Raw genomic sequence first — 461,373 nt, forward strand, 5'->3', positions numbered from 1 at the left:
AGCTGCCGTATTAGCTGATAAATTTGCCAAAGAAGTAGACTTCTTTAGTGTTGGAACCAACGACTTAATCCAATACACAATGGCGGCAGACCGTATGAACGAACGCGTTTCTTACTTATACCAACCATACAACCCATCAATCTTACGTTTAATTAAAAATGTAATTGATGCAGCACACGCTGAAGGTAAATGGGCTGGTATGTGTGGTGAAATGGCGGGCGATCAAACAGCTGTTCCATTACTATTGGGTATGGGCTTAGATGAGTTCTCAATGAGTGCTACATCTATCCTTAAAACACGTAGCTTGATGAAACGTCTAGACACAACTAAAATGGCTGAACTTGCTGACCGCGCATTAAAAGAATGCGACACGATGGAAGAAGTCGTTGCATTAGTTGAAGAATATACAAAATAATTAAGCGATTATGAAAGCACATCGACAATTGTCGATGTGCTTTTTTACTGTTGCGATTCACGTATTTTTTTCTTGAAATAATAAATCGTGCTTCCCAAAATGAATAGAAAAACTAGCGTGATGCTAAACACCAGTTTCCAAGGGAAATTGGTGTGCTTTTCAGGTGGGAGGTTGACGGCGGTAGCATTGTATTTTTTAGCTTCTTTTTCTTGGATGACTAAGTGTTTTTCCCACGAATAGTCTTGATAGCCATCGTTTGCTTTGATTTTTACAGTATAATTTCCAGGAACAAAAGGTTGTTCCTTTAAGTCAATCCGATAATTAAAATTTGTATTAGGGGCCATTGTTAACGACTCTTGGTGATTTTCGTAGCGAGGTTTAGCTTCTTTTTCATAATATAAAGAGGCATCGACTTGTAATTTTTTAATCATAGCCGCTTGTTTGTTTTGGAGATTCATTAATACGCGGTTACGACCGTTAGCTTGATCGGTTTTTACTTCATTTAAAGATAATTCTGGCTGAACAGGTTCATCTGTTTCACTAAGTAAGACGCCGACTACATAAGAAAAACGATTATTGATGGCCACACCGTTTTCTGAGTGAGCAGGTTGTTCATCTGACTTTTGTTCAAAGTAGAGTCCTCCTAAAACGTACCCATTAAATGGTTTTTCCGGTAAAGTAAGCTGACATTCAACAGTCTTGGTTGAGTGTTTAGGTAGGTGGATTTCTTTTGGTAATTGCGCAATCTCATTAAAAGTAAAAGGTGCAGATGGATCTTTTTTTGTTTCAGCATGAGAATAATCTGCCAAGCCATTATCATTAGTAATCGCTGCATTGGCTGAAGCTAGCACGGTAATGTCGTTGGCTGTTTGATTCGTTAGTTCGATTTGTAGCTTTTGTGTTTGGTTTGGAGCGACACGTAAATCAAAATAACTTGTTTCTTTGGTTCGTTGATTGTCGGGTAAAATGGCTTTTACAGAAAAAGTCATTTCGCTTGCTTCTACAGAATAAGAGCCAATAAAAAATAAAAAAATGATGACGCTAATAGCATGGAGCCATTTATAAAGCTGCTGATTCATAGTGTGCACTCCTTTTTGATAATTTTTTATAAGAAGGTATTGCATGAAGTTGTTTCATGCAATACCTTGTTTGTTTTCTTTTAAAGTGGTGTATCATCCAAAATCCAAGTAAGCGTTGTTTTATATTGTTTAGCTGCAACTTTTTTCGTTGTCGCAGGAACAGTTAATTGAATGCCTTGAGCAGCGGTCGCTCCGCTACCAAAAGCTAATGTCCAAGTGCCCATTCCTGTTGAAAGAGCGGCAGTCGCCACAGGAGAAGTAGCGGCACCAGTTGGATCCAAGGTTACTGGGACCGTTAATGGCGCCAAAGAAAGTAACTGTGTTGAATTGGGTGTTGCTGCTAAAAAGGTCAAGGAAGCATTATCCAAAACAGCGGGTGTTGAATCACTTGTAGCAAATTGCGCACTCTGTTTAACTGATAATTTCCAGCCAAGATTTAGACCACGTTTGTCAGTTACTTGAACATAGTTTGGCACGCTAATTAAATCGCCAGTACTATTTTGTACTTGGTCCAGTTGTGCCGAATAGATTGCTGTTCCGGCTTGAATTTGTTTTGATCCAAAATGGATATTTGAAACATAGTCAATACTAAGGGGTCCGGCTGTACCAGGTTGATGAGGATCAGCAGGATTAGGTGTCACAGGCTGAGAAGGGTTCGTCGGATTGACAGGTGGCGTGACAGTATTATCAAGAGCAAACGTAATATCAGCGTTGGATTGAATAGAAGCGACTTGGGCTGCTTCAACTTTTGGACTATTTAAAAGCATAAGAGGCGTAGCAACGAACAAAATGCTTGAAATGCGCACGATCTTTTTCATTTTTTATTCCTTCTCGTAATATATATTTTGAAACGACTTCCATCGTTTCAGTCACCCCTTAGGGCTATTCCTTATTAAATAACTTTTAAACCTTGGCTATTGAATTTTGTTCCTGGATAATAGACTTATGGAAACGGTCTATCGGAACACTGCTAATTTCCTTTGTAGCTATGACTACAGCAGAAAGCCTGCATCCCGACTTATTGATTATCATGCCTCAAACCCATTAGCTGTACCGTTCACTTCTTAAACTATTTCTAGTAGGAAATAGGGTGGCTTTTAAGAGGTAAACAATTGAGTACTATTAAGCGAGATTGCGGTTATTCAATAAGATTCAGGGATAAACTTCAATAGCTAAGTATTCCAAAAAATTTATGAAAGGAGGACCTTCCATGAAATTATTTATTGGTTTAGACGTTAGTTCTCAAAAATTAGATACTTGCTTTTTAACAGACTCCAAAGAGATCTTGTTTGAAGGTTCACTTAGCAACGATTTAATCGGAGCTAGCGAAATCAAACAAAGAATTCTCGACTACCAAGAAACCTTTGGTTTCTGCCGAATTGTCATAGGTATGGAATCGACTTCTGTTTATAGTTTTCACCCAGCAATGTTTTTCTACTTAGATGAAGATTTAAAGCTGTTACCTGTCGAAGTTACTGTAGAAAATCCTTATAGAATCAAACAGTATTCAAGAATGTTCGATCAGGATAAAACAGATAAAATTGATGCACAGATCATAGCTGATTATCTACGAGTAGATCTCCATACATTGTCTCCTATTAAAGAAGAAGTTTATGTTGGACTTCAACGACTAACAAGATCTCGTTATCAATTAGTGACACAAATGGTAGAAGCAAAACAACATTTTTTAGAAAATTTGACGTATAAATGTAATACTTTATCAAAAGAACTTGCGAATGAAGACAATAAAACTTCCATATTCGGAGCTTCAATTATGAATCTACTTACAGAAGGTATTACCTTAGATGAATTTTCGGAAATGCCTCTTGAATCAGCCGCTGAATTACTTCAAAAGCTAGGAAAAGGTCGATTCAAAAATCCAGAGCAACTTGTCAAAAGTATTCAAAAAGCTGTACGTAGTTCTTATCGTTTAGGTAAAGTAACCAAGAATTCCATTGACCTTGTATTAGGTATAATCGCCAACGAAATCAAATTTCTAAAAAAACAGATTAAAGAAATTGAAAAAAACATTACTGCTTTACTTGAAACAATTCCAGAAGCCCAATGCTTATTAAGTGTCCCAGGATTAGGAGCTGTTTATACTGCAGGCTTAATCGCTGAAATTGGTCAAATCGAGCGATTTGATGATCAATCCAAGTTAGCAAAGTATGCCGGGTTAACTTGGTCTAAAAATCAATCAGGAAACTCTCAATCTGAAAACACGCCACTAAATCGTTCTGGAAATCGCTATTTTCGTTACTACTTAATTGAAGCCACCAATCGAGTAAGAAGTACACTTCCAGAATTTAAAGAGTACTACCAAAAAAAGAAAAATGAAGTACCTAAACACAAACATAAACGAGCGCTCGTCTTAACCGGAAGAAAATTTGTGCGCTTGATCGATGCGCTACTACGCAACGGTCAATTCTATCAGCCGGCGAAGGTGGTGATAGAAAAATAACATAAAGTTATTTGCGAAAATCTTCGTGATTACCCCGAAAAAAATTTGATTTTAGTCGGGTCTAGTTCAGTGCGGTCTAATTTTTCAAAATCTAACTCATATTTTAAAATTTATATCTTGACTTATTACCATTAGGCTTTCTTGTTTATTTTTAACTTTTAAAAAAGCTAAATCCTAATTAGAGGGGTGTATCAGAAAGAATCCATTGTAATTCGGCAGTGTAAGATTCTTTGACCGTTAAGTTAAGGTCAGGAGCAACGCTTAAAAAAAGTCCATTTTGTTGGTTCCAAGGAATTTCTACATTGTTATCGTCCGTTGCGGTGTATTGATAAACTTCGGTTGCTAAAGAGGAGATAGGAAAATCACTGCCATTTTTTCGATAAATGAAAGCTTGCTGGATCGTTTTATTTGTAGAAGTTGAATGCATGGGCTGACTCTCTCTTACCAACAAATGCCATGGTGTTTTTGCAACACGACCATCGGCAATGAGGAAAGGAGCGCTGATGGTCGATGGTGAGTATATGGTTCGTTTGCTGGGAAAAGGTAAATTTTTAAAGGAAACTGTAGTTGGCATCTGCACAAAACGGAGGGTACCGTTTTTGATAGGTAAAGACTGTTCCTTAGTGATTGGCGTAATTGGCGTTCCGCCACCATCATTGCCAATAACCGTGCTAGAAAATAAAAGAAATTGGTTTATCCATTCTTCTGTAACCGTTGCTGTATATTGTAAGGTGAATTGTGTATTGGCTTCCGTAAAATTATCTGCTGGCAGCGAATTATGATAACTCCAATATGGCAAACCAGTGGAACTATCAGTTAAAAGTTGAAGCCCAGCTATTGGCGTACTTAAACCTGCTGCTGATTGTTTTGTTAATGTAGCAGCTGAAAGTTGAGCCAGTCCTTTAGGCACCGTTGCTCGTAATTGTTGATTCATCCACGTTGCTGGTTGATTGGTTAAACGTGTGGTTAACGTAAAACGAATGATTTGACCACTTACGACAGAGTTTGCAGCTTCCCAGAGCCCTTGTGCATTTTTCCGCTCAATGATTTGCGTGACCGTTAGTTGAGGCACAGGATAAGCAACTGTTTGAGAAACAGTAGAACTGGTTAGCAAAGGCAGGCCAGTGCGATTGCTGAGCCCTTGGACCCACAAGCTGACCGTTTCTCCTCCTTGGAAAGTGGGTAAATTAGCAAATTGAAAATGGCCATTGGAATCTAAGGACGTTGTGGAAATAGAACCACCATTTATTTGTACTTTAACTTGATAGGTTCCGTTAGATGCTTGAGAAGCTTTACCTGAAAGTTGAGTTGAGCCGGCATTGGCGACTACGTTTGTGACTGGTTGGATTGACCAATTGACACTTTGGTCAGCTGAGGGGCTGCTTTGAATATAGTCGGTTGACGTTTTTGAACGAGCAAAGACAATTGTAGAGAGCGTGTCGCCATATTCTAATGGTGAAGCTAAAGAGATCGAGAAATTTCCGGCTGCATCGACAGAAATCCCTTTCACCACAATGGGGGTAGTGGTGCCATCATGGCGGTTCAAGGTTAATTGAACAGAGTAGTTATAGTTTGGGTCTTGTACTTGTTGAATGGTCCCTGTTACAGTAGTGTCCAGATGATTTGGTTGAGTTAGTTTGGCTGGTGTGACTTGAGGAACGGGGTAATTACCTAAACTAAGTTGAGCTTTGCTAATTACGCCTGTTTTTGTATTGTTCCCAATAATAATATTAATTGCACCTAATCCAGTGCCGACATCTGTAAAGGTTCCTCGAATCGGATAGTCTTTGCCGTTAAGAGCAGGAGGGATTGAAATTCCTCGTTTATAAAGTGCGCCGACATCAAACGAAATGGCGGCAGACCATTTGCTTCCGGGAAGTAACACCAAGGTGCTACTTGGAAAAGTCAGATAAACAGAATGATAAGTGCTACTATAAGAGAGGCTGACGCCGTTAGTTGAACTGTGAATATCTTGAGTGGCTGTTCCTGGATAACTGACAGTCCCTGTTAAAAGAGTCAGAAAATCTTGTTGCTTTAGAGTGTCGTTATCTAACTGGCTTGAAATTTCTGTAGGAAGTTGAATAGCAATAATCGGTCGATCATTAATTGCTAAGCCGATAAGTGTCACACTGTATTCATACGAAAGTGTGATAATATCTTGGTTATACGTTCCCGTGCTTAAGGTACTTTTTAAGGTGCTATTACCAACAGAAACACTAGCTGGCGTAGGTGCCATAGGTTCATCGTTTTCAGAGGAAGCATGGGTTTGCTCGGTTTCTTGTTCCACAATATCGGTTGCTTGAGTTGTTTGTTGTTCTGTTGAAACTGAGGTAAATGTTTCACTAAAAGTAGAGGCGTGAGTTGTAGGGTTCAGTGTTTCAGAATGAGCTATCAAAGGTTGAGTCAGCGATAAAAAAAGCCATGATATGATGCAAGAAAAGATTCCCCAGACGAACTTATTCAAAACCATCCTCTCCTTTTTTTGATATTATATGTATAATGATGAAAATATATAATGCGTAAATATTGAGTACATACATTCTATAATGGGCCATTCATAAAGTAAAGCGATTACATCCGATGATGAACAAGATATTTTGTTCACAATCTTTTAGGATTTTAAGAAGGAAATTTCTCGAAATTCTATGCTTTTTTAATCCGAAAAAATTAAAAAACTGATAGTTTGCTAAAAATCGAGTCTTTCTTTCACTTCTTAGCACTTAAAATATTTACATTTTCCTAGGGATAGTGTACTATTTAAAGGTATGCATAAATAAAGTTTGATGTATAAAATTAAATGTTATTCGGAGGGAAACAAATGTCTGCGAAATGGGAAAAAAAAGGCACTAATGATGGTGTATTAACTTTTTCAATCGAACAAGCAGTAATCGAAAAAGGATTAACGCAAGCGTTCAATAAAGTGAAAAAAAACTTAAACGTACCTGGTTTCCGTAAAGGAAAAGTATCACGTACTGTTTTTAACCGTATGTATGGAGAAGAAGCGTTATACGAAGATGCGTTAAACGCTGTTTTACCAGAAGCATATGAAGCGGCTGTTTTAGAAGCAGGAATTGAACCAGTAGCACAACCAAAAATTGATGTTGAAAGCATGAATAAAGGGGAAGACTGGGTTATCACTGCTGAAGTAACTGTAAAACCTGAAGTAAAATTAGGCGAATACAAAAACTTAACAGTGTCTAAACAAGACCGTGAAGTAACAGATGAAGACGTGGAAGCACGTTTGAAACGCGAACAAGAATCTCAAGCTGAATTAGTAATCAAAGAAGATGCCGCTGCTGAAAATGGCGACACTGTAGTTATCGACTTTGAAGGCTTCTTAGGCGACGAAGCATTTGAAGGCGGCAAAGGCGAAAATTACTCATTAGAATTAGGTTCTAATTCATTTATTCCAGGCTTTGAAGACCAATTAGTTGGCAAAAAAGCTGGCGAAGAAGTAGAAGTAAACGTTACTTTCCCTGAAGATTACCAAGCAGAAGATTTAGCTGGTAAAGAAGCAGTTTTCAAAGTAACTGTTCATGAAGTAAAAGCAAAAGAATTACCAGAATTGGATGATGAATTTGCAAAAGACGTTGACGATTCAGTAGAATCATTAGACGAATTAAAAGAAAAATTCCGTAAAGAATTGACAGAAGCAAAAGAAGCAGCAGCTGAAGAAGCAAAAGACGAAGAAGCAATTCGTTTAGCTGTTGAAAATGCTGAAATCGTTGAATTACCACACGTAATGGTTCACGACGAAGTTCACCGTTCAATGGATGAATTCTTAAACAACATGCAACGCCAAGGAATTTCTCCTGAAATGTACTACCAATTAACTGGTTCTACAGAAGAAGATTTACACAAACAATTTGAAGGCGAAGCAGAAACACGCACAAAAACAAACTTAGTGATTGAAGCAGTTGCCAAAGCTGAAAACATCGAAGTAACACAAGAAGACATCGATGCTGAAGTGAAAGATTTAGCAGAACAATACAACATGCCTGAAGCGCAAGTACGTAAAGTATTAAACAACGACATGTTAGAACACGATATTCGTATGAAACGTGCTGTTGAAACAATTACTGAAACAGCTGTTGAAAAATAAACATTTTTAATAAGCTCTTCATTCGATAGAGTTTTCTAAAACTGTAGATGGAAGGTGTCTTTCATCTACAGTTTTTTTCATATAAAATAACTTTTGAAAGGGTGTGTCAAAATGGATAAAAATTATTCGAAAATTAAATATGGATTAGTGGTGTTTGGCATCTTATGCTTGACGTACAATCTCTGGGAATTTTTTACGGCTAAGTATTCAACAAAACAAGGTGTGACGTTTGTTATCGAATGTTTACTTGGAATTGGGCTGATCTTTTTACCGGATCTTGTCAATAAATTTTTAAAAATTATTATGCCACCGACTATCGTTTATTTTTACTGGTTTTTCTTGTTTATTTCAGTATTCCTAGGAACCTCGTTGCATATGATTTCAATCATTTCGTTCTGGGATAAAATTTTACACTTTGTTAGTCCGATGCTTTTAACTGCTGTGGGTTATGGTATTGCTGCTTTCCTATTGAAGAAAACGAAGTACGCCGATGTTTCCCCGTGGTTATTTTTATTATTTGGGTTTGCATTTGCAGGGCTTTGTGGCGTCTTCTGGGAATTCTGGGAATTTATCTGCGATTCATTAGGAAACATGAACTTACAACGCTATAATATGTCCAACGGCCAACCATTTATTGGGCGTGCTGCTTTGATGGATACGATGGGGGATTTATTTACCAATACCATTGGGGCCTTTGTGATGGGCGTGTACACGTATATCAGAAGCAAAGGAAATCCTGAGTATTTAGAAAATTATGCGATAAAGAGAAAATAATATAGGGAAGTAAAAAAACAAGTTCTTTTAAAAGAGCTTGTTTTTTTGTATTAAATTATTAAGAATATGCGAATTTGCATTTTTAACTAATAAAATAGTTTGGTAAAATTAGAATATAATGGTTATGTAATGATTTTTTTATGTGGATGCACCCCAGTGATATGTTCTAAATACTTATCAAAAGAACAAGTAACTAGAAAGATCAATACTTTGATGACTTATTATTCTTTAATACTATAAAATTGGAAGGGAGGAAGATTAGGGAAAATAACTGCCAAAGACAACGCAACGGGGAAGTGATAAAAAAACAAAATGGGTGTATTTAAGAAAGTGAAAAAAGCAGCGTCTTATGAAAAATTGTATCTTAAAAATAATCTATTTGATTACATATACTTTTAATTTTTCAATGAGATACTTTACGAAAAAAAGAAGTGGAGTGTAGGTTGTATATGAAAGAAACTGTGAAAAAAGCAAAACAAGAAATGAAAGATAGAAGTAGACCGTATCAGATGTATGGGTTTTATTTAGCAATTCCAATAATCCTTATGGTCATTTTTATTTTTGGATTTTTAGGAGTTGAAACCAATAAATCGTGGGGCTCGGTCTTATTTGTTACTACACTTATTGCGAACATGGGAGTGAGCAAGTTAGAAAAATTACCTAAAAGAAAATATGTTGCACCTGTACTAGTCTATGTAACGGAGGCAATAGCTGTATTCCTTTTACTTGTTTTCTTTGGTGCAATTATAGCTGGATGGGCAAATTTTGTGATAATTGAATTAATTTTGTATGTTGTATTAGTATTAAGGATTATTACAATCATTTTTTTCTTTATTACTGCTAATGATATAAGAAAAGTTTATCCAACCATGAAACAAGAGGCCAAAGATTCACGAGCAGAATATCTAAGAGTAAAGAAGTTAGCTCAAAAAAGAATATAGTATAGTTAGTAATTCTATAATAAAAAGCGATTCAACCATGGTTGAATCGCTTTTTTGCTGTTTTTTTTAAGCAGGTACTTCGACAGGTTTTTTCAAAAGTCCGTAGACAATTCCTGAAATAATCGCCCCAATTAAGATGAACAATAGATATAGTAATGGATTACTTAATAGGAATACGACAAAGATTCCTCCATGTGGTGCCAATAATTTGATACCAAACGCACCAACCAACGCACCAGTAAAGGCAGAACCTACCACGAAACTTGGAATCACACGTAATGGGTCAGCTGCTGCAAAAGGAATTGCCCCTTCAGTGACAAAAGAAAGGCCCATTACAATATTGGTTAAGCCGGCATCTTGTTGATCTTTTGTAAATTTATTTTTAAATAAACGAGTTGCTACGAAAATTGCTAATGGAGGAACCATTCCGCCAGCCATTACAGAAGCCATGACCACGCTGCCACCTTCTGCAACAGTACTTGCTAGCGTAGCTGTACCGAAAACATAAGCAGCTTTGTTAACTGGTCCACCTAAGTCGATGGCCATCATACCAGCTAATAAAGCACCAAGTAAAGCTGCATTTGTGCCATCTAAGCCAAGTAGGAAATGATTTAACGCATCATTAATTGCTTTCATTGGGATGTTAATGACTAACATTAATAAGCCCGTAATAATCAAACCAAAAACTGGATAGAATAAAATGGTTTTAATTCCATCTAATGATTTTGGCAAGCCTTTGAAGACTTTACGTAAAAGAACCACTACATAACCAGCTAAGAAACCACCGATTAGGGCCCCAAGGAACCCAGCGCCTCCAGCGTTTGCTAACGCACCAGCGGCGAAACCAGCAACTAAGCCTGGACGATCCCCAATACTAGAAGCAATAAAACCAGCTAAGACAGGTAACATAAAGCCAAATGCTGCGCCACCAATTTGGTTAAACCAGCTAGCTACGTCATTGTAATTCCCTAAATTGGCTAATTGATCTTGAGGAACTCCGATAAATTGATCAATCATAAAGGAAAGAGCAATGGCAATTCCGCCACCAATAACGAAAGGTAACATATGAGAAACACCATTCATTAAATCTTTATAGATACGAGAACCGATTGAACCTTCCGCTGAATCCTCTTGGTCGCTTGCAGCCGAGTCACTGCCATGGAAAGTAGGAGCTTCACCACTAATGGCTAAGTTAATTAGTTCTTCGGTTTTACGAATTCCATCACTGACGGGACGATTGACTAATTTTTTACCATCAAAACGATTCATTTCTACTTTTTTATCGGCTGCGACAATTACGCCATCAGCACGAGCAATATCTTCAGCAGTCAAACGATTTTTAATTCCTTCTGAACCGTTTGTTTCTACTTTAATGTCTACGCCCATTTCTTTTGCTTTTTTCTTCAGTGCATCTTCAGCCATGTAAGTGTGAGCAATTCCTGTAGGACAAGCAGTCACAGCAATAATATATTTACGATTGCTTTCTGGTGCTGGCGTTGTTTGTTCTTGTTCTGCTTTTTCTTCCGCTTCTTTTTGATCTTCTGCTGCTTGGAAAAGAGCTTGGACTGCTTCTGGAGTTTCCGCTTCTTTCAATTTGCCAACAAAGTCTGGATCGATAAGTAATCGAGAAAGGGCCGCAAGTGCTTGGAGATGTGTATCATTGGCGCCTTCTGGAGCAGCAATCATGAAGAATAGATAAGTAGGTTGTCCATCTAGTGCTTCATAATCAACCCCTTTTTTACTTTTAGCGAAAAGAACTGTCGGTTCTTTTACGGCACTATTTTTTGCGTGAGGCATAGCGATGCCGTCGCCTAAACCAGTCGATGTTTGTGCTTCGCGTTTTAAAATTCCTTCTTTGTAAGTGTCAATGTCAGAGATGCGGCCACCATCGTATAATTTTTGGACCATTTCATCAATCGCGCCTTTTTTATCAGTAGCTTGTAAATCCATAATCATGACATCTTTTATTAATAAATCATTAATGTTCACTCTATTTTCCTCCCTTAGTGGATTTATTCTGAAATTTTTTCAATTGTTACTTCGTGAATAAGTTCTTGGATAAAATCTTCTGAGGCTAAATCATCAGAAAATGCGGTCGCGCTACCGCAAGCGACACCCCATTTGAAAGCCTCTAAAGGATCTTGTGTTTTTGAAAAGTTGCCAATAAAACCAGCAATCATTGAGTCGCCAGCGCCGACAGAATTTTTCAGTGGACGTTTTAAAACGTTGGAACGATAAACACCTTCTGTTGTGAAAAGTAATGCACCATCACCAGCCATTGAGATAATTACGTGTTGCGCTCCTTCTTCTAGTAACCGATGTCCATAAGGTAAAATGTCTTCAACACTTGTAAAGGTTGTATGATATAATTCTGCCAACTCATGATTATTTGGCTTGACCAATAAAGGCTTTTGTGACAAAGCGTTCATTAAATCTTCACCTGTCGTATCAATAACAAATTCTGCGCCTTTTTCCTTCACAATTTGGATTAACTCTTCGTAAAATCCTTTGCGTAGAGAAGCAGGTGTACTTCCTGAAAGAACAACAATATCACCAGCCTGAACACGACTAACTGCTTGTTTTAGTTCTTGAATTTCTTCGTTTGTTAGAGCAGGTCCTAAGCCGTTAATTTCTGTTTCAGTATCTGATTTCAATTTAATGTTGATTCGTGTATCAGCAGACACGGGAGTGAAATTCGTTTGGATTTCTTCTTTTTTCAACCAATCGGCAATAAATGAGCCTGTAAAACCACCTAAAAAACCTAAGGCAGTGGATTCTGTCTCCATACGTTTTAAAATACGTGAAACGTTGATTCCTTTGCCGCCAGGTAATTTAAAATCATTCGTCATCCGATTTAAATCACCAATTTGTAGATGATCGACATGAACGATAAAGTCGATAGAAGGGTTTAAAGTCACTGTGTAAATCATTTGTTTGCCTCCATTAAAATAGTTTTTTGCTGGAATCCTTGAAGCGATTCAGCAGGGCAGTAGTCAGTTAGTAAAGTAACTGACTCTAATTCTTCCACTTTGGTAAACGTTACTTCATTAAATTTTGTATGATCCAGTAAAACATAGGCTGTTTCTGCTTGATGAATAGCCAAGGCTTTTAGCGCTGCTTCTTCGGGATCAGGCGTCGTTAAACCAAACTCTAAATGTGCGCCGTTAGTTCCTAAAAAAGCTTTGTTAAAACGAAAATGTTGTAGCTGTTCCATACTAGTGGCACCAATGATTGCTTTAGTGGAGAGCTTCAAAGTACCACCAAGCATAATAGTGGGAATTTCCATATCGCTAAGTTTTGCAGCGTGATGCACGGAATTCGTCACTACATGGATTTGTTTCCCAACTAAAAAAGGGATCATTTCTAACGTGGTTGAACCAGCATCTAAATAGATCATATCGCCATCTTGTACACAACTAGCGGCTAAAGAAGCAATCTTTTGCTTTTCGTGCGTGTTTTTGATTGATTTTTCCGTCATGTTTTGTTCAAAGCCTAAATTAAGAATACGCTTAGCGCCGCCGTGAATGCGTTCTAACAAATTGGCGTCTTCTAATTCTTGTAAATCGCGGCGGATTGTGGATTCTGAAGCATTGAACAAGCTAGCAAGTTCTTGCGATTTGACGACTGATTTTTGATCTAACAATTGTAAAATTTTTTGATGTCGTTCTTCCGTAAGCATTTTCATCCCTCATTTCATGGATATAATAGCACAAATGAAAACGCTAATCAATCTAAAACGGTCAAAAACATTCAAAAAAATTAAAAAACAGTCATAAGAAAAAAAGAAAGCTGCTGAACTCAGGTTCAGCAGCTTTCTTTAATTCACTAAATCATTCGGTAAAGTTTTTTGATAAATCTCTTTTTTGACTTGGTAAGCGAGTTTTTCATCGGTCAAAATAATGAGCACATCGCCAACATGCATAACAGTATCACCATGTGTTAAAATTTCCGATTCGCCACGCCGAATGGAAGTGAGCAACATTTGTTTAGGCCAGATAAAATCACGTACCATCGTATCATCTAAGGAACTTTCTGCAGTGATAGGTAATTCAATAATCGTTTTGTGGCCACGAATATTACTTACTTTAGAAGGAACCAAACGTTCTAATAAGCTTTCATAAATTGGCTTGCCGCCAAGACTATCGATGGTAATATAACTAACTAAAGCGACAACCCCTAAAGACATTAAATGAGAAAAATTGCCGACCATTTCTGTTACTAAAATAATTGCTGTTAACGGTGCTTTACCAATCGCAGTAAAATAACCAGCCATGGCAAAAATTAAAAAGTTTTTCACAAAAATTGGATCCATCCCTACGTATTGGACAAGTAGACTGCCATACAATGTTCCGATAATGGCACCTAAAGTTAGAATAGGCAAGAAAATACCACCAGGGAGATTCGAACCGTAAGAAACCATTGAAAAAACAAAACGTAAAACCAGTAAGCCGACTAAAGCCCAAATCGTGGCCGGTTGATTGCCTAAAGCTAAAACAATTTGATTCCCACCGCCAAGTAAATGTGGAAAGAAATAACCAATCGGTAAAATCAAAATAAAAGGAATAAAACCATAATAATTAGAAGAAAGGCCTTTGATTTTTCCATATACTTTTGGTAAGGACAACAATGTTTTTTGATATATCCAACCTAACAATCCTAGCAAAACGCCCAGCAGTACTAATGTCCAATAGTACTCTAAAGGCAAAGATTTAACGGGACCAATATAAAGAACTGGCTGCAATCCGAAGAAATGCAAAGAAACAAAGTTAGCGGAAATGGCCGCAGAAAAAGAGGTTAACCAAACTAAAGGTGAAAAGGAATGGTGAACCTCTTCTAGAACAAATAAAAGGCCTGCGATTGGTGCATTAAAAGCGGCGGCTAAACCAGCACTGGCACCACTACTGATTAAAATTTTTTCTTCAGACTTGGTGCTTTGCCGCCATTGACTATAGCCTTGTCCAACCACTGCACCTAGTTGAATTGAAGGACCTTCACGTCCCAAAAATAGCCCAGGACTAATCGCTAAGACCCCACCGATAAATTTTTTCCAAAGCACTGGAAACCAGTGAATTTCTAATTGACCTTGGAGTTGTCCTTCCACTTGGGGGATGCCACTGCCTTTAATTGCTGGTTCGCTCTTAATCAGTCGTCCTAATAAATAAGCAAGCACGAGAGAAAATAAGAACCAAGGAATCATCCAAAAGGGTTTTTCGTGAAACGTTTGATACAGATGCACGACTTGTTCGCCAATTTTTTCAATGCCTAAGCGAAATAAGCTGACAACAAAGCCGACCAAAATTCCGACGACGATGCCTTTAAGGATAAAGCCGATTCGGGTACCATCTAATTGTTTAATTTCATGTACATCATTATTCATTTCATTTTTAGCCTCCATCACTACTTACTAATGTACTGCGGTTTGACTTGATTTACAAGAAAATTTCATATAAAAAGAAAAAGATTTTTTGTTCTTTTCTAAAGAACTTCAAAGGGATTTTTGGTATACTGTATAAGATTGAAAAAAGAGAGAGGACGTTTAATATGACACAAAAACATGCCTTGGTTCAGGGAATGAATCCTCGACAAGAAGAAGCCGTTTTGCATACAGAAGGACCACTGTTAGTCATGGCTGGTGCTGGTAGTGGAAAAACGCGGGTTTTAACACATCGAATTGCCTATCTAATTGAGGAAAAAGAAGTAAATCCATGGAATATTTTGGCGATTACGTTTACCAATAAAGCTGCTAAAGAAATGAAAGAGCGTGTAAATAAATTACTGGAAACGGGTGGCGAAGATGTATGGGTCTCCACTTTTCACTCCATGTGTGTAAGAATTTTACGTCGTGATGTGGATCAGATTGGTTACAACCGTAATTTTACAATCATTGACCCATCGGAACAAAAAACATTAATGAAACGCATCTTAAACGACTTAAATATTGATTCAAAAAAATATGATCCTCGCTCAATTTTAGGTACGATTAGCAATGCTAAAAATGAATTACAAACGCCTGAAAAAGTTGCTGAAATGCAAGGTTCCTTATATGAAGAAATTGTCGCAAAATGCTATGAAGCCTATCAAAAAGAATTACGCAAAAACCAATGTATGGATTTTGATGATTTGATTATGAATACGATTCGTTTATTCAATGAACAACCAGATACGTTAGCTTTCTACCAAAATAAATTTCACTATATTCATGTGGATGAATACCAAGATACCAATCATGCACAATATACCTTAGTCAATTTATTGGCTGCACGTTTCAAAAATCTGTGTGTCGTAGGTGATGCCGACCAAAGTATCTATGGTTGGCGCGGGGCGGATATGCAAAATATCTTGGATTTTGAAAAAGATTATCCAGATGCCAGTGTAATTTTGCTAGAACAAAATTATCGATCCACCAAAAACATTTTGGCGGCTGCGAATGATGTCATCAAAAATAACCGTAACCGCCGCGAGAAAGAACTGTGGACAGAAAATATAGACGGTGAAAAAATTGTCTATTATCGTGGGGACACAGAACGGGATGAAACACAATTTATTGTGAGCCAAATCCAAAAAGAAATGCGGGAAAATGACCGAATTTATGGTGATTTTGCGGTATTATATCGGACCAATGCCCAATCCCGTGTAGTGGAAGAAATGCTCTTGAAATCTAATATTCCGTATACCATGGTGGGCGGACATAAATTCTACGACCGTAAAGAAATTAAAGATATTTTGGCTTATTTAAGTTTGATTGCCAATCCAGATGATTCGATTAGTTTTGAACGAATTGTCAATGAACCAAAACGAGGAATCGGTAAAAGTTCAATTGAAAAATTACGACTATTTGCGGATACGCATGGTTGGGCTTTGCTGGAAGCTGCCCAAAATGTTGATTTGGCAAATATTTCAGGAAAAGCGGGTAAAGAGCTTGGTAATTTTGGCATGATGATTCAAGACTTAACGAAAACAGTGCCCTATTTAACGATTACAGAATTGGTGAAAGAAACTTTACAACGTAGTGGTTATCGGGAAGCTTTGATGGCGCAAAATAATTTAGAGTCTCAAGCTCGCTTAGAAAACTTGGACGAATTTTTATCTGTGACACAAGAATTTGATAAACGTTTTGAAGCGCAAAACAACGACGATCCAAATGGCGAAGAAACAAAATTGGCGGATTTTTTAACAGATTTAGCCTTGGTTTCTGATTTAGATAATTTAGAAGAGAGCTCTTCGCAGGTAACCTTAATGACGTTGCATGCGGCCAAAGGGCTGGAATTTCCAGTGGTCTTTTTAATGGGCTTAGAAGAAGGGGTTTTCCCATTATCACGTGCCATGCTAGAAGAAAGTGAACTGGAAGAAGAACGGCGCTTGGCTTATGTTGGTATCACCCGAGCGGAAGAAGCCCTGTTTTTAACGAATGCTTATTCGAGAACATTATATGGTCGCACGCAATATAATCGACCAAGTCGCTTTTTAGAAGAAATTGAGGCGGAGCGTTTAATGAAACAAGGGGCGGCGGCCAATTTACAGAAAGCTCCAGCGCGCACCTTTGATCCTAAAGTATTTAAGCCCAGCGCAAGTAAACCAGCTTATACACAACCAGCTACAAAATCAGTTAGCAACAAAGTGGCAAGTGGTGGCGAAAAAGTTTCTTGGCAAGCAGGTGATAAGGTCCAACATAAAGCATGGGGCGTTGGTACAGTCGTTCGTGTAGGCGGTTCGGCCAAAGACTTAGAGTTGGACATTGCTTTCCCAGAAAAAGGCATAAAACGGTTGTTAGCGGCATTTGCACCAATTGAAAAAATTTAACATGCAAAATAGGTCAGTGATTTAATGAGAAATCATCATTAGATAAATTCTTTTTATTTTCTATCTTAGTGTAAATGTGTTAAAAAGACGATAAGAGCATTACACTTATGAGGAGGAGTTCTACGATGGAACAACAACCATTAACATTAACGGCGGCGACAACTCGTGCGCAAGAATTAAGAAAACAACTCAATCAATATTCCCATGAATATTATGTCAAAGATCAACCATCCGTAGAAGATTATGTTTACGATCGTTTGTATAAAGAGTTAGTCGATATTGAAACGGAGTTTCCTGATTTAATCACGCCAGATTCGCCGACACAACGTGTAGGTGGCAAAGTTTTATCTGGTTTTGAAAAAGCTCCGCATGACATTCCAATGTATAGTTTAAATGATGGGTTTAGCAAGGAAGACATTTTTGCTTTTGATGAACGTGTTCGTAAGGCGATTGGTAAACCCGTTGCTTACTGTTGCGAGTTAAAAATTGATGGGTTAGCAATTTCATTACGTTATGAAAACGGGGTGTTTGTACGCGGAGCAACACGAGGCGATGGAACGGTTGGTGAAAACATTACAGAGAACTTACGAACGGTTCGCTCTGTACCGATGCGTTTAACGGAGCCCATTTCAGTGGAAGTTCGTGGCGAGTGCTACATGCCTAAACAATCCTTTGTCGCATTGAATGAAGAACGTGAAGAAAATGGCCAAGATATTTTTGCCAATCCTCGGAATGCAGCGGCGGGCAGCTTGCGCCAACTAGATACAAAAATTGTGGCAAAACGGAACTTAAATACGTTTTTATACACAGTTGCTGATTTTGGGCCAATGAAAGCGAAGACGCAGTTTGAGGCATTAGAAGAGCTTTCTGCAATTGGTTTTAGAACCAATCCCGAACGGCAATTATGTCAGTCAATCGATGAAGTTTGGGCCTACATTGAAGAATACCATGAAAAGCGGAGCACTTTGCCATACGAAATCGATGGAATTGTGATTAAAGTGAACGAATTTGCGTTACAAGATGAATTAGGTTTCACTGTCAAAGCACCTCGCTGGGCGATTGCCTACAAATTTCCACCAGAAGAAGCAGAAACAGTAGTGGAAGATATTGAATGGACAATTGGGCGCACGGGGGTGGTCACTCCTACTGCGGTCATGGCTCCTGTACGAGTCGCGGGAACCACGGTTAGTCGGGCAAGTTTGCATAATGCAGATTTTATTCAAATGAAAGATATCCGTTTAAATGATCATGTTATTATTTACAAAGCCGGCGATATTATCCCAGAAGTAGCGCAAGTCCTAGTTGAAAAACGTGCAGCCGATAGTCAGCCTTATGAAATGCCGACACATTGTCCAATTTGTCATAGTGAGTTGGTGCATTTAGATGAGGAAGTGGCGTTACGTTGTATTAATCCAAAATGCCCTGCGCAAATTAAAGAAGGGCTGAATCACTTTGTCTCACGAAACGCAATGAACATTGATGGCTTGGGGCCAAGAGTGTTAGCACAAATGTATGACAAAGGATTAGTGAAAGACGTAGCGGATCTGTATTTCTTAACAGAAGAACAATTAATGACTTTGGATAAAATCAAAGAAAAATCAGCAAACAACATTTATACTGCCATTCAAGGGAGTAAAGAAAACTCTGTAGAGCGTTTGATTTTTGGCTTAGGGATTCGCCATGTGGGTGCGAAAGCGGCGAAAATTTTAGCGGAGCATTTTGGTGATTTATCAACCTTAAGTCGAGCAACTGCGGAAGAAATTGTGGCTTTGGATTCAATTGGCGAAACAATCGCAGACAGCGTTGTGACGTATTTTGAAAATGAGGAAGTTCATGAATTAATGGCTGAACTGGAAAAAGCCCAAGTGAACTTGACATATAAAGGTCTCCGGACAGAACAATTAGCAGAAGTGGAGTCACCTTTCAAAGACAAAACAGTTGTTTTAACAGGAAAATTAACGCAGTACACTCGCGAAGAAGCCAAAGAAAAAATTGAAAATCTTGGTGGAAAAGTTACAGGGAGTGTTTCGAAAAAAACTGACATTGTGGTTGCTGGCGAAGATGCAGGCAGTAAATTAACCAAAGCTGAAAGCTTAGGCGTGACCGTTTGGAATGAACAAGAAATGGTCGATGCGTTAGATGCAAGTCATTTTTAAGAAGAAAAATTAACGTTGTCAGATTTTATGTAGTAATTTGATGGTATGCTTATTTTAGTCATAAAAGTTATATGAACGAGGACTTTCTGAGTTGAGAAAGGAGGTTGATGCTTATGCGCAATTCTTCTTATCTTAATGAAAGGAGCAATGTTTTTGTCCGTTGAAGCAGCGTTGGGACTGATGATTGGTTTTGCAACACTTGTTGTGACCATTATCTTCGGTATCTTAGCGCTTGTCTTAGACAACAAAAATAACCGTTCATAAGCTTTGAGGAGCTGAACGGTTAAGCGTTTGAAATAAAACCAATAACTCAGTAAGCCGCTAGTTCTTATAACTAGTAGTGGCTACTAGAGAGGTATGTTCCTGCATATCTCTCTTTTCATTTTCATAATAACATGTTTCCGTCATTTTTGCGAGCGACAAATTATCAATGAAATTCAAGGTTTCATCTAAAATATCCGACCATTTTATGGTAGAATAGGAACAGAGTGAACAGCTGTGCTAAGCTGTTTAAAGAAATACAATCCAATTGATTAATCTGAAAATGAAAATTTCAGTAAATGATAGAAAGAAGGGTATCTATGGCAATTACAGAAGAACAAGTCAAACATGTCGCTAAATTATCAAAATTATCTTTCTCCGAAGAAGAATTAGCGGACTTTACCAATCAACTAGATAAAATTATTGATATGGTGGAATTACTAGAAGAAGTAGATACAACCGGGGTTCCTTTTACTTCAAATGTGAATGAATCAATCAATGTCATGCGTGAAGACGTAGCGACACCAGGAATGGACCGTAAAGAATTAATGCGGAATGTTCCGGAATCAGAGAATGGTTACATTAAAGTGCCTGCAATTATGGATAACGGGGAGGCAGGAGCCTAATGGAAAAATTATACGACAAATCGTTAACAGAGTTACATGATTTATTGGTCTCAAAAGAAATCACTGCAGTTGATTTAACCGAAGAAACATTAAATCGTATTCAAGATACAGAAGAACAACTAGGTTCTTTTATCACAGTTAGTGAAGAAAAAGCAATGGCATTAGCCAAAGCGATTGACTTAAAAGGCATCACTGAAAGTAATCCATTAGCTGGGATTCCAATTGGGATTAAAGACAACATTGTCACAAAAGATATTTTAACAACAGCTGGCTCAAAAATGTTACACAATTTTGACCCAATTTATGATGCGACCGTGATGGATAAAGTCTATCAAGCAGATATGATTCCAGTCGGAAAATTGAACATGGATGAATTTGCCATGGGCGGAAGTACGGAAACGTCTTACTTCAAGAAAACAAAAAATGCTTGGGATCAAACCAAAGTTCCTGGCGGTTCTTCTGGTGGTTCAGCTTCTGCTGTCGCAGCCGGACAAGTCCCAGTTTCTTTAGGGAGCGATACAGGTGGTAGTATCCGCCAACCAGCCGCATTCAATGGTATTGTGGGCTTGAAACCAACGTATGGACGTGTGTCTCGTTTTGGTTTGATTGCTTTTGCTTCAAGTTTAGACCAAATTGGTCCATTGACACGAAATGTTAAAGACAATGCCTTAGCTTTAAATGCAATTAGTGGTTATGACGAAAAAGACGGCACTTCTGCAGGCGTTTCTGTTCCTGATTTTACGGCAGATTTAACTGGCGACATCAAAGGCATGAAAATTGCTTTACCAAAAGAATACTTAGGTGAAGGGGTACAACCTGATGTTCGTGAAGCGGTATTAAAAGCAGCAGAAACATTTAAATCTTTAGGAGCAACGGTGGAAGAAGTTAGTTTGCCACATTCTAAGTACGGCGTAGCGGTTTATTATATTATTGCCTCTTCAGAAGCAAGTTCAAACTTACAACGCTTTGATGGCATTCGTTATGGTTACCGTTCCGAAAATGTCCAAAATCTAGAAGATGTCTATGTTAATTCACGTTCTGAAGGTTTCGGAACAGAAGTTAAACGTCGGATTATGTTAGGAACATTCTCTTTAAGTGCTGGTTATTATGATGCGCACTTTAAAAAGGCTGGTCAAGTCCGTACACTAATCAAACAAGATTTTGAGAATGTCTTTGCGGATTATGACTTAATCATTGGCCCATCCACACCAACAGTTGCCTTTGGTCTAGGGGAAAACATCAATGATCCAATCACAATGTATATGAATGATATTTTAACCATTCCTGTCAACTTAGCAGGACTACCAGGCATGTCCATTCCAGCAGGATTCTCAGAAGGCTTGCCAGTTGGTTTACAAATTATTGGAAAACATTTTGACGAACATACAATGTATAAAGCAGCCTATGCTTTTGAACAAGCGACAGATTTCCATACGAAAAAACCAGTCATTTTAGGGGGGAACGATTAATGAACTTTGAAACTGTCATTGGATTAGAAGTCCACGTAGAATTGAAAACCAACTCTAAAATTTTCTCCTCTGCGCCAGCGCATTTCGGAGCAGAACCAAACAGCAACACAAATGTGGTTGACTGGAGTTACCCAGGTGTTTTGCCTGTCATGAATAAAGGTGCCTTAGAATTTGGCATGAAAGCAGCTCTTGCTTTGAACTGTGAAATTTCAAAAGAAACTCATTTTGATCGTAAAAACTATTTTTACCCAGATAACCCGAAAGCATACCAAATTTCTCAATTTGATCAACCAATCGGACATGATGGTTGGATTGAAATTGAAGTCGAAGGCAAAAAGAAAAAAATTCGCATTGAACGTGTACATTTAGAAGAAGATGCTGGGAAAAATATTCACGGCACAGATGGCTATTCTTATGTAGACTTGAATCGTCAAGGCACGCCTTTAATTGAAATCGTTTCTGAAGCAGACATGCGTTCACCAGAAGAAGCGTATGCTTATTTAGAAGCGTTGCGTTCAATTATCCAATTTACAGAAGTTTCTGATGTGAAAATGGAAGAAGGTTCTATGCGTTGTGATGCCAATATTTCTTTACGTCCGTATGGTCAAGAAGAATTTGGTACTAAAGCGGAATTAAAGAACTTGAACTCTATGAACTTTGTAAAAAAAGGTTTAGCTTATGAAGAAAAACGCCAAGCCAAAGTCCTATTATCTGGTGGCGAAATTCAACAAGAAACACGCCGCTTTGATGAAGCAACTAGTACAACGTTGCTTATGCGTGTTAAAGAAGGCTCAAGTGACTACCGTTACTTCCCAGAGCCAGATGTTCCTCGTTTTTCAATTGATGATGAATGGATTGAAAAAGTTCGCGCTAGTTTGCCAGAAATGCCAGCCTCACGTCGTGCCCGTTATATCAGTGAATTAGGGTTACCTGAATACGACGCAATGGTCTTGACTTTAACGAAAGAAATGTCAGATTTCTTTGAAGCAACTTTAGCAAACGGTGCAGATGCGAAACAAGCATCAAACTGGTTAATGGGCGAAGTTTCTGCTTACTTAAACAGTGAAAAAGTTGAATTAGCCGATACTAAACTGACACCAGAAAATCTAGCGGGTATGATTACTTTGATTAACGATGGCACAATCAGCTCGAAAATTGCGAAGAAAGTGTTCAAAGAGTTAATTGAAAATGGTGGAGATGCTAAAGAAGTTGTCGAAGCAAAAGGCCTTGTTCAATTATCTGATCCAGCGCAATTATTACCAATGATTAACGAAGTTTTAGACAACAACCAACAATCAATTGATGACTTTAAAAACGGAAAAGACCGTGCAGTTGGTTTCCTTGTTGGACAAATTATGAAAGCAACTCGTGGACAAGCAAACCCAGGTGTGGTTAACAAGTTATTGCAAGAAGAGCTTTCAAAACGATAAGAAAGTAGCAGGCAAACCATGAAAAAAGCTAGAGTGATTTATAATCCAACGTCAGGAAAAGAGTTAATCAAAAAGAACTTAGCCGATATTTTATCTATTTTAGAAGAATGTGGTTATGAAGCCAGTGCATTTGCGACCACACCAGAAGAAAATTCAGCACGCAATGAAGCACATCGTGCTGCGCGTGCAGGATTTGATTTACTAGTAGCAGCAGGTGGAGATGGGACCATTAATGAAGTCGTGAATGGGATTGCTCCGTTGAAGCGGCGCCCTAAAATGGCCATTATTCCTGCTGGAACGACGAATGACTATGCACGGGCCTTGAAGATTCCTCGTGATAATATCGTTAAGGCAGCAGAAGTGATTAAAAAAAATCAAACTGTCAAAATGGATATTGGTCAAGCCGGCAAAAATTACTTTATCAATATTGCGGCGGGTGGTCATTTAACGGAACTGACTTATGAAGTTCCGTCAGAGTTGAAAAGTATTTTTGGTTACTTAGCGTACTTAGCCAAAGGAGCCGAAATGTTGCCGCGAGTGAAGCCGATTAAAATGCGCATGACGTATGATGAAGGTGTGTACGAAGGCAACGCATCAATGTTTTTCCTAGGGCTGACTAACTCGGTGGGTGGTTTCGAGCAAATCGTACCAGACGCTAAATTAGATGATGGTAAGTTTTCATTAATCATTGTAAAAACAGCCAATATTTTTGAGATTCTTCATTTAGTTGCGTTAATGTTAAATGGTGGAAAGCATGTTGAAGATCATCGACTAATCTATACAAAGACCAGCTATTTACATGCAGAAACGTTAGAAAAGAACAATAAAATGATGATTAATTTAGATGGTGAATATGGAGGCGATGCTCCAATGACCTTTAAAAATATGCATCAACACATTGAAATTTTTGCAAATGGTGATGCACTGCCGTCCAATGCAATTATGGGTTCTGTCTTAACTGGTAGCGATGAGATTGTCGTAGAATCAGAAGACGAAGAGGAAGAAGCATATAACGAAGCCAGCAAAGAATTTGTCAAAGAAGTTGAACGACTAACAGACGAAGATATTGATGGCGATGGAAAGATTGCCGAAAAAGAAAAGCACTAGGTAGTCCGTGAATAGCTAATGAAAGATTTAGTTGATAAGATCTTTCATTGGCTATTTTTTGACTAAGGGAAAGGGTCTCATTCTTTTATTTGCCTAAAAAGCTCAAACGGAAGTGCTAAATCGCCATGAAAATTCGTTGTTGCTTTTCTTAGGTATTTTCATTAGAATGAGTGAAGTGTATAAAAAGAAGGAGCGACTTATGAAAAATTATCCAGTAAAGAAAAATGACGTCATTGAAGTAGAAATCGTTGACTTGACGCATGAAGGTTTAGGCGTGGCAAAAGTGGACCATTATCCATTGTTTATTGAAAATGCCTTACCAGGTGAAAAACTTGAAATCAAAGTCTTAAAAACAGGCAAAAGTTTTGGTTACGGGAAAGTATTGACTGTCCTAAAAAGCAGTGAACAGCGTGTTCCCGTGAAAGATGAAAACTTTACAAAAGTCGGAATCAGTCCGTTGCAACATTTAGCGTACGGCGCCCAACTATCATTTAAAACGCAACAAGTCGAAAATGTTATGCAACGTGTTGCTAAATTACCAGAAGTCCCTGTTTTACCAACAATTGGGATGAACGATCCGTGGCATTACCGGAACAAAGCACAAATTCCCGTGCGTAAAATTGACAACCAACTACAAACAGGTTTTTTCCGGAAAAATAGCCATGATTTAATTCCAATGGAACATTTTTATATTCAAGACCCAGAAATTGATGCAGCAATTGTTAAAATCCGTGACATTATGCGTAAATATAGCGTAAAACCTTATAACGAATCTGATAATACAGGGAACTTACGCCATATTGTCGTTCGTCGTGGCTACCATACTGGGGAGATGATGGTTGTTCTAATTACGAGAACACCGAAATTATTCCCAATTAGTAAAATTGTGCCAGATATTTTGGAAGCTATTCCGGAAGTAGTCAGCATTGTACAAAATGTAAATCCAAAACGAACCAATGTCATTTTTGGCGACGAAACCATCTTATTACATGGGTCTGAAAAAATTACAGATACTATTTTTGATTTGAAATTTGAAATTTCCGCGCGTTCATTTTATCAAGTAAATCCACAACAAACAGAAGTGATGTATCAAAAAGTTAAAGAGTATGCGGCTTTAACAGGCAATGAAATTGTGGTGGATGCCTATTGCGGGATTGGAACGATTGGCTTAACTTTAGCCCAAGATGCAAAGCAAGTTTACGGTATTGAAGTAATTGAAGAAGCGGTCAAAGATGCAGAAAATAATGCTAAATTAAACAACATTGAGAATGCCACTTTCACGGCTGGTTTAGCGGAAGAATTATTGCCAAAATTAGTTGAAAATGGCTTGCAACCAGATGTTGTGGTGGTGGATCCACCACGGAAAGGGTTAGACGGTCAATTAGTAAACACATTAATTGAAACGCAACCTGAACGAATTGTTTATGTCAGCTGTAATCCAGCCACACTCGCTCGCGACATTGCATTATTAACAGAAGGTGGCTATGAAGCAAAAGAAATTCAACCAGTGGATAATTTCCCACAAACGACCCACATTGAATCTGTCACGTTATTAACAAAGGCGGTGGATTAAATGAATGAAAAAGAAAAAATGTTAGAATTAATTAAAAAGAAACAAGGTGGTGGCCGTTCTAAAAAAATGGAAACTCCCAAAAATGATCGTAAAAACATGCGCAAAGGGCCTAAAATTTTTAATAAATAAGCGGTTATCAGTAAAAAGTTGAGGTCGGGACAGAAGCGTTTAACTCCGAGAAATAAGAAGGAATTTCCGAAAATTGTTCTGTAATTTTTGGAGAATTCCGGCTTATTTCCGAAGGAGTTGCTTTTGTTCCCGCCGTTTATCAGTTTTTGAGCGTGGAGCAAAAATCCAAAGTGATTTTTGTCCCACGCTCAACTTTTTTGTTAAAGCATTCCTAGCCAAACAAATAAGTTGTTATTTTGCTAGTAAATCTGTTATTTTAGACAAAAGACAAGGAGGGCTATTCAGTGGAATATGTAACAACATTAGAAGAATTAGAAGAAAAAATTACAGACAATCGTCTACAAGCCGTCTTTTTGACAGCAAAAAATTGTAGTGTTTGTACAGTTGATAAACCGATTGTCGAAAAAATTGCAACAAAATATGAATTTCCTACATACATTGCAGAAGCTGATAAAAGTCCAGAAATAATTGGACAATTAAATGCTTTTTCTGCACCGACCATTATCTTATACTATGAAGGAAAAGAAATTCATCGCCAAGCTAAAATTATTAACTTTCAAGAAATTGAAAAGAGAGTTCGACAAGTACAAGAAAATAGTTAATCAAAAAGGAAGCCACCGATCACGGAGAGGCTTCCTTTTTAATTATCTCGCTAAATGTTCAGTTTGTTGTTGAGAAAAAAGTTGATAACTGACAAAAACTTCTGCTCTTTTGTTTACTTCTAATTTAACGAAAATATTGTGGATATGTGTTTTTACTGTCCCGATTGATAGGAATAGTTCGTTGGCTATATCTTGATTTGTTTTGCACTCTAAAAGTAACGAAAGCACTTCTCGTTCTCGCTGCGTTAATTGATAGGCATCACAAAAAGGCGCCAAAAGTACGGGTTCATCTGATTGATTTTCTTCCAATTTAGCAGCGTCTTTTTCAAGAACCGACAGAGGAAAATCACGATTACAGAAGTAGATAATGGCGATGGAGAGAATGATTGTATAAATATCTTCAGAAACGTTTCGGTTGTTAATTTTAAAGACAATATCAGAATATTGGTCAATGTTAAAAATAACGAAGGTATCTTCCAAAAGAATCGCCACACCGAAACCAATGCTTAGCCAACCAATAAAACGAAGATATTTTTTCGCAAGGGCTGATAAAGGATCTATTCGTAGTTGATAGAGCGCATAGCATCCAAGGTAAATTAAAAATAGCTGATTGGGTAAATAGTACAACCAAACTTTTAAGGCGGAATTTTGTGAAAATGGAATAGCTAGCATCCATAAACCAATTAAAAATAACCAGACAAATTGATAATTTTTAAAAGGACGACCACTAATAGTATTGATAATAGCCAGATAGGCAAAATTACAACAAATAAAAATGATGGTCTTTAAAAAAGGTGCGGTCATAAAGGTCTGATTATATTCGGTTGCAAACGAATTAATGAACTCAGTCATATAAACAATCACATTGTCACAAATAAAAATAACCATTAAAAAGAGAAGCAATAAAAAAATCGGTTGTTTATTTTTCAAGTAAAGATTTAAGGTAAAGGTTGAAGTAAACGAATATAAAATAATCAACAAGATGTTATAAATAAAAACAAATGTCACGATTGGAAACCCCTTTCATCTTTTATTTTAAGTGAATGATTTTTCAAAATAATTATACCATTTTCAAATCTATGATTGGTCAGAAATTAGAGAGAAATCCGCCTAAACTTTTATAAACCCCTGGTGTACCAACGGTTTATAACCATAAATAAACTTTTTTTAATGAAAAATCACGCCAAAAAAGAAAGCGTTTTCTAACTTTTGGCGGATAGTAAACTCTTCGCTAAACTTGGTAAAGTCAATGTGTAAACAAAAACAACTTTTAGGAGGAACACATCATGAAAAGAGATTACGTTACAACAGAAACATATACGAAAGAGGAAATGCACTACTTAGTCGATTTATCATTAAAAATTAAAGAAGCGATTAAAAATGGGTATTATCCGCAACTGTTAAAAAACAAATCTTTAGGAATGATTTTCCAACAATCTTCAACTCGAACACGAGTATCTTTTGAAACTGCAATGGAACAATTAGGTGGACATGGCGAATATTTAGCACCTGGTCAAATTCAATTAGGGGGACATGAAACGATTGAAGATACCAGCCGCGTATTGTCACGTTTAGTAGATATTTTGATGGCTCGTGTGGAACGTCACCATAGTATTGTTGATTTAGCTAATTGTGCTACCATCCCAGTCATTAACGGTATGTCTGATTACAATCATCCAACCCAAGAATTAGGTGATTTGTGTACCATGGTTGAGCATTTACCAGAAGGCAAAAAATTAGAAGATTGTAAAGTTGTCTTTGTCGGAGATGCGACACAAGTTTGTTTTTCTTTAGGATTAATCACAACAAAAATGGGCATGAATTTTGTTCACTTCGGTCCAGAAGGCTTCCAATTAAATGAAGAGCATCAAGCGAAATTAGCAAAAAATTGTGAAGTTTCAGGCGGTAGCTTTTTGGTCACAGATGATGCAAGTTCTGTTGAAGGCGCTGATTTCTTGTACACGGATGTTTGGTATGGCTTGTACGAAGCGGAATTATCTGAAGAAGAACGTATGAAGGTTTTCTATCCAAAATATCAAGTGAATCAAGAAATGATGGATCGAGCAGGCGCCAATTGTAAATTCATGCACTGTTTACCAGCAACACGTGGGGAAGAAGTAACTGATGAAGTAATTGACGGTAAAAATTCTATTTGTTTCGATGAAGCAGAAAACCGTTTAACATCTATTCGTGGCTTATTAGTATATCTTATGAATGATTATGAAGCAAAAAATCCTTATGATTTAATCAAACAAGCAGAAGCAAAAAAAGAACTAGAAGTTTTCTTAGACACTCAAAGCATTTAACGGCCAACTGTCCACTGATTGAAAAAATGAATCAGTGGACAGTTTATAAAGAGAGGAAGAGTCTTCATGGAGGGGAAAAAGAAATTTAGTTTAACGAGTGCCATTTTATCAGTCATCTGTGTGGTTTTCGTTGCTGAAGCAGCGGCGCCTGTTGCTGCAATTGGTAATTCTCAGTTTTTTTGGTGGATTTTCTTATTAATTGCATTCCTATTGCCATATGGGTTAATTTCATCAGAATTAGGAACAACTTATATTGGTGAAGGGGGCATCTATGATTGGGTGACCAAAGCATATGGTCATCGTTGGGGTGCCAGAGTTTCTTGGTATTATTGGATTAATTATCCATTGTGGCTAGCTTCATTAGCCGTTATGACGCCAGAACTATTAACGACAATTACAGGTATTAAGTTTTCAACACCGATGATGATTATTGTTGAATTAATTTTTACTTGGATTGTGGTTTGGATTAGTTTTTATCCAGTCAGCGACAGTATCTGGATTCTAAATGGAGCTGCCGTAATCAAGATGGTTTTAGCTGTCTTAATTGGTGGGCTAGGATTGTATGTAGCCTTGACGAAAGGTGTTGCCAATGAATTTACCTTGAAATCAATGCTGCCAACGTTTGACTTAAGGAGTTTATCTTTTATTTCTGTAATCATTTTTAATTTGTTAGGGTTTGAAGTCATCTGTACGTTTGCAGATGATATGGAAAATCCTAAGAAGCAAATTCCACAAGCTATTGTAGCAGCGGGGTTAGTCATTGCGGCCATTTATATTTTTTCAGCCTTTGGAATTGGGGTAGCGATTCCCACCGATCAAATTAGTACCGGCAGTGGTATGATGGATAGCTTTAAACTATTGACAGGCTCGACAGAAGGTTGGTTCATTATGTTGATGGCTTTCCTATTCCTTCTTACGTTGTTCGGCAACATGATTTCTTGGTCATTAGGAGTCAATAATACAGCTTGTTATGCTGCTGAAAATGGTGACATGCCTAAATTTTTTGAAAAACGTAGTAAGAAAAATGACATGCCAATTGGGGCTGCTTTGATGAATGGCATTGTGGCATCGGTGGTCATTGTATTAGCACCAATTTTACCTAATCAAGATTTATTCTGGGCCTTTTTCTCCTTGAATGTCGTCCTATTCTTGTTATCGTATATCCCAGTTTTCCCAGCTTTTTATAAGCTTAGAAAAATTGATCCCGATACACCACGTCCGTTTAAAGTTAACGGAAAACCAGGATTTTTAAAAGTTTTAGTGGTTTTACCAATGATTATGATTATTATTTCACTGATTTTCACAGCAGTACCTTTAGACTTTAGTCCCGCAGCATTAAATGAAAAATTACCAATCACAATTGGGGCAATCATTTTTATTCTGTTTGGTGAAGTAATTATTTACGTGAAAAAAATTAAGAAGGGAACGAAAGAAAATGGCTAAACGAGTTGTAGGAAGTACCCCTAAACAAGATGGCTTTAGAATGCCAGGAGAATTTGAACCACAAGAGAAAGTTTGGATGATTTGGCCAGAAAGACCGGATAATTGGCGTGATGGTGGTAAACCTGTCCAAGAAGCTTTTACTAATGTGGCCAAAGCAATTAGTCAGTTTACACCGATGAATGTGGTGGTTTCTCAACAACAATTTCAAAATTGCCGTCGCCAATTGCCGCCAGAAATTACGGTTTACGAAATGTCAAACAATGATGCCTGGGTCCGTGATTGTGGACCATCATTTGTCATTAACGACCATGGAGAAATCCGTGGTGTGGATTGGACATTCAATGCTTGGGGGGGATTAGTAGATGGATTATATTTCCCTTGGGATCAAGACGATTTGGTTGCACAAAAAATTTGTGAAATTGAGCATGTAGATTCTTATCGTACAGATGATTTTGTTTTAGAAGGCGGTTCATTCCACGTAGATGGACAAGGAACAGTCTTGACTACAGAAATGTGCTTATTAAGTGAAGGTCGAAATCCACAACTTTCAAAAGAAGCAATCGAACAAAAATTATGCGACTATTTAAATGTTGAAAAAGTTCTTTGGCTAGGTGATGGAATTGACCCAGAAGAAACCAATGGTCACGTGGATGATGTAGCTTGTTTTATTGCACCTGGTGAAGTGGCTTGTATTTACACTGAAGATCAAAATAGCCCATTTTATGCAGCGGCACAAGATGCGTATCAACGTTTGCTTAAAATGACTGATGCTAAAGGACGCCAATTAAAAGTCCACAAATTATGCTGTCCTGTCAAAAATGTAACCATTAAAGGCTCCTTCAAAATTGATTTCGTGGAAGGAACCATGCCACGAGAAGATGGCGATATTTGTATCGCATCCTATATGAACTTTTTAATTACAAATGATGGCGTGATTGTGCCACAGTATGGTGATGAAAATGATCGTTTGGCTTTAGAGCAAGTTCAAACGATGTTCCCAGATAAAAAAATTGTCGGCGTTAATACGGTAGAAGTTGTTTATGGGGGCGGCAATATTCACTGTATCACACAACAAGAACCAAAGCGCTAGGAGGGAAACAGATGTCAAAAATAGTGATTGCATTAGGTGGAAATGCGTTAGGAAATTCTTCGAAAGAACAATTGGCAAAAGCACAAACCGCTGCAAAATCGATTGTTGATTTAATTGAACAAGGCCATCAAGTGGTGATTGCTCATGGCAACGGGCCACAAGTTGGCAAAATTCGCTTAGCTTTTGAGGAAACGAGTCAATCTCCAGAAGATGTCGTGCCGTTTCCTGAATGCACAGCAATGAGCCAAGGCTATATTGGCTATCATTTACAACAAGCAATTGATGAAGAACTAGTAGCCAGAAATTTAGGGGAACAACCAGTTGTTACGTTAATTACACAAGTCGTGGTGGATCCAAAAGACCCAGCGTTTACAAAACCAACAAAACCAATTGGTGGTTATTATGACGAAGAAACAGCCAAACAGTTGATGGCGGAAACTGGGAACGTCTATCAAGAAGATGCGGGTCGAGGCTGGCGACGGGTAGTTCCTTCACCAAAACCAATTGATATTTACGAAAAAGTTAGCTTGCGAACACTTGTTGATGCAGGACAAATCGTAATTGCTTGTGGTGGTGGCGGGGTTCCTATTGCCTATGATGGTCCAGTCTATCATGGTGTAGATGCAGTCATTGATAAAGACTTTGCGGCAGCAAAAATGGCTGAACTCATTGAAGCAGATGTTTTTGTGGTATTAACTGCAGTGGAACATGTTTTTGTTAACTTTGGTCAAGCAAATCAACAAGCTTTGACCGATGTTACGGTTACGGCAATGCAACAATATATAGAAGAAAATCAATTTGCGCCAGGTAGTATGTTACCTAAGGTGGAAGCGGCCATCAGTTTTGCAGAAAGTAAACCAAACCGCCAGGCGATTATCGGGCTTTTAGAATTAGCTTCGGAAGCAATCAAAGGAGAAAGTGGTACACGAATTACACAATAAATTCTCAGTATTTAACTTTCACAAAAGACTAAAACATACGCATTTAGCGGACTAACTTAATCGTTAGAGAGTAGGACATCGGTCGTTTTGACGGATGTCCTACTCTTTATTTTGTCTTTTTAACGAACAAAACTGTTAGTTGTCATGCAAAAATAAACATAGTAAGATAATCTTTAAATGGTATAGGAGGATAAAAATGTCTAAATTTTTAAAAGTAATCGGAATAATTGCTGTTTTGTTAGTCATAATAGGCGCTGCAGCGTATTGGTTTATACTCAAAAAGTTCACTCCTGAGGCAGAAACCCCAGCAATGTACAATCAAGAGAGAATCGTTAAAACGATTGAAGACCAATTAAAAGAAACAGATGTACAAAAAGCTCGTACCAAAGCACCGTTGATTATTGAAAAAAATATCACTGAATTACAGCAAGCGATTGCCAACGGAGCATTGACCTATGAAGAACTTACGGCGTTTTATTTGGACCGTATTTTACAGTTCGATCAAATAGATAATGGCATGAACAGCATCTCTGAAATCAATCCGCAAGCAATTAAGGAAGCAAAGGCATTTGACCAGCAAGCCTCTCAAACACCTAAGAAGCCTTTGTATGGTATTCCTGTGACTTTGAAAGAAAATATAAATACGACCAACATGATTTCGAGTGCAGGAGCTTATGCCTTACGCACGTTCAAGCCTAAGGAAGATGCAGAAGTAGTTAAGAAGTTAACAGAGGCGCAAGCTTTGATTTTAGGAAAAGTAAACTTATCTGAACTAGCGAATTATATGTCAATGAAAGCACCAAGTGGCTATAGTTCCAAACATGGACAAACACTTAATCCTTATGGGCCACTTAAAATAACACCTTCAGGTTCAAGTTCTGGGAGTGCGGCTAGTGTGACGATGAATATCGGCGCCTTCTCTTTAGGCACTGAGACGATGGGATCGATTGTTTCCCCCGCTTCTCATCAATCAGTGGTTGGTTTTAAACCGACCCACAGTTCAGTAAGTGGCGAAGGTGTTTTGCCATTGGCACCGTCATTAGATACAGTTGGCCCGATTGCCCGAAGTGTCGTTGACACTGCGCAAGGCTATAATGCGTTTAAGAAAGACACGGTTCCGAGCATTGATTCAACGAAATTTACTAAAAATAACTTACAAGGTCAACGCATTGGGTTGCTAGAAATGCCAAGTGCTGAAGAAGAATTTGCGACTGCTAAAAAGGCCCTCCAAAAAGCTGGAGCAGAAGTGATTCCGGTAACGCCAGACATGGAAGGGATTGATGGCGGGAAAGTTATTTCCAATGAATTTAAGTTTGCATTGGAAGAATTTGCGAAACGTTATGACTTACCATTTAAAACACTGGAGGAACTAATTGCGTATAATCAACAAGATAAAAAGGTTCGTGCCAAGTATGGGCAAGATTTATTAGAAGCAGATGTTAAAAAGAAACAACCAGATAAAGAAATCATTCAAACAACCATTAAAAAAGCACAGCAAACGTTTGATGCGTTGCTAAAAAAACAACAATTAGACGGATATGCCTTTATTGATTCTGAAGGTACGGGTTTAAGTGCCGTGGCAGGATATCCTGAATTGACGGTTCCTTTGGCGAAAAACAGTGAAGGACAACCTTATGGGCTGACTTTTACACAAACTGCCAATAAAGAGCAAACGTTATTTGAGCAAGCTTACAGCTTTGAACAAAGTACAAAAGGACGGATAGTACTTTCAGACAACGAGCTGTTGGCAAACAGTAAAAAAATAAGTAGAGATGAGCAGTAAAGGGAAACTAGGAATGGCGAAACATCCGTATCAAACCTAATAAAGATAATCGACCTACAAATGAAAGGAATTGTTTGTAGGTCGATTATTTAGGTGAGTCGTTTTTTTTTTGCTTTTTTAGGCGAATATTTTCATGTAATAAGTTAATAAGTGGCCAGATTCGAGAAATACGGCCATCAATTTTTAAGCATTTCAATAAAAAGAGTGAACGATGGCTGTGTTTGAAGCATAAATATGTGCGGTTGCTTCCGCTTTCGCAACATTAATTTGGAGCGCTACCGTCGTAAAGGGTTCTACCGCAGGAATTATTAGATGGAAACAAATCCATGAATACATAGAAGATTAAAGCAAGATGAAGAAAATATTGTAGCAATAAAGGATATCAGAATGCTTGTGGAATGACTATATGTAGTATCTTTTTGTTTTTTTAATCAATATATATAGTATTAAAATCTTCTTTTTATTCCGAAATCTGATTGACTTGTTTTTTAAAACGGAGTACTCTTATTGAGACGTCAACAGAGAAAAGTTTGGTTTTAGGAAGGTCGGAAATTTGTCGTGAATAAGAATTTTTTGGTGAATGATTTTAAAGGTTGGGAAACGAGAAGCTACTTGTTTTTAGCTTTGATGGTGGGGGTACAGTTGATTGCGTTCACTATCAATCCATCGAATTGGATTACGTTAGTAGGTGGTTTAGCCGGCATCATTTGTGTGAATTTAATTGCCCAAGGAAAAGTCAGCAATTACATTTTTGGGTTAATCAGTGCAGTGATTATTGGCTATTTTGGGTTAGTGACACGGGTATATGCCGAAGTTCTTTTACAAAGCTTCTATATTATTATGGACATTACAGGGCTTTATGCTTGGCTTCGGGCTAGCGAGGATGGCTCGGGTCAAGTAACCGACGTAAAAGTTTTAAAAGGTATTCAGTGGTTGTATGCCTTTTTCACGTGGCTGCTCATTGGCGTAGCTGCATATATTTTGTTAGGTTTTGTAAATGATGCGCAACAAACATTAGATGCAATCACGTTCAGTGTTTCAGCGACAGGGATGTTATTGATGATTAAACGTTATCAATCGCAATTCGTGTTTTGGCTACTAGGAAATATTTTTTCAATTTTGTTATGGTTCCGAGCAGGGACGCACGCTGGTGGTGATTATGCGATATTTGTTATGTATTGTATGTATACTTTTAACTCAATTTTTGGTATGTTTAATTGGTTGAAGATAAAAAATAAAATGGAAAAAAATAGGTAGGGAGTTCGATGGCAGTGATTGTTTTAGCAGGTACGATTGGCGCTGGTAAATCTAGTTTAACAGCTTTAATTGCAAACCGTTTAGGTTCAGAAGCCTTTTACGAATCAGTTGATGATAATGAGGTATTACCTTTATTTTATGCGGAACCAGAAAAGTACGCATTTTTATTACAAATTTATTTTTTAAATAAACGTTTTGATAGTATTAAACAAGCATTAACGCATGAAAATAATGTATTGGATCGCTCGATTTATGAAGATTCATTACTTTTTCATTTAAATGCAGATTTAGGTCGTGCCAACGAAACAGAGGTCAAAGTGTACGATGACTTATTACAAAACATGCTCCAAGAATTGCCTTATGCTGCGCATAAAAAAAGACCTGATTTGTTAGTTCACATTCGTATTTCATTTCCCAAAATGTTAGAACGCATCAAAAAACGTGGCCGTCCTTATGAACAAATTGAGACAGATCCAACGTTGTATGATTACTATCAAATGTTGAACGAGCGTTATGATCAATGGTACGAAGACTATGATGAAAGTCCTAAAATTCAAATTGATGGCGATAAATATGATTTTGTCGAAGATCCTGAAGCGTGTCAATATGTCTTGGCATTAATTGAGAAGAAAATTGAAGAATTAGAAAGATAAATAAAAAGAAGCAAGTCCGGACTTGCTTCTTTTTGACTTAAAATGTGGATAGATAGGCTAAAGTTGCTACTAAATAAAGGAGTGTAGTGCTAAATTATAGAATCGGATTTTAACCTTCCCCTAAGTTAAAATCGGATAATCTATCTATCGACAGTTTAAGTTTGTATAAAATAGCGGTAGCTATTATCAACGAAGTCATTCATCGGTTGACCTGACTTCTCTAGAAGTATACCATCGAAAATAACCGACAGTTGTTCAAAATTTGGACTTAGTAAGTGTAAATTTTGATTGAAAGTTTCTGTAAATCAATCATTTATTCAAAAAATAATGCTCGAAAGAAGGAAGATAAATGAGCCAAATTTGGTTTGAACGCATTCTACGTTGGCGCAAAAAAGCGCAACGATTTTTACAAGGACGTTATGCCCGGTTCGATGAATTGAATCGAACGCTGTTGCTAACAAGTGTCGTGCTGGCGCTTATCAATATTTTTACTGGCTATCTTTGGGTTCGGTTATTGATTTTAATCACAGTCGCCTACGTGTATTATCGCTTTTTTTCAAAACATATTCACCCGCGATTGAATGAAAATCAACGGTTTATTCTTCGAAAACAACGCCTAATGCAAAAGGTTCATGCTTTTCGCAAGCGACACCTGACTCAGAAAGGATATCGTTATTTTAAATGTCCAAAATGTCAGCAGTCATTACGTGCGCCGAAAGGACGAGGAACAATCAAAGTCACTTGTTCAAACTGCCAAAATCAATTTATCAAAAAAGTCTGATCTTCTGTGTTTTTTGGTCTAGGCAACTTTTGGACTTGTGGTATACTTGAGAAAAGAAACCATTGGATATTCTAAAAGGGGAATATCTTGTTAAAAAAGGAGAGAAAAAACAATGGAAATTAAACGCCAACAAGAAATTGTTGAAGCGTATCACTATGATATGCGAGTACCTGATTCAGAAGTAGAGACAGATTTACGTGTCAGTTTTTCACCAATTGAAGTAGAAGAAGAAAATTATCCAGAAAATAGCTCAGCACTTGTTGCTCGCTTAGAATTTCGAATTGTCTTTGACGAATTTGTTTTATCAGGGGCGATTAGCCAAATTAATCACATTATTGATCGTAAAATTGAAAAACAAGAAGATATTTCGCAAGAAGAAGTCGATGAACTTGTGCGTCCTTTATTTAGCATCGTCGAACGTTTATCTTATGAAGTAACTGAAATTGCTCTGGATCGTCCAGGTGTTCAATTGAATTTTCAACAATCAGAAGAAGCTTAAACTTTAAAAACAGCGTTTATAACGGATTCCGTTACAAACGCTGTTTTTATTCTTGTGAAGATTTAGCAACCAAAGCTTTTTTAAACTGTTCATAATTTTTTGTAGCGATATCCACATAAGCAATCGGCTGACCAACTTTGGTGATTTTTTCGGGAAGATAGGGAGCGAGCATTTCATTGTACAAAATGAACGCAGCTTCTGGTACTTCCTCTGAAAGAACATCATAACTGATAAAGTCAATTTCATAGGTTGGTTGAAAAAAGGCTTTGATGTTTTGCTGCTCTTTGTTTGAAAAGAGCCAAGGACCTCCATTTGCAGGGCTCCCAACATACAACATTGCTCCATCACGGTTGACAGAAAGGATCCAACAAATTTTTTGCATACGCTTACACCTCCTAGAACTAAGTATACCACGTCAGCTTAAAAGAAAGAGGACAAAAAACAAATTATTTTTACAGTGACTAGTAAAACAACGCTTGGTGATAGTTTTAAACTATCACAACGGTTATTTTCTATCAAAAAGTAAGCAAATTATCCCACTATTTGCTATAAAATAAGGTACAATAGAACTATCACTGGAAACAGTTTGCTGTTTTCAGGGTATTTACTGGAGAGTGAGTACCGGGAACCTTTACTTCCTTTGATGTACTTGTCATTAAAAACATAGGGAGGAACTAAAATGACAACATTCATCACTGTATTAGTGATCCTTGCATTTATTGCTGTGTTATTCGGTTTCTACCAAATGCAAAAGAAACATTTAAAATTCTCAACACGTGTCTTTTCAGCATTGGGCGTGGGGATTGTTTTAGGTGCAATTATTCAATTTGCTTTTGGTACAGAAAGTAAAATTACTACGCAATCAATGGAATGGATCGGGATTGTAGGTAATGGTTATGTAGCGTTTCTACAAATGCTCGTAATTCCGTTAGTATTTGTATCTATCGTAGGTGCATTTACAAAAATGAAAGAATCCAATAAATTAGGAAAAATTAGCTTTAATGTGTTAGCCACCTTACTAGGAACAACAGCAGTAGCTGCCTTGGTGGGGATTGGAACAACCTTAGCGTTTGGTCTTCAAGGGGCAAAATTCACGCAAGGTGCTGCAGAAACGTCAAGAATTGCCGAGTTAGCGACGCGTCAAGATGCGATTCAAGATTTGACGATTCCCCAACAAATCGTTTCATTTATTCCTAAAAATGTCTTTGCTGACTTTGCGGGAACACGACCAATGAGTACCATTGGGGTGGTAATCTTTGCTGCGTTTGTTGGTGTCGCTTATTTAGGCGTTCGTCGTAAAGCGCCAAAAGAAGCTGAATTTTTTGCAAATTTAATTGATAGTTTATATAAAATTACCATGCGAATTGTTACCTTAGTTTTACGCTTGACCCCTTATGGCGTGTTAGCGTTAATGATTAATGTTGTAGCAACAAGTGATTTTGTTGCGATTATTAATTTAGGTAAATTTGTGTTGGCATCGTATGTGGCCTTAATTATTGTTTTTGCCATTCACATGTTGATTTTAATTACTTTAAAAGTCAATCCAGTTACGTATCTAAAAAAAGTTTTTCCAGTCTTGAGCTTTGCTTTTACTTCTCGTTCAAGTGCAGGAGCTTTACCATTAAATATTGAAACACAAACCAAAGCACTAGGTGTCGATGATGCCACAGCAAACTTTGCTGGTAGTTTCGGTTTATCTATTGGACAAAATGGTTGTGCCGGCGTTTATCCAGCTATGTTAGCAACCATCGTTGCACCAACTGTTGGAATTGATGTCTTTAGTTTACAATTTATTTTAATGTTAGTAGCAGTTGTCACAATCAGTTCATTTGGCGTAGCCGGTGTCGGCGGCGGAGCAACCTTTGCTTCTCTAATCGTTTTAGGCGCAATGAACTTGCCGGTTGCAATTGTTGGTTTAGTAATTTCGGTTGAACCACTTATTGACATGGCGCGGACAGCTGTTAACGTTAACGATAGTATGGTTGCAGGCGTGTTAACAAGTGCTCGTATTCATGAATTAGATCGTGATGTCTTAAATGATCGCGACGTTGTCTTAGATGCAAATATCTAAATCAATAAAACGAAAAGTGTTTGAGCAATGTCTTGCTCAAACACTTTTATTTTGATTTTAAGCGAAAGTGCAGTAATTATTTAAAAGAACGTATATAATAAGTTGTTAACTAAATTCAAAAGGACGTGAAGGAATGTTTTCAAACCAAGTAAAGATTATGTTATATGTGAATAATGTTGAGGAATCTAGTCAATTTTGGCAAACGTTTGGCTTTGTTGAAAAGGAAAGAGAGGAAGTTGACGGCACATTGGTGGTAGAAATTGCGCCAAGTGAATCAGCAGAGACGATTATTGTTTTATATGATTTGGCCTTTATTCAAAAACATTCACCAGAAGTGGCGGGGAATACCCCTTCTCTAATGTTTGCTAGCGATGATATCATTGGTCTCTATAAAAAAATGCAAGAGGCTGGGGTTACTGTTGGTGAAATGGTTCAATTGCCAACAGGCTTAGTTTTTAATTTTGCAGATAACGATGATAATTACTTTGCTGTGATGGGGCAAGAAAGTAAATAAAAAACAGCTTGGCACCAGAATCTAGATTGATTCTGGTGCCAAGCTGTTTTTTATAAAAGTTGAAAGTTTTATAAATTTTACTAAAAACTGTAATTTTCATGAAAATATAGCGTATGATAATGCTGTTAATAGAATAGGCGGAGGTAAGCGGTATGCGTAAACGACATGCAAAGAAAAGACATGGAGGAGTGAATTGGCTTTTTATAGTATGTTTGTTGGTGGTGATTGGTGGTAGTGGTTATTTAATAAAAACGTTCTTTTTCACTAGAGATTCACAAGTTAGTCAAGAATCGAAAGTGGTCTTGGAAGAAGATCGCCGAAGTGATAATTATGCGAATTTAACGAAAGAAATAGTTGCACCAGATAGTGGCGAACCTGATCAAAAAATTCAAGAAACAAATTATATTGGTTCGGCTTTGATCATTAAAGATGATCAGGTTTTAGTAAATAAAGGATATGGCTTTGCCAATTTTGAAAAGCAACAAGCCAACACGCCAAACACAAGGTTTCAGATTGGCTCAATTCAAAAATCTTTTACCACAACCTTGATCTTAAAAGCGATTGAAGAAGGTAAACTTACATTAGATACAAAACTCGCTACGTTTTATCCGCAAGTACAAGGTGCTGAGGACATTACGATTAGCGATATGTTGAATATGACAAGCGGTTTAAAGTTATCAGCAATGCCTAATGATATCGTTACCGATGAAGAAATTATTCAATTTGTTAAACAAAATACCATTCAAGTCAATAAAGGAAAATACAATTATTCCCCAGTAAATTTTGTCCTTTTAGCAGGAATGTTAGAGAAAATGTATCAACGTACCTATCAAGAATTATTTAATAAATTTTATCACAAAACGGCTGGTTTAAAGAATTTTGGCTTCTATGAAACCTTATTGGAACAGCCCAATAATTCAACAAGTTATAAATGGACAGAAGATAATTCATATAACCAAGTGCTCTCGATTCCTGCAGCTAGTTTTGCCCATGAATTTGGGACTGGGAATGTGGATATGACGACAGGTGATTTGTATTGGTACTTACATCAATTAATGAGTGGACATTTAGTTTCCACCGCACTTTTGCAAAAATTATGGACGTCTTCTCAGCAAAGTTCTTATCATGGCGGCATCTATGTTCATGATAATTATTTACGCTTACACGGCGTTGAAGCGGGTCAACAAGCCCTGGTTTTATTTTCAAAAGATATGAAAACCGGGGTCATATTGCTAACTAATTGTGTGAATCCAGCGAAATACAAAGAATTAATTGGTTCGTTGTTCCATGATGTAACCAATTTAACTGTTAAATTTTAAAGCAGAAGCAACAACGATCACTCCCAAAGCCTTTTTAGGTTTCTTCTGAGAGACTTTATATTAAAATAAAGGGAAAAACAATCAAAGGGAGTGACGAAGATGAAGCGATCAAAAAATAAACAAGTTGTTATTGGTGAATCAACGAAAAAAAACATTTATCTTCAAGATATAGAACAGGAAACGCAAGCTTTTATTCTCCAAAACAATCCACAATTGACAGCTGAATCGATGATTACATTGGCGGAGTTACTTAATTATCGTTTGGATTACATGAAACAATTGGTCGCAAATGATTCTGAAAAAATCCAACAACTGAATGAATTGGTGGTTCAACATATCAAAGAAGATAAGCTGATTTCCAATAATATGAATGAAAAGATGGAAAAGAAATTAACCTTTGGCCAACGAGCAGCGGATACCATTGCTAAATTTGGCGGTAGCTGGGTGTTTATTGGCTTCTTTTGCTTCGTGTTGATTGCTTGGATCGTGATTAACTCTACCACTTTATTGGGACAACCATTTGACAAATATCCTTATATTTTGCTAAATCTCGCCTTATCTTGTTTAGCAGCTATCCAAGCACCGATTATTATGATGAGTCAAAACAGACAAGAAGCCCGTGATAGAGAACAAGCGAATAATGATTATAAAATTAACTTAAAAGCAGAAGTAGAAATTAATTTATTACATGAGAAAATGGATTATATTATCAATAATCAACTAGAAAATTTGGTAAAAATCCAAAATATTCAAATTGAACTTTTAGGTGAACTGCAAGAACAACTCGCCGCGACTTCTGAAAAGGAGTAGTATATAAAAGTAGCTCGTTGTTGCGTAATAATTATTACGCAACAACGAGCTACTTTTATATTGTGTGTAAATACACAAGCAAAATAATCGCTTTCCCTTTTTTATTCACCGTATAATGGGATAGAATGACTTTATACAAAAGGGGAAAACAAGATGAAATACCAAGTATTACTTTATTACAAATATACAACAATTGAAGATCCAGAAGCTTTTGCGAAAGAGCATCTAGCTTTTTGCAAATCATTAAATTTAAAAGGCCGTATTTTAGTAGCGACAGAAGGGATTAACGGAACGTTATCTGGTACTGTCGAAGAAACAGAAAAGTACATGGAAGCAATGCAAGCAGATGAGCACTTTAAGGATACATTCTTTAAAATTGATCCAGCAGAAGAAATGGCGTTCCGCAAAATATTTGTTCGCCCACGTTCTGAATTAGTGGCGTTGAACTTAGAAGAAGACGTTGATCCATTAGAAACGACGGGCAAATATTTGGAACCTGCAGAATTTAAAGAAGCCTTATTAGACGAAGAGACTGTTGTAATCGATGCTCGTAACGATTATGAATATGATTTAGGTCATTTCCGTGGTGCCGTGCGCCCAGATATCCGTAGCTTCCGTGAATTACCACAATGGATTCGCGAGAATAAAGAACAATTTATGGATAAAAAAATTGTTACCTATTGTACTGGCGGGATTCGCTGTGAAAAATTTTCTGGCTGGTTATTAAAAGAAGGATTTGAAGATGTTGCTCAATTGCATGGTGGTATCGCCAACTATGGAAAAAATCCAGAAACACGTGGCGAACTTTGGGACGGCAAAATGTATGTCTTTGATGACCGAATCAGTGTCGAAATTAATCATGTTGATAAAAAAGTTATTGGGAAAGACTGGTTTGATGGGACACCTTGCGAACGCTACATTAACTGTGCAAACCCAGAATGTAATCGTCAAATCTTAACTTCAGAAGAAAATGAACATAAACATTTAGGCGGCTGCTCATTAGAATGTAGCCAGCATCCTGCCAACCGTTATGTAAAAAAATATAATTTAACAGAAGCAGAAGTTGCTGAACGTTTAGCTTTGTTAGAAGCGGTTGAAGTATAAAAATAATAAAAAAATAAACAAAAAAACTTCGAAAATTATTTTTTGAAGTTTTTTTGTTTATTTTTTTGTCTTTAAAAGTGTTGATTTTAAAGCTTTCTTAGCTGAAACCATTTTATTTTTTAAAAGCGTCTGAAAAAAATAAAAAAATCTAATAAATATTTCTTTTATATAATGTTTATTGGCTGGGCCAGTCAATGTTGAAAATGGGGAAGGAGGAATTCAGATGAAAATCATAAAAAGGTTTAGTTTGGTATGTTTAGGGCTATTGATCATTGGGTTGCAAACAAAAAGCGTTATGGCTGAAGAAAATAATTATGAATCAAATGGTCAAGCGAGCTTCTATGGTACCTACGTTTATGAGAATGAAAAAGAGTCAAATGACGTAGCGTATACCCAACAATCAGAAGAACAGGGAAGAAACAATTTAGCTGCTTCTGGACAAGCAGTTTTACCTAAAACAGGCGAGTCTGAAAATCCACTGTATTCCTTGATAGGAGTTAGTTTGTTGGGGGTAGTCATTTATTTAATTAATAAAATGAAACGAGAGAAGGAGCTTATTTAATGAAAAAAACTGTTTTACTTACATCGGCAACCATACTTTTAGGCGTAGGGTTTCAAGCAATAAACGCATCAGCAGCAGAAACTTTTCCGAAAGAATACAATACGGAAGGCACAATTACTTTTGAAGCAGGCGATAACGAAATCACACCGCCAGTTGATCCAGAAAATCCCGATCCTACTGATCCAGTAGACCCAATTGATCCTCCAGGGCCAGGAACGGGTGGTGCCTTATCAATTGATTATGGGTCAAAATTTAAATTTGGTACACAAAAGATTTCTACGGCAGATCAAACGTATTATGCTGCGCCAGATGAAATGAAAGATGGTTCAAAAAAACCAACCTATGTACAAGTAACTGATAAAAGAGGAACGTTAGCAGGATGGAAACTAACGCTTTCCCAACCTGAACAATTTAAAACAGCTACTGGAGAGGAACTAGTCGGCGCTCAATTAACGTTTACAAAGGCAGAAGCTGCCTCAATGGTGGATGAAAAATATAAACCTACTGAAGTCAGTAGTACTATTTCCTTAACACCTGGTGTAAATAATAATCTAGCGATGAACGCTAAAAAAGAAACAGGTGTTGGGACTTGGGTTTATCGCTTTGGTTCAAATGAAGCAACAAATAAAGAAGCTGTCCAATTATTCGTTCCCGGAAAATCTGTAAAGCTTGCACAACAATATTCAACGAAGTTAGTTTGGGCATTAGAAGATACTCCCGTTAATAATTAAATAAAGGAGAAAAGCAATGAAAAAACAATTCACAGGAATCGTTCTATGCAGTACATTTGCAGTTGCTGGTTGGTCCTTACAAGCGAAGGCAGAGGAGCCAAAAGAGTATCGTTCGAATGGTTTAGTAGAATTTATTCCGAACGTAGATCCGACAGAGCCGGTTGATCCAGAAAATCCCGATCCAGAAAAGCCAGTCAAACCAATTGGTCCAACAGACCCAGAAGGTCCCAATCCTGGTACCCAAGGACCACTGTCTATTGATTATGCTTCAAGTTTTGACTTTGGGAAAAATCGTATTTCGAATAAAGACCAAGTATATTTTGCAAGAGCACAGCAATATCAAGAAAATCAAAAAGATACACCAAATTTTGTGCAAATTTCTGATAATAGAGGAACCAATAGTGGTTGGTCTTTAACGGTTACGCAAAAGGAGCAATTTAAAGCAACAAAGGCTACTTTAAATAGTCAGTTGACAGGTGCGCAAATTTCTTTAACTAACCCGACTGTTAATAGTAATGCGCAAAATGTTGTGAAACCAGAGGCAACAAATAAGATTGCCCTTGTTCCAGGGACCGCATCGCTAGTGGCAGCTGCGAAGCAAGGAACTGGTGCGGGAACTTGGGCTACTTATTGGGGCAAAGTAGAAGTGGTTGCAGAACGCGATGAAACCAATACGGTACACAATGTTAATGTTACAAAAGATGTCGCGCTATCAGTACCAGGGTCAACCCCTAAAGATGCCGTGAAATATCAAACAAAATTATTGTGGACGTTGACGGATGTACCAGGAATTTAAAAAGTAGAGGTGAAGAGAGATGCGAAACAAACAAAGCCTAGTCTTTTTGGCAAGTAGTTTATTCTTACTACTCCTTGCGCCTATTACTAGCGAAGCGATTAGTAATCCTTCGACAAATATCAACGAAGTCAATCGGGAAATAGTGGAGGAATCGGCCAATGATCAGGCAACTAGCGCTCCTTCTCACTCGGAAACATTAGAGCAAGAACCTTCCCTAGAAACGACAACAACAACCGATAATCATCCAGCAGAAACAGACCAATCAACGGCTACTTTAGAACCTAGCAAACAACAAAAGGATGACGATAACAGTGTAACGGAATCGGCGATAGTTGAACCACAGCCGCGCATGTTGGCTGCGCCATACGCTACTTCATTGCCTGATGATCCTAATATCATTCCAATCGACAAGGTATTTCAAGAGCCAATTGGAAATGCAACAAGTATTTTAGAAGGTGGGAAGTTATTACAACTAAACCCAGCTGTTAAATCACAAAAAGGAGCTATTTGGTCAAAAAAACCAATCAGTTTATTGTCGGATTTTACCTTTAAAAGTTATTTGTATTTAGGAAACGAGTATGCAAATGCTGGTGATGGTATGACCTTTACCTTAACGAATGATCCTAGAATGTCCACAACGCCTCAAGAAGTCATTGGTTCACCTGGGATGGGAATCGGTGCATACTCCACGAAAGCTGGTCAACCTTATGTTAGAAATGCCTTATCGATTGAGTTTGATACCTATAAAAATACTGGTAGTTCCAACCGAATGGACCGAGAAATTTCACAAGATAAGGGAAATGGGCATTTAGCTTTTGTCACTCCGAAAGCTAATAACAACAGCTATACAGGGGAGCATTCAGGCGTCACCGTTGCGCCAACCTATCTATCTAATGGAACCTGGCGCATGTTGACTGTTCATTGGAATGCCGCAGCCAAAGCATTAACATATGATTTAGAAGGTGTGGGCACGAATACGTATGTAGTTTCAGATTTAAATGCACAATTTGGCGCAACAACGGTTTATTGGGGCTTTACATCTTCCACAGGTGGCAAATACCAAGAGAATGCTTTAGCAATGACACAAATTCCTACCAACGTTACGTCACAAGCAGCCCTTAGCGTGAACGGTCAGGAGTTTAGCTCAGCTGTTGAAGCAGTGAAAAATGATCAGGTGATACTACGGAATACATTGAATATTGACAATGACTTTATCGAAGATCGTCAACCGCAAGTAAGCATTGACTTACCTGATGAATTAGCATATGAAGAAAATTCATTAACGATTGATGGTAAAAAGGTAGCAGCCAAAGATCTGACACAAACAGGGAATCACTTAACAGTTGCTTTAAATGACTACCTAGTTTTAAAGAAGGACATGATGATTGAATTAAAAACAACCCTTCAAGATAATACGCCCGAAAAAGTTTTAACTATGAACTTTGACTATTATGAAGAAGGAACCTTACTGCAAAAGTCAAATAATGTAACGATTACTATTCCTAAACCAACAGAAAAAACAGTAACCGTTTTTTATAAAGACGCGGAAGGTAAAGATATTGCTCCACCTAAAAGTGTAACAGGGAAAATTGGTGCACCCTATCAAGAAAAACCCCTAGATATTTCTGGCTATGTTTTTACAAAAGACTCAGGCAATGCGGAAGGAACAATGACAGAGGAAACAAAAGATATTTATTTTTACTATCGTTTAGGGGAACTATATTTTAAAGAGGCACCAAAACAGATTACTTTTGGTACGGAAAAGATACGTAATCAACCACTAATTAAACTTGGGCATCCCACCGAAGGACTCAAAGTCGTGGATGAACGTAACGCAAATAATTGGCGCTTGCAACTAAAGCAAACGCAACCGTTAACAAATGATTCAATTGTAATGCCAGATGTTTTTTCTTTCGTTTCAACTGCTGGAAGCTCTCAGATTACAAATGAGGCAATTACGCTTTTAGAAAGTAATCAGAAAGGTGAAACAGATTTAACAGCATTACTTGATGAATCAAAACAACAAGGAATTCAAATCAATGTTCCTGTAGCTTATCAAAGAGTTGGAACATTTAAAGCTCGTTTATCTTGGGCGTTAGAAGACGTACCAGGAAATTAAAGAAAAGAATGGAGAAAAGAAAATGAAAAAAGTAACAACAGTATGTTTATCCACATTTATTTTAGGGAGCTTAGGCATGACTTCTCAAGCCTTTGCAGAAGATGGCGGTAGTTATACATCTAATGGTATCGTAGAATTTACACCAAGTGAAGATCCAACTAATCCGGTTGACCCAACGGATCCAACTAATCCAGTTAATCCTATTGACCCAACAGATCCTGAAGGTCCTAATCCAGGAACAAACGGTCCGTTGTCAATTGATTATGCGTCAAGTCTAGACTTCGGTGTTCAAAAAATCACGTCGAAGGATCAGACTTATTTTGCTGCTACCCAAAAATACAAGACGGTAGGCGCAACCGATGAAGTCAAAGAAGGGCCTAACTATGTCCAAGTAACAGATAACCGTGGAACCGAAGCTGGCTGGTCATTAAAAGTGAAACAAGAAGGACAATTTAAATCAACTTCTGGTAAAGAATTGACTGGGGCAGCTATCACGTTTAAAAACGGAAATGTAGTGACTGCTTCAGATTCAGGTAAACCAACAGGCCCAGCCACAATCACGTTGAATTCAGATGGTAGTCAATCAGATGTAATGAGTGCAGCAAAAGGAAACGGTGCAGGAACTTATTTATTTGATTGGGGAACAGATGCAACTACAGCTGCTAAAAGTATTGAGTTAACTGTTCCAGGTTCTACAACCAAATACGCTGAAAAATACGCCACAAAATTAACATGGACGTTGACAGACGCTCCAGGAAATTAAACGAATTTTAAAAAGAAGAATAGCGGGGAACATGGTTACCTGCTATTCACTACATATAGAAAAGGAGTAAATAATTTGAACAGAAAAAAACAACGATTTCTTTTTTTTCCGATACTACTAATTCTTTTAGCGTTAGTACCTAGCAATGGTTTTGCCAGTGAATTTAATTTCGCGGTTACGCCTATTCCATCAGAAAAACAAGTAGATAAAGAAAAAACTTACTTTGATTTATTACTAGCACCAAATGAAGAAACTGAGTTGAAAGTGAACTTGCGCAATGATACAGATAAAGAAGTAAAGGTAGGTATTTCCATCAATAGTGCCATTACCAATTCAAATGTAATCGTGGAGTATGGTGAAAATAAGGGGAAAAAAGATCAAAGTTTAGCGTTTGATATAAAAGACTACGTTCAATACCCTAGCTCAGTTCGTTTAAAACCGAAAAGTGAACAAACGGTTTCTATTAACGTCAAAATGCCTAATACACCCTTTGATGGAGTGTTAGCTAGTGGTATCACTTTTAAAGAAGAAACGTCGGATGAAGGCAAACGCCAAGACGATAAGAGTCAGGGGTTATCCATTAAAAATGAATATTCGTATGTCGTTGCATTATTGATGCAACAAAATAAAAAAAAGGTTGAGCCGAATTTACTTTTGAAAAAAGTCTCACCAGGACAGATTAATGCTAGAAATGTGATTTTAGTCAATCTACAAAATGATCAAAAAACATATATTAACCAAGTTGCCTTTTCGGCAGAGATTACCAAAAAGGGGCATGAAGAAGTTTTATATAAAGAGGAAAAAGCAAACATGCAAATTGCACCAAATACCAATTTTTCTGTTCCCATTGCGCTAAAAGGGCAACCGCTTAAGCCAGGAGATTACCATTTGTCTATGACCGTTGTTGGGAATAAAGATGCTGCAGGCTCATTTAAAAAATCAATAAACAATGAATCGATATCTTTTAGAAATCAATGGCAATTTGAAAAAGACTTTACAATTAATGGTGAAGTTGCCAAAGAATTAAATGAAAAAGATGTGACCTTAAAAGAAAATCATTCAAATTTATATTTGCTGATTGGCTTACTACTATTATTGATAGTGATTTTAATCATTGCCTGGTTGATTTTGCGAAAAAAGAAACAGGAACAAAACGAAAGAGAAATATAAAGAGTAGTTAATTTTTGATTTGATTATCGGCAACGTTTTTGTTTGTTTTTACTTATCAAACATGCAGTTTATTCAACAAACCTAACTCAAAAAAAGAAATAATAAGAAGGAGTATTGTTAAATATCGTCTGATACCACTTTACTAGTTATATTTTTTGTTTTGTTATGTAGCTAAAGTATTTGGCAATATATGTGAGAAAAATGGATAAATACAAACATTTACTATTATGGAGTACGTTGTTACTCTCGTTTTTTCAAGTAACCAATGTGCAAGCAGCAGAAGAACGGAATCCAATTTATAATCCGACCAATCCAACAGAAGAAATTTATCCGATTGAGAATACTGGCACACCAGAAAAAATGGAAGAAACAAATGAAAGTACTATTACTAGCGAAACGCAAGCGGAAGAAAGTAGCGAAGACGTTAGTAAAAAAGAAGTGAAAACCAATAATCCAAAAACAAATGAAGAAAGGCCTTCTTCCAAGAAAAGTCAGCATCAAGTATTTTTCACGGATGAATTATTTGATGCTAGCCATATCACCATTGTACCAAATAGCACAGGCGGTGCTGGAACGGAGGGGCAAAACACTTTTTACTTGAATTTCATACGGGAATTAGTAGGAACGGCTATTTATGGGAGAAAGAACTGATAAATGATGAATTATGAAATTTTTTTAAATAAAGAAGATCAACGAAGTTATTCCTTGCTAAGGCATTTAGAAGAAAGTCCCACGCTATCAGGTACTTTTATTGCACTTCGCGAAGAATTATCAATGTCGAATTTTTTAGTCAAAAAAACATTAGAAAAATTAAAAGCAGATATTGACAATCTAAAGTTAAGCGACAGCTTAACTTTAGTCGTTTCTGATGTAGATGTTACACTTGAAATTGATGGAAACTATTCAAGTAAACTTTTGCTCACGAAATACTTAACAGAATCGCTCTCTTTTAAATTAGTGTTGTCTTACTTTAGAGGGAATTATAGTTTGACAAAGTTTGCTGAATGTAATCATGTCAGCACCTCTGTGGCGTATAGTACCTTACAGCGGCTAAAAAAAGCCTTAAAGGAGTATCAAATCTATTTTAGTAAACGGGAAATTGTCGGCAATCAAAAAGCAATTTCATTTTTTTTGTATAAATTGTTCACGCTTTCCAATCAACCAATTTCTGAACTATATTCGGTAAAAGTCTATAATGAAGCGAAACGTGTATTACAGTCTGTTGAGTTAAACTATACTTTCACCACCTATGAGCGACGCAATTTTTTCCATTATTTAGCTATTATGATTAACAACGAAGGACGTGCGGTGGAAGGGATCGATACACGCGCACTGAATACATTTTCAGAGGAACTAATAAAAAAATCACAAGTGGCATGGGCATTGTCCTCAAAATCATTAACGTATACGATTGTTTTTTTCTTGTATTTGCATGGCAAACTAGAGAAAAAATATGTCATTCACGAAGATCCTACGATTGAAAGCCTAACTCGTGTTTTCATTGGAAGTTTTGAAAAAGCATTTAATTGTTTAGAGGAGTCAACAAGGAATACTCTAGAAGAAGGGTTAGCAATTATTCATTTCAATGTTATTTACTTTCCGATTAATATGTTTGACGATTTTGAAATGGATTTACAGTTTTTTAAGCAAACATATCCGGAATTTTATTTTTATTTAATTGAATATATTCGTTGGTTAACAGCAAAACATAAAAAAATTGCGAAAGCCAATCACTGTTTGTTTTTTAACTATCTATTGTTGCTAATTAATCATGTTCCGGTTCATTTAATTGCAGAGCCAGCCAAGGTCCTAATTGATTTTTCTTATGGAAAAGAGTATAACCAATTCATCAAAAAAAATTTATCCGTCTATGTGAATTTAAATGTAGAAATTATTGACCCGTTATCAGATACCTTACCAGATGTGGTGATTACCAATTTAAATAACTTGTATCAAGAAGAACAGAGTAAAGTTATGGTTTGGCTGGATCCACCTCGTTCGATTGATTGGGTCAATTTAACGCAATCATTATTGACTATTCAAGAAGAAAAATATCAACAACAAAAAGAATCGACAAAGACAAGCGGTGATCCTATCGAATAGAATCATCGCTTGTCTTTGTGTTTAAGTCTTTACAAAACCACCCAAGTGTTTTATAATATGAATATACATTCATATGAATAGAAAAACATTAATGAGGAGGCGCATAACAATGTCAAAACAAACAGGTGCACACACACATGAAGAAAAAGGTAAAAACGTTCCAGTTATTCTCTTTTTTACAGGATTGGCTCTTTTCTTTATCGGTTTATTTTTAGGGAACATGCTCTTAATGAAAAATATTCTTTTCTCATTAGCTGCTATTTTAGCTGGTTATCATATTATTGGGGAAGGCTTTGGAGATACGTATCGGGATACGAAAAACAATCGAAAGTTTTCGCCTAATATTCATTTGTTAATGACCTTAGCTGCAGTTGGTTCAGCATTAATGGGAAGTTTTGAAGAATCAGCATTGTTGATTTTGATTTTTGCGGCGGCGCATTTCCTTGAAGATTATGCCCAAGGCAAAAGTCAACGTGAAATTACAAAACTATTAAATTTAAATCCAACAGAAGCTCGCCTGATAACAGACGACGGCTCAATTCAAACTGTGTCAGTTGAACAATTGAAGATTGGTGACCGCGTGCAAGTCCTCAATGGTGCGCAAATTCCGACAGATGGCGTCGTGATTGAAGGAAGTACCGCTGTGGATGAATCATCTATTAATGGGGAAAGTATTCCCAAAGAAAAAAATAGTGGGGACCCAGTTTTTGGTAGTACCATGAACGGTTCAGGCACAATTGTTGTTGAAGTAACGAAAGATAGTTCAGAAACAGTTTTTGCGAAAATCGTACAGCTCGTGAACCAATCACAAGAAAATCAATCGGAAATTGCAAGCAAAATTAAACGATTTGAACCAAAATATGTCACACTAGTTTTAGCAGTTTTTCCACTAATTGTTTTAGGTGGCGCATTACTTTTCCAATTGACTTGGGCTGAAAGTTTTTACAGAGGCTTGGTCTTCTTAATTGCTGCCTCCCCTTGTGCTTTAGCAGCGAGTGCCGTTCCGGCAACTTTATCAGGAATTTCCAATTTAGCGAAACAAGGCGTTTTGTTTAAAGGTGGCTCATTCTTATCAAATTTAGCTGAAGTGAAAGCACTCGCTTTTGATAAAACAGGCACACTAACAAAAGGCAAACCTGAGGTCACAGATTATCTTTTTGTTGATGGCTTAGAAGCTCGCCAAGACGAATTAGTAGCTGTTTTAACAAATATGGAGAAAAAATCCAATCATCCATTGGCGACGGCGATTGTTAATCGCTTTGAAGCAGAAACAACGGCTTTAAATTTAGAAGTAGAAAATATTGTCGGGGTGGGTTTAGTAACGACCATTGCAGACACAACTTTTAGAATTGGTAAACCATCTAGTTTCGAACAAGTGCCAACAATCATTGAGAAACAAACAACGAAATTAGCGAGTGAAGGCAAAACGGTAGTGTACTTTGCCGAAAATGAACAAGTGATTGGTTTGGTGGCATTGATGGATGTTCCTAATGAAGAAGCAATGAACGCCATTCACTATTTCAAGTCACAAAATATTGAAACAACAATGATTACAGGAGATGCAAAACTTACGGGTGAAGCAGTTGGTCGCTTAGTAGGCGTGGACCAAGTTTTTGCTAATGTTTTACCTGAGGAAAAATCAGCGATTGTTGATCAATTAAAACGCGAAGTAGGAATGACTGGGATGGTTGGTGATGGCATTAACGATGCGCCCGCTTTAGTGAATGCTGATATCGGAGTGGCGATGGGGGATGGTACAGACATTGCTATCGATGTTGCAGACGTGGTAGTGATGAAAAATGATCTTTCTAAATTAGGCTATGCTCACCGTGTCTCAAAACGCTTGAATAAAATTGTGCAGCAAAATATTATTTTTTCAATGTTAGTGGTAGCAACGTTAATTATCTTGAACTTTTTAGGTATTGCGAATATCGCATTTAGCGTACTTATTCATGAAGGAAGTACCTTAGTGGTCATTTTTAATGGCTTGCGTTTATTAGTTAATATAAAATAAGTCAAATAGTCATTTGCAAGAAAGGAGAGAAAGCGATGAATTCTTTAAAAATGATTGAACTTTCTCTCACCGACGTTGTCATTCGGATGGCTCTAGCCGTGGTTTTTGGAGCTTTGATTGGGTTAGAAAGAAGTATTAAAAGAAAAGGCTTCGGTATTAGTAGTAATGCCATTTTATGTTTGGCCTCCTGTACGATTTCCATTTTACAGATTCAATCGGTCGATATTTTAGTCGATGTGGTGAAACAAAATAGCCCCTTGGCGTCCATTATTTCTATGGATATTACACGATATGGCGCCCAAGTGATTAGTGGTGTAGGCTTTCTCGGTGCGGGGATTATCGTTTTTAGAGAAAGGAAAGTTTCTGGGTTAACGACAGCAGTAATGATGTGGAATGTTACTATTATTGGTTTAGTCATTGGGATGGGCTTTTTAACCATTGCATTTATCAATCTCGTGGCAACTTTGCTAGTATTAGCTCTGGCCCATTTTAAACGAAAAACTCCTTTAAAACGATTGCAGCTTATCGTAAAAATGAAGGAACCCATGATTAAAGAAAGCCGACTGCATGAACAACTTCAAGCTTCTTTAGAAAAAGGGGAGCGCTTAGTAGAATTGACTTTGGAATCCGAACAAGAGGCAGTGACAGCAAAGATTTCTTATGTAGGCAAAGAAGATTTCTGGCATTCCAACTTGCACCATCTCTTAAAAGAAAAAGGGCACGTTCAATCTGTCTCTGTCACGGAAACAATTTAACCATAAAATAAAGCACTTGGGCGCTAGCGCGCGCCAAGTGCTTTTGTTTAAATATTTAATACTTTATCTAAGAAATCTTTTGTTCGAGGGTTTTGAGGATTTTCAAAGACTTGCTCTGGCGAACCATCTTCTAGGAAGTTACCGCCATCAATGAACATTACTCGGTTAGCCACTTCTTTTGCAAAGCCCATTTCGTGAGTAACGATGACCATTGTCATTCCTTGTTTTGCTAAATCTTTCATTACACCAAGAACATCGCCAACCATTTCTGGATCAAGGGCTGATGTTGGCTCATCGAAAAGCATAATATCAGGATTCATCGCTAACGCACGTGCAATTGCGACACGTTGTTTTTGACCACCAGATAAAGAATCTGGATAGGCATCTTTTTTATCTGCCAACCCAACACGTTCTAAAAGTTCTAACGCTTTTTTCTCCGCTTCGTCTTTTGACAAGCGACCTAAATCGGTTGGTGCTAAAACAATATTTTCTAAAATAGATAAATGTGGAAACAAATTGAAATGTTGGAAAACCATGCCGATATGTTGACGGACTTGGTTGATGTCCGTATTTTTATCTGTCAAGTTCGCACCATCAATAATAATGTCTCCGCTAGAAGCTTCTTCTAATTGATTCAAGCAACGTAAAAAAGTACTTTTACCAGAACCAGAAGGACCGATGACGCAGACTACGTCGCCTTCGTTAATAGAAACATTAATGTCGTTTAAGACCGTGTTGTCACCATATTTTTTTACTAAATGTTCAACTAAGATTTTTTCAGTCATATTAGTTCACCTTCTTTTCAAGGTTTTTCGCTAATTTAGTTAAGCTAGTAATTAAAATTAAGTAGATTAACGCAATAACGAAGTAAACCATTGTACTTTGTAATGTCCGAGCAACAATAATTTTTCCTGTTTGTAGTAGTTCGATTAAGCCAATTGCTGAAAGGATAGTTGTATCTTTCAATGAAATAACAAATTGGTTAATGAATGAAGGAATCATAATGCGAATCGCTTGTGGTAAAATAATTTTTTGCATTGTCCGATTATAGGAAAGACCTAAACTTCTTGAAGCTTCCATTTGGCCAACTGGAACAGCTTTGATTCCGCCGCGCACAATTTCAGAAATATAGGCACTGGCATTTAAAGTTAATGTGATAATCCCAGCAATGAAGACCGGGATATTAAAGCCAAGCACACCAGGTAATCCGAAATAGATGAAGAACGCTAAGACCATTAAAGGAATTCCACGAATTAAATCAACATAAATGGTTGAAAGTACACGTAATGCTTTGATTGGTGAAACGCTGAATAATCCGAAAATAACGCCGACAATTAAAGCAAGTACGAAGGAAATCAACGTTAATAGAATCGTCATCCATAAACCGTGTAACAATTGTTTCCAGTTGTTTTGCATGAAGCCAACAAACGTAGATTCGTCAGCTGTTTCTTCTTTGGCTTCGTTGCCATCTTTTACGTAAGTGCCGATAATTTTATCGTATTCACCTGTACGTTTCATTTCTTTTAAGCCTTCGTTAAACATTTCAAGTAGTTCAGGATTTTGCCCTTTTTTGACAGCAAAACCGTAAGAACCACCTTTTTCACGAGGAATTGGTGTCGCTAGTGGTTGATTTTGCGCAACCCCATAGCCAATGACAGGATAATCATCCATCATGGCATCAACTTCGCCAATTTCTAATGCACTGTATAATGCATCAGTTGTGTCTAAATACTTAATTGAGTAATCATATTTCTTTTTATTTTTTTCTAAGAAATCAGCACTTTCAGTACCAATTTTTACGCCGACTTTTTTGCCTTTTAAATCATCATACGATTTAATTTTGTCATTGCCTTTTTTGACCGCAATTTGAATACCGCTATCAAAGTAAGGAACAGAGAAGTCGAAGGCTTTTTTACGATCATCCGTAATCGTCATGCCTGCAACCATCCCATCTGCTTGACCAGATTCAACAGCTTGGACAGCAGAACTAAAACCAATAAATTTAAATTCAACAGTAAAACCTTGCAATTCAGCTGCACGTTTGACTAAATCTACATCAATTCCGACATAATCGCCTTGGGCATTTTGAAACTCAAACGGAGCAAATGTAGAATCACTAGCAATCACATATTTCTCTTTTTTAGGAGTGATTTTTTTCATCTGTTCGCCAGCGTCTTGTGTGTTTGTTTCATCGCCTGTCGCTAAGTAGTTGTTTAAAATTTTATCATAAGTACCATTGTCTTTAAGATTTTTCAAACCAGCGTTGAACTTTTTGATTAATTCAGGGTTTTGACCTTTTTTCACTGCGAAACCATAAGAACTGCCTGTTTCTTTATCGCCAACTAATTGCAATTTTTGGCCATTTTTCACTGCGTAGCCCAATACAGGATAATCATCAACGATTGCATCTGCTTCACCGTTTTCTAAGGCTTTATAAAGACCCGTTGCATCGTCAAAATTTTTGATGGTATAGTCATATTTCTCTTTATTTTTTTCAAGGAAATTGGCACTTTCAGTTCCAACTTTAGCCGCAACCGTTTTGCCTTTTAAATCATCATATGATTTAATTTTGTCGTTTCCTTTTTTTACCGCTAATTGTAAACCGCTATCGAAGTATGGATCTGAAAAATCAAAGGATTTTTTTCGCTCATCCGTAATACTCATTCCAGCAATCATGCCATCAATTTGTTTAGATTGAATCGCTTGGACTGCACTATCGAAGCCTAATGGTTTTAAATCCACTTCAAAACCTTGATCTTTGGCAATCGCATCTAATAAATCAACGTCAATACCAATGTATTTTCCTTTTGAGTCTTGGAATTCAAAAGGGGCGAATGTTAAATCCGTTCCGATTGTATATTTCTTTCCTTCTGCATGTGCTGAAGTGCCACTAATGAATGTTAGCAGAGTTACCATCATCACAAAGAAAGAAAGTAAAAAGTGTTTCCTTTTCATAAAATACCTCCTAGTTTTGCATATTGAACAATTATATAGTAAGAAATAGGAAGCTGACAAGTATTTGAACGCTAAAAAGAGAAAAAAACTCTAATTTCCTTACATTGCATGTTATAAAATATAACATAGAAATTAAGAACAAAAGATTAAGATCAGTTGAAGTCCGAAACAGCAAAAGTGGCGAAAATATGTTCGGTATGTTAAACTAATAAGTGGACATTCTGCCAGAATGGGCCGATAATTTAAGAGAAATTAGACACTTTGAGGGGGAGTTATAAATGATCGAAAGAGAAACTTCCAATACCTTTCATTTGGCTTCTAAATATGAGCCTGCCGGAGATCAGCCAGCCGCTATTGCTGAACTAGTTGACGGTGTCAAAGGTGGAGAAAAAGCTCAAATTTTACTTGGAGCGACCGGAACAGGTAAAACATTTACAATCTCTAATGTGATTCAAGAAGTGAACAAACCAACATTAGTGATTGCACATAATAAAACACTAGCTGGACAATTATACGGGGAATTTAAAGAATTTTTCCCAGATAATGCGGTCGAGTATTTTGTCAGTTACTATGATTATTATCAACCAGAAGCATATGTACCCTCAAGTGATACATATATTGAAAAAGATTCCAGTATTAATGATGAAATTGATAAACTACGCCATTCAGCGACAAGTTCTTTATTGGAACGAAACGATGTCATCGTGGTAGCATCAGTTTCTTGTATTTTTGGTTTAGGGGATCCGCGGGAATACAGCCAACAAGTTGTTTCATTACGTGTGGGAATGGAAATGGATCGTAATGAGTTACTAAAAAGTTTAGTCGATATTCAATTCGAACGAAATGATATTGATTTTCAACGGGGGCGTTTTCGTGTCCGCGGTGATGTGGTTGAGATATTCCCAGCTTCACGGGATGAGCATGCGCTACGTGTTGAATTTTTCGGAGACGAAATTGATCGAATTCGTGAAGTAGATGCGTTAACTGGTGAAATTGTCGGCGAAACAGAGCATGTCGCTATTTTTCCGGCAACACACTTTGTGACGAACGAAGAACATATGGAACATGCCATATCGCAGATCCAAGAAGAATTAGAAGCACGTTTGAAAGTGCTTCGCAGTGAAAACAAATTATTGGAAGCCCAACGTTTGGAACAGCGAACCAACTATGATATTGAGATGATGAGAGAGATGGGCTATACGTCAGGGATTGAGAATTACTCTCGACATATGGATGGTCGCCAAGAAGGGGAGCCGCCATATACGCTGTTGGACTTTTTCCCAGATGACTTCTTACTTGTAATCGATGAGTCTCATGTAACAATGCCGCAAATTAGAGGAATGTATAATGGCGACCGAGCACGGAAACAAATGTTAGTGGACTATGGTTTCCGTTTACCAAGTGCACTTGATAACCGACCGCTTCGTTTAGAAGAATTTGAACAACATGTAAACCAAATTGTTTATGTATCGGCAACACCAGGCCCTTATGAAATGGAACAAACAGAGACGGTTGTTCAACAAATCATTCGACCAACAGGTTTACTAGATCCAGAAGTAGAAATCCGCCCAATTATGGGTCAAATTGATGACTTGGTGGGCGAAATTCATGAACGGATCGAAAAAGATCAGCGAGTGTTTGTCACAACCTTAACGAAGAAAATGGCCGAAGATTTAACCGACTATTTCAAAGAATTAGGCTTAAAAGTTAAATATTTGCATAGTGATATAAAAACACTGGAAAGAACGGAGATTATTCGCGATTTACGATTAGGCGAATTTGATATTCTAATTGGTATTAACTTATTACGTGAAGGAATCGATGTGCCAGAAGTTTCCTTAATTGCGATTCTAGATGCGGATAAAGAAGGCTTCTTACGTAGTGAACGCTCATTAGTGCAAACGATGGGACGGGCTGCCCGGAACGCTGAAGGAAAAGTCATTATGTATGCAGATAAAATCACCGATTCGATGCAACGAGCTATGGATGAAACGGCACGACGTCGGGCAATCCAAGAAGCATATAATGAAGAACATGGCATTGAACCAAAAACAATTATTAAAGAAATTCGTGATTTGATTTCTATTTCCAAAACAGCTGATAAAGATGAAACAGTGGTTCAATTGGATAAATCATATGAAGATTTATCAAGACAAGAAAAAGCTGATTTATTAATGAAACTTGAAAGAGAAATGAAAGATGCGGCCAAAGCATTAGACTTCGAAACTGCAGCCACATTACGAGATACCATTCTTGAATTGAAAGCTGCCAAATAAGTCAACCAACGGATTAAGTAAAAGATACGATGAACCATCGTATCTTTTACTAATCTTTTCTCTATAGAATGACTTGAAATGATTTGACGTAAGAGATTTAGTAAAAGGAGAACATATATGGCAAATGATAAAATTGTGATTCATGGTGCACGCGCCCATAACTTAAAAAATATTGATGTCACGATTCCTCGTGACAAAATGGTTGTTGTAACTGGACTATCTGGTTCTGGTAAAAGTTCATTAGCATTTGATACGCTTTACGCAGAAGGGCAACGACGTTATGTAGAGAGTCTCTCTGCTTATGCGCGACAATTTTTGGGGCAGATGGATAAACCAGATGTTGACAGCATCGATGGTTTAAGTCCAGCTATTTCAATTGATCAAAAGACGACAAGTAAAAACCCGCGCTCAACGGTGGGGACAGTCACGGAAATCAATGATTATTTACGATTGTTATTTGCTCGGGTAGGTCATCCAATTTGTCCTAACGATCATATTGAAATTACCAGTCAGTCTGTTGAACAGATGGTTGATAAAGTCTTAGAGCTACCAGAGCGAACAAAAATTCAAATTTTGGCGCCTGTTGTGGTCAAGAAAAAAGGCCAACATAAAAAAGTGTTTGAAATGATCCAACGTGAAGGATATGTCAGAATGCGGGTGGATGGTGAAACCTATGATGTTAGTGAGGCACCAGAACTTGAAAAAAATAAAAAACATGATATTGCGATTGTGATTGACCGTATCGTTGTGAAAGAAGGCATTCGCTCTCGCTTGTTTGATTCGTTTGAAGCGGCTTTGCGTTTAGCTGAAGGTTACGCAATTGTTGATGTGATTGGTCAAGAAGAAATGTTGTTTAGTGAACATTATGCTTGTCCTTATTGTGGGTTCACAGTCGGTGAATTGGAACCGCGCTTGTTTTCATTTAATGCACCATTTGGCGCTTGTCCCGATTGTGATGGTTTAGGTGTTAAATTAGAAGTGGACAAAGACTTAGTGATTCCAGATCCCACTAAAACCTTGAGAGAAGGAGCCATTGTTCCGTGGAACCCTATTAGTTCCCAATATTATCCACAAATGTTGGAACAAGCAGCCACCAGTTTTGGGATTGATATGGATACGCCGTTTGAAGAATTACCTGCAGACCAACAAGAAATTATTTTAAATGGTTCTGGCGAGAAAAACTTTCATTTTCATTATGAAAATGACTTTGGTGGTGTTCGTGATGTGGAAGTGCCATTTGAAGGGATTTTAAAAAATATTAAACGACGTTATCATGAAACAAATAGCGATTTTACACGAGATCAAATGCGGTTATACATGACAGAATTGACTTGTCGAAGCTGTCAAGGGTATCGTTTGAATCCGCAAGCTTTAGCTGTGAAAATCAATGGCACGCACATTGGTGAAGTCAGTGAATTAGCAATAAAAAATGCGGTCCAATTTTTTGAAGGTGTGTCTTTATCTGAACAAGAAACAACGATTGCTCGGCCAATTTTAAAAGAAGTCGAAGATCGGTTAACCTTCTTAAAAAATGTCGGGTTAGATTACTTAACCTTAAGTCGAGCTGCTGGTACACTTTCTGGCGGAGAAGCACAAAGAATTCGCTTAGCAACACAAATTGGATCAAACTTATCAGGCGTCCTTTACATTTTAGATGAACCATCAATTGGTTTGCATCAACGAGATAACGACCGCTTGATTGACTCATTGAAAAAAATGCGGGACTTAGGCAATACATTAATTGTGGTGGAACACGATGAAGATACAATGATGGCTTCGGATTACTTGATTGATGTGGGACCTGGCGCTGGACATCTGGGCGGTGAAATTGTAGCCGCTGGTACGCCGGAAGAGGTTGCTAAAAATCCGCATTCATTGACCGGACAATATCTTTCTGGGAAAAAAGTGATTCCTGTGCCAAAAGAACGTCGCAAAGGCAATGGCAAAGCGATCAAAGTCACTGGTGCCAGTGAAAATAATTTGAAAAATGTCAGTGTTGAATTTCCGCTAGGTGAATTTGTTGCTGTCACAGGTGTTTCAGGTTCAGGGAAAAGTACTTTAGTCAATCAAATTTTGAAAAAAGCGCTGGCCCAAAAATTAAATCGTAATTCCAATAAACCTGGGAAACACAAAAGTATCACTGGTTATGAAGCCATTGAAAAGATTGTTGACATTGACCAAAGTCCGATTGGCCGAACACCAAGAAGTAATCCAGCGACTTATACTAGTGTTTTTGATGACATTCGCGATTTGTTTGCCCAAACAAATGAAGCCAAGGTTCGTGGCTATAAAAAAGGCCGCTTTAGTTTTAACGTCAAAGGTGGCCGTTGTGAAGCTTGTCGCGGGGACGGTATCATCAAAATTGAAATGCACTTTTTACCTGATGTCTATGTGCCTTGCGAAGTTTGTCATGGCAAACGTTATAATTCTGAGACGTTAGAAGTTCATTATAAAGGCAAAAACATTTCTGATATTTTAGATATGACGGTGGAAGATGCCGTAGAATTTTTCAAACATATCCCTAAAATTCATCGTAAATTGCAAACAATTGTGGATGTAGGCTTAGGCTATGTGACATTGGGGCAGCCAGCAACTACTTTATCTGGTGGAGAAGCACAGCGGATGAAGCTAGCGAGTGAACTTCATAAAAATTCTAATGGGAAAAACTTTTATATTCTGGATGAGCCAACAACAGGCTTGCATACCGATGATATTGCGCGGTTGCTTCTAGTATTAGAGCGTTTAGTGGAAGCGGGCAATACCGTTTTAGTGATTGAACATAACTTGGATGTCATCAAATCTGCGGATCATGTGATTGATCTAGGGCCAGAAGGTGGCGACGGTGGTGGGACGATCGTGGCGACAGGAACACCAGAAGAAGTTGCTAAAGTCAAAGACAGTTACACAGGATATTATTTAAAACGTGTTCTGAAATAAACATTAATGATTAGATAAAGAACCTTGTTTTTATGGGAAACAAGGTTCTTTTATTATAAAATAACAAATATTTTTTAATTAAAATTAAAAATAAATGTTGACTTAATGTGTAATTAAAAGATATACTATGTTTGCTAACAAAATAACAATGAATACGAAGGGAAGTCTTAAATGAAAAACAAAAAAATAACAACAGGTTTATTAACAGCAGGAATGGTCTTAGCTATCGGAATCACACCTTTTGTACATAGTAACACAATGGAAGCAGCTACTTTAATTTCACAATCAGACCATGAAAAAGTAATGAGCTTTACCAAGAAAGACTTAAAAGAAGCAACGGGCATTCAATTGGAGCCGGCGACAGTACAAGCCGTTCATCAGGAATTAAAGCAACAAATCACCTGGGAAACATTAGGCTATTCCACAATTGATGCGCAAAATATTGCGACACGTTTTACACAAAATACATATCAGGCTCTGGGGATTTTAACAGATATCGCCAACCATTCAGAACTTCAATTGAAAGTCATTACCATTAATAATCCCTATCTAGCAACAGCTAAAATTGGTACCTTTAAGTGGGAAACTGTAACTCCTGAAGTTGGTGGGGACCATGAAACAGCAGACAATGAACTAACCACACCGACACCAACTGTTGCCAGTCTTCAAGAGATTGACGTAGAAATCGAATACGACGAAAATGAAATTGAGTTCACCTATGAAATAAAATCGAACGGAACAATTGAAGCAACGTATGAAGATGAATCTGCTGATTTAGAATTAGAAGGTAAGGCAGCACAAGACAAAATCATGACTCTTTTAGATGGATTGTCAATCAAAACAGCTACAAATGAACAAATTAAAGAACACATTACGAAAAAGTTAGCCGTGAATGAACAAGTAAAACAATTTGAGTTTGAAGCTAATTTTACTGATAAAACAGAAATTGAGTTTGTATTAAAATAACACAGAGTTATATAGTATAATTCAGCAATTAAAACAGCATTGACATTTTTGTCAATGCTGTTTTTCTATGAAAGAATAGAAATCTTTATAAGAATGATTGAAAAGCTTTCTTTGATACGCCCGGGGTGTTATAATATAGTGATGCAAGTGAAGGGAGTGTTGAATATGCCAGAAAATTTACAACTGGTTATTATTACAGGAATGAGTGGCGCTGGAAAAACAGTCGCTGTTCAAAGCTTTGAAGACATGGGCTATTTCTGTATCGACAATTTACCACCAAGCTTAATCCCAAAATTTTGGGAATTAATTAAAGAATCTGGAAAAGTTACCAAGATTGCGTTAGTGATTGATTTACGTTCACGGACCTTCTTTAGAGAAATTCAGGATATGTTAGTCGAACTTGAAAATACTAATTTTATTGATACAACGATTTTATTTTTAGATGCCACCGATGAAGAGTTGGTTTCTCGTTATAAAGAGACACGGCGTGCGCATCCAATGGCGATGGATGGTTTAGTGACAGAAGGTATTCGTAAAGAACGTGCAATGCTGGAAGAAATCAAGGCGGATGCTCAGTTGGTTATTGATACCACGGACTTGTCCCCTCGTCAATTGCGGGAACGTTTGAATAAAGAACTAGCAACGAGAGAGACACACGAATTTCGAGTGGAAATGGTGTCCTTCGGCTTTAAATATGGCTTGCCGATTGATGCAGATATCGTTATGGATGTTCGCTTTTTACCTAATCCCCATTATATTGATGAACTACGGCCGTTAACTGGAATGGATCAACCTGTTTATGATTATGTGATGGGCTTCCCAGAAACAGATGAATTTTATACAAAATTTATCGATTTACTGCGAACAGTCTTACCTGGATATAAAAAAGAAGGTAAAAGTAGCGTCACCATTGCAATTGGCTGTACTGGCGGACAACATCGCTCTGTTGCATTGACAGAACGTGTTGGCGCTGAATTAAAAGAGGAAGATTACCATGTAAATATTACCCACCGCGACCGCTTAAAAAGAAAAGAAACGGTTAATCGCTCTTAATGAAAACCTATCGAATTCGTAAACCGAAGATCGTGGTTGTTGGTGGTGGAACAGGCTTGCCAGTAATTTTAAAAAGTTTAAGAAATCAAAGTGTTGATATTACTGCCGTCGTAACGGTCGCTGATGACGGCGGTAGTAGTGGCGAGCTTCGTTCCTCTATTAATAACATGACACCTCCGGGAGATTTAAGAAATGTTTTAGTGGCATTGTCAGATATGCCACAATTATATGAAGATATTTTTCAATATCGTTTTGATAAATCAGATAGTCATTTTGCCAATCATGCAATCGGTAATTTAATCATTGCTGCTGTCTCAGAAATGAGAGGAAGTACGTATGAAGCGATTCAATTGCTTTCAAAAATGATGCATGTTGATGGACGGATTTATCCATCATCAGAACGGCCATTAACGTTACATGCCGTATTTAAAGATGGCTCAGTGGCGGTGGGAGAATCAAAAATTGCACTGGATCGCAAGACGATTGACCATGTGTTTGTAACAAATACACACGGAGAAGAACAGCCAAGAGCTGCGCGTAAAGTCGTCAAAGCAATTGAAGAAGCAGACATGGTCGTGTTAGGACCAGGGAGTCTTTTTACAAGTATTTTACCTAATTTAGTTATTACAGAAATTGGTGAAGCCATCAAACAAACAGCTGCGGAAGTAGTCTATATTTGTAACATCATGACCCAAAAAGGGGAAACGGAACATTTTACGGATGCAGATCATGTTCGTGTCTTAAACGAGCATCTACAAGCGCAGTTTGTTGATACAGTGCTGGTTAACACAGAAAAAGTACCAGAAAATTACATGGATCCTGAAATTTATGATGAATATTTAGTTCAAGTAAAGCATGATTTTCAAGGATTACGTGAAGAAGGATGCCGAGTCATTTCGACAGACTTTTTAGAATTAAGAGATGGCGGAGTTTTTCATGATGGGGAAAAAGTTGTTGAAGAACTTTTCCGTATCGTATTTGGAACGAAATATTAATTAATCAAAAGAATCAAGAGAGGAGGAGCTTAGATGTCTTTTGCCTCGGATGTCAAAAAAGAGTTAACTGGTTTAGAAGTCCATCGAGAACACGCGAAAGCAGAATTAGCAGCATTAATTCGGATGAACGGCTCACTTAGCTTAGTTAATCAACAGTTTGTCTTGAATGTACAAACGGAAAATGCTGCAATTGCTCGTCGAATGTATTCATTGCTGAAAGATCATTACCATGCACAAGCAGAATTATTAGTTCGTAAAAAAATGAAACTAAAGAAAAATAATGTTTACATTGTGCGTCTAAAACAAGATACACAAAAAATTCTAGCTGATTTGGATATTATGGATGGGGTCGTTTTTAATGGCAATGTGTCAAATGAAATCATGGGTAACGCACAAAAAATGCGTTCCTATTTACGCGGGGCCTTTATGGCTTCTGGCTCAGTTAATAATCCGGAAACAAGTCGCTATCATTTAGAAATTTTTTCAATTTATGAAGAACACAATAATGATATTTGTAAGATGTTGAATTACTATGACTTAAACGCTCGAACATTGGGACGCCGAAACGGGTATATTTGTTATTTAAAAGGTGCTGAAAAAATTGCCGACTTTTTAACGTTAATTGGTGCCACGAACTCTATGTTGAAATTTGAAGATGTCCGGATTGTCCGTGATATGCGGAATTCAGTAAATCGTTTAGTGAATTGCGAAACAGCGAATTTAAATAAAACCATTGATGCGGCTTCAAAACAAATTGAAAATATTCAATTTATTGAAAGTACAGTAGGGCTGACGTCATTACCGGAGAAACTTCAGGAAATCGCAGAATTACGGTTAGAGTATCCGGAAGTTAGTCTCAAAGAACTAGGGGAAATGATTCCTTCAGGAGCTATTTCTAAGTCAGGTATTAATCATCGTATTCGAAAAATTAATGAATTTGCAGAAAAATTACGAGAAAAAAGTGCGTAACTTTTCTGCTCTAGAAGTGAAGAATAACATTTCCGTTTGAAGTGCTATCCTTCACTTTTTCTTTAAGCGTGTAAAAAAAATTAAAGTGTGCAAAAAGTGTGTAGAGCTGAAATGTAGTGTTGACCTGTGGTTTAAAGAAACGACGTTGGCACGAATGTTGCATGTAATAAAATGCAAGCGATTACTTATTGCTGTTTTTAACTAAAAGATTAAAAACTATTGGAGGGGTCAAAATGGTTCAACGATTAATTAGTGCAAATGCATCAGAAATCAAACGGATGTCAAAAGAAGAGTTGTTTCAGAGTATTAAAGCGAGCGAAGGGCGCGTAATTTTATCGGAAAATGTGGTAGTTCATCCATCCGTAGCAGGTGATATCACTTGTGCGGAAATGTCAAAAGCATATGGCGCAGACATGATTTTATTGAATGTTTTCGATGTTAATCAACCGATTGTAGTAGCCGCTTATGAAGGGCAATATACTGCGGAAACATGTGTCCCTAATGATGAGGTTGTTCATCGTTTGAAAGAACTAGTCGGTTTACCGATTGGCATGAATGTCGAACCTGTTGATGAAAATTTAGACTTAGCTTCAACGAGAGTTTCGATTGAACCAGGTAGAAAAGCATCAGCAGCTACTTTCAAAAAAGCCAATGAACTGGGTTTGGATTTTATCTTATTGACAGGTAATCCAGGAACTGGCGTGACCAACGACTTGATTGCTGAGAACGTGGCCTTAGCCAAAAAACATTTTGATGGCATCATTATTGCCGGAAAAATGCACAGTTCAGGCGTAGATGAACCAGTGGTCAGTTTAAAATCAGCTGAACAATTTATTGAAGCGGGCGCTGATATTGTCTTAGTCCCAGCAGTCGGCACGGTTTGGGGCATTGATGATCAACAAGTCAAAGAAGTTGTGGATTTTGCACATTCAAAAGGAAAATTAGTTATGAGTGCCATTGGAACTTCACAAGAAAGTGCTCAACCTGAAGTTATCCAAACTATCGGCATTAGAAATAAAATTTTAGGCGTAGATATTCAACATATTGGCGATGCCAATATGGGCTTAGTTGGTATTGAAAATATTAAAGAGCTTTCTGATGCGATACGTGGGAAAAGACATACTGTTGCTAGAATGGCTCGTTCGATTAATCGTTAAAAAAGTGAACAGAGGCACGAATTCAGAAAATTTGAATTCGTGTCTTATGATTTTTTTATTGAAAAACGGTATACTAAAAGAGAAATAAAGGTTTGAAAGGATGAGGTTTTTTATGGATATTTCAGTAATTGATGCAACAAAAGTTAACACAGAAACAGGGCTTCATATTGGTGAGCGCAATGCCCCTGTCAAAATGATAGAATTTATCAATGTTCGCTGTCCTTATTGCAGAAAATGGTTTGAAGAGTCTGATGAACTGTTAGCACAATTTGTCAAAAGTGGTAAAGTTGAACGTATCATTAAGCTGTTTGATAAAGAAAAAGAAAGTTTACAACGCGGCAATGTGATGCATCACTACATTGACTATTCAGCGCCTGAACAAGCACTGTCAGCATTGCATAAAATGTTTGCTACGCAAGATGAATGGGGAAACTTAACCTTAGAAGAAGTAGCGACGTATGCTGAAAAAAATCTTGGCTTAAAAGAACAAAAAGATGCAACGCTTGTTTCCGCAGTGATTGCTGAAGCCAATGCGGCGCACATTCAATTTGTACCAACGATCATCATTGGTGAGCATATCTTTGACGAAAGTGTCACTGAAGAAGAATTACGAGGATACATTGAAAAATAAAAAAATGGAAACAGCGACTGTCGCTGTTTCCATTTTTTATTTTTAATTTAAGGCGCTACTATTTTCCATTACTTCATCGATTAAACCATATTCTTTTGCTTGTTCGGCAGTCATATAGTTATCACGATCGGTATCACGTTCAATCACTTCAATTGGTTGGCCAGTTCGTTCAGCTAAAATTGAATTTAAACGTTGACGAGTATCTAAAATGTGACGAGCAGCAATTTCAATTTCTGTTGCTTGCCCTTGAGCGCCACCAAGTGGTTGGTGAATCATGATTTCCGCATTTGGTAAAGCGAAACGTTTGCCTTTTTGACCAGCTGTTAATAAGAAGCTACCCATAGAAGCTGCCATTCCTAATACGATCGTTTGGACATCCGCTTTAACGAAATTCATGGTATCGAAAATCGCTAAACCTGCAGAAACGCTGCCACCAGGAGAGTTAATGTACAAGTAAATGTCTTTTTCTGAATCTTGGGCATCTAAGAATAATAACTGTGCAATCACTGAGTTTGCCACGTTATCATCGATAGGGCCGCTTAGCATAATGATGCGGTCTTTTAATAAACGAGAGTAAATGTCATAAGCACGTTCACCGCGAGATGATTGTTCAATAACTGTTGGAATTAAATTCATAAGTAAATCCTCCTATATAAAGAAACTTTTAAAGTCATTCTATCACAAAGCACTTTGAATGCCTATGAAAAGTATACCTCTTTGGTCAATAAAGGTCAACGAAGTCGCTTGAAAAATTTTGTGTCATTTTTTATCCGAAACTTTTGGATTATGTTATACTAAAATGGAAAATTAGAAAAGAGCGAGGGGAAAAATATGTTTGTTTTTATCGCCGGAATGGTCGGTGTAATCGTCGGTGCGCTAATAGTCACAGCAAGTGCCGCCTTACATTCATCTTACAAAGAGCGAAAAGAAGTACGTTATCGTGAATTAGAACATTTGGTTAAAGAAATTGAATCATTGAATTTATTAAATAAAAAAGTCAAAGAAATTTTACAAAAGCGTGAATTATATATAGACAGATCAATTGAATACTTATCGATGGATGATTGTTTCATTAGCATCGATGATTTTATTTATTTGGAATCATTTTCTGCTCAAAATAATTTTTACTTACCGACGTACTTAATTGAAGAATTTTTCAAAAAAATTGCGCATCGTAAAGTCATTTTGACGGCCAGCGAAGTTGCTGAAATGGGTGGTCACACCTATAAAGGCGGCCGTGTTATTTTAGAAAATTTTTCAGACGAGATTTTAGCAATTATTGAAGATAAAAAACGTAAAATGCAACGTTTGTCTAACGAACCACTTCATTATTTTAAAGCGATTAAATAAAAAAGAACCAGCGTACCCACTAATTTTTTGGGGTATCTGGTTCTTTTTCTTGTTGTTCCATATCGGTCATAGTGTCTTCAATTTCTTTATGTAAGAAATAAGAAATAACTGTACGGATGATTACCAAGGTTGCCAATTTTAAAATATCTTGAAAAGTTGGTTTGACAATGGATTCAATAATATCAGCAGCAATTAAAATTTCTAAACTTAACAGAATGTAGCTACCAAGGAAGTTTTTGATGAACGTATTCATTTTGGTTAAGGTAAAGCGGCTTTGATTTTGTCGTTCACTTTTAATGAAATCTTTTCCTGCTAAACAAACACCCCAAACTAAAACAATAATCGAAAAAACATTCAGTCCTAAAATACATAGCTCAAAAAGTGGGGTTAAAAGCGTCATTAACTGATGGGGCCACTCATTCATCGTATTCACTCCTACCAAAAAGCCTTTTCTTTAACTATAACGAAACGGCTGACTAACGTCAAATATTGTTGAAATAAACAGGCTAAACTATTCAGCTTATAGAACAAAACTAAGAAAATTATGAATAGCATCTAACAATTAAGTAAAAGGACTGTAAAGGTTCTTTTACTTTTTTTGTGTAAAAAAAGAGTCTTAAAAGGAATCAAGTAGCAAAAAGTAAGTGAAAACCAACTTTGTCAGTGGATAGTCTTTTCATTAATTTTTAAAAGACAAATTTTACGTTTTCAAGAGCCGAATACTGCCAAGTTTTAGCCTATAAAGGTGATAGAATCAGAAATTGAGTAAGAGATGTGTCACAAAAGCAAGGAGACACATCGACTTGATGAAAGATTTAAGGAGCTGTAGTTGAAGTAAAGAGAAGCAAGTGTCCCAAACACTAGCGAAAGAAAATAGGGAGGATTAAAATGTTTAAGAAAGCAACGAAATTATTATCGACAATGGTGATTGTCGCTGGAACAGTTGTGGGAAATTTCAGTCCCACATTGGCTTTAGCTGAAGGAGTGGTTAAAGCAGGAGATACAGAAGGAATGACCAATACGGTGAAAGTGAAAGACGACAGTCTAGCTGATTGTAAACGGATATTGGAAGGACAAGCTGCTTTCCCAGTTCAAGCGGGTGAAACGGAACCGGTTGATTTAGTGGTTGTTGAAGATGCCAGTGGTAGTTTTTCAGATAATTTTCCACATGTAAGACAAGCGATTGATGAAGTGGTTCAAGGATTATCTGATCAAGACCGCGTGATGCTGGCTTCGTATCGTGGCGGAAAACAATTTATATTTCCTGATGGAAAAGTAAAAATTAATTCAGCTGATTATGATATGAATGTGCGTGTTGATACTCAATTAACCCATGATAAAAGCCAATTTGTTTCTGGCTTTGGAGATGTTCGGACGTATGGTGGTACACCAACTGCCTCAGGATTGAAACTTGCTTTAGATACGTACAATCAAACACACGGAGATTTAACGAATCGAAAAACATATTTCTTATTAGTGACAGATGGGGTCGCTAATACACGTTTAGATGGTTACTTGCATAAAACCAACACCAATGATTCAATCAATGAATATCCAGATCCAAGACATCCTTTTCAAGTTTCGGTTGAGTATAGTAATGACTATCAAGGTGCAGCAGCAGAAGTTTTAGCGTTAAACCAAGAAATTACTAACCAAGGCTATGAAATGATTAATGCGTATTGGGAAAGTGTTGAATCTTTAAGTTCAGTAAATTCATATTTTGATAAATATAAAACAGAAGTGGGTCCTTTTGTAAAACAAGAGTTGCAACAAGGATCTAGCACACCAGAAGATTTTATTACAAGCCAATCTATTGATGATTTTACAACCCAATTAAAACAAATTGTCAAAGATCGTCTGGCGCAATCGACACCAGCAACAGCTTCATTAACAATTGCTGATCAATTTGACATTCAATCGGCGACCGCTACGGACGATGCTGGAAATGATGTGCCTGTTCAAATTAACGGACAAACCATTTCAGCAACTAGTACAGAAGGTTACGTAGGAAACATCACGATTCACTACGAAGTCAAAGAAAATACAGCGATTGATGCAGCAACCCTTGTAAGTAGTGGGACAATGAATCAAGGAACAATTGCTAAGGAATTTCCAGAAGCGACGATTCCTAAAAATGACAATGCGCATGCGTGTGACGTGACGCCAGAAGATCCAACGATTACAAAAGATATCGAAAATCAAGAGCACTTAGATTTAACCAATCGTGAAGATAGTTTCGATTGGCATGTCAAAACAGCCTTTGGTAACGAAACAAGTACTTGGCAACAAGCCAGCATGGTGGATGACATTAATAAAGTGTTAGACATCACAGACGTGAAAGTCACAGATGAAAATGGTAAAGATGTTACAGCCAATGGCACAGTAACACAAGAAAATAACAAAGTAACTTTTGAAATGAATAAACAAGCAGACAGCTACTCATACTTAGCTGGACATACGTACACAATGACTATTACCACTAAAATTAAAGACGGCGCAACCGATGCAGAATTAGCACCTTATATTGAACAAGGTGGCATTCCCAACCAAGCCGACTTAAACTTTGGCAACGAAGGTGACGTGTTACATTCCAATAAGCCAACAGTGACACCGCCTGCACCAACGCCAGAAGATCCAACGATTACAAAAGATATCGAAGGCCAAGAACATTTAGATTTAACCAACCGTGACCAAGAATTTAAATGGAACGTCAAAACAGCTTTCGGTAACGAAACAAGCACTTGGACCCAAGCCAGTATGGTAGATGACATTAATAAAGTGTTAGACATCACTGATGTGAAAGTCACTGATGAAAATGGTAAAGATGTTACAGCTAACGGCACAGTAACACAAGAAAATAACAAAGTAACTTTTGAAATGAACAAACAAGCAGACAGCTACTCATACTTAGCTGGACATACGTACACAATGACTATTACCACTAAAATTAAAGACGGCGCAACCGATGAAGAATTAGCGCCTTATATTGAACAAGGCGGGATTCCTAACCAAGCGGACTTAAACTTTGGCAACGAAGGTGACGTGTTACATTCCAACAAACCAACTGTAACACCGCCTGCACCAACACCAGAAGATCCAACGATTACAAAAGATATCGAAGGCCAAGAACATTTAGACTTAACTAATCGTGACCAAGAATTTAAATGGAATGTCAAAACAGCCTTTGGTAACGAAACAAGCACTTGGACCCAAGCTAGTTTAGTGGATAACGTCAACCAATTATTAGATATCCAAAAAGTCGTTATCACTGATGAAAATGGTAAAGATGTTACAGCTAACGGCACAGTAACACAAGAAAATAACAAAGTAACCTTTACTATGAACAAAAAAGATGACAGCTACTCTTACTTAGCTGGTCATACATACACAATGACTATTACCACTAAAATTAAAGACGGCGCAACCGATGAAGAATTAGCACCTTATATTGAACAAGGCGGCATTCCCAACCAAGCGGACTTAAACTTTGGCAACGAAGGGGACGTGTTGCATTCCAACAAGCCAACCGTAACACCGCCTGCACCAACGCCAGAAGATCCAAAAAAACCTGAACCTAAACAACCGCTAAAACCGAAAAAACCGTTGACGCCTACAAATCATCAAGCACCAACGAACCCAGTCAATTTTGGGAAATCAGCAAGTAAAGGAATTCATTTACCAATGACTAATACAACAGTAAATCCATTTTACATGATCGCAGGTTTAATTATCCTTATAGTGGCTATTAGCTTTGGTATAACAAAAAATAAAAAAAGAAAAAATTAGACAAACTAAAAAGGAAGAAAAAACATGAATAAAAAAATTTCGTTCAGTCTGTTAATTTTGTTACTTAGTTTGTTGGTAGGTTTTACATTTATTCCGCATAAAAAGGAATTAAGTTTCAATGAGTATCAAGAAAAAAAACACTCTGGCGAAACATTTTATGTTGTTTTAAAAAAGAAAAACTGTTCAGATTGTCAGGATTTCGAGAAACTATTACAAGCACCTAAACAGGTTTACTATGTAGAATTAACCAACAAAGAGACCATGAAGGAATGGTCAACATTTATCCGAGAAAATAAAGTTTTACATGTGCCATCTATGTTTAAAATAGATAACGGCCATCTCAAGAAAATTGATGGAGAAGGAGATGCGAATCAATTATTCGCAAACTATCAAAAAATAACGAAGTAAAAAGAATAAAAAGACAAGCCAAGTTTCCTAAATAAAGGAAACTTGGCTTGTCTTTTTTCTAGTAATAGTCGTTTATTAAATAACATGTGAAATATTTTACAAATCCATTTTGGTTTGATAAAATAAACGCGAACATATGAATTTGTTTTCATTTGTTTTGGAAGGAGGAACGAATGATTGAATTGATTTTACTTTTGTCGGTGATTCTTTTAGGTTTATTGATTGGAAATAAAAGAGTTGATATGTGGCTTTTTCTTAAGGCATTACTTTTGTTTTCTGTTATGCTAAGTGTGAGCATCTTAATTTCGGTAGCTATGTATTTATTATTAACAATAGGCGTTGCAAACGTAATAGGGCAGCGGTTAGAGTCGTTATTTCTTTTAGGGATAGTCGTTATCATCAGTACGAGTCTTTTGTTATATTTTTTATTGAATTTAACGACGAAAAAAATTGTTTTACCCATCGCTTTAATGAAAATAATTGAATATTATATTCAATGGGTATTGATTTATGTTACTATTTATCAAGTGATTTTTGATCAGTTTATTGTTTCTTCAGAAGTAAAAAATACGTTACAAGGGACTATTGATGAGCCAGTCGCAATCATTATTGTTATTTTGCCATCATTTATTTCAATTTGGATTGCCGTTGTTTTATTTAGGATTCGTATGGAAGAACTTTAATCAGATACTTTTAGAATGGAGGGGTTTGTATGTCTGCTTGGCAAACATTTAAAAATGGAACAAGGCAATTTTTTAAAGACATCTTGCAGTATTTATGGTTATTTTTTACTTTAAATGTCTTATTATTATTGGTGGGTGGGGCTTTTAGTTGGGCTACTTCCAACGCACTAAAAACTCAAGGTATTCCTTATCTTTCGTTTAATAACCTGAATTTATTGTTAGAAAAGCCGCTTGCTCTGGTGTTATTAATTCTCTTGTTGTTACTTTTTTTAGGTGCAGTTTTTTATCAGTTTACCTTTTTATTATTAGGGATTTTTCAAATACGGCAAGACCATCGCTTTCATTTTAAAGGAGTTACCAAGGCATCTTTTAAGGTTCTTAAAAAGCAAGGTGCCCGTTCGTGGTTATTCTTTTTCGGTTATTTTGTTGTCATTGTCCCTTTTGGTAACCTGATTTTCCAAAGTAATCTATTGACGAAATTTGTGATTCCAGATTTTATTGTTGAATTTTTGTCCCAACGAATTCCTTACTTGATTGGGTTACTGGCCTTTGGGTTATTAGTCTGGTATTTAGCTATTCGTTTCATTTACACGCTTCCATTAATGATTCTGGAGAGAAAAAAAGCAGGCGAGGCAGTTAAGGCTAGTTGGTCAATGACAAACAAACGATTATGGTTCATTATTCGTAATATTGCATTTGTGACGATCGCGGTATTTGTTTCAACGTATGTTATTTATGTGTTACTTTATCTTCTACAGTTGAAGTTAGATACCTTGAGCGATACCATTAGCTTGCTAGGTGGGATTTTAAATTTAACGGTTGTCCAATTTTTACAGTTTGTCTCTAATGCTTGGCTTTCAGTATTACTGATTAATTTCTTATATACACAATTAAATGTTCAAGCAGAAACGACGACAAAAGTTGCCTTTGACAAAGAAACAAAACGTAATAAATTAGTGACTATCGGAATGGGCCTAGGACTATTCACCATTTTTGGCGGCTATATAATTTTCAACGCTGTTTACTTAACAGGGCTATTAGAATCAAAACCTTTGATTATTTCGCATCGAGGGGTCACCAATAGTAATGGCGTACAAAATACCATTCCTGCTATGGAAAGAACCATTAAATTTAAACCAGATTATATTGAAATTGATGTTCAAGAAACCAAAGACCATCAATTTGTTGTGATGCATGATGCCAACCTTCAAGAACTCGCCGGCGTTGATGGCACGCCGCAAGAGTTTACGTTGGCTGAATTAACAGAAATGACCGTTAAAGAAAATGGCCAAGAAGCACCAATTGCCAGTTTTGATGATTATTTAGCGAAGGCAAACCAAGCCAAACAAAAATTACTAGTAGAAATTAAAACGTCTAAACAAGATAGTCAAGGTGCGCTTTCTAACTTTATTGAAAAATATGAACGTCCTTTGATAAAGAATAACCATCAGGTTCAATCTCTCGACTACAATGTGATCAAAGCGTTTAAAAAAGCCAAATCAAAAGTAAAAGTTAGTTTTATTTTGCCCTATAATTTCACTTTTCCAGAAACACAAGCTGATTTGTATACAATGGAAGCTACCACGTTGAACGATACCTTCATTTTAAAAGCTGACCAACAGAAAAAAGCAGTTTATGCTTGGACAGTTAATGACTCAGAGGTATTAAGTAAAATGCTCTTTATGGACGTTGCTGGAGTGATTACCGATGATTTGGAGTTAGTCAATGAAGAAGTCAATGACTTTGAAAAAAATCCATCGTACGCAGATCGTATTTTGCATTATATTTTTATGCTACCAAGTGTGGCTTCTCAATAAAAAATGAAGAAGAGGGTTAAACGAAATGAAAAAAGAATTTTCGCGAGTACTTCTTAAAAATCAATCAGATGAAATTCTTATTTTAAAAGATCGGCCAGACACTTGGAATTTCCCTGGTGGAAAACAAGAACTTGGTGAATCAGCGCTGGAATGTGCGATTCGTGAAATGAAAGAAGAATTAGCAGTGGAAATTACTGAACTTGAAGAAATTTTTACTGGACCACTCGTTTTTGATTCAATCGTTTGGCAAGGACATTTTTATTTTGCCAAACAAGCCCAAGGAAAAGTTACGCTGAACGAACCAAATAAAATTAAAGGCGTACAATTTATTAAGCGGTTTGAGGAAGTAAATTTTTCACCAGGATTAGCTCCGCTATTTGATTATTTGGCGCGTAGCGATTATTTAAAGTTAAACAAAACTAACTGGAAATAGAAAGAATAGGAGTGTTTTTTGCTAGGGCTTTGTCAAGCGCATCTTTGATTATTTTAGAAAGTCCAAGGAAAAGTCGTGGGCATTGTTTATTTCTAATAAATATGTTATAGTAATTAAGTAATCAATTTTGATAAGTAATTTGAGTTATATATTTAAAAACTATACTTCTCCTTTTGCCACTCAACATTTTTTGCAATAACTTGCATATTTTTATGCACTAGGAGGAAATATATATGAACAACGGTACAGTAAAATGGTTTAACGCAGACAAAGGTTTTGGATTTATTACAGGTGAAGATGGCAATGATGTATTTGCACATTTTTCAGCTATTCAATCAGATGGATTTAAAACTTTAGACGAAGGCCAAGCAGTAACTTTTGATACTGAAGAAGGTCCACGCGGCTTACAAGCAACGAACATCGTAAAAGCTTAATAATGAATGAAAACGGACCACGTGTTGGTCCGTTTTTTTGATAGCTGTTGTCTGATCTCGTCATTAATTACATAGCAAAACAAAGCAGATGCCATTTAAAGGAGGAGAATCTGAAGACGACCTTAACTGAGCTGTTACTTGTAAGTGGATTATTTTGGCTAGTAATCATAATTGGTGTGATTGCGGGTAGCATATTTCTAATTAAGTATTTTAGAGGTCGGAGCTGAACGGTTCTGTTCCCGCCAATTATCAGGTTTTAAGCCTGGGACAAAAATCCAAAGTGATTTTTGCCCCAGGTTCTTTATTTAATTAGGGTATTAAGTTTTTGGTAAAATAATTAACAAATTAAAAGCAATTTACTATATAATCAGAAAGGGATCTTTAAGAGAGAAGCAGGTGTTTACTTGTCGTAATACTTTGTTTAGCAGATAGAAAAAGGAAACGTTATGCGTTACAATAGGAACGGAGGAATTTTAGCCTTATTGGATTTTTAGCTGAAGCAGAACAAATGTTGTCGCGTTAAGTGCGATTGAGCTTGCCACAAGCAACATTTGAAAAAACTACGGATAGAAAAATCATTCCTAAACAAGAAAAAAACACTCTTTAGATGAATAAAGAGTGTCCAGAAACGTTGATAAATCAACATATTTAAATAACGCGCCCTGAGGGAATCGAACCCCCGTCTCAAGAACCGGAATCTTATTGATAGTTTTTGAGGAGAGAGGTAGTGTTGATATATAAATAATTGATACTTTTGATAGCTGTAATAAGTTTTATAAAATTTTATGGAATGTTTAAGGGTCGTCCCTAAAAGTCGTCCCTATTTTGGAAGAGAAGACTACATAATTAATAATGCTACTTAACTTGAATAATGTTTTTTTGGCAACTCGAAGGTACTACATGTTTCAGTTGTAGTTACAAGGAAAATATACAGAAATTATGATTTCAGGTAGTAGTTTCTGTTTAAATGTATTGAGAATACTAGTTTTTAATGTCTTTATTTGCATAGTAAATAAGTTCAAAAAGCAATGATTGTTAGCTCTTGTGTTAGCGGTTGTTGCTTTTTAAATACTTAAATATGTTTTGTTATTAAACAATATGCTTTCCTTATAGTAAGTATCAATTCATAAAACTAGGTATTCACAATTGTTATTAAAGAGGTAAAATCCGAAAATATGCGAATATGCATTGTATATTATAATTTTAATGTGATAAAATAAATATTTTAAAAATTATTTTTGTTAGAATTTTCATTGATATAAAAATAGAAAAATTAATGATAGTTGTTTTGTTATTAATTTTTTTGTTTTTGTTGTCTAATCAAAGATTTTTAGATTTTTCAGTATAAAAATACGTTTTTTAATTAGAATAAGATGAGTTTTTGCTTGAAAAATGATTGGATAGTGGTAAAATAATTTCATCAATATTGATAAAATTATAACGGAGGTGTATTAAAATGAATGTTGAAGAAGTTTTAGTGTCGCAAAAAACCCCAAATGCAATTAATGAAGAGACTGAATTATATGGGTTTGGGTATGGTTCTGTCGTTGAGAACATTACTGTCTCTAAAGGTGGCGGCGGTGGTGGCGGCGGTGGCGGTGGCTGCTGTTGTTGTTGCTGCTGTTGTTGTGGGGGTGCCACAGGATTAGAAGAATAGAAACTTCATAAGGTAAGTGGACGCACTTACCTCTTTACATAATCAATTAAAAAGGAGTGAAAAAATGTATAAAGTAAACCCTTTTATATGGCATGATCTTAGTGAAAAAGAAACATTCTTTCAAACAAAACTATCTTCGATAATTATTACTAATAAAAATTTAGTTAGAATGTTAAAAGATTTAGAAAAAAATGAAGTAATAAATTTTGAGGAATCTCTATTATCCAATTATTTTAGGAGCAACATGATTAATAATGTACTGGTCTTTTTAGAAGAAAATAAATTAATTAAAAAGCTAGATATAGAAAATAATAAGGTTAATGAGGTTTTGGTATATACCGATGATTCTGAATTTTCTGAATTATTCGATTACGTGTTTTCCGAAAAATTTACAATTAGTCATCAGACTAGTATTTCCCACTTAGAATCTAAAAATATGGATGGTAAATTGCTTATAGTATTTTTAAAGGCTTTCAATTTTAAAGAATATGAAAATATTGTAAATATAGCCAAGGAAAAGAATGTAGTCATTAAAATAATTTTTAGCTATAATCATCATATTTATTTTTCGAATTTCTATAAAAGGGAATGGTACAATCCATGTCCAATATGTTTTTTTTCTGAACTAGAAAGCCAATTAAGAGGAGAAATAACTTCTGATACAGCTAACTTTCAGACAATTATAGATTTACTTTATACAAAATCACAAAATTTTGCTATAGAATACCCGTTGCAAAAGGATGATTATTTTACGATAGTTTATACCATAATGAGGAATTTGGATAGCGATTTAATGAAATGTGACTTAGATGAAGTTTTATCTATTGATTTAAATAATCATTTAGTTTCAAAAGATATTGCTTATCATTGGGGGTATTGTGATTGCTATGAGTGATTATTATTGGAATGAATATAAGAATGTACTATTAGATGAAGCATATTTGATTGATACGTTAAAATATCAACAAAGGGTAGTGAATAAACAAGTAGAAGAAAATAATTTAGATGAATTGAGCGATGTTTTAGGTCTTTATAATGTGAAATACTCGGATATTAGGTTAGCGGTATATCCTTTTGATGAGTTACCTGTCTTTATAAAAACGTTAGTTAGTGATTTACAAAAAAATTATGCTTCCTTTATATATAAAGTTAGTATGCCAATACTAGCCATAACAAAAAAAATAGGGAATGTAAATACTGGTTGTTATTCTTTTGATTTTAAAAATAATTTTTTGATTCTATATGAAACTGATGTAACTAAGATTAGAGAAATAGTAAATGATAAACTGGTGTTAGCTTTTTTTTTAAACATAGAGGATGCAATTTGTTTATATAAAAAAAAGGCGTACACAAATGGTATAAAAGAAATTGGTTATGTTTCTAAAAGCAGTCAATTAGCGATTAGTAAAGAAAAAAACATAATAATAAACGAAATGCTAGTACCAGAGCAACAACTGACAAATGGATTATGTATAAACTTGAGAAAATGTTTGTTAATGGAAACTTTAATTTTAGAGGTGTTAACTAATGATATTCACGAATAAAAGTTCCTATGGTGTGAAAAGTGATATGTTTTTATCAAATATAAATATTGGATATGTGAATTTTTCACGTGTCAAGATTAAGCAAGGAATGACAGCAGGTAGTGCTTTCTCAGTTGACGAAAATAAACAGTTATCACTTATTAAAAGTTATAATGAATATTTAGAAAGACTTTTCTTAGGGATACCATTAAGTACAAATAAAACTATTTCTTCTGTAAATTTAGAAAAAAATATTGTAAGTAGCAGAAAATATTCAGAATTTGGATATGGAAATCATGAGTTCGGATTTAATGATACGACAGGAACTTCATCTGGAAAACTTTCAGAAGTAATAATCCCAAAGGCACTAACAGAATTGATTGAGAAAAATGAAGTATTTTGTTTTTGGTATGGTTTGAAAGGGGAAAAGTTAAAACAAGATAAAGAAATTCATGACTTAATTAATGATTATAATTTTATTTCAAATATGTTTAAAATTTATGTAGTTCGTGAACTTAGTAATTATTCAACAGTGATCGTGATGGGGTTTTTAGAAGGGAAATTACTAACCTCAGGTGTATGTTGTAGTATTACTATGGAACAATCTCTAATTTTGGCCTTGAAAGAAGCTAAGGGAATAGAGTGGCAAACTTTTAATAATCCCTTAGCAAAAGCAAATAAATTTTCTGATAAATTGCATAAACAAATTTTAAAAAAAGTAAAGTTTATGGATGAAACATACAAAGTTATTACAAAAGATTCTATACAAGCTACGAAATACATTGAAACTTCTGATTGGATTAACCATGTTGAGATATCCGTAATTGGAGATGACATAAATAGAGGAGTTAAAACAATAAAATGTATATCCAAACAGTTACTAAATTCTGTACCAATTAAGATAAACATTGAAAGACAAAAAGATAAAGAGATTATTAAGAGATATTTAATTGATTATTCTATTGATTGTCCTATCCAATGATAGAAAGGAGAATACTTTTGAAAGGTTTTTTAAGAAATAAGGTGAATTTTGTTTTAAATGAGGATTTATTTATGTCACATCACTATAACGTATATATAGAAAAATATTCTAAAAGACCTATCAAAGCCTATGAGGTTGATTTAAAGAATAAAAGGCAGCATATTCTTTCAACTTTAGGAGAGTATTTGGAGCGAGAAACACTCATCAACGAAAATTCACCAAAAGAGCATACGGTTATTGCTACGAATTTAATTGATGGAAGCATTAAACAAGTTAATCTTGATATGATTTTGTTTAAGAATAGTTTTGTTGATTCTTCTGGTATGGCCTCGCATAAAAAATCAAAGCCATTGATATGGATAGCGTATAAAGAATTCTTTGAAAGACAGAGCTATATTACTAACTTCTTGTTTCATACTAAGGCTCAGCAATTAAATATAGATAAGATAGAAGAAATAAAAAAAATAGACCGATATTTGACTAATTATTTAGACAATGTCAAATATTATAATATATCTTTAAGTAAGAACCTTTACGTAGTACTTGCCGTTGGATATGGTGAAAAATACAAAGCAGTGGGTTTGGGAACTAGTCAATCAGCAAGAAAAGCAGTAATAAAATCACAAAAAGAAATATTACAATATTTTGCTACATCGCATTCAAAATATAAAGAAGGAAAAGTTAGTCAAGGCTCTGGATTAGTAATTGACAATAAGGACATTTATCATGACTATTTTGATAGATTGAGCTCGAAAGAAGTTAAAGATTTATATGCATATCTTGAAGGTAGTGAATTTGTTATTCTGAATAATGAAGAGAAAACAGAAAAAGTAAGTCATACATTTACTATCAAAAATATAAGCAATTCTCTTAATATGTCTCCGTATATTACAATGTTTGAAAATAATCATGCTAAGAATGTGAAAGTAGTGAAGGTATTTGACCCCAAGTGGTTTCCCAACATGGCACCAAGAAATTTTTCGAAAGAAATAATATTAAATATAGAGAATATATTAAAATTAAAAAGAAAAAATTTTTCAGAACTGTTACCATTTCCGTAAGGAGGAGTGAAAATGTTTATCTCAGTTAAATCATATGCATTGTTTAATATTAAAATGTTACTGAAAGATAAAATCCCTTTATTGTGGTCAATAGCCTTACCTGTAATTACTTTTTTTATGAATTATAGAAGTGTAACAAATGAATGGGAATTGGCATATTGGTGGGTATATATTGTTGTTTGTTCCTATGTTTATGGAGTAGGAGTTTACGCATTACAATTAAAGGAATATGGAAGCTTAAAAACAATTTTTTCAATAAATAATTCACCTTGGGCATTTTTTTTAGGCAATCTATTGACGCAAATTATGTTTAGCTTTATCAGTGTAAACTTACTTAATTTAATTGTGGTTATTTTACTACCATTATCGTTTCTCCGTCTTTTTTTATATAGCTTTATTACTATTATAGCGTGTTTACCAGTTGCATTTTTTAGTTACAATTTAACTCTAATAAAAAAAGTGCATGCTAATACTATAAATTCAATATTTACAATGCTAATTTTTGGTTTATTTATATTGTTAAATACGAATATAGAGTTAAATAAATATAACCCTCTGTCAATTTTATCTAATGTTTTAATTGAACATAAAAATATGGATGTCTTCAAATATGTTACTTTTTCAATATTTTTAGTTTTTATTAGTATGTATTCTATAGTTAAATTTGAACCGATTTCAAATGAAAGAAGGTAAAGCTATGATCGAAATAAAGGATTTAAATATTCCTTATGTAGATAAAAAAATAAGTATGAATATTTTAAAAGAGTATAATTTATTTACTGGTGATAATGGTAACGGAAAAACCTTACTATTAGATTACATTTCAGGAGTAAAAAAGGCAAAAAGAACTGTAATTAAGGGGAATGAAAGTATCATATATATTAATCAAAACATATATTTTTCTGATCGTTTATCAGGAATGGACTTTCTGAAATTTAGTTATGGTTTGGACGGAAAAAAAAGTATTCAATCTTTTTATCAATTAAGCGATAAAATTCTTAAGCGTGAAGATATTGATAAGTTGCTTAAAAAACAATGGGGAATGCTTTCAGGAGGGGAAAAAAAGTTCCTTTATGCTCTTATTTTGATGTCTTTAGAAAGAGAATGGTATATTTTAGATGAACCGTTTGCTTTTGTAGATAAGAAAAGAAAAAAAATGTTATATAAGATTATAGATATTAAGATATCAGAAGATAAGGGTATTATTTTAACTACTCATGAAGAAGATGAAGTAGTATTAAAATCAGTTAGCAAGGTTTTTGAAATATAACTGTAAGAAGTAGTGTCATCATTTTAGAATATTTAATGTTGTACGATAAAAGAATGTATTATAATAAGCTTAGTCCTTAGTTTAAATTATAGTAAATATAAAATAATTATGTTTTTATATAGTAGCTTTTTTAAAAGTATTGATAATACTAGTTTGTAATGTTTTTTACACAGTAACTAAATTCAAAAAGCAATGATTGTTAGCTCTGCTGTTAGCAATAATTGCTTTTTGAATTTAATAAATGGTTTTGGTGACTATTTATTTAGAAAAATTGAATTAGATAAATTTATATATATTAGTAATTATAGTATCAATGGATAACATGTGTCTTTTTGGCAGGTTGGCTTTTTAATTGCACAATCCATTCAAATAAATGAGTGTTTTTAATAATTTAGAAAGTTGTTTGGAAGTTGAGATTTATTAGTTATCTCATCCTCTTGTTTAAGTACTTCACAATAGTACCAAAATCACATAATTTAATAAATAAAAGTAACTACTAAAACGTTTGTGTAAAGGTTTTGGGTAGTTACTTTTATTTATTAACAATTTTCATAAAGAAATGATAATACTCTCTGCAAATCTTTCGCTATACTATTTCTAGAAACTGGAAACATAATTTTTTTACTATTTTTAGAAAATAGAACTCGTTCACAGATAATTAAAGGAGTCCAAAATTTTGTATTAAAATTAATAGAGTCTAAAGAATAATAAAGATTTTCATCTATGTGTACTTTAGAATTATTTAGCCACTTTAATAGACTTTCTCTATAAAGAATATGTGAAAGTTCATCTTCGGCAACAATCATGATAAAAAATTCCTTATGAGTAGATGTTGACAACAAAGAATAAGTTAACGAACAAAATCTATCTATTGCTAAATCATTGAAAACAATAGGATAATAAAATTTTGACCAATTATACAAAATTGATTGCACTTCTTTTTTATATAGTAATTGTTTTGGAGACAAATAATAATGCTTTTCTACAAATTGTGTTTGAATATTTAACCAAGTTGAAAAGACTAAATTGCTCAACGCTTTATTAAAAATAATATTATTTTGCAAATTAATGTTAAATGTGTTTTCAAAATTATGTATAAGGGGTTGTAATTCAGTATGCTGATTTAACAGTGTATACATAATATATTCATAATCTTCTAATAAAAAGTTGTATTTTGATTGATTTAAAGAAATTACTCTTAGATAGATTGATAAGTAGCCAATTTCATATGACGAAAGACTAAAACTAGGTAGAACTCTAATTGATAATTTTTTTACTTCTTTATAAAAAAAAGCAGATTTTACTTTTGCTAACTCAATTTCAGTAGGAAATAATAGTTTATTCTTTTTTGATCTTGTAATCATCAGATAAACTACTATTAATAAGACAGTGCGTTTCATATTTTCTAAAGAACATTTAAAATGTTGTTCAAGTTCATATACAAATAAAGAAGATTCCTTGTATTTTTTTGTATTTAAAATATTACTAGGGATACCTATACGAACCCATACAGAAATAATAAAATTCCTCCAATTTAACTCATTTTTGTAGTTGAATCCTTCTTTTTCAATATATAAATCTATCTCTTTTAAATATTCTAAAACCCTTTTTTTTAATCTAAATGCTTGGGTAACAGAAATAAATTCTTCTTCAACAATGGTTAAATAGTTTGTTTTATTATGTATATATTTATCACATGTCTTTAAAAATTGAGACTGAGAATATATTTTCCTAGTAATCTCGTATCTGTCTATTTTTTTAGTGAAATTTATTGAAACAATTTTGTTTTTTAAAGAATAGGAGCAGGAATCTTTAGGTAAGTACTCCTGTATTTTTTTCATATCATTTTTCAAAGTATTAAAAGTAATATTCAGAATTCTACATAAATCTTCTACAGGGATAGATTTTGCTTCTATTAAATAATCTATCAATTTTACTTGTCTAAGAATATCTTTTTCTATATATTTTTCAATCATTTAATTACCTCAATTCCTAAATAATATTAGATTATAAAAATAGATATACATAGTTGCGACTTAGTTAAAATGATAACTGAGCAATTAAAATCTTACAATAATCCACAAATAAGTGATTACCTTTTTTTTAAAAATATCTATATTTTTGTGTAAAAAAATGTAAAAAATATTTGTATGGTTAGTGTAAACTAACTACGAAATTTATTTTGAAATGAGTGAAATTGATGAAACCTTGTTATTGGGAATTAAATCCAGAAGAACTTCTTAGAGAAAACCCATATTATTACCAAGAAAATAAAAGTGAAGACTTAAAAGATCTATCAGAATTAATAATATTTTACAAGAAATATTCAGATTTATGTGAGAACATACAAAAAAACATAAGCTTTTGTAATTTCAAAGAAAGTATAATTAGTATATTAGAGTACGAAGCTATTTTATCAGAAATAAGTTATTATCTTAGAAATATAGATTTTGAAACAATAGAAAATAAAAAACTAATTTCATTAATTAAAGAAGAATATTTAGTAGATTACTATCACAAACTAGAAAATAATGAAGAAGAATATTTTTTGACTTCTTTATTATATGATAAAGTTTTATCTCAAAGGAAAAAAAATTTGGCTAATTTTTTTGTTTTAATCATTTTTAAGAAAAGCAAAAGATAATTTGTGTTTTTTAAGCTATAGGAGGAAATTTTATGAAAAAATATATCAATTGTTAGTAGGATTTAGTTTATTGGGTATATTAATAGGTTGTGAAGTTAAAGAAACAAATTCACAATATACTAAGGAAACCACGAAAGCAAGTTCAACTAAAACTAATGAAAGTTCAAGTGAAAAACAAACATCTGATATTGAAAAAAATAATAATATAATTGCTAAAAAAATATCTAAAAATTGGTATGACAATCAAATACAAATAGACAATCAAGTACTTACTATGCCAATTAAATTGAAAGATTTGAATAATTTAGGCTTTGAATTGAAATATTCAGAACCATATGTATTGAACCCTAATGACTCAGTTATGGGGACACATTTGACAAATAAAAAAGGAAATACTATTTCTGGCACTTATTCAAACTTAACTGATAAAGCGATAGATATTAAAGAATCCAGTCTGACTTCAATTAATATAACAGATACAACTAACAAAGATTTAAATATCTTTTTTCCAGGAGAAGTGACATGGGGAAGTTCTATTGAAGAAATAAAAAAAATATATGGTGAACCAAAGGATGAATATGTTGGAGATAGTGGTTTTTCAATTCTAACGTACCAAGAGGATACAGATCATTATGCAAAGTTAACATTTTCAAATGGAAAACTAAAAGGTTATGAATTATATATATAACTTTAAATAGATAATTGTTTAATAGAATATTGTAGAGAAGGGGATAGTTCTATGAAAAAAAGTATTGTTTTAAATACAGTGGTATTAATTTCTAGTTATATTATTTTACCTACTGTAGCTATAGCAGAATCTAGTCAGCAAAACATGACTGATAGTAGTAATCAGAATCAAATAACAACAGCTAGTGATATTTCACAAGTTGATAATAAAGACATAGTTTCAAGTGAGAAAGATAATAATACTTTAGAAGAAAGTACAAAACAGGATTCGATGAAAGATACTACTGAATCAACAGAAGAAAGTAATGAGATTTCCGAAGGCGAAGAGAATAGTCCAGGTAAAAATAAAATAGATAATGGAGAAGCTAAAGTGTTTTCTACACCAAAGAAATCATCGATTAATGATATAAAAGATTGGGTTACTTTAGATACCAATTTTGGTAATAAAAAAGATGATACATCGCAGTTAATTATTAATCTGACAACTAAAGTATCCAATACCCCTATAAATTTTATTCCCAAAGGAACTAAAATAACATGTCATTTATCTAATGAATTAATAAGCTATCCAGCATTGGCTCTGGTTCCTGAATCAAATCCGTTTGTTAATTTAGAAAAAGATGAACAGTCTTCAACATTTTCTTTGATTTTTAAAACAGATTATAATATAGCTGCTGAAACAACTTTTGTGCTAAATACAATTGCAACTAATACTACTTCTAATGAAAAAAGTGGGGATTTAACTGCATCGATTGAAGACACTACAGGGCAATCAATTGCTATTCCTGTAACTAATCCGACTTTAGTGATTAATCCTATTCAGTATAAGATTCCTTTTGTTAATCCATACTGGGTATGGGATACTGGAGGAACATTTATTGGTCAAAATCAGAATCAAGTGGGTATCTATAAAAAAGGGAGTAAACAATTTAAATTTGTAACCACTATTAATCATTTTAGAAATAATATAGTAGGAACCTATGATGTAGAATTTCAAGCAGGATCTTTACAGAATCCAGATTGGTCGAGTTTGAAAATTAAATACGCGGATACAGGTAAAGATGTTCCTTCAAGTGAATATGCAATTGTTTCGCAAACAAGTAATACTTTGAAGTTACGTTTACCTAATTCTTTAACTTCTAATACAAAATTATTTATTTATTATGATACTACTCCTAAGACAGAAGATGTAGATACTATCTTTGAAAATACTTTTACTGTATATAGTAGTAAAACTGGAAAAGTTGAAGACTCTATGGGGGGCAGACAACTTCTTAGAACAAAGTTTCAAGGAAGAAGAGATTATGTATCATCAACGCCAGTTCTTGATGGTGATAATTTAGAATATTGGTATGGTGAGCCAGTAGATGTTCTTAGAGATTTTTGGGGTGGAGATGTCAATGATGGAGACTATGATTTTTCTAATCCAGAAGTAAGAAAAAGATTATTTGTTGAAGTAAGAACACAGGACGGACAAGTAGTTCCTTTAAATGAAGTAGAAAAAGGTATGCTTTCGCCAGGAACGTATGTAATGACGTATAGGATGACGAATATAATGGGATTTCAGAGTTTACCATTTACAAGAAATCTTGTAATAAAAGGAAGGCTAACATGGACCACACCAACATCAATATCATTTGGAACACACAAACTAGAAAAATTAGAACGGATATATCCAGTAGAAATAATTGAAGGTAGTCCACTAGAAGTAATTGATTCTCGTGGAAATGGTAGTAGCTGGACAGTAACAGCAAAATTAAAAGAAGAGTTTAAAAATAAAAGTAGTAAGATTGCTAAAAACATTCTGTTCTATAAAAATTTAAAGGGAGAAGAAGCTATTACTAACAGTTCTGCAGTTTTGATTGCTAAGAATACAATAGTAGATAATCAGTATAAGACGACGATTTCTAATCAATGGAATCAAGATAATGGCTTATATTTGAAGCCATCACCAGGAAATGTACAAAAAGGTGATTATACAGGAACAATTGAATGGACATTAAATGATGCGCCATAGAAAGGAAATAGAAGAGATGAAAAAAATCTATCAATGGTTATTAATGGGCGGCTTAATAGTTCTGACTTTTTGCTTAGGAATCACCACTTATGCAACGTCTAAAACGAGTCAGGCTGGAATCACTTTTACTGGAGATGGCTCAATTGAAGTCTCTGTAATTTTACAAAAAAAAGACAAAGAAACAAATAAAGTGCTTTCGGATGCAACGTTTGAACTACGAGATGAAACGGGGAAGTTAATAACCGTAAATCAGCCGATGACGACAGATGGAAAAGGAGAAATACACCTTACTCGATTGTTTCCAGGAAAATATACGTTTGTGGAAACCAAAAGCCCAAAGGGCTATCAATTAGATCAAACACCAATACCCTTTGAAGTAGGATTTGATAAAACGTCAGTAAAAGTAGTTGTGTATAATCAGAAAAATAAAAAGGTAGACGATATTAAGAATCCAACAACCAATTCAGAGAATAGTAGTAAAATACCAAATGCTGAAAATAAGAAGCCTGTAGGTCAAAAACAAGAATTAGGAAAACAAACTAAAGGGAAGTTGCCTAAAACAGGTACAAAAATTTCTTACACATGGGTATTTGTAGGGGTGTTTATTTTAGCTATAGTTGTTTATGGCACATATCGTAAATATAGAATGCGGTAATAATTATTGGTGTTAACAAAACATAGTTTTGTTGATATAAAATATCTTTAAGAAAGAAGGAGAAAATTTATGAAGTCAATGAAAGTAGCAGGCGCATTAACAGTAGCTATGATTGTAGGAGGGATTGGATTCTCTTCAATTTCTGCAGATGCAGTAGCGCCACAAAATAGTACAGGAAAAGTGACATTTACAGCGGGAGATTTAACTTTGGATAAAGTTCCAAGTTTTGATTTTGGTACGCAACAAATTACGACACAGGATCAAGATTATGATGCACAAGCACAAAGTGAAGTTCAAGTGACCGATTTGCGTGGTTCTTCAGCTGGATGGACACTAACAGTTACAGCAGGGAAGTTAAATGCTGGAATGAAAGAATTAGCAGGAGCTCAAGTAAGCTTAGCCAATGGTGCAGTAGTGAATTCAAGCAATGAAACAGTAACAGCTTCAAATACAACCTTGACACCAGAACAATCAGTGAAAGTGATGAATGCAGCTGCTGGAAACGGAAATGGTGTAACCACAAGCACTTGGCAAACAACAGGCGTGAAATTACATGTACCAGGAGCTTCAGCAAAATCGGCAGAACAATATACTGCGGATTTGACTTGGACATTGACAGATGCTCCAGCACCATAAACAGTAAGAGTAAATAAAGTGAAAATAGGGAAGCTTTATGCTTCCCTATTTTTGGAGTTTTGTGATACTCGGACAAATGTAAATGAACTGAGGTATTGAGAACAATGTATGGAATAAGAAGTCTATATGATGAGAAAACTATTCAAGATAAGAAAATAATTAAGGAAAAACGAGTAGAGTTATTACAATTAATGGCGTTAGATGATGACTGGCATAGAGATGAAGCCAGTGATTTATACAAGCAAATCATGAAGTGTAGTGAAGAATTAAGAATATTGACTTTAGATAGATGGAAAATCCGAAGAATTAGCAAAGACGAGTATAGGCGATTACGAAATTTAGGATTTACTCTTAATGAGATAGCGGAGTATTATGGTATTTCAGTTTCTTATTTAAACAAATGGCGCCAGAAAAACATGGTTACTGAATAAATGAAAAGATAAAAAATACGATTAGTTTTTATTTCATATCTTACAATGATTATAAGACTACCTATTGTATATTCTTTAAATTAACGACTCCCAATATTCGGTGGCTTTACAGATACCTGGTGGCAAATGATTATCTGTACTGCCCCGATAAGTTTAATTATTGGCATCATTGTATAGTTGAGGAAGATGAAATATTATAATAAGCTGCTAATGTATATAGAGAGAATAAGGAATAAAAAGATGAAAAAATATCCCTTTGTTGTAATTTTTTGTACAGAAGGAGTTTATGGATATTTTCCTGATATTAAAAGCATAAAGATAAAAGCTGATTTGGTTTCAACATGTTTAGTACTTGCAGAAAAAGAATTGGAAACTGAGATAAAAAAATATAAAAATTTGAATCTCCCATTACCTATAGCAAATCATATATCTTGTTACGTAGGTAATAAAAATTATGTAACTAACATAACAGTGTATCTATAAAATATTTTTATGGATATGGATGAGCTGTTGGTGGTAATACCAGATAGAAATAGTTAGAAAGGATGAGTTTTCATGAGACAGATATTGAACTACATAGGATTAGGAGTAGTTTTGTTAATTAGTATATTCGGTTTTACAATTACGGGAATAGCGACAGAAAATCAAGCAGATTTTTCAGTAAATGCAGAACAATCTGTTTATCAAGTGGATAAAACAAAGACTTATTTTGATTTGTCATTACCTGTGAATGAATCTGTGCCTCTGGTTATACATGTAACAAACAATTCTGAAAAAGTAATTGAAGTAGCAGGAGAATTGAGTCCAGCGACAACAAATATTAATGGTGTAGTAGAATATGGTAAGACAAAAAACCAACTTACTTCGAATGTTCCTTTTGATATTACGAAAGTTGCTTCTTTTGAAAAAGAAAAGCAGACAATTGCTCCTAAGCAGACTGTTGATTTTGTAGTAAATATTTCTGTTCCTACTAAAGATTTTGCGGGAATAGTGGCAGGAGGGATCACTCTTCGGGATGTTACAGAAGAAAAGACTCCAGTTGAAACAAAAGGAATGTTTAAAAATAAATTTGCCTATGCCATTGCATTACTTGTTCATGGAGAAAAAACGCCAGTAGAAAATACCATTACGTTAAAAGAAGTAATACCTACACAGGTAAATAGTAGAAATGTAGTTAGTGCAGCAATTGAAAATAAAACTGCAAACTATATCAATAAAGTATCAATTGAAGCAAGTGTTACGGATGCTAGCGAAAAAAAAGTGTTAAGTGAAAAGAAAGAAGATATGCAAATAGCGCCTAGTAGTATTTTTAAATTTCCGATTTATTATGAAAAACAAGTGATGAAGGCAGGAAAATATACACTGTTTATGACTGTAAAGTCAGAAAATAAAGAATGGCAATTAAAGAAATCTTTTAGAATTACAGAAGAAAAAGCAACAGAATTGAATAAAACAGATATTTCAGAGAAAGAAGAAAAAAAAGATATTAAATGGATTGTGATTGCTTTAGTAGGGGTTATTTTATTATTAATCATTGCTCTTATGTTTGTTTTGAGAAGGAAATAATTGTGAGAAGGAAAATTATTAGTATGAAATATTAAATGTTAGAAAGCAAGGTATTTACTTTAGTAGAGTTATTTTATAAGAATAGAAATCAAATTATCTAGAGCTTAGTCCGCTTATTTAACTGTTTTAAAGAAGTATATTTATACAAAATAATTTTCCGTTTTGTTATTTATTGTGAGGAAGATGAAATGAAAATTATTTAAACTTTATTTATTATTTTACTATAGATGTTTAAAACTAATTTTTATCTAAAGGAAGTGACATAATGAAAAAATCAGTACTATTATTTCTAACTATCTTTTGTTTGTTAGGTGGATTAGCTTGGTATATGATATATCCTCAGTATTATTATGTGAAAATAACAGGTAGTGGAATAGTTGATAAAAAGTATGAAAAACAGGAAACATATACGTATAATTTAAAAGGATATGATAAAACGGGAAATGAAAAAGATTTAACTTTTTCGACTCATCCAGATTTAAACCGTCCGTTCAAAAGAAATGCATATTTAAAAATTAGATACACTAATTTGAAGCGAGAAAATGGTTATGAAGAAGTTAAAAGAAGTGATATTCCTAAAGAAGCGTTAATTAGAATTGAATGTACTTAAAATACTATAGAATTAATTAAATTAGTTAACGTAAGAGTAATTATTTAGGATAGGAAAGGTAGACGAATTATGAGCCAATTTGCAAGTATAGATATTTTAGATGAGATGATTTTATTTTGGCTGAAATTGAATAGAAAGGTAAAATAACTTTCAAATAAACAATTAGAGACTTTTTTAGCTTTTACGTATTCTTCTGTAGAGACTTTAAAATGGTGGTTTCTTTTATTTTTATTTCAATCATAGTCATCCCAGGTATCGCTTTAAATATTAGGCGTAACCGTGATGTAGGATTAAACGGATGGGGAGCTTTTGTTTATATTTTATATTTTTATGACGCAATAAGTAAAGTATGGTTTTAGGTAGTAGTTTCCGTTGAAAAGTATTGAGAATACTGGTTTTTAATGTTTTTGTTTGTATAGTATATAAGTTCAAAAAGCAATGATTGTTAGCTCTGCTGCTAGCAGTTGTTGCTTTTTGAACTTAGTTAAATAGTGTAGTATATGAAAATTAAAGTGCTAGTGACAAATCTACTCTACTACTTTAAATACATTTGTTTTTTGTTTAGATTAACTCATTAAATGTACAATCGTTTCAAATTAATGAGAGTTTTCGTAATAAAGTTTTACCTCTTTTGGTAAGTTATTTGGAATTTTTGATTTAACAGCCACCTCATTCCCTTGCTTAAGGACTTCATCGTAGTACCAGCATTTAAATTTAATCATATCAAGAACTTTTTCCATCTGTCGCAATTCTTTTTCTACGCTTACTTTTTGTCGTTCAAATAGTTCTTTTCGAATTTTGAAAGTTTTTGACCCTAATTTTGTCCATTCCATAAATTGTTTAATATCTTTAATTTCTAATCCAGATTTCTTCAAGCATTCAATCACTCTTAAAGCTTCAATTTCGTTACTAGAAAATTTTCGAATACCGGAAACACGCGTTATTTCAGGAAATAATCCTTCTTTATCATAATAGCGGAGAGTTGAAACTGGAATGTTAAACATTTTTGATATTTCGCCGATTGAATATGCTGTCATAGCTCCTCCTGAAAAATTTTTATAATCAGACTTGACCTAAAGTTAAGTTTAGGTAGTAAGATTGTATTATTAAAAAAAATAAATGTCAACTATAGGAGGGAAAGCAAGGATGCTAGAAGATACTACAATGATTCAAAAATGGGATAAGGTATTCCAAAAAAGCGATAAGGTTAATCATCGTAAAGTGACTTTTACTAATCGATTTTGAATAGCTCTAGTTGCTGATTTATATGAACCAAAAAGACAAGCGGAAGAGTTTCCTGCAATTGCTGTGTACGGTCCGTTCGGGGCAGTTAAAGAACAATCATCAGGACTTTATGCTCAAACAATGGCAGAACGGGGCTTTTTGACGATAGCTTTTAATCCGTCATTTACTGGAGAAAGTGGAGGGATTCCACGTAATGTTGCTTCTGGCGATATTAACACTGAGGATTTCCAAGCGGCTGTTGATTTCTTGTCGGTCCAAAAAAATGTTGCTCAGGATAAAATTGGAATTATTGGTATTTGCGGTTGGGGCGGCATGGCACTAAATGCAGCTGCAATTGATACAAGAGTAAAAGCAACCGTTGTTTCGACTATGTATGATATGTCTCGTGTAACAGCTAATGGCTATTTTGATTCTATTGATGTAGATGGTCGATATGAAATGCGTCAACAACTCAATGCACAACGTATTGAAGATTTCAAAAATGGGGATTATGCTCGTTCGGGTGGTGTTCCAGATAGTTTGTCAGAAAGTGCGCCTTATTATATTAAAGATTATTTCGATTATTACAAAACAGACCGCGGCTATCATAAGCGATCGTTGAACTCAAATGAAGGTTGGAATATGACGTCTGCTCTTTCATTGTTAAATACTAAATTTCTGTCTTATAGTGATGAGATTTTTAGTGCGGTGTTAATTATTCATGGTGAAAAAGCTCATTTTCGATATTTCGCAGAAGACGCTTTTAAGAAGTTGCAAGGAGATAACAAGGAGTTGCTAATTATTCCTAAAGCAACACACACTGATCTCTACGACAAAATAGACATCATTCCATTTGATAAAATGACCGAATTTTTTTATCAAAATTTGGAAGTAAGATAGGAGGAATTTGTAAATGATTGAGAAACAAACTGCTGGAAGAGATGTTTTAGGTGAATTTGCACCCAAATTTGCTGAGCTGAATGATGATGTGTTGTTTGGTCAAGTATGGGCAAGAGAAGATAAACTTTCTTTGAAAATGCGTTCTATTGTGACAATAACGGCGCTCATTTCAAAGGGAGTTATCGATTCATCTTTGAACTATCATCTGGAAACTGCTCGGAAAAATGGTGTAACTAAGACAGAAATGGCTGAATTATTAACACATCTTTCATTTTATGCAGGATGGCCGAATGCTTGGGCAGCGTTTCGATTGGCGAAAGAAGTGTATGTGGAGGACCATAACAAAGAAGAACATGGGGGATTGTTTGGTCAAGGGGAATTAAACACAGCTTATTCAGAATACTTTATTGGTCAAAGTTATTTGAAACCATTGACTGATCCAAAAGAAACAGTGTTTATTGCCAATGTCACGTTTGAACCAGCTTGCCGTAATAATTGGCATATTCATCATGCGAAATCAGGAGGAGGCCAAATCTTGATATGCGTAGATGGTGAAGGTTGGTATCAAGAAGAAGGAAAAGAAGCACAAAGCCTGAAGCCAGGGGATACCATTACAATACCTGCCAATGTAAAGCATTGGCACGGTGCAAAGAAAGATCGGTGGTTTAGCCACTTGGCGATTGAAGTGCCTGGGGTAGAAACATCAAACGAATGGCTAGAGCCTGTTAAAAATGAATTTTATGATAGTCTAAAGGAGTGTTAATAATGAAAGTAAGTATTGAAGATGTTATTAATGGGTACAGAAGTGATGCTCCTGTTGATTTAGAGCGAGATGCGTATGCTGAGGAGCTTTATCAAGAAGCGATAAAAATTGGAATAGAAATGAATACCAAGTATCATTCAGAAGAGGAATTACGAGAAATTATGAGTTACTTGATTGGAAAAAAAGTAGATGAAACTTTTCGTATATTTCCACCTTTTTATACGGACTTTGGTAAAAACATTACACTTGGCAAAAATGTCTTTATAAACTCAGGGACACATTTCCAAGACCAAGGTGGAATTGTGATTGGTGATGGTGTATTTATAGGACATAATGTAGTACTTGCTACAATTAATCACGACCTATTTCCAAAGAATAAACGTAAAAATCATTATGCGCCAATTGTGTTAAAAAATAACGTATGGATTGGTTCAAATGCTACGATTACTTCAGGTGTAACGATTGGTGAGTGGTCAGTAGTTGCAGCAGGTGCGGTCGCACCCTACACTGTAGTAGGTGGCGTTCCCGCTCGTGTGCTAAAATCAATAGATAAGGAAGAGAATGGTAGATGATTGATAAAACAACAAATTCAAAAGCAGATGAGACTGATAATATGAAGAAACTTTATCTTATGCGACATGGTGAAACGCTATTTAATAAATTAGGGAAAATTCAAGGAGCAAGTGACTCACCTTTGACTGAAGTAGGAATAAAACAAGCAAGAATTGCAAAAGAGTACTTCCAAAATCATAATATTAAATTAGATGCTTATTATTCCTCTACACAAGAGCGTGCATCAGATACACTAGAAATAATTATAGGAAATAAAAAATATAAGCGTATAAGGGAACTAAAAGAATGGAATTTTGGTATATTTGAAGGAGAAAGAGAATATTTAAACCCTAAAAGACCTATTGGGGAAACTTCATATGGTGATTCTTTTGTGCCTTATGGCGGGGAGTCTTCAAAAGTGGTGCAGGAAAGAATAAACAAAGGACTTACTAAAATTATGGAACAAGAAAATAACCAGAACGTTTTGGCAGTTAGTCATGGGGGGGCTATGTATCTATTTATACAAAAATGGCTAGCGTATGAAAAAGTTTCAAAGATAAACTTTTCAAATTGTTGTATTTTAGAGTTTGGGTATAAAAATAATAGTTTTGTATTTCTACAAGCGATAAATCATGATTTTTCTAATTTAGTTTAAAAAAGTAAACAGATCGGAAGTTAAAAAAACTTTTGACCTGTTTACTTTTTATGTATGCTTTTTGAATTTTAAATATTTTTCTTTTTTTATAAATAACAGCATATTGGTTTTGATATATCTTCTAGAGCTCTGTAAAATGTTATCGTGTTAGTATAATTATTTGAAATATATCGTACCTAGCAGTACATTAGTTTTGTAACTAATATTAATTAGGAGGGTTTTCTGTGAAAAAAACTTTAATTTCTGTTCTAGGGGTTTTATCTATCGTTGTTTCTATGGCATTTTCTTCTTATTCTGTCAATGCAGCTTCTAATGATTGGTCTTGGCCACTAGGCAAACCATATGCGGGAAGATATGAAGAAGGACAACAATTTGGGAATACCGCATTTGATCGAGGAGGCACTTATTTCCATGATGGGTTTGACTTCGGCTCTGCTATCTATGGAAATGGTAGTGTGTATGCTGTGCATGATGGTAAAATTTTATATGCTGGTTGGGATCCTGTAGGTGGAGGTTCATTAGGCGCATTTATTGTATTACAAGCAGGAGATACAAATGTGATCTATCAAGAATTTAGCCGAAATGTTGGGGACATTAAAGTTAGCACGGGACAAACTGTTAAAAAAGGACAGCTTATAGGGAACTTTACTTCTAGTCATTTACATTTAGGAATGACAAAGAAAGAATGGCGCGCTGCTCATTCTTCTTGGAATAAAGATGATGGCACTTGGTTTAACCCAATTCCTATACTTCAAGGAGGGTCTACGCCTACACCTCCAAATCCAGGACCAACAAATTTCACAACAAATGTACATTATGGTTTACACGTCCTTGGGGGATCTTGGTTGGGGGAAGTAACAAACTTTAACAATACTAATGATGGTTTTGCAGGTTATCCTAATCGGCAACATGATATGCTTTATATTAAGGTAGATAAAGGGGAATTGAAGTATCGTGTTCATACAGCTCAAAGTGGCTGGTTAGCTTGGGTAAATAAAGGAAATAAAAATGATACAGTGAATGGTGTAGCAGGTATTCAAGGACAAGCAATTGATGGTGTTCAGTTAAACTATATAACTTCTAAGGGAGAAAAATTATCACAAGCATACTATCGCTCACAAACTACGAAACGATCAGGATGGTTAAAAGTAAGTGCAGATAATGGTTCTATTCCGGGATTAGATAGTTATGCAGGAATTTTTGGAGAACCGTTAGATCGCTTGCAAATTGGTATTTCACAGTCTAATCCATTTTAAATTTAAAAAATAACAGCACGATTACGCATTTAATAAATTTTAAAGAGGTGAATGAGTATAAATAAAGATATAGTCAATATACTGAAAAAAACATTTATTTTGCCTGTTGTTGGAGTATTCTTTATGCTGAGTACCAATGCTTTTGCTTCTGAAGATTATAATTTACTTGGAGTAAAAAATTATGATCAGTATGCATTAGGAGCACCTAGTGGGTGTGAGGGAGCTTCACTATTACAAGGATTACAGTATAAAGGGAAAATTCCAGATTGGGACTTAATCAAGTTTTTGAAGACAATCCCTATCTCTTCTAGTGGAAATCCTTATGATGGATTTGTAGGTAGTCCTTTTGTTGAAAACTCATGGACTTATTCCGCTATCTATCCTATTCCTTTAGTAAAATGGGGGCAAGCATATGGTGATGTAAAAGATATGTCAGGTCATTCTTTAGATGAATTACTAAATGAAGTGAAAAATAATAATCCAATTGTTGCTTGGGTAACGATAAAATTTCAACCGGCACGATGGGGAATATGGAATTTTGGTAGAGCAGTAAATAATAATCATGCAGTAACTTTAGATGGTTATGATTCAAAAAAAGAAAAACTTCACGTATCGGATCCGATTTCTGGTAAATATTGGATCGATAAGAATACATTTGAAAGTGTATATAATGAAAGAAACTTTGCGGTTGCGATTTATTAAGATCTATTACTTATCAAATTATAGAAATAAAAGAAATTTTTTTATCGAATGTATTTGAAAGTGTACAGAAGAACTGTTTTTTGTACACTTTTTTTAGTTTATTTTAAGGAATAATAAATATATTCTATTTATTATCAACAACCCAGTAAATAAATAACCATAAATCAAGTAAAAAAATCATAACTTCAATATCTGTTTCTCCTGATGGTTAAAATAGTTAAAGATTTTAACGCCATGAATTCGTTAAATATGAGTGTGCTAGTAGTTTATATTTATAAAAAATAAACTATGGAATTTTATAAAATTTTTAAAATAGTGAATTGAACAATAAAAATAGTTTTAAATATTACAATAATTTTAAGCTGATTTCTAGATTTTCTATTTTAAAACCATATTGAGCATTATGGTTGTCATAGATAAAAAATAGATGGTAAAATATTTCCACCTAAAATCGAATAAGAGATTTTGGGAATATAGTATATGGTGAAAGTCGTTTTTGTAAGATGCTGAGTATATTAAAAAATTATAGAAATTTTTAAGTTAACAAAAATAAAACTTTCGCTAGATTATTTATAGAAAAGAGGAAAAATAATGACAGAATTAAGTAAAAAGCCCGTACGTGATTATGCAGAACATAATGCTTATTTCCCATCAGAGTACTCATTGAGTGTTTATACAAGTCCAGTTACACCTTTTGATGGCTATAAGTTTAATAAGGCTTATTCTGGAGGAGAATTAAAGATTTTAATGATTGGATCAGATGAGCGCTATGTCCAAGTGCAAAACGGGAAATTGTTTTCTACAGGTAATCATCCTGTAGAGACTTTGCTACCTATGATGCACATGGCTGCAGCGGGGTTCGACATTGATGTTGCTACTCTTTCTGGTAACTCCATCAAGTTAGAAATGTGGGCTATGCCAGAAGAAGACGAGGCTGTGATGGACTTTTACCATGATTACCTTCCTAAGTTTGAGAACCCTTTGAAGCTAAGTGAAATTTTACCTCAAGTAATGGCCGATAATTCTCCTTATGTGGCAGTTTTCTTCCCTGGTGGTCATGGAGCATTGCTAAATCTTCCTGAAAGTGAAGAAGTCAAAGACATTCTCAATTGGGCTATGACCAATGATAAGAAAGTAGTGACTCTTTGTCATGGACCTGCTGCATTGCTAGCTGCAACTCTTAATGACGGAGATTTTCTTTTTGATGGTTACGAAATGACTGTCTTTCCAGATAGTTTGGATGAAGGTGCTAATCAAGAAATTGGATATATGCCAGGACTATTGAAATGGCGTTTACAAGAAACACTGGAAGAAAATGGAGTAAAAGTTCTCAATGAAGATATTACAGGACAAGTTCATAAAGATCGTAATCTATTAACAGGAGATAGTCCACTTGCTGCTAATAATTTGGGGATTCTTGCTGCTAATGAGTTGTTAGAAATGGTGGATCAATAAAAAAAATTTCATTACTAATAAAAAAATATTAGTGTTGTACAAAAACATGAAATTAATAGGATTTTTAATGGGTTTAACAGTTTGTTTTTAGAAGTGAATAGTTAGAATAGATAAATATTAATTTATATTCAAAGTTAATCAAACCTTTCTTGAAATAGGGAGGTTTGATTAATTTAAAATATGAATAAATTCATATAGACGTAGATACGCCTTAGCTAAAAAAATCAATAATTTTTATTTTATAAATATTAGGGAGAAATTTTTATATAAAAGATATGGTAAATAAATGGGTCTCTCAGAACAATAATGCTGGAAAAATAACATTTACACAAAAAGAATAACATTTTTATAATTCTTAAATTAAAGAAGTTCCTAATTATTATATATTAGACATCGATATAAATTATAAGTTAAAAATAGTGTTTGACAAATAGCTAATTTCTAGACAGAAGTATATTGAAAGATGTATGTGTTAAATTAGCATAGTTTTACATTTCTCTATTTAGTGATTGAATTTTAGAAGATTTGTGAGATTTAATACAATATAAATACCCTCCCTTATATTAAAATCTGAAGGTAAAAGTAAATAGTTGGGATTCTTAATTAGCGATATCAATTATATATATCTTAAAGTTCGATAAAGAAATTTACGTATAAGTGTAGATGGAGAAAATTAAACTTTAATAAGAAGGTGTATTATGTGTATAAATATAAAAAAATTAAATTAAATATAGAGTTATTGACTGTTATAGTTATCAATTTATTAAGTTTGCAATTAAGTGCTTTTTTATTTGGAAAAAATAATGAACTAACAATTAAAGGTGCACTAACTTATACGTTACCATTAATTATTATTTTTTTTAGTATTCGTATTTTGAGTGTAAAAATTGGTTATAAAAATTTAAAAAATACTCTAAAATCTTTTTTTAGGGATGGACGCTACTTAATTTTGATAATGGTAATTTTTTTTCTAATAAATTTAGGTTCTATTTCTAGTGATAAATTAGATGGTTTTCAAATTAGAAATGTTTTCTTTTTTCTTTTAACATGCTTTTTTACAGGTGTTTTTGAAGAATTACTATTTAGAGGAATTGTTTTAACACGTCTATCTAGTATTTATTCTCCTAGAGTAAGTGTAACAATATCGTCTATTTTTTTTTGTATAGTACATCTATTAAATTTGATAGATCAACCATGGTTAATTAAAGGAACGCTAACTCAAGTTTTTTATACGTTTTGTTTAGGTATGATTTTAGGAACAATTTATTCTAAGAGAAACAATATTTTTACAATTATATTATTACACGCTAGCTTCAATTTTTTTGGCTCATTTTCTCAAGTTTTTACATGCAATATTTCTTTGGTCAAACAAGATAGTTCTATGATTGAAATCCTTATACCTATAATATTGATAGTACCTTCTACAATACTTTCATTAAAGAAGATGCATTAACATAGTATTTGAGTACCTATTCTAATTTTACAAAAAAATGATTTAATAAAATGATTTTTATATAAATAAATTTATCTGAGAATTACATCTATCTATATAATTAAAAAAGCGAGTTCACAATTGTATGTTTAGTGAAGAAGATAAGCTTGAGATTATTCTAGGCATAATTTATATACACAATAAATAGGAATAAAAGTTCATACTTTTTTTTGTACTAATTATTATGGAATTAAAATTGGAGATGATGATATGTTTAAACTATATCTTAACTATTGGAAAAGAATTTTTGATTATAAAGGAACATCAGATGTGATTGAAATTTTTATTGCGTTAGCAGGTGATTTTTTAGTAATCATTTTTTTGAATATTCTAGGTATTGTCATTCCAATTAGCTGGGAAAATAGTTTAGTGAATTTTTTATATATTGTTAAATTAGCAATGATAGTTCCAGCAATATCATTGTTAGTACGAGTTCTAAATAAATATTAAATTAAGGATAAAAAATATACAAAATATTATTATACAGTGTTCAAATTCATTATACGTTTAACATTTTTAAGTAAAATTAAAAAGTTGCTATAGAAAAATTTTTATAGAATATTAATAGAGACACATCTTTTAATTTATTGATCTCTTTTGCTGAATAATTGTAAAGATTTCTTTATAGATTGTTTTTAATAACTCTTTATAATTATAGAAAATCAAAATATTTGTATAAATAAATAACATCCTATAAAATTTTATTGTAAATAAAAATTAGGAGGATATATAAAATGAAAAAAAGCAATACAAGATTCAGAACTTATTTTACAGACGATGAAGCGGGGACAAACATTTCTTGGGGATCAGTTTTTGCTGGAGTAATTACATTTCTATCTATTTTTATGACTCTTGGACTTATTGGATCAGCGATTGGGTTCGGTACTTTAAAACCGACATCAAGTAACCCTTTAGATGGAGTTGGGACTGGACTCATTATTTGGTCGATTATTACTATTGTGTTATCTCTGATGGCTGCAGGATTTGTATCTGGTGTAGCGGCTAAAAGAATTGGTTTATTGCACGGTTTCTTAACATGGGCAACAAGTATGATTGTAGTAATGCTTTTAGTGAGTTATACAGCTGTTAGTACATTTTCAGCAATCGGTTCCCTTTTAGGAAATGTTGCTTCTGGTGTAGGGGATAGTGTTGGGGCAGTTGCTTCTACTACTGGCGATGCGATCTCAAAAGGTTTTGATAAAGTAACTGATGAAATTGGCACGGTCAATACACAAGAACTACAAAATAATGTAAATAAATATTTAAAAGATACGGATGTTCCAGAACTTCAACCAGATTATTTAAAAGATCAAATGAGTGAAGCGACTGATAAAATCAAAGATGCTGGTAAAGAAATTATAAAAAATCCTGAAAATGCAGATAAGGTTTTTGATTCTACAGCGGATTCTTTACAAGACCAAGCGAAAAAAATTGGCGATTCCGTAGATAAAAACGCGATTGCGAATGCTGTAGCGAAAAATAGCGACTTATCTCAAGAAGAAGCTCAACAAGCAACAGATAATATTTACAATGAATTAAAAACAGCTAGTGATGAAGCGCAAAAACAAATTGACACTGCACGTACTAATTTAGATAAAGCTAAAGATGATTTGAAAGAATCAATCGATGAAGCAAGACAAGCGGCAGAGGATGCATCAAACACGACAGCTAAAGCATCTATTTGGGGATTTGTTGCAATGGTCGTTGGCTTAATTATTACTTCCCTATTTGGATTATTAGGAGCTAACTTAGTAAAAAATCCTGAAAGAGAGCATAAAATGTAAGAACATTAAAGTAATTTAAATGTTAATAATCAATGTAATGAATATTTTGAACTGTTTATAAAAAAAGTCTGAGAACATTATTGTTAATGCTTTTCAGACTTTTTTTTGCATGCAATTGTTATTATTTAATCGAATTTTATAATTTTTAAATCTTTAAAAAACGCTTCTGTACCGATATCAACGAACAATCCTATACTACCAGAAGCAGCCTCCCCAAGTTTCATGTTCTCTACAACCAAAGAAGGAGTTTCATTATTGTTTATATAAAATTCACCTCTAGATTCTTGAATTATGGCTTTTAAAGTAATCCATTCGTTAAGCTTAATATCAGCTGAACCTTCATAATCCGCTATATTAAGATTTCTAAAATATTCAAAGGTATAGTTGGGGTATGAAAAATATTGTACTGCTCTATTCTTTCTTATAGGATCTTCGCTATGACCATTGGTAGGGCGTATATAAAAAGATTCAAATTTAGAATCATCATCATTTATCCTGAATGCAATACCGATAAAACCTCGAGCAAAGTTTGGAGCATTCGACAATAACCTACTTAACATTTTTACTTCAATTATACCATTATGAAAAGAAAAATTAGTTACTTTAGCGTAGGTATTTTCATCAAATTCCATTATTTTATTTGATTTTACAACTCTTAAAACAATATCTTTTTTTAAAGTAGTAAGTTTGGCATTTACATTTACTTGCTCAAAATCAAACATTTCTATATCCATGTTTTCACGCTCCCTAATTTTCTATAATATAAGGATAGCTTATTTTTTTTAGAATGAGAAGTAGGTACAAAAATGTAACTATATGTTAACTTGTGTTTTGTAAAATTCTCCCCACTCTCTCATAGATTCAATTACAGGTAATAATGTATTTCCTAGTTTAGTTAATTTATATTCGACATGGGGTGGATTTTTTTTAAAATCAATACGTTCAACAAGGCCATCTTCAATCATTGACTTTAAACTAGCTGTCAAAACTTTTTGTGAAATTCCACTCAATGATCTTTTTAACTCACTATTTCTTTTGGAACCAGTCATTAAATCCCGGATAATCAAGACCTTCCATTTACTATTAACTAGTTTAACTGTTGTTTCTACATCACAAATAGGTAATTGTGGATTTTTTTTCATAATTTTGTTCTCCGAATAGAATTTTTAATTTATCTATAGTATAAATTAAATTTATAGATAATTTCAACGGAAATATCTAATAAAATTTTATTAATAGACTTTCTATTTTAGCTAATATTGTGTGAAAAATTATAGATATATATTTTAAAACATAATCAGTTGCCTTGAAGTTAACTTCAAGGTTTATAATGATGAAAAATAGATAGTAGGGAGTTAGATAGATGAAAAAGACACTTTATTTAATGAGACATGGTCAAACATTGTTCAATCAACAAAAAAAAATTCAAGGATGGTGCGATTCTCCTTTAACAAAACAAGGAATTGAACAAGCTAAGATAGCTAAAGAATTTTTTGAAAAAAACGGTATTGTATTTGATGGTGCACACACTTCTACTCTTGAACGAGCTTCAGATACATTAGAATTAATTACAGAAATAAACTATGAAAGGCATAAAGGCTTAAAAGAATGGAATTTTGGCAGATTAGAAGCGGAGCATGAATATTTAAATCCACCATTACCTTATAGAGATTTTTTTGTACAATATGGTGGTGAAGAAGAAATAGAGTTTAGAAAAAGAGTAACAAAATGCTTAGTAAATATTATGCAGAAAGAACAAGGTAAAACTATTTTAGTAGTCTCACATGGAGCAGCTTGTAGGCAATTTATAAGAGAGTGGGCGCATTTAAGTGATATTACACCGCAAGCTCCTATTGGTAACTGTAGTATTATGAAATTTTGTTTTGAGAATGATCAGTTTTACTTAGAAGAGATTATTAATCATGATTTTTCACATTTAGAGTAAGGAGGTAAAGACAATAATGAATATAAAACAGGCAGCAGAAATGTTTAATTTAACAGTAGATACGTTAAGATATTATGAACGAGTGGGAATAATACCTCCTGTATCAAGAAACAGTAGTGGATATAGAGACTATAAAACTAAAGATTTAAATTGGGTTTATTTAGTAAAAAATCTTCGTAATGCAGGCTTATCTATAGAATCTTTGATTGAATTTTCAACTTTAGCACAACTTAGAGATAAACAAAATGTAGAAGATGCGCAGAAGCATATTTTAAAAGAACAGTTAGTAGAATTAGATAAAAAGCTAGAGGAAATGCAACAAACAAGAGAATTACTTGTGTACAAGATAGAAACATATGAGGATCATATTGCAAAATTTAAAGCTGGTGAATTGGATCCTGATAAAGTCGAAAAACTATGGGAACGAAAAAAATAAATTTTTTTCTTTTTATGTATTTAACTCTAAGATTTAGGATAGAACATGTAAAGAAATTAGAGGAGGAAAACAATATGCAAACAATTACTTTGAATAATGGTGTAGAAATGCCTCAATTGGGATTTGGTGTGTATCAAATTCCATTAGAAGAAACAGCTGAAGCAGTCTATCAAGCCATTAAAGCAGGATACCGTTTGATCGATACAGCTTCTATTTACGGAAATGAAAAAGAAACAGGTGAGGGAATCAAACGTGCCATCAATGAAGATCTGGTCACTAGAGATGAACTTTTTATTACCTCTAAATTGTTTATTCTTCAAGCATCAGAGGGCAAAGCTAAGGAAACGATTGAACATTCTCTTAAAGTAATGGGATTGGATTATCTTGATCTTTATCTTATTCATCAACCATATGGAGATATTTATGGTGCATGGCGGTCAATGGTTGCTACTCAAAAAGCAGGGAAATTGCGTGCAATAGGAATTTCAAATTTCAAGTCAGCTAAAATGATTGAGTTTGTTGGATTGAATGAAGTAAAACCTCAAATTAATCAAATTGAAGTGAATCCATGGAATCAGCGAATTGAAGATCAGGAATGGCACGAAAAATATGAAGTACAAATAGAAGCTTGGGCACCATTTGCAGAAGGCCGCCATGAACTATTCAAAAATCCAGTATTAGAAGAAATCGGTGAGCAATATGGCAAGTCAATTGGTCAAGTTGTGCTTCGCTGGCTAATGCAAAGAGGGATTGTAGCTTTAGCAAAATCAGTCCATCCTGAACGAATGGCTGAAAACATTGATATTTTTGATTTTGAGCTTTCAAAAGGAGACATTGAAAAGATAGCGAATTTAGACATGAAAGAATCTGCTTTCTTTGATCATGACGCACCACAGCAAGTGGAATGGTTTATGAATAGAATGCTAGACACTGAAATTAATGTGGATTAAAGGAGTTAAAAAAGATAGGTCTGTATGGTTACTTTAAAGTAACTAATTGCTAGCTATAATAAAACCTTATAAAATTATTTTAGAAAGGAAGTGATTGTTATGAACAAATATAAAAATATAATTATTGGTTTTGGAAAGGGAGGGAAAACACTAGCAAAAGAAATTGCTATGCGTGGTGAAGAGGTATTGATGATTGAAGAATCTGAACTAATGTATGGAGGGACATGTATTAATGTAGGATGTATACCATCAAAATCTTTAATAATTAATGGAGAAAAACATGTAGATATGTCAACGGCGCATTCAATAAAAAATAGTTTGACAAGTAAGTTGAGAGAAAAAAATTACAATAACCTTTTTGAAGAAGAGAATATAACTATTTTAAATGGAAAAGCTAAATTTTTATCAGATAAAATCATACAAATCACTAAGACAGATAATACGAAAATCCAAGTTGAAGGTGAACGTATTTTTATTAATACGGGCTCAAAAACTATCAAATTACCTATAGATGGGGTAAATAAAAGTAAAAATGTTTTAGATTCTACAACTGCTATGGAACAAGTAATAGCACCAGAAAAAATAGTTATTATAGGTGCTGGTTATATTGGGTTAGAATTTGCATCAATGTTTAATTCTTATGGAAGCAAAGTTAGTATTTTAGATGCTAGCTCTGAATTTTTACCTAGAGAAGATGAAGATATCTCAACATTAATATATAAAGATTTTTTAGATAAGGGAATTGATATTCAGTTAGGCGTATCTATAAACCATATCATAGATAAGGATAATTATACTGAAGTAATATATACTCAAGCTGGTAAAATAAAAAAAGTAGAAGTGTCTAAATTGCTTGTAGCTACAGGTAGAAAACCTAATACAGATGCCTTAGGATTAGAAAACACAAATATAAAAACGGATAGTCATGGGGCTATTGTTGTAGATGAATTTTTAAAAACATCTGTGGAAAATATTTGGGCAATAGGCGATGTAAAAGGGGGCCTACAATTTACCTATATTTCTTTAGATGATTATAGAATAATAGTGGATTATCTTTATGGTGACAAAAAGAGAAATACTATGAATAGAGGTAATATACCGTACAGTGTATTTATAACACCACCTTTTTCAAGTGTTGGAATAAAAGAAAAGGAGCTAGAAAAAAGCAAAGTAAACTATAAAGTTTTTAGTTTACCTGTAAAAGCTATACCTAAAGCCCATATTATTGATCAGACAGTAGGAATTTTTAAAGTAATAATAGATGCAGAAACTGAAAAGATTTTGGGAGCTTCTTTATATGGTGCAGAATCTCATGAATTAATAAATCTTATTTCGTTGGCAATGGATTTTAATATGGACTATAAAGTATTACGTGATAGAGTGTATACCCATCCTACTATGTCGGAATCTTTAAATGATTTACTAAAATAAAAAATTGAAGTTCATTTCATAGCCATAGAAATGAACTTCAATTTTTTAGATTTGTACAATCTAATTCTCTTTGACCCCATAGTTTCATTTGTAAAACAATAGTTGCTAAATCTTTTCCCTTTTCAGACAAATAATAAGTGGACGAAGTAGTATTATTGAAAACTTCTTTTTCATTCTTAACAATCTCATTGTCTTCCAAAAGTTTTAGTTGTTGTTTGATCATTTTTGGAGAACTATTCGGAAGCATTCGGCAAATTTCTCCAAAGCGCATAGATCCTCCGTTTAGGGATTCTATTATTTGGGGGATCCACTTTTTTCCAAGTATATTAGATAAAGCCTCTACAGGGCATTTTTTTTCTACGTTTTTATCCATTATGTAACACTCCTTTTATGAATTATTAAAATAAAAACTAATTGAAAATAAATCTGTAGATGTCAGTTTCTTTATGAAAGTAATAATTGTTAAAAAGTGTATTAGCGTGTGTAAAAGTACAGTTATTTACATACATAAGATGTTCGATGAGTCTATTTCTTAATGCAGATTTGCTCATAAAAAAGTATTGTGCAATTTCTTCGAATGAATAAAATTTTTTAAATGCGTAAAACAAGGCTTGGTCATTTGCCATTAACATGCTAGCACCGACATTAGCACGATATTCTTTTGGAAAATCTTCCATCAAGTAACCATTTTTTAAAAGAATATCAGAAAAAGTATGAGTTGCATTATTAATTTTAGGTATATCTATGTAGTAATGCATAACCTCATGCATTTTAGTGAAATTTTTTCGTTCTAACATTAATTCTTTGTTTGTTGTTATAATGACTTCATCGTCTACTTTAGAGATTGAACCAAGCATCCGTCTTTTAAGTTGTTTTTGAAACGTGTATTCAACAAATTCAACATCTTCAACTTCTTTTACATATTTTTCAATATCAAAGCATTTAACTTGTTCAATATTTTTGGAAGAGTAGTAAGATACTTCTTTTATTAATTCGTTCGAAAAATTAAATGCTTCAAAATAGAGTTCTTTACTAATAAAATCCACCAACAACAGTCCAATCAATCTTTTTTGTTACGTTCCTTTTTTTCTTTTGCTTTTTTTATAAGAAAATCTTGAAAGTCGATTAATTCCTCTTCTAATTCTTCTATATCTTCTATGTCCATATCAGAAGTATTTAAACGAAAATGAGAAATGATATTTTTTCCAATTTTTTCCTTGTCGTTTAGATGTATTCTTTCCTCTGTTCTACCTAGTAAAAAATCGGTAGATACATCATATAAGGAAGCAATTTTTGATAGCATTTCCGAATCTGGTTCACGTGTTCCATATTCCCAGTTTGCATAGGTTCCTAAGTTATTTAAGCCTAGTTGTTTTGCAACATATGTTTTTGTCCATTCTTTTTCTTCTCTTAAAAGCTGTAGTCTTTTTGCTAATGGTTGCACTGGTTTTACCTCCTCTTATAAGTACATTATAAACTTTTTGTGTACAAAATTGAGAAAGTTAAACAAAAAGTGTTGACAATTTATTTTAAAAGGTATATTCTTAACACAAGTTAAACAAAATGTTTAACTTTTCAGTTGGATAAACAAAAAAGCGTTCACGAGAAGAAAATGAATCTCCATTTCGTAAACGCCGTAAAATAAAACTTAGACACTTTTATTGTACGGTATTTGACGAGATAAAACAAGGGTGAAGTTTTCATTAAATGTTGTAAGTCTTGTTGAGGTGGTGCGTACCAGCCGTTGAATGGGACGCAAGGTGGCAGTAGTATCTTTAACTAGAGCCATATTGATGACAGATTAATGCAGAGCTGTCAGATTATTTTCAATAACCATGTCGTGAGACACGTTGGAAATAGTTGCTGAACTAGATTGAATAAAAAAATCTATGCAAGCTCAATAAAAGGAGGAGAGCTGTACACCGTATATTACAGTACTATCTAATGTGCCGTGATGTGATGGAATGTAAGAGTCACTAGCCATTGAAGATGATTCTATGTATTGTGATGAACGTAAGAATCTAAAATTGAAATACAATTAAAGTTGTTATTTTTAAGCGTGGAAAAGATTTTTTCTAAAAGAATATTCAATATTAACTTTAGTAAGCACAACTGTATTATTTTAGTTGTACTTTTTTATTTTAAATGAAAGAACAGAATTTGTTATTAAGTGAATAAGGAGGATAAAAATGAAAGAAGAGCTATTACTTTTTGTTGAGAAGTTTGTTGAACGTATGAAACGACAGAAAAAAACTTTTTCTATTTCGGATATAGAAAAGAGCTATAACTTAGAACGTAAGAAGTTAGGTAAGAGTGCGGTTAAGTTAACAAACATGGAACGCTTAACAATTGAAAGTCGATTATTAAAAAATCAGATTTTACAACGAACATATAAAATGACAGGTTATCATAAACCTTGTCAAGTTGTGTTTTTTAGTTAATAAGAAGAATTGCATAAAGAGAGAAAGGCAGTCAATGGTTGACTGTTTATTTTTGTATAAGAATTAGTGAAAGAAGGAAATTATTTTGGCAAATAGAATTCAAGAAATTGCATTAAGTGATAAAAATTTAGGAAGTAAAATTAAAGCTGTTTATAAAACAGAACGTGATATTTATGTAAATGGATCACCTGTTCGTGGTCGTGTGTTCACCGCTTCAAGCGAAAAGCAACGTGATTTTGAGATTTTTGTTCCTCATTTACGAAATTCACAAATGTTGAATGGCCGTGAAGAAGTAAAATTAATTGATCCAGTAGCACGAATCAATGTAAAACGGAATAACATTGGAAATAGTCGCTCAATTGACATGGTAGTTTATGCAAAACGTTTAGAAGTAGTTGGAGGTAATAAATAATGGGATTATCATTTGAAAATAACACGATTGAAAATTTTGATGTAGTAGGAACATTTGGTACGATGAATTTCTTAGAAGTAGTTGCAATTAATGAACGTGATGGTGAAGGAAATGTGACTGACGATGTTCGTGAACAACGAGTAACGGTTTATTCTAGCAAATTAAATGACCAAGTAGAAATTGCGATTGATCCAGGCTATGACGTTAGTGATATCAATTATGATGATGAAATCGAGTTGACTGGAAATGTAACAGCTCGTGGATGGCTTAATGCTTACAAAGGTTTTAATGACAATGTACAAACAGAACAAGCGTTTAAAGTCCGTGCAGTGGGTATAAAAAAAGTAGGAGCTGTTAAACCAGCTCAACCTACACTACAAAAAGAAAATAAGAATCAAGCAAATGAGCAAAAATAAATATTAGATTGAGGTAGATTAAATGAGCAAAAGAGAAGAATTAAAAAAAATAGGTGATGAATTGTATGAAGTTTTGGCACAAAAAAACGTTACCTTTGAACAAGCAAAAGTAACGCTAGATTATCTTTCAATTAAAATAGATTATGAAATGAAACGAACAATGGTATCTCTTAAGACGTTGTAAAATAGAGAATACTTTTTTCAGGGATGTAGTATTGAATATTAGAACTGATAAACTCTAAAATTTTATCATCAATAATTGATTGGAATTTTTCAATTTTGAGTTTTTGATTGTTGGTAAGAATAATTGTTACGGATTGCATGTCTATTTCACATGCTTTTTCAATTGTTTTTAGCATTATTATAGGACACCTCCTTTTGTTAATATTTTACCACTGAACCAGAAATTTCTGAAAAAATTAATTGGATGTGGGAATTGAAACGAAAGTAAATATCATATTCAGACGAATCGGTAGCACCGTTTAACAGCTAAAAAGGGCATTCTAACGAGTGCCCTTTTTACTATTAATTTGTGTTAACAAGATTTGTTAATAGACATTAATAATAAAGAAAAGGAGAGGTTAAATGAAACAAGGGAAACGCCTAGTTAGGAAAGAAAAAGAGTTGTTGAAAAGTTGCCGATTGAATCCAAAAAATTGGTTAGTAGAAAGACGGTTGAAGAGTAGTGTGATTTTTCTTCATAAAGAAAGTGGTAATTTGAAGGAAATTTATTATTGAAAGGGGTGGTGGAGAAGTAGTGTTAGACTTGGCGGAAAGAATGGGTGTAAAACAAGAAAAATATAGGAGGTTTTTAGAGAGAAAAATTAGAGTCTATCGTATGTGGCAAAGTTTTAGTTATTATAGTACATTGTATTTAAAACTTTATAACGAAACTAGTGAGTATCTTATCCGGTTTTTATTGTTAGATGATTTTTTTTTTGAATGTGATGAAGCTATTTTAAACTTGTTAGATAATTTTTTAGAACAATTAGTTAAAGCATATAATAATAAACTGCATGAAGATTTTGATAAGGGTGTTTTCTTTGAGGAATACACAAGTAAAGTGAATTGATTGTGAAATTTGAATGCTTTATAATGGCTTTAGAATAGACGTTAGAAGAGGTGAGAAAAATGGTGATGACAATGAATGAAATTAAAGAGCGTGTGAAACCTGTAGCAGAAAAACACAATGTACCAGTCGTTTATGTCTTTGGTTCTTATGCACGTAATGAAGCGAAAGAAACCAGTGATATTGATTTTGCTGTAGATATTACAGGACAATCAGAAGAAGCCTATTGGAATTTATATGGAGATTTCTTTGAAGAATTAAAAGAAGCTGTAGCGCATGATATTGATTTAGTGGAGCTAGAAACTCTTGTTGATACACAAGATAAACCTGAAAGAAGAGAATTGTTAGCTACCATTTTAAAGGAAGGTGTAAAGGTATTTGAGAGATAGTACAGCAAAGGATTTACGTTTGTTAAGAGGAACGCTGATCTACATTGAAGATATAGAACAGACACTCAATCGTTTTGGAAGGGATTATGAAACCTTCTATCATGATAGAGTGTTTTTTAATACAATCAGTATGTGTTTAATGCAAATTGGTGAATATACTGTTGGGAACAGTGGCTTTTCAGAAGAATTTAAAGAGAAAAATAGTGGTAAAGTTGATTGGAAAAGACTTAGGAATATGAGGAATATGTTTGCACATTCGTATAGCACAATGAATGAACGTCAGATTTTTCGAATGGCTACAGAATATATTCCAGTGTATAAAGAATTTTGTAGACAAGAATTAGCACGGTTAAAAAAAGAAGGTAGGTAAATGGTAAAAAAATTATTTAGATATAGAGGTAGAAGAATTCGTTATTCTTCAAGAAATTTGTTGGCACTCTATAGAGTGTTATTTTTTATGCCAGTTTTTGCTTGTTTAGGCTATTTTGTGGGCTATAAATGGATGTATCCTTTATATCTTTCAAATCCAACTGATTGGAAAATATATATTGTACCAGCGTTAATAATTATAGGTGTCTCGATAGGCTCAATCGTGCTAATTACATTGCTTGTTAAGGCTTCAATTATCAATTCGGGCTATTTTTCTAAAGTAGAACAACGTCAAGTGTTAGCTCGTATGATTATCGACAATGGCTATTATACGAAGAAGCGAGTTAAAGGTAGTGATGGTAAAACAAAAGAAAAAATAAAGTTCCCAAAAATTTATTATAAGTCTGCAAAAAATAGTATTTTCGTTTCATTTGAAACAGCAGGTAATAAATTTCAGGAAAAATTTGAAACCATTGGTGGCTTTTTGGAAACAGCGTTTCATGCGGACAATTTAAATAAAATTGATGAAAAAGGCTTTATTACCTATGAACTAGCTTCTGATGTTTACAATAAGCGTATTTGGATAAAGGATATGCAAGCTGATAAAGGAAAGGTTCAATTAATGAAAGGGTTGTATTGGTACTTTGATAAAGACCCACATTTATTATTAGGTGGTGGAACTGGCGGAGGTAAAACTTTTACCATTTTATCTCTAATTTATGCACTTTGCCGTGTGGGTGAAATGGAAATTTGTGATCCAAAAAATTCTGACTTGATGGCACTAGGTAAGTTACCAATGTTTGCAGGAAAAGTGCATACAGGAAAAATAGATATTGTTAATTGCTTGAAAAATGCAGTTGAATTAATGAATGCACGTTTTGAAATGATGAATAATAGCCCTGATTACAAAATGGGTAAAAATTATGCGTACTATGGTTTAAAGCCTAAGTTTATTGTGATTGATGAATTTGCAGCATTTAAAGCAGAATTAGCGAATGACTATGCGATTGATGGCGATGTAGATGAATATTTAACCCAACTTATTTTAAAAGCTCGTCAAGCAGGGATTTTCTTTATCGTTGCAATGCAACGTCCAGATGGTGAATTTATCAAAACGGCTTTACGTGATAATTTTATGTTTCGAATGTCAGTTGGCCGTCTTTCAGAAACAGGTATTTTGATGATTTTTGGTGATGAAAATAAAAATAAAAACTTTAAATATGTTGAAAAAGTTGACGGTCAAAAAGTCTATGGTCGTGGTTATGTTGCACAAGGAGGTTCAGTAGCAAGAGAATTTTATAGCCCGCAAGTACCACAAGATTTTGACTTCATTCAGGAATTTATCAAGATTTCTAAAGAACTAGGATATGAAGAAATTTCAAAAGAAGTTCAAGAAGAAGTATCTCAAAAAATATCAAAACATGTGGATAAAGAAGCCCTTGCTGAAATTGATGAAGAGTTAGAAGCAGGGCAAGCAAAGTTAGCTAAGTTAAGTGAAAAATTTGGATAATAAGAAAGGAGCTTTTTATTGGATTCTAATGAAATAATAAAACACGTTAGAGAACGAGTATATGTTGAAGTCAAGAAACGATATAAAAAGCCTGATTTAGATACACGTATTCGTGACATTCTCTATGAACAATCAGAAAGCTATGCAAAATTAGTTCGATTTTCTAATGGAAAGCGAATAAAAAAATTAACTGATCCTGTTGAGTTTGAAAAATTTATAGAAAATAAGGGAACTAAAATTGTTGAAGAAGTAATCTTTGCTTTGAATAAAAAGGAGGAAAAAGAAAGTGAAATTTAAATCGCAAGGACAAATGCTAAGTTATGTAAAAGAGAAGGAACAAAAAATAATTAAAGAAATTGACCGAAGAGCAGAAAAAGAAGGAGTTTTAGATAATAATAGATTGCTTGATTATAAGTCTTTAGTGACTTCTATTTTAGATGCAGAAGCTTTTTATGATGAAGATAGACCAGTTGAGGAAAAGAAATTCTCAACATCACAAGAAGTTGATAAGTATTTAGAAACAATATTTAAGGAGCATATGGATTCTGCTTGGAAAGAAATGTTTGGTAAGTAGGTGTTAAGTATGTTTTCGTTTGAGGAAGTGATTTTACAACTTGAAAATAAAATTGCACTAAAAACATTAAAAAACTGGGCGAATAAAATAGAGAGATTAACAGATAAAAAATTTGAAAGGAAATATGCGAAAAATTCTAAAGGTTATACCTATTCGTTTAAAGTTTTCAGTTCTAATGATGTTGAATCCTTTTTTAAATTAATTGATCTAAGAAGTAAAAATATTCCTTTGGATATAGCTATTTCGGATGTTTTTATGTCAGAAGAAGAGAAAAAGAAGAAGGAAACTATTTCAATAACAAAAGCAGAGTTTCGAGAAAATCAAGCAACAGTGAAAGAGCTAATCGATTTAGTAAAGGACGTACTATCAGATAATGCAGAGATAAAAAAACGCTTGAAAGTTTTAGAAATGAAGTAAGGAATGGTAGGAGAGTAGACTAGAAGTTGCTAGGGATTGTTGCGTGCTTTGTAGATAGAATAGGGGTGGCGCCCCAAGGCGCCCGCCCCTATTCTATCGTTAACAAAAGTAGCAACGTATATCCCAAATACTTCTAGTCGTGAGGTGGGCTTGACCCACTTCGAAATTTTCTACCCCCGTTTTATAACATGGGGGTAGAATTTAACATACCATATAAAAAAGTTGCTTAAACACTATGTCTCGCAAGGGATTGAGCGATTATGTTTTTGGAAACTTTTTAGTAGATATTTGGAAACTTTTTTTGGAAGTAGGGTTAAATAGTGAGGGGCGTTGATTTAAAGAGATATAGAAAAGAATTAAAATTGAAACAAATAGAAATGTGTCAATTGTTGTCTATCACTAAAGGTTTTTATTCTAATTTAGAATCTGGAAAACGACCGATTACACAAGAGATGGAGAAAAAAATAGTGGAAGTATTGCATATTGATGGTGGTCATGCTTCGGTAGAAGCAAAAATTGACTTTCTAAGAATACGATTTAAAACATTAGATGTTCGGACAGTTATTGAGAAGTTGTTGCACATGGATATGAACTGGTTTACTCATGAATCGAGAGGGTTTTATCATTACACAGAAACATTTTCATATAGCTCTATTCGGATTTTTCGGAATCCGGAAAATGTGAATATGGGTATCATGTTAGACTTATCAGGTGAAGGTTGTCGCCAATTAGAAGAAATTTTTGAGGAAGATAACAACAGATCGTGGACAGAATTTTTTCGTTCTCTTTATGATGATGATATTTTCGGTCAAGGTATTTTGGTAGATACAAAAATTACACGAATTGATATTGCTCTTGATGAATTGATTGTGAAAGGTCAAGAAAATTTTGATTTGTATATTTTGAAAGAAAAAATGGAACAAGGGCTTGTGGATACTACATTTAAGAATTTTGATTTTAGTGGGGGCTTTGCTTATGAAAATAAAAAAATGGTAAATAAAGGTTTGTCTCTTTATTTTGGCAGTCGTCAATCGCCATTATATTTTAACTTTTACCAAAAAGATTATGAGTTAGCACGAAAAGAAAGTGTAAGTGTTGAGGAAGCAAGAGAAAAATATGAAATTAAAAATCGATACGAAATTCGCCTTTCTGATGAAAAGGCGTTTTTATTTGTCGAATATTTTCTATCGAGTGGTGAATCGTTGGATTGGTTAGTGAAAGAAATTATTAATCAATCTTTGACAGTTTTTGACATTGAAGAGGGTGCGAAAGTTTATTGCAAAGCTTGGTATGATGTCGTAGACAAATTGGAAGGTTTAAAATTGTCTGTTCAAGGTGAAAAGCCTTCTATTGAAAAAACACTTCGGTGGTTATCAAATTATTTAGCCCCTTCACTAAAGATGATTAAAGAGATTGATAATTTGTTAGGAACAAATGAGTTGATGGAACGAATTGATTTAGCAGAACTAAAAGAGAAACACGAGGAAATTATTGAAATGGTATGCGTGGATGCGAAAGATTTATTGTTTACTACTAATCAAAATAGTAGTGTTCGGTCTTATATGGAACAAGAATTTGATTTAGAGGAAGCATATCCATTTTAAAGATTAAGGGGGATATGGATACAATTGATTCGTTATTTTAAATAGATATGAGTTTAGTTGAAAGGAATTTATGAATTATGAGTAGAGAAGTTATTGAACGAAACACGAAAGTAGCAATTGCTATTACTGAAAAAATGAAAAAAGGTAGAAATGATTTAAAAAAAGCCAAAGAAAAAATCATTCAATTAGATAAACAAGGAGAGTTGACGATTCCTTTTTTAAAGACTACTTTTGAAAAGCTTTCAGAATCAAATGAAGAGCTTTTAAAAGAAATTTCAAGATATGATTATACTTATGTGGTTCATGAAGCAGAAATGACGGTTAAAGAGAAAGCAATTTGGGAAGAATTTTTCAATATAAAAAAATTTTATGATAAAGAGCTTTCAGAATTTGCCAGTTTTAAAGAGAAGTATAAATATTTTGAGCCTAAAAATAGTGAAGAATTAAAAAAACAAGCTCGATTGCTGTTAGAAAAGAAAGGGTATATTGTTGATAGTCCATTTGAAGGAGATTTTGAAAGATGGATTGGCGTTTATGCTAGACCTAAAGATAAACCAACTTATTTAGATCCAACTGATGGAGAAGAAGCTGGATTACAAGAATTGTACAGTGTAGATGGATTTAAGCAAGACTTTGCGGAATGGTTTGAGGGAGAAATTGTGGAAGGTAAATTAATTAACATGGTGTAAAGTAGAAGAAATATTGTGATAAAACACACAATTTTTTTTGGGAAAACAAGTATAATCAAGTAAGCCAATATTGTAAAAAAATGGAGGAACGAAAATGGAGAAAAAAACTAAAATGTCAGGGAAAAAGAAAATGTTGGTTGTTGTAGCTACGCTTGTAGTTGTTGGTGGTGGCGCTGGATTAGTTATTCATAATCAGAAAGTTCAAGCGGAAAAAATTGAATTACAGGAAATAGAATCCTACAAAAAGTTACAGGATCAAGCAGATAATGCAATAAAAAAAGCTTATGATACACGTAGCGCTAAAGAGATTAAATTAGCAAAAAAAGTAATTGATCAATTAAAAAATGAAGATAAAAAAGAGCCGATGAACAAGATTTTAAAGCTAGAATCGTTTTTAGCATTAATTAAAAAGACGGATCAATTGCTTTCAATTGCTGAAAAGTCTAAGAAGGACAGTGATGTAAAAGTAGCACAGGAAAGTATTGATTCTGAAAAAGATGTTTATTTAGTAAAAGATAAAAAATCACACCAAATTCGTCTTGATAAATTAAAAAAATCAATTGAGGAACAAAAGAAAAATGAAACTGAAAAGAAGAAAAAATCAGCAGAAGATAAGGCAAAACAGGAGAAAGAACCTTCAACTACTGAAAGCAATGTAGCGGAGGCAACTCCTGAAAAAACAAATAAAGAAAAACCGAAAGCTACACCAACTGTTACATCGGACAATCAAGAAGCTGGTGTGGAATCAGCACAAGAACCAAATAGTCAACCTAGTTCTAATAACGAAGCCGCTGGTTCAATAACACCTGATTATAATCCAAATACAGGTGGTGGATCAACTGGGGGAAATACTATTCAACCAACACCTACCCCAGAACCAACGCCTAATCCGACACCAGCTCCGAGTCCAACGCCAGAACCAACTCCTACACCAGAACCTACCCCAGATCCAACGCCTGATCCAACACCAAGTCAACAATGGGTTGGTTGGTGGAACGATAGTAAGCAATTGCATAGTGTAGGAACATTCAACTCACAATCTGAAGCATTAGCTGCAGCTGAATCATTATATGATGCAAATGGAATGGTAGGAACTTACGGAGCTTCACAATTATAAATGAATACTTTTGTTAGCAGACAACTCATGTATTAATCTGAGTTGTTTTTTTTATTACAGATATATAAAGAAGGTGAGTAATTGACCATGATACGAGCACCTTCTTTTTGTATATATTTTTGATGTTTCAAAATAAATATAAAGAAGAAGGAGAAAGAAATGAAATTTTCAAGAAAAATTAAAAATTTAGCGATGATTGGAGTTATTGGTCTGCAGACTTTGTTTACTGCCGTTCCAGTTAATGCAGTCACCGCTTCAGATGTTTCATTTGATCATAATAACGAGCGTGAGATGTCTGTTACATGGAAAGGAGAAACGAGAGATATATGGACTGCGCCGATTTATTTAGATCAAGGTACTGGAAAAGAATTAGTGTTTTGCGTGGATCCATTTAGTCATGTTTTAGAAGGGACAGGGTATTCAAGTAATCCTTTTGCTTTGAACCGAAAAGCAAATTTGATAAGCTCTCTGTGGAATCTAGCTGGTACTGATTTAGATACAATGTTTGTAGCGCAAGAAATGCTTTATAACGAAGTGGGAGCTGTTGTTCATTCAAACGGTGATTTAACAGAAGAGCAAAGAATGACAATAAAGAAAAAAATTAATGATGTTATTGCAAATTATGAAAAACAACCTTCTTTTCATAATAGTAAGGTAAAACTAACTCTAGGCGAATCTACTGTATTAACAGATACGAATGGTTCGAATTTATCTCAATTTGATGTGGTAGCACAAAATACTGCTAATGTAGATTTCAGACAATCAGGAAATAAGTTAACCATTACACCTAAAAGTACGGCAAATTCTTCAGGTACATTAATCTTGAAAAAAAGTTTACGTGAAGGAACTCCTTTTATATGGAAAAAATCAGGGTCTCAAGAACTGATAAGTTCTGGTGTTTCAGACCCAAGTAAATACAAAATAGATTTTGAGATTGTAACAACAGGTGAAATGAAAATCGTTAAATTGGATAAAGAAACAGGAAAACCAGTTCCAAATACAAAATTTGAAGTAGAATATAACGGGAAAAAGCAAACGGTCACAACTGATACCAAAGGGGAAGCAATCGTAAAAAATATTCCTCATAATGCCAAAGTTAAAGCAACGGAAATTTTTGTACCTGCTCCATATGTCCTAGATAAAAACAATACCAAAGAAGTCGTAGTAAAAGCTGGAAAAACAGCTTCAGTAGAATTTAAAAATGAAGTAGCGACTGGGAAAACGACCTTAATAAAAGAAGATAAAACGACTAATTCTGATAAACCATTAAATCCTACATATCCAATGGTAGGAGCTAAGTATGGTTTATTTAAGGAAAATGGCACCTTGTTAAAAGAATTTACTTTAGATGAGAAACTAACTGCTTCAATGGACAAGTTAGACTTAGGAACGTATTACTGGCAAGAAACGGAAGCGCCAGCAGGATATACATTAGATCCAGAAAAACACGTGGTAGAATTAACATATAAAGATCAAAACACGCCTGTTGTAATTAAAGATTCAGAGAGTATAGACGATGTTATTCGTATGAATTTAGATGGTCAGAAAGTTATTCAAAACGAGACAAATGAAATTTTCAAAAACGGTGTAGAATTTACAGCTACTAATGAACGAACACAAGAAAAAACGGTTGTCACAACGGCCAATGTTGATGGAAAAAATGGATACTTTAAATTCGGAAATCTGCCGATTGATGATTATATCATTACTGAAACAAAAGGTGTTGAAGGCTACAAAAGTATTGATCCTATTGAAGTGAAGCATTCTTATGATAAAGAATCAGATACTTTCACCTTTACAGTGACTGACCAAAAAAGTGGAAATGTATTAAATACAGAACAATTTACACAAAAAGACTTATCTAAAGGCGAAAATGTTGATCTTGGCACGTATACATTAAAGGACAAAGCGACACCTATAGATACACCTTGGGTTGATATTGTTTCTATAGCGCATACTGGAGATGGAAAAACACGTTCGTTTATTTGGGGTAAAGAGGTTAAACTTTACGATGATGTAAAGATTTCTCATACAAATATTCCACTAGGAACAAAACGTGCTTTTGAGGATATATTAGTTGCCGTAACACCAGATAATCAAGAAAAAGATGTTTGGTCTTCTGGAAAAATTGATTATAAAGTAGCCAATGAAAATATGACACAACGAGTAGAAACGAATTATGATTACAAAAAAGATCCAGAGGGGACACGATATTTCTTCAAAGTAATTGGTTACAGTAAAGTTTCTGATACAGAGTATAAACAAGATACCGAGCATAATTTTGATGGCAATCAAAAAAATCAGGAAATTATTCCTGCTCTTCCAGATAAACCTGAAATTAATATCTCCAGTCAAGCACACATAGGAGATAATAGAACTCAAACTTTTATTTGGGGAGAAAAAGTAAAGTTATACGATAATGTAAAAATTTCTCATAAAAATGTCGATGTTGATACAGAACGAGCATTTGAAACCATTCTAGTCGCTGTCACGCCTGATGGAAAGGAAAAGGACGCTTGGACTTCTGGAAAAGTTGATTATAAAGTAACGAAAAAGGATACAGTCCAGACGGTACAAGCTGATTATGACTATAAAAAAGACCTAAAAGGTACTCGCTACTATTTTAAAGAGATTGGTTATAACAAAACAAAAAATAATAAATATGAAAAAGATTCAGAGCATAACATCGGTGGAAAGGAAAAAACACAAGATATTACGCCTACTGTTAAAGAGGTACCTAAGAAAGAACCTAAAACGCCAAGTAATCCGAAACAAGCTGAACATGGACTATTGCCGTATACAGGAGAAGAAGCGAACATATGGCTAATTGGTGTAGGGGTTGTTTTATTAGGTAGTGTCTATGCGCTTGTTCAATACAAAAAACGAAAAAAACATATGAATAAATGATAGAAAACAAATAGTAGGTAAGAATGAATCAATTTCTTACCTACTATTTTATTATTCATTGAACGAATTATAGTGAATACTAAACTTCATATAACGGAGGAGTAGAAAAATACGAAAGAGGTGTTATTGACTAATAAATATGGTGAAGGAATTGTCGAAAGAAGAATTTGTCAATCAGTACATGTTTGATTTTAAGTCATTAATTTTTAAATCCAATAATCCTGAAAAAATAACAGCTAAACAAGAAAAACTCTTGGAATGTGAAAAGAAAATCGCTGTATTATTTTATGAAACGTATAGACGAATGAAGGGGTATCCGCCTGATGAAAAAGAACTGGGGAGGATTGTTCAAAGAAATTTTCTTGACCGTTTAAAGTTATTTCGAGTGGAATATGATGTGATTAGTGAAGAAAAATTTTGTGGTCTACACGTACAAATGGTCAAACAGCAAATGCCATTAGAAAAGTATCAAGCAGATGATTTATCTTATATTTTAGGACGAGAAAAGAAGGTGGCTGCTAATTATTTTCTCACACATGATGATTTTCCAACAGGATACGAAGAATTGATGATAAGTCGTTCTAAAAAAGCAGTTACACATGGATTGGAAGAGTTAAGGGAAGAATTTATGGAAAGATACCATAAATATTACAGAAAAATGGAAAGGAGTTGTATTTTATGAATCAAAATATTATGCCAATTTTTAGAGAGCATAGTAAATTTTACCAAAAGTATTCAAATGTACCAGTTCCTGAAATGCTTCGATTGCATGGATTCATAGTTGATGAAATGCCAATTGATGAAGCAGATATTGTTTATATGGAAGAATATAAAAATTCTTTATTTAAAATGGGGATTATTATTGATGAAGCGCCTTTTAAAAAGGAATTTGTTGCGCAATACGTTTTTCATGGCGGTATAACTAGTTTGATTGCAGAAGGTCAATACTTGAGAAAGCCTAACGGGGATAAAATGTACAATTCGTATTATTTTTATTTGTATAAAGAAGGCTTTCAAACACATAAGGGGTATGTTAGAGAGAGAGTTTATGTTGAAAAGGCGATTAAATCTACTTTTTTAAAAACGTTTGAAAGTTGTTTGGGCTTATTAAGAGTAGGAGGGGAATATGAATTTAAAGAAAATTAAAAAGAAAGAGAAGAAAGAAAAAACACCAAAGGTTAAAACTTTTTCTCAAAAGAAAGCGAATCGGGTTGTGTTAATTGGCGCTAGTGTTTTACTGGTGATGTCAGGAGTTGGTGCGCTTCGAGCCAATGTGATGGCAAGTAATGTAGATAATTTGTATTCAAAAGTGGATACATTAAGTGAACAATCAAAAAAGAATAAAGTTGATAGAGAGGAGCTTGATTATTCAGCCCTCTCTTTTTATGTCGAAAATTTTGCGAAAGAGTATTTGAATTATAACTCGAAAGCTAGTGATGAAGCGAAAAAGGCTCGTATTGATCGATTATCTAAATATTTATCATTAGATGTAAAAAATGTTGATGAAACAGAAAATCTACAAGGGAATGTCTTACGTACGTTTAAAAATACGTCTTTATCACGTATAGAGAAAATGGAAGATTGTTATTTGGTTTATCTAAATGTGAATTATGAATTGGAGAAAGATAAAAAGACTGAAAATGTGACACAGAATATGGTTTTACCAATTCAAGTAAAAGACAATTTGTTTTCAATTGTAGGACGTCCTTATTTTGTAGCAAGTAGTTTACCACAAGGGAAAACAGTACCTCTAAAACAGACAGAAAATTCAATAGATGTTGATGGGAAAGAAAAACAATCTGTAGAGAAATTTTTAAAGATGTTTTTTACAAAATATTCAGTTGGAAACAAACAAGAATTAATGTTGTTAATGAAAAAACCAGCAACGACAGCTGGTCAAGACTCATTTGTTTCAATAGATTCAGGTGATATGAAATTTTTTGATACAAAGCAGAAAGGTGTAACAGGAGTTCAAGTATCGGTTACTTTTTCAGATAACACAACAAAATTAACGCATACTGAGGATTTTTCGCTTTGGTTATCTAAAACGGAGAATTCTTATTTTATTAATACGATGAAACATTACTTTACAGAGAAAGAAGGAAATGACTAATGAATACAGGCAATTTGAGTAGTTTTTTAAGTACAGGTTTTATTACAATTTTAGCGTCTGGTGCGATTATCTTGATTTTAAAACATTGGAAAGGTGCCGAATGGGCAAAAATTGGTTCAGTAATTGTCATTGCTTTAATCTTACAGGATTTTGCGACGAATCAAGGAAAAAATATTTTTGCAGTTGTTAAATGGTTCCTAAGTTTAGTTGGAATTAAGATGTAGGTGAGTATATGAAATATTACGATTATTCGAGGGGCTTAAAAGCCCCTTATTCAATGCAAGTTATTAAGTCGCCTAAAGGTCAAGTGGTGTGGGTATTTGCACAACCTGTTAGTCTATCCTATCTCCTAATTCTATTCTTAGGGATTGTGTTAACTGGTTTGTTTTGGAAAGAAGTACCATTACCACAAATTTTAGGAATTAACTTGAATTTGTTAATCATGTTGTTGATGCCGAATAAAGTTGCTCGTTGGTATTCCGAAAAAGAATTCGAAGGAAAAACAGGCTTTGTTTTTTTAAAAGATGGTTTTGTCTATGTGAAAAATTATGTGTTAGATAGTAGATCAATTGTAGCTTTTGAACGAGTAAAAGAAATAGAAGAGTTTTCATTTAAACGTTAGTACAAAAAGAGAATTATATCTATGAATATAAAAAAATAAGGAGTGCATAGCATTAACTCCTTATTTTTTATGTCTAAATTATGAAGTTTTATATTTTAAATAAAGCATGACTGTACAGACTATTATTCCGATGACTAAAAGTAGCACAGTAACAATACTTTCATTTTTATTTATTTTTTTTTCAGGTCTATAGCTAGGATTAATTTGTTTGGCGTTAAAATCAGTAATTCCAAAGTCTAAAGTAGGAAGTAAAAACAGTAATAAAATAATATATATAATTCCCGCTATAAGGAAAATAGGAGCGTTAGTGAAAAGTGAAATAATGGTACCTATGATTATAGGAATTAAAATATATAAAAAGAATTTGATAACATTTTCTTTTCTCATTTTAATTACCAAATTCAGCTTCTATGGCACTAGCTTCTGAATTAAAAATAAAAGGTGTTACCATTGCGAAAATAGTTAAAGCTAAAAAAACTTTTTTCTTCATACACTTTCCTTCTTTCCAATTATTATTTAAAAGCTATATTAAATATAGCTTTATTTTATAATAACTGAATGAAAAAAAGTTGTCCAATAATATATAGAAATTTCTGAAAAATCATTTTTAATGTTAATTACTAAAATAAAATCAACAAGAAAGGAAAAAATATGCAATTAGAATATCCATTAACGAATCATATGAAAGGAAATATTGTTTTAACACAAGAAAAAACAGCGATAGCATACTATCGTGTTCGTTCTGAAACGGTAATGTTGACTGATGTTGAAAAGAAATTAAAAACGAAAAGAAAAGTTGCTCGTGCGTTAAATCGTTTAAAAGCAAATGATGGATTTGAAATTAACCTTTTGCCAGTTAATGCCGACATTCGAGGGAAAATGGGTGCTATGCGCTCTTTAATAGATTCTAATAATTATGAAGTAGGCGTAGATAAATTAATGAAAACGGCAATGGTTTTAGAACAAGAAATGGGTATGGTTTACGAATATACGTGGATTATTGGTGTGCCTTTAATCAAGAAAGATCTCGCTGTTGATTTAAAAGAAACCGTTACTAACTCAATTAGCAACGTATCGGAAAAGTTTGTCAAAGGCTTAGGTTTTGATGTAGAACTGTCGGAGTGTTGGGAAAAAGATTATCGAGAGCAAGAATTAGAAGTCTACCAAAATTTATCTGAATTGTTAATTGAACGATTAACAGAAGATGAATTGTACTATTATCAAGCGTATCAATTTTTAAAAAATATTCCACATGAGCGACAAGATGTTCTTTCTAGTCAAAACTTAGATAATTTAATGGCAACAAAAATTAAACCATTGTTCGGTGGAGGGCTTCATTTAAATTGTGATTATGGCGAAAGCTATATATCCTACCTTCCAATAGGAGATGTAGGTGTTTTTCTTGATGGTAATCATTTTTTAGAGGTCGTTCAAAAAATGCCTTTCCCAGTTGAAGTGAAGATTCAAGCGACTTTTGCAGAAAGTAAAGGGCAATTGGCACTGTCTGGGCGTTCGTCACGTGCAAGAACCCGCACTAAGAATATCATGCAGGAAGCACACTTAGCTGGTTCTAAACAAAAACGAAAGATTGTTGAAGGTCAATTATCACTAGACGATTTAGACCAAAAAATTGATGATGGTGTGGATATTATTGACTGGAAAGCAGTGGTTGTTGTTAGTGGTAGTACAAAAAAACAAATGCGTGCAAGAAAAAAATATTTAATCAATCGTTTTGATAGTTTAGATATTCCACTTATTAAAGCAACGTTTGATAATCCTTATTTATTTCAATCCACTTTGTTTGGTAATTTTATCCGCATGCAGACTTCTCGTTGGCAACACACGTCAACAATTGAATCGTTTGCCGAGTTGAATTTCTTTACTTCACTTCATGCAGGTACGAAGTTAGGCTTTTACCTTGGACGTATTGATACAACTTTAGAAGAAAAAGAAGATAGAAAATCTATTATTTCCAGTTCAAAAAATTTAATTTTTATGAATATGTTACTAGCGAATAAACAAAATGTTGATGGGAAGAAAACAAATAATCCCCACTGGGCTTTAACTGGCGATACTGGGAACGGAAAATCGGTTACAGCTAAAACATTGTTTATGCAAATGGCACTTTTAAAAGACAGAGTGTTATACATTGATCCGAAAAAAGAAATGCGAAAGCAATTTATGTATACAATCAATGCCCCTGAATATCAAAAGAAATATCCTTTAGATGTTGATTTTGTGAAGTCCTTTAATTTCGTCACTTTAGATGTTCGTGATACGAAAAACCATGGCGTCCTTGACCCGATTATTCTATTTAATGAAACAGAAGCCACGTCTACCGCTAAAGCGATGATAACGAATGTTTATGATGGTACATGGAACTTAAAACAGAAAACAGCAAGTAATGAAGCTATTACAAAAGTAATTTCTGAACGAAAAGCAGGAAAGAAAGTTGGATTCTGGCATGTTATTGAATTGTTAGCTGAGAGTGAAATCTCGGATGTTAAAGACATGGGGAGATTTTTATTGTCAACAATCAAAGGGTCTGTTTTAGAATTGGCGTTTTCTCATGGAGAAGTGGAAGGTTTGTCATTCGATAGAAAAGTAACCATTTTGGAAATCGAGGACTTAGATTTACCAACTGATAAAAATGAAAAGTTAGATGAAAATAAACGGTCGTCAGTTACACTGATGTTTGCTTTAGGAACGTTTTGTTCGAAGTTTGGTTCAAGAAATCCAAAAGAAGAAACAGTGACGTTCTTTGATGAATCTTGGATTTTTCAATCTTCTCCTGAAGGTAAAGCAATTTTGAAATCTATGAAACGTATTGGCCGTTCGTTTAATAATTTCTTAGTATTGATTACACAATCAACAAACGATTTAGATGATAGTGAAGATGGTACTGGTTTTGGTACAGTGATTTGCTTTGATGAAGTACAAAATCGAGAAGGTGTTTTGAAATATCTCAATTTACCAGTGAACGAAATTAACATGAAATGGGTCTCAAATATGGTTCAAGGTCAGTGCTTAATGAGGGATATGTTTGGTCAAACCAATCGAATTGTTGTTCATGTTATTTTTGAAGAATGGTTGGAACTATTCAAAACCGTTGATGATACAGAAGCTTCTAAAATGGAGAACCGCTTTGTTGCATAGGAAGGAAGTGAGAATATGCAGTATCTAATTGACAGTTATAGTGCGTATACGGTTGATGGTGGTTTGTTGGATAAAGGATGGCAAGTAGTAAATTGGTTCTTTGTAGATATACCATTCTTTATCTTACGAATGTTTGCTTCTTTCTTCCTTTTTTGTGAGAATGTCTTAAATCAATCTAGTTTCTTTGAAGGAAAACAAGAAACGGTATTGAATATGTCAAAAGATGTTCTAAGTGGCTTTGGTGGCAAGGGGTTTAGAGATGGTTCTTTACTTGCATTAGCGATTCTTATTAGTGCGTATTATCTGCTGTATCACTTTTTCTCTAGTCGAAGAAACTTTTCAAAGGTATTTCTTCATTATATAGGTGTAGTTGCATTATTCTTGTTTTGGTTTGGAAATATTGCATATACTAATCCAGAAACCCATGTGCAAGAAGAATCTAGTGGTTCTACATTTTTAATTAAATCAATGAATGAATTTGCTAAAGGAGTACAAAGTACATTTACGGCAAGTGCCAATTTAGGAACAGAAGGCTCTAAAGATGGAGAAGTATATCAAAGTCCAATTTTTGATGCGACAGTAAAACAAACATTTAATTTTGTAAATAGTGGTTCGCTTGATGGAAAGATGGAGAATGGTAAGAAGTTAGATGAAAGTAAACTACTAGAAAAACCTAAATTATCTAAGGGAGAGAAAAAAGACTTTGAGAAGGATAGAAAAACATATATTAATGACCATGAAAAATATAATCCATATTTTGCACAGGACGGAGCAAAAACAATGGAAAAAGCTTTTGGTGTTGGTGTGGGTTTAGTAAATTTAGCAGTTTTGGCAGTGCCTGTCACATACATTAATATAATGATCAATGTCATTCAAATCATTGTTGATTTACTCATTCTTGTTTTTCCAATTATTGCGTTAGTGTCTTTCTTCCCTCGTTGTCAAATGATGATGTTTAAATTTTTTAAAGCATTAATTGGTATTTTGTTTTTCCCAGTTGTGTTCGGTATCTTTTTGTCTGTGTTATTTTGGATCAATAAGATAATTGACCAAGCGTTTTTAGGATTGATGGATAAAGTAAGCGGTAGTTTATTAATTGTGATGTCTGGTGGTGTTTTTCTTTTAGGCACATTAATTGTTACGGCACTGGTTAAAATCATTTTGTATCGGAAAATTTGGAAAAGCAGATATAAAATTTTATCATTCTTTTCTGATGGTCAAGTTCAAGAGCCTTCTTTTGAAGCGAAAATGAATGAAAAAACAAAAGAAACGGTTGAACGTACAGGTGAAGTTGGCGTTGGTGCAGTAAAGGCAGGTGTCGGTGCTTCGACTGGGAATTTAGCGTTGGTTGCTGATGGCGCTAGTCATTTAATGCCAAAACATGATAAAGCATTAAACTTAGCAAAAGATCATTTCGTTGATGACAATGGGCAATTTGCTGGGGTGAAAGCAGGATTGAATTCATTATTGAATCGTCCTACTCAAGAAGAACAACAACCATTAAAAGATGATTTATTGCCTGAAGAAGAAATTGTGGAAGTAGAAGAGCCAACCAATGTTGATAATGAGGAAGTAGAAGAAATAGAAGATAAAGCTTTAACTGATGAAGGGGATAATTTTGAAGATTCAACAGATGATGAAATGGATAATTCTTTAGAAGAAATTGATGTTCCTATCTTAAATGAAAACGTATCTGATTCTGATACTTCTTTAGCTGATGAAAATAACATTGAATTAGAGCCAACTATTGAAAATGAACTTGATAATGTAGAGGCAACTATAGAATCGAGTGAAAATGATAGAGAAGAGCCAATTCAAGAACTTGATGAGCAAGAAATAGCGGACAATTTAAATGTTAGGGTCGATAATTTCGATGAGTTGGCATTTGCTCGTGAAGAACGTGCCTTTTTTGATGGTGGAGAGGATAGCGAGTTAATCATAAATAATAATGATTCATTAAATAACGTTTATTCATTTTACCAAACAGAAGAAAACTTCAATAATTTAGAACAAACAGAGGAACAGTTTTTTGGTAGTGTGAACACGGAAGAATATAATTTTGATGTTGTAGAGGGCTGATGAAATGATTATCAGCCTTCTTTTTTGTTGAAAGGAGATACCATGAAGATTTTAGGTAAGGTTTTAATTGTTAGTTGTTTTATTTTCATACTTCCTTTTTTATTATTTTTAGCTGTGTTCTCTTCAAGTGAAAATGGGGATTCTTCCCAGTTTCAGCCAGCTACTCCACAAGAAAAAGTTGCGTTAGAAGTTTTAAATTTTGTTACCTCAAATGGAGGGACAATGCAATTTGCAGCTGCTTGGATTGGTAACATGGAACATGAGAGTGGTTTAAACCCTGCTAGAATCCAAAGTGATTTGACTTTTAATTCTGCTATTGCTTACAACCCTAGTTTAGGCGGTTATGGTATTGGATTAGGCCAATGGGATTCTGCACGCCGAGTTAATTTATTAAATTTTGCAAAAGGCCAAAAAAAAGAATGGAAATCAGTTGCCTTGCAAATGGATTTTGCGTGGAATCATGATGGTTCTGATAGTGACCTACTTAAAAGAATGTCTAAATTAAAAGATGTAAATACACTTGCGGTAGATATTTTGAAGCTGTGGGAACGAGCTGGAACAAAAGATGACCCTGCAGAGCAAGTAAAAAGAAAGGCTAGTGCTAATAATTGGTATAAACGTCTTTCTACAGGTTCCATGGGCGGAGGTTCAGCCAATGTTGGTGGCGGAAAAATTGATGTTTTGGAAAAAGTAATGGGACAAACTGTTAATGGTGGACAGTGCTATGGATTGTCTGCTTTTTTTGTTGAAAAACAAGGAGGTTTTCAAATGATGGGTACAGGACATATGTTTGCGAGTGAGATTGGTAATGATTATAATTGGCCGTCAATAGGTTGGAAAGTGATAAAGAATCCAAATTACTCGGATATTAAAGCAGGAGATGTCATTAATTTTGGTCAAGGTGGTGTGGCTACTAGTATTTATGGACATACTGGTACGACACGTTTCCCTATAAATGTATAAACATGAAATGGGAGAATTTATCCTTCTGGATAAATGATAACTAATAGTTCGATAGTTGGAATGAAAGCCGTCATGTTGGCTGAAACAACTAGTCTGATACTCCTACATGCGTGAAATTTTAACAGAAATTCCAGGTATGAAGTTAGGTGAAGTCGGCTGAACAATGCCTAAGTGAAATGTACAGTTCATAAGGCAGAGGATAGGTCGGGACGCTATAAACTATCTATGGTGAGAATGTTTCCAGCGAGAAACTGACGAACTTGCGAATGTACGGATCTATAGTCCGACGTTTATCGAAAGAAAACGGCTTACGTTATGTAAGGAATATTACCGAAGAGTAAGAGTCTGTGTTATGAAATTCGGGATAGTTAACAATGAAACTATAAATATTCAGGTCCACAGTAAGCACCTAAGGGTAGATATGCAAAGCTAGAACTATTGGAACGTGGAAAGCGAGAAACACTTATGCCAAACGACTGTTATCGGAGTGTTGAATATAAGATTTTACAAATCGAAATTTCTTAATTCTCGTGAGAGTAGGGGCACAGTACTGATGAAGCGTGTAATGAACGTGGAGGGATAGCCCCAAGACTTGTTCTTTGAAAAATGAATACTGCTAAATGAAACTCACAGGGTCTGGTAAGAGGATGGGACTATTTAGAATAGGAGAAGTAACCATCGGTGAGTACTGAATTAAGATATTATGAGTATTACAATATGCAAGAAACTTTTGATTGGTTATATCAAAGAAGTTTAGAGAATCGAACAAAGGGAATCAATTTGTTCGATATTATTATATCAGAACGAAATATATTGTTAGCCTACAGAATAATTAAATCAAACACGGGCTCAAAAACAGCTGGTGTAGATAATCAAACAATCTCAGATTATAAAATGAAGAATAAGGCTCAGTTTATTCGAGAAATTCGAGAGAGTTTAGTTGATTACAAGCCAGAAATGGTTAGAAGGGTTGAAATTCCCAAACCCAATGGAAAAACAAGGCCTTTAGGAATACCCACAATGAGAGATAGGTTGATTCAACAAATGTTTAAACAAGTGCTTGAACCTATTTGTGAAGCACAATTTTACAAACACTCTTATGGATTTCGACAAAACCGCTCGACAGAACATGCAATTGCTAGGTGTAACTTTGTTGCCTACGCTTGTAAATGTCATTATGTGGTTGATGTAGATATAGAAGGATTCTTTGACAATGTTAGTCATTCAAAAATGATTAAACAACTGTATACCATTGGTGTAAAGGACAGACGTGTACTGGCGATTATCTCTAAAATGCTAAAAGCTCCCATTAAAGGAATTGGCTCTCTAGATAAAGGAACACCACAAGGTGCGATTTTATCTCCCTTATTATCTAATGTAGTATTAAATGATTTAGATTGGTGGATTGCTAATCAATGGGAAACGTTTCAAAGCAGATACCCTTATAAAGATAATGCGTATATGTATAGTGCTCTAAAGAAAACCAAATTAAAAGAAATGCATATCGTTAGATATGCGGACGACTTCAAGATTTTTACAAATACTCCAAAATCAGCAATCAAAATATTTCATGCTGTTAAAGGATATTTGAGAAATCAACTTTCACTAGATATTTCAAAAGAAAAATCAAAAATAACGAATTTGAGGAAACGATACTCAGAATTTCTAGGCTTTGAGATAAAAGTTGAAAAGCAAAGAAAAGGGAAATATGTTTCTATCTCCAGAGTATCTAGAAAAGCCAAAAAGAAAATAAAGAAAGACGTCCGTCAAAGAGTAAAACGAATTCAACGTTATCCGACATTTGAAAATATCAAAAACTACAATTTATTTGTCAAAGGAATTCAAAATTATTATCAAAAAGCAACTAGAGTAAATCTAGACTTTTCAGATATATATTACTCTTGTTTGCCAGCCCTATTCAATCGTTTAAAATTTATTGGGAAATATGAAATACCTAGAAGTCCACCTTTGGTGTACAAGAAAATTTACAGTTTGAACCATCGAACTTTTCGAGTAAATGGAGAGTACCTTTATCCAATTGAATGTATTAAATGGGATAAAGCATGGCCATTTAGATCAACAGTAAATAATTACACCGAACAAGGAAGACTAGAGCGTATCAAAATGTTAAAACCAAAAATAGGCTCAGAATTGATAAAAATGGGTCAAAAGTATTCAGAAAATCAATCTATTGAATTTCTGGATAATAAACTCTCTCGTTACTCTATGCAAAATGGTAAGTGTGCTGTTACAGGAGAATTTCTAACCTCTGAGATAGCACACGGACACCATATAGTACCTAAGAAGCAAGGAGGAACTGATGATTATCAAAATATAGTCATAGTTCACGAGTGGATTCATAAATTAATCCATGCCAAAACAAAGCAAACGATTGAAGAATATTTCAATGTGCTTCAGTTAAATGAAAAGCAATTGAAGAAACTCAACAAATATCGAAAAGAATGTAATTTAGCAGAAATTCATTTGAAGTAAAGAAGAAGTTGGAACGCCGTATGCGGTGAAAGTTGCATGTACGGTGTGGAGCAGGGGAAAAGCCGGAGAGCGAACTATTATCATTAGCTAAGGTAATAGACAATCAAAGGCTTACCTATTGCTATGTGTAGTGGCAAGTGTTGAAGGTAAAAACAAGTTTACTACTTATGAGCAAAACGCTGAACAAGGTCAAATTGTTGCTAAATATTCTCGAACTTGGGGATTAGATTTCCCGCATGTGACTAGCATAGTAAGAAAATAGGAGGAAATGTGAATGTTTTTGAGTAAGAAAAGTAGTTTAACTAATCGTCAGATAAAAGAAATCTGTTCGAAATTTAAATGTAGAAAAAATGAATTTGCAGTACAAAAGTATCAAGATGGTTTTTTAGTAGCTGTGAGCAATAAAGAATATCGTGTCAAATTTTCTGAAGGAGTTTTTTCAAAGATTGTGTATGTTAAAGAGGTACAGCGTATTCAAAAGAAAGTAGGTAAAAAATGAAAAAGTTAAGTTTAGTAGTTTTATTGTTAGGCGTTGGATTAATTTTTTCTGCTTGTGGAGGAAATACTAAAGTTCATGAAACGGTAGCTTCGTCAACGATTGAATCTGTTACCATGAAGGCAGTTGATGATATAACTTCTACGAAAAGAAGTGAAGTAATTGAAAAAAGTAGTACGAAGTCTACACAGAGTAAGGAAAAATTAGAGGAAGAGCAGGGGGCTACCAATGAGCAGTTAGTGGAGGATTTTGGAAATGCTTATGCTAATTTTTCTAGTATCAATAATCGCAACGAAAAATTAAAGAAATTAATGACTGCTGAATGTGTAAAGAAAAATGGTATTGATGTGAAAACTGGTGCGAAATTGGAAAGTAAAGGTGAAGTAAGTTCAATATATCAAAATGATAAAAAGGAATATGCAGTCTTACTTGATTGTGAGCAAAACGGAACGAAAACAAAAGTACTTTTATTGGTAAAAGTGAAAGGAAATAAGGTAGCAGAAATGACCTATAATTCTGTAAAACAAGAGTATTAACCTTGATATATATGGATTTGTACTTTAGTTAATGGTACAATATATGTATAAGTAAGGAGATGGGAAAATGAAAAAGGTAATTTCAATTTTGTTGATGGTTGTTGCAGTTTTCACATTAGCTGCATGTAATAGTTCTAAATTAGATAAAACTGGTGAAGATTTTAAAGATGAAATAATTAAAGAAGAATCTTATAAAGATTTGAATAAGGAAGAAAACTTTAGTTTTTTAATTTATAAAGATAACGATACTAAACGGTACTTAGCTGATGTTTGGGTACCTGCAGATAATAAAAGTAGTATCTTAGAACGATTTTATTTTTATGATGAAGATAAGCGGTTAGATAGTACTGAAAGCAAAGTAACCTTTGATGATATGAAAGCTAGTGGTAACTATGAAGTAATTTATAAATCAGGAAAGTTTAATTGATTAAGTATTTTCAAATTTAGTAATGGTACTCTAAATATTAAAGTTTTAACAAGTCAAAGGAGATAGCATGATAGCATTTTTTATTTTATTCAATGGATTCATTTATGTGTTCGATTCTTTTTTTAGTATATTTTTTAATTCTGAAATTTTTCGTGATCTAAGTTATTTCTATATTAAATTTAGTGATGATCTTTATAAATTAACATATGACGGTCTTATAGCAACTTCGGCGGCTATATTAGCATTGCTCGTGCCTATTTCATTTTTTTAATAGAAAATGTAGGTAATAAAGATTCGGGTTCAATTGAATGGGATAAAACTATTATATTTAAATATGTGATTGGTATAAAAACGTTAGTTGCACTGTCGTTCATAACTTTTACTCTAATTTTTTGGGATTTTTTATTAATAAGACCACTTTTGTTTTTTATATATGTATCTGGAGTTACAATGATGTTTTATTTCTTTAGAAGATGCTACAAATGGATTATGATTAGAGACTCAAAGGGAATGAATTATAGGAATAAACTTAGAATTAAAATGCTTGATGGATTAAGAGAAGATAGGGATTTAGATATATGGATTACAGTTTTAGGAAGTAATTTTAGTATTGTAGATTTAGATGAAAAAGAAATATTGGGTATATATGTTAGGTATTATAAAGATAGAAACAGTTATGAGACAAAAAGTAAACTTCTTTTGGAACTTACAAAAAATAAAACTATAATGTTTAATAATAGTGATATATTCCATAGATTTGTTTTTGAAGTGGTAGAAGACTGTTCCTCAAATAGAAATTCAATCTCTAATTTGTATGCTTTTAGAGTTGGCGAATTTTTTGAAAGTTATCTTAAATCTTTAGAGACTGATGAAGGGAAATGTTATAACTTCGCGACAAATTTTGAAGAATTTACAAATAATAATGATGTTGGAGCCTTAAAATATTTTTTTATGGATAGGTTGGAGGGAAGGATATTATTTCATTTTTTATATGATCATTTAGATCGCCCTGCTGAATGGGTAAATAAAATAATTAGTAGTTTTAACGATAGTGAGAAAAAAAGTTTATTGGAATCTATTTTTTTATTGTGGATTAGAGATATGTATAGTAAAAAAAAGAAAGAAATTGATGTTTTTAGATTGAGTAATTTAACAGAAAAAATATTTAATGAATTAAACATGGTTATTTTTCTTGGTTTATTGAATTTTTTACTTTACTTGCAAACTGATGCAAATAGATATGGAGCTAATGATAGAGAAGAAGCAATTAAGGAATATGTTAACAGTAAAAAAAGATTTTACGGAGTTGATAGTGGATTTGTTTTTTGGGGAGATCAAGATGTTAAAGAATTGAATAATACCAGAGATGCAAATACTTTTAAATATTTCGTAGAATCAAGTCATCCAGAATTTGATCCTTTTCATAGACCAAAATTTTTACAAGATATTATTGATATATTAAATTCAATGGACGATGATAAAACACATGTTTTAGAAGGACAGCTTACTAAACTAAAAGAAGCTATAAATGAGTAGTTATTTTATGATGTCTAAAAAACGACTAAACAAGTTTGAAATATTTATATTTATTGTATTATTTGTATAGAATCAATTGGTTTTACTATATTTGTAATTCTTTTAAAGCTTTTTATTTACTCGTAATAAATATGCGATTGTTTTGAATTGTAAGCAAAACGGAATGAATATCAAAGTGTTATTGTTAGTTGGAGTAGAAAATAGAAAAGTTTCAGAAATGACTTATAACACGATAAAACAAGAGTATTAAGTTTGTTTTATAATGAGAATAAAAAGAATGTTTAAGAGTGATGTTTCCTATCATTACTCTTTTTTTGTTTGTAAATATATAGAGTAAGAAAGGAAAAAAATAAATGAGCGAAATGACAATGCAAGTTTTATTATCAGAAGATCAACAAGAATTAATTAAAAAATCTTTACATGAATTGCTATTAAACGAAATTAACCATCTTAAAGATGGCTTAGTTTCAAATGAAAAATACTTAAAGAAAAAGCAAATATGTGTGTATTTAAATTTATCCAACAATACTGTTGATAGATTGATTGAAGCTGGAATGCCTAGAATTAATATTCAAGGCATTATTTTGTATCCGAAAGAAGAAATTGATGAATGGTTAAAAAAGTATCAATCAAACAGAAAATAATTAACAAATAAAAAGCAATTTAATATATAATCAGAAGGTAGTCTTCTCTTTCTGATAGAAAGGAGAAGTTGAATTGTCAATAACAAAAATGGCAAGTGGTAATTTTAAAGTAGACGTTTATTATCCAAAAGATGTCAGAGAATTTTTAGGACTAACGACAGCTAGATTTAAAAAAACTTATTCTTCGTATGAAGAAGCGTTTCTTGTAGAAAAAGAACTTTTAGAGAAAATAAAACAAGTACAAAAGCAACAGAATGGTAATATCTTTGATAGAAAACAAGGAATTACATTTGAAAATTTTTTTAAGAATATTTATTGGTCAATGTATATTTCTGGGTCGTTAGGAAGTAGAAAAGCGCCGAAAAAAGCAACAATAGATAATGCAGAACGTATATTTAGATTGCATATTTTACCTTTGTTTGGTTCATTTACATTATTTGAATTGAATAGTAATAAAGAACTTTTGGTAAGAGAACTAAATAAAAAATCAAGGGAATATGCGAATATTAAAGCGTTAAAAAGTTATGTTAACAATGTTTTTGATGTGGCAGATTTTTTGGATTATATTGACAACAACAATGTTGCTAAAATTATTCGATATATTGGGGAACCAAAGAAAGATAGTTTGAAAGAAAAACGTGAATTATTAGGGGAATCTTTAAGCGCTAAAGAATTGGTAGTTTGGATTCAAGCTTTTCAAACTGATTTTGAAAAAGGTATTTTATCTTTGCAAGATTATGTGTTGTTTATGTTAACTCTTCATTTAGCAGATAGAAAAAGTGAAAGCTATGCGTTACAATGGAAGCATGTTGATTTTAATTTCGGTGGAAGTATTCTATTGATTCAAAGCAAGGATGCAAAGGGAAATATAACTTCAACTAAAGGAAACAAAAAAACTAGATTTCACATTCCAGAATTTCTATTAAAATTATTGATGATTTGGAAAGAAAAACAAAAAGAAGAGCTATTAAAAATAGGAATTGTACAAACGGATGAGCAGTTTGTGTTTACCTATAAAACGAGAAAAACGAATAAATTAAATGTTCCTGTGCATATTGATTATTTGAATCATAGAATTAATGCTGTGGAAAAGAGACACCCATATTTAGTTCATGCTACACCTCATATGTTTAGACATACATTTAGTACGTTGGCTTATGAAGGTGGAGCTACTATGGAACAAATTTCTCAGATGCTGACGCATTCAGATACAAATATAACAAAGATATATATTAATACTGAAAGCGTGGTAGACCTTTCAACACATGAAAAGTTTGAAAAAAGGCTATTGATGGAAAACTCGTCCCTAGAGTTCGTCCCCAAACGAGAAAAAAGACACTCATTAGGCCAGTAAAGAGTGTCCAGAAACGTTGATAAATCAACATATTTAAATAACGCGCCCTGAGGGAATCGAACCCCCGTCTCAAGAACCGGAATCTTACGTGATATCCACTACACTAAGGGCGCGGCACGAATACTAGTTTAGCTGATATTGACAAAAATTACAAGAGGGAGGACGAAAATAATGAAATTTGAGCAACGAATGTCCCAACAACAAAAACAAGTCCAGAAGTTGGCCATGACTCAACAGCTTCAACAATCCATTCAAATTTTACAATTTAATACGGAAGAACTCGCTGCCTTTGTTGAAGCGAAAGCACTAGAGAATCCATTGATTGATTTACAAGTAGACACGCAGTACACCACAGATTTTCCGATAACTAGTCATTCTTACACCAATCAAGACGAAGAAAATAATTATATGAATCAAATTCCAGACTATCATTTATCATTATTTGAGTCTTTAATTGATCAAATTCATTTGAATTACCGCGATACATACTTGCGAACATTGGTATTGTTTTTAGTAGAATATATAGACGTGAATGGTTATTTAACGATTTCGTTAGAAGAAGCGGCAGTGAAAACCGAAGCAAGCGCCATTCAAATGCTAGATGCATTAACTTTGTTACAACAGCTAGATCCAGCAGGTGTGGGGGCACGCAATTTACAAGAATGTTTGATGCTACAAACAGAACGAGACGATACCGCGCCTAATTTAGCGTATATTTTATTGGAGGAAGAGTTTGATGCCTTAGTGAGTCGTAAATGGGGCCCGTTAGCTAAAAAATTCGGGATTGAATTAGCAGAAATTCAATTGATTTTTGATTATATACAAACGTTATCGCCAGCGCCAGGGAATATTTTTGATGCGACCGAGGAATTGTATATTCGACCAGATTTAACTGTCCGAATCAAGGAAGATCGAATAGTGGTGATTTCCAACAAAGCTGGTCGACCGACATTAAATTTTCAAGAAAATTATTTCAAACGAATGCAAGAGACTGACGACAAAGAAGTCCAAGAATATATTAAGGATAAGAAAAACGAATTTGAATGGTTAGAGCGCGCAGTGAATCAGCGGGGGGATACAATTTTACGTGTAGGGCAAGAAATTGTGCGCCGTCAAGAAGCCTTCTTTTTAGAAGCAGATCGGCCATTAAAACCAATGACTTTAAAAGAAATTGCGGATGCTTTGTCTATTCATGAATCGACAGTTAGTCGTGCGGTCAATGGAAAATATCTAGAAACCACGTTTGGCGTCTTTGAATTGCGCTCATTCTTCTCCACAAGTATTCTTTCATCAGAAGAAGATGGCGAGGATGTCTCAACAACGATGGTTAAAAAGCAACTACAAAAATTAATTGATCAAGAAGTAAAAAGTAAACCGTTATCTGATCAAAAATTAGTCGAGCGATTAAAAGATTCAGGCATGGAAATATCCCGGCGAACGGTGGCAAAATATCGTGAAGCCCTAGGGATTCCATCTTCATCTAAACGAAAACGATATGAGTAAACAACCAAAGCTTATGAGTAATTTTCATAAGCTTTGGTTGTTTTTTTGTGATTTAAAAAATGTTGGTTTTTTGAATTGTAAAAAAAGCCTAAAGGAGGCAAAGTTTGCTTGCCATTTCCTAGGAAAAAACGTATATTAAAGTTACTTGCTTCTTTAAATAAAGGAAAAGAATAATTTTATAGAAAAGTTGGAAAGCACAAATGAATCAGACAGCAAATAGCAAGAAAAAACGCTATATTACAGGTTTTGATGGCATTCGGACGATCGCTGTAATTGGCGTGATTTTGTATCACCTTTTTCCCCAAGTCATGCGAGGTGGCTACTTAGGTGTTCCGATTTTCTTTGTTGTTTCAGGTTATCTTATTAACGACTTGTTGCGGCAAGAATGGGCAGAAAATCAGACCATTGATTTAAAAGGATTTTATGTGCGAAGGATGAAACGGCTGTATCCAGCATTAATTGTGATGCTTTTAAGTGCAGTTAGTTATATTACACTCTTTCAGCAGGATTTATTAAACAATATTCGCAGCGTTGTCGCTAGTAGTGTTTTTTATTACAACAACTGGTGGCAAATTTTTAAAGGGTTTTCTTATTTTGATGGATTTGCGACACAATCGCCATTTGTACATATTTGGTCATTGGCAGTTGAAGCGCAAAATTATTTAATTTGGCCATTACTTTTTATTCTTCTGGAACGCTTTGTTCGTAAGCGCGGTCGAATTTTCAGCTTAGTTTTAATCGGCGCCTTAATTTCGGTGACGCTGATGGCCGTTTTATATGTTCCTGGCGCAGATCCTACACGTGTCTATTATGGAACAGACACACGTGTTTTTTCTATTTTACTAGGTAGTGCATTGGCGTATGTTTGGCCAAGCACACGTTTGAAAGAAGAAATTCCAGAAGCCTCTAAAAAAATCTTAAATGGTGCTGGTTTAAGTGCCTTAGTTCTTTTAGTATTAGCCTTTTTAACATTATCAGATCATACAAATTTTGTTTATTACGGCGGCATGTTTTTAATTAGTTTGGCAGCCACTGTCTTAGTGGCCGTCACTGCACATCCAGGGGCAGATATGAATCGTTGGTTAACGAATCCAGTCTTTACGTGGATAGGTAAACGGAGTTATGGCATTTACTTGTATCAATTCCCAATCATGATTTTTTATGAGGCCAAAATTAAGACCTTATCGGACCATGTTTTTCTACATTCATTGGTTGAAATAGCATTAATTTTAGTCGTGAGCGAATTGTCATATCGTTTTATCGAACATCCACTGACACGATTGTCTTATAAGGATGTCTGGACTCAATTCACTGAGTTTTTACGGAAACCGTGGGACCTTCGTGAAAAAGGGACAATGGCCTTTATGACAGTGATTAGCGTGATTGCAGTATTCGGTTTAATTGTGGCTCCAGCAAACGCTAAAAGTGCGCAACAAGAGCAACTAGAAAAAAATATTGCGAAAAATCAGCAAAAAATTGAAGAACGTAAAAAAGAAGTCCAAGAAAGTGGCACGAAAAATAGTAGCACGTCCACAGAAAGTAGTACAAAACCGAGTGAAAGCCAAGACGTTCTACCCACACAACTCACACCAGAGCAAGTAAAAAAAGCGCAGAATTTAGAAATCACAACTATTGGTGATTCTGTTATTCTAGATGGTGCTAGCGGGTTACAAGATATTTTCCCTAAAATGATTATCGATGGGGAAGTGGGCCGTCAATTGTATAGTAGCATTTCACTAATTGGTGAACTAGACAAAAAGAAAATGCTCAAAGATACTGTTTTAGTGAGTTTAGGTACAAATGGTCCTTTTACAGAGGCACAATTTGATGAATTTATGAAAGCGTTAGGTAATCGAAAAGTTTATTGGATTAATGTTCGCGTTCCAACTAGAAGATGGCAAAATCAAGTGAATAGTTTACTTAGTCAAATGGACAAAAAATACGATAACTTAACGGTCATTGACTGGTTTAATTATAGTAACGCCCATGATGATTGGTTTTATGATGACCGAGTTCATCCAAATGTGGCAGGTGGCGAGCAATACACACACTTTATCGCGGAGAAAATTTTACAGTAGCAAGAAACTTCCAGCTCAGATGAAAGGGGCTGGAAGTTTTTTGTTATAGGAAAAGCAAATATAGGTAATTTAATGATTTTCTTGAAAACCTAAGCTTTTTTTTTAGATATCTGGTATACTGTTTTTGTTACAAGTTCCCGAAAGGATTTAGCAAGTAATTGTCGTTACTTACTAAAGATGCCTTGTAACCGAAACTATTTAGGGGGAATAACATTATGACAGAAAGACATTTATTTACATCAGAATCCGTTTCAGAAGGACATCCAGATAAGGTAGCTGACCAAGTCAGTGATGCAATTTTAGATGCGATTTTGGAGAAAGATCCGATGGCCCGCGTGGCATGTGAAACATCCGTAACAACTGGTTTAGTCCTAGTATTTGGAGAAATTTCTACAACAGCTTATGTAGATATCCAAAAAATTGTTCGTCAAACTGTGAAAGATATTGGTTATACACGAGCAAAATATGGATTTGATGGAGAGACTGTCGCAGTTCTTGTAGCAATCGATGAGCAATCACCTGATATCGCTCAAGGGGTTGACGCAGCCTTAGAAGTGCGTGATCAAGATGAAAAAGACGATATTGGCGCTGGCGACCAAGGCTTAATGTTTGGTTTTGCCGTTGACGAAACACCAGAATTAATGCCATTACCGATCGCGTTAAGTCATCGTTTGGTTCGCCGTTTAGCAGAATTGCGGAAGGGAAAAGTCTTACCTTACTTACGTCCTGATGCAAAATCTCAAGTAACAGTGGAATATGATGATCAAGGTCAACCACAACGTGTGGATACGATTGTCATCAGTACACAACATGATGATGAAACAACCTTAGAACAAATCGAAAAAGACATTAAAGAACAAGTAATCAATGAGGTGATTCCTCATGAACTTTTAGATGATGAAACAAAATACTTTATCAACCCAACTGGTCGCTTTGTAATCGGTGGCCCTCAAGGAGATGCCGGCTTAACTGGTCGTAAAATTATCGTTGATACTTATGGCGGTTATGCTCGTCATGGCGGCGGTGCTTTTTCTGGAAAAGATGCAACCAAAGTTGACCGCTCTGCTAGTTATGCTGCGCGTTATATCGCGAAAAACATTGTTGCTGCTGGTTTGGCGAAAAAAGTAGAAGTCCAATTAGCTTATGCAATTGGTGTGGCGCAACCAGTGTCTATTTCTATTAATACGTTTGGTACGAGTGATCTTCCAGAAAGTAAATTAATCGAAGCAGTTCGTAAAAACTTTGATTTACGTCCAGCAGGTATTATTGAAATGCTAGATTTACGTCGCCCAATTTATAAACAAACTGCGGCTTATGGTCATTTTGGTCGAACAGATATTGATTTACCTTGGGAACAAACAGATAAAGTTGAAGCGTTAAAAGCTAGTTTAGCTGAATAATTAAATAAAAAAAACAAGAAGTCAGCCAAGTATTGGCTGACTTCTTGTTTTTTTTGCAATAATTTTTTTATGAAAAAGCATTTTTTTAAGACATTTTGTTCTTTTTTGTATAGAATAGCTATGGAGCAATTTAGAAAATTGACAATTGAATAGAAAAGGATGTGAACAAATGGCAAAAGAAACAAATGTTAAGTTAGTCACGGTGAGTGTTTTTGTGGCAACATTTATGACAGCCATTGAAGGGACCATTGTGTCTACTGCGATGCCAACGATTGTCGGCTCGTTACATGGCATGGAAATTATGAACTGGGTATTTTCAATTTATTTATTAACGAATGCGATGTTAACACCGATTTATGGGAAACTTGCGGATAAAATTGGTCGTAAACCTGTCTTCATGATTGGCATTATTATTTTTATTTTGGGCTCCTCGTTGTGTGGCTTTGCCCAAGATATGTTGACTTTAATTATTGCCCGCGCAATTCAAGGTGTGGGGGCAGGCGCAATTTTACCAGTTGCGTTAACGATTATTGCCGACATGTATACATTGGACAAGCGAGCGAAAATTTTAGGTTTAAACAGTGCCGCCTGGGGAATTGCTAGTATTTTTGGTCCGTTAGCAGGTGGTTTTATTGTAGATACAGTCGGTTGGCATTGGATTTTCTTCATTAATGTTCCTATTGGACTTGTTTTATTGGGCTTGATTAGTATTTTCTTAGTTGAACCAAAGCGGGAACGGACCAAGATGCCAATGGATATTTTGGGCAGCGTTACTTTGATGGCCGTTCTGCTAACGTTATTGCTAGGTTTTCAAATGATTAGCGATAATGGTTTTACATTAGTAACATTTGGTTGTTTGAGTTTGAGTGTGCTTTTTTTTGTAGCGTTTGTGATGATAGAAAAACGCGCGCAAGACCCAGTGATTGATTTGCATTTATTTAATCAACCAACGTTTGTTTTAGTAAATCTTATTGCAGCGCTTATTAGCGGTTTCTTAATGGGGATTGATGTCTACATTCCGATGTGGATGCAAGGTGTCTTAGGAAAAAGTGCAGGAATTGGTGGCTTAGTTTTAGCGCCTATGTCGTTACTTTGGATGGCTGGATCATTTATAGCAAGTAGCTTTATGGAAAAATATGCTATGAAAAAAGTCTTAACGATTGGGTTATCGATTCTATTAGTCGGGGCCATCTTTTTAGTGGTAATGCCAATGGCCGTTCCGTTTTGGCTTTTCTTTGTAGTGTCTTCTGTCTTAGGAGTTGGTTTTGGGATTACTATCACAACGACTACGGTGACAGCACAAAGTACAGTGGAGCCTGAAAAAATGGGGGTTGCAACATCGTTTAATACGTTGGTGCGTACAATTGGGCAGACTGTGATGGTGTCAATTTTTGGTGTGATTTTAAATGCAGGAATGTTTGCGAAATTGGAAGCGAGCGCGTTAAACGTCGATGCAGATGTCATGAATCAATTAGTGAATCCACATACTGCAAATTTAATTCCAGCTGCGTTGTTAAAACCATTACGCGGTATCCTCTATGCAGGTCTGCATAATGTTTACTTAGTGGGTGCGGGCTTAGTTGTTGTTGCTCTTTTGTTAAATATTTTCGCAAAAGCGCAACGAGCGAAGGTTTAGTGGTACACTAATAGAAAGAGTATTGGAGGGAAAAGTAGATGGCCTTTTTACAAGCAAATATTTATTCAAATGTATTGGAAATGGAAGTGAATGTGAACGTAATTTTACCACAAGAAACGGTAAAAAAAGTGGGCACAAGTACCCAAGCAGCATTAACAGATATTCCCGTGTTGTATTTATTACATGGGATGGGAGGGAATCACAGTGTCTGGGCTCGCAGAACCTCTATTGAGCGGTATGTCACTGATTTGGGGATTGCTGTCATTATGCCGTCCACGGATTTAGCTTGGTATACGGACACACAATACGATATGAACTATTGGACGTTTATCTCAGAAGAATTACCGAAAATTTGTCATCAACTCTTTCCACAGTTAAGTACAAAACGAGAAAAAACCTTTGCCGCTGGTTTGTCAATGGGTGGTTATGGCGCCTTGAAATTAGGATTAGCGAAACCAGAATCTTTTGCAGCCGTTGCTTCTTTGTCTGGGGCAGTCAGTTTATCATCCACTAGTTTTGGGGAATTATTAAAAGTCCGTAAGCGAAGCTATTGGGAAGGTATTTTTGGCCCGTTAGATCAAATTGAAGGTTCTATTCACGATCCGCTGTATTTACTACAACAATTAGTAGAAAGCCAAACAGAAATGCCCCAATTTTACCTTTGTTGTGGGGAGCAAGATATGTTACTTTCTGCTAATCAACAGATGGCTCAAGCGTTGGAACAGGCACAGGCAAGTTACACTTTTGAAACTGGACCAGGAGAACATGACTGGGTGTTCTGGGATGAATGGATTCAAAAAGCCTTGGCTTGGCTACCAATACCAAAATAGAGAAAGTAGTTTTCAAGATTTATTTTAAAAGTTAACCCTTGGTCCGTCAGTCGAAATGACTGACGGACCAAGGGCTTTTTTTATTTAGATGAAGATGTGTTGTCTGCTTGCAACCCATCTAAGTAGGTTTTAACGGCTTGAATAAAGGCGGATTTTTGGTGGATGGAGTGTCGAAATTGAATGCTTTCCTCCATGTACGTTAACTCATTGTCGGAGACATATTGTTTCATGTGCAGCACTTGTTCTTTTAAATAGTCATCTCCGTTCAACACTTGCGAAACGAGCTGTTTTTCCTCCGTTGCGTCCATAATCATCCCAAATAAAAGATGTTGTAAAGACGTTACTGCTAAATGAGTCATTTCTGGTGAAAAACCTGCTTCTCTTAAAATGCCCATCATTTGATTCAAATGGCGTAATCGTTGGGGATAGGCAGGGACGGTTTGGATTTCGATGGCTACGGCACAGGGAAATTGTTGATAGAGATCATAATAGTTTTCCATGAAGGCCAGTAAGTCAGAATACCATTCACCACATAATGCAGGTTCTTGAAAGTGCTCTTCAATCGCTTCAGCCATACTTTGAAGTAAGGCTTGCTTATTTTTAAAATACCAATAAATTGCGGGCGCCTGTACACCAAGCTGTTTGGCGACTTTACGCATAGAAAGTTGTTCTAAAGTAGGACTTTTTTCTAACAAAGAAAATGCGGCTGCAATAATCGTGTCTTTTGATAATTTCGGTTCCATGATTTTAGCTCCTATTAAACGTTATCTTCGTAAGTTTATCAAAAAGAAGGTACACTTTATGATAGGAAAAACTTGTGAAAAATTAACTTGTTCGCTTGTATTTTACCACTAAAAATGGTAAATTATGAATCGGCCTTATTTTACAGTGTTAAATTGGTGAAGTCAATGAGCAAATTGATTTTTTTGTAATGGGGAAGAATTCGCAGACCAACACTGAAGAAGCAGGGAACTATTTTAAGAAAGTAGGGATAAGATGGACCTTATTATTCAACACGCCAAAAAATACAAAGGCTCGGTAGTTATTGCCTTGTTGGCGGTGATCGTAATGGTTGTCTCAGCACTTTGGCAACCAAAATTGTTACAACAAGTGTTGGAAGCAATTATGAATGACGATAGCGACAAAATGAAAAACTTAGGGATTCAATTAATTGCCATTGCAGGATTAGGACTCGTTGCAGGGGTTATTAATACAATTTTTTCTGCCAAAGTTGCCCAAGGTGTCAGTGCTGACATTCGTGAAGCAACTTTCCGCAAAATCCAAACTTTTTCATTTGGCAATATCGAAAAATTTTCAGCAGGTAACTTAGTTGTTCGTTTAACAAATGACGTTACTCAAATTCAAAATGTCATTATGATTGCGTTGCAGACACTTTTTAGAATTCCTTTTTTATTTATCGGGAGTTTTATTTTAGCGATGCTAACCTTGCCACAACTATGGTGGGTGATTGTTGCACTTGTCATCGCAGTTATTTTGATTTCTATGCTGTCCTTTTCGCAAATGGGCAAGCATTTCATGATTATTCAAAACTTGATTGATAAGATTAATGGTATCGCAAAAGAAAATTTGTTAGGCATTCGTGTCGTCAAATCATTTGTTCAAGAAAAAAATCAATTGTCACGTTTTACAAAAGTGAGTGAAGAATTAACCACCCATAACTTAATCGTAGGTAGCTTATTTGCTGTGATGATTCCAGCGTTTATGTTGGTGGCGAACTTAGCCGTTGTAGGCTCGATTTTCTTTGTGAGTAACTTAGTCAAGGACGATCCAACTTTAATCGGTGGTGTCGCTTCCTTTATGAACTATTTAATGCAAATCATGATGGCGATTATTATCGGCGGAATGATGATGATGATGACTTCTCGTGCCGCTGTTTCCATTAAGCGGATTAAAGAAGTGATGGAAACAGAACCAGATGTTACCTACAAAAAAGTCCCAGAACAAGAGTTAATTGGTAGTGTTGAGTTTGATCACGTATCTTTCCGTTATCCTGGGGATGAAGAAGATACCTTGAAAGACATCACTTTCTCTATTCAGCCAGGTGAAATGATTGGGATTGTGGGCGCAACTGGCGCTGGTAAATCTACATTGGCACAATTAATTCCACGTTTGTTTGATCCGACAGAAGGAAAGATTGAAGTTGGTGGTGTCGATTTACGAGAAGTGAACGAACACAGTTTACGAAAAACAGTTTCCTTTGTGTTGCAAAAAGCAATCCTGTTCTCTGGAACGATTGCGCAAAATCTACGCCATGGTAAACGTGACGCTTCTGAAGCGGACATGGAACGGGCTTCAGGCATCGCCCAAGCCAAGGAATTTATTGGAAAATTAGCAGAAGGTTATGATGCACCCGTCGAAGAACGGAGTAATAACTTTTCTGGTGGACAAAAACAACGGTTATCAATTACAAGAGGTGTGATTGGTGAGCCTAAAATTTTGATTTTAGATGATAGTACCAGCGCGTTGGATGCTCGTTCGGAGCGGTTAGTCCGAGAAGCGTTGGATAAAGAGTTAAAAGAGACTACCACGATCGTTATTGCCCAAAAAATTTCTTCTGTTGTCCATGCAGATCGTATTTTAGTATTGGATAATGGACGTTTAGTCGGGGAAGGCACGCATGAAGAATTAGCAGCTACGAACCCCGTGTATCAAGAAATTTACGAAACTCAAAAAGGAAAGGAGGAAGCTTAATGACTGATTTAATAAAAGCTAGTAAATTTTTCTATCATTATTTAAAACGTTACAAAGTTTCTTTCCTCTTTATTTTCTTAGCAATTTTCGCAGCGACTTATTTACAAGTCAAAGCGCCGCAATTCGTTGGGGAAGCTATTCAGGAATTAGCGAAATATGCGGTTAATGTGATGCAAGGAAAAGACGATAAAAGTGCGTTCGTTTCTGTCATTTGGAAACTGCTCATTTTTTATGTCTTAACTAGTGCCGCTAGTTTCATTTATAGTATTCTCTTTACACAAGTCGTGGGAAAATCGACAAACCGCATGCGGATTGGTTTGTTTAATAAATTAGAAAAATTGACGATTCGTTTCTTTGATTCTCATCAAGATGGTGAAATTTTAAGTCGTTTTACTAGTGACTTAGACAACATCCAAAACAGTTTAAACCAAGCGTTGCTACAAGTATTAACCAATATTGCCTTATTGGTTGGTGTCTTAATCATGATGTTCCGTCAAAATGTGGAACTGGCATGGGCCACAATTGCTTCTACGCCGATTGCGATTTTAATTGCGGTCTTTGTGATTAGCAAGGCGCGTAAATATGTCGATTTACAACAAGATGAAGTGGGTAAATTAAATGGCTATATGGATGAAAAAATTAGTGGGCAACGTGTGATTATCACTAATGGCTTACAAGAAGAAACCATTGACGGCTTTTTAGAGCAAAATGAAAAAGTCCGTGCAGCTACGTATAAAGGTCAAGTGTATTCAGGATTACTTTTCCCAATGATGCAAGGAATGTCATTAGTCAATACGGCAATTGTTATTTTCTTTGGTGGTTGGTTAGCAATCAATGGCTCTGTTGATCGTGCCGCTGCGTTAGGTTTAGTCGTTATGTTTGTCCAATATTCTCAACAATATTATCAACCATTGATGCAAATTTCTTCAGGTTATAGCATGATTCAATTAGCTGTTACAGGCGCTCGTCGTTTAAATGAGATGTTTGATGAACCAGATGAAATTCGTCCCGAAAATGGCGAAAAATTAGAAGAGATTAACAAAGCTGTGGCTTTAAATCATGTTGTTTTTGGCTATAATCCAGAAACGCCTGTGTTGAAAGATGTTTCTATTCATGTGGATAAAGGTGAAATGGTCGCTTTAGTCGGACCGACAGGCTCAGGAAAAACAACGATTATGAATTTAATGAATCGCTTTTATGATGTGAATGAAGGCGCCGTGACGTTTGATGGTGTGGACATTCGTGAAATGGATTTAGATAGCTTGCGTTCACATGTAGGCATTGTTTTGCAAGAGTCCGTTCTATTTTCAGGAACAATTCGTGAGAATATTGCTTTTGGTAAGCCAGAGGCCACGGATGAAGAAATTGTTCAAGCAGCGAAACAAGCGAATATCCATGAATTTATTGTAAATCTTGAGCAAGGCTACGATACTGAGATTACGGAAGAGAATAACCTTTTCAGTACGGGACAAAAGCAATTAGTAAGTATTGCACGAACGATTATTACCAATCCAGAATTATTAATTTTGGATGAAGCAACAAGTAATGTTGATACAGTAACAGAAGCTAAAATCCAAAAAGCGATGGACGAAGCAATTAAAGGGCGCACCAGTTTTGTGATTGCCCATCGTTTGAAAACGATTCTAAATGCGGATCGGATTATTGTTTTACGAGACGGTGAAGTCATTGAAGAAGGCAACCACCATGAACTAGTTGAACAAGATGGATTCTATGCGGAACTTTATAAAAATCAATTTGTTTTTGAATAAGTTGAAAGAGGTCGGGACAGAAGTGTTTAACTCCGAGAAATAAGAAGGAATTTCCGAAAATTGTTCTATAATTTTTGGAGAATTTTGACTTATTTCCGAAGGAGTTGCTTCTGTTCCCGCCGTTTATCAATTTTTAAGCCTGGAACAAAAATTCAAAGTGATTTTTGTCCCAGGCTCTTTTTGCTATGCTAAATAGAAAAAGGAGAAATATCAATGGAAAAATGAGGAATGTACGGCAATTACGGCGCACGTTTTTGGTGCTAAATCCTTTGTTTGTACTGAGTGTATTCAGAGAGAATCGATGGATAAAATCGGCACTACTTTTTTGGTTGTTGGCTAATAGTTTTTTATCTGGAATGCAGTGGTTGATTTATCTTGGGGGCGAAAAAGGCTGGTTGACACATTTGCAGCGGTGGTATTATTGCGCGATTCTTCTCCAAATAGCAGGCACATTGATTGTATATTTTTCGTTTTTTGTATAAAGGTCTCTCGTTTCTTGCCGGAGAATATGCTAAAATAAAAAGCAGCAGGGGGCGAGAAAACCATGGAAAAGCCAAATAAACGCAAAGCTGATTTAGAACGTACACGGCAAATTATTTTGTCTGTCGCTTCTGAATTATTCATGACAAAGGGGTTCAAAAATACCTCCACTCGTGAAATTGCTTTAAAAGCGAACATTACCCAACCGAATCTCTATCACCATTTTAAAAATAAAAAAGAACTGTATTTAGCTGTGATTGAAGAATTAACGTCCCGTGTTCAGGAAGAATTAGTCCCAATTGTTTCTGGAAATGCATCAGTAGAAGAAAAACTTTATCAATTAATCAAAGTTTTGTTAGATGAACATCCGACCAATCTTTTCTTAATGTTGAACGACATGTTTCAAGAAATGGGCCCTGATTACAATCGTACGCTGTATCAAATTTTCAAAAAAACCTATATCAATAATATTGCGGCTATTTTTGAAAGTGAACCTGAAACCAATTGCTTACAAGAGGGCATCAGTGTAGATGATGCAACTCGGTTTATTTTATATAACGTTAGTGCATTATTAAGTATTGAAAAAACGTACCAGCGAAAAACAGTGGATGACGATGTCAAAAAATTTATTCAATTTATGCTACATGGCGTTTTGAAAAGTCACAAATAAAAAATAGAGAAGCCCTGTTGAAAAACAGACTTCTCTATTTTTTTGTAAAATTCACTTATCAATCGATAAATAATTATTGATTTATCGATTGATAAGTGATATAGTTTATTTCGAAAAGAAGAAAGAGGTGAACCATTCATGTTTTTAGGATTTAATGAAATGAAGTATTCAAAAGGACGGTACGTCCTTGTAGTCTTAGTAATGGTCTTGATTGCTTGGTTAATTTTTATTTTGTCAGGTTTAGCGAACGGTTTAGCTCAAGGAAATCGTTTAGCGGTAGATCAATGGCAAGCGAATCAAGTGGTTTTATCAAAAGAGGCCAATAGTAATTTAAATGTATCAGTGTTAGATGAAAACGTGAAAGAAACGATTTCAGGAGGCAAAATTGCACCGATTGGTCAACAGTCGTTAGCTATCCGCCCAGCAGATGACAAAAAGGCTGAATTAACGAATGTTAGCTTATTTGGGATTGAAAAAGAAAGTTTTTTAATGCCAAAAGTGATTGAAGGAAACGCATTTACTGATAAAAATCAAGTGATTGCTTCAGAAACATTGAAAAATCAAGGATTTAAAATTGGCGACAAATTAACTGCAGGGAAATATGATGAGCAATTAGAAATTGCCGGCTTTATTTCTAAAAGTAGCTATAACATTGTGCCGGTTATTTACACTTCTCTGGATACTTGGCGGTCAATTAAATATGGTGACAATCCAGCAATGGCCAAAATGGTTAATGGTTTCATTGTTCGCAGCAAGGACAACGCGGAAGTTAAAACGACTAATAAAGACAGCCAAGTTCTTTCAATTTCAGATTTTATTGAAAAACTGCCAGGATACAGCGCTCAAAACTTGACCTTGGATGGCATGATTTATTTCTTGATTGTGATTGCAGCGTTCATTATCGGTATTTTTATCTTTGTGATGACTTTACAGAAAACAGCAATGTTCGGTGTCTTAAAAGTTCAAGGGGTGCCGACTAGTTTCTTAGCAAAGGCAGTCATGCTACAAACCGCTTTATTGGCTGTTCTAGGAGTGGCGATTGGTCTTGCTTTAACGGGAATTACCGTGCTCTTTTTACCAGAAGCGATGCCTTATGCAACTAATGGACCACGCATGATTTTGTTTAGTGTACTATTGATTTTATCTGCATTAATTGGCGGGGCATTTTCAATTCGAACGATTGCTAAAATTGATCCGTTAATCGCGATTGGAGGTTAGAGACATGGCAAATGTTTTAGAAATGAAAAATATTTATAAAAAATATGGTGAAAAACATACAGAAGTGATCGCGTTAAAAGAATTATCTTTTGCGGTTCAGCCAGGTGAATTTGTCGCAGTAATTGGTCCTTCTGGTTCTGGTAAAAGTACCTTTTTAACGATTGCAGCTGGCTTACAGGCACCGACAAGTGGTGAAGTCATTGTTGGCGGGCAATCACTAAATAAGTTAACGAAAAAGCAACGTTTGGCGCAACGTTTTCAAAAAATCGGCTTTATTTTACAAAGCTCTAATTTGGTGCCATTTTTAACAGTGGAAGATCAATTTCACTTAATTGAAAAAGTTGATAAGTCACGTAAAAATAGTGAATTAAAAGAGCAATTGTTAGAGACGTTGGGGTTAAAAGAATTACGAAATAGTTATCCTCGTGATCTCTCTGGTGGGGAAAGACAACGGGTAGCCATTGCGTGTGCATTGTATCATGAGCCAGACGTAATTTTGGCAGATGAACCTACGGCTAGTTTAGATACAGAAAAGGCGTTTGATGTTGTCCAATTACTAGCGAAAGAGGCTAAAGAGAAAGATAAAGGAATTATCATGGTGACACATGATGAGCGTTTGTTGAAATACTGTGATCGAGTGGTTCGTATTCGTGATGGTGAATTGACAGAGTAACAAAACAAATAAAAGAGAACATGGTCGGATTGCTAGAGACAATCCGATCATGTTCTCTTATTTCTTTTCAATACAGAAAAGAACAGGTGGCTGATTTTTTTGATTGATAAACTCATAACGTAAGACACTGTATACATCTTGTGGTAAGGCTTGCGTGTAATTCGTGACCAAATCAAGTTCCTCTGAACCACCTTCGTGGCCATAATAAACGACTAAAATAATGCGACTTCCTTTTACCAAATGAGGCAGTAACCCATCTAACGCCTGTTTAGTCGTAGCGGGTTTTGTAATAATTTCCTTATTACTTTTAGGTAAATAGCCTAAGTTAAAAATAGCGGCAGTGATTTCTGTTTCTTCATCTAGGACAGCATGAAGATGTTCATGTCCTAATGGAAATAACGTAGTTTGTGGGAGTAAATTAAGTTCTGTTAACTTTTGTTCTGTATTGATCAACGCTTCTTTTTGGATATCAAAGGCGAAAACTTCACCAGAAGGGCCAACCAGCTCTGCTAAGAATGCTGTATCATGACCATTTCCCATTGTTGCATCAATGACGAAGTCGCCAGGTTCCACCACTTCTTTTAAAAGTTGGTGACTAAAATGTAGGGCTGTTTGTAGCATTAATTGAAAACTTCCTTTCCTGAAATGACAGTATATTTTCCTTGATAACTGTTGCGGCGTTTCATTTCCGCATCAATCGCATTGAGAACTTCCCATTTTTTCAAGCTCCACATCGGTCCGATAATTGTTTCAAAGGGAGCATCGCCTGTCAAGCGATGAATAACAATTTCGGGTGGAATCATTTCTAACTGATCACAAATCACTGAAACATAGGCTTCTTTGCTCATCAATTGTAAGCGTCCTTCATTATAATCCCGCATCATTTTGGTATTTGTCATTAAATGAAGTAAGTGCAGTTTAATCCCTTGGATATCTGAATCCTGAATAGTTCGCCGCACATTTTCGCGCATCATGGCAGGTGTTTCCCCAGGTAGCCCGTTAATTAAATGTGTACAGACCCGAATCCCGTGTTTCCGTAATTTAGCCACACCATCTAGATATGTTTGATAATCATGAGCACGATTAATGGCAGCGCTAGTTTCCTCAAACGTGGTTTGCAAACCCAACTCTACCCATAAATAAAAGCGTTCATTTAATTCGGCTAAATAGTTCACTACCTCATCAGGCAAACAATCAGGACGGGTACCAATGGATAAACCAACGACACCTTTTTCATTGACTACTTGTTCAAACCGATGACGAATAACGTCAACGGGCGCATGTGTATTGGTGAAATTTTGGAAGTAAACAATGTATTGATCGACAGTTGGCCATTTTTGATGCATCAATTGGATTTCTTTTTGAAATTGAAGCGGCAGGGGATCGCTAGGTGCAACAATCATGTCGCCTGAGCCAGAAACACTACAGAACGTACAACCACCTTTGGCAACCGTCCCATCACGATTGGGGCAATCAAAGCCACCATCAATTGGCACTTTAAAAATCTTTTCACCAAACTGTTGACGAAGTGCATAGTTCCAAGTGTGATAGCGTTTATTTGGATCATCTGAATAAGGAAAAATTTGCATAATCAAGACTTCTTTCTAGCGTTGTTTGCTTTGAAATCGCCAAACAAAGCGTTTTTCTAAATAAATAGGGTAACTTAATAACAACCAAGCTAAACCAAGACAAAAACCACCTAAGATATCGCTAGGGAAATGGACACCTAAATAGATTCGACTAACCCCAATCATGAAAATCCCAATACCTAGTAAAATTTGCACACAAAGGCGGACCGTTTTATTTTTAATGAAAATTGGCAGAATCAATAAAATAGTGCCGTAGAACAAGGTACTTCCTACAGCATGTCCGCTAGGAAAACTATACGTATGTTCAGTTACTAAATGCTCCAAAGTAGGACGTTGGCGCATAAAGAATAATTTTAATAAAGAATTACCTACGCCAGCAATTAAGGCAGTATTAATAAAGAGCCATAATGCTTCAGCATAATATTTCCAAACAATAAACAGAGCAATGACAACGATTGCTAAGATGATAATCGTCAATGAATTGGCAAATTTGGTGTACCAAATAAAAAAGTTATTTAGCTGTGGAAAAGGACGACGAACAAAGGAAGTAATCGTTTGATCAAAGCCTTTGAGCCAGGTTGGATAAAAACGAACAACGTAGCCTAAAAACATAAATACTAAAAGAAAACAACTACCTGCAAATTGATAATAAAGTTTGTTTTTCATAAAAAATCCTTTCAAAATTTAATCGCAACAATCCGTATTATACCATCAAAAGGGTAAAAAATTAAAAGATAATTTCATTGCCTGATTTGGAGGGGATACAGATATTAAAAAAGTTCTGGCAGCACAATCTCTCATTGTGGTGCCAGAACTTTTTTAAATGGCCATGTTTATTGATTATCATCATCAGGAGTATCAACGGTAATATCGCCGAATTCGCTAGAAAGGTTAAACTCTGTATCCGCACGACCATTCTTATAAGATGTTCGCTCTTTGTTTAAAAGTTGAACATCGCCTAATTTTGATTCCCCTTTGATTGAAATGTTACGCAAAATTTCTCCAGAATTTACATAAATATCTCCATGGACAAGAGCGACAGTTAATTTTTTAGGCACAGCAGGCATGTCTAAAGAAAAATCACCATTTTCACTTGAAAAGTTAGCTTCTCCTTTGAAATCATAGACGCTAATATCGCCATCTGTCGTTGTTGCTTGGATGTTTCCACGAGCATTTTGCACTCGAATATCACCAGAAATAGTAGTATTTTTGATTTCATCGAAATAGGCTGAATCCAACGTTATATCGCCGTCAGTGGTTTCAACTGTTGCTTTTTTAGCGGAAGTATCCGCTGAAAGGTAGATACCATCTGAAGAGTTAAGCGTCATTTTTTTGGCTTTAACACCCGATAGACTAACATAAGAATTTGGTAGATTAGTTGTTAATTCGTCTACGTTAAAAGCATTCAATGAAACTTGTGAATGGGTTGAGCCATCAATTACTAACTTTTTCACATTATTAGGAATCTGGACACTCACGTTCGGTGTGAAGTCACTAAAAATACCAATATTAAAGAATGACAATTCGGGTTGGTTTTGTGTGCGAGTGGTATTGATGGTTGCTGTTATTTTATTTTTTTCTTCTTTGACATCTAAGGTGCCTTCAGCTTTTGAATAAAAGGCATTATTCGGTGATCGTAATCCCATTTTGTTACTATCAGTTTTATAAATGGTATAAGGGCCTTTGCCTTTTAAGGATAAGTGAAGTTCTTCGCCTGCTTGTTTATTTTTTAGTGTATAACTTTCTTTTAGCGGTGTGACTGATTTTTCCGCTTGCTTGTAATAATAGACGGCGCCAGATCCACCAATTAGCATCGCTAAGACAGCAATGGATAAGAGAATCCCTGTTGTTTTTTTCATTAGATATCACCTCGTAAAACAGCAATGTTCCATTGGAAATAACGCTTAAAGACATGTGCTGAAAATTTTAAAATTGGTAGAAACAGTAACCAACCAATGATTGATGCACCAAATAAAAAGAGACTCATAGATAATTGGAAAAAGGAAGCGGCATTTGCTTGGGTAATAACACTATAAATACCATAAATTGGTGAAAATAAAGTTGCAGCTCCGGCAATACCACAACCGACGTACATTAAGGCAATCCCTAAAATAACCCAAAACATGAAGAAAAAATTTAAACAGAAAATACCAAGCACTTGGAAAAATCGGGTTAGTGGCCGATGCTGTGGTCGTTGATAGTATGGAGAATCATTATCATAGTAAAATTCAGATTCTTCTTCATAGGGATGATCATAAGCAGGTGTAGACGCTGGAATTTCTTGCCAGCCATTATTTTCAATTTTTCGTTCCGTCAATTCGATGCCTTGTTCTTTTAAAATTTCTTCTGCGATAACCCGTGGTTTCCCCAATGATTTTGCCACTTGTTCTTCTGTTTCGCCTTCCGCAACACGAGCATCAAATAACGCCTTGTATTTCGCAAGAATAATAGCTTGATCTTTTGGATTTAATGCTTTTAAATAAATTTTCAGCTCAATAATAAAATGTTCTTTATTCATTCCGCTCCCTCTTTCTACACGATTCATTTCTCATCTTAAACTATAATTTCTTTTTGAGCGAATAACAAGAGGAATTAAAAAAATCAGACTAAGGTAAAGAAGCGTCTACAACTAAAGTCGCAGTTTTTTTCCGAGTAGTAACAAGAGAGGAAATCCATGTTAAAAAACATTACTTCTTTACAATCTAGTTACAGTAATATGAAATTTTGTTGAAGTGTTTTTAATTCGCCAGAAAAAAAGGTATACTTGTTATAATAACAAAACTAAAAAATTACATTTACATATAAGTTAAAAAAGGAAAGTTGGGGACGTATCAATGAAGAAAGAATCAATGTCACGTATCGAAAGAAGGAAAGCACAACAAAGAAAGAAAACGCCAGTACAATGGAAGAAGAGCACTACTTTATTCAGCTCGGCGTTAATTGTTTCATCTGTAGGAACGCCCGTTGCGTTACTACCAGTGACTGCTGAGGCAACAGAAGAGCAGCCAACAAATGCGGAAGTTGCCCAAGCACCTACTACGGAAACTGGCTTAGTAGAGACACCAACAACAGAAACTACGCCAGGAACTACGGAACAACCGACAACGGATTCGTCAACAACGACTGAATCGACAACTGAATCATCAAAAGAAACACCAACAACACCAAGTACCGAGCAACCAACAGCTGATTCAACTACACCTGTGGAATCAGGAACGACTGATTCTTCAGTAGCAGAAATTACGCCAGTAGCTCCTTCAGCAACCGAGTCTGAAGCAGCGCCTGCGGTTACACCCGATGATGAAGTAAAAGTACCAGAAGCTAGAGTAGCTTCTGCGCAAACTTTTTCAGCGTTATCACCGACGCAAAGTCCTTCAGAATTTATTGCCGAGTTAGCTCGTTGTGCACAACCTATTGCGCAAGCCAATGATTTATATGCATCAGTGATGATGGCTCAAGCAATCGTTGAAAGTGGTTGGGGAGCAAGTACGCTATCTAAGGCACCAAACTATAACTTATTTGGGATTAAAGGCAGCTACAATGGACAATCTGTCTATATGGATACATGGGAATATTTAAACGGTAAATGGTTAGTGAAAAAAGAACCTTTCCGTAAATATCCTTCTTACATGGAATCATTCCAAGATAATGCGCACGTGCTAAAAACAACTTCTTTCCAAGCGGGCGTTTACTATTATGCTGGGGCTTGGAAAAGCAATACAAGCTCGTATCGCGATGCAACTGCTTGGTTAACAGGTCGTTATGCGACAGATCCTAGCTACAATGCTAAATTAAATAATGTCATTACCGCATATAACTTAACTCAATATGATACACCATCTTCTGGTGGAAATACTGGGGGCGGAACAGTTAATCCAGGAACAGGCGGCTCGAACAATCAATCAGGAACGAACACGTACTATACTGTAAAATCAGGAGATACCTTGAATAAAATTGCCGCGCAATATGGTGTGAGCGTTGCTAATTTACGCTCATGGAATGGCATCTCTGGCGATTTAATTTTCGTTGGTCAAAAGCTCATCGTGAAAAAAGGTGCTTCAGGTAACACTGGTGGCTCAGGCAACGGTGGTTCTAACAATAATCAATCAGGAACGAACACGTACTATACTGTAAAATCAGGGGATACCTTGAATAAAATTGCCGCGCAATATGGCGTGAGCGTTGCTAATTTACGCTCATGGAATGGCATCTCTGGCGATTTAATTTTCGTTGGTCAAAAGCTCATCGTGAAAAAAGGTGCTTCAGGTAACACTGGTGGCTCAGGCAGCGGTGGTTCTAACAATAATCAATCAGGAACGAATACGTATTACACAATTAAATCAGGCGATACCTTGAACAAAATTGCCGCGCAATATGGTGTGAGCGTTGCTAATTTACGTTCATGGAACGGCATCTCTGGCGATTTAATCTTCGCTGGTCAAAAAATTATTGTGAAAAAAGGTACTTCAGGTAACACCGGCGGCTCAAGCAATGGTGGTTCTAACAATAATCAATCAGGAACGAATACGTATTACACAATTAAATCAGGCGATACCTTGAACAAAATTGCCGCCCAATATGGCGTGAGTGTTGCTAATTTACGCTCATGGAATGGCATTTCTGGCGATTTAATCTTCGCTGGTCAAAAAATTATTGTGAAAAAAGGTACTTCAGGTAACACCGGTGGCTCAAGCAACGGTAGTTCTAACAATAATCAATCAGGAACGAATACGTACTACACGATTAAATCAGGCGATACCTTGAACAAAATTTCTGCACAATTCGGTGTTAGTGTGGCTAACTTACAAGCCTGGAATAACATCAGCGGTAGTTTGATTTTTGCTGGTCAAAAGATTATCGTGAAAAAAGGCGCCAACTCAGGTTCAACGAATACGAACAAGCCTACGAATAATGGTGGCGGTGCGACAACATCCTACACGATTAAATCAGGTGATACGCTGAATAAAATTTCTGCACAGTTTGGCGTGAGTGTTGCTAATCTACGTTCATGGAACGGGATCAAAGGCGATTTAATTTTTGCTGGTCAAACAATCATCGTGAAAAAAGGCGCTTCTGCAGGTGGCAATGCTTCTTCAACAAATAGTGCATCAGGCAAACGCCATACAGTTAAAAGCGGTGATTCACTTTGGGGCTTATCAATGCAATACGGAATCAGCATCCAAAAAATCAAACAATTAAATGGCTTAAGCGGGGATACAATTTATATTGGTCAAACTTTAAAAGTTGGTTAATTTAAGATTGAAAAAAATAGCTATCTTTGGTAACATGAGTCTTATAATAGAAAAAAACAATGAGAAGGAATAGTAGAAAGAACCATGTGATAGAGAGCGTATGGCTGGTGGAAATACGTACAGAAGCTTTTGAACTCGCCTTTAAGTTACTTTTTTGAACAAACCAAGTAGGAAAAGTCGGTGACGATCGTTAAGACGTTTGAGGTTAAGGTGACGGTGACTGACCGTTTCTTTGACGAATTTAGGTGGTACCACGTTGCATTTGTATGTTCACGTCCTATAGGAATTTTTCCTATAGGACTTTTTTTTATCACTAAGTGGCTAGTTTAAGTCAGAATAGTGACAATGGCTGCAGGTGGCAAATTTTAAGAATGAAAAATTTTATATTACTAGGAGGAATAACATGAGCTACAATCACAAAGAGATTGAGAAAAAATGGCAAAAATATTGGGCTAAGAACAATTGTTTCAATACATTGGACGACCCAAATAAAGAAAAATTTTATGCACTAGATATGTTTCCCTATCCATCTGGACAAGGCTTACACGTAGGTCACCCGGAAGGCTATACAGCAACCGATATTCTTTCACGTATGAAACGTGCGCAAGGCTATAATGTTTTGCATCCAATGGGCTGGGATGCGTTTGGTTTGCCAGCAGAGCAATATGCGTTAGACACAGGAAATGACCCAGCTGAATTTACTAAGAAAAATATCGAAACATTCCGTCGCCAAATTAATTCACTAGGATTCAGCTATGATTGGAATCGCGAAATTAATACCACTGATCCTGAATATTACAAATGGACACAATGGATATTTACAAAATTATATGAAAAAGGGTTAGCTTATGAAGCAGAAGTTGCGGTTAACTGGGTACCTGAACTAGGAACTGTTATTTCAAATGAAGAAGTCATTGATGGAAAAAGTGAACGTGGCGGTTATGATGTGGTTCGCCGACCAATGCGTCAATGGATGCTGAAAATTACTGCTTATGCAGATCGCTTATTAGAAGATTTAGAGCTTGTTGATTGGCCAGAAAGTATTAAAGATATGCAACGAAATTGGATTGGACGTTCTGAAGGAGCCAATGTGACCTTTAAAGTCGCTGGTACAGAAGAAAGTTTCACGGTGTTTACAACCCGTCCTGATACCTTGTTCGGTGCAACCTATACTGTTCTAGCTCCTGAACTAGAACTAGTGAAAAAAATTACGACACCTGAACAAACAGCAGCTGTAGAAGCATATATTGAAGAAACCTCAAAAAAATCTGATCTAAATAGAACGGATTTAGCAAAAGAAAAAACAGGTATTTTCACAGGTGCGTATGCTATAAACCCGGTCAATGGCCAAGAAATTCCAATTTGGATTGGCGATTATGTTTTAGCAAGCTATGGCACAGGCGCAATCATGGCGGTCCCAGCGCATGATGAACGGGATTACGAATTTGCGAAAACATTTGGCATTGATATCCTACCAGTAATCGCAGGTGGCGACATTACAACAGAAGCCTATACAGGGGATGGACCGCATATCAATTCTGATTTCTTAAATGGATTAAACAAAGCAGAAGCCATCGCTAAAATGAATGAGTGGCTAGAAGAAAATCACGTAGGGAAAAAAGAAGTATCTTATCGTTTACGTGACTGGTTATTCTCTCGTCAACGCTACTGGGGTGAACCAATTCCTGTGATCCATTGGGAAGATGGAACAACCACAACGGTTCCTGAATCTGAGTTACCTCTACGTTTACCAGTAACATCGGATATTCGCCCAAGTGGAACTGGGGAATCGCCATTAGCAAACATTGATGAATGGGTCAATGTCGTCGACCCTGAAACTGGTATGAAGGGAAAACGTGAAACGAATACTATGCCACAATGGGCTGGAAGCTCTTGGTATTACTTACGATTCATTGATCCTCATAATAAAAATGAAATTGCTGATTTTGAAAAATTAAAACGTTGGTTACCAGTTGATATCTATATTGGTGGTGCCGAACATGCGGTGTTGCATTTACTTTATGCTCGTTTTTGGCATAAATTCTTATATGATATTGGTGTGGTTCCTACCAAAGAACCTTTCCAAAAATTATACAACCAAGGTATGATTTTAGGAGAAAACAACGAAAAAATGTCTAAATCACGTGGCAATGTTGTAAATCCCGATGATGTGGTGGCTAAATATGGTGCGGATACGTTACGTCTTTATGAAATGTTCATGGGCCCATTAGATGCTTCCATTGCTTGGAATGAAAATGGCTTAGAAGGAAGTCGTAAATTCTTAGATCGCGTTTGGCGTCTGATTGTTGATGAAGAAGGCAAAATGCGTGACCGAATTACCACAATTAATGATGGCCGTTTAACGAAAGTTTATCATCAAACGGTTAAAAAAGTGACAGAAGATATGGCAAACTTGCACTTTAATACAGCGATTTCTCAATTAATGGTTTTTGTGAATGAAGCCAATAAAGTGGATGCCTTACCTTATGAATATGTGGAAGGATTTGTCCAATTACTTGCGCCAATCGCGCCACATATTGGTGAAGAACTATGGCAAATTTTAGGTAACGAGGAAAGTTTAACTTATGTCCCTTGGCCAACCTATGATGAAGCAGCCTTAGTAGAAGATGAAGTGGAAGTAGTTTTCCAAGTGAACGGAAAATTACGTGGCAAACAAAATGTCGCTCGTGGGTTAAGCAAAGAAGAATTAGAACAAATTGCAATGAACCATGAAGCTGTTAAAGAATTTATTGAAGGAAAAACAGTGCGCAAAGTGATTGCTGTTCCAGATAAATTAGTAAATATTGTTGCAAATTAAGTTATATGTTTTTATTAAAAAAAGAGCCGGACGTATCAAAACGTCAGGCTCTTTTTAAGGTTGTTTTGTTTTACCTTTTTGATTCATATGTTCTTTACATGTGATTGTTATAACCGAAAGCAAGGCGATGAAGAGAAAAAAGTAACCAAGCGGCGTACAGAAAAAGGCGGGTTCTTTTAAAAGTCCATCGCTAGATAATGTTGATCCAACTAAAATAGAGATCATAAATAATAAAAGACTAATCAAGCCAAGAAATAAGCTAATACGATATTTTTTCAACTTCAGTTCCTCCTTTAATGAACTATCACTAAGATAAATCAAAAAGGTTAACTTTTTTTTAGGCAACTGTTAAAACTTAGATAAGAAATCTATTTTCTAAGTTTGTCGTTGTTGGTAATTGGTTAAGATCATACGTGAAAAGGGACCGACAATCAGCAATTGATAAGGAAGGGCAACAATAAAGTTCAGGCCCCAAGCTTGGAAATACGCACTTAGTGACAATGTCTGGCCTTCCATTAATAAGCCAAATAAAGACATACAAGTCACCATGCCGATAATCATGAGACTCGAAATGGTCAGAATAAGTAATAGCCGTTTTTCTTTATTAAAGGGTAAAGAAAAAGCGATTTTCTTAGCTAAGACACCAACGATGAAAACGTCTAAAATAAAAGCAACGATAAATCCAGGAAGCAAACCTTTTGATAAGGCGTACAATGAAAATTCTCCATGCAATAATAAATTATAGGTGCTCATTCCGAAAACCATCAGAAAGCACATTAACGTAGTAAAAAGCATTCCTTCTTTTTTATTAGTAGGCATTTTTTTCTCCTTTCATTTATTGAGAGTAATGATTGTTCTAGGCAGAAAAGGACAAATTCTCTCGACTTTTACTAGTGTAGCAAAAATAAAAGTTCTTCATAAGTTAGAATTTGCTAAGAATTTGATTCAAATAAAAAGGTGTACTAAGTCAGCAGTACACCTTTTTATTCGTTATTTAGTTTATTTTTGTGTTATTTGTAACATCCTCTCCAAACCATTTTTGAGAAATTTTACTAAGGGTGCCATCTTTTCGTAACGTTTCAAAGGCAGTATTGATTTTTTGGACTAATTGATTGTCTGATTTGCGGACGCCCACAGCAAAATCTTCATTGTCATAGCCGACATGAGAAATAGTATAGTTTTTTAAATTATCTTCGTGGGAAAGATAGTAGTTGGCGTAGACGCGATCAATTAGGAGCCCATCAATTCGGCCAGATTTTAAATCTAAGAAAGCTTCATTAAAGCCGTCATATAAAATAGGCGTTTGGTCTTTAACAAATTTTTTCAAAACGTCAGGCTGACTTTCGAAGCCATCATAGCCAGAAGAGCCATTTTGAACCCCTAAAATTTTACCTTGCATGTCGCTCGCTGTTGCAATGTTTTTTTCTTTTAAAGAAACAAGTACTTGGTCGTTCGTCATGTAAGGTTGTGTGAATTGAACTTTTTCGGCCCGCTCGCTCGTTTTAGTGTAGCCATTCCAAATAAGATCAATGGTTTGATTTTGTAATTCTGTTTCTTTCATAGACCAATCAATCGGTTGGAAGTCAACGGAAATGCCATAAAGTTTAAAAACCGCTTTGGCTAAGTCGACATCAAAGCCGACAATTTTGCCTGCTTTATCTTGAAAACCCATGGGCACAAAGGAGTCATCTAAGCCAATAATAATCCGTTTTTCTTCGTTAATCCGTGTCCATTGATCTTCGTTGCTTTTTCTTTTACCACAACCTGTAAATAGGAGTAAACTGCAACAGATAACCAGCAAGGCTAAAGAATATTTCTTTTTCATCATAAACTCCTTTCTATTGGACGGGGGCAACCGTCAAAAGGTTGTCTGCAATTTTTTCAGCGAAAGCCATATCGTGGGTCACGACAATCTGTGTCATGCCTTGTTTCCGTAAATCTAAAATAACTTCTTCCACTTGTTGGCGTAAAGCTGGATCTAGCGCGCTCGTTGGTTCATCGTACCCAAGAACTTTTGGCTTCATTGCTAAGGCACGAGCAAGTGCAACTCGTTGTTTTTGTCCACCAGAAAGTTGGTACGGATAGAGTTTTTCTTTACCAGCCAAGCCCAATTTTTCCAGTAATTCTAAAGCTTCTTGCTGACTTTTTGCTTTTTCTTCTTTTAGTACTAATGTAGGTGCTAAGGTAATGTTTTCTAAAACTGATAAGTGAGGGAAAAGTTGGAAATCCTGGAAAACGACCCCAACCACTTGATCGGCATTGTCCATTTCAGCAGGATTGAAAGGAACACCATCCAACAAAAGCTCACCAGAATCAATGGTTTCTAAACCAGCCAAACAACGAAGTAAAGTGGTTTTTCCGCCGCCTGAAGGACCAACAATCGTTAAAATTTTACCCTCTGGAATTTCTAAATTTAAGTGATCAATAATGGTCCGGTTGTCAAAATGTTTGGTTAAATTTTTAATAGTTAACATGGTAGAGTCCTCCTATTTATAATATTGATAGAATTTTTCAATTTTCTTAGAAGCAACAGTCAAAATTGCCGTAAAGAGTAAATAAATCACTCCCACTAAAGCTAATGGTACTAATGTAACATCGCGGCTCATCGCAATTTTACCAGCACGTAAAAGATCGCCTAAGCCAAGTACATAAATAAGAGAAGTATCCTTGACCAAATTGATAATTTCATTTCCTACGGAAGGCAGCACGATTTTAACAACTTGTGGCAAAATAATCCGCGTGACTGTTTGAAAACGTGTTAAACGTAAAACCTTAGCAGCTTCATATTGACCTTGGGGAATTGCTTGAATCCCCCCGCGGAAAATTTCAGCAAAGTACGCAGCATAATTTAAAATAAATGCGAATAAGGCCGCATCATAACGTTCAAAGACAATACCAATTAATGGTAAGCCGTAAAAAACAAAAATTAATTGTAACAATAGCGGAGTGCCGCGCATTAACCAAATGTAGAGGTTAATTAAGTAACGTAAAGGTTTAAACGAACTTTGTAAAATAAAGGCAATGATAATCCCCAGTGGAATCGAGCCAAGGAGCGTAAAGAAAAAGACTTTCAGTGTCATGCCAGCTCCGCTAACTAAAGCAGGTAAAATTTCTAAAATATAATCCATCATTTTTTCCTCCAACAATTTTTATTAAAAAACAAAAAAGCCTCTTGGCTGTGAGCCAAGAGGACGAATCGCATTCGTGGTGCCACCTCAATTTACTTATCTTTCACAAGATAAGCCTTATGTAGTTGCGTTGACAACTACTCTCTGTTAACGATAGAGTCACCGGTTTTTCTTACTAAAGGATTCAGAAAAACATCTTTTAGGTGTGAGTAAAGAAGAATCCATCTTTTTCTTTCAGCCAATGAAAAAGTCTCTGTAAAGGAAGAGCTAAATTACTATGTCCTAAGCTTTGATTGTAAGTATGAAATTGTTCGAACGGAACAGAAAACCTGTTGCTTTTCTAGCGTATCCCATTGAGCATATAGAAAAGGGGACAACAGACAGGAGCGGTTAAGGCATTCTCTCAGTTTGAAAAGCGCATCTAAAAAACAAAAAAGTCCTTTGGCTGACTAGCCAAAGGACGAATAATCAATTATCGTGGTTCCACCTTAGTTTATTCGTGTTTCGCAACACGAACCTTATGAAGTTCATAACTTCGCCTGTTAACGAGTGGTCCCGGACTTTCCTACTAAGGGTTCAAAAAGTCAACTCCCAGATGTGGTTCGCTGTTTCTTTACGTCTTTTTCCACCAACCAAAGACTCTCTTCACTAAAGGAAACAGTTACTCTTCTGTTCTCTGTTTTTCAATACTGTACCACCAGAAAAAATATCTGTCAACTCTTATTCTTAAAAAAATATTTTTCTTTCAAAAAGTAAGTGCTGAAAAAGGACAAATGTATGGAAAATCATGTAAAATGTAGGTAAGTTGTTTGAACAGAAGGAGGAGTTTTGGTATGAAACAGAAAAAGTGGTTAATCGGACTTGTTGCACTGGGCTTGGTTTTAGCAGCATGTGGAAGTGGCGGTTCGAAAACAACCTCGAACGAACCAATTACACAGAAAATTAACGTCGCATCTGGTGGTGAACTCTCGACATTAGACAGCGCTCATTATACAGATGTCTATAGTTCCGATATGATTGGTCAAGTAGTTGAAGGCTTGTATCGACAAGATAAAAACGGAGATCCTGAGCTAGCTATGGCGAAAGCAGAGCCACAAGTTAGTGAAGACGGGTTAGTCTATACATTCAAGTTACGAGAAGCAAAATGGACAAACGGGGATCCAGTTAAAGCAGGGGATTTTGTAGTTGCGTTTAGAAACGTGGTCGATCCAGCGTATGGTTCAAGTAGCAGTAATCAAATGGATATTTTTAAAAATGGGCGTGCGGTGCGGGAAGGACAAGCCACGATGGAAGAATTTGGTGTCAAAGCAATCGATGACCAGACACTAGAACTAACATTAGAAAATCCAATTCCTTATTTAGCCCAAGTCTTAGTTGGAACACCTTTTATGCCTAAAAATGAAGCCTTTGCCAAAGAAAAAGGTACTGCCTATGGGACTTCTGCAGATAATTTTGTTGGCAATGGACCATTTGTAATTTCAGGTTGGGATGGCAATTCCGAAACTTGGAAATTGAAGAAGAATGATCATTATTGGGATAAAGAACACGTAAAATTGAATGAAATTGATGTTCAAGTAGTGAAAGAAATTGGCACAGGAGCCAATCTTTTTGATAATGGCGATTTAGATTACACTGTTTTAGCAGATACTTATGCACTTCAGTATAAAGAGTCAAAACAAGCGCATTTTGTGCCTAAAGCCATGGTGGGTTATTTAAGTCCCAATCATCGCCGTGAAATTACCGGCAACGAACATGTTCGAAAAGCTTTTTTACAAGCGATTGATAAAGAAACTTTTGCAAAAGAAATTTTAGGAGATGGCTCGACAGCTTTAAATGGTTTTGTACCAGCTAATTTTGCAAAAAATCCAGATACAGGTGAAGATTTCCGCAAAGAAAATGGTGATTTATTGCCATATAATATTAAAGAAGCCCAAGCTAACTGGAACAAAGCGAAAGAAGAGTTGGGCAAAGATAAAATTGAATTGGAACTAATCTCAGCGGACTCAGCGATTGCCAAGAAAACCATTGAATTTGTTCAAGGGCAATTGCAACAAAATTTACCAGGTTTAACAATCAAATTAAAATCATTGCCTTTGCAAAATCGTTTGGATTTACAAACAGCAGGTAATTACGATTTAGCCTTTGGAACATGGACACCTGACTATGCTGATCCCATTAATTTTTTAGAATTTTATGACTCAAAAAGTGGCTTAAATACTTCTGGTTATAACGATTCAGCGTATGATGCGGGTCTCCAAAAAGTTAGAAAAGATTACGCTAATGAACCTGAAAAACGCTGGAATGAATTACTAAGTTTAGAAAAAACATTAATTGAAAAAGATGCTGGTGTTTTACCACTATTCCAAGGAGCCATTGGTTACTTGAAATCAGATCGCCTACAAGGTTTGCAAGTATTTTCTTTTGGTCGCACAGTATCCTATCGTTTAGCTTATGTAGAAGAATAAATTGACTTCTGAAAAGTCCTATCTTTTGAAAAAGTCTGCTTTCTGTTTTATCCTTAAAGTAGGAAAATTAACTAAAAAAATCAACTATGAAAGGTAGGTTTTTCAAATGTTTAGCTTTCTATGGGCATTAATTGTCGGAGGAATTATTGGCGCAATTGCTGGCGCAATTTTAGGAAAAGACGTGCCAGGTGGCATTATTGGAAATATTATCGTGGGCTTTTTAGGAAGTTGGGTAGCATCACTCTTGTTGCCTTCTTTAGGACCAGTCATCGGAGGTTTTCCAATTATCTCAGCGTTGCTAGGAGCGATTATCTGTATCGCTATTTACTCTTTTATTGTAAACCGCAAGGCGTAAAATTGTATCAAAATGATATCTTGAAAAGCATCATAAAACTTGTGAAGGTTGATCAAACCATTACTTTTGATGTCTTTTCTCTCATATTTTAAGTCTATGACAAAAATCTCTTTGGATTTTTGTCATAGACTTTTTTTTAAAATATTTATTATGAGAATTTCCTGCGTTAGACTGCTTATTTTTCATTTATTATTCATTTTTGATAAAGGAAGTTTTGTTGGATAAAGTGAATAGCTCAAGGCTCAACAAAAATAAAGAAAAAATTAATATGTTAAGTTCAAGGTGAGTGAAATTCTGCTCTCATAATACGCCGTTTTATTCATTAAACGATAGTTGAAAAAAATAAGTGCCCTTGTTATTCTTTGAATTAAACTAATGGGGGCGAAAAGCATGGAATCGTTAAAAAGTAATCTTTTTTTGACCAGAGAAGCATATTTGGAAGCTTTTGAAACAATCATGACACCTTTAAAAACGGCTATTTTAACATCAGAAAAACCTGGCGTGAATTTTGGGTCCAGTGGTGCTGTCTATGATCAGCAACATGCTGAAATGGAAGCGCTCATTCGACCATTATGGGGAATTGGACCGTATTGGGTTGCTTGTAAAGATGATGTTTTAAGAGATGCTTATGTGGAAAAATTAATCGCAGGAACTGATCCGTCATCCCCAGATTATTGGGGCGATATTGTTGATTATGATCAATATATTGTGGAAGCAGCAGCATTATCTTTAACTTTATTGCTTCATAAGACATATTTTTGGTCCTGTTTTTCTGAGAAACAGCAAGAAAATATCATGGTTTGGTTAAATAAAGCACTTGGGTGTAAAATTCCTAAAAATAATTGGACGTTTTTCAAAGTGCTCATTCGTTTGGCACTCGAGGGATGTGGACAAGTGATTAACCAAGCGGAACTAGAGGAAGAATTGGCGTTGATTGAACGCATGTATTTAGGTGATGGTTGGTATATGGATGGTAAAACTACGCAAAGAGATTATTATATTTCGTTTGCTTTTCATTATTATAGTTTGATTTATGTCAAATTTATGCGAGAAAGAGATCCTATTCGTGCGAAACGTTTTACAGAACGAGCCGTTATGTTTGCTCAGGACTATCTGTACTATTTTGATGAGGAGGGCGAAGCGTTACCTTACGGACGTAGTCAAACGTATCGGTTTGCTCAAGGAGCATTTTTCGCAGCTTTGATATTTGCAGAAGTAGAGGCTTTACCTTGGGGACAAATAAAAACGCTGTTAGCAAAACATTTACACTGTTGGATGCAACAGGCTATTTTCACTTATGATGGTCGGTTGTCCATTGGCTATCATTACGAAAATTTAGTAATGGCAGAAGGTTATAACGCACCAGGCTCTCCGTATTGGGCCTTTAAAACATTTTTGTTGCTCGCTGTGGATCAAGACCATCCGTTTTGGCGTGCTGAACCGTTGGCGATAAAACGAGAAGAAAAGCGTTTGATAGAAAAGGGAAACATGTTATTAATCCATCCTAAAATGAAAACACATGTCCTCGGCTATCCTGCAGGACTATGGCTTGAAAATCAAGCGCATGCCGCGGCTAAATATAGTAAATTTGTCTATTCTAGCCGCTTTGGTTTTAGCGTTCCCAAAGCTGGCGCGTGTTATGAGGAGGGAGCTTTTGATAACGTATTGGCTGTTTCTCGTGATGGTGAATATTTTCGTGTTAAAGGGAAAGTTCATGATTTTTATTTAACAGAGGAGCAAGTTTATTATAAATGGCTACCTTTTCAAGAAGTAGAAATTGAAACAACCATTTATCCTTTTGGGGAATGGCATGTTAGAGTACATGAAATAGTGACATCGGTTCCATTAAAAGTGCGCGAAGGAGGATTCAGTCTACCGTTACTTGGAAAATTTTCAGAAAAAGAACTTGGTAAAGAGTGGGCTAGAGTCGATTCAGGAGAATTGTGTTCGCAAATAATTGCAATTGAAGGGTATGACCACGCAGGTATTCTTCAACCTGAACCCAATACATCGTTGTTTTTCCCAAGAACAAGTTTACCTTATTTGCAAAAAGAGCTACCAATAGGAACGCATCGCCTGATTTGTTTGGTAGGTGGTGTGACAAGGGAGGAATAAAAAATGATAAAAATCGAATTGAAAAATAAAGACAATCAGATTATTACTGGCCGAATCGATCACGAGAAGCCAGAAGCGCCATTCGTGGCGGAGGGAGACACGTTAGCGGTATTAGCAATTAAACAGTACCTTTATCAAGTTGGCGATAAAATTGTAGTGACTTATACTGGGGCTATCCCTTATTTGATGGTTCAATTAGATGAAACTTTGGCTCCTTCATTGATTTATCTAAAAGAAAAAGTTTGGGAATATCAAATTCCATTAGAAGAATCTGCTCGAAAAGCTTTTGTTGATACGGCCTTTCATTCAGCAAGGCACCAAATAATGGTTCGACAAGCGCACACGTTTGAAAAAGACAATTATCAAAATCTTTCTATGAATACACATGACCAAAAAGAATATTCAGGAGCCTATCCTCATGCGTATGCAAACGTTGAAACGAGAGACGATGCTGTTTTCTTTGCGAAAAATGCTATTGATTCTAAGTTTGGTAACCTTTCTCATGGCTCGTATCCATTTGCTTCTTGGGGAATTAACCAACAAAAGGAGGCACAGTTAACGATTGACTTTGGCAGGCCTGTAGAAACGGACTGGATCCGCTTGTTATTTCGGGCGGATTACCCACATGATAGCTATTGGGAGGAAGTCACTTTAGCCTTTTCAGATGGAGAGGAACGAGTAGTTGCCACAACGAATACCGCCTGTTTTCAAGAAATAAAGTTCCCAATGAAAACAACACAAACTTTGACATTAAAATGCTTACGAAAAGCGCTGGACTCTTCTCCGTTTCCAGCGTTGACCCAAATTGAAGTATTCGGTCGGAATAAATAACAAGAGGTCGGGACAGAACCGTTTAGCTCCGAGAAATAAGAAGAAATTTCCGAAAATTGATCTTTGATTTTTGGAGACCAAGTAGGTATTGTTCATCATCGAATCACTACGTTCTTCGTGATTCTCAACAATTTCGGCTTATTTCCGAAGGACCTTCAACTCTTAGAGCTTTAGCTCTTAGAAGTTGTTGAGATCGGAGCAACGCGTAGTATTGGTTCTTTTCCCGCCGTTTATCAGTTTTTGAGCGTGGAGCAAAAATCCAAAGTGATTTTTGTCCCACGCTCTTGTTTTTAAGATAAATAATCAAGAAAGGTCGCTTTTTATTTTCTTTTACGTTATAATACAATAAGTTAATATGTTAACAAGTTAAGGAGTGATGGAGATGTGTAGTCAAGAAAATAAACAAAGACTGATCTCTCTAGGAGAAAATGTCACAGATGAATGGATTCAAACGCAATTAAATGAATGCGTTTCAAAAATTGCTAAAAATATGCAGCGTTTCGGAACACAGTTTCCTTCAGCTTGTGCTACGAATGGTCGATATCGTCTCAAAGCTAACGATGATTGGACCAATGGCTTTTGGACAGGCATGCTTTGGCTGGCATATGAGTGGTCTCACCAAGAAAAATTTCGTTTACTGGCAATGGAAAATATTGACAGCTTTCAACAACGATTAGAGGAGCATTTTGTTTTGGACCACCATGACATTGGTTTTTTATATAGTCTATCGGCGGGTGCTGGGTATAAAATTACCGGTGATGAGCGCTGTAAACAAGAAGTGCTAGCTGCCGCTGAAGTATTGTCAGCACGATTCCAAGAAAATGGCTCCTTCATCCAAGCGTGGGGCCATTATGGTGATCCCAAAGAATATCGATTAATTATCGACTCATTAATGAATTTACCGCTTTTATTTGAAGCAACTAAATTATCTGGAAATAGGGTTTATGAGGAAATCGCCTCACGTCACTATCATACGTTAATGAAAACGGTGATTAAATCCGATGCGACAACTTATCATACCTATTATTTTGATCCAGAAACAGGCAAACCAAAACATGGAGCTACGCATCAAGGACATAGTGATACTTCCATTTGGGCACGAGGCCAAAGTTGGGCAATTTTAGGGATTCCCCTAAACGAAACATTTCTCCATTCCCAACCATTTCCAGAAATGTATCCACAAATAGTGGAGGTTTTTCTAGCTCATTTGCCAGCAGATTTAATTCCCTATTGGGATTTTGATTTTAATGACCAAATGCCATCTGACAAAGATAGCTCGGCACTGGCAATTGCGGCATGTGGTTTATTGGAAGCAGACAAACTACAGGCTTTTCCTCAAGCGAAAGAGCTTGCCAAAGGAATGATTTATCAATTAGGAGAATATTATCGTACGCAAAATGATTCCGAAAATGAAGGACTGCTACTCCATGGTGTTTACGCACATGCAGAAGGAAAAGGGATTGATGAACCCAACTTATGGGGCGATTATTTTTACATGGAAGCCTTAATGCGTTTAGCAAAACCATCATGGCAAAGATACTGGTAAAGGGGAAAAATGATGCAAACGTTTGAGATTAAAGAAGACTTTTTATTAAATGGACAACCAATAAAAATTATTAGCGGGGCGATTCATTACTTTCGAATGACACCTAGACAATGGGAAGATAGCCTCTATAATCTGAAAGCTTTAGGGGCTAATACAGTAGAAACCTACATTCCTTGGAATATTCATGAACCAGAAGAAGGCGTATACGATTTTGAAGGAATGAAAAACATTGAAGCATTTGTCCGCGTGGCAGAAAAACTGAATTTACTAGTTATTCTGCGTCCTTCGGCTTATATTTGTGCAGAATGGGAGTTTGGTGGCTTACCAGCATGGCTTTTGAAAGAAAAAGGCGTGCGATTACGTTCGACAGATCCTATTTTTATGACTAAAGTTCGTAACTATTTTCAAGTATTATTGCCTAAACTAGCACCACTGCAGATAACACAAGGTGGACCAGTGATCATGATGCAGGTTGAAAATGAATATGGGTCCTATGGCATGGAGAAAGCGTACTTGCGACAAACCAAGCAGATAATGGAAGAACTGGGGATTGAGGTTCCTCTTTTTACATCTGATGGCGCTTGGGAAGAGGTTCTGTATGCGGGGACGTTAATTGAAGAGGATGTTTTTGTGACAGGAAATTTTGGTAGTCATTCGAAAGAAAATGCTGCCGTTTTGAAAAAATTTATGACTCGTCATGGTAAAAAATGGCCGTTGATGTGCATGGAATACTGGGATGGGTGGTTCAATCGTTGGGGTGAACCAGTGATTCAGCGAGAAGGTACCGACTTGGCGAAGGAAGTAAAAGATATGCTGGCAGTGGGTTCTTTAAATCTCTATATGTTTCATGGAGGAACAAATTTCGGCTTTTATAATGGGTGTTCGGCGCGAGGTGCAAAAGATTTACCTCAAGTCACTAGCTATGATTATGATGCTTTATTAACAGAAGCAGGAGAACCAACAGAAAAATATTATGCCGTTCAAAAAGCAATTAAAGAAGCATGTCCAGAAGTTTGGCAAGCACAACCACGCACGAAAAAACTGGGGAATTTAGGAAGCTTTCCAGTAACTGCTAGCGTATCCTTATTCGCAGTAAAAGATCAAATGATGACACCGAAGACCACCGCGTATCCATTAAGTATGGAAGAAGCTGGCTCAGGCTATGGCTACTTGCTTTATTCGTTTGATTTAAAAAATTATCATCATGAAAATAAACTAAAAGTGGTCGAGGCCAGTGATCGTTTACACATTTATGTAGATGGAGATTTAGCTGCTACCCAATATCAAGAGACAGTGGGAGAAGAGCTACTCGTTTCAGGACAAACTGAAAAAGACACACTTGCGTTAGATATCTTAGTGGAAAATTTAGGTCGCGTTAATTATGGCTTTAAATTAAATAATCCGACACAAAGTAAAGGAATTCGAGGTGGAGTGATGCAAGACATTCATTTTCATCAAGGCTATCAACACTATCCCTTAACTTTTTCACAAGAGCAATTAGCCAAGATTGATTACACAGCTGGAAAAAATCCATTGCAGCCTTCATTTTATCAAGTAACATTTGAATTAGAACAGCTAGCAGACACGTATATTGACTGTCGAGGCTACGGCAAAGGATTCGTTGTGGTCAATGGTCATCATCTAGGTCGTTATTGGGAAATAGGCCCCATTCATTCGCTGTATTGTCCCAAAGAATTTTTACAGCAAGGACAAAATGAAGTAGTAATTTTTGAAACAGAGGGAATTGAAATTGAGTACTTGAAATTTACGAATCAAGTAATCATAGATTAAAAAAATAGAAGTAGAAGCTGAAATTTATTCGGCTTCTACTTCTATTTTGGTTTTGAAATATTTCCAATGTTTATAACTAATAATATATTCAGCAACACTACCATCTGCGAGATAGGAATGTTTAACTTGTTTAACAGCGGGTTCACGAAAACTTAATTGAAGTAAATTCAATAACTCAGCATCTTCGGGAAAGACAATTTCATTTGTTTCTACAGAAGCCAACGAGAAGAGGTCTACTGAAAAATCTTTACGGACTCGTTCATACACACTTGCATAAGCTGTGAGGTCCTTTGAGAGCGGCTCTTTAACAAGCTTTTTGGGAAGATGTGTGATATGTACGAGAAAGGGTGTATCTTCAGAATAGCGTACACGCTTGATTCTATAATAAGAAGCGTTAGCTGGTAAGCCTAATTCCTTTAAAATTTCGGCTTGATTTTCTTCTTCAATTGAAAGGACTTTAACTTTTTCAGAGTCTAAAGAATGCAACTCGATATCAGAAAATTTTACATTTTGAGAAACTTTTGATTTCGAAACAAAGGTCCCTTTTCCTTGGATACGATACAAGTAACCTGCACTGGTTAGCTCATTCAGTGCTTTGACAGCTGTGATAGAACTAACAGCATATTTTCGTTTAATATCGGCTTCAGAATAAAATTTATCACCAGGAATAAAGGTATGATTTTTTATTTCACGTAAAAGGTCTTGTTTAATTTGTTCATATTTAGGTAACATGCGATTGCCTCCATTCTAGTAATCGAATGAATTAAGCATAACATGTTAACTAGCCTTTAGCAAACACTTTGAAAAAGAGGAAAGACAATTTTTATTTAAAGAATTCAAAAAAATAAATTCAATATATTAAGATATTAGGTTTACGGATAACTTAGTATGTGTTATAGTAAGTTCGTAGAGAACATAACATGTTAAGTAGGATCGCCTACATCTAGGGAGGGAAATTCGTGGAAAACATTGTACTAATTAGTCATGGTAGCATGGCTGAAGGCGTCAAAGTTAGCTTAGAAATGATCGTTGGTCGGCAAGAACACGTGCATACAGTCTCATTACGACCAGATAGCGACAATCTTCAATTTGAGAAAGAGCTAAATGAAAAAATGAAAGCCCTTAACGGTACGACACTGATTATTGCTGATTTACTAGGAGGAACGCCATGTAACGTGGCAACTAAGAATTATTTGAACGTTGACGGAGTGGAAATTATTGCAGGGATGACGCTCTCTGTTGTGATTGAAGCAGTGGTTAATCAACAGGCTTCGATTAAAGAATTAGTTTGTTTAGCACAAGAAAATATTGTTGATGTAAAGGCTGGAATGAATCAAGCAGAACAAGAGATTTCAGAAGCCAGCAAAGAAAAAGAATTAAGTAACTATAGTCAATATGCTGGAAAAGAAAATATTGTAAACACACGGATCGATGAACGGTTAATTCATGGACAAGTAGCGGGAATTTGGTCGACAAGTCTTAGTACACAGCGAATAATTGTAGCCAATGATGAGGCGGCTACAGATCCTTTACAAAAATCATCTTTGAGAATGGCAGCGCCTTCTTCGATGCGTTTATCTGTTCTTGGAGTAGAGGCTGCCGCTAAAAATATTCAATCAGGAAAATATGGTAAACAGCGTTTATTTTTATTATTTAAAAATCCGAAAGATGTGCTCCGCTTTATCGAAGCGCAAGGACCTATCAAAACTGTAAATGTTGGGAATATGAGTTACAAAGAAGGAGCACGCGAAGTAACAAAAAGTATTCAAGTTTTACCAGAAGAAGAACAAATTTTTGAAACAATCGCTTCAAAAGGCGTCACTGTGACAGCCCAATTAGTTCCAAACGATCCAGTCGTTGATTTTATGAAAAAATTACGCGGCTAAAACTGTCAGACTAAGAAAGAATATTTTTAAATTTAGGAGGAAATTTCAATGCATTTAGCAGCGTATCAAATTATTTTAATTACTATTTATGCGTTTATTGCTATTAATGACTCACTTATTTCAAATACGTTGACGCAACCAGCTATTGCTGGAATGATTTCTGGAATGATTATGGGAGATTTAAAAACTGGTTTAATGGTTGGCGGCACTCTTCAATTAATGCGTTTAGGAATTGCTGCTTTTGGTGGAGCATCGGTACCTGATTATTTCACAGGGGCTGTTTTAGGAACCGCTTTCGCTGTAATCTCTGGAAAAGGAGCGGAGTATGGTATTGGTTTAGCTGTTCCTGTTTCTCTGTTGATGTTGCAACTAGATGTAGTGGCCCGTTTTTGTAATGTCTTTTTACTTCATAGTGTCGATAAAGCGATTGATAAGATGCAAGTAAAACGGATTCCACGCTTAGTTTTATCTGGTTCTGTTCTGTGGGGACTGTCTCGTGCCATTCCGATTTTATTAATGTTATTAGCGGGGGATGCTGTAGTAACAACGATTACCGATAACATGCCAGAATGGCTAATGACGGGCTTAAAGACAGCTGGAGGAGTATTACCTGTTGTCGGTGTAGGGATTTTATTACGTTACTTGCCAACGAAGCAATATATCCCCTATTTACTATTAGGCTTTTTCTTAGCGGCTTATTTAAAAGTTCCAATGTTAGGTGTTTCGATAGTTGGGATGGTAGCAGCGATGCTTGTATTTAAACGTGATGGGGCAAAAAGCACGACACAAGCAACAACAGGAAATGGTGATTTTGAAGGAGGGTATGACGGCGATGAGTAAGCATAAACTGACAAAAAAAGAATTAAATGCAATTAGCTGGCGTTATATTTTAGGAAGCCAATTAAACTGGAACTATGAACGTATGATGAGTTCAGGATATTTATACGGCATCTTACCTGTTTTAAAAAAATTCTATGGTCATGATGAAGCACAATTTCAAGATATGATGCGCACACACAATCAATTTTTTAACACCAATGCTATTTTTGGGAATTTAATTATGGGGATTGATGTTGCGATTGAAGAGCAAGATGGCTATAAAGCGAAAGAAACAATTATTGCGCTAAAAACAGCTCTGATGGGTTCTTTGGCAGGCGTTGGAGACTCTTTATTCCACGTTATTTGGGGGACGATTTTCGGCTCTGTTGCAGGGACACTGGCTCAAAATGGTTCGGTGGTTGGCTGTGTTATTTGGATTATTGCAAATATTGCACTATTGTTTGGTCGGGCCGCGCTCTTACCACTTGGTTATAAGCAAGGGGTCAAACTAGTGACGACCTTAAAAGACAAGTTATCTGCCTTTACGAATGCAGCAACTGTTCTTGGTGTGACTGTGATTGGTGCCTTAATTCCTTCAGTTATCAAGGCGACAGTTCCTTTTGTTTATAAAAAGAACGGGGTCGAATTAGTTATTCAAGATACGTTAGATGCAATTTTACCTTCCTTAGTTCCAATCTTACTTGTTCTTTTAACTTATTGGATGTTAGGTCAAAAGAAATTAAATTCCACACGAGTGATTTGGATTATTTTAATTTTATCGATTGTTTTGAGTGCCTTTGGTATTTTGGCGTAAAAAGTATATTAAGTGATTTTCAGAGAGTCGGAGAGTGTAGAAAGTATTTTTCTTCACTCTTTTTCTCTAATTCGGATGTAAGCGTTTTACGATAATTTTTTAGGAGGAGAAAGAATGAAAAACAGGAAAATATGGGTAATGCTGGTCGGACTGTTTACTGCTTTGACGAGTGGATTTATGGGAACCACCCTTACTTTTGCAGAAGAAAACGAAGCAAGCCAAACGATTGAGCAACCCTCTTACATTTCAGATTTCCCCAATCAAGTTGGGCATTGGCAAGATTTGGTGGGAACAGCAGAAAAAAAGAATGATTCTACTGGTTTATGGATCGCAAACACGAAGCAAGGGACAAACCTCGAATCTGTCTCTATCAATCTTGATGCACGCGAACAATCTTCAGGAGATCTTGAACTAACCTTTTTATATGAAGGACAAAGTAACTTCGGATTGGTTTTTCGCGGAGATAAACAAAAGACGAGTCAATGGCAATCTTTTGCTTATAATCGTGACGGCCGCTGGCAATTAGGACAACCAGGCGGTAAATGGCTAACTAATATTCCGGGACCAACATTACTAAGTGGCCAACAATATAAACTGCTGGTTCGCTATGACGGGAAAAAAATTCAAACATTCCTGAATGATCAATTATTTTATGAAAATGAAGAGGTTCATTATCCTGATGGTACGTCCATTAATGATGACTGGACGGGCGCTATAGGAATTAGACTATTTGGTAATCTATCAAAGCTGAATATCATTTCTATGAAAAGTGGCTCCGTTGGTAGCATTCCTGTTATCGATTCATCTGCAGAATACCGAGAATTAAAAGAAAAATGGCGAAATCAGCTTGTTTCAAAAGAATATGATTCAACTAACCAAGCGCTTGTAGACTACGTCCAAAAAATCTCCAATGAAGCAACAGAACTCGATCAAACGATGAATAAAGAGCCGAACCGCAGCTATTTATGGCCACTAGAGCCTGGCAATACGCCATCGGCTGATTTAACGACTCAATTTACCAAATTGCAAAAATTAGCGTTAGCCTATGGAACGAAGGGGAGTACGCTTTACCAAGATGACAAATTGGCAGCAACCATTATTGATGGCTTAGATTTTATGGTAACGCAAAAAGGGTATGATGGGAAAAAGTACCACGGAAATTGGTGGGACTGGCAAATTGGTGTGCCACAGAAGTTTCTTAATATTCTAATGATTTTAGAGGATAAAGTTTCTCCAGAAAAGCAACAAATCTATACAAATGCGCTGAGCAGTTATGTCCCAGATCCGTTTAAACAGTTGTATACAAAACCACAAGGAACGTTTGTGGATTTAGCTTTTATCCCAAATTTTGTGACATCAGGAGCGAACCGCACGGACTTAGCTTTAACTGTTTTGGGGTTAGGAATTTTACAAAAGGATAGCGGGAAAATTAACCAAGCATCCAGTAGTATCGTCGATGTATTTAAATTAGTCACAAAAGGTGATGGTTTTTACCAAGATGGTTCTTTTATCCAGCACAATAACATTCCTTATACAGGTTCGTATGGCAATGTTTTGGTGAAAGGGGTTGGACAAATTTTGGCCATTACAGCAGATTCATCTTTTCAAATGGATGCAACTCTTGTGACAGAATTTGTTGAAAATGTTGATCGTGCCTTTCTTCCTTTGATTTATAAAGGTGAAATGCTACCAACTGTGAATGGCCGTTCCATCTCAAGAGCCCCAGCAGTTGGAAAAACAGGCTATGGCTCAACTACCATGTATAATTTATTAATTGTGGCTAAATTTGCTCCTAATAATTATCAAAAGAAATTTCAAGAAGCCGTTAAATATTGGATGAAGGAGAACCCAGATTATTATTTGACAAATGCTCGTGATTTTAATGATTTACAGATGACTATGCAACTTTTAACTAATCCAGAAATTACGGGAGGGCAACTTCCTTTTACAGGCACGAAACTTTATGCTTCGATGGATCGATTTGTCCAACGCACACCTAGTTATATGTTTGGGCTAGGCTTGTATTCAAAGCGCACTGCATCTTTTGAAGCAGGGAATAAAGAAAATAAACGTGGCTGGCACACTGGTGACGGAATGATGTACGTATATAATGATGACGAGGTTCAATTTAATTCCAGCTATTGGCCAACTGTAGATCCCTATCGACTACCAGGAACAACTGTAGATACCATTTCTTTGGCAGATGAAGTTTCAGCATTTACAACAATCACATCGAAAGAGCAATGGGTTGGTGGAGTAACGTCAGAAAATCAGGCAGTAGTAGGGATGGCTCTTAATAAAGACGGGACCAAAAATAATGGGAAACTTTTACCTATGAACCTACAAGCTAAAAAATCTTGGTTTGTATTAAGTGGGCAAATTATCGCATTAGGCGCAGGAATTAAAGGGGATACAGAAGCTTCGATTGAGACAGTTGTTGATAATCGTTTGTTAAATGATGCCTATCAGTATCAAGTGCTATCAAATATTGGGGAGATTCATGAGAAAAATGAAACGAGTAAAAAACAATGGTTATTACTAAAGTCGGATCATTCCAATGCTAATATGGGTTATTATTTTCCAGAAGAAACAACGGTAAATGTTAAAAGTGAAACTAGAAAAGGAACCTATAAAGCAATTAATGAAGCATTTCCAAGTGATAAAGAATATGTAGGTGATTATCGAACATTTACGATTCAACATGGTCAACACCCAACGAACGAGCATTATGCTTATGTAGTTTTACCAGGAATCGATGAAACTGATTTAAAAACATATGCTGCCAAAAAAACAGTAGAAGTTCTCTCAAATACAGAAGAAATTCAAGCAGTTAAGCAAGAAGAAGAAGGCTATCTTGGGGTTAACATTTGGTCAGAAACTGGCGGTACAATAGCAGGGATTACCTCAAATAAAGCTATTTCTTTAATGAGAAAGACACAACAACACCAAAAAACGTATACTTTCTCTGATCCCACACAAACAACTAAGACACTGACTTTAAAAATACCAAAAGATTACAGCAGAGTAATTAGTCAAAGTGACGGAATCACTTATGATGATGCAACAGAAACCTTTACTATTAATTTTGAAAATGCTGCAGGAAGTAGTAAACAAATTATTGTAGAATAACTAAAAGAAATTAAAGTAGCCTCAAATTCCAGTTTTAATCGGAATTTGAGGCTACTTTGTTGAAATTATTTAAGATTCTAACATTTCTGCAGGTAATAAAATCGTTTCACGATGGCCATCATCAAAAGCAAAAATTCGCGACGGATATGCCGTAGAATAACTAAATGGTAAGTCGATGGCCATTTCTACTGAACTATTTTCTTGAGAAAAATGGACAGTCACTTTGCCATTATTGTTCAACAAATCAAAGTGAAGTAAGTCGTTTAAAGGGATAACCCCTTTTAGATTTAAGTCAATAATCAACCAAATACTATCAATTAAGCCACTAGGTAAGCTGGAAACAACACCTAATGAAGCATAGCGGCTACGGTCACTATCAAAACGTTCAAACATATGGATGACCTCCTTTTTGTTTACTTACTTTTAGTATACTGCAAATTTAAAAAAAAGAAATTGTTTCGTTTGAAAATGTTGCGTAGATTAGCAAAAATTTAATATTCCTCTGTAGCTTCCTAGCTTTGCAGGTGTCATCATTTATGTGAAGAAATCAAGACATGCAGTAAAAAGAAAATGGGACGTACGTTGTTTCAACGTACATCCCATTTCTAAAACTTAAGAGAATCAGCTGAACAAAAGTGTACTCTTTATTCGGCTAATTCTGGTTCAGTCGTTTCAGCAGCTGTTCCTTCTTCTTCTTCAGGAGCAGTTTGTGCTTCAACAATAGCAACTAGTTGTTCTTCTGGATCAGTTAAAATTTCATAGTCTTTGTGTTCAGGTAAATCAGCGATTGTAAGAGCATCACCAATTTCTAAGTTTGTAATATCTACTTCAATTGATTCTGGCAATTTATCTGGTGTGGCTGCCACTAAAACAGTGTACAAGTTTTGAGCTAAGGTACCCCCAGCTTTCACACCTGCAGATTCACCAATTAATTGAACTTCTGCTTCGACTTCTGTTGTTTCTTTCATATTTACAGATAAGAATTCAACATGAAGCATTTGACCAGTAAAGGTATCTAATTGTGCTTTCGACATTAATGTGTTGATGTTTTTGCCATCAACTGTCATTTTAATAACGGTGTTAGCACCATGTTCGCGTAAAATTTTTGATAAGTCTTTTTCTTCAAAATAGATTGGTGTACTTTCAATTTGGTAACCGTAAACAATGGCAGGTACTTTCCCTTCGTGACGTAGCTGATTTCTTAGTGAACGTGGACGGATAGCTCTTTCTTTAACTTCTAATTGTACTGACATAACCTAATTCCTCCTTGAAATAATGAGTGATTTGGTTAAACTCAGAAACAAAACATAATGGAAAAAAGAAACTTTTTTTTCAGTTGTTCTTGTCTAGAAAAATGCTAACAATAATCAAAAAATCCCCACAAATATTGCCAGGCAACACTCATGGGAATGGTTCATTGTTATCGTTGTTCTCTCCCAGGTCATTACGCTGTTTTTGAGAAACCTTTATTTACTTTACTTATTAACCGTAACACTTATATTTTTATACGTCAAGGAATTACCTTTTTCCACTTTTCATCTTTAACGGATTCCACTATACTAATACCAGAATGGAGCGGAACAATGCGATTAGATAAATTACTAGAAGAACTTCAGTTTGGATCACGCAAAACGGTGAAACGATTAATCAAAGGCAAGCAGGTCACTGTGGATGGCATCGTGACTTTAAATGAAAGCCAAAATGTCGATGCGCAATTACAAATGATTAAAGTAAAAGGACAATTAATTTCGCATAAGACCCATGTGTACTACATGTTGAATAAGCCAAAAGGTGTGGTTAGTGCTGTCTCAGATGCATCTAAAAAAACAGTCATTGATTTGATTGCACCACAAGACAGACGCCCTGGTCTTTATCCAGTGGGCAGACTCGATGGCGATACGGAAGGGTTACTTCTATTAACAGATAATGGACAATTAGGGTATCAATTAATTCGGCCAAATAAAGAAGTAGCGAAATGTTATGAAGTGAAAGTCAATGGTTTGGTCTCTGCAGAAGATTGTGCTAAATTTAAAGATGGGATTGTTTTGCAAGGAGGCATTCAATGTAAGCCAGCAAAAATAACTGTTCTTGCAGCGACTGAAACGGAGAGTCATGTTTTCCTGACTATTCAAGAAGGAAAATTTCACCAAGTGAAAAAAATGTTTTTATCTGTGGGGAAAAAAGTGACTGCTTTAAAACGTCAAACTATGGGGCCGTTGCGGCTAGATCCGCAATTACCTTTAGGTGCTTATCGTTCATTAACAAGAGAAGAGTTACAATTGCTATTGCCTTATTTTTTTATTGAAAAACAACAAACAAGCAAAGCGTTACCGAGTAATTTGAAAAGAGAAGAGGAACGGAAATGAAAACATTGCTTTTTGATGTTGATGATACATTGTTAGATTTTAAATTGGCTGAAAAGAAGGCGCTCCATGCCTTATTTGAAGAAGAAAATGTACCATTTACATCTGAAGTCGAGTCAACATACCACCGAATTAATCAAGGATTATGGCGTTCATTTGAAGAAGGAAAAATAACAAAAGATGTTCTCCTTGATACACGGTTTGGTCTATTATTTGACGCGTTTAATCGAGAAGTTGATAGCGTTAAAATGGGAGAAAACTACCGAGAATATTTAAGTCAAGGACATGACTTGCTTGGCAATAGTCAACGTATCTTGGAAAAATTAGCACCCCATTATGATTTATATATTGTGACAAATGGAGTGGCAAAAACACAGTATCGTCGATTGGAAGATTCGAAATTAATGCCTTATTTTAAAGATATTTTTGTTTCAGAAGAAGTGGGTTATCAAAAACCAATGAAAGAGTATTTTGATTTTGTTTTTGAACGGATTCCTAATTTTAGTCGAGAAAAAACAATGATTATTGGCGATTCTTTGCATTCAGATATTCAAGGAGGCCAACAAGCGAAAATTCAGACTGTTTGGCTCAATCCGACCTCCGCTCCAGCAACACCAACCATTCAACCCAATTATACGATTCAACAGCTAGATGAGTTGTTACCAATTCTTGGGCATTAAAAAGAGCGTGGGACAAAAATCACTTTGGATTTTTGCTCCACGCTCAAAAACTGATAAACGGCGGGAACAGAACCAACTCCTTCGGAAATAAGCCGAAATTCTCCAAAAATTAAAGAGCAATTTTCGGAAATTTCTTCTTATTTCTCGGAGCTAAACGGTTCTGTCCCGACCTCTTTTTAACTTAAATGTAACCGTAAGCGAACCATATCCTTTAAAGGCAAGCCGTTTTCTATAATAGGCTCATCATAATGATGGATAAAAAAATCTGGTTCAATATGTGTCATTCGAAAACCGACTTTTTGGTAGAGATATAGCTGTTGAAAGCCTGTGCTCCCAGTCCCAATCTCCAAGGAATCATACTTTTCTTTTTTGGCAAAATCAATGGCAAAATGTAATAATTCTTGCCCGATGCCCCGCCCTCGGCTTTCTTCTGAGACAGCGATGTTTACGATTTCCAATGTCCGTGGGTGAGTCGGCAACAGGACTAAAATTCCTTGAAGTTCTTCAGTCTGATAGTCAAAGCAAATGCCGCGGGTAATGTAATCTGCCACCATTTTTTTTGAGGGATCTGCCTCATAAAGAAGAGCGTAATGCGCCGTTGTAAGTGCTTCTTTTTTGACTTTTTTAATCATAGGTAGGATTCTCCTTTTATTGATAAGTATACTGTAATTGAAAGAAGTGTGGGCAGATTTTTCATAAGAAGATAAAAATCACATGAAAAGTCTTGGAAAAGGTCTGGCATTCTTCAGAGTTTTCATTATAATAGTAAAAGACAATGAAGTTTTTGAAAAGAAAGAGGTTTATACATGAAAGATAGTCAGCCAATTATCATTGGTGTTACTGGCGGATCAGGAAGCGGAAAAACCAGTGTTAGCCGTGCGATTTTTAATAATTTTCCCGATCATTCAATTATGATGTTAGAACAGGATTCTTATTATAAAGATCAGAGCCATTTGAGTTTTGAAGAACGTTTAAATACCAATTATGATCATCCTTTTGCGTTTGATACAGATTTATTGATTCAACATGTTGAACAACTGTTAAACTATCAAGCCATTGAAAAGCCAGTTTATGACTATGTTGCGCATACAAGAAGTACAGAAACGGTGATCCAAGAACCGAAAGAAGTAATTATTCTTGAAGGGATTTTAATTTTAGAAGATCGCCGCTTAAGGGATTTAATGGATATTAAAGTGTATGTGGATACAGATGATGACATCCGTATTATTCGTCGAATCAAGCGTGATATGGAAGAACGTGGCCGTACGTTGGATTCTGTGATTGAACAATATTTGACAGTCGTCAAGCCCATGTATCACCAATTTATTGAACCTACGAAACGTTATGCAGATATCATTGTGCCAGAAGGTGGCGAAAACCACGTCGCTATTGATTTAATTAATACAAAAGTGGATAGTATTTTAACAAAAATGTAATAGTTAGCTTAAATAGCCGTCTCTATATCAGAGTCGACTGTTTAAGCTTTTTTTGACTTTTAAAGGGTTGTTTTATCAAATATTTTAAGGGTAGCTAAAAAGTTGAAAATATTGAAAGAAACAATATGCTATAATTTTTTAAAGGAAAAGGAGGGAAGGGAATCTGAATGATAAAAAGAGGTGAGGTTTTTTATGCGAATCTCTCACCAGTTGTTGGTTCTGAACAAGGTGGGATTCGACCTGTCCTGATTATTCAAAATAACAAAGGTAACTTATTTAGTCCAACGTTGATTGTTGCACCGATTACCCGTAACGTAAGCAAGCGGCTGCAACCAACGCAAGTCCTCATCGAAATTCCCCATAACGAGTGCAGGACGCCATCACTTATTTTGTTAGAACAAATTCGAACATTGGATAAAGAACGAATGCTACACAAGGTTTGTCAACTTTCTCGTGAAGAGATGGAGCAGGTCAATCAAGCTTTAAAAGTTAGCGTTGGTATCCGTTAATTTACATATAAAGAAATCGTTTTGGGGAAACGGTTTCTTTTTTTTTGAAATAGTTTCCAAATATTCGTTTTTCTCGTATAGTGAAAGAGGAGGCGATCACATGGATAAAATTCGTTATGGAATTATGAGTACTGCCCAAATTGTCCCAAGATTTGTAGCAGGGCTTCGAGAAAGCGCGCAAGCTGAGGTGCGCGGGATTGCATCAAGGCGTTTAGAGAATGCTCAAAAAATGGCTAAAGAATTAGCGATTCCGGTAGCTTATGGCAGTTATGAAGAGTTATGTAAGGATGAAACAATTGATATTATTTATATTCCCACCTACAATCAAGGACATTACTCAGCAGCTAAGCTTGCGTTATCACAAGGAAAACCCGTCCTACTGGAAAAACCATTTACATTAAATGCTGCTGAAGCAGAAGAACTCTTCGCAATCGCACAGGAGCAAGGGGTTTTTCTAATGGAAGCTCAGAAATCTGTCTTTTTACCAATTACCCAAAAAGTAAAGGCGACGATTCAAGAAGGGGGATTGGGAGAAATTTTATGGGTTCAGTCAGTTACTGCCTATCCCAATGTGGATCATATTCCCTGGTTTTACTCGAGAGAAGCGGGTGGTGGAGCGCTTCATGGCTCAGGAAGTTATCCATTACAATACTTACAATACGTATTAGGGAAAGAAATTCAAGCGGTTACGGGAACCGCAACATATCAGCAAGGGGCGACGGATAGTCAATGTAATTTAGCTTTGAAATTTGCTGAAGGGACACTGGGCAATATTTTTATTAATGTTGGTTTAAAGATACCTAGTGAAATGACCATCTGTGGGACAAAAGGGCAAATCGTTATTCCTAATTTCTGGAAAACAGATTGTGCTTATTATACAGATACTCAAGGCAACACTGTCAAATGGTCTGAACAATTCACTAGTGAATTTACGTATGAAATCAATCATGTGAATCAATGTTTACAAGACAAAAAGTTAACTAGCCCCGTAATGACGAAAGAATTAACGATAGCAACCGTCAAAATTGTTGAAGGTTTTTATCAAGAATGGTTTGATAGAGAATAATTACCACAACTTGCTATCCATACTATTCTGTGTTAAAGTGTGTTTTATGCGACGAGTTGACTCAATCAGATAGCTTCGGCTATTCCGTTTTGACGGCTAGTGATTGTCAAACACAACGACACCAGATAGTACGGCTATCAGTTACCGGATTTGTAACGTGTCGGACAGAATACTTTTGTGGAGAAGGTCTCTGTCTATTTATGCAAATAAATAGTGTGGTATCCCTTAACAGTTACTACTGTTAAGGGATTTTTTTGTATGAAAAGAGAAGTGTTGCACTTTTATAAGTGCAACTTTTTTGTGTTGTGGAACAGATAAAATAACGCTATAGTTTTAAGTGTAAAGGGAAAAGAAAAGAGGTGACAAGGCATGACCGTGTTGTTGTCCAAAAGAGCGATAAATATTTTATTGATGCTTTTGGATTTGGAAGGGAGTATTACCACGCAAGAATTAGCTGAGAACTTTACTGTCAGCGTTCGAACAATTAAGTATGATTTAGAAGATATTCGTGCTTGGTTTGAACAGCACGATGAGACACTTTATTCAAAACGAAATAAGGGAATCTGGCTAGATTTACCTGACTCTAAACGCTTACTGTTAAAAAATGAAATTATCGATGTCGATCGATTTGAAACCTATCCTGATCAAAAAAGACGAGTCAATGTATTGATTTTTCAGCTATTGTCAGTCAAAGGTTACTTAACGGCACAGCAGCTAGCAGATGAATTATTAGTGAGTCGAAACACAATTGTTAGTGATTTGGAACAGGTCGAACGGTTGCTGCAAGCATATGATTTAACCTTAATTCGCCAAGCACGGCAAGGATTTACAATTAGTGGTGAAGAAAGCAATGTACGCTTACTGATGGAATTTATCACTCAAAAAGAACTTACAGAATACGATATTTACCAAATTATGAACTATGTGACAAAGACAAAAGGGGCTGAAAAGATCCCTAAAATTAAATTTGGGTCAGGGACATTGTTTCAAGGTTGTTATCGTAGTGCATTGAAAAAAATGCGAAATTTAATTAATCCACTCGATCAAAATCAATTTGATTATGCCGAAATATTATCTATTACGTTGAGAGTGGCAATTGCCGCAGCACGTATGCAGATGGCACATACAATTGGGACTTACCGAGTGTTATCACAAAAAACACGCTTTGAACAACGGAACGAAGTACCACTTTTACTTTTACAAGAGGTGTTTGAACGGTATGACTTGCCTTTATTAGCGGATGAATATTTTTATATTTATAGTGATTTATTCGGAACCCATCAACGGCAAGATATGGTTCAATTAACAAAGCAAGTGATTGAAAGCGTTTCAAAAGAGCTGAATTATCCTTTTGTAAATGATCGCCAATTATTTACGAACTTGTTTGCACACCTGTCCTTACGTTTTACAAAGAAACATTTATTTATTAATGAATACAATCCGTTTTCTGAAGAAATCAAAGGAAAACACCCAGCGTTATTTTTAGCTATTCAAAGTGCTTGTAAACAATTAATTCAACGTTCTGTTTTGTTAGTCAACGATTCTTTCTGCGCATATATTGCGTTGCATTTTTTGGCAGCTCAGGAACGACAACAGCAGGAAGCTAAAGTTGTTAGGATTGTGTATGTTTGCTCGACGGGCTTAGGTGTGACCAGTTTAATTGAACAAAAAATTTTAGAGGAAGTACCAAACGTTGAACTCGCAGGATTTGCTTCTGTTTTAAATGCAACTGAAGTGATTCAAGCAGAAAAGCCTGATTTGGTATTGAGTATTTTCCCAATTGAAGAAATGACATACCCATTTATTAAAGTCAGTCCATTGTTGACGTACACAGACTTAAGTTTGATTCGGGAAGAGGTCGATAAAATTTTATTAGGGAAACGTCAAGGAAAAGGTACCGCTCGCTCCACGAAATCTGATGTAATTGAAAAAAATGAACGGATACAAAGCCAAGATTTGTTAGTAAAAGCGTATATTATTTATGAAGAGTTAAAACGAATGTTTCAAACAAAGTTACTGAGCGAATATCAAGAAGCCTTTTTACTGCACGTTTTATTAATGACACATCGGATTACGTTTAATAAACAATACGAAGAGATTCCTTGTAATAGAGAAGTATCTCATGAAAGGCAAGAAGAAATTCGGCAAATTGAATGTTTATTTGCTAAAAATGAGTTACCTGTCAATCATGCTGAAATTTCAGCATTACTTAATTATTTAGAACAACCAAAGGAGGAAGAGGATGGAACTAGCAATGGAAGCACAGGAGATCATTCGACAAAGTGCTGAACCAGAAAAGCTACAATCGATTATCAAACAAACCAGTGCGCGATTAGCAGAAGCACAAATTGAACCAACGGAATTACAGTGGACGATTTTGATTAACCATCTCAATGAGATGCTGAATCGTTCAAGAGAAGGAACGACATTATCTGGTGTTGATCGGACGTTGTTTACGGAACTAACACCAGAAACGTTGAAAATTGCACAAGAAACAACAGAAGCAATTGGTCAGTTATCAGAAGATGAATGGTATGTTTTAGCTGTTCATTTTGAAGTTGCTAAACAAAACAATTAATAGGAGGAAAAGTTATGATTACAGTAGTTATCGCAGATCGTTTAGGAAAAGGACAAAATGTTGCAAAAGGAGTGGAGCAAGCAGGTGGTCGCGCGGTTGTTGTTCCAGGAATGGGCGCTGATATGCGTTTAGGAGATGTGATGCAACAAGAAAAGGCAGATTTAGGCATTTCTTTCTGTGGCAGTGGTGGTGCAGGGGCGTTAACGGCTGCTACTAAATACGGGTATCCCGAAAGACATGGCATGCGATCAATCGAAGAAGGGGTAACAGCAATTAACGATGGGAAAACTGTTCTTGGATTTGGTTTTATGGATCAGGAAGAACTTGGTAAACGAGTAACTGAAGCATTTATTAAGAAACACGGAGCATAGAAAGTAGTAACTTAGAAAGGAGCGGTAATTATGGATGCCACAAAACGGTCAACACAAACCGTGATTGTTTCTGGAAAAGGTAATAAGAAGAATGAAGCTTTTGCAAGTGCGTTGAATGATGTTTCAAAAAAAGTATTAAAAGAAACAACAGAGGTCCTCATCCGGATTGAACCGAAAGAAGTAACTATTCGTCAGGCAAAAGAACAAGTTTATACAGAAAAATTTCTGTTCTTCTTCTTTCCTAGAAAGAGAGTGATTTATCATGTCGAACTAGCTGTAGAAGTGGAAATCCAAGCCATTGCAGTCGAAGAAGTTGATTTTTTAACGGAAACAATTAAAGAACCGAACGCAGTAGTAGTTCCGTTTCTTTCAAAAAGAGGCGTATAAAGGGAGGAAGAAGGAATGGAATTTGTAATCATTTTGCTGAAGTCATTGCTTATTGGTGGTTTACTAGGTTTTGCAGCTGGCGCAGGCGCTGCTCGGATGTTTCATGCACCACAAACGCAAGGGTTAGGGGCATTTAGAACATTAGGAGAAATGAACGCGGCACAAGGAGATCCAGCATCACACTTTTCTTTTGGTTTAGGTTTTTTCTTTAATGCTTGGGCTTCGGCCGTCGGAGCAGGTGCCTTTACACAAGATGTGACCCACCGGATTGTGCCTAACTGGGCTGCAGCAATTTTATTGGTAAAGGATAAAGATGTCACTAAAACGATGCATAATCCCAAAAAAATGGGGATTGTCGGGGCCTTTGTAGGAATGGCGACTGTGGCTTTCTTAAATAGTACAGCTGCAGCAATTCCAGAATCGCTACAAGTAACAGCAGTTGCGGTGTTGGTACCTGCAGCAACGATTTTAATCAATACTGTGATGCCCGTTTTATTCTGGCTAGCGGCTTTAGATGCAGGAAAACGGACGGGTTTTTGGGGAACGTTATTTGGCGGATTATCTCAATTAGTCATGGGCAATGCTGTCCCAGGAGTTGTATTAGGGATCTTAATCGGTAAAGGTGTCGATGATTTAGGGTGGACCCGAATGACACGCGGCATGCTTGGTGCCATTATCTTATTATTTATTTTAAGTGGCTTCTTCCGAGGGTTCGACTTAGAAATGATCGAAAGTTTCCGCTTGTCTATTCCTCAATGGTTAAATAATTTACACAATGTCTTCACCGTTAAATAGAAAAAAGGAGGTCTCATAGATGGAACAGCAAGAAAAAAATGAATGGGCACAACAAGAACAAGAAATTCAAGAAGGTTTAAAAGGCAAAAGTTTTTGGTATGCTGATTGGGGCTTTCCGATTTTAGTCGGGATTATGTCAGCGGCAATTTTTGCAGGAACACATATGTATGTAGTTTATGGTGTGGGCGCCTTTAATGAAGTTTCAATTGTTGCGATGCTAAAAGCTGGTTTAGATGGTGGTTCTTATGGCGCTGCCGCAGCATTTGGTGCAAGTTTCCTGTTTGCACGAATTTTAGAAGGTTCTTTAGTCGGGATTTTAGATTTAGGTGGCTCAATTTTAACGGGGATCGGGATTGGCGTACCTGCAATTTTCCTCAGCATGGGTATTAAAGCACCTGTAGAAAACTTTGGCTTAGCCCTTTTAACAGGTGCGCTACTAGGGTTAGCAGTTGGCGGCGTAATTGTGTTGATTCGGAAATTTACTATCAATCAAGGAAATTCCACTTTTGGTGCGGATGTGATGATGGGGGCTGGTAATGCCTCAGGACGTTTCTTAGGCCCGTTAATTATTTTGAGTGCGGCGGGTGCTTCGATTCCTATTGGGATTGGTGCTACATTAGGAGCTTTAGGTTTTTACATTTGGAAAAAGCCAATCGCTGGGGGCGCAATTTTAGGCGCAATGATTTTTGGTGCAATATTTCCGGTTTCTTTATAATAAGAAAAAGCCTTTTGATTTGCACTTTCTCTGTCACAAATAAGAATAAGCGTTTACATTATAATGTTACTATGTTATTATAAATGCGAAATAATTATTATTTTTATTAGTTGAACGGAGGAATTAACAAATGAATGGTTTTGTACAGTGGATGGAAGTTAAGTTAATGCCGATTGCGAATAAATTTGGTTCGCAACGCCATATGACAGCGATTAGAAAAGGATTAATTGCAACGATGCCTTTAACAATTGTGGGCTCATTCTTTACAATTTTTCAAAATATTCCAATTGAGGCATACACAAAATTGATTGAACCTTATCAAGCAATTTTAGATATTCCTTCCCGCTATACGATGGGATTACTTGCACTTTATGCAACATTTGGGATTGCTTCATCATTGGCCAAAAGTTATAAGCTTGACTCTTTGACGTGCGGAATTTTAGCATTAATGGCCTTTTTAGTAACAGCGGCACCACCAACACGTGTCTTTGAAGATGTTGACAACGTCATTACAGCAGGGCGCTATATTAATTTAGCAAATTTAGGTTCAGCTTCTTTATTTGGTGCGATTGTAACAGCGCTGTTATCTGTTGAAATTTATCGCTTCTTTATTGAAAAAGATATTATGATTAAGATGCCAGATGGCGTACCGCCTGAAGTGTCAAATTCATTTATTGCGTTAATTCCAGGAGCAGTTATTCTTTTATTATTCTGGGTTATTCGCCACGTAATTGGTTTTGATTTGAATGGTTTCTTGAGTACGTTATTAATGCCACTTAAAGGTATCCTTGCTGGTAACAGTTTATTTGGCGGCTTACTAACAGTCTTCTTAATCTGTTTCTTCTGGGTTTTAGGGATTCATGGTCCAGCGATTATGGGCCCAGTTATTCGTCCTTTCTGGGATATGTCGATTGCAGAAAACCTTGAAGCTTTTACCAATGGTGCAAACGTTCATCAGTTACCTAATATTTTTACAGAACAGTTTTTACAATGGTTTATCTGGATTGGTGGCGCTGGAACTACGCTTTCTTTAGTTGTTTTAATGATGTTTTCTAAATCAACGTATCTGAAAAGTCTTGGCCGTTTATCGTTCTTACCAGGCTTGTTTAATATTAATGAACCAGTTATTTTCGGAACGCCTATCGTAATGAATCCTATTTTAGGTATTCCGTTTATCGTGGCACCGTTAATTACCACAACGTTATCTTATTTCTTAACAGTCGCTAATATAATTCCGATGATGGCTGCACGCTTAGCGTTTGCAATTCCAGCACCAATTGCTGCTTGGATGAGTACCAATTGGAGTTTCTCGGCCGCAGTATTAGTGATTGTTAACTTCTTAATTACAATGGCTATCTACTATCCATTTTTCAAAGTTTATGAAAAACAGCAATTGGATAAAGAAGCAGAAGAATTAGCAGCTGAACAAGCAGCGAAAAATTAAAAAATGTTAGGGCGGGTGTTCTGATATGAATATCCTGCCCCTTCTAAGTCAGAGAAGAAAGTCAGGAGCGTATAAGATGATTATTTGGTTCATTTTCTTTTTTATCGTTAGTCAAATTATTATAGAAAAAGGGCAGTTGCCTACTGTTGTTTATCAATTTGGTTTGGTAAAGACGTTGGTTTTTACGGCATTTTGTATTACTCTTTCCATGATAATTGGCGGATTTCTAAATCAACCAGTATTGCTCGTTGGCTCTACAACAATCCTGTGTAGCTCGGTGATTGCTTGGAAATTTCGAAATAAATTTGAAAATAGCGGAGTGTGAGAACGAAGATGAAAAGAGCATTAGGTGTATCAGTTTATCCAGATCATAGTGATATCAATCAAGATAAAGCGTATTTAAAAAAAGCCAGCGAATGTGGGTTTACTCGAATTTTTATGAGTATGTTAGAAGTGACCGATGGCAAAGAAGCGGTTCAGAAAAAATTTAAAGAATTAATTAGTTATGCGAAAAATTTAGGATTTGAAACAATTTTAGATGTCGTTCCAAGTATCTTTGATGAATTGGAAATTTCATATGATGATTTGACTTTTTTCAGCGAATTAGGAGCTGATGGGATTCGATTGGATACAGGGTTTGATGGAAATAAAGAAGCCATGTTGACGTTTAATCCATTCGGCGTGGCTATTGAGTTGAATATGAGTAATGATGTCGCTTATCTTGATAATATTTTGACGTATGAAGCAAATCGACCTTTCTTATATGGTTGTCATAACTTTTATCCACAAGCGGGAACTGCATTGCCGTATGATTTCTTTGAAAAATGTAGCATCCGTTTTAAAAAGGAAGGTATTCGGACAGCTGCTTTTATTTCATCACAGGTAGGTGAAATTGGTCCTTGGGATGTGAATGATGGGCTACCTACTTTAGAAATGCATAGACAGTTGCCAGTCACTGTTCAAGCTAAACATTTATTTGCAACAAATTTAATTGATGATGTTGTTATTGGAAATGCTTATGCTTCCAACGAAGAATTAGAAGCATTGGGTCAGTTGAATCGTTATCAAACAGAATTGACCATTGTTTTTGAAGAAGCGACTTCTGAAATTGAAAAAGAAATCGTAACAAAAAATCAACATTTTCGCCGTGGAGATATCACTCAGCAGATGATTCGTTCCACAGAAGTGCGTAAAAAATATAAAAATGAAGCTAATCCCCCACATGATAATCAAGCAATGCTACAACCTGGAGATGTTGTTGTGGGAAATGATGCATTTGGAAAATACAAAAATGAATTACAAGTCGTTTTAGAACCACATCAAGACTCACGCAAAAATCGAGTAGGGCGTATTATAGAAGAAGAACTTGTATTATTAGAATTCATTAAGCCTTGGACAAAATTTAGATTTATAGAAAAGTAGGGAAGAATATGGACTACGATTTACTTATAAAAAATGGACAGACAGTAGATGGTATGCCTGTTGAAATTGCAATTAAAGAGAAAAAAATAGCTGCTGTTGCAGCAACTATTTCAGGTTCTGCAAAAGAAACTATCCACTTAGAACCAGGTACTTATGTATCCGCAGGCTGGATAGATGATCACGTTCATTGTTTTGAAAAAATGGCTCTTTATTATGATTATCCAGATGAAATTGGGGTCAAAAAGGGTGTTACGACAGTGATTGATGCTGGGACAACAGGTGCTGAAAACATTCATGAATTTTATGACTTAGCGCAACAAGCAAAAACAAATGTTTTTGGATTAGTCAATATTTCTAAATGGGGCATCGTTGCTCAGGACGAACTCGCAGATTTAAGTAAAGTACAAGCGAGTTTGGTCAAAAAAGCGATTCAAGAATTACCAGATTTTGTTGTAGGGATTAAAGCCCGTATGAGTAGGACCGTTATTGGCGATAACGGCATTACGCCTTTAGAATTGGCCAAACAGATTCAGCAAGAGAACCAAGAAATTCCCTTAATGGTTCACATTGGATCAGCACCGCCTCATTTAGATGAAATTTTAGCCTTGATGGAAAAAGGGGATGTCCTAACCCATTGTTTTAATGGGAAAGAAAATGGCATCTTAGACCAAGCAACGGATAAAATAAAAGACTTCGCTTGGCAAGCGTACAACAAAGGGGTCGTATTTGATATCGGGCATGGTACGGATAGTTTCAATTTTCACGTAGCTGAAACAGCGTTGCGCGAGGGAATGAAAGCTGCATCAATTAGCACAGATATTTACATTCGTAACCGAGAAAATGGTCCTGTTTATGATTTAGCCACAACGATGGAAAAACTCCGTGTGGTCGGCTATGATTGGCCAGAAATTATTGAAAAGGTAACCAAGGCTCCTGCTGAGAATTTCCATTTAACGCAAAAAGGCACGTTGGAAATAGGTAAAGATGCTGATTTAACGATTTTCACGATTCAAGCAGAAGAAAAAACATTGACTGATTCTAATGGATTGACACGAGTAGCCAAAGAGCAAATTCGCCCAATCAAAACAATTATTGGAGGACAAATCTATGACAATTAGTTACGAAAAATTCCACTTAAAAGAAGTCATTAATGCTTCTGGCAAAATGACCATTCTAGGTGTCTCCAAAGTTTCGGAGGCAGTCCTCGCGGCTCAACGATTCGGCGGCGAACATTTCTTTGAAATGAGTGAACTTAGTGTGCAAACAGGGGCCTTTTTAGCCAACTTGTTGAAGGTAGAAGATGCCCAAATCGTTTCCTCGGCTTCGGCGGGGATTGCCCAATCGGTGGCTGCCTTGATTGGAAAAGGCAGCTTGTACCACGCGTATCATCCCTATACAGAAAAGATCGAACAGCGAGAGATTGTTTTACCTAAAGGGCACAACGTGGACTACGGCACGCCTGTAGAAGTTATGATAGCGCAAGGTGGCGGCCAAGTGGTGGAAGCTGGCTACGCCAACATGTGCAGTCCAGAACACGTGGAAATGATGATTTCTGAAAAAACAGCGGCCATTCTATACATCAAAAGCCACCATACCGTGCAAAAAAGTATGCTGACGGTGGCCGAAGCGGCCAAAGTGGCGCAACGCCACAAGGTGCCGCTAATTGTTGACGCGGCAGCAGAAGAAGATCTTTTCAAATACACCGAAGCAGGCGCTGATTTGGTGATTTACAGCGGCGCCAAAGCCATTGAAGGGCCAAGTGCTGGTTTAGTGGTCGGGAAAAAAGAATACATTGACTGGGTGCGCCTGCAAGGCAAAGGCATTGGTCGAGCAATGAAAATTGGCAAAGACAATATCCTAGGCTTTACGCAAGCAGTGGAAGAATACTTGGCACATGGCAGTGAATCAGGGGCTTCGATGCAAGAGCGCTTAAAACCGTTTGTTGAAGCCATCAACAACCTGTCAGATTTAACCGCTAAAATCGTCCAAGATGGCGCCGGACGAGACATTTATCGCGCCAGTGTCAAAGTGGACGGCAGAAAAACCGCTAAGGAAGTCATCCAAGCGTTAAAAGCAGAAAGTCCAGCCATTTATACGCGAGAATATCAAGCAAACAATGGCATCATTGAGTTTGACATTCGTTCTGTCAATCAAGAAGAAATGAACAAAATCGTGCAACGATTACAAGAAATTATGGACACAAAGGAGAAATAAGCCATGTCATTAAAACCTAATTATTTAGAAGAACGCATTTGTTTAAACGTTTTAGCCAATTCAGTAGAAAATGCCCAAGCCTGTTATGAAGCAGCAGAAGGGCATGTTGTGTTAGGCGTCCTTTCAAAAAACTATGAAACCGATGAAGCAGCCATTGACGATATGAAAAAATACCAAGCAGCAACCAACAACGCTTTATCTGTCGGTTTAGGAGCTGGTGATCCAAATCAAAGTCAAATGGTGGCTCGCTTATCAGAAGTTTTACAACCGCAACACGTGAACCAAGTCTTCACAGGTGTCGGCGCTTCGCGGGCCTTACTTCGTCAAGACGAAACAGTGATTAATGGCTTGGTTTCACCCACAGGCAAAGTTGGCTATGTCAACATTGCGACAGGTCCGTTAAGCTCTGGTGCGCCAGCGGCGGAAGTGCCTATCGAAACCGCCATCAAATTGTTGAAAGACATGGGGGGCAGTTCCATTAAATATTTCCCGATGAAAGGCTTGGCTCACAAAGAAGAATACCAAGCAGTAGCAGCAGCTTGTGCCAAGTATGACTTTTATTTAGAGCCAACAGGGGGCATTGATTTAGAAAACTTTGAAGAAATTGTTCAAATTGCGGTGGATGCCGGCGTTAAAAAAATCATTCCTCATGTTTACAGCTCAATTATCGATCAAGAAACAGGGGACACTAGAACAGAAGACGTGAAAACGTTACTAACCATGATGAAAAACACATTGAATAAGTAGGTGGCAAAGATGAAAATTGCTGCGTTTGGTGAAGTCATGCTTCGTTTCACTCCGCCAGAGTATCTAATGTTAGAACAAACAGAGCAGTTAAGAATGAACTTTGTAGGGACTGGCGTAAATCTCTTAGCAAATTTGGCTCATTTTCAACTAGAAACAGCATTGATTACGAAATTACCTGCCAATCGTCTTGGTGAAGCTGGCAAAGCAGCGCTAAGGAAGTTAGGAATTTCAGATCAATGGGTAGGAGAAAAGGGCGATCATATTGGTAGTTTTTTTGCAGAAATGGGTTATGGAATCCGACCCACACAAGTAACTTATCAAAATCGCCATCAGAGTGCTTTTGGCATCAGCGAGGCGAAGGACTACGATTTTGAGGCCTTTTTAGCGGAAGTAGATATGGTGCATATTTGTGGTATTTCGTTAAGTTTAACTGAAAAAACTCGTGATGCTGCTTTGATACTTGCTCAAAAGGCGCATGCCTGTCAAAAGAAAGTTTGTTTTGACTTTAATTATCGACCTAGTTTGAATACAGCAAATAGCGCACTCTTTATGCGTCAACAGTACGAACGCATTTTACCTTATTGTGATATTGTTTTTGGCAGTCGACGTGATTTGGTCGAGCTATTGGGTTTCATTCCGCGAGAAGATTTAGAAGGTGAGGCACAAGAAACTGAACTGATTCAGCGTTTCATGTCTCAATACAATTTGGAATGGTTTGCTGGGACAACGAGAAGTCATTCCCAAAATCAAAACTACTTAAGTGGGTATTTATATACCCAAAATGAGTACCAACAGAGTGAAAAAAGACCGCTTCTTAATCTTGATCGAATTGGTGCTGGTGATGCTTATGCGGCGGGGATTTTATATGGCTATAGCCAAAATTGGTCGTTAGAAAAGGCAGTTACCTTTGCCACAGTCAATGGGGTCCTTGCACATACGATTCAAGGAGATATTCCTTTGACAACGGTCAAACAAGTGAATCACGTTCTTGAGCATCCGAATATTGATTTAATTCGTTAAAGAAGAAAACCAGAAGAAAAGTCGTGTGTGGCTTTTCTTCTGGTCTTTTTTTCATTATAATTAAAAGAAACAGATTGCAAAGGAGGCAGCAGGATGAGTGTTGCACATCTTTTAACAGTTTTAGAAAATGATGAATTTATTGAACGGATTCAAAAACGACCAGAAGCGTTCATTGGAACGACTGGCTTAGTCGGCTTAGAGAATTTACTTGTTCAGACAATTAACGGTTTATTAGAGTTTTTCATTGAAAAGAATCAAGGGAAAATTGCTATACAGTTATCGCGTCAACAAATCTCTTTTCAGGTATCTTCCACACGACCGCTTGTTTTTGAACAAAAGCAAGTCGATTTAGAACCACCTTTTCTGTATTTATCTGTTTTACAAGCCTTCTCAAAACAAGTAGGAATCAGTATCGATCAAGAAAAACAGCGGACTATTTTTATTTATCATCAAGGGCAATTGAAAAAACGATTATTATTACCTATTGAAGAAACCCAGGAACGAATTGAAGTCTTATTTTGGCCAGATACGCAAATTTTTGGTACAGAATCACTTTCTTATATGCGTGTTTTACAGCAATGTCAACAGATTGCCATGTTGAATCCAGGCTTAAAGATTCTCTTAACACAAGAAGAGGAACAAAAAAATCTTTGTTATTACCCTAAAGGTTTAAGTAATTATTTATTTGAAAAAGATAACCCATTAACTAGAAAAGCCGCACCGATTATTCAAGCCAAGCAAACAGAATTGGCCCTTGTTCAATTTATTTTGAGTAAAAATCATGCACCGCAAGTGCAAAAAACATTTGTTAATGGGCATTATCCTAGTCTTGGTGGAACCCACTATGAGGGTTTTCTTGATGGCGTAGTGGCCGCCTTTAATCAATTTTTAGAGGAGCAACATTACTCATTATCTGTGACAGCAGATAGTTTTTTAGCAGAATTTGATTTTGTTTTAGCCATTACGATACCAAAGCCCCGCTACACGGATGCAACGAAAACCATTTTAAGAAATACAGAGTTATATGAAGTGGTTAAAGAAGTCGTTTTTGACGAATTACAACACTACTTTCAACGTCATCCCAAATGGTTAGAGCAAGGAAGAATCGAGGGAAATGAATGAAAATTTTTGTCGATGGCGATGGTTCACCTGTGAAAGAGACGGTTATTGAAGTCGCTGTAGAGAAAGCTTTGGATGTGGTGATTGTTACTAGTGTAGATCATTATTCCTTAAAAGATTATCCAGAAAATGTCTCTTTTGTGTATGTTGATAAAGGAGCGGATGCTGCTGATTTTAAAATTGTGCAGTTAATAAAAAAAGGGGATCTTTTAATTACACAAGATTATGGCTTAGCTTCCTTGGTTTTGCCAAAAGGAGTGTCAGTTTTACATCAACTAGGTTATCAATATACGAAAGAAAATATTGATGGCTTGTTAGAACAACGCTATTTTAGTGGCCAAATTCGGCGAAAAGGTGGCCGAACGAAAGGACCTAAACCTTTTACAGACCAAGATAGAATAACGTTTAAACAAGCCCTTATTGAGCTGGTGGAACGGAGTCTTTAGCAAGGAAAAGGCAAGCAAAGAATTTTGCCTTCACTAAATTTGCTTCTATTATGAAACTGGGTTTTATGCTAAAATAAGTAAGGATAATTTGAAAAATAATTTTTTCTAAAAGACAGGAAAGAAACTAGGAGGACAAGCATTTGAAGATTATTTTGTTGTATGGCGGCAGAAGTGAAGAGCACGATGTGTCTGTTTTGTCTGCATATTCCGTTTTAAATGCAATCTATTATAAATATTATCAAGTACAGTTAGTCTTTATTAGTAAAGATGGTCAATGGGTAAAAGGCCCTCTCTTATCTGAACGACCACAAAATAAAGAAGTTTTACATTTAACTTGGGCACAAACACCTGAAGAAACAGGCGAATTTTCAGGAAAACGAATCAGTCCTTCGGAAATTTATGAAGAAGAAGCGATTGTTTTCCCTGTTTTACATGGGCCAAATGGCGAAGATGGAACAATTCAAGGATTCATGGAAACCATTAATATGCCTTATGTGGGCGCAGGTGTCTTAGCTAGTGCTAACGCAATGGACAAAATCATGACGAAATATCTTTTACAAACTGTTGGCATTCCACAAGTACCATTCGTGCCAGTTTTAAGAAGTGACTGGAAAGGAAATCCAAAAGAAGTCTTTGAAAAATGTGAAGGTTCTTTAATCTATCCGGTCTTTGTTAAACCTGCCAATATGGGTTCTAGTGTCGGAATTAGCAAAGCGGAAAATCGTGAAGAATTGCAAGAAGCATTGGAAGAAGCTTTCCGTTATGATGCCCGAGCAATTGTTGAACAAGGGATTGAAGCACGTGAAATTGAAGTAGCCATTTTAGGAAATGAAGATGTCCGTACGACTTTACCTGGTGAAGTGGTGAAAGATGTCGCTTTCTATGATTATGATGCAAAATACATCAATAACACGATTGAAATGCAAATCCCAGCGCATGTTCCAGAAGAAGTAGCCCATCAAGCGCAAGAATATGCTAAAAAAGCGTATATTATGTTAGATGGAAGTGGCTTAAGTCGCTGTGATTTCTTCTTAACAAGCAAAAACGAATTATTCCTGAATGAATTGAACACCATGCCTGGTTTTACTGACTTTAGTATGTACCCTTTACTATGGGAAAATATGGGCTTGAAATACAGTGATTTAATTGAGGAATTGATTCAGTTAGCTTTGAATCGTTTTAAACAACGCCAAGAATTTTATAATAACTAAGAAGAAAAAATCACACAAGACTGGGACATGACAAGACTTTGGCATGTCCCAGTCCCTGTGTCAGAGGAGCAAAACATAATGAAATTAACCTTCTGGGAAGTAGCGCAAGCGGTTGAAGCCAGTAATGATTGGCAACAATGGCCTGATTTTCCTTTAACAGGCATTGAATTTGATAGTCGTAAAATTGTGAAAGGAAATCTCTTTGTTCCTTTACAAGGTGAAAATGATGGTCATCGTTTTATTGAGAGTGCCATGGCTAATGGCTGTCAGGCCGCTTTTTGGGGACAGGATTTAGTCGATGCACCGCAACAATTGCCTGTTTTGCATGTTACTGATCCACTGGTGGCTATGCAAAAATTAGCTACCTATTATTTAAATAAAATGCAACCGAATGTCATCGCTGTGACTGGCAGTAATGGAAAAACCACCACTAAAGATTTAATTGCTGCTGTGTTATCTGAAAAGTTTGTGACTTACAAAACGCAAGGCAATTACAATAATCAAATTGGCTTACCCTATACTATTTTACACATGCCTGATGAAACAGAAAAACTGATTTTAGAAATGGGTATGGATCACGCTCAGGAAATTTCTTTCCTTTCCAATCTGGCTCAGCCAGAAGTTGCCGCCATCACAATGATTGGCGAAGCCCATGTGGAAAATTTAGGCTCACGAGCAGGCATTGCACAAGCAAAAATGGAAATCGTAGATGGTTTAGCCAAAGACGGTAGTTTATTTGTGCCAAGCGATGAACCTTTGCTAGAACCATTGGTGGAAAAAGTCACGCAACAAGTGATTACTTTTGGTTTTAGCCAGGAAAGTCAACTTCAAGGAATCGTCACAAATGAAGCCAAAGAGCAAACCTCATTCAAAATCAGTGATACACAAATGACGTTTACGATTCCAGTGCCAGGAACCTATAATGTCACCAATGCATTAATCGCAATTGGCATTGGTCGGTATTTCCAATTAACGGATAGTGAGATTCAAAAAGGGTTGGCTACAGCGGAACTAACAAAGAATCGGACAGAATGGCTGAAAGCAGCGAATGGTGCCGAAATTTTAAGTGACGTGTACAATGCCAATCCGACAGCTATGGGTCTTGTTCTGGACAGTTTTAGCAAAATGTCCAAAGTAGGAAAACGAATTGCTGTTTTAGGAGACATGCTGGAATTAGGTCCTGATTCTGCTGCCATGCATCAAGCAATGGCGCAGCATTTAGCCCCAGATGCGATTGAAGAAGTCTTTTTATATGGTTCTGAAATGGCTTATTTAGCTGATAAATTGCAAGAAACCTATGCACCAGCTAACATTCATTCTTTTAAAAAAGAAGAAAAAAATGAGTTGATTGAAGCTGTCAAAAAAGTTTTACAGCCAGAAGACATGGTGGTTTTAAAGGGAAGTAACGGGATGGGACTTCGTGAAGTCATCGATGCACTTTTGGAAAAGTAAATAAGTTTCATAAAACTTGCTGAAAATGGGATTCTATGATAGAATGACCTATTGCCGGAAGATGACGAGAAAAATTGAATCGTAGTAAATAAAATAGATCTATTTCTATGTTTAATAATAAATGTGAAGCTGAACGACCACGTTTGGCTTTTCTAATGCCATAAGGTGAATTTTTCGGTGAAATCAGGAAAGAAGAAATAGTTGGCACACTATAATGGATTTCTTTTTAACAACTGAAAGTGAAGACACCTGAAACTAGGAAGAAATCGTTCTTTCCGAAACAAAATCTAGGAGGATATCATTTGAAATTTAAAGAACTTGGTTTAGCGCCAGAATTATTATCAGCGGTAGAACGCGCAGGCTTCGAGGAAGCAACCCCTATTCAATCAGAAACAATTCCGTTAGCGTTAGCAGGAAAAGACGTAATCGGACAAGCACAAACAGGAACAGGGAAAACCGCTGCTTTTGGCTTACCAATGCTTAACAAAATTGACGCAGACAACCGCGTTATTCAAGGATTAGTCATTGCACCAACCCGTGAGTTGGCTATCCAAACACAAGAAGAGTTATTCCGTTTAGGCCGCGATAAAAAGATTCGCGTCCAAGCCGTTTACGGTGGGGCTGATATCGGTCGCCAAATCCGTGGACTAAAAGATCGTCCACATATCGTTGTAGGTACACCAGGACGTTTACTAGACCATATTAACCGTCGTACCTTGAAATTAGAAACTGTTGAAACATTAGTTTTAGACGAAGCAGATGAAATGTTAAACATGGGCTTCTTGGAAGACATTGAAAAAATCATCTCACAAGTGCCAGAACAACGTCAAACACTTCTATTTTCAGCAACTATGCCGCCAGCAATCAAGAATATTGGCGTGAAATTCATGAAACAACCAGAACATGTGAAGATTAAAGCCAAAGAAATGACGGCTGATTTAATTGATCAATATTATGTACGTTCAAAAGACTTTGAAAAATTTGACATTATGACACGTTTACTAGACGTGCAAACCCCAGAATTGACCATTGTCTTTGGTCGGACAAAACGCCGTGTTGATGAACTTGCCCGCGGGTTAGAAGCGCGTGGTTACAAAGCAGAAGGCATCCATGGCGACCTATCACAACAAAAACGGATGAGCGTTTTACGTTCATTCAAAAATGGTAACTTAGATATCTTAGTGGCAACAGATGTAGCAGCACGTGGGTTAGATATTTCAGGTGTCACCCATGTCTATAACTACGATATTCCACAAGATCCAGAAAGTTATGTTCACCGTATTGGTCGGACAGGTCGTGCTGGTAAAGGCGGTATGTCTGTGACGTTTGTAACACCAAACGAAATGGGTTACTTACATGTCATCGAAAACCTAACGAAAAAACGGATGACACCATTACGTCCACCAACCGAAAAAGAAGCATTTAAAGGACAATTAAGTGCAGCTGTTGAAACCATCGAAAGTGATCTAGAAGAAAATGGTTTAGACAAATATCTAGAATCTGCTGAAGCGTTATTAGAAAAATATTCAGCGACAGACTTAGCTGCGTTATTATTAAAAACAGTAGCGAAAGATCCAGCAGATGCGGTTCCTGTAAAAATTACCCCAGAACGTCCATTGCCTTCAAATAAAAAAGGCTTTAACAAAAATGGCCGTGGTGGTGGCGGTGGGAACAACCGTAATCGCAACCGTGGTGGCAATGGTAAAGGTGGCAGCTATCGTGGCAACAAAAACCATAAAGATGGCGACCGTAATTACAAAAATAGCGACCGCAAAAATAAAGATCAACGTGGCGGCAAACGTCATAACGATAAAAAACGTGGTTTCGTCATTCGCGAAAACGCTAAATAATCAAAAGAGCGAGTGTTCCGTCTATGAACGGAACACTCGCTCTTTTTTGGTAGATAATCGTTAAATAGAAAAACTTAAAAAAAGTAAAAAAGGCATCAAAATGATATAGAAAAAGAAAAACGCCAAAATTATCCAAGTTTTCAACGAGGAAGTTAGATTGAAGAGTTTCAGTTTTTGTTGTAGCAAATGAATGGTTATAATCCAAACCAGTTGCAAGAAAAAAAATAGGCTGGGATTTTTAAAGAAGATTGGAAATATGTAGAGCAACAAAGTAAAAATAAACAGGGCGCAACGAAGTAACTTTTTTTGCCGAGAAGTTAAAGTCATACGTTTTTCTCCTTTTTCTTTTTATTCTCCCATAAGTAGCCAAAATTTGCTATAAAATATTAAAACATCCGCTTAGTTTCCTGATTTTTTTCCGATACTTCTTAGTTGTTGTCTTACTTTTATAAAAATTCAGAAAAATTTTATAAAAATGTAAATAGGAAGAAAACGTATGGTACTTCAATTTGTGTGAGATCTTGTAAAACATTCTTTATTTTTTTAGCGAATCAGTGGAAAAATTTTGAAATTTTGTTAAAATGAAAGGTAATTCGGAGTAACTATATTAAATAGGAAGTAAGGCGGAAAATGATAAAGGGAATTGGTATTGACGCAGTAGAATTAAGTCGGATAAAACCGATTGTTGAAAAACAAGGATCATTTATTCAACGGGTTTTAACACCTAACGAATTGACCCTTTTTGAAAAGTTATCTACAAAACGTCAAATAGAATTTTTAGCTGGTCGTTTTGCTTGTAAAGAAGCGTTCTCTAAAGCATGGGGCACAGGGATTGGTAAAGTTGGTTTACAAGATATTGAGGTGCTGACTGAAAAAACAGGTGCACCATACGTAGCAAACTCGCCCCATAATGGTAAAGTGTTTGTCTCGATTACGCACACAGATACTATGGCGATTGCACAAATTGTTTTAGAAAGCGAATAATAGAAGCAACGAAGAAAGAAGGATGTACAATGGTCGTTGGATGGCATCGTCCTACACGGTTACATATCGATACGCAAGCAATTACTGAAAATGTCCAAAAGGAATGTCAACGTTTGCCAGAAGGAACCGCTTTATTTGCGGTTGTAAAAGCGAACGGCTATGGGCATGGCGCCGTAGAATCCGCTAAAGCGGCGAAAAAAGGTGGCGCGACAGGTTTTTGTGTCGCCTTATTGGATGAAGCAATTGAATTGAGAGAAGCAGGTGTTCAGGACCCCATTTTAATTTTGAGTGTGGTAGACTTAGCTTATGTGCCTTTGTTGATTCAATATGATTTATCTGTAACGGTAGCTACACAAGAATGGTTAGAAGCTGCTCTTCAACAACTAACGCCTGAGAGTAACACGCCATTACGTGTTCACTTAAAAGTCGATACTGGCATGGGACGGATTGGCTTTTTAACCCCAGAAGAGACTAAGCAAGCAGTGCGGTTTGTTCAATCCCACAAAGAATTTTTATGGGAAGGGATTTTCACTCATTTTTCAACAGCTGATGAAATCGATACAAGCTATTTTGAAAAACAAGCAGGGCGTTTTAAGGCTGTTCTAGCAGTTTTAGAAGAGTTACCTCGGTATGTCCATGTTAGCAATAGTGCGACAGCGTTATGGCATCCTGATGTGTCAGGAAACATGATTCGCTATGGTGTAGCCATGTATGGTTTGAACCCTTCAGGTAATAAGCTGGCCCCAAGCTATGCGTTAAAGCCGGCCTTGCGGTTGACCAGTGAACTCATCCATGTAAAACGCTTAGCGGCTGGCGAAGGAATTGGCTATGGCGAAACCTACGTGACTGAATCCGAAGAGTGGATTGGGACAGTGCCAATCGGCTATGCAGATGGCTGGTTGCGTCATCTCCAAGGATTTACAGTGCTCGTGAATGGTAAGCGTTGCGAAATCGTCGGACGAGTGTGTATGGATCAATGTATGATTCGTTTAGCAGAAGAAGTTCCTGTCGGCTCAGTCGTTACATTAGTTGGAAAAGATGGCAATGAAGAAAATACGTTACAAATGGTAGCCGAAAAATTAGAAACCATTCATTATGAAGTTGCATGTACTTTCTCACAAAGAATCCCCAGAGAATATAACTAGATAGGAGGTTCCACTATGGTCAAACGCGGAGATATTTATTTTGCAGACCTTTCCCCAGTAGTGGGCTCGGAACAAGGTGGCGTCAGACCTGTCCTTGTTGTCCAAAATAACTTAGGTAATCATTTTAGCCCAACGATTATCGTTGCGGCGATCACAGCCAAAATGGCAAAGCCAAAATTGCCAACACATATCGGGATTAATTCTGATGAAACGGGCATTGAAAAAGATTCAGTGATTCTTTTAGAGCAGATTCGAACAATCGATAAGGGTCGCTTGAAAGAAAAAGTTTGTCATTTGAGACTTGATATTATGGAAGAAGTTGATCGTGCCTTAGGCATCAGTGTTGGACTTAGTAGCGATTCAGCCCCAGCAAAAGCAAATTCAGCTACATAAAGAACGATAGCTACTATGAAATCAACAAAGACTAATTGGATTTTTTTAAAAGCGACTGATCTAGTTCGGTTCGTTAAACATAGTTTGAGTAAAAGCGAGAGAGATAGCCAAGTGGCATCTCTCTTGTTTTTTTGTTTTGTATTTAAAAAATTAAAATATAAATATAAAATTCAAATTTTTATCATCTTATTTTAAATAAAGTTGTTGGCAAGGCTCAAACGGAATGTTACAATCAATACTATATAGAGTTTTTAAAGAGCGTAACAGGTGATTTTACAAGTTTTGATTGTCGAGTGATGACATAAAGGAGATTATATTTGTATGATGATTGTTGTACTTTTAATGAGTAGTTGCTTATTTTTATTTGTAAGCTATCAATTGTATTTGCGATTACTTGTCGAAAAACTGGATTCAGAGGACCGGACATTAAAGAGGAAAATAAATTTCTATAAGTATCAGAAAAATAGCCGTTTAATGATTTATTTATTGTTTAGTGTTTGTCTACTTAGCGTATTATTGTTAGGAATTGTTTATACATATTATCAATTAAATCAACGAAATATCCGCATGGAACAGCGGATCGAGCGTTTGGCACAAGGCCAAGCTGCTCAAGGTGACAAAATAAAAAAACAAGCGATTAAAAAAACAGCCTTAAATCAGTTTCCCTGGAAGCAAGCTGTTTCGGCAGAATCGGCCGCTGTCTTGACGAATTATGAATTACAATTAGCGCGTGAATGGCGTCCTTACCTCGGAGAGACGAGTATCACAATGATTAGAAGTGAAAAAACACAAACCTTGACACTGTCTGTTTTTTCAGTTGGCTTAAGTTACCATGAATTTCAAACAGGTCAAGACAATATTGTAGCACTGATTGCAGCGTTGAATTCAGTTAAAGAAATTACCATGATTGATTTTAATTTTACTTATCGAGATCAAGAGCAAACCCTTGTCAAATCCATTGATACGTATGCTCGTGAGACGTTGGAAACAAATTTGGAGCCTGTCGTGATTAGTTAAAAGGACGAGAGAAAGGACATATAGATGACAAAAAGACGTTTAATCAAAAAAATTAAAGATATTTCGGATGATACGCTTGAAAAAGAAGTCTTTTTTCAGCCAGGATTCGAACCAGAAAAAATAATTAGCGGAATCAAACCAGAACAACAGGAAAAAGAAATGGCGACGTTAAGAGAAAGGCTCACCTACTATCAGAAAAAAGAAACAGCCTTTAAAAAACTTCAAGAAGAAAATGAGCAATTAAAGAACCAACAAGAAACGGAAAAACAAGCATTAGAAGAAAAAAACCAGTCATTACTTGAAATACTAAATCAAAAAGAACATGAAATTTTTGAATTGGAAGAGCAACTGGAAACGAACAGTGAAACCACGACAGAGGCTACCACTCTTCAAACAAATCTGCAAAACGCAGAAAAACAATTAACCACTGTACATAATCAAATGGAACGTTTAGAAAGTGAATTAACGCAGCAAGTGGCAGAATTAGAAAAAGAATCGGCTGAACAGCAACAACATATCCAGACATTACACAACCAGTTAGCAGAAGAAAAAGGAAAGTTGGAGAAAAAAGGGGATATTACAGGAATGGAAAAGCAAGTAGAAACGTTAACGACAGAATTAGAAGAAAGCACAACGACTCAACAAGCATTGCAGGAACAAATTGAAAAACTAACTGTACAATTACAAAAAGTAGAAGCCGAAAAACAAGCCTTACAAGAGGCTGTCCAACAAGAAGTGATTGTGAAACAACGCATGGAGGAGTTAAAGAATGAGCTTCAAAATAGTTTACAGCAAAAAAATGAAGCAGAAGTAAAATTAGGGCGACTGCAAGGTGTCAATGACAAACATCTTGCTGAAAAGCAAGTTTACGAAGGGGAATTAGCTGCTCTAAGAAAAGAAGTAGAGGCCAAAGAAGACAATTTAGAACAAGTTCAAAAAGAATTGAAGACACTACAAGCCGTTTCAAAAAATATTGAACCGAGTAGTGAGCAGTTAACAGAACTGCTACGCGCAAAACAGCAAATTAACGATTTATTAATGAAAAATCAGCAATTACAAGAAGAGGCTTTAAAATCGCAACAAGAAATTGGCGAAGTGATGGTTTCTGCCAAAAAAGAAGCCAATCGGATTGTTAATGAAGCGAAAGTAGAAGCAAAACACCTAATCAATTCTGCAGAATTAGAAATGTTAAATATTGGTAATCGAGCGAAAAGTATTTCGAATGAAGTCGAAGCGTCAAAAGTAGAAGTACTTGAGATTTATCGCGAATTAGAGGAACGCTTAACTAAACTGACACGTCTTGAACAAGATAACTATTAATAAAATGGTCAGTAAAAAGTTAACGGGAGCAAGGAAACTACATTGTCTTGGGGTCCTTTTTTTAGCTGTTACACTAAGTGGCTCTGCAGAACGATTACAGGCTGCTGTTGTCTCAAAGAAAGAGCAGCCGCTAAGGCAACCGCTTATCAGGAAAAACATAGTAACAGAGAAGAGCGAATATCTTGTAGAAGCAAATCAAAGTATCTGGGAGCTGGCACAAGATGCGCAGAAACCACTGAATCAGTTTATGAAGGAGAACCAGTTACGTAGTAGTTATATAAAAAAAGGAACGCAATTAGTCAAATAGAAAAAAGGAGTAAAGAAAGGAAAAGTTTATTTAAGGAGCTTTTCCTTTTAAGAAAACGATGGAAGAATGGATAAAGCCAGTTATGCGAACAATTCGCCACATTAAGCGCGCCTTCTTGAAGCAAAAGTTGCCTGCGACATATCAGCTAAAAAAGCAAAAGGCTAACACAGCAATGGAATATTTGCTTGAGCAAACAGATAACCATCGATTAATAAGAGGCCCACAAAGAAAAATGACCGCTGAAGAGATTAAAAAAAAGCGGCAAGCCTACCAAAAGAAACAACGCATCCAAGTCGTTAAATTTTTTATGCCAGCTATTCTTTTCGCCATTTTTGTGTTCTTTTTTGTGTTAAAGACATCTAGCTACCCAATTGCTGGGCAATCCATGAAGCCGACACTTAACGCAGGGGAACGAGTCTTAGTACAACGGACGAAGCAAGTAACAAGGTACGATGTGATTGCATTTAAAGCACCGCTAGCTAGCAAAGGTACGTACGTCAAGCGAATTATCGGGGTTCCTGGTGATCGAATTTGGGTAAATGAGGGAAAACTTTATCTTTCAGAAGAACCTATAGCAAGCGATAATGAGGCACTGCCTGAGAATGCCAGTCGTTTTGACTTATCAGAAGAAGCGGCAGCCCAACTTCGCCTGTTTCAGAAGATTCCAGCTGGTCATTACTTTGTCTTAGGGGACAATCGTACGCATTCAAGTGATAGTCGTACGTTCGGCTTTGTCGAGATACAAGCGATTGAAGGAATCGTGGTGTTTAAAATGGCGCCGTTTAAGGAAATAGGGAAAGTAAAATAAAAAGCTTAAGTCAGCCATTTAAGAGTAGGGCACTTAAGCTTTTCTTTTTAGAGATTATTTGCCCAATAACAATTGAATGATTTTTTCAATTGATTGTAGGTCGTAACGATTACTAATATCCGAAAAAATATAGTAATGGTCATACTGGGCAACGAGCTGTTCATTATTGGTATTCATTAAAAGCAAATCATAATGGTTTTCTACGTTGTAAGGCTCAATTTTCAGCGGATATTTTCCAGCGATACTCTGTTGTATTTTTTGTGCTACCAACTCGCTATAGGCACTGCTCAGTGAGTGATAAACGCCAATGGTGATTTTTTTTTCATTCAATTCAGCAATGTGATTCAAAATAAGCGTATAATTAATTTCAGTAAATTGATTTTGGTACTTAGAAGTAGTGGCTTCTGTGGCAAAGTTCGTTGTAGCAATTTCCACTAATTCGTAAACTTCACTTTCACTAAAAGGATGACGTAAGACTTTCAAAAGTGACTGAATCGTCCAATAATCAAAGGGTAAAATAAATCCTGAAAAATAGTAGAGTTGCGCATGTAATTGGAAAAGTAAATTTTCAATATAAAGTAGCCGAATAGGCAGCACGTAATGGGATAAATAACCACGTGCTTTAAGGTACGTTAAAATGACCCGGTTCATTTCGTTAAGATACGTTTTTTCAATTCGTTGTTGTTTTGCTAAACGAAAGGCGAAAGCAGCATTCGCAGAATAATTATGCATGGAACAAAAAAAGTCATAAAACATATAGGCTTCATTGATTGTATATGGACGGTCGATTCTTTTCATATATGTATGTATAGATAATTTAATTTCTTCAAATAAAGGTCGATCGAGTTGGACATCATGTGGACTAATCGTTGGCAGGGGTTCTAAAACCATGCGACGAAAAGAAATTTTCATCCAAAGTTTAATTTGGAGAATTTCTGTATGGTCAAAGGTAATTCTGGGGATTTCTTGTAATATCTCGATTAATCCTAGGTATTGATTGGCCAGTTCTTTTTCTAAATCTGTTTTTTCTTCAAAGATAAACCAGAAAAAATTAAAAAAGAAAAAGCGAATTTGTTTTTCTTCGCCGATAAGTTTTCCTCGTTTGATACATAAATTAAACTCATTGAGTAAGTCATTTAATTCAACAATTTTTCGATAATAGGTAGCAGAGCTGATGGCATAATTCTGTTGAAAATACCCGCCATTTATTTTATTTTTATGAAAGAGTTGCTGAACCATGTGAAACTTAATAGATTTATTCAAGAACAACATGATCATTGCTTTCATGGAAAAGGTTGGCGCTTTATTTAGATAAAGGGTATCACCTAGTACAGTCATGGTGAGGCTTTCTTGGAGTTGCTCTTCTTTCAAAAATTGTTCTAAAAAAGAAAGATATTCATTCAATGTTGGTAAACTAATATTGAAAAAATCTACTAATTCATTTCGTGTCGCTTGGCCTTTATTATTATATAGGAACAATAGAATATCATTCATATAATCATACGGTTTTTCTAAAAAATCTCGTTTTAACATCGTTGCTCACCTCTCTTTTAAGAATACTGCATCTATGATAAAATGGCAATAAACAACTGATAAAAAGATTGTTTTTTGAAGTGTTTTTTATTATCATTGAGAAAAAGAAATAAAAAGAAAAAACAAAGTATTTAAATGACAACAAAATAATTAAAATGAAGGAGCGACAGAATATGAACAGCGTAGTGAATTTTAGAGATATCGGAGGATTTCCAACGCAACAAGGCACATCCGTCAAGACAGGGCATTTTTTTCGGAGTGGGGAACTCGTTAATGTTGCACAAGAGGATCAACAGATGCTAGTAGAGGATTATCAAATTAAACGGATTTATGATTTTAGAAGTGCAGCAGAAACGCAAGAACGACCAGATGATTCAATTCAAGGAACCAACTATTTACATATAGATATTTTGGCCGATATTCAGGCACAGACCGCTTCATTAGAAGGAATGCTTAAAACGGTTGGTTCACCCGATGCAGCAATGGACATGGCTTATAAAGAGATGGTTCTTTCCAATTCGGGCCGCAAAGGTTACCAAACATTTTTTGAAAACTTTTTAAGTTATCCACAGGAAGCTATTTTATTTCATTGTTTCGCAGGAAAAGATCGAACAGGAATCGGCGCAGCCTTGATATTAAGTGCTTTAGGTGTGGAACATTCTTATATTTTAGAAGATTATTTAAAGACGAACGAGCAAAGAAAAGCTGCTAACGAGCAAATTATTGCACAGTACCAAGCAAATGGAACACCTCCAGCAGAAATTCAACAATTAGAAACGCTGCTTTATGTGAAAAAAGAGTACTTAGCGACCGCTTTACAGGCGATTGAAAAAGAATTTGGTTCGGTAGAGGGCTATTTAAAAGAGGGACTCGGCTTACCTTTATCCGCCAAAAAAGACATGCTAAGTCTGTATACAAAATCATAGATCCTAAAAAAAGGACTATCCTTTCTAAAAAAGAAGTTTTATAATAGAAAAGAATCTGTTTGTAAGGAGGGATAGGGAATGAAAGAAGGACAAGAACAATTCTTAACGTTCATACTAGATCGAACAAAAGAAGATAAAAAAGAAAAAATGCAAGCGCTACTTGCAGAAATGTTTGAACGCCAACAAACAGGCAAATTAGATAAAATGTACTTGATGACAAAAGCACCAAAACTTTTGGCTTATTTAAAACCAGAAGCCATTGATGAAGTTAAACAAGTCGTTTCGGAATTTTCTAAAAATATGAAATAAACAAACTTAGCTTGAACTTACGACATTTTAAAAATGTGTCGTAACATTCAAGCTTTTGTTTGTTATTCTCTTGTATTTTATGCTAAAGTTATTCAGGCACAAAAAAAAGCAGGTGATTTTATGAAACATATAAAAAATACATGGGAACTATTTATTTTAGATTGGAAAAGAATTTTTAAAAACCCAGTAGCAACATTTTTGATTGTTGCCTTAATGATTATTCCATCATTATATGCATGGTTTAACATTAAAGCACTATGGGATCCGTATTCAAATACAGGAGAGTTACCAATAGCGGTCTATAGTGATGACCAAACAGCAACTTTTCAAGATAAATCGGTCAATATTGGTGATGAAGTCTTGAAAAACTTGAAGAAAAACAAGCAATTAGGTTGGCGTTTTGTTGATTCGAAAAAGGAATTAGACAAAGGGGTCCAATCAGGAAAATATTTTGCCGGGATTTATTTACCTAAAGATTTTTCCAAGGATTTGCTAAGTTTTACTTCTGGTGATATCAATAAACCTAAAATTGAATACTCAATTAACGAAAAAATTAATGCAATTGCGCCGAAAATTACGTCAAAAGGCGCTTCTTCCATTCAGTCACAAATTTCGGAAGAATTCATTAAAACGGCAAGTAGTACGTTAATCAAAACATTCAATGATATTGGCTATGATATTGATAAAAACATGGTCAGCATTCAAAAAGTTAAGAGCATGATTTTAGATACAGATGCCAACATTGGAACCATTGATACGTATGCAAAACAAGTCACAGACTTACATGGTAAGATGCCAGAGCTAAAAGAAAAATTAGCGAAAGCCAACGATGCGATGAAATATTTACCTGAAGTTGATGCTTTAGGAGAGAAGATTGTTGAGCTAAATGGCAAAATGCCAAGCATCAAAGAACAAGCTAGTGTTATTTTGACGTTACAAGAAAAAATTCCAGAAATTCAAAACGCTGGCCGACAAATTGCTATGATTGATGAAGACTTTGCCTCTGTGGAACAAACAATGAGCGAAGGAATCCAAGAAGCAAAACAAGGATTAGAAATCATTCAACAAGTCCAAACGGCGTTACCAGATATTCGTAAACTAGGTGATCAAGCCAATGATTTAGGGAATGTCACATTAGATGGCGCCAATAAATTGCAAGAGGCGTTACCCAGCATTACGAATAGCGTTGAAGTGACTTTGAAATCTATCCAGCAAGTTGCTACAACAACAACTTCTGTAGTCGCGACTATTCGTCAAGCGTTAGATGATGGACAGTTAACGCCAGAAGAAAAACAACATATTAATGAAGTAGTACAAGATTTCACAACTAATATCCAACGGCAACAGCAAGCAATTAGTAATCTTATAGAATTTATGCAAAAGATTCAAGAAAATGCCGGTAATCATGACTTAGATGAGACTATTCGTCAACTTACTAATTTAAGTACTTTATTAGGAGATTTTAGTAATCGATTAAATGAACTAAATAACTATGTACAGAATAATGATTTACAAAGTGCAAAGAAATTGCTAGACGAAATTGATGCAGCAGCGAAAAATATTGCTGGGATAGCTGGAGCAATTAAAGCAGATGAAATTAGTAACACTGTTAATACAGTCACAAGTAAATTAATTGCTACCATCCAAAACGCTCAAGGTCAACTAAACAAAGCGCAACAAATTGACTTTGAAGGGTTATTGAGCTCAACAAGTCAAACGGTCACTAATGCGATTTCTTTATTAGAAAAATATCAAGCTGAAATGCCAGCAATTAAACAAGAAATTCATGATGCGAATACGATGTTGAATGGCAATATGGAAACCATTGTCAATGGCATTAATCGTGGTGCTGATTTGTATAAAAACGATTTACCAGTCATTCAAGACAAAGTCAGCAAAGCGGCAGCCTTTATGCAAAATGACTATCCAGGTATCCGAAAAGATTTAACGAATACCTTGAAAACAGTCAATGAGAAAATGCCAGATGTTGAAGCGGCCTTAGACAAAGCCAACGAACTAATTATTAATGATTGGCCAAATATCAAAACAGGATTACACAAAGCAGCGAATGCAATCCGTAAAGGTGAAAAAGAAGTTGATTTAGGTGAAATTCTTAAATTACTAAAATTAGATGCCAATAAAGAAAGTGACTTCTTTACGCAACCAGTTGAAGTCAAAGAACATGCTGTTTATCCGATTGCTAATAATGGTTCGGCAAGTACCCCATTCTATACAGCTTTGTGTTTATGGGTTGGTGCTGTATTATTCTCAAGTGTTGCGACAACGGATGTTTATCTTGAAGGAAAAGATAAAAAACGCTTCTCTAAACGGGAACAATTTTCAGCGCGGATGTTTACCTTCATTGTCATGGGGGTTGGTCAAGCACTGATTGTAACCTTAGGTAATTACTTTGCGTTAGGCGTAGATGTTCGTAATCCAGCGTATAGTGTCTGGTTTGCGGTATTGATTGCCATTACGTTTATGATAATGGTTTATGTGCTCGTTGCTCTCTTTGGCAATGTAGGGAAAGGAATTGCGATAATAATCTTGGTACTATCCATCTCTGGTGGGGGTGGGAACTACCCAATTCAAGTCTCAGGTAAATTCTTCCAAATGATTAATCCGTTCTTGCCGTTTACGCATGCCGTGAACTTGCTAAGGGAATCAGCAGGAGGCATTTACTGGCCAAATGCTTGGTTTGCCATTTGGATTATGGTGGGGATTTCAGTCGTCTTTAGTATTGGCGGTGCAATTCTTTATCCACATCTGGAACACAGATCGAAAAAATTTGCGGCTTTAGCACAAAAGAGCCATTTATTCCATTAAAAAACAAAAAGCTGAAAACGTCTCTAGCGTTTTCGGCTTTTTGTTTTTCTTTATTTTCAAGGCAACCCTAACAAAGAAGTTTTGGGGGCTCTTGCTTTTGACTTTTTGGCAATGCTAAATAATAAAATCTCCCTCAGAAAGTGAGGTTTTTTGTGTACAAATGTATAAAAAGGTTTTATAGTATTTTTTTAAGAAATAAAAAGTGGGTAGGGGTTGTAAAATGATTCAAGCATTGCTTCAACGATATGAGAAAAAAATTGAACGTCGTAAATTGGAAAAACGAACAGCATTCGGTGCTTTTGCCGGGCGGATTGGGCTTGTTTCTAATTTATTTTTATTCGTTAGTAAATTTATGATTGGCTTGCTTTCAGGTAGTGTTTCAATCATGGCAGATGCCATTAATAGCTTGTCCGATACTATTTCTTCAGTTTTAACATTAGTCGGTTTTTATATTGCTGGTAAGCCAGCGGATAAAGAACATCCCTATGGCCATGAACGTTTTGAATATATTAGTGGAATGCTTGTATCATTAGTGATTACGTTTATTGGGTTTGAGTTTCTAACGACCTCCGTTGATCGCATCCTGCATCCAGAATCAATCAAGGTGACACCCATTTTATTTGCTGTTTTAGCTTTATCAATTGGGATTAAAATTTGGCAAGGGCTGTTTTACAAAAAAGTATCAGCAAAAATTGATTCTCAAGCATTAGTTGCTTCTGCTAAGGATAGCTTTAATGATGTTTATACTACATTAGCTGTTTTGGTTTCTGCATTTATTGAAGGCGTCACTGGTTTGCGAATTGATGGATATATTGGTTTTTTAATTGCTGCATATATTATTTATAGTGGCTTGCAGTTAATTCGCGAATTTATTAATGAGTTGATGGGCATGCGTCCGAGCCAAACAGAAATTGATGAAATGAAGAATGTCTTATCAAAAATGGAAACAATTGTAGGGTATCACGATTTACTGATTCATAATTATGGTCCTAGCCAAACGTTTGCGTCTGTTCACATTGAAATTGATGATCGCTGGGATTTAAATAAAGCCCATCAGACAATCGATGCGATTGAAGCGAAGTTTAAAGAAGAATTGGATGTTAACCTTGTTTGTCATATTGATCCAGTGAATTTGTATGACCCAACACAACAATTTGTTCATCAAACAATCAAAAAGATTATTCGTTCTTTTGACGCGTCTTTAAAAGTCCATGATATCCGCTTAGTTACCCATGGCGAAGAGCCGAAGATTTTGTTCGACTTGGTTTTGCCTACAGAATCAAAATTATCTGAATTTGAACTGGGTGTGGAAATTCAGCGGCAAGTTTATGAAAAAATTGGTCGTTATAAAGTGGAAATTACCTTCGATCATACGTACTTGTTACAATAAAAGGGAATAATTAACTAAGTTTTCAAGCGAGAGCCAAAAGGTCAAATAGACTTTTAGCTCTCGCTTTTTTGTATAGAGAATGCAAATCCTTTTGTTATCTGGATTCTCTTGATAAGATAAAGGAAGCGGGGGACTTTAAATGAGTGTCTGATTAAAAAAAGATGGTGATTTTTTTATCTTTTTCAGTAACAAAAATCAATTGACTTTTCATTGTGAGAAGCGTAGCATATGGATTTGTTTGATAAAAAATAATGAAAAAAGTGAGCGGGTCACTCTAGAGAAAAGGAGTAGAAAAAAATGGCGGATTTAAAACGACTGTTCATTGGGAAACCATTGAAATCAGCCGAAAATGATGAACATAAATTAAGCAGATTTGCAGCGCTTGCGTTGTTATCTTCTGATGCACTTTCATCCATTGCGTATGGTACAGAACAAATAGTGGTGGTTCTGGTTACTTTGTCGGCGGCTGCGATTTGGTATTCATTGCCAATTGCTGCATTTGTTATTATTTTACTTATTTCTTTAACATTGTCGTACCGACAAATTATTCATGCGTATCCGCATGGCGGCGGCGCATACGTTGTTAGTAGTGAAAACCTCGGCAGAAATGCCGGTTTATTGGCTGGTGGTTCGTTGTTAGTCGATTATATGCTAACAGTAGCCGTTTCAGTTTCAGCGGGCGCAGAGGCGATTATATCGGCGATTCCAGCGTTATATGGTCATCAAGTAGCAATTTCTATTGGGATTGTGATATTGATTACCTTAATGAACTTGAGAGGCCTGCGAGAATCTGCTTCGTTCTTAATGTTGCCAGTGTATAGTTTTATCGCAATTATTACCTTACTGATTGTTGTTGGGCTATTTAAAATTGTGACTGGCGCACAGCCATTGAATGCGACAGCTTTACCAGGAGCCGTGGTTCCAGGAATTTCTATTGCCTTAGTTTTACGGGCGTTTTCATCTGGTTCTTCTTCCTTAACAGGGGTTGAAGCAATCAGTAATGCAGTGCCATTCTTTAAGAAACCACGAGCAAAAAATGCTGCTGGGACGTTAGCGTTAATGGCAACGATTTTAGGGTTCTTCTTCGTGGGGATTACATTTATTAACTATTGGTATGGGATTGTGCCAAAAGAAGAAGTGACAGTTCTTTCACAAATTGGGAAAGCGGTCTTTGGTCAAAATATTTTATATTATTTATTACAGTTTGCGACAGCCTTAATTTTAGCGGTTGCCGCTAACACAGGATTCTCAGCCTTTCCAGTTTTGGCTTATAACTTAGCCAAAGATAAGTTTATGCCGCATATGTATATGGATCGTGGCGACCGTTTAGGCTATTCAAATGGTATTTTAACTTTAGCTGCTGGTTCCATTGTTTTATTATTGATTTTCCAAGGTTCCACAGAACGTTTAATCCCATTGTATTCAATTGGTGTGTTTATTCCGTTTGCTTTGTCTCAATCGGGGATGGTTGTAAAATGGCGAAAAGAAACTAAAAATTGGTTGCCAAAATCAATTGCTAACATTGTCGGCGCCTTTATCTCTTTCGCGATTATCGCCATTTTGTTTATTTATCGATTAGGGGACATCTGGCCGTTCTTTATTATTATGCCAGTGTTGATTTATGCATTTTATCGGGTCAATACTCACTATAAAAATGTGGCGGAACAGCTACGTTTAGAAGACGGGGCACAGTTACATGAGTTTGACGGGAATACAGTTATTGTTTTAGTAGGGAACGTAACCAAGGCAAATGTCGGCGCCTTGAACTATGCGCGTTCCATTGGTGATTATGTTGTTGCCATGCATGTCTCAATGGATGAAAACGTTGAGAAGGAAAAAGAAATCCAGGAAGAGTTTAAAAAACACTTCCCGGACGTTCGTCTATCAATTGTCCATTCTTCGTATCGCTCACTGCAAAACCCTATCTTACGTTATGTTGATTTGGTTAGTAAAAATGCCACGAAGCATAACTACAGTACAACGGTTTTAGTACCACAATTTGTACCAAATAAACGTTGGCAAAATATTTTGCATAACCAAACAAGTTTACGTTTGCGGATTCGTTTAGCGTGGCGGGAAAATATTATTGTGGCTACCTATAGTTATCACTTGAAAAAATAAATAAAAAAATCTGCCATCTTTTGATGGCAGATTTTTTTATTGACGTAATTGTTTTTGATAAATTCTAGCGCAAGACTGCTCTTCAGTGGTTACCATTGTCAAAAATTCCCAGTCATATCTTTCATAAAAAGTAGTATGGTCTGTGAGCAAATAAAGCTTTTTAAATCCAGAATTAGCAAGAAAATCACCAACTGTTGTTAAAAGAATTCCTGCTAAGCCTTGGTGACGAAATGTTGGTTCGACATACAATGCACAAAGGTTTGGCGTAAGGTCTGCACGATTGTGGAAGTCATTATCAATTACGCCCACGCCTGCAACGATGTCCTGCTGTTTATTCAAGCAGACCCACCAATGTGGTACGTGGTTTTCGCTAGTTAGCATTTCCTGCATACTTGCTTGATACGCTTCAGCGGGGATTTGCCACTTTTGGCTAAACCATTGAGCAGCTGACGGAATTAAGTGTGGTTGTTGGTTTAAATCGATAATAGTATAGTTAGACATTATTAATCTCCTAGATAAAAGAACAGATCCCATTGAAAAGAAACAATGTTGGATCTGCTCTGCATTTTTTATTAATTGGAATGTTTGCTAGCTGGGTCTAAACGCCGTTCAATAATCCCTAGAACCCAATCTGTGATAATCGCCATAAAGGCCGTTGGTAAGGCACCGACTAAAATGATAGAAGCACCATCTGTGGCATTGGTTCCACGAATAATAATATCCCCTAAACCACCAGCACCAACGAAAGCACCAATCGCAGTAATCCCGATTGCGACGACTAACGCATTTCGAATACCTGCCATGATTACTGAAACAGATAAAGGTAACTCGACCATATAAAGAAGTTGTACTTTTGTCATACCCATTCCTTTACCAACATCTAAAATATTGCGATCCACTTGAATCATGCCAGTGTACGTATTCTTGATAATTGGTAGGAGAGAATAAAGGAAGACTGTTACAACCACCGTGTTGACACCTAAGCCCATCCCCAACATTAAAATCGAAAGCATTGCCAAAGCTGGTACTGTTTGGATAATGTTCGCTAAACGGATAATCCAGTTGGCTAAGCTACGTTTACGTGAAATCATAATCCCGATAGGAATCCCGACAATTGCAGCAAAGATTACGCCATAAATCGAAATTAAAAAGTGACGTAAAAATTGTTGAAAGACGTAGCCGCCATTTTGTTGGAAATAGTAGATAAATTGTTGGAATAAATTCATATTATTCATCTGTTACTCCCCCTCAAAATAGTTATTTTCTTTTAAGAAACGTTCGGCTACGACTGCAGGTTCAATTAAATCATTATCTGCTTGATAGTTCAATTCTTGCATTTTTTTGGTAGAAATTTTACCATCTAAGCGATTTAAGACATCTTTAATTTCCGGCGTTTCTTTTAATAATTTGTCACTAACCACAGGAGCGGCATCATAAGGCGGGAAGAAGCGCTTGTCATCTTTTAACATGACTAAATCGTAACTACCAATCCGGCCATCTGTTGAGTAACCTAAGATGACGTCCATTTTTCCAGCGTTGACTGCATCGTACACCAAGCCAATTTGCATTGGTAAAATAGATTTAAATTGGAAGTTGTATTCCTTTTTAAAGCCTTCATAACCGTCGCCTTCACGTGTGATCCACGCAGTATCGACACCAGCAACTAATTTGTCTGCGACTTTCCCTAAATCACTGACTGTTTTTAAATTGTATTTCTCAGCCGTTTCTTTTGTAACTAAGAATACATAAGTATTTTCAAATCCATATGAAGGGAACCAAGTTTGTTGATAACGTTTTTCAAATTCTGATTGAACTAGATTGAATGCTTTTTTAGGGTCTTTTTCCGCTGGCAAACCAAGCGTAGTAGTCACGTCAGTACCAGTATAACGAGCAGCAGAAATTGAGGCATCTCCGTTTATCATTGCTTGGTGATTGATGGTAGTAGTGGCTAAGTTGTTAATCACATTTGTTTTTTTATCTGTGTAATGCTCAACCATATCCGCTACAATGCTCCCTAAAATCTGCGCTTCTGAAGTAATCCCACCTGTAATGGCAACAGTGTTATCATCAGAAGTTGAAGCGAGACCAGGTAAAGAACAACCTGCCAATAAAAGTAAACTGCTTAAGAAGAGTAAGCTTAACTTGAGTTTCTTTTTCATCATTATTCGCCCTCCCTTAAAGCTTTTGGCGTTAAACGATTTTCTAATAATCCAAGAAGAACATCTGCTAAAAGTGCTAAAATAGTTACTGGAATAGTCCCGCCAAAGATTAATTCTGGCTGATAGTTATTTAATCCACTGAAAATCATATCACCAAGACCACCTGCACCAATATAAGAAGCCAGTGTAGCCCAAGCAATGACATAGACAGCAGCTAAACGAATGCCGGCCATAATTGTTGGCATGGCAATGGGTAATTCAACACTAAAAATAGACTGTAAATTGGTCATGCCCATGCCTTTAGCAACATCTCGGTAATTTTCATCGACATTTTTCATTCCGATATACGTGTTTCTTAAAATAGGTAGAAGGGAATAGATGAATAGCGCGATAATAGCGGGTGTTTTGCCGACACCAAAAATTGGAATCATCAAAGCTAATAAAGCCAACGAAGGAACCGTTTGTAAGGCACTTGTTAAACCAATGACAATATTGGCTACTTTGGGCAAACGTGTTAACCAAACGCCAACGGGTACAGCGATAGCGACCCCTAATAAAAGTGCAAAGAATGAAATATAAATATGTTCAATACTTTTTGAAATCATTTCTGATCCATATTCTTGAAAGAAGCTACTCATTGCTTACGCCTCCTCTTTATCAGTTTCGGACTCGCTTTGTTTTGCTTCTACAGCTTCACTAATCGTTGTTTCATCGCCCCAGATAACATCATAAACAATGTCAACAAGGGAAGCACGTGTTAAGATGCCCACCACTCGTTTTTGTTCATCAACGACTGGCACATATTTTAAGCCACGTTTTAAGATTCTTTGTAAAGCATCACGTAAAAGAGCGGTTTTTTGAACAAAGAAGACATCTTTATTCAAGATATCACCAACGCTAGAAGCTTTGCCACGTTGCTGGTCTAATGTTTCAACATCGATAAAGCCTTTAAGCACATGGGAATTATCAACAACTAATAAGGTATCAACCCGTTTTTCACGCATCAATTTAATCGCTTCTTGTAAAGATTTTTCCGGCGTGATAGTAATAGCTGAATTTAACATGACTTCATCAACAGTGGTGAAATCAGGTTTGGCTTGTAATAAGCGATCTTCTCCGATGAGTTCTTCTACAAATTCATTGGCTGGATGACGTAAAATATTATCTGGTGTGTCAAATTGAATTACTTTGCCTTCGCTCATAATGGCAATTTTATTTGCTAATTTCAACGCTTCATCCATATCATGGGTAACAAAGACAATCGTTTTTCCTAAACGTTCTTGCAAATCTTTCACTAAATCTTGTAATGAATCACGGGTGATAGGATCTAAAGCACCAAAAGGTTCATCCATTAGAATAATATCTTGATTGGCAGCTAAAGCCCGCACAACGCCGATTCTTTGTTGTTGTCCCCCAGAAAGTTCATTGGGATAGCGGTCCAACATTTCTCGTGGTAACTCAACCAAATCAATCATTTTTTCGGCTATCTTATTGCGTTCTTCCACAGGTACTTTTAATAATTTAGGCACTAAAACGATATTTTCACGAATGGTCATGTGAGGCATCAAGCCGATATTTTGAATGACATAGCCAATTTGGCGACGTAGCTCTACAGGATTGATTTTTTGAATATCTTGGCCATCAATTAAAATTTTTCCTTTTGAAGGGTCGGTCATGCGGTTAAGCATCCGCATTGATGTTGTTTTTCCACTACCACTTGTTCCGATGAAGCAGATAAATTCACCTTTATCGAAAGACAAATTAATGTCATCAACGGCGACTTTTCCGCCTTTATAAAATTTTGATACATGCTGAAATTCTATCAACTTACTCACCTCAACTAAATATTTTGAAAATGTATCTTATTACTAGTATGCTATAAAAATGCGATTTCGACAAATGTAATCTATTTTTAATGGGAAAAAGAAGGCGGTAAATTTTTTTTAATTCGTTCTAAAAAAAAGAAAAGATAACTATTGTTTAGTAAAAGTTATCTGAACGAAACAAGATGTTAAAAAGAGTATTCTGAGAAGGAAGAAAAGCCGCTATAACAAAGAAAAGTGTCCTTTGTAGCAAGTTGACGGGAGCTGAGTTTTTCATTAGAATGGAAAGAGAACAAGGGAATAAAATAAAAAAAGGCGCTTCATGATTTAGCGGCAACTAAATCACGAAGCCTTGAATAGTCACCTGTGCAAGTGGACCATCAAGTTGCCCGTTCAATCAATGGAAACCATTGATCACTTTTATTTTACTGAATTTTTGAAAAAATTACCAGTTTTTTTAAGAAGTAAGAAGTGGAAGAACGAAGGATGCTTTTTATGGAATGTGCAATGACGTTCAGAAAAATCTGAAGGTCATTTTTTATTCTCTTGTTCAAACATTCAAACATAGGGGAAGAGAGACGGACGTAATTTTGTCACCGATTATTACGTCCGTCTTCCGTTGTTTTCTAAAGCGTTGGTTACATGTCTTTGTAGAGGTTGGCTTCAATTGCAGTCCGTTTTGGTTCTAAAAAAGGCGGTAAAGCCAATGTTTCCCCTAAATGTTCCAGAGGCTCATCCAATGTAAAGCCAGGAGTCAAAGTAGCAAATTCAACCCGATTCCCGCCTGGTTCACGAATGTATAAACTTTTAAAATATCCACGACTTACATACATTTCAATTTCCCAGCCTTGTGCTAAAGCGCGCGTGTGTAGTTCTTGTAATGCTTCATCATCAGCCACAGAAAAAGCAATATGATCCATACTGCCACGCCCCATTCGGCTTGTTTTATCCGACGTTGTTTGATGAACAGAAAAGCTTTCCGTCTCACTTAAAATAATCGTATTGCCAACTGCTTGCCAACCAAGAAATGTTTCAAAAAAGGCCAAGGTTTTTTCAGAATCTGGCACATGAAATTCAGTAGAGGCCAAACCGATAATTTGAACCGCTGCTGGAATGTCGTTAGAAACAACGAGTGTTTCTTTTAATGGATTTTCAGGAACTTCTGTCAGGATAATATGCGTATCATCTGGATCACTGAAATGTAGGCTCTTTTCTTTTTTGTTAAATGGAATTTTGTTTTCTGTTAAACGTTGTTCCCAAAAGGAAAGGCTGTTTTGGGGAATTTTTAAGCCAATCGTGGCTAAATAATTTTTTTCTTCATAGCGGTTGCCTAATAAGGGCACGATAAAAAAAGTTACTAAGCTTCCCGGCGTGCCTTGATAATCGCCATAAAAATAATGAGGCATGCGATTGTTGTCTTGATTGACGGTATTTTTGACAAAACGTAAGCCTAACAATTTTGTATAGAATGATTGGTTTTCTTGACCATGACGCGCTAATAGTGAAACATGATGAAATTGAGCATGCATTTTGAGTTCCTCCTCTAAATAACTATGTATACTTACTTAAAGTAAGTATAGTGCTTCTGACATTTTTTGACAACTATTTAGTTTGATTCAGAAGGCTGACATAGCCAGAAACAAGAAAAAGTGTTAGAATAACCAAGATAAAAACTAGTAGAAAGAGTGACGGAAATGCTAAGTACAGAAGATTTTGATTTTGATTTACCAGAAGAATTAATTGCTCAAACCCCACTAAAAGATCGCGCTAGTTCACGATTATTAGTTGTAAATAAAGAAACAGGGGACATGAAGGATAAACATTTCCATGATATTCTTGATGAATTACAGCCTGGGGATGCATTAGTCATGAATAATACACGGGTACTGCCGGCCCGTTTATATGGAGAAAAACCTGAAACAGGCGGTCATTTGGAAGTTTTACTTTTAACAAATACAGAAGGCGATACATGGGAAACCTTGATTAAACCCGCGAAACGTGCAAAAGTCGGCACGGAAATTCAATTTGGCGATGGTCGCCTAAAAGCGGTGGTTAAAGAAGAGTTGGAACATGGTGGTCGAATCATTGAATTTAAATATGATGGTATTTTCTTAGAAATTTTAGAATCGTTAGGAGAAATGCCATTGCCGCCATATATCAAAGAACGTCTAGATGACCCAGATCGTTATCAAACGGTTTATGCTGAAGAAAATGGTTCAGCTGCAGCACCAACAGCGGGTTTGCATTTTACAAAAGAACTATTAGAAGAGATCAAAGCAAAAGGTGTTCATCTCGTTTATTTAACTTTACATGTCGGTTTAGGAACATTCCGTCCCGTGAGCGTTGATAATATAGAAGAACATCATATGCATAGCGAATTCTATCGTTTAACTGAAGAAGCGGCTAAGCAATTAAATGAAGTACGCCAAGCAGGCGGTCGGATTGTTGCGGTTGGAACAACTTCTATTCGTACGTTGGAAACAATTGGCACAAAATTTAATGGTGAAATCCAGGCTGACAGTGGCTGGACCGATATTTTTATCACACCAGGGTATCAATTTAAAGTCGTAGAGGCTTTTTCAACGAACTTCCATTTACCAAAATCTACGTTAGTGATGCTTGTGAGTGCCTTTGCAGGAAAAGACTTAACATTGGCTGCTTACCAACATGCAATTGAGGAAAAATATCGTTTCTTTAGTTTTGGCGATGCAATGTTTATTAAATAAGCGACACTTTGTGAGCAGAATACTTGGGATTGAAACAAAAATATATTATGATAAACACGTGATTTTTGGAATCACAGTAAAGGTGTGCTTTATTTTTTCTTCCCCTGTAAATAATAAAGTTAGAAACCAAAACGCTACTAGAGTAAAAATGCTTAGTAGACAATCTTAGAATAAAAAGAACGACGCAACCAAGGTTGCGCCGTTCTTTTTTTATGTAAGAAAAGATTAATTATTGAAACAACAATACGAAGAAGTGCTTTCTTCGTATTGCCGGTACTAAGTTGTACCTCGGCAACTCCAAGTACAATCAGAAAAATTGTCTTGTTAAGTACAGCTTATACTGTTTAGGCTTCTTGTTCTACATCGTCATTCAGTGTTTCTTTGAAGGTGAACACATCATCAATGGTTACGCCAAAGACGTTCGCGATGTCATGCGCAAGAAGTAATGAAGGATTGTACTTGTTTCGTTCCAGTTGAATAATTGTTTGTCGAGAGACACCGACTCGATTGGCCAAATCTTGCTGGGTCATACGAGCCATAGCACGATAAACATGAATTGAACTTTCAAACGAAGATTTTTTCTTTTTTCGCATAGCATTCCCTCCTTTAAAAGAAGATAAAATAGAATGTGCACCTTGAATATAACACATATGATTATTTGATACAAATATATTTTATTGCCTGAAAGAAAAAACCGAGCTTAAATTTAAGCTCGGCCTTGTTAACGGGAAGACATCAATTGGTTGAATAAGTGTTTACATTTCGCGATACATGTAAAGCAAAAGGTGAACGTGATGTGGTGAAACTAAAACCTTGTTTTCATACAGTTTCGACGCTTGGATGGTGGATAACTTGCGTTAGGTGATAACAGATAGGGTAAATGCTTTATAGAAACTCCATCCTTCTATAACCTTTCCCTATTTTCCGATACGAGTTATCACTAACAATTACTCTACACGTATTGTTTACAGGTGAATCTTGCAATTCTAACAACTTTGAGTTTACCGATTTTTATCTACTGAGAAAATCTTCAACCAATTGATTTGCATGTCCTCCTTACACTTAAATAATAGCACCTTTTGGAAGCGCTTGCAAGTTATAACGCTTATTAATAAGATTAAATATAATATTTTTCTGGTTATTTTATAACATGTAAAATAAATAATCGTGCGAACCAAATAACATTGTATTTTTTGTTGTTTTTGTGTTGAATATATAGAAATAAACTATTTTTTTATCAGACAAAATGAAAAAAATGTCCATTGCTTTTTGGCTGAATTCGTTTCTTTTTTCATAAAATTCCCATAATCAAATAGAAACATTGCTGTAGCAACAACGAAAATACCAGTTTTTTCTGGACATATGAGAGAACGCTAAGCCAAAGATGAAAAAAGTTGCGTGTTCAAAAAAAATCATGTTATATTTAATAGAGACACTATTATATAGGAAGAAAAAATTAGAGGGGGAATAGGATGGAAGCTTACAAGCAAACTGTCGATACTGTCACAAAAGAAGTTTCAGTCAATACTGAAACTGGTTTAACACAACAAGAGGCCCAACAACGGCTGAAAGAAAATGGCCGCAATCAATTTGAAGAGGCTAAGAAGGATTCTGTGTTAAAGAAATTTATTCACAGTTTATCTGATTTTACAACGATTATTTTATTAGTTGCTGCGGCAATTTCGTTTTATACAGCAATCGTAACAGAACATGGCGAATATTTTGAAGGAATCTTAATTATTGCAATTGTGATTATCAATGCTGTTTTGGCCATTGTTCAAGAAGGAAATGCTGAAAAATCTCTGGCGGCTTTACAAGACATGAACAAGCAAAGTAGTGCAGTCTTACGAGATGGCAAGGTAATCGAAGTCGATGCTGAAGAACTAGTAGTAGGAGATGTTCTAGTTCTTGAAGCTGGTTCAATGATTACAGCCGATGCACGACTTATTCAAGCTTCTCAAATGCGCGTAGAAGAGTCAGCACTAACAGGTGAAAGTGAACCTGTTGAAAAAGATCCTACATACGTGGGGCATGACGATGATGGCTTAGGAGATCAAATAAATATGATTTTCAAAGGCTGTACCGTTGTGAATGGCCGCGGACGAGCAGTAGTAACTGCAACAGGAATGAATACGGAAATGGGTAAAATTGCTGGGTTACTGAATAACAGCGATCAGCAAAAAACACCATTACAAAAACGCTTGAATCAATTAGGCAAACGTATTAGTTTGTTAGCCTTAGGGGCTGCGGCAATTGTTTTCATTATTGGTGAACTGCAAGGAGAACCGCTTCTTGAAATGTTTATGACAGCCGTTTCCTTAGCGGTGGCAGCTGTACCAGAAACACTAACCGTGATTGTAACGTTAACCTTAGCATATGGTGTTCAAAAAATGGCTAAGAAACATGCGATTATTCGTCGATTGCCAGCAGTAGAAACGCTAGGAACTGCGAATGTTATCTGTTCTGATAAGACAGGAACACTGACACAAAATAAAATGCGCGTCCGCCGAGTATGGCATCGTGGTGATGAAGTAACGGATACGGAAGATGCCATGACCGATGAAGCCATGGAAGTATTGAAAATGGCTGCTTTATGTACAGATGTCATTGTGGAAAAAGAAGGCGATGAACTAACTGTTACAGGGAATCCGACAGAAGCGGCAATTGTTCGTGCTGTCGAAGAAAATTATCATACTAAAGAAGAACTTGAAGAAAAATATCCTCGTATTGGTGAAATTCCCTTTGATTCAGAACGAAAAATGATGACTACGGTCCATCAATGGGGGAAAAAGTACATCTCAATTACTAAAGGAGCCTTTGATGTGTTACTACCACGTTTTGGTTTCGGAGATGTCGATCAAGCGGCTATTGTTAATGATCGTTTCGGAAAACGAGCGTTACGAGTTATTGCTGTCGGTTATGCCGTATATGATGAACCACCCAAGGAAATTACATCAGAGGCTTTAGAAAAAAATCTTCGCTTGTTAGGCTTAATTGGCATGATTGATCCACCACGTCCAGAAAGTAAGGGCGCCATTGCTCGTGCGAAAAAAGCTGGAATTAAAACAGTCATGATTACTGGTGATCACGTGGTAACAGCCAGTGCAATTGCTAAAGAATTAGGAATTTTAAAAGATAAAAGTGAAGCCTTATCTGGTTCAGAACTGAAAAAAATGAGTGATGAAGAATTAGATAAACGTGTTAAAGATTTATCCGTTTATGCACGTGTAACCCCTGAAGATAAAATTCGAATTGTTCAATCATGGCAACGTTCTGGCGCTGTTGTAGCAATGACCGGAGATGGCGTGAATGATGCGCCAGCCTTGAAAGCTAGTGATGTCGGTTGCGCAATGGGGATTACTGGAACAGATGTGGCCCAAGGCGCTTCAGATATGATTTTGACGGACGATAACTTTGCAACTATTGTTGATGCGGTTGCACAAGGACGTGCCGTGTACCGAAATATTCGTAAAGCCATTAACTTCTTGTTAAGCTGTAATATTTCTGAGATTTTTATTGTTTTAATTGCCATGTTACTTGGTTGGGGTGCGCCATTTACTGCAGTTCAACTGTTGTTTGTTAACGTGGTCGCAGATGGGTTACCTGGTTTTGCATTAGGAAAAGAACCAGCGGAAAAAGGAATTATGGATGAGGCACCAATCCCTAAAAACGAAGGGATTTTTGCACGAGGCTTATGGCAAAAGATTGGGATTAATGCAGCAGTGTTCACAGTCATTACTTTGTTTGTTTTTTACCTAGGTGCTTTTGTACCAGGTGTTTCAGCCTATGTTTCAAACAGCTATGAAGTTGGACAAACAGTGGCATTTTTAATCTTAGCTTATTCCTCTATCTTACATGTCTTTAATGTTCGTAGTGCGAACTCTGTTTTCCGTGTAAAATTATCAAGCAACAAGTCGCTCTTTGAAATGGTCGTTTTAGCATTACTAATTACCACAACCATTGCTTTATTACCATTCACACAAGAACTATTTGGATTAGTGCATATTAGTTTAAATCATTGGATGTTAGCAATTTTCCTATCCTTTGTGCCAATTTTCGTCAATGAAATGATTAAGTTCCATTTCTCTGAAGTTGAAGAGGAAGAAGAAGTGATTTAAATTTAACAGGAATAAAAGAAGCTACTTTTGTTCAGAAAATTATCTTAATAGTTAGCAAGTGGGGCAGCAGTCGTTTCGACTGCTGCCCCACTTATTTTTGATTTTCCTTTTTTCAAAATAGGTGGGTTTCTTATCTAAGATGAACATTCTCTAATAAAAAGACTTGCTAAACGATTTAAAACGTATTATAGTGAGTAGCATCGTTAGTCAAAAAGCGCTTTTTGACTAATGAAAAAGATATATAAAACGTTATATAATAAAGAGTTTTAAAAGTTTTTATGGAGCTGTTGGTTAAACTAAACGAAGTCATTTCTTTTGTAGGAGGAAAGTATTGTGTTACACAAAGCAGAGGGGTTTGATCGTCGGAAATTTACGATGGCAGGGATCTTAGTTGCCATGGGCGTTGTCTATGGAGATATTGGAACGAGCCCTTTATATGTAATGAAAGCCATTGTAGGAGATAATGGTGGCTTGGCACGGGTTTCTGAATCGTTTATTTTAGGTTCGGTCTCGTTAATTTTTTGGACATTGACTATCTTAACCACGATTAAATATGTTGTTATTGCTTTAAATGCTGATAACCATGGAGAAGGTGGGATTTTCTCTCTTTATACATTGGTTCGTAAAAAAAGTAAGTATTTGATTATTCCCGCAATGATTGGCGGCGCCGCTTTACTGGCTGATGGCGTTTTGACCCCGGCTGTGACAGTGACGACAGCGATTGAAGGCTTACGGGGGATTCCAGCATTTTTTGAACGTTTTGGCAATGACCAAACGATTATAGTGGTTATTACGTTGACGATTATTTTAATTCTTTTTTCTGTTCAACGATTTGGAACAGAATTGGTCGGGAAAGCTTTTGGGCCGATTATGTTCTTGTGGTTTACTTTTTTAGGCATCATTGGTTTAATGAATTTTAGCCAAGATTGGACGGTTATTCGTGCATTAAATCCATATTATGCTTTGCAATTACTAGTCAGTCCAGAAAATAAATTAGGTCTATTTATTTTAGGGAATATTTTCTTGGCTACAACTGGTGCTGAAGCTTTATATTCTGATTTAGGGCATGTAGGAAAAATGAATATCCGCATTAGCTGGCCGTATATTAAGATTTGTTTGATTCTTAATTATTTAGGGCAAGCTGCGTGGTTGTTAACGGTCAAAGAAAACCCTGAAATGCAGGCATTAGCTGAAATTAACCCATTTTTCCAAATGATTCCACGAGGTATTCTCGTATTTGGCGTTGTTTTTGCAACAATCGCCGCAGTGATTGCTTCGCAAGCGTTAATATCAGGTTCGTATACTTTAGTTTCTGAAGCGATTAAATTGAAGTTATTACCAAGACTTAAAATTATTTATCCTGGGAGCAATATCGGTCAAATGTATATTCCAGCGGTAAATTTAATTTTGTGGTTAGCTTGTTCAGCAATCGTGCTGGCTTTTAGAACATCGACACACATGGAAGCTGCGTATGGTCTATCGATTACGATTACGATGTTAATGACAACCATTTTATTATTGTTTTATCTTTTGGATAAAATTCCAGCTTGGTCTGCGTATCTAATTTCCTTGTTCTTTGCTGCCATTGAAGTTGTCTTTTTCTTTTCAAGTGCTGCGAAGTTTTTCCATGGTGGATATGTTGCTGTGGGAATGGCAGTCTTCTTGTTATGCATCATGATTATTTGGGAACGCGGCAACGAGATTAAAGAAGCAACGGCGGAACAAGTGTCGTTGGAAAAATATGTACCACAACTTAAAGCTTTGAAAGAAGATACATCTGTACCAATGTATCAAACCAACGTGGTCTTTTTAACCTCCGATCGAGTGGATGGCGAAATTAATCGTAATATTATTTATTCGATTTTGGACAAACAACCAAAACGAGCGAATGTTTATTGGTTTGTTAATGTTCAGGTAACAGATGAACCCTTTACTCAAGAATATTCTGTTGATATGTTAGGGACTGATTTTATTGTGCAAGTTCAGCTATATTTAGGCTTCCATATTTCTCAAGAAGTGAATGTATATTTAAGACAAATTGTTCATGACTTGATGAAAACAGGCCGCTTGCCAAAACAGCCACAACGTTATTCATTAACGCCAGGAAGAGAAGTTGGCGATTTCCAATTTGTATTAATTCAAGAAGAATTATCTAACGTTTCTGAACTGAAAAAATGGGATCGACAAATTATGCAGGCAAAATTAGCTATCAAAAACTTAACTACCTCTCCTGAAAGTTGGTTTGGCTTGGAATACAGTGAAGTCAAATATGAATCCGTTCCTTTAATCATTGGTCCACAACGGAAAACGCACTTAGTTGAACGAAAGAATCGTTCATAAATAGAAGAAATTTAACTAAAAGATTGAGCCTAAGTCCTTGAGATACATGGCTCAATCTTTTTTGTAGAATCAGAGTAAATACTGTAATTCCACAAAGAATTCATTTAAAAGTGTTTGGTCTTTAAAGGAATTCATTCGCTTAAAGATGGCCAGTAAGACTTCTTTTTGTGGTTCAGTTAATTGATCTACTTTTAACAAAGGAAGAAAAGCGATAATCAGAGAATAATCCAATTCTGGATTTTGAGAATGTGTAAATAATTCATGGAGTTCTGACAAAATAAACGGATGATAATAAGATTGGTCAGACTGTTCTTCTGCAGTTGTTGGTTCATAAATAGAAATACTCTCTTGGGAATGAGAGGGGGCTTCTACTGTTAAAGGAAAAGCATAAAAGGACTGCTGTAACTTTTGCGCTTGAATCATAATTTTTAATGAATCGTGATAGGATAGATGTTCTTCAGATAAACGTACCATCAACTGAGTAAAAAAAGGTGGTTTTAGTAGTTGTTTATTTTGAAAATTTTCTTTTAATAGCTGGCGCACAAATCGATCAAAATCACCATAAAGTAGCCAATCTACTGTTGTGTCACAGGCTTTAGCGATTTTTTTTAAGTATCGTTTATTGGGTAAATTCAAACCTAATTCCCAGTTACTAATTGTACTTCCACTAGATAAACCAATTTTATTGGCTAAATAACGTAAAGTGTACTTCTTCTTTTTTCGAGCTTCACGCATGCGTGCCCCGACTTGCTTTGTAGTAATTTTCATTGAAACACTCCTTTTGTAATAAATATGAGGATAAGGTGTTCTTAAAATATACATACGCAAAATTCAGCTCTTTTTTTTTCTAAACTAAAAAAAGTAATTATTTCTAACAATTTTCATCTTGTGCTATGCTTAAGATGAAAATACTTAAGAAGAGAAGGGATCATATGTCAGCAAAACATAATCATGAACAACATCAGGAAAAACAGCCAACAATGTCCCACGATAAAATGAATCACATGAATCATGACATGGCGCATGAACAAATGGCTATGTCACACCAACATGAAGGAATGAAGGGAATGGACCATTCAATGCATATGGGGAATTTTAAACAAAAATTCTGGCTGTCATTGATTTTAGCTATTCCGATTATTGTTCTTTCACCAATGATGGGTTTTCAATTACCTTTTCAATTTACTTTTCCAGGTTCTGATTGGTTGGTCTTAATTTTAGCAACTGTGCTATTTTTTTATGGTGGACAACCATTTTTAAGTGGCGCTAAAATGGAATTACAGCAAAAGAGTCCAGCAATGATGACGTTAATTGCGATGGGGATTTCGGTATCATATTTTTACAGCTTATATGCGTTTTACATGAATCATTTTACGAATCAGGCCCACGTGATGGACTTTTTCTGGGAATTAGCCACTCTGATTGTTATTATGCTTTTAGGTCATTGGATTGAAATGAATGCTATTTCTAATGCTGGTGATGCCTTGAAAAAAATGGCTGAACTGTTGCCTGACACAGTCAAGCGAATGACTGAACATGGGGAAGAAGAAATTCCTTTGCAAGATGTCCAAGAAGGCGATCGCTTGATTGTTCGTTCGGGAGATAAAATTCCGACAGATGGTAAAATTTTGAAAGGAAGTACAACAGTCGACGAATCGATGGTTACAGGGGAATCAAAAACAGTAGAAAAAAACATTGGTGACTCCGTGATTGGTGGAGCTGTCAATGGCAACGGAATGATTGAAATTTCGGTAACTGGCACGGGTGAAAATAGTTACCTGTCAAAAGTTATGGAGATGGTTAAACAAGCGCAATCGGAAAAATCAAAACTAGAATCCATTTCAGACCGTGTAGCCAAGTGGTTATTCTATATTGCCTTATTCGTAGGTGTGTTAGCATTTATCGGTTGGTTACTCGTAACGAAAGATTTGTCTCTAGCATTTGAACGAATGGTTACAGTTTTTATTATTGCCTGTCCCCATGCGTTAGGCTTAGCAATTCCTTTAGTGATTGCTAGAAGTACCTCCATTGCTGCTAAAAATGGCTTACTTTTAAAAAATCGGAATGCATTAGAACAAGCCAATAAGGTTGAATATGTGTTGCTGGATAAAACTGGAACTTTAACAGAAGGACAATTTACAGTTACTGGCTTAGAATTAATGAGTAAGCAGTTTACTAGAGAAGAAGCACTTAAATATATTGGGGCATTGGAAAAAAATGCAAATCATCCGTTGGCAATTGGAATCATGAACTATTTAAATAAACAAGCCGTTCAACCTTATGAAGCCCATAATCTGCAAGCTTTATCAGGCGTAGGACTGGTTGCTACTGTTCAAAACCAAGAAGTCAAAATAGTCAATGAAAAAGAAGTTGCACGGTTACAGTTAACCTTCGATGAAACAATTAAAACAAACTATCAAGAGCAAGGAAATACCTTGAGCTATTTAATCATCGCTGGTCAATTAGTCGCACTGCTTGCTTTAGGAGATAAAGTCAAACCAGAAGCTAAAACATTTATTGCAGAGTTACAAGCGCAAGGAATTACGCCAGTCATGTTAACAGGGGATAATCAAACAGCTGCCAGTGCAGTTGCTAATTATTTAGGAATGAAGGAATACTACGCAGAGCTCTTACCAGAAGATAAAGAAAAAATTGTGCAACAGTATCTTACTGAGGGGCATCAGGTCATGATGGTAGGAGACGGTATTAACGATGCACCAAGTTTAGCCCGTGCTTCAATCGGCATTGCGATAGGCGCTGGTACAGATGTAGCGATTGATTCGGCAGATGTTGTACTGACGGATAGTGATCCTAAAGATATTTTAAGGTTCTTAGATTTAGCCAAACAAACACGACGTAAAATGATCCAAAATCTTTGGTGGGGAGCTGGGTACAATATTGTCGCCATTCCTTTAGCGGCTGGGGTTCTTGCACCAATTGGGATTGTTTTAAATCCAGCTGTAGGTGCTGTCTTGATGTCATTAAGTACAATTATTGTAGCAGCAAATGCTATGACACTGCATATTTCAAAAAAATAATTCGATATAATTGTAGAGAGCGGAAAGTAATCAATACTTTTTGTTCTCTATTTTTTTCTTCTTAAAAAAATTTTTGCCTTATTTGACGTATTCTTATAACAAGGGAGTGAAAGGGGACGATATATGGATTTCAAGGAATTATTGTCTTTTGAACATAAAAATATGTTGGAATTGTTGGATTTACTGCAACAAGAGCAGACATTTTCTGTTTTGATGGCTGCAGAAAAACTAAAGGTGAGCGACAAAACCATCCATTGTTACATTCAACGTTTTGAAAAAAAGCAGGAAACGTTTAAGATAGAAGGGCTTTGTAAGATTTATACAACGACCAAAGGAATTGTAAAATATCGTGAATTATGCGTTTGTGGCTTGGCTCGATTTAGACAAAAATTTTGTTATTTTATTCCCGAATTTTATATTTTACGTTGTCTAATTGAAGAGCGAATCAATTATGCGCAATTGACCCAGGTATTGGGATTACAGGAATCAACTCTTCGGAAGAAACTTTCTAATATTCGACGTTGGCTAGTTAATTTTGATATTATTGTACGTCAAAAACATTACGATTTAACTGGCAATGAATGGCAAATTCGACAGTTAATCCTTTGTTTTTATTTGTTTTTTCAAGAAAGCTGTCTGGAAGAAAACAGAGAAATGACTCGGAAAATCATTACCTTTTTTGAGTTGGATTTAAATGTAGCACAACAGAATCATCTTAGTTGGCTAATTTATATTTGGGAGAAACGATATAGAGGCGGGCATGAAATTTCAGTGCCAAATGCTAATTTATTTCAACAAACAAGTGCTTTTTTTTATTTATTTCGTGTGGAAGTGTTGAGCACTTCTTTTATGTCTCTTAAAGAACAAAAAGCGTTATTTGTGATTCTTGAAGCACATTTTGGTGGTTGTTTTGGCAAGAGAGCGCGAAAGTATTTTATTCATGAGCAAATGAAAATAGAAAGTTTATGCTTAAAAACAGCTATTTTTATTATGAAAGAAATTAGGAGAAATTTTACACAACATCATTTTAATTATCAAGAAATTCATTTATGTCGATTTTTAAGTACGCATATGAATAGTTTATTAGACGGACAAGCATGGTTGCCAGCTCATAAACAGGAACAAACACTTGCTGCTCGTTATCAACAAACCTGGCACAGATTACAAAAACTTATTAGGCTTTTAAAACGCCTATATCCAGTCTTTACTTCAGTAAAAGAACGGGAATTGACGAGTTGCTATTTTTATCACATCCTAGATTTATTTGACCCGATTTTATATGAAAAAAAATATATTATTTGCCTATTGACGGACTTTCCTCCAGAAAAGGAACAAGCGTTGGGACAATCTATAAAAAGCTATTTCAGTGAAAAAAAGAATATTACAATTATTTATGGAAAACCAACGTATCAACTTCACCAAGCACATCTAGTAATCGTCAATCATTTGTTTCAGATGAACGTAGCGCTTTCTTCTGAGACAGTTGTTTATTTGCCAGAGGAATTATCTTCTGCTTTTTTTGAAAAAGTCGAAGCGAATCTACCGTAAGAAGTCCAATTTTGTCTAAATAGTGTTAAAATGAAGAAGTAAGAGGAATGGATGAGGAGGATATTAAAATGAAACAACTGCAATTTGGTACAAGTGACGAAACAGTTTCTTCGGTTATCTTAGGATGTATGCGCTTAAATGGTGCTGAAAATCCTCAACAGGTAATTGAAACTGCTTATGATCATGGCATTACATTTTTTGATCACGCCGACATTTATGGTGGCGGCGACTGCGAAACCATTTTTGGTAAGGCCTTAAAAGAAAGTACCATTCGTCGTGAAGATATTTTTATACAAACAAAATGTGGGATTCGTCAAGGCTTTTTTGACTTTTCAAAAGCTCATATTTTAGAAGCGGTCGAAGGTAGTTTACAGCGTTTAGGTGTAGATTCAGTCGATGCATTATTATTGCATCGTCCAGATACTTTAGTGGAACCAGAAGAAGTAGCTGAGGCTTTTCATTTATTAGAAAAACAAGGGAAAGTTCGCTATTTTGGTGTAAGTAACCAAACGCCAGGACAAATTGAACTTTTAAAAACAGCTGTTAAACAACCATTATTAGCCAATCAATTACAATTTGGCATCAAGCATACTGGCATGGTGGATCAAGGCTTACAAACAAATATGGAAATATCAGGAAGCATTGATTATGATCATGGTATTTTAGATTATTCACGGTTGAAACAAATGACTATTCAAGCATGGTCACCGTACCAATATGGTTATTTTGAAGGTGTCTTTATTGGAAATGAAAAATTCCCTGTGTTAAATCAAAAATTAAGCGAATTGGCTGAAAAATATCAAACAACGCCAACTGGCTTAGCCAGCAGCTGGATTCTGCGCCACCCTGCTAATATGCAAGTCATCGCAGGAAGTATGAATCTTGGTAGAATTGAAGAAATTGCTAAAGCAGCAGACATTGTGATTAGTCGCGAAGATTGGTACGATATTTATCGTGCAGCGGGAAATGTTTTGCCGTAAAAAAGATTCTCATACTTGTGAAGATCCAGCGTGTATTGCTGATTGATTTTGGTATTTGATATAGTTGTCACTAAGGAACTATGTCAAATACCTTTTTCTTTCATTCTGCAATCGCCGTCTACTGCAAATTCTGTAGTTTTTTGTTAAAATAGAAAGGAAACTAGTTTGCTAAAGATGAGGGGAAAAAAATGACCAAAAAAAAATTATTACTCGTTGATGGAAACAGTGTAGCCTTTCGTGCATTTTTTGCGCTACATAACTCATTAGAACGATTCAAAAATAAGAACGGCTTGCATACAAATGCTATTTATGCATTTAACAATATGTTTGAAAATGTAATGCAAAAAGAAATGCCTACTCATGTTTTAGTCGCTTTTGATGCAGGGAAAACCACATTCAGAACAGAATTTTATTCAGAATATAAAGCCGGACGTTCAAAAACACCGGGGGAATTTAAAGAACAAATGCCGTATATTCGTGAACTTTTAGAAGGTTTAGGCGTAAAATATTATGAACTACCTAACTATGAAGCAGATGATATTATTGGTACATTAGCCAACAAAGTTGATAAAGATGAATTTGATGTTGTCGTGTTATCAGGGGACCGAGATTTGACACAATTAGCGACGGACACTGTCAAAGTAGATATCACTGTTAAAGGAGTTAGCGATATTGAATCATATACGCCTGAGCATATTGCTGAAAAATATGATGGGTTAACGCCTAAGCAAATTATTGATATGAAAGGGTTGGCTGGCGACACGTCGGATAACATTCCAGGTGTAACGAAAATCGGTGAGAAAACCGCGATTAAGCTGTTAAAACAATATGGCTCAGTTGAAGGGGTTTATGAGAATATCGATGAAATGAAAAAAAGCAAAATGAAAGAAAACTTGATTAATGATAAAGAGCAAGCCTTTCTTTCTAAACGTTTAGCGACAATTGAAGTCAATGCACCAGTCGAAGTCAATGTGGAAGACTTGGCATATGAAGGGAAGAACTTAGAAAAATTGGTTCCTTTTTATAAAGAAATGGACTTTAAACAATTTTTAGCTAAGTTGGACATTACAGAAGAACCTGTTGAAATGGAAGATATTTTATTTGAAGTAGTTGAAGATCAGTTAACCAATGAAATGTTTACAGACGATATGGCTCTTTATGTTGAGATGATGGCAGATAACTATCATACGTCACCGATTGTCGGCCTTGCTTGGGGCAATAACAAGAAGATTTATACCACGAATAATTTAGCTGTTTTTGAAAGTCAGCCATTTATCGACTGGTTGATGGATGAGACACGTAAAAAAAATGTCTATGATGCAAAACGGACGTACGTTGCACTAAATCGCTATGTAGGAAAAATGACAGGAATTGCCTTTGATGTTTTATTGGCTGCTTATTTACTTGATACCAATGACAATAACGCTGATATTGAAGGCGTAGCACAACATTACGGATATGATGCGATTCAATCTGATGAAGCGATTTATGGAAAAGGGGCCAAAAAAGGCTTGCCAGAGGACGAAGAAGTTTTCTTTGGTCATTTAGCACGTAAGATTAAAGCAATTCAATTTTTAACAAGCAAATTAGATAGCGAATTAACAGAAAAGAATCAAGCTGATTTATTCTATAAAATGGAATTACCACTTTCTCGTATTTTAGGCGATATGGAAATAACTGGTATCCGTGTTGATGCCACGCGCTTAAAAGAAATGCAAGTAGAATTTTCAGAACGTCTGAAAGAAATCGAAGAAAAAATCTATGCAGAAGCTGGCGAAGAATTTAATTTGAATTCACCTAAACAATTAGGCGTTATTTTATTTGAAAAAATGGGCTTACCTGTGATCAAAAAGACGAAAACCGGCTATTCAACAGCGGTAGATGTTTTAGAACAACTAAAAGAACAAGCACCAATTGTGGCAGATATTTTAACTTATCGTCAAATTGCCAAAATTCAATCGACCTATGTTGAAGGACTCTTAAAAGTAATTCAGCCAGATAATAAAATTCATACTCGGTATGTACAAACACTGACACAAACAGGACGATTAAGCTCAGTAGATCCCAATTTACAAAACATTCCTATCCGTTTAGAAGAAGGCCGAAAAATTAGAGAAGCCTTCGTACCAAGAGAGGATAATTGGTTGATTTTCTCTTCTGATTACTCTCAAATTGAGTTACGTGTGCTCGCGCATATTTCTAATGATGAGCATTTAAAAGAAGCGTTTGTGGAAGGACAAGATATCCATGCCAGCACTGCAATGCGAGTTTTCGGTGTTGAAAAAGCAGAAGATGTCACACCTAACATGCGTCGTCAAGCTAAAGCAGTGAATTTTGGAATTGTCTATGGTATCAGTGATTATGGCTTGTCCCAAAACTTAGGCATTACTAGGAAGCAAGCACAACAATATATTGACACCTATTTTGAAAAATATCCAGGCGTGAAGCAGTATATGGAAGAGATAGTCCGCGATGCCAAAGACAAAGGCTATGTGGAAACATTGTATCATCGCCGTCGTTATTTAAGTGATATTAATTCAAGAAACTTTAATCTACGTTCGTTCGCTGAACGTACAGCGATTAATACACCGATTCAGGGAAGTGCCGCAGATATTTTAAAAATTGCGATGATTGAAATGGCGCGTCGTTTAAAAGAAGAAAAATTACAAGCGACAATGTTATTACAAGTGCACGATGAATTAGTTTTTGAAGTACCAGAATCAGAATTAGAACAATTAAATCAACTCGTCAAAGAAGTGATGGAGCACGCAGTTTCCTTACATGTGCCACTTATCACCGATAGCAGTTGGGGAAAAACATGGTATGAAGCAAAATAATAGCTTACCCATTAAGAACGATGAATAAAATAAGGATAAGTAGGATCTGGACGTTGATATCTAAGCGTTCAGACCTCTTTATATAAAGGAGCAAAAATAATGCCAGAATTACCAGAAGTAGAAACAGTGCGAAAAGGACTTGAAAAACTTGTTGTAGGAAAAACCATTCAAGAAGTCATTGTTTTTTGGCCAAGAATTATTGAATCACCAGAAGTTGATGTATTTCAAGGTCAATTAGCTGGTCAAACGATTGAAGGGATTGAGCGAAGAGGAAAATTTCTGATTTTTAAATTGTCTGATAATGATATGATTTCTCACTTACGGATGGAAGGAAAATATGAGTTTCATCAGGCTGATGATGAAATTGCCAAACATACCCATGTAATGTTTACTTTTACAGATGGCACGCAATTACGTTATTTAGATGTACGGAAATTTGGCCGTATGACATTGGTTCCTAAGAATCAAGGTCATCAATATAAAGGGATTTTAGCTTTGGGCCCAGAGCCAACACCAGACGTTTTTCAATTAGCTGCTTTTCAACAAGGATTGAAAAAGCATCATAAGGCAATTAAGCCATTACTGTTAGATCAAAAGCTAGTGACGGGCTTGGGGAATATTTATGTAGATGAAGCACTTTGGCAAGCGCAAATCCATCCAGAACAACCAGCAGATTCCTTAAAACCTGCGGAAGTTGCTACGTTGTATCAAGCAATCATTGACGTCTTGGCACGCGCTGTTGAAGCAGGTGGAACCACCATCCGCACCTATCTAAACGCGTTAGGAGAAGCAGGGACTTTTCAAGTAGCGTTGAATGTCTATGGGCAAACAGGCTTACCTTGCAATCGTTGTGGTACGCCAATTGTTAAAACAAAAGTGGCACAACGTGGTACGCATTATTGTCCACAATGCCAACAATTGAAAGGTCGTCGATTGAAATGACAAAAGTTTTAGGCATTACAGGAGGGATTGCGACAGGTAAAAGTACGGTTGTTGCTCTTTTTAAAAAAGCGGGTTATCCAATTGTTGACGGCGACATTATCGCCCGAGAAATTGTTGCAAAAGGGCAACCAGCCTTAGCCGCAATCGTTGAAACTTTCGGACCAGAAATAGTATTAACAACTGGTGAATTGGATCGGAAAAAGTTAGGACAATTAATTTTCGCTAGTCCTCAAAAAAGAGAGCTGTTAAATGAAACGCTGAAACCTTTTTTAAGAAAAGAAATTTTACGTCAAATTGAAGAAGCTAAAAAGAAAGCCGCCCTGGTTATTGTTGATATTCCTCTGCTTTATGAAGCTCATTATGAGGCGATCATGGATCAAGTTGCTGTGGTATATGTACCAGAAAAGATTCAAAAAGAGCGTCTGATGGCCCGAAACCAATTAACAGAAGAAGAAGCGCAACAACGAATTGCTAGCCAATGGCCGATTGAAATGAAAAAAGAACGAGCAGATATCGTGTTTGATAACCAAGGAACTAGAGAAGAAACGGAACAGCAAGTGAAGAAGTGGCTAGAGAAACAAACTGGAAAGAAGTGAATATTTTTTAAATGGCGTAAAATGTTTTGAAAATTTCAGAAAAAACAGTGAAAGTCTTTGTTTTTATTAAAGAATGGCAAAGATTCAACTAAGAACCAGTTCTAAAGACCTAGTAATAGCGCAATTTCATGTTATAATATAGGCAACAAAAATTATACAGAATAGAAGAGGTGAACGTTATGCGTTGTCCAAGATGTCATCATAATAATTCCCGTGTTATTGATAGCCGTCAAGCAGATGATGGACGTGCAATTCGCCGTCGTCGTGAATGTGAAAATTGCAGTTATCGGTTCACTACATTTGAAAGAATTGAAGCGGCGCCATTACTTGTAATCAAGAAAAATGGGGATCGTGAAGAATTTAATCGTGATAAAATTTTGCGTGGGCTCATTCGCTCTGCGGAAAAAAGACCTGTTGCTATGGAACAAATGGTTCAAATTGTCGATAATGTTGAAAATCGAGTGCGTAGTTTAGGGGAAAATGAAGTCTCTACAACGCTTATCGGTGAATATGTGATGGAAGATTTAGTCAATCTAGATGAAATTGCCTACATCCGCTTTGCGAGTGTTTATCGACAATTCAAAGATATGAGCGTGTTTTTGAAAGAGTTACAGGACATTGTCGACAAAGCAAAATCTTCTTCTCCTGACTCAGAAAATTAAAAAGGAGGTCTTTCTTTGAAAGGAAATCGGCAAAGAATCCAACCAAAAAATATTTTTCAAGCGGTTATTGATTCACCGCTTTCTGATCAAGAGAAAGAGGTTTTAACCTTTTTATATCAACCAATTGTCGGCGCCAATGCGTTTAGTTTATATTGGCTTTTGTTATCTGAAACAACAGATTCAGAGGAGAATGGCTCGCTGTTTCATGCAGATTTAATTAGTTTGCTGGACTTGAGTTGTCAACAATTAGAAGAAGCTTGCTACAAATTAGAAGGCATTGGGTTGCTAGAAACGTATAAAAAAACAGATCGGGAATTAGGAGATTGTTATTTATATTATTTAAAAGCACCTGAAACAGCCGCTCGTTTTTTTAAAGATGAAGTGTTAGCTTTAGTGTTATTTAATCGGGTTGGACAACGGAAATTTGATCAATTAGTGCAAAAGTTCCAACCGCATCCTACCAAAACAGAGGGCTATCAAAATGTTTCCGCTAGCTTTCAAGAGGTTTATGCCTTTAAAGAAGAACAAATTGTTTCCGAAGCGAACCGATTGACAACGATTCAAGAAACTTTTTCTCAACAAGAAAAAGCGAAGAAAATTTCTGTATCAACAGATTCTTTTGATTGGCACTATTTTGTGGAAGGTTTGCACCGCTTAGGTTTACAATTGCCTGAAGATGAGGCTAGTTTTCAAGAAGAAGTCTATGTTTTTCATCAATTATATGGCATCAATGAGTTAGATATGGTAGACTTTGCTTCGAAATCATTTGACTATTATACAAGTCGAATTTTGCCTAAGGAATTAGTGCGAACGATTCATCAAGCGTTTGATCCTGATAAAAAACCACAACCAACAAACATAGTGACAAACAAGCAAGTACAATTGACGGTGGAAGAGCAACAAACGTATCGATATAACGCATTAAAAATGAATGGTTTTTCTGAACTGGATATTCAAATGATTATGGATAGTGAAAAGAATCCGCCTATTCAATATTTAGAAGCTTTAAAAAATAGTCGAGGCGGCTATACGACACCACAAGAACGTTCATTAGTGAAATATTTGGTTGCTAAATCAGGCTTACCGACTAGTGTGATTAATATTTTGATTAACTATGTTTACAATATTCAACAACAACCGACTTTAAAAGCGGAGTATGTGAATCGAATTGCGAATGAATGGGGACAAAGTGGCATTCATTCACCAGAAAAAGCAATTGAACATGTCAGAGAATTGGCTAAACAAAGCCAAAACAAACAAAAACAGCGACAACAAAATTATTCAGGGAAACGCCAAACTGTTCGACAAGAGCGATTGCCAGAATGGGCCGATCAGCCAAACGATGAAACAAAACTTTCCCCAGAAGAACAAGCCGAGTTAGATCGACAAATTCAAGAATTTTTAAACCAAGGAGGTGACCAATGATGGAAGACGTAGGAAAAGAAATGTCAAAAATTATCCAGAAGCGTGACATCAATGAACGATATGAAGAGCTAGTTAACGAAGTATTGAAAGATCAAGATGTTCAAGCCTTTATACAAGCAAACCGAGAGCGTTTAACCGATGAAGATATTCGTAAAAGTTATGCTAAGCTGTATGAATTTGTTCAAGAAAAAAAGAAATTTCAATTAAACGATCCGGCAATGATTGCCCCCGGCTATGAGCCAAGATTAATGTTGAATTTTCATTACATTGATGTAACATATGTCCCAACGGCTGATTTAATCGCCCGTCAGAAGGAAGAAGAAATTCGTAATCGAGTAAGGGCAATGGACATGCCAAAAGATGTCCGAGAAGCAAATTTACGAGATTTCGATCCATCTTCTCAAGGTCGAGCCAAAGCGTTAGCAGAAGCAATGCAATTTTTAAGAGAATATCCTGCGACACCAAAAGAATTTCATAAAGGGCTCTATTTACAAGGCCCCTTCGGTGTAGGAAAATCTTTCTTATTAGGTGCGATGGCTAATGCTTTAGCAGAACGTGGATTTACTACGACAATTGTTCATTTTCCAACATTTACAGTAGAAATGAAGCAAGCCATTGGTCGCGATCAAGTTGGTGAAAAGCTCGATGCAGTAAAAAAATCCCCTATATTAATGATTGATGACATTGGTGCGGAATCCATGACTAGTTGGATTCGTGACGACGTTTTAAGCGTAATCTTGCAATACCGAATGCAAGAACAATTAGTTACTTTTTTCTCTTCCAATCTAGATTTAAAAGCTTTAGAAGAGCATTTAACCGTGACGCAACGAGGAGAACAAGAGCCGCTAAAAGCCAGACGAATTATGGAACGTGTGCGTTATCTGTCAAAAGAGATTACGATGACAGGAAATGATCGACGAAACGGTTAAAGCAATCCTTTTATTTTTATGGATTGCTTTTTTTCTTGCGCTTGAAGAGGTAGCGTAAGTTTCGCAAAAACAAGTACTTTTGTGTACACTGACAATAAAGAAGTGAGGAAAAGAGGCGTAACAATGAAGAGAAAACTTTGGATTTTTATTGGGGTATTCGTGGTGCTTCTGGGAGGATATTTTCTTTTGTTTAGAGAAAAATCCTATAAAGTAGAGGTGGAAAAAGTGAATCCAAAAATTCAACGCTTAATGTCGACAGACAAACAACATTTTTTAACAAAACATGAATTTCACACAAAAGAAACCGCTGAACGCAAAGATTTGTTGAAGTTTTTTATTGAAACCCGGCTCAAAACAGACGGCGGCTTTTTAACCAATTATTTACCAGATGCTGAACGCAAAGATGTCGCCACAGGACATGAGTTGCTAAGTGAGTCTTCGGGTCTATATTTGCGTAATTTAGCTTTTGATACGCAGGGACGTTTTGATAATTTTTACAAGCAGACGAAAGACACCTTTTACGACGGCGTCCAATTTAGTTACCGAATTGACGAGCAAGGCAATAAATACAATGTCAATGCCTCGATTGATGATTTACGGATCATTCGTTCATTAATTGAAGCAGGGGGGCATTTTAAAACAGATCAGTATGATCAAGAAATTAAAAAATTAGGCAAGAGTTTTATGGAAACCTCTATGAAAGATAATATTCTAATTGATTTTTACGATAGTAAATCAAAACAACAGTCTTCAGAAACTTCTTTGTTTTATATTGACTTAATTACGCTGGGTTATCTATACAAAGAATTTGGGATTTCAGCAGACTACTTGCAGTATCATTACCAATTAATAGACGATGGCTATATTTCTGATGATTTACCTCTTTATCAAACGAAGTTTAATCATCAAACAAATAAATACGAAAACAACGGAACACTTAATATTATTGAATCTTTATTAACGATTGTCCATTTAAGTGAAGTGGGTATGGCGAAGCAGACTAGTATTGATTTTGTGCGAAAACAAGTTCAGCAAGGAACGCTTTTTAACTCGTATGATTTAAATGGATCGCCCGTGGATAAAAATCAATCTGCAGCTAGTTATGCGATAGCGGCTTTAATTGGTGTTGCCGAAAATGACAAAGAGTTGTATCGTGCGGCAATTACAGTACTTAATAATTTTCAAATTATGGATTCAAGCAGTCCGATTTATGGAGGATTTGGTGATAAAGTTACGAAACAAGTCTATTCCTATAATAACTTAATGGCTCTTTTGGCCTATGATTTCTAGATGAGGTGAAAGCATGGAAAAGATCAAAAAACACATGAACTCGGCTTTTAAATGGTTGAGTCGTTATATTTCTCCAAGTCTTTTGGCCGTTTTAGGGATTGGGTTAGTGACAAGCATTTTGTTATTTGTTTATCCGATTAATGGCTTGGGAGATAATGGCGAGTATTTTCGTGTGTTAAATTCAAATAGTCTTTATCGTGTCAATGGTGATAGCTACGACAATGTGGCCTATTTTGTTAAAGACTTTTCAATTATGCGTTATTTTAATGAAACAACGACGCACTTTGTTTCCACTCAACAATTTTTCATCACCATTGCCATTTGGCTTAATAAACTTTTTTATAGTCAAACACTTTTCGATATTCGTTTCTTAGGTTTCGTTTATCTTAGTTGTTTTTTAGTGTCAATTTATATTCTGGTACGAGGCTTAACCGAAGGCGTATCTTTGAAAAAAAGTTATCTTATCTCCTTGTTGGTTATTTTCATCTTGGGGGATACCTCCTATACGATTTATTTTAATTCCTTTTATACAGAAGCGACGAGTTTTTTACTTTCTGTGAGTGTCTTAGCATTTTCAGTCTATTTTTATCGGGTGACGAAACCACGAACTTGGCTCAGAAGAATAGTTTTAGTTATCTTGGCACAAGCAGTAGTACTTTTAATAGGGACAACACGCCAAGAATATTTGCTGATTATTGGCGTAATTATTGCTGGATTAGGATTTTTTGTCTACTTGTCACAACGTTACCAACGATTGTCAATGACGGCCTTTTTAATTGCGTTGATTGGTTTTACAACGTTAGCAGCTTTTATCGTTCCTAACGATATCTATGAACGTGATGTCTACCACAGTATGACGCGCGGTGTAATGAAGGATAGTAAGGTTCCGGATAAACGGATGTCAGAGGGCGGAATCAACCCGCAATATGGGTTGCAAAAGGGACGTTCCTACTTTGAAGAATACAGTCCTGTATCACCAACTTCTGAACAAATGAAAAAAGATTTTTTTGATAAAACGAGTTTTGGATGGGTGTTATTGAATTATTTAAATTATCCATCTGAATTATGGCAAGGACTGAATTCAGCGGTCCCAAATGTTTACTTAGTAAAGCCGAATAATGTGGGGAATTTTGAGAAAACGACGGGGCGTGCACCGCTGGAACAATCTAAATTTTTTATGGTGTATAACCGTATTAAAGCCAGTTTTTTTCCTAAAAACTTTGCTTTCTATCTGTTATTAGGCGTGATTCTGTTTGGTTTATATGGCGTTGGTTTATACAGAGGACTCAAGAGAAACGAACCCAGATTAGTTTTTCGCTTCTTTTTAATGACAGGAATTTATCTAAATTTATTAGTTGTTTTCATTTCAACAATTATTATTGATGGGGATAGTGACTTAGTACGTCATTTGTTTTTAGTCTCAGTATTTTTAGATTTTCTCTTGTTACAAATTGTTTCTGATGTTATTGGTAAACGAATGTGGCAAGATACAGCACCACAAGTCATTGGGGAGGTAGAGGGAATTGAAAAATAAACAATATCTTATTGGCTGGGTGTGTTTCTTACTCTTTTTCGTTTTTTGTGGCTTTGCCAAACCGACGCTGGCTGCACCAAGTAAACATGTCTTACTTGTCTATGACAGCTTGAATATTGCTGGGAAAAAAGAAAATGATGTGGATGCTTTACAACGAGTGTTGACGAGTTTTGGAGTAGAAGTTCAGAGTGTGGCGGTATCAGATTATGTGCCTGGCGAATTGCTAAATGATGGCTATGACAGTTTGATTTCTATGGTGAATTGGCCTGAACAAGCCGGCGTTATTGCCTCTGATTTTCTAGCAGATCGAGTTCATTTTAAAGGTAAACAATTACACATTGGTCGAAACATGCGTGACGATGAAAAACAATATTTTAGCGGTACATGGAAAGAATTAAGTCATCGTCAATATCGGTTAGAAGATGAAAAAAACCGCTTTTCTCAAGTATTGCCTTTTCAAGATCAATCAGTTGTGCTGGAAAATACGCAAGGTCAGACAGTTGGTCGATTAAAAACACAAGAATTAGCACCAGAAGAATATCCATTTGGTGTAATTGAGAATGGGCATGCTTTTCTCCCAATGTTTGAACGCAAAGGCGCTGTTTTTTTAGAAAGCTTGGACGTAATTAGTCAATGGCTGGAAAGTGAAAAAATGTCACGGCCGTTTTTGACGATTTCTGATTTTAACCCGTTAAGAGATATGTCCGTCGCAACCTATTTGCAAGAAGAATTAGTTAAAACCACGTATCCTTATATTTTATCCAGTACGAGCGTTTCACAAAACAATACGATTTTACCTTATAAACTATTTACGAATGCGTTACGTGCGTTTGCTTCGACGGGGGTTATTTTCTTAGAAACACCGGTCGTTAACAATGTTGATTTAAATGACCAACGTGCTTTGAAACAATTGATGGAGCAGCAGATTAGTTTATTGGTCGACAGACATGTCTATCCAGTAGGCATTTCTGCTCCAGGATACTGGAATCAAGACCTTCAATACCAAGAGGATGGTCTAGCAATTAGTGATACAGTGATTCTAAGAGAAAATCCGCCGATTGAACGCGTTTTTTATCGAAACCAAACGGGAGAATCAATCACTTATAAGAATGCTTTGTTTGATTTACCCTATGATTATTTATCGGGGATTGAATGGACGGATAAAGATAATCCGAATGACTATCGATTTCCAATGCCGACCACCATTAGTTTTTCATTTCCAAATTCTAAAAAAGAAGTGGATCATCTAATTCAAGAAGTCAAGGAAGCACCAATAGTGTTTAGTGTTTCAGAAGCGGATCAACATTTCACTGTTCAAACACAAACGCAGAAAATCGAATTTCGGAATAATCGGTTCTTCTTAAACAATCAAATTGTCAATGGTTTGGCTGATACAGGGGGCTCAACAGTTGAAAAACAACGATTTACAGGGTTATTTTCATTCTTTTTCAGTATCACAAACAATATTTTGATTGGCGTTGTGACACTGACTTTAATCATCCTGATTATTTTGTTTATGATTGGACGAAAGAATTATCGGTCGAAATATATTAATAAGGAGGAAGACAAATGACCATTGCTGACATTGTAATGTTAACAGCAACTATCATTATTTGGAGTCTACTAATTGTAAATATTCTCTTAGTTATTTTTGGCTATGTTTATTATTTAAAAACAGATCCTGTCGCACCACCACCTGTAGAGGACGAAGACGCGCCGTTTGTTTCAATTATGGTGCCGGCCCATAATGAAGGAATTGTCATTGTGCGGACAGTTGAAGCGTTATTGAATTTTAATTATCCGCAAGATCGCTATGAAATTATTGTGATTAATGACAACTCAAGTGATAATAGTGCTGAGCTTTTAGCTAACGTCCAAAAAAAGGCGGTTAATCGAAATTTGCAGATTATTAATACAGACAATATAACAGGTGGGAAAGGTAAGTCTAATGCCTTAAACATTGGTTTCAAGCAAGCCAAGGGGGACGTGATTGCCATTTATGATGCGGACAATACACCTGAACCGAATGCACTCCGTTATTTAGTTGGAGAGTTAATCGCTAGTGAGGAATACGGCGCGGTTATTGGTAAATTTAGAACGAGAAATCGCAATGCAAGCTTGTTGACACGCTTTATTAATATCGAGACACTGGCCTTTCAATGGATGGCACAAGCCGGTCGTTTTCAATTATTTAAGTTATGCACGATTCCTGGCACAAATTTCATTGTTCGTCGTAGTATTATTGAAGCCATTGGCGGCTGGGATGACAAAGCGTTAGCCGAAGATACAGAAATCAGTTTCCGCATCTATATGATGGGCTATAAAATTAAGTTTCAACCAAAAGCAGTGACGTGGGAGCAAGAGCCACAAACTTTGTCAGTTTGGTTCCGACAACGGACGCGATGGGTCAAAGGCAATATTTATGTCATTGTTAAAAATGCTAAATTATTGTTTAATCCTAAAGCGAGTCGGATCCGTTTTGATATTTTATATTTCTTGTCCATTTATTTTCTCTTAATGACATCGCTCGTTTTGTCAGACATCATGTTAGTTTTATCAATGTCTGGTTACTTAACAACGACCCTGCAAGGATTTAGCAATTCCTTATGGTTGTTAGCGATTTTGTTATTTATTTTCAGTACTTTTGTCAGTATTACGACCGAAAAAGGCGAAATGACTTTAGAGAATATCTTAATTATTGCCTTGATGTATATTACATACAGTCAGATGTGGCTAGTAGTCGCCGCTTATGGCATGGTGATGTATATTAAAGAAAATGTTTTTCATAAACAAACACAAACAAAATGGTACAAAACTGAACGATTTAAATAAGGAGGAAACGTGCAATGAAACAAAAAACAGTCACTTTAATAGGGTTGTTCTTTCTGGCAATTCTGATTGGTGTCGCAAGTCCGACCGTATACGCCGAAAACAAAGAACAAGACAACCATACCTTTACACAACCTTTTCAAAATAAAACAATCTCTTTAACAGGTACTTCTGTCCGTAGCACCATGTATTTTACAAAAATTGATTATTGGGACGTAAAAAAAGCATCATTCAATATGACCTACCAAATCACACAATTAAAAAATAATCAGACCTCAGATTTAACTGTGGCAGTTAATGGTGTGAAGTTTTATTCTTGGCGTCCTGAAAATACGACTGGTATTCAACAAAAGACGATTGAAATCCCTTTGGAACTGATTAAAGAGACAAATACATTGACTGTTGAAGGCCAAATTATTAATCAGGCAGGAAACGACATGTATAATTTAATTGAAACTCCAGCAAATTGGTTAACGATGTATGAAGGATCTAACGTAAACTTCCAATACGATTTACAATTACCAGAGAATACGATTCATTCTTTTTATAATCATTTTGTGGGAGCAGACACGATTGCGAATAAACACAGTGTTATTTTGACACCAGAAAATGCATCGGAAAAAGAATTAGCTGCAGCGACCCATGCGTTAGCTGGTGCTGCTCGTTTGATTACTACCTCAGAAGAATTGTTGCCAATGGCTTCTTTGAACAAAGAACAGTCAGCACCCTATCAGTTGATTATTGCCAGCTATGATAAATTACCAGATCAGTATAAAAGTCAAATTGATAGCAAACGTGTGGAGGACCAGGCTGTCTTAAAATTTTTCAATCAACCAGATAAGCATGTTTTAGTAGCTACTTCTAAAGATGAGGACTTACTTGTTCGTGCGGGACGTTATTTAGCCAATTATGAATTAATGACCCAAACAGATAAAGAAGAGACAACAGTTGATGAGAATACCGATACGTTTAGTTCAACTTTAGAATTTGATGGAAATTATCCATTAACCTCAACGGGGGACAAACTAGAAGGGGCCTATCACCAAGAACAAACGTACTTTGTCAATTTACCAGTGGATCGAAACAATGCCAATGGCAGTCGCGTGCATTTACATTTTAAATACGCTGAAAACTTAGATTTTGATTCTTCTTTAGTGACGGTCTATGCCAATGATAAACCAATTGGCAGCAAGAAATTAACCGCTGCTCGTGCGAACGGTGATGAATTAAATCTCGAATTTCCAAAGAACTTAGAAATTGCTGATAGTTTTGTTTTAAAAGTTGCTTTTGATTTGAATGTTAAATCACCAGAAGTTTTACGAAATGGTCAGACTCCATGGGCCTTTATTGAAAATAATTCGAATGCGTTTATTCAAACAGAAGAACTGAATGACATATTATTTAACAACTATCCGAACATTTTTATCAGAAGCCGTTCTTTTGCTGATTTAGCGATTTTATTACCAGAAAAAATGGACGACAACTATTTTAAAGTGTTGACCAATTTATTTAACTTAATTGGTAATTATGCCGAAAGTAATGTCGGTGAGATTACGTATTATAAAAAAGCGCCTAAAAATGCGGCATTAGAAAATCATAACTTGATTATTTTTGGTACGCCTAAGGATAATCCGATGATTCGTAAGTTAAACGATCAGTTATATTTCCATTATGATAAGGACTTCACACGTTTTGTTTCAAACGAGAAACTAAGCATTGAAAAAGATTATGGCAAACAAATCGGTACGGCGCAGCTAATGTTTTCTCCATATAATGCGAAAGCCGCGGCGTTAATCTTAACGGGAGCTAAATCACAAGGTGTCTTTTTAGCCTCTACACAAGTGAATACAGAGAAGAATACTTCTATGTACAAAGGAGATGCCATTGTGGTCGATCCGAACTATCGTCGCTATGATTATCGTTTCAAAAAACGTGTAAGCAACGTTAGCAACGAATCATTAGGTAAACGAATTGTCAATAATCATAAATTAATGATTTATCTATTTGTCTTCTTAATTGGTATGACCATTATTGGATTAAGTGCGTTCTTCATCGTGAAGAAGAATTTGAAAGGTGGGGAATAGAGTGAATCAAAAACGAGTGACCTTGCTTTTGGATTTAACTTTGTTGGTAGGAATTGTTTTGGTTGTCGGCACAACCATCTTTATGGCCTTAGGAACGAATGATTTCTTTGTGGACTTAAGTTGTCTATTAATTTCAGTTATCTTAATTATTGTTACCTATTTTGTAGGAATTACAGCGGGGTTAACATTTTCGCTTATATTTATTTTTCTACAATTGACCTATGTTGTATATCAGTATGTCTATCATGATTTGTTTAGCTATGGCTCATTATTTTGGCTAATCATGCCGCCGCTCTACTGTTTAACAATCTATGCAGTGACTTATCAAATTCGTACGATTGAAGAAGAAAATATTCGCTTACGTAAAGAAACTTCACGGTTAAATGCGTTAGATGCAGTAACTAATTTAAGAACAGCAAAAATGTATGAAGAAGGATTCGATTTATTTTCTGACATTTCTACACGTTATGAAGCGCCGTTATATTTAGTCGTGATCCGAGTGGCCTATTGGGAAAGTATTCGTAACTTATTAAGTCCTGAACAAAAGAATGAATTGCTACAAATCGTGACAGCGGCGATTAAAGAGACAACGGATGATCGCTTCTTACCATACTTTATCGACGGCACACCGCCGACTTGGGCGTTATTAATTTTCCGCGATGGGGATGACGGATACACTACTAGAAAAGAATTCAAACAACAAGCTCAAGAGAAATTTGCCCATTCTGAAACCTTAAGGAATATTACTTTGACATTACAAGTTTCCTATACCAAATATGATCCTGCCGAATTTAACAACGCTTCAGAATTTTTAGGGGATGGAATTAATTCTCTTCAATATGATGTTTAAAAAGGAGGCAAACAAATGACTGAAAAAATTGCTGTTTTTACAGGGAAATTAGCAGAGGCTGGTGTGTTAAATGAGACGCAGCCATTGTCAATGCGATTACATTTAGAAAATATCCAAGCAGAAAGTGATCCAGAATCCATTGTGCCCTTATTTTCTCATGGGGTAATTTTAAACATACTTGTTGAACAGTTAGAGGAAAGTATCCCACTGTCTCACTTGAAAAAAGGAACCAAAGTCCGTTTCACAGTCGTGGGCTTGCCACCGATGACTATGTCGATTCCACCGCATGTTGGTGGGCAAGCGATTGAATTGATAGAAGAAATCTAAAAAGCTTCTGCATTAGCTATGATTATTAGCTAATGCAGAAGCTTTTTTATTCAAAGGTCATTCTTTCAATTCGATCGAACGCTTCCTTTAATAAATCTAAATTTTGTGTTGCGGCTAAGCGAATGTACTCATCGCCCGTTGTTTCACCAAATGCTTTTCCAGGAATCACTAATACCTGTGTCTCTTTTAAAAGCTTTTCCACAAAAGGGACGGAAGTTAGTCCAGTTTTTTGAATATTAATGAAGGCGTAAATACTTCCTTTGACTGGATGAAGCGAAAGGAAAGGGATCTTTGCTACTCGTTGGGCCACATACTCTAAACGTGTTTGGAACACTTCAACGATTGGGTCTACAAATTCGTCAAAATGTTGTAACGCATAGATTCCTGCTTGCTGTGACAACGTAGGCGCAGAATACGTAACGCCTTCATTAATTAATTTGGCTACTTCGTTAATATAGTCTGGGGCAATCATATAACCAATACGCCAACCAGTCATTGCAAAGGCTTTTGAAAAGCTACCAAAAGTGATAGTATTTTCTGGAGCAAACGTAGCCATGGGAGTAAACGTTTCTTGGAAACAAAAGGCTTCATAAACTTCATCTGAAAGAATGTATAAGTTGTGTTCAATCGCTACCTGTGCAATTTCTCTGAAAGTTTCTTCAGAGAAAACAGCGCCTGTCGGGTTATTCGGTGAATTAAGAATAATCGCTTTGGTTTTAGGCGTGATTTTTTCTTTCAAAAGAGCTACATCAATTTGGAAACCATCTTCTTCATAGGTTGGCAAAAAGACCGGAACGCCATCTGCTAAAAGAACTTGGTCTTTATAAGGAGAGAAGTAAGGTTCATGAATAATCACTTCATCTCCAGGATTTAGAATCACTTGTAAGGCAAGGTACATTCCATGCAGAGCGCCAACTGTGGCCCGGACTTGATTCGGTTGAAAAGATAATTGATAATGTGACTGATAAAACTGAATGACCGCCTCAATGAATGCCTCGCTACCATCAGAAGCGGTATATTTTGTATGCCCGTTTTTGGCATCGTTAGCTGCTTGTTCGATAATCCGCTCATCGGTAATTAAGTCAGGGTCGCCAATCGATAAATCGATTAAATTTGGGGTCTTTTTCGCCAATGTTGCAATATCCATGAGTAAATTTTCAGTAGGTTGTTGGTAACGTGTTGCGATATTCTTGCGATCCATACCAGGTGCTCCTTTTTATAAAACTTTTCTTAGAAAATCTTGTGTTCTTGGGTTTTGTGGCGCATCAAAAATTTCTTCAGGTGTGCCTTCTTCTTGAATAATTCCTGCATCCATAAAAATGACACGGTCCGCGACTTCTTTTGCGAAACCCATTTCGTGGGTAACCACTACCATTGTCATCCCTTCAATAGCTAAATTTTTCATAACGGATAGCACTTCGCCCACCATTTCAGGGTCTAAGGCAGAAGTTGGTTCATCGAACAGCATCACGTCAGGGCGCATGGCTAAAGCACGAGCAATCGCTACCCGTTGTTGTTGCCCACCAGAAAGTTGAGCGGGATAATTTTCTTTTTTATCTGATAAACCAACTTGTTCCAGTAAAGAAAGAGCATGTTCTGTGGCTTCAGCAGCGGCTTCTTTTTTTACTTTAACAGGACTAATCGTTAAGTTTTCCAAGACATTTTTATGCGGGAAAAGATTGAAATTTTGGAATACCATTCCCATTTTTTGACGAAGTTGATCAATGTTGGTATTTTTATCTAATAAATTTTTTCCTTCAAATTCAACGCTGCCACCAGTTGGTGTTTCTAATAAGTTCAAGCAACGTAAAAAAGTACTTTTACCACTGCCAGAAGGGCCAATAATTACGACAACTTCACCAGCTTCAATTTCTAAGTCAATTCCTTTAAGTACTTCATTTTTTCCGAATGTTTTCTGTAAGTTTTTAATGTTAATCACTAGTACTCATTCTCCTTTCAGCAACACCTAATAGACGTGAGATAGTAAAGGTTAGGACGAAATAAATCAACGATACAATTAAGTAAGGTAGGAAGGGTTTAAAACTTGCTCCTTGAACGTTGCCAGCTTGGAAAATTAGTTCTGAAACACCAATGACTGAAACAACGGAAGATTCTTTAATTACTGTAACAAATTCATTGCCTAACGCTGGTAAAATATTTTTAATAGCTTGTGGGAAAATGATGTATCGCATTGCTTGGTTTTGATTCATTCCCAAAGAACGAGCAGCTTCCAATTGTCCTTTATTAACCGCCTGAATACCAGCACGAATAATTTCTGCTACATATGCACCACTGTTTAAAGAAAGAGCAATACAACCAGCTGCTACTTTTGATAAGTCTAAACCAAGAACGCCTGTCCCGAAATAGACAATAAAAATTTGAACAAGCAAAGGAGTGCCACGAACATATTCAATATAAGCAATGGCAATGCCACGTAAAATTTTGGAATTGGCTAACTTCATTAAGGCAAGTAATGCCCCTAAAATGGCACCAAACAAAACACCAATGAAAGCTAGGAAAATGGTATAGCCCGCACCGTTAAGGTAGAACTTTCCATACTTTTGTAAAAAGCTTTGATCTTTTTGGAACATTAATTGATTGGCTTCTTTTTTATAACCGTCCATTAATTTTTGATCATTAATTTGTTTAATAGAGGCATTTACTTTCTCCGTCAAAACGGGCGCATCTTTAGGAAAAGCAACGGCAGTATCTTTTGAGCCTTTTTCAAAGGTAACATCAGCAAAAGATAAATCCTCATTTTGAGAAACATAGGCTTCGCCAACCGGTTCTTCCATAACGACTGCATCTAATTTATTATTTTTTAGATTCATAATTAAATCTGGAATTTTTTGAAGAGAAGTAGGGACAGCACCGGTTAATTCGGTTTTAATTAATTCTTCTTGTGTCGTTTGCTTTTGGGCACCTGCACGAATGCCTTCGAAATCTTTAGTGGAATGAAATTTATCTTTGTCTTCTTTCCGAACAATGACTCTTTGTTGAACGTTCATATATGGTTGAGAAAAAGCTACTTCTTTTAATCGTTCAGGCGTTGGCGACATGCCAGAGATGACCATGTCAATCTTGCCAGTTTTTAAGGCCCCTAACAGAGCATCGAAGCCTAGTTCTTCGATTTTTAATTTAACGCCTAAATCGTCGGCAATTTTTTGAGCAATAGAAATATCAAAACCAACAATTTTATCTTCACCATCTACTTTTGCATGAAATTCATAAGGGGCATAGTCTGCGGATAAGCCGACAACTAGTTCTCCCTTTTGGATGATTTTGTCATAGACTGGATCGGTTTCGGCTGCAAAAGTTTCTTTAATAGGTAATAATGAGAGCAACAAGAATAAAATTGGTAAAATCGTCTGTAGCCATTTTTTACATTTGGTCATTTGCGTAAACTCCTTTTTGTATTATTTTTATAAATATTCAAAAAAAGCGAATAAATGTATAAAAATTTATTGTGTTATGATGTGGTTTATCATATCATAGAATATGTAAAAGGAAAAGTAGTAGAGTTGAAAAAATACAACTTTTTCAAAAAAATTTTCAAAAGTCAAAAATGAAGGGGATTTTCAAGATGGAACAATCATTAATTGTGAGAGGGACACCACAAGAGTATCTTTGCGAAATTGGTTCGTGGGAATTATTAGAAGGACAACTATTATGCAGAAATATTCATCGTGTATTCATTTTACACGGGACTGAGTCATGGCAAGCGGCAAAACCGTATTTTCCGACGTTTCAAAAAGTAACAGCTGTTTTTGAAAACTATGGAGGTGTTTGTACAGATCAACGTGTGCAAGAGTTAGAAGCGCAAGTGCTGGACAATCATTTAGAGGCCATCGTCGCTGTTGGTGGAGGAAAAGTGGCCGACTTGGGCAAAGCCTTAGCACACAAAATGGCATTACCGGTAATTATTTTACCCACTTTAGCAGCTACTTGTGCGCCGTGCACGCCATTGAGTGTAATGTATCGAGAAGATGGAGCAATGGAACGGTATGACGTTTTTCCGCAAGCAAACGCTTTGGTGTTGGTAGAACCAAGAGTGTTATTGCATTCGCCTCGGTCCTTAATGGTGGCAGGTATTGGGGATACATTAGCTAAATGGTACGAAGCAGATGCGATTATTTCGCAGTTAGATGTCCAAGTGTTACCTATTCAAGTTTCTCATTTTGCCGCGGAAAAATGTCGCGATATTTTGTTAAATGAAAGTATCAATGCTTTAAAAGCGATGGAAGAGCAGCAATTAAATCAATCGTTTATTGATGTCATCGAAACGAATTTAATTATTGGTGGAATGGTGGGTGGCTTTGGCGATGATTATGGTCGGACAGCGGGTGCCCATTCCATTCATGATGCACTAACTTTGCTGCCAGCTAGCCATCAACAATTGCATGGAAACAAAGTGGCGTATGGTGTGTTTGTTCAATTAGCCATTGAAGAGAAATGGCAAGAAATCGATGAATTAATTCCTTTCTATCACCAACTAGGTTTGCCTATTTCTTTAAAAGAAATGGAGATGGACTTAACTGAAGCCGAGTATCAAGAAGTAGCAGAACGTGCTTGTATAGAAGGCGAAACGATTCATTATATGAAACAAAAAATTACCCCTGAAATTGTGAAAACAGCGATGCAAGATTTAGAAAAATATACAGCGACAAAATAAGTGCCAAACAGCAACTAGCTCATTTGAATTATTTGAACTAGTTGCTGTTTTTTAAGGATCCTTTTTTGAAAAAAGAAACCTTGAGAAATCCTTGCAAATTCAATAAAAAAAAAGTATGATGATGGGAGGACAAATTATAGTAGAAAGTAGGGAAATGAATGACGGAACCAGCCATTCGTTATCGTTTAATCAAAAAAGATAAACACACAGGTGCGCGTTTAGGTGAATTAATTACTCCTCACGGCACATTTCCAACACCAATGTTTATGCCGGTAGGTACACTTGCGACAGTTAAAACAATGTCACCAGAAGAATTAAAAGAAATGGGTGCCGGTGTTATTTTAAGTAATACTTACCATTTATGGTTACGCCCAGGTGAAGATTTAGTCGAAGAAGCAGGCGGTTTACACAAATTTATGAACTGGGATCAACCTATTTTAACTGATTCAGGTGGCTTCCAAGTCTTCTCATTAAGTGATATGCGGAAAATCGAAGAAGAAGGTGTGCATTTTAGAAATCATTTAAATGGTTCAAAAATGTTCCTTTCTCCAGAAAAAGCGATCAATATTCAAAATAAATTAGGATCAGATATTATGATGAGCTTTGATGAATGTCCACCATTTGATGAAAGCTATGAGTATGTCAAACGCTCGATTGAACGGACTTCTCGTTGGGCTGAGCGTGGCTTAAAAGCCCATGCGAATCCTGATAGACAGGGATTATTCGGTATTGTTCAAGGTGCGGGATTTGAAGATTTACGTCGTCAAAGTGCTAAAGATTTAGTGAGTATGGATTTTCCTGGCTATTCGATTGGTGGCTTATCTGTTGGTGAGTCTAAGGAAGAAATGAACCGAGTCTTAGACTTTACGACACCGTTAATTCCTGAAAATAAACCACGTTACTTAATGGGTGTGGGTGCCCCTGATTCATTAATTGATGGAGTGATTCGTGGGATTGACATGTTTGATTGTGTGCTACCAACACGTATTGCGCGCAATGGTACTTGTATGACTTCACAAGGTCGCTTGGTTGTTAAAAATGCCCAATATGCAAGAGATTTTCGTCCGCTTGATGAAAAATGTGATTGTTATGTTTGTCGTAATTATACGCGGGCCTATATTCGTCATTTGATTAAATGTGATGAAACATTCGGAATCCGTTTAACATCGTATCATAATTTATACTTCTTGTTAGACTTAATGAAAAATGTCCGTCAAGCAATTATGGACGACAATTTATTAGAATTCCGACAAGCGTTTTTTGAAGAATATGGCTTTAATAAAGCGAATGCAAAAAGTTTCTAAAAATTAGAGGAAAAAACTAGTTCTTCAAGCATTTTTTTGATACAGTTAGTAGTGTGAATAATGCAGAGTGAGGTGAAACAAATGGGTGGCGGATTTACAATGATTTTTACATTAGTCCTTTTAGGAGGAATGATGTTTTTCATGACACGTTCTCAAAAGAAACAACAACAAGAACGTCAAAAACAACTAAACGCAATGAAAACTGGCGATAGTGTTGTCACAATTGGTGGTTTACATGGTGTTTTAAGTGAAATCAACGAAAAAACAGTTTTAATCGATTGCGAAGGTATTGTCTTAGAATTTGACCGTGCAGCAATTCGAACTGTAACACCTGGAACTGCTGTTACAAATGATTCAGCAGTAACTAGTGTACCAGTCACAGAAGTTGAAGAGACAGTCACAGAAGAAGTAACTGAAGTTCCTGAAACATCAGATCCTTCAAAAGAAAAGAAAGACTAAACGGTTCAACTAATTCATTTAATGGTTAGAGAGAGCGGAACAGGCTTTTCAAAGGCGAAACTGTGACCAGTAGTCACACGAGAAAGCCAATAAGAAGAGATAATTCCTATTCCGCTCGTGTCGTTTATCTTAAAATGTAGGACTAGGAAGGTAGGTCATTTGGACTTACGTCCTAAGTCCTTTTTAACTATTAAGTTTACAAAAAAGGTTCCTTTTTATAGTGTTGGAAGATAGTTAAAAAGTGAGCAATCTTTCGCTTGGTTGGAAGGAGAAGAGCCCATGACAAAGGAAAAATTAAGTTGGTTACAACAAAAAATGCTCAATAAAAGTATTAAAAAGAAGTGCCAAAATTTTCGTGAACTAGGTTATTCTTCCATCAACGAAGAAGATTTATTGACTTATTTACTCACCTATCGTTGGAAAAAACAAACCCATTTATCTGTCAAAGACTGTCGTAAAGACATTCAGAAGGTTAAGCCAAATGAATTTTTTGACTATCAACAATTATTGGCACAGACATCAAAAAATCCTTTAAGGGACTGGCATGATATTGAAGACTTATTCTAGAAAAAAGAATAGGTCTTTTTTTTTGAGATAAAAAAAATTATAAATAGTTGTGAAAAATATCACAAAAACTATTTACAAGATTCGTTTTATGTTGTATGATGTGAATGTGAAATAGTTAACAAAGTTTTTTTAAAATGAAACTCTTAGGAGGATGAACATGGTTAAAACAGTAAAAAAAGAAAAGACAGAAACGGTTGATGTTTCATCAATGATTGATGAATTAGCAACAAAAGCGAATGTCGCTTTAAAAGCAATGGAAGATTTTACACAAGAACAAGTAGATCACATTGTCCATCAAATGGCGATGGCGGCGTTAGACCAACATATGCCTTTAGCAAAAATGGCTGTCGAAGAAACTGGCCGTGGAATCTATGAAGATAAAGCAATCAAAAATATGTATGCATCTGAATACATTTGGAATAATATTAAACATGATAAAACAGTGGGTGTAATTAACAAAGACGAACAAACCGGTTTAATGGAAATTGCTGAGCCAGTTGGCGTGGTATGTGGGGTCACACCAACAACAAACCCAACGTCAACAACTATTTTTAAATCACTAATTGCCTTAAAAACAAGAAATCCAATTGTTTTTGCTTTCCATCCTAGCGCACAAAAATGTTCGGCAGAAGCGGCACGTATTGTACGGGATGCGGCGATTGCAGCAGGTGCACCAGAAAATTGTATTCAATGGATTGAACAACCATCGATTGATGCAACATCTGCTTTGATGAATCATCCAGGGATTGCCATTGTTTTAGCAACTGGTGGCGCAGGCATGGTAAAATCTGCGTATTCAACAGGTAAACCAGCACTAGGCGTTGGTCCTGGGAACGTACCAGCTTATATTGAAAAAACGGCTAAAGTAAAACGTGCGGTTAATGATTTAATTGTTTCAAAATCATTTGATAATGGAATGATTTGTGCTTCTGAGCAAGCGGTCATTGTGGATAAAGAAATTTATGCTTCTGTCAAAGCTGAGTTTGAAGCACACAATGTTTACTTCGTGAAACCGAATGAATTACAAAAACTAGAAGATGCAGTGATGAATGAAGGCAAATACGCAGTAAATCCAGCGATTGTCGGTAACTCTGCAGAAAAAATTGCTGAATTAGCAGGAATTAGCGTACCAAAAGGCACAAAAATTTTAGTCGCTGAATTAGAAGGTGCAGGTCCAGAATATCCATTATCAAGAGAAAAATTATCGCCAGTTTTAGCAATGATGAAATCAAACAATGCAGAGCATGCTTTTGAACTATGTGAAGCGATGTTAAACTTAGGTGGTTTAGGACATACAGCAGTAATTCATACAGAAGATGAAGAGTTACAAGTTGCTTTTGGTTTACGTATGAAAGCTTGTCGTATTTTAGTGAATACTCCATCAGCAGAAGGCGGTATCGGTAACATTTATAACGAAATGATTCCATCCTTAACACTTGGTTGTGGTTCATACGGGAAAAACTCTGTTTCTAAAAACGTATCAGCCATTAACTTAATTAATATTAAAACGGTAGCGAAACGGAGAAATAATATGCAATGGTTTAAATTACCTCCAAAAATTTTCTTTGAAAAAAATTCTTTACAATATCTACAAAAAATGGAAAATGTTGAACGTGTCATGTTAGTTTGTGACCCAGGTATGGTTCAATTTGGCTATGCAGATATCGTACGTAAAGAGCTACAAAAACGTAAAAATGATGTGAAAATCGAAGTATTTTCTGATGTTGAACCAAACCCATCAACAAATACTGTTTATGCAGGTACCAAAATGATGGTTGATTTCCAACCAGATACAGTGATTGCCTTGGGTGGCGGTTCTGCAATGGATGCGGCGAAAGGAATGTGGATGTTCTATGAACACCCAGATACAGAGTTCTTTGGTGCAAAACAAAAATTCTTAGATATCCGCAAACGGACATATAAAATTGCCAAACCAGAAAAAACACAATTTGTTTGTATACCAACTACTTCAGGAACTGGTTCAGAAGTTACACCATTTGCCGTTATTACTGATAGTGAAACACACGTGAAATATCCGTTAGCAGACTATGCGTTAACACCAGATGTAGCGATTGTTGATCCACAGTTCGTAATGTCTGTGCCAGCTTCAGTCACTGCAGATACAGGTATGGATGTTTTAACACATGCTATTGAATCTTATGTTTCCGTGATGGCTTCAGATTACACACGTGGTTTAAGTTTACAAGCAATCAAGTTAGTTTTCGATCATTTAGAAAATTCAGTGAAACGTCCAGATATGGAATCTCGCGAAAAAATGCATAATGCATCAACCATGGCAGGGATGGCATTTGCCAATGCATTCTTAGGTATTTGTCACTCTATTGCTCATAAAATTGGTGGGGAATATGGCATTCCACATGGTCGTACAAATGCGATTTTATTACCACATATTATTCGTTACAATGCGAAAGATCCATCAAAACACGCAATGTTCCCTAAATATGATTACTTCCGCGCCGATACTGATTATGCAGACATTGCAAAATTCTTAGGCTTAAAAGGAAATACTACCGCAGAATTAGTAGAAGCTTTAGCAACAGCAGTAGCAGACTTAGGTAAATCAGTCGGAATTGACATGAACTTGAAAGCCCAAGGTGTCTCACAAGAAACATTAGACACAACGGTTGATCGTATGGCAGAACTTGCATATGAAGACCAATGTACAACTGCAAATCCGAAAGAACCATTAATTAGTGAACTAAAACAAATTATCTTAGATGCTTATGTAGGATAAAAGAACTCAAATAAAGAGACCAGAACATTAATGTTCTGGTCTCTTTAACGTTTTGCGAAAACAGTGCTGTCGATACCACGGTTATGACACCAATTAACTAAAACTGGATCGAGGATAAGTGCGGTACTCGTCAATTCTTCTGTCGTCTTTTTTCCTAAAAGAGTATAAAGCATTTTCACTTCTTCTTGCCATTGCTGTACAAGGGCTAAGGTATTTTCTAAACCATTTTTATTCATAAGGGAAGCTAAGATAGTCCCAGCAACTCCCATGCTTTTGGCACCTAAAGCGAGTCCTTTGACAATATCAAGAGAGTTACGCACACCGCCAGAGCCGAGAATAGTTAGTTTCTTTTGCCAATTTTGTGATTCCAGAAGAGAGATGACCGTTGATTGCCCCCAATCATCTAAGAAAGAAAGTTCTCGTTTCTTCCGCCGGGCATTTTCAATTTGTGTAAAACTCGTTCCGCCTTGGCCGCTCACATCCGCTGCTTGAACGCCGATAGAGGTGAGTTTTTCTAAGGTTTCTTGGCTCATGCCAAAGCCAACCTCTTTGACAATGACAGGCACTTCTACGGCCTGTACGATAGCTTCAATCTTGGTTAGCCAATTAGTGAAATCACGATCTCCTTCAGGCATGACCAATTCTTGGGGCACATTTACATGGATTTGTAAGGCATTCGCTTGAAATAAATCAAGCGCTCGCTTTGCTTCTTCCACACCCAAGCCTGCACCAATATTGGCAAAAATGAGTCCATCTGGGTTTTCTTTTCGCATAATTTGATACGTATCCGCTAAACTAGCATCTTTTAACGCTGCCGAGACAGATCCTGTCGCAACTAAGAGGCCAGTTTCTTTGGCAATAATGCCTAATTGCTGATTAATTTCTTTTGCACGCTGACTACCACCTGTCATTGCATTGACATAAAAAGGTTGGGGAAGCTGAAAAGAAAGAAACGAAGTGGAAATATCCACTTCGTTAACAGCGGATTCAGCAAACGATTGGTGAACAAAACGCACACGATCAAAGTCATTACTTTTTTCTTTGTGGAACGCTTTAGCTAATGATAGATGTTCATCTTTTCGATTCATGCTTCTCCTTACACTCCTTTTGACCATAGGTATAGACGTGAAGTGGCAGTGGGGTAATTCCGTCTTTTTCCCAAGCAGTCATTAATGGTAAAATCCCAGATTTTTGGCGGAAAATTACAATCCCACAATCGCCCCCGCCAGCGCCAGAAGATTTCGCAGCTCCTGTATAAGATTCAGCCAAATCACAAAGATTTTTCAAGGCTTCTGTTTCGATTACCACACCAGTCAGTGAAGATAATTCGGCGAGCAATTGGCGATTTTTAGTAATTTGTTTTTGAATAACAGAAATTTTTCCTGTGTTAAAGCCATTAATCATTGTTTCGACACAAAGCCGACTTTTCATTAAGAATTGCTCATAAGCCGCTTGTTTTTCTTCTTTTGATTGATGGACTCGATCAACTAAGTCTGAAGTGGACGCAGGGCTACCTGTCCAACCAATTAGTAAACGTAGTTGTTTCGGTACTTTTAACGGAAAAATCATTAATTCAGGCCAGTCCATTGCTAACAAATCAGTTAATGTTTCAGTGGCTACTTTTTGATTGACCCAATCATGATCGAAGGTTGAAAAGGCAATCCAGCCCCCGTAACAGCTGGCGGCGATATCTCCGCAAGAACCATTTCCTTGAACGGCTAAGTGAGCTAATGCTGATAATTTGAAAATTTCCTCATTTTCCAAACCTAAATCATAAAAAATATTCAAGGCTTTGACAGTTCCAACGGTTACCGCACCGCTTGAACCAAGACCGTATTTTCTTCCATTTGAACTATCTAATTCACTCGTCACTTTTAAATGATAAAATGACAATTCTTTGTTTTGCTCTTGCGCATATTTTTCAGTTAGATGAATCGCCGCTAAAACATAATGAAAAGGATTTTCGCGAATATCTAATACAAGCTCACCATTTCGGCGTGTCCAGCGAATAGGTAACGAGCTGTATTGTGCAGATTGAATACTGCCTTCATCTGTTGTTTCTTCGACAGTTACAGTTACGAATTGATCCACAGCAACGATAATGGCAGGGTGGCCAGGTTCAACAACGGCATATTCTCCTGCAATAAATAACTTTCCTGGCGTAGTAACTTCAATCATGCTTATTTATCCATTCCTTTCGTTTCAAACAATTCAATTCCGGGACCAGCAAAAGCTGGGACTAACTGCTCTTTTGAAAAATGTTCACTTAAAAATGTTTTTAATGCTTCTAAGTTTTTCTTTTCGACTAAGACCTTGACATTCGGACCTGCATCCATTGTAAAGTAGCAAGGAATTCCTTTGGCCCGTGCTTGGCGAACTAAAGCCATCGCTTGTAAGCTGCCTGGGGACCAGTAAGTAAATGGAGGGACAGCGCCTAAGGTTGTTCCATGCATCCTTAACCCATTGGCTTCAATGATTTCTCCTAAACGAGGGAAGTCTTTTGTTTTAATTGCTTCATGAACTTGGGATAAATCTTTTTCCACATTGTCCAACCAACCTTGATAAAAGCTAGAAGTTTCTACTGTTCGTTTCATTCCATCACGGCTGGAAACATCTTTTTCGCCATCGTTAATTAAGATAAAGAGCATGGCCAATTCGTTTTCCCAATTATTGGCTGGAATATTTTCAGCAAACGAAGTTTCATCAGAGTGGCCTTTGTTCCATTGAGCAAAACCACCAAAAATGCTGCGACAAGCAGAACCTGAACCACGTCGCGCTAAACGTGATAAGTCTTTTGCTGAAAGATTTAATCCTAAGGCTACGTTACAGGCCCCTGCTAAAGCAGCTAGACCACTCGCTGAAGAAGCCAAACCAGCTGCAGTAGGCACAAAATTTTGACTTTCCACTTTTGCAAACCAAGTACAATCGGCTTGTTGACGAACAAGGTTCAAAAATTCTTTGACTTTTTTTGTTTGTTTTTCGTTTTGCAAGGTACCATCTAAAATAAATACATCTTCTGAATAATGGGCATCAAATGTCACAGTTGTTTCTGTGTAAAAGGCATCTAATGTTAATGATAAACTACTATTCATTGGTAAAATGTATTCTTCATTGGCTTTTCCCCAATATTTAATCAGAGCAATATTTGTATGCGCTCGTGCTTTTCCTGAAAGCATTACTTTTTCACCTCTAATGATTGAATCCATGTAGCAACAGCTCCATTTTCTTCTAAAGTCTGTGCAATGGTTTGTGCGGTCTTTTTATTATCTGTTAAGGCAATCATACAGCCACCGCGACCGCCGCCGGTTAATTTTGCTCCTAGAGCGCCATGTTCTAGAGAGAGAGCCACTAGTCGATCCAGCATATCGTTGCTGACGGTTAATTGCTGGAGTTGCTCTTGCGCTAACGTCATTAGCTGACCTAATTTTTGTTTATCATCTTGTAAAATTGCCTGCTTCGCTTCTTTAGTAAAAGAACCTAATTGTTTCATTGTTTCAGCGATTGCTGTGGGATTATTTTGAGCTAGCTGTGCAATGTCTTTCACTGCTTCACGTGTTTGACCTTTAATTCCCGTATCAGCTACTACTAAGTAGGCATTAGATAAATTCATCGAGAAATGTGTGGGCGGAAATCCTCTAGTAAAAAATAAGGGATCAGCGCCGCTTGTTGCTGCGGCATCGATACCACTAGGATTGCCATGAGCAATTTTCTCACTTAAGGAAACAAGCTCAAACAATTCTTGATATGTATAAGCGTAATCAAAATAATCAAAAAGGCTTCGAACGATGGCCACAGCGGTTGCTGCGCTTGAGCCCATTCCTCGTTCAGCGGGAATCGTACTTGTTAAGGTCAAAGTGCCTTTAACTGTATCTTCCTTTAAAAAATGTAAGGTTTGCTGAACAACTTCCTTGATATTTGCTAGCTCTTGGGGCACGTCTTCAAGCAATCCTGTAAAATATGCACAATCAATCTGCATAGTTTTTGCCGGGGTAAAGACGGCTGTGATTTCTGTCGCTTGAAAAGGAAAGGCGATTGCTGGTTCGCCGTAAACAACGGCGTGTTCCCCCATTAAAATGATTTTTCCCGTCGCTTGACCGAGGCCTTGTTTTTTTATATTCATTCACTGACATTCCTTTTGAGTAGAATCGAGTATAGGACAAAAGACGTTCTTGGATTAGAAGAACGTTTGTCATAATCTCTTCATGATTTATAGGAAATGATTCCAAAAGTTTCTCTTGTTCCAAAAAAAGAGATTGCTTAACCTAAGATAGTTTACCTAAAAATAAGGCACAAGTAAAATGGTTCCGTTGGTTTTTCCAAAAAATTAATAACAATTTAATAAGAAAGAACCGACAGAACCAGTTATTCGGCTATTTTTTTAAAATTTTCTTAGGTAATCACCAAACCAAGGGCACTTGCCAAATAAATGGCTTGTTCAGGGGTGACTTTAAGACCTGATAAATAGTTTGGTGAGAAAGTCAAGCGTTCAAAGGTGTTTTGGGAAAAATCCAATCCTTTTAAAGAAGTATTTAGCCAATTACTTTCGGTTAAATCGCAAGCTTCTAGAAGGAGTTTCTTCCAGGTGACCTCGAAAAATTCACTTTCGACTAAACGAGTCTGATTAAAGTGAACAAGATTAAAATTTGCAAAACGAAAAGAAGCATAATCGGCTTTGCAATCCTCAAATAGACAATCTTTTAAATAGCTATCTGCAAAATTCGTTCCTGTCAAATTGCAACGAAGGAAAGTCACTCGATGAAAACTGCCAGACAGCCATTCGACGTTAGAAAAATCGCAAGCTTCAAAACGCACATTACTACAATCAAAAGAAGCAAACTGGCCATTTGCTAATGAAAGATGATCGAAAACAGCATCCCGAAAGACTAAGTTACGAACTTCTTGATTCGATAAATCAATCTGCTGATACAAATGATTTTCTAAGATTGCCTCATCTTCTAATTGACAGTTCGTTAATAGAGGAAGTTGTTCTGGCAGATTTGGTGGCAAGGGATAAGTTATTTTCATAAAACGCCTCTTTCTTCTTGTTGATTTTCAAAGGTTTCATCAATTGAGTAGGCCCGATTATAGAAACGTAGCGCAGTTGTGAAAACATAAGCGCCGGCAAAACCAAGTAAACTACCTAACACAATCCCGACTAATCGATAGTTTAAAAGATTACTAATGACTTGCTGTCGTGCAAGATTTGATAATAATAAGGACATCGGGGTAATAAAAAAGCTGGCAATCGCATAGTTTCTGTTAATGAATCCTTCAAAAGCTGCATATAGAATACTAATGATACCGATTGTTTGTAAAGGTGTAAAGGGAATCATTAATAAAATTGCAGAAAGCAACAAACCAAGACTCGTACCTAGAATCCGTTGCACATTTCGCTGCATCACAGAATGTAAATTTTCCCCTTGTAAAATGGCTGCGCAAGTAAACGTCATCCAATAGGCGTTGACTAAATGAAGCGATTGACTTAAATAAGCCGCTAAAAATAAAATGGCCGCATAATGCAAAGCATCTAATAAAGAAGCGGGATCGATATAAAGTCGTTCTTGAAGAGACATCCGTTTTTGAAAAACGTAGGGGCGCTTGTCGATGAAATGAAGCACAATGCCCATGATAATGCCGGTCACTACTCCTAAAAGAACAAAACTGGCCATGATGGGAATCTTATGTAAAGGAAAATTGTTGCTTGTTCCCATTGCGGTTGACATGATAACTAACAAAGCACCAGGCTTCTCAATGCCATACAATCTAAAAAGTAAGCGTGCAAGAAAAGCGACGATGGCAATTGTAATGGGAATCAACCAAGGTACATGGTGACTTAGCATTCCTAAGCTGTTGCCCAGAACAATAAAAAAGCCAACAATATTCAGTCTGCGCAATAATTGGGGCAAAGGAAGCGGCTGATAATAAATAAACGTATAAATGCCCATCGAGCCAAAGGTCCCAATGAGTAAATTATTGGAAAAATAACCAATTAATAATGGAATTGCCATACAAATTGCGACACCAACTAACCGAAATAATTCGTCATTTGCTTTATCAATAGCAAACAAATCCTTTAAAAACGTAGAATTTTTCATATTTTGACACTCCTTTACTTCCTAATTTACCATAATGTTTAGAAAACTGACAAAAGAATTGCAATAAAAGACAGGAAGAAAAAGAGTGGTTTCTGATAGGAAGAGAAGAAAAATTAAAAAAAGTTAACATTTTGACTTGCAATTTTAATATGAAAAATGTAAGATATATTCCATAGCAATAAATAATTATTAAATTCTGATTTTTCAGAAAATACAGATTGTATTATTTTAGGAGGCAACACTATGAAATTGAAAAAGTCATTAACATTCGGTGTGATTACATTATTTAGCGTAACAACTTTAGCGGCTTGTGGAGGCGGCGGAACGTCAGATAGCTCAAGCGCGTCTGGTGGCGGTAAGGCAAGTGGCGAACAAGTTTTACGTGTCACAGAACAACAAGAAATGCCAACAGCTGATTTATCACTAGCAACAGACAGAATTAGTTTTATTGCATTAAATAATGTATATGAAGGAATTTATCGTTTAGACAAAGATAACAAAGTCCAACCTGCAGGTGCAGCGGAAAAAGCAGAAGTTTCTGAAGATGGACTAACATACAAAATTAAATTAAATAAAGATGCAAAATGGTCAGACGGTAAACCAGTGACTGCTAATGACTATGTTTACGGATGGCAACGAACAGTTGATCCAGCGACAGCTTCTGAATATGCTTATCTGTATGCCTCTGTAAAAAATGGTGATGCCATTGCTAAAGGGGAAAAAGATAAATCAGAATTAGGAATTAAAGCAGTCAGTGATACAGAATTAGAAATCACCTTAGAAAAAGCAACACCATACTTTGATTACTTATTAGCTTTCCCATCATTCTTCCCGCAACGTCAAGATATTGTGGAAAAATATGGTAAAAATTATGCATCAAACAGCGAAAGTGCTGTCTACAATGGTCCATTCGTCTTAGACGGCTTTGATGGTCCTGGTACAGATACAAAATGGTCATTCAAGAAAAACGATCAATATTGGGATAAAGACACAGTGAAACTGGACTCAGTAGATGTGAATGTTGTGAAAGAATCACCAACCGCGTTGAACTTGTTCCAAGATGGACAAACAGACGATGTCGTTCTTTCTGGTGAATTAGCCCAACAAATGGCCAATGACCCAGCTTTTGTTAGTCAAAAAGAAGCATCAACACAATATATGGAACTAAATCAACGTGATGAAAAATCACCATTTAGAAATGCGAACTTACGTAAAGCAATTTCTTACTCAATCGACCGTAAAGCGTTAGTTGAATCAATCTTAGGGGATGGTTCTATCGAGCCAAACGGTTTAGTACCAGCAGATATGGCAAAAGACCCAAGTGGCGGCAAAGACTTTGCTAAAGAAGCAGGTAGTCAAATTGAATATGATACGAAAAAAGCTAAAGAATACTGGGAAAAAGCGAAAAAAGAATTGGGGATTTCAACCTTAACAATGGATATTCTTTCTTCAGATGCAGATTCTTCTAAGAAAACAGTTGAATTTGTTCAAGGGTCAATTCAAGATGCTTTAGATGGTGTGAAGGTAACGGTTAGTCCGGTTCCATTCTCCGTTCGTTTAGATCGTTCAAACAAAGGTGACTTTGATGCAGTAATCGGTGGTTGGAGTGCTGACTATGCTGATCCAAGTAGTTTCTTAGACTTATTTGCTTCAGATAACTCATATAACCGTGGACGTTATAACAATCCAGAGTTTGACAAGTTAGTGAAAGCTGCAAGTAGTGCAGATGCGACAAATCCTGAAAAACGTTGGGATGATATGTTAAATGCAGAGAAAACGATTATGGGAGACATGGGTGTGGTACCATTATTCCAAAAATCAGAAGCGCATTTACGTGCTGAAAAAGTCAAAGATGTCGCAGTTCATCCTGCTGGCGCAACGTATGACTACAAATGGGCATACATTTCAGAATAACCTGACAAAAGATCGATAGCAAACAAAAAAGGACCTTTGCCATGGAATAAAAGGCAACGGTCCTCTTGCTATCTTGTCTTAGACCAAGTAAAATAGTAGAAAGCCTAAAGACAGAATCAGTAAGATGCCCCCAGTTTTTAGCCAGAAAGAGCGATGTGCATCGCCAATGACTGAAAGCGGGATAAACTCTTTCGGTTCATTTTTCTTTTTAAAACGAAACGCGTTTTTCATTGAGCGCTGAAAGTTATCGAAAAAGCCAGAGGACATAATCCATAAAGCAATGCCGATAATTAAAAAGAAAAGCGAAACGATAAAGAAGGTATCTGATAATGAGGAGGTAGTGATAGGTTCTTTACTTATTAATAAGTAAAGAAAAATGCCGATACTGGAAATAACGGCTGTAATAATTGGCCATTTAAAAGTTTTCATGTGTTCACCCTATCTATTATTGTGGTCTATCTAGTCATTACTTTAACGAAAATAACTGAGGAAGTCAAAAAAATCTCGGAGGTGTCATTATTGAATAGTTTTGGAAAATATTTTCTTAAACGGATCTTTTTCATGATTATCACTTTGTGGTTAATCGCAACGATTACGTTTTTCTTAATGCAATTATTACCAGGTACGCCTTATACCAACCAAGAAAAACTTAGTCCAGAAACAATCGCTATGTTGAATAAACAATCTGGCTTAGATAAACCAGTGATTGTTCAATACGGAATTTACTTAAAGAACCTGGTAACAGGAGACTTTGGTATTTCATTCCAATTTAAAAACCAACCTGTTGCTAAGTTATTAGCTGGTCGAATTGGGCCATCCCTTCAACTGGGAGGACAAGCGATTATCTTTGGTACGTTAGTCGGTATTTTATTGGGGATTATCGCAGCGATGCGTCAAAATACTTGGGTAGATACGTTGGCAACATTGTTAGCCATTTTAGGTCGTTCTATTCCAAACTTTGTTTTCGCGGTATTATTACAATACATTTTTGCAATGAAATTAAGAATCTTACCAATTGCTATGTGGAATGGTTTTGCCTACACAATTTTACCAACTATTGCCTTGGCAATGAGTCCAATGGCCGATTCGGCTAGGTTTATTCGAACCGAGATGGTAGAGGTCTTGCATAGTGATTATGTCGAATTAGCCAAAGCAAAAGGCTTGAGTCGCTGGCAAGTTGCATTCCGCCACGGGTTAAGAAACAGTTTAATTCCATTGATTACCTTATTAGGACCTTTAGCCGTTGGTTTAATGACAGGTTCTTTAGTAGTAGAAAATATTTTTGCCATCCCTGGAATTGGGGAACAGTTTGTAAAATCAATTATGACAAACGACTATCCAACAATTATGGCAGTAACTATTTTGTATTCAACAATGTTAGTTGTTGTAATTCTGATTGTTGACTTACTTTATGGTTTAATTGATCCAAGAATTCGCGTATCAGGAGGTGCAAAAGGCTAATGGAAACAGTCAATAAAAATAATCTACCACAAGCGATTAAAGATATTCCGGCAGATGAGTTTCAGCCTCTAAACACTTCAACTCTAAAAGAAAGAGAGCGTATTGCCACACCGTCTTTAAGTTTCTTACAAGACTCATGGCGTCGTTTGAAAAAGAATAAAGCTGCAGTTATCTCAATGAGTTTCTTAGCAGTTATTATCTTTATCTCTATTATTACCATTTGGGTTTCACCACATAACCCAACGAAACAAAATGTTTCTTACATTAACTTACCACCACGAATTCCTGGCTTGGAAAGCGTGAATGGTTTAAATGGTAAAACAACAGTTGCTGGTCAATTAGTTGATAAATATGCACAAGCAAACGTTCCAGATAACGTAAACTTTTATCTAGGAACAGATGGTTTAGGTCGTGATGTCCTAAGTCGTTTATTTATGGGAACACGTATTTCCTTATTAATTGCGTTTATCGCGGCAATTCTAGATATTACGATTGGGGTAACGTATGGACTGATTTCCGGGTTAGTCGGCGGTCGTGTCGATACAGTAATGCAACGTATTTTAGAAGTTCTTTCTGGTATTCCTAACTTAGTTGTTATGATCTTGATGCTAACAGTCTTTGATCCAGGGATTGTTTCGATTGTTTTGGCTATGGTTATTACAAACTGGATATCAATGGCCAGGATTGTGCGAGCCCAGACCATGAAACTAAAAGATCAAGAGTTTGTCATGGCAGCAGAAACATTGGGCGAATCTCGTTGGAAAATTGCTATTAAACATATTTTACCGAATATCTCAAGTGTCATTATTGTCCAAATGATGTTCAGTATCCCATCGGCAATTTTCTTTGAAGCGTTCCTAAGTTTTATTGGGTTAGGCTTACGTCCACCAACCGCATCTTTAGGAACCTTGTTAAACGAAGGATACAAAACTTTCCGTTTCCTTCCATATTTAATGTGGATTCCAGCGGCAACACTTTCAGTTATCATGATTTGTTTCAACTTGTTAGCTGATGGTTTACGTGATGCATTTGATCCTAAGATGAAAGAGTAAGAGTGGTGAATGACTATGGAAAAAGTATTAGAAGTTAAAGACTTAAGAATCTCCTTTGATACATTTGCAGGTAAAGTCAACGCCATTCGTGGTGTGAGTTTTGATCTTTATAAAGGTGAAACGTTAGCCATCGTAGGTGAATCAGGGAGTGGTAAATCTGTTACAACCCGCAGTATTATGCGTTTGTTGAGCAGTAATGCCAATATTGATAACGGGGAAATTTTGTTTAAAGGACAAGATATTGTTCATAAAACAGAAAAACAAATGCAAGCCATTCGTGGTAAAGAAATCGCAATGATTTTCCAAGATCCGATGACTTCATTAGACCCAACGATGCCAATTGGCAAACAAGTGGCGGAATCATTAATCAAACATAATAAAGTCTCAAAAAAAGAAGGCTTAGCGCAAGCATTAGAATTACTAAAATTAGTCGGCATTCCTAATGCTGAAAAACGTTTGAAAAACTATCCACACCAATTTTCTGGTGGGCAACGTCAACGGATTGTCATTGCAATTGCTTTAATTTGTTATCCCGAAGTTCTAATTGCAGATGAACCAACTACAGCGTTGGATGTAACCATCCAAGCACAAATTTTAGAGTTATTAAAAGATTTACAAGAAAAAATTAGCACTTCGATTATTTTCATTACCCATGATTTAGGGGTAGTAGCGAACGTGGCTGACCGTGTCGCTGTCATGTACGGTGGACGTCTGGTTGAAGTGGGAACAGCAGAAGAAATTTTCTATAATCCACAACATCCATATACTTGGGGACTTTTAGGGTCAATGCCAACGATGGAAGGAACAGAAGACAAACTTTATGCGATTCCAGGTTCACCTCCAGATTTATTAGATCCACCAACTGGAGATGCCTTCTATCCACGGAATGAGTTTGCTTTAAAAATTGATACAGAAAAAGAACCACCTTATTTTGAAGTATCACCGACACACAAAGCAGCAACGTGGTTATTAGCACCACAAGCACCAAAAGTTACGCCTCCAGCAGAGATTGTTCGTCGTTGGGCAATTTATGCAGAGCGTCAAAAAAATCCAGGAGGTAGTAATTAATGGCAGAAGAGAAAAAAGTCCTATTAGAAGTCACTGGTTTGAAACAGTATTTCAATGTTGGTCGTAAAGACGAAGTAAAAGCCATTGATGACATTAGTTTTCATATTTATGAAGGCGAAACCTTTGGATTAGTTGGCGAATCAGGAAGTGGAAAATCAACAACTGGTCGCAGTGTCATTCGTTTATATGATCCAACTGCTGGTGAAATTCTTTTCGATGGAAAAGACATTAGCAAAATTAAATCAAAAGCGGACATGCAAGCATTCCGCCGCGATGTTCAAATGATCTTCCAAGATCCATATGCTTCATTGAATCCAAGAATGAAAGTCAATGATATTATTGCTGAAGGAATCGATGTCAATGGATTAGCTAAAACACCAAAAGAGCGGGAAGAAAAAGTCAATGAACTTTTAAAAACGGTGGGCTTAAATCCAAGTCACAGTACGCGTTATCCTCATGAGTTTTCTGGTGGGCAACGTCAACGGATCGGGATTGCCCGTGCTTTAGCGGTTAATCCACGTTTCATTATCTGTGATGAGCCGATTTCGGCTTTGGATGTGTCGATTCAAGCTCAAGTAGTAAACTTATTACAAGATTTACAAAAAGAACAAGGCTTAACTTACTTGTTTATCGCACATGACTTATCGATGGTAAAACATATCAGTGACCGAATTGGCGTAATGCACAGTGGGAAATTATTGGAAATGGGCACAAGTGATGATGTCTATAATTTCGGCGTTCATCCTTATACAGAAAGTTTGCTTTCTGCGATACCATTACCAGATCCAGACTATGAACGCACACGTAAACGGATCGTTTACCAGCCTGCAGCGGCAGATGGAAAAGATCGTGAGCTCCGTGAAATTCTCAATGGACACTATGTTTATTGTGCTGAAGACGAAGTTGCAATGTACCGTGAAAAAATTGAAGAGAAGAAAAGAAAAGCTGGTTTATAACCAGCTTCTTTTCTAACTATCTTGGTAGGGTGGTTATGAGATGAAGGCTCTGAAAGCTTATAAATACAGACTTTATCCAACCTCAAAACAAGAAGAGTTTATTCAAAAAACATTTTCTTGTGTTCGCTTGGTGTATAATTTAATGTTACAAGACCGGATTGATATCTACAAAGAGATGCGAAAAAATCCTCAACAAACGTTTAAAATGCCAACGCCAGCTAAATATAAGAAACAATACCCTGTCCTCAGAGAAGTTGATAGTTTAGCCTTGGCAAATGCACAAGTTTATTTGGATCGAGCCTTTAAAAATTTTTATCGGGAAAAAGGGATGGGCTTTCCAAAAAAGAAAAAGAAAGAAACGGTGCATTCCTACACTACGAACAATCAACATGGCACAGTCAAAATTTTGGATAATCGTTATTTGAAAGTACCTAAATTGAAATCTTTAATTAAAATGAAGGTACACCGCCAACCGCTGGGGGAGATAAAATCTGTAACTATTTCTATGAGTGCGAGTCACAATTATTATGTTTCCATTTTGTGTGAAGCGCCGATTGAAACGAAAACAAAGCAACAAAAAATGGTGGGAATTTGTAGCAGTAGGGAAAAATTTGCGCTGCTTTCGAATGGTGAAAGCTTCGAAAAAAGCTATTGTTCAAAGCATTTAAAGCAAAAACTACGTCAAGAAGAACGAAAATTAAACAAGCGTAAAATGATTGCTTTAGAAAAAGGTGTCGATCTTTCGCAAGCAAAAAATTATCAAAAACAAAAAATAAAAGTCGCAAAAATTCGCGAAAAAATAGCCAACCAACGAATGGATATTTTAAACAAAATTACAACGGAATTGGTTTCAAGTTACGATGTTATTTGTATTGAAAAAGCCCATCACAGTAATGAACGGCCGCCAAAACATGATCGTTCTGAACTGGCTTGGTCTTTATTTTTAGCTAAACTGTTGTATAAAGCACAATGGTATGGCAAAGAACTCATTTGTATTGAGTCAGAGGAGATCGAAACAGAGTTGTCTTTTTCTGAAAGTACAGAAAATTCAGAGTATCTTAGAAGCCAAAAAATCTTAGAACGTGGCTTGTCTAAACGAGAAACCTTATAAATAGAAGAACTGTAGGGACTACAGGGATCGCCTAGGGGATAGAAAATGTACACCATGTGTTGAACCATTTGTTTCTAGGAAGTCACATTGGGACAGTCCACTAATTATTAATAATCAAAATACGAGTTCAAACGAATCTAGTGCTAGATTCGTTTTTTTTTTGAGGAAATATATTGACAACTAGGATAAACTAAGGTAAACTAGTGAAGTTGAGAAATGAAAGCAGAAGCACCCGCTTCTCGCCTTAGTTGAGTATATCGCTGGGCTAGATAAAGTATTCCTTATTTTTTTAAGTAAGGCAGACTGTTGGCGGGTTCTGGATAGGAACCTGTTTTTTTATTGCATTTAGCAAACAAAGCAGACTTCCGTTAGGATTTTCTCTTAAAAATTTTGGAGGTGAATGACCATAGCAAAGGATATGATGGTTAACGACGGCATTCGTGCACGCGAGTTACGTTTGATCGGACAAGATGGTGAACAATTAGGTGTAAAAACCAAAGCAGAAGCATTACAAATCGCTGAATCTGCAAACTTGGATTTAGTACTTGTAGCGCCAGGAGCGAAACCACCAGTTGCGCGAATTATGGATTATGGAAAATTCCGTTTCGAACAACAAAAGAAAGAGCGTGAAGCTCGCAAGAAACAAAAAGTGATCAACGTCAAAGAAGTTCGTTTAAGTCCAACAATTGACGTAAATGACTTCAATACAAAACTTCGTAATGCGCGTAAGTTCTTAGAAAAAGGAGACAAAGTGAAAGCTTCTATCCGTTTCAAAGGCCGTGCCATTACCCATAAAGAGATTGGTCAGAAAGTTCTTGATCGCTTAGCTGAAGAAACTGCGGACATCGCCACAGTGGAACAAAAAGCGAAAATGGACGGACGCAGCATGTTTCTAACGCTGGCACCGAAAAACGACAAGTAAACGAAGAGACCGAGCATTCGGACTTTTGGTAATTTCTACAAGAAGGATATTCGACAGTTGTGACTGTTAGAGTCTTTCACTTGAAGCAAAGATTTTGAGGAGGAAAATTAGTCATGCCAAAACAAAAAACACACCGCGGATTAGCAAAACGTGTAAAACGTACTGGTGGAGGCGGCTTAAAACGTGGCCGTGCCTTTACATCTCACCGTTTCCACGGTAAAACTAAAAAACAACGCCGTCAATTGCGTAAAGCAAGCATGGTTGCAAAAGGCGATTACAAACGTATCCGCCAACAATTAGCAAGAATGAAATAAAACAACTCGGTGACTTTTAGATTACCGTCAAGAGAAACAAGATATTAGGAGGAATTCAACATGGCACGTGTTAAAGGTGGAACAGTAACCCGTAAACGTCGTAAAAAAGTCCTTAAGTTAGCGAAAGGCTACTACGGATCAAAACATACTTTATTTAAATCAGCAAAAGAACAAGTAATGAACTCTTATTACTATGCATTCAGAGACCGTCGTCAAAAGAAACGTGACTTCCGTAAATTATGGATTGCACGTATCAACGCGGCAGCTCGCATGAATGGCTTAAGCTATTCTAAATTAATGCACGGTTTGAAATTGGCAGAGATTGATATCAACCGCAAAATGTTAGCTGACTTAGCCGTTAACGATGCAGCAGCATTTACAGCGTTAGCTGAACAAGCAAAAGACGCTTTAAGCAAATAAGCTTAAATAATCTTTCACACCCTACTCATTGAGTAGGGTGTTTTTTTAATAACTCCGTTGGTAACTTTCATCTATAAATGAAAAAACTTGTGAGAGCGGAATTTCTTCAGAAAGACTTAACCAATGCTCTTTATTCATATGATAGGCAGGAAAATAGCCAGGTTGGTTCTTTAATAAGGCAATCAATTCAGGCGCAAGTTTAACGGTTAAAATAGTGAGCTGCTTATTCTCGGTAGCGCCGAGCAGTTGTGCATCCAGTGGCATAATTAAAGCAAACCATTTTGCATTTCTAGGATGACGAAAGACGAGATAGTCTGGGTGTTTTTCAAAAGGGAAATCGGGCGTTATCTGATAACGTTCTTGGATATAGGCGCTAATAGTTTCTTGAAAAGTCATAGGTTTCTTCCTTTCGTTAAGGCTAGGCATATCTATTTACATCATAGCAAAAATTACATAAAATTACTTCGTTCAAAGGAATGGGAGGAGGGAGCAGATGACATTAATTTCAACAATTTTAGTAACCTTGGTGGCTGTAGAATTTTTCTACATTATGTATTTAGAAACGATTGTACCAACATCTGAGACAACAAGCCGTGTTTTTAAAATGGATAAGCAAGAGTTACAAAGAAAATCAGTGACTACATTGTTTAAAAATCAAGGAATCTATAATGGACTAATCGGTGCAGGACTTATTTATAGTGTCTATTTTGCGCAAGCAACGATGGAGATGACAAAATTTTTATTGATTTATATTATTTTAGTGGCGGCGTACGGTAGCTTAACTAGTGATAAAAAAATCATTTTAACACAAGGCGGTTTAGCTATCGTGGCTTTGATTAGTTTACTCGTTTAGCCATCAGAGTTAATAGAGAGAGACAGTCAAATCGACAGAAAAAACACGGTTGATTTGACTATTTTTTATGGAATTGAGAGAGACAAAATGTGGTATACTTTGTTTATTAGATAGGGAGGAATTAAAAATGCTGAACCAAAAAGAAGTAAAAAAAACCGATTATCCTCAATTAATTTCTCTATGGCGTTCTTCAGTAGAAGCTACCCATTTGTTTTTGAGTCAGGCAGATATTGATAAAATCGAAGTGGTTTTACCTGATTATTTTCAACAAGTTCAATTAAGTATGTGGTTAAATGAAGAACAGAAATGCGTGGGCTTTAGTGGAACAAATCAACAAACGTTGGAAATGTTATTTATTGACCCAGTCTATTTTCGTAAAGGCTATGGTGGAGAAATTATCAAAAAGTTAATAGAGCAAGAATCAATTGTCTTTGTTGATGCTAATAAACAAAATGAAGGGGCAGTGAAGTTCTATCAATCTCAAGGGTTTCAAGTAATTGGTGAATCAAAGGAAGATCCTCAAGGAAATCCGTTTCCTATTTTACATATGAAACGGATATAGAAAAGAGGGAAGAAATCATGCGGGTAATCGTTACTGAATACCAACCAGCCTGGGTGGAACAGTTTGAAGAAGAAGCCCAAGCGTTGAAACAGATTCTAAAGGAAAATTGTCTTAAAGTTGAACATATCGGTAGCACATCTGTGCCTAATTTAGCAGCCAAACCAATTATTGATTTTTTGGTCATTGTTGAAGAAATTGAAAAAGTAGACCTGTTACAAGGGGAATTTGAAAGAATCGGTTATGAATATATGGGGGAATTTGGGCTATCAGGACGTCGTTATTTACGAAAAGGCCCGATAAAAAGAACACATCATGTGCATATTTATCAGTTTGACAATACGCAAGAAATTTTGCGCCATCTTGCTTTTCGAAATTATTTACGAGAAAATCCGGCAATTGCTACAACCTATGGTACATTAAAAAAGCAATTGGCCCAAGCACACCCCGATAGCATTGATAAATATATGGATGGCAAAGATGCGTTCATTAAGAAAATAGAAAAAGAAGCGTTGAAGAAATATTGGGAAAAATAAAAAAAGTTGCTAAAGCTAGCAACTTTTTTTTGGTTCTTTTTTGAAAAAATGATAAAGAAGACCACTTAAAAGAACACCTAGAATAATTCCAATCGCTAAATTATGCGTATAGACGATCACACCCACTGTCACGAGTAAAATAACAATTTCAGTAACTTCAAAAGTTCGGAAAAGCTGCAAACTTTCCCAATCAAAGGTGTCGACTGCCACTGTCATCATGATCCCAATCAATGCAGCTGTAGGAATGGCTACCATCACGGATTTAAAAACAAAAATGAATAGAAGGAGGGTAATACCTGAAATCAAAGTAGAAAGCCGTTTTCGTCCTCCAGATTTAACATTAATGACCGCTTGGCCAATCATCGCACAGCCAGCTTGGCCACCAAAAAAGCCGGTAATTATATTAGTGAGTCCTTGCGCCTTAACTTCTCGTTGGCTATCACTTTGGCTCGCTGTCATTTTGTCCACAATGGGGATCGTCAATAAAGATTCAATTAACCCGACCATTGCTAAGGCAACAGAGCTAGGTAAAATAATCCACAACGTTTCTAAGTTGATGGGTACATTAGGCCAACGGATCGCTGGATGAAACTGACTCATTTCACCAAGATCACCTACCGTTTGCAAATGACCTTTTAAAAAATAGGACAGGATAGTCATGAATAAAATAACAATTAAAGCAGGAGGCACAATTGTAATAAACTTAGGTAATAGATAAATAAGTAAGATACTACAGATAATCATACCGTAGGACCACAGTGTTTGATGGGGCAATTGTTGTACTTGCGCCATGAAAATTAAAATGGCTAACGCATTGACGAATCCGTACATCACTGTCTTGGGAATAAAGCGCATTAATTTATGGATACCTAAATAACCTAAAATAAATTGTAGAAAGCCTGTTAAAATAGTCGCAGCAAGCATGTATGACAAACCATGTGCTTGAATTAAGCCTGCAAGGACTAAGGCCATTGAGCCAGCAGACGCCGAAACCATTGCCGGACGGCCGCCCGTAAAAGTAATCACAAGTAAAGTAACAGCTGAAGCAAACACTGCAGAAAGCGGGTGAACACCAGCAATAATCGCAAACCCGATTACTTCTGGTAAAATGGCGACAGAAGAAACGAGACCCGCAAATAGATCATTTCGTTCATTGCCTAACCATTCGCTTTTTTTAATACTAAATAACATCGAAAAACTCCTTTAAGTTAATAAAACCTTATTCATAATAGCATGAATAAGCTGAAATAAAAAAGTTTGACGTGTTAACGTCAAACTTTTTTATTAGAACTGTAACAGTGCCAACAACAAAATGGCTAGGACGACTTGAACAGTTCCTACTGATAAACCATAGATTAAGAAACGTTTGCCTTCTTGGAAAAACTTTTTAAAATCGAGTCGTAACCCGATTGCTGCCAAGGCAGTAATTTCAAACCAAGAACTAAAGAAATGAGCAGTCTCACTGATCACGACGGGGAAATGAATCAAACTATTAAAGACACAGGCAATGAAAAAGCCAACTACATACCAAGGTAGGGCGCTGCTTTTTTTGGTGACTTTTACCAACTCAGCTTCTGATTCTGCCGTCTTACTTTGCTTGAAACGTCCAAATAAATAGACAACTGCTACGAGTAGGACAATCCGCATAATTTTAAAGAGCATCGCAAGTTGAACTGCGTTCTCATTGACCATATTGGCACTGGCGACAACCTGACCAACTGATTGTAAAGTCCCTCCGATTAGTGCGCTACGAGCCAACAAATTGGTACCATAGATAATCCCACTTAAAATGGGTAAGGTCAACATTAAAACGGTTCCTAATAAGTTTACTAAAGTAATGATTTGGCCTTTTTCTTCCTCATCTGCTTGAATTGCTGGAGCAATCGAAGCAATAGCAGAAGACCCACAAACGGCATTACCACCAGCCATCAATAAAGACATATTATCAGAAAAAGCCAGTTTTTTACCGATCAAATAGGCAAAAATAATGGTCAGCGACATTTGAATGAGAATAAATGCGACACCTTGTAAGCCAATTTGGGCAATCGTTTGAAAGGTCACGGTGGTTCCCAATAAAACAACAGAAAATTCTAGTAATTTACTTTCGGCTACTTTGGTTCCGCGATTTAAATTGGCACCGCGAACAAAGGTATTTCCCAAAAAGATTCCTAGTAAAATAGCTATCGTTGCGGCGCCTAAGCTAGGTAACCAGATGGCAAGAAACTTGCTAAGGCAGGCGACAAGGAAAGCTGTTAGCAAGCCGGGAAGAATTTGGAATAAAGATTGGATATAATCATTTTCTGAATTTCTCATTGAAAAAATCTCTCTTTCTTGTTCATTACTTCCAGTATAACGAAATTTTTTACATTTGAGAAATAAATAGTTAAAATAATATTTATAATAGAAAGTTATCGAAAGGATGCCTATGTTTAAATTATTAAAGACTTTTCAAATTGTGTATGAGCAAATGAACTTTTCCAAAGCAGCTACCTGCCTATATATCTCACAACCAGCCGTTTCTAATCAAATCAAACAATTAGAAGAAGAATTAGGCTGTTCATTGTTTTTAAGAAATGGTCGACAAGATGTAGTCCCTACTAGGCAAGCAGAAGTCTTGTATAATCGTTTGCTAAATTTAGCTGATGATTGGCAAGAAACATTAACAGCTCTTCATCAGGCGAGATTACCTAAAGAAACTTGCCGAATTGCTGCGTCTAATACTTTTGCAGTTTATTATTTGCCGCAACTGATGCAGCATTTACAGACACAGTATGCAACAATCAATTTTGTTTTAGAAATGAACAATTCAGAAGAAGTAGTGGAAAAAGTTGAAAAACATCAAGTTGATTTTGGCTTTATCGAAAAACCATTAATTACGAAAGGCGCCTCTCGTGAAGAAATTATTCAGGATCAATTGGTTTTAGCTGGGGACCCTGCCAATCAGAATTGGTTGGTACGTGAAAAGGATTCTGGGGTCTTTCATTATACCCAACAGTATTTAGAAGAAAGTAATCAAAGCCCAACACTCATGACGGTTAAAAATAATGAAATGATTGTTAAAATGTTGGAATTGGGCATGGGGCAATCGTTGCTTTCAAGAAAGGCGATTACTGAAAAAATTCCGTTCCAAACGTTAGGTGAAAAGTATTGGCGTTCCTTTTATTTTTTGACACGGGGACATTTAAAATCCTCCTTGCTTCAAGAAGTAAAACAAGCAATTTATCGATTCTATCAGACGGAAATGAATAAATACTAAAACGTTCTCTTTGTTTATTTATCAATCTTTGACTACACTAAAGAAAACGAAGGAGGGAACCACAATGCCTAAATTTTCACCTTGTTTATGGTTTGACACACAAGCGGAAGAAGCTGCTAACTTCTATACAACAATCTTTGAAAAAGGTGCGATTCTAAGTAAAACGAACTACGTTAATGAGGAGCACCAACCTCAAGGAACATCATTAATGACCATTGAATTTACCTTGGCGAACCAAACAATCATTGGTTTAAATGGCGGACCAGAATTTTCCTTTACACCAGCTAGTTCATTTTTTGTTGAATGTAAAACGTTATCACAAACAGAAACGTTGTGGAAAAATTTAACAACAGATGGACAGATATTGATGCCTTTTGGGGAATATCCTTTTAGTCCTTTATATGGTTGGGTATTGGACAAATTTGGTGTCTCTTGGCAAGTGTCTTTTTCAGGAAAAGAACAAACAATTGTACCAACCTTTATGTTTGCTAATGAAAAATATGGCGAAGCAGCCAAAGCTCTATCAGAATGGTTGGCGATTTTCGGTCCAGGCGAAATAATTGAAAAAGTTGAATATGAAGATGGGAACATTGCGCAAGCACTTTTCACATTACAGGAGCAACCGTTTCGAGTAATGGATGCACGAGATAAACATGATTTTGATTTTACCATGGCCTTCTCCATTTATATTGATTGTGAAAATCAATATATTCGTATTTGAAACATTGATAAATAAGGATTTTCGAGGTGTTTAGTTGTGATTGAATACCACGATGAATACCATTTTATGAATTCATAAAATTTGAGAATAAATTAGCAACTTCTTTTTCAGCATTTTTTGTAACATGAGTATAGATATTTAATGTAGTATTTATGTCAGCGTGACCTAAGCGCTCTTGGACTTGTTTAATGGTTGCGCCAGCTTCGAATAAAAGAGAGGCGTGGGTATGTCTAAAACCATGTGCGGTAATGTTAAATTGTGGATATTTTTTTAGTTTTTCTTTTATTACACTATGTCTAAGTATGTCATTTTGCTTATTGGAAAATATTAATTGTTCTTTATCATCTTTTACCCGAATACCTCTTGATAATAAAAGTTTCTTTTGTTCAAATTTCCATTTTTTTAAAAAAGATACTGTTTGTTCATCCAAAGATAATGTTCTTTCAGAAAAAGTATTTTTAGTAGTAGTTATATATTTACTTTTTGAAAGATATGATATGCCTTTGTTTATTTGCAAAGAATAATGAGTAAAATCAATATCATTCCAAGTAAGTGCTAGTAATTCTCCTTTTCTAAGACCTGTATAAGCTAATAAACGAAACAATACAAAAACATCAAGTGTTTCATTTTCCTTTATGATTTTAAGAAATTCTTGTAATTGATCTTTGTCTAAGAAATTTTGGTCCTCTTTAGTTTTTATTTCTCTTTGACGTTTAGGCATAATAATTCGTTTCATTGGATTCATAGAGAGTAAATTTTGAGTAATTGCGAATTCAAATATTTTTGATGTGTACATTTTCATAGAATCAAAGCGTGTATATTTTTTACTCCATTCATTGACTACTTTCTGGCAATAAGAAGGACTGATTTTAGTTAATTTTAGCTCACCGAAAGCAGGTAGAATTTGTTTTTCAAAATAGTATTTAACTCTTTGTGCGGAAGATGGTTTAACAGTGTTTACATATTGAGCATACCAGAGTTCGTAAACATCCTTAAATAAGCTATAATCTTGTTTTACAAATTTTCCACGGTCAATTTCTATCTGTAATTGAGCAAGAGCAAGTTTCGCTTCTTTTTGAGTTTTAAATCCACGCCTAGTTGTACGTTTGGATTTTCCCGTTAATGGATCAATGCCTAAATATGCATTGAACATATAGGCAGTTGAACCATCTTTCTTTGTATATTTTTTTATTGTAGCCATATTAATCGACTCCCATAATTTCTTCTGGATGTTCTAGCAGATATAATGCAAGCTGTTTCCCAATATGAAACATAGAAAGATTAGGAGGCATAGATAAATCTACAAGAATTTCTTTTTTTCCATCATCATGGATGATATACATTGCTGGAGATCCTAAAGGAACTATATGATTAATTTCGAATCCATAAATTTTTGCTAGAAGTAAAGGATTGTTTGTTTTATGATAACTTATTATGTGTTCAGCTAGTTCTTTTCCAGTCCATTTTTTCATTCAAAAAACTCCATTTCGTTTATTCCATCAGAAAACATTTCTAAAAACTCATATTCATTCATGAAATCTATCCAAATTTGTGTACCTTTATATTTGGGAACGCCTTTTTTAGCTTTAATTTGTTCGTAAGCATTATCTATAAGTTGGTCTAACATTTGATTAACAACACGCTGAATTTGGACTTCATTCCATCGTTTGTCTTTTTTCTATTTTTATTTTTCTCTTCTTGGTATTCTGTGGCTTTTTCAATAAATAAATCAAGTGGTTGTTTAGCGTGAGTTTCTAAATACTCTCTAAATTCGTAATATAGCATAATAGTTTCCTTTCTTTCTCGAATGTATGTTCTTATTTCTGTAAAAGAAAAGCCCGAAGGCTAATCTTTATTAATTATTTAACTTATTCATCAATTCGTTTCCTGAAATTAGTAAATAAATAAGTGATGCACCAGAATTTTCTTCACCATCCCATTCGTAAATTGCTTTTACCCTACCATAATTTGCATCGTTACAGGTTACTATCCATCTATTTTTATTATTAATATAATTTACAGCAACGTTCCATGTGTCTTTTCCTCGATATTTAAGCTTATACCCACGATCTTCACAATCTTGTTTAGTAAATGCTATGAGAGTTTCTTTTTGAGTTTCTGTAATTGATGTTATTTTTTTCTTTTGATTATCATCGGTTGAACTACTATAGTCTTTCTCTGGATTGGTTGAAATAGATTCTTTTTCTTTAATAGTTGAAGAAGCTTCTTGTATGTCATTGGAACTACTTGATGAAGTAGAATCTGATGAAATTGTAGTGGTAGAATCTGTACTAAAATTGTCAAGAGCCGTAGTTGTATCAGTTGTTGCTATCAATTCACTTGACATAGTAGCTACTTCAGCTGCCGCTTTTGAAAATTCTAAATTTAAATCTTTTTTTGATTGAGCATTTGAACTTTCGGTAGAAGTAGTGTTACAACCCGAAAGTAAAGCTAATAGAGAAATTCCTAAGAATGTAAATGTATATTTTTTCATACCAATAATTCCTCGTTTCTTAAAAATATTTATATAAAAATCATATACAAAACTGATTTTTATTTTTACAAATATATTCCCATTTCTAATGGTAATCCATAGTAATTTAAAATATCTAATTTAGTAGGACAATATAATTCGTTTAAATGTGAACCATCTATTAAAAGGTGTGTTGCTCCGCAATTTGCTTGAGCTTCTATTTTAGAAGTAGAAGAGAAACTGTCTGCAGTCATTTGTGCTGTATTGTCATTTGGATGGAAAATAGCATGAGACAGTTCATGGCCACAAACAAAAAGCATTTTTTGATAAGGTAATTTTGCATTTAAATGGATAAATTTACATCGATGATTTTTGGTGTAAAAACCATATACTTCATCACCAAAATAGCCATATAGAATAGTAATGCCTCTCTTTTCAGCTATTTTGAATGGATCATTGGTCCCATATTGTTTTTTTAGTTTCTCAATTTTATACGGCACTTCTGATAAAAGCATATGACAATTCCTCCTGTTTGTTACTGTTGATTACCACGATATTTTTTAGGAGTGAACTTCTTCTTGGCAAGAGCTTTTCCGATACGTAAAGATTCTTCAATAGAAGAAAGAATTGCAGCACGTGCTTCGGGAGAAAGTTCTTCTGTATCTTTAGAGAAAGCAATTGCTTCAGAATTTTTCATATTTTCGATAATTAATTCTAATTCTCTTTGGATGTCTTTTTCATCTTTTTCTGTCAAATCGTAATATCGGCGTTTATCTGTACGACCTAAAAGATAATCTGCGCTGACATCAAAAAAATCAGCTACTTTTTGCAATCTTTCGCTAGAAGGAGATTGTTTTGACCACTTACTTATACTTCCCTGTGCAAAATTTAATTTTCTTTCTAACTCGGCAATGGTCATTTTTTTCTCATTTGCCAATAACTTAACTCTATCTAATAGCATGATATCAAACCTTTCGGCTTTAAAACAAAGGAATTGACAATTGTGCAAATAAATCATTGACAAGTTGACAATAGTCAATTATACTATGTTTTGTAAGCAAGTAATTTATGGCATACAAAAAGCGAAACAAAAACTGAATTGTCTCCCCAGACATAAGTAAAGCTCACTTTTTGTGTGCTATATTTCTTATGCTTACATTATGGACTATTGTCAATTTCTTGTCAATATGTTTGATAAAAATAATTGAATATTATCAATCAAGTAGTAGGAGGAGGTGGCTACTAATGACTTTAAAACAACAAGTACAAATTGCCCTTATTGAAAAGAAATGGAGCCAACGAGAATTGGCACGTCGAATGAAAATTTCAATGGCTTATCTACAAGATATTTTAAATGAACATCGTAAACCAATTGAGAGACTAAAACAAATTGAAGAAATTTTGGGGATTAATTTAGAAATAGAAAAGTAACAAATCAACCAGCTTAGGAGGTGAGAGGGATGAAAGACTTAGAAAGAATAGCTGTGGCTTTAGAAAGTATAGCAAAAAGCCTTAGTACTTCGGCAGAAGATACTAAGACAACGAATTGTTATAAAGAATCAGTATTCGTTCAAATACTCATATTCATTCTCGGTATAGTTGTTGGATATATGTTATTCCAGCTAGGAACAGACTTGTAGAAATGGTTAATAGTTTAAATGAAAGGAACAGTGAGATGAAACTACCAAAAAAAACAGATTATAATTCTAAACCATATCCTAGCATTGAAGAAGCAACTAAACGGTCTAATTTTGTGGATTTGGTTATTAGTATAGTAGCATTAACGATTGCTTTGTTTATTTTTTTAAGTAGGATAAAACACTGATAATTATTGCAATTACTGAAAGCATTCTAGTAATCAAACTACTCTGAAAAGTAAATAGTGCTTTTTTACCTTCAATGGTAATTGCGTAATAATTTCCATAATTCATTGCCGGAAATCCAGCAACTTCTCCCCATGTTCCATCAGGTAGTTGCTCAACTAACCCCTCACTAAGTAATAAATCTAAATGTTTATACTTTTCAGAGATTTTAACTTTTTGGAATATATTAGCAATCAATAGTTTCAAATAAATAGATGAATTCAAAAGTTTCACCTCGCTTTCAAGTAAATTTTATCAAGAGGTGGCAAGCAAAACAACTAGGAGGTGTAACCATGAGTGTTAAAGAGGAATTAGCAAATGTAATAGAAAAAATGGTAGAAGAACAAGTGTCAGAGCAAATGAGAATCATTGAAGAGAAATACTTTGCTAAGTCAAAACAAACACGATTTACTCAAGCGGAACTTGCTGAAAAATGGGGTTATTCAAAAGGCTATGTTAATCGCTTATTGAAAAAATATGGCATTGAGCCTATCGGTAAACGTGGAAAAGAGTATGAGTATGAGGGAAGTCAAGCTGAGAAAGTAAAGAGTGTCTACGATGACGAAGTACTTTATCAAGAACAACTTAACTGGAAAGTTAGAGCAATGTAAAAAAGGATAAGCCTAACTTATCCTCAGTTAAAAGTAGTATCAACAATGATTGCTTTTGGATTCATATCATTCTTAATGGATTCAATGATTTCTAAAACAGAAGATTTGTAGTAGTAAGTTTTGCTTGATGCGATTATTTCATTTTCTTCAGTTTTAATCAAAAAATAGTATTTTTTATCAGAAGCTCGTTTAATCACAAAAAACACATTGACCCCTCACTTTAAAAAAATTTTTATCAAGAACAATGAAAGGATAGAAGCTACTGTTTAATTTTTTAATCAATTCAGAGTTTTGGAAAGGATTAATTTGACGGTTCTAATCATCAATAGAGCCTACCTTTTCAATAGTAAAACCACCACCAATATGCGTGACTGATTTATCGAATTGTATATTTTTAATAGTTTCACTTAAAAGATTTCTGAATTTTTCTTTAGTTTCATTATTTGATAAATCATAAGTTGGGGTATTGTATCCTGAAACATCAAATGGAAGGTTAGATGTAGTTTTATCTCTAATCTGAATTACCTCTTTACAAAGAGCACGGGCATATCCCAGCTCGTAGTAAACATTAGGGTTATTTCCTGATAAATCTACAATAAGCAAGTCAGCATTTTTAATACAAGAATGAATTCTTTCTATATTTTGCTGATTATGTGGGTCCAAATCGGCACGCATAATTTCGAATTCAATTGTATTATGCAAAAAACAATATTGAATTTGCTCTAGTAATTCGTCAGATTGTTTACGAATGTCAGAATTTTCCTCTCCAATTGGAGTTACAAAAAAACATTTTTTCATAAGATCACCTCATTAATTATTTTATTAGGAAATTACTGATAATTAATTATAGCAAAGAATTATAAAAGCAAACAATAGTATAGGAGGTTAACCATGAAAGCAATACGTGAAGCTCGACTGATAGGAACATTTTTAGTGATGATTGCGCTAGGAGTATTGCTGAAAAATCACTTTTCAATGCCAATACTAGCAACACTAAGTGCACCTTTCTTTATCCATTGGTTTTTTAACTGGGATGAAGCGAAGTATCAATACTCTGAAAAAGGAGGCGATAAAAAATGTATGTAGCTATGGGTGAAGCTAGTAGAGAAACATACGTGATTGGAGAAACACAAGCGGAAGTCTTTAGAAAATTGCTTGAAGAATATCTATATGTTTCATTTGATGAAGGTGTTTACCCAGAAAGATTAAGTATAGTACAAAAAGAGCCCCAATCGTTTGCAGACGATTAAGGGCAAATAAAAATATTATGTTAAGGAGAGTATACCAAAATGAACGACAAAATTCAAAAATTGATTAAGAAACTAGCAAAAGAATGCCAGAAAGAGGATATAGGTTTATCTTTGGCTGCTATCGATTTAGAAGGAGAGATGGCAATATCTCAAGTTGGAAAAGGCACGATAGTAGCCATTGCTGCACATAGCCAATATACACTAACAAAAGAAAAACTGGAACAATCAGATTGTGATTGTCCAAAAAATCGTTTATTAAAAGAGATGTACGGTATTGAAACAGAAACTACGACTAAAAATACACATACTTTTGTCACAGATGATCCAAACGATTTGATGGATATATTATCGAAGATTTTTCGAGGTGAGTTTAAATGACTAGAAAAGAAAAGTTAAACCAAGCAAAAAGATTAGCTGATTTATGGTACAAACAACAAAAAAGTCAACTATACATTGCGCAACAAAAAGAGCGCAGAGGGATTGCATGATGAAAAAAGCGACTACGCCGCCAAGCAAATAGTCGCATACAAAATTATACTAGAAAAATTGTAACACAGAAAAGAGGTTTTGTGAATGAATCGTAGAGAAGCAAATGCACTAGACAGATATTTAACAGAGCCGACTGAAAAAACACATAAGGAAACCTATGAAGATGATCCAGTGGATACTACTGATTATTTTGGAAATGAAATTGCTGATGAAGACGGTGTGTTTGAGATAACTTTTGCAATGAAATGTCTTTATACAGGACAACCAGTACTCACTTGTAAAAAAATTGCTACACAAGATACAATCGTTGATTTGATAGAAGAATTAGGCGAAGAAAACGTGTATTTAATTGAATATGTGAGTTCAGGAAAAAGATATAAGGAGGGATTATTGAATGACTGAAGCAACCAAAACAGATTTTTCTAAGTTGAATGTTTATCAAAAATTAGCGTATGTGAGACAAAAAGCACCATATATTCAAAAAAGTAAACGTGGCCAGCAGTACAGCTATGTGGGGTCAAGCGATGTACTATCCGCATTAAATACAGTCATAAATCAAGTTGGATTAATTTTGAAGCCAGAAATTGTTGCTCATCAAGTTCGGGAATCACAAGATGAGGTATGGAAAGCGGATAAAGTAAAGAAAGAGCCTGTAGCCAAAAAACGTACAACGTATTTTACAGAGCTAGAGTTAATGATGACATGGATTAATATTCATAATCCTTCTGAGATTGTTGCTTGTTCATGGTATAGCCAAGGAGTAGATATTGAAGGAGAAAAGGGTGTAGGAAAAGCACTAACGTATGCGGAAAAATATTTTTTATTGAAATTTTTTAATATCGCAACAGATGATGACGATCCTGATAAATACCAAAAAGAACAGCTAAAAAATACTACAATTACTGAACGGCAAATTGATATGTTGAACGCATCAATTAGTAGAGTAGCCGAGCTGGCAGGGCAAGAATTTGAAGCTGTGAAATCGTTAGCTATAAATGATTCTGATTTGAATCCTAAAAAAGCATTTGAAGAATATAGTGCTTATGATTATGGTGTTATTTCTAAATTGCTTGCGAAGTGGATAAATTTTTATGAATCTAGGCAGAAGGTTCAAGAAGATAATAAGTGATTGAATGATTGGAAAAATCATAAAACACAAAGGAAATAAATTGGCGATTGAGTTTGAGGATGAGATCAACTCGAATTTTCTCAAACTCCTAGCTAACAACGATGACAATTTAGTAAAAGTTGAACTATTAGATAATCGACAAATGTCTCAAAAACAGAATGCACTTTCTCATGTTTTAATAGCTGATATAGCTCGTTGGAGTTATGACGAACCCAAATGGATAGAGGAAGTTTTAAAATATTACTACGAAGCCAAAAGCGGTGTGTATTTTGAACACAGTAAGGCTACACGACATGAAGCAACAGAATGGATTAGTTTTTTAATCGAATTTATTTTGAAAAATGATGTGCCACTAGAAAAGAAATACCAATACTTGCTAGAAAATAACAAATGGTTTTATTACTGCCTTAAATATCGTAAGTGTTGTATTTGTGGGAAACATGCCGATGTTTGTCATATCGAGGTAGTCGGTATGGGGCGAAATCGTCAAAAGATTAATCACGAAACATTTACTTTTTACGCTGGTTGTCGACAACATCATCAAGAAGAACATCAGATAGGTACTAAGAACTTTTTAAACAAGTATCAAATTAAACCAGTAAAACTAAACGTTGAAGAACGTAAGAAGTTGAACATAGGAGGATAGAACGGTGGCTGAAAGAAGAATGTTTGCAAAGACCATCATTGATAGCGATGCATTTTTAGACATGCCGCTGTCAACTCAATCTCTTTACTTTCATTTATCAATGCGAGCGGATGATGATGGATTTATTAATAATCCTAAGAAAATCCAACGAATGGTTGGATGTGGAGATGATGATCTAAAGCTATTAATGGCCAAAAGATTCATTTTAGTTTTTGATAGCGGAGTTATTGTTATCAAGCATTGGAAAATTCATAACTATATTCGAAATGATCGATACAAACCAACTCTATATCAAGAAGAAAAGGCTGAATTAGCTGAGAAAAATAGTAAGGCATATACCTTTAAAACCGAGGTTATAGAGAGTGAAAACCATCTTGGTATACCAGATGACAACCGTATGGGATACCAAATGGATACACAGGTTAGGTTAGGTAAGGATAGGTTAGTTAAGGATAAAAAAAAGAATAGTGTTGAGCCAAGCTCAACTATGCCTGAACTATTCGAAAAAGTTTGGAAAACTTATCCAAAGAAAACCAACAAGAAAAAAGCTAGAGAACAATTTTTAAAGAAGTTCAAGACGGAAGAAGATTTAGAGCCGTTTAAAAAAGGATATAAGGACTATCTTGCGTATATTAAATTAAACGATTGGTATCACCCGCAAGAATTGTTTCGTTGGATACGTGATGATCGTTACAACGATGAATATAATCTGTCTCAAACAAATAAACAGCCTGCGTATTCTAAGGAGCCAGTGAGACAAGAGCAGTTACCAAATTGGACTGGAATGCAAGAAGATGTGCCTTTATCAGCTGAAGAATTAGCTGAATTAGAACGACAAAAACAAGAATTGTTAGGAGAGTGACAATATGATAAACCAAGTTGTGTTAGTTGGACGTTTAACGAAAGATATAGATTTACGCTACACCGCAAGTGGTTCTGCAGTTGGAAGCTTTACTCTTGCTGTGAACCGTAACTTTACAAACCAAAATGGCGAACGAGAAGCGGATTTTATCAACTGTGTAATTTGGCGTAAGCCTGCTGAAACAATGGCTAATTATGCTCGTAAAGGAACATTATTAGGAGTTGTTGGCAGAATTCAAACTCGTAATTATGACAACCAACAAGGCCAACGTGTCTATGTGACTGAAGTTGTTTGCGAAAGTTTCCAATTATTAGAGTCAAAAAGCACCAACGAGAATAGAAATAGCATTCAGACTTCACAGAATAGCGGTACAAGCGTTCAAAACAATTTCGAGAGTAATTATGCCACGAATCAAAACAAAGGCTTAAATCAGCAAAATAACAGCCAACAAATGTCGTTTGGTGGAGATGTGGATCCGTTCGCAGGTGCAGGTAATTCAATCGACATTAGCGATGATGATCTGCCTTTTTGAGTGCTTTGTCAAGCCTCATTCTCTCTAACAGGTGAAAGTCCTGTCCTAACAATTAACCAGTTCGGTTAGGTAGCTATGGTGCACGTATACGGAGTAATCTAAATGCGGAAGCGGCACCGACTAACGTTGTCTCCAGTAGGCTTAACCTTGAAGAGGTTTTGTCTTGATTCAGTCAGTGGGAGCGAGCGAAACTACAGTCCGTAACGAGAGTGAACTTCTGCTAAGTGTCGTTAAAGTCAACACAATTGATATAGCTGAAAGCATTGTGTATTGGAACTGTCGAGCCTTTAGAACGGGGGCGAAGACTGGAACCATCAGAAGTCTAAACTGGTGAATACTTCTGGTGGAGTTCTCGGCATATAGAAGATGGAATGTAGTGAAAGAAGAGTGAGGAACAAAGGATACCCTCCCTTGTCCCAACTATCCCAGTTGGGTAAGATTAGATATAAGGAAAGCACCGAAATTCTAATTGATGCAAGGATAGGGAGTCGGAGAGGTTCATAGTACCGATAATCACAAGAGACAACAAAACTCTGTGTAGGAAAGGAGCCTTACCTCTGCTATTCTTGCCGATGGGAGAGGAACTGAATGATTGCCGAAAAGGCTATACACATTCTACCAAAGGTTCAAGTATTTCAACGGAAGATATATCTATCGGCCAAAGCAGACAAGAAGCGAAAGTTTGGAAATTTATACGATAAAGTCTATCGAAAAGATGTTCTTAGCTCTGCATGGAATAGTGTTCGAAGAAACAAGGGTGCCGCAGGAATTGATGACCAGACGTTAAAGGACATTGAAAACTACGGTGTAACGAATTTTCTGGATGAACTACATGGAGAACTGAAAGAGAAGAAATATCACTCTATAGCTGTAAAACGAGTGTATATCCCTAAAGCCAACGGGAAGAAAAGACCACTAGGAATACCAACAGTTAAGGATAGAGTTGTTCAAACAGCTGTTAAATTAGTAATTGAACCTATATTCGAAGCTGATTTTCAAGAATTTTCCTATGGATTTAGACCTAAAAAGAATGCAAATCAAGCAATCAGAGAAATCTATAAGTACCTAAATTTTGGTTGCGAATGGATAATTGATGCTGACTTGCAAGGATATTTTGACACAATTCCACATGACAAACTGATACTATTAGTGAAAGAAAGAATAACTGATAAATTCATTATTAAGTTGCTACAACTTTGGCTAAAAGCCGGAATCATGGAGAATGATAAAGTTAGAAATAACCTATTAGGAACACCTCAAGGTGGAGTTATTTCTCCCTTGTTGGCAAATATATATCTTAATGCGTTAGACAGATTCTGGAGTAATAATCAGTTTGGAACAGATAGGAAGCATGATGCGCATATGGTACGTTATGCAGATGATTATGTTATTATCTGCCACCATGAACCAGAAAAGTATGATTCATACGCCCGTAGGCGTTTAAATCAGCTAGGTCTAGTCATTAATGAAGATAAAACAAGAGTGGTTAATGCTTCAGAAGGTTTTGATTTTCTGGGATATATAATAAGAAAACTAAAATCTAAAAAGACAGGGAAGTATAAAACGTACTATTATCCTTCCAATAAATCGATGAAAACCATTAAAGGGAAAGTAAAAGAGGTTATCCGACATGGACAACACGATAATTTACCTGATGTGGTTGAACGATTGAATCCAATCTTGAGAGGCTGGGGAAATTACTTCAAATCAGGTAATTCCAAAGAACGTTTTAAACAAATAGACTCGTACGTTATATATAATCTAACAATAATGCTTAGAAAGAAACACCAAAAGGCTGGAAAAGGGTGGAGGGAACACCCGCCATCATGGTATTACGACAATCATGGATTAGTCTCACTACGTAAAATGTGTACGGAGATTGAAAATGAGAGTAAACGCTATAAAAGATAGACCTGTTTGGTGATTATGCAATAATGCCGAGGAAAGAAGGCAGTGGGAAAGCCGTGTAAGGGAGAACCTTACGCACGGTTTGACGAGGGATTTCTGAGGAGATAACTTCAAATCAGCGATCTACTCTACAGGAGGTTAAAAAATGAACAGTGTAATTTTTGAAGATATAGCACGTATTCAAGCTGAAAAAAAGCAAAAGCGAAAAGAAATGCTCAAGCTAATGAATGAAATCCAGATTGGTATAGACATCCCAAAAGCATGGTCTATCGTCAAATTAAAATGCTTGGTAAGGATATTGGTGAGCAAACAATGGATAAATCTAAACCAATCAATTCAATTGATAAAGACAAGTTCACCATTCAAGAATATTTGTATTTGCAGTGGGTTGGTTATTCAGTGAATGCAATCATAGAAGCGTTAGGAATGCCTAGAAACAAATTCTGGGAATATAAAGCTGAACATTTAAATTAGATTTATGAAATGAAAGTGAGTGTTCATTTTGCTAGAGATTTATTACACGCCAACATCCGCTATTATTGCGGATGCACTGGCTAAAACATATGAAGTCGTTTCTTTAGAAACAGCTAGAAATATTGCCAAGAAATTTAAGGCTAGTTTAAAGCAGAAAACGGACCTTTATGTGATTGAGGGAATTTTGATTGATGCTGGTTATAAAAAAGAGCCAGTGAGTTTGTAAGAAAGCGAGTTAAGAAGATGATTCCAAAAATAGAAGTATGGATGCATGATATGTCCGTTGGCTATCCTGTGTGGTTTGAAGTAGATTCAATTGATTATCTAGAAAATTCGTTTGTTATAGTAGATGAATTTGGAAATCCGCATGAGTTTTCTGGTGAAGGTCGTTTATTTAGAGTGAAAACTGAGGAGGAAAAACACATGAAATTTTACGAAATTAAGGAACCTTATTTTGCATTAATCGCTGCTAAAGATGAAAAACAATGTTTAAAACTTTACAAGGACATTGTTTGCGACGTAGAAGACGAAAAAGAATTTTTCGATGATATGAAAACAATTGATAAATACGAAGCGTTCAAAATGCTTGCTAAAAGTCATACTGAAGAGGGTGACAAGACTGGCGCAGAAGAAGCTTTCAATCAGTTAGAAAATCTTGAAGAAAACGGCGAAGTATTATTGATTGACGGCGGCTTGATTTAGGAGGAATCAAAATGAAACTATATCGATATGAAAGTTCAAAAAATACTGGACATTGGACAGAAAGCATAATTCAAGCAAATAAAGAATTCGAAGAGGAAAAAGACTATCTAATGTCAAATGAGCCAGAGGAAGATGAAACAGTTAAATTAGTTTCAATTGAGATACCATATGACTTGATAGATGAACTAGAAGATGAATCTAAAGAAGTGAAACAGGCTATATTAATACATGATCCAGATCGTTCAGACGAAAATCCAAGAGAAGATGGCTATGACTTTGATTATTATGCTGCTTGGTCTGATGATATAGCGAAACGTAAGGTGGTATCGGAATGAGTATGAGCATTCAACCAGGAGTCAAAGTAAAGTATATCGGTAAAGGAGTTCCGCAATACACAAACCAATTTTTGGTAGTAAAAGCAGTATTAGTGAATGGGCTGATTCTTGAATTTCCTGAAGAAGATAAAAGAGAGGTTGTACTGGAAGATTGTGGAATTTGGAAGGAAGAATCGTTAATCTGTGGATTTGATGAAGTGGAGGAACAATGATGAATAAACAAGAATTGATTGAAGAATTAGAATGCTTAGAAGTTCCTACATGTAGCCTCGATTATTTGACAGGCGCTAACTTTGCTACCGAAAGAGCAATTAATTTAGCAAAACAACTAGACGAACCGAAAAAAATCGTGATTCCACAGTTGATTGCTAAGTTTATTCGAGAACATGAAGACCCCATTTTTGAAATCTGCACGTGGGCTGATTATTACGGCAGTGAAGGGAGAACATGTGAGGATTCTGAATTATCCGCGGTAATTCATTGGTATGGTAAAAATAGTAATGAATTTTATCGAGCTGTAGTACACGGCTACGAAGTCGAGAAGGAACCATTATATCATGTTTTATTACCAGACAAAGGGGCGACTAACACAGGATATACTTTTTTAAATTTAGCGGGAACAATTGATTTTACGATATGTAAGGAAAAGGTGGATATGTTAACAGAAAATCAAATCAAAGCAATTGATGAGCGCTATTGGGCTTTTGCTGTGAAGGTGGAGGGATAATAAATGGAAAAATCAAAAAGTTTGATCATATGGCTACCGACTGGTGAAACAATGAAGTTTGAAGATGTTAGGCATGTTGAAACAGTTACAACTGATTTAGAATGGGATGTTTTAAAATTTAATTATCCAGGTGTTTCAACTGGAGTAAGACGAAATGTAGTATTTGAAATGAGTAAATTAATGGGATGGGCATTGGAAGAATAATAAATGATCAAATTTAAAGAATTCAATACTCAACCTTACGATGTTCACATTACTAGATTTTTTGAAGATTTAAACAGAAACAACCCAGATGATGTTTTTGAATATGTTGACTTGAAATGCGTTGATAGAAACTTAGTGATATTAGTTTACCGTCAAACTAATAGAAGCATACGTCAGCTCAGAAATGTACTTAAGGGAGGATAAGCAATGCTAAGTTATCCAGAAGTTTATATTTTAGGGCGACAAGTCGATGGCGTTTATGTTGAATACCTGCGCGGATCAGAGCAAGCCGATTTATTTTTCGATTATGCGATAGCTTGTGATGAAAGAAATCATATGAATAAAACCAATACAAAAGATGGCGAATGGAAAATTTTAAAATACGGGAGGCCAATTACATTGGAGTTTTAACTTATTGCAACTTTTTTACAATAACTAGCTGATTTTTTGCAAACAAAAAGCCAGCCGACCACTGGCTGACTAATGTGGTAGTTAGCACTTTTCCCAAGTAAAGTGCTAATAGTGCCAACAAATAAGGTTGACATTGCGTCTCTGGTGGAGACAGGAACTATCGATAACTGTTTTCCGCCAGTTATCATAGAAAAGGAGAAATTTATTTCAGAAATAAAATCCCCAAGAAAGTTAATATGATTATATCATGAGTAAATGTATTTGAAAATACTATCTCATAGTACGTATTGTAAAAAGTTTATTTAGTAGAAAATAAAAAAAGCCAGATTGCTCCGGCTGTGAGTAATATTTTCGACATAGTTATTATACCACAAAAGGAGCGATTCCACTTGATTCAATTGCTAAAAGAAGTAGATTTTCGACAAACAAAAGCGAATGCCAGAAATGTGTTGAAGAATTTTAGACGTTTAGAGCGAATAGCTGGTCGCTCTTTGATAGATTTAAAATCACCAATTATTACAGATATGCCTAAAAGCCAAAGTCATGGGAACAAAGCAGAAGATGCGCTAGTACAATTAGCAGATGCAGAAGCAGAAAGAGACGCAATTTTATCTGGGCTTATGGCATTAAGCCTTATTAGTCGTCAAGTGCTATACTATAGTTTTTGCGATGTAGAAAAACATACCAATTGGGAAATAGGGCAGTTAATACGTGGATATGGTGAAAAAAATGTTGAGAAGTTAAAATCTAATGCTTTGATCGAATTTGCTGAGGCCTATAAACACGGAAGTTTAGTTATTTATAAATAGAAAATTTTGTAGGGTTTTTGTAGGGAAATTGTAGGGATTTTATTCGGAAATCCATGTTATTATGGTAGTGTCGAAAGATAAGGAAACGAGGTAAGGCATGCATTACCTATCTTAGCTCCGTTTCACTTATCTTTTGAGGCTACCTATAAAAATAAAGAATAAGGATGTGGAAAGTCCAGTTCTTTCTGTCTCGTTTAGTCTAGGTAGCAAATATTGCAATAAACTTGGCATTAAGCTTACACGTAGACGTACGCCGAAAGCACTTGTCAAGATAGCGCTATGTAGTTTGCAATGATCACTCACAAATCAGATGTTCTCAAACTAAAGAAATGGGGTGCAATTCCTCTCTCTTTTTTCTACAGGTTTGTGAGTGATTACTATTAAAAATTGAAAAATCAATAGATTTAAACCTAGTGAAGAGCATTTGAACAATGTGCTAGGGTAGTATGGGATAAGTCGATAACTAAAATGAATTGGGATACTGATTGATTTTAGTGGTAGATTTTACAGCAATGTAAAAAGGACTAATAGTAAAAGCTATTAATCGCAAAGTACTACGTGGAATTTGTGCAGGTGTAAGGTACGAAACTTTCGGGCGTGATAATAGACGCTCCAGTGGAGAATAATCTAAGTTAGGTGGAAGTGTGAGAAGCTTGGCAGACCTTAGAAACCTCAAACCAAGCGCTTTGCAGAGAAACTGAGAAATCAGTGTTTAACGAAAGAAGTCGGTACGAGTAGCTTAATGCAGCAATTTATTTACAGATGACAAATAATAAAGATGGGACTCTTATGTAAATGCTGAATGTTCAAGTGAAAGTTATTAGCCAGTAGAGCTAGATCATACAGAAAAAGCAAAGAGAAGCTATTGGGTAGCGCCTGATAGTTCAGCCTCTTTGGGTATGTGACTGAATAACACTGTAAACAAAGGAAGCAGGAAGAAAAGCCTAAATCTGTTGATTTTTGAGTTTTTAATTATCGCTGTGGCGGAAGTAGAGAGACGCAAAGGTGAAGATAGAAAGCGTAAGGCGCACTATTGGGACCTTGTACAAAACTAGAGAGGGTTAGTGCATGAGTGGTGCAATCCCACTCCAGCGATATTGAGTTTGTGGTAGGCAATCTCAAAAATGGCATAGTATAAAAATCCTTTCGGTTGGCGTGTAGCATCTGGGATGCAACGAGCATATAGCGAGATAAGAGGCAGGTTCGATTCCTGCCACGCCAATAGGCAGCTTTGCTACTTAAATAAAAGAATCGTCAATAGATATTTCTGTTGCATTCACGATGAGGCACTAGCTTAAAAGTGCCTCTTTTTGTTTGGAGGTATTGTTATGTTTAAGTTATTTGAAATCATTAAGCAAGAAGATGCAAAAAAACTAAATCGTTTGAAAAAAGAATTAAAGCAGACTACTCAACGTAAATGAGTGGTCTTTTTTAGTACATAAAAAAGCCACTAGACTATGGGATCTAGTGGCTAGGTAGCTATTAGATATATGAGGGTATTTCGTGTGAAAGAAATTTAACTATCATACACTACCTGTACAGAAAGTATAACAGATTAATAAAAAAAGTCATAGTCATTATAAATAATAACCACTGGATTTCATAATCCAGTGGCTGGGTAGCATGGGTTAATTTATCTTATCGTGCAACATTGAGGTTATACTAGAATATTTAAAGTAGATTAATAAATTATTTTAAGGAGCTGCTACCCAGAACTATTATATCAGAGCCTAAAATAATCTTGCAATAAAAAAGAGAGTATATATTAAAAAGCCACTAGACTATGGGACCTAGTGGCTGGGTAGCAAACATTCTAAAATGGAGTATTACACAAAATTTGAGGATTATTAGAATACTTATCTTAATCGATAAACTATTATATAGGGTGTCGCTACCCAAGATTATTGTAGCAAAAAGTAACTTGTTGAATCAAGTACATAAAAACAATTAGGAGAGAGAACATGAAAAACTATTGGTATGTATCGTTAACACATAAATATCCACAGCCGAACCGTACAACTGATTCAGTACGTGTTGTAATGTCTGTGCAGATAAAGAAGAATGTTTCAATTGTTGAAATGACAAGAGAAGCCACGCCGAAGGAAATTGATGCGTGCAAGCTAGTTTATTGTGGTTATGGTAGTTGGAAAGATAAGCATATACAAGAGAATATAGAAATGTATGTGAAGTGATAAATTATTAGACAGAAAGGCGGTGAATAACATGCGAATGACCGAGAAACAGAAACGATTTTGTGACTTTTACATCGAGACAGGAAATGCCAAAGAGGCTGCTATCAGAGCGGGATATAGCGAAAAGACTGCAAAGCAGATAGGACAGGAAAACTTGACTAAACCTGACCTCAGAGCTTATATAGACGAATGTCTCGCAGAACTGAAAAACGAACGAACAGCCGATGCCCAAGAGGTGCTAGAGTACCTAACAGCTGTTATGCGTGGCGAGTACAAAGAAGCAACACTAATTGGTGTAGGCGAAGGCGCACAAGCCGTTGTAGACATCGATGTGGGCGCAAAAGACCGTTTAAAAGCAGCCGAGCTTCTTGGTAAACGTCATGCGCTGTTCACTGATAAAGTCGATTTACAAACGGGCGATATTGTGATTAAGGTTGGTGAGTGGGATGCAGACGAAGAAACGTAATATCGTTTTAGAGTTTAACTTCCCGTCAAGAGTTTTTAACAAATCGTTTTATGATCGATTGGTGGATTATTCTAAATTCACCGAGGTTTATTGGGGCGGCGCTTCATCTGGCAAAAGTCACGGTGTCGTTCAAAAGGTTGTTTTTAAAGCATGTCAAAGATGGAAGAAACCAAGAAAGATTTTATTTACAAGAAAAGTAGGGCGTAGCTTAAAAGACTCTATTTTCGAGGATGTGAAAGCGTGTCTTTCTGATTGGGGACTGCTAGACAAGTGTAAAGTAAATAACACTGATTTTAGAATCACGTTACCAAACGGCGCAGAGTTTCTTTTCAAGGGAATGGATGACCCAGAGAAAATAAAATCCATCAAAGGGCTGTCTGACGTCGTGATGGAAGAAGCAACAGAATTTACACTAGAAGATTATACACAGCTTACTTTGCGTTTACGTGAACGTAAGCATGTGAAACGTCAAATCTTTTTAATGTTTAACCCAGTTTCTAAACTGAACTGGGTATATAAATCTTTCTTTGATGAGGAAGCAGAAGTCGATCAACGAAGAACGGGTATTTATCACAGCACCTATAAAGACAATCGGTTTCTTGATAGTGAAAATAAAAAGGTGATTGAGGATTTAGCCAAACGAAACCCAGCGTATTATCGCATATATGCTTTAGGAGAATTTGTTACGCTAGATAAACTTGTATTTCCAAACTATCAGAGAAAACGATTAGACAAGCACGACGAACTGTTAAGACAGATTGATTCAGATTTTGGCTTAGACTTTGGGTATGTAAACGACCCTTCCGCTTTTGTGCATGCAAAGGTAGACGAGAAGAACAAACGTATTTATGTTCTTGAAGAATACGTCAAAAAAGGCTTGCTGAATGATGAAATCTCAACGGTTATTAAAGATTTAGGCTATGCAAAAGAAGTTATCACTGCGGATTCAGCTGAAAAGAAATCTATTGCAGAAATCAAGAAGAACGGAATTACTAGAATACGTGCAGCCAAGAAAGGTCCTGATTCAATACGACAGGGGCTTTCTTTTTTATTGCAATACGAGCTAATCGTAGACGATCGTTGCGTAAAACTGATTGAGGAATTAGAAAACTACACGTGGGCTAAAGACAAGAAAACAGGGGAGTACACCAATGAACCTATTGATAGCTATAATCACGTGATAGATGCTTTACGATACGCAGTTGAACATCGTAGTAAAAAAGCACGTGGAATTAAATTACAAAGTGTGAAGGGGGTTATTTGATGACAGACAGAGTAAGTAGACCGAACACGGAAGGTAAAATACGAGAATTTGTTGACCTTTTAGGAAATCGTGTCTTTTATTGTGATAAAAACGCAAAGATTGACGAGCGCTTGGTGGATAAATACATCAATAAGCATCGGAAACTAATTGGCTTTTACGAAGAATTAGAAAAGCTCTACAACGGTCAACACGATATTTATTATCAAAAAGGCAAAGGGATTGGAAAGCCCGACCATCGTATCGCGGTTAACTTTGCCCGTTATGTTGTAGATAGTTCTGCAGCTTTCTTTAACGGTAAACCAACAAAAATTACTCATCCAGACGAAGAGCTAAAGGAATTTGTTCAAGATTTCCGTAAACGAAACGATGAAGAAGACAACGACGCGGAGCTTTCTAAGTTAACTGCTATTTATGGGCATGCTTATAAGCTTTTATACCAAAACGAAGAAGCGGAAACGTGCGTGACTTATTTAAAACCTACACAAGGATTTATTGTTTACGCAGATGATTTATTAAAAGCGCCTATGTTTGCCGTGCTTTACAACAAAATGACAAACGACGAGCTAACAGCAACTGTTTATCCACAAAACAGCACAGAAACGTTTATTTTTACACAAGACAAGACTTCTAAACGGTTAGAGAGTAAACAAGGACCGACCGTTTTTCAGAAAGCCTTGTCTTATTTGCTAGGTGGAAAAGAGGCAATCGCTAATCCGTACGGTGAAGTGCCTATGATTGAGTTTATGGAAAACGACGAACGACAAGGACGTATCGAATCTGTGTGGTCGCTGATTAATAATTACAACGAAGCTCTATCAGAAAAAGCGAATGATGTGAGTTATTTTGCGGATGCCTACTTAAAAATGATAGGGGTAGATTTAGCTGACGAAAACGTCGCTGCCTATTTACGTGATAACCGAGTGATTAACAGTGCCGAGCCTTTAAATGAAGGTGAATCGGTAGATATTAATTTTTTGGATAAACCTAGTTCAGATACAACACAAGAAAATCTATTAGACCGATTAGAGCGGTTAATTTATCAAATGTCTATGACTTATAATGCAAACGATGAAAGTTTTAGCAATAACGCTTCTGGAATTTCGCTAGAATTTAAAATGCAAAATCCTAGGAATTTAGCACAAGCGAAAGCTAGGAAGTTTAAAAAAGCATATGCGCAAATGTACAAAATGATTTTTTCATTACCTACGAATGTACCTGCTAATAAAGCGAAAGAATGGTTTAATTTAGAATACACTTTTGACTTTAATATTCCGCGCAATATTAAAGACGAAGCGGAAACCGCACAAAAACTTGAGGGAATTGTTTCAAGAGAAACACAACTAGGCGTATTATCGATTGTTCCTGACGTAACTCAAGAAATGGAACGTATAAAGGACGAAGAAACAGACGAACGTTTAGATCCTCAAGTTGATTTCAGTAAATTTGCTCAAACTACGGAAGAAGTGACCGAAGAACATGAGTAATTATTGGGCGGAACGAGAAGCAAAACACATCGAAGAAATGCTAAAGCGACATGTGAATTATGAACAAGAAATTCACAGACGATATTTAAAGCTGTGGAAAACAATAGAGGCAGAAATTCAACAGTTTTACGTCGCTTATGCAGGGAAAGAGAAGATTAGTATTGATGAAGCGAAACGACGTGTAAGTAAACACGATGTAGAAATTTTCGCGGAAAAAGCGAAACGTTATGTACAAACAAGAGACTTTTCAAAAGAAGCTAACGAGCAATTAAGGCTATACAATTTAACGATGAAGGTTAATCGTTTAGAGCTTTTAAAATCGAAAATAGGTTTGTATTTAACAGACAATACGAATCAGCTACAGACTTATTTTACAGCGATATTAACAGAGGAAGCCGTAGCGGAGTTTGTACGACAAGCGGGGATATTAGGCGGGTCCGTTCTTTCCGAAGAAACTTATCGAATGTTTGCTAAAGCGATTATCGAGGGTTCGTTTCATAACGCGACATTTTCGCAACGTTTGTGGGTGAATCAAGATGTTTTGAAAGCAAGCATCGATCGCTTGTTAACAGTGGGATTATCAGCAGGCAAACATCCAGATGTTCTAGCTAGGGAATTACGTAAATTAGTTGTGATTGATAGCTTGCGAGGAAAGGAAACGGCTGATTATGTCGCACGTCGGCTAATGATTAGTGAATCCGCAAGAATACAAAGCGAAGTACAAAAGCAAAGCTACGAAAAATACGGGTATGAAGAATACAACCTGATTGTAGAACCAAGCGCTTGTCCTATTTGTGTAGGAATAGCAAGTGCAAATCCACATAAGGTTTCTGAAATGAGCCCAGGAATCAACGCAAGCCCCATTCACAACTGGTGTAGGTGTAGCACTGCACCTGCTTATAAAGACAAAAAGTTCTAGCAAAAGTTAGGCTTTTTTTTATTTGCCTTCTTACTGCTTACAGGCGTTAAAGAGAAAGCTGTTTCGATTGATAGGCGTAACCTATTAATTTCGATTAGCCACGTAATGGCTGGAGGTTTTAACATGAACGAAGAAAAACACTTATTATTACCGATGGATTTACAATTTTTTGCAGATGAACCAAATTCTGATGAGCCAAACTTTGGAAATTCAAACGAATCGGGGGATTCATCGACAAAGGATTCTCAAAATCCAAAAAATGAAAATCCAGACGGAAAAGAAACTGGAAAGACTTTTACCCGTGATGATGTTGCCAAGATGGTCGCAGCAGAAACTAAAAAAGCTGTGGCGCAAGCAAAATCCGATTGGGAAAAGCAAAAATCTTACGAGCAAATGACTGCGGAAGAACGTGTTAAGGCGAAAGAACAAGAAGCTACAGAAAAAGAAGCTTTAGCGGAAAAACGAGAAAAGGAAGCACAAGCTCGTCTCGATCGTTTAACGCGTGCCGAATCTGTTCGTAACGATTTATCCGAGAATGGTCTTTCCGACTACGTAAGTGCTGCACAAGCCGATTTATTGCTTGTGAAAGATACGGACGAGGATACAAAGAAAGCTGTAGATGAATTAAAACAAATTATTTCAAAAGCTAGAGATGGTATCCAAAAAGAATTGCTGAAAGGTCAAACTGTAAACGTTGCTACAGCAACAAAAGAGACCGATTGGCGCAGCAATTTGACTAAAAATTTAGAAAAGAAATAGGAGATGAAAAATTATGCCAGTTATTTTAGATAGCAAAGATTTAAAAGCAATTGACAAAGAATTTGCCGCAGGCTCGCAAGTTTGGGATTTATTGAAAGGTGGAGCTGCTGCAGTAACAAAAGCAGATTTTGTAGGCGCAAAAGAAGTCCGCATCAACAAAATGAAAGGTTTTACTGCTAGTGATTATAAACGTAACGAAGACAATAAACGTTCTAAAATTGATGTGGCAAAAGAAACGGTCAAACTAGAGAAAGAACGTTGGTTTGGTTATGACTTAGACACATTAGATCAATCAGAAAATGCTTCCTATGAAGTTCAAGCGATTGTGGAAGAACACACTCGTTTAGTTGCGATTCCTGAAAAAGATCGCGTTGCGGTACAACGCTTATTGGAAGCGGCATTTGCGGAAGCAGCGGATGATGATAGCGAAGGAAAATACGTTGGAAAAACGGTAAAAGAAACCATTACTACAGAAAATGCTTTGGCTTCATATGATGCGGCAGAAGCGTATATGACAGATGCAGAAATTGTCGGTCCGTTTATTATGTTTGCATCCACTGACTACTATTCAGCATTAAAAAATGCAAAAGGTGTTTCAAAAACATTTACTACGAACGAGCAACAAATTTCAGGTATTAACCGTAAAGTTGCGCAGTTAGACGGTTCCGATACTATTATTCAAAAAGTAGCTAAATCTCGCTTACAAGTTGATTCTACGAAGAAAATTAATTATATTCTTGTGCCTTTGATGGTTTGTTCGCCAGTTGAAAAATACAACTCTATTGATCTAATTCCAGCTTCACAAGACCGTGACGGCTACAGAGACACTATTAAAGGGTTGAACTACTACGATGCTATTGTAACTGAAAAAGCTCGCCCTGCCATTTACGTTTCTTACGATTCAAAGTAAGCGCCCCGACCGTTAAAAAGGTAACACCAACGGCAGATGGGGCAGTTATTGAAGCAGAGTAGGTGAGAAAATGTTTCGTTCAGAATATCGTGTATTGCTGGATATTTCAGATGATACCTACAAAAAAGATGAGGAAAAAATTATCAAAATCTGGGACATTACTGAAAAGCAACTGCTAGTAAAGCTAAAAACAGATGAGATACCAGAAAAATTGGACTATATTGTTCCATCAATTGTAGTGAAACGTTACAACCGTTTAGGTTTTGAAGGCATGGAACAGCATTCTCAATCAGAAGAAACAATTTCTTATAATTTGGACGACTTCGGGGAATTTCAAGATGAGATTAACGATTATCTTGAAGAACAAGGCTTGATTCGTAAAAGGAAGGTGTCCTTTTTATGAGAATCTGCATTAATTACTACAACAAAAAGCACGAGCTGATTTCGGAAAAACTGATAGGCAGTGTAACCGAAGTCGGAACGGAAAAACAAATGACCATTTTCCCTAACATAAAGGAGCAGATGGTCATTTTTCGTTTTAGAGACCGCTTATCCATTCGTTCAGGTTTTCTTGAATACTACGACGAAGAAGAACAAAAAAATCGAAAATTTACCGTTGTTAAAAATTTGCGTGTTAGTAAAGGAACTTCGGTTTATGGAAGTGAATATCGATGACTTACCGAGTAGATATTTCAGGATTGGATGATTTAATCGAAGCGATTGAAGAAGCGAAAAAGCTAGACGATGTAAAAGAGGTCGTCAAAAATGATACTGCTTATATGGCAAATCAAATTGCAGAAGAAACACCAGTCAGAAGTGGATACTTAAAACGAAGTGAGACACCTTCTATTAAAGATGATGGAATGACTGGTGAAGTCGAAGCGATGGCTGACTATTCAGCATATGTAGAATATGGAACGCGTTATATGTACGGACGTTTCTATATGAAAAAAGGGCATACAGCAGCAGCTAAAAGATTTCTTGATAATATGGAGGCGTTAGTAAAATGACCTTTAAAGACCCGTATTCAGAGCTTTACGAAGCCTTATTTGGCACTTTGGAACAAGCAGGCTATGAAATCTATGCGCATTTGCCAGATGATGAGGCTTCTTATCCGTTTGTTTTCTTAGGTGAACAATGGTCTAAGGATAGACAAACAAAAACAAGAACGTTAGGTTCAACCAATATTATGATTCATGTTTATGATCATGACGACAAACGTCGAGAATTAAATCAAGTATTAGCCGATGTACGAAAAATCGTTCATGAATTGCATCAAACTGAGAACTTTAATTGGTTAGTAACGGAAAGTAGTACAGAAGTGATTTACGAAAATACAACTAATTTTGGTACGAGCCTTGCACACGGTGTACTTGACATCACGTTAGAATTTGAATAAAGAAAGCCTAATGGTAATAAGTCAAGATATAAATTTTAAAATATGAGTTAGATTTTGAAAAATTAGACCGCACTGAACTAGACCCGACTAAAATCAAATTTTTTTCGGGGTAATCACGAAGATTTTCGCAAATAACTTTATGTTATTTTTCTATCACCACCTTCGCCGGCTGATAGAATTGACCGTTGCGTAGTAGCGCATCGATCAAGCGCACAAATTTTCTTCCGGTTAAGACGAGCGCTCGTTTATGTTTGTGTTTAGGTACTTCATTTTTCTTTTTTTGGTAGTACTCTTTAAATTCTGGAAGTGTACTTCTTACTCGATTGGTGGCTTCAATTAAGTAGTAACGAAAATAGCGATTTCCAGAACGATTTAGTGGCGTGTTTTCAGATTGAGAGTTTCCTGATTGATTTTTAGACCAAGTTAACCCGGCATACTTTGCTAACTTGGATTGATCATCAAATCGCTCGATTTGACCAATTTCAGCGATTAAGCCTGCAGTATAAACAGCTCCTAATCCTGGGACACTTAATAAGCATTGGGCTTCTGGAATTGTTTCAAGTAAAGCAGTAATGTTTTTTTCAATTTCTTTAATCTGTTTTTTTAGAAATTTGATTTCGTTGGCGATTATACCTAATACAAGGTCAATGGAATTCTTGGTTACTTTACCTAAACGATAAGAACTACGTACAGCTTTTTGAATACTTTTGACAAGTTGCTCTGGATTTTTGAATCGACCTTTTCCTAGCTTTTGAAGTAATTCAGCGGCTGATTCAAGAGGCATTTCCGAAAATTCATCTAAGGTAATACCTTCTGTAAGTAGATTCATAATTGAAGCTCCGAATATGGAAGTTTTATTGTCTTCATTCGCAAGTTCTTTTGATAAAGTATTACATTTATACGTCAAATTTTCTAAAAAATGTTGTTTTGCTTCTACCATTTGTGTCACTAATTGATAACGAGATCTTGTTAGTCGTTGAAGTCCAACATAAACTTCTTCTTTAATAGGAGACAATGTATGGAGATCTACTCGTAGATAATCAGCTATGATCTGTGCATCAATTTTATCTGTTTTATCCTGATCGAACATTCTTGAATACTGTTTGATTCTATAAGGATTTTCTACAGTAACTTCGACAGGTAACAGCTTTAAATCTTCATCTAAGTAGAAAAACATTGCTGGGTGAAAACTATAAACAGAAGTCGATTCCATACCTATGACAATTCGGCAGAAACCAAAGGTTTCTTGGTAGTCGAGAATTCTTTGTTTGATTTCGCTAGCTCCGATTAAATCGTTGCTAAGTGAACCTTCAAACAAGATCTCTTTGGAGTCTGTTAAAAAGCAAGTATCTAATTTTTGAGAACTAACGTCTAAACCAATAAATAATTTCATGGAAGGTCCTCCTTTCATAAATTTTTTGGAATACTTAGCTATTGAAGTTTATCCCTGAATCTTATTGAATAACCGCAATCTCGCTTAATAGTACTCAATTGTTTACCTCTTAAAAGCCACCCTATTTCCTACTAGAAATAGTTTAAGAAGTGAACGGTACAGCTAATGGGTTTGAGGCATGATAATCAATAAGTCGGGATGCAGGCTTTCTGCTGTAGTCATAGCTACAAAGGAAATTAGCAGTGTTCCGATAGACCGTTTCCATAAGTCTATTATCCAGGAACAAAATTCAATAGCCAAGGTTTAAAAGTTATTTAATAAGGAATAGCCCTAAGGGGTGACTGAAACGATGGAAGTCGTTTCAAAATATATATTACGAGAAGGAAACTAGAAATGGAGAAAGCAATCCAAGGTAAAAAAATCAAGTTAATGTTTCGATTAACACGTGAACGTGCGACAACAGCAGCGAAGTTATTAGCTTTAGAAATTTCACACGAATATAAGTCAGAAACAAAAACAGATACGCAATCAACAAAAGATGGGAATGTCCCAACTTCTGGAATGCCGTCAGCTTCCATCGAAATGGAATTTTTACGGACAGGCACAGAAACTTACAACATGTTGAAATATGCGTACCGTAACGGGCTAGAAATTGATGTATGGCGCATTAATTTTGATAAAAAAGACCCAAAAACAGGAAAATACGAAGCAGAATTTGGCACAGGTTTATTGGATTCATTCGGAGATTCTGCTGAATCTGACTCTAATTCAAGCATTAAACCAACCCTAGTTTTAAATGGTGACCTAGTGGAAGGATGGGCAACGGTTGACACCGAAAACGAAGAACTTGCACGTGCTTTCTTCTACGACACAGTGGCTGGTGCGGAACCAGAAGAACCTGTAGAAAAATACACACCAAAAACAATTGAAGTGCCTAAAGTTGAAAGTGTAACGCCAACAGCAGATGGCGCCGTTGTAAAAGTGAAGGAGGAAGAATAATCATGGCAATTACTTATCGTATTTATAAAGGTAGTGAAAAAGTGGTTGAAGGAGCAAGTCCATTAACTATTACAGGACTTGATGCAGGAGCAAAAGTAGCAGCAGGAACGTACCATATTGTACGTGTGCAAGATGAAAAAGAATCTGAAAAAGTAGCTATTCCAGCTTTTACTGTATTGGCGGGGCGCTCTTTGGAAAATAAACCAACAGAAGCAAATACGATTCCTGAAATCAAAGAATGGTTAACTGCTCACAGTATTGATTTTACAGGAAAAACAACGAAAACAGATTTATTAGCATTAGTACCATAATTAAAAATCAGGAAGTAGGCGGCAATGTGAAGGCATTGTCGCTTTTTTAGGAGGAATTTTACATGTCAACAAACGTAAAACCTGTCGCAACAATTAACGGAAAAAAATATCCTTTGGTTTTCGGTTTTAAATTTTTAAACGAAATTAACGCATTAAAACCTGACGTTGAAGAAGTGGACGGCTTCGTTCAATTGGTTGGCGGATTACAAGATGGCGACGCTTTTGCCTTTCAAAAATTAATACACGCAGCATTAATTACTTATGATGACTTAACAACGAAAGAAATTGACGACTACTTAGAAACGTCAGATGAGGCTTTAACGTTGTTTGAAAATTTTATCTCTTTCTTGGAGCAAGCACCGTTAACGGCTCTTCGGACGAAAAAAGCGCTAGAAGCAATCAAAAAAATCATGGCTTACATGGAACAGATACAAGCCAATCAACAAGAAACGACAGCCTAGATTATGACGAAATAGTTGTCACTTGTTTTCAACATTTCCCCAATATCACTTTAAAAGAAATTGAGCGTATGACTCCTTATGAATTTAATTTACGGATAAAAGCTGTAAATTTACGTGCAATTAACGAAGAAAGGAAACTATACGTTAACGCGTTAGCTACACGTATTTTTACAACACCAGATGAAAAGGGGCAACGCTATATTTTTAACGAAGTGAAAGATGTCTACGACTTTGAAAAGCTTGAACGCGATGTGCGAGGGGAAATCTCGCAACGAGAAGCGGAAAAGCTAAGCGAGCTAGAAGAAAACGCTCGTCGATTAGAACAAGCAAGAAAAATTGTTGAGGAAAGGAGGAAACAACGTGGCACAAAGTAAAACGGTTAAGGCGGTACTTACAGCAATAGATAAAGGCTTTACTCAGACAATGGGCAGTGCTACCTCTTCGCTAAAAAAACTTAGCTCAAATGCTTCTGATATTCCCAGTAATTTGAATACAGTTAGTGGCGCGATGAAAAGTTTCGGAGATAAAACTGCAAGTATCGGCCAAAGCATTGAAAAAGTCGGCGGTTCGATGACTAAAGGTATCACACTCCCAATTGCGGGTGCCGTTGGCGCAGTAACAACCGCAGCGGTAAAATGGGAAAGTGCTTTTACTGGAGTTAAAAAGACCAACGATGAGATGGTCGATTCTAACGGTAAAGTCATTTATTCTTATGATGATTTAGAAAAAGGCCTTAGAGATTTAGCAAAAGAATTACCCACTAGTCATGAAGAAATTGCAAAAGTAGCAGAAGCAGCTGGACAGTTAGGAATAAAAACTGATAAAGTTGTCGGATTTACTAAAACAATGATCGATATGGGCGAATCAACAAATATGTCTGCAGATACAGCGGCTACATCCCTAGCTCGTTTTGCTAACATTACGCAAATGTCACAAGATAAATTTAGCAATCTTGGTTCAGCGATAGTTGACTTAGGTAATAATTTAGCGACTACCGAATCAGAGATTACAGAGATGGGCTTACGTTTAGCAGGTGCAGGAAAACAAATTGGCATGACCGAAGGAGACATTGTAGGTTTTGCGGCGGCGTTATCATCTGTTGGTATAGAAGCCGAAGCGGGCGGATCGGCATTCTCTAGATTAATGGTACAAATGCAATTAGCAACTGAAACAGGCGTTGAAGCTTTTGCACCGCTGAAACAAGCAGTAGCGGAGCAAGGCGTGTCTTGGGAATCTTTTGTGCATGCTGTAAACTGGGGTGGAAAAGAACTGACGGCAGTTTCTAAGCAAATGGGAATACCTACCTCAGAATTAAAGAAAATGTATAAAGAAGCCAGCAAAGCTTCGGGCAGTTTAGAAGATTTCGCGAACGTAACAGGTCGAACTAGTGAAGAATTTGCACAACTATTCAAAAGCAATCCATCTCAAGCATTAATTGAATTTATTCAGGGCTTAAAAGACTCAGAAAAACACGGAATATCAGCTATTAAAGTGTTAGATGATATGGGAATTACAGAAGTTCGATTACGTGATAGTTTATTACGTGCAGCTAATGCAAGTGATGTCTTTGAAGGTGCTGTAAAACGAGGTAACGAAGCGTTTAACGAAAATACAGCTCTAGCAGAAGAAGCAGGTAAACGTTACGGGACTACAGAATCACAGTTAAATATTTTACGTGGTCAATTAAACGATGTAGCAATTACGTTTGGCGGTCCATTAGTAGCCGCATTAAATAGCGCGATAAGTGCTGCTAAGCCTATGATTGAAGCTTTAGCAAATATGGCTGAAGCTTTTGCATCAGCTGATCCAAAAACGCAAGAGTTCATTTTGAAAATGGTTGCGTTAGCTGCTTCTGCTGGTCCCGTGTTAAAAGTTTTTGGGAAAATGACAAGTGTTTTTGGCAAAACAATTTCAACAATGTTTGAAACCGCAGGAAATATCGATAGCAAGTGGCAGCAATTTATTACTAAGCCCATCGTTAATGGTTCTAGCAGTGCATTACAAGCTGTAAAAGGGTTTGTTTCTAAATATAAATCAAATCTAGCAGGGCTTGAAAGCGCAGGAGTTAATGTAAATGTATTAACAAGATTTACCACGTTAGGAGAGACTATTTCAGGCCTTTTTCCTACGCTAGATACATTTAGAGCAAATCTACGAGCAAGTCAAAGACAGCTGAATATGCTAGGGGAAGGGAATAAAGTTACTAACTTTTTTCGTTCTTTTTCTGCTTCTTTACAATTATCTAACAGTAAGTTAGCGAAATTTGCCTCTGTTGTTATTAATCCTGTAGGGTCGCTAAGGAATTTATCTTCTGCAGCTGGCAAATCGGGAACGGTTTTATCAGGACTTGGCGTAGCCGCCTCAAAAGCAGGTGGGGGTTTTAGAACATTTGCAGCAACAGGGATACGATCTATAGCTAGCTTAACAGGAGCTATGTTGAGTAATCCCATAACGGCAATTTTAGTAGCAATAACCGCTACGATAGTTGGTGTAGTGCAAGCTTGGAAATCCAATTTTATGAACATTCAAGGTTACGTGAAAACTGCTTTTAGCGGAATAGTAAAATCGTTTAAAAGTGTACTTCCTAGCTCCGCGAGTGTTACTAAAACAATAAAAGGATTAGGAAATATATTTAAGTGGTTAGGTACTGGTACGATTGTCGGTGTCACTTTTGCAATAGCAGGTTTTGTAGATGGCTTACGCGCTATCGTTACTGTAGGAAAAACAGCGGTAAACGCTATAATGGCAATTGCAAACGGCGTAAAAGGACTTTGGAAACGGCTAAAAGGTGATTCTAAAGGCGCAGACAAAGCTTTTAAAGATGTGAAAAAAAGCATGTCTGATATAGGCAAGGATTGGGACACAATGTTTTCTGATTCTGCTATTAAAAACGCTATTAAGAGCACAGAAGAGTTAGGGAAAAAATCGAAAGACACTACGAAAGCCATGTCCATGAATATGGAAGAGGTATCAAATAGTGTTGAAGATTACTCCTCAAAACTTGATGAAGCTAAACAGGCAATGACTGAACTTTTCTCACAGCAAAATGGTAGTACGGCTGGCGTAGAAACATATTTCAAGAATACACTTGATTTAGTTACGAATTTAAAGGAACAGCAGAAAAAGGCTGTTGAAACCTATAACAAGCAAATTGAAGCAGCAGAAGGAAAATCCGAAGCTGAAAAGCAAAAGATTTTCGCTAATGCCTCAACCGAGTATATGAAGGCTGTTCAATCGTCCAATAATGATTTGTTAAAAGTTTATACGGATTATTCTAATCAGTTGAAAAATAACAAAACGATAGAGGGGCAAGAGTTAACTGAACAGCAACGAGCGACTTTACAGAATCAAACAAATATTATTCGCGATAATTTAGTAGAGCAACAGAAACAATTTGTTGAAGCAGGTGTAAATAAGCTAAATAACAATCAAATGTTAAGCGAGCAAGAAAAAGAGCAAACCTTAACAAGCTTACGAACACTTGGGGAACTTCAAGCGCAACAAGTGCAAGAAAATAACGCCCAAATTCAGCAATTAGAAACACAAAAGAACCAAGCAAAAACAGAATCTGAAAAAGCCGCTTTCCAAAATCAAATCACCCAATTACAAACACAAAACAGCCAGATACGCCAAAGTGAATTAGAGCAAGGAGCGCAACTTCTAGCGATTATTTCACAAAACGGTGCAAATAAAATTGCGGTGACGGCTGATAATTTAGCACAGCTTAAAGGTGTGACAGACCAACAGCTTTTAGGCATTTATCAATCTTATGTAAATAACGGTGCTAGCATTGATCAACAGATGGCTTTATTAGCTGGCATATTACGCCAACGGGGGATTGAAGGCTCTAACGGTTTGGTTCAAGGGTTACAAAGCAACGACCCTAAATTATGGGCGAATATGTCAAAAGCTGACATTGTGAATACCTTGCAATCATTACCGCCTGATTTGTTTAAAAACGGTCAAGATGGTAAAAACAAATTAATCGACGGGTTGAACTCAGGAAAAGTTGAAATCAATAATGTCGGTCAAGAGTTAATGAATCAGATGAACTCAGGCGTAAAAAATAAGAAAGCAGAAGCGGAAAAAACTTCTGGTGATGTAGCTTCATCTGGTGCAAAGGGCGCAAAAAGTAAAGGTAAAGAATACAATAGCGGCGGTAATTCTAATGCTGGAGAGTATAACACAGGGCTAGCGAAACAGAAAAGCAACGCAAAACAAAAAGGTACCGAATTAGGTTCAGCGCCAGTTGAAGGAATAAAAACAAAAGCTTCTGCTATGCAAAGCGCAGGAGAACAGCTTGGACGTAGTTTTGTTCAAGGATTATCTTCTCAGGTTGGTTCGGCTAATAATGCAGGTAGAGATTTAGGAAATGCTGTTAAAAGTGGTGCTAGCTCGGTAAGTATGGTATCAGTCGGTTCGAATCTAGCTAGTGGTGTTGCTTCTGGTATTCGGGCAAGCCAAGGCGAAGCAGTGGCTGCTATGCAAAATTTAGTAGCCGCAGTTAATGCAGAAGCACAGAAAAAAGCAAAAATTAAATCACCATCACGCCTATTGAAATATGATGTTGGTGTTTTCCTTGCACAAGGTGTAGCTGCAGGTATTCGAGAAGATACGTCAGTTGCCGTACAAAGTGCAAAAGATATGATTTCAAGTATCCATCAATCCATTACGGGTAGCCGTTTGATGAAACGTTCAAATGCAATTGAGGTAAAACATTCTATAGATAATACACCAATGGGAAAAATGGTAGAAATCTTAGAAGAAATACGACATTTAACTGTTGTTATGGATACTGGTCAAGTAGTAGGAGCGCTAGGTAGCCCAATGAATCTTAATTTAGCAGAACAACAAAAGCAAGATGGGAGGTATCGTAGTTGATTGAAATTGTAGAATATATGGCCAAAGGTCGTTTTAATAGCAAAGAACACGGTTTCTACATTATTGAACACGATGCTCCTTCCGCAGAAGAAGTGGAAATTATTGAACAAATTCCTTTCATGCAAGGGCAGTACGATTTTTCCATGCTTACAGGAGAACGAATTTTTAGTAATCGGACTGTTACAGTTACCTTTTGGCGACCTAATACGCCATACGAAGAACGAAAGGCATTAGAGGCGAAAGTAAAAGAAGAATTGATGATGGATGGAATTGATTACATTGATGATTCTTGGTTACGTTCAGGGCTTCGCTGGTATGGAAAATGCAAAAGTGTGAAAGCAGAAGATGACGCGTCAAGTAATTCATTAACGTTAACAGTAGAATTTGACGTGTATCCTTTTGCTTTAAGGGAAAATATTTCTTATTCCGATGTCTTTGACGAGGACTTTTTCACAGATGATAGCGCCGATAATTGGACAGGCTACTATATCCATGGGCAAAGGGAAATTTTCCTTATTAATATGGGAGCGAATGCCTCTAGCCCAACAGTAAAGGCAACATCTGCTATGCGATTAACTACTGATGACGGAACAACAATAAAAGTTCCGAAAGGCGAATCGCAAGATTATTTCTTTAAATTAAAAAGAGGGACCAACCACTTAACTATTTATGGCGAAGGTCATATCTCTTTCTTTATGTCTAGTGAGGTGATGGTCTAATGTATCGAGTATTATTGTTTGATAATCCGAACAGAAAGAATCCAAAGATTGTTCATGAGCCATATAGCTATGGTGAGAAAATCAAAGATAGTGAAGTATATTTATCGCTTAACGGATTAGGAATTTCTACTTTTGAATTTACCTTTAATATTAACAATAAATACTATCAAAAGATTGAGCCGATTATTCACTTTATCCAGATTGTGGATGTTACAAGAAATAAAGAAATTTTTTATGGTAGAGTTGCTAAAATCACGAATAAAATGGAAGCATCAGGAAGCTTTTCTCAAACTCTCTTAGCGGAGGATGAGAAAGCTTTTTTATATGATTCTGTTCAAACCTATATGAAACCAACACGGATGACTGTATCTGCTTATTTACAAAAAATACTCGATGCACACAATAAACAGGTTGAAGCGCATAAGCAGTTTCGGCTTGGTAGAGTGAATGTTGTAGATAATGGGGACTTGCTAAGAGGATTAGGCTATCAAAGTACAGCGGATACCATTAAAGAAAAATTGTTGGATAGGCTGGGCGGTACGTTAACACTTCGACGCGTTGGGAATATAAATTATTTAGATTATCTATCTAATTATGGTGTGAACAGTGAAACTCCTTTACAGTTAACCAAAAATCTAAAAAGTGCTACTCGAGATATTGATATTTCTGAATTGTTTACAAGGATTGTGCCCGTCGGTCAAGATATTGAAGATACGTCAAATACTGATATTGAAGTGGGAACAGATTTTTCACGACCTAAATACACCATCGAAAAAGTAAATGGCGGTAAGAATTACCTTGATGATGAAGCGTTAATCAAAAAATTTGGATTAAACACGGGCATTGTAGAATTTTCAAATGTCAAAGACCCATCAATTTTAAAACGTCGAGGGTTGCAATGGCTAAAAGACCAAAGCTTGATGTTGGTAACTTGGACAGTTGAAGCCATTGAGTTAGGGCTATTGGATAAACGGTATGAATTAATCACTTTAGGAAACAGTTATAAAGTAGATAATCAATTTATTTATGCTGTAGAACGATTACAAGTGATTGAGAAAAAATTTAGTATTTTAGAACCGCAAAAGGTTACTTTGACTATTGGTTCGAAAAAGAAAAAACTGACCGATTATCAAAACGAAATAAAAGCTATTCAATCCAATTTAGTAAACGTAAAAAAATTTGCTGCAGCAGGTGTTCAGAACATATCAGATCTAATAAAAAAACAAGAAGAATTTGACAATGATTTATCTGTTCAAAGTAGTAAAGTTAGTTCTTTGGAAGACTTAACCAGTGAATTATCAACAACCGTGACAGAATCGACGGAAGCCTTTAAACAATTAGCAAGTGATTTAACAAATACAGTTGAATCCGTAGGCACTGTTCAAACTGATATGAAAAAAGTATTGGATGATTTAATCAAGCGCGTAGAGAAACTAGAAAATAAGTGAGGTGGTAAAATTGGCGCAAGAATTTAAGGATACTCGACCAACAAATGAACCAAATACAACAGTTGATTATCAAGACCCGACCGATGTCGATGAGGTGCAAGATGAAATAAAAAACGGTGTGATTGATCCTATTTCTCGAACATTCGCTTTGTGGATTCGAACAAAGATGTATCGACGACATGTTCGAGAATCTTTAGCTCGTATGATGGAGTATACCAGTGTTTTATTTAATAAAATAAAGGCTATTTCTGAAAATACAGAAAAACGTCAATCTAAAGTGGAACAACGTCAAACCAATTTAGAGGAACGCTTTAAAGATGTCATCGCAAATGCTACAACAGATAGCGAAGTTATCGATGCTCGAAGTAGTGAAAACTACGGGGATTTTAAAACGTTAGACGAGAGGTTAGAGTATATAGAAAAAATTTTATCTTCCTCTATTCCTGAAGGATTTGATATAACTATTGAACACGGATTGGGAACAAACCCGCTAATTGTGGTTAGATCATGGATATATGGGATAGGCGTAGCTCCATTAGGAACTGAACCAGAAGGTCTTTTTGGTGGTACTGCCTCTACATCCGTTCCTTGTAGCGTAACACATATTAATTCAAATAAGTGTGTAGTTACGATACCTAAGGATTATAAAACTTCGTACACCCCAAATAAAATTAACGATAATAAGTATCTTATTATTGATGAAGAAAATAACCGGTCAATCGTTTTTGATTTATCGATATAGGAGGAGATTTTTTATGTCATTTCAAGAAATTTATCGCGGTATGGAAAATGGCGCTGAAGCTATTAATCAAAATTTCAAAAAAGCGATTGATAGCACAGGTAATCAAACCATATTAGGAACAAAAAATTTTCAAGAAGGATTATTGTACAAAGGATTAACGGTACAAGCAGGTATGATTGAACGAGCGATTACATTAGCTGATAGAAGTGATACAACAAATGTTACAGATGTAAACGGAAAATTAATTCGGATTGGAAATATAGTTTTTCTAACTTTTAACTTTAAATGTGACACTTGGCCTAGTGGAACAGAGACACGTTGGATCATTAATATTCCAAAAGGATATAAACGTGATCAAGGCTATCCAGCGCAAACCGCTTTGTCTTTAGTTCGGAATGCGAATCAACCAGCGGATGCCCGTGCATTTATTGATCAAAATAGTGTAATACAAGTGAAATCTGGTAATGGAAGTTCTTATGTTTCAGGAATGTGGATAACACCAGATGCGTGGCCAGTATAATAATTAGGAGGAATTGAAATGAAAACTATTTTTAAAGTATTGTATCCGCTAGGATATGAAGAGCATCAAGTAGAAGATGATTTCCCAACCGTTTTGCCTTTTGTGGAAATTAAACCATTGCAAGGATTAAAAAATCCTCAATCTCAGTTCTTTAACTTTGAAGAAAATAAATGGGAAGAAGCGGTAACACAAGATTATTCTAAAAAATTAGCTTTATTAGAAAATCTTTCTTTGGGGTTGCAGGCATCAAATAGTGAACTGGAACAAGCAAATGAGAAATTAACGAAGAAAGCAGATAATTTTGCGCAAATTAGTGCAAAATCAATGCTTGCGATTAATCAATTAACCAATCAGGTAAAAGAAATTAACGAAAAATTAGCAGAAGGAGTGGAATAAAATGTTTACATTTGATGACATTAAAATGATGTATGACTGGGGCTGTTTTACAGATGAACAAGTAATGGAGTTTGTCCCACTTTGCATTACAGAAAAAGAAGCGAAAGAAATTGTCGGAAAGTAGGTAAGTAGTTTTGGCGTTATTTGATTTTTTGGAGCGTTTTGTAGCAGATCCAGAGCATAAAGCAGTATATGTTTTAATGTTGATTTGTATTGCAATGACTATCGACTTTATTAGCGGCACTATCGCAGCCAAGATAAATCCAGAAATTGAGTTTAAAAGTAAAATAGGAATCAACGGAATATTAAGGAAAGTAGCAAGTATTGTCTTGCTACTTTTTTTCATTCCCTTAGCACCGTTAGTACCTGGTGGCGCTGGTGTGGGGCTGTTATATGTTCTGTATGTGGGCTATCTGATGATGGAAATTAAATCGATATTTGAGAACTATCAGAAGATGGGAGTAGTTACGGAACTATTTGAAGATTTCATAAAAAATTTAAAAAATAAAAAATAGGAAGGTGTCTTTATGAAGAAAACTGTTAAATTATTAGTAGCTGTCGGAATGGGATTAAGTTTGATGTTACCAGTTGGCGCAAATGCTTACCAAATTGAACAAGACCCAATCAATTTTGGCGGCTATTTTCCCGGTTATGCAACTAACGAATTGATTGTATTGCATGAGTCAGGAAATGGAAACAATGTCGGTCCAAATAGTTTAGACAATGAAACAGCTTATATGAAACGGAATTGGCAAAATGCGTATGTTTCATATTTTGTTGGTTCTGGCGGTCGAGTGAAACAATTAGCACCAGCAGGACAAATTCAATGGGGCGCAGGACCAACAGCGAATGCAAAAGCCTATGCTCAAATCGAATTAGCACGAACGAATAACAAAGAAACGTTCAAGAAAGACTATGCAGCCTATGTTAATTTGATTCGTGATTTAGCAACTCAAATCGGTGCAACATTTGATTTAGACGATGGTACAGGATACGGAATCGTAACGCACGATTGGGTTACCAAAACTTGGTGGGGTGATCACACTGACCCATATGGATATTTAGCAAGTTGGGGAATTAGCAAAGCACAATTAGCACAAGATTTACAAACTGGACTTCCAGAAGATGGTCACGATGTTATTGTAAACCCTGGCAAACCAAACAAGCCTAAATATAAAGTAGGGCAGAATGTTCGTTTTACAACAATCTACAAAACTCCAGATGCGCCAATCGAGCAACATATCAATGCAGATACTTTATGGACACAAGTTGGTACAATCACGCAGAAATTAGATGGTCGTAAAAACTTATATCGGATTGAAAATAGCGGTAAATTATTAGGTTATGCGAACGATGGCGATATTGCGGAATTGTGGGAAAATAGCAAACCGAAACCAGCTAAAGTTTTTACTATCGGTGTAAATGAAGGGATTGTGTTACGTACTGGCTCACCTAGTGTGTATGCGCCAGTATATGGTATTTGGCCAAAAGGCGCACAATTCCGATATGATTCTGTTCACGTGGCCGACGGCTATGTTTGGTTAGGGGGAACAGATTCAAACGGAACAAGAATTTACATTCCTGTTGGTCCAAATGATGGTGATCCAAATAATACATGGGGTACAGGATATTAAGAAATAAGCAAATCCCTACTCCTCATTGTGAGAGGTAGGGATTTTTTTGTTTATTTGCCACAAACTTGCCACAAAAAATAGTGAAAATATGAAAAAATATGCTAAATGAAAAACTTTGGGAATCTCGGAAACCTTGATAAATCAATGTTTTTATATCATGAAATACATGCTATAATGGAGTTCAAGGTTCATCAACCATCCCTTGTAAAAAAACTCGGAGAAAGAAGGAAAAAGTATGCAAAATTCGTTTCAAGCCAATCGAAAGCTAAGAACAGTCTTAGCCAATGGTATCATTATGGGCTTATATATTGTCCTCTCTTTATTGGTTCGGCCAGTTTCTTCTGGTATGATTCAATTTAGAATTTCAGAAAGTTTGAATCACCTAGTCGTTTTCAATCGCAAATTGATGTGGGGTGTTTTAGGCGGCGTTATCTTTTTTAACTTATTTTTTGGTTTCGGTGTAATGGATGCTCTGTTTGGTGGAGCGCAAACATTATTTGCGTTGAGCTTAACAGCTTTTTTACAAAAAAAGGTACCAAGTATTCCTGTTAGAATGTGTCTAAATAGTCTATTTTTTACTGTAAGTATGTTTTTTATTGCCTTTATGCTAGTACCAAGTGGCGGTCAAGCATTTTGGACAACTTATGGTTGGTTAGCATTAAGTGAAGCGATTATTATGACGATTTCAGCACCAATCATGTATTTTATCAACAAGTCATTAAAATTTGAAACACGTATTTAATTGAAAAGATGTGGATAGAAATGATTCATCCTTTGAATGGCAGTGAAGAAAAGTGTCGTTGCTATTAGTGAACTAAGTGGTAGAATGAACTGTTTCTACCTCGTCTTTTTTACATAAAGAATAAGATCTACATTTTTTCTAAAAATTTTCATGTAAAACTTTACTAGTCTGTTGGAATACACTATGATAGTGTAAGATAAACGGACTATTGGAAAGTCACAGCAGAGGAGTTTGAACATGTACACATTTAAAATCGGTATTCCGGCAGAAGTACACGATACATTTGTTAAAAATCACCCATTATGTAATTTACTACAGTCATCTTCATGGGCAAAAGTCAAGGATAACTGGGGTTCTGAAATTGTTGGGGTTTATGAAAAGGATACATTAGTCGCATCAAGTTTAGTTTTAATCAAACCATTACCAGCCGGTTTTACGATGTTATATACACCAAGAGGTCCAGTAATGGACTATACAAATGAACGTCTGGTCAGCTACTTTATGGCTGAATTGAAAAAATTTGGCAAGAAAAAACGAGCTTTATTTATAAAAATGGATCCAGCGGTTCATTATCAAGATTTCCATTTGGGAGAAGAACATCAACCGCATGCTGAAGCGACAGCTATTATTGAGACCTTGAAAAAAGCAGGGGCCAAATATCAAGGACTGACAATGGATATGGGGGCCACCATCCAGCCCCGCTTCCAAGCGAATATTTATCGTGAAGATTTTAGTGAAGAACAATTGTCAAAAAGCACCAAGAAAATGATTAAAACAGCTGAAAAAAAAGGGGTCGTTGTGCAGCAAGGGCATGTTGACTTTGTTGATGAATTTGAAAAAGTCATTCAATCAACCATGGAACGCCAACATATTTCTTTACGGAATAGTGATTACTTTAAGAAGCTGTTGAACATTTACCCAGAAGACTCCTTTATTATGCTGGCGCAAGTCAATTTAAAGGAACGCTTAGATAGCACGCGACAACGCTATGACAAAAATCAAAAAGACTTGAGTAATTTGAAAGAAAATCAAGTGAAAAAGCGCCATAATTTAGAAGAATTAGATGCTTCCTTGACTCGGGAACTAAAAGAATTAGAAGAAAATATCGCAGAAGCTGGTGAAATCGTCACGGTTGCTGGCGCCTTGGCTGTGACATTTGGTCCAACAAGTGAAATCCTTTATGCTGGCTTAGATGATCGTTATAAACGCTACATGCCAACTTATGTGACTTGGCGAGATGCCATTCAAGAATGTTTTAATCGTGGCTGCGAAAGCTGTAATATGGGCGGCTTAGAAGGTAGTTTAAATGATGGCTTAATTAAGTTTAAAGCGAACTTCAACCCAACGATTAATGAATTTATTGGGGAATTCGATTTACCGGTTAATAAATTATTATTTAAAGCCAGTGAATATGCCTATAAATTACGAAAACAAAAAAATAAATAAAAACCACAGGGACTAAAAATCAAACTTGATTTTTAGTCCCTGTGGTTTTTTCTATAGTTTTTGCGTTGCATTTCGTTTCATTAAGCGAAGCAAAACGCTAGCAATTGCTGAAGCAGCTACACCAGCAACAAGAGCTTCTGGCACACCAGAACTGAAAATCGTCGCAATAATAGCTAGGTAAACAGCAGTTCCAGCTTTACCAATAATTTCAGCATAAGCTGAATTAAAAAGAAAATAAATCATGTTCATGACTAAAATGGTATTCGTTGCTGAGCCTAAAACACCAGCCACAAATAAGGAGACAGGTTGCGCTTTTTCCTTCGTTAATTTATTTAGCCATTTGTAAGCGAAATAAGGAACGACCCCAATTAAAATCCGCGGAATGAGCACAATTAAAAGAGCCTTCCAACTACCGTGATCGGTACCGATCACGGGAATAAATGGAGAAAAAACAAACGACAAAGGTGTTGGTGCTGTCGTATTTTTAATTAAGCTAATGATCCCAAACGTGCCGCCCAACATACTACCGATTTTTGGCCCTAAAACAATGGAACCAATAATTACAGGAATATGCATCGTGGTCGAATTTAAAGGACCTAATGTGATAAATCCTAGCGGGGTTAAAGCCAGTAAAAGTAAGATAGCTAAGAACATGGCTGTTAACGTAAATTTTTTCGTGTTATTCATAAATTACTCCTTGTTATCAGATGCTAAAATTTTCATCACTGTTTGAAGGATATCTTCAACAGTGGCAAGTGCGCCACGACCATAATCACCACAAGCTAATAGAGCTTCACGTGGGATTATTTCTTGATAGCCGACTTCTTTTAAAATGCCAATATTTCGTTGGACAATGGGGTTTTGGTACATATACGTATTCATCGCGGGCGCAATAATTTTTGGTGTTTCAGGATAAAGCGCCAAAGCAACTGTTGATAATAAGTCGTCGGCAATCCCATGGGCTAATTTCCCAATTGTATTGGCCGAAGCAGGTGCTACTAAAAATAAATCCGCTTTTTTAGCTAACTCAATGTGATTAATTTTACTGGGATCAATTTCCATCATGACATCCGTATGCACTGGATTCTTAGAAAGTGATTGTAAGGTCAGCGGAGTGATGAACGCTGTGCTGCTTTTAGTCATTAAAATTTCCACATTGTAGCCAAGCTTAGCTAGTTGACTTGTAATATCTGCTGCTTTATATGCAGAAATGCTGCCAGAGACGCCTAATAAAATAGTTTTCATTGTTGTTCTCTCCATTTCTTTTCAACATTTTTAACGATCATTGAACCAATCCCTTGTTTTGAACAAGCTTCTTGGACAATGCCCGTTTCGTTAATTAATAATCCTTCGTGTTCTGTTTCATGAACGTTCATCAAGTCATTGGCTAAGACAAAGTCACACCGATTTTTAACCAAAGCGGCTTGTGCAACCTGGACGAGTTCTTCTTGTGAAACGTCGACAAGTAATTTAAAGCCCACTAAAACAGTTTGGGGTTGCTTGTCACGAATCATTTGGATGACTTTAGGATTTTTCTTTAGAAAAATTAATAATCGGTCCGTATCAGATGAAATTTTTGTTGCTGTTTGAGGAATATCAGCAATCTGATTCAATGTGTTTTGAACGATAGTTACCAAGGCTTCTTTGGTCTTTGGCAATGTTTGTTCGCTTAATTGTTGAGCAAAAGAATCAATAAATTGTTCTTCCGTTTGCGCGGTTTCCGTCGTAAAATCACTGACTGCCATTGCGTGAACAATCGCATCAAATTGCTTTTCAGCAAAGAGTTGTTCTAACGTAGTGGCTAATTCAACCGTTGTTTCTATTTCTTTAATTGATAAGTCCAATTGTTGGGTTGGACGTAATGCATGTTTGGTTGTTACGTAGGTTACGGTGTGTCCCGCAGCTAAAAAACTTTCAGCAATTGCTTTTCCTAGTCCGCCAGAAGAATGATTGGTAATCGAACGAACATTATCAATCGGTTCTGACGTTCCGCCAGCAGTAACTAAAACATCCATAATCAAAACGCCTCCTTAAGAAATTCGGACAATGGTCCGTCCAATATGTTGGCCTGCTTGTAATGCTTCAAAAACAGGGGGAAGTTCTTCTAAAGTAATCTCTTGATACACAGCTTTTTCAGTGATGTCTAAATCAGTGGCAAGACGTTGCCAGACTATTTTTCGTTTGTCCATACCAACATTAACCGAATCAATGCCCAATAAATGAACGCCCCGTAAAATAAAGGGTAAAACGGTTGTCTCTAATGTAATTCCAGCAGCGCGGCCACAAATGGCTGAACGGCCATCATAACGAAGTTGTGGTAAAACAGCAGAAGTAATTTCCCCACCAGTGGTATCAATTGCAAAAGCAAAACGCTGTTTCATCAATGCTTTAACAGGAGTTGCTAAGAAATCTTCTACTAATAAGCATTCACTAACACCTAACTCTTTTAAAAGCTCAAAAGAATCTGGCTTTCTAGTTAATGCAGTGATTGAAGTGTAGCCTAATTGATGCAACATCGCAATAGACAATGTCGCAACACCGCCTGTCGCACCAGTTACAACGATGGGGGCTTCTTTGTCGTCGCGTAAGCCATCGTCTTCTAAAGCTGTGACAGATAATCCGGCCGTAAAGCCAGCAGTTCCGAAAATCATTGCTTCTTTGAGACTCATTTTTTCAGGAAGTGGAACTACCCAATCGCCAGGAACACGCACATATTCAGAATAACCACCAGTATGACTAACCCCTAATTGATAGCCTGTTACGATCACTTTATCGCCTTCTTTGAAACGAGGATCTTCCGATGTGACAACAGTGCCACTGACATCAATTCCTGGAATCATTGGATAATTGCGAATCACACCGCCGTCTTTTTTTGAAGCTAAAGAGTCTTTAAAGTTAACTGAGGAGTAGGCTGCTTTGATTACTACAGTGCCTTCTGATAAATCGTCTAAAGTAATGGTTTCTAGTTGACCAATAACAGATGTATCTTGTTCTCTTAACGTAAATGCTTGAAATGAATTCATATAAAAACTCTCCTTCCAATTATGTAAAAAAGCAACTCGTCTTATTTTATCATATTCTGATTTTTTCGTATCATTTTTCTTCTTATAAACAGTAAGTTATACAGAAAAGAAAGATTGTGTGACAATTAGACTAGAAAAATAAAGAAAAATGGTTGAAATTTTTCAAAAAGTTCGTATACTAAAAAAGGTAAAACTAAACTGTAAGTTTAGTATTACAAAACTTTTGTTGAAAAGATTAGCTGAAAATAGAAACGAGGTGTGCCATGGAAATTGGTGAGAAGTTGAGAAATTTACGCATTCAGAAAAATTTAACACAAGAAGAATTAGGCGAAAGAACGGATTTATCCAAAGGCTATATTTCCCAATTGGAGCGGGATTTAAGCTCACCATCAATGGAAACATTTTTCTCAATTTTAGAAGTACTAGGCGTGACGCCAGAGCAGTTTTTTAGTCAGCAACCGCTTGAACAGAAAATTGTCTACAATGAAGAAGAAAGTACCCTCTATTATGATGAAGAACATGGCTATGAACTAAAATGGTTAATTCCAGCCTCAAATGAAAAAGAAATGGAACCTGTCATTATTACTTTTGATAAAAATGGCGAATATAAAACGTTTGAACCTTCTCTATCAGAAACATTTATTTATGTGATTGATGGCTCCATTCGTTTGACATTAGGGGAAGCCACGTATATTGCTAAAAAAGGTCAAACCATGTATTACCAAGCAACAGAACCTCACCAAATTAGCAACAATGGTCGAGGAAAAAGTCGTGCGTTAATTGTGGCGACAGAATCGTATTTATAAAGGACGAAATGGAGGAGTTTATCCAGTGAGAAACCATGTGATTTCATTTGAAAATGTTGTCAAACAATTTGACGATGAACCAGTATTAAAAAATGTCAGCTTTGAAATTGAAGAAGGAAAATTTTATACCTTATTAGGACCTTCAGGATGTGGCAAAACAACGATTTTGCGTATTATTGCGGGATTCAATGACGTGACTTCTGGCGATGTTTATTTTGATGGTAAAAGAATAAATGATGTACCTGCCAATAAACGCCAAGTCAATACCGTGTTTCAGGATTATGCTTTGTTTCCTCACATGAATGTTTTTGATAATGTTGCGTTTGGTTTAAAAATCAAAAAACTATCCAAAGCAGAAATTGAAAAAAAAGTGAAAGAGGCATTACGTTTGGTTCAATTACCGGGCTACGAAACACGTGAAATTAGTGAAATGTCTGGGGGCCAGCGTCAGCGGGTCGCAATTGCACGAGCGATTGTCAATGAGCCAAAAGTATTGCTTTTAGATGAGCCGTTATCCGCTTTAGATTTGAAATTACGCACAGCGATGCAATATGAACTACGTGATTTACAACAACGTTTAGGAATTACTTTTATTTTTGTGACCCATGATCAAGAAGAAGCATTAGCGATGAGTGATGAAATTTTTGTCATGAATAAAGGTCATATCGTGCAAAGTGGCACACCAGTCGATATTTATGATGAACCGATTAATCACTTTGTTGCTGACTTTGTAGGGGAAAGTAATATTGTGGATGGCGTGATGCTGGAAGATAATTTAGTTTCATTTGTGGGAAAAAAGTTTGAATGTGTCGATGGCGGCATGCGGAAAAATGAACCTGTAGAAGTCGTTTTACGTCCAGAAGACTTAACGATTACCACGCTTGAAAAAGGCAAGCTAACCGTAACGGTGGATACACAGTTATTCCGCGGCGTTCATTATGAAATTATTTGTTTTGATGAACAAGGAAACGAATGGATGGTGCATTCCACTCGAAAAGCCAAAGAAGGCGCTCAAGTAGGGCTCTCTTTTGAGCCAGAAGATATTCACGTGATGCGCTTCAATGAATCAGAAGAAGACTTTGATGCCCGTTTAGAAAGTTACGACGAGTAAACGAAAGGGGAAAATAAAATGAAAACAATGCGTCGAATTTATTCGATTCCCTATGTAATGTGGTTACTTTTATTCGTCATTGCGCCAGTGCTAATGATTATTTATCAATCATTTTTCGATATGAATGGCCAGTTTACCTTGGCGAATTACCAAACGTATTTTACATCAGGAACGTATTTAAGTATGACCATTAATTCAGTGTGGTATGCTTTTCTGATTACCATTTTTACGTTATTGGTAAGTTATCCTACGGCTTATTTTTTGACAAAGCTCAAGCATAAACAGTTATGGTTAATGCTCGTTATTTTACCAACTTGGGTGAATTTATTATTAAAAGCTTATGCTTTTATTGGGATTTTCAGTATTCATGGGAGTATCAATCAGTTTATGAGTTTTATGGGTTTGGGTACGCACCAAATTCTGTTTACAGATTTCAGTTTTTTATTTGTCGCAACGTATATTGAAATTCCATTTATGATTATGCCGATTTTTAATGCCTTAGAAGAGATGAATCCTTCATTGATTAGTGCTAGTCGGGACTTAGGAGCTAGCAGTGCGGAAACGTTCCGCCGTGTCATTTTTCCTCTCTCCCTAAACGGTGTGAAAAGTGGTGTTCAAGCTGTCTTTATTCCTTCGCTCTCGCTCTTTATGTTAACACGTTTAATTGGCGGCAATCGGGTGATTACGTTGGGGACGGCGATTGAGGAGCACTTCTTAGTAACGCAAAACTGGGGCATGGGTTCAACAATTGGTGTGATTTTAATTGTTGCCATGTTTATTGTGATGTTGCTGACGGGTGAGAAGAAGAAAGGGCGTGGCAAATAATGCAAAAGAAAAAGTTTAAATGGTCTTATGTGTATTTATTCGTTGTCTTTGCGCTACTGTACGCACCAATCTTTTATTTGATTTTTTATTCGTTTAACGACACGCAAACGATGAATCAGTTTACTGGTTTTACGTTAGATAATTATCGGAACGTTTTCGAAGACACACGCTTGTTAACCATTGTTCTGAATACGTTTTTGCTAGCTTTCTTATCGGCTTTAATAGCAACCATCATTGGAACATTTGGCGCGATGGGGATTTATTATACAAAACGTCGTAAAAACCGGAACACGTTGCTTAGCTTTAATAACATTTTACTCGTTTCACCAGATGTTATTATTGGAGCCAGTTTCTTAATTTTCTTCACGGCAGTAGGGTTTATCAGTTTAGGTTTTACAAGTGTATTATTGTCGCATATTGCCTTTAGTATTCCAATTGTTGTTTTAATGGTTTTACCAAAACTACAAGAGATGAACGATTCTATGGTAGATGCGGCACGGGATTTAGGGGCCAATAATGTTCAAGTGATTAAAAATATTATTTTGCCTTTTTTAGCGCCAGGAATTATTGCTGGCTACTTTATGGCCTTTACTTATTCGTTGGACGATTTTGCCGTAACATTCTTTGTGACAGGCAATGGTTTTTCAACATTATCTGTTGAAATTTATTCACGAGCACGTCAGGGAATTAGTTTAGAAATCAATGCCTTAAGTGCGTTAGTGTTCCTATTCTCAATGATTCTAGTTGTCGGTTATTACTTTATCAGTAAAGACAATACGCCAAAACGTTTAAAGAAAATGCGTCGGGAACAAAGTGAGGTGGCCAAGTTAAAATGAAAAAATTACAGTCACTTTTTATTGGAATTATCGCTATTATTGTCATCTTGTTTTTTGGCGTGCGCCAATTGGAGAAAGCAAGTGGCATGGCAGGAGCAGATACCTTAACCATTTACAATTGGGGGGACTATATAGATCCGACCTTGATTAAGAAATTTGAAAAAGAAACAGGCTATAAAGTCAATTACGAAACCTTTGATTCTAATGAAGCTATGTATACAAAAATTCAGCAAGGTGGCACAGCCTATGATATTGCCATTCCTTCTGAATATATGATTCAAAAAATGATGAAAGCGAAGATGCTTTTACCACTTGATCACAGCAAATTAAAAGGCTTAGAAAACATTGATGCACGCTTTTTAGATCAATCCTTTGATCCCAAAAATAAGTTTTCCGTTCCGTACTTCTGGGGCACGTTGGGGATTATTTATAATGATAAATTTATTGACGGCCGTCAGATCCAACATTGGGATGATTTATGGCGCCCGGAATTAAAAAATAATGTCATGCTGATTGATGGCGCTCGCGAAGTGTTAGGATTATCTTTGAACAGTTTAGGCTATTCGTTAAACAGTAAAAACGACCAACAATTACGTCAGGCTACCGATAAGTTAAACCGATTAACGAACAATGTCAAAGCAATTGTTGCCGATGAAATCAAAATGTACATGGCTAATGAAGAAAGTGCCGTTGCTGTAACTTTCTCTGGTGAAGCTGCTGAAATGCTAGAAAACAATGAACATCTACATTATGTGATTCCCAGTGAAGGCTCTAATCTCTGGTTTGATAACATTGTGATGCCTAAGACAGCCAAAAATAAAGAGGGTGCCTATGCATTTATGAACTTTATGTTACGACCAGAAAATGCAGCACAAAACGCAGAATATATTGGTTATTCCACACCAAATAAAGAAGCTAAAAAACTATTACCAAAAGAAGTTGCTGAAGATAAACAATTTTATCCAGATGATGAAACCATCAAACATTTAGAAGTTTACCAAGACTTAGGTCAAGAATACTTAGGAATTTATAATGATCTGTTCTTGGAGTTTAAGATGTATCGGAAATAAAAAAAAGTACCTTCATAACTTTCGAATCGCCCCTAAAAGCTAGATTTTTAGTCTAACTTTTAGGGGCGGCTTTTATTCATACAAGCTTCTAATTGAGGCACGAAGAAACCTGTGCTACACTTTGTATAAAGCATAAAAGGAGCAAAGAAAATGAAGAGGAAAACAATCCGAATACTACTAATCAGTAGCGGGCTTATTTTAATCCTGCTGGTAGGTTACCGTTTGTATCTAGAATATCAAACAGATATTCAATTATTTTTGAATCCTAAAGCCAGTAAGACACAATTATTAGAGCGAATTCGTTCACATGGTTTTTCAGCAGCGCTGTTGTTAGTTTTTTTGACCGCGATCATGTGTGCAGTACCAGGGATTCCAACCTCGGTAATTGGTGTGATTGCAGGATTGAGTTTTGGTCCCTTCAGCGGCACACTCATTAACGTTTTAGGGAATAGTTTGGGAAATTTAATTGCAATCTTTTTGATGCATCATATAAAATTTTTAGATAGAAAAACGGAGACCAATCATTGGGTCCAGTCCATTCGACGGATGAAGCATCCAAAAATTGGGATTATGGTGGGCTACATGATTCCAATTATTCCTTCTTCTGTGATTAATTTTGCTGCGGATACTATGCAGTTGCCATTAAAAAATTTAATAGCCGCTATATTCATTGGTGTAATTCCTTCCTCAATACTTTACGCATGTGGAGGCGAAGCACTATTTCATGGATATAATAAAACGGCAGTATTGTTAATTGTGAGTGTTCTTTTGTTCGTTGGCTTGGTGGTTATTATTGAGAAAGATAGAAAAAGATTTCAAAAAACTGTTCTTTAAGAACGGTTTTTTTGTGCATTTGAACAATAAATCCTGTTAAATTTACAATTTTAAAAAGAAAGGACTTTGATAGAATGAAAGCGTAAACAATTTAAGGAGCTGATTTTGAATGCCAGATATTACAATATCTTGGGTTGCTGCAATTTTAGGATTAGTTGTAGCGATAGTATTAATTTTGAAAAAATTTAATCCTGTGTATTCCTTGTTTTTTGGTGCAATTGTTGGTTGTCTTATTGGAGGCGCTTCCCTGTCAGATACAGTCGCTGTTCTATTAAACGGAACACAAAGTATTATGGGAACCGCAATCCGTGTTTTAGCAGCCGGCATGTTGGCGGGTGTGATGATGGAATCTGGTGCGGCAGAATCAATTGCCAACGCCATTGTACAAAAGCTTGGCGAGAAAAAAGCTATTTTATCTTTGGCATTATCCACAATGGTAATTACAGCAGTGGGTGTATTCATTCCTGTTGCAGTGTTGATTGTTGCCCCGATTGCTCTATCTGTTGGGAAAAGTACGGGTATCAGTAAGTTATCATTATTGATTGCCTTATCAGGTGGCGGCAAAGCGGGTAATATTATTTCGCCTAATCCAAATACTATTGCAGCGGCGAACGGCTTTGATTTACCTTTAAGTGACGTTATGATTGCTGGATTTATTCCAGCCGTATTTGGTTTAATTACAGCTGTTGTTCTTGCAAATATCATGAGAAGCAAAGGATCAATGGTCAAAGAAACGGATCTTGTAGAGGAACAAACAAAAGAATTATTACCTTTGAAAAAGGCGTTGATCGCGCCAGTGTTAGCGATTGTCTTATTATTACTTAATCCGATTGGCGCCTTTTTAAATATTTCTTTCATCAAAAGTTTGAATATTGATGCTCTGTATATTTTGCCGTTCGCTTCAGTTGTTGGGACAATTGCGATTGGTCAAACAAAACAACTGGCCTTTTATGCGTCTTCTGGCTTAAAGAGAGTAACTGATACCGTTTTAATTTTAATTGGTGCAGGTGCAATTGCTGGATTAATTTCTGTTTCTGATTTATCAACACAAATTGTCCACTTAATTTCTGTTATGGGAATTTCTGGAACCTTCTTGGCACCGATTTCTGGTATTTTAATGGGCTTAGCAGTTGGTTCAACATCCACAGCGGTTATTTTAGCGACAGGTTCTTTTGGACCAGCGATTTTAGATATGGGCACATCTTCACTTTCAGCAGCAGTCATGGTGCATACTGGGGCAACTGTGATTGATAGTGTTCCTCAAGGCAATTATTTCCATATTACGGCACAAAGTATGAATATGACGATTAAAGAAAGAATTCGAGTGATTCCTTATGAAATGTGTGTCGGTGGGGTAATGACGATTGTTGCAACCATTTTATATGGCTTTATTTTAAACTAGTTGGAAAGTAGGCGCGAAAAGATGACGAAAAAATTTGTTTTGGCTCCAGACTCATTTAAAGAAAGTATGAGTGCAAAAGAAGCCTGTCTGGCAATGGAAAAAGGGATTTTAGCTGTATTTAAAGATGCAGACATTCAACACGTCCCTATGGCAGACGGCGGGGAAGGAACGGTGGATTCCTTAGTGGATGCAACAGGAGGCACAAGAGTACCAGTGCGTGTGGCAGGACCGCTTCCTGATCAAATCGTTGAAACCTATTACGGCTTATTAGGTGACCAAGAAACGGTGGTCATTGAAATGGCGAAAGCCAACGGAATTGAATTGGTCAAAGCAGCAGAACGTAATCCCTTGATCACTTCTACTTATGGTACAGGAGAAATGATTCAACATGCGCTCAATCATGGGGCAAAAAAAATCATTATCGGCATTGGTGGTAGCGTGACAAATGATGGGGGTGCAGGTATGATTCAGGCACTTGGTGCGCGTTTGTTAGACAAGGAAGGGCAAGAATTGACGCGTGGCGGTGGTGCATTAGATAAACTGGCGCAGATCGATTTAACACAGTTTGATCAACGTATTTTTGCTACCGAAGTTCTAGTAGCAAGTGATGTGAATAACCCACTAACAGGGCCAACAGGGGCGTCTCATGTCTTTGGCCCGCAAAAAGGTGCGACAGAAGAAATGGTGGCTCAATTAGATAAAAACTTAGCCCATTATGCAGCGGTCATCAAAAAAGAGGTCGGCATTGATGTTGAGATGATGCCAGGCGCAGGAGCTGCTGGTGGTTTGGGTGCAGGGTTACTAGCATTCACAAAAGCTCAGTTACGCCCAGGAATTGATATTGTCGTAGAAGTGAATCAATTAGAAGAAAAAATAAAAGCCGCTGATTATGTCTTTACTGGTGAAGGCGGTATGGATTTTCAAACAAAATTCGGCAAAGCCCCTTATGGCGTTTCGCGTTTGGCCAAGAAGTATCAAAAACCGGTTTTCGCTTGTGCTGGCTATATCGGCAAAGATGTGGATGTCCTCTATGAAGAAGGGATGACGGCTATTTTTGGAATTTTGGCCAAAGCCGAACCGTTGGAAGCAGCATTGAAAAATGGACCAGTTAACTTAGAAAGAACCGTTGAAAATATTGCTCGTACATTACAGCTGGTGCCTTGTGACTAAGAACTAACCATGGTATCATCAGTAATGAAAGCTGAAATAAAAATGTTCAGTCGTTGATCTGAAGAATTAAGCGTTTGGGACATAAGTCATTGCGGCTTATGTCCCAAACGCTACTCGCTTTTTAGAAAGTTGGCGATATCAATGTTAAAATTAGACAAAATCCAAGCAAATAAAATTGTTGAAAAGTTGATGGCAGATATTCCTTATAACATCAATATTATGGATGAACGAGGAAAAATTATTGCGAGTGGAGATTCTGCTCGAATTGGGGAGCGCCATCGTGGCGCAGAAAGAGCCATCAATGAACGAAAAAATATTGAAATTTATAAAGATACTTCTTTAGAGAAAAAAGGCACCAATGAACCGATTATTTTGAATGATCACATTTTAGGTGTCGTAGGCATTTCAGGAGAACCAGACGAGGTGCGCAAATTTACCAAGCTTGTGCGCTCGATTGTTCTTTTACTGACAGAAGAATTAAATACACAACAAGAACGCGAAAAAAAGAAGAAACAAAAAAATCAGTTTATCCAGCACTTAATGCATGTTGATTCTGCTTACTCAGAAGCCTTAAAACTTGAAGCGTTGGAACTATATAACCTTCAATTAGATGACCAGAATCATTGTGTACTGACCAAGGACAAGCGCTTATTATCCAGTTATTATCCTGGCCATGAAATATTTGAATGGGAAAATTGTTATCTGGTGATTACTTCTGAACCACCTCAGATAACAAAGCCAGTAACAGAATACCTTGTAATAAGTTCGGAAAAAGCCACGATTCAACAAATGGTCCAAGAGGCACAAAACACGTATTTACTTCTATCGTTTCTCCAATTAGAAAAGGCTAAGTTTTACCAAGCAGAAGATTTTTTCATTCAAGGAATTTTTAATTTTCCTTTTCATATTGAATTGGATTTTTTTGAAACCATCCAGACGATTTATGATGAATACTATGAAACCGTTATTTTTTTCGCCAATCATAACTTAAACATCAATGAAACCTCACAAGTATTACATATCCATCGAAATACATTGAATTACCGCTTGAAACGAATTCATGAATTGACGGGGATGGATCCAAAAGTTTGGCAAGATTTTTGGAAATTGTTCTATTATTTTGCCTATTGCTTTAAAGAACGTTTTGAAAAGTAGTGAGGAGCAGGAATGCTTGTTTGTTAAGCAAGTGTCAGCATATTTTTCGCCAGAATCAAAAATATCTTTTATAATAATTGTAAGGAATCAAACGATTTAGATATCAATGAGGAGTGGTGCCAGTGAAAAAAGCAGTTTTAATTGTTAACCCCAGTTCTGGTGGTGAAAAAGCCAAAGAATTTGAAACGTTAGCAGAAGAAAAATTAAAGCAGTTATTTGATGAAGTTGTAGTGAAACAAACAGAAAAAGGCGGCGATGCAGAACAATTTGCCCGTGAAGCTGCGGAAAGTCACTTCGACAGTGTTTTCGTAATGGGGGGAGATGGAACCGTTAATGAAGGAATTAGCGGGTTGGCAGAACAAGATTACCGCCCAAAATTTGGCTTTTTTCCTTTAGGAACGGTGAACGATTTAGCGCGAGCCTTGAATTTACCGATGGACCCTGAAGAAGCGATTCAACAATTAGATTTAGAAAAAACCAGTGCTTTAGATGTGGGGAAAATCAATGACGACTACTTTATGAATGTCGTTGCGATTGGGACGATTCCAGAGTCAATTAACGACGTGGACGTTGAACAAAAAACGAAGTTAGGAAAACTCGCTTATTTTATTTCAGGTGCCAAACATTTAGCGAATGCTCAAACGTATCCTTTTCATTTAAGATTGGATCAAAAAGAACAAACCATTGAAAGTAGTACCGTTTTAGTTGGCTTAACGAATTCAATCGGTGGGTTTGAAACATTATTACCAGAGGCCCAAGTGGATGATGGCAAACTTCATTTAGTTTATTTAAAAGATCAATCATTGTGGGATGCAGTAAAAGCAGTCCCAGATTTGTTAAAAGGAGTCGACCAGTCCACTGATAATTTAGTTTACCTAACCTTTAAAGAAGGAACAATCTCCTTAGAAAACCAAGAAGAATTAACCACTAATGTGGATGGTGATGAAGGAGCTGCTTTGCCAATTACGCTGGAAATTTTACCTAAACACTTGACGGTCTATTGCGGTGAAGAACAAACAAAATAGCTGATTTTTTGAGAAAAGCTAGAACATTTCTATTTGTTTAAAAAACAGATAAGTTCTGGCTTTTCAAATCATCTAAAAGAGAATCAATCAGGGGCTATGCTATACTTTGTTTCTACATATTGATAGATAAAGGAGTTAATGAGATGAGAAGAAAAAAACATAAAAACAAAAAGAAACAAGAACTTTTTGAAGAGATTGAAAAACAAGAATTAGCAGAACAAGAAACTAAGCAATTGAATGAAGAAATCGAAGACCCAGAATTTCGTTCTTTTTTTCAGGATGTCTTGAAAAAATTTCCACAAAAAACGTCTACGGCCATAATGAATGCTTTCGCAACTTCTAAAGGTAAAGCAGAACAATTAGTGACGAACAGTCAAACACAACTCGACAAAGTATTTGATGAATTTTTGGCTGGTGTTTCACCTGACGTGAAAAAGAAAAGTCATCAAACGATTCATTTTGCTGCATTGTCAGCAGCAATTATTGGGTTTTCGCCAATTCCATTTTCGGATGCTTTTTTACTGGTACCTGTTCAATTAACTATGATGTCACGGCTGCATAAAATTTTTGGTCAGTCTTGGTCTGAAAGCTTAGGGAAAAGTTTAACCAAAGAATTAGTAGTGGTTAGTTTAGGTAAGAGCGCAGTCGGAAATATTCTAAAAGTGATTCCTGTTGTCGGAACTGTGACTGGTGGTATGGTCAATGCTTCAGTTGCGGTAGCAATTACGGAAGCGCTTGGCTGGGTGACCGTCAAAATGTTAAACGATGGTGTTGATATCTTTGATGATGTGATGTCTTTCAAAGGACAATTTTCAACATTATTTAAAGCCATCCAAAATGCTAAAAAGAAATAATTACTGTATCGATTAACTAGGATGAGACACATTTAAACTTTTTTAAGTAATTCGTAGCAAATTTCCAAGGTTTTCGTCACAAATTATTCACAGGTTCTCGTTAATATATAAGCATACCAACAAAACACCCAACATAAACACTTTTCATTTTTACTCCTCAAGTAAAAATAACTCCTTTCCACTCAGTCTACCCAACTGAGTGGTTTTTTTTTGCGAAAAAAGAGGGCGTTGAACAATTTGTTCAACGCCCTCTTTTAATAGATGGGGAAGTCATTTGTTAAGAATTATTTTTTCCATTCTGCTACTTGGTCTTTATGTGAATCAACCCAATCACGTGCAGCTTCTTGTGGGTCTTTGCCTTCGTTAATTTCTAACATGACAGATTCCATATCCTTAGTTGTCCAATGGAAATTATCTAACACTTTGTAAGCTTCTGGTTGATCTTCTTTTAGGCCTTGGCGAGCCATTGTGTGAATCGCTTCTTCGCCGCCCATAGTGCCTTTTGGATCAGCTAAATATTTTAAATCATATTTTGCAAACATCCAGTGAGGAGACCAGCCAGTAATAACGATGTCTTCGTTGTTTTTAATTGCTTGTCCTAAGGCGACAGTCATGGCACCTGATGAAGAAGTTTCAACAGACCAATCTTTCAAATTAGGATAAGCTTCTTTAGTTTTCTCTGCTGCTGCAACAACACCAGCCCCAGGTTCAATTCCAGTAATCTTTTTCCCAGCTTGATCAGATAAATCTTCGATAGAATCAACATCCATATAAGAAGGGACGACAATTCCTAGCTTCGCGCCTTTAAGGTTTTCACCAAGGTCGTCTAATTTATCTTTATATTGTTTATATTGCTCTGCGTGAGTTCCTGGCAGCCACGCACCAACCATGGCATCTGTTTCACCTTTAGCTACAGATTCCCACATAATTGCGTTATCTAAAGGAGTCGTTTTAACATCATATCCCATATCTTTTAAGACTTCGGCAACCACATGTGTGGAGGCTACTTCGGTATCCCATTCCACATAAGAAAGGGAAATTTGCTTATCATTTGTTGTTGTAAAAATTGAAGCACCAACTAAGCCAGCGACAATTACAACAACCGCTGCAATAATCCCATATTTTTTCTTTTTAGAGGTGGCACCAGCTGCTTTAGGGGCTGCTTTTTTATTATTTAAATGTTGAGTAAAACGGTCAATGATAATCGCTAAAATAACTAAAGCCACACCATTTACGAAACCGTTCCCGACTTGCGCACGTTGTAAAGCAGAAAGGACACCACGTCCTAATCCAGGCGCACCAATCATTGAAGCAATAACTACCATTGATAGAGCTAGCATGGTTGTTTGGTTAACACCAGCCATAATCGTGTTTTTCGCTAAAGGTAATTCTAATTTGAATAATTTTTGCCAGCCAGTACTACCGTAAGAATCAGCTGCTTCAACAAGTTCATTTGGCACTTGTCGAATTCCTAAATTCGTAAAGCGTACGGTTGGTGGTAAAGCGAAGATAACAGAGGCGAAGACCCCAGGAACCATACCAATTCCGAAGAATGCAACGGCTGGAATCAAGTAAACGAAACCAGGCATTGTTTGCATGAAGTCCAAAATCGGTGTAATAATACTCTTGGCTTTTTCGCTTTTCGCCATTAAAATCCCTAGTGGCACACCAATGATAATGGAAATAACACTAGAAAGTAAAACTAACGTAACGGTACTCATTAAATCGTTCCATAAGTTTTGATTATAGATAAACATTAAGCCGATAAACGTGAATAAACTTAAGCCGATTTTTTTATTAGAAATAAAGAAAGCAGCAATCGTTAATAGCACGATCAGCACAAGTGGTGGTACGGCTGTTAGTAAGGCAGTAATGTTGTCCATTACACTTTGACCAATTGTTTGTAAAAAGCTGAATAATCCAGCAAATGTTGAAGTTAACCAATCAGTAAAACTTTCAACCCAAGACGCGACAGGTAATTGATACTTATTCATGTTCGTTCACCTCTGTTTCTGCAAGTGCTTCAAGTACGCTACCACGGATGACCACGCCTAATAGTTTGCCGTTATCAGTCACGGCAAGAGGTGTTTGTGCATCATAAATCAGTGGAAAAATATCATTCACTAACATATCTTTGTCGATTGTTTGAATTTCTGGATCCACACATTCTACAAGAGAAGTCCCGTTTTTACGCGCTTCTAAAGCTTTTTCTGCGCGTACAACGCCTTTTAGTTGGCGTTTTTTATCCACGGCAAGTAACATACTCACTTCTTCTTGACGCATCCGTTTTAAAGCAACAGTTGGGCCATCAATTTCAATGTTAGTAGTTAAAGCAGGTACCATAATATTTTGGGCAGTTAAGACTTTTGAACGATCCACATCTTCCACGAAGGTTCGCACATATTCGTTGGCTGGGTTGGTTAAAATTTCTTCTCCAGTCCCAATTTGCATAATTTGACCATCTTTCATCAAGGCAATCCGGTCGCCGATTCGTAAAGCTTCATTCAAATCATGTGTGATAAAGATAATGGTTTTTTTGACATTTTCTTGTAAATCTAATAGTTCGTCTTGCATTTCACGACGAATTAACGGATCAAGAGCAGAGAATGCTTCGTCCATTAATAAAATTTCCGGATCGTTAGCCAAGGCACGAGCAAGGCCGACACGTTGTTGCATCCCACCAGATAATTGACTTGGTAATTGGTCTTTAAAAGCAATTAAGCTAGAATTTTCTAAGGCTTTTTCAGCTTTTGCTTGGCGTTCTTCTTTAGGAACACCACGAATTTCTAAACCATATTCCGTATTTTCTAAGATAGTTCGATGGGGGAAAAGACCAAAGTTTTGGAAAACCATGCTCATTTTATTTCGACGTACTTCACGTAATCCTTCTTTATCTAAAGAAGAAATATCTTGTCCATCAATATAAATATTTCCTGAAGTTGGTTCAATCAAACGATTTAATAAACGAATTAATGTTGATTTCCCACTTCCTGATAACCCCATAATAACGAAAATTTCGCCTTCTTCAACTTCGAAATTTACATCATAAACACCGACTGTGGCACCCGTTTTTTCTAAAATTTCTGTTTTGCTTTTGTTGGCACGAATCATTTCAAGTGCCGGTTTGGTTTTCTTACCAAAGATTTTGGTAAGGTGATTTACTTTTACTTTTGGCAAATCATTGTTCCTCCTCAATAAAAAAAGTGACTACATCAGACTACTATAAAGTTGTCACTTTGTCAAATTAGATGAAAATCTTTCTGAAAATGAAGAAAAACAGTATTTTAACTAGGTTTTATAGTGGTTTTTTATGAAAAATAGAAATAATAAATAAAAAAAGTGACTATTTACCGCAAGATAAGTAGTCACTTTTTTGTTTAAGGATAAAAGAAATTTTGGACACGTTGTAAGGTTGATTCGTCATGTCCAACAAAATAAAGTGTGTCGTTCAACGAAATCTTTGCATATGGACCAGGTGAGACCAGAAGCTCTTCTTTGTGTTTGATGGCGATAATCGTTGCCGAAGTGTTTTGCCAAAAATTCATTTCGCTAATCGTCGCCTCAAGATAAGCAGCTTCTTCTGTTAAAACCAATGAATAAGGATTCATTGGATTGAAAGAATCAAAACGCTTTGTTTGTTCAACAAGAGTATCTAGAATGCTAGAAAAATGAGTAAGTTCTTCTTTTTGTTTCGCTACGCTATCTAGCAATTCTTCTTTAATTTCAGCAATCGTTTGAACGTCTTGATATTGTGTCACAAAGTCCTGCGCTTTTTCTTTTGATGCCACATAGAAGCCGCTGCCGTGTTTGGCTTTAACGATTTCTAAATCGACTAAAACGATAATGGCTTTGCGAGCTGTTTCTGGCGACACTTGGTATTGGTTAGCTAGGGTGGAACGGGCATGGATTTTATCTCCAACATGTAATTTGCCTTCTGCAATTTTTTCCGCAACATCAACGGCGATTTGTTGATATTTGGGCTTCGTTAAACTGATTTTTTTGGAAGCCATAGTGAATCCCTCCGTTAATTGTTATTTTCCATTTCTTCTAATTCTAAACTGAAATTTTCCCATTGCTCAAGTAGTTCATCTTGTTGCTGACGAGCGTCATCTAATTGTTGGTTTAAAGCCAGCAATTCAACATGATTTTCTAGAATGTCTGGTTGACTCATTTGTGCTTCTAATTGTGCAATTGTCGTATCTAACTGAGCAAGATTTTCTTCGACTTGTGTTATTTTTCTTTGCAAAGTACGGAGTAATTTTTGTTGATCCTTGTTTTGATAAAAGGTATTTTTGGCTGTAACTGGTTCGGGTTTTTTCGCCGCTTCTTCATTAGCTAAGAGGGCAGCGATTTCTTCTTCCTCTTGTTTCTTTTCTAAATAATAATCATAGTCGCCTAAATAAAGTTTGCTGCCTTTTTCAGAAAGCTCAACAACTTTTGTTGCAATTCGATTGATAAAGTAACGGTCATGGGAAACGAAGAGGATGGTTCCTTCATAATCAATCAGCGCATTTTCTAAAACTTCTTTATTATCGATATCCAAGTGGTTGGTTGGCTCATCGAGAATCAAGAAATTGTCACGATCCATCGCTAGTTTTGCTAATGCCACACGTGCTTTTTCACCACCGCTTAATAAAGGAATCGTTTTTTCAACATCATCTCCACTGAAGAGAAAGCCGCCTAAAATACTTCGAATCTCTTTTTCAGGTGTGGTTGGGTGTTCATCCCATAATTCCGCTAAGACCGTTTTATTGCCATGTAAATTGGCTTGCTCTTGGTCATAGTAACCTACAGAAACATTGGTGCCAAAAGTTTTACTTCCTTTAATGAAAGGAATGCGGTCAATAATTGATTTCAAGAGAGTGGATTTACCAATTCCGTTCGGTCCGACTAAGGCAATGGCTTCTTTGCGACGAATATCCAAGTGAATAGGTTCGGATAAAATATGTTCTTGGTCGTAACCAATGGCGGCATCTTCGACTTGTAAAACAACATTTCCCGAGACTTTTTCACTATCGAAAAGAAAATGCGCCGATTTTTCATCTCCTTGAGGTCGGTCTAAACGGTCCATTTTTTCTAATACTTTTCGGCGACTTTGTGCACGTTTCGTTGTAGATGCACGAACCAGATTTTTGGCAACAAAATCTTCTAACTTATTGATTTCTTCTTGTTGCTTTTCATACGCTTTCCATTCACTGGCTAATTGTTCTGCTTTTAACTCTAAGTATTTGGAATAGTTTCCTTTGTAGTGAGTCATTTTTTTGCGACTCAGTTCATAAACTTCATTAACTACCTTATCTAAAAAATAACGATCGTGGGAAACAATCAATAGGGCGCCGGCATAGCTTGGCAAATAAGATTCCAGCCAAGAAAGCGTCTCGATATCTAAGTGGTTTGTAGGCTCGTCCAGAATTAAAATATCTGGTTTTTGTAAAAGCATTCTCGCTAATGCAAGCCGGGTTTTTTGACCACCAGATAAGGTTTGAATATCTTTCGTGTAAAAGGATTCATCAAAGCCAAAGCCGTGAAGGACTGAACGAATTTCATTTTCATAGCCGTAGCCATTTTTTTCAGAAAATGTATGTTGCAATTGATCGTACTCTTTTAAAATTCCTTCATAAACGGAAGTGGTTGGCTCCATTTCACTAATTTTAGTTTCTAATTCTCGCATACGCTGTTCCATTTCTAGGATGTCAGCAAAGGCTTTTGTCATTTCTTCCCAAACGGTTTTATCTGATTCTAAGCCGGTATTTTGAGCTAAATAACCTAACGTAGCAGTTTTATTTTTGGCAATGGTTCCGCTATCGGGAGCATCAATGCCTGCAATGATTTTTAAAAAAGTCGATTTTCCAGCACCATTACGACCAACTAAGGCAATCCGACTTTTTGTTGCAATTTCTAAATGTATGTTTTCAAACAATGTTTCCGAGCCAAAATGCCGGGCAACTTGATTTGCTTGTAATAAAATCATCAGTAGTCCTCATTTCTAAATTCATTGCCCTTAGTGTAGCATAAAATCTGCTAAAATAGCACGTATCAAAAAATGCTTTGTGAAGGTTTATACCTTTTATCACAAACTTTTGAAGAAAAATGCTATTTTTGAGCCATAGAATTGCTTTTTATTGTGAAAAACTGCTATTATGTTAATGGATAAGATTTAAGTGAAAGTATTGGAGGTCCAATTGTGAAAGATCAAGTTATTCCAAAAGCAACGGCGCGACGCCTTCCTTTATATTATCGCTACTTAAGAATGTTACATGATACAGGAAAAAATAAAGTCTCATCAACTGAATTAAGTGAAGCGGTACAAGTAGACAGTGCGACTATTCGTCGTGACTTTTCATATTTTGGTGAATTAGGTAAACGTGGGTACGGCTATGATGTTGAAAACTTAATGAACTTTTTTGCAAAAACATTGAATGAAGATGAGTTAACCAATGTCGCATTAATCGGGGTTGGTAATTTAGGAAGTGCTTTATTAAAGTACAAATTCCATCAAAGCAACAGTATTCGTGTAAGTTGCGCATTTGATGTGAATGAAGATATTGTGGGACGCATTGTTGACGGTATTCCGGTTTATCCAATGGAAGATATGATGGAACAAATTCGTGTTCAACAAATCGAAGTAGCTATTTTAACTATCCCAGCTCGCAAAGCGCAAGAAGTTGTAAACAAACTTGCCGAAGCAGGGGTTAAAGGAATTCTAAACTTTACGGCTGCGCGTTTAGTAGCGCCACCTGAAGTATTAATTCAAAATGTTGACTTAACCAACGAATTACAAACATTAATTTATTTCTTACATCATGACAACGAATTGATTGACGAAGAAGAATAAGCAAAAGAAAAGGGCCTAGTCGTTTAGACGAAGGCCCTTTTCTTATTGAATTGCACCATTATGCAAAAGTAATTGAACAATAATCACAATCGTATTCATGCCGCAATGGGCAATAATTGAGGTCCAAATTTTTCCAGTTTGCTTGTACAAAAGAGCAAAGAAAAATCCCATAAAGAAATAAACAAAAAAGTGACCATCGGCATGTGCGAGTGAAAAAATCGCCGAACTAACAGTAGCCGCAATCCAGAAATTTGTAAAAGGCTGGATTAAATGGATAAATGCATAACGAAAGACGAATTCTTCCATAATCGGACCACCGATAGTAGTTGCCAAAATAAATAAAGGATTTGCCAAAATCACCGCTACAATAGCTTGCGTATTTTGAGAAGTAGCTTGTTCTCCTGTGATGGCTACTTCAATGGCAAAAGTAACCCCTTGAATCAGCATGGCAATGAAAATCCCACTAACACCTAGTAAAAAAATAAAAATAGGTGATTTCAAGGTTGCGGTTTCCTCTAAAGGAGAAGGTTCTGTGGTTTTTAAAAAGATGCCAATCATTACAAGGGCGCCAATAATGTAGAGAGCAGTTGTCACATTAATCGCTGCATTGGGGGAAATACCCGAAAAAAGTAACGGCCCGAAAAAAGCGATAATGTATGTGACTAAAATAAATAAACTTGATTTTCTTAAGGTCATGGTTAATCCTTTCTATAATTATTTTTTACGATTATTGCGATATCCTAATAAAAGAAAAACGAATAAGAAAAAGAAAAGAGATTCCCAAAGTGTCGAAACAATTCCTTCTGTGACACTGAAAACAAGATTTCCTAAATTCGCTATCACAAAATAAACGAAGGTTGCTATTAGTGCTGTAAGTAAACGTTGTTTCATTTTATTCGCCTCCAATCGTAGTCAATTTATTTTACCATGAATTAAAGGATTGGAAAAACATTCCATGAAAAAAGAATACGCAATAAAAAATGCGTATCTTATAATTGACAAGAAAAAGAGAGAAAAGACTTGCATTTTTAGAGTGAAATGAGTATTATAAATAGTGTGAGTTAGCACTCTTATGTATCGAGTGCTAAAATAAGCGAAAACTTTTTATTTGGAGGGATTTATTGTGTTAAAACCATTAGGCGATCGCGTCGTAATTAGAGTCGCGAAAGAAGAAGAAAAAACTGTTGGAGGAATTGTTCTTGCATCCGTTGCAAAAGAAAAACCACAAACAGGTGAAGTTATCGCAGTAGGTGAAGGTCGTGTGCTTGAAAATGGCACAAAAGTTCCGATGGAAGTAAAAATTGGTGACACAGTAATGTTTGAAAAATATTCAGGAACAGAAGTGAAATACGAAGGCGTAGAATACTTAATTGTATCAGCCAAAGACATTATTGCCACTGTTGAATAATAAACAACTTTTACAGAATAATATAATAGAAGAAAAAAATTATGAGGTGAAGAAATCATGGCAAAAGAGATTAAATTTGCAGAAGATGCACGTGCAGCAATGCTACGCGGAGTAGATGTATTAGCAGATACAGTGAAAGTGACATTAGGCCCTAAAGGTCGTAACGTTGTTTTAGAAAAATCATTTGGTTCACCATTGATTACTAACGATGGAGTAACAATTGCTAAGGAAATTGAATTAGAAGATCATTTTGAAAACATGGGCGCAAAATTAGTTTCAGAAGTTGCTTCTAAAACGAATGATATTGCTGGTGACGGAACAACAACAGCGACTGTTTTGACACAAGCCATTGTTCGTGAAGGCTTAAAAAACGTAACTGCTGGAGCTAACCCATTAGGTATTCGTCGTGGGATTGAATTAGCAACAAAAACAGCAGTAGAAGAATTACACAATATTTCATCTGTAGTTGATTCAAAAGAAGCGATTGCACAAGTCGCTGCTGTTTCATCAGGTTCTGAAAAAGTCGGCCAATTAATTGCTGATGCAATGGAAAAAGTTGGTAACGACGGCGTAATTACCATTGAAGAATCAAAAGGGATTGAAACAGAATTAGATGTGGTTGAAGGAATGCAATTCGACCGCGGTTATTTATCTCAATACATGGTTACTGACAACGATAAAATGGAAGCTGTTTTAGAAAATCCATATATCTTAATTACCGACAAAAAAATCTCAAATATTCAAGATATCTTACCTTTATTAGAACAAATTCTACAACAAAGCCGTCCACTATTGATCATTGCGGATGATGTTGATGGAGAAGCTCTACCAACATTAGTATTGAACAAAATCCGTGGGACATTTAATGTTGTCGCAGTAAAAGCGCCAGGATTTGGTGACCGCCGCAAAGCGATGCTTGAAGATATTGCTATTTTAACAGGTGGTACAGTAATCACTGACGACTTAGGGTTAGAGTTAAAAGACACAACCATTGAAAACTTAGGAAATGCTAGCAAAGTAGTTGTCGACAAAGATAACACAACAATTGTTGAAGGTGCTGGTTCAAAAGAAGCCATTGAGGCCCGCGTTCATTTAATTAAAAACCAAATCGGCGAAACAACGTCTGATTTTGATCGTGAAAAATTACAAGAACGTTTAGCTAAATTAGCTGGCGGGGTTGCTGTCGTTAAAGTCGGTGCTGCAACTGAAACAGAATTAAAAGAATTAAAATTACGAATTGAAGATGCGTTAAACGCAACACGTGCCGCTGTAGAAGAAGGCATGGTTTCTGGTGGTGGTACCGCACTTGTCAATGTAATTGGTAAAGTCGCTGCGCTAGAAGCTGAAGGCGATGTGGCAACAGGGATCAAGATTGTCGTTCGTGCATTAGAAGAACCAATCCGTCAAATCGCTGAAAATGCTGGTTATGAAGGATCAGTGATTGTTGACAAACTAAAAAATGTTGACTTAGGTATCGGATTCAATGCAGCTAACGGTGAATGGGTAAACATGGTTGAAGCTGGTATTGTTGACCCAACAAAAGTAACTCGTTCTGCCTTACAAAATGCAGCTTCTGTGTCAGCTTTATTATTAACAACCGAAGCAGTTGTTGCAGACAAACCAGAACCAGCTGCACCAGCTCCTATGATGGATCCATCAATGGGCATGGGCGGTATGATGTAAAAATAAAAAAGTATTCTAAAAGCTTACGATTGAAAAATCGTAAGCTTTTTTTTACATAAAGAATAAATAATCTAAATAATATCTTTGCTTATAGTATTTTCTCAAATATTTACTCATTTAACAAAAAAGATGATAATTTAAAGGCTTCGTTTTAGCTAGACAGCCTTGTTTTTATTCGATAAAATTTAGTAATAACAATCATTTTTTGAAAACTAGTAGTTGGTGATTTTTATTTATTAATAGAATATAAATAAAAATTATTATATTTTGAAGGGGAATATTAGGAAGATTGAGGTGGAAAAATGGAAAAATATACAATTGGTGTCGTTCCTTTGACAATTGAAACAAAAGAATACTGTCAAAATTGGTTTGTTAGTAATCAAGTAGAATGTCAGATCATCCAAGGAACAAATATACTTCTTCATTTGCACCATATTGATGGATTAGTGATTGAAGTTACTGATCACCAGCAAGTAAATACTTGTTGTGAGTTATTAATGACAATTCGCAAGCAGTCAGACTTGCCAATTTGGTTATTTTCTCGGACAGAAGCAATTAGTAAAGTCAATCGAATTATTTATTTACAATTAGGCGCAGATGGTGTTTTTGATCATTCTTATGATCGTCAAGAATGCATGTTAAGCATGAGTAATTTATTGCAACGTGTAAAAAGACGTTTTTATCCTAAATTAGCTATTGCAAACGAGGAACAAACAGTTACTAAGAATCTTTCTGAGAGATTGTATTTAATTGCGCCAAATTTGAGTGTTTGCTTGGGAAGCGGAGAAGAAATTCTTTTAACAAAATTGGAATTTTTCACAATAGAGTATTTATACAAACACGCAGGACAAACAATTACATATGAAGAACTCTACAAAAATGTCTGGAAAGATACTGCGAATGAACGAAAATATCGTGTCGCTAATGTGATTTTCCATTTGCGCAAAAAAATTGAACAAGATGTGAACAAACCACAATATATCAAAACAATTCGTTCAAAAGGCTATATGTTAACGGTGTAAAAGGTATGAAGGAGGAGAAAAAGATGTGGCAATTTTTGACTAAAAACAATGAAGATGAGGAGTATGAGAAGATGCCGGATTTTGAAAATGAACAATCGATGAAAGCACAACCAACGGTAACAGAAGAAGCAATCTTTGATGACGAGGTCGTTTATGCAAAAGAGCAAGCCGCAAAAGTAAAACAGGTCCAGCAAGAAGTGCCGACTGAACTGTCAGAAGAGTCATTTTCTTTTGTTGAAAAACTAGAAGAAGAAAATCAACTATATCAGCAATCCATAAAAAAACTAACGGAGCAATTATTAATGCAAACCAATGAAGTGGAAGCATTACAAAAACAAGTAGTCGAAAAAGATGTTCAACTTAAAGATGTTAAAGAAACGTTAAGTGATAAAGAAGCAACTATCACTTCTTTACAGAAACAATTGTCTGAAGCAAAGATACAACAGAAACAGACTAGCGAAGAGAACTTAGACACAGCCGTTACGCTTTCTCAAAAAGAAATTGGCGAAGTCTTATTAGAAGCCAAACGTCAAGCAAAAGAAACAATTGCCCAAGCTAACCAACAAGTTGCAACAGTTCATGAAGAGATGGAACAACGTTTAGCAACTTTAACACGCATGAAGCAAGTGGCAAGAGAGTACCAAGCTTATTGTGAACAAATGCTAACCATCAAGAATGAATCAACAGGAATGTACCAACAGATAGAGCAATTATTAGCAGAAATAAAGAGGTAAATGAAGGAGAAATGCGATGAAAAAAAGAAAGGCAAGATATTTGAAGTTGGTATGTCTTGGAGTCTTAGGGACTTATGCGGGCGCCAGTTACTACAATTCGGAACCATTAATCGCTCAAGAGGAGACCGAAACGAGTAACGAAAGCCGACAGCTAGTACTGGAAGAAAAAAGAGCGGACCAAGTCAATCAAGACCAAGGAACTCTTACTTCTTCAACGCTGAACGAAACAGTAATAAGTTCGTCTGAACAACAAGAAAGTTCAATACAAAATGACAGCGGTGACCATCAGGAAAATAATATGGAACCTTCAGAATCTGAAAATAGTTTACCGCCACAAGAAAAGCCAATTGCTAGTACTAAACCAACCGAATCGTTACAAAGTGAGCAACCAGCGTCTGAAGAGCGTAAAGCACTCACTGAAAAGCCGCCTCATAATCAGGAACCACAAAATTCTACATTAACTGAAAAGACCAAAGAGCCGTTGGTACATTCAGAGATAGACAATAGTCAAGAAAAGGAAAAGCAAGCAGGAATTCAACAACAAGCCGAGGCAAATTTTGTTGTCCAAGAGAATGCTTCTACTTCTGAGTTTATTAGAAAAATTGGTGAAGAAGCACGAGTTATTGGTCAGCGACATGAGCTATACGCTTCTGTCATGATAGCTCAAGCTATTTTAGAGAGTGGCTCGGGCAATAGTGCGTTAGCGGCGCCGCCAAATTATAATTTGTTTGGCATTAAAGGCGCTTATCAAGGTCAAAGTGTCAGCTTTCCCACACAAGAAGATGATGGTAAAGGGAAGATGACCACCATTCATGCCGATTTTCGTCAGTATCCATCCTATAAAGAGTCATTAACAGACTATAGTAAATTAATCATCAATGGGCTGGCGGGTAATCCAACGTTTTATCACGGCGTTTTGAAAGCAAACACGACGAATTATCAGCAGGCAACAAAATTTTTGACAGGTCGTTATGCAACGGATACATATTACGATAAAAAATTAAACGCGTTGATTGAAACCTATCAATTAACTGAATACGATCAAGAAAAGAAGAAACCAGTAGTGACTAATTTGGCAGAAGAAAAGAAACCTTCGTTTGATAAGGAAGCAGTCAAAGAACAGCTAAAAAAAGAAGCAGTCATCTATGAAGTAAGCAAAGGAGATTCTCTCGCCACCATTAGCCAGACGTTTGGTGTGTCAGCAACAGCCATTTTAAAACAAAATTCAAAGACTCAAGAAATGTTTTATATTGGCCAAAAAATCACGATTCCTCAGCATACAGCGGCGACTTCTCTAGAACCGAAAGAACAAGCGTTACTTCAATCACTAATAATCAGTAAATCGGTGACTAATGCTTTGGAAACAGCAGAGCAATCAAATGGTACAGCGAATGACTCAAAAACAGAGTCTACTGAGTATTATGAAGTAAAAAGAGGAGAGACACTCGCAAAAATTGCTAAAAAAACGGGCTATTCCTTAACCGCACTCAAGCAGGCAAATGACTTAACGTATTCTGTATTAACCGAAGGACAAACGATAGCACTTCCTAAGCTAAAGGACTAATGCTGATTTAACTTATTGGTTGATGGAGTCATATATTATTAGACGAAGAGAAGAGGAGAAGTTCATCCATGGATGAACTTCTCCTCTTCTCTTACTATGTTTTTCATAAATACCTTAATAAATAGTAAAATTAGCAAGAGAATTGTGTCTTTACACAAAATAGATAGGTTTTCTTGCCGAAGTTTGATAAAATGATTAGTTGAAAGGATGCGTGAAAATTGAAAGAATTATTTCGTAAATACCGAGAAGTACTGGCTTATTTATTTTTTGGTGGTGCAACGACGGTCGTCAACTTAGTTGTGTTTTTTGTTTGTCAAAACGTGTTAGGGCTGGATTACAAGATAAGTAACGCAATTAGTTGGTTTTTATCTGTTCTGTTTGCCTTTTTCACGAATAAATATTGGGTATTCGCAAGTAAGCATGAAAGCATAGCTGGTTTTTTTAAAGAAATGGGCTTATTTTATTGGTACCGAATTTTATCTTTTGTGGCTGATATGGGTTTAATGATTCTCCTAATTGATGGCATTCATTTTTCATCGTTTTGGGCGAAAATGATTACACAAGTTGTAGTAGTGATTTTAAATTATTTCTTCAGTAAATTTTTCATTTTTAAAGAAAAAGAGGTCTAAGCAGATTTTAGGCTAAAAAAAATTTTTTTGTTATAATATAAACAAGTTTTTAATACAAAGAATAGAGGTAGAAAACGATGGACTATACATATGCAGATGATAGTTTGACATTGCATACAGATATGTATCAAATCAATATGATGCAAACATACTGGGAATTAGGGAGAGCAGATTTACATGCTGTTTTTGAATGTTACTTTAGAGAGATGCCCTTTAATCATGGCTACGCAATTTTTGCAGGTTTAGAACGTTTAGTCAATTATCTCGAAAATTTAACGTTCACAGAATCTGATATTGCATATCTCCGAGAAGTTGAAGAATATCCAGAAGATTTCTTGACGTATTTAGCAAATTTTGAATTTAAATGTACTGTACGCTCTGCTTTAGAAGGGGATTTGGTTTTTAATAACGAACCGTTAATTCAAATTGAAGGTCCTTTGGCACAATGTCAATTGGTAGAAACTGCCTTGCTAAATATGGTGAATTTCCAAACATTAATTGCGACAAAAGCGGCTCGAATTAAATCCGTGATAGGCGATGATCCTTTATTGGAATTTGGAACACGCCGGGCACAAGAATTAGATGCTGCCATTTGGGGCACAAGAGCCGCCTATATTGGTGGGGCGGACGCGACAAGTAATGTTCGTGCTGGTAAAATTTTTGGTATTCCGGTTAGTGGGACTCATGCCCATTCATTGGTTCAGTCGTATGGAAATGATTATGAAGCATTCATGGCGTATGCCAAAACACATCGGGATTGCGTTTTCCTTGTTGATACGTATGATACTTTGAAAGCGGGAGTGCCAAGCGCAATTCGAGTAGCTCGAGAAATGGGGGATAAAATTAATTTCCTAGGCGTGCGGATTGATAGTGGCGATATGGCTTATATTTCTAAACGAGTTCGTGAACAACTGGACGAAGCAGGCTTTACTGAAGCAAAAATTTATGCATCGAACGATTTAGATGAAAATACGATTTTGAATCTAAAAATGCAAAAATCAAAAATTGATGTATGGGGCGTGGGTACCAAGCTGATTACCGCCTATGATCAACCGGCTTTAGGAGCGGTGTTTAAATTAGTTTCAATTGAAGGTGAAGATGGTCAAATGAAAGATACCATTAAACTATCTAGCAATGCTGAAAAAGTGACAACACCAGGAAAAAAACAAGTCTGGCGCATTACACGTAAATCTGATAAAAAGTCAGAAGGGGACTATGTGACACTTTGGAACGAAGATCCTCGCCAAGAAGAAGAAATTTATATGTTCCATCCCGTTCATACCTTTATTAATAAGTATGTCCGTGATTTTGAAGCACGGCCAGTACTCCAAGATATTTTCGTTGAAGGAAAACGTGTGTATGAATTACCAACTTTAGATGAAATTAAACAATATGCAAAAGAAAATTTAGATTCACTTTGGGAAGAATACAAGCGGGACTTGAATCCGCAGAAATATCCCGTGGACCTTTCAACAGATTGTTGGAACCACAAAATGAATTTATTGGAAAAAGTGCGTAAAGACGTTAAACATTTAACGGAAACGGTGAATAAGGAGGCCTAGAAATGACAACACTTCAAGAAAAAATCATTCAAGAGTTAGGTGTTTTACCGACAATTGATCCAAAAGAAGAAGTTCGTAAAAGTATTGATTTTCTGAAAGCTTATTTAACTAAACATCCTTTTTTAAAAACTTTTGTCTTGGGAATTAGTGGCGGACAAGATTCAACATTAGCTGGGCGCTTAGCACAATTAGCGATGACTGAAATGCGCGAAGAAACAGGAGATATGTCGTATCAATTTATTGCGATTCGCCTTCCCTACGGTGAGCAAGCAGATGAAGCTGATGCACAAGCCGCGCTAGCCTTTATCCAGCCAGATGTTTCTTTACGAGTGGATATTAAACCAGCAGTGGATGCAATGGTTGGTTCGCTAGAAAACGCTGGCGTTCAAATTAGCGATTTTAATAAAGGGAACATGAAAGCACGTCAACGTATGATTACACAATATGCAGTAGCTGGCGAAAATGCTGGCGCAGTAATTGGCACAGACCACGCAGCCGAAAATGTGACAGCTTTCTTCACCAAATATGGCGATGGCGGAGCGGATATTTTACCGTTATTTCGTTTAAATAAGCGCCAAGGGAAAGCTTTGCTGAAAGAACTTGGGGCACCAGAAGCCTTGTATTTAAAAATACCAACAGCTGATCTAGAAGATGACAAACCGTTAGTTGCAGATGAAGTTGCCTTAGGTGTCACGTATGATGCCATTGATGATTATTTGGAAGGCAAAAAAGTCTCGGAAACAGATCAACAAACAATTGAAAACTGGTATAAAAAAGGACAACACAAACGGCATTTACCCATTACAATTTTTGATGATTTTTGGAAATAAAAACACAGACCATCGGCGAATGAACGATGGTCTGTGTTTTTTTTACATAACTACTTTTCAGAAAGTAAACGTTGCTACAGCAACTATCCTATGATAATGAAAGTCGTTTTCATTTAGGCGTTTTCACTTTCTTTTTCAAAACAGAAAAGGTACGCTCAATAATGTAAAGTGAATGATAGGAGAGAAAAAGAGATGAAGCATGTAACAAAATTGGGGATTACAATTATAACAGGAGTTTTGGCATTATTATTTGAATTTATTTTACATCAGCCGAATTGGGCGTATGGCATTATTTTAATAACAGGTTCTGTAATGGCGTTAATGATGTTCTGGGAAATGATTCAAACCTTACGTGAAGGAAAATATGGTGTCGATATTTTAGCGATTACCGCTATCGTCGCAACCTTAGCTGTGGGAGAATACTGGGCCAGTTTGATGATTTTAATTATGTTGACTGGTGGTGATTCATTAGAAGACTATGCCGCTGGAAAAGCTAACCAAGAGCTGAAGTCATTATTGGATAACTCGCCACAAAAAGCTCATCGCTTGAATGGCGAAAATTTAGAAGATGTTTCTGTTGAGGAAATCAATGTTGGCGATGAATTAGTAGTAAAACCAGGGGAACTAGTTCCAGTTGATGGCTTGGTAAAAACCGGGACATCAACAGTCGATGAATCTTCATTAACAGGAGAATCAAAACCAATTGAAAAAAATCCTGGGGATGAATTAATGTCGGGTTCCGTGAATGGTGATGGCTCTTTGAAAATGGTTGCTGAAAAAACTGTAGCCGACAGTCAATATCAAACGATTGTGAACTTAGTGAAAGAATCTGCGGCACGTCCAGCTCATTTTGTACGTTTAGCAGACCGCTATGCGGTACCTTTTACACTAGTTGCCTACTTAATTGCAGGTGTTGCTTGGTTTGTTTCAAAAAGTCCGACACGTTTTGCGGAAGTCTTAGTTGTTGCTTCGCCGTGTCCTTTAATTCTATCTGCCCCAATTGCTTTAGTGGCAGGGATGGGTCGTTCAAGTCGTCATGGGGTCGTTATTAAATCGGGAACGATGGTCGAAAAATTAGCTTCTGCAAAAACGATTGCGTTTGATAAAACAGGCACGATTACGCAAGGACAACTTTCTGTTGATCAAGTCCAACCAATCAATGCTGAAATAACTGCTGCTGAATTAGTGGGATTAGCAGCAAGCGTGGAACAAGAATCAAGTCATATTTTAGCTAGATCAATTGTTGCTTATGCCAGAAAGCAAGATGTCCCATTAAAAAATATTACAGATCTAGCGGAAGTTTCTGGTGCTGGCGTGAAGGCATTTGTGGATGGTGCTGAGATACGGGTAGGTAAAAAGAATTTTGTGACACAAGAGTCTCAAGCAACTGAAAAAATTGATAAAACGACTATTCATATTTCACGTAATGGCACATATTTAGGCCGAATTACTTTTACAGACACTGTACGCCCAGAAGCAAAAGAGACTATGGAAAAATTACACCAATTACATCTTCAACGAATTTTAATGCTGACGGGGGATCAAGAATCCGTCGCAGAAACGATTGCTGCAGAAGTAGGAATTACCGAAGTACATGGGGAATGTTTACCACAAGATAAGTTAACTATTCTAAAAGAATTGCCCAAAGAAAACCATCCAGTCATCATGGTAGGAGATGGTGTAAATGATGCACCTTCGCTTGCTGCTGCAGACGTAGGTATTGCTATGGGCGCTCATGGAGCTACTGCGGCTAGTGAAACTGCTGACGTTGTTATTTTAAAAGATGACTTAAGTAAAGTCAGCCAAGCGGTCGAAATTGCCCAAGATACCATGAAAATTGCCAAACAATCTGTATTAATCGGAATTTTTATCTGCGTTTTACTAATGCTAATTGCTAGTACCGGGATCATTCCGGCGCTAATCGGAGCTATGCTACAAGAAGTCGTGGACACTGTGTCAATCTTATCTGCTTTGCGTGCTCGTCGAATTGGCAAGTAAGGTGGAACAATTAATTGCCTGAATGTCCAGCTTAGTGGTAAAATAAAGGTACGTTTTTAATATTAATAAGTTACAGGGGAGAGATTGTGCAATGAAAGGAAACCAAATAGATGGGCAACCAGTTACGGAAGAACAACTATTAAAAGAAGGCTACCGTAAATATACGGGGGAAGGAATTGATATCTTTTATAATAAAGATATTTGTGAACATATTGGTAATTGTGTTCGCGGAAATCCAGAAGTCTTTGAAGTTGGTCGGAAACCATGGATTATTCCAGATAACGGAAGTGTTGAAAATGACATGATTGTAGTTGATTCATGTCCAAGTGGCGCTCTAAAATATATTCGGAAAGCAGGGAACGAATATGCAAATTAAAGAAGAAAACAATCGTTTTGCTCTATATAACGATGAAAACCAAGAAATTGGTGAAATGACTTGGTCAGATGCTGGCGAAAGCATGATGATTATTGATCATACGTTTGTTGATCCAACTTATCGTGGACAAAAATTAGCTGAAAAACTTGTTTTAGCCGGTGTTGAAAAAGCGAGAAAAGAGCATAAAAAAATTATTCCGCTATGTCCATTTGCCAAAAAAGAATTTGATACTAAACCTGAATACGGAGACGTATTGAGAAAATAAAAAATAAGTTAGCAACAGCCGCAAGTAGAAATTTGATTCCTACTTGCGGCTGTTGCTATTAGAGACAAATAAGGAAAGACATTAAATTTCACTGGTGTTTACAGATAAAATATGCTACATTAAAGTAGATGAATTTCGCATATTTGTATAAAAAGGAGAATTAACGCATGTATAATCTAATCTTAACGTTGGTCATCATTTTATCTGTTTTAATCGTCATTACTGTTATGATGCAACCAAGCAAACAAAACAGTGCAGCAAGTGCCTTCACTGGCGGTGCAGATAAATTATTTGGGAAGCAAAAAGCGCGCGGTTTTGAAGCTGTTATGCAACGCTCAACAGCAGTTCTTGGCGCAATTTGGATGATTTTATTATTTGTTTTGGCGTTCTTATCTTCAAAATAAGTACGTAATCTTTTAAAATGACAAGTTTAGAACAGAGAGATGAGTGCGAACACTTATTTTTCTGTTCTTTTTCTTTCTGAAAAAGTCTTTGAAACTTATCATTTCGGAAGGTTTTCTTTTGAGAATATGATAGAATGAAGCTGAGGTGAGCGAAGTGGCAAAAAAAATCAATTTACCGAAGCCGTTATTTTCAGAAAAAGGAAAACGGGCGGTCCTTTTATTACACGCTTATTCTGGCAGCAGTAATGATGTACGGATGTTAAGCAGACGTTTAGAAAAAGAAAATTATACTGTCTATTCGCCTAATTTTTCAGGACATGGCACGCTAGTTCCTGAAGATATTTTAGATCAAACAACGGAACAATGGTGGCAAGATACACAAGAAGCAGTCGCTTTTTTGAGAGAAAGAGGTTACCAAGAAATTGCCATTTTTGGTTTATCAATGGGCGGGATTTTCAGTATGCATGCATTAACGGAACAATTAACAGGATTAATTGGTGGTGGATTTTTCTGTTCACCGATCTACCCTGTCGAAAATAAAGTCCCAGAAAATTTTGTATTATACGCAGAAAACGTGATGAAAATCGCAGAAGTTCCTGCAGAGCAACAACAAAGCCGGTTGCAATCGATTGAGCAACGAGTCAAACAACAATTAGGAGCGATTGAAACAATTGCTAGTCAGACGGCAGACAAACTAAACAAAATCCACGCACCTCTTTTCTTAGCGCAAGCTGGCAAAGATGAAATGATTGAGCCAATGGGCGTCTATCAAACGGCCCAAGCGCTAACACAAGCACGTGTGACCTTACAATGGTACCCAAACAGCGGACATGTCATTACGGTGAGTGGAGAACACAAACAATTAGAGCAAGATGTGGTGCAATTTTTAGCAACACTACCTTGGAATGAGGAGAAATAATGACAAAACAAACAATTAAAGAGCAAATTTTACATTTCATGGAAAGCCAAAAAAAGAAAAGCTTTTCAATGGAAGAAATTGCACAAGGCTTGAATTTAGAAAAAAGTTCAGATTTTAAAATTTTAGTGCAAACCATTGCACAAATGGAACGAGAAAAGTCAGTTAGTTTCAACAAAAAAGGCAAAGTCCTGTTACCAATGAAAGACTTATTAATAGAAGGAACGTTTCGTGCAAATGAACGAGGCTTTGGTTTCGTGACCATCGATCCTGAAGAACCAGATGTTTATATTCCTAAAGAGGCAACGAACTTTGCAATGGATGGGGACACGGTTTTAATCGACGTGATCCAACATGCTGATCCTTTTTCAGATCGCGGCGCAGAAGGTAAAGTCAAAGAAATTAAAGAGCGAGCAGTGAGCCAAGTTGTCGGAGAATTTGTGGCATATAGTGAAGAAGAAATGGCAGAAATGGGACTGTATGGCTACATGATTCCCAAAGATAAGAAATTGAATCAGTATACTGTATCAATTGCACCTGAAGGGATTAAGCCAGTAGATGGTAGCATTGTCATTGCTGAAATTACCTATTATCCAGATCAAGAATATCCAACAAGTATGGAAGGACTAGTCAAACAAGTGATTGGTCATAAAAATGATCCAGGAATGGATATTTTATCAATCGTGGTGGCTCATGGAATTCCCACAGCATTTCCTGACGAAGTTTTAGCTGAAGCGGACCAAGTACCAGAAACTATTGCAGAAAGCGATTTAGTCGGTCGTCGGGATTTACGTGATCAGTTGATTGTGACGATTGATGGAGAAGATGCGAAAGATTTAGATGATGCAGTAACGGTACAAAAGTTAGCAAATGGCAATTTCTTTTTAGGGGTGCATATTGCAGATGTTTCTTATTATGTAACTGAAGGAAGTCAATTGGATATGGAAGCGTATGAACGTGGCACAAGTGTCTATTTGACAGACCGAGTTGTGCCAATGATTCCGCAGCGATTATCAAATGGGATTTGTTCGCTTAACCCACATGTTCCACGTTTAACCATGAGTTGTGAGATGGAAATTACACCAGAAGGAGAAGTTATTTCGCATGAAATTTTCCAAAGTGTAATCCAAACAACGGAGCGAATGACCTATACAGCAGTCAATGAAATTTTAGAAGAGCAAAAACCTGAAACGTTAGAACGCTACAAAGAGCTAGTTCCCATGTTTAAAGAGATGGGCGAGCTGCACCATATATTAGAAGAGATGCGTATGCGCCGTGGTGCGATTTCTTTTGAAGATCGTGAAGCCAAAGTCCTAGTTGATGAAAATGGTCATCCCCAAGATATTCTTTTACGCACGCGTGGCGTGGGTGAACGATTAATTGAATCCTTTATGTTGGCAGCCAATGAAACTGTGGCACGTCATTATCATGACTTAAAACTGCCATTTATTTATCGGATTCATGAACAACCAAAAGAAGAAAAAATGCAACGTTTCTTTGACTTTGCTGCAGTACTTGGCATTCTTGTTAAAGGAACAAAAGAAAACATTTCACCGAAAGATTTACAAAAAGTTTTAGAGCAAGTTGAAAATAAGCCGGAAGAAGTGGTTATCAATACGATGTTGCTAAGAAGTATGCAACAAGCGAAATACTCAGAAGACAACTACGGACACTATGGGTTGGCCGCTGAATATTATACGCATTTCACTTCACCAATACGTCGTTATCCAGATTTAATTGTGCATCGTTTGATTCGCAGCTATAGCCAAGATCAATCTGAAAAAAATCAAGAAAAATGGAACGAAGCATTACCAGAAATTGCCAATCATAGTTCAAGTATGGAACGTCGCGCAGTTGATGCAGAGCGTGAAGTGGACGCCATGAAGAAAGCCGAATTTATGGTAGATAAAGTGGGAGAAACGTATGACGGGATCATCAGCTCTGTCACAAAATTTGGTATCTTTGTGGAACTGCCTAATACAATAGAAGGCTTAATTCACGTGAATAACTTAAAACAAGATTATTTCCACTTTATTGAAAATCATATGGCGTTAGTTGGTGAACGGACGGGAATGACTTTGAAAATTGGTCAGAAAGTTCAAATCCGTGTTGAAAAAGCTGATCCAGAAACAAGAGAAGTTGATTTTGAATTGATTTCAGCTGAGGAAGTTGCGCCAGTCGAAGGACCAAAAGGACGTAAAAAAGGTAAAGCCAATTCTTCAACTCGTTCAAATAATCAACGAAGAAATAAAAAAGATGAATCATTTGATGGTAAGAAAAAGAAAAATAAGAAAAAAGGCAAAGGCAAAAAACAACCTTTTTATAAAGAAGCAATGAAACAAAAAAATAAAAAAGGGAAAAAGAAGAAGTAGAGGAGGTCGCTTATGCCAAAAGGGGAAGGAAAATTAATCGCACAAAACCGCAAAGCTAGACATGATTATTCAATTATCGATACGGTTGAAGCTGGGCTTGTTTTACAAGGAACAGAAATCAAATCTATTCGAAATGGTCGTATCAATTTAAAAGATGGTTTTGCACGAATTCGAAACGGAGAAGCCTTTTTGTATAATGTTCATATTAGTCCATATGAACAGGGCAATATTTTTAATCATGACCCATTACGTACCAGAAAATTATTATTACACAAAAAACAAATTAATAAGTTAATCGGCGAAACCAAAAATACAGGTATCACATTAGTACCTTTGAAGGTCTATATTAAAGACGGCTATGCCAAAGTTTTGATTGGTTTAGCTAAAGGGAAAAAGCAGTACGACAAGCGTGAAGACTTGAAACGTAAGGAAGTTGACCGACAAATCAGCCGAACATTAAAAAATAACCGACGTTAAAAATGTAAATTTATTCTTTTTCGCATATTTGCTTGCCTTTCTTCGGATTAGGTGTAAAATCTGGTAAGTGTTGAGTAAATGAATGTAAATGATTCATTTTTTAATCGCTTCGGAAAGCAGTACCACCCTGCATTAGATTGGTTTATGGAAAAGGTTTTCCAACCAATTTTCAACACATGAAATTTTAAAAGTAAACTATTTGTAAATTATCAACAAGTGGTGGTACGATAGCTTTGCCAGGGATTATCACTCAGGAGTAGGATGAAACTTCTGAAAGATTGTTGGAAAAGAGGTGAATTGATTTGGAAGAGAAGAAATTACTCTTCAATATCGGACCAATTTGGTTTGATGGAACCATTGTTTTGATGGTGCTGTTGACGTGTATCATTGTTTTCGCCTTTGTCTATGCTTGTACGAGAAATATGAAGCTACGACCTAAAGGCAAACAAACGGTCATCGAATGGTTAGTGGATTTTATTCGTGGAATCATTACAGACAATTTACCTCGTAAAGAAGTGAGCAATTTTCATTTAATGGCGTTTACCCTTTTCATGTTTGTGCTTGTTTCAAACATCTTGGGTCTCGTTACAAAAATCGTTGTGGGCGACGATCTCAGCGTTTGGAAAAGTCCAACCGCCGATCCAATCGTAACCTTAACGTTAGCGATGATGATGATTGTCTTAACACACTTCTTTGGTATGAAACGCTTTGGTTTTAAAGGCTATCTAGTTAATAGTTATTTAAGACCCGTTGGTTTCTTACTACCGGTAAAATTAATGGAAGAATTCACGAATCTATTAACATTAGGCTTGCGTTTGTACGGAAACATTTTTGCCGGCGAAGTTCTATTGGGCTTAATTGCTGGAACCGTAGCAAGCGTCGGATTATGGGTTATCCCACTAGCAATTCCGCTAGAAATGATTTGGGTAGCATTCTCAATCTTTATTGGATGTATCCAAGCGTTTATCTTTGTGACACTTTCAATGGTTTATATGTCACACAAAATTGAAACAGAAGAATAATCAAGAAATACGAAGGACAAAAATTATCTTTTAGGAGGATTTTACACAATGGAAGGATTAAATTTTATCGCAGCAGCAATTGCAATTTTCGGTTCAGCTATCGGAGCCGCTATCGGTAACGGACAAGTTATTTCAAAAACAATCGAGTCAATGACTCGTCAACCAGAAATGTCTGGTCAATTAAGAACAACAATGTTTATCGGGGTCGCTTTAATCGAAGCTGTGCCAATTTTAGGTGTCGTTGTTTCTTTATTACTTTTATTCAGATAAGCAATAAAATGGAGGCAGGACGCTGATTATTATCGGGACCGTCACTGCTTTCTTCTATCTTTAGCCTTTTCAATAGCTGGTGATAAAGCAGTTGAAGAAGCTAAATCGATTTTTGCAGGAAAGGAAGTTGAGACTTCATGCTACTTACTACATTGGTAGTCGGTGAAACGGCTCCTAGTACCACACTAGGCACGATGATTGTTGTCAGTGGTGCATTTTTAATCTTGATGCTCTTATTAAAGAAATATGCATGGGGAGCAATCGTAGATATTTTGACACAACGTGAAGAAAAAATTGCCAACGATTTAGACTCTGCAGAACAATCTCGCGTAGCAGCAGCGAAAATGGAAAAAGAACGTCAACAACAATTACTTTCTTCCAGATCAGAAGCAGCTGAAATTATTAAAAACGCGAAAGAAAGTGGAGAACAGACTCGCCAAAAAACATTAAAAGAAACAACTGCGGAAGTTACTCGCCTACGCGAAAAAGCTCGGACAGATATTTCTCAAGAACGTGAAGAAGCATTGTCTTCAGTAAAAAATGAAGTGGCAGATCTTTCTCTTCAAATTGCAGCCAAAATTTTAAATAAAGAATTAACACCAGATGCACATGAAGCATTGATTGATTCTTATATTGAAAGTTTAGGTAAAGCAAATGAAACTAGATAAATATACAGTTGGTAAACGCTACGGCAAGGCTTTGTTTGAGTTGGCAGTTGAAAAGAACCAAGCTGAAGCAATTTATCAAGAATTATTGACGCTTCGCGAAGTCTATCACCAAGTACCTGGTATTGGCGATATTTTAAGTGATGATCGCTTAGAGCCTTATGAAAAAGACAGCATCATGGAAAAACTAGTAACAGGTTTTAGTGAAATGATGCAAAACTTTTTGCGAGTGGTTTACGAATATCGTCGCATGTACGATCTGCTCTTGATGATTGATGAATATGAACGACGTTATGATGAGCACCAAGGACTAATTTTGGGTTCAGTGACAACAGCCATTCCTTTATCAAAAGAACAACATCAAGCAATGGAAGAAAAAGCTGCCCAATTATTAGGGTATGAACAAGCGCATTTAGTCAATTTAATTGACCCGTCAATTGTCGGCGGAGTGGTTATTGAAGCAAACCATCAAGTAATCGATGGCAGCATCCGCAAACAATTAGAACATATGCAGCAGAAGTTATTAAAATAATCTTTAGGACTACAAAGAGGTGAATTGAATGGCTATCAAAGCAGAAGAAATCAGTGCCTTGATTAAAGAACAAATCGAAAACTATCAACAACAGCTTGCTGTTGAAGAAGTTGGAACAGTCACTTACGTCGGTGACGGAATTGCCCGCGCCCACGGTTTAGAAAATGCCATGAGTGGAGAACTTGTTGAGTTTTCAAACGGTTCATACGGAATGGCACAAAACTTAGAAACAAATGATGTAGGGATTATTATCCTTGGCGATTTTGAAACCATTCGTGAAGGAGATAAAGTACAACGCACAGGCAAAATCATGGAAGTACCCGTTGGGGAAGCTTTGATTGGCCGTGTTGTTAATCCATTAGGTCAACCATTAGATGGTTTAGGCGAAATTAAAACAGACAAAACACGTCCTGTGGAAGCAACAGCTCCCGGTGTTATGCAACGTCAATCTGTTGCTGAACCAATGCAAACTGGCTTAAAAGCCATTGATGCCCTCGTACCAATTGGTCGTGGACAACGGGAATTGGTTATTGGAGACCGTAAAACAGGGAAAACATCCATTGCAATTGATACAATTATTAACCAAAAAGGACAAGATGTAATTTGTATTTATGTAGCGATTGGTCAAAAAGAATCTACTGTTCGTAACCAAGTAGAAACACTTCGTAAATTTGGTGCCTTAGATTATACAATCGTTGTGACTGCAGGGGCTTCACAACCAGCACCATTACTTTACATTGCACCATATGCAGGAACTGCAATGGGTGAAGAATTCATGTATAACGGCAAACATGTCTTAATTATTTTTGATGACTTATCAAAACAAGCCGTGGCTTATCGTGAACTTTCTCTACTATTACGCCGTCCACCAGGTCGTGAAGCTTATCCAGGGGATGTCTTCTATTTACACTCACGTTTATTAGAACGTGCAGCTAAATTAAGTGATGAATTAGGTGGCGGTTCAATGACAGCCTTACCATTCGTTGAAACACAAGCAGGCGATATTTCTGCTTATATTCCAACAAACGTTATTTCAATCACTGATGGACAAATTTTCTTAGAAAGCGACCTGTTCTATGCAGGCACTCGTCCAGCCGTTGATGCTGGGTTATCTGTTTCTCGGGTCGGAGGATCAGCGCAAATCAAAGCAATGAAAAAAGTTGCCGGAACGCTTCGTTTAGACTTAGCTAGTTACCGTGAGTTAGAAGCCTTTACACAATTTGGCTCTGATTTAGATGCGGCAACACAAGCTAAATTAAACCGTGGTCGTCGTACGGTAGAAATTTTAAAACAAAAACTACATGCGCCACTGCCTGTAGAAAAACAAGTCTTAATTTTATATGCGTTAACACACGGCTTTTTAGATAGCGTGAGCGTAGATAAAATTTTACACTTTGAACAAGATTTATTCGATTATTTTGATGGCAAACATGCAGACTTATTGGAAACCATTCGTACAACGAAAGACTTACCAGATACTGATGCATTAGATGCAGCGATTACAGAGTTTTCTGAAATGTTTGCAGCGGCAAACAACAGCGGAGATTCAGCCAAAGAAGCTTTAGAAAAAATCGATAACGCATAAGAGAGGTGAGCAACATTGGGTGCTTCATTAAATGAAATCAAACAACGCATTGCATCAACAAAAAAGACAAGCCAAATTACTAAAGCGATGCAAATGGTTTCTGCAGCCAAATTGACAAAGTCAGAAGGCGCCTCTAAAAGCTTTCAAGAATATTCTTCAAAAATTCGTAGTGTCGTTACGCATTTAGTAGCTGCTCAGTTAAGTGAATTACGTGAAACAGAACAATCTTCTCTTAGTGAAGGGAACTATCATGTGATGTTAGCACAACGACCTGTCAAAAAAACAGGCTATATCGTTATCACTTCTGACAAAGGGTTAGTTGGTGGCTACAATAGCTCAATCTTAAAACAAACCATGAGTATGATTCAAGAAGACCATGATTCTAATAAAGAATATGCCTTAATCGCCATTGGTGGTACAGGGGCGGATTTCTTTAAAGCACGCGGAATCGATGTTTCCTATGAGCTAAGAGGCTTAACGGATCAACCAACGTTTGAAGAAGTCCGTAAGATTGTGACAACGGCAACGACTATGTACCAAAACGAAGTGTTTGATGAATTGTATGTTTGTTATAATCACCACGTTAACTCACTAACGAGTCAGTTTCGTGTGGAAAAAATGTTGCCAATTACTGATTTAGATCCATCAGAGGCGACCTCTTACGAACAAGAATATCTTTTAGAGCCTTCACCTGAAGCAATCTTGGATCAATTATTACCACAATATGCAGAAAGCTTAATTTATGGGGCGATCATTGATGCGAAAACAGCAGAACATGCTGCTGGGATGACCGCCATGAAAACAGCCACTGACAATGCGCAAAATATTATTAGCGATTTAACAATTTCTTATAACCGTGCTCGTCAAGGGGCGATTACCCAAGAAATTACAGAAATTGTTGCTGGTGCAGCTGCACTAGAATAATCTAGTCTTACGTTTGAACGTGTATAAAAACGTTCAAAGCGTGTGACTTTATGAAGACTGGAGGAAAGAAATTATGAGTTCAGGAAAGATTGTTCAAGTAATCGGTCCCGTTGTTGACGTGGAATTTTCATTAGATCAATCCTTACCCGATATTAACAACGCTTTAGTCGTTTATAAAAATGGCGAAGCAAAACAAAAAGTAGTACTTGAAGTCGCTTTAGAACTAGGTGATGGAGTGATTCGTTCTATCGCCATGGAATCGACAGATGGTTTACAACGTGGAATGGAAGTTATCGATACAGGAAAATCAATTTCAGTTCCTGTTGGTAAAGATACATTGGGTCGTGTGTTTAACGTTTTAGGAGACACAATTGACTTAGAAGCGCCATTCCCTGCAGATGCTGAACGTAGTGGGATTCATAAAAAAGCGCCAGCATTTGATGAATTAAGTACCAGTAATGAAATTTTAGAAACAGGGATTAAAGTTATTGACTTATTAGCGCCTTATCTAAAAGGTGGTAAAGTCGGACTTTTCGGTGGTGCCGGTGTTGGTAAAACCGTCTTAATTCAAGAATTAATTCATAATATTGCCCAAGAACATGGAGGGATTTCCGTCTTTACTGGTGTTGGTGAACGGACACGTGAAGGGAACGACCTGTACTATGAAATGAAAGATTCAGGCGTTATTGAAAAAACAGCCATGGTTTTTGGTCAAATGAACGAACCACCAGGTGCACGGATGCGTGTGGCCTTAACTGGGTTAACGATTGCTGAATATTTCCGTGATGTGGAAGGACAAGACGTGCTATTATTTATTGATAACATTTTCCGTTTCACCCAAGCCGGTTCAGAAGTTTCTGCCCTTTTAGGTCGGATGCCGTCAGCCGTTGGTTACCAACCAACCTTAGCGACTGAAATGGGACAATTACAAGAACGGATTACTTCAACGAAAAAAGGATCAATTACCTCTATTCAAGCAATCTATGTTCCAGCCGATGACTATACCGATCCAGCGCCAGCAACAGCGTTTGCCCATTTGGATGCAACAACTAACTTGGAACGTAAATTAACCGAACAAGGGATTTATCCAGCGGTAGATCCGTTAGCTTCATCTTCTAGTGCCTTGGCTCCTGAAATTGTTGGAGAAGAACACTACGAAGTGGCTACCGAAGTGCAACATATTTTACAACGTTACCGTGAATTACAAGATATCATCGCTATTTTAGGGATGGACGAATTATCAGATGACGAAAAAGTACTTGTTGGTCGCGCACGCCGTGTTCAATTCTTCTTATCTCAAAACTTTAACGTTGCTGAACAATTTACAGGTCAACCTGGTTCTTATGTACCAGTTGCGGAAACAGTTCGTGGCTTTAAAGAAATTCTTGAAGGTAAACATGATAATCTGCCAGAAGAAGCCTTCCGTAGTGTCGGTAAAATTGAAGATGCCATCGAAAAAGCGAAACAATTAAACTACTAGAAAGGCGGCAAACACAATGGATAGTCTTACTGTGAATGTAGTAACGCCTAATGGTCTAGTTTATGACCACCATGCAAAAATCGTTGTGGCGAAAACAACAGATGGTGAAATTGGTATTTTACCAAAACATGCGCCAATCATCGTTCCGCTAGCGATTGATGAAGTCCGCATCAAACGGACCGATTCAGATACACATGTTGACTGGGTAGCTGTAAATGGTGGTATCATGGAAGTCCGTGATAATGTCGTTTCTATTATTGCCGATAGTGCCGAACGTGAACGAGATATCGATGTACCTCGTGCTGAACGAGCAAAACAACGAGCAGAACGTTTAATTGAAGAAGCCAAAGCAAAAGACGACCGCGATCAACTACGTCGTGCGACTGTTGCTTTGCATCGTGCAATCAACCGGATCAACGTATCGAAACATGGGTAAAAAAGGCTGAAGGATTCAGTCACTTTTGTAGAGTTTAAGGCGCTTGCTATTGAGTCAGTTGCCTTAAACTCTATTTCTTCGTATTTTTTAATAAATAGTGTCAAATTTTGGCATTTCAAGTGGATTAATTATCGGTTTTTATTATTTTGTGATAAAATGTTCCTACGTTAGAAAAAAGGAGGCTCCTTATGCAATACTATGGAGTAGATGCTATTGTTCGAATCGTTAGTCATCTTATGTTCATTTACATAAGTTTTTGGGCGTTGCAATCATTGCGTATTGAGCAATTTTTCAAAACCCAATTTACACCGCAAATTAGAATGTTGATGGTATTTTTCGCCATCGCTATCGGATACACAGTTAGCTCGTTTGCTTTAGAATTGATTGCGCTTTGTCGAAATCTTTTCATTGTGTATTTTCCTTAAAAATTGAAAAATAAAAAAAGGTACAATTTTTAGTTGAATAATGGTATAATAGTAAAGATTTTGAATAGGAATACCTATTCTCATTTTTTTGGGGGGAACAAAATGGAACAAATTATTGTTCATGGTGGTAATACAAAATTAGAAGGAACTGTAAAAATTGAAGGCGCCAAAAACGCTGTTTTACCAATTTTAGCAGCTACTCTTTTAGCTGAAGAAGGCGTTACTACTTTAAAAAATGTACCAATTTTATCTGATGTATTTACAATGAATCAAGTAATTAAGCATTTGAATGTAGCCATTGATTTTGATGAAGACGCGAATGAAGTAACAATAGACGCAACACAACCTTTAGGGATCGAAGCAAACTATGAGTACGTTAGTAAAATGCGTGCTTCTATCGTTGTAATGGGACCTTTATTGGCTCGTAATGGTCATGCCAAAGTGGCAATGCCAGGTGGCTGTGCCATTGGCAAACGACCAATTGACTTACACTTAAAAGGCTTCCAAGCATTAGGTGCAAAAATCATCCAAAAAAATGGTTACATTGAAGCAATTGCGGATGAACTAATCGGTAACACTATTTACTTAGACTTCCCAAGTGTCGGCGCTACGCAAAATATTATGATGGCTGCTGTTCGTGCGAAAGGAACAACCATCATTGAAAACGTTGCTCGTGAACCTGAAATCGTTGACTTAGCAAATATTTTAAACAAAATGGGTGCCAATGTTATCGGTGCTGGGACAGAAACGATGCGTATCGAAGGCGTCGATAAATTACATGCCGTAGAGCATTCAATCGTTCAAGATCGAATTGAAGCAGGTACGTTCATGGTAGCTGCAGCAATGACTGAGGGCAATGTTTTAATTGAAGAAGCAATTTCTGAACATAATCGTCCGCTAATTTCTAAATTAACTGAAATGGGTGCAATCATTGAAGAAGAAGAAAACGGCATCCGTGTAATTGGACCAAAACATCTAAAACCAACAGATGTTAAGACAATGCCGCATCCTGGTTTCCCAACAGACATGCAAGCGCAAATGACAGCGATCCAAATGTTTGCTGAAGGAACAAGCATCGTGACAGAAACAGTCTTTGAAAATCGTTACCAACACTTAGAGGAAATGCGTCGAATGAACGCTGACTTAAAAATTGATGGCAACATCGCCGTTATTAATGGTGGCAACGAGTTACAAGGAGCAGCAGTGGAAGCCACTGATTTACGGGCAGCTGCCGCATTGATTTTAGTAGGGTTACGTGCAAATGGCATTACACGTGTCTCTAATTTGAAATATTTAGATCGTGGCTATTATGAGTTCCATAAAAAACTTCAAAAATTAGGCGCGAACGTTGAACGCGTCAATGATGAAAAAATTGAAGAAAAACAAGCAACGACAGTAATCTAAAGGAGTCAAACGTATGAGTTCATTTCGTTATATTTTAGTAACATTATTGAAAATTCTAGTGGTCATTTCGTTAGTCATTATCTTATTTGTTGTGGGAACAATGATTGGTTATGGTTTGATTGGAAATGGGAATCCGATGGATGTCTTTGATGAAAAAATTTGGACTCATATTATGAACTTCTTTAAATAAAAACTTATTTTAAGGCGGTGAACAAAAGTCAATTGACGATTGTTCATCGCCTTTTCTTTTTCCTGAATATCTATTTTATTCTATGCTATAATAATAGAAGTAAGATAATGAAGGAGTGGGATGGAAGATGCAAGCAACCGTAACAGAAATAGGCAAACATGCAATCGATGATTCAGAAAAAATGATTATTCTTTTTGGTGAAACTGCTACCGATACCTTGAAGCAACATGCAGTTATTCAATCATTCCCAGAAAAAGACCAAGTTACCTTGGCAGAAGGAGATCATCTGAAAATTGGCGATACAAACTATACAATTACAAAAGTGGGTTCTTTTGCCAATAGTAACTTGCAAAGTATCGCTCACAGCACTTTAATCTTTGCTGATGCACCAACCGATGAGGATGATGTTATCCGAAATGGTGTTTATTTAACGCCCCATCAGTTACCAAAGATAACGATTGGAACAACAATTGATTACTTAGTAAATGGAGCGTGAATCAATGGATAAAAAACAAACGACTGATAAACGCCTGTCTTGGTTTTGGCGTTGGTTTTTAAATAATCAAGTAGTAACAGCCTTACTGATTGTCTTATTGGTGCTGTTAATTATTCTAACTTTTACGAAAGTTTCTTATTTATTTAAGCCCGTCTGGCAGTTTTTTGGCGTTGTCGGCTTACCAGTAATTATGGCGGGGATTTTATATTATTTATTAAATCCGATTGTCGATTATTTAGAGAAAAAACAAATCTCACGTGTCTGGAGTATTATCGGCCTATTTATTTTAATTGTGGCACTACTCATTTGGGGTGGTATTGTAATCGTTCCTAAAATTCGTGAGCAATCTGTCAGCTTTGTAAATCATTTTCCTCAATATATTGATACAATTGATCAAAAATCGCAGGAAATATTAAGTGATCCACTTTTCGCGCAATTTAGAGAACAACTTGAAGCGGCAGGCGATAAAGTTGTCAGTTCGTTAGGTACCATCATTAGAAACGTCTCAACGTTCACAGTACAAGGAATTGGTAATTTCTTTGGGGCGGTGGCTACGATCTTTGTCGCCATCATTACGATGCCCTTTATTCTATTTTATTTACTGAAAGATGGCAAAAACTTAGCGCCATATTTAATGAAGTTTTTACCAGTGAAGATGCGTAAACCAACCTTAAAAGTTCTTGCAGAAGTCAATGATCAAGTCTCTTCTTATATTAGAGGACAATTAACTGTCGCTTTCGCAGTGGCAATTATGTTTATGATTGGTTTTTCTGTCATTGGCTTAGATTATGCAGTCACTTTAGGTATTGCAGCAGGCTTTTTAAATTTAATCCCTTATTTAGGGTCATTTTTAGCCATGATTCCAGCAGTCTTTTTAGGAATTGTCAGTGGGCCAGCTTTGTTAATTAAAGTCTTGATTGTTTTTGCCATTGAGCAAACGGTCGAAGGTCGGTTTATTTCACCACTTGTCCTAGGCAGTCAGTTATCCATTCATCCAGTCACCATTTTGGTTGTTTTATTAACGTCTGGTAAACTATTTGGGATTGTCGGGGTGATTTTAGGAATTCCTGTTTATGCCGCAGCTAAGGTGATAATTACACACATTTTTGAGTGGTACCAAATTGTTTCCGGTTTGTATGATGAAGATAAGCCAGATCAACAAGAATCTACGTAACAAAAGAGACAAGCAGTGAACGAACTGCTTGTCTCTTTTTGCTGTAAATCACTCGGAAAATTTAGAATGTTTTACCGTATTCAGTTGCTTTGGTCATGGCAGTATTTAAAAGTTCTTCCGCGCGATCAGGGAAATGATCGATTCCTTCGATGAATAATCCGTCAACTTGATCAACGCCAATAAAGTTTAGAATCGCTTTAATGTATTGAGAAGCAAAATCTTTTCCTTCGTAGAAGCCGCCATTTGATTGGATGTGTAAGGCTTTTTTACCACTTGTTAGAGGTTTTGGTCCTTCTGCAGTATATTGGAATGTTTTTCCAGCAACGTTGATTGTATCTACCCAAGCTTTTAAGCGTGTCGGTACGTTTAAGTTCCACATTGGATTAGCAATTACTACTTTGTCTGCAGATAAAAATTGATCAGTTAATTCATTAAAACGAGCCACTTTTTGTTGTTGGTTTTCGCTTAATGTTTCAAATGCTGCGCCAGCGCGAAGTGCACCCCAAGCAGATAATAATTCTTCATCGATTTCCGGCATGTTTGTTTCTGGTGCATAAACATCTAAAATTTCGATTTCGTCTGATGGATTTGTTTCACGGTATGAAGCTAAAAATGTTTCTAACGCACGAACTGAGCGTGATTCTTCTTTTGTTAATGGATGTGCTTTAACAACTAATAATTTTGACATTGTGTAATCTCCTTAAAATAAATAGTTTAAAAATTCAACATCTCTATTTTACTAATAAAAAGTAAGAGAAAGCAAGTCTTTTTTTTACTTTTAGTAAACTTTTTTTTAAAATGGATCAACAGAGTAAAAAATAAATAAAAATATTTTTTTGGAAAGGCTTGCATATTAAAAAAAAGCATGCTATTATTACTTTGTAAATAAGGATTGTTACTGCTTTGCAGGCAAAACCAGAGTCTTCCATTAACACAATCAGTGGAGGGATTCTGGGCTTTTTTTATAAAAAAGTGAGGTTGCATTCATCATGAGGATTGAAAAAGTTTTAAATAATAATGTCGTGCTTTCAAGAAATGAGCAAGGCGAAGAAATTGTTTATATGGGACGCGGCTTAGCCTTTCAAAAGAAGATTGGAGACACGATCAATCCAGATTATGTTGAAAAGGAATTCGTGTTAAAGGACTCCGCTATGGCAGGACAATTCCAGCAGCTGTTTGAAGACGTCCCCACCAAAGAAGTAGAAGTCGTCAAACAAATCGTTGATTTAGCAGAAACAACGCTAGCGATTGAGCTTTCATCAAATATTTATTTAACTTTAACGGATCATATTCACTATGCGTTACTTCGAGCCAAAGAAGGAATTGATATTCCGAATCCTCTTGTATTCGAAACACGCAAATTTTATCCTAAAGAATTTGAAATCGCAAAGCAAGCATTAGCGATTATTGCTGAAAAGCTAGGGGTTCAATTTTCAGAAAATGAAGCGGGCTTCATTGCTTTTCATATTGTGAATGCTGAACAAGGAAATGGCAATATGGAAGTTACCATGGAAGCAACCAAGATGGTTCGTGATATTTTAACGATTATTAGTCGCTACTTTGGACAGGTGTTTGATGAAGATTCATTGAACTATCAACGAATTGTTACACATCTTCAATATTTTGCGCAACGTTATTTAAAACAAGAAGCGCATGATGAGGAGGACGAATTTCTTTTTGCTTTGGTCCAAGGAAAGTATCCTAAGGCGTTTCAAGCGGTCCAACGTATTAATGAGTATTTATTAAAAAGCTATGATCGACCAATTGATCAAGCGGAAATGATTTATTTAACCATTCATATCCAAAGAGTGGTCAATGATAAAAAAGCATAACAACCAATAATCGCGGATTGTTACTGATAATGCAGGCAAAACCTAGATTGAAAAAACCGATAACAATTTTCGCAGACTGCGCAGCTGTGAAGAGAAGGATCTGGCTCTTTTTCAATGTAGGTTTTTTTGATATTAAAAATTAATGGAAATGAGGATCTAGAGATGAGTAAAAATCAAGAAATTGCAGCACGTGTGTTAAAAGCTGTTGGGGGCGAAGGCAACGTTAATAGTGTTGTTCACTGTGCTACACGCTTACGTTTTAAATTAAAAGATGAGAATAAAGCAGATACAGCTGCATTGAATGCTGACCCAGATGTTATTCAGGTAGTTCAAAGTGCAGGACAATATCAAGTGGTTATTGGCAGTCACGTTAGTGATGTCTATAAGGATTTGATGGCCAACAGTGGACTAGGTAATGATTCTGATAATAGAGAAAAAGAAAGTGGCGGAAATATCTTTAACCGTTTAATTGATATTATTTCTTCTATTTTTACACCGTTTTTAGGTGCAATGGCCGGCGCTGGGGTTTTAAAAGGCTTCTTAACATTGGCTGTAACTATGGGCTGGTTAGCTGACACTTCAGGCGTATATCTTGTTCTCTTTTCGATTGCAGATGGTTTATTTACTTTCTTACCAATTATGTTAGCGTTTACGGCTGCTAAAAAATTCAATACTAATCCCTTTTTAGCGGTTGCTTTGGCGATGGCCTTAGTTCATCCCAGCATTACTGCTTTAGCAGGCAAAACAATTAGCTTTGCTGGTCTTCCAGTGATTATTGGGCCAAGTGGCTATACTTCTTCGGTTTTACCAATTATTTTGGCTGTTTTTGCACAAAGTTATGTGGAACGTTTCTTCAAAAAAGTAATTCCGAGTTTTCTACAAATTATCTGCGTTCCGTTAGCTGTTTTCCTTATTATGGCACCTGTTACCTTCTTAGCTATTGGTCCTATCGGGACGGTCATCGGCGATTGGTTGGGACAAGGATACAACGCAATTTACGCTTTTAGTCCAATTATCGCAGGGTTATTAATGGGTTCGTTGTGGCAAGTCTTGGTAATGTTTGGTATGCATTGGGGCTTTGTACCAATTATGATGTTAAACTTAACACAAGGTGGCGATACGATGGTACCAATGTTATTACCAGCCGTTATTGCACAAGGTGGGGCTGCTTTAGCTGTCTTTTTCCTAACAAAAAATGTGAAACTAAAAGGTTTGGCTTTGTCTTCAAGTATTACGACTATTTTTGGAATTACTGAACCAACTGTATATGGCGTGACTTTACCATTGAAAAAACCATTTATTGCAGCTTGTATTGGTGGCGGTATCGGTGGTGCATTTGTGGCTATGAATCACGTGAAAAACTTTACGTTTGGCTTGGTTAGTATGTTGAGCTTACCTGGCTTTATTCCTGCAGAGACAAAAGATACTGCACCGATGATTACTGGTGCAATTGGTGCCGGAATTGCCTTTATCATTGCGTTTGTCTTAACGTTTGTCTTACGTTTTGAAGATCAACCTAATCCAGAAACAGCAACTGAAAAAACAGAAACTGATAAGATGGTGGCACCTGTAAAAACGAATCAAGAAGACAAAATTATTTTAGCAAGTCCACTTCAAGGTGAAATTTTACCGCTAGAAAAAGTACAAGACCCTGTTTTTGCTTCAGGTGCTTTAGGAAAAGGTGTTGCAATTGAGCCGACTGAAGGCAAACTGTATGCACCCGCAGATGGTGAAATCACCACATTATTTCCGACAGGACATGCTGTTGGCTTGACGACAACAGAGGGCGTTGAATTATTAATGCATATTGGCATGGATACGGTCGAATTAGATGGTAAAGGCTTTGAATTATCAGTGAAACAAGGTGATTCTGTTAAAAAAGGAGATTTGCTGGTTACTTTTGATATTGCTGCCATTAAAGAAGCTGGTTATCCAGTAGTTACACCGATTGTGGTAACGAATACGAATGATTATTTAGATGTTTTGGATATGAACCAAACAGACGTGTTACATGGTGAAGACTTTTTAGCCATTATTAAATAAAAGACAATTGGAGGAGGAACAAGTATGACAACAACGACAAAATTTCCAAAAGGATTTTTATGGGGCGGTGCGACCGCAGCCAATCAATTAGAAGGGGCTTACTTAGCCGATGGTAAAGGGTTATCTGTGGCAGATGCGATGCCTGGAGGAAAACAACGTTTCGCTATTTTAGGAGATGAAGCGTTTGATTGGACGATTGACGAAACGAAATATCGCTACCCTAATCATACAGGAATTGATCACTATGATCGCTTTAAAGAGGACATTGCGTTGTTTGCTAAAATGGGCTTTAAATGTTATCGCTTTTCAATTGCGTGGTCGCGTATTTTTCCACAAGGAGATGAAACACAACCGAATGAAGCCGGCTTGAAATTTTATGATGCGGTTATCGATGAATGTTTAAGCTATAACATTGAACCAGTAATTACGATTTCTCATTATGAAATGCCACTGCATTTAGCGAAAGAATACGGCGGGTGGAAAAATCGTCAATTAGTTGACTTTTATGAACGTTTTGCGGAAACTGTTTTAACACGTTACCACCAAAAAGTTAACTATTGGATGACATTCAATGAAATTAATTCAGCTTTTCATTTTCCAGCACTTAGTCAAGGATTGGTAAAAAGCAATGGAGCCAATGATTATCAAAACATTTTCCAAGCCTGGCATAATCAATTTGTTGCAAGTAGTAAAGCTGTAAAAATTGGCCATGAATTAAATCCAGAATTAAAAATTGGATGTATGATTATTTATGCAACAACGTATGGCATTGATTCGAATCCAGTCAATCAAGTTGCTACAATGATTGAAAACCAAGAGTTTAATTATTATTGTACAGATGTTCAAGTTCGTGGTGAATATCCAGCATACGCAGAACGCATATATCAAAAATATGCTGTGAAAGACTTAGTCATTGAAGAAGGCGATTTAGAATTATTAAAAGAATACCCAGTGGATTACATTGGCTTTAGTTATTATATGTCGACTGCTGTCGATGTTACTGGTACTACCAACGATACAGCAAATGGGAATCTTTTAGGCGGCGTTAAAAATCCCTTCTTAGAAGCAAGTGAATGGGGTTGGCAAATTGATCCCGAAGGCTTACGAATTGCCCTAAATGAATTATATAATCGTTATCAAAAACCTTTATTTATTGTGGAAAACGGCTTAGGTGCAATTGATAAAGTAGACGAAAATTTCTATGTGGCAGACGACTATCGGATTGATTATTTACGTCGTCATATTGAAGCAATGGCAGAAGCAGTTGCAGATGGCGTCGATTTAATGGGCTATACGCCGTGGGGCTGTATTGATTTAGTCAGTGCTTCCACAGGTGAAATGAGTAAACGGTATGGGTTTATTTACGTTGATTTAGACGATGAAGGAAATGGTACTAAAAACCGTTATGAAAAAAAATCGTTTAATTGGTACAAACAAGTTATCGAAACTAATGGACAAAACTTAGACTAGTTATTGTAATTAAACAAAACAAGATAAGCGTAGCAGGTTGTTGCTTCTGTTCCCGCCGTCTATTAATTTTTAAGCTTGGGCCAAAAATCTAAAGTGATTTTTGGCCCAAGCTCTTTTTTGTCAATTTTTCAAAATAGTGCACAATACGTTATAATAGAAACAACTGAGAGGAGCGTTTCTAATGATTAAGCAATTACAACATCCATTTTTTGTTATTATGGGTCCTAGTGGTTCTGGCAAGACCGCAATTACAAGTAAGGTTTTTCCGAAAAACTATAAAGTTATCTCGCATACTACGAGGAAAAAACGGTTGGATGAAGTGGATGGTGTGGATTACTATTTTGAAACAAAAGCAAGTTTTCAAACCTTGATTGAAACCAATCAGTTAGTGGAGTATGATTTTTACCATGGAAACTATTACGGTGTCGGTGTAGCTGCCATCGTTGAAACAACGAAAGAGCATCCAGCCTATAATGCGTTAACTTTTCCAGGCTTTCAAGCGGTCTTTGAGCGTTTTGGCGAGTCCGTCATTCCAGTTTTTTTTGACGTTTCAAAAGAAAATATTTATCAACGTTTAAAGCAACGAGAATCTGATCCTAAAATTATTGAAGAACGTTTAAACCTTTATGATCAAGAAATTCTTATCAAAAACCAATTGGAACAATATCCTAATTATCAACGAATAGATGCCAATGGACCTATAAAAGAGGTCGCTGGCTTGTTACAAGAATGCATCAAACACTATTATTAATCAAGCAACTGGTGAGACAGAATCTAACATCAATTTTGTCTTGCTAGGTGCTTGATTTTTTTTGTAAAAAACTTGCATTCTGAATAGAGAGTGCTATAATGACATGGTGTCATATGACAATGTGTCATAAAAGGGAGGAACACAAATATGCCTACGAATACGTTTTTTCATTTGCCAGAAGAAAAGCAACAACGCTTATTAGATGCTGCGCAAATTGAATTTTCACGCCATTCTTTACAAGAAGCGTCAATTGCAAATATTGTTAAATTAGCGGAAATTCCTCGCGGTAGCTTTTATCAATATTTTGAGAACAAAGAAGATTTGTATTTTTATTACTTTGCGACATTAAGAAAAAATAGTGAACGAGATTTAGAGAAACAAATTATTGCAGAAAATGGTGATTTAATCGAAGCCATGGATGTCTATTTCTCCAAAATGATTGTCGAAGTGCTAACGGGAGAGAATGCTTCTTTCTATCGGAATTTATTTGTCAACATGGATTATCGTGCTTCACGTCGGGTGACGGATAATTTAGCGACTGGAGAAGAGGAAAAAAATAGGAAACAGCACTGTCATAAGCATAGAGGAAGAAAAGGCCATGCTGCCTATGCAGAACATCTTTATCAAATAATTGATCGTTCGAAATTAACCATTGAAACGCCAAAAGAATTCACATGGTTCATGCAGACGGCGATGCATGCCGTTTTCTCAACAATTGTTGATGGGTATCGTCAACAAAGAGAAAATACTGCCTATGATTCAACTGAAGCAGTCAAACAATTAAAAATGAAATTAAATTGGTTGAAAAATGGCGCTTATAAGTAGCAAAAAGGAGGAGAAGTTAGTTGATTAAACTAGTCAAACGGATGTCGTTATGGTCGGTCTTTGCAGCGGTTTTATTTATGATCGTGCAAATTATCGCAGATTTATATCTGCCCACATTAACATCTAATATCATTAATGACGGTGTCGCTAAAGGAGATATTAACTATATTTGGAGTACAGGAGTTGTCATGTTAGGCTTTTCTTTGATTAGCATTGTCGCTTCTATTGGAAATACCTTTTTTGCCACCAAAGAATCACAAAGTTTAGGTAAAAAATTACGGACTGATATTTATCGAAAAGTTGAAAATTTTTCTAATAATGAATTTGATAAATTTGGGACAGCTTCGCTAATTACACGAACAACCAATGATGTCAATCAGATTCAAATGGTTATGCAAATGTTTTTACGTTTAATGATTAACGCACCTTTAACGTTAATTGGTGCAAGCTTTATGGCGTATAATAAGGACCCGCAATTAACGAAAATTTTTCTATATGTTTTACCAATTATGGCTGTTTTAGTGGGAGGTATCATGTTTTTAGCGGTTCCGTTATTTAAAAGCATGCAAAAGAAAACAGACCGTTTAAATTTAGTTTTTCGTGAAGGACTGACAGGGGTTCGTGTGATTCGGGCCTTTGGCAAAGCAAACTATGAAGAACAACGTTTTGATGAAGCCAATAAGGATTATACACAAACGGCGATTAAAGTGAATACGATTGTCGCTTTGATGATTCCTTTAATGACACTCATTATGAGCGGTACCAATATTGCAATCACCTGGTTTGGCGGTCATTATATTGCGGAAATGCAACTAGAAGTAGGGAACTTAATTGCCTTTATGACTTATGCCATGCAAATTCTGATGAGTTTCATGATGTTATCTATGATTTTTGTCATGGTACCGCGGGCGCAAGCTTCTGCTGATCGGATTAATGAGGTGCTAAATACTGATTCAGAAATCAAAGATGTACCCAATCCAGAACTACTCTCTCTAAAAGGCGACAAAGCAACATTGGCATTTGAACATGTTAATTATCGTTACCAGCATGCTGAAAACTTAGCACTGGAAGATATAGATTTTTCAGCAAAATCTGGGGAGACGGTCGCAATTATTGGTGGGACAGGTTCTGGGAAAACAACGCTGGTTAATCTTTTACCACGTTTTTATGATGTTGAATCTGGCAAAATTTTGCTAAATGGTAAAAACATTAAAGAAACGTCACAGCATAATTTACGAGAAATGATTGGCTTTGTACCGCAAAAGGCTGTTTTATTTACAGGAACGATTCGTGAAAATATGCAATACGGCGCCCCAAATGCGACCGATGAAGAAATTTGGCAAGCCTTAGAAATCGCGCAGGCGAAGGCGTTTGTTTCAGAATTGGCAGAAGGTTTGGATAGTCATGTCGAACAAGGCGGCGGTAATTTTTCTGGCGGACAACGCCAGCGGTTGGCTATTGCTCGTGCTTTAGTAAAACCAGCAGATGTCTATGTTTTTGATGATTCCTTTTCTGCATTGGATTTCAAAACAGATGCTAATTTAAGAAAAGCCTTAAAAGAGCAGATGACGGATGCAATTGTCGTTTTAGTAGCCCAACGTGTAAGTACGGTTATGGAAGCATCGACAATTTTAGTATTAGACGAAGGGAAATTAGTTGGTAAAGGAACGCATGAAGAGTTATTAGCGAATAACCAAACGTATCAAGAAATTGTACATTCTCAATTGAGAGAGGAGGACCTTGCATGAGTAGTCGACCAAAAGGCGGACCAATGGGCGGGGGACCAGGACGTAACATTGGCGCAAAAGGGCCAAAACCAAAAAATTTCTGGAAAACAGTGAAACGTTTATTTCGGTACATGTCTAAACGAATGCTGTCAATTATTGCTGTCTTAGTATTAGCAATCGCAGCCGTCGTTTTCCAAATTCAAACACCAAAAGTATTAGGACAGGCAACAACTGAAATTTTTAAAGGCGTCATGAAAGGCGCTGCTGAAATGAAACAAGGCTTAAAAATAACTTCTTTTCCAATTGATTTTGACAAAATCGGTCAAATTTTATTAATTGTTATTGCCATGTACCTTATTTCTGCTGTCTTTAATTTCTTGCAGCAAGTAATTATGACACGTGTTTCACAGCGAACAGTTTATGAATTACGTCAAGAATTAGAAGCGAAAATGAACAAAGTTCCAATTTCCTATTATGATACTCATAGTAATGGGGACATTATGTCACGGGCAATTAACGACATGGATAATATTGCGAGTACTTTACAACAAAACTTAACCCAATTAATTACCAGTATCGTGACATTTGTGGGTGTACTTTGGATGATGCTGACCATTAGCTGGCAGTTAACACTAATTGCTTTAGCAACAGTGCCATTAAGTTTAATTGTTGTGATGGTTGTGGCACCTCGCTCGCAAAAACATTTTGCGGCTCAACAAAAAAGCTTAGGATTATTGAATAACCAAGTCGAAGAAACCTACGGTGGTCACGTAGTAGTAAAAAGTTTCAACCACGAAGAAAGTGATCAAGAAGTATTTGAAAAAGAAAATGAAAAATTATATCATGCTGGTCGCAAAGCACAATTTATTTCAGCGATCATTATGCCTTTAATGAACTTTATCAAAAATCTAGGCTACGTGTTTGTTGCAGTCCTTGGTGGCGTAAAAGTAGCGAATGGTATGATGGATTTAGGGGATGTCCAAGCATTTCTTCAATATACCAATCAATTTTCACAACCGATTACTCAAATCGCTAATTTAATGAATACAATCCAAGCTACGGTGGCTTCGGCAGAACGTGTCTTTGAAGTATTAGATGAAGAAGAAATGGTGGATGAACCTTCTGGCGTACCAGTGGAAACAGATAGTCCTTATCGTGTTTCTTTTGAACATGTTGCTTTTGGCTATTCACCAGAGAAATTATTAATGAAAGATTTCAATTTAAATGTTAAACCTGGGGAAATGGTCGCAATCGTGGGCCCAACAGGTGCTGGAAAAACAACCCTAATTAACTTATTGGAACGCTTCTATGATATTAGTAGCGGCAGCATCAAATATGATGGCGTAGATACGCGCGATTTATCTCGCGAAGAGTTGCGAGCACACTTCTCAATGGTTCTTCAAGATACTTGGTTGTTCACTGGAAGTATCTATGACAATATTCATTATGGTAATGACCAAGCGAGCGAAGAAGAAGTGATCCGTGCGGCGAAAGCAGCCCATGTGGATGATTTTGTCAGAAAATTACCAGAAGGCTACCAAACGATTTTAAATGAAGAAGCCAGCAATATTTCTCAAGGTCAACGACAATTAATTACAATTGCTCGAGCATTCTTAGCAAATCCAGACGTTTTAATTTTGGATGAAGCCACCTCAAGTGTGGACACTCGAACAGAAATACTGATTCAAGCAGCAATGAATCGTTTATTGGAAAATCGGACCAGCTTTGTAGTTGCTCATCGCTTGTCGACTATCCGTGATGCTGATACGATTATCGTTATGGCAGAAGGTTCAATTGTGGAAACAGGAACCCACGATGAATTAATGGCGAAAAACGGTTTTTATGCTGATTTATATAACAGTCAGTTTTCAGAAGAAGTAGCCTAAAAGGCGAAGCAAAAAATAGTAATTCATGATGAGGCTTCAGGAACCATAGTCGTAAAGACTGGTTCCTGAAGCCTTATTTTTTTGACAAAAAGTTGGCGAAATTGAAAAATTTCTATTTTCTTTTGAGAAAAACAGGATATTACTTGATGAAATAGCAAGAGATGTATAAAATGGGAGAGAAGAAAATGGAGGTAACAGAAAAAATGACTGAATTTCAATTAGAAAAAGCTGCGACATTAAAAACAATTGCCATTCGTGCGAAAAAAGTTGGCGAAATGGTCGACTTTTATAAAAAAGTAATGGGTTTTGTTTTAAAGTCAGAAGAAAATAACCTGTCTATCTGGGGTACACGTGAAGCAGGAACGCAATTATTAATTTTAGAAGAAACTAGAAAAGCCGAAGATTTTCATAATGAAGAAAAGCAAATGGCTTATTTTTCAATTAAAGTTCCTACGGAAAAAGAATTTTTACAAATTGCTCAACGAGTGCTTGAGCAAGACTACCCAATTGATGAAAGTTTCCAAATTGGCACACGACAAAGCATGTTCATTACTGATCTTGAAGGCAATCAATTTGAGATTTTTCACGATGAAGCAACAGCAAATTCGACTTCTGAAAAGCAACCAATTGTGCTTAAAGATCTTATCAGTGAGGACTTAGAGCCACATCAAGGGTTAGCCGCTGGCTCATATTTAGCGCATGTGCAATTAAAAACAAACAATCAAAAAGAAATAAAAGCATACTATGAGGAAGTTCTGGGTTTAAAACGCAATGAAAAAGATCAATTTGTTTTAGAAGATGGCAAAGCAACTATTGGATTCCAAAAACCTGAAACAAGTGAAGTGGATCAATTACCTGATTCACACTTAGGTTTAGATTTCTTTACCATTAAGCTCTCTGATCAAGAACATATTTTAGCAATGGAGCAACAATTAACGGCAAAAAATCAAGAGTTCTTTATTGACCAGAAAAAAGCGATTGTCACTGTGTTTGATCCAATTGGCTTGGAATGGTGGTTTGTCTTAAAATAAACGCTTAGACAGACAAAATAAGCTTGTTTTAGCAAGTCTGGAATAAAGTCGGAATAAAAGTTTAACGCTGCTTTTGTTCGGGACTTATTCTAGACTTTTCCTTTAATATTAAAAATAGTAGGTGAAAAAATGTACGAAAAAACAAAGTGGAAAATTCAAAATATGATGAAAAAAAGTGTTTTTTCGGGGGCTAGTTTTTGTTTCATTGAAGGTGAAAAAGAGGAGAGCAATTGTTGGGGACTCGCACAAGTAAAACCCACCAAAGAACAATTAACCTCGGCCATGCTGTTTGATGTGGCTTCTTTAACCAAAGTAGTCGGCACCACCACCGTTATTTTGCAATTAGTGGAAGAAGGAAAAATTATTCTAGATCAATCATTACAAACTTATTATCCCTCTTTTCAAGATTCTAATATTACAATCCGGCATTTGTTGACACATACGGCAGATTTACAAGGCTATATTCCTAATCGTGATCAGCTGAATGCCCAAGAATTAAAAGACGCCTACAATCATTCATTTCACGCAGGCAAAGCGATAGGTAAAAAAGTTGTTTATACAGATGCAGGGACTATTTTATTAGGCTTTATGTTAGAAGAAATGTTCCAGCAATCAATGATAGAAATTTTATCTGAGCGAGTATTGCTTCCTTTAGGGATGAACGAAAGTACGTTTCTACCAAAGAATCTTTTAAACTGTGTGCCAACAGAATTACATGAACAAAGAGGGTTGATTCGAGGTACAACCCATGATCCTAAGGCATTTGTTTTACGGGAACATGCAGGGAATGCTGGCTTGTTTAGCAATGTCTATGATTTAACAAAATTTGTTCGAATGTATTTAAATCGAGGCAGTTATCACAATCACCAATTCTTGAAAAAAGAGACAATTGATTTGTTACTAGTTAACCAAGTGCCAGCTGCAGATAAACCACGTTCTCTAGGCTGGGATTTTAAATATGATGTAGCTACGCAACGGCCATTATTATTCCATACAGGCTATACAGGCACTTTTTTGCTAATTGATGTGCGACAACAATCAGCGTTTATCTTTTTATCTAATCGAGTCCATCCAGAGGACCACCGGAATACTTATATCGAAGAAAGAGATCAGTTGTTGGCAACCTATTTAAAAGAGAAATCATCAGTTTCAGATGAAATGACTAGTTTTTAGTGATATAATGAGAGCGAATTCAATTTGGGAGGTCACAGTCAATGCAAGAACCATTATTTTTACAACCTGTTTTTCAAGAAAAAATTTGGGGCGGCAATCGTCTACACACGCTATTTGGTTTCGATTTACCGAGCGATAAAATTGGTGAAGATTGGGCCATCAGTGCACATCCACATGGCGTTAGTACTGTTTTAAATGGCGAATTTAAAGGAAAAAAATTAGATGAATTGTGGGCAGACCATCAAGAGTTATTCGGCCATGCAGGTGGCGCTGTCTTTCCATTATTAACGAAAATTTTAGATGCTGAAGATGATTTATCCGTGCAAGTTCATCCTGATGATGCATATGGTCAAAAACATGAAGGCGAGCTAGGCAAAACTGAATGTTGGTACATTATTGATGCAGAACCTGGCGCTGAAATCATTTATGGACATCACGCGAAAACAAAAGAAGAACTAGCTGAAATGATTGAAGAAGGTCGTTGGGACGATCTTTTAAGAAAAGTACCAGTGAAAAAAGGCGATTTTTATTATGTACCAAGCGGCACTATTCATGCCATCGGCTCGGGTATTTTAATTTTAGAAACGCAACAAAGCAGTGATACTACGTATCGGGTTTATGATTATGATCGAACAGATGATCAAGGAAAGACCCGGGAATTGCATATTCAACAATCCATTGATGTGACAACCGTTCCGGCAAAGGATCCTGATCTCTCTATTCAACAAGAAAATCAAGGACAATCAAGCATTGTTACTTATGTAAAAACAGATTTCTTTAATGTCTATGAGTGGCGTGTCAGTGGGATTCTAAAAGTCAAAAAACAAGCACCTTATACATTAGCAACAGTTATTGAAGGTGTGGGTCGATTGATTACAGAAGATGCTGCAAAAGCAGATGTGGCTACTTTTGATTTGAAAAAAGGCGATAGCTTTATCTTTCCAACAGATATTCCGAGCTGGCGTTTTGAAGGTGATTTAACGATTATAGCTTCAGAACCTGGCAGTCGCTAAAAAAATGAGGAGATCATCAACAGATGATTTCCTCATTTTTTGGCATTAAAACAGTTTATTTTGTTATAAAGGAACGTTTAGGTAAGGCAGCGATAACAGCTGTGACGATGATGACTGATAGCAGACGATCCCCGTAATCTGTTATCAATTGAACCAACAGGACGCTTGCTAGCTGATTTAAGCCTAAACCATATAAAAATTGGACAATTATGCTGGAGCCAGCAGAAGTAATTCCACCAAATAAACAAACTGTGATTAAGGAAGAAATCACTGTTCCTGGTATCGTTAACCATAACGTTTTAAATGGTAATTTGGTTACTTTTAACTGCTGATGAAGGAGCAAACCTGCTAAAATTCCTGTGCAGAGTTGGACAGGTGAATAATACAGAGAAAAGATATCCGTTGTCAATCCAGTTAATAGACTTGTTAAAATACCTGTCAGTGCACCAAAGAGTGGGCCTAATAACGCACCTGTAAAAATAGTTCCCACGCTATCAAGATAAATTGGTAAACGAAGGAGTAACGCAATGGTACTGCCGAGGTAATTTAAAGCAACACTAAAAGCGATAATTGTAATGATTCGTGGTGTTATTTTTTTCATGGTTATCCCATCCTTAAATTTTTGAAATCTCTTTCGATCTCATCTATTTGTACATTTAAAAGAATGGATAGAAACTTCACGAAAAACTGTTGACTATCAACCGTAGTCAAGACATGACAATTAGCTGGTTGCTGCTGGAAATGATACTGATCGATCATTGATTGCCCCATAGCAATGCCGTCAGGAACAATTTGTCCGTAACTGGAAAAGCCTTGGCAGAGCGTAGGATCAATAAAATAAGCAACCGCTAAGGGATCGTTGATAACACACCCTAAAATACGTTCATATTTCCAATGAAAATCAAAATAAAATTGAGTAATCTCAGCGAGGTAATTCCCCATTTTGGGGTTGAGTCGTTGACAATAGTTGAGAATTGTTGGTGTAAAAACAATTTCTCGTGTGACATCTAAGCCGACCATCTCGATTTTTGCACCTAATTCCTCAAAAACCCAAGCTGCTGCATCAGGATCACACCAATAATTAAATTCTGCAACAGGAGAGCAATTGCCGTGGCTTTTAAAGGTACCACCCATTGAGACAAAACGTTGAAGATTTCGTCCCAGAAGAGGTTCTTTTTTTAAAGCCAACGCAATGTTTGTTAAAGGACCAAGGGCAATGATTGAACAATCGGTGGCTTGTTGAAAGGTTTGTGCTAAATAGTCGGCAGCGGAAAGCGCTTGTGCTTGGATTTTGCTAGTTCTGGGGAAATAAGTTTCACCTAAACCATCCATGCCATGTGTATCTTGTGCACTAACAAATGGCCGTTTTAAAGGGCTAGCAGCCCCTTGGTAGACAGGAATATCTAAGCGATTAACTTTTTCTAAACATTTAAAAACATTTCCCACGCCAATCTCCACAGGGACATTTCCGCAAACAACTGTAATCGCTTGGACATCTAGCTCTGGTGAAGCAAGTGCATACAAGAGAGCAAGCGTGTCATCAATTCCGGGATCACAATCAATAATTACTTTTTGCATTTTTTCCAATCCTCCTTTTTCGTTAACTGCAAATGATAACTCTTGTTAAAAAAGCTATGACTTGAGTTAGTATTGAGAGATACTTAGTTTTTTATTCTGGGAAGTTTCCGAACCAGTCCGAGAAATTCTCGATTTTAAATGCACCTCTTTATCTTACTATATTTTGTAAAGATGTAAATAGTTGTCGGAGAAATGAAAAAGAATCTAGCCCTATATGTAGGAACTAGATTCTTCTTTTATTTATAAAGCGTTTCAGGAATAGCGATCGGTTCACCATATTTTTTCTCTAAAGCGGTCCGAATTAACCGAATCCCTAGATTTTTGTTGCGTGCTAAGATTGGACCGTGGAAGTAGGAGCCAAACACATTTTTATAGACAACGCCTTCGCCATTATCTTGACCGTTATTGCCTTTGCCTTGTTTGACTGTTCCTAAAGGTCGTTCACCTTCTCCTAAAAAAGTCATGCCATTATGATTTTCAAAACCATAATACGTTTCATCAAATTCTTCATTATAAATTTCGATATCACCAATGAAACGATTGTTGTCTTGGCTCAAAGTGTAATGATCTAATGCACCGATTCCTTTAATTTTTTCGCCTTGTGCGCCGACATAGTAATGTCCTAGAAGTTGATAACCACCACAGATAGCTAACAAGACGCCGTCATTTTCAATATAAGAAGTCAAAGCTTCTTTTTTATTCTGAATGTCTTCTGAGATGATCAATTGCTCGAAGTCTTGACCGCCACCAACAAAGACTAAATCATATTTTTCGGGATCAAACGGTTCGTAGATACTGATAATTTCTGATCGGAAGGTAACGCCCATTTTTTCGGTTAAATATTTAAGCATCAATAAATTTCCGTTATCTCCGTAAGTATTTAATAAGTTGCCATATAAATGACAAACGACTAATTCTTTAGACACCATTCATTCCCCCTTGAATATACCCTTGGGCTGTTAATGATTTTCTTAATTGCAAAACAGCAGTATAGGTTGCCAAAATATAGACATGATCTGTCGGCAACGTTTTAATTTCTGAAATTACTTGCTCCAAATCAGGAATTTCTAGTAATTTTTCTTCAGGAATACCCGCAACTTTTAAACGCAAGGCCATATCTTCATGGCGATCACCGCCAGCAATTACTTTTGGAATGTCCATATCAGCAAAGGCTTCATGATTACCATCCCAAATCCAACTGACATCAATTCCATCTGCATAATTGGCATTTAATAATGAAACCAGCGAGAAAGAGTAAGGGGCTAAGCCCATCATATCAATGACCTGATTTAAACCAACGGGATTTTTTACTAAAACTAATGTACATTCTTTATCGCCAACTTTAATAGTTTCTTGACGCCCAAAAACTTTTTCATCATAAGCTAAGCCTGCTCGGATTTTATCTGGTGCCACCTGATAATATTCTGCTACCGCTGTGGCCGCTAGCGCATTATAAACATTATACATCCCACCAACAGCAATGCCGTATTCTTCGCCATCAATCACAAAATCAGCAGATGTATTATCCATTCGGACCATTTCCGTTAACTGCACATCCAACTCAGGGCGTTTGAAGCCACAATTTGGGCAATAGTAATCACCTAAATTAGCATACGTAATCATTTTATAATGAAGAATATGATTACATTTTGGACATAAAACCCCATCTGTATTGTAATGAGCCAATTGCTCTTTCGGTGGTAAATGATTAAATCCATAGTATTTGCGAGGATTTACAGTTTCTTTTGAATTAAAAATTGGCGAATCACCATTGCACAAAATAGTTGCTTCAGGAGCAGCAGCGGCGCCTTCCATAATTAAGCGATACGTCGTATAAATTTCACCATAGCGATCCATTTGGTCGCGGAAAATATTCGTAAAAACAAATAATTTTGGTTGAATATATTTAGTGACACGGCTTAAACTTGCTTCATCAATTTCTAAAACCGCAAATTTCTTTTGTCCTTTTTTCGCCTTGGCATTTAAAAAAGTAGAGACAATTCCTTGCTCCATGTTAGCACCCGTTGGATTTGTTAATACCTCATCAAATTCTTGGCGTAAAATGTTAACAGTTAAAGCAGTTGTCAATGTTTTGCCGTTCGTTCCAGTGACTACGACAATTTCATAGTCTTTTGCCAATGTATCTAAAATTTTAGGATCGATTTTTAGGGCTAATTTCCCTGGGTAGCTACTGCCGCCTTTAAAAAATGTTTGTAAAACCCATTGCGAAGTTTTTCCTGCAGCAATTGCTAAATGACTTCGAATCCCCATTTGTTGTCCCCCAATTTCTATATCTTTAATTTTTCGTTATTTTAAATTAAACTCAATCTATCATACCATAACTAAAATAAAAAATTAATTCCTTTTACTTTTTCTTACTATTATTTAAAAAGTCTTTTAGAAAAAGTAGAATAGTGAAGGAAAAAAGAGAATAGACGACTTGTCTTAACAACAAATCGTCCATCGATTTCCATTTTTATTTCGCATCAATATAACTGTATAGCGTATATTTAGAAATATTGAAGAAGTTAGAAACTTTGTCCCCAGATTTAGTGACTAAGAAGGCGCCTTTATTATTTAAAAATTGAATACACTTGATTTTATCGTCCTTCGTCATTAATGGGACCGGCTTGCCAACTAATTTAACTGATTCGTGAATTAAATCGTCTAACAACTCATTAACATCCTGAGGAATGTAATCAGGGTCTTTATCTTCTTCAGGTTCTGCAGTGGAAATCAAAGATTTTAAGTTCGACTCTGCAGCAATCAATGTAGTGATGTCGTAGTTAATAGCAAAAATACCATCGAGTTGACCATTCTCATCTTTAAAATACATTGTACTAGATTTTAAAATACGACCATCATGGGTGCGGGTCAGATAGTTAATATGATCATTCAACTCACTAGGGTCTTTTTTTAAGGCTTCTAAGACTACTTGAGAAGGTCCATCGCCCAGATGACGAGAAGAGACATGACCATTTTCAATGGAAACAATAGAATTGTTAATATTGTCTTCATTGATTTGGTGGATAACGACTTCGCAGTTTTCCCCAAATTGACCAGCTAAACCTTTAGCAATTTGTGTTAAAAAAGTAAGTTTTTCGTCGGATAACATAAATAAGCTCCTTTCTAATGTGCCTGGCACAAACAGTTTTTATAAGATTGTGTCAAATTTAACATAATATTTTTAAATGGAATAGGCAGGGCTAAATCCTTTAATGTCGCGTACTACCTGTTCTGAAAAATAATGATAGCATGATAAAAATAATAATACAAGATAACGGCTGTCAAAATTCTAAAAAATATTTTTTAGGTAGCATTGTTTTTTTTAAGGTAAGGTGATATACTTTAATCAAGTTAATGAGTTCGTTAGTAAAAAAATGCAAGCGCTTCAAATGATTTTCGTAAGGAATGTAGATTAGCAAAGCTAATCAAGCTATATTCGTGAATGATTGAGCGATTGATTTGTAAGCGTTTGCCGCTTGTGGGGAATAGGTTGAAAAATAGGAGGAGAATACATGTTATTAATTGGAAATGGGCGTTTAATCACTCGGGATGCGCAGAATCATTTTTTTGAAAATGGGTGTGTGGCGATTGATGGTCAAGTTGTGAAACAAGTCGGAACGACAGAAGAATTAAAACAAGCTTATCCAGAAGCGACATTTATTGATGCTAAAGGTGGAGTGATTATGCCAGGCTTTATTAACATGCACAATCATATTTATAGTACCTTTGCACGTGGGTTAAGTTTAACGAATTATCATCCTAAAAATTTCATGGATATTTTGGTAGATCAATGGTGGCGAATTGATCGTGCCTTGACATTAGAAGACACTTATCAAAGTGGTAAGGTTGCTTATTTAGATAGTATTCGCAACGGTGTTACAACTGTCTTTGATCATCATGCTAGTTACGGAGAAATTACAGGGAGTTTAACCCAATTATCTAATGCAGCGGACGAGTTAGGGATTCGGACCTGCCTTTGTTATGAAGTTTCTGATCGCGATGGTGAGCAGAAAATGCGGGAAGCAGTTCAAGAAAATGCCGCCTTTATTAAAGCCAGTTCCTTAAGAAATGATGATATGCAAAAAGCGATGATGGGTATGCATGCAGCCTTTACTTTATCAGATGCTTCTTTAGAATTATGTGCAGCCAATACGCCAGATGGGATTGGTTATCATATTCATATTGCAGAGGATTTAGCCGATGTTCATGATTCTTTGAAAAAATATGGGAAGCCGATTGTGAACCGATTATTTGATTTAGGAATTTTAGGAAAACAGACAATGGCAGGCCATTGCATCCATATTGGACCTCATGAGATGGAATTACTAAGAGATACAGACACAATGGTGGTCACGAATCCAGAGTCGAATATGGGGAATGCGGTCGGTTGCCCACCTGCAATGCGCATGTTTAATGAGTATGGTATTTTGATGGGTCTTGGCACAGATGGTTATACGAATGATGTGACGGAATCTTATAAGGTAGGAAATGTTATCCACAAACATCATTTAGCTGATCCAAATGCGGCTTGGGCAGAAATTCCCGCAATGCTATTTGATAATAATCCGCAAATGGCTAATCGCTATTTTAAAACAAAGCTAGGCGTTTTAGAACCTAATGCAGCAGCAGACGTCATTATTGTTGATTATCATGGCCCGACACCAATGACAAAAGAGAATTATAACATGCACATTTTATTCGGCATGAATGGTGGGATGGTCACTGACACGGTGATTAATGGAGAAATTCGGATGCGTAATCGTGAAGTTCAAGGAATTGATGAAGAGAAAGTTTGGCATGATGCGCAAACGCAAGCACAATCTTTCTGGAAACGAGTAAATCAATAGCTTTCATTATAAATAAAAGGAGTGACGTTAATGAGTGATATTATGCATCCCATCTCAATTGAGGCTTTATTAAATTGGATTTTTAGTGAGTATCAACAAGATGGCACAATTTTTGGCATTCGTAAATTTTATCATGCGGATCCTACAAAAACGATTTCGTTATTTGGAGAAAAAATGGAAACCCCTTGTGGTCCAGCAGCAGGTCCTCATACACAATTAGCACAAAATATTATTGCGGCCTATTTAACAGGTTCTCGTTTTTTTGAAGTTAAGACAGTCCAGATACTGGATGGAGAAGATTTACCAGTGAGTAAACCATGTATCGCAGCAGCGGATGAATGTTACAACGTTGAGTGGTCCACAGAATTGCGCGTTCCCCAAGCTTATGATGAATACGTCAAAGCATGGTTTGTTTTGAAGTTACTGAGTAAAGAGTTTGAGCTAGGTGACCCGAATGGTTTCATTTTTAACATGAGTGTTGGCTATGATTTGGCAGGGATTCAATCACCAAAAATTGATCGTTATATTAACGAAATGCAGAACGCAGAAGGAACGCCGATTTGGGCGGAATGCCAAGCAGCTGCCAAAAAATATCTATCTTATTTAAAAAAAGTAGATGACTTATATATCGAAGCAATTAGTCCTAAAGTCTGTCATTCTATTACGCTGTCGACTTTACACGGCTGTCCATCAGATGAAATTGAACGAATTGCGGCCTATTTATTAAGTGAAAAAGGGCTCCATTCCTTTATTAAATGTAATCCAACCATGTTAGGTTATGAATATGCGCGTCAAACGATGGATGAGCTAGGGTTTGATTATATGGTTTTTGACGATCACCATTTTAAAGAAGATTTACAATTTGAAGAAGCAGTACCGATGTTACAACGTCTGCAATTATTAGCCAATAGTAAAAATCTAAGCTTCGGAGTTAAAATTACGAACACTTTCCCAGTAACGATTGCAGCAAATGAATTACCTGGTGATGAAATGTACATGTCAGGACGTTCGCTATTTCCTCTTAGTATTTCATTGGCACAAAAATTATCAGAAGCATTTGATGGGAAACTACAAATTTCTTATTCTGGCGGTGCAGATATTTTCAATAGTAAAGAAATATTTGATGCTGGGATTTGGCCAATCACTATGGCAACGACGCTGTTGAAACCTGGTGGCTATCAACGAATGAATCAAGTTGCTAATGTATTAAGCGCAGCAGAATATCCTCAGATGGTTCATGTCAACTTGGATAAATTAGCCCAAGTTGTTGAGAAAGCTAAAACACAAGCGCGTTACCAAAAATCAATTAAATTACCAGAAAGTACCAAACTAAGAAAAACAGTCCCATTAACAGATTGTTATATTGCTCCTTGTCGAAGTGACGGTGGTTGTCCAATCAATCAGGATATTCCTGCTTACCTTCGTTATGTAAGTGAAGGCAATTATTTAAAGGCCTTGCAAGTAATTGTCGATAAAAATCCGTTGCCTTTTATTACTGGAACCATTTGTGCACATCCTTGTATGACCAAATGCACACGTCAATTTTATGAAGAATCTATTCATATTCGGGAAGTGAAGTTAGAAGCAGCTGAACATGCTTATGATGAATTATTGACGACACTAGAAAAGCCACAGCCAAAAGAAAATGCACCTAAAACAGCTGTTGTGGGTGGAGGTCCTGCAGGGATCTCTGCTGGGTATTTATTAGCACGTGAAGGCATGCCTGTTACTGTGTTTGAAAAATCCGAGACAATTGGGGGCGTTTGTAGCCAGATTGTACCAGAATTTCGAATTTCTATGGAATCTGTTCAAAAAGACGTTCAGTTAGCGGAATTTATGGGAGTTGAATTCCGTACAGGACAAGAGGCGCCATCATTGGCAGAATTGAAAAACCAAGGCTATACGAATGTTATTTATGCCATTGGTGCATGGAAACATGGGGTCCTTCGTTTAGAATCTGGGCGAGCATTGAACTCGTTAGAATTTTTAAAAGCAAACCGAGAAAATCCAACGATTAATCCTTACGGGGAACAGATTGTCGTCGTTGGTGGCGGAAATACAGCCATGGACTGTGCTCGTGCAGCCACAACATTGCCTGGTGTTAAAAAAGTCTCAGTGGTTTATCGTCGGAATAAACGCAATATGCCAGCAGATGAAGAAGAACTTTATTTAGCCTTAGAAGATGGTGTCGACTTTTTAGAATTACTTTCGCCAATTAAACATGAAAATCAACAATTAACTTGTGAAAAAATGGTCCTAGGTGAACGAGATGCTTCTGGACGCCGTCGTCCGATTGGTACAGGAGAAATGATTGATATTCCTGCTGATACAGTGATTGCCGCTGTTGGTGAAAAAGTAGATACAGAATTTTACCAAGCATTAGGCATTCACACAGACAACTATGGGAAAGTCGTTTCAAATCAAGAAACATTGGAAACAAATATACCAGGCGTCTATGTCATTGGTGACGCTAATTTAGGACCAGCCACAATTGTTGAAGCAATTGCTGATGCAACCAAAGCGGCCAATAATATTTGTCTTGTCCACAATCATCACTATGAAAAAGATAATTTAAATAGTGATGTCGCATTTGTTAGAAACAAACGGGGTATCCTTGTGACAGACGAGATGTCTTGTAGTCAAGCTAGTCGTTGCTTAGAATGCTCCACAATTTGTGAATCTTGTATGGATGTCTGTCCAAACCGAGCAAATATTGTTGTGTATGTCGAAGGAAAACCACAAATTGTCCATGTTGATCGGATGTGTAACGAATGTGGTAACTGTGAAACATTTTGCCCTTATGCAAGTGCCCCTTACAAAGACAAATTTACCTTATTTAACAGTGAAGCTGATTTTTATGACAGTACTAATTCAGGTTTCTATGTTCAAAATCCTGTGGATAAAATTTGTTTACTGCGTCTATGGGGAACGGTGTCAACAATTCAATTAACAGATCAAGGATTAGATGTACCAGAAGATTTAATTGCATTAATGGTAACTATGATTGAAGAATATGCTTATTGTATGCAAGCATAAAAGGAAATTTACGACTGGGGGATAAATAAATGTCTATTCTGCTCAAAGGTGGAACCGTCGTATCTGCATATAATCGTCGTCAATTGGATATTCGAATTGACGGCGAGCAAATTGTAGAGATGGGGGCAAATTTACCAGTAGAAAATTCTCAGATTGAGGATGTTACGGGGTGTTATGTATTACCAGGCTTTATTGATGCGCACACGCATCTGGAATTAAATAATGGCAAAGGTTCGTTAAGTACGGCGGATAACTTTACTACTGGCAGCCAAGCGGCGGTGGCCAAAGGTACGACTACGGTTATTGATATGGCTACACCTAATAAAGGTGGCTCATTGAAAGACTGTTTAGCTACTTGGAATCAATTGGCTGAAGGCAAGAGTTCATGTGATTATACTTACCATATGTCCATGATCGAATGGAACCCAACGATAGCTGCTGAAATTCAGGAAATGATTGCTGCAGGTATTACTTCCTTCAAAATGTATATGGCTTATGATAACTTGCGGACCACAGATGCGGAAATTTTTGAAGCGATGAAAGAAATAAAAAAAGTTAATGGAATGTTAGGCGTTCATTGTGAAAATGGTGATTTAGTAGATGAATTAATCCAATCATATGTTTCTCAAGGAAAGCTAACCCCGCACTATCATCCGTTATCAAGACCGGCGGCTGTTGAAGCAGAAGCGGTAGCAAGATATTTGATGATAGCGGAAATGGCTGATTTGCCGGTTAACATTGTGCATTTAAGCACAAAACGATCATTAGAAGCGGTGGAACGGGCTCGTCAAAGAGGACAATCAGTCTATGTAGAAACTTGCCCTCAATATCTTTTACTAGATGATCACTTGTATGATGCGCCTAATTTTGAAGCAGCAAAATATGTCTGCTCACCGCCACTACGCAAACGAGAGGATCAACAGGCTTTGTGGCAAGGGATTAAAGAGGGGGCAATCAATACAATATCGACAGATCACTGCAGTTTTAATTTTCACGGACAAAAAACAGTTGGCGAAGATGATTTTAGTAAAATTCCCAATGGGATGCCAGGTGTTGAAACGAGACCAGAATTAATTTACACGGAAGGTGTGGCGAAGGGCCGAATCACCTTGGAAAAAATGGTTGCTCTGCTTTCTGAAAATATTGCTAAACAATTCTCGATGTATCCACAAAAAGGTGTGGTGCAAGAAGGCAGTGATGCCGATTTAGTTGTTTGGGATCCTAGAACAACCGGCGTGATTGCTGCGAGAACGCAGTTACAAAATGTCGATTATACGCCGTATGAAGGATTTGAAACACAAGGACAGGCTCGAATGGTTTATTTAAGAGGTCAAAAAGTTGCTGAAGCTGGGCAAGTCATCTTGGCAAATCAAGGAAAATTTGTTTTTCGTAAAGCAACTTAAAAATAGAAGGAGGAGAAGTATTTTTGGAAAAAATTAAATGGACAGCAAATGAAATGCCGAAGACGGAGGATAAGTACTTACCACTGATGTCTAAAGAAAAAATTGAGAAAGCTTTGGCTTTTCACAAAAGTTTTCCACAGTATTCAGAAACACCATTAGCAGAATTGAATCATATGGCCGCGTATCTGGGGTTAAATGATTTCTTTGTTAAAGATGAATCTTATCGCTTTGGTTTAAATGCTTTTAAAGTCTTAGGTGGTTCGTTTGCCATGGCTAACTATATTGCCGAAAAATTAAAGAAAGATGTTTCGGAACTAACATATGATGAATTAACTTCTGATCAATTACGATCAGCTTTTGGACAAGCTACGTTTTTTACAGCAACTGATGGCAACCATGGACGAGGAGTCGCTTGGGCTGCGAATAAATTAGGTCAAAAATCAGTTGTACTCATGCCAAAGGGTTCAACACAGACGAGAAAAGAAAATATTGAAAAAGAAGGCGCAACCGTCACAATCGAAGAAGTTAATTACGATGAATGTGTGCGAATGGCTAATAAAATGGCCGAAGAAACTGAAAACGGTGTCATGGTTCAAGACACCGCTTGGGACGGATATGAAAAAATTCCAACTTGGATTATGCAAGGATATGGAACGATGGCGTTAGAAGCCTCTCAACAATTAAGAAAATTTGGCTCTGAACGACCTAGTCATGTTTTTGTTCAAGCTGGTGTCGGCAGTTTAGCTGGGGCGGTGATTGGTTATTTTGCTAATGCTTTTCCAGAAAACCCACCGATTATGGTCGTAGTTGAGGCACAGGCGGCTGACTGTTTATATCAATCAGCAATTAAAAAAGACGGAGAAATTCGCTTTGTCGATGGTGATTTACAGACAATTATGGCTGGCCTAGCATGTGGAGAACCTAATACGATTTCTTTTGATATTCTAAAAAATCATACATCCTTCTTTGTTTCAGCACCAGATTGGGTTTCTGAAAAAGGAATGCGTATGTTGGGCGCGCCATTAAAAGGGGATCCGCAAGTTGTATCAGGCGAATCTGGGGCAGTAGCAATGGGCTTAGTAGCTACAGTGATGCAAGATCCCGACTATCAAGAATTACGTGAGGCATTGCAACTGGATGAGACGTCAAACGTTTTAATGTTTTCTACCGAAGGGGACACTGATCCAGACAATTATAAAAAAATTTTATGGAGGTAAAAGGAATGGATTTTAATGCAGTAAATGCAGCAGCAGAAGGTTACAGAGAAGATATGGTCAAATTTTTAAGAGACCTTGTCAAAATTCCAGGAGAAAGTGCAGAAGAAGGCAACAAAATTGCGCGAGCAAAAGCCGAAATGGAAAAATTAGGTTTCGATAAAATTGACATTGATCCTCAAGGAAATTTACTTGGTTATATGGGGTCTGGTGAAAAATTAATTGCTTTTGATGGGCACATGGATACTGTCGGAATTGGTGAAATGAGTAACTGGAAATTTGATCCTTACGATGGTTATGAAACAGAAACTGAGATCGGTGGTCGCGGTACATCTGACCAAGAAGGCGGGATTGTTTCAGCTATTTATGGCGCTAAAATTATGAAAGATTTAGGTCTATTATCAGAAAAATACACTGCTTTGGTAACAGTTACTGTCCAAGAAGAAGACTGTGACGGTTTATGCTGGCAGTACATTATCAAAGAAGACGGTATCCGTCCAGAATTTGTTGTTTCAACAGAGCCAACAGATGGTGGGATTTATCGTGGTCAACGAGGCCGAATGGAAATTAAAGTTGATGTCAAAGGCGTTTCGTGTCATGGCTCAGCACCAGAACGTGGAGATAATGCCATTTACAAAATGGCGGATATCTTACAAGATGTTCGTGCCTTAAACAACAATGGAGATACAGAAAGCACAGCGATTCGTGGTTTAGTTCGTATGTTAGATCCTAAGTACAATCCAGAGTGGCAAGAAGCCCGTTTCTTAGGACGTGGTACGGTGACTGTTTCGCAAATTTTCCATTCTTCACCAAGTCGGTGTGCTGTTGCGGATGGCTGTACCGTTTCACTAGACCGTCGAATGACAGCTGGAGAAACTTGGGAAAGTTGTTTAGAAGAAATTCGTAATTTACCAGCTGTTAAAAAATATGGAGATGATGTGACGGTTTCAATGTACAACTATGATCGTCCTTCTTATACTGATTTAACTTATGAAATTGAATGTTATTTCCCAACGTGGGTAATTCCAGAAAATCATGATGTAACAAAAGCCTTGATGGAAACGCATAAAAATCTCTATGGAGAAACACGGAAAGGCTCTGTAGAAACAGTGGAAATGCGTGAAGAACGCCCATTGTTAGATAAGTGGACCTTCTCAACAAATGGCGTTTCAATTATGGGACGTAATGGCATTCCTTGTATTGGTTTCGGGCCAGGGGCGGAAGCACAAGCACATGCACCAAATGAAAAAACTTGGAAAGATGATTTGGTTCGTTGTGCAGCCGTTTATGCGGCATTACCAACGGTCTATTGTGGTTAAGTAAAGGATTATTAGACAAGAAAAAAGGAGCAGATGGAATGGAAACGTTTAAAGAATATATTGAGAAATTAGATAAATTAGAATTTGAAAAAATGTACGAAAATGACTTTTTCCTAACTTGGGAAAAAACAAGAGATGAATTAGAAGCTGTTTTCACAGTTGCCGATACATTACGCTATTTAAGAGAAAATAATATTTCAACTAAAATCTTTGATAGTGGCTTGGGGATTTCTTTATTCCGCGACAACTCTACAAGAACACGTTTTAGTTTCGCTTCAGCGTGTAATCTTTTGGGCTTAGAAGTTCAAGATTTAGACGAAGGAAAAAGTCAAATTTCTCACGGAGAAACTGTTCGTGAGACAGCAAACATGATTTCTTTTATGGCTGATATCATTGGTATTCGTGATGACATGTACATTGGTAAAGGCAATGCTTACATGCACGAAGTATCAGAATCTGTCCAAGAAGGATATAAAGATGGGGTATTAGAACAACGCCCAACGTTAGTGAATTTACAATGTGATATTGACCATCCGACGCAAGCAATGGCGGATGCGTTGCATTTAATTCATGAATTTGGTGGCATTGAAAACCTGAAAGGGAAAAAAGTTGCCATGACTTGGGCGTATTCACCATCTTATGGAAAACCATTATCTGTTCCTCAAGGAATTGTTGGTCTAATGACCCGTTTAGGAATGGATGTCGTCTTAGCACATCCAGAAGGTTATGAAATTATGCCAGAAGTAGAAGAAGTTGCGAAGAAAAATGCAGCAGAATTTGGTGGAAACTTTACTAAAACGAATAGTATGGCAGAAGCATTCAAAGATGCGGATGTTGTTTATCCGAAAAGCTGGGCACCTTTTGCGGCAATGGAAAAGCGAACTGAATTATATGGCAATGGTGACCAAGCAGGAATTGATCAATTAGAACAAGAATTACTTTCTCAAAATAAAAAGCACAAAGATTGGGAATGTACAGAAGAATTGATGAAAACAACAAAAGACGGCAAAGCTTTGTATATGCATTGTCTACCAGCTGATATTACTGGCGTTAGTTGTGAAGAAGGCGAAGTGGAAGCTTCTGTTTTCGATCGTTATCGGGTCGAACTTTACAAAGAAGCTAGCTACAAACCGTATGTTATTGCGGCTATGATTTTCTTAAGTAAAGTAAAAAATCCGCAAAAAACCTTAACAGACTTAGCGGATAAAGCGACACCAAGAGAAGTAAAATAATGAATTTGGCATGAAGACAGATGCTTTTTCTTTACACAATGAATCATTAGAAGTTGCCTCTTCAACATGAACAAATAAGACCTTCCCAAGTCTATTCATGAATGTGTGATTGTCTCGAGTCAAGAACGCTTAGTCATGTGCGTTGACTTCATGCAACGACAACAGACAGTTAATACGAAAACTCGTTGTGAAAAAGAAAAAGCATCGTCCTTTTTATAAAACAGAAAATGAGGTGAAGCAATGGGCAAACGCGTCGTAGTAGCTTTAGGTGGCAATGCTTTAGGAAATAATTTGACGGAGCAGATGACTGCCGTAAAACAGACCTCCAAAGCGATTGCAGATTTGATTGAAGCAGGATATGAAGTTATTTTATCTCATGGCAATGGTCCTCAAGTGGGGATGATTCAATTAGCTATGGAAGAATTTTCCTTTAATAATCCACAATATCCAGTTGTTCCGTTATCCATGTGCGTAGCCATGAGTCAAAGTTACATTGGCTATGATTTAGAGAATGCGCTACAAGAAGAGTTGCGTCAGCGAAATATAAGTAAAGCCGTCACCACCATAGTCACTCAAGTGGTCGTGGATGAAAATGATCCGGCGTTCAAAAAACCAACGAAACCAATTGGCCGCTTCATGACAAAAGAAGAAGCAGAACAATTAGTCAAAGAAAAAAATATACAAGTGATGGAAGATGCTGGCCGTGGTTACCGCCAAGTCGTCGCTTCCCCTAAACCCAAAAATATTGTCGAACTTCTCACGATTCAAACATTGGTTGACGCTGGCCAAACAGTCATTGCTGGCGGCGGTGGTGGCATCCCAGTCATTCAAGAAGGGAACCGACTGAAAGGGGTAAATGCAGTCATCGACAAAGATTTTTGTAGTGAACGACTAGCTGAACAAGTAGATGCTGATCTGCTCGTGATTTTAACAGCAGTTGAAAAAGTTTGTATTAATTTTGGTAAAGAAAATCAAGAAGCCTTAGGGAATATTTCAACAGAAAAAATGAAACAATATGCGCAAGAAGGTCAGTTTGCTCCAGGTTCAATGTTACCAAAAGTTGAAGCAGCGATTAAGTTTGCTGAATCTAAGCCAGGTCGAAAAACATTGATTACGTTATTAGAAAAAGCCAAAGAAGGATTATCTGGAAAAACAGGGACTTTAATTGAAAATAAAGAATCATAGAATGGAGGAAAACGATGACAAACAAAATGATTAATTCTGCACAGGCACCAGCTGCTGTAGGACCTTATTCACATTCTGTCTTAGCGGGAAATACGTTGTACATTTCTGGACAACTAGGATTAGATCCGCAATCGGGTGAAATGAAGGCTACAGTGGAAGAACAAGCAAAACAAGCTTTTATCAATTTAGGTTCGATTTTAAAAGAGGTCGAGATGACCTATGATAATGTTGTGAAAACAACGGTGTTTTTACAACATATGTCTGATTTTAGCAAAATTAACGAAATCTATGGGAATTACTTTTCAGAAGTTTTGCCTGCACGTTCTTGTGTAGAAGTAGCCAAGTTGCCAAAAGATGGTTTATTTGAAATTGAAGCAGTTGCTGTCAAAGGATAATTTTTAAGATGTTTCTGAGGGAAAAAGGATTGCATTCTTTACTGATTAAGGGAAACAATCCTTTTAGAATAAAAAGAAGAAGGAAACGATCCTATGAATGAAAAAAAAGAGCAAGCATTATTTGAATATGATGCGAAACTATCAATTTCTGAAGCAATTCCGATGGGATTGCAACACGTTGTCGCAGCAGTAGTAGGGATTGTCACACCGGGAATCATGATTGCCAAAGTTTGCCAATTAAGTCCTAGTGATACAACTATTTTGATTCAAACATCATTGATTTTTTCAGCAGTTGCCACGTTAATTCAACTTTTCCCTATTTTTGGAAAAGTGGGTTCACGGTTACCAGTTATGATGGGTGCAAGTTTTGCGTATGTACCGATTTTGATGGCCATCGGAGCTGATTTTGGGATTGCAGCAATTTTTGGTTCCCAATTAGTTGGCAGTATTCTTGTTATTATTGTTGGTTTGTTCATTAAAAAAATCCGTGTGTTGTTTCCGCCTTTAGTAACAGGAACGGTTATTTTAAGCATTGGACTATCCTTGTTTCCAGTTGCGATTAAATATATGGCAGGAGGAGCTGGTAGTGCTGATTTTGGTTCAGCACGGAATTGGTTAGTTGCATTATTAACCTTTGCGATTGTCTTTTACTTCAATTATTTTGCAAAAGGATTTTTGAAGTTATCCGCAATTTTAAACGGAATGGTTATTGGTTATTTGATTTCTTTAGCTTTAGGGATGGTTAGTTTTGAACCAGTTCAAAATGCTAAAATCGTTCAGGTAATTACCCCGTTTCATTTTGGACTGGATTTTCAACTGGTACCTATCTTTACGCTTGTAGTGATGTTTATTGTTGATGCTGTTCAAGCCATCGGTCAATTTACAGCAACAACGGTTGGGGCAATGGATCGGGATGCAACGGATGAAGAATTATCTGGCGGAATTATGGGGAGTGGTTTCACTAACTTTATTGGCAGTTTATTTGGATCAATCCCAGTGGCAACTTTTGGACAAAATGTTGGTCTGGTTACGGTAACAAAAGTGATTAATAAGTATGTTCTGGTTTTCGCTTCAGTTATATTATTAATTGCTGGTTTTGTTCCGAAAGTAGCTGCGTTATTAACTACGATTCCTTACGCAGTAATTGGTGGCGCAACGATTTCAGTTTTTGCTTCTATTTCTATGACAGGTATTCGGATGATTGCTTCGCAGGAAATGACTCCTCGAAATACTGGGGTTGTCGGAACAGCTCTAGCATTTGGAATTGGTGTCACATTGTCTACTGGAAGCTTAGCTGGTTTTCCAACTTGGGTAACAACGATTTTCGGTAATTCGGAAGTTATCTTAACCACTTTGGTAGCAGTCCTTTTAAATGTCATTTTAAAACCAAAAAAGCGCGTAGCACTTGAGTGAAGATTGCTTTTTTTGATACGAAAGTGAGTAAGCTTTCGTATCCTTTTTCCCTTACGTTATCTATAAAAAAATGAACGAATAAAGGAGGAGAAGATGTTTACGTATTCCTTAAACTTAAAATTAAAAACAGATCGGAACTTTTTTGGTCCTGGCGTTGTCGAAGTTTTACAAAAAATTCAGCAAACTGGGTCACTAAACTTAGCGGCAAAAGAGATGAAAATGTCTTATAATAAGGCATGGCGGATTGTGCGGGTAGCTGAAGAAGAGCTATCTTTTCCATTAATTATCAAAAGTGTTGGTGGTTGTAATGGTGGCGGGTCAATTGTTACGGATCAAGGAAAAGAGTTGATTGATCAATATCTTTTATTTGAGAAAAAAGTGTATCAACAGGTAGAGGCTTGCTTTGAAGAAATATTTAAAGAACAGGATGTAGTATCGGAGGAACTGAAATGAGAGAAGTATTTCAGCGTTTGAAACAGGCAATATTGGAAAAGCAAGACACGATGTTATTAACGATTGGTACAAGTTCAGGATCTACACCACGAAGTCAAGGGGCTAGAATGCTGGTTTCCGCCGAAGGTAGAATAGCCGGAACTGTTGGTGGTGGCGCGGTTGAATTTCAGGCTGAACAAGTGGCAAAAAAGCTACTTATTGAGAAAGAAAATGCACAACGTCAATTTATTTTAGCCCCGAATAATATTGCTGATTTAGGCATGGTCTGTGGCGGAAATGTCACGATTTTTTTCCATTATCTTTCATGGGAAACGCCATTTTTAAAAGAGTTGTGTGAGTCCATAGAAACGCATTTTCAAAATAATCAACAAGGTTGGTTAATGACTGAACTAGATCAAAACAATTTAGGAAAAGTATCCTTTTATAGTGAAACAGGCAAATTGATTGGTTCCACTTCTTGGGAGGGGGAATTAAGTTTGCTACCTAAAGGTATCTATTGTGAGCAAAAAGAGGAAATCACTTTTTTAACAGAAGCGATCCTCCAAGTAGGGAAAGTGTATATTTTTGGAAGTGGTCATGTCGCACGCGCATTGGTACCTATTTTAAACTATTTATCGTTTTATTGCGTTGTAGTGGACGATCGTCCAGAATTTTTGACGGCACAAGCTTTTCCACAAGCTGAGGAACTACGGGTTATTCCTTTAGAAAATTTAGCTGCGTTTATTGAAATAACGGCGGACGATTATGGTATAGTAATTACCAGAGGACACAATTTTGATTTCATCGTTGCCAAACAGTTATTGGAAACACCAGCCAAATATATTGGTGTGATGGGGAGCAAACACAAAATTGCTTCACAAGTTCGACGGTTAAAAGAGGTCGGTTATACAATGACTGAAATTGAAAGAATTTTCATGCCAATTGGCTTAGACATTGCAGCCGAAACACCAGAAGAGTTAGCGATTAGCATCGCGGGAGAATTAATTCAACAGCGCTATCAATAATGAGGACTTTTGAGTTAAATAAAAAAGTTTTTTTGCTAAAAAATAATTTTTAGAACGAAGATTTGTGGTATAATCTAGGTGATTGAACACTAAACTATATCAGAAATCGAGGTGCAAGAAATGTATTCAATTATTGTAAATGGTCAAAGTGAAACCTGTGAAACAAACAAAAAATTAATGGACTTTTTGCGGGAGGATCTGGGCCTAACTGGAACAAAAGATGGTTGTAACCAAGGCTCTTGCGGCGCATGTACGGTGCTAGTAAATGGAAAGGCTTCCAAAGCGTGTTTGTTTACTCTAGAAAAATTAGCTGGTAAAGAAGTCACGACAATCGAAGGTTTAAGCCAACGGCAAAAAGATGTTTATGCCTATGCGTTTGCAAAAACGGGTGCAGTTCAGTGCGGGTATTGCATCCCTGGGATGGTTATTTCGGCACAAGGATTATTGAACAAGAAACCCGAACCCACAAAAGAAGACATTCAAAAAGCTATACGAGGAAACATTTGTCGTTGTACAGGATATGTGAAAATAATAGAAGCCATTCAGTTAGCTGCTAAAATGTTTTGTGAAGAAACGAGCATTCCGGAAGAACATTCAAATGGTAAATTAGGGGAAGACTTCCAACGGGTCGATGCAGTAGAGAAAACATTAGGCACAGGGATTTATGTAGATGACATTGACATAGAAGGAATGCTTCATGCATCTGCTTTGCGGAGTGCCTATCCTCGTGCAAAAGTTCTATCAATCGATAGTACCCAAGCGTTGGCGCATCCTGACTGTGTGGCTGTGTTCACAGCTAAAGACGTTCCAGGAAATAATAAAATTGGTCATTTAGAATTTATTTCCGATTGGGATGTAATGATTCCAGAAGGAGAAATAACACGGTACGTTGGGGATGCAGTGGCACTCGTTGTTTCAAAAAGAAAAGAAACCTTACCAGAGATAAAAAATTTAGTGGAAGTTGATTACGAAGAAATGATACCGCTTACTTCTTGTGAAGCTGCTTTAGCAGAAGGTGCACCAGCTATTCATGAAAAGGGCAATATCTTGTCTCATGAACACTTGGTACGTGGCAATGCAGAGGAAGTATTAGCAAATTCTGCGTTTATAGTGACAGAACATTATTCCGTACCAATTAACGAACATGCCTTTATGGAACCCGAGTGTGCGATTGCACAGCCTGAAGGTGAGGGCATTTTGCTCTTTAGTGCGGGTCAAAGTATCTATGATGAACAACGGGAAGTGGCTCGGATGTTAGGACTGGACAAGGAAAAAATTCATGTTCAATCAAAACTTGTTGGTGGTGGTTTTGGTGGAAAAGAAGACATGAGTGTTCAGCATCATGCATCCTTAGCCGCTTGGTTATTGAAGAAACCAGTAAAAGTACTGCTAAGCCGTGAAGAAAGTTTGATGGTTCATCCCAAACGCCATGGCATGGAAATGGACTTTACGACTGGCTGTGATGAAGAAGGTAATTTAACTGCAATGAAAGCAGTGATTTATGCGGATACTGGGGCCTATGCTTCTTTAGGAGGACCAGTATTGCAACGGGCTTGTACACATGCGGCAGGTCCCTACAAGTATCAAACGATTGATGTGGAAGGGTTTGCTGTATATACTAATAATCCGCCAGCAGGTGCATTTCGTGGATTTGGTGTTTGCCAAACGGCTTTTGCAATTGAAAGTAATTTAAACTTGTTAGCAGAAAAAGTCGGACTATCACCATGGGAAATACGCTTTAAAAATGCCGTCGCCCCAGGAGATACTTTACCGAATGGACAATTGGTCTCGAAAAATGCGGCGTTAAAAGAAGCCTTGTTAGCAGTTAAAGACGTCTATGAACAAGCGGAAGTTGCTGGAATTTCTAGTTTCTTTAAAAATAGTGGCGTGGGTGTGGGGCTACCTGATACAGGGCGTTGTATTATTTCTGTTGAAGAAGGAAAAATACATGTCCGCACAAGTGCTGCTTGTATCGGTCAAGGGATGGCAACCGTTACGACGCAAATTGCCTGTGAAACATTAAATTTACCACCAGAAATGATTGTTGCGGAAGCCCCTGATACGAGAAGAACACCGAATTCAGGAACGACAACGGCTTCGAGGCAGTCACTCTTCACAGGAGAAGCAACTAGAAGAGCGGCAATGCAATTACGGTATGAGCTTGATATGGGACGTGCTTTAAGCGATTTGGAAGGCGAAGAATTTTATGGGGAATATTCAGCGAAAACGGATCCATTAATTAATGATAAAAAAAGTCCAGTTAGTCATGCTGGTTATGGTTATGCTGCTGAAGTAGCTATTCTAGATGACAAAGGAAAAGTAGCTAAATTTGTGGCTGCGTATGATATGGGGCAAGTGGTGAATCCACGAGCTGCTGAAGGTCAAATTGAAGGTGGGATTGCAATGGGCATGGGGTATGCTTTAACTGAAAAATTTGCCTTAGAAGAAGGCTATGTTAAAGCAAAATATGCAACGCTAGGATTAGTGAACGCCACTCAAGTACCACCAATCGAAACAATTTTGGTTCATGCTGACAATCTTCACGAAGGTTTAGCTTATGGAATTAAAGGCGTAGGTGAGTTAGCAACGATCCCTACCGCACCAGCTTTAGCAGGCGCATATTTTGCCTTGGATGGTCAGCTACGACCAAGTCTGCCTTTAGAAAATACCCCTTATCAAAAGAAAAAAAGATAAAAGGAGACAACTCATGTCACTCGTTAGTGTCATTATTCTAGCATCGGGCAATTCACAACGGATGGGCCAAAATAAATTGTTCTTAAAATATCAAGGAAAAACATTTTTAGAGCACACGTTAACCTTAGTGAATCAATTAGACGTATTAGAACGGATTTTAGTTGTTTCGCCTGAGAATCAGCCAGCGTTTCCTTTACCTAAGAACATTCAGGTGATTCTCAATCATCAATGGCAAGAAGGGCAAAGTAGCAGTATTCGTTTAGGAACCGAACAAGCTCGGGGAGCTGGCTATTTATACTTACCTAGTGATCAACCATTGTTAACACCTAAAATGCTACAACCCGTGTTAGATAAATGTCAGAGAAATAAAATTATAGTGCCATTACAAAAAGATGGCTGTCCTAGTAGTCCAGTATTATTCGGTAATCAATTTCGACAAGAACTATTAACATTGACTGGTGAAAAAGGCGGACGCATGATTTATGAACGCTTTCCAGAAGCAGTTCAGATGCTGAGAATAGCGACTCCTGGCCGTTTGAAAGATATCGATACGCCAGAAGAGTACAGAAAATTAATTCAAGAAACCAATAGTTAGAGAGGAAAATCGTATGAAGGATTTGGTTTATTTAAATTATGCAGCGACTTCCTATAAAAAATTTCCAGCAACCATTGAGGCTTTGACTGCCTATTTAGCAGAAAATCAGTTCATGAATTACGGAAGAAATGCCCCTTTGCTTAGAGAGGGGCTTCCTCTTTTAGAGACACGTCAATTGTTAGCAGACTTTTTTCAGGCACCCAGTGCGGCTCAGATTACGTTTACGAATAACGCAACAACTTCCTTAAATCTTGCATTAGCGGGGATTTTACAACCTGGCGATCATGTGATTACGACCATGTTAGAACATCATGCAGTAGCTAGACCGCTTCACTTACTTGAGAAAGAACGAGGCATTTCAGTGACGTATGTTGCTTGTCAAAAAACGGGTCTGTTAGATGTAGAAGATATTCAGCGAGCCTGGCGAACGAATACAAAAGCCTTGGTGATGACACACGCATCCAATGTCTTAGGCACCATTTTACCCATTGAAGAATGTTTTCAATGGGCCAAACAGAAAGGATTATTAACCGTTTTGGATGCAGCTCAAACGGCGGGATTTTTACCAATAAAAATGACCCAGATGGCCATTGATGTGTTAGCCTTTACTGGACATAAAAGCTTATATGGATTAGCAGGTATTGGTGGGTTAGCTTTTAGTGAGCGAGGGGCTGAAGCGGTCAAACCACTGATAACGGGCGGCACTGGTAGCCATTCTAATTCCTTTGATCAACCCTCTTTTTTACCAGATAAATTTGAAGCTGGTACGTTAAACAGTTTAGGTATTCTAAGCTTAAATAGTTCTGTTAAAGAGTTGAATAAAATTGGTTTAGCAGCGATTCAAAAGCACGAACGAACCTTAATGCAGAATTTTTTAGATGGTTTATCAGGGTTACCTGTCACAATTTTAGGAACCAAGGACGCGGCACAAACTGTCCCTGTTGTTTCTATCACACTGTGGAATCAGGAAGAAACAGTGGTGGCACAGCAACTAGCAGAACAATATGGCATTATGACGCGCGCAGGTTTGCATTGTGCACCATTAGCCCATGAAACAGCTGGGACTTTAGCAACTGGCACCTTACGTTTTAGCTTTGGTTGGCAGACAACGCCTGAAGAAATTACTTGGACAATTCACGCTTTACAAGAACTACTAATTTGAGAAGGAGCGGACAGCATGGATTTTTTATCACAATGTACATCAGGTGGCTGCGGGGCAAAAATTGAATCCCGTGTACTGAACCAATTGTTGCAACACTTACCCGAAACACCGGCAAATGAGCGGCTACTCGTCGGATTTGAACATGCCGACGACGCCGCTGTTTACCAAATAACGTCTGAAAAAGCTTTGATTTCAACGGTTGATTTTTTTTCACCAATGGTCAATGATCCGTTATCATTTGGAAAAATTGCGGTCGCTAATGCTTTAAGTGATGTCTATGCCATGGGCGGTACAGTCCTTTATGCGCTAAATCTTGTTTGTTTTCCACAAAAGATGTCAAAAGAATGGTTGGAACAAATGCTCTTGGGTGGCAGTTTAAAATTAAAGGAAGCGGGCGCTTTACTGGCGGGAGGCCATTCGATTTATGACCATGAACCCAAGTATGGCTTAGCGGTAACTGGAGAAGTTCATCCAGAAAATTTGTGGCATAATAATACGCCACAGGTGGGGGATGTCTTGATTTTAACTAAAGCATTAGGTGTAGGAATTATTCAAGCGGCTGTTCGGGGGCAATTGGCGAAGCAGACGGAACAAAAAATCGCACAAGATTCGATGGAACGTTTAAATAAATATGCCGCTGCGAATGCTCGATCTTACGCAGTACATGCTTGTACTGATGTGACTGGGTTTGGTCTATTAATTCATGCAAAAGAAATGGCTGATAATCAGGTAACATTACTGATTGATACAGAAGCGTTACCAACCATTACAGGAGCGTTGGCCTACGCTGGAGAATGTTTAGTCACTGCAGCTGGGCAAAGAAACCGACAAACAATCGGAACGACAATCGATTATTCAAAAATTTCTATGGAAATGCAAGAACTTTTGTTTGATCCACAAACATCTGGCGGACTGTTAATTAGTGTTGCTGCTGACGAAGCGGCAGCCTGTTTAGCAGCTATTCAAAAAGAGGACCCTGTTGCCAAAATTATTGGTGAGGTTCTGCCAAAAGAACAACAAGCAGTAGTACTTTTATAGAGAGAAGGGCCAAATATGAAATTAGTAGATGCATTGGGGAAACCTTGCCCAATACCTGTGATTGAAACAAAAAAAGCTTTGGCGGAGTTAGGTTTAGCTGGAGGCACTATCGAGGTTTTAGTCGATAACGAAGTAGCTGTTGAAAATTTGAAAAAATTAGCTGCTAAAAAACAGGCCACTTTGACTGCGAAGCAGATAGAAGCCACGGTTTTCTCTGTCAAAATTACGGTACCTGAAGAAGCGACGCAACAAACAAGTCAGTCAGCAACAGATTTAGTAATTACGATTGGCTCCGATCAATTAGGTACTGGAGACGAGCAGCTAGGACGACTATTAATGAAAAGTTATCTTCAATCATTATCAGAAGCAGAAACTGTTCCTACACAGCTATTATTCTTTAATCGAGGGGCGTTTTTAACGAATCAAGCAGCGAATACCTTAGCTGATTTGCAACAATTAGCGGAGAAGGGAACCACGATTAAAACGTGTGGGGCCTGTTTAGATTTTTATCATTTAACAGACACCTTAGCCATCGGCTCTATTACTAATATGTACGAAATTGTTGAAACAATGAATCAAGCGGCTAAAGTAATTACGCTTTAACAAAAAAAGAAGGTGAAAAGATGGAGTATTTGCTAACCTTTCCGAATACACATTATGCTGTTCAGGCGGAACAAGTACTATTGGCAAGAAAGGTGGCTGTTCGCGTCTTTACTTTGCCACCATCATTGACGGATGGCTGTGGGATCGGTTTACTCATTAATGAAGCGGAAATAACTCACAGTGTATGTTTTTTAGAAGAAGCAAAAGTACGCGTAGCCTCTATTTTTTCTGTGAAAAATGACCTTGGGGAAAGGAGGTACCAACTGTGGAGTCCTTAAAAAAGTGTTTTGATTTACAAGGAAAGGAGATTGTGTCGATTGTTGGTAGTGGTGGGAAAACAAGCTTAATGTGGGCGCTAGCAAAAACATATCGAAAGGAAGCTGTTCTGGTTAGTACAACTACAAAAATTGGGTTTCCCCAACGTCAATTGTATGATTATTTTTATACAAACCATTTTGAAAAAATAACGCCGAATATCTGCGGAATCACTTTAGCAGGAACCGCTATCAACAACCAAACAAAACTAACGATGCCTGCAATGACCTCGCTTCAAATATTGTTTCAGCACTTCACGAAAGTTTTTTTAGAAGCGGATGGATCCAAACAACGACCTTTGAAAGGCTGGTCCTCTTATGAACCCGTGATATTAAAAGAAACAACCACCACAATTGGTGTGCTTCCGATTTCTGTGATTGGTCAAAAGATAGATGAAACGACCATTCATCGGTTGCCGCTTTTTTTGGAATTAACCGATGCGCAACAACAAGAACCAATCACAGAAACATTGTTAGCTCAACTCATTGCTCATCCAAAAGGATTGTTTAAAGAGAGCCAAGGCAAACGAATTTTGTGTTTAAATCAAACCCATACGCGAAGAGAGTTCGTTCAAGCGATGAATGTCTGTCTTCAGTTACCCAAAAGCTGTTTTGAAAAATTAGACAAAATTATTGCTTGCAATATGGAATTAGAGAAAGGACTTATTTTATGGGAGAAATCAGTCAAAACATCCAAGAAAAATTAGTGATTGTTCGCGGAGGGGGCGATCTAGCGACAGGTGTTATCCAAAAATTATGGCACGTTGGCTTTAAAATACTAGTATTAGAAACAGAATGTCCTCTGGCCATTCGGCGGACTGTTTCAGTTTGTGATGCTATTTTCCAGAAAGAACAAAGAGTGGAAGATTTGGTTGCTGTTCGAATTACTTCATTAAAGGATTGCGCGAAATGTTGGCAGCAAAATAAGCTGCCTGTTTTTGTCGATCAAACAGCAAGTGCTATTCAACAATTGAAACCACTGATTGTTATCGATGCGATTTTGGCTAAGAAAAATTTAGGTACGCATCGAGGAATGGCACCGATTACGATTGCTTTAGGACCAGGCTTTTCAGCACCGCAAGATGTCGATGTTGTGATTGAGACAATGCGTGGACATAGGTTGGGACGTTTATACTTTGAAGGAACAGCTTTACCTAATACAGGTATTCCAGGTGAAATTGGCGGAAAAAGTGCGGAACGAGTTGTCCATGCCCCTGCTTCAGGACAAGTTATCCACCTTAAAAACATCGGGGATCTCGTGTTGAAAGGGGAAGCATTATTTTTAATCGATCAGGTTCCAGTTTATTCGCCTTTGACAGGGACTTTGAGAGGATTGATTTCAGAAAAGGTAATATGCTGTCAAGGGTTGAAGTGTGCAGATGTAGATCCTCGACCAGTTGAGAAAGTCGATTGCTTGACGATCTCCGACAAAGCTCGTGCATTAGGGGGAGCGGTTTTAGAAGCAATTTTTATGATTGGAAGAAGGAAAAATGTTTTATAAAAAAGAACCTAAATAATAATTTTTTTACCTTAAAAATATTGTTAAAACGGTTTGGAATGTGGTATAGTAAAGACGTAGTAAAAAATACTCTATCTCGAAAGGGGAAGAGTACATACTTAGTTAGATTAATTTGTGAATAAAATCATTTGTAAAAGTTATTTTTTTAGGAATTAATGTAAGGGGTTACAATTGCATTTGAATGCATTGAAATATTTAGGAAAAAAGAAAGGAAATGAATGAAGATGGCACTAGTAAAAATTGTTTATGCAAGTATGACTGGAAACACAGAAGAAATTTCCGAGATTTTGGAAGAACAGTTTCAAGAAGCTGGAGTTGAAGTAGAACGTGAAGAATGTTCAGAAGTTGATGTAGACTTCTTTGATGATGCAGATGCTTGTATTATCGCAACGTATACTTATGGTGATGGGGAACTGCCTTTTGAATTTGAAGATTTCTTTGATGAATTAACTGAAAAGGATTTAGCAGGTAAGCCATTTGGCGTTGTTGGTTCCGGTGATCGTGAATATGGTGAATTTTTCTGTAAATCAGCGCATGATTTTGTAGGAGCTTTTGAAAAAGCTGGTGCTAAAAAAGTAGCTGAAACAGTTGAAATTGAAAACAATGCAGAAGAAGAAGACATCGAAATGCTAAAAACATTTGTTAAAAGTGTTGCCACAACTTTATCTGATAGCGTTGCCTAAAGGTTTAAGAAAGTAGGAGTCAGAATGAAAAGGAATGATGAAGGTAGGTATTTCAATGTTTAATATTCTTCAGTCGACTCAATTATCTAGTAATACATTTGATTTTTGGCTGGAAGCGCCAAGAATAGCGACACATGCCCAGGCTGGACAGTTTGTTATTTTAAGAATTGACGAAAAAGGAGAGCGGATCCCTTTAACGATTGCGGAGACAAATCCACAAGCAGGCAGTATTCGAATTATTTTCCAAGTAATCGGTAAGACAACAGCTGCACTTTCCCAACTTAAAACTTCCGACTCTTTGTTAGATATCACTGGACCTTTAGGTATGCCCACAGAAGTGAAGCAATATGGAACGGTGATGGTTGTCGGTGGCGGGGTTGGCATCGCGGCTATTTATCCAATTATCAAGGCTTTAAAAGAAGCAGGCAACCGAGTGATTACGATTTTGGGGGCACGCACAGCTGAGTTAGTTCTGTTACAAGAAGAATGCCGTCGTTATTCGGATGAACTAATCATTACAACGGATGATGGTTCATTAGGTAAAAAGGGCTTAGTAACAGAAGCGATGGAAGAAGTTATTGCACGTGAATCTGTAGCGTGCAGTTGGGCGATTGGGCCCAGCATCATGATGAAATTTTGTACCTTGACAGCTGAAAAACATCAATTACCAATTTATGTTTCCTTGAATCCTATTATGATTGACGGAACAGGTATGTGTGGCGGTTGTCGGGTCACTGTTGATGGCACCATGAAATTTGCCTGTGTTGATGGACCTGAGTTTAAAGGCAATGAAGTAAATTGGGATGAATTCATTAATCGAATGAAGCAATATCAGGAAGAAGAAGCAGTTTGCTTTACAGATCGTTTGAAAGAGCAGGTGGAGAAAAATGGCTAGAAAAAGTCGTATAAAAACACCGATTGCGGAACAAGCACCTACTATCAGAAAGAATAATTTTGAAGAGGTTTGCTTAGGCTATACATTAGCAGAAGGGCAAGAAGAAGCGATTCGCTGTTTACAATGTAAAAATGCACCTTGTATTGCTAAATGCCCCGTGATGATTGATATTCCTGGATTTATTTTAGCTATTCGTGAAGGAAACATGGAACAAGCAGCCGATATTTTAAGTAAATATACGAATTTACCTGCTATTTGTGGACGCGTTTGTCCGCAAGAGAAACAATGTGAACAAGTTTGTAAATTAGGGAAAGCCAAAAACTTTGAACCAGTGGCAATTGGCAAATTAGAACGTTTAGTTGCCGATTGGGCATTAGAAAATCACAAGTTTCCTAAGAAAACAGCGGAACCAACAAAAGGGAAAATCGCAGTGGTCGGTTCTGGTCCTTCTGGGTTAACAGTTGCGGGGGATTTGGCAAAGCTCGGCTACGAAGTAATTATTTTTGAAGCGCTTCATGAAGCTGGTGGCGTATTAACCTATGGTATACCTGAATTTCGATTACCGAAAAAAATTGTTAAACAAGAAATTGCGAGTATTGAAGCCTTAGGTGTAACAATAGAAACCAATGTGGTAGTAGGTAAAACGATTACGATGGAAGAAATAATGTCAGAGTTTGATGCCTGTTATCTATCGGTTGGTGCAGGGGCACCAAACTTTATGGGAATCCCAGGAACTAGTTTAAATGGGGTTTATTCTTCTAGTGAATTTTTAACACGAATCAATTTAATGCATAGCTATGAGTTTCCAGAATATGATACACCGATTAAACGTGCTAAAAATGTTGTTGTGATTGGCGGCGGGAATGTTGCAATGGATGCCGCTCGTTCAGCCAAACGATTAGGCGCTGAAAATGTGAACATTGTGTATCGTCGTTCGTTAGAAGAATTACCAGCAAGAATTGAAGAATACCACCATTCCCTTGAAGAAGGAATTAACTATTATTGGTTAACGAATCCAATTGCTTATTTAGATGACCAACAAGGAAATCTAGCCGGTGTTGAATGTGTCAAAATGGTTTTAGGTGAACCAGATGCGTCTGGAAGACGACGGCCAGAACCGGTTCCAGACAGCACGTTTACCATTCCTGCTGATGCAGTAATCGAGGCAATTGGCCAAGGGGCAAATCGCGTCTTGTTATCAACATATCCAGAAATAGAACTAAACCAATGGGGTTACATTCAAGCTGATCCTAAAACAGGAGCAACCTCAATACCTGGCGTTTTTGCTGGGGGCGATATAGTCACAGGTGCTGCCACCGTTATTTTAGCGATGGGCGCTGGGAAAATCGCAGCTAATGCAATTGATCAGTATGTCAAAACACAAAAAACAACAGTCACAAGCAATGTTTAGGAAAGATAAAAGGTGAAAAAATGAAAAAAACAATGGATGGAAACACCGCAGCGGCTTATATTTCATATGCGTTTACAGAAGTTGCCGCTATTTATCCTATCACACCAAGTTCAACAATGGCTGAGTTGGTAGATGAATGGGCGGAAAGTGGTTTAAAAAATATTTATGGTCAAAAAGTTCAAGTTATTGAAATGCAATCAGAAGCTGGGGCAGCGGGAGTAGTTCATGGTTCGTTAAAAACAGGTGCGTTAACCACTACTTATACTGCTTCACAAGGTTTACTGTTGATGATTCCCAATATGTATAAAATCGCAGGAGAATTGCTACCTTCTGTGTTCCACGTGGCGGCTCGGGCAGTAACGACAAGTGCGTTGAGTATTTTTGGTGATCATGGCGATGTGATGGCTACCCGCCAAACAGGTTTTTGTATGTTAGCAGAATCGAGTGTTCAAGAAGTGATGGATTTGTCGGCAGTTGCTCATTTAGCTAGCTTAGAAGGTAGTTTACCTTTTGTAAACTTTTTTGATGGTTTTAGAACGAGCCATGAACTACAAAAAATCGAAGTGATTGATTATGATGACCTGAAAGAAATGGTGAATCAGGAAGCTGTAACTCGTTTTAGAATGGGAGGCATGAATCCTAATCATCCCACTGTTTCAGGGACCGCTCAAAATCCTGACATTCATTTTCAACAAAGAGAAACAGTCAATAAAAATTACGAAGAAATGCCAAAAATTGTTCAAAAATACATGAAAAAAATTAACAATCTTCGTGGAACAACGTATGATTTAACCGATTATTACGGGGTTGAAGATGCAACAGAAGTCATTATTTCAATGGGGTCGGCTTCGCCAGTAATCAAACAAACAGTCGACTATCTCAATCAACAAGGACGCAAAGTTGGTTTTATCAATATTCATTTATATCGTCCATTTCCTACCGAAAACCTTCTTGAAAAATTACCAGCTACAGTAGAAAAGGTTGCGGTTTTAGATCGAACAAAAGAATCAGGAGCCGAAGGGGAACCATTATTGCTAGATGTTCAAAGCGCTCTCTATCAACATGAAAATCGCCCAATTGTGATTGGTGGACGTTATGGGTTAGGTTCTAAAGACGTAGCGCCTAATCAAATTAAAGCGATCTATGATCATTTGTTATTGCCATTTAAAGAATTAAAACAACGTTTTACGGTAGGGATCGTTGATGATGTAACCTATCAATCATTGCCAGAAGAATCTACTTTAGATTTAACGCCAGATACTACTTTCCAAGCAAAATTTTGGGGCTTTGGTTCTGACGGAACTGTGGGAGCAAACAAGCAAGCGATTAAAATTATCGGAGATCATACCGACCTTTATGCACAAGCTTACTTTAGTTATGATTCTAAAAAATCAGGCGGTTTAACCGTTTCGCATCTGCGTTTTGGTAAAGAGCCAATTACTTCCACGTATTTAATTGAACAAGCAGATTTCATCGCTTGTCATAATGCTTCCTATTTGCATAAATACGACCTGTTAAAAGGTTTAAAAGATGGCGGAACGTTTTTACTGAATACTATTTGGGATCAAGAAAAGGTTCATCGTTTATTACCGGCTAAGTTAAAAAAATATATTGGGGAGCACCAAATCAAATTTTATATTATCAATGCGGTTGAGTTAGCTCGCAAAGTAGGCTTAGGCCGTCGGATCAATACAGTGATGTCTACTGCCTTTTTTGAAGTAACAGATATTTTAACGAAAGAGCAATATTTACCGTTACTTAAAGAAGAAGTGAAAAAGACTTATGGAAAAAAATCAATGGAAATTGTTGAAAAAAATTACCAAGCGATTGATGCTACCTTTGAATCGCTGCAAGAAATTGTAGTCCCAGAAGATTGGGCCACCATTGTTTTAGAACCAGAAAATCAAGAGTCGGAAGTTCCAGCTTTTGTGACAAACATTTTAGAACCAATCAATCGTCAAGAAGGGGATCAGCTGACCGTTTCAGATTTGATTGAAAACGGAATGAAGGGCGGTGCCATTCCTATGGGCACTGCGGCTTATGAAAAACGTGGCATTGCGTTAGAAGTGCCTGAGTGGCAAATGGATAAGTGTACGATGTGTAATGAATGTGCCTTTGTTTGTCCACACGCGGCTATTCGACCGTTTTTAGCGGATGAAGAAGAACTGAAAGAAGCACCTGCAGGTTTTGCCATGCGCGAAATGCGTGGCACAGATGGATTGATGTATCGTATCCAAGTTTCTTTAGAAGACTGTACAGGTTGTGGTCTTTGTGTTCAGGCATGTCCCGTGAAAGACAAGGCGATTTTAATGAAACCTTATGAAACTCAGAAAGAGCAAGCGATGAATTGGGCCTTTGCGATGACTCTTAAACAAAAAGCCAACCCAGTCAAAAAACTTTCTGTTAAAGGTTCCCAATTTAACCAGCCATTGATGGAATTTTCAGGTGCTTGTGAAGGCTGTGGCGAAACACCTTATATTAAGTTGTTGACGCAACTATTTGGTGATCGAATGATGATTGCTAACGCAACAGGCTGTTCATCAATTTGGGGTGGTTCGTCACCGGTGACGCCTTATACAACGAACGAATGTGGCCAAGGACCAGCTTGGAGTAATTCGCTGTTTGAAGATAATGCGGAATATGGTTATGGTATGTATATTGCCAATCGAACGAAACGGCAACATTTAGCTAGTCTGGTTGAAGAAAGTCTTGCTAAAAACGTCGGATCAGATTCACTTCAAGCCTTGTTAAATGATTGGTTGGAACACATGGCTGAAGGGGAAGGAACACAACAGCGAGCAACCAAACTAGCGGCGGCATTAAGTGAAGAAGCCGATGAAGATCCACTTTTAACAAAAATTTACGAACAAAAAGATTTACTAGTGAAAACGAGTCAATGGATTGTCGGCGGCGATGGTTGGGCCTATGATATCGGGTTTAGCGGCATTGATCATGTTCTTGCCAGTGGGGAAGATGTTAATATTTTTGTTATGGATAACGAAGTATATGCCAATACAGGCGGACAAACATCTAAAGCTACACCAGCTTCAGCCATTGCCAAATTCTCAGCGGGTGGGAAACATACCTCTAAAAAAGATTTAGGGATGATGGCAATCACTTATGGGAATGTCTATGTTGCACAAGTGGCTTTAGGCGCAAACTCAATGCAAACGATTAAAGCAATTGACGAAGCGGAGCGGTACCCAGGCCCATCAATTATCATCGGTTATACCCCATGTATTAATCACGGGGTCAAAGGTGGAATGGTTCGGACGTTAGATCAAGCCAAAGAAGCCGTTGAATCTGGCTATTGGCCACTTTATCGCTATAATCCAGAGTTAGTTAAGAAAGGCAAAGATCCGATGGTCATTGACTACAAGAAAACAGATTTTGACAAAATGCGTGATTTCCTTGAAAAACAAACACGTTACTCTGCGTTGCATACAATTAAAGAGAATCAAGAAGTAGTCGAACATTTACTTGATAAAACTAAAGAAGATGCAATTGAACGCTCTGAAAGTTATAACAAACTAGCCACACATATGAAAAAATAAAAAAACAAAGCCTCTTACTTGAGAGGCTTTGTTTTTTATCCAATAATAATTTTTTCTGAAGGGTATTCGTAGCCTAAGTCACGTGTTTCTTTTGGTACAAAAATCATTAAGGTATAAAGCATACCAATACGTCCAATAAACATTAATAAGGCAATCATTAATTTACCTACTGTTGTTAAATCGTCTGTAATGCCCAAAGAAAGACCGGTTGTCCCAAAGGCAGAAGCGACTTCCACAATGATTGAAATCAAGGGCAGATTTTCAGTTGCTGACAAAAAGACGACAGCGAAAAAGCACATAATCAAAGACAACATGAAGACGACAATCGATTTTTTGACATCATCGTCATCTATTTTACGGCTAAAGACGCTAATATCATCTTCACTTTTTAAAAAGGCTAACAAATACAAACCAATAATCGCAACAGTCGTTGTTCGAACACCACCACCAACAGAGCTAGGACTACAACCAATAAACATTAACACAGAAAAAATAATCAATGTTGTGATTTGGAAGTCCCCTAAATCATTAATTTGGAGGCCAGCGTTTCGTGTAGTCATCGAATAAAACATCGAACTTACCCAACGGCCACTTTCATTCATTGTCAAAAATAGGTGATCTTTTTCTAATAAGTAAATCAAAATAGTCCCACCAATAAACAGAACAATAAACGCTAGCAAAGCAATTTTACTAAATAATGAGAAGCGGAAAGGCAAGCCTCGTTTCTTCTTACGAAAGTTCTTTTTCTTAAAATGTAACCACTCATGAATTTCCAGTAAAACGGGAAATCCAATTCCGCCGATAAAAATTAAGAACATAATTGCCAGTAAAAAGAGATAATCATGAGCAAAAGGAATAATTGAATCACCTGAAATATCAAAGCCTGAATTAGTCACTGCAGAAATAGCTTGATAAAATCCATAAAATATCGCATCTCGCCAGTTTGTATAATAACCACTTATATAAAAATAAAGCGAAAAGAGCGAGCCGAAGATTACTTGGAACCAAATTAAAATCAAAAAAGTGGTGCGGATCAGTCGAACAATTCCGCTCAGCCGCGGCTGATTCATGTCAGTCATAATTAACTGACGTTGCTTTAATGTGATTCGCCGTTTTGATAAAATAAAAAAGACCGTTGAAATCATCATAATCCCTAAGCCACCAACTTGGAAAAGAACCTCCAATAAGACGATCCCACGATCATTAAAAACCGAATTAATATCGACTGTGGTGAGTCCAGTAACGCTGACTGTACTGATTGCTAAGAAAAATAAATCAATAAAGGGAACATGAGAGTCAGGTTCTCTGAAAATAGGGAGGCAAAACAATAAATAAGAAATAACCGTCATTAATATGTAATAAGCGACGATGATTTGAATAGATGAAAAATTTTTGCGAATAAATCGATCGCTTTTTCGCTGTGCCAGCCACAGCAAACGTGTATGGTTCACTAGATAACCTCCCAATTCTAATTAAACTAAGTATACCAAAACTTTTCGCCTCAAACGAATAATTCTGCCAGAAAATCCTTGAAATGACAAATAAAAATAAGAAATTCGTTAGAAATAATTGGAAAACATCCACAAACAAGCGAGAACATGATATTTTATGAAAGAATAGAAAAATAGGTTGTTCCCCAAACAACTTATTGCTAATTGGTCAGTTTGTCTAACGATACAACTTTAAAAAGTAGTGGTAGCTTTTTTATTTCGGTTGATATGTGAATGTGTTCACTTTATGTAACAAACTGTTATTTTTATTCAAATGAAAAATAAGAAATTGTGTTGGTAGAAATCAATAGTTTATAAGGTGGGAAAACAATGAAAAAAGTGTTAATGGGAGTTCTTTCCCTAGGGTTATTATTAGGTGCAGCAACAGGTTGTACAAGCGATCAAGAAAAAGCTGCTGGTAAAACAAAAGCATCTTCTGAAAAAACAGAAGCAACATCTGGTGCCTCTGCTAATGGTTATACAGATCCAAGTGAACTAAAAGACAGTTATGATGTTGTTATTGTTGGTTCAGGTGGTGCGGGGATGACCGCTGCATTACAAGCCAAAGAAGCTGGCATGAATCCAGTTATTTTAGAAAAAATGCCTGTTGCAGGTGGGAATACAATTAAATCGTCTTCAGGAATGAATGCTTCACAAACAAAATTCCAAGAAAAAGAAGGCATTAAAGATAGCAACGATAAATTCTTTGAAGAAACACTAAAAGGCGGTAAAGGAACCAACGATCAAGAATTACTACGTTATTTTGTTGATCATTCAGCTGAAGCAATTGATTGGTTAGATACAAAAGGAATTACATTGAGCAATTTAACGATTACAGGTGGAATGAGCGAAAAACGCACACACCGTCCTGCTGACGGATCAGCAATTGGGGGCTATCTAGTTGACGGTTTAGTACGTAACGTTCGCGAAGAAAAAATTCCATTGTTTGTTGATGCTGACGTCACAGACTTAGTTGAAGAAAACGGTCAAATTGATGGCGTAAAAGTGAAAATGAAAGATGATAAAGAAAAAACAGTTAAAGCAAAAGCAGTCGTTGTCACAACAGGTGGTTTCGGTGCCAACGAAAAATTAATTACACAATACAAACCAGAATTGAAAAACTATGTTACAACGAACCAAGAAGGCACAACAGGTGACGGTATCCAAATGATTCAAAAAGTTGGCGGTGCGTTAGTGGATATGAAAGAAATTCAAATTCACCCAACTGTTCAACAAAGCGATGCTTTCTTAATTGGTGAAGCAGTTCGTGGAGAAGGCGCAATCTTGGCTTCTCAAAAAGGAGAACGTTTTGTTAATGAGTTAGATACACGTGACAAAGTTTCTGCAGCAATCAATGCCTTACCAGAAAAATCAGCTTATTTAGTCTTTGACCAAGGCGTTCGCGACCGTGCAAAAGCCATTGATTTCTATGATCAAAAAGGTTTCGTGGAAAAAGGTGAAACGATTGAAGAATTAGCTGAAAAAATTGGCATGCCTGCCGATACATTGAAAGCAACGATTGATACTTGGAACCAAGATGTTAATGCCAAAGATGACAAACAATTTGGCCGGACAACTGGCATGGAAGCTGACTTAAGCACAGCCCCTTACTACGCAATTAAAATTGCACCAGGGATTCACCACACAATGGGTGGCGTGAAAATCAACACGAAAACAGAAGTTTTACGTGAAGATGGCACACCAATTAAAGGTCTATATGCTGCTGGTGAATTAACAGGTGGCTTACATGGTCAAAACCGTATCGGAGGCAATGCCATCGCCGATATTATCATTTATGGTCGTCAAGCAGGTACGCAATCAGCAGAATTTGCCTCTGCTCAAAAATAACTAGCATTAAAAAGTCTGAAATTGTAGTCAAATAACTACAATTTCGGGCTTTTTTATTGCATACTAGCAGGATCATTAGTTGTAGTATAAACAGCTCTGCTAAAATGACTTTGGCGTAGATTCTGTTTTTTTCAGAAAAATGCACGACCATTTTAGCTAAAAATACTGCTTTTTTGCTGAAAATATAGTAAAATACGTAAGGAACTAACGGAAAGGTGTAGTGAACATGGCTCAATTATTTTTCAAGTATGGCGCAATGAATAGTGGTAAAACCATTGAAATCTTAAAAGTAGCACACAATTACGAAGAACAAGACAAACCAGTTGTTTTGATGACCAGTGGACTAGATACACGTGATGGTGTCGGGAAAGTATCCAGTCGCATCGGATTACGCAGAGATGCTATTCCAATTTTTGAAGAAACCAATGTCTTTGACTTGATTAATGATTTGTCTTACAAACCTTTTTGCGTATTAGTCGATGAATGTCAATTTTTAAACAAGCATCATGTCATTGAATTTGCACGAATTGTTGACGAATTAGATATTCCAGTAATGGCATTTGGGCTAAAGAATGATTTTAGAAATGAATTATTTGAAGGCTCAAAGTATTTACTTTTATATGCAGACAAATTAGAAGAATTAAAAACGATTTGCTGGTTCTGTCATAAAAAAGCAACTATGAACTTGCACTATATTGATGGCAAACCCGTTTATGAAGGGGATCAAGTCCAAATTGGTGGGAATGAAGCCTACTATCCTGTTTGTCGCAAACATTATTTTCATCCAAAAACAGTGAATGAAGAACAGTAAGGAGAGACACTATGTACGATCAATTACAATCTATTGAAGATCGCTATGAGGAATTGGGCGAATTATTAAGTGACCCAGCAGTCATTAGCGATACAAAACGTTTCATGGAATTATCGAAGGAAGAAGCTAATACACGTGAGACGGTTGAGGTTTATCGCCGATATAAACAAGTTGTTGAAGGGATTAGCGATGCCGAAGAACTTTTAAGTGAAAACTTAGATGCGGAAATGGCCGAAATGGCGAAAGAAGAACTTTCTGATTTGAAAAAAGAAAAAGAAGTGTTAGAAGACCGCATTAAAATTTTATTATTACCAAAAGACCCAAATGATGATAAAAATATCATCATGGAAATCCGTGGTGCAGCCGGTGGCGATGAAGCCGCACTTTTTGCTGGCGACTTATTTAATATGTACCAAAAATATGCAGAAGCACAAGGGTGGAAAGCGGAAGTTTTAGAAGCGAACGTCACTGGAATCGGTGGATATAAAGAAGTAATTATGATGATTTCAGGAGATAACGTCTTTTCAAAATTAAAATATGAAAGTGGCGCTCACCGCGTGCAACGAGTTCCTTCAACAGAATCACAAGGACGGATTCATACATCGACAGCAACCGTTGTAGTTATGCCGGAAGCGGAAGAAGTCGAAATCGAATTAGCTGATAAAGATATCCGTGTCGATATTTATCATGCAAGTGGCGCTGGTGGACAGCACGTCAATAAAACCGCTTCGGCTGTTCGATTAACCCATTTACCAACAGGAATCGTAGTCGCAATGCAAGATGAACGTTCACAGCTAAAAAACCGTGAAAAAGCAATGAAAGTTTTGCGTGCTCGTGTGTATGACCAAATTCAACAAGAAGCACAAAGTGAATATGATGCTAACCGTAAATCGGCGGTGGGGACTGGAGATCGTTCAGAACGAATCAGAACGTATAACTTCCCACAAAATCGAGTAACGGATCATCGTATTGGTTTAACCATCCAAAAACTAGACCAGATTCTTGCTGGCAAATTAGATGAAATCATTGATGCATTAGTCTTATATGATCAAACATCGAAATTAGAAGAGATGCAAAATGGCTAAACGTTACTTTGAAGTCCTTAACTGGGCTTCTTCTTTTTTAGAGGCGCAAGGCAAAGAAGGCTATGCTATTCACTATGTTTTTTTAGAACGTAAAGGTTGGGATAAAACGCAGTGGCTCCTGCATATGCAAGAAGAAATGCCCAAAGAAGAAGAGGAACAATTAAAAACGGATTTAGCCCAATTATTGACAGATTACCCAGCACAATATTTACTAGGACAAGCTGAATTTTATGGACATTCCTTTATTGTTAATGAACATACTTTGATTCCTAGACCAGAAACAGAAGAATTAGTCGAGCGTTGCTTAAAAGCCAATCCAGATACTCCTTTGACGGTCGTGGATGTCGGAACAGGGACAGGTGCCATTGCGATTAGCTTGAAACTGGCACGGCCCAACTGGCGAGTTATTGCCATTGATCTTTCAGAGAAAGCGTTGACTGTCGCTAAACAAAACGCGCAAGCATTAGGTGCTGGTATCGAATTTTATCATGGGAATGGCTTACAGCCAGTTGCTTCTGAAAAAATTGATCTGCTTATTTCTAATCCGCCCTATATTAGTGAACAAGAATGGCATTTAATGGATTCAAGTGTCCGAACGTATGAACCTAAAACCGCTTTATTCGCTGAAAATAACGGTTTGGCTTTATACCAACAATTAATTCATGAAAGTCAAACGATGCTTAAAGCAGACGGTAAAATTTATTTTGAAATAGGGTTTCAACAAGGCGCGACCCTCCAAGAATTATTGAGCGCCGCCTATCCACAAAAAACAATTAAAATTGAAAAAGATTTATCTGGCAACGATCGCCTCGCGATAGCCGAGTAACTAAGGTTCTTCGTCGCCACTTTTCTAGAAGGAGCGATTTGCAATGGAAACAAAAAAATTAACCAAACAAGAAATAGCCCAAGCAGCAGCAGCCATTCAAGCAGGCGAGCTAGTGGCTTTTCCAACAGAAACTGTTTATGGCTTAGGTGCCGATGCCTTAAATGAAGCGGCAGTAAAAAAAGTTTACCAAGTAAAAGGCCGCCCCAGTGATAATCCATTGATTGTTCATGTGAACAACGTTGAGATGGTCAAAAAATACGTGGCGACCTTACCAGAAGTCGCTACAAAATTGGTGTCTGCCTTTTGGCCGGGACCATTAACTTTAATTTTTAATGTGCCTAGCGATACATTTTCTAAAACAGTAACAGGTGGTTTAGAGACAGTCGCTTTTCGTATGCCAGATAACCAAGCGACCTTAGCTTTGATTGAACAAGCCAATGTTCCATTGGTCGGACCAAGTGCGAACACTTCTGGCAAGCCTAGTCCAACATCTGCAGAGCATGTTTATCATGATTTGCAGGGGAAAATTGCTGCCATATTAGATGATGGCCCAACGCAGATTGGGGTGGAGTCAACGGTCTTAGATTTAACGGCGGAAGATGGTGTGCCAGTTATTTTACGACCAGGAGCAATTACCAAAGAGCAGTTGGAAAGCATTATTTCCCAAGTGAAAATCGATACACATTTAATTAGCGAAAATGCAGCACCCAAAGCGCCAGGGATGAAATACAAACACTATTCTCCTGATGCGGAAGTTTGGATTATAAGCGGTCAAACAGCAGAATGGCAAGCGGCGATTCAGCAAGCAAAAGAACAACAGGAAAAAATCGGCTTATTTTTAAGTGATGAACAGGCAGCACAACTAGATACAGAAAATGCGTTTGTTTATTCTTATGGTGCAGAAACGGTTGAAAATGCCACAAAAGAACTATTTGCAGGGTTAAGAGCGTTAGATGAGCAAGGAGCTACCACGATTTTTGCACAAGGATTTGCAGAAACTGGTTTAGGCACTGCTTACATGAATCGCTTGAAAAAATCAGCTAATCAAAAATTTTTTGAAAAATAAGAGGTATTTGTAACGAAGCTGACACAGAAGTATGATACAATCAGACAAAAGAAAACAAAATGGAGTGTTGTTTGAATGGATTACAAAACGTATGACCCAGATTTATGGAATGCAATTGCAAGAGAAGAAGAGCGCCAAGAAAATAACTTGGAACTAATCGCATCTGAGAATGTCGTGTCAAAAGCGGTGATGGCTGCCCAAGGAAGTATTTTAACGAATAAATATGCAGAAGGTTACCCTGGCAAACGGTACTATGGTGGTTGTGAATTTATCGATATCGTAGAAAATTTAGCTATTGATCGTGCCAAAGAATTATTTGGTGCAAAATTCGCGAATGTACAAGCCCATTCAGGTTCTCAAGCCAATACAGCGGCATACCTTTCATTGGTTGAACCAGGTGATACCATTTTGGGGATGGATTTATCAGCTGGTGGTCACTTAACACATGGTTCGCCCGTTAACTTTAGTGGAAAAACCTATAATTTTGTCAGTTATGGAGTGGATCCTTCAACAGAAGTAATCGATTACGATGTCGTGCGAATTTTAGCAAGAGAACATCGTCCAAAATTAATTGTTGCTGGCGCAAGTGCGTATTCACGAACGATTGACTTCAAACGTTTCCGTGAAATCGCTGATGAAGTAGATGCCAAGTTAATGGTTGATATGGCGCATATTGCAGGCTTGGTGGCTTCAGGGTTGCACCCAAATCCAGTTCCGTATGCTGATATCGTAACAAGTACGACCCATAAAACATTGCGTGGTCCTCGTGGCGGTTTAATTTTGACAAATAGCGAAGAATTGGCGAAAAAAGTAAATAGTAGTATTTTCCCAGGCATTCAAGGTGGCCCGTTGGAACATGTGATTGCCGGAAAAGCCGCAGCTTTTAAAGAAGCTTTGGATCCAAGTTTTGCTGAATATAGTCAGCAAGTGATTGCAAATGCGCAAGCGATGACGAAAGTTTTCAATCAAGCGCCAGAAGCTCGTTTAATTAGTGGGGCAACAGACAACCACTTATTACTGATTGAAGTGACAGGTTTTGGTTTAAATGGAAAAGAAGCAGAAGCTATTTTAGATAGTGTAAATATTACTGTCAATAAAAATTCAATTCCGTTTGAACAATTAAGTCCATTTAAAACAAGTGGTATCCGTATTGGAACGCCTGCGATTACTTCACGTGGTTTTAAAGAAGAAGATGCGGTAGAAGTTGCTAAATTAATCGTTCAAGTCTTAAAAGATCCAGAAAATACAGCAGTTCATGATGAAGTCAAAGCAGCTGTAGCAGCGCTAACTAAAAAATATCCATTATATAACTAACATCAGGGATAGCTGAAGCGCGATTCTCTGTACAAATAAGAGTCGGAGCTTAGGATTTAAGGAATTCAACTTGTGTCCTAGGCTCTTTTGTTTTACAATAAGAAAGAATAAAATAATGAAGGAGAATAGATATGGGAAAATTTCAAGTAATTGATCATCCGCTAATTCAACACAAACTAACAATGATTCGCGAAAAGAACTGTGGGACAAAGGTTTTCCGCGAAGTTGTCAACGAAATTGCTATGTTAATGGCTTATGAAGTATCACGGGATATGCCTTTAGAGGATGTTGTCATCGAAACACCGATGGGTAAATCAACACAAAAAACACTTTCAGGGAAAAAAGTAGCAATCATTCCTATTTTACGTGCCGGCATTGGCATGGTTGATGGGATTTTAGAATTAATTCCAGCAGCGAAAGTTGGACACGTTGGACTTTACCGTGATGAAGAAACATTGCAACCACATGAATACTTCGTGAAATTACCTGAAGACATTGCAAGTCGTCAATTATTTGTTGTTGACCCAATGCTAGCAACAGGTGGTTCCGCAATTATGGCCATCGATTCCTTAAAAGAACGTGGTGCTAGCAACATTAAATTTGTATGTCTAGTGGCCGTTCCAGAAGGTGTGAAAGCTTTACAAGAAGCGCACCCAGATGTAGATATTTATACAGCAGCTTTAGATGAGCGCTTAAACGAAGACGGCTATATCGTTCCTGGTTTAGGGGATGCTGGTGACCGTTTATTCGGAACAAAATAATAACAAAAAACCGTTAGATAACCGATTATGGTTACTAACGGTTTTCTTTTGCTTAAAGAACTTTTCTAGGTGTATAATAAAAAATAAAAAAACAAAGGAGTAGCTATGAAAAAGAATAAAAAAGTCTTACACGCTATCGCTGTGATTGCTAGTGTGATGTCAGTTTTGATGTATGTTTCATATATTCCACAAATTTATGGAAATTTACATGGGGAAAAAGGCAATCCGACGCAACCATTAGTGGCAATGATTAATTGTATTTTTTGGACGATTCATGGGTTATATGGAGACGATGGAGAAACACGAGATAAGTCCATTATTTTTGCTAATGTTCCCGGAATTATTTTTGGTTTTTTTGCGTTTATTACAGCATTATAGCTTCCGACGAATTGGAAAGTATTCCAATTCTGTACATAAAAAAGAGCGGGGGAAATTTCCCACGCTTGAAGAATTAAATCTTTTTCAATTGTTTGTAATTAATAACAATCACACCATTGCTGTGCACCATTAAGTGATTGTTTTTTTGCGTTTCGTCAATTTCGACGACAGCGGCATTTTTTAATTGTTTCGTAACAACGCCTGTTTGTGGCTGTCCGTGAACAAGAAAAGTAACATGGGTGTCAACGGCGAAATCCTTACCAGCATCCGATGGAACAACAGGAGTAACCATACCATTAAAATTTGACATACAAAAAACCATCCTTTCTTGATATCTCTATTATACCACATTTTCAGAAAAAAGTTTGTAAAGTCGCTATTTGGCTTATTTTAAAGAGATTTTGCATAAATAAATAACAAACAGACTTTACAAATAAAGTAGAAAGTCCTATAATAGATTTGTTTCAGGCCAGCTTAGCTCAGTTGGTAGAGCAACGCACTCGTAACGCGTAGGTCGTAGGTTCGAACCCTATAGCTGGCATCTAAAAAACAGACAGGCACTACCAGATGGTAGTGCCTGTCTGTTTTTTTAGATAAAATTTTGGATTAGTGCAAATGAAGCAATGCCTACCAGTACAATAAGCAATAAGTTTTTAGTAAGTATTGCGGCTAAAATGGTAGGAAATGAAGCGAATAAATAAGGAAGATTGAGGCTTGGTAAATGCCCAATTCTTTGTTCAAATAAGCTACTAAACCATAAGGCGGACATAATCACAATGGGAACAAAACTTAGATATTCTAATAATTTCTGTGGCAGACTGACTTTTTTTAAAAGTAAAAATGGCAGTATTCTTGAAAGCCAGGTTGCAACGGAACAGCCTAAAATTGTTAAAAAGAGATACTCAGAAGAAGGCATGTTTTATCATCACTCCTATTCCACACCCGATTAACGTGACAACTAAGACAATTAAATTACTGGGAATAAAAATTAGACCAATAGACATCAACCCAAAAGTAATCAGGACCATGATGAGTTGTAAAGCGATTTTCATGGAACAATCACTAATTATCTGAAGATAAAGTAAACCAATGAACATAGCCACGACCGCAAACTCAAGACCTAATGCTTGAGGATTTGCAATAAAGCGCCCTAGATAGGCACCGATGATCGTCGAAAAAACCCAAGTCGCATAGGAAATCAAATTGGCAGCATTAAACCACTCAAAACTTAAACGTCCTTTGGTGTGGTTTAATTTATTCATTCCTAGTGCAAAACTTTCATCCGTCAGTAAGGTTCCCAACCAGAGATTTTTACCGAGAGATTCGGCTTTAAAGTAAGGCGCAATGGTCATTCCCATAAGAATCATACGCGCATTTACTAAGAAAGTCGCTAACACAATAGATAAGATAGGGCTACCGCCAGTCAACATACTAACTGTTACAAACTGAGCAGATCCTGCAAAAATAAAAAACGACATCGCACTAACAATCAGAGGGGAAAAACCTGCTGCTTGTCCTACGATACCAAAAGCAATGCCAATACCAATATAGCCAAAAACCGTTGGCAAGGCTTCACGAATGCCAGTGCGTGCATCTAATTGGTGGTTCATTCTCTTTTTTTCCTTCTTTCTGTATAAAATTTAAACACGTGTGTATGAAAATCTAGACCTTCGATAATAAGACACAACGAGCGAATGAGCGTTTTCATTATTAACCACTCCTTTTGAACAACTAAGATATATATTGTATAATACAATAAAGAATACTTTTGTTCAATATATTAAACTTTTGGATAATAAAAAGAAACAGAAGGAGCAACTATTTTGGAGATTAATACAATTATTGGCAATAATTTAAAAAAAATTAGACAAGAAAAAAAACTTACGTTAGATGAACTAGCTGGGATAACCGGAGTGAGTAAAGGGATGCTTTCGCAGATTGAAAAAGGAACCACCAATCCTACCATAAATACAATTTGGAAAATAAGTAATGGACTCAATGTTCCATATACGTATTTATTAGAAGATGACTATGTTAAAGAAAATCCCGTGGTTAAAAAAACTGAGACGGTAACACAACATTCTGAAGATCACTCCTATCGAGTCTTTAATTACTACTCGGACAACCAGGAAAGAAACTTTGAACTCTTTCAGTTTGAATTAGATCCAGGGAAAAAGTATCAAGCTGTTGGGCATTCAAAACGTTCGACAGAATATGTCATGGTTATTCAAGGAGCATTAGCTCTTGAAGTGGGCGGTCAGAGATACCTTCTTCCAAAAGACGCCGCTATGTATTTTGATGCTAATCAAGTACACACGTATATAAATGATGGAACAGAGAAAGTCCAAGCTGTCGTCATTAACTATTATACGTAACAGTGGAAAATAAACATTAGGAAATTGCTACATCTGTTATTTTATGGACAAAAAAAGTAAACAATGCTACCCTAAAAATAATAGAAAATGAAAGATAAAAGAAGAGGTCAAAATGAATAAAAAAATTGAAAGTCTTGGTAATACAGCATTAAGTTTACTAAGTAATACGATTATTGTTGTGCCTTATTTACTTTACATTCAATTGAGTGATGGACACAACCTTCTAACAATTTTACCATTTGTCTTATTTTATACATTGCGTATGACAGGCATTTTTCTAGTTCGAGGAATTAATTTGTCTTTGACTAGTCTAGGTCTACTAAAGATTTCTCTATTGTTAGGCTTGGCAGGATCCTTAATTGGGATCGCCGGCGCTTTTTCTTTCCCGCTTTATAGTATTTCAGGAATGTTGTTAGGACTTAGTGGGGCGTTGTTGCCACCAAGTAATCAATCAATTCGCTTTTTCTTGAAAGAAGAAGGTCAAAAAATCAGTCACAGCAATCTTTTAACGACAGTCTTATTGACCGCTGTTTTATTTGGCGCTTTATTTTTTAAAGCGACTGAGATTGGACTGGCGTTATTGGTGTACGCGCTCTATTTTCTGCTTGCTTTAGTAGCAATCAAGAGCTATCCTGTTTCATTAAACGAGCTAGAAGAAGAATCAGCAGAAGTTTCACGAAAAGAATTAATTCTGTTTGTTATCTTTTTTGTGTTATTACTTTTATTAAGAAGTGGTCGCTTATTAACGAATGCGGTGGAATTTGATTATGCGATTGTTGGCGCCTGCTGTTTCTTTGTGGTGGCTGTCCTTTTCGTTAGTCATTATGGCAAACGCGGCGCGTATAAAGTATCGCTAGAAATGAATCTTGCGACCTTGATTAACGGGATTGTCGGGAACTATTTATTTTTATTTGGTTCCATTTATGTTGCAGGGGTTTATGGCAGAGCTCATATGGGCATCTATCTCTATTTACCTTATGTTTTAGGGATGATTTTTGCAATGATTGCAGCTAGTAAAACGAAACAATGGTCAAACAACATACCAATGGTTGGTCTGGCGGGAAGTTTGGGAATATTACTTCTTACCTCGTGGACTATTTTAGGCCTGTTTCTCTTGAGTTTTTTCAAAAGCACATTGAATAGCTTTTTAGCTAGGCGATATTATCAAGAGACAGATTTGCCAAAAGATAGCCGCATCCTTATCAAATATACAACACAAACAAAAGGGAGTTTATTCCATCAATTTATTTTGATGGCGCTTATGTTAGTCACTGTAGTAGGCAAAGGTGGCACGACACAATTTTTATTAGAATTGACTGGCGGCAAAGGCATTTCAATGCAAACAAGTCAATTTTTAACTTTCATTAAAAATAGTAACTCGCTCTTAGTGTTATTGTTTATTGCAGTTTATTTCGTGGTCGTTTTTCGTCAAAAGAAACGATAATTTACAAATATTCATAAAAAAAATACTTGGAAAAACAGTGATTGTGGCTGATTTTCCAAGTATTTTTTTATGAAAAGATGTTTTTTTTTTTTGAAGATTCAAAAAAAATTAATCAATTGTTTCATTTTTAACAAGCTATTATTAGGTTATATGAATTTTATTGAAAGGGGATTAGTATGAAGAAAAAAACTTTTTCTTTTGTGATGTTGAGTATACTTCTCGCACAAAATTTCGGGTTTGCCGCAAATGCCTATGCTGTAACAACGACAGAAGCACAAACAGAGACCACTGATACAGCAAAAAAAGAGGCAGAGTTATCGAACTCAACACCATCTTTACCTTTAGCAACAACGAATACTTCAGAAATGAATCAACCAACTGCAACAACTGAATCGCAAACCACAGAGGCGAGCACAACAGCTTCCAGTGATGCTGCTACACCATCTGAACAACAAACAACGGAGGACAAGGACACCTCACTTAATGAAAAAGCCCTACCAGATGTTCAAGCGCCAATTACAGATGAACTACTTGACAGTATGAGTCTTGCGCCGATTGGTGGAACAGAATACAGCCAAACAGAGGTTCACCGCGAATTAAATACAACACCGGTAACCGCTACGTTCCAATTTGCTGTTGGAAACACAGGTTATGCACCTGGATCAGTTTATACAGTTCAATTACCAGAACATTTAGGTTATTCAACTGTTAGCGGAGAAGTGACAGGCATTGGCGCAACTTGGGCAGTCGATGCGGCAACCAAAACATTAAGTATTACGTTTAATCAACGAGTTTCAGATACTTCCTTTAAAGTAGAACTAAAAAGTTATCTAACAACAGAGGCGGAACCATTAATCAAAATTGAAACTCCAGGAAAAAATAAAAAAACCTACTCGTTTGATTTATATGAACAAGTGGAACCAATTCAATATAACGAACGAACCAGAACGACGGGGTTAGATGGCGAAATTTTTTATAATTTAGACCGGACGTTAACTGGCAATCAAACATTAGAATTATTGACAACAGAGACGCCAGGCGCTGTCTTTGGAAAACAAGATAACTTGGAACCTCAAGTTTTCAGTTACGATGTCGACATTAATGGTCAAATTTTACCAGAAACGCAAGCCCTGTTAACACCTGGCAAAGATTATACATTAAGCGATAATTCGCTAGGGCGGATTGCTGTAACCGTTCCAAACATGAATCAACAAAAAGCCTATTCCTTATCGATTAATCGGACAATTTATTTAGAGAGTGTTTCGGACTACAGTTATTCATTTTATCAGCAATATCCAACAACCAAGTTAGGTTCTCTTTCGTTAAAAAATACGACAGGAACGAATAAAACAACCGATTTTACTGCTAAGACGAGTCAAACAAGTAAAATAATTGCTGATCGTGAAATGCGTAGTATGTCCTATATCAGTTTTCAAAGCAAAGGGAAATATTATGTAACAATTTATGGCACATTAACAGAAACAAAAGTGGGTCAACAAATCGTATTAGAGAGTACAAACGGTCAAGAAATTAAGAATCCTAAATTTACGGCGTATGGTCCTTTATATGAAAATGTAAAATTGGAAGACTATTTTGATATTAAAACTGAAGGTGGCAAGCTTACCTTAACGGCCACAAAAGATAGCTATTTAAGAATAAATATTTCTGATTTAACAATGGATTTTGACAAGAAGGACATTAATCTATCATTAAGTACACCTGTAATTGGTCCCGATAAAGCCATTCAGTTACTATCCGATCAATACGTGGAGCCAATCGCTATGTTAAATCCTACGAATGCGGAAGCGACATGGGGAAATTATGATCGAAACGGTGCTTATATGAGTGATACCGAAATTGCTGTAGCAGGTAGTAAGGCCAACCCCATTGAAAATTTAGAGATTAAAATAAAACATCCGCAATATCTATCTGTTAGAGCCACAAAAGATATTTATTTTTCATATTATGTTTTAGGGAAAGATTATACAGTCACACCAACCTCAGATGGTTCGATCATTAAGTTCACTACGCCAATTACAAATGAGCTTGAAATTCCAATTGGCTTTAATTACGTGCCAGATAGTTTACCAAAAGATAAAAGTATTCCTTTTGATAAAATTCCTGTGACAATGAGTGCTGATGGCATTTCCCCTATCGAAACAGAAGTAAATACCAATCGACACATTGGTTCTGAACGAACACTTCAAAGTAGTAAAAATCAATTCCTTGTCAATGCACGAAATGATTCTTTTGATTCACTAAGCGTCCGTACAAAAATTCCAGCTGGCGCCGATGTTCTTTTTGACATTTATGATGTTTCAAACGATCAGGTAGATTCAATTTATCCACAATACTGGGACCGCGGTCAATACTTTGATAAACCAATGACGCCAAACAGCCCTGGATATCCAACGATTACTTTTGACGAAAATACCAATAGTTACACGTTTGATTTTGGAAAAACCAACAAACGTTACATTATTGAGTATAAAAACGCCAATGGCTGGATCGACGTGCCAACTCTTTCTATAACAGGGACAGCTAAAGAACCACAATCGAATAATAATGAAGGGTCTGCTTCGGTTTCTGTTCAAAATGAAGCGTTAGACATTTTGAGTGCAACACAAGCGGCGAATCCAACATTAAAAAATGTAACAAAAACGACAGTAACAACAAAAAATATTGATAATAAAACACATCGCGTGAAAAATCCAACGATTGAATTAACACCAAAAGGCACAACCAATGCTCAAATCGATTTGAATTCTATTACCGTGAAAGGCGTGCCAGAAGATGCTTATTCATTAGAGAAGACTACAAACGGTGCGAAAGTCATTTTTAAAGACTATACATTGACAGAAAACATTACGATTGAATACAATACTGTCTCTGCAAACGCTGGCCAAATCTATACAGAAACAACAATCGACTCTGAAACATTGAACCAGATGTCTGCTAGCAAGAAAAAAGTCACCACTGCGCCAATCACATTGAAATTCTCAGAAGGTGATGCGGAAGGTATTGTTTATTTAGCAACTGCCACATTCTATACGCATAACATAGAGGATGAAAACCAAGCAATTGCGAAGGTTTCTTTTGAACTAATTGATAATGTCACGCATACAGCAACCGAATTTACAACAGATGAAAAAGGTCAATACTCCTTTGATGCCATCATGACAGGTGATTATACTTTGCGAGTAACGAATGTACCGCAGGAATATTCCGTGGATGAAGAGTATTTGACAGGCAAAGCCATTAAGCTGGTCAAAGGAGACAACCAACTAAAAATTCCATTAACTAAAACAATTGATCACAGTCGTTTACAAGTCAAAGATACAACGATTTATGTCGGTGATTCATGGAAACCAGAAGAGAACTTTGTTTCAGCAACAGATAAAACAGGTCAAGATGTTCCCTTCGAAAAAATCACTGTTTCAGGTCAAGTTGATACTAGCAAAGCAGGCGTTTATCCAATCGTATACAGTTACGAAGGTAAAGAAGAAACAGCTAATGTGACCGTCAAAGCCGACCAGTCTAAGTTAGAGGTCAAAGATACAACGATTTATGTCGGCGATAAATGGAAACCTGAAGATAATTTCGTTTCAGCAACAGACAAAACAGGTCAAGATGTCCCGTTTGAAAAAATTGACGTTCAGGGAACAGTGAATGTCGATAAAATAGGCGATTATGAAATTGTCTATAAAAATGGCACAAAAGAAGCGAAAGCAATCGTTCATGTTCGTGATGACAGTCGCTTACAAGTCAAAGATACAACGATTTATGTCGGTGATTCATGGAAACCAGAAGAGAACTTTGTTTCAGCGACAGATAAAACAGGTCAAGACGTTCCCTTCGAAAAAATCACTGTTTCAGGTCAAGTTGATACTAGCAAAGCAGGCGTTTATCCAATCGTATACAGTTACGAAGGTAAAGAAGAAACAGCTAATGTGACCGTCAAAGCCGACCAGTCTAAGTTAGAGGTCAAAGATACAACGATTTATGTTGGTGATTCGTGGAAACCAGAAGATAATTTCGTTTCAGCGACAGATCGTGACGGTCATGCTATATCCTTTGATAAGGTTCAAGTAAAAGGGGAAGTTGATACAAAGAAAACAGGAGAGTACCAGATTTCCTATACCACTGAGCCAGTTAATGAAACCAAACCAGCTGTGCAGTCACGACTTTTCTCAATGTTTTCAAACGAGACACCTCGTCAATTGACGACAGTAGCAACTGTTCATGTGATTGATCGTAATCCTACACCACTACCAGATAAAAATGAGAACAACCAGACTAGTTCCTCAACGAATCAAACCACGATAAAACGTAGTCAGTATGTCACACATATTGTGAAACCTGACAAGCAAGGACGTTATCCAAAAACGGGAGAACAAACTAATGGTCTATATCGTGTGCTAGGACTTGTTGTGTTACTTATTGTGATTATTAGTGGTATAGTCATCAAGAAGAAACGAAAATAATTAAATGAGCGTGGGGCAAAAGTTTAAAGTAACTTTTGTTCCACGCTTAAAAGATGAATAAGTGCATGAATGAGGGTAGCTGTTTCCTTGGAAAATAGGAAGTTTTACAAGTGACTTTTATTTTAAGAACACCTATTAGCAGGTTTTTCTGTTAAGATAGTTATTTTTATGAAATAGTTTGGAGGAATAATAAACGAGATGAACCAGCGAACTATTTATTATGGTAGTATCGGCACAGCCTTATTTCTTTCTTCAGGAATGTTGATTGCTTCAGTGAATAGCTATGCAAACGAAGCGACAACACCAGGCAAATACACCGTGACTTATGAAGTGGATGGCAAAATTGAAACAGCAACCATTACGGTCAAAGAAAATCAAACGGAACTTAAATTAAAAGACACGTTTTTAGGAGTTAATCAAGCATGGTCACCATTAGACAATGTCGTTTTTCTAAAAGATAAAGAGGGTCGCCCTTTAAATTTAGAAAATGTAATTATAGAAAATAATGTAAATACTCAAAAAGTAGGCCTTTATTTTGTAACCTTCCGTTACGAGTCATACCTTTCTATTGCGAAGGTGTATGTCAACCCTACTAATTTTGCTGCAGAGGGGGCTACGCTTGCAGAGCTTCCTTATAGTCAAGCAATGATTGGCCCTGAAAGATCAATTATTGCTTCGAGACAAGAAAAGGAGCAACAAACAAAACAGGAGAAAAAGAAAAATAAAATTGAACAGGAACGAGTAAATAAAAAAGTGCTGTTAAATGATGAGTTGTTGAAAAAAATAGATACGATAGCCCCAGTGGAAATTACTGGAGGAGCGGCAAGTGGGTCCTCTCAATTTGGCACCACTTTAAGCTTCCTGTCAGGCTCACTTTTGTATGGAACAAGGAGAGTTTAAATGGAATTCTTGTTATTAGATGATCGGGAAAATTTAAAATTAGCGATTATTAGAAAGTTAGAGCAACAATATTCATTTTCTGAACGAAAAGATCGTTTATGTAAGCAATTAGCTATTTCTCCTTATTTGCTAGAACGGAACATAACAGAAATCAATGCAGATTTGCAACGCTTTGGTCTGATTAATGAGATGGAAATCAGTGAAAAAAATAATGAAATTTTGTTATCTCAAAGCCTTCGTATTTCTTCAAGTATTATTGAAGAATATTATTTAAAAGACTCGTTAGAATTTAATCTATTAAAAACGATTTTCTTTCATCAGTTTACCTCAATCAAAAAATACGGTGAAAAGCACGGGATGAGTCGAACGGTTGTGTACAAAATTGTTGACCATATCCGGAAAGAATTAGGTCAATACGGTATCAAGTTATCCAAAAATTTACAACTTAGCGGCAATGAAATGGCGATTAGACAATATTTTACTATGCTTTATTACCGAATTTACAAAGATTCTGAAGAATTATATAATCAAACAGATCTTCGCGCAGTTAACCAATTATTGGCTCAATTGAAAGGCTCTTATGAAAATATCACTAATTTTCATTTATTTAAACATTATGTATTGGTGGCGTTAGAACGAACGCAGAGAAAAGCTAATTATTTTTTATCCCAAGAAGAAAATCCATTCGCTTTTGATGAAGAAAGTTCGATTTATCAAGAAATTCAAAGTTGGATCAACGAAGTGATGAAGGCGACTCATGCAGAGAAAAACGCAGAAATTCAAGGAATTATCGGCAATTTATCGGTCTATCAAAGTGAACTTATTTCGGAACATTTGCTGAGTTCTCACAATGAGGCAATTACGGCTACGAAAACATTATTCTTTTCTTATATGCCGTTTACAATTTCGGACGAAGAATTTTATCAAGAAATTGTTCCGATTATTTATCAACATCGTTTTATTACACCGTTTATCGATATCACCTTACGAATTATGGATTTAGAATTTTTTCAGGAACGCTACCCAATTGTTTTTAATAGCTGTCGTCAGTTTTTATTTGCGTTGGATTGCTCGGCGTTTGAGTTTAGTAAGCTTTCTTTATTTTTTGATTTGCTATTAGTGTTATCCCGTCTTTATGACCAAAGGAATGAAAAAAGCACGATCAATCTTTATGTGAATTTTACGCAAGGAGAAAAATATACTCAGTTTATCAAAGAACAAATCAAAATATTCGAATCTTTCAGCATTCACTTTCATTCAGCGATTCGACCAGATACTGATTTAGTAGTTTCAGATTATTTACCAAAAACATTATTTTCAGTAAAATGTTTAATTTGGCTAGCGCCCCCGCGAGCCAGTGACTGGCAAAATTTTGGCAACGAAATTGTCCGAATTAATAAAGAGCTACAACAAACGAAACAAAGAAAAAGCGAATAAAAACAGTCGCAACGTGTTTTAGTTGCGACTGTTTTTTGTTACTGAATGTTTATAGTAAACTTTCTCATTATCACTGATGTAAAAAATTTTAAATAAAAGCCAAATAGGATTGAAGAAAAAGAAAAAATTGATAGTGAAGGACCAATTCTCTAAAGTTTTTCTCAAATATAGTAGAATTCCTTTCTTTTCTTCTGTGAGAAAGATATAATAAAAAACGTATGAACAAAGGAAAAGGGATGACGAATGAATAGAAAAGAGAAAACAAATTTAGATAGTCGAATTGATTACGGCGTGATATTACCAGTTTTTCTTTTATCACTAATTGGTATGCTATCGCTTTACGTAGCGCTTTACAATGATCCAAGCAAACCTAAAATTGGTAGCTTGTTAATGAAACAAGGACTGTGGTATTTAGTCGGAGGATTAAGTATTGTCATTATTATGCATTTTAGCTCAAAATTACTCTGGCGGTTAACGCCCGTTTTTTATGCACTTGGATTAGTCTTAATGGGATTACTACTGAAATTCTATGATCCCGTGCTAGCAGAGCAAACAGGTTCTAAAAACTGGATTCGCTTTGGTGGCACCACATTCCAACCATCGGAATTGATGAAGATTGCGTTTATTTTGATGTTGGCCTATATAGTGACCATGCATAATGTTAAATATGTGGACCGAACACTCAAAAGCGACTTTTGGCTAATCGCTAAAATGCTATTAGTCGCGATTCCGGTAATTGTTTTAGTACTTTTACAAAAAGACTTCGGGACGATGTTAGTTTTCTTAGCCATTTTTGGGGGAGTTTTCTTAATGTCTGGCATTACTTGGAAAATTATTGTGCCCGCCTTTATCATAGCTGCTCTAGTCGGAGCTGGAACCATCTACTTGGTAACAACAGAAACAGGAAGAGACTTATTGTCTAAAATTGGCATTAAAGCTTATCAATTTGATCGGATTGATTTATGGCTAAATCCTTTCCATACAGATCCAGATCGCTCATTCCAACCAGCGCTAGCATTAACAGCAATTGGTTCTGGGGGCCTTTTCGGAAAAGGCTTTAACGTGAGTGATGTGTATGTCCCTGTTCGTGAGTCAGATATGATTTTTACAGTTGTTGGTGAAAACTTTGGCTTTATTGGTGGCTGTTTCATTATTTTGTTGTATTTTATTTTAATCTACCGCATGATTCGCGTTTGTTTTGATACAAATAATGAATTCTATGCCTACATTGCCACAGGAATTATCATGATGATTTTGTTCCATGTTTTTGAAAACATTGGAGCGAATATTGGTTTACTACCATTAACTGGGATTCCATTACCGTTTATTAGTCAAGGTGGTTCTTCCATTTTAGGTAACATGATTGGGGTGGGCTTAATTATGTCCATGCGTTACCAACAAGAAACGGTTCGTACCAGAAGTGGTCGTTAAAGAAAGAAGAAAGAAGGGGTAGAAATGTACACACTTTATGAATATCCTAAATGCTCAACTTGTAAAAAAGCGAAAGCGTGGTTAGACCAACAAGGCGTTAAATACCAAGCAATTGATATTAAAGCAACACCGCCTAGTAGTGAACAATTAGCAAAATGGATGAAAGAGACCGGCTTGCCTGTTCGTCGTTTTTTTAACACAAGCGGGGTTTTATATAGAGAACAAGGCTTAAAAGATCTGGTTGACAGTTTTTCTATTGAAGAAGCAAGTCAGCGTTTAGCTGCGGATGGCATGTTGATTAAGCGTCCAATTCTCTTAAAAGACAATACATTTCTAACGAATGGTTTTAAAGAAGCAGATTACGAAGGAGTGCTTGGAAAATGAGTGAAATGAAACAAATCGATCAATTATGGATTTTACCAACAGAAGCAGGTTATAAAATTGGTTTAACTGCCGAAGCCCAAGAGGATTTAGGGAAGATTACTTTTGCAACATTTCCAAAAGTCGGACAAACATTAGCTAAAGGTGATTCTTTAATTGAATTAGAAGCAGAAAAAGCAGTCAGTGAATTCAGTAGTCCATTATCTGGTAAGGTAGTTGCGATTAATGAAGCGGCTGATCAAGAGCCAAGTGCATTAGATGAAGAAAATGCCTGGATTGCTGTTTTAGCAGATGTTGAACCAACAGAATTTGAAAATCTTTAGTCTTACGTTGACAAGGTCAATGTTTATTGCTATAATTTTCTCAATCTAATCAAAAGAAAGCTTTGAAAAGAAGAGTACATGTTAAGGACGTTTGAAGAGAGCCCTGTTTGCTGAGAATGGGTAACAGATTTAAGATGGAAGATGGTCTTTGAGCAGAGTAAGTGAGCGAAGCAGTGAACTTACTACGGGGCGCCCGTTACAGCCAACGGTATGCGAAGAATCAAGTACCGTATGAGGTTATTATTGAGAAATAATAGCGAATTAAGGTGGTATCACGAAATGACAAACTTTCGTCCTTTTTGCTGTAATAGCAAAAGGATGGAAGTTTTTTTGTTTTTATTAAGCAAATTCGTTTCATAAAAAGTGCGAAACCTTCAAAATAAGAAAGTAGAACAGAAAGAAGAGGAGAACAAAATGGCATTAATTGAATTACGTCATGTAAAAAAAGAGTTTTCCGGTAAAGCGGGTAAAGTCACGGCTTTAAAAGATATTGATTTAACGGTTGAATCAGGAGATATTTATGGCATTATTGGCTATTCAGGTGCAGGAAAAAGTACGTTGGTTCGCCTATTGAATGGACTTGAAACACCTACAGAAGGTGAAGTAGAAATTCAAGGACAAGATATTGCATTGTTGCCAAATAAAGAACTACGAAACTTCCGTAAAAAAATTGGGATGATCTTTCAACATTTTAATTTATTATGGTCACGGACGGTCCTAGAAAATATCATGCTCCCATTGGAAATTGCTGGCGTTCCAAAACAAAATCGGAAAAGCCGCGCAGAAGAGTTAATCAAGTTGGTTGGTTTAGAAGGACGGGAAAATGCCTACCCAAGTCAACTCTCTGGTGGGCAAAAGCAACGAGTGGGGATTGCCCGTGCCTTAGCTAACAATCCTGATATTTTGCTTTGTGATGAAGCAACGAGTGCTTTGGATCCGCAGACAACCGATGAAGTGCTAGAATTACTACTAAAAATCAACCAAGAATTAAATTTAACGGTTGTATTAATTACCCATGAAATGCACGTGATTCGTAAAATTTGTAATCGCGTAGCCGTGATGGAATATGGTGAAATTGTTGAAGAAGGTAAAGTAATCGATATTTTCAAAAAGCCTCAAACAGAAATTGCGAAACGCTTTATCCAACAAGAAGCGGATAAAAACATTGAAGAAACGGAACTGGTTGTCGAAGAAATGTTGGAACAATATCCGAATGGAAAAATTGTTCGCCTACTTTTCCACGGCGAACAAGCGAAATTGCCAATTATCTCGCATATTGTCCAAGAATATCAAGTAGAAGTCAGTATTATTCAAGGGAACATTCAGCAAACAAAGCAGGGTGCAGTGGGTTCTCTTTATATTCAATTATTAGGCGAAGAGCAAAATATTCTAGCAGCCATTGAAGGATTACGTAAACTTCGTGTAGAAACAGAGGTGATTGGAAATGAATAATCGTGGCTTAGCAAGTTTCTTTGATTTTTCCCAAATTGATATAAGTAAACTACAAGAAAAAACGATTGAAACACTTTATATGACAGGGATTTCAATCATAGTGGTCGCCATTTTAGGGCTGATTTTAGGACTACTACTTTTTGAAACGTCAGGCAGAAAAGGGATTTTGAGCCGATTACTGTATTGGCTAGTGGCCATTTTTGTAAATATTTTCCGTTCGATTCCGTTTATTATCTTAATCGTTCTGTTAATTCCTTTTACAAAAATTATTTTAGGGAGTATGTCTGGTGTCAAAGGCTCCTTACCAGCATTGATTATTTCCGCAGCACCTTTTTATGCTCGCATGGTCGAAATTGCTTTTCGTGAAGTCGATAAAGGCGTGATTGAAGCAGCCAAAGCAATGGGGGCCAATCGTTTCCAAATAATTTGGAAAGTTCTATTACCAGAAAGTCTGCCAGCGCTTGTTTCTGGCTTAACCGTTACAACCATTTCTTTAGTGGGCTACACTGCAATGGCAGCTGCTATTGGAGCGGGCGGTTTAGGAAGTTTGGCGTATCAAGATGGCTTCCAACGTGGTCAAAATACAGTTACCTTAGTAGCAACGATTTGTATCTTAATTATTGTCTTTGCGATTCAATGGCTTGGGGATACAGTCGCTAAAAAAATAGATAAACGATAAATGGAGGGAATAAGATGAAAAAACGTACATTATGGTCAGTAATTACTGTAGCAGTAGCTGTCTTAGTTTTAGGGGCTTGCGGCAATAAAAAGAGTGATGACTCGGTCTTGAAAGTTGGAGCTTCACCAGTTCCACATGCAGAGATTTTAGAACATGTAAAACCTTTATTAGAAAAAGAAGGCGTAAAATTAGAAGTGACGACTTATACAGATTACGTGCTACCTAACAAGGCGTTGGAAAGTGGCGATATCGATGCCAACTATTTCCAACATGTGCCGTTCTTTAATGAAGCGGTTAAAGAAAATGATTATGACTTTGTGAATGCAGGTGCGATTCATTTAGAACCAGTTGGGCTTTACTCGAAAAAATACAAATCGTTACAAGAAATTCCTGATGGTTCAACGATTTACGTTAGCTCTTCCGTTTCAGATTGGCCACGTGTTTTAACGATTTTAGAAGATGCTGGTTTAATCACGCTGAAAGAAGGGGTAGACCGAACAACTGCTACTTTCGATGATATTGATAAAAATACTAAAAAGTTGAAATTCAATCATGAAAGTGATCCAGCAATCATGACCACTCTTTATGACAATGAAGAAGGGGCTGCGGTTTTAATTAACTCAAACTTTGCCGTGGATCAAGGATTAAATCCGAAAAAAGATGCGATTGCTTTAGAAAAAGAAAGTTCACCTTATGCCAATATTATTGCGGTTCGTAAAGAAGACGAAAACAACGAAAATGTAAAAAAATTAGTCAAAGTGTTACGTAGCAAAGAAGTCCAAGATTGGATTACGAAAAAATGGAACGGTGCCATTGTTCCAGTCAATGAATAAAAAGAAAAAGACAATAGAATAAAAACTTGAGGTCGGGACAGGCGTGTTAAGCTTCAAGAAATAAGAAGAAAGTTCTGAAAGATGCTTTTTGTCTCTCAAGGACGTTCAGCTTATTTCCGAAGAAGCTGCTCCTGTCCCGTTGTTTATTTAAAATTTTAGGGCTAGGCAGATACATCATGTTGATTTACCTGCCAAGTCTAAGTTTTTTTCTTTTAAAAAAGGACCATAAATGATAAAGTTACAAGGAATTTCTTAATTATCAGGAAAATTCAGGGACTATGCATAGGCATTTGCATTAGTTATTGTTATAATAATTAAGATAGATTTTTTGGAATGGAGGGAAAAAGATGTTACGTTTTTTTCCGCAAAAAAATAAATATGTAGAAGAAGCAAGCCAGTACGCCTTTGATAAAGAAGGCCAAATTCCGCAGCACATTGCCATTATTATGGACGGAAATGGCCGGTGGGCACAGAATCGAAGACTGCCGAGAATTGCTGGACATAAAGAAGGCATGGATACGGTTAAAAAAATAACGAAGCATGCTAGTCATTTAGGCGTTAAAGTTTTAACACTTTATGCATTTTCAACGGAAAATTGGAAGAGACCAACAGATGAAGTCAATTTCTTAATGCAATTGCCTGTTGATTTTTTTGATACATTCGTGCCTGAATTAATTAAGGAAAATGTTAAAGTCAATGTAATGGGCTACCAAGAGTTTCTACCAAGCCATACGCAAGATGCTGTTAAGCGGGCCATTGAGCAAACCAAGGACAATACGGGCATGGTTTTGAACTTTGCTTTAAATTATGGGGCGCGTGCGGAGCTACTAACTGCCATGAAACAGATTGCTGCAGAGGTTTCAGAAAAAACATATACGGCAGATGAGATTACAGAAGAAACGATCGCAGATCACTTAATGACTGGCTTTTTACCCACGGAACTTCGTGATCCAGAATTGTTGATTCGAACAAGTGGGGAAGAGAGAATTAGTAATTTCTTGCTATGGCAAATTGCTTATAGCGAGTTGTTTTTTACAAAAGCATTATGGCCTGATTTTTCAGAGGACACTTTAGAAACCGCGATTGCTTCTTTCCAAAATCGTAATCGTCGTTTTGGAGGTCTAAAAGAAACTACAGAAACAGAAGGGAGCGATCCGCAGTGAGACAACGTGTCATCACAGCTATCGTCGCATTAATCATCTTTATTCCAATTATCTGGTATGGTGGTTTTGCAATTGAGATTGCCGCTGTTGCTTTGGCAGTAGTCGGCGTGTACGAGTTATTCCGTATGAAAGGATTAACGTTATTAAGTTTTGAAGGTATTTTATCAGCATTAGGGGCCGTTTTTTTAGTTATCCCAACAATTAAATGGTTAAACTTTTTGCCGGAAATGCAAACAAATTTCATTTTATTTTATGTCACTGTAATGTTGTTGTTAGGTGCTTCGGTAATTTCTAAAAATACATATACGATTGAAGAAGCTGGCTTTCCAGTTATTGTCAGTTTATATGTAGGGATGGGGTTCCAGAACTTTATTAGTGCCCGTTCCGCAGGTTTTGAAGTCTTGTTATTTGCTTTATTCATTGTCTGGGCAACGGATATTGGTGCATATCTATTTGGACGCCGATTTGGTCGTCATAAATTGATGCCAGATGTTTCACCCAACAAGACAATAGAAGGTGCACTTGGTGGTATTTTATCAGCCGTCGTTGTAGCAGCGTTGTTTTTAGTTTTCACAGCTAATAAAGGGCTATTTCCTTATCAAATGCCGGTGATGCTCGTATTGACGGTTCTATTTTCTATAGTAGGGCAATTCGGTGATTTGGTTGAATCTTCTATCAAACGTCATTATGGCGTGAAAGACTCTGGTAACATCTTGCCAGGACATGGTGGTATTTTAGATCGTTTTGATAGTTTATTATTTGTTTTCCCAATTATGCACTTATGTGGATTATTTTAAATTGATTAACAAAATTTAAAAAAGTATCGTCAAATAAGCAAAAATCCAGAAGAGAGACTCTTCTGGATTTTTGCTGTTTATTGAGATAATGCGTGAAACACTGACAGGGTATGTTTGAGATAAGTTTAATTTTAAACATTCGGTGGTTTTACTCTTTAATTGACAATAGCCTTCTCTTTAAAGAGAAGGCTATCTAACGAATCAATATTATTATTTTAAAGTTGGATCAGACTATTTCTAGTATTCAAGTATTTTTCATTTAAGCGATGTATTCCCTACCTCTAATACATCCTTGTGTCTCTCTAGACACGCCAGTTTTGAATAAAATCATCAAAACAATTGAATGGTTCGTTTAAAAATATTTTTCGTGTTCTAATTATTATAACATAAAACTCGTCAACTGACCACTAGCTGACGAGTTCATAATTTTTCCAGATAAATAGACAGCCGTTTTCCGCCGACTGTCTAAGATTAAGATAGATTTGTAAAGAAGTGAATAAATGCTTCCTACCCTCTCTTTATAACATGAGGAAAAGAAAACTGCAAAAGATAGCTGTGTTTTTTGAAAAAAAGATCAGCTGGTTTCCGCCAGCTGATCATCCGTTGAAAAGAGATATAAAGAAGTGAATAAAGCTTGCTTTACCTCTATTTTATACCATGTTTTGATTCAAATAACTATTCAGTATTAGTTATACTTAAATAATAAATATGTATACGGATGTATTATTTTGAGGTATAGTCATAGAGAAAAGAGGGAACGTTTATGAAAAAATTTTGTTTAAGTTATAGCTCTGGTAAAGATTGTTTATTGGCGATGGATCGATTGGTACAAGCAGGAAATCAGCCAGTTGCGTTAGTGACAACATTAAGTGATGAAATTAATCGTTCTTGGTTTCACGGGATACCAATCTCCGTCTTAGAATCAGCAGCCGAAGCGTTAGATTTACCACTTGTTATATCACATAACAACGAAACAAATTACACAGAAAAAGTGGTTGAGGCACTGCATGAAACTAAAAAATTGGGTGCAGAAACGGTTTGTTTTGGCGATATAGATATTGAACAAAATGGTGCTTGGGATCGCCAAGTTGCATTAAGTGCTGGGCTTGAGCCACAATTACCTCTTTGGCAGGAGAATCGCGAAGCACTTGTCAAAGAATTCTTGGCAAAAGGGTACACAGCAATTATCAAAACGGTCAGCAAAGAGGCAGGTATTCCAATAAAATTTTTAGGAGAACCGTTAAATGAAACATTTATCACGTACCTTAAAGAGCATCAATTAGATATTTGCGGAGAAAACGGGGAGTACCATACGTTGGTAATTGACGGCCCGCTATTTAAAAAGAGGCTCAATTATTATACTTCAGGAATTTATGAAAGTCCTTATGCTTATTCTTTGATTATTGATGCTTAAATGAAAGTAAAAGGACACAAGCTGCCACTTTTTCTAGCGATATGCTATAATTGACTTAAGAAAAGTAGAGAAAGTGAGTGGTTAATTATGGAAGAAACTGTCTTTTTTAATTTAGGAAATGCCCTTGCTTCAAAAAGAGATCAAAAAGAATTAATTAAAGAAGCCCAAATTGCGAAAGATACTCGAAAGATTCCAGGAAAACTGATTATCGTTGAAGATGAAGAAAATGGTACCCATATTTTATTTGAATTAGCTGATCAAACAGAACCGTCTGCTGAAACAAAAGAATTCAAAGTAAAAAAAGTGATTGATTAAAAAAAAGCAACGAATTTTTCTAAATTCGTTGCTTTTTTATATTTTTTTACACAAATGATACAAAAAGAATATCAAAATCAAATAAATGATTAGTATACTTGAAGAAACAAATAGGAAGCAAAGCAAACGTTTTGAGGTGTTCTTTCATGGAAAAACGAGGAATTTTATTTGATAAAGATGGTACGTGTATTCGTTTTGATACTCTTTGGCAAGCAGGTTTGCAAGCTTGTTTTGAAACACTAAGTATGTTAGCCCCTCATCATTCAGCAGAAATAAAAAAGATATTAGCTATTCAGGAGCAACGTTTTTTGCAAAAACATTTACTTGATGAAGTCCTTTATCAGGAACTTTATCAGGAATTGGCGCAATTTGAGGAATTAGTCGAACAGGGAATCAGCAGTCGATGGCTGGAGCAATTTTTTTATGATTATTTACGAAAAAATCTGAAAAAGATTGAACCAATTGGTGATTTAAAACAGTTATTTCTTGAGCTAAAACGGAAGAACTATAAAATTGGATTAGCAACTTCAGATACTTTGCCAGCGACTATGTTGATTATGGAATATCTTGGTTTAACAGAAATGTTTGATTTTATTGCGACAGGAGATCGTTACTTACCGAAACCAGATGCGGACATGCTCCAAGCCTTTTGTCAGTCATGTCAATTGAAGTCGACAGAAGTAATTATGGTGGGGGATTCGCTCGTGGATGTTTTCATGGGAACTTGTCATGGCAAAGCAGGAATTGGTGTTTTAACAGGCAACTGCCAGTCAACTGATTTTGAAAAGTTTGAAGTAGCCTATTTCCGTGATATCCATGAAATACCTTATCAAGAATTATGGGAAAATACCAAGAAGAAAAAAATCCTGAAAAGATGACGAGTCTTTTCAGGATTTTTTTATTAATCTAATTGAAGCAATTGCCGTTTCTTTTGTTGAAATTCTTCTTCTGTTAGAACTCCTTCATCAACTAACAGTTTTAAATTTCTTAACTCAGCCATTACGTCTTCAATAGCGCTAGATGAGTTTTTTTGTGAATCAGATAGCTTTGGTTCAATCGGTTGGTTTTCATCACTCTTTATAGGAGTTGGTATTTCTGTGAAAAATCTAAAAACTTCGACCGCCGCCACCGAATGTGCCGCCGCCAGTTGAGTGGGTGGTGCTGCCACCACCGCCCATTCCGCCACTGCCGCCATTGTTTTTAGGAATACGACGCGTAGTGATGAAAGAGTTGGTTAACTGATCTGTACGGGAGGTTAAGTTTAAAGTTGTTTTTTCCCTAAAGGGATATTGATAACTTGAAAATTTTAATTGATATTTAGAAATATTAATGCCTAAGAAGACCAAACTGAGTATCAGAGCAGCAGCAAAAGCAATTACCATTTCCAGCGGGGTAATGACTTTATAACGAGTGATTTTACCTGTTGCGCTGTCCACACGATAGTGCCCCCCAGGAACCCCTTTATTAACAAATGCTTGAGTTTCCTGAACAAAGGTTTGAGCAGCCGCGAAATAATTTCCTTGACTCATCCCATCCATTACTTTATCTAAGGTGTCATTAATTCGTGCATCCGTCATATAATCAATCATGTTTCCAGAAGTAGAGATGTAGACTTTCCGTAAGTCCATATCAATGAGAAAAAGAATCGCATTTTGGTCCTTGCCAACTTTATTTAAAAGATAATGATCTGCATATTCTTGTTCATCGCCATAGGTATTATTATTTGTGGTCACAATAAAGACAGAGGCTTTTGTTTTTTCTTCTAAAGGTTGTATCTCTTGCTTTAGTTGGTTGATTTGATCAGGTGTCAGTAATTGTGCACCATCATCAATTGAATTTTCAGCCGCCGAAACGGGTAGGGCAAGGCCAAAGGTAAGAAGTATTAGGAAAAAAATAGGTAAAAGTCGTTTTTTCATAGGAAATAACCTCCTAATAAAAAGAGTGCTAAGAGTCCAGCGAAAATGCCTAACGTTGCTAGTCCTAAACGAGTGTAACTAATTGGAAGCACACCGCTTACTTTACCTGTTTGTCCATTCATGGCATAATAATAAACTTTTTTTGATTGTTCCTGACTGCGATAGGTGACTAACCAAATTGGCAAAAGCATATAGTGATTATTTTCTTGGTCTAGAGAAATATCCGTGCGAACATTTGTCAATGTAGTATAACCAGAAGCAGAGTCCCGTAACAATGATTCCGAATAATCTTGTAATTCTTGTTGGACGTGTTTTTTGATTGCTTCATATTCAATATCGCGTTTTTCTGCTTGAAAACCTGCTAGGTATTGGCTTTTGAAAGGCACTGCTTGATCAATTAAAAATGGTTGAACGCCTTCCACCATTTTTTGTTGGACGTTTTTTGACAAGGCATTTTTAACTAATTCTTTAAACGATAATTTTCCTGAACGTCCCACATTGAAACGTTTTGTTTCGGTGTATTCAATATCACCTACGCGCCAAATGCGAATACTTGTGCCAGTAGCTTGGAGTTGTCCATCGACTTCTGCATCAACGACCCAATAGGGGAAGTAAACCCCAGTTAATTTATCGATTTGATTTTTGCTGAAAAAATCTCGGGGAATGAACCATTTTTTCTTGGTCCAAGCGAGAAATTTTTCAATCGCTTCGTCTTTTTCAATTGTAAAGGGTAAGACGTTTTCTGGTAAAAATTCGCCACTTAATCGACCAGCCAAGACAACAGGATTATGGCAATAATAACAGTATGTGGCAGCCGTTGTTGCATCGGTGACAATTTGAGCGCCACAGCTTGGACAATTAAAAATTTCCATTGTGCCTGCATCTGCAGCTGCTTCATTCTCAGTGGTCTCTGTTTGTTGCGTAGCGGAGGATTCTTCTTCCGCCGTGAAAGTCAAATTTTCCTCGGCAGTCGTTGTTGAGGGATTCTCTAAATGCGCCTCATGTTGCTGTTGCTCATAACGAGTCACTTCTTCTTCCGTGTAAATATTTAAACAATATTCACAATGAAATTTTTGATCTTTGGGATTAAATAAGAGCGGGCCGCCACAGTTGGGGCATTTATGGGTAAATGTTGTTTCCATTGCAACCGTCCTTTCTAATAGAGTGAGTAAATAACAGGAATCTGATTCAAAGAAAAAGGGTAGACTTGTGCCTGACCCTTTTCTTTAATTGTTCACTACTTGCTTATAAAGGAACCCCTTGGAATGGTTTACCACAATGTGGACAGAACTTAGGAATACCATTACTTAAGTCAACAATTTCGCTACATTCACTACATTTCATTTCTAATTTTGGTTTCTCGTTTGTTGGTTTTGGTGTACCACAGTTTGAACAAAACTTCCCAGTGTTTTCAGTCCCACATTGTGGGCAAGTCCAAGTGTCTGTAGACCCTTGTGCGTTTTGCTGGTTTTGTTTTTCTTGCATTTGTTGTTGGTTTGTTTGAGACGCTTGCGCAAAGTAGTTGCCATTCGCATTCATGCCCATACCAACGCCCATAAAGCCGCTCATAGCGCCACCTTCATTTTTACCAGCAGCCTCCATACCACGAGCCAAGGAACCTTGAACATAGCCTTCGCGAACACCTGGATCGCTGAGCATAGCTCCTTCATTTCGCATGTTGATTAATTTTGTTGAATCATCTGTATAAGAAATGCTCGCAACTGCTACAGAAACAATTTCCATGCCGCGATTGGTGCGCCAATCCTCATCAAGTGCAGTTTGCATATATTTGCTTAATTCAACACTTTTTGAGGGAACATAAGAAATACGTTGCCCATCAGCAGACATTTGATTGATTGCTGCTTGCAATGCTGTAATGAACTCTGCCAAATATTGTTCATTAATATCATTAATATCTACTTGCGTTTGATTTTTAGGAATCGCATTAGTATAAAATAGTAAAGGATCTGTAATTTTAATTGAGTAATTTCCGTGTGCACGTAAGAAAAGTTCGGCATTATAAAAATTATCAAAATAGTTTAATGGCGCAGGTGTTCCAAATTTAATGCCTTTAATTTCTTGCAAGTTAATATAAAAAACTTGTTGTTTTTGTGGAGTTACGCCACCAAATTTGAAACGACTGAAGGTCTCTGCAATCGCATCTTTTAAAGAACCGTTAAACATTGAAGGCGCAGAATCATTTTTGACTGTATAATAGCCTTCTTCAGCAGTGTAATCGATGATTTTGCCCCCATCGACAAGAAGCATCATCATGTTGGGATAGACATGTACAACAGAACCATCTGTTAAAACATCGTCCGTTCCTTTACGATTAGAACCACGTTTATCATCTTTACGCACAAAAACACCTTTTGTCATGACGGTTGTGTCCCCCATATTATCAGGTTCAATAACCTCTAGCCATTGATCGGCCAAGCCACCGCCAACTGAACTTGTTGCTGCTTTAATAAGTCCCATGTTCATTCCTCCTAATAAAAAACTAATTGTTACAGCTAGTATACCACACAATGAATGCAGAGAAATCCAACGAAAGCCTGATGAAATGGAAAAAATTGATCAAACTTTATTAAGAAATTAAAAAAAGTATAGGTGAAACACAAGCATTTTAAAAAAAGTTACGTATAATAGAAGAAAAGACATATTATATAGTTAGGGGATTATTGAATGGAACGAAGCAATCGTAATAAAAAATCTTCAAAAAAACCACTTATTCTTGGTGTTTCTGCCTTGGTTCTAATCGCTGCTGCCGGTGGCGGGTATTATGCTTATAGTCAATGGCAAGCCAAACAAGAATTAGCCGAAGCGAAGAAAACAGCTACTACATTTTTAAACGTATTGACAAAACAGAAATTTGATAAGTTACCGTCCGTTGTTCAAGAAGCTAGCTTAAAGAAAAATGGCTATGATACTAAATCTGTTGTTGAAAAATACCAAGCAATTTATTCAGGGATTCAAGCAGAAGGAGTCAAAGCTAGTGATGTTCAAGTCAAAAAAGCGAAAGACAATCAATACACATTTACCTATAAATTATCGATGAGTACCCCTTTAGGCGAAATGAAAGATTTGTCTTATCAATCAAGTATCGCCAAAAAAGGCGATACCTACCAAATCGCTTGGAAGCCGTCTTTAATTTTTCCAGATATGTCAGGAAATGATAAAATTTCGATTCAAGTAGATAATGCCAAACGTGGAGAAATTGTCGATCGTAATGGTAGTGGGCTAGCAATTAACAAAGTGTTTGACGAAGTGGGCGTAGTGCCTGGCAAACTCGGTTCTGGCGCAGAAAAAACAGCCAATATCAAAGCTTTTAGTGATAAGTTCGGCGTTTCTGTTGATGAAATCAATCAAAAGTTAAGCCAAGGGTGGGTCCAAGCAGACTCCTTTGTACCAATCACAGTCGCTTCTGAACCAGTGACAGAATTACCAACAGGGGCTGCGACAAAAGATACAGAGTCACGTTATTATCCGCTGGGGGAAGCAGCTGCGCAATTAATCGGGTATACAGGCACCATTACTGCAGAAGATATTAAAAAAAATCCAGAGTTAAGTAGTACGGGCGTAATTGGTAAAACTGGCTTAGAACGAGCGTTTGATAAAGAATTAAGAGGGCAAGATGGTGGCTCACTAGTTATTTTAGATGACAAAGAGAATGTCAAAAAAGCTTTACAAACCAAAGAGAAAAAAGATGGTCAAACGATTAAATTAACGATTGACAGTGGCGTACAACAACAAGCCTTCGCTATATTTGACAAACGCCCTGGTAGTGCGGTCATTACCGATCCTCAAAAAGGCGATTTATTAGCAACGGTTAGTTCACCTTCGTATGATCCTAATAAAATGGCCAATGGTATTTCTCAAAAAGAATATGATGCTTACAATAACAACAAAGATTTACCATTCACAGCACGTTTTGCGACAGGCTATGCACCAGGCTCTACCTTTAAAACAATTACCGGTGCCATTGGTTTAGATGCAGGGACATTGAAGCCAGATGAAGAGCTAGAAATTAATGGCTTGAAATGGCAAAAAGATAAATCTTGGGGCGGCTATTTTGCAACACGTGTAAAAGAAGCAAGTCCAGTCAATCTGCGTACCGCTTTAGTTAATTCAGATAATATTTATTTTGCCCAACAAACATTACGTATGGGGGAAGACAAATTTAGAGCGGGTCTTAATAAATTCATTTTCGGTGAGGAACTAGATTTACCAATTGCCATGACGCCTGCTCAAATTTCAAATGAAGATAAATTTAATTCTGAAATTCTTTTGGCAGATACGGGCTACGGCCAAGGCCAATTGTTAATTTCGCCAATCCAGCAAGCTACCATGTATAGTGTTTTCCAAAATAATGGGACATTAGTCTATCCAAAACTAGTTTTAGACAAAGAAACGAAGAAAAAAGACAATGTAATCAGCGCCAACGCAGCGAATACAATTGCCACAGATCTTTTAGGTAGTGTGGAAGATCCTTCAGGTTATGTTTATAATATGTACAATCCGAACTTCTCATTGGCTGCCAAAACAGGAACAGCTGAAATAAAAGATAAACAAGATACAGATGGCAAAGAAAACAGTTTCCTTCTAACGTTAGATCGTAGTAACAATAAATTCTTAACAATGATTATGGTTGAAAATTCAGGAGAAAATGGTTCTGCAACAGATATCAGTAAACCATTAATTGATTACTTAGAAGCAACCATTAAATAAAAAGAGAAAATGAACGAAACGAGGTTTCTGTAAAAAGAAACCTCGTTTTCCCTTTTTAGAAAAAGGAAAGTGTGCTACAATGAAGCGACTAAATTGTAGAAGGAAAGGGATTCGTGTGCGAATTTTAGCAATAGATACATCTAACCAAACATTGAGTATTGCTGTGTGTGAAAATCAAAAAATTCTGGGAAGTTATACAGCAACGGTTAAAAGAAATCATAGCTTAACATTAATGCTGGCAATTGACTATTTGATGAGTCAATTGAACTTGGCGCCAACGGCAATTGATCGTTTTGTCGTAGCAGAAGGACCTGGATCATACACTGGTTTACGTTTAGGCGTGACGACTGCCAAAACATTGGCCTATACTTTAAAGAAAGAGCTAGTAGGCATTTCCAGTCTACAAACGTTAGCTGCCAATTGTGTTGGACAAACCGGTTTAGTTGTGCCTCTTTTTGATGCGCGTCGTAAAAACGTCTATGCTGGTGCTTATCGGTTTGTCAATGGCATGTGGCAAAATGAGTTACCGGACCAACATATTTCCCTGCGGGAGTTATTAGAACAACTAAAAAATGAACCAAATCTTTTTTTTGTTGGTGAAGATGTTGAAAAATTCACTGAAGAAATAGCTCAAATCATTCCTCATGGAGAAATTTGTGATGTCCCGCAATGGCAAATTCCTAATGCCGCAGTTTTGGCTGCGTTAGGTAGTGTGGCTGAACCTGTTGAAAATGTTCATGGGTTCTTACCTGCGTATTTGAAAAAAGTAGAAGCGGAAGAAAATTGGTTGAAGACACACACGCCTAATGGAGAAAGCTATGTGGAAAAACTTTAATTTTGTGACAAAATACTTTACAAAAAGAAGGCAACGGTATATAACTAAAACCATTGCAATGAACCAGCAAGAATTTCAATTGCGTGAAATTACCTACCAAGATATTAAGGATTTACTTGCAATTGAACGCGAAGTTTATGCTGGGGAACTTCCTTGGACGATGTCTGCTTTCATGGCAGAACTTGGCTCAAAAGCGCCGCATCTCTATTTGTTAGCGGCAATTAACGGAAAAACAGTTGGCTTTATTGGCTGTCGGATTCAAGGAACGGATGCACACATTACGAATGTCGCTGTTCACACAGCATACCAAGGCTTAGGTTTAGGTCGTTCTTTAATAGAAGAAACGCGAATTTTTGCCAAGAAAAATCGTTGTGAAACCTTATCGCTAGAAGTACGAATGAGTAATGTTAAAGCCCAACGTTTATATCGAAAAATTGGCTTTGCCTCACAAACGGTGAAAAAAGGCTATTATGACGAAAATAATGAAGACGCACTAGAAATGATAATTGATTTAAAAGAAGAGTGAAGAAAAAATGTTAGTAACAAAAAAAGAAATATCTATAGCAAATATTGGTGAAGAATTATGGCGTTTTAGTAATTCTTCTTATACAACTGGCTCCCCTTGGACAGAAACACAATTCGCGGAAGATTTTGCTCAGGAAAATAGCGAATATCTTTTTTTAGTTGAAAATGGCCAGTGGTTAGGTTATATTGCCTATCATTTTATTTTAGATGAAGCAGAAATTAGTCACGTTGTTGTGAATGGTCAGAAACAACACCAAGGAATTGGTTGTCAATTAATGAATGCTTTTAAAGAATATGTTAAAAGTCGTGACATTACACAAATTTTCTTAGAGGTCAGAGAATCGAATACATTAGCTCAAAAACTTTATGAGAAAACAGGTTTTCGGAAAGTAGCTGTTCGAAAAAATTATTATAAAGAACCTCAAGAAAATGCCTTTGTAATGTGTGCGAAATTAAGGAAGGAAGCCCAATGACAATTTTTACAAAAGAACGTAAATTATTATTAGCTGTGGAAAGTAGCTGTGATGAAACAAGTGTGGCTGTCATTGAAGATGGCGACAAAATTCTTTCCAATATCGTAGCTTCGCAAATTAAGAGCCATCAACGTTTTGGTGGAGTCGTTCCGGAAGTTGCGAGCCGTCATCATGTTGAACAAGTGACGATCTGTATTGAAGAAGCATTAACAGAAGCAAAAGTCACACCAGAAGAGCTTAGTGGCGTTGCTGTGACCTATGGGCCTGGGTTAGTTGGTGCTTTATTAATAGGACTTTCTGCAGCAAAAGCATTTGCTTGGGCGCACCAATTACCACTTATTCCAGTCAATCATATGGCTGGGCACATTTATGCTGCCCGTTTTGTGGCACCGCTCGAATTTCCATTGATGGCCTTACTCGTTAGTGGAGGACATACGGAATTGGTCTACATGAAAGAAGATGGCTCTTTCGAAATTGTTGGTGAAACACGTGATGATGCAGCTGGTGAAGCGTATGATAAAGTCGGACGTGTGTTAGGGTTGCCTTATCCTAGTGGCAAAGAGATTGATGCTTTGGCCCATGAAGGCACAGATACCTATCAATTTCCACGGGCGATGCTAAAAGAGGATAACTATGACTTTAGCTTTAGTGGTTTGAAAAGTGCGTTTATTAACACGGTTCATAATGCAGAGCAACGTGGTGAAGTACTGTCTACAAAGGATTTAGCCGCAAGTTTTCAGGCGAGTGTGGTAGAAGTATTAGTGACTAAAACCATTCGTGCTTGTCAAGAATATCCTGTTAAACAATTGCTAATTGCTGGGGGCGTTGCTGCGAATCAAGGATTACGAGAAGCAATGAGACATGCAAT

The 461,373-nt window shown here is 36.5% G+C and carries 451 protein-coding genes, 3 tRNA genes, 4 pseudogenes, 2 riboswitches and 5 other annotated features (2 of these 465 running past the window's edge); of the genes and pseudogenes, 364 read left to right on the top strand and 94 right to left on the bottom strand.

All coding sequences use genetic code 11. The features are described 5' to 3' along the window. On the top strand, nucleotides 1-415 hold the final stretch of the coding sequence (gene ptsP / locus IGK86_RS02225) for a phosphoenolpyruvate--protein phosphotransferase (RefSeq protein WP_002361251.1). Its footprint begins 1,313 nt before the window's first position; 415 of the gene's 1,728 nt are visible here — the last part of the coding sequence; the start codon falls outside the window, past its left edge; its stop codon occupies nucleotides 413-415. Between the two features lie 44 nt (nucleotides 416-459). Here the strand turns inward: ptsP and IGK86_RS02230 are convergent, their stop codons facing one another. Both IGK86_RS02230 and IGK86_RS02235 read right to left on the bottom strand, forming a co-directional pair. Further along, nucleotides 460-1,539, bottom strand: coding sequence for a DUF916 and DUF3324 domain-containing protein (locus IGK86_RS02230; protein WP_016616967.1), 1,080 nt, complete (start codon nucleotides 1,537-1,539; stop codon nucleotides 460-462). 35 nt (nucleotides 1,540-1,574) lie between these two features. Further along, nucleotides 1,575-2,312, bottom strand: coding sequence for a WxL domain-containing protein (locus tag IGK86_RS02235; protein ID WP_002358689.1), 738 nt, complete (start codon nucleotides 2,310-2,312; stop codon nucleotides 1,575-1,577). 392 nt (nucleotides 2,313-2,704) lie between these two features. Between IGK86_RS02235 and IGK86_RS02240 the strand changes: the two genes are divergently transcribed. Next, entirely contained in the window at nucleotides 2,705-3,955 is a 1,251-nt protein-coding gene (locus IGK86_RS02240; RefSeq protein WP_438741968.1) for an IS110 family transposase, read from the top strand. A gap of 178 nt (nucleotides 3,956-4,133) precedes the next feature. On the opposite strand, the gene IGK86_RS02245 is transcribed toward IGK86_RS02240, so the two are convergent. Continuing rightward, nucleotides 4,134-6,425, bottom strand: a complete 2,292-nt coding sequence (locus IGK86_RS02245; RefSeq protein WP_016617090.1) for a hypothetical protein — start codon at nucleotides 6,423-6,425, stop codon at nucleotides 4,134-4,136. A gap of 348 nt (nucleotides 6,426-6,773) precedes the next feature. Here IGK86_RS02245 and tig point away from each other — a divergent pair, with 348 nt between their 5' ends. The 3 genes from tig (at nucleotide 6,774) to IGK86_RS02260 (ending at nucleotide 9,772) form a co-directional block, all read left to right on the top strand. Beyond that, nucleotides 6,774-8,057: a trigger factor gene (gene tig / locus IGK86_RS02250; protein ID WP_002355556.1), complete on the top strand. Its 1,284-nt coding sequence runs from the start codon at nucleotides 6,774-6,776 to the stop codon at nucleotides 8,055-8,057. A 111-nt stretch (nucleotides 8,058-8,168) separates the two neighbouring features. After that, nucleotides 8,169-8,831 (top strand): hypothetical protein, encoded by a 663-nt coding sequence (locus IGK86_RS02255; RefSeq protein ID WP_010713885.1) that lies wholly within the window; start codon nucleotides 8,169-8,171, stop codon nucleotides 8,829-8,831. A 449-nt stretch (nucleotides 8,832-9,280) separates the two neighbouring features. Next, the gene (locus IGK86_RS02260; RefSeq protein WP_010713884.1) at nucleotides 9,281-9,772 is read left to right on the top strand and encodes a hypothetical protein; all 492 of its coding nucleotides are present in this window, start codon (nucleotides 9,281-9,283) and stop codon (nucleotides 9,770-9,772) included. A 66-nt stretch (nucleotides 9,773-9,838) separates the two neighbouring features. Here IGK86_RS02260 and IGK86_RS02265 read toward each other — a convergent pair whose 3' ends face one another. The 4 genes from IGK86_RS02265 to IGK86_RS02280 all read right to left on the bottom strand — a co-directional run bounded on the left by IGK86_RS02265 (nucleotide 9,839) and on the right by IGK86_RS02280 (nucleotide 15,149). Next, nucleotides 9,839-11,761 carry a PTS fructose transporter subunit IIABC gene (locus tag IGK86_RS02265; protein ID WP_002382993.1) on the bottom strand — a complete coding sequence of 641 codons (1,923 nt, stop codon included), beginning with the start codon at nucleotides 11,759-11,761 and terminating at the stop codon, nucleotides 9,839-9,841. Between the two features lie 23 nt (nucleotides 11,762-11,784). After that, the gene (gene pfkB, locus IGK86_RS02270) at nucleotides 11,785-12,702 is read right to left on the bottom strand and encodes a 1-phosphofructokinase (protein ID WP_002363177.1); all 918 of its coding nucleotides are present in this window, start codon (nucleotides 12,700-12,702) and stop codon (nucleotides 11,785-11,787) included. Continuing rightward, nucleotides 12,699-13,451, bottom strand: coding sequence for a DeoR/GlpR family DNA-binding transcription regulator (locus tag IGK86_RS02275; RefSeq protein ID WP_002381250.1), 753 nt, complete (start codon nucleotides 13,449-13,451; stop codon nucleotides 12,699-12,701). The genes pfkB and IGK86_RS02275 overlap by 4 nt, the downstream gene beginning before the upstream one ends. Nucleotides 13,452-13,589: 138 nt before the next feature. Beyond that, nucleotides 13,590-15,149, bottom strand: coding sequence for a ClC family H(+)/Cl(-) exchange transporter (locus tag IGK86_RS02280; protein WP_033627751.1), 1,560 nt, complete (start codon nucleotides 15,147-15,149; stop codon nucleotides 13,590-13,592). A gap of 164 nt (nucleotides 15,150-15,313) precedes the next feature. Here IGK86_RS02280 and pcrA point away from each other — a divergent pair, with 164 nt between their 5' ends. Together pcrA and ligA are read left to right on the top strand one after the other, a co-directional pair. Continuing rightward, entirely contained in the window at nucleotides 15,314-17,572 is a 2,259-nt protein-coding gene (pcrA, locus tag IGK86_RS02285; protein WP_002363179.1) for a DNA helicase PcrA, read from the top strand. 125 nt (nucleotides 17,573-17,697) lie between these two features. Beyond that, a complete protein-coding gene (gene ligA, locus IGK86_RS02290; RefSeq protein WP_002375948.1) occupies nucleotides 17,698-19,728 on the top strand; it encodes an NAD-dependent DNA ligase LigA in 2,031 nt (676 codons plus the stop codon). Here the strand turns inward: ligA and IGK86_RS02295 are convergent. Further along, entirely contained in the window at nucleotides 19,725-19,940 is a 216-nt protein-coding gene (locus IGK86_RS02295; RefSeq protein ID WP_002399765.1) for a hypothetical protein, read from the bottom strand. The genes ligA and IGK86_RS02295 overlap by 4 nt on opposite strands. Between IGK86_RS02295 and IGK86_RS02300 the strand changes: the two genes are divergently transcribed. The 8 genes from IGK86_RS02300 (at nucleotide 19,900) to IGK86_RS02335 (ending at nucleotide 26,925) form a co-directional block, all read left to right on the top strand. Further along, a complete protein-coding gene (locus IGK86_RS02300; protein WP_306291989.1) occupies nucleotides 19,900-19,992 on the top strand; it encodes a putative holin-like toxin in 93 nt (30 codons plus the stop codon). The two genes, IGK86_RS02295 and IGK86_RS02300, sit on opposite strands and share 41 nt — an antisense overlap. A 317-nt stretch (nucleotides 19,993-20,309) precedes the next feature. Continuing rightward, nucleotides 20,310-20,615, top strand: coding sequence for an Asp-tRNA(Asn)/Glu-tRNA(Gln) amidotransferase subunit GatC (gatC, locus tag IGK86_RS02305; RefSeq protein ID WP_002355569.1), 306 nt, complete (start codon nucleotides 20,310-20,312; stop codon nucleotides 20,613-20,615). Beyond that, nucleotides 20,615-22,084, top strand: a complete 1,470-nt coding sequence (gene gatA / locus IGK86_RS02310) for an Asp-tRNA(Asn)/Glu-tRNA(Gln) amidotransferase subunit GatA (protein ID WP_002368026.1) — start codon at nucleotides 20,615-20,617, stop codon at nucleotides 22,082-22,084. The genes gatC and gatA overlap by 1 nt, the downstream gene beginning before the upstream one ends. Continuing rightward, nucleotides 22,084-23,514 (top strand): Asp-tRNA(Asn)/Glu-tRNA(Gln) amidotransferase subunit GatB, encoded by a 1,431-nt coding sequence (gene gatB, locus IGK86_RS02315; protein ID WP_002358703.1) that lies wholly within the window; start codon nucleotides 22,084-22,086, stop codon nucleotides 23,512-23,514. The genes gatA and gatB overlap by 1 nt, the downstream gene beginning before the upstream one ends. A gap of 18 nt (nucleotides 23,515-23,532) precedes the next feature. Continuing rightward, entirely contained in the window at nucleotides 23,533-24,621 is a 1,089-nt protein-coding gene (locus IGK86_RS02320; protein WP_002355572.1) for a diacylglycerol kinase, read from the top strand. 199 nt (nucleotides 24,622-24,820) lie between these two features. After that, nucleotides 24,821-26,194: a 23S rRNA (uracil(1939)-C(5))-methyltransferase RlmD gene (gene rlmD / locus IGK86_RS02325; protein WP_002364803.1), complete on the top strand. Its 1,374-nt coding sequence runs from the start codon at nucleotides 24,821-24,823 to the stop codon at nucleotides 26,192-26,194. Beyond that, nucleotides 26,195-26,323 (top strand): hypothetical protein, encoded by a 129-nt coding sequence (locus IGK86_RS02330; protein ID WP_002355577.1) that lies wholly within the window; start codon nucleotides 26,195-26,197, stop codon nucleotides 26,321-26,323. It abuts the gene before it with no gap. A 284-nt stretch (nucleotides 26,324-26,607) separates the two neighbouring features. Next, on the top strand, nucleotides 26,608-26,925 hold the full coding sequence (locus IGK86_RS02335; RefSeq protein ID WP_002355583.1) for a thioredoxin family protein: 318 nt from the start codon (nucleotides 26,608-26,610) through the stop codon (nucleotides 26,923-26,925). Nucleotides 26,926-26,967: 42 nt separating this feature from the next. On the opposite strand, the gene IGK86_RS02340 is transcribed toward IGK86_RS02335, so the two are convergent. Next, a complete protein-coding gene (locus IGK86_RS02340) occupies nucleotides 26,968-27,813 on the bottom strand; it encodes a helix-turn-helix domain-containing protein (RefSeq protein WP_002392183.1) in 846 nt (281 codons plus the stop codon). Between the two features lie 398 nt (nucleotides 27,814-28,211). Between IGK86_RS02340 and ptcA the strand changes: the two genes are divergently transcribed. The 9 genes from ptcA to IGK86_RS02385 all read left to right on the top strand — a co-directional run bounded on the left by ptcA (nucleotide 28,212) and on the right by IGK86_RS02385 (nucleotide 37,678). After that, entirely contained in the window at nucleotides 28,212-29,231 is a 1,020-nt protein-coding gene (gene ptcA, locus IGK86_RS02345) for a putrescine carbamoyltransferase (RefSeq protein ID WP_002355587.1), read from the top strand. A 66-nt stretch (nucleotides 29,232-29,297) separates the two neighbouring features. After that, on the top strand, nucleotides 29,298-30,674 hold the full coding sequence (locus tag IGK86_RS02350) for an APC family permease (RefSeq protein WP_002355588.1): 1,377 nt from the start codon (nucleotides 29,298-29,300) through the stop codon (nucleotides 30,672-30,674). Then, nucleotides 30,667-31,764 carry an agmatine deiminase gene (gene aguA, locus IGK86_RS02355; protein WP_438741973.1) on the top strand — a complete coding sequence of 366 codons (1,098 nt, stop codon included), beginning with the start codon at nucleotides 30,667-30,669 and terminating at the stop codon, nucleotides 31,762-31,764. Before IGK86_RS02350 ends, aguA begins: the two co-directional genes overlap by 8 nt. Nucleotides 31,765-31,775: 11 nt before the next feature. After that, nucleotides 31,776-32,705, top strand: a complete 930-nt coding sequence (gene arcC / locus IGK86_RS02360) for a carbamate kinase (RefSeq protein ID WP_002363186.1) — start codon at nucleotides 31,776-31,778, stop codon at nucleotides 32,703-32,705. Between the two features lie 196 nt (nucleotides 32,706-32,901). Beyond that, entirely contained in the window at nucleotides 32,902-34,488 is a 1,587-nt protein-coding gene (locus IGK86_RS02365) for an amidase family protein (protein ID WP_016617086.1), read from the top strand. A gap of 558 nt (nucleotides 34,489-35,046) precedes the next feature. Continuing rightward, complete coding sequence (gene pnuC, locus IGK86_RS02370; RefSeq protein ID WP_016617085.1) at nucleotides 35,047-35,745, top strand: nicotinamide riboside transporter PnuC; 699 nt, start codon at nucleotides 35,047-35,049, stop codon at nucleotides 35,743-35,745. An 8-nt stretch (nucleotides 35,746-35,753) separates the two neighbouring features. Further along, a complete protein-coding gene (locus tag IGK86_RS02375; RefSeq protein WP_002355594.1) occupies nucleotides 35,754-36,398 on the top strand; it encodes a deoxynucleoside kinase in 645 nt (214 codons plus the stop codon). A gap of 349 nt (nucleotides 36,399-36,747) precedes the next feature. Beyond that, nucleotides 36,748-37,179, top strand: coding sequence for a hypothetical protein (locus tag IGK86_RS02380; RefSeq protein WP_002375965.1), 432 nt, complete (start codon nucleotides 36,748-36,750; stop codon nucleotides 37,177-37,179). 112 nt (nucleotides 37,180-37,291) lie between these two features. After that, nucleotides 37,292-37,678 carry a DUF1149 family protein gene (locus IGK86_RS02385; protein WP_002358717.1) on the top strand — a complete coding sequence of 129 codons (387 nt, stop codon included), beginning with the start codon at nucleotides 37,292-37,294 and terminating at the stop codon, nucleotides 37,676-37,678. Nucleotides 37,679-37,724: 46 nt separating this feature from the next. Here IGK86_RS02385 and IGK86_RS02390 read toward each other — a convergent pair whose 3' ends face one another. After that, the gene (locus IGK86_RS02390; RefSeq protein ID WP_002355597.1) at nucleotides 37,725-38,060 is read right to left on the bottom strand and encodes a hypothetical protein; all 336 of its coding nucleotides are present in this window, start codon (nucleotides 38,058-38,060) and stop codon (nucleotides 37,725-37,727) included. A gap of 297 nt (nucleotides 38,061-38,357) precedes the next feature. Here IGK86_RS02390 and IGK86_RS02395 point away from each other — a divergent pair, with 297 nt between their 5' ends. The 15 genes from IGK86_RS02395 (at nucleotide 38,358) to IGK86_RS02465 (ending at nucleotide 54,509) form a co-directional block, all read left to right on the top strand. Next, nucleotides 38,358-39,749 (top strand): L-cystine transporter, encoded by a 1,392-nt coding sequence (locus IGK86_RS02395; RefSeq protein ID WP_016617084.1) that lies wholly within the window; start codon nucleotides 38,358-38,360, stop codon nucleotides 39,747-39,749. Between the two features lie 133 nt (nucleotides 39,750-39,882). Next, entirely contained in the window at nucleotides 39,883-40,263 is a 381-nt protein-coding gene (locus IGK86_RS02400) for a VOC family protein (protein ID WP_002363195.1), read from the top strand. Between the two features lie 152 nt (nucleotides 40,264-40,415). Next, a complete protein-coding gene (locus tag IGK86_RS02405) occupies nucleotides 40,416-41,582 on the top strand; it encodes a serine hydrolase domain-containing protein (protein WP_016617083.1) in 1,167 nt (388 codons plus the stop codon). 99 nt (nucleotides 41,583-41,681) lie between these two features. Then, the gene (locus IGK86_RS02410; RefSeq protein WP_010713876.1) at nucleotides 41,682-42,392 is read left to right on the top strand and encodes a DUF1003 domain-containing protein; all 711 of its coding nucleotides are present in this window, start codon (nucleotides 41,682-41,684) and stop codon (nucleotides 42,390-42,392) included. Nucleotides 42,393-42,545: 153 nt separating this feature from the next. After that, nucleotides 42,546-43,496, top strand: coding sequence for an oxygen-dependent tRNA uridine(34) hydroxylase TrhO (gene trhO / locus IGK86_RS02415; protein WP_438741976.1), 951 nt, complete (start codon nucleotides 42,546-42,548; stop codon nucleotides 43,494-43,496). A gap of 178 nt (nucleotides 43,497-43,674) precedes the next feature. After that, nucleotides 43,675-44,058 carry an LPXTG cell wall anchor domain-containing protein gene (locus tag IGK86_RS02420; protein WP_002355604.1) on the top strand — a complete coding sequence of 128 codons (384 nt, stop codon included), beginning with the start codon at nucleotides 43,675-43,677 and terminating at the stop codon, nucleotides 44,056-44,058. After that, nucleotides 44,058-44,789, top strand: coding sequence for a WxL domain-containing protein (locus IGK86_RS02425; RefSeq protein ID WP_010713875.1), 732 nt, complete (start codon nucleotides 44,058-44,060; stop codon nucleotides 44,787-44,789). The genes IGK86_RS02420 and IGK86_RS02425 overlap by 1 nt, the downstream gene beginning before the upstream one ends. Nucleotides 44,790-44,805: 16 nt before the next feature. Continuing rightward, nucleotides 44,806-45,585 carry a WxL domain-containing protein gene (locus IGK86_RS02430; RefSeq protein WP_438741978.1) on the top strand — a complete coding sequence of 260 codons (780 nt, stop codon included), beginning with the start codon at nucleotides 44,806-44,808 and terminating at the stop codon, nucleotides 45,583-45,585. A 19-nt stretch (nucleotides 45,586-45,604) separates the two neighbouring features. Further along, nucleotides 45,605-47,704, top strand: coding sequence for a lectin-like domain-containing protein (locus tag IGK86_RS02435; protein WP_010713873.1), 2,100 nt, complete (start codon nucleotides 45,605-45,607; stop codon nucleotides 47,702-47,704). Between the two features lie 22 nt (nucleotides 47,705-47,726). Next, nucleotides 47,727-48,467 (top strand): WxL domain-containing protein, encoded by a 741-nt coding sequence (locus tag IGK86_RS02440; protein ID WP_438741980.1) that lies wholly within the window; start codon nucleotides 47,727-47,729, stop codon nucleotides 48,465-48,467. A gap of 75 nt (nucleotides 48,468-48,542) precedes the next feature. Continuing rightward, the gene (locus tag IGK86_RS02445) at nucleotides 48,543-49,637 is read left to right on the top strand and encodes a DUF916 and DUF3324 domain-containing protein (protein WP_438741982.1); all 1,095 of its coding nucleotides are present in this window, start codon (nucleotides 48,543-48,545) and stop codon (nucleotides 49,635-49,637) included. Between the two features lie 201 nt (nucleotides 49,638-49,838). Then, nucleotides 49,839-50,288 carry a hypothetical protein gene (locus IGK86_RS02450; RefSeq protein WP_016616602.1) on the top strand — a complete coding sequence of 150 codons (450 nt, stop codon included), beginning with the start codon at nucleotides 49,839-49,841 and terminating at the stop codon, nucleotides 50,286-50,288. Nucleotides 50,289-50,291: 3 nt separating this feature from the next. After that, complete coding sequence (locus IGK86_RS02455; RefSeq protein WP_002383018.1) at nucleotides 50,292-51,740, top strand: helix-turn-helix domain-containing protein; 1,449 nt, start codon at nucleotides 50,292-50,294, stop codon at nucleotides 51,738-51,740. A gap of 109 nt (nucleotides 51,741-51,849) precedes the next feature. Then, nucleotides 51,850-53,754: a heavy metal translocating P-type ATPase gene (locus IGK86_RS02460; protein ID WP_016616604.1), complete on the top strand. Its 1,905-nt coding sequence runs from the start codon at nucleotides 51,850-51,852 to the stop codon at nucleotides 53,752-53,754. 35 nt (nucleotides 53,755-53,789) lie between these two features. Beyond that, the gene (locus tag IGK86_RS02465; protein ID WP_025193933.1) at nucleotides 53,790-54,509 is read left to right on the top strand and encodes an MgtC/SapB family protein; all 720 of its coding nucleotides are present in this window, start codon (nucleotides 53,790-53,792) and stop codon (nucleotides 54,507-54,509) included. Nucleotides 54,510-54,556: 47 nt separating this feature from the next. Here IGK86_RS02465 and IGK86_RS02470 read toward each other — a convergent pair whose 3' ends face one another. Next, on the bottom strand, nucleotides 54,557-55,294 hold the full coding sequence (locus IGK86_RS02470) for an amino acid ABC transporter ATP-binding protein (RefSeq protein ID WP_002355616.1): 738 nt from the start codon (nucleotides 55,292-55,294) through the stop codon (nucleotides 54,557-54,559). A gap of 1 nt (nucleotide 55,295) precedes the next feature. Further along, nucleotides 55,296-57,464 carry an amino acid ABC transporter substrate-binding protein/permease gene (locus IGK86_RS02475; RefSeq protein ID WP_002355617.1) on the bottom strand — a complete coding sequence of 723 codons (2,169 nt, stop codon included), beginning with the start codon at nucleotides 57,462-57,464 and terminating at the stop codon, nucleotides 55,296-55,298. Between the two features lie 278 nt (nucleotides 57,465-57,742). Here IGK86_RS02475 and uvrB point away from each other — a divergent pair, with 278 nt between their 5' ends. The 8 genes from uvrB (at nucleotide 57,743) to IGK86_RS02515 (ending at nucleotide 68,448) form a co-directional block, all read left to right on the top strand. Beyond that, nucleotides 57,743-59,740 carry an excinuclease ABC subunit UvrB gene (uvrB, locus tag IGK86_RS02480; RefSeq protein ID WP_002355618.1) on the top strand — a complete coding sequence of 666 codons (1,998 nt, stop codon included), beginning with the start codon at nucleotides 57,743-57,745 and terminating at the stop codon, nucleotides 59,738-59,740. A 117-nt stretch (nucleotides 59,741-59,857) separates the two neighbouring features. Continuing rightward, nucleotides 59,858-62,677, top strand: coding sequence for an excinuclease ABC subunit UvrA (uvrA, locus tag IGK86_RS02485; protein ID WP_002361280.1), 2,820 nt, complete (start codon nucleotides 59,858-59,860; stop codon nucleotides 62,675-62,677). 171 nt (nucleotides 62,678-62,848) lie between these two features. Then, on the top strand, nucleotides 62,849-63,643 hold the full coding sequence (locus IGK86_RS02490) for a YusW family protein (RefSeq protein WP_016616606.1): 795 nt from the start codon (nucleotides 62,849-62,851) through the stop codon (nucleotides 63,641-63,643). A 165-nt stretch (nucleotides 63,644-63,808) separates the two neighbouring features. After that, nucleotides 63,809-64,696, top strand: a complete 888-nt coding sequence (rapZ, locus tag IGK86_RS02495; protein WP_002355625.1) for an RNase adapter RapZ — start codon at nucleotides 63,809-63,811, stop codon at nucleotides 64,694-64,696. Next, complete coding sequence (locus IGK86_RS02500; protein ID WP_002355627.1) at nucleotides 64,696-65,691, top strand: gluconeogenesis factor YvcK family protein; 996 nt, start codon at nucleotides 64,696-64,698, stop codon at nucleotides 65,689-65,691. The genes rapZ and IGK86_RS02500 overlap by 1 nt, the downstream gene beginning before the upstream one ends. 33 nt (nucleotides 65,692-65,724) lie before the next feature. Then, nucleotides 65,725-66,660 carry a DNA-binding protein WhiA gene (gene whiA, locus IGK86_RS02505; RefSeq protein WP_002358736.1) on the top strand — a complete coding sequence of 312 codons (936 nt, stop codon included), beginning with the start codon at nucleotides 65,725-65,727 and terminating at the stop codon, nucleotides 66,658-66,660. Between the two features lie 233 nt (nucleotides 66,661-66,893). Beyond that, entirely contained in the window at nucleotides 66,894-67,817 is a 924-nt protein-coding gene (locus IGK86_RS02510; protein ID WP_016616608.1) for a DUF7916 family protein, read from the top strand. Nucleotides 67,818-67,929: 112 nt separating this feature from the next. Continuing rightward, on the top strand, nucleotides 67,930-68,448 hold the full coding sequence (locus IGK86_RS02515; RefSeq protein WP_438741986.1) for a DsbA family protein: 519 nt from the start codon (nucleotides 67,930-67,932) through the stop codon (nucleotides 68,446-68,448). 42 nt (nucleotides 68,449-68,490) lie between these two features. Here IGK86_RS02515 and clpP read toward each other — a convergent pair whose 3' ends face one another. Continuing rightward, complete coding sequence (clpP, locus tag IGK86_RS02520) at nucleotides 68,491-69,084, bottom strand: ATP-dependent Clp endopeptidase proteolytic subunit ClpP (protein ID WP_002355633.1); 594 nt, start codon at nucleotides 69,082-69,084, stop codon at nucleotides 68,491-68,493. Between the two features lie 195 nt (nucleotides 69,085-69,279). Between clpP and IGK86_RS02525 the strand changes: the two genes are divergently transcribed. After that, nucleotides 69,280-69,798 (top strand): hypothetical protein, encoded by a 519-nt coding sequence (locus tag IGK86_RS02525; protein ID WP_002355635.1) that lies wholly within the window; start codon nucleotides 69,280-69,282, stop codon nucleotides 69,796-69,798. Nucleotides 69,799-69,817: 19 nt separating this feature from the next. Here the strand turns inward: IGK86_RS02525 and IGK86_RS02530 are convergent, their stop codons facing one another. Next, nucleotides 69,818-70,222, bottom strand: coding sequence for a DUF1622 domain-containing protein (locus IGK86_RS02530; protein ID WP_002383026.1), 405 nt, complete (start codon nucleotides 70,220-70,222; stop codon nucleotides 69,818-69,820). Nucleotides 70,223-70,686: 464 nt separating this feature from the next. Between IGK86_RS02530 and IGK86_RS02535 the strand changes: the two genes are divergently transcribed. The 13 genes from IGK86_RS02535 to IGK86_RS02595 all read left to right on the top strand — a co-directional run bounded on the left by IGK86_RS02535 (nucleotide 70,687) and on the right by IGK86_RS02595 (nucleotide 83,852). Further along, complete coding sequence (locus IGK86_RS02535; RefSeq protein WP_438741988.1) at nucleotides 70,687-73,584, top strand: isopeptide-forming domain-containing fimbrial protein; 2,898 nt, start codon at nucleotides 70,687-70,689, stop codon at nucleotides 73,582-73,584. 24 nt (nucleotides 73,585-73,608) lie between these two features. Next, nucleotides 73,609-73,992, top strand: coding sequence for a bacteriocin (locus IGK86_RS02540; protein ID WP_002358745.1), 384 nt, complete (start codon nucleotides 73,609-73,611; stop codon nucleotides 73,990-73,992). 173 nt (nucleotides 73,993-74,165) lie between these two features. Next, nucleotides 74,166-74,675 carry an SA1002 family membrane protein gene (locus IGK86_RS02545; protein WP_016617131.1) on the top strand — a complete coding sequence of 170 codons (510 nt, stop codon included), beginning with the start codon at nucleotides 74,166-74,168 and terminating at the stop codon, nucleotides 74,673-74,675. A 29-nt stretch (nucleotides 74,676-74,704) separates the two neighbouring features. Next, nucleotides 74,705-76,492 carry a glycerophosphoryl diester phosphodiesterase membrane domain-containing protein gene (locus IGK86_RS02550; RefSeq protein ID WP_438741991.1) on the top strand — a complete coding sequence of 596 codons (1,788 nt, stop codon included), beginning with the start codon at nucleotides 74,705-74,707 and terminating at the stop codon, nucleotides 76,490-76,492. 25 nt (nucleotides 76,493-76,517) lie between these two features. Next, entirely contained in the window at nucleotides 76,518-76,925 is a 408-nt protein-coding gene (locus IGK86_RS02555) for an NUDIX hydrolase (RefSeq protein WP_002361287.1), read from the top strand. Nucleotides 76,926-77,158: 233 nt separating this feature from the next. Then, nucleotides 77,159-77,359 (top strand): cold-shock protein, encoded by a 201-nt coding sequence (locus IGK86_RS02560; protein ID WP_002355647.1) that lies wholly within the window; start codon nucleotides 77,159-77,161, stop codon nucleotides 77,357-77,359. 1,456 nt (nucleotides 77,360-78,815) lie between these two features. Continuing rightward, the gene (locus IGK86_RS02565) at nucleotides 78,816-79,016 is read left to right on the top strand and encodes a hypothetical protein (RefSeq protein ID WP_002365266.1); all 201 of its coding nucleotides are present in this window, start codon (nucleotides 78,816-78,818) and stop codon (nucleotides 79,014-79,016) included. A gap of 64 nt (nucleotides 79,017-79,080) precedes the next feature. Beyond that, nucleotides 79,081-79,911 carry an McbB family protein gene (locus tag IGK86_RS02570; protein WP_010826860.1) on the top strand — a complete coding sequence of 277 codons (831 nt, stop codon included), beginning with the start codon at nucleotides 79,081-79,083 and terminating at the stop codon, nucleotides 79,909-79,911. Further along, nucleotides 79,904-80,560 (top strand): hypothetical protein, encoded by a 657-nt coding sequence (locus IGK86_RS02575; RefSeq protein ID WP_002407757.1) that lies wholly within the window; start codon nucleotides 79,904-79,906, stop codon nucleotides 80,558-80,560. Before IGK86_RS02570 ends, IGK86_RS02575 begins: the two co-directional genes overlap by 8 nt. Then, nucleotides 80,544-81,521: a hypothetical protein gene (locus IGK86_RS02580; RefSeq protein WP_002407756.1), complete on the top strand. Its 978-nt coding sequence runs from the start codon at nucleotides 80,544-80,546 to the stop codon at nucleotides 81,519-81,521. The genes IGK86_RS02575 and IGK86_RS02580 overlap by 17 nt, the downstream gene beginning before the upstream one ends. A 17-nt stretch (nucleotides 81,522-81,538) precedes the next feature. Continuing rightward, nucleotides 81,539-82,582 (top strand): YcaO-like family protein, encoded by a 1,044-nt coding sequence (locus IGK86_RS02585; RefSeq protein WP_010826861.1) that lies wholly within the window; start codon nucleotides 81,539-81,541, stop codon nucleotides 82,580-82,582. 12 nt (nucleotides 82,583-82,594) lie between these two features. Next, complete coding sequence (locus IGK86_RS02590; RefSeq protein WP_002365261.1) at nucleotides 82,595-83,275, top strand: hypothetical protein; 681 nt, start codon at nucleotides 82,595-82,597, stop codon at nucleotides 83,273-83,275. Further along, a complete protein-coding gene (locus IGK86_RS02595; RefSeq protein ID WP_002394296.1) occupies nucleotides 83,262-83,852 on the top strand; it encodes an ATP-binding cassette domain-containing protein in 591 nt (196 codons plus the stop codon). Before IGK86_RS02590 ends, IGK86_RS02595 begins: the two co-directional genes overlap by 14 nt. Before the next feature lie 539 nt (nucleotides 83,853-84,391). Here the strand turns inward: IGK86_RS02595 and IGK86_RS02600 are convergent. After that, nucleotides 84,392-85,828 (bottom strand): helix-turn-helix domain-containing protein, encoded by a 1,437-nt coding sequence (locus tag IGK86_RS02600; RefSeq protein WP_438741993.1) that lies wholly within the window; start codon nucleotides 85,826-85,828, stop codon nucleotides 84,392-84,394. Nucleotides 85,829-86,052: 224 nt separating this feature from the next. Here IGK86_RS02600 and IGK86_RS02605 point away from each other — a divergent pair, with 224 nt between their 5' ends. The 10 genes from IGK86_RS02605 (at nucleotide 86,053) to IGK86_RS02650 (ending at nucleotide 93,457) form a co-directional block, all read left to right on the top strand. Further along, complete coding sequence (locus IGK86_RS02605) at nucleotides 86,053-86,496, top strand: hypothetical protein (protein ID WP_016617133.1); 444 nt, start codon at nucleotides 86,053-86,055, stop codon at nucleotides 86,494-86,496. Between the two features lie 70 nt (nucleotides 86,497-86,566). After that, entirely contained in the window at nucleotides 86,567-87,184 is a 618-nt protein-coding gene (locus tag IGK86_RS02610; RefSeq protein WP_438741995.1) for a hypothetical protein, read from the top strand. A gap of 51 nt (nucleotides 87,185-87,235) precedes the next feature. Then, nucleotides 87,236-89,200: a hypothetical protein gene (locus IGK86_RS02615; RefSeq protein WP_002407751.1), complete on the top strand. Its 1,965-nt coding sequence runs from the start codon at nucleotides 87,236-87,238 to the stop codon at nucleotides 89,198-89,200. Nucleotides 89,201-89,216: 16 nt separating this feature from the next. Continuing rightward, complete coding sequence (locus tag IGK86_RS02620; RefSeq protein WP_010826862.1) at nucleotides 89,217-89,855, top strand: MSCRAMM family protein; 639 nt, start codon at nucleotides 89,217-89,219, stop codon at nucleotides 89,853-89,855. 69 nt (nucleotides 89,856-89,924) lie between these two features. Next, entirely contained in the window at nucleotides 89,925-90,491 is a 567-nt protein-coding gene (locus IGK86_RS02625) for a WxL domain-containing protein (protein WP_002407749.1), read from the top strand. Nucleotides 90,492-90,595: 104 nt separating this feature from the next. Beyond that, complete coding sequence (locus tag IGK86_RS02630; protein ID WP_002407748.1) at nucleotides 90,596-90,922, top strand: hypothetical protein; 327 nt, start codon at nucleotides 90,596-90,598, stop codon at nucleotides 90,920-90,922. A gap of 240 nt (nucleotides 90,923-91,162) precedes the next feature. Then, nucleotides 91,163-91,405, top strand: a complete 243-nt coding sequence (locus IGK86_RS02635) for a hypothetical protein (protein ID WP_010826863.1) — start codon at nucleotides 91,163-91,165, stop codon at nucleotides 91,403-91,405. Nucleotides 91,406-91,477: 72 nt separating this feature from the next. Continuing rightward, on the top strand, nucleotides 91,478-92,488 hold the full coding sequence (locus IGK86_RS02640) for a DUF916 and DUF3324 domain-containing protein (RefSeq protein ID WP_002407746.1): 1,011 nt from the start codon (nucleotides 91,478-91,480) through the stop codon (nucleotides 92,486-92,488). A gap of 265 nt (nucleotides 92,489-92,753) precedes the next feature. After that, nucleotides 92,754-93,098: a YxeA family protein gene (locus IGK86_RS02645; protein WP_016617136.1), complete on the top strand. Its 345-nt coding sequence runs from the start codon at nucleotides 92,754-92,756 to the stop codon at nucleotides 93,096-93,098. A gap of 209 nt (nucleotides 93,099-93,307) precedes the next feature. Continuing rightward, complete coding sequence (locus IGK86_RS02650) at nucleotides 93,308-93,457, top strand: DUF805 domain-containing protein (protein ID WP_202334764.1); 150 nt, start codon at nucleotides 93,308-93,310, stop codon at nucleotides 93,455-93,457. Nucleotides 93,458-93,694: 237 nt separating this feature from the next. Here the strand turns inward: IGK86_RS02650 and IGK86_RS02655 are convergent, their stop codons facing one another. Further along, nucleotides 93,695-94,135, bottom strand: coding sequence for a MerR family transcriptional regulator (locus IGK86_RS02655; RefSeq protein WP_002407743.1), 441 nt, complete (start codon nucleotides 94,133-94,135; stop codon nucleotides 93,695-93,697). Between the two features lie 82 nt (nucleotides 94,136-94,217). Here IGK86_RS02655 and IGK86_RS02660 point away from each other — a divergent pair. From IGK86_RS02660 to IGK86_RS02705, 10 genes and pseudogenes are all read left to right on the top strand, one after another. Then, nucleotides 94,218-95,222: pseudogene (locus tag IGK86_RS02660) on the top strand (alpha/beta hydrolase). Nucleotides 95,223-95,235: 13 nt separating this feature from the next. Continuing rightward, nucleotides 95,236-95,985 carry a carboxymuconolactone decarboxylase family protein gene (locus IGK86_RS02665; RefSeq protein ID WP_002365247.1) on the top strand — a complete coding sequence of 250 codons (750 nt, stop codon included), beginning with the start codon at nucleotides 95,236-95,238 and terminating at the stop codon, nucleotides 95,983-95,985. A gap of 2 nt (nucleotides 95,986-95,987) precedes the next feature. Beyond that, a complete protein-coding gene (locus IGK86_RS02670) occupies nucleotides 95,988-96,557 on the top strand; it encodes an acyltransferase (RefSeq protein WP_016617138.1) in 570 nt (189 codons plus the stop codon). Then, nucleotides 96,554-97,192, top strand: a complete 639-nt coding sequence (locus tag IGK86_RS02675) for a histidine phosphatase family protein (protein WP_002394289.1) — start codon at nucleotides 96,554-96,556, stop codon at nucleotides 97,190-97,192. The genes IGK86_RS02670 and IGK86_RS02675 overlap by 4 nt, the downstream gene beginning before the upstream one ends. Before the next feature lie 224 nt (nucleotides 97,193-97,416). After that, nucleotides 97,417-98,448 (top strand): M23 family metallopeptidase, encoded by a 1,032-nt coding sequence (locus IGK86_RS02680; protein WP_002410050.1) that lies wholly within the window; start codon nucleotides 97,417-97,419, stop codon nucleotides 98,446-98,448. A gap of 51 nt (nucleotides 98,449-98,499) precedes the next feature. After that, on the top strand, nucleotides 98,500-99,150 hold the full coding sequence (locus tag IGK86_RS02685; RefSeq protein ID WP_002410051.1) for a C39 family peptidase: 651 nt from the start codon (nucleotides 98,500-98,502) through the stop codon (nucleotides 99,148-99,150). A 591-nt stretch (nucleotides 99,151-99,741) separates the two neighbouring features. After that, complete coding sequence (gene hchA, locus IGK86_RS02690; RefSeq protein WP_002365242.1) at nucleotides 99,742-100,605, top strand: glyoxalase III HchA; 864 nt, start codon at nucleotides 99,742-99,744, stop codon at nucleotides 100,603-100,605. A 700-nt stretch (nucleotides 100,606-101,305) separates the two neighbouring features. Continuing rightward, entirely contained in the window at nucleotides 101,306-102,058 is a 753-nt protein-coding gene (locus IGK86_RS02695) for a CPBP family intramembrane glutamic endopeptidase (RefSeq protein WP_016617140.1), read from the top strand. Nucleotides 102,059-102,307: 249 nt separating this feature from the next. Continuing rightward, entirely contained in the window at nucleotides 102,308-102,547 is a 240-nt protein-coding gene (locus tag IGK86_RS02700; protein WP_002394283.1) for a hypothetical protein, read from the top strand. 284 nt (nucleotides 102,548-102,831) lie between these two features. Next, entirely contained in the window at nucleotides 102,832-103,881 is a 1,050-nt protein-coding gene (locus tag IGK86_RS02705) for a hypothetical protein (protein ID WP_002394282.1), read from the top strand. Between the two features lie 125 nt (nucleotides 103,882-104,006). Here the strand turns inward: IGK86_RS02705 and IGK86_RS02710 are convergent, their stop codons facing one another. Further along, on the bottom strand, nucleotides 104,007-104,615 hold the full coding sequence (locus tag IGK86_RS02710; protein WP_002371732.1) for a hypothetical protein: 609 nt from the start codon (nucleotides 104,613-104,615) through the stop codon (nucleotides 104,007-104,009). A gap of 78 nt (nucleotides 104,616-104,693) precedes the next feature. Next, nucleotides 104,694-105,023, bottom strand: a complete 330-nt coding sequence (locus IGK86_RS02715; RefSeq protein ID WP_016617141.1) for a winged helix-turn-helix transcriptional regulator — start codon at nucleotides 105,021-105,023, stop codon at nucleotides 104,694-104,696. Between the two features lie 221 nt (nucleotides 105,024-105,244). On the opposite strand from IGK86_RS02715, the gene IGK86_RS02720 reads away from it, so the two are divergent. The 4 genes from IGK86_RS02720 (at nucleotide 105,245) to IGK86_RS02735 (ending at nucleotide 108,643) form a co-directional block, all read left to right on the top strand. Next, entirely contained in the window at nucleotides 105,245-105,826 is a 582-nt protein-coding gene (locus tag IGK86_RS02720) for a histidine phosphatase family protein (RefSeq protein WP_002380883.1), read from the top strand. 16 nt (nucleotides 105,827-105,842) lie between these two features. Then, the gene (locus IGK86_RS02725; RefSeq protein ID WP_002365234.1) at nucleotides 105,843-106,262 is read left to right on the top strand and encodes a MerR family transcriptional regulator; all 420 of its coding nucleotides are present in this window, start codon (nucleotides 105,843-105,845) and stop codon (nucleotides 106,260-106,262) included. A gap of 14 nt (nucleotides 106,263-106,276) precedes the next feature. Beyond that, on the top strand, nucleotides 106,277-107,212 hold the full coding sequence (locus tag IGK86_RS02730) for an aldo/keto reductase (RefSeq protein WP_171803825.1): 936 nt from the start codon (nucleotides 106,277-106,279) through the stop codon (nucleotides 107,210-107,212). A gap of 99 nt (nucleotides 107,213-107,311) precedes the next feature. After that, nucleotides 107,312-108,643: an FAD-dependent oxidoreductase gene (locus tag IGK86_RS02735; protein WP_002407736.1), complete on the top strand. Its 1,332-nt coding sequence runs from the start codon at nucleotides 107,312-107,314 to the stop codon at nucleotides 108,641-108,643. 37 nt (nucleotides 108,644-108,680) lie between these two features. Here IGK86_RS02735 and IGK86_RS02740 read toward each other — a convergent pair whose 3' ends face one another. Genes IGK86_RS02740 through IGK86_RS02750 form a run of 3 tightly spaced genes read right to left on the bottom strand, consistent with a single transcriptional unit; the run spans nucleotide 108,681 to nucleotide 110,087 of the window. Next, nucleotides 108,681-109,016, bottom strand: coding sequence for a winged helix-turn-helix transcriptional regulator (locus tag IGK86_RS02740; RefSeq protein WP_002394277.1), 336 nt, complete (start codon nucleotides 109,014-109,016; stop codon nucleotides 108,681-108,683). 37 nt (nucleotides 109,017-109,053) lie between these two features. Further along, on the bottom strand, nucleotides 109,054-109,707 hold the full coding sequence (locus IGK86_RS02745; protein ID WP_002394276.1) for an ImmA/IrrE family metallo-endopeptidase: 654 nt from the start codon (nucleotides 109,705-109,707) through the stop codon (nucleotides 109,054-109,056). Next, nucleotides 109,704-110,087 (bottom strand): helix-turn-helix domain-containing protein, encoded by a 384-nt coding sequence (locus tag IGK86_RS02750; protein WP_002394275.1) that lies wholly within the window; start codon nucleotides 110,085-110,087, stop codon nucleotides 109,704-109,706. The genes IGK86_RS02745 and IGK86_RS02750 overlap by 4 nt, the downstream gene beginning before the upstream one ends. A gap of 745 nt (nucleotides 110,088-110,832) precedes the next feature. Between IGK86_RS02750 and IGK86_RS02755 the strand changes: the two genes are divergently transcribed. The 21 genes from IGK86_RS02755 (at nucleotide 110,833) to IGK86_RS02855 (ending at nucleotide 125,292) form a co-directional block, all read left to right on the top strand. Beyond that, nucleotides 110,833-111,084 (top strand): hypothetical protein, encoded by a 252-nt coding sequence (locus IGK86_RS02755; protein ID WP_002365227.1) that lies wholly within the window; start codon nucleotides 110,833-110,835, stop codon nucleotides 111,082-111,084. A gap of 85 nt (nucleotides 111,085-111,169) precedes the next feature. Then, nucleotides 111,170-111,496, top strand: a complete 327-nt coding sequence (locus tag IGK86_RS02760) for a hypothetical protein (protein ID WP_002394274.1) — start codon at nucleotides 111,170-111,172, stop codon at nucleotides 111,494-111,496. Further along, nucleotides 111,496-111,912, top strand: coding sequence for a DUF961 family protein (locus IGK86_RS02765; RefSeq protein WP_002380876.1), 417 nt, complete (start codon nucleotides 111,496-111,498; stop codon nucleotides 111,910-111,912). Before IGK86_RS02760 ends, IGK86_RS02765 begins: the two co-directional genes overlap by 1 nt. 22 nt (nucleotides 111,913-111,934) lie before the next feature. After that, the gene (locus IGK86_RS02770; RefSeq protein WP_002394272.1) at nucleotides 111,935-112,096 is read left to right on the top strand and encodes a hypothetical protein; all 162 of its coding nucleotides are present in this window, start codon (nucleotides 111,935-111,937) and stop codon (nucleotides 112,094-112,096) included. Nucleotides 112,097-112,497: 401 nt separating this feature from the next. After that, nucleotides 112,498-112,650 carry a DUF6906 family protein gene (locus IGK86_RS02775; RefSeq protein WP_002410057.1) on the top strand — a complete coding sequence of 51 codons (153 nt, stop codon included), beginning with the start codon at nucleotides 112,498-112,500 and terminating at the stop codon, nucleotides 112,648-112,650. A 40-nt stretch (nucleotides 112,651-112,690) separates the two neighbouring features. Beyond that, entirely contained in the window at nucleotides 112,691-112,984 is a 294-nt protein-coding gene (locus tag IGK86_RS02780) for a hypothetical protein (RefSeq protein ID WP_016617142.1), read from the top strand. A 59-nt stretch (nucleotides 112,985-113,043) separates the two neighbouring features. Further along, nucleotides 113,044-113,370: a nucleotidyltransferase family protein gene (locus IGK86_RS02785; RefSeq protein WP_002394268.1), complete on the top strand. Its 327-nt coding sequence runs from the start codon at nucleotides 113,044-113,046 to the stop codon at nucleotides 113,368-113,370. Further along, a complete protein-coding gene (locus IGK86_RS02790; RefSeq protein ID WP_010819235.1) occupies nucleotides 113,360-113,740 on the top strand; it encodes a HepT-like ribonuclease domain-containing protein in 381 nt (126 codons plus the stop codon). The genes IGK86_RS02785 and IGK86_RS02790 overlap by 11 nt, the downstream gene beginning before the upstream one ends. Continuing rightward, nucleotides 113,741-115,249, top strand: a complete 1,509-nt coding sequence (locus IGK86_RS02795; RefSeq protein WP_025193938.1) for a cell division protein FtsK — start codon at nucleotides 113,741-113,743, stop codon at nucleotides 115,247-115,249. Between the two features lie 18 nt (nucleotides 115,250-115,267). Next, entirely contained in the window at nucleotides 115,268-115,546 is a 279-nt protein-coding gene (locus IGK86_RS02800; protein WP_002371427.1) for a hypothetical protein, read from the top strand. Next, a complete protein-coding gene (locus IGK86_RS02805; protein ID WP_002394263.1) occupies nucleotides 115,536-115,823 on the top strand; it encodes a hypothetical protein in 288 nt (95 codons plus the stop codon). Before IGK86_RS02800 ends, IGK86_RS02805 begins: the two co-directional genes overlap by 11 nt. A 9-nt stretch (nucleotides 115,824-115,832) precedes the next feature. Further along, nucleotides 115,833-116,240 carry a hypothetical protein gene (locus IGK86_RS02810; protein WP_002410060.1) on the top strand — a complete coding sequence of 136 codons (408 nt, stop codon included), beginning with the start codon at nucleotides 115,833-115,835 and terminating at the stop codon, nucleotides 116,238-116,240. A gap of 320 nt (nucleotides 116,241-116,560) precedes the next feature. Continuing rightward, a complete protein-coding gene (locus IGK86_RS02815) occupies nucleotides 116,561-117,844 on the top strand; it encodes an XRE family transcriptional regulator (RefSeq protein ID WP_002371424.1) in 1,284 nt (427 codons plus the stop codon). A 77-nt stretch (nucleotides 117,845-117,921) separates the two neighbouring features. After that, a complete protein-coding gene (locus tag IGK86_RS02820; RefSeq protein WP_002393069.1) occupies nucleotides 117,922-118,533 on the top strand; it encodes a hypothetical protein in 612 nt (203 codons plus the stop codon). Between the two features lie 94 nt (nucleotides 118,534-118,627). Further along, nucleotides 118,628-119,650, top strand: a complete 1,023-nt coding sequence (locus IGK86_RS02825; RefSeq protein ID WP_016617144.1) for a hypothetical protein — start codon at nucleotides 118,628-118,630, stop codon at nucleotides 119,648-119,650. Nucleotides 119,651-119,809: 159 nt separating this feature from the next. Next, nucleotides 119,810-122,557, top strand: coding sequence for a SpaA isopeptide-forming pilin-related protein (locus IGK86_RS02830; RefSeq protein WP_016617145.1), 2,748 nt, complete (start codon nucleotides 119,810-119,812; stop codon nucleotides 122,555-122,557). A 139-nt stretch (nucleotides 122,558-122,696) separates the two neighbouring features. Further along, on the top strand, nucleotides 122,697-123,239 hold the full coding sequence (locus IGK86_RS02835; RefSeq protein WP_016617146.1) for a hypothetical protein: 543 nt from the start codon (nucleotides 122,697-122,699) through the stop codon (nucleotides 123,237-123,239). Beyond that, the gene (locus tag IGK86_RS02840; protein ID WP_016617147.1) at nucleotides 123,236-123,703 is read left to right on the top strand and encodes a hypothetical protein; all 468 of its coding nucleotides are present in this window, start codon (nucleotides 123,236-123,238) and stop codon (nucleotides 123,701-123,703) included. The genes IGK86_RS02835 and IGK86_RS02840 overlap by 4 nt, the downstream gene beginning before the upstream one ends. Then, nucleotides 123,684-124,670: a conjugal transfer protein gene (locus tag IGK86_RS02845; protein WP_016617148.1), complete on the top strand. Its 987-nt coding sequence runs from the start codon at nucleotides 123,684-123,686 to the stop codon at nucleotides 124,668-124,670. Before IGK86_RS02840 ends, IGK86_RS02845 begins: the two co-directional genes overlap by 20 nt. Continuing rightward, entirely contained in the window at nucleotides 124,670-124,894 is a 225-nt protein-coding gene (locus IGK86_RS02850; RefSeq protein WP_002371416.1) for a hypothetical protein, read from the top strand. Before IGK86_RS02845 ends, IGK86_RS02850 begins: the two co-directional genes overlap by 1 nt. An 8-nt stretch (nucleotides 124,895-124,902) precedes the next feature. Next, the gene (locus IGK86_RS02855; protein ID WP_002371414.1) at nucleotides 124,903-125,292 is read left to right on the top strand and encodes a conjugal transfer protein; all 390 of its coding nucleotides are present in this window, start codon (nucleotides 124,903-124,905) and stop codon (nucleotides 125,290-125,292) included. 78 nt (nucleotides 125,293-125,370) lie between these two features. Here the strand turns inward: IGK86_RS02855 and IGK86_RS02860 are convergent, their stop codons facing one another. Then, nucleotides 125,371-125,691 carry a hypothetical protein gene (locus IGK86_RS02860; RefSeq protein ID WP_229204073.1) on the bottom strand — a complete coding sequence of 107 codons (321 nt, stop codon included), beginning with the start codon at nucleotides 125,689-125,691 and terminating at the stop codon, nucleotides 125,371-125,373. A gap of 252 nt (nucleotides 125,692-125,943) precedes the next feature. Here IGK86_RS02860 and IGK86_RS02865 point away from each other — a divergent pair, with 252 nt between their 5' ends. The 11 genes and pseudogenes from IGK86_RS02865 (at nucleotide 125,944) to IGK86_RS02915 (ending at nucleotide 138,976) form a co-directional block, all read left to right on the top strand. Next, a complete protein-coding gene (locus tag IGK86_RS02865) occupies nucleotides 125,944-128,448 on the top strand; it encodes an ATP-binding protein (protein WP_016617150.1) in 2,505 nt (834 codons plus the stop codon). A 15-nt stretch (nucleotides 128,449-128,463) separates the two neighbouring features. Further along, complete coding sequence (locus IGK86_RS02870; RefSeq protein WP_104877155.1) at nucleotides 128,464-130,527, top strand: hypothetical protein; 2,064 nt, start codon at nucleotides 128,464-128,466, stop codon at nucleotides 130,525-130,527. 42 nt (nucleotides 130,528-130,569) lie between these two features. Beyond that, a pseudogene (locus tag IGK86_RS02875) lies at nucleotides 130,570-131,463 on the top strand (phage tail tip lysozyme); the annotation flags it as partial. Between the two features lie 708 nt (nucleotides 131,464-132,171). Continuing rightward, nucleotides 132,172-133,983, top strand: coding sequence for a group II intron reverse transcriptase/maturase (gene ltrA / locus IGK86_RS02880; RefSeq protein WP_057086701.1), 1,812 nt, complete (start codon nucleotides 132,172-132,174; stop codon nucleotides 133,981-133,983). 127 nt (nucleotides 133,984-134,110) lie between these two features. Beyond that, a pseudogene (locus IGK86_RS02885) lies at nucleotides 134,111-134,245 on the top strand (phage tail tip lysozyme); the annotation flags it as partial. Nucleotides 134,246-134,257: 12 nt separating this feature from the next. Beyond that, a complete protein-coding gene (locus tag IGK86_RS02890) occupies nucleotides 134,258-134,482 on the top strand; it encodes a hypothetical protein (protein ID WP_010826866.1) in 225 nt (74 codons plus the stop codon). Further along, entirely contained in the window at nucleotides 134,479-135,015 is a 537-nt protein-coding gene (locus IGK86_RS02895; RefSeq protein ID WP_002407727.1) for an EF0163 family protein, read from the top strand. The genes IGK86_RS02890 and IGK86_RS02895 overlap by 4 nt, the downstream gene beginning before the upstream one ends. Before the next feature lie 67 nt (nucleotides 135,016-135,082). Further along, nucleotides 135,083-135,442, top strand: a complete 360-nt coding sequence (locus IGK86_RS02900; protein ID WP_002407726.1) for a hypothetical protein — start codon at nucleotides 135,083-135,085, stop codon at nucleotides 135,440-135,442. A 510-nt stretch (nucleotides 135,443-135,952) separates the two neighbouring features. Further along, a complete protein-coding gene (locus IGK86_RS02905) occupies nucleotides 135,953-136,978 on the top strand; it encodes a phage tail protein (RefSeq protein WP_258150266.1) in 1,026 nt (341 codons plus the stop codon). Nucleotides 136,979-137,331: 353 nt separating this feature from the next. Further along, nucleotides 137,332-137,622, top strand: a complete 291-nt coding sequence (locus IGK86_RS02910) for a helix-turn-helix domain-containing protein (protein WP_002407724.1) — start codon at nucleotides 137,332-137,334, stop codon at nucleotides 137,620-137,622. 73 nt (nucleotides 137,623-137,695) lie between these two features. Beyond that, entirely contained in the window at nucleotides 137,696-138,976 is a 1,281-nt protein-coding gene (locus tag IGK86_RS02915; protein WP_025193939.1) for a tyrosine-type recombinase/integrase, read from the top strand. A gap of 41 nt (nucleotides 138,977-139,017) precedes the next feature. Here IGK86_RS02915 and IGK86_RS02920 read toward each other — a convergent pair. Next, nucleotides 139,018-139,089: transfer RNA gene (locus IGK86_RS02920), tRNA-Arg, on the bottom strand. Nucleotides 139,090-139,147: 58 nt separating this feature from the next. Here IGK86_RS02920 and rpoN point away from each other — a divergent pair. From rpoN to IGK86_RS02945, 5 genes are all read left to right on the top strand, one after another. Further along, nucleotides 139,148-140,479 (top strand): RNA polymerase factor sigma-54, encoded by a 1,332-nt coding sequence (gene rpoN / locus IGK86_RS02925; RefSeq protein WP_016617156.1) that lies wholly within the window; start codon nucleotides 139,148-139,150, stop codon nucleotides 140,477-140,479. A 200-nt stretch (nucleotides 140,480-140,679) separates the two neighbouring features. Next, complete coding sequence (locus tag IGK86_RS02930) at nucleotides 140,680-142,557, top strand: acyltransferase family protein (protein WP_002373449.1); 1,878 nt, start codon at nucleotides 140,680-140,682, stop codon at nucleotides 142,555-142,557. A gap of 122 nt (nucleotides 142,558-142,679) precedes the next feature. After that, a riboswitch (SMK box riboswitch) is annotated at nucleotides 142,680-142,775 on the top strand. Then, entirely contained in the window at nucleotides 142,773-143,957 is a 1,185-nt protein-coding gene (gene metK, locus IGK86_RS02935; RefSeq protein WP_016617158.1) for a methionine adenosyltransferase, read from the top strand. (Overlaps the previous riboswitch by 3 nt.) A 169-nt stretch (nucleotides 143,958-144,126) precedes the next feature. After that, nucleotides 144,127-145,593 carry an MDR family MFS transporter gene (locus tag IGK86_RS02940; protein ID WP_002355658.1) on the top strand — a complete coding sequence of 489 codons (1,467 nt, stop codon included), beginning with the start codon at nucleotides 144,127-144,129 and terminating at the stop codon, nucleotides 145,591-145,593. Between the two features lie 38 nt (nucleotides 145,594-145,631). After that, on the top strand, nucleotides 145,632-146,423 hold the full coding sequence (locus IGK86_RS02945; RefSeq protein ID WP_016617159.1) for an alpha/beta hydrolase: 792 nt from the start codon (nucleotides 145,632-145,634) through the stop codon (nucleotides 146,421-146,423). Between the two features lie 80 nt (nucleotides 146,424-146,503). On the opposite strand, the gene IGK86_RS02950 is transcribed toward IGK86_RS02945, so the two are convergent. Continuing rightward, nucleotides 146,504-147,166 carry a TetR/AcrR family transcriptional regulator gene (locus IGK86_RS02950; RefSeq protein WP_002358755.1) on the bottom strand — a complete coding sequence of 221 codons (663 nt, stop codon included), beginning with the start codon at nucleotides 147,164-147,166 and terminating at the stop codon, nucleotides 146,504-146,506. A gap of 253 nt (nucleotides 147,167-147,419) precedes the next feature. On the opposite strand from IGK86_RS02950, the gene erfC reads away from it, so the two are divergent. The 5 genes from erfC (at nucleotide 147,420) to IGK86_RS02975 (ending at nucleotide 153,945) form a co-directional block, all read left to right on the top strand. Then, a complete protein-coding gene (gene erfC / locus IGK86_RS02955; protein WP_438742001.1) occupies nucleotides 147,420-149,135 on the top strand; it encodes a multidrug ABC transporter ATP-binding protein/permease ErfC in 1,716 nt (571 codons plus the stop codon). Continuing rightward, nucleotides 149,135-150,904 carry a multidrug ABC transporter ATP-binding protein/permease ErfD gene (gene erfD, locus IGK86_RS02960; RefSeq protein ID WP_002358756.1) on the top strand — a complete coding sequence of 590 codons (1,770 nt, stop codon included), beginning with the start codon at nucleotides 149,135-149,137 and terminating at the stop codon, nucleotides 150,902-150,904. The genes erfC and erfD overlap by 1 nt, the downstream gene beginning before the upstream one ends. 544 nt (nucleotides 150,905-151,448) lie before the next feature. Next, on the top strand, nucleotides 151,449-152,054 hold the full coding sequence (locus IGK86_RS02965; protein WP_002355664.1) for a TetR/AcrR family transcriptional regulator: 606 nt from the start codon (nucleotides 151,449-151,451) through the stop codon (nucleotides 152,052-152,054). Between the two features lie 138 nt (nucleotides 152,055-152,192). Beyond that, nucleotides 152,193-153,272, top strand: a complete 1,080-nt coding sequence (locus IGK86_RS02970; protein ID WP_010707811.1) for an ABC transporter permease — start codon at nucleotides 152,193-152,195, stop codon at nucleotides 153,270-153,272. A 4-nt stretch (nucleotides 153,273-153,276) separates the two neighbouring features. Then, nucleotides 153,277-153,945 (top strand): ABC transporter ATP-binding protein, encoded by a 669-nt coding sequence (locus tag IGK86_RS02975; RefSeq protein ID WP_002363221.1) that lies wholly within the window; start codon nucleotides 153,277-153,279, stop codon nucleotides 153,943-153,945. Between the two features lie 57 nt (nucleotides 153,946-154,002). Here the strand turns inward: IGK86_RS02975 and IGK86_RS02980 are convergent, their stop codons facing one another. The 5 genes from IGK86_RS02980 to IGK86_RS03000 form a co-directional block, all read right to left on the bottom strand. After that, on the bottom strand, nucleotides 154,003-154,566 hold the full coding sequence (locus IGK86_RS02980; RefSeq protein ID WP_002355667.1) for a class I SAM-dependent methyltransferase: 564 nt from the start codon (nucleotides 154,564-154,566) through the stop codon (nucleotides 154,003-154,005). Further along, complete coding sequence (locus tag IGK86_RS02985) at nucleotides 154,566-155,534, bottom strand: TIGR01212 family radical SAM protein (protein ID WP_002355668.1); 969 nt, start codon at nucleotides 155,532-155,534, stop codon at nucleotides 154,566-154,568. Before IGK86_RS02985 ends, IGK86_RS02980 begins: the two co-directional genes overlap by 1 nt. Nucleotides 155,535-155,549: 15 nt before the next feature. After that, nucleotides 155,550-156,200 (bottom strand): phosphatase PAP2 family protein, encoded by a 651-nt coding sequence (locus IGK86_RS02990; protein WP_002355669.1) that lies wholly within the window; start codon nucleotides 156,198-156,200, stop codon nucleotides 155,550-155,552. Between the two features lie 167 nt (nucleotides 156,201-156,367). Then, nucleotides 156,368-157,393 carry a DUF4097 family beta strand repeat-containing protein gene (locus IGK86_RS02995; protein ID WP_002366219.1) on the bottom strand — a complete coding sequence of 342 codons (1,026 nt, stop codon included), beginning with the start codon at nucleotides 157,391-157,393 and terminating at the stop codon, nucleotides 156,368-156,370. After that, a complete protein-coding gene (locus IGK86_RS03000) occupies nucleotides 157,393-158,052 on the bottom strand; it encodes a DUF1700 domain-containing protein (protein WP_078126840.1) in 660 nt (219 codons plus the stop codon). Before IGK86_RS03000 ends, IGK86_RS02995 begins: the two co-directional genes overlap by 1 nt. A 316-nt stretch (nucleotides 158,053-158,368) precedes the next feature. Between IGK86_RS03000 and IGK86_RS03005 the strand changes: the two genes are divergently transcribed. Continuing rightward, nucleotides 158,369-160,786 carry a LysM peptidoglycan-binding domain-containing protein gene (locus tag IGK86_RS03005; protein WP_104877108.1) on the top strand — a complete coding sequence of 806 codons (2,418 nt, stop codon included), beginning with the start codon at nucleotides 158,369-158,371 and terminating at the stop codon, nucleotides 160,784-160,786. A 50-nt stretch (nucleotides 160,787-160,836) separates the two neighbouring features. Next, nucleotides 160,837-161,069 (top strand) — a binding site (T-box leader). Between the two features lie 120 nt (nucleotides 161,070-161,189). Continuing rightward, a complete protein-coding gene (gene leuS, locus IGK86_RS03010) occupies nucleotides 161,190-163,604 on the top strand; it encodes a leucine--tRNA ligase (RefSeq protein WP_025193340.1) in 2,415 nt (804 codons plus the stop codon). A 54-nt stretch (nucleotides 163,605-163,658) separates the two neighbouring features. On the opposite strand, the gene IGK86_RS03015 is transcribed toward leuS, so the two are convergent. From IGK86_RS03015 to IGK86_RS03035, 5 genes are all read right to left on the bottom strand, one after another. Then, nucleotides 163,659-163,883, bottom strand: a complete 225-nt coding sequence (locus IGK86_RS03015) for a DUF3955 domain-containing protein (RefSeq protein WP_002383054.1) — start codon at nucleotides 163,881-163,883, stop codon at nucleotides 163,659-163,661. A 96-nt stretch (nucleotides 163,884-163,979) separates the two neighbouring features. Then, nucleotides 163,980-164,423, bottom strand: coding sequence for a hypothetical protein (locus tag IGK86_RS03020; RefSeq protein ID WP_002355676.1), 444 nt, complete (start codon nucleotides 164,421-164,423; stop codon nucleotides 163,980-163,982). A 175-nt stretch (nucleotides 164,424-164,598) separates the two neighbouring features. Continuing rightward, the gene (locus tag IGK86_RS03025; protein WP_016616962.1) at nucleotides 164,599-165,432 is read right to left on the bottom strand and encodes an amino acid ABC transporter substrate-binding protein; all 834 of its coding nucleotides are present in this window, start codon (nucleotides 165,430-165,432) and stop codon (nucleotides 164,599-164,601) included. Between the two features lie 10 nt (nucleotides 165,433-165,442). Continuing rightward, nucleotides 165,443-166,078 carry an amino acid ABC transporter ATP-binding protein gene (locus IGK86_RS03030; protein ID WP_002355681.1) on the bottom strand — a complete coding sequence of 212 codons (636 nt, stop codon included), beginning with the start codon at nucleotides 166,076-166,078 and terminating at the stop codon, nucleotides 165,443-165,445. A 12-nt stretch (nucleotides 166,079-166,090) separates the two neighbouring features. After that, entirely contained in the window at nucleotides 166,091-166,735 is a 645-nt protein-coding gene (locus IGK86_RS03035) for an amino acid ABC transporter permease (RefSeq protein ID WP_002383057.1), read from the bottom strand. A 53-nt stretch (nucleotides 166,736-166,788) separates the two neighbouring features. Further along, nucleotides 166,789-167,031 (bottom strand) — a binding site (T-box leader). A 154-nt stretch (nucleotides 167,032-167,185) separates the two neighbouring features. Beyond that, nucleotides 167,186-167,418 (bottom strand) — a binding site (T-box leader). Between the two features lie 147 nt (nucleotides 167,419-167,565). Between IGK86_RS03035 and IGK86_RS03040 the strand changes: the two genes are divergently transcribed. The 6 genes from IGK86_RS03040 to IGK86_RS03065 all read left to right on the top strand — a co-directional run bounded on the left by IGK86_RS03040 (nucleotide 167,566) and on the right by IGK86_RS03065 (nucleotide 175,835). After that, entirely contained in the window at nucleotides 167,566-169,197 is a 1,632-nt protein-coding gene (locus tag IGK86_RS03040) for a peptide ABC transporter substrate-binding protein (RefSeq protein WP_016616963.1), read from the top strand. A gap of 106 nt (nucleotides 169,198-169,303) precedes the next feature. Then, complete coding sequence (locus tag IGK86_RS03045; RefSeq protein ID WP_002355684.1) at nucleotides 169,304-169,552, top strand: GlsB/YeaQ/YmgE family stress response membrane protein; 249 nt, start codon at nucleotides 169,304-169,306, stop codon at nucleotides 169,550-169,552. A gap of 375 nt (nucleotides 169,553-169,927) precedes the next feature. Beyond that, nucleotides 169,928-171,667, top strand: a complete 1,740-nt coding sequence (locus tag IGK86_RS03050; protein ID WP_024041614.1) for a DUF2264 domain-containing protein — start codon at nucleotides 169,928-169,930, stop codon at nucleotides 171,665-171,667. 3 nt (nucleotides 171,668-171,670) lie between these two features. Continuing rightward, complete coding sequence (locus tag IGK86_RS03055) at nucleotides 171,671-172,498, top strand: hypothetical protein (RefSeq protein WP_016616966.1); 828 nt, start codon at nucleotides 171,671-171,673, stop codon at nucleotides 172,496-172,498. Nucleotides 172,499-172,880: 382 nt separating this feature from the next. Then, nucleotides 172,881-174,044 carry a glycoside hydrolase family 88 protein gene (locus tag IGK86_RS03060; protein ID WP_010706698.1) on the top strand — a complete coding sequence of 388 codons (1,164 nt, stop codon included), beginning with the start codon at nucleotides 172,881-172,883 and terminating at the stop codon, nucleotides 174,042-174,044. Between the two features lie 12 nt (nucleotides 174,045-174,056). Further along, nucleotides 174,057-175,835 (top strand): glycoside hydrolase family 35 protein, encoded by a 1,779-nt coding sequence (locus IGK86_RS03065; protein WP_033627779.1) that lies wholly within the window; start codon nucleotides 174,057-174,059, stop codon nucleotides 175,833-175,835. A 24-nt stretch (nucleotides 175,836-175,859) separates the two neighbouring features. On the opposite strand, the gene IGK86_RS03070 is transcribed toward IGK86_RS03065, so the two are convergent. Next, the gene (locus IGK86_RS03070) at nucleotides 175,860-176,567 is read right to left on the bottom strand and encodes a GntR family transcriptional regulator (RefSeq protein WP_002366233.1); all 708 of its coding nucleotides are present in this window, start codon (nucleotides 176,565-176,567) and stop codon (nucleotides 175,860-175,862) included. A 260-nt stretch (nucleotides 176,568-176,827) separates the two neighbouring features. Here IGK86_RS03070 and IGK86_RS03075 point away from each other — a divergent pair, with 260 nt between their 5' ends. The 4 genes from IGK86_RS03075 to IGK86_RS03090 all read left to right on the top strand — a co-directional run bounded on the left by IGK86_RS03075 (nucleotide 176,828) and on the right by IGK86_RS03090 (nucleotide 182,483). Next, nucleotides 176,828-177,721, top strand: coding sequence for a PTS mannose/fructose/sorbose transporter subunit IIAB (locus IGK86_RS03075; protein ID WP_002383065.1), 894 nt, complete (start codon nucleotides 176,828-176,830; stop codon nucleotides 177,719-177,721). Nucleotides 177,722-177,769: 48 nt separating this feature from the next. Then, on the top strand, nucleotides 177,770-178,561 hold the full coding sequence (locus IGK86_RS03080) for a PTS mannose/fructose/sorbose/N-acetylgalactosamine transporter subunit IIC (RefSeq protein WP_002358771.1): 792 nt from the start codon (nucleotides 177,770-177,772) through the stop codon (nucleotides 178,559-178,561). After that, entirely contained in the window at nucleotides 178,554-179,354 is an 801-nt protein-coding gene (locus IGK86_RS03085; RefSeq protein WP_002383066.1) for a PTS system mannose/fructose/sorbose family transporter subunit IID, read from the top strand. Before IGK86_RS03080 ends, IGK86_RS03085 begins: the two co-directional genes overlap by 8 nt. 114 nt (nucleotides 179,355-179,468) lie before the next feature. Next, nucleotides 179,469-182,483 carry a polysaccharide lyase 8 family protein gene (locus IGK86_RS03090; RefSeq protein ID WP_438742006.1) on the top strand — a complete coding sequence of 1,005 codons (3,015 nt, stop codon included), beginning with the start codon at nucleotides 179,469-179,471 and terminating at the stop codon, nucleotides 182,481-182,483. 69 nt (nucleotides 182,484-182,552) lie between these two features. On the opposite strand, the gene IGK86_RS03095 is transcribed toward IGK86_RS03090, so the two are convergent. Together IGK86_RS03095 and IGK86_RS03100 are read right to left on the bottom strand one after the other, a co-directional pair. Beyond that, a complete protein-coding gene (locus IGK86_RS03095; RefSeq protein WP_002355697.1) occupies nucleotides 182,553-182,876 on the bottom strand; it encodes a DUF960 domain-containing protein in 324 nt (107 codons plus the stop codon). 251 nt (nucleotides 182,877-183,127) lie between these two features. After that, nucleotides 183,128-183,736 carry a 50S ribosomal protein L25/general stress protein Ctc gene (locus tag IGK86_RS03100; RefSeq protein ID WP_002358773.1) on the bottom strand — a complete coding sequence of 203 codons (609 nt, stop codon included), beginning with the start codon at nucleotides 183,734-183,736 and terminating at the stop codon, nucleotides 183,128-183,130. 330 nt (nucleotides 183,737-184,066) lie between these two features. Between IGK86_RS03100 and IGK86_RS03105 the strand changes: the two genes are divergently transcribed. Beyond that, nucleotides 184,067-184,849: a pseudouridine synthase gene (locus IGK86_RS03105; protein ID WP_002361308.1), complete on the top strand. Its 783-nt coding sequence runs from the start codon at nucleotides 184,067-184,069 to the stop codon at nucleotides 184,847-184,849. Then, nucleotides 184,846-185,526, top strand: coding sequence for a YjjG family noncanonical pyrimidine nucleotidase (locus IGK86_RS03110; protein ID WP_002355700.1), 681 nt, complete (start codon nucleotides 184,846-184,848; stop codon nucleotides 185,524-185,526). The genes IGK86_RS03105 and IGK86_RS03110 overlap by 4 nt, the downstream gene beginning before the upstream one ends. A 176-nt stretch (nucleotides 185,527-185,702) precedes the next feature. Here the strand turns inward: IGK86_RS03110 and IGK86_RS03115 are convergent, their stop codons facing one another. Further along, nucleotides 185,703-186,158 carry a GNAT family N-acetyltransferase gene (locus IGK86_RS03115; protein ID WP_002386989.1) on the bottom strand — a complete coding sequence of 152 codons (456 nt, stop codon included), beginning with the start codon at nucleotides 186,156-186,158 and terminating at the stop codon, nucleotides 185,703-185,705. Nucleotides 186,159-186,332: 174 nt separating this feature from the next. On the opposite strand from IGK86_RS03115, the gene udk reads away from it, so the two are divergent. The 28 genes from udk (at nucleotide 186,333) to lepB (ending at nucleotide 212,282) form a co-directional block, all read left to right on the top strand. Then, nucleotides 186,333-186,962, top strand: a complete 630-nt coding sequence (gene udk / locus IGK86_RS03120; RefSeq protein ID WP_002355702.1) for a uridine kinase — start codon at nucleotides 186,333-186,335, stop codon at nucleotides 186,960-186,962. Between the two features lie 167 nt (nucleotides 186,963-187,129). After that, nucleotides 187,130-187,471: a type II toxin-antitoxin system PemK/MazF family toxin gene (locus IGK86_RS03125; RefSeq protein WP_002355703.1), complete on the top strand. Its 342-nt coding sequence runs from the start codon at nucleotides 187,130-187,132 to the stop codon at nucleotides 187,469-187,471. A 100-nt stretch (nucleotides 187,472-187,571) separates the two neighbouring features. Continuing rightward, a complete protein-coding gene (locus IGK86_RS03130; protein ID WP_025193965.1) occupies nucleotides 187,572-188,537 on the top strand; it encodes a Gfo/Idh/MocA family protein in 966 nt (321 codons plus the stop codon). A 369-nt stretch (nucleotides 188,538-188,906) separates the two neighbouring features. Next, on the top strand, nucleotides 188,907-190,826 hold the full coding sequence (locus tag IGK86_RS03135) for a BglG family transcription antiterminator (protein WP_010828585.1): 1,920 nt from the start codon (nucleotides 188,907-188,909) through the stop codon (nucleotides 190,824-190,826). After that, the gene (locus tag IGK86_RS03140; protein ID WP_002393661.1) at nucleotides 190,792-191,115 is read left to right on the top strand and encodes a PRD domain-containing protein; all 324 of its coding nucleotides are present in this window, start codon (nucleotides 190,792-190,794) and stop codon (nucleotides 191,113-191,115) included. Before IGK86_RS03135 ends, IGK86_RS03140 begins: the two co-directional genes overlap by 35 nt. A gap of 14 nt (nucleotides 191,116-191,129) precedes the next feature. Next, complete coding sequence (locus IGK86_RS03145) at nucleotides 191,130-191,486, top strand: glycine-rich SFCGS family protein (protein WP_002355707.1); 357 nt, start codon at nucleotides 191,130-191,132, stop codon at nucleotides 191,484-191,486. Nucleotides 191,487-191,516: 30 nt separating this feature from the next. Then, the gene (locus tag IGK86_RS03150; RefSeq protein ID WP_002355708.1) at nucleotides 191,517-191,873 is read left to right on the top strand and encodes a DUF4312 family protein; all 357 of its coding nucleotides are present in this window, start codon (nucleotides 191,517-191,519) and stop codon (nucleotides 191,871-191,873) included. Between the two features lie 15 nt (nucleotides 191,874-191,888). After that, nucleotides 191,889-192,668, top strand: a complete 780-nt coding sequence (locus IGK86_RS03155) for a DUF4311 domain-containing protein (protein WP_002355709.1) — start codon at nucleotides 191,889-191,891, stop codon at nucleotides 192,666-192,668. Between the two features lie 19 nt (nucleotides 192,669-192,687). Continuing rightward, complete coding sequence (locus tag IGK86_RS03160) at nucleotides 192,688-193,383, top strand: DUF4310 family protein (protein WP_002361314.1); 696 nt, start codon at nucleotides 192,688-192,690, stop codon at nucleotides 193,381-193,383. A 130-nt stretch (nucleotides 193,384-193,513) separates the two neighbouring features. Continuing rightward, nucleotides 193,514-194,827 carry a PTS sugar transporter subunit IIC gene (locus tag IGK86_RS03165; protein WP_002358780.1) on the top strand — a complete coding sequence of 438 codons (1,314 nt, stop codon included), beginning with the start codon at nucleotides 193,514-193,516 and terminating at the stop codon, nucleotides 194,825-194,827. A 25-nt stretch (nucleotides 194,828-194,852) separates the two neighbouring features. Continuing rightward, on the top strand, nucleotides 194,853-195,152 hold the full coding sequence (locus IGK86_RS03170) for a hypothetical protein (protein WP_016616519.1): 300 nt from the start codon (nucleotides 194,853-194,855) through the stop codon (nucleotides 195,150-195,152). 8 nt (nucleotides 195,153-195,160) lie between these two features. Continuing rightward, a complete protein-coding gene (locus IGK86_RS03175) occupies nucleotides 195,161-196,249 on the top strand; it encodes a DUF871 domain-containing protein (RefSeq protein ID WP_002355714.1) in 1,089 nt (362 codons plus the stop codon). An 8-nt stretch (nucleotides 196,250-196,257) separates the two neighbouring features. After that, a complete protein-coding gene (locus IGK86_RS03180) occupies nucleotides 196,258-197,367 on the top strand; it encodes an amidohydrolase/deacetylase family metallohydrolase (protein WP_002381282.1) in 1,110 nt (369 codons plus the stop codon). Further along, entirely contained in the window at nucleotides 197,357-198,463 is a 1,107-nt protein-coding gene (locus tag IGK86_RS03185) for a DgaE family pyridoxal phosphate-dependent ammonia lyase (protein ID WP_071646594.1), read from the top strand. The genes IGK86_RS03180 and IGK86_RS03185 overlap by 11 nt, the downstream gene beginning before the upstream one ends. A 3-nt stretch (nucleotides 198,464-198,466) precedes the next feature. After that, entirely contained in the window at nucleotides 198,467-199,210 is a 744-nt protein-coding gene (dagF, locus tag IGK86_RS03190) for a 2-dehydro-3-deoxy-phosphogluconate aldolase (RefSeq protein WP_002361094.1), read from the top strand. A 9-nt stretch (nucleotides 199,211-199,219) separates the two neighbouring features. Further along, nucleotides 199,220-200,230 carry a sugar kinase gene (locus IGK86_RS03195; protein WP_002415894.1) on the top strand — a complete coding sequence of 337 codons (1,011 nt, stop codon included), beginning with the start codon at nucleotides 199,220-199,222 and terminating at the stop codon, nucleotides 200,228-200,230. Nucleotides 200,231-200,323: 93 nt separating this feature from the next. Further along, complete coding sequence (locus tag IGK86_RS03200; RefSeq protein WP_002363239.1) at nucleotides 200,324-201,352, top strand: hypothetical protein; 1,029 nt, start codon at nucleotides 200,324-200,326, stop codon at nucleotides 201,350-201,352. Then, nucleotides 201,349-201,795, top strand: coding sequence for a YaiI/YqxD family protein (locus tag IGK86_RS03205; RefSeq protein WP_002361319.1), 447 nt, complete (start codon nucleotides 201,349-201,351; stop codon nucleotides 201,793-201,795). Before IGK86_RS03200 ends, IGK86_RS03205 begins: the two co-directional genes overlap by 4 nt. A 140-nt stretch (nucleotides 201,796-201,935) precedes the next feature. After that, complete coding sequence (locus IGK86_RS03210) at nucleotides 201,936-203,006, top strand: D-alanine--D-alanine ligase (RefSeq protein ID WP_002355721.1); 1,071 nt, start codon at nucleotides 201,936-201,938, stop codon at nucleotides 203,004-203,006. Between the two features lie 78 nt (nucleotides 203,007-203,084). Then, the gene (locus IGK86_RS03215; protein WP_002355722.1) at nucleotides 203,085-204,458 is read left to right on the top strand and encodes a UDP-N-acetylmuramoyl-tripeptide--D-alanyl-D-alanine ligase; all 1,374 of its coding nucleotides are present in this window, start codon (nucleotides 203,085-203,087) and stop codon (nucleotides 204,456-204,458) included. 302 nt (nucleotides 204,459-204,760) lie between these two features. Further along, nucleotides 204,761-206,308 carry a degradosome RNA helicase CshA gene (gene cshA / locus IGK86_RS03220; RefSeq protein ID WP_002355724.1) on the top strand — a complete coding sequence of 516 codons (1,548 nt, stop codon included), beginning with the start codon at nucleotides 204,761-204,763 and terminating at the stop codon, nucleotides 206,306-206,308. A gap of 630 nt (nucleotides 206,309-206,938) precedes the next feature. Next, on the top strand, nucleotides 206,939-207,292 hold the full coding sequence (acpS, locus tag IGK86_RS03225; protein ID WP_002355727.1) for a holo-ACP synthase: 354 nt from the start codon (nucleotides 206,939-206,941) through the stop codon (nucleotides 207,290-207,292). 29 nt (nucleotides 207,293-207,321) lie between these two features. Then, a complete protein-coding gene (alr, locus tag IGK86_RS03230; protein ID WP_016616511.1) occupies nucleotides 207,322-208,437 on the top strand; it encodes an alanine racemase in 1,116 nt (371 codons plus the stop codon). A gap of 15 nt (nucleotides 208,438-208,452) precedes the next feature. Further along, the gene (locus tag IGK86_RS03235; protein WP_002355729.1) at nucleotides 208,453-208,830 is read left to right on the top strand and encodes a type II toxin-antitoxin system PemK/MazF family toxin; all 378 of its coding nucleotides are present in this window, start codon (nucleotides 208,453-208,455) and stop codon (nucleotides 208,828-208,830) included. Nucleotides 208,831-209,151: 321 nt separating this feature from the next. Then, nucleotides 209,152-209,847, top strand: a complete 696-nt coding sequence (locus tag IGK86_RS03240) for a hypothetical protein (RefSeq protein ID WP_010713841.1) — start codon at nucleotides 209,152-209,154, stop codon at nucleotides 209,845-209,847. Between the two features lie 24 nt (nucleotides 209,848-209,871). Beyond that, the gene (locus IGK86_RS03245; protein WP_010819795.1) at nucleotides 209,872-211,167 is read left to right on the top strand and encodes a hypothetical protein; all 1,296 of its coding nucleotides are present in this window, start codon (nucleotides 209,872-209,874) and stop codon (nucleotides 211,165-211,167) included. Then, nucleotides 211,148-211,474, top strand: coding sequence for a hypothetical protein (locus IGK86_RS03250; protein WP_016616509.1), 327 nt, complete (start codon nucleotides 211,148-211,150; stop codon nucleotides 211,472-211,474). Before IGK86_RS03245 ends, IGK86_RS03250 begins: the two co-directional genes overlap by 20 nt. Before the next feature lie 58 nt (nucleotides 211,475-211,532). After that, nucleotides 211,533-212,282 (top strand): signal peptidase I, encoded by a 750-nt coding sequence (gene lepB / locus IGK86_RS03255; RefSeq protein ID WP_438742011.1) that lies wholly within the window; start codon nucleotides 211,533-211,535, stop codon nucleotides 212,280-212,282. Nucleotides 212,283-212,336: 54 nt separating this feature from the next. On the opposite strand, the gene IGK86_RS03260 is transcribed toward lepB, so the two are convergent. Further along, on the bottom strand, nucleotides 212,337-213,815 hold the full coding sequence (locus tag IGK86_RS03260) for a helix-turn-helix domain-containing protein (protein ID WP_016616507.1): 1,479 nt from the start codon (nucleotides 213,813-213,815) through the stop codon (nucleotides 212,337-212,339). A gap of 173 nt (nucleotides 213,816-213,988) precedes the next feature. On the opposite strand from IGK86_RS03260, the gene IGK86_RS03265 reads away from it, so the two are divergent. From IGK86_RS03265 to IGK86_RS03285, 5 genes are all read left to right on the top strand, one after another. Further along, entirely contained in the window at nucleotides 213,989-214,741 is a 753-nt protein-coding gene (locus IGK86_RS03265) for a tyrosine-protein phosphatase (protein WP_025193953.1), read from the top strand. A 78-nt stretch (nucleotides 214,742-214,819) separates the two neighbouring features. Further along, nucleotides 214,820-215,050: a hypothetical protein gene (locus IGK86_RS03270; protein ID WP_002355737.1), complete on the top strand. Its 231-nt coding sequence runs from the start codon at nucleotides 214,820-214,822 to the stop codon at nucleotides 215,048-215,050. A 120-nt stretch (nucleotides 215,051-215,170) separates the two neighbouring features. Next, nucleotides 215,171-217,876, top strand: coding sequence for a YhgE/Pip domain-containing protein (locus tag IGK86_RS03275; protein WP_080120674.1), 2,706 nt, complete (start codon nucleotides 215,171-215,173; stop codon nucleotides 217,874-217,876). A 220-nt stretch (nucleotides 217,877-218,096) separates the two neighbouring features. After that, nucleotides 218,097-219,266, top strand: coding sequence for a cation diffusion facilitator family transporter (locus IGK86_RS03280; RefSeq protein ID WP_002391646.1), 1,170 nt, complete (start codon nucleotides 218,097-218,099; stop codon nucleotides 219,264-219,266). A gap of 297 nt (nucleotides 219,267-219,563) precedes the next feature. Continuing rightward, the gene (locus IGK86_RS03285; protein WP_002379167.1) at nucleotides 219,564-221,387 is read left to right on the top strand and encodes an APC family permease; all 1,824 of its coding nucleotides are present in this window, start codon (nucleotides 219,564-219,566) and stop codon (nucleotides 221,385-221,387) included. Nucleotides 221,388-221,423: 36 nt separating this feature from the next. Here IGK86_RS03285 and IGK86_RS03290 read toward each other — a convergent pair whose 3' ends face one another. The 6 genes from IGK86_RS03290 to IGK86_RS03315 form a co-directional block, all read right to left on the bottom strand. Further along, the gene (locus IGK86_RS03290) at nucleotides 221,424-221,888 is read right to left on the bottom strand and encodes a GNAT family N-acetyltransferase (RefSeq protein WP_002361333.1); all 465 of its coding nucleotides are present in this window, start codon (nucleotides 221,886-221,888) and stop codon (nucleotides 221,424-221,426) included. A gap of 71 nt (nucleotides 221,889-221,959) precedes the next feature. Then, nucleotides 221,960-222,622 (bottom strand): ABC transporter permease, encoded by a 663-nt coding sequence (locus IGK86_RS03295; protein ID WP_002363261.1) that lies wholly within the window; start codon nucleotides 222,620-222,622, stop codon nucleotides 221,960-221,962. A gap of 3 nt (nucleotides 222,623-222,625) precedes the next feature. Next, complete coding sequence (locus tag IGK86_RS03300; RefSeq protein ID WP_033625275.1) at nucleotides 222,626-223,546, bottom strand: osmoprotectant ABC transporter substrate-binding protein; 921 nt, start codon at nucleotides 223,544-223,546, stop codon at nucleotides 222,626-222,628. Nucleotides 223,547-223,548: 2 nt separating this feature from the next. Next, nucleotides 223,549-224,184, bottom strand: a complete 636-nt coding sequence (locus tag IGK86_RS03305; RefSeq protein WP_002355744.1) for an ABC transporter permease — start codon at nucleotides 224,182-224,184, stop codon at nucleotides 223,549-223,551. Nucleotides 224,185-224,187: 3 nt separating this feature from the next. After that, a complete protein-coding gene (locus IGK86_RS03310) occupies nucleotides 224,188-225,381 on the bottom strand; it encodes a betaine/proline/choline family ABC transporter ATP-binding protein (protein WP_002355745.1) in 1,194 nt (397 codons plus the stop codon). 626 nt (nucleotides 225,382-226,007) lie between these two features. Continuing rightward, nucleotides 226,008-226,898, bottom strand: a complete 891-nt coding sequence (locus IGK86_RS03315) for a ring-cleaving dioxygenase (RefSeq protein WP_002355746.1) — start codon at nucleotides 226,896-226,898, stop codon at nucleotides 226,008-226,010. A 165-nt stretch (nucleotides 226,899-227,063) separates the two neighbouring features. Between IGK86_RS03315 and queA the strand changes: the two genes are divergently transcribed. Then, on the top strand, nucleotides 227,064-228,095 hold the full coding sequence (gene queA, locus IGK86_RS03320) for a tRNA preQ1(34) S-adenosylmethionine ribosyltransferase-isomerase QueA (protein ID WP_016616503.1): 1,032 nt from the start codon (nucleotides 227,064-227,066) through the stop codon (nucleotides 228,093-228,095). Nucleotides 228,096-228,439: 344 nt separating this feature from the next. On the opposite strand, the gene IGK86_RS03325 is transcribed toward queA, so the two are convergent. Next, nucleotides 228,440-228,745: a helix-turn-helix transcriptional regulator gene (locus tag IGK86_RS03325; RefSeq protein ID WP_002355748.1), complete on the bottom strand. Its 306-nt coding sequence runs from the start codon at nucleotides 228,743-228,745 to the stop codon at nucleotides 228,440-228,442. An 822-nt stretch (nucleotides 228,746-229,567) separates the two neighbouring features. Here IGK86_RS03325 and IGK86_RS03330 point away from each other — a divergent pair. Further along, nucleotides 229,568-232,213, top strand: a complete 2,646-nt coding sequence (locus tag IGK86_RS03330; protein WP_438742014.1) for a calcium-translocating P-type ATPase, PMCA-type — start codon at nucleotides 229,568-229,570, stop codon at nucleotides 232,211-232,213. Nucleotides 232,214-232,546: 333 nt separating this feature from the next. Continuing rightward, nucleotides 232,547-234,553: a KUP/HAK/KT family potassium transporter gene (locus IGK86_RS03335; protein ID WP_002381294.1), complete on the top strand. Its 2,007-nt coding sequence runs from the start codon at nucleotides 232,547-232,549 to the stop codon at nucleotides 234,551-234,553. A gap of 69 nt (nucleotides 234,554-234,622) precedes the next feature. Here the strand turns inward: IGK86_RS03335 and IGK86_RS03340 are convergent, their stop codons facing one another. Next, nucleotides 234,623-235,321: a helix-turn-helix domain-containing protein gene (locus IGK86_RS03340; protein ID WP_010828600.1), complete on the bottom strand. Its 699-nt coding sequence runs from the start codon at nucleotides 235,319-235,321 to the stop codon at nucleotides 234,623-234,625. A 125-nt stretch (nucleotides 235,322-235,446) separates the two neighbouring features. Here IGK86_RS03340 and IGK86_RS03345 point away from each other — a divergent pair, with 125 nt between their 5' ends. The 16 genes from IGK86_RS03345 (at nucleotide 235,447) to IGK86_RS03420 (ending at nucleotide 256,424) form a co-directional block, all read left to right on the top strand. Beyond that, complete coding sequence (locus IGK86_RS03345) at nucleotides 235,447-237,591, top strand: heavy metal translocating P-type ATPase (RefSeq protein ID WP_002361337.1); 2,145 nt, start codon at nucleotides 235,447-235,449, stop codon at nucleotides 237,589-237,591. A 123-nt stretch (nucleotides 237,592-237,714) separates the two neighbouring features. Next, complete coding sequence (locus IGK86_RS03350; protein ID WP_016616501.1) at nucleotides 237,715-239,139, top strand: helix-turn-helix domain-containing protein; 1,425 nt, start codon at nucleotides 237,715-237,717, stop codon at nucleotides 239,137-239,139. Between the two features lie 68 nt (nucleotides 239,140-239,207). Then, entirely contained in the window at nucleotides 239,208-240,119 is a 912-nt protein-coding gene (locus IGK86_RS03355; protein WP_025193951.1) for an aldo/keto reductase, read from the top strand. Nucleotides 240,120-240,307: 188 nt separating this feature from the next. Then, nucleotides 240,308-242,956, top strand: coding sequence for a DNA polymerase I (gene polA, locus IGK86_RS03360; protein WP_010828604.1), 2,649 nt, complete (start codon nucleotides 240,308-240,310; stop codon nucleotides 242,954-242,956). A gap of 99 nt (nucleotides 242,957-243,055) precedes the next feature. Then, on the top strand, nucleotides 243,056-243,898 hold the full coding sequence (mutM, locus tag IGK86_RS03365; RefSeq protein WP_010713835.1) for a DNA-formamidopyrimidine glycosylase: 843 nt from the start codon (nucleotides 243,056-243,058) through the stop codon (nucleotides 243,896-243,898). Then, nucleotides 243,895-244,494 carry a dephospho-CoA kinase gene (gene coaE, locus IGK86_RS03370; RefSeq protein WP_010713834.1) on the top strand — a complete coding sequence of 200 codons (600 nt, stop codon included), beginning with the start codon at nucleotides 243,895-243,897 and terminating at the stop codon, nucleotides 244,492-244,494. Before mutM ends, coaE begins: the two co-directional genes overlap by 4 nt. Nucleotides 244,495-244,673: 179 nt before the next feature. Continuing rightward, the gene (gene nrdR, locus IGK86_RS03375; RefSeq protein ID WP_002381296.1) at nucleotides 244,674-245,156 is read left to right on the top strand and encodes a transcriptional regulator NrdR; all 483 of its coding nucleotides are present in this window, start codon (nucleotides 244,674-244,676) and stop codon (nucleotides 245,154-245,156) included. Nucleotides 245,157-245,171: 15 nt separating this feature from the next. Then, nucleotides 245,172-246,581: a replication initiation and membrane attachment family protein gene (locus IGK86_RS03380; RefSeq protein ID WP_010713833.1), complete on the top strand. Its 1,410-nt coding sequence runs from the start codon at nucleotides 245,172-245,174 to the stop codon at nucleotides 246,579-246,581. Beyond that, a complete protein-coding gene (gene dnaI / locus IGK86_RS03385) occupies nucleotides 246,581-247,510 on the top strand; it encodes a primosomal protein DnaI (RefSeq protein ID WP_002355760.1) in 930 nt (309 codons plus the stop codon). The genes IGK86_RS03380 and dnaI overlap by 1 nt, the downstream gene beginning before the upstream one ends. Before the next feature lie 81 nt (nucleotides 247,511-247,591). Then, nucleotides 247,592-248,800 carry a hypothetical protein gene (locus IGK86_RS03390; protein WP_002390400.1) on the top strand — a complete coding sequence of 403 codons (1,209 nt, stop codon included), beginning with the start codon at nucleotides 247,592-247,594 and terminating at the stop codon, nucleotides 248,798-248,800. A gap of 13 nt (nucleotides 248,801-248,813) precedes the next feature. Then, entirely contained in the window at nucleotides 248,814-250,334 is a 1,521-nt protein-coding gene (gene wsfD, locus IGK86_RS03395; protein ID WP_016616499.1) for a glycan biosynthesis hexose transferase WsfD, read from the top strand. Then, nucleotides 250,324-251,907 (top strand): hypothetical protein, encoded by a 1,584-nt coding sequence (locus IGK86_RS03400; RefSeq protein WP_016616498.1) that lies wholly within the window; start codon nucleotides 250,324-250,326, stop codon nucleotides 251,905-251,907. The genes wsfD and IGK86_RS03400 overlap by 11 nt, the downstream gene beginning before the upstream one ends. Then, nucleotides 251,904-253,166: a glycosyltransferase gene (locus tag IGK86_RS03405; protein WP_002355764.1), complete on the top strand. Its 1,263-nt coding sequence runs from the start codon at nucleotides 251,904-251,906 to the stop codon at nucleotides 253,164-253,166. Before IGK86_RS03400 ends, IGK86_RS03405 begins: the two co-directional genes overlap by 4 nt. A 14-nt stretch (nucleotides 253,167-253,180) precedes the next feature. Further along, on the top strand, nucleotides 253,181-255,247 hold the full coding sequence (locus IGK86_RS03410) for a cellulose biosynthesis cyclic di-GMP-binding regulatory protein BcsB (RefSeq protein ID WP_002373524.1): 2,067 nt from the start codon (nucleotides 253,181-253,183) through the stop codon (nucleotides 255,245-255,247). Next, entirely contained in the window at nucleotides 255,237-256,097 is an 861-nt protein-coding gene (locus IGK86_RS03415; RefSeq protein WP_002385041.1) for a hypothetical protein, read from the top strand. The genes IGK86_RS03410 and IGK86_RS03415 overlap by 11 nt, the downstream gene beginning before the upstream one ends. Nucleotides 256,098-256,112: 15 nt before the next feature. Further along, nucleotides 256,113-256,424, top strand: a complete 312-nt coding sequence (locus tag IGK86_RS03420; RefSeq protein WP_002366283.1) for a hypothetical protein — start codon at nucleotides 256,113-256,115, stop codon at nucleotides 256,422-256,424. A gap of 46 nt (nucleotides 256,425-256,470) precedes the next feature. Here the strand turns inward: IGK86_RS03420 and IGK86_RS03425 are convergent, their stop codons facing one another. The 3 genes from IGK86_RS03425 to IGK86_RS03435 are packed head-to-tail and all read right to left on the bottom strand — an operon-like array spanning nucleotide 256,471 to nucleotide 259,819. After that, on the bottom strand, nucleotides 256,471-257,625 hold the full coding sequence (locus tag IGK86_RS03425; RefSeq protein ID WP_002355768.1) for a pyridoxal phosphate-dependent aminotransferase: 1,155 nt from the start codon (nucleotides 257,623-257,625) through the stop codon (nucleotides 256,471-256,473). Nucleotides 257,626-257,640: 15 nt separating this feature from the next. Then, entirely contained in the window at nucleotides 257,641-258,363 is a 723-nt protein-coding gene (locus IGK86_RS03430) for an amino acid ABC transporter ATP-binding protein (protein WP_002355769.1), read from the bottom strand. Next, a complete protein-coding gene (locus IGK86_RS03435) occupies nucleotides 258,356-259,819 on the bottom strand; it encodes an ABC transporter substrate-binding protein/permease (protein WP_016617483.1) in 1,464 nt (487 codons plus the stop codon). The genes IGK86_RS03430 and IGK86_RS03435 overlap by 8 nt, the downstream gene beginning before the upstream one ends. Before the next feature lie 170 nt (nucleotides 259,820-259,989). Here IGK86_RS03435 and IGK86_RS03440 point away from each other — a divergent pair, with 170 nt between their 5' ends. The 5 genes from IGK86_RS03440 to adhE all read left to right on the top strand — a co-directional run bounded on the left by IGK86_RS03440 (nucleotide 259,990) and on the right by adhE (nucleotide 266,181). Beyond that, complete coding sequence (locus tag IGK86_RS03440) at nucleotides 259,990-261,096, top strand: iron-containing alcohol dehydrogenase family protein (protein WP_016617482.1); 1,107 nt, start codon at nucleotides 259,990-259,992, stop codon at nucleotides 261,094-261,096. Nucleotides 261,097-261,254: 158 nt separating this feature from the next. Next, nucleotides 261,255-262,400 carry a tRNA guanosine(34) transglycosylase Tgt gene (tgt, locus tag IGK86_RS03445; RefSeq protein ID WP_002355772.1) on the top strand — a complete coding sequence of 382 codons (1,146 nt, stop codon included), beginning with the start codon at nucleotides 261,255-261,257 and terminating at the stop codon, nucleotides 262,398-262,400. 60 nt (nucleotides 262,401-262,460) lie between these two features. Continuing rightward, nucleotides 262,461-262,859: a preprotein translocase subunit YajC gene (gene yajC / locus IGK86_RS03450; RefSeq protein ID WP_002383336.1), complete on the top strand. Its 399-nt coding sequence runs from the start codon at nucleotides 262,461-262,463 to the stop codon at nucleotides 262,857-262,859. A 261-nt stretch (nucleotides 262,860-263,120) separates the two neighbouring features. Continuing rightward, a complete protein-coding gene (locus tag IGK86_RS03455; protein ID WP_002355774.1) occupies nucleotides 263,121-263,426 on the top strand; it encodes a post-transcriptional regulator in 306 nt (101 codons plus the stop codon). Nucleotides 263,427-263,583: 157 nt separating this feature from the next. Beyond that, nucleotides 263,584-266,181, top strand: coding sequence for a bifunctional acetaldehyde-CoA/alcohol dehydrogenase (gene adhE / locus IGK86_RS03460; protein WP_002388933.1), 2,598 nt, complete (start codon nucleotides 263,584-263,586; stop codon nucleotides 266,179-266,181). Nucleotides 266,182-266,225: 44 nt separating this feature from the next. Here the strand turns inward: adhE and fni are convergent, their stop codons facing one another. The 6 genes from fni to IGK86_RS03490 form a co-directional block, all read right to left on the bottom strand. After that, complete coding sequence (gene fni, locus IGK86_RS03465) at nucleotides 266,226-267,269, bottom strand: type 2 isopentenyl-diphosphate Delta-isomerase (RefSeq protein WP_104877073.1); 1,044 nt, start codon at nucleotides 267,267-267,269, stop codon at nucleotides 266,226-266,228. Beyond that, nucleotides 267,253-268,359 carry a phosphomevalonate kinase gene (locus IGK86_RS03470; RefSeq protein ID WP_002355777.1) on the bottom strand — a complete coding sequence of 369 codons (1,107 nt, stop codon included), beginning with the start codon at nucleotides 268,357-268,359 and terminating at the stop codon, nucleotides 267,253-267,255. The genes fni and IGK86_RS03470 overlap by 17 nt, the downstream gene beginning before the upstream one ends. Nucleotides 268,360-268,361: 2 nt before the next feature. Further along, nucleotides 268,362-269,357 (bottom strand): diphosphomevalonate decarboxylase, encoded by a 996-nt coding sequence (gene mvaD / locus IGK86_RS03475; protein WP_002358822.1) that lies wholly within the window; start codon nucleotides 269,355-269,357, stop codon nucleotides 268,362-268,364. Then, nucleotides 269,357-270,301, bottom strand: coding sequence for a mevalonate kinase (gene mvk, locus IGK86_RS03480; RefSeq protein WP_010828617.1), 945 nt, complete (start codon nucleotides 270,299-270,301; stop codon nucleotides 269,357-269,359). The genes mvaD and mvk overlap by 1 nt, the downstream gene beginning before the upstream one ends. A 269-nt stretch (nucleotides 270,302-270,570) precedes the next feature. Further along, nucleotides 270,571-271,206, bottom strand: coding sequence for a pentapeptide repeat-containing protein (locus IGK86_RS03485; RefSeq protein WP_002376088.1), 636 nt, complete (start codon nucleotides 271,204-271,206; stop codon nucleotides 270,571-270,573). Further along, a complete protein-coding gene (locus tag IGK86_RS03490) occupies nucleotides 271,203-272,276 on the bottom strand; it encodes an FUSC family protein (RefSeq protein WP_002355782.1) in 1,074 nt (357 codons plus the stop codon). Before IGK86_RS03490 ends, IGK86_RS03485 begins: the two co-directional genes overlap by 4 nt. 243 nt (nucleotides 272,277-272,519) lie before the next feature. On the opposite strand from IGK86_RS03490, the gene opp1A reads away from it, so the two are divergent. Then, nucleotides 272,520-274,190, top strand: coding sequence for an oligopeptide ABC transporter substrate-binding protein Opp1A (opp1A, locus tag IGK86_RS03495; protein ID WP_010816372.1), 1,671 nt, complete (start codon nucleotides 272,520-272,522; stop codon nucleotides 274,188-274,190). A gap of 78 nt (nucleotides 274,191-274,268) precedes the next feature. Here opp1A and IGK86_RS03500 read toward each other — a convergent pair whose 3' ends face one another. Further along, nucleotides 274,269-274,619, bottom strand: coding sequence for a DUF3899 domain-containing protein (locus tag IGK86_RS03500; protein ID WP_002355784.1), 351 nt, complete (start codon nucleotides 274,617-274,619; stop codon nucleotides 274,269-274,271). A 90-nt stretch (nucleotides 274,620-274,709) separates the two neighbouring features. Here IGK86_RS03500 and opp1B point away from each other — a divergent pair, with 90 nt between their 5' ends. The 8 genes from opp1B to rplT all read left to right on the top strand — a co-directional run bounded on the left by opp1B (nucleotide 274,710) and on the right by rplT (nucleotide 281,494). Continuing rightward, nucleotides 274,710-275,651 carry an oligopeptide ABC transporter permease Opp1B gene (gene opp1B / locus IGK86_RS03505; RefSeq protein WP_002381304.1) on the top strand — a complete coding sequence of 314 codons (942 nt, stop codon included), beginning with the start codon at nucleotides 274,710-274,712 and terminating at the stop codon, nucleotides 275,649-275,651. Beyond that, nucleotides 275,651-276,703: an oligopeptide ABC transporter permease Opp1C gene (gene opp1C / locus IGK86_RS03510; RefSeq protein ID WP_002355787.1), complete on the top strand. Its 1,053-nt coding sequence runs from the start codon at nucleotides 275,651-275,653 to the stop codon at nucleotides 276,701-276,703. Before opp1B ends, opp1C begins: the two co-directional genes overlap by 1 nt. Nucleotides 276,704-276,712: 9 nt before the next feature. After that, nucleotides 276,713-277,771, top strand: coding sequence for an oligopeptide ABC transporter ATP-binding protein Opp1D (opp1D, locus tag IGK86_RS03515; RefSeq protein WP_002355794.1), 1,059 nt, complete (start codon nucleotides 276,713-276,715; stop codon nucleotides 277,769-277,771). After that, nucleotides 277,771-278,727 carry an oligopeptide ABC transporter ATP-binding protein Opp1F gene (gene opp1F / locus IGK86_RS03520; RefSeq protein WP_002355795.1) on the top strand — a complete coding sequence of 319 codons (957 nt, stop codon included), beginning with the start codon at nucleotides 277,771-277,773 and terminating at the stop codon, nucleotides 278,725-278,727. The genes opp1D and opp1F overlap by 1 nt, the downstream gene beginning before the upstream one ends. A 40-nt stretch (nucleotides 278,728-278,767) precedes the next feature. Beyond that, the gene (locus IGK86_RS03525) at nucleotides 278,768-279,838 is read left to right on the top strand and encodes an RNA-guided endonuclease TnpB family protein (protein ID WP_010775667.1); all 1,071 of its coding nucleotides are present in this window, start codon (nucleotides 278,768-278,770) and stop codon (nucleotides 279,836-279,838) included. Nucleotides 279,839-280,052: 214 nt separating this feature from the next. Continuing rightward, nucleotides 280,053-280,184 (top strand) — a sequence feature (ribosomal protein L20 leader region). Between the two features lie 54 nt (nucleotides 280,185-280,238). Next, nucleotides 280,239-280,760 (top strand): translation initiation factor IF-3, encoded by a 522-nt coding sequence (infC, locus tag IGK86_RS03530; protein WP_002355797.1) that lies wholly within the window; start codon nucleotides 280,239-280,241, stop codon nucleotides 280,758-280,760. 113 nt (nucleotides 280,761-280,873) lie between these two features. Then, complete coding sequence (gene rpmI / locus IGK86_RS03535) at nucleotides 280,874-281,074, top strand: 50S ribosomal protein L35 (RefSeq protein ID WP_002355798.1); 201 nt, start codon at nucleotides 280,874-280,876, stop codon at nucleotides 281,072-281,074. Between the two features lie 60 nt (nucleotides 281,075-281,134). Further along, entirely contained in the window at nucleotides 281,135-281,494 is a 360-nt protein-coding gene (rplT, locus tag IGK86_RS03540; protein WP_002355799.1) for a 50S ribosomal protein L20, read from the top strand. A 45-nt stretch (nucleotides 281,495-281,539) separates the two neighbouring features. Here the strand turns inward: rplT and IGK86_RS03545 are convergent, their stop codons facing one another. Then, nucleotides 281,540-281,920: an MmcQ/YjbR family DNA-binding protein gene (locus IGK86_RS03545; RefSeq protein WP_002393469.1), complete on the bottom strand. Its 381-nt coding sequence runs from the start codon at nucleotides 281,918-281,920 to the stop codon at nucleotides 281,540-281,542. Nucleotides 281,921-281,987: 67 nt separating this feature from the next. Here IGK86_RS03545 and IGK86_RS03550 point away from each other — a divergent pair, with 67 nt between their 5' ends. The 3 genes from IGK86_RS03550 to IGK86_RS03560 all read left to right on the top strand — a co-directional run bounded on the left by IGK86_RS03550 (nucleotide 281,988) and on the right by IGK86_RS03560 (nucleotide 283,442). After that, complete coding sequence (locus tag IGK86_RS03550) at nucleotides 281,988-282,347, top strand: DUF1304 domain-containing protein (protein ID WP_002358829.1); 360 nt, start codon at nucleotides 281,988-281,990, stop codon at nucleotides 282,345-282,347. Between the two features lie 67 nt (nucleotides 282,348-282,414). Beyond that, the gene (locus IGK86_RS03555) at nucleotides 282,415-282,909 is read left to right on the top strand and encodes a GNAT family N-acetyltransferase (protein ID WP_002368164.1); all 495 of its coding nucleotides are present in this window, start codon (nucleotides 282,415-282,417) and stop codon (nucleotides 282,907-282,909) included. A 17-nt stretch (nucleotides 282,910-282,926) separates the two neighbouring features. Beyond that, complete coding sequence (locus tag IGK86_RS03560; protein ID WP_002361365.1) at nucleotides 282,927-283,442, top strand: GrpB family protein; 516 nt, start codon at nucleotides 282,927-282,929, stop codon at nucleotides 283,440-283,442. A gap of 15 nt (nucleotides 283,443-283,457) precedes the next feature. Here the strand turns inward: IGK86_RS03560 and IGK86_RS03565 are convergent, their stop codons facing one another. Beyond that, the gene (locus IGK86_RS03565) at nucleotides 283,458-284,633 is read right to left on the bottom strand and encodes a SulP family inorganic anion transporter (RefSeq protein ID WP_438742023.1); all 1,176 of its coding nucleotides are present in this window, start codon (nucleotides 284,631-284,633) and stop codon (nucleotides 283,458-283,460) included. A 93-nt stretch (nucleotides 284,634-284,726) separates the two neighbouring features. Continuing rightward, nucleotides 284,727-285,755 carry a YeiH family protein gene (locus IGK86_RS03570; RefSeq protein ID WP_016617479.1) on the bottom strand — a complete coding sequence of 343 codons (1,029 nt, stop codon included), beginning with the start codon at nucleotides 285,753-285,755 and terminating at the stop codon, nucleotides 284,727-284,729. 112 nt (nucleotides 285,756-285,867) lie between these two features. Here IGK86_RS03570 and IGK86_RS03575 point away from each other — a divergent pair, with 112 nt between their 5' ends. Together IGK86_RS03575 and IGK86_RS03580 are read left to right on the top strand one after the other, a co-directional pair. Beyond that, complete coding sequence (locus IGK86_RS03575; RefSeq protein WP_002358839.1) at nucleotides 285,868-286,698, top strand: LysR family transcriptional regulator; 831 nt, start codon at nucleotides 285,868-285,870, stop codon at nucleotides 286,696-286,698. Nucleotides 286,699-286,762: 64 nt separating this feature from the next. Next, nucleotides 286,763-287,404 (top strand): annotated as a pseudogene (locus tag IGK86_RS03580) (VOC family protein); the annotation flags it as partial. Between the two features lie 79 nt (nucleotides 287,405-287,483). On the opposite strand, the gene IGK86_RS03585 reads toward IGK86_RS03580, so the two are convergent. The 6 genes from IGK86_RS03585 to IGK86_RS03610 all read right to left on the bottom strand — a co-directional run bounded on the left by IGK86_RS03585 (nucleotide 287,484) and on the right by IGK86_RS03610 (nucleotide 290,853). Then, nucleotides 287,484-288,620 carry a site-specific integrase gene (locus tag IGK86_RS03585; RefSeq protein WP_057086752.1) on the bottom strand — a complete coding sequence of 379 codons (1,137 nt, stop codon included), beginning with the start codon at nucleotides 288,618-288,620 and terminating at the stop codon, nucleotides 287,484-287,486. A gap of 1 nt (nucleotide 288,621) precedes the next feature. Next, nucleotides 288,622-288,891 carry a hypothetical protein gene (locus tag IGK86_RS03590; RefSeq protein WP_057086753.1) on the bottom strand — a complete coding sequence of 90 codons (270 nt, stop codon included), beginning with the start codon at nucleotides 288,889-288,891 and terminating at the stop codon, nucleotides 288,622-288,624. Beyond that, entirely contained in the window at nucleotides 288,888-289,046 is a 159-nt protein-coding gene (locus tag IGK86_RS03595) for a hypothetical protein (protein WP_236691871.1), read from the bottom strand. The genes IGK86_RS03590 and IGK86_RS03595 overlap by 4 nt, the downstream gene beginning before the upstream one ends. Before the next feature lie 228 nt (nucleotides 289,047-289,274). Further along, the gene (locus tag IGK86_RS03600; RefSeq protein WP_236691872.1) at nucleotides 289,275-289,913 is read right to left on the bottom strand and encodes a lipoprotein; all 639 of its coding nucleotides are present in this window, start codon (nucleotides 289,911-289,913) and stop codon (nucleotides 289,275-289,277) included. 65 nt (nucleotides 289,914-289,978) lie between these two features. Continuing rightward, a complete protein-coding gene (locus IGK86_RS03605; protein ID WP_057086754.1) occupies nucleotides 289,979-290,407 on the bottom strand; it encodes an ImmA/IrrE family metallo-endopeptidase in 429 nt (142 codons plus the stop codon). A gap of 20 nt (nucleotides 290,408-290,427) precedes the next feature. Next, on the bottom strand, nucleotides 290,428-290,853 hold the full coding sequence (locus IGK86_RS03610) for a helix-turn-helix domain-containing protein (protein WP_057086755.1): 426 nt from the start codon (nucleotides 290,851-290,853) through the stop codon (nucleotides 290,428-290,430). Between the two features lie 284 nt (nucleotides 290,854-291,137). Between IGK86_RS03610 and IGK86_RS03615 the strand changes: the two genes are divergently transcribed. Together IGK86_RS03615 and IGK86_RS03620 are read left to right on the top strand one after the other, a co-directional pair. Then, a complete protein-coding gene (locus IGK86_RS03615; protein WP_016619056.1) occupies nucleotides 291,138-291,323 on the top strand; it encodes a helix-turn-helix domain-containing protein in 186 nt (61 codons plus the stop codon). Nucleotides 291,324-291,352: 29 nt separating this feature from the next. After that, nucleotides 291,353-291,532, top strand: coding sequence for a hypothetical protein (locus tag IGK86_RS03620; protein ID WP_057086756.1), 180 nt, complete (start codon nucleotides 291,353-291,355; stop codon nucleotides 291,530-291,532). Between the two features lie 156 nt (nucleotides 291,533-291,688). Here IGK86_RS03620 and IGK86_RS03625 read toward each other — a convergent pair whose 3' ends face one another. Then, nucleotides 291,689-291,988 (bottom strand): hypothetical protein, encoded by a 300-nt coding sequence (locus tag IGK86_RS03625; protein ID WP_236691873.1) that lies wholly within the window; start codon nucleotides 291,986-291,988, stop codon nucleotides 291,689-291,691. A gap of 59 nt (nucleotides 291,989-292,047) precedes the next feature. Between IGK86_RS03625 and IGK86_RS03630 the strand changes: the two genes are divergently transcribed. Further along, complete coding sequence (locus IGK86_RS03630) at nucleotides 292,048-292,365, top strand: MarR family transcriptional regulator (RefSeq protein WP_057086759.1); 318 nt, start codon at nucleotides 292,048-292,050, stop codon at nucleotides 292,363-292,365. 23 nt (nucleotides 292,366-292,388) lie between these two features. On the opposite strand, the gene IGK86_RS03635 is transcribed toward IGK86_RS03630, so the two are convergent. Together IGK86_RS03635 and IGK86_RS03640 are read right to left on the bottom strand one after the other, a co-directional pair. Further along, a complete protein-coding gene (locus IGK86_RS03635) occupies nucleotides 292,389-292,571 on the bottom strand; it encodes a YegP family protein (RefSeq protein ID WP_002364224.1) in 183 nt (60 codons plus the stop codon). A 109-nt stretch (nucleotides 292,572-292,680) separates the two neighbouring features. Then, on the bottom strand, nucleotides 292,681-293,163 hold the full coding sequence (locus IGK86_RS03640) for a hypothetical protein (RefSeq protein ID WP_057086760.1): 483 nt from the start codon (nucleotides 293,161-293,163) through the stop codon (nucleotides 292,681-292,683). 93 nt (nucleotides 293,164-293,256) lie between these two features. On the opposite strand from IGK86_RS03640, the gene IGK86_RS03645 reads away from it, so the two are divergent. The 31 genes from IGK86_RS03645 to gp17 all read left to right on the top strand — a co-directional run bounded on the left by IGK86_RS03645 (nucleotide 293,257) and on the right by gp17 (nucleotide 312,236). Next, entirely contained in the window at nucleotides 293,257-293,451 is a 195-nt protein-coding gene (locus tag IGK86_RS03645; RefSeq protein WP_057086761.1) for a hypothetical protein, read from the top strand. Beyond that, nucleotides 293,442-293,615, top strand: coding sequence for a hypothetical protein (locus IGK86_RS03650; RefSeq protein ID WP_172675441.1), 174 nt, complete (start codon nucleotides 293,442-293,444; stop codon nucleotides 293,613-293,615). The genes IGK86_RS03645 and IGK86_RS03650 overlap by 10 nt, the downstream gene beginning before the upstream one ends. 39 nt (nucleotides 293,616-293,654) lie before the next feature. Continuing rightward, nucleotides 293,655-293,993 (top strand): hypothetical protein, encoded by a 339-nt coding sequence (locus IGK86_RS03655; protein WP_185774156.1) that lies wholly within the window; start codon nucleotides 293,655-293,657, stop codon nucleotides 293,991-293,993. 195 nt (nucleotides 293,994-294,188) lie between these two features. Further along, nucleotides 294,189-294,506: a hypothetical protein gene (locus tag IGK86_RS03660; protein WP_185774155.1), complete on the top strand. Its 318-nt coding sequence runs from the start codon at nucleotides 294,189-294,191 to the stop codon at nucleotides 294,504-294,506. Beyond that, nucleotides 294,499-295,233 carry an ERF family protein gene (locus IGK86_RS03665; protein WP_057086765.1) on the top strand — a complete coding sequence of 245 codons (735 nt, stop codon included), beginning with the start codon at nucleotides 294,499-294,501 and terminating at the stop codon, nucleotides 295,231-295,233. The genes IGK86_RS03660 and IGK86_RS03665 overlap by 8 nt, the downstream gene beginning before the upstream one ends. A gap of 4 nt (nucleotides 295,234-295,237) precedes the next feature. After that, complete coding sequence (locus IGK86_RS03670) at nucleotides 295,238-295,879, top strand: putative HNHc nuclease (RefSeq protein WP_185774172.1); 642 nt, start codon at nucleotides 295,238-295,240, stop codon at nucleotides 295,877-295,879. Nucleotides 295,880-295,898: 19 nt separating this feature from the next. Continuing rightward, nucleotides 295,899-296,741 (top strand): DNA replication protein, encoded by an 843-nt coding sequence (locus IGK86_RS03675; RefSeq protein WP_154591549.1) that lies wholly within the window; start codon nucleotides 295,899-295,901, stop codon nucleotides 296,739-296,741. Between the two features lie 4 nt (nucleotides 296,742-296,745). Continuing rightward, nucleotides 296,746-297,273, top strand: a complete 528-nt coding sequence (gene ssb / locus IGK86_RS03680; RefSeq protein WP_057086515.1) for a single-stranded DNA-binding protein — start codon at nucleotides 296,746-296,748, stop codon at nucleotides 297,271-297,273. A 588-nt stretch (nucleotides 297,274-297,861) separates the two neighbouring features. Further along, nucleotides 297,862-299,184, top strand: coding sequence for a group II intron reverse transcriptase/maturase (gene ltrA, locus IGK86_RS03685; RefSeq protein ID WP_057086514.1), 1,323 nt, complete (start codon nucleotides 297,862-297,864; stop codon nucleotides 299,182-299,184). A gap of 309 nt (nucleotides 299,185-299,493) precedes the next feature. Then, the gene (locus IGK86_RS03690; protein WP_243168255.1) at nucleotides 299,494-299,655 is read left to right on the top strand and encodes a hypothetical protein; all 162 of its coding nucleotides are present in this window, start codon (nucleotides 299,494-299,496) and stop codon (nucleotides 299,653-299,655) included. A gap of 19 nt (nucleotides 299,656-299,674) precedes the next feature. Beyond that, complete coding sequence (locus tag IGK86_RS03695; protein WP_002417547.1) at nucleotides 299,675-299,881, top strand: hypothetical protein; 207 nt, start codon at nucleotides 299,675-299,677, stop codon at nucleotides 299,879-299,881. Nucleotides 299,882-299,898: 17 nt separating this feature from the next. Continuing rightward, nucleotides 299,899-300,357 carry a hypothetical protein gene (locus IGK86_RS03700; RefSeq protein WP_185774173.1) on the top strand — a complete coding sequence of 153 codons (459 nt, stop codon included), beginning with the start codon at nucleotides 299,899-299,901 and terminating at the stop codon, nucleotides 300,355-300,357. A gap of 11 nt (nucleotides 300,358-300,368) precedes the next feature. Next, nucleotides 300,369-300,692: a DNA-directed RNA polymerase subunit delta gene (locus IGK86_RS03705; protein ID WP_438742034.1), complete on the top strand. Its 324-nt coding sequence runs from the start codon at nucleotides 300,369-300,371 to the stop codon at nucleotides 300,690-300,692. Continuing rightward, on the top strand, nucleotides 300,689-300,904 hold the full coding sequence (locus tag IGK86_RS03710; protein ID WP_002365114.1) for a hypothetical protein: 216 nt from the start codon (nucleotides 300,689-300,691) through the stop codon (nucleotides 300,902-300,904). Before IGK86_RS03705 ends, IGK86_RS03710 begins: the two co-directional genes overlap by 4 nt. Continuing rightward, the gene (locus IGK86_RS03715; RefSeq protein WP_057086511.1) at nucleotides 300,904-301,419 is read left to right on the top strand and encodes a DUF1642 domain-containing protein; all 516 of its coding nucleotides are present in this window, start codon (nucleotides 300,904-300,906) and stop codon (nucleotides 301,417-301,419) included. The genes IGK86_RS03710 and IGK86_RS03715 overlap by 1 nt, the downstream gene beginning before the upstream one ends. A 3-nt stretch (nucleotides 301,420-301,422) precedes the next feature. Further along, entirely contained in the window at nucleotides 301,423-301,623 is a 201-nt protein-coding gene (locus tag IGK86_RS03720) for a hypothetical protein (RefSeq protein WP_057086510.1), read from the top strand. A 3-nt stretch (nucleotides 301,624-301,626) separates the two neighbouring features. Continuing rightward, nucleotides 301,627-301,827, top strand: coding sequence for a hypothetical protein (locus tag IGK86_RS03725; RefSeq protein WP_002407417.1), 201 nt, complete (start codon nucleotides 301,627-301,629; stop codon nucleotides 301,825-301,827). A gap of 3 nt (nucleotides 301,828-301,830) precedes the next feature. Continuing rightward, entirely contained in the window at nucleotides 301,831-302,034 is a 204-nt protein-coding gene (locus IGK86_RS03730; protein ID WP_057086509.1) for a hypothetical protein, read from the top strand. A gap of 392 nt (nucleotides 302,035-302,426) precedes the next feature. Continuing rightward, nucleotides 302,427-302,843 (top strand): ArpU family phage packaging/lysis transcriptional regulator, encoded by a 417-nt coding sequence (locus IGK86_RS03735; protein WP_025188350.1) that lies wholly within the window; start codon nucleotides 302,427-302,429, stop codon nucleotides 302,841-302,843. 1,151 nt (nucleotides 302,844-303,994) lie between these two features. After that, nucleotides 303,995-304,065 (top strand) — tRNA-Arg (locus IGK86_RS03740). 739 nt (nucleotides 304,066-304,804) lie between these two features. Then, nucleotides 304,805-305,035, top strand: a complete 231-nt coding sequence (locus tag IGK86_RS03745) for a hypothetical protein (RefSeq protein ID WP_057086508.1) — start codon at nucleotides 304,805-304,807, stop codon at nucleotides 305,033-305,035. Between the two features lie 31 nt (nucleotides 305,036-305,066). After that, on the top strand, nucleotides 305,067-305,501 hold the full coding sequence (locus tag IGK86_RS03750) for a terminase small subunit (protein WP_438742038.1): 435 nt from the start codon (nucleotides 305,067-305,069) through the stop codon (nucleotides 305,499-305,501). Further along, nucleotides 305,482-306,765: a PBSX family phage terminase large subunit gene (locus IGK86_RS03755; protein ID WP_438742040.1), complete on the top strand. Its 1,284-nt coding sequence runs from the start codon at nucleotides 305,482-305,484 to the stop codon at nucleotides 306,763-306,765. Before IGK86_RS03750 ends, IGK86_RS03755 begins: the two co-directional genes overlap by 20 nt. Beyond that, on the top strand, nucleotides 306,765-308,249 hold the full coding sequence (locus IGK86_RS03760) for a phage portal protein (RefSeq protein ID WP_185774184.1): 1,485 nt from the start codon (nucleotides 306,765-306,767) through the stop codon (nucleotides 308,247-308,249). The genes IGK86_RS03755 and IGK86_RS03760 overlap by 1 nt, the downstream gene beginning before the upstream one ends. Next, nucleotides 308,242-309,168 (top strand): minor capsid protein, encoded by a 927-nt coding sequence (locus tag IGK86_RS03765; protein ID WP_185775817.1) that lies wholly within the window; start codon nucleotides 308,242-308,244, stop codon nucleotides 309,166-309,168. The genes IGK86_RS03760 and IGK86_RS03765 overlap by 8 nt, the downstream gene beginning before the upstream one ends. A 123-nt stretch (nucleotides 309,169-309,291) precedes the next feature. Next, nucleotides 309,292-309,927 carry a DUF4355 domain-containing protein gene (locus tag IGK86_RS03770; RefSeq protein ID WP_243169628.1) on the top strand — a complete coding sequence of 212 codons (636 nt, stop codon included), beginning with the start codon at nucleotides 309,292-309,294 and terminating at the stop codon, nucleotides 309,925-309,927. Between the two features lie 13 nt (nucleotides 309,928-309,940). After that, nucleotides 309,941-310,837 carry a capsid protein gene (locus tag IGK86_RS03775; protein ID WP_438742043.1) on the top strand — a complete coding sequence of 299 codons (897 nt, stop codon included), beginning with the start codon at nucleotides 309,941-309,943 and terminating at the stop codon, nucleotides 310,835-310,837. Nucleotides 310,838-310,907: 70 nt separating this feature from the next. Beyond that, a complete protein-coding gene (locus tag IGK86_RS03780; protein WP_016619125.1) occupies nucleotides 310,908-311,240 on the top strand; it encodes a phage head-tail connector protein in 333 nt (110 codons plus the stop codon). Continuing rightward, the gene (locus IGK86_RS03785; RefSeq protein WP_010706885.1) at nucleotides 311,237-311,512 is read left to right on the top strand and encodes a hypothetical protein; all 276 of its coding nucleotides are present in this window, start codon (nucleotides 311,237-311,239) and stop codon (nucleotides 311,510-311,512) included. The genes IGK86_RS03780 and IGK86_RS03785 overlap by 4 nt, the downstream gene beginning before the upstream one ends. Then, a complete protein-coding gene (locus IGK86_RS03790; RefSeq protein ID WP_002363372.1) occupies nucleotides 311,509-311,847 on the top strand; it encodes an HK97-gp10 family putative phage morphogenesis protein in 339 nt (112 codons plus the stop codon). The genes IGK86_RS03785 and IGK86_RS03790 overlap by 4 nt, the downstream gene beginning before the upstream one ends. After that, nucleotides 311,844-312,236 (top strand): tail completion protein gp17, encoded by a 393-nt coding sequence (gene gp17 / locus IGK86_RS03795; protein WP_048943430.1) that lies wholly within the window; start codon nucleotides 311,844-311,846, stop codon nucleotides 312,234-312,236. Before IGK86_RS03790 ends, gp17 begins: the two co-directional genes overlap by 4 nt. A 142-nt stretch (nucleotides 312,237-312,378) precedes the next feature. Here the strand turns inward: gp17 and IGK86_RS03800 are convergent, their stop codons facing one another. Next, nucleotides 312,379-313,629, bottom strand: coding sequence for an IS110 family transposase (locus IGK86_RS03800; RefSeq protein WP_438741968.1), 1,251 nt, complete (start codon nucleotides 313,627-313,629; stop codon nucleotides 312,379-312,381). Between the two features lie 393 nt (nucleotides 313,630-314,022). Between IGK86_RS03800 and IGK86_RS03805 the strand changes: the two genes are divergently transcribed. The 15 genes from IGK86_RS03805 (at nucleotide 314,023) to IGK86_RS03875 (ending at nucleotide 327,928) form a co-directional block, all read left to right on the top strand. Next, nucleotides 314,023-314,628, top strand: coding sequence for a phage major tail protein, TP901-1 family (locus tag IGK86_RS03805; protein ID WP_010706883.1), 606 nt, complete (start codon nucleotides 314,023-314,025; stop codon nucleotides 314,626-314,628). A gap of 2 nt (nucleotides 314,629-314,630) precedes the next feature. Further along, complete coding sequence (locus IGK86_RS03810) at nucleotides 314,631-314,939, top strand: hypothetical protein (RefSeq protein WP_002381737.1); 309 nt, start codon at nucleotides 314,631-314,633, stop codon at nucleotides 314,937-314,939. A 62-nt stretch (nucleotides 314,940-315,001) separates the two neighbouring features. Then, a complete protein-coding gene (locus tag IGK86_RS03815) occupies nucleotides 315,002-315,400 on the top strand; it encodes a tail assembly chaperone (RefSeq protein WP_438742047.1) in 399 nt (132 codons plus the stop codon). Between the two features lie 68 nt (nucleotides 315,401-315,468). Beyond that, complete coding sequence (locus tag IGK86_RS03820) at nucleotides 315,469-315,774, top strand: hypothetical protein (RefSeq protein WP_023042474.1); 306 nt, start codon at nucleotides 315,469-315,471, stop codon at nucleotides 315,772-315,774. Further along, nucleotides 315,761-320,281, top strand: a complete 4,521-nt coding sequence (locus IGK86_RS03825) for a phage tail tape measure protein (protein ID WP_438742049.1) — start codon at nucleotides 315,761-315,763, stop codon at nucleotides 320,279-320,281. The genes IGK86_RS03820 and IGK86_RS03825 overlap by 14 nt, the downstream gene beginning before the upstream one ends. After that, nucleotides 320,278-321,000, top strand: a complete 723-nt coding sequence (locus IGK86_RS03830) for a hypothetical protein (RefSeq protein ID WP_438742052.1) — start codon at nucleotides 320,278-320,280, stop codon at nucleotides 320,998-321,000. Before IGK86_RS03825 ends, IGK86_RS03830 begins: the two co-directional genes overlap by 4 nt. Continuing rightward, on the top strand, nucleotides 321,000-322,448 hold the full coding sequence (locus tag IGK86_RS03835; RefSeq protein ID WP_438742055.1) for a phage tail spike protein: 1,449 nt from the start codon (nucleotides 321,000-321,002) through the stop codon (nucleotides 322,446-322,448). The genes IGK86_RS03830 and IGK86_RS03835 overlap by 1 nt, the downstream gene beginning before the upstream one ends. 1 nt (nucleotide 322,449) lies before the next feature. Further along, nucleotides 322,450-323,190 carry a hypothetical protein gene (locus IGK86_RS03840; RefSeq protein WP_438742057.1) on the top strand — a complete coding sequence of 247 codons (741 nt, stop codon included), beginning with the start codon at nucleotides 322,450-322,452 and terminating at the stop codon, nucleotides 323,188-323,190. 40 nt (nucleotides 323,191-323,230) lie between these two features. Then, nucleotides 323,231-323,710 (top strand): hypothetical protein, encoded by a 480-nt coding sequence (locus IGK86_RS03845; protein WP_438742608.1) that lies wholly within the window; start codon nucleotides 323,231-323,233, stop codon nucleotides 323,708-323,710. An 18-nt stretch (nucleotides 323,711-323,728) separates the two neighbouring features. Continuing rightward, nucleotides 323,729-324,106, top strand: coding sequence for a hypothetical protein (locus tag IGK86_RS03850; protein ID WP_033624715.1), 378 nt, complete (start codon nucleotides 323,729-323,731; stop codon nucleotides 324,104-324,106). A 1-nt stretch (nucleotide 324,107) separates the two neighbouring features. Next, nucleotides 324,108-324,230, top strand: a complete 123-nt coding sequence (locus IGK86_RS03855) for an XkdX family protein (protein WP_002368228.1) — start codon at nucleotides 324,108-324,110, stop codon at nucleotides 324,228-324,230. A 10-nt stretch (nucleotides 324,231-324,240) separates the two neighbouring features. Next, nucleotides 324,241-324,621, top strand: a complete 381-nt coding sequence (locus IGK86_RS03860; RefSeq protein ID WP_438742059.1) for a phage holin family protein — start codon at nucleotides 324,241-324,243, stop codon at nucleotides 324,619-324,621. Between the two features lie 12 nt (nucleotides 324,622-324,633). Beyond that, nucleotides 324,634-325,740, top strand: coding sequence for an SH3 domain-containing protein (locus IGK86_RS03865; protein WP_438742061.1), 1,107 nt, complete (start codon nucleotides 324,634-324,636; stop codon nucleotides 325,738-325,740). 235 nt (nucleotides 325,741-325,975) lie between these two features. Further along, on the top strand, nucleotides 325,976-326,482 hold the full coding sequence (locus IGK86_RS03870; RefSeq protein WP_002356499.1) for a QueT transporter family protein: 507 nt from the start codon (nucleotides 325,976-325,978) through the stop codon (nucleotides 326,480-326,482). Between the two features lie 237 nt (nucleotides 326,483-326,719). Next, nucleotides 326,720-327,928 carry an aminoacyltransferase gene (locus IGK86_RS03875; protein ID WP_002413453.1) on the top strand — a complete coding sequence of 403 codons (1,209 nt, stop codon included), beginning with the start codon at nucleotides 326,720-326,722 and terminating at the stop codon, nucleotides 327,926-327,928. Between the two features lie 51 nt (nucleotides 327,929-327,979). Here IGK86_RS03875 and IGK86_RS03880 read toward each other — a convergent pair whose 3' ends face one another. Genes IGK86_RS03880 through IGK86_RS03895 form a run of 4 tightly spaced genes read right to left on the bottom strand, consistent with a single transcriptional unit; the run spans nucleotide 327,980 to nucleotide 330,951 of the window. Beyond that, nucleotides 327,980-328,615 (bottom strand): ECF transporter S component, encoded by a 636-nt coding sequence (locus IGK86_RS03880; protein ID WP_002356501.1) that lies wholly within the window; start codon nucleotides 328,613-328,615, stop codon nucleotides 327,980-327,982. Nucleotides 328,616-328,618: 3 nt separating this feature from the next. Further along, a complete protein-coding gene (gene coaC, locus IGK86_RS03885; protein ID WP_002359573.1) occupies nucleotides 328,619-329,173 on the bottom strand; it encodes a phosphopantothenoylcysteine decarboxylase in 555 nt (184 codons plus the stop codon). After that, on the bottom strand, nucleotides 329,170-329,943 hold the full coding sequence (coaB, locus tag IGK86_RS03890) for a phosphopantothenate--cysteine ligase (protein WP_002359575.1): 774 nt from the start codon (nucleotides 329,941-329,943) through the stop codon (nucleotides 329,170-329,172). The genes coaC and coaB overlap by 4 nt, the downstream gene beginning before the upstream one ends. 15 nt (nucleotides 329,944-329,958) lie before the next feature. Next, the gene (locus IGK86_RS03895; RefSeq protein WP_010707222.1) at nucleotides 329,959-330,951 is read right to left on the bottom strand and encodes a YhdH/YhfP family quinone oxidoreductase; all 993 of its coding nucleotides are present in this window, start codon (nucleotides 330,949-330,951) and stop codon (nucleotides 329,959-329,961) included. Between the two features lie 263 nt (nucleotides 330,952-331,214). Here IGK86_RS03895 and IGK86_RS03900 point away from each other — a divergent pair, with 263 nt between their 5' ends. The 11 genes from IGK86_RS03900 (at nucleotide 331,215) to IGK86_RS03950 (ending at nucleotide 342,039) form a co-directional block, all read left to right on the top strand. Continuing rightward, complete coding sequence (locus IGK86_RS03900) at nucleotides 331,215-331,757, top strand: helix-turn-helix domain-containing protein (protein WP_002356507.1); 543 nt, start codon at nucleotides 331,215-331,217, stop codon at nucleotides 331,755-331,757. 25 nt (nucleotides 331,758-331,782) lie between these two features. Beyond that, a complete protein-coding gene (locus IGK86_RS03905; protein WP_002356508.1) occupies nucleotides 331,783-332,868 on the top strand; it encodes an ABC transporter ATP-binding protein in 1,086 nt (361 codons plus the stop codon). An 18-nt stretch (nucleotides 332,869-332,886) separates the two neighbouring features. After that, entirely contained in the window at nucleotides 332,887-333,693 is an 807-nt protein-coding gene (locus tag IGK86_RS03910) for an ABC transporter permease (RefSeq protein ID WP_002356510.1), read from the top strand. Next, nucleotides 333,693-334,529, top strand: a complete 837-nt coding sequence (locus IGK86_RS03915; RefSeq protein WP_002356512.1) for an ABC transporter permease — start codon at nucleotides 333,693-333,695, stop codon at nucleotides 334,527-334,529. The genes IGK86_RS03910 and IGK86_RS03915 overlap by 1 nt, the downstream gene beginning before the upstream one ends. Beyond that, on the top strand, nucleotides 334,526-335,599 hold the full coding sequence (locus IGK86_RS03920) for an ABC transporter substrate-binding protein (protein WP_010823906.1): 1,074 nt from the start codon (nucleotides 334,526-334,528) through the stop codon (nucleotides 335,597-335,599). The genes IGK86_RS03915 and IGK86_RS03920 overlap by 4 nt, the downstream gene beginning before the upstream one ends. 150 nt (nucleotides 335,600-335,749) lie before the next feature. After that, nucleotides 335,750-336,433, top strand: a complete 684-nt coding sequence (locus tag IGK86_RS03925; RefSeq protein WP_016616782.1) for a TVP38/TMEM64 family protein — start codon at nucleotides 335,750-335,752, stop codon at nucleotides 336,431-336,433. Between the two features lie 109 nt (nucleotides 336,434-336,542). Further along, complete coding sequence (locus IGK86_RS03930; protein ID WP_438742065.1) at nucleotides 336,543-337,835, top strand: GntP family permease; 1,293 nt, start codon at nucleotides 336,543-336,545, stop codon at nucleotides 337,833-337,835. A 21-nt stretch (nucleotides 337,836-337,856) separates the two neighbouring features. Beyond that, complete coding sequence (locus IGK86_RS03935; RefSeq protein ID WP_010828948.1) at nucleotides 337,857-339,005, top strand: glycerate kinase; 1,149 nt, start codon at nucleotides 337,857-337,859, stop codon at nucleotides 339,003-339,005. Nucleotides 339,006-339,146: 141 nt separating this feature from the next. Beyond that, nucleotides 339,147-340,160 carry a CdaR family transcriptional regulator gene (locus tag IGK86_RS03940; RefSeq protein WP_002356518.1) on the top strand — a complete coding sequence of 338 codons (1,014 nt, stop codon included), beginning with the start codon at nucleotides 339,147-339,149 and terminating at the stop codon, nucleotides 340,158-340,160. Nucleotides 340,161-340,282: 122 nt separating this feature from the next. Beyond that, a complete protein-coding gene (locus IGK86_RS03945) occupies nucleotides 340,283-341,185 on the top strand; it encodes a diacylglycerol/lipid kinase family protein (protein ID WP_033627793.1) in 903 nt (300 codons plus the stop codon). A gap of 119 nt (nucleotides 341,186-341,304) precedes the next feature. Further along, entirely contained in the window at nucleotides 341,305-342,039 is a 735-nt protein-coding gene (locus IGK86_RS03950; protein WP_002384134.1) for a YcjF family protein, read from the top strand. Nucleotides 342,040-342,323: 284 nt separating this feature from the next. On the opposite strand, the gene IGK86_RS03955 is transcribed toward IGK86_RS03950, so the two are convergent. The 4 genes from IGK86_RS03955 to IGK86_RS03970 form a co-directional block, all read right to left on the bottom strand. Then, on the bottom strand, nucleotides 342,324-344,033 hold the full coding sequence (locus IGK86_RS03955; RefSeq protein ID WP_002356521.1) for an ABC transporter permease/substrate binding protein: 1,710 nt from the start codon (nucleotides 344,031-344,033) through the stop codon (nucleotides 342,324-342,326). Continuing rightward, nucleotides 344,026-345,216 (bottom strand): quaternary amine ABC transporter ATP-binding protein, encoded by a 1,191-nt coding sequence (locus IGK86_RS03960; protein ID WP_002388977.1) that lies wholly within the window; start codon nucleotides 345,214-345,216, stop codon nucleotides 344,026-344,028. The genes IGK86_RS03955 and IGK86_RS03960 overlap by 8 nt, the downstream gene beginning before the upstream one ends. A gap of 200 nt (nucleotides 345,217-345,416) precedes the next feature. After that, complete coding sequence (locus IGK86_RS03965; RefSeq protein WP_002356525.1) at nucleotides 345,417-346,049, bottom strand: GntR family transcriptional regulator; 633 nt, start codon at nucleotides 346,047-346,049, stop codon at nucleotides 345,417-345,419. A 14-nt stretch (nucleotides 346,050-346,063) separates the two neighbouring features. After that, nucleotides 346,064-348,010 (bottom strand): ABC-F family ATP-binding cassette domain-containing protein, encoded by a 1,947-nt coding sequence (locus tag IGK86_RS03970; protein WP_438742069.1) that lies wholly within the window; start codon nucleotides 348,008-348,010, stop codon nucleotides 346,064-346,066. A gap of 213 nt (nucleotides 348,011-348,223) precedes the next feature. On the opposite strand from IGK86_RS03970, the gene IGK86_RS03975 reads away from it, so the two are divergent. Next, nucleotides 348,224-348,874 carry a redox-sensing transcriptional repressor Rex gene (locus tag IGK86_RS03975; RefSeq protein ID WP_002356528.1) on the top strand — a complete coding sequence of 217 codons (651 nt, stop codon included), beginning with the start codon at nucleotides 348,224-348,226 and terminating at the stop codon, nucleotides 348,872-348,874. A 42-nt stretch (nucleotides 348,875-348,916) separates the two neighbouring features. Here the strand turns inward: IGK86_RS03975 and IGK86_RS03980 are convergent, their stop codons facing one another. After that, nucleotides 348,917-349,570 (bottom strand): CPBP family intramembrane glutamic endopeptidase, encoded by a 654-nt coding sequence (locus IGK86_RS03980; protein ID WP_002356529.1) that lies wholly within the window; start codon nucleotides 349,568-349,570, stop codon nucleotides 348,917-348,919. An 18-nt stretch (nucleotides 349,571-349,588) separates the two neighbouring features. Continuing rightward, entirely contained in the window at nucleotides 349,589-349,765 is a 177-nt protein-coding gene (locus IGK86_RS03985) for a hypothetical protein (RefSeq protein ID WP_002356530.1), read from the bottom strand. 232 nt (nucleotides 349,766-349,997) lie between these two features. Here IGK86_RS03985 and groES point away from each other — a divergent pair, with 232 nt between their 5' ends. The 28 genes from groES to IGK86_RS04125 all read left to right on the top strand — a co-directional run bounded on the left by groES (nucleotide 349,998) and on the right by IGK86_RS04125 (nucleotide 375,717). Further along, on the top strand, nucleotides 349,998-350,282 hold the full coding sequence (groES, locus tag IGK86_RS03990) for a co-chaperone GroES (RefSeq protein ID WP_002356531.1): 285 nt from the start codon (nucleotides 349,998-350,000) through the stop codon (nucleotides 350,280-350,282). Nucleotides 350,283-350,339: 57 nt separating this feature from the next. Beyond that, nucleotides 350,340-351,965, top strand: a complete 1,626-nt coding sequence (gene groL / locus IGK86_RS03995; RefSeq protein ID WP_016616779.1) for a chaperonin GroEL — start codon at nucleotides 350,340-350,342, stop codon at nucleotides 351,963-351,965. 302 nt (nucleotides 351,966-352,267) lie between these two features. Further along, nucleotides 352,268-352,987, top strand: coding sequence for a response regulator transcription factor (locus IGK86_RS04000; RefSeq protein WP_002384140.1), 720 nt, complete (start codon nucleotides 352,268-352,270; stop codon nucleotides 352,985-352,987). Between the two features lie 23 nt (nucleotides 352,988-353,010). Then, on the top strand, nucleotides 353,011-353,721 hold the full coding sequence (locus IGK86_RS04005) for a hypothetical protein (protein ID WP_025193973.1): 711 nt from the start codon (nucleotides 353,011-353,013) through the stop codon (nucleotides 353,719-353,721). Nucleotides 353,722-353,737: 16 nt separating this feature from the next. After that, nucleotides 353,738-355,285 carry a glucosaminidase domain-containing protein gene (locus tag IGK86_RS04010; RefSeq protein ID WP_016616777.1) on the top strand — a complete coding sequence of 516 codons (1,548 nt, stop codon included), beginning with the start codon at nucleotides 353,738-353,740 and terminating at the stop codon, nucleotides 355,283-355,285. A gap of 218 nt (nucleotides 355,286-355,503) precedes the next feature. Beyond that, on the top strand, nucleotides 355,504-355,914 hold the full coding sequence (locus IGK86_RS04015; protein ID WP_002367164.1) for a GtrA family protein: 411 nt from the start codon (nucleotides 355,504-355,506) through the stop codon (nucleotides 355,912-355,914). Between the two features lie 77 nt (nucleotides 355,915-355,991). Beyond that, complete coding sequence (locus tag IGK86_RS04020) at nucleotides 355,992-357,476, top strand: nicotinate phosphoribosyltransferase (protein WP_002356538.1); 1,485 nt, start codon at nucleotides 355,992-355,994, stop codon at nucleotides 357,474-357,476. Between the two features lie 2 nt (nucleotides 357,477-357,478). Further along, complete coding sequence (gene nadE, locus IGK86_RS04025; protein WP_002356540.1) at nucleotides 357,479-358,306, top strand: ammonia-dependent NAD(+) synthetase; 828 nt, start codon at nucleotides 357,479-357,481, stop codon at nucleotides 358,304-358,306. A gap of 168 nt (nucleotides 358,307-358,474) precedes the next feature. After that, nucleotides 358,475-360,304 (top strand): heavy metal translocating P-type ATPase, encoded by a 1,830-nt coding sequence (locus tag IGK86_RS04030; RefSeq protein ID WP_002367160.1) that lies wholly within the window; start codon nucleotides 358,475-358,477, stop codon nucleotides 360,302-360,304. Between the two features lie 91 nt (nucleotides 360,305-360,395). Then, nucleotides 360,396-360,680, top strand: a complete 285-nt coding sequence (locus tag IGK86_RS04035) for a (4Fe-4S)-binding protein (protein ID WP_002356543.1) — start codon at nucleotides 360,396-360,398, stop codon at nucleotides 360,678-360,680. Then, entirely contained in the window at nucleotides 360,670-360,945 is a 276-nt protein-coding gene (locus IGK86_RS04040; protein WP_002356545.1) for a GNAT family N-acetyltransferase, read from the top strand. Before IGK86_RS04035 ends, IGK86_RS04040 begins: the two co-directional genes overlap by 11 nt. 167 nt (nucleotides 360,946-361,112) lie before the next feature. Further along, complete coding sequence (gene secG / locus IGK86_RS04045; protein ID WP_002356546.1) at nucleotides 361,113-361,349, top strand: preprotein translocase subunit SecG; 237 nt, start codon at nucleotides 361,113-361,115, stop codon at nucleotides 361,347-361,349. A gap of 145 nt (nucleotides 361,350-361,494) precedes the next feature. Next, nucleotides 361,495-362,268 carry an alpha/beta hydrolase gene (locus tag IGK86_RS04050; RefSeq protein ID WP_016616776.1) on the top strand — a complete coding sequence of 258 codons (774 nt, stop codon included), beginning with the start codon at nucleotides 361,495-361,497 and terminating at the stop codon, nucleotides 362,266-362,268. Further along, nucleotides 362,268-364,637 carry a ribonuclease R gene (gene rnr / locus IGK86_RS04055; RefSeq protein WP_002356549.1) on the top strand — a complete coding sequence of 790 codons (2,370 nt, stop codon included), beginning with the start codon at nucleotides 362,268-362,270 and terminating at the stop codon, nucleotides 364,635-364,637. Before IGK86_RS04050 ends, rnr begins: the two co-directional genes overlap by 1 nt. 12 nt (nucleotides 364,638-364,649) lie before the next feature. After that, nucleotides 364,650-365,114 carry an SsrA-binding protein SmpB gene (gene smpB, locus IGK86_RS04060; RefSeq protein ID WP_002356550.1) on the top strand — a complete coding sequence of 155 codons (465 nt, stop codon included), beginning with the start codon at nucleotides 364,650-364,652 and terminating at the stop codon, nucleotides 365,112-365,114. A gap of 302 nt (nucleotides 365,115-365,416) precedes the next feature. Next, the gene (gene atpB, locus IGK86_RS04065) at nucleotides 365,417-366,136 is read left to right on the top strand and encodes a F0F1 ATP synthase subunit A (RefSeq protein WP_002356551.1); all 720 of its coding nucleotides are present in this window, start codon (nucleotides 365,417-365,419) and stop codon (nucleotides 366,134-366,136) included. Between the two features lie 48 nt (nucleotides 366,137-366,184). Further along, on the top strand, nucleotides 366,185-366,406 hold the full coding sequence (atpE, locus tag IGK86_RS04070; protein ID WP_002356552.1) for an ATP synthase F0 subunit C: 222 nt from the start codon (nucleotides 366,185-366,187) through the stop codon (nucleotides 366,404-366,406). Between the two features lie 137 nt (nucleotides 366,407-366,543). Beyond that, complete coding sequence (gene atpF / locus IGK86_RS04075; protein WP_002365031.1) at nucleotides 366,544-367,074, top strand: F0F1 ATP synthase subunit B; 531 nt, start codon at nucleotides 366,544-366,546, stop codon at nucleotides 367,072-367,074. Continuing rightward, nucleotides 367,061-367,603: an ATP synthase F1 subunit delta gene (gene atpH, locus IGK86_RS04080; RefSeq protein ID WP_002356554.1), complete on the top strand. Its 543-nt coding sequence runs from the start codon at nucleotides 367,061-367,063 to the stop codon at nucleotides 367,601-367,603. Before atpF ends, atpH begins: the two co-directional genes overlap by 14 nt. A 28-nt stretch (nucleotides 367,604-367,631) precedes the next feature. Then, nucleotides 367,632-369,188, top strand: coding sequence for a F0F1 ATP synthase subunit alpha (gene atpA / locus IGK86_RS04085; RefSeq protein WP_002356555.1), 1,557 nt, complete (start codon nucleotides 367,632-367,634; stop codon nucleotides 369,186-369,188). 15 nt (nucleotides 369,189-369,203) lie between these two features. After that, nucleotides 369,204-370,112: a F0F1 ATP synthase subunit gamma gene (locus IGK86_RS04090; protein ID WP_002359606.1), complete on the top strand. Its 909-nt coding sequence runs from the start codon at nucleotides 369,204-369,206 to the stop codon at nucleotides 370,110-370,112. Nucleotides 370,113-370,185: 73 nt separating this feature from the next. After that, nucleotides 370,186-371,592: a F0F1 ATP synthase subunit beta gene (gene atpD, locus IGK86_RS04095; protein WP_002356558.1), complete on the top strand. Its 1,407-nt coding sequence runs from the start codon at nucleotides 370,186-370,188 to the stop codon at nucleotides 371,590-371,592. A 16-nt stretch (nucleotides 371,593-371,608) separates the two neighbouring features. Next, nucleotides 371,609-372,028, top strand: coding sequence for a F0F1 ATP synthase subunit epsilon (locus IGK86_RS04100; protein ID WP_002356559.1), 420 nt, complete (start codon nucleotides 371,609-371,611; stop codon nucleotides 372,026-372,028). 188 nt (nucleotides 372,029-372,216) lie between these two features. Next, nucleotides 372,217-372,453 (top strand): DUF1146 family protein, encoded by a 237-nt coding sequence (locus IGK86_RS04105; RefSeq protein WP_002356560.1) that lies wholly within the window; start codon nucleotides 372,217-372,219, stop codon nucleotides 372,451-372,453. A 102-nt stretch (nucleotides 372,454-372,555) separates the two neighbouring features. Beyond that, nucleotides 372,556-373,857, top strand: a complete 1,302-nt coding sequence (gene murA / locus IGK86_RS04110; protein WP_002356562.1) for a UDP-N-acetylglucosamine 1-carboxyvinyltransferase — start codon at nucleotides 372,556-372,558, stop codon at nucleotides 373,855-373,857. Nucleotides 373,858-373,870: 13 nt separating this feature from the next. Next, nucleotides 373,871-374,047 (top strand): DNA-directed RNA polymerase subunit beta, encoded by a 177-nt coding sequence (locus IGK86_RS04115; RefSeq protein WP_002356564.1) that lies wholly within the window; start codon nucleotides 373,871-373,873, stop codon nucleotides 374,045-374,047. 127 nt (nucleotides 374,048-374,174) lie between these two features. Continuing rightward, nucleotides 374,175-374,543, top strand: coding sequence for a PTS glucitol/sorbitol transporter subunit IIA (locus tag IGK86_RS04120; RefSeq protein ID WP_002356567.1), 369 nt, complete (start codon nucleotides 374,175-374,177; stop codon nucleotides 374,541-374,543). A gap of 4 nt (nucleotides 374,544-374,547) precedes the next feature. Next, entirely contained in the window at nucleotides 374,548-375,717 is a 1,170-nt protein-coding gene (locus IGK86_RS04125; protein WP_438742073.1) for an AI-2E family transporter, read from the top strand. A gap of 61 nt (nucleotides 375,718-375,778) precedes the next feature. Here the strand turns inward: IGK86_RS04125 and IGK86_RS04130 are convergent, their stop codons facing one another. Continuing rightward, nucleotides 375,779-376,405 (bottom strand): FMN-dependent NADH-azoreductase, encoded by a 627-nt coding sequence (locus IGK86_RS04130; RefSeq protein ID WP_002367152.1) that lies wholly within the window; start codon nucleotides 376,403-376,405, stop codon nucleotides 375,779-375,781. 301 nt (nucleotides 376,406-376,706) lie between these two features. Between IGK86_RS04130 and licT the strand changes: the two genes are divergently transcribed. The 10 genes from licT to manA all read left to right on the top strand — a co-directional run bounded on the left by licT (nucleotide 376,707) and on the right by manA (nucleotide 389,468). Then, nucleotides 376,707-377,549 carry a BglG family transcription antiterminator LicT gene (gene licT / locus IGK86_RS04135; RefSeq protein ID WP_002359608.1) on the top strand — a complete coding sequence of 281 codons (843 nt, stop codon included), beginning with the start codon at nucleotides 376,707-376,709 and terminating at the stop codon, nucleotides 377,547-377,549. A 162-nt stretch (nucleotides 377,550-377,711) separates the two neighbouring features. After that, nucleotides 377,712-379,592, top strand: coding sequence for a beta-glucoside-specific PTS transporter subunit IIABC (locus IGK86_RS04140; protein WP_002359609.1), 1,881 nt, complete (start codon nucleotides 377,712-377,714; stop codon nucleotides 379,590-379,592). Between the two features lie 24 nt (nucleotides 379,593-379,616). Next, entirely contained in the window at nucleotides 379,617-381,062 is a 1,446-nt protein-coding gene (locus tag IGK86_RS04145; protein ID WP_002382651.1) for a glycoside hydrolase family 1 protein, read from the top strand. 181 nt (nucleotides 381,063-381,243) lie between these two features. Continuing rightward, nucleotides 381,244-381,813, top strand: a complete 570-nt coding sequence (locus IGK86_RS04150; RefSeq protein WP_002367148.1) for a guanylate kinase — start codon at nucleotides 381,244-381,246, stop codon at nucleotides 381,811-381,813. A gap of 147 nt (nucleotides 381,814-381,960) precedes the next feature. Continuing rightward, a complete protein-coding gene (locus tag IGK86_RS04155; RefSeq protein WP_002367146.1) occupies nucleotides 381,961-382,638 on the top strand; it encodes a TetR/AcrR family transcriptional regulator in 678 nt (225 codons plus the stop codon). A 20-nt stretch (nucleotides 382,639-382,658) separates the two neighbouring features. Then, nucleotides 382,659-384,386: an ABC transporter ATP-binding protein gene (locus IGK86_RS04160; RefSeq protein WP_002374237.1), complete on the top strand. Its 1,728-nt coding sequence runs from the start codon at nucleotides 382,659-382,661 to the stop codon at nucleotides 384,384-384,386. Then, on the top strand, nucleotides 384,383-386,251 hold the full coding sequence (locus tag IGK86_RS04165; protein WP_002356577.1) for an ABC transporter ATP-binding protein: 1,869 nt from the start codon (nucleotides 384,383-384,385) through the stop codon (nucleotides 386,249-386,251). The genes IGK86_RS04160 and IGK86_RS04165 overlap by 4 nt, the downstream gene beginning before the upstream one ends. A gap of 161 nt (nucleotides 386,252-386,412) precedes the next feature. Continuing rightward, complete coding sequence (locus IGK86_RS04170; RefSeq protein WP_438742076.1) at nucleotides 386,413-387,282, top strand: VOC family protein; 870 nt, start codon at nucleotides 386,413-386,415, stop codon at nucleotides 387,280-387,282. Nucleotides 387,283-387,411: 129 nt separating this feature from the next. Continuing rightward, nucleotides 387,412-388,455 carry a serine hydrolase domain-containing protein gene (locus IGK86_RS04175; RefSeq protein WP_016616773.1) on the top strand — a complete coding sequence of 348 codons (1,044 nt, stop codon included), beginning with the start codon at nucleotides 387,412-387,414 and terminating at the stop codon, nucleotides 388,453-388,455. A gap of 41 nt (nucleotides 388,456-388,496) precedes the next feature. Further along, on the top strand, nucleotides 388,497-389,468 hold the full coding sequence (manA, locus tag IGK86_RS04180) for a mannose-6-phosphate isomerase, class I (RefSeq protein WP_002356580.1): 972 nt from the start codon (nucleotides 388,497-388,499) through the stop codon (nucleotides 389,466-389,468). Between the two features lie 55 nt (nucleotides 389,469-389,523). On the opposite strand, the gene IGK86_RS04185 is transcribed toward manA, so the two are convergent. The 5 genes from IGK86_RS04185 to IGK86_RS04205 all read right to left on the bottom strand — a co-directional run bounded on the left by IGK86_RS04185 (nucleotide 389,524) and on the right by IGK86_RS04205 (nucleotide 394,161). Next, on the bottom strand, nucleotides 389,524-390,069 hold the full coding sequence (locus tag IGK86_RS04185) for an ECF transporter S component (RefSeq protein ID WP_002356581.1): 546 nt from the start codon (nucleotides 390,067-390,069) through the stop codon (nucleotides 389,524-389,526). Between the two features lie 2 nt (nucleotides 390,070-390,071). Beyond that, entirely contained in the window at nucleotides 390,072-391,046 is a 975-nt protein-coding gene (locus IGK86_RS04190; protein WP_002367139.1) for a nucleoside hydrolase, read from the bottom strand. A 77-nt stretch (nucleotides 391,047-391,123) separates the two neighbouring features. Then, nucleotides 391,124-391,168: riboswitch (PreQ1 riboswitch) on the bottom strand. A gap of 114 nt (nucleotides 391,169-391,282) precedes the next feature. Continuing rightward, nucleotides 391,283-391,975 carry a type 1 glutamine amidotransferase gene (locus IGK86_RS04195; protein ID WP_002356583.1) on the bottom strand — a complete coding sequence of 231 codons (693 nt, stop codon included), beginning with the start codon at nucleotides 391,973-391,975 and terminating at the stop codon, nucleotides 391,283-391,285. Beyond that, the gene (locus tag IGK86_RS04200) at nucleotides 391,965-393,317 is read right to left on the bottom strand and encodes a Mur ligase family protein (RefSeq protein ID WP_002362254.1); all 1,353 of its coding nucleotides are present in this window, start codon (nucleotides 393,315-393,317) and stop codon (nucleotides 391,965-391,967) included. Before IGK86_RS04200 ends, IGK86_RS04195 begins: the two co-directional genes overlap by 11 nt. Nucleotides 393,318-393,522: 205 nt before the next feature. Next, nucleotides 393,523-394,161: a helix-turn-helix transcriptional regulator gene (locus tag IGK86_RS04205; protein WP_002381503.1), complete on the bottom strand. Its 639-nt coding sequence runs from the start codon at nucleotides 394,159-394,161 to the stop codon at nucleotides 393,523-393,525. 403 nt (nucleotides 394,162-394,564) lie between these two features. On the opposite strand from IGK86_RS04205, the gene ssnA reads away from it, so the two are divergent. From ssnA to nifJ, 23 genes are all read left to right on the top strand, one after another. Next, nucleotides 394,565-395,899 carry a putative aminohydrolase SsnA gene (gene ssnA, locus IGK86_RS04210; protein ID WP_016616772.1) on the top strand — a complete coding sequence of 445 codons (1,335 nt, stop codon included), beginning with the start codon at nucleotides 394,565-394,567 and terminating at the stop codon, nucleotides 395,897-395,899. Between the two features lie 30 nt (nucleotides 395,900-395,929). After that, a complete protein-coding gene (ygfK, locus tag IGK86_RS04215; RefSeq protein WP_438742079.1) occupies nucleotides 395,930-398,935 on the top strand; it encodes a putative selenate reductase subunit YgfK in 3,006 nt (1,001 codons plus the stop codon). Between the two features lie 29 nt (nucleotides 398,936-398,964). Further along, a complete protein-coding gene (gene hydA / locus IGK86_RS04220; RefSeq protein WP_016616770.1) occupies nucleotides 398,965-400,338 on the top strand; it encodes a dihydropyrimidinase in 1,374 nt (457 codons plus the stop codon). A gap of 23 nt (nucleotides 400,339-400,361) precedes the next feature. Then, a complete protein-coding gene (gene dpaL, locus IGK86_RS04225) occupies nucleotides 400,362-401,555 on the top strand; it encodes a diaminopropionate ammonia-lyase (RefSeq protein WP_002356589.1) in 1,194 nt (397 codons plus the stop codon). Continuing rightward, entirely contained in the window at nucleotides 401,546-402,871 is a 1,326-nt protein-coding gene (locus IGK86_RS04230; RefSeq protein ID WP_002362247.1) for a YgeY family selenium metabolism-linked hydrolase, read from the top strand. The genes dpaL and IGK86_RS04230 overlap by 10 nt, the downstream gene beginning before the upstream one ends. A gap of 38 nt (nucleotides 402,872-402,909) precedes the next feature. Continuing rightward, a complete protein-coding gene (gene ygeW, locus IGK86_RS04235; RefSeq protein ID WP_002359643.1) occupies nucleotides 402,910-404,103 on the top strand; it encodes a knotted carbamoyltransferase YgeW in 1,194 nt (397 codons plus the stop codon). A gap of 240 nt (nucleotides 404,104-404,343) precedes the next feature. Then, complete coding sequence (gene arcC, locus IGK86_RS04240; protein ID WP_002359647.1) at nucleotides 404,344-405,288, top strand: carbamate kinase; 945 nt, start codon at nucleotides 404,344-404,346, stop codon at nucleotides 405,286-405,288. Nucleotides 405,289-405,302: 14 nt separating this feature from the next. After that, complete coding sequence (locus tag IGK86_RS04245) at nucleotides 405,303-405,683, top strand: RidA family protein (protein ID WP_002356593.1); 381 nt, start codon at nucleotides 405,303-405,305, stop codon at nucleotides 405,681-405,683. 93 nt (nucleotides 405,684-405,776) lie between these two features. Beyond that, complete coding sequence (locus IGK86_RS04250) at nucleotides 405,777-407,096, top strand: nucleobase:cation symporter-2 family protein (RefSeq protein ID WP_002356594.1); 1,320 nt, start codon at nucleotides 405,777-405,779, stop codon at nucleotides 407,094-407,096. Between the two features lie 93 nt (nucleotides 407,097-407,189). Beyond that, entirely contained in the window at nucleotides 407,190-407,549 is a 360-nt protein-coding gene (locus IGK86_RS04255) for a winged helix-turn-helix domain-containing protein (RefSeq protein ID WP_002356595.1), read from the top strand. Continuing rightward, nucleotides 407,546-408,553, top strand: coding sequence for an XdhC family protein (locus tag IGK86_RS04260; protein ID WP_010713177.1), 1,008 nt, complete (start codon nucleotides 407,546-407,548; stop codon nucleotides 408,551-408,553). Before IGK86_RS04255 ends, IGK86_RS04260 begins: the two co-directional genes overlap by 4 nt. A 120-nt stretch (nucleotides 408,554-408,673) precedes the next feature. Continuing rightward, the gene (gene xdh, locus IGK86_RS04265; protein ID WP_010707245.1) at nucleotides 408,674-411,247 is read left to right on the top strand and encodes a selenium-dependent xanthine dehydrogenase; all 2,574 of its coding nucleotides are present in this window, start codon (nucleotides 408,674-408,676) and stop codon (nucleotides 411,245-411,247) included. Nucleotides 411,248-411,260: 13 nt separating this feature from the next. Beyond that, nucleotides 411,261-411,842 (top strand): molybdenum cofactor cytidylyltransferase, encoded by a 582-nt coding sequence (gene mocA, locus IGK86_RS04270; RefSeq protein ID WP_016616769.1) that lies wholly within the window; start codon nucleotides 411,261-411,263, stop codon nucleotides 411,840-411,842. 13 nt (nucleotides 411,843-411,855) lie between these two features. After that, complete coding sequence (sclA, locus tag IGK86_RS04275; protein WP_016616768.1) at nucleotides 411,856-413,004, top strand: selenocysteine lyase SclA; 1,149 nt, start codon at nucleotides 411,856-411,858, stop codon at nucleotides 413,002-413,004. Between the two features lie 15 nt (nucleotides 413,005-413,019). Then, nucleotides 413,020-414,042 (top strand): selenide, water dikinase SelD, encoded by a 1,023-nt coding sequence (selD, locus tag IGK86_RS04280; RefSeq protein WP_002407197.1) that lies wholly within the window; start codon nucleotides 413,020-413,022, stop codon nucleotides 414,040-414,042. 15 nt (nucleotides 414,043-414,057) lie between these two features. Beyond that, nucleotides 414,058-414,645 carry a sulfurtransferase-like selenium metabolism protein YedF gene (gene yedF, locus IGK86_RS04285; protein WP_002374269.1) on the top strand — a complete coding sequence of 196 codons (588 nt, stop codon included), beginning with the start codon at nucleotides 414,058-414,060 and terminating at the stop codon, nucleotides 414,643-414,645. Between the two features lie 20 nt (nucleotides 414,646-414,665). Then, the gene (locus IGK86_RS04290; RefSeq protein ID WP_002387137.1) at nucleotides 414,666-414,923 is read left to right on the top strand and encodes a DUF3343 domain-containing protein; all 258 of its coding nucleotides are present in this window, start codon (nucleotides 414,666-414,668) and stop codon (nucleotides 414,921-414,923) included. Further along, the gene (gene yqeC / locus IGK86_RS04295; protein WP_002367120.1) at nucleotides 414,911-415,666 is read left to right on the top strand and encodes a selenium cofactor biosynthesis protein YqeC; all 756 of its coding nucleotides are present in this window, start codon (nucleotides 414,911-414,913) and stop codon (nucleotides 415,664-415,666) included. Before IGK86_RS04290 ends, yqeC begins: the two co-directional genes overlap by 13 nt. After that, nucleotides 415,630-416,460: a selenium-dependent molybdenum cofactor biosynthesis protein YqeB gene (yqeB, locus tag IGK86_RS04300; RefSeq protein ID WP_010707250.1), complete on the top strand. Its 831-nt coding sequence runs from the start codon at nucleotides 415,630-415,632 to the stop codon at nucleotides 416,458-416,460. Before yqeC ends, yqeB begins: the two co-directional genes overlap by 37 nt. Nucleotides 416,461-416,696: 236 nt before the next feature. Further along, nucleotides 416,697-417,161 carry a flavodoxin gene (locus IGK86_RS04305; RefSeq protein WP_002382673.1) on the top strand — a complete coding sequence of 155 codons (465 nt, stop codon included), beginning with the start codon at nucleotides 416,697-416,699 and terminating at the stop codon, nucleotides 417,159-417,161. Nucleotides 417,162-417,198: 37 nt separating this feature from the next. Beyond that, the gene (locus IGK86_RS04310) at nucleotides 417,199-418,056 is read left to right on the top strand and encodes a sulfide/dihydroorotate dehydrogenase-like FAD/NAD-binding protein (RefSeq protein WP_002365019.1); all 858 of its coding nucleotides are present in this window, start codon (nucleotides 417,199-417,201) and stop codon (nucleotides 418,054-418,056) included. After that, the gene (gene gltA, locus IGK86_RS04315; RefSeq protein WP_010776028.1) at nucleotides 418,049-419,467 is read left to right on the top strand and encodes an NADPH-dependent glutamate synthase; all 1,419 of its coding nucleotides are present in this window, start codon (nucleotides 418,049-418,051) and stop codon (nucleotides 419,465-419,467) included. Before IGK86_RS04310 ends, gltA begins: the two co-directional genes overlap by 8 nt. A gap of 20 nt (nucleotides 419,468-419,487) precedes the next feature. Next, on the top strand, nucleotides 419,488-423,021 hold the full coding sequence (gene nifJ, locus IGK86_RS04320) for a pyruvate:ferredoxin (flavodoxin) oxidoreductase (protein ID WP_016616767.1): 3,534 nt from the start codon (nucleotides 419,488-419,490) through the stop codon (nucleotides 423,019-423,021). A gap of 35 nt (nucleotides 423,022-423,056) precedes the next feature. On the opposite strand, the gene IGK86_RS04325 is transcribed toward nifJ, so the two are convergent. Next, nucleotides 423,057-424,472 (bottom strand): Ktr system potassium uptake protein D, encoded by a 1,416-nt coding sequence (locus tag IGK86_RS04325; protein WP_002385738.1) that lies wholly within the window; start codon nucleotides 424,470-424,472, stop codon nucleotides 423,057-423,059. A gap of 369 nt (nucleotides 424,473-424,841) precedes the next feature. Here IGK86_RS04325 and IGK86_RS04330 point away from each other — a divergent pair, with 369 nt between their 5' ends. The 8 genes from IGK86_RS04330 (at nucleotide 424,842) to IGK86_RS04365 (ending at nucleotide 432,600) form a co-directional block, all read left to right on the top strand. Continuing rightward, the gene (locus IGK86_RS04330) at nucleotides 424,842-426,359 is read left to right on the top strand and encodes a flavocytochrome c (protein WP_002356617.1); all 1,518 of its coding nucleotides are present in this window, start codon (nucleotides 424,842-424,844) and stop codon (nucleotides 426,357-426,359) included. A 226-nt stretch (nucleotides 426,360-426,585) separates the two neighbouring features. Next, a complete protein-coding gene (locus tag IGK86_RS04335; protein ID WP_002356618.1) occupies nucleotides 426,586-427,170 on the top strand; it encodes a thymidine kinase in 585 nt (194 codons plus the stop codon). Between the two features lie 11 nt (nucleotides 427,171-427,181). Further along, on the top strand, nucleotides 427,182-428,255 hold the full coding sequence (gene prfA / locus IGK86_RS04340; protein ID WP_002356619.1) for a peptide chain release factor 1: 1,074 nt from the start codon (nucleotides 427,182-427,184) through the stop codon (nucleotides 428,253-428,255). Then, nucleotides 428,248-429,081 carry a peptide chain release factor N(5)-glutamine methyltransferase gene (gene prmC, locus IGK86_RS04345; protein ID WP_016616766.1) on the top strand — a complete coding sequence of 278 codons (834 nt, stop codon included), beginning with the start codon at nucleotides 428,248-428,250 and terminating at the stop codon, nucleotides 429,079-429,081. The genes prfA and prmC overlap by 8 nt, the downstream gene beginning before the upstream one ends. Nucleotides 429,082-429,124: 43 nt before the next feature. After that, nucleotides 429,125-430,147: an L-threonylcarbamoyladenylate synthase gene (locus IGK86_RS04350; protein WP_016616765.1), complete on the top strand. Its 1,023-nt coding sequence runs from the start codon at nucleotides 429,125-429,127 to the stop codon at nucleotides 430,145-430,147. A gap of 75 nt (nucleotides 430,148-430,222) precedes the next feature. After that, a complete protein-coding gene (gene glyA, locus IGK86_RS04355; RefSeq protein WP_002356623.1) occupies nucleotides 430,223-431,461 on the top strand; it encodes a serine hydroxymethyltransferase in 1,239 nt (412 codons plus the stop codon). A gap of 131 nt (nucleotides 431,462-431,592) precedes the next feature. Beyond that, nucleotides 431,593-432,222: a uracil phosphoribosyltransferase gene (gene upp, locus IGK86_RS04360; RefSeq protein WP_002356624.1), complete on the top strand. Its 630-nt coding sequence runs from the start codon at nucleotides 431,593-431,595 to the stop codon at nucleotides 432,220-432,222. A gap of 105 nt (nucleotides 432,223-432,327) precedes the next feature. After that, complete coding sequence (locus IGK86_RS04365; protein WP_002356625.1) at nucleotides 432,328-432,600, top strand: membrane protein; 273 nt, start codon at nucleotides 432,328-432,330, stop codon at nucleotides 432,598-432,600. Nucleotides 432,601-432,673: 73 nt separating this feature from the next. Here IGK86_RS04365 and IGK86_RS04370 read toward each other — a convergent pair whose 3' ends face one another. After that, a complete protein-coding gene (locus IGK86_RS04370) occupies nucleotides 432,674-432,910 on the bottom strand; it encodes a hypothetical protein (RefSeq protein WP_002381528.1) in 237 nt (78 codons plus the stop codon). A gap of 158 nt (nucleotides 432,911-433,068) precedes the next feature. Between IGK86_RS04370 and IGK86_RS04375 the strand changes: the two genes are divergently transcribed. After that, a tRNA-Thr gene (locus tag IGK86_RS04375) sits at nucleotides 433,069-433,141 on the top strand. Nucleotides 433,142-433,189: 48 nt separating this feature from the next. On the opposite strand, the gene IGK86_RS04380 is transcribed toward IGK86_RS04375, so the two are convergent. Then, complete coding sequence (locus tag IGK86_RS04380) at nucleotides 433,190-433,516, bottom strand: AzlD domain-containing protein (RefSeq protein ID WP_016616764.1); 327 nt, start codon at nucleotides 433,514-433,516, stop codon at nucleotides 433,190-433,192. Beyond that, nucleotides 433,503-434,210: an AzlC family ABC transporter permease gene (locus IGK86_RS04385; protein WP_425137491.1), complete on the bottom strand. Its 708-nt coding sequence runs from the start codon at nucleotides 434,208-434,210 to the stop codon at nucleotides 433,503-433,505. Before IGK86_RS04385 ends, IGK86_RS04380 begins: the two co-directional genes overlap by 14 nt. A gap of 213 nt (nucleotides 434,211-434,423) precedes the next feature. Between IGK86_RS04385 and IGK86_RS04390 the strand changes: the two genes are divergently transcribed. The 16 genes from IGK86_RS04390 to IGK86_RS04465 all read left to right on the top strand — a co-directional run bounded on the left by IGK86_RS04390 (nucleotide 434,424) and on the right by IGK86_RS04465 (nucleotide 452,906). Beyond that, nucleotides 434,424-434,975: a helix-turn-helix domain-containing protein gene (locus IGK86_RS04390; RefSeq protein ID WP_002362234.1), complete on the top strand. Its 552-nt coding sequence runs from the start codon at nucleotides 434,424-434,426 to the stop codon at nucleotides 434,973-434,975. A 112-nt stretch (nucleotides 434,976-435,087) separates the two neighbouring features. After that, entirely contained in the window at nucleotides 435,088-436,419 is a 1,332-nt protein-coding gene (locus tag IGK86_RS04395) for a hypothetical protein (RefSeq protein ID WP_016616763.1), read from the top strand. A gap of 176 nt (nucleotides 436,420-436,595) precedes the next feature. After that, the gene (locus tag IGK86_RS04400) at nucleotides 436,596-440,903 is read left to right on the top strand and encodes a bacterial Ig-like domain-containing protein (RefSeq protein WP_016616762.1); all 4,308 of its coding nucleotides are present in this window, start codon (nucleotides 436,596-436,598) and stop codon (nucleotides 440,901-440,903) included. A 198-nt stretch (nucleotides 440,904-441,101) separates the two neighbouring features. Further along, nucleotides 441,102-441,803: a bacterial Ig-like domain-containing protein gene (locus IGK86_RS04405; protein ID WP_002400888.1), complete on the top strand. Its 702-nt coding sequence runs from the start codon at nucleotides 441,102-441,104 to the stop codon at nucleotides 441,801-441,803. Beyond that, on the top strand, nucleotides 441,804-443,240 hold the full coding sequence (locus tag IGK86_RS04410; protein ID WP_002356635.1) for a helix-turn-helix domain-containing protein: 1,437 nt from the start codon (nucleotides 441,804-441,806) through the stop codon (nucleotides 443,238-443,240). Nucleotides 443,241-443,483: 243 nt separating this feature from the next. Continuing rightward, nucleotides 443,484-444,671: an FtsW/RodA/SpoVE family cell cycle protein gene (locus IGK86_RS04415; RefSeq protein ID WP_002367107.1), complete on the top strand. Its 1,188-nt coding sequence runs from the start codon at nucleotides 443,484-443,486 to the stop codon at nucleotides 444,669-444,671. Between the two features lie 24 nt (nucleotides 444,672-444,695). Next, nucleotides 444,696-445,055, top strand: a complete 360-nt coding sequence (locus IGK86_RS04420) for an arsenate reductase family protein (protein ID WP_002359675.1) — start codon at nucleotides 444,696-444,698, stop codon at nucleotides 445,053-445,055. 5 nt (nucleotides 445,056-445,060) lie between these two features. Further along, nucleotides 445,061-445,375, top strand: coding sequence for a glycine cleavage system protein H (locus IGK86_RS04425; RefSeq protein WP_011109554.1), 315 nt, complete (start codon nucleotides 445,061-445,063; stop codon nucleotides 445,373-445,375). Between the two features lie 53 nt (nucleotides 445,376-445,428). After that, nucleotides 445,429-445,676: a binding site (T-box leader), on the top strand. 113 nt (nucleotides 445,677-445,789) lie between these two features. After that, nucleotides 445,790-446,827 (top strand): methionine ABC transporter ATP-binding protein, encoded by a 1,038-nt coding sequence (locus IGK86_RS04430; RefSeq protein WP_002364465.1) that lies wholly within the window; start codon nucleotides 445,790-445,792, stop codon nucleotides 446,825-446,827. Continuing rightward, nucleotides 446,820-447,506, top strand: a complete 687-nt coding sequence (locus IGK86_RS04435; protein ID WP_002356640.1) for a methionine ABC transporter permease — start codon at nucleotides 446,820-446,822, stop codon at nucleotides 447,504-447,506. Before IGK86_RS04430 ends, IGK86_RS04435 begins: the two co-directional genes overlap by 8 nt. A 14-nt stretch (nucleotides 447,507-447,520) precedes the next feature. After that, nucleotides 447,521-448,339, top strand: coding sequence for a MetQ/NlpA family ABC transporter substrate-binding protein (locus IGK86_RS04440; RefSeq protein WP_002359679.1), 819 nt, complete (start codon nucleotides 447,521-447,523; stop codon nucleotides 448,337-448,339). 347 nt (nucleotides 448,340-448,686) lie between these two features. Continuing rightward, entirely contained in the window at nucleotides 448,687-449,502 is an 816-nt protein-coding gene (locus IGK86_RS04445) for an isoprenyl transferase (RefSeq protein WP_438742088.1), read from the top strand. Beyond that, nucleotides 449,499-450,299 (top strand): phosphatidate cytidylyltransferase, encoded by an 801-nt coding sequence (locus IGK86_RS04450; RefSeq protein WP_010713185.1) that lies wholly within the window; start codon nucleotides 449,499-449,501, stop codon nucleotides 450,297-450,299. Before IGK86_RS04445 ends, IGK86_RS04450 begins: the two co-directional genes overlap by 4 nt. Before the next feature lie 763 nt (nucleotides 450,300-451,062). Then, complete coding sequence (locus IGK86_RS04455) at nucleotides 451,063-451,713, top strand: hypothetical protein (protein WP_010823866.1); 651 nt, start codon at nucleotides 451,063-451,065, stop codon at nucleotides 451,711-451,713. Between the two features lie 87 nt (nucleotides 451,714-451,800). Further along, nucleotides 451,801-452,028, top strand: a complete 228-nt coding sequence (locus tag IGK86_RS04460; protein ID WP_002362220.1) for a hypothetical protein — start codon at nucleotides 451,801-451,803, stop codon at nucleotides 452,026-452,028. Nucleotides 452,029-452,174: 146 nt separating this feature from the next. Beyond that, entirely contained in the window at nucleotides 452,175-452,906 is a 732-nt protein-coding gene (locus IGK86_RS04465) for an HAD family hydrolase (protein WP_016616761.1), read from the top strand. A gap of 23 nt (nucleotides 452,907-452,929) precedes the next feature. Here IGK86_RS04465 and IGK86_RS04470 read toward each other — a convergent pair whose 3' ends face one another. The 4 genes from IGK86_RS04470 to IGK86_RS04485 all read right to left on the bottom strand — a co-directional run bounded on the left by IGK86_RS04470 (nucleotide 452,930) and on the right by IGK86_RS04485 (nucleotide 456,422). Beyond that, on the bottom strand, nucleotides 452,930-453,157 hold the full coding sequence (locus IGK86_RS04470) for an SHOCT domain-containing protein (protein WP_016616760.1): 228 nt from the start codon (nucleotides 453,155-453,157) through the stop codon (nucleotides 452,930-452,932). Then, complete coding sequence (locus tag IGK86_RS04475; protein ID WP_002362631.1) at nucleotides 453,135-453,944, bottom strand: TPM domain-containing protein; 810 nt, start codon at nucleotides 453,942-453,944, stop codon at nucleotides 453,135-453,137. Before IGK86_RS04475 ends, IGK86_RS04470 begins: the two co-directional genes overlap by 23 nt. After that, nucleotides 453,941-455,086 (bottom strand): hypothetical protein, encoded by a 1,146-nt coding sequence (locus tag IGK86_RS04480; RefSeq protein ID WP_010776016.1) that lies wholly within the window; start codon nucleotides 455,084-455,086, stop codon nucleotides 453,941-453,943. The genes IGK86_RS04475 and IGK86_RS04480 overlap by 4 nt, the downstream gene beginning before the upstream one ends. 103 nt (nucleotides 455,087-455,189) lie before the next feature. Next, the gene (locus tag IGK86_RS04485; protein ID WP_002381543.1) at nucleotides 455,190-456,422 is read right to left on the bottom strand and encodes an SPFH domain-containing protein; all 1,233 of its coding nucleotides are present in this window, start codon (nucleotides 456,420-456,422) and stop codon (nucleotides 455,190-455,192) included. A 207-nt stretch (nucleotides 456,423-456,629) separates the two neighbouring features. On the opposite strand from IGK86_RS04485, the gene pbp4 reads away from it, so the two are divergent. From pbp4 to tsaD, 5 genes are all read left to right on the top strand, one after another. Beyond that, nucleotides 456,630-458,672 (top strand): penicillin-binding protein PBP4(5), encoded by a 2,043-nt coding sequence (gene pbp4 / locus IGK86_RS04490; RefSeq protein ID WP_002400876.1) that lies wholly within the window; start codon nucleotides 456,630-456,632, stop codon nucleotides 458,670-458,672. A 115-nt stretch (nucleotides 458,673-458,787) separates the two neighbouring features. Next, nucleotides 458,788-459,507 (top strand): tRNA (adenosine(37)-N6)-threonylcarbamoyltransferase complex dimerization subunit type 1 TsaB, encoded by a 720-nt coding sequence (gene tsaB, locus IGK86_RS04495; RefSeq protein WP_033625092.1) that lies wholly within the window; start codon nucleotides 458,788-458,790, stop codon nucleotides 459,505-459,507. After that, nucleotides 459,479-460,033: a ribosomal protein S18-alanine N-acetyltransferase gene (gene rimI, locus IGK86_RS04500; RefSeq protein ID WP_002384199.1), complete on the top strand. Its 555-nt coding sequence runs from the start codon at nucleotides 459,479-459,481 to the stop codon at nucleotides 460,031-460,033. The genes tsaB and rimI (IGK86_RS04500) overlap by 29 nt, the downstream gene beginning before the upstream one ends. A gap of 7 nt (nucleotides 460,034-460,040) precedes the next feature. Beyond that, entirely contained in the window at nucleotides 460,041-460,505 is a 465-nt protein-coding gene (rimI, locus tag IGK86_RS04505; protein WP_438742091.1) for a ribosomal protein S18-alanine N-acetyltransferase, read from the top strand. Beyond that, a protein-coding gene (tsaD, locus tag IGK86_RS04510) for a tRNA (adenosine(37)-N6)-threonylcarbamoyltransferase complex transferase subunit TsaD (protein WP_002374298.1) crosses the window boundary here: on the top strand, nucleotides 460,502-461,373 show its 5' portion. It continues 175 nt past the right edge of the window; 872 of the gene's 1,047 nt are visible here — the first part of the coding sequence; it begins with the start codon at nucleotides 460,502-460,504; its stop codon lies beyond the right edge, outside the window. Before rimI (IGK86_RS04505) ends, tsaD begins: the two co-directional genes overlap by 4 nt.

The sequence above is a fragment of the Enterococcus sp. DIV1206 genome, assembly GCF_051712485.1.
Classification (GTDB): Bacteria; Bacillota; Bacilli; order Lactobacillales; family Enterococcaceae; genus Enterococcus; species Enterococcus faecalis.

Bases quoted from the DNA above. Each gene is read 5' to 3' on its own strand.
- IGK86_RS02780 (WP_016617142.1), top strand. From the start codon at position 112,691: ATGGGTGTAAAACAAGAAAAATATAGGAGGTTTTTAGAGAGAAAAATT.
- IGK86_RS03765 (WP_185775817.1), top strand. From the start codon at position 308,242: ATGAGTAATTATTGGGCGGAACGAGAAGCAAAACACATCGAAGAAATG.
- IGK86_RS03710 (WP_002365114.1), top strand. From the start codon at position 300,689: ATGAGTATGAGCATTCAACCAGGAGTCAAAGTAAAGTATATCGGTAAA.
- IGK86_RS02990 (WP_002355669.1), bottom strand. From the start codon at position 156,200: ATGAAAAACAAACTTTATTATCAATTTGCAGGTAGTTGTTTTCTTTTA.
- IGK86_RS02965 (WP_002355664.1), top strand. From the start codon at position 151,449: ATGGAAAAGCCAAATAAACGCAAAGCTGATTTAGAACGTACACGGCAA.
- leuS (WP_025193340.1), top strand. From the start codon at position 161,190: ATGAGCTACAATCACAAAGAGATTGAGAAAAAATGGCAAAAATATTGG.
- IGK86_RS03835 (WP_438742055.1), top strand. From the start codon at position 321,000: ATGTATCGAGTATTATTGTTTGATAATCCGAACAGAAAGAATCCAAAG.
- IGK86_RS02600 (WP_438741993.1), bottom strand. From the start codon at position 85,828: ATGATTGAAAAATATATAGAAAAAGATATTCTTAGACAAGTAAAATTG.
- IGK86_RS02500 (WP_002355627.1), top strand. From the start codon at position 64,696: ATGAAAACCTATCGAATTCGTAAACCGAAGATCGTGGTTGTTGGTGGT.
- IGK86_RS03785 (WP_010706885.1), top strand. From the start codon at position 311,237: ATGAGAATCTGCATTAATTACTACAACAAAAAGCACGAGCTGATTTCG.
- IGK86_RS02645 (WP_016617136.1), top strand. From the start codon at position 92,754: ATGAAAAAATCAGTACTATTATTTCTAACTATCTTTTGTTTGTTAGGT.
- dnaI (WP_002355760.1), top strand. From the start codon at position 246,581: ATGGAAGACGTAGGAAAAGAAATGTCAAAAATTATCCAGAAGCGTGAC.
- IGK86_RS02985 (WP_002355668.1), bottom strand. From the start codon at position 155,534: ATGCAAATTTTTCCTTATTCAGATGATCCAAATAAACGCTATCACACT.
- IGK86_RS02385 (WP_002358717.1), top strand. From the start codon at position 37,292: ATGGAAATTAAACGCCAACAAGAAATTGTTGAAGCGTATCACTATGAT.
- IGK86_RS04385 (WP_425137491.1), bottom strand. From the start codon at position 434,210: ATGAACCACCAATTAGATGCACGCACTGGCATTCGTGAAGCCTTGCCA.
- IGK86_RS02635 (WP_010826863.1), top strand. From the start codon at position 91,163: ATGAAAAAATATCCCTTTGTTGTAATTTTTTGTACAGAAGGAGTTTAT.
- manA (WP_002356580.1), top strand. From the start codon at position 388,497: ATGCAAGAACCATTATTTTTACAACCTGTTTTTCAAGAAAAAATTTGG.
- IGK86_RS02755 (WP_002365227.1), top strand. From the start codon at position 110,833: ATGAAAGAAGAGCTATTACTTTTTGTTGAGAAGTTTGTTGAACGTATG.
- IGK86_RS04155 (WP_002367146.1), top strand. From the start codon at position 381,961: ATGCCTACGAATACGTTTTTTCATTTGCCAGAAGAAAAGCAACAACGC.
- IGK86_RS04115 (WP_002356564.1), top strand. From the start codon at position 373,871: ATGAGTTCATTTCGTTATATTTTAGTAACATTATTGAAAATTCTAGTG.
- IGK86_RS02295 (WP_002399765.1), bottom strand. From the start codon at position 19,940: ATGGTCACAACAAGTGTTGCAAAACCAATCATCAGTCCCAACGCTGCT.
- IGK86_RS04445 (WP_438742088.1), top strand. From the start codon at position 448,687: ATGTTACGTTTTTTTCCGCAAAAAAATAAATATGTAGAAGAAGCAAGC.
- IGK86_RS03110 (WP_002355700.1), top strand. From the start codon at position 184,846: ATGAAAACATTGCTTTTTGATGTTGATGATACATTGTTAGATTTTAAA.
- IGK86_RS04475 (WP_002362631.1), bottom strand. From the start codon at position 453,944: ATGAAAAAACGACTTTTACCTATTTTTTTCCTAATACTTCTTACCTTT.
- yedF (WP_002374269.1), top strand. From the start codon at position 414,058: ATGAAATTAGTAGATGCATTGGGGAAACCTTGCCCAATACCTGTGATT.
- IGK86_RS04170 (WP_438742076.1), top strand. From the start codon at position 386,413: ATGTATAAAATGGGAGAGAAGAAAATGGAGGTAACAGAAAAAATGACT.
- IGK86_RS03345 (WP_002361337.1), top strand. From the start codon at position 235,447: ATGCTTAAGATGAAAATACTTAAGAAGAGAAGGGATCATATGTCAGCA.
- mocA (WP_016616769.1), top strand. From the start codon at position 411,261: ATGTCACTCGTTAGTGTCATTATTCTAGCATCGGGCAATTCACAACGG.
- IGK86_RS03705 (WP_438742034.1), top strand. From the start codon at position 300,369: ATGAAACTATATCGATATGAAAGTTCAAAAAATACTGGACATTGGACA.
- IGK86_RS04485 (WP_002381543.1), bottom strand. From the start codon at position 456,422: ATGGGACTTATTAAAGCAGCAACAAGTTCAGTTGGCGGTGGCTTGGCC.
- IGK86_RS02770 (WP_002394272.1), top strand. From the start codon at position 111,935: ATGAGCAAAAGAGAAGAATTAAAAAAAATAGGTGATGAATTGTATGAA.
- IGK86_RS03195 (WP_002415894.1), top strand. From the start codon at position 199,220: ATGAAAATTGCTGCGTTTGGTGAAGTCATGCTTCGTTTCACTCCGCCA.
- IGK86_RS03005 (WP_104877108.1), top strand. From the start codon at position 158,369: ATGAAGAAAGAATCAATGTCACGTATCGAAAGAAGGAAAGCACAACAA.
- opp1C (WP_002355787.1), top strand. From the start codon at position 275,651: ATGGAAACAGTCAATAAAAATAATCTACCACAAGCGATTAAAGATATT.
- rnr (WP_002356549.1), top strand. From the start codon at position 362,268: ATGACAAAACAAACAATTAAAGAGCAAATTTTACATTTCATGGAAAGC.
- IGK86_RS02980 (WP_002355667.1), bottom strand. From the start codon at position 154,566: ATGCTACAAACAGCCCTACATTTTAGTCACCAACTTTTAAAAGAAGTG.
- alr (WP_016616511.1), top strand. From the start codon at position 207,322: ATGGTCGTTGGATGGCATCGTCCTACACGGTTACATATCGATACGCAA.
- IGK86_RS03060 (WP_010706698.1), top strand. From the start codon at position 172,881: ATGTGTAGTCAAGAAAATAAACAAAGACTGATCTCTCTAGGAGAAAAT.
- IGK86_RS04010 (WP_016616777.1), top strand. From the start codon at position 353,738: ATGAAAAAAAGAAAGGCAAGATATTTGAAGTTGGTATGTCTTGGAGTC.
- IGK86_RS03295 (WP_002363261.1), bottom strand. From the start codon at position 222,622: ATGAATAATATGAATTTATTCCAACAATTTATCTACTATTTCCAACAA.
- IGK86_RS02280 (WP_033627751.1), bottom strand. From the start codon at position 15,149: ATGAATAATGATGTACATGAAATTAAACAATTAGATGGTACCCGAATC.
- IGK86_RS03920 (WP_010823906.1), top strand. From the start codon at position 334,526: ATGAAAAAATTACAGTCACTTTTTATTGGAATTATCGCTATTATTGTC.
- IGK86_RS03660 (WP_185774155.1), top strand. From the start codon at position 294,189: ATGAATCGTAGAGAAGCAAATGCACTAGACAGATATTTAACAGAGCCG.
- IGK86_RS03315 (WP_002355746.1), bottom strand. From the start codon at position 226,898: ATGCATGCTCAATTTCATCATGTTTCACTATTAGCGCGTCATGGTCAA.
- IGK86_RS02725 (WP_002365234.1), top strand. From the start codon at position 105,843: ATGAATATAAAACAGGCAGCAGAAATGTTTAATTTAACAGTAGATACG.
- IGK86_RS02830 (WP_016617145.1), top strand. From the start codon at position 119,810: ATGAAATTTTCAAGAAAAATTAAAAATTTAGCGATGATTGGAGTTATT.
- dagF (WP_002361094.1), top strand. From the start codon at position 198,467: ATGTCATTAAAACCTAATTATTTAGAAGAACGCATTTGTTTAAACGTT.
- IGK86_RS04245 (WP_002356593.1), top strand. From the start codon at position 405,303: ATGACAAACAAAATGATTAATTCTGCACAGGCACCAGCTGCTGTAGGA.
- IGK86_RS02330 (WP_002355577.1), top strand. From the start codon at position 26,195: ATGAATGAAAAAGAAAAAATGTTAGAATTAATTAAAAAGAAACAAGGT.
- rimI (WP_002384199.1), top strand. From the start codon at position 459,479: ATGGAGAAAGCTATGTGGAAAAACTTTAATTTTGTGACAAAATACTTT.
- tgt (WP_002355772.1), top strand. From the start codon at position 261,255: ATGACGGAACCAGCCATTCGTTATCGTTTAATCAAAAAAGATAAACAC.
- IGK86_RS03150 (WP_002355708.1), top strand. From the start codon at position 191,517: ATGGATGCCACAAAACGGTCAACACAAACCGTGATTGTTTCTGGAAAA.
- IGK86_RS03175 (WP_002355714.1), top strand. From the start codon at position 195,161: ATGAAAAGAGCATTAGGTGTATCAGTTTATCCAGATCATAGTGATATC.
- IGK86_RS04310 (WP_002365019.1), top strand. From the start codon at position 417,199: ATGAAGGTAGGTATTTCAATGTTTAATATTCTTCAGTCGACTCAATTA.
- IGK86_RS02840 (WP_016617147.1), top strand. From the start codon at position 123,236: ATGAATCAAAATATTATGCCAATTTTTAGAGAGCATAGTAAATTTTAC.
- ptcA (WP_002355587.1), top strand. From the start codon at position 28,212: ATGAAAAGAGATTACGTTACAACAGAAACATATACGAAAGAGGAAATG.
- IGK86_RS03070 (WP_002366233.1), bottom strand. From the start codon at position 176,567: ATGTTACCTAAATATGAACAAATTAAACAAGACCTTTTACGTGAAATA.
- smpB (WP_002356550.1), top strand. From the start codon at position 364,650: ATGCCAAAAGGGGAAGGAAAATTAATCGCACAAAACCGCAAAGCTAGA.
- IGK86_RS02865 (WP_016617150.1), top strand. From the start codon at position 125,944: ATGCAATTAGAATATCCATTAACGAATCATATGAAAGGAAATATTGTT.
- IGK86_RS04435 (WP_002356640.1), top strand. From the start codon at position 446,820: ATGAATAATCGTGGCTTAGCAAGTTTCTTTGATTTTTCCCAAATTGAT.
- IGK86_RS03670 (WP_185774172.1), top strand. From the start codon at position 295,238: ATGATTGGAAAAATCATAAAACACAAAGGAAATAAATTGGCGATTGAG.
- IGK86_RS04480 (WP_010776016.1), bottom strand. From the start codon at position 455,086: ATGGAAACAACATTTACCCATAAATGCCCCAACTGTGGCGGCCCGCTC.
- IGK86_RS02460 (WP_016616604.1), top strand. From the start codon at position 51,850: ATGTCAAAACAAACAGGTGCACACACACATGAAGAAAAAGGTAAAAAC.
- IGK86_RS04150 (WP_002367148.1), top strand. From the start codon at position 381,244: ATGATTAAGCAATTACAACATCCATTTTTTGTTATTATGGGTCCTAGT.
- IGK86_RS02575 (WP_002407757.1), top strand. From the start codon at position 79,904: ATGAGTGATTATTATTGGAATGAATATAAGAATGTACTATTAGATGAA.
- IGK86_RS04290 (WP_002387137.1), top strand. From the start codon at position 414,666: ATGGAGTATTTGCTAACCTTTCCGAATACACATTATGCTGTTCAGGCG.
- coaB (WP_002359575.1), bottom strand. From the start codon at position 329,943: ATGGATGTTTTAGTTACTGCTGGCGGAACGTCAGAACCGATTGATAAT.
- ygeW (WP_002359643.1), top strand. From the start codon at position 402,910: ATGGAAACGTTTAAAGAATATATTGAGAAATTAGATAAATTAGAATTT.
- IGK86_RS04205 (WP_002381503.1), bottom strand. From the start codon at position 394,161: ATGTTATCCGACGAAAAACTTACTTTTTTAACACAAATTGCTAAAGGT.
- IGK86_RS04040 (WP_002356545.1), top strand. From the start codon at position 360,670: ATGCAAATTAAAGAAGAAAACAATCGTTTTGCTCTATATAACGATGAA.
- IGK86_RS03610 (WP_057086755.1), bottom strand. From the start codon at position 290,853: ATGCTATTAGATAGAGTTAAGTTATTGGCAAATGAGAAAAAAATGACC.
- IGK86_RS03965 (WP_002356525.1), bottom strand. From the start codon at position 346,049: ATGGCTTCCAAAAAAATCAGTTTAACGAAGCCCAAATATCAACAAATC.
- IGK86_RS04230 (WP_002362247.1), top strand. From the start codon at position 401,546: ATGGAGGTAAAAGGAATGGATTTTAATGCAGTAAATGCAGCAGCAGAA.
- nifJ (WP_016616767.1), top strand. From the start codon at position 419,488: ATGAAAAAAACAATGGATGGAAACACCGCAGCGGCTTATATTTCATAT.
- IGK86_RS03155 (WP_002355709.1), top strand. From the start codon at position 191,889: ATGGAATTTGTAATCATTTTGCTGAAGTCATTGCTTATTGGTGGTTTA.
- IGK86_RS03970 (WP_438742069.1), bottom strand. From the start codon at position 348,010: ATGATTTTATTACAAGCAAATCAAGTTGCCCGGCATTTTGGCTCGGAA.
- IGK86_RS02905 (WP_258150266.1), top strand. From the start codon at position 135,953: ATGAATTATAGGAATAAACTTAGAATTAAAATGCTTGATGGATTAAGA.
- IGK86_RS03800 (WP_438741968.1), bottom strand. From the start codon at position 313,629: ATGAAATTATTTATTGGTTTAGACGTTAGTTCTCAAAAATTAGATACT.
- IGK86_RS03565 (WP_438742023.1), bottom strand. From the start codon at position 284,633: ATGTTATTTAGTATTAAAAAAAGCGAATGGTTAGGCAATGAACGAAAT.
- IGK86_RS03755 (WP_438742040.1), top strand. From the start codon at position 305,482: ATGCAGACGAAGAAACGTAATATCGTTTTAGAGTTTAACTTCCCGTCA.
- IGK86_RS03560 (WP_002361365.1), top strand. From the start codon at position 282,927: ATGCGGGTAATCGTTACTGAATACCAACCAGCCTGGGTGGAACAGTTT.
- IGK86_RS02395 (WP_016617084.1), top strand. From the start codon at position 38,358: ATGACAACATTCATCACTGTATTAGTGATCCTTGCATTTATTGCTGTG.
- IGK86_RS02910 (WP_002407724.1), top strand. From the start codon at position 137,332: ATGAGCGAAATGACAATGCAAGTTTTATTATCAGAAGATCAACAAGAA.
- IGK86_RS02540 (WP_002358745.1), top strand. From the start codon at position 73,609: ATGAATAAAAAAATTTCGTTCAGTCTGTTAATTTTGTTACTTAGTTTG.
- infC (WP_002355797.1), top strand. From the start codon at position 280,239: ATGACCATAGCAAAGGATATGATGGTTAACGACGGCATTCGTGCACGC.
- IGK86_RS02930 (WP_002373449.1), top strand. From the start codon at position 140,680: ATGAATCAGACAGCAAATAGCAAGAAAAAACGCTATATTACAGGTTTT.
- selD (WP_002407197.1), top strand. From the start codon at position 413,020: ATGGATTTTTTATCACAATGTACATCAGGTGGCTGCGGGGCAAAAATT.
- IGK86_RS03810 (WP_002381737.1), top strand. From the start codon at position 314,631: ATGGCAATTACTTATCGTATTTATAAAGGTAGTGAAAAAGTGGTTGAA.
- IGK86_RS02340 (WP_002392183.1), bottom strand. From the start codon at position 27,813: ATGGTTATTTTTATTTGTGACAATGTGATTGTTTATATGACTGAGTTC.
- IGK86_RS02720 (WP_002380883.1), top strand. From the start codon at position 105,245: ATGAAAAAGACACTTTATTTAATGAGACATGGTCAAACATTGTTCAAT.
- atpA (WP_002356555.1), top strand. From the start codon at position 367,632: ATGGCTATCAAAGCAGAAGAAATCAGTGCCTTGATTAAAGAACAAATC.
- udk (WP_002355702.1), top strand. From the start codon at position 186,333: ATGAAAGATAGTCAGCCAATTATCATTGGTGTTACTGGCGGATCAGGA.
- IGK86_RS03340 (WP_010828600.1), bottom strand. From the start codon at position 235,321: ATGAAAATTACTACAAAGCAAGTCGGGGCACGCATGCGTGAAGCTCGA.
- ssnA (WP_016616772.1), top strand. From the start codon at position 394,565: ATGTTATTAATTGGAAATGGGCGTTTAATCACTCGGGATGCGCAGAAT.
- IGK86_RS03165 (WP_002358780.1), top strand. From the start codon at position 193,514: ATGAATGGTTTTGTACAGTGGATGGAAGTTAAGTTAATGCCGATTGCG.
- atpH (WP_002356554.1), top strand. From the start codon at position 367,061: ATGAAACTAGATAAATATACAGTTGGTAAACGCTACGGCAAGGCTTTG.
- IGK86_RS04035 (WP_002356543.1), top strand. From the start codon at position 360,396: ATGAAAGGAAACCAAATAGATGGGCAACCAGTTACGGAAGAACAACTA.
- IGK86_RS03140 (WP_002393661.1), top strand. From the start codon at position 190,792: ATGGAAGCACAGGAGATCATTCGACAAAGTGCTGAACCAGAAAAGCTA.
- IGK86_RS03620 (WP_057086756.1), top strand. From the start codon at position 291,353: ATGAAAGACTTAGAAAGAATAGCTGTGGCTTTAGAAAGTATAGCAAAA.
- IGK86_RS03130 (WP_025193965.1), top strand. From the start codon at position 187,572: ATGGATAAAATTCGTTATGGAATTATGAGTACTGCCCAAATTGTCCCA.
- rimI (WP_438742091.1), top strand. From the start codon at position 460,041: ATGTTAGTAACAAAAAAAGAAATATCTATAGCAAATATTGGTGAAGAA.
- IGK86_RS03915 (WP_002356512.1), top strand. From the start codon at position 333,693: ATGCAAAAGAAAAAGTTTAAATGGTCTTATGTGTATTTATTCGTTGTC.
- acpS (WP_002355727.1), top strand. From the start codon at position 206,939: ATGATAAAGGGAATTGGTATTGACGCAGTAGAATTAAGTCGGATAAAA.
- pbp4 (WP_002400876.1), top strand. From the start codon at position 456,630: ATGGAACGAAGCAATCGTAATAAAAAATCTTCAAAAAAACCACTTATT.
- ygfK (WP_438742079.1), top strand. From the start codon at position 395,930: ATGAGTGATATTATGCATCCCATCTCAATTGAGGCTTTATTAAATTGG.
- IGK86_RS02530 (WP_002383026.1), bottom strand. From the start codon at position 70,222: ATGAATGAGTGGCCCCATCAGTTAATGACGCTTTTAACCCCACTTTTT.
- rpmI (WP_002355798.1), top strand. From the start codon at position 280,874: ATGCCAAAACAAAAAACACACCGCGGATTAGCAAAACGTGTAAAACGT.
- IGK86_RS03205 (WP_002361319.1), top strand. From the start codon at position 201,349: ATGAAAATTTTTGTCGATGGCGATGGTTCACCTGTGAAAGAGACGGTT.
- rlmD (WP_002364803.1), top strand. From the start codon at position 24,821: ATGAAAAATTATCCAGTAAAGAAAAATGACGTCATTGAAGTAGAAATC.
- IGK86_RS02515 (WP_438741986.1), top strand. From the start codon at position 67,930: ATGGATATTTCAGTAATTGATGCAACAAAAGTTAACACAGAAACAGGG.
- sclA (WP_016616768.1), top strand. From the start codon at position 411,856: ATGAAGGATTTGGTTTATTTAAATTATGCAGCGACTTCCTATAAAAAA.
- IGK86_RS04260 (WP_010713177.1), top strand. From the start codon at position 407,546: ATGAGAGAAGTATTTCAGCGTTTGAAACAGGCAATATTGGAAAAGCAA.
- xdh (WP_010707245.1), top strand. From the start codon at position 408,674: ATGTATTCAATTATTGTAAATGGTCAAAGTGAAACCTGTGAAACAAAC.
- IGK86_RS02795 (WP_025193938.1), top strand. From the start codon at position 113,741: ATGGTAAAAAAATTATTTAGATATAGAGGTAGAAGAATTCGTTATTCT.
- IGK86_RS02685 (WP_002410051.1), top strand. From the start codon at position 98,500: ATGAGTATAAATAAAGATATAGTCAATATACTGAAAAAAACATTTATT.
- IGK86_RS03760 (WP_185774184.1), top strand. From the start codon at position 306,765: ATGACAGACAGAGTAAGTAGACCGAACACGGAAGGTAAAATACGAGAA.
- IGK86_RS02665 (WP_002365247.1), top strand. From the start codon at position 95,236: ATGATTGAGAAACAAACTGCTGGAAGAGATGTTTTAGGTGAATTTGCA.
- IGK86_RS03030 (WP_002355681.1), bottom strand. From the start codon at position 166,078: ATGTTAACTATTAAAAATTTAACCAAACATTTTGACAACCGGACCATT.
- IGK86_RS02730 (WP_171803825.1), top strand. From the start codon at position 106,277: ATGTATTTAACTCTAAGATTTAGGATAGAACATGTAAAGAAATTAGAG.
- IGK86_RS02655 (WP_002407743.1), bottom strand. From the start codon at position 94,135: ATGACAGCATATTCAATCGGCGAAATATCAAAAATGTTTAACATTCCA.
- IGK86_RS02365 (WP_016617086.1), top strand. From the start codon at position 32,902: ATGTCTAAATTTTTAAAAGTAATCGGAATAATTGCTGTTTTGTTAGTC.
- IGK86_RS02625 (WP_002407749.1), top strand. From the start codon at position 89,925: ATGAAGTCAATGAAAGTAGCAGGCGCATTAACAGTAGCTATGATTGTA.
- IGK86_RS03080 (WP_002358771.1), top strand. From the start codon at position 177,770: ATGCATTTAGCAGCGTATCAAATTATTTTAATTACTATTTATGCGTTT.
- IGK86_RS02435 (WP_010713873.1), top strand. From the start codon at position 45,605: ATGCGAAACAAACAAAGCCTAGTCTTTTTGGCAAGTAGTTTATTCTTA.
- coaC (WP_002359573.1), bottom strand. From the start codon at position 329,173: ATGAAAACTATTTTATTAGGCGTCTCTGGCAGCATTTCTGCATATAAA.
- IGK86_RS03405 (WP_002355764.1), top strand. From the start codon at position 251,904: ATGACCATTGCTGACATTGTAATGTTAACAGCAACTATCATTATTTGG.
- IGK86_RS03000 (WP_078126840.1), bottom strand. From the start codon at position 158,052: ATGAATAAAGAACATTTTATTATTGAGCTGAAAATTTATTTAAAAGCA.
- IGK86_RS03630 (WP_057086759.1), top strand. From the start codon at position 292,048: ATGAGTGTTAAAGAGGAATTAGCAAATGTAATAGAAAAAATGGTAGAA.
- erfD (WP_002358756.1), top strand. From the start codon at position 149,135: ATGACTGATTTAATAAAAGCTAGTAAATTTTTCTATCATTATTTAAAA.
- IGK86_RS03355 (WP_025193951.1), top strand. From the start codon at position 239,208: ATGAAACAACTGCAATTTGGTACAAGTGACGAAACAGTTTCTTCGGTT.
- nadE (WP_002356540.1), top strand. From the start codon at position 357,479: ATGACAACACTTCAAGAAAAAATCATTCAAGAGTTAGGTGTTTTACCG.
- hydA (WP_016616770.1), top strand. From the start codon at position 398,965: ATGTCTATTCTGCTCAAAGGTGGAACCGTCGTATCTGCATATAATCGT.
- IGK86_RS03425 (WP_002355768.1), bottom strand. From the start codon at position 257,625: ATGGATCGCAAGAATATCGCAACACGTTACCAACAACCTACTGAAAAT.
- rplT (WP_002355799.1), top strand. From the start codon at position 281,135: ATGGCACGTGTTAAAGGTGGAACAGTAACCCGTAAACGTCGTAAAAAA.
- IGK86_RS03410 (WP_002373524.1), top strand. From the start codon at position 253,181: ATGAAACAAAAAACAGTCACTTTAATAGGGTTGTTCTTTCTGGCAATT.
- opp1A (WP_010816372.1), top strand. From the start codon at position 272,520: ATGAAATTGAAAAAGTCATTAACATTCGGTGTGATTACATTATTTAGC.
- IGK86_RS04255 (WP_002356595.1), top strand. From the start codon at position 407,190: ATGTTTACGTATTCCTTAAACTTAAAATTAAAAACAGATCGGAACTTT.
- tig (WP_002355556.1), top strand. From the start codon at position 6,774: ATGTCTGCGAAATGGGAAAAAAAAGGCACTAATGATGGTGTATTAACT.
- IGK86_RS03875 (WP_002413453.1), top strand. From the start codon at position 326,720: ATGTACACATTTAAAATCGGTATTCCGGCAGAAGTACACGATACATTT.
- IGK86_RS04140 (WP_002359609.1), top strand. From the start codon at position 377,712: ATGAGTAAAAATCAAGAAATTGCAGCACGTGTGTTAAAAGCTGTTGGG.
- IGK86_RS02710 (WP_002371732.1), bottom strand. From the start codon at position 104,615: ATGGATATAGAAATGTTTGATTTTGAGCAAGTAAATGTAAATGCCAAA.
- IGK86_RS03245 (WP_010819795.1), top strand. From the start codon at position 209,872: ATGACAAAAAGACGTTTAATCAAAAAAATTAAAGATATTTCGGATGAT.
- secG (WP_002356546.1), top strand. From the start codon at position 361,113: ATGTATAATCTAATCTTAACGTTGGTCATCATTTTATCTGTTTTAATC.
- IGK86_RS04455 (WP_010823866.1), top strand. From the start codon at position 451,063: ATGAAAAAATTTTGTTTAAGTTATAGCTCTGGTAAAGATTGTTTATTG.
- IGK86_RS03285 (WP_002379167.1), top strand. From the start codon at position 219,564: ATGGCGGATTTAAAACGACTGTTCATTGGGAAACCATTGAAATCAGCC.
- IGK86_RS03300 (WP_033625275.1), bottom strand. From the start codon at position 223,546: ATGAAAAAGAAACTCAAGTTAAGCTTACTCTTCTTAAGCAGTTTACTT.
- IGK86_RS02475 (WP_002355617.1), bottom strand. From the start codon at position 57,464: ATGAAAAGGAAACACTTTTTACTTTCTTTCTTTGTGATGATGGTAACT.
- IGK86_RS02895 (WP_002407727.1), top strand. From the start codon at position 134,479: ATGAAAAAGTTAAGTTTAGTAGTTTTATTGTTAGGCGTTGGATTAATT.
- IGK86_RS03265 (WP_025193953.1), top strand. From the start codon at position 213,989: ATGAACAGCGTAGTGAATTTTAGAGATATCGGAGGATTTCCAACGCAA.
- IGK86_RS02245 (WP_016617090.1), bottom strand. From the start codon at position 6,425: ATGGTTTTGAATAAGTTCGTCTGGGGAATCTTTTCTTGCATCATATCA.
- IGK86_RS02350 (WP_002355588.1), top strand. From the start codon at position 29,298: ATGGAGGGGAAAAAGAAATTTAGTTTAACGAGTGCCATTTTATCAGTC.
- IGK86_RS03700 (WP_185774173.1), top strand. From the start codon at position 299,899: ATGATTCCAAAAATAGAAGTATGGATGCATGATATGTCCGTTGGCTAT.
- IGK86_RS03805 (WP_010706883.1), top strand. From the start codon at position 314,023: ATGGAGAAAGCAATCCAAGGTAAAAAAATCAAGTTAATGTTTCGATTA.
- IGK86_RS02605 (WP_016617133.1), top strand. From the start codon at position 86,053: ATGAAACCTTGTTATTGGGAATTAAATCCAGAAGAACTTCTTAGAGAA.
- polA (WP_010828604.1), top strand. From the start codon at position 240,308: ATGACCAAAAAAAAATTATTACTCGTTGATGGAAACAGTGTAGCCTTT.
- IGK86_RS03215 (WP_002355722.1), top strand. From the start codon at position 203,085: ATGAAATTAACCTTCTGGGAAGTAGCGCAAGCGGTTGAAGCCAGTAAT.
- clpP (WP_002355633.1), bottom strand. From the start codon at position 69,084: ATGAATTTAATTCCAACAGTTATTGAACAATCATCTCGCGGTGAACGT.
- IGK86_RS04145 (WP_002382651.1), top strand. From the start codon at position 379,617: ATGACAACAACGACAAAATTTCCAAAAGGATTTTTATGGGGCGGTGCG.
- IGK86_RS03055 (WP_016616966.1), top strand. From the start codon at position 171,671: ATGATAAAAATCGAATTGAAAAATAAAGACAATCAGATTATTACTGGC.
- IGK86_RS04175 (WP_016616773.1), top strand. From the start codon at position 387,412: ATGTACGAAAAAACAAAGTGGAAAATTCAAAATATGATGAAAAAAAGT.
- IGK86_RS02470 (WP_002355616.1), bottom strand. From the start codon at position 55,294: ATGACTGAAAAAATCTTAGTTGAACATTTAGTAAAAAAATATGGTGAC.
- IGK86_RS02465 (WP_025193933.1), top strand. From the start codon at position 53,790: ATGAATTCTTTAAAAATGATTGAACTTTCTCTCACCGACGTTGTCATT.
- groL (WP_016616779.1), top strand. From the start codon at position 350,340: ATGGCAAAAGAGATTAAATTTGCAGAAGATGCACGTGCAGCAATGCTA.
- IGK86_RS03870 (WP_002356499.1), top strand. From the start codon at position 325,976: ATGCAAAATTCGTTTCAAGCCAATCGAAAGCTAAGAACAGTCTTAGCC.
- IGK86_RS03025 (WP_016616962.1), bottom strand. From the start codon at position 165,432: ATGATGAAAAAGAAATATTCTTTAGCCTTGCTGGTTATCTGTTGCAGT.
- IGK86_RS03085 (WP_002383066.1), top strand. From the start codon at position 178,554: ATGAGTAAGCATAAACTGACAAAAAAAGAATTAAATGCAATTAGCTGG.
- IGK86_RS02440 (WP_438741980.1), top strand. From the start codon at position 47,727: ATGAAAAAAGTAACAACAGTATGTTTATCCACATTTATTTTAGGGAGC.
- IGK86_RS03900 (WP_002356507.1), top strand. From the start codon at position 331,215: ATGGAAATTGGTGAGAAGTTGAGAAATTTACGCATTCAGAAAAATTTA.
- IGK86_RS03665 (WP_057086765.1), top strand. From the start codon at position 294,499: ATGACTGAAGCAACCAAAACAGATTTTTCTAAGTTGAATGTTTATCAA.
- IGK86_RS02630 (WP_002407748.1), top strand. From the start codon at position 90,596: ATGTATGGAATAAGAAGTCTATATGATGAGAAAACTATTCAAGATAAG.
- IGK86_RS02775 (WP_002410057.1), top strand. From the start codon at position 112,498: ATGAAACAAGGGAAACGCCTAGTTAGGAAAGAAAAAGAGTTGTTGAAA.
- IGK86_RS03715 (WP_057086511.1), top strand. From the start codon at position 300,904: ATGAATAAACAAGAATTGATTGAAGAATTAGAATGCTTAGAAGTTCCT.
- IGK86_RS02615 (WP_002407751.1), top strand. From the start codon at position 87,236: ATGAAAAAAAGTATTGTTTTAAATACAGTGGTATTAATTTCTAGTTAT.
- gltA (WP_010776028.1), top strand. From the start codon at position 418,049: ATGGCTAGAAAAAGTCGTATAAAAACACCGATTGCGGAACAAGCACCT.
- IGK86_RS02550 (WP_438741991.1), top strand. From the start codon at position 74,705: ATGTCTGCTTGGCAAACATTTAAAAATGGAACAAGGCAATTTTTTAAA.
- IGK86_RS03180 (WP_002381282.1), top strand. From the start codon at position 196,258: ATGGACTACGATTTACTTATAAAAAATGGACAGACAGTAGATGGTATG.
- IGK86_RS03280 (WP_002391646.1), top strand. From the start codon at position 218,097: ATGATTCAAGCATTGCTTCAACGATATGAGAAAAAAATTGAACGTCGT.
- IGK86_RS03545 (WP_002393469.1), bottom strand. From the start codon at position 281,920: ATGCCTAGCCTTAACGAAAGGAAGAAACCTATGACTTTTCAAGAAACT.
- IGK86_RS03275 (WP_080120674.1), top strand. From the start codon at position 215,171: ATGAAACATATAAAAAATACATGGGAACTATTTATTTTAGATTGGAAA.
- IGK86_RS03290 (WP_002361333.1), bottom strand. From the start codon at position 221,888: ATGTCTAACTATACTATTATCGATTTAAACCAACAACCACACTTAATT.
- IGK86_RS04100 (WP_002356559.1), top strand. From the start codon at position 371,609: ATGGATAGTCTTACTGTGAATGTAGTAACGCCTAATGGTCTAGTTTAT.
- IGK86_RS03910 (WP_002356510.1), top strand. From the start codon at position 332,887: ATGAAAACAATGCGTCGAATTTATTCGATTCCCTATGTAATGTGGTTA.
- IGK86_RS04305 (WP_002382673.1), top strand. From the start codon at position 416,697: ATGAAGATGGCACTAGTAAAAATTGTTTATGCAAGTATGACTGGAAAC.
- IGK86_RS02970 (WP_010707811.1), top strand. From the start codon at position 152,193: ATGTTTTTAGGATTTAATGAAATGAAGTATTCAAAAGGACGGTACGTC.
- IGK86_RS03135 (WP_010828585.1), top strand. From the start codon at position 188,907: ATGACCGTGTTGTTGTCCAAAAGAGCGATAAATATTTTATTGATGCTT.
- queA (WP_016616503.1), top strand. From the start codon at position 227,064: ATGCTAAGTACAGAAGATTTTGATTTTGATTTACCAGAAGAATTAATT.
- IGK86_RS03045 (WP_002355684.1), top strand. From the start codon at position 169,304: ATGTTTAGCTTTCTATGGGCATTAATTGTCGGAGGAATTATTGGCGCA.
- IGK86_RS02850 (WP_002371416.1), top strand. From the start codon at position 124,670: ATGAATACAGGCAATTTGAGTAGTTTTTTAAGTACAGGTTTTATTACA.
- IGK86_RS03170 (WP_016616519.1), top strand. From the start codon at position 194,853: ATGAATATCCTGCCCCTTCTAAGTCAGAGAAGAAAGTCAGGAGCGTAT.
- IGK86_RS03235 (WP_002355729.1), top strand. From the start codon at position 208,453: ATGGTCAAACGCGGAGATATTTATTTTGCAGACCTTTCCCCAGTAGTG.
- atpD (WP_002356558.1), top strand. From the start codon at position 370,186: ATGAGTTCAGGAAAGATTGTTCAAGTAATCGGTCCCGTTGTTGACGTG.
- IGK86_RS02620 (WP_010826862.1), top strand. From the start codon at position 89,217: ATGAAAAAAATCTATCAATGGTTATTAATGGGCGGCTTAATAGTTCTG.
- IGK86_RS04395 (WP_016616763.1), top strand. From the start codon at position 435,088: ATGAATAAAAAAATTGAAAGTCTTGGTAATACAGCATTAAGTTTACTA.
- IGK86_RS03745 (WP_057086508.1), top strand. From the start codon at position 304,805: ATGAAAAACTATTGGTATGTATCGTTAACACATAAATATCCACAGCCG.
- IGK86_RS04165 (WP_002356577.1), top strand. From the start codon at position 384,383: ATGAGTAGTCGACCAAAAGGCGGACCAATGGGCGGGGGACCAGGACGT.
- IGK86_RS04400 (WP_016616762.1), top strand. From the start codon at position 436,596: ATGAAGAAAAAAACTTTTTCTTTTGTGATGTTGAGTATACTTCTCGCA.
- hchA (WP_002365242.1), top strand. From the start codon at position 99,742: ATGACAGAATTAAGTAAAAAGCCCGTACGTGATTATGCAGAACATAAT.
- IGK86_RS02565 (WP_002365266.1), top strand. From the start codon at position 78,816: ATGAATGTTGAAGAAGTTTTAGTGTCGCAAAAAACCCCAAATGCAATT.
- atpE (WP_002356552.1), top strand. From the start codon at position 366,185: ATGGAAGGATTAAATTTTATCGCAGCAGCAATTGCAATTTTCGGTTCA.
- IGK86_RS03260 (WP_016616507.1), bottom strand. From the start codon at position 213,815: ATGTTAAAACGAGATTTTTTAGAAAAACCGTATGATTATATGAATGAT.
- upp (WP_002356624.1), top strand. From the start codon at position 431,593: ATGGGAAAATTTCAAGTAATTGATCATCCGCTAATTCAACACAAACTA.
- IGK86_RS03350 (WP_016616501.1), top strand. From the start codon at position 237,715: ATGGATTTCAAGGAATTATTGTCTTTTGAACATAAAAATATGTTGGAA.
- IGK86_RS03090 (WP_438742006.1), top strand. From the start codon at position 179,469: ATGAAAAACAGGAAAATATGGGTAATGCTGGTCGGACTGTTTACTGCT.
- IGK86_RS02735 (WP_002407736.1), top strand. From the start codon at position 107,312: ATGAACAAATATAAAAATATAATTATTGGTTTTGGAAAGGGAGGGAAA.
- IGK86_RS04405 (WP_002400888.1), top strand. From the start codon at position 441,102: ATGAACCAGCGAACTATTTATTATGGTAGTATCGGCACAGCCTTATTT.
- IGK86_RS03640 (WP_057086760.1), bottom strand. From the start codon at position 293,163: ATGAAAAAATGTTTTTTTGTAACTCCAATTGGAGAGGAAAATTCTGAC.
- IGK86_RS02650 (WP_202334764.1), top strand. From the start codon at position 93,308: ATGGTGGTTTCTTTTATTTTTATTTCAATCATAGTCATCCCAGGTATC.
- IGK86_RS02675 (WP_002394289.1), top strand. From the start codon at position 96,554: ATGATTGATAAAACAACAAATTCAAAAGCAGATGAGACTGATAATATG.
- IGK86_RS03040 (WP_016616963.1), top strand. From the start codon at position 167,566: ATGAAACAGAAAAAGTGGTTAATCGGACTTGTTGCACTGGGCTTGGTT.
- IGK86_RS03100 (WP_002358773.1), bottom strand. From the start codon at position 183,736: ATGTCAGTACAATTAGAAGTTAAAGAAAGAGCTATCCGTCCACGTTCA.
- IGK86_RS04465 (WP_016616761.1), top strand. From the start codon at position 452,175: ATGGAAAAACGAGGAATTTTATTTGATAAAGATGGTACGTGTATTCGT.
- licT (WP_002359608.1), top strand. From the start codon at position 376,707: ATGAGGATTGAAAAAGTTTTAAATAATAATGTCGTGCTTTCAAGAAAT.
- IGK86_RS02580 (WP_002407756.1), top strand. From the start codon at position 80,544: ATGATATTCACGAATAAAAGTTCCTATGGTGTGAAAAGTGATATGTTT.
- whiA (WP_002358736.1), top strand. From the start codon at position 65,725: ATGTCTTTTGCCTCGGATGTCAAAAAAGAGTTAACTGGTTTAGAAGTC.
- gatA (WP_002368026.1), top strand. From the start codon at position 20,615: ATGGAAAAATTATACGACAAATCGTTAACAGAGTTACATGATTTATTG.
- IGK86_RS04000 (WP_002384140.1), top strand. From the start codon at position 352,268: ATGGAAAAATATACAATTGGTGTCGTTCCTTTGACAATTGAAACAAAA.
- IGK86_RS02275 (WP_002381250.1), bottom strand. From the start codon at position 13,451: ATGCTTACGGAAGAACGACATCAAAAAATTTTACAATTGTTAGATCAA.
- IGK86_RS03020 (WP_002355676.1), bottom strand. From the start codon at position 164,423: ATGCCTACTAATAAAAAAGAAGGAATGCTTTTTACTACGTTAATGTGC.
- aguA (WP_438741973.1), top strand. From the start codon at position 30,667: ATGGCTAAACGAGTTGTAGGAAGTACCCCTAAACAAGATGGCTTTAGA.
- mutM (WP_010713835.1), top strand. From the start codon at position 243,056: ATGCCAGAATTACCAGAAGTAGAAACAGTGCGAAAAGGACTTGAAAAA.
- uvrA (WP_002361280.1), top strand. From the start codon at position 59,858: ATGGCAAATGATAAAATTGTGATTCATGGTGCACGCGCCCATAACTTA.
- IGK86_RS02590 (WP_002365261.1), top strand. From the start codon at position 82,595: ATGTTTATCTCAGTTAAATCATATGCATTGTTTAATATTAAAATGTTA.
- IGK86_RS03955 (WP_002356521.1), bottom strand. From the start codon at position 344,033: ATGAATAAGTATCAATTACCTGTCGCGTCTTGGGTTGAAAGTTTTACT.
- IGK86_RS02230 (WP_016616967.1), bottom strand. From the start codon at position 1,539: ATGCAATACCTTCTTATAAAAAATTATCAAAAAGGAGTGCACACTATG.
- murA (WP_002356562.1), top strand. From the start codon at position 372,556: ATGGAACAAATTATTGTTCATGGTGGTAATACAAAATTAGAAGGAACT.
- IGK86_RS04380 (WP_016616764.1), bottom strand. From the start codon at position 433,516: ATGCCTTCTTCTGAGTATCTCTTTTTAACAATTTTAGGCTGTTCCGTT.
- IGK86_RS03605 (WP_057086754.1), bottom strand. From the start codon at position 290,407: ATGCTTTTATCAGAAGTGCCGTATAAAATTGAGAAACTAAAAAAACAA.
- IGK86_RS03470 (WP_002355777.1), bottom strand. From the start codon at position 268,359: ATGATTGAAGTTACTACGCCAGGAAAGTTATTTATTGCAGGAGAATAT.
- rpoN (WP_016617156.1), top strand. From the start codon at position 139,148: ATGAAATTTGAGCAACGAATGTCCCAACAACAAAAACAAGTCCAGAAG.
- IGK86_RS02975 (WP_002363221.1), top strand. From the start codon at position 153,277: ATGGCAAATGTTTTAGAAATGAAAAATATTTATAAAAAATATGGTGAA.
- IGK86_RS04415 (WP_002367107.1), top strand. From the start codon at position 443,484: ATGAATAGAAAAGAGAAAACAAATTTAGATAGTCGAATTGATTACGGC.
- gp17 (WP_048943430.1), top strand. From the start codon at position 311,844: ATGACCTTTAAAGACCCGTATTCAGAGCTTTACGAAGCCTTATTTGGC.
- IGK86_RS03770 (WP_243169628.1), top strand. From the start codon at position 309,292: ATGAACGAAGAAAAACACTTATTATTACCGATGGATTTACAATTTTTT.
- IGK86_RS04250 (WP_002356594.1), top strand. From the start codon at position 405,777: ATGAATGAAAAAAAAGAGCAAGCATTATTTGAATATGATGCGAAACTA.
- IGK86_RS02425 (WP_010713875.1), top strand. From the start codon at position 44,058: ATGAAAAAAACTGTTTTACTTACATCGGCAACCATACTTTTAGGCGTA.
- IGK86_RS03780 (WP_016619125.1), top strand. From the start codon at position 310,908: ATGTTTCGTTCAGAATATCGTGTATTGCTGGATATTTCAGATGATACC.
- IGK86_RS03115 (WP_002386989.1), bottom strand. From the start codon at position 186,158: ATGATTAAAAAAGTCAAAAAAGAAGCACTTACAACGGCGCATTACGCT.
- IGK86_RS03850 (WP_033624715.1), top strand. From the start codon at position 323,729: ATGAAAACTATTTTTAAAGTATTGTATCCGCTAGGATATGAAGAGCAT.
- IGK86_RS03435 (WP_016617483.1), bottom strand. From the start codon at position 259,819: ATGACCAAATGTAAAAAATGGCTACAGACGATTTTACCAATTTTATTC.
- IGK86_RS03050 (WP_024041614.1), top strand. From the start codon at position 169,928: ATGGGGGCGAAAAGCATGGAATCGTTAAAAAGTAATCTTTTTTTGACC.
- IGK86_RS02390 (WP_002355597.1), bottom strand. From the start codon at position 38,060: ATGCAAAAAATTTGTTGGATCCTTTCTGTCAACCGTGATGGAGCAATG.
- IGK86_RS03675 (WP_154591549.1), top strand. From the start codon at position 295,899: ATGTTTGCAAAGACCATCATTGATAGCGATGCATTTTTAGACATGCCG.
- prfA (WP_002356619.1), top strand. From the start codon at position 427,182: ATGTACGATCAATTACAATCTATTGAAGATCGCTATGAGGAATTGGGC.
- IGK86_RS03985 (WP_002356530.1), bottom strand. From the start codon at position 349,765: ATGAAACAACGTTTACTTACAGCACTAATAGCAACCTTCGTTTATTTT.
- lepB (WP_438742011.1), top strand. From the start codon at position 211,533: ATGGAAGAATGGATAAAGCCAGTTATGCGAACAATTCGCCACATTAAG.
- coaE (WP_010713834.1), top strand. From the start codon at position 243,895: ATGACAAAAGTTTTAGGCATTACAGGAGGGATTGCGACAGGTAAAAGT.
- IGK86_RS02320 (WP_002355572.1), top strand. From the start codon at position 23,533: ATGAAAAAAGCTAGAGTGATTTATAATCCAACGTCAGGAAAAGAGTTA.
- IGK86_RS02410 (WP_010713876.1), top strand. From the start codon at position 41,682: ATGAAGCGATCAAAAAATAAACAAGTTGTTATTGGTGAATCAACGAAA.
- opp1F (WP_002355795.1), top strand. From the start codon at position 277,771: ATGGCAGAAGAGAAAAAAGTCCTATTAGAAGTCACTGGTTTGAAACAG.
- IGK86_RS03305 (WP_002355744.1), bottom strand. From the start codon at position 224,184: ATGAGTAGCTTCTTTCAAGAATATGGATCAGAAATGATTTCAAAAAGT.
- IGK86_RS02560 (WP_002355647.1), top strand. From the start codon at position 77,159: ATGAACAACGGTACAGTAAAATGGTTTAACGCAGACAAAGGTTTTGGA.
- IGK86_RS03645 (WP_057086761.1), top strand. From the start codon at position 293,257: ATGAAAGCAATACGTGAAGCTCGACTGATAGGAACATTTTTAGTGATG.
- IGK86_RS03600 (WP_236691872.1), bottom strand. From the start codon at position 289,913: ATGAAAAAATATACATTTACATTCTTAGGAATTTCTCTATTAGCTTTA.
- IGK86_RS03575 (WP_002358839.1), top strand. From the start codon at position 285,868: ATGTTTAAATTATTAAAGACTTTTCAAATTGTGTATGAGCAAATGAAC.
- mvaD (WP_002358822.1), bottom strand. From the start codon at position 269,357: ATGCTTTCAGGAAAAGCACGAGCGCATACAAATATTGCTCTGATTAAA.
- IGK86_RS02825 (WP_016617144.1), top strand. From the start codon at position 118,628: ATGGAGAAAAAAACTAAAATGTCAGGGAAAAAGAAAATGTTGGTTGTT.
- IGK86_RS03105 (WP_002361308.1), top strand. From the start codon at position 184,067: ATGCGATTAGATAAATTACTAGAAGAACTTCAGTTTGGATCACGCAAA.
- IGK86_RS02490 (WP_016616606.1), top strand. From the start codon at position 62,849: ATGAAAAACAAAAAAATAACAACAGGTTTATTAACAGCAGGAATGGTC.
- IGK86_RS03160 (WP_002361314.1), top strand. From the start codon at position 192,688: ATGGAACAGCAAGAAAAAAATGAATGGGCACAACAAGAACAAGAAATT.
- IGK86_RS04330 (WP_002356617.1), top strand. From the start codon at position 424,842: ATGAAAAAAGTGTTAATGGGAGTTCTTTCCCTAGGGTTATTATTAGGT.
- IGK86_RS03750 (WP_438742038.1), top strand. From the start codon at position 305,067: ATGCGAATGACCGAGAAACAGAAACGATTTTGTGACTTTTACATCGAG.
- IGK86_RS03790 (WP_002363372.1), top strand. From the start codon at position 311,509: ATGACTTACCGAGTAGATATTTCAGGATTGGATGATTTAATCGAAGCG.
- ssb (WP_057086515.1), top strand. From the start codon at position 296,746: ATGATAAACCAAGTTGTGTTAGTTGGACGTTTAACGAAAGATATAGAT.
- IGK86_RS03240 (WP_010713841.1), top strand. From the start codon at position 209,152: ATGATGATTGTTGTACTTTTAATGAGTAGTTGCTTATTTTTATTTGTA.
- IGK86_RS03570 (WP_016617479.1), bottom strand. From the start codon at position 285,755: ATGAGAAATTCAGAAAATGATTATATCCAATCTTTATTCCAAATTCTT.
- yqeB (WP_010707250.1), top strand. From the start codon at position 415,630: ATGGGAGAAATCAGTCAAAACATCCAAGAAAAATTAGTGATTGTTCGC.
- IGK86_RS03185 (WP_071646594.1), top strand. From the start codon at position 197,357: ATGACAATTAGTTACGAAAAATTCCACTTAAAAGAAGTCATTAATGCT.
- metK (WP_016617158.1), top strand. From the start codon at position 142,773: ATGACAGAAAGACATTTATTTACATCAGAATCCGTTTCAGAAGGACAT.
- IGK86_RS02945 (WP_016617159.1), top strand. From the start codon at position 145,632: ATGGCCTTTTTACAAGCAAATATTTATTCAAATGTATTGGAAATGGAA.
- gatC (WP_002355569.1), top strand. From the start codon at position 20,310: ATGGCAATTACAGAAGAACAAGTCAAACATGTCGCTAAATTATCAAAA.
- IGK86_RS03525 (WP_010775667.1), top strand. From the start codon at position 278,768: ATGAAGGCTCTGAAAGCTTATAAATACAGACTTTATCCAACCTCAAAA.
- IGK86_RS02380 (WP_002375965.1), top strand. From the start codon at position 36,748: ATGAGCCAAATTTGGTTTGAACGCATTCTACGTTGGCGCAAAAAAGCG.
- IGK86_RS03270 (WP_002355737.1), top strand. From the start codon at position 214,820: ATGAAAGAAGGACAAGAACAATTCTTAACGTTCATACTAGATCGAACA.
- IGK86_RS02810 (WP_002410060.1), top strand. From the start codon at position 115,833: ATGTTTTCGTTTGAGGAAGTGATTTTACAACTTGAAAATAAAATTGCA.
- IGK86_RS02240 (WP_438741968.1), top strand. From the start codon at position 2,705: ATGAAATTATTTATTGGTTTAGACGTTAGTTCTCAAAAATTAGATACT.
- IGK86_RS04430 (WP_002364465.1), top strand. From the start codon at position 445,790: ATGGCATTAATTGAATTACGTCATGTAAAAAAAGAGTTTTCCGGTAAA.
- IGK86_RS02260 (WP_010713884.1), top strand. From the start codon at position 9,281: ATGAAAGAAACTGTGAAAAAAGCAAAACAAGAAATGAAAGATAGAAGT.
- IGK86_RS03855 (WP_002368228.1), top strand. From the start codon at position 324,108: ATGTTTACATTTGATGACATTAAAATGATGTATGACTGGGGCTGTTTT.
- IGK86_RS03585 (WP_057086752.1), bottom strand. From the start codon at position 288,620: ATGGCTACAATAAAAAAATATACAAAGAAAGATGGTTCAACTGCCTAT.
- IGK86_RS02715 (WP_016617141.1), bottom strand. From the start codon at position 105,023: ATGAAAAAAAATCCACAATTACCTATTTGTGATGTAGAAACAACAGTT.
- IGK86_RS04105 (WP_002356560.1), top strand. From the start codon at position 372,217: ATGCAATACTATGGAGTAGATGCTATTGTTCGAATCGTTAGTCATCTT.
- prmC (WP_016616766.1), top strand. From the start codon at position 428,248: ATGGCTAAACGTTACTTTGAAGTCCTTAACTGGGCTTCTTCTTTTTTA.
- arcC (WP_002363186.1), top strand. From the start codon at position 31,776: ATGTCAAAAATAGTGATTGCATTAGGTGGAAATGCGTTAGGAAATTCT.
- IGK86_RS04335 (WP_002356618.1), top strand. From the start codon at position 426,586: ATGGCTCAATTATTTTTCAAGTATGGCGCAATGAATAGTGGTAAAACC.
- IGK86_RS03125 (WP_002355703.1), top strand. From the start codon at position 187,130: ATGATAAAAAGAGGTGAGGTTTTTTATGCGAATCTCTCACCAGTTGTT.
- IGK86_RS02950 (WP_002358755.1), bottom strand. From the start codon at position 147,166: ATGGAACCGAAATTATCAAAAGACACGATTATTGCAGCCGCATTTTCT.
- gatB (WP_002358703.1), top strand. From the start codon at position 22,084: ATGAACTTTGAAACTGTCATTGGATTAGAAGTCCACGTAGAATTGAAA.
- IGK86_RS02870 (WP_104877155.1), top strand. From the start codon at position 128,464: ATGCAGTATCTAATTGACAGTTATAGTGCGTATACGGTTGATGGTGGT.
- IGK86_RS02820 (WP_002393069.1), top strand. From the start codon at position 117,922: ATGAGTAGAGAAGTTATTGAACGAAACACGAAAGTAGCAATTGCTATT.
- IGK86_RS03815 (WP_438742047.1), top strand. From the start codon at position 315,002: ATGTCAACAAACGTAAAACCTGTCGCAACAATTAACGGAAAAAAATAT.
- uvrB (WP_002355618.1), top strand. From the start codon at position 57,743: ATGATCGAAAGAGAAACTTCCAATACCTTTCATTTGGCTTCTAAATAT.
- IGK86_RS02375 (WP_002355594.1), top strand. From the start codon at position 35,754: ATGGCAGTGATTGTTTTAGCAGGTACGATTGGCGCTGGTAAATCTAGT.
- IGK86_RS03895 (WP_010707222.1), bottom strand. From the start codon at position 330,951: ATGAATTCATTTCAAGCATTTACGTTAAGAGAACAAGATACATCTGTT.
- mvk (WP_010828617.1), bottom strand. From the start codon at position 270,301: ATGAATATAAAAAAACAAGGCCTCGGTCAAGCGACGGGAAAAATCATT.
- IGK86_RS02890 (WP_010826866.1), top strand. From the start codon at position 134,258: ATGTTTTTGAGTAAGAAAAGTAGTTTAACTAATCGTCAGATAAAAGAA.
- nrdR (WP_002381296.1), top strand. From the start codon at position 244,674: ATGCGTTGTCCAAGATGTCATCATAATAATTCCCGTGTTATTGATAGC.
- IGK86_RS04350 (WP_016616765.1), top strand. From the start codon at position 429,125: ATGGAAACAAAAAAATTAACCAAACAAGAAATAGCCCAAGCAGCAGCA.
- IGK86_RS03325 (WP_002355748.1), bottom strand. From the start codon at position 228,745: ATGTGTTATATTCAAGGTGCACATTCTATTTTATCTTCTTTTAAAGGA.
- IGK86_RS03075 (WP_002383065.1), top strand. From the start codon at position 176,828: ATGGCTGAAGGCGTCAAAGTTAGCTTAGAAATGATCGTTGGTCGGCAA.
- IGK86_RS03590 (WP_057086753.1), bottom strand. From the start codon at position 288,891: ATGAAAAAATGGACTGGAAAAGAACTAGCTGAACACATAATAAGTTAT.
- IGK86_RS03440 (WP_016617482.1), top strand. From the start codon at position 259,990: ATGAAGGGGATTTTCAAGATGGAACAATCATTAATTGTGAGAGGGACA.
- IGK86_RS03820 (WP_023042474.1), top strand. From the start codon at position 315,469: ATGACTCCTTATGAATTTAATTTACGGATAAAAGCTGTAAATTTACGT.
- IGK86_RS03720 (WP_057086510.1), top strand. From the start codon at position 301,423: ATGGAAAAATCAAAAAGTTTGATCATATGGCTACCGACTGGTGAAACA.
- IGK86_RS03420 (WP_002366283.1), top strand. From the start codon at position 256,113: ATGACTGAAAAAATTGCTGTTTTTACAGGGAAATTAGCAGAGGCTGGT.
- IGK86_RS03200 (WP_002363239.1), top strand. From the start codon at position 200,324: ATGAGTGTTGCACATCTTTTAACAGTTTTAGAAAATGATGAATTTATT.
- IGK86_RS02670 (WP_016617138.1), top strand. From the start codon at position 95,988: ATGAAAGTAAGTATTGAAGATGTTATTAATGGGTACAGAAGTGATGCT.
- IGK86_RS03330 (WP_438742014.1), top strand. From the start codon at position 229,568: ATGGAAGCTTACAAGCAAACTGTCGATACTGTCACAAAAGAAGTTTCA.
- IGK86_RS02450 (WP_016616602.1), top strand. From the start codon at position 49,839: ATGGATAAATACAAACATTTACTATTATGGAGTACGTTGTTACTCTCG.
- IGK86_RS02900 (WP_002407726.1), top strand. From the start codon at position 135,083: ATGAAAAAGGTAATTTCAATTTTGTTGATGGTTGTTGCAGTTTTCACA.
- IGK86_RS02595 (WP_002394296.1), top strand. From the start codon at position 83,262: ATGAAAGAAGGTAAAGCTATGATCGAAATAAAGGATTTAAATATTCCT.
- IGK86_RS02555 (WP_002361287.1), top strand. From the start codon at position 76,518: ATGAAAAAAGAATTTTCGCGAGTACTTCTTAAAAATCAATCAGATGAA.
- IGK86_RS04460 (WP_002362220.1), top strand. From the start codon at position 451,801: ATGGAAGAAACTGTCTTTTTTAATTTAGGAAATGCCCTTGCTTCAAAA.
- IGK86_RS02785 (WP_002394268.1), top strand. From the start codon at position 113,044: ATGGTGATGACAATGAATGAAATTAAAGAGCGTGTGAAACCTGTAGCA.
- IGK86_RS03655 (WP_185774156.1), top strand. From the start codon at position 293,655: ATGAACGACAAAATTCAAAAATTGATTAAGAAACTAGCAAAAGAATGC.
- rapZ (WP_002355625.1), top strand. From the start codon at position 63,809: ATGCCAGAAAATTTACAACTGGTTATTATTACAGGAATGAGTGGCGCT.
- IGK86_RS03880 (WP_002356501.1), bottom strand. From the start codon at position 328,615: ATGAATAACACGAAAAAATTTACGTTAACAGCCATGTTCTTAGCTATC.
- IGK86_RS04185 (WP_002356581.1), bottom strand. From the start codon at position 390,069: ATGAAAAAAATAACACCACGAATCATTACAATTATCGCTTTTAGTGTT.
- atpF (WP_002365031.1), top strand. From the start codon at position 366,544: ATGCTACTTACTACATTGGTAGTCGGTGAAACGGCTCCTAGTACCACA.
- trhO (WP_438741976.1), top strand. From the start codon at position 42,546: ATGAAATACCAAGTATTACTTTATTACAAATATACAACAATTGAAGAT.
- IGK86_RS02455 (WP_002383018.1), top strand. From the start codon at position 50,292: ATGATGAATTATGAAATTTTTTTAAATAAAGAAGATCAACGAAGTTAT.
- IGK86_RS03690 (WP_243168255.1), top strand. From the start codon at position 299,494: ATGGATAAATCTAAACCAATCAATTCAATTGATAAAGACAAGTTCACC.
- IGK86_RS04425 (WP_011109554.1), top strand. From the start codon at position 445,061: ATGAAACAAATCGATCAATTATGGATTTTACCAACAGAAGCAGGTTAT.
- IGK86_RS03865 (WP_438742061.1), top strand. From the start codon at position 324,634: ATGAAGAAAACTGTTAAATTATTAGTAGCTGTCGGAATGGGATTAAGT.
- IGK86_RS02235 (WP_002358689.1), bottom strand. From the start codon at position 2,312: ATGAAAAAGATCGTGCGCATTTCAAGCATTTTGTTCGTTGCTACGCCT.
- erfC (WP_438742001.1), top strand. From the start codon at position 147,420: ATGGACCTTATTATTCAACACGCCAAAAAATACAAAGGCTCGGTAGTT.
- IGK86_RS03500 (WP_002355784.1), bottom strand. From the start codon at position 274,619: ATGAAAACTTTTAAATGGCCAATTATTACAGCCGTTATTTCCAGTATC.
- IGK86_RS02570 (WP_010826860.1), top strand. From the start codon at position 79,081: ATGTATAAAGTAAACCCTTTTATATGGCATGATCTTAGTGAAAAAGAA.
- glyA (WP_002356623.1), top strand. From the start codon at position 430,223: ATGGATTACAAAACGTATGACCCAGATTTATGGAATGCAATTGCAAGA.
- ltrA (WP_057086514.1), top strand. From the start codon at position 297,862: ATGATTGCCGAAAAGGCTATACACATTCTACCAAAGGTTCAAGTATTT.
- IGK86_RS02545 (WP_016617131.1), top strand. From the start codon at position 74,166: ATGATTGAATTGATTTTACTTTTGTCGGTGATTCTTTTAGGTTTATTG.
- IGK86_RS03035 (WP_002383057.1), bottom strand. From the start codon at position 166,735: ATGATGGATTATATTTTAGAAATTTTACCTGCTTTAGTTAGCGGAGCT.
- yajC (WP_002383336.1), top strand. From the start codon at position 262,461: ATGCAGAGTGAGGTGAAACAAATGGGTGGCGGATTTACAATGATTTTT.
- IGK86_RS02705 (WP_002394282.1), top strand. From the start codon at position 102,832: ATGAAAAAAAGCAATACAAGATTCAGAACTTATTTTACAGACGATGAA.
- IGK86_RS03650 (WP_172675441.1), top strand. From the start codon at position 293,442: ATGTATGTAGCTATGGGTGAAGCTAGTAGAGAAACATACGTGATTGGA.
- IGK86_RS03595 (WP_236691871.1), bottom strand. From the start codon at position 289,046: ATGTTAGACCAACTTATAGATAATGCTTACGAACAAATTAAAGCTAAA.
- IGK86_RS04370 (WP_002381528.1), bottom strand. From the start codon at position 432,910: ATGTCAAATTTTAATGGTATGGTTACTCCTGTTGTTCCATCGGATGCT.
- IGK86_RS03485 (WP_002376088.1), bottom strand. From the start codon at position 271,206: ATGAAAATAACTTATCCCTTGCCACCAAATCTGCCAGAACAACTTCCT.
- IGK86_RS03095 (WP_002355697.1), bottom strand. From the start codon at position 182,876: ATGTTTGAACGTTTTGATAGTGACCGTAGCCGCTATGCTTCATTAGGT.
- IGK86_RS03940 (WP_002356518.1), top strand. From the start codon at position 339,147: ATGTTAAAATTAGACAAAATCCAAGCAAATAAAATTGTTGAAAAGTTG.
- IGK86_RS02700 (WP_002394283.1), top strand. From the start codon at position 102,308: ATGTTTAAACTATATCTTAACTATTGGAAAAGAATTTTTGATTATAAA.
- IGK86_RS04420 (WP_002359675.1), top strand. From the start codon at position 444,696: ATGTACACACTTTATGAATATCCTAAATGCTCAACTTGTAAAAAAGCG.
- IGK86_RS03615 (WP_016619056.1), top strand. From the start codon at position 291,138: ATGACTTTAAAACAACAAGTACAAATTGCCCTTATTGAAAAGAAATGG.
- adhE (WP_002388933.1), top strand. From the start codon at position 263,584: ATGGTTAAAACAGTAAAAAAAGAAAAGACAGAAACGGTTGATGTTTCA.
- arcC (WP_002359647.1), top strand. From the start codon at position 404,344: ATGGGCAAACGCGTCGTAGTAGCTTTAGGTGGCAATGCTTTAGGAAAT.
- IGK86_RS04200 (WP_002362254.1), bottom strand. From the start codon at position 393,317: ATGGGGATTCGAAGTCATTTAGCAATTGCTGCAGGAAAAACTTCGCAA.
- IGK86_RS02835 (WP_016617146.1), top strand. From the start codon at position 122,697: ATGGTGAAGGAATTGTCGAAAGAAGAATTTGTCAATCAGTACATGTTT.
- IGK86_RS02405 (WP_016617083.1), top strand. From the start codon at position 40,416: ATGCGTAAACGACATGCAAAGAAAAGACATGGAGGAGTGAATTGGCTT.
- IGK86_RS02640 (WP_002407746.1), top strand. From the start codon at position 91,478: ATGAGACAGATATTGAACTACATAGGATTAGGAGTAGTTTTGTTAATT.
- IGK86_RS03550 (WP_002358829.1), top strand. From the start codon at position 281,988: ATGACATTAATTTCAACAATTTTAGTAACCTTGGTGGCTGTAGAATTT.
- IGK86_RS02510 (WP_016616608.1), top strand. From the start codon at position 66,894: ATGGTTCAACGATTAATTAGTGCAAATGCATCAGAAATCAAACGGATG.
- IGK86_RS03935 (WP_010828948.1), top strand. From the start codon at position 337,857: ATGACGAAAAAATTTGTTTTGGCTCCAGACTCATTTAAAGAAAGTATG.
- IGK86_RS04190 (WP_002367139.1), bottom strand. From the start codon at position 391,046: ATGCAAAAAGTAATTATTGATTGTGATCCCGGAATTGATGACACGCTT.
- pfkB (WP_002363177.1), bottom strand. From the start codon at position 12,702: ATGATTTACACAGTGACTTTAAACCCTTCTATCGACTTTATCGTTCAT.
- IGK86_RS02255 (WP_010713885.1), top strand. From the start codon at position 8,169: ATGGATAAAAATTATTCGAAAATTAAATATGGATTAGTGGTGTTTGGC.
- IGK86_RS03930 (WP_438742065.1), top strand. From the start codon at position 336,543: ATGCCAGATATTACAATATCTTGGGTTGCTGCAATTTTAGGATTAGTT.
- IGK86_RS03730 (WP_057086509.1), top strand. From the start codon at position 301,831: ATGCTAAGTTATCCAGAAGTTTATATTTTAGGGCGACAAGTCGATGGC.
- IGK86_RS04020 (WP_002356538.1), top strand. From the start codon at position 355,992: ATGGACTATACATATGCAGATGATAGTTTGACATTGCATACAGATATG.
- IGK86_RS02525 (WP_002355635.1), top strand. From the start codon at position 69,280: ATGTTTGTTTTTATCGCCGGAATGGTCGGTGTAATCGTCGGTGCGCTA.
- IGK86_RS04120 (WP_002356567.1), top strand. From the start codon at position 374,175: ATGCAAGCAACCGTAACAGAAATAGGCAAACATGCAATCGATGATTCA.
- IGK86_RS04440 (WP_002359679.1), top strand. From the start codon at position 447,521: ATGAAAAAACGTACATTATGGTCAGTAATTACTGTAGCAGTAGCTGTC.
- fni (WP_104877073.1), bottom strand. From the start codon at position 267,269: ATGAATCGAAAAGATGAACATCTATCATTAGCTAAAGCGTTCCACAAA.
- wsfD (WP_016616499.1), top strand. From the start codon at position 248,814: ATGGAAAAGATCAAAAAACACATGAACTCGGCTTTTAAATGGTTGAGT.
- IGK86_RS03725 (WP_002407417.1), top strand. From the start codon at position 301,627: ATGATCAAATTTAAAGAATTCAATACTCAACCTTACGATGTTCACATT.
- IGK86_RS03490 (WP_002355782.1), bottom strand. From the start codon at position 272,276: ATGAAAAATTCTACGTTTTTAAAGGATTTGTTTGCTATTGATAAAGCA.
- IGK86_RS03775 (WP_438742043.1), top strand. From the start codon at position 309,941: ATGCCAGTTATTTTAGATAGCAAAGATTTAAAAGCAATTGACAAAGAA.
- IGK86_RS03845 (WP_438742608.1), top strand. From the start codon at position 323,231: ATGGAAAATGGCGCTGAAGCTATTAATCAAAATTTCAAAAAAGCGATT.
- IGK86_RS04005 (WP_025193973.1), top strand. From the start codon at position 353,011: ATGTGGCAATTTTTGACTAAAAACAATGAAGATGAGGAGTATGAGAAG.
- IGK86_RS02535 (WP_438741988.1), top strand. From the start codon at position 70,687: ATGTTTAAGAAAGCAACGAAATTATTATCGACAATGGTGATTGTCGCT.
- IGK86_RS03980 (WP_002356529.1), bottom strand. From the start codon at position 349,570: ATGACCTTAAGAAAATCAAGTTTATTTATTTTAGTCACATACATTATC.
- opp1D (WP_002355794.1), top strand. From the start codon at position 276,713: ATGACTATGGAAAAAGTATTAGAAGTTAAAGACTTAAGAATCTCCTTT.
- IGK86_RS02740 (WP_002394277.1), bottom strand. From the start codon at position 109,016: ATGGATAAAAACGTAGAAAAAAAATGCCCTGTAGAGGCTTTATCTAAT.
- IGK86_RS02845 (WP_016617148.1), top strand. From the start codon at position 123,684: ATGAATTTAAAGAAAATTAAAAAGAAAGAGAAGAAAGAAAAAACACCA.
- IGK86_RS04410 (WP_002356635.1), top strand. From the start codon at position 441,804: ATGGAATTCTTGTTATTAGATGATCGGGAAAATTTAAAATTAGCGATT.
- IGK86_RS03925 (WP_016616782.1), top strand. From the start codon at position 335,750: ATGAAGAGGAAAACAATCCGAATACTACTAATCAGTAGCGGGCTTATT.
- IGK86_RS04125 (WP_438742073.1), top strand. From the start codon at position 374,548: ATGGATAAAAAACAAACGACTGATAAACGCCTGTCTTGGTTTTGGCGT.
- IGK86_RS03065 (WP_033627779.1), top strand. From the start codon at position 174,057: ATGCAAACGTTTGAGATTAAAGAAGACTTTTTATTAAATGGACAACCA.
- IGK86_RS04130 (WP_002367152.1), bottom strand. From the start codon at position 376,405: ATGTCAAAATTATTAGTTGTTAAAGCACATCCATTAACAAAAGAAGAA.
- IGK86_RS02765 (WP_002380876.1), top strand. From the start codon at position 111,496: ATGGGATTATCATTTGAAAATAACACGATTGAAAATTTTGATGTAGTA.
- IGK86_RS03555 (WP_002368164.1), top strand. From the start codon at position 282,415: ATGGAATTGAGAGAGACAAAATGTGGTATACTTTGTTTATTAGATAGG.
- IGK86_RS02855 (WP_002371414.1), top strand. From the start codon at position 124,903: ATGAAATATTACGATTATTCGAGGGGCTTAAAAGCCCCTTATTCAATG.
- IGK86_RS04365 (WP_002356625.1), top strand. From the start codon at position 432,328: ATGAAAAAGAATAAAAAAGTCTTACACGCTATCGCTGTGATTGCTAGT.
- IGK86_RS02995 (WP_002366219.1), bottom strand. From the start codon at position 157,393: ATGAAAAAAACAACAGGGATTCTCTTATCCATTGCTGTCTTAGCGATG.
- pcrA (WP_002363179.1), top strand. From the start codon at position 15,314: ATGACACAAAAACATGCCTTGGTTCAGGGAATGAATCCTCGACAAGAA.
- IGK86_RS02400 (WP_002363195.1), top strand. From the start codon at position 39,883: ATGTTTTCAAACCAAGTAAAGATTATGTTATATGTGAATAATGTTGAG.
- IGK86_RS04195 (WP_002356583.1), bottom strand. From the start codon at position 391,975: ATGGTGTCTAAAGAATTAGTCGTTTGTCATTTATATGGCAACTTATTA.
- IGK86_RS03145 (WP_002355707.1), top strand. From the start codon at position 191,130: ATGATTACAGTAGTTATCGCAGATCGTTTAGGAAAAGGACAAAATGTT.
- ligA (WP_002375948.1), top strand. From the start codon at position 17,698: ATGGAACAACAACCATTAACATTAACGGCGGCGACAACTCGTGCGCAA.
- IGK86_RS02430 (WP_438741978.1), top strand. From the start codon at position 44,806: ATGAAAAAACAATTCACAGGAATCGTTCTATGCAGTACATTTGCAGTT.
- IGK86_RS02940 (WP_002355658.1), top strand. From the start codon at position 144,127: ATGGCAAAAGAAACAAATGTTAAGTTAGTCACGGTGAGTGTTTTTGTG.